Below are 461,373 nucleotides of genomic sequence, written 5' to 3' on the forward strand. Positions count from 1 at the left end.
AGCATGTTGGCCACCAGGTTGGCATGGGTGAGCATCGCGCCCTTGGCCAGGCCGGTGGTGCCGCCGGTGTATTGCAGCACGGCGATATCGTCCAGGCTCAGCGGCACCGGCTTGTGGCTCAGCGAGCGGCCCTCGCGCAGCACCTGCTTGAATGACACCGCCTGGGGCAATTGATAGGCCGGCACCATCTTCTTCAGCTTGTCGACCACGGTGTTGATCAGCCAGCCCTTGGCGGCGGGCAGCAGGTCGCCCATCTTCGCCTCGATCAAATACTCGATACCGGTATCGGGTAGCACCTCCTGCACGCGCTTGCCGAACATGTTCAGGTAAACCAGCGCGCGGGCGCCGGAGTCCTTGAACTGGTGGCGCATTTCACGCTCGGTATAGAGCGGGTTGGTGTTGACCACGATCAGCCCGGCACGCAACGCGCCGAAGACCGCAATCGGGTACTGCAGGACGTTGGGCATCTGCACGGCGATGCGGTCGCCCGGTACCAGGTCGGTGTGTTGCTGCAGCCAGGCGGCAAAGGCTGCCGAATGGCGTTCCAGCTCGGCGTAGGTAAGGGTCACGCCCAGGTTGCTGAACGCCGGGCGGTCGGCGAAGCGCTTGCAAGAGCGCTCGAACACCTCGACGACGGAGGTGTAGGCATGGATGTCGATGGTGGAAGGCACGCCCACCGGGCGCTTGTCATTCCAGAAGTCGGCTTGCATTTATTATTGTTCCTCTGCCTGGACCTGCTGCGGGAGGTGTAGCGGGTCGTTTAGTCCTTTGACCTGATCGCCAATGGCAAACAGGCGTTTAACCGACGTTAGCAGGTAAGCCCAAGGCGGCATATACGCCAAGCTCCGCCATTAACATTGTGAATCTTATTTGTGCCCTTCCTGCAATCCAGCCGGTTGCGCATACACTGTGCTCGTACTCCCGCGCAAAGGACCGGCCATGCCCCACGACGCCTTCTGGCTGCCCGCCAGCGAGCATTGCAGCCTATACGTACACCAATGGCTGCCGGCCACGCCGGTCAAGGCCGTGGTGCTGCTGGCCCATGGCATGGCTGAGCACGCCGGGCGCTACCAGCGCCTGGGCCATGCGCTGAGCGAGGCCGGCTTCGCCCTGTTCGCCCCCGACCTGCGCGGCCACGGGCGCACCGCCGAGCTGGGCAGCCTCGGCCTGTTCGCCCGCCATCATGGCTGGAATGCCGTGGTAAATGACCTCGGCTTGCTCGCCCAGCACATCGGCCAGCAATACCCCTGCACGCCGCTGTTCCTGTTCGGCCACAGCATGGGCAGCTACATTGCCCAGGCGTACCTGCTGCACCACAGCGCCAGCCTGCACGGGGCGATCCTCAGCGGCTCGAACTTCCAGCCCGCGGCGCTGTACCGCGTGGCGCGGCTGATCGCCCGGGTCGAGGCCTGGCGCCAAGGGCCGCTGGGCAAGAGCGCGCTGATCGAGTGGCTGTCGTTCGGCTCGTTCAACAAAGCCTTCAAGCCCAACCGCACCGCCTTCGACTGGCTGAGCCGCGACCCTGGCGAAGTGGACCAGTACGTGAATGACCCCCTGTGTGGCTTTCGCTGCAGCAACCAGTTGTGGCTCGACCTGCTGCAAGGCTTGGCGCAGATCAGCCAGGCAAGTAACCTCGCGCAGATCGATCCGAACCTGCCCCTGCTGGTGATTGGCGGTGAATGTGATCCGGTCAGTACCGGCAAGCGTCTCACCCATCTGGCCGACGCGTTACGCGCGACCGGCAACCAGCATGTACAGCTGCGCATCTACCCAGAGGCACGGCACGAAGTGCTCAACGAAACCAACCGTGACGAGGTCACCGCCGATATTCTCGGCTGGCTCGAACAGGCGCTGGCCCTTGGCCGCCCTGCGCGCAGTGAATGATAGCCGCCCTCGCCCACCGCTTAAGGAAGCCCCGATGTCCCAGGTCACCAACACGCCTTACGAAGCCCTTGAAGTCGGCCAGACAGCCACCTATCAAAAGTCTGTGGAAGAACGTGACATCCAGCTGTTCGCCGCGATGTCCGGTGACCACAACCCGGTGCACCTGGATGCCGAGTTCGCGGCCAAGAGCATGTTCCGTGAGCGCATTGCCCATGGCATGTTCAGCGGCGCGCTGATCAGTGCGGCGGTGGCGTGCACGCTGCCTGGCCCTGGCACCATCTACTTGGGCCAGAAGATGAGCTTCCAGAAGCCGGTGAAGATTGGCGACACCCTGACCGTGCGCCTGGAAATCCTCGAGAAGCTGCCCAAGTTCAAGGTGCGGATCGCCACCAATGTGTACAACCAGAACGATGAGCTGGTGGTCGAGGGCGAGGCCGAGATCCTGGCGCCGCGCAAGCAGCAGACGGTCGAGCTGGTATCGCCACCGAATTTCGTGGCCAGCTGATTTCAGCGCGGGTTTCTTCGCAAGGGCCGCCCCCACAAGGGCAGTATTGCCCGCTCATTTCAGTGCCTGGAGCCGCCGCTCGATATGCCGCCGCTCCGGCGCCTGCCGGGTCAACGCCAACGCCTGCTGCCATGCCGCACGGGCCTCTTCGACATGGCCCAGTTGAGCATGCAACTCTGCCCTTGCCGCATGCGCCAGATGATAGTCGTGCAGCTCACCCGCCGCCAGGATCGCTTCAACCTCCGCTAGCCCCACCTGCGGCCCATCCCGTTTCGCCAGCGCCACTGCCCGGTTGAGCGCCACCACCGCCGACGGCCAGTGCCGTTGCAACACGTCATACAGACCGACGATCTCGTCCCAGTCCGTGTCATCCGCCGTGGCCGCCTCGGCATGCACCGCGGCTATGGCCGCCTGCACGGTATAGGCGCCATAGCTGCGGCTTCGCAGGGCATGGCGCACCAGCTCACAGCCTTCTTCGATGCGCTCACGGTCCCACACGCTGCGGTCCTGCTGTTCAAGCACCACCAGGTTGCCCTGCGCGTCGATGCGCGCACGCTGCCGCGATGCCTGCAACAGCATCAGCGCCAGCAAGCCGATCACCTCCGGGTCTGGCAACAATTGCCCCAGCAGGCGGCCGAGCCGGATCGCTTCGTCTGTCAGGTCCTGCTGCAGCAAGGCGTCGCCGGACGAGGCCGAATAGCCTTCGTTGAACACTAGGTAAATCACCCGCAACACGCTCTCGAGGCGCTCGGGCAACTCATCGAGCGCCGGCACCTGGTAGGGGATGCCCGCGTCGCGGATCTTGGCCTTGGCGCGCACGATGCGTTGGGCGATGGTTGCCGGGCTTTGCAAAAACGCCCGGGCAATCTGCTCGGTGGTCAGGTCGCAGACCTCGCGCAGGGTCAGCGGCACCTGCGCGTCGGCGGCCAAGGCCGGGTGGCAGCAGGTAAAAATCAGCCGCAGGCGATCATCGCTGAGCAACGCTTCTTCGCTGGGGTCTTGCACCTGGCCTTCCAGCAGCATGATCAGGTCCGCCTGAGAGCGGTCGAAGCGGGCACGTCGGCGCAACGCATCAATGGCCTTGAAGCGGCCGGTCGACACCAGCCATGCCCGAGGGTTAGCGGGGATACCATCGCGCTGCCAGCGCTCAACAGCGATGAAGAACGCATCGTGCATGGCCTCCTCGGCCAGGTCGAAGTCGCCCAACAAGCGGATCAAGGTCGCCAGGATGCGCCGCGAATCGCGACGGTACACCGCCTCGACTTCGGCGCGCACCTGCGCCAGCCCTGCCATCAGTCCGGCATCCGCTGGGTCACCACCTCCACCAGGCGGTCCAGGCTTTCTCCCCAGCCTTGGTGAAAGCCCATTTCCTCATGAGCTCGGCTGTCGGCGGCGCTCCAATGCCAGGCGCGGGCGGTGTAACGGGTCTTGCCGTGCTCCTCGTCGAAGGTCACCACAGCGGTCATGAACGCTTTGTCAGAAGGTACCCAGCCCGGCCCGAAGGCGTCGGTAAACACCAGGCGCCTCGGCGCGGCAATCTCCAGGAACACGCCCTGGGTCGGGTACTCGGTGCCATCCGGGGCCCGCATCAGGGTGCGGAACAGGCCACCGACCCACAGTTGCATTTCGCATTCCGGGGTGGTCATGCCGTGCGGCCCCCACCATTGAGTCAGCCACTGGGGCTCGGTCCAGGCGCGGAACACCTTGGCCGGGGGCGCGTCGATCAATCGGCTGATGGACAACTCGTGCTGCGCTTGCGCAGGGTGTGCAAGGCTCATGCTGGTGGTTCTCCGTGAGTGTCAGGGTTGCAGTTCGCGCACAGGTCGCACTTCAACGCTGCCGACCCTTGCGGCAGGGATGCCTTTGGCGATGTTCAGCGCCTCGTTCAGGTCTCGGGCATCCACCAGATAAAAGCCGGCCAGTTGCTCCTTGGTTTCGGCGAACGGGCCATCGGTGAGACTCATGTGCCCACTGCGCACACGCACCGTGGTGGCGGTTTGCACCGGCTTGAGCGCCTCGGCCGCGAGCATGCGCCCAGCGCCCTGCAACGCTTCGGCATAGGCCATGCATTCGGCGTCTTCCGGGCTGTCGGGCAGGCTGTGCAGCAGCCCTTCGTCACAATAGACCAGGCACAGGTATTTCATGGTCGCCTCCAGGGCATTGGCAAAGTGCGTTTGGCGATATCAGATCAGGGCTTCAGATCGAACAGGGCTTTCTGCGTTTCCATGTCGAACGGTGCCGACCAGTGTTCATGGATGACTTGCCATTGCCCGCCCTGGCGACGATAGCCGACTGTGGCGCGCATGAAGCCGCATTGGCTCTCGTCGTCCGACGGGCCGCAGCGGTTCAACCAGTGCGCCAGACCCAAGTCGCCGTCGGCGTATACGGTGAGCTCGGCCAGCTCGAAGATCATCGGGCCGGTGCACAGGCCCATGCACATTTCCCAGTGGGCCTGGTAAACAGCCTTGCCTTTGAATTGCAGGGTTTTGATGGCATCGAAGGCGACGATGTCGTCGGCATAGGGCGCAGTGATGCCGGGGATGTCACGGTCGCGCACGGCCTGCATCCAGCGGTCGATCAATTGGCGGAGTTCGTTTTCGGCTGCGGTGCTCATCGGGGGGGCCTCCGATCGTTTGTCAGGTTTGGGCACAGGTGGGGCCTGTGCCTTCAACTGTTAGTCGAACGGTAGCGGGGGAAATCGACAGGCCGGTGAAAATAAATGAACTTGAGATTAGGTGAGGGCTACCAGGTGCTTGCCTCGAGTTATTTAGCGCCTGGGAGATCGAGCGCCGCCCGCGCGGCGCTTCGCAGCACAAGGCTGCTCCTACATCTGTTTCCGGCCAGTAAAGCCTGTGAGAGAGGCGCGCGACCGCCTTATTTGTTCGACTCGATATCGTGTCAGGCGCCTAGGGACCGCGCGCTAATGCCTCAGGAATAATTGGCCCGAAACAGATGTGGGAGCAGCCTTGTGCTGCGAAGCGCCGCGCGGGCGGCGCTCGATCTCCCAAGCGCTGAAAGACCCTAGGCATGCACCCTGCCTTACACCCCAGGGCTGGCGAGAATGAACTCGCGATACCCCGAAACAATCACGTAAACCGCGAAATAGCAGAAAATCGCCGCCGACAGCAGGTACGACCAGGTCAGCAATCGATCCCCCAGCAATCGCCCTCCGTGGCTGGCAATGCCGCACAGGCTCAGGCACCAGACCAACCCCGCCGCAAAAAAACCGCTGAGGAACAACCCGGCCTCCAGCAAGCTGCCACCACCGGATCGGGAAATCAGCACCCCACCGACCGCCGCGAACCACAAAATCGCGGTCGGTGAGGACATGGCCAAAAAGATCCCACGCAAGAACTCGCGCCAGCCCGACTCCACCACCACGTCTGCCCGCGTGTCCATGTGCCCACCGCGCCACGCCGCCAGCAGCATCTTCACTGCGAACCACACCAGCAGCGCCGAACCGCCCAGCCACAAGGCCCAGCGCACGCTTTCAAACTGCAGCAGCACGGTCATCCCGGCCAGTGCGGCAACGGCATAGATCAAGTCCCCCACACAGGTCCCCAGCCCCAGCCAGAAACCTTTGAGAAAACCACGCTGCATGGCCAAGGTGATCATGGCGATGTTGGCGATGCCGATGTCCAGACACAGGGACAGGCTGAGGAGAAAACCATTGGAGAAAGGCATTGAGCACTCGATGACCGGCCAATTAAGCGCCGTAGAGCCTGCCACGAGTGATCAGGGGATGGGAAGAAGAAGTGTTCGATCAGGCAAAGGCCGCCTGCTCGAATACCTCATCCGCCCATTGGTTCAGGCTCTTGCCGGCGGCCCGGGCGGCAATGCTGGCAGCCGCGTGGACTTCTGGCCGGATACGCAGCATGACCTTGCCTGATGCCGGCTTTTCAGGGGTGATGCCCTGTTCTGCACAATCAGCGAGATAGTCCTCGAGCGCTTCACGGAAGGCTTCATGCAACTCAGGAACGGAGCTTGCGTGAAAGCTGATGATGTCGCGCATGCCAAGCACGCGACCCACGAAAATGTCGTCACGCTCATCGTATTCGATTCGGGCGGCATAGCCCTTGTAGCGCATGCAACTCATAGGCTGACTCCTGCCCGCAGCAAGAATTCGCGGGCTTCTTCAATCTGATACCGCCTGGCTTCCTTGCCTGGGTGGGGGCGATGGCATCTCCAGTACTGGCCGCCAAGCACCAACTTTACCCTAGAGCCTTGTCGCTCCAGCACCTGCCCTCCCAGATGAAGCACCAGCGCCTCGATCTCGGAAAAGGCCAATGACGACGTGGTTGGCGTCCTGGAGATAGCGTCGAGAATTTTTCGGTATCGAGTGTTCATCGAAAAATGCTATCAGATTAAGATAGCACTTATTCCTCGATATTCATTCAGGATTTTTCATCACCCGCCAGCACGCGCGCATAACGCGCGCGATCCACGTTCGCCCCGCTCAGCACCACGGCCACCCGCCGGCCCACTTGCCGCTCGCGCTCCTGCATCAACGCCGCCAGCGCCGCAGCGCCCGCACCTTCGGCGGTGTTATGCGTGGCCTCGTGGTACACGCGCATGGCTTCGGCGACTTCACTGTCACTCACCCGCACAATGCGCGCGGCATGCTCGCACACCAAGGCGAACGCCTCCGGGTGCGGTACCCGGCAGGCCATGCCATCGGCGAAGGTGTCGGCAGTGGCAGTGGTGACGATGCGCCCGCGCTCGAAGCTTTGCGCATAGGCATCGGCCGCGCTAGACACCACCCCCACGATCTCGGTCTTCAACCCCAGCAGGTTGCGTGCCTGGATCAGCCCGCAGATGCCCGACCCCATGCCGATAGGCACGTATACACAGTCCAGCTCAGACACGGCCTCGAACAGTTCCAAGGCATAGGTGGCTACCCCGCGCACCAGCTCCGGGTGAAACGATGGCACCATCATGTAGCCCAATTCGTCAGCCAGCCGGGCCGCCTCTTCACGGGCCACATCAAAATCGACACCGTGCTCTACCAGCTCGGCACCCAGGGCGCGCATGGCGGCGTTCTTCTCGGTGGAGTTGCCTTCGGGCACGACGATCACCAAGGGTATGCCCGCCTGGCGTGCGGCCAGTGCCATGCTCTGGCCATGGTTGCCGCGCGTGGCGGTGACCAGGCCACGGGGCGGCGCGCCATCCGCCAGCAGCGAACGCACGTAGACCAACCCGCCGCGCACTTTGAACGCCCCGGTGGGCGCGTGGTTTTCATGTTTCACCCACACTTGGCAGCCCAGCCGCTCGGCCAGCAAAGGCCAGGCGTGCTGGGGCGTTGCGGGCACATGCTGGTGAACGAAATCGGCGGCTTCGCGCAGGGCTTTCAAGTCGAACATGGCGATCATCCCTCATCGGTAGGTGGTTGATCCGATCCTAAGCGCCGGGCATTGTATGGGTACAACCTTATATTGCATGGGTAGCAATTTCGTGTGGATCCCAACGCTTGTGGATGATGACCAACCCCGCTACCTGGCCTTGGTCGATGCCATTGCCGACGCCATAGCGCGTGGCGAACTCAAGGTCGGCGACCGCCTGCCACCCCAGCGGCGCCTGGCCTGGAAGCTCGACCTCAACCCCAGCACCACCCAGCAGGCCTACCGTGAAGCTGCCGCGCGCCACCTCGTGGCAGGTGAAGTCGGCCGCGGCACCTACGTGCTGGCCGGCAGCAAGGAAGCGACGCTGTTTCGGCTCAAGCATCACGATGGGCAACAGCCGTTGATTGACCTGTCGACCAACGTCCCGGTGGCCGACCCGCACAATCAGGACCTGCAAAGCAGCCTGCGTAAGCTGCTGGAACGGCACGAGAGTGGCCTGCTGGATCATTACCTGGGGCCCGAGCAGTTACTGCTGGGCCGCATTCATGGCGCGCAATGGCTGGCCAATCGCGGCTTGGCCCTGCCCCCGGATGCACTGCTGCTCAGTAGCGGTGCGCAACAGGCACTGACCCTGGTGCTGCAGTCGTTCTGCCAGGCCGGTGAGCCGGTCATGCTCGAAGCCTTGACCGCACCCGGCATCAAGGCGGCCTGCCGGCAGTTGCGCTTGCCCGTGCATGGTGTGGCGTTGGACAGCCAAGGCCTGCGCCCCGACGACCTTGACCGGGTCGCCCGCGCCAGCGGTGCCCGTGTGCTGGTGACCACACCCACCCTGCACAACCCTACCGGCACCTGCATGGATGACGCTCGCCGCGAAGCGCTCGCTGCGGTCGTCAAACGCCTGGGGCTGCTGGTGATCGAGGACGATGTCTATGGCGCACTCAGCGACAGGCCGCCGCTCTACCCCCTGTTGGGCGAGCAAGGGATTTTCATCAGTAGCTTGTCCAAGACCGTGGCTGCCGGGTTGCGCCTGGGGTGGATCGTGGCCAGCCCTCAGTTGCTGGCACAGGTCGACCCGCATGCCCAGGCCAGCCACTGGCCTGTATCGCCGTTGAACCTGCACATCGCCTGCCAGTGGATCGAAGACGGTACGGCTGCGCGGCGGCTGGCCTGGCAGCGGGCGGAAATTACCGAGCGTTGGCGCCTTGCGCGAAGGCTGCTGGGCGATGGCCTGCACAACACAGCGCAGCCTTCACCTCACGCATGGTTGGCCACACCGCAGGGTGCGGAGGGGGTGGTAAGACGGTGTCGCGAGCAGGGCGTGGAAATCGTCCCAGCCAGTGTCTTCGCCATGGGTGCGACCGAGGTGCAGGCGGTGCGTATCAGCCTGTCGGCGGCGGCTAGCCGGGCCGAGCTGAAACGCGGGCTGGAGGTGGTGCGCCAGGTAATGTCCAGCCCATGACACCGAGACCAGCCTGGCCGCCTCTTCGCGACGGCTCGGCGCGAAGAGGCGGTTGGCGTTGCAGTATCAACCCTGCTGGCAACCCTCGCCCATGGCGCGGTACTGAATGGTGTGCACCTGGCCTTGGTGGTCTTCGTAGGTCATGGTCGCAGGCACTACTTCGCAGACATTGGGGATGGTCGACAGGTTGATGACCCGCTTGATATCCAGGTTCATGGAGTAGTCGTATTGCTGGGCCACGGGCTCGTTGGAGACAGGTTTGACCTCATCGGCGAGGGCGAACGAGGACATACCGACCAATGCAAGAATCAGTAATGGTTTCATGTGAGTTTGCCTATAACACAATCAAGCTGATCGATTGACTTCTAATGCCGTCACTGGCGCGGAGAAGTTGTCATCGACTGCAAAGATGACACGAAGTACCGATCCCGCTTCGTCGTACTGCTGGTGGGATGAGTAAAAGTCTACTCCCGGTTTGCAATAGTTGAACCCCGAAGTCGGATATTCACCCTTGCCGGTTTTGCAACAATCTGCGACATAATGGGTTAGGAACAGTGGGATAGAGCCTCTGGCATCTACCTGCCCATCTTGGCCGTTTAAACAAGGGATACACGCCATTTCTGATTATCTGCATTGCTCCGAGCTGCCAGACACGGAACGTCGCCTGCTCGATCACTTCTACCGCCAGCACGGCTCGCCAATGCGCGCAGCAAGTGATGCTGCGCTGTGGGTGGCGCGGGCCAGCGGCATCATTGCAGGCCTGAGCCTGACCGCTGTCGGCGATGGCTTCTGGCTGACCGGGCTGTTCGTCGCCCCGTCACAGCGTGGCCAGGGTATCGCTGGGCGGCTGATCGACAGTGCGTTGGCGCAAGCGGCTGGGCCGACCTGGCTGTTTTGCCACCCCGACCTTGTGCCCTTCTACCAGCGCCTGGGCTTCGATGATGCGCAAACGCTACCCGAGCCCCTGGTCGCGCGCCTGCAGCGCTACCAACGCAGCAAGCGCCTGGTGGCCCTGGTGCGCGGTCAATCGTCGCTGGCGTCCAGCCCGGGGAACAGCACCTCGGTGTAACCGAATTTGGCGAAATCCTGGATGCGCGAGGGGTACAGCCGGCCGATCAGGTGGTCGCATTCGTGCTGCACCACACGTGCATGGAAGCCATCGGCAAAGCGGTTGATCGGGTTGCCCTGAGGGTCGAGGCCTTCGTAGCGAATGTGCTGGTAACGCGGTACCACGCCGCGCAGGCCGGGCACCGACAGGCAGCCCTCCCAACCGTCTTCGACCTCGCTCGACATCGGCGTGATCAGCGGGTTGAGCAGAATGGTCTGCGGCACCGGTTCGGCATCCGGGTAACGCTCGCTGCGTTCGAAGCCGAAGATGACCAGTTGTAGGTCGATGCCGATCTGCGGCGCAGCCAAACCCACACCCCCGACATGGCGCATGGTTTCGAACATGTCGTCGATCAGTTGCTGCAATTCGGCGCTGCCGATCATCTGCGGGGGCACCGGCGGGGCGATGCGCAGCAAGCGTTCGTCGCCCATCTTGAGAATGTCACGGATCATCGGGGATTCGGCTCGGTGGTTTGCGGCTCGACGGGGTGTTCATGGCCGAGCACAGTGATGGTTTCCTTGGGCTTATCGCCGTCGAAATCCTTTTCGCCAGGGTTCTTGCCCTCGGCCGACATGTGTTCGATCACGGCGTTCATTTCCGCGCCAAGCAACAGCACGGCAGCAGAAATGTAGAAATACAGCAACAGGACGATGATTGCACCGATGCTGCCATACATGGCGTTGTAATCGGCAAAGGTTTTCACGTAGTAGGCAAAGCCCAGGGAGGCGACGATCCACACCACCACGGCCAGCACCGAGCCTGGGGTGATGAAGCGAAACTTCTGCTTAACATCGGGCATCACGTAATAGATCAGCGCCACCGCCACCATCATCAGGATGATGATTGCCGGCCAGCGCAGGATGGTCCACACCGTGACGATGACTTCCTGCATGCCAACCTGGGCGGCAATCCACTCCATCACCTGCGGCCCCAGCACCATCAACGCGGCGGCGGCCAGCAGCATGACGGCGATGCCCACGGTGTAGAAGATGGACAGCGGAATGCGCTTCCATACTGGGCGGCCTTCGGGTACGTCGTAGGCGGCGTTCATGGCGCTCATCATCAGCCGCACACCTGCCGAGGCTGTCCACAGGGCAATCACGATACCCACCGACAACAGCCCACCCTTGGACTGTTGCAACTGGTCGATCACTGGGTTCACCTGTTCCAGAGCCTGGGGCGGCAGCACCAATTCTGATTGCAGGCGCAACCAGGAGAAGAAATCTGGCAAATGCAGGAAGCCGATCAGGGCAATCAGAAACAACAGGAAGGGGAACAGCGAAAACAGCATCTGGTAGGCCAGCGCGGACGCATAGGTGGACATCTCGTCGTCAAGAAACTCTTTGACGGTGCGCACCAGCACGCGGTGCAAGGGCAAACCTTGCAGGGCGGAAAAAATCATAGCGTCTCCTTTCGCCGCTCGATCGATACAACAGACAAGTCTAATAGACCACGCCGTTGCTGTGCTGCTCCCGAGGGTTTAAAAGAAAATGCCTACGTTAAACACAATCCTTGTAGGAGCAGCCTTGCGCTGCGAAGAGGCCGGTAGCAACTTACATAATATTCATTGCTATCACTGGCCTCTTCGCAGCACAAGGCTGCTCCTACAGGGCGACGCCAATACCCTGGCGAACAGGGCAGGATGCATCAAGGCTTTTTCACAGCGTCCTTCACATTGCCTTTGATCTGCTGGGCTTCACCCTTCAGTTCCTGCGCCTTGCCTTCGGCCTTGAGCTTTTCATTGTCGGTCACTTTGCCGACGCCTTGTTTCACGTTACCGATTGCTTCGTTGGCCAAGCCTTTCGCTTTGTCTTTAGTACCGCTCATGGCAAAACTCCTGCAAATGGAGACACGTGAACCGTGTCGACAGTCTGTGGACCTGAGGCCCTTCGCAAGAGTTTCAACCAATTTGCCACGATCAAGCCGAGCGGCAAATCTGCGGGCGAATACCGCACCAATTCCCGCCAACCACCTGCGCAGGGCCGACTGCCTGCCCTAGAATCCCCGCATACGACCGCCTGCAATAAAAACAACGACTTATCGGAAAACCCGCCCCATGCGTTTGATGCCTGTGCTCGTGGCCATGCTGCCACTGCTCCCCCTGCCTGCCCTCGCCGCCTCGCCGGCCGACACCGAAGCCCTGCGCGTCGAGCGCTATGCCGATGACGGCCAACCCGGCAGCTTGCGCTGGGCGATCGAGACCAGCAACCAGAACCCCGGCCACTACCGCGTCGAGATTGCCGCGGTGGGCCAGGCGCCCTATGTGATTAAACCCACGCGCGCGCTGCCTGAAATCAAAGGCCCGGTGAGCATTACCGGCCTGGCTTGGGCCCGCGACGGCCAGTACATCGCCATCGACGGCTCGGGCTATATCAAAGACCAGGGCGTGCACACCTGCCCCGGCGCCCTGCCCGGCCAGTTCGGCACCAACGTACGCACCACAACCCACCCGGGCCTGGTGCTGCGCGACACCCAAGGCGTGCACCTGAGCGGCCTGGAAGTGCGCAACTTCTGCATCGGCATTCTGGTCAACCGCGCCAGCGGCAACGTCATCGAAGACAACCGCGTCATCGCCAATAAAGGCGGCGCCGGCATCATGCTCACCGGTGACGACGGCGCCGGTAACCCCACCGCCACCAGCACGGTCAACAACAAGGTGCTGCGCAACCAGCTGATCGACAACGGCGACGGCCTGGAGCTGACGCGTGGTGCGGCCTTCAACCTGGTGGCGGACAACCTGTTCCGCTCCACACCGGCCAACCCCGAGCCGTCCCAGGGCATCGAGATTCTGCTGGGCAATGACAACACGGTGGTGCGCAACCGTTTCGAGAACTACTCGGACGGCCTGCAGATCAACTGGGGCAACCGCAACTACCTGGGCGCCAACACCTTCACCGGTAACTCGATCGGCGTCAGCGTCACCGGCGAGGGCAACATCCTCGATGGCAACCTGATCCACGGCAACCGCATCGGCGTGGCCTTGCGCCCAGAGCCGAGCGTCACCGCCACACGCCTGAGCGCCAACCGCATCTGGAATAACAGCCAGGACATCCGCCGCTGCGAGGCCGGTGGCTCCTGCGTGCCAAACCAGCGCACCGGCGCCATCGTCTTCGGCGTGCCGGCGCAGGCGCATGCGTTGTATGTAGGGTCGCGCGGGGTGGGTGCGGAGCTGGCGAAGAAGGACCAAGCGATCATCTGCGATGCCAAGGGCGAACCCCAGCCTTGCCAACCGTTGCCTAACCACAACCAGCAGCCACCTCGGCTGATTGCGCTTGAGGGAAATGTGATTCGCGGCGAGGTGCAGGGGCCGGCGTCGAGCCTGTTGCGCGTCGAGTTGTTCGGCAATGCGCAGGCTGCGGGCAGCGAAGCGGAGCAGTATCTTGGGGAAGTGCTGGTGAACAGCGATGCCCAGGGGCAGGCGCGGTTTGCACATCCGCTGGAGAATATCGGCGGGTTGCGCAGCTTTACCGCGACGGTGACCACTGCCGATGGGGCCACTTCCGAGTTGAGCCGGCCGGTGAGTCGCTGAAGCAAATGGCCTCTTCGCGGGGCAAGCCCGCTCCCACAGGTATACGATTACCACTGAGAACAGTGGTGTAACCTGTGGGAGCGGGCTTGCCCCGCGAAGAGGCCGGCCCAGTCAAAGCAACTGGCAAACCTTGCTCAGCTAACCGCCACCCCTCACAATGCAGGCCTTATTACGCGTCAACCCGCAGGAACCTGCATGAAACTCGACAAACCCGCCGCCATCGCCCGGCGCAATGAAGCACTGGCCCGGCCCGTGCTGACCAGCAGCAACACCCTGTTCGCCATCCTCGACCCCAAACGCAACCTATGGTGGTTCGAAGTGCCAGTAGCGCTGTTGGGCAAAGGCCAGCCCGATTGGGTCAACCTGCTGCTGCACACCCCGGACAGCGATGAGCTGCAGCACCTGAAAGTACCGACCAACTTCCTCAAGGCTCACCTGGAGCAGATGGAAGTGCGCAAGCCAGGCAAACGCCGTTCGACCATCAGCCTGGCCCTGAGCGCTGACCGCGACTCGCTGCTGCGCGACACCCGCCCGGGTGGCGAGCAGCTGGACTTCCGCACGTTCGTGCAGGCCTGATCAGACCCGCTCGATGCGATCGTCATGGATGACGATGCGGCCTTGCTTGAACAACGCGCCAATGGCCTTCTTGAAGTTGCCCTTGCTGACGTTGAACAGCTTGGTGATCACTGCCGGGTCGCTCTTGTCGCACACCGGCAGCACACCGCCTTCGGCGTCCAGGCGCGCCATGATCTGCTCCTGCAGGCTGTCAGCCAGGGCAGCGCCCACCGGTTGCAGGCTCAGGGCGATCTTGCCGTCGTGGCGGATTTCCTTGATGAAGCCCTTCTCGTGCATCCCCGAACGCAGGAACTTGAACACCTCGTTCTTGTGGATCAGGCCCCAGTGGCGGTTGTTGATGATCGCCTTGAAGCCCATCGGCGTCTCGCCGGCCACCAGCAGCTCGACCGGCTGGCCGACCTGGTAATCGGCCGGGGTACGGTCCAGGTAGCGGTCCAGGCGCGCGGTCGCGGTGATGCGGCGGGTACGCTTGTCGAGGTACGCGTGCACCACGCAGTAGTCGCCGATCTTCAGTGGCCGCAACTCTTCCGAGTAAGGCATCAGCAGGTCCTTGGACAGGCCCCAGTCGAGGAAGATACCGGCACCATTGATGTCCTTGACCTTGAGGCTGGCGAACTCACCGACCTGCACTTTGGGCTTCTCGGTGGTAGCAATCAGCTGGTCTTCGCTGTCCAGGTAGATGAACACGTTCAACCAATCGTCTACCTCGGTCTCGGCGTTCTTCGGGATGTAACGCCCCGGCAGCAGGATCTCGCCATCGGCGCCGCCGTCCAGGTAGAGGCCGAATTCCACGTGTTTAACGATTTGCAAACTGTTGTAACGCCCAAGCAGAGCCATTTCCGATGTTCCTCAAGACAAGACGGCTATTCTACACCTGAAGCCACCGTACTGCCCGACCGCTGATTCGGTGGAACCGTCATCTTCCCCCTTGCGTCTACCGACTGGCCAGCCACTGCAAGGATCAGCACATGCCTCGACGCCTGCTCAAGCCCCTGCTCATCACCGTCGCGTTCGCCCTGGCCCTGGTCGCGTGCAGCCGCATCGACCTGGCTTACCGCAACCTGGACCGCCTGGTGCCGTGGTCGCTCGGTGACTACCTGGACATGAACCGCGACCAAAAGGTGCTGCTCGACGAGCGGCTCAGGCAGCACCTGGCCTGGCATTGCAAAACCCAACTGCCCAGTTACCTCGACTGGCTGGACCGGGTGCGGGCCATGGTCGCCGAAGACCAGGTGACCGACCAGGCATTGCAACAGCGCACCCGCGAGGCGCGCGAGGCGATTGGCCGGGTTGCCGAAGAAATCACCCCCTCCGCCACTGAACTGCTGCGTGGCATGAGCGACGCGCAGGTGGCGGAAATGCGCGAGGCGTTCCGCGACGACATCAGCGAACGGCAAAAGCAGTATGTCGATACGCCTTTGCCCAAGCAGATTGCCCGCCGCGCCGAGCGCATGGAAAAACGCCTGACGCCGTGGCTGGGTGAACTCAATGCAGCGCAACGGCTACGCGTGCTGAGCTGGTCACAGGCGCTGGGCGATCAGAACCGCCAGTGGATCGCCAACCGTGCCCACTGGCAGCAACAGCTGGTGCTGGCGATGGACAAACGCAGCGATGCCAGCTTCGAACCGCGCCTGGCGCAATTGCTGCAGCGCAAAGAGAGCCTGTGGACCCCGGAATACCGCATCGCCTACCAGAACACCGAGCTGCAAGCACGCAGGTTGCTGGTCGACCTGATGCACTTGAGCACCCCGGAGCAGCGTCAGCAACTGCAGGCGCGATTGACCAAGGTGCGCACCGATTTCAGCGAGCTGAAATGCCTGAAGGGCTAAAACCCCAGACGTGCGTGGCGCTGATAGTTTGCGGCCGCAGCGCAGCCCCAGGGGTTACCGCACCTTGCGCCGATACGGGAACACATCGATCACCTTCCCGTCGCGAATCGTTGCCTGCAAACCCTTCCAGTAATCCGCGTCATACAACTCACCATGCAAGCGGCTGAACAAACGCCGCTGGCCCATATCGGCAAACAGAAACGGCGGGAACTCTTCGGGGAACACGTCATGCGGCCCGATCGAGTACCACGGCTCGCCTGACATCTCGTCTTCCGGGTAGCGCGCTGGCGGTATATGGCGGAAGTTCACCTCGGTCAGAAAACAGATTTCGTCATAGTCGTAAAACACCACCCGGCCATGGCGGGTGACGCCGAAGTTTTTCAGCAACATGTCGCCGGGGAAGATGTTCGCCGCTGCCAGTTGCTTGATGGCCAAGCCGTAATCCTCCAGCGCTTCGAGCACCTGGCCTTCGCTGGCGTGCTCCAAGTAAAGGTTGAGGGGCGTCATGCGCCGCTCGGTCCAGCAGTGGCGGATCAGCACCGTGTCGCCTTCCAGGGCAACCGTGGACGGCGCCACTTCCAGCAGCTCGGCCAGGCATTCTGGTTCGAACTTGCTGCGCGGAAAGCGAAAATCGGCGAACTCCTGGGTATCGGCCATGCGCCCTACCCGATCGACGCTTTTCACCAGGCGGTATTTGTCGATCACCGTGGCGCGGTCAACGGTCTTCGACGGTGAGAAACGGTCCTTGATGATCTTGAACACGGTGTTGAAGCCCGGCAGCGTGAACACGCTCATGACCATCCCCCGCACCCCAGGCGCCATGATGAAGCGGTCGTCACTGCTGGCCAGGTGGTTGATCAGCGCCCGGTAAAACTCCGACTTGCCATGCTTGTAGAAACCGATCGAGGTGTACAACTCGGCAATGTGCTTGCCGGGCAGGATGCGCTTGAGGAAGTTGACGAATTCCGCCGGCACCGGCACATCGACCATGAAGTAAGAGCGGGTGAAGGAGAAGATGATCGACACCTCCGCCTCGTCGGTGATCAGCGCATCGGCCTCGATGCCATGGCCTTCGCGGTGCAACAAAGGGATAACCAGCGGCCACTGCTCGTCGCGGGTGTACAGGCGGCCGACCAGGTAAGCGCCCTTGTTGCGGTACAACACTGGCGAAAACAGCTCGACCGCCAGGGCCGGGTCCTTGCACACCCAGTCCGGCAGGCATTCGCGCAGTTGTTCTTCCAGCCGCGTCAGGTCGCCCTCAAGGTCACCATAGGGCACATCGAACGGGTAATCGGCGAAGATCGCCCGCAGCAGGCCCTTGAGCCCGTCCTCAAGCTGATAGGTGCGGGTTTGCGCCGCGCGCTCGTGGCTGCGCATGGAAGGCCGGGTGGTGTGGATGAACATGCAGCCGTCGCTGATCTGGTCATGGCTGAACAGGCTGCAGAACAGCGAGTTGTACCAGGTCTCGGACAACTCGTCGTCGAGCCGTGGGTCAATCAGGTGGATGTAGGCGCTCTTGACCAGCGGCCACTGCTCCACATCCAGCAGCACCTCATCGGCAACGCTCTGCCGTAGCCGGCCGTTGGCCTCGGCCACCTTTTCTTCATAGAGGTTGATACGCGCCGCCGCTGCGCGCTGGATCTCTTGCCAGCGCGCCTGCTCGAAGCGCTCACGGGCGCCGAGGGTGATGCGCCGAAAGTGTTCGCGGTAGTCATCGAAGCCATCGAGGATCATCCGGGCGATTTCGCTGGCAGGCCAGTGCTGGGTCATGCAGGGCATCTCGGTGCAGGGTGAGAGATACAGCTTAGCCGGTCCACAGCCCGCCTAGATTCACAGCGCAAGAAAGCACAAGAATCCCACTCCCCCCTGGCGTAAACTCGCGCCCTGCCCAAAACCCGGAGACCGTTGTGACCCCCATTGCCCTAGCCCGCCTGCTGACCCTTGCCGCTGTCTGGGGGGCGAGTTTTTTGTTCATGCGCATCATCGCCCCCGAACTCGGCACCGTGCCGACCGCGTTCTTCCGCGTGTCGATCGCCTGCCTGGGCCTGTTCGCCATCGTCGCCGCCGCGCGGGTACGCTGGGACTTCCAAGGCAAGCTCGGCGCCTGCCTGGTGCTGGGCATGATCAACTCGGGCATCCCGGCGACGTTCTACTCCGTGGCCGCGCAGGTACTGCCAGCCGGCTACTCGGCGATTTTCAACGCCACCACACCGCTGATGGGCGTACTGATCGGCGTGCTGTTCTTCCGTGAACCGATGACCCTGCCCAAGCTCTGCGGCATCTTCCTGGGCCTGTTCGGCGTCGGCGTCCTCAGCGGCGCTGGCCCCGTCGCGCTGGACCTGGCCTTGCTGCAAGGCGCCCTCGCCTGCCTGGCGGCCACCACCTGTTATGGCTTCGCCGGCTTTCTCGCCCGCCGCTGGGTCAGCGGCCTGGACAGCCGCCTCTCGGCCCTGGGCAGCATGCTCGGCGCCACGCTGCTGCTGAGCCCGCTGTTCGCCTGGAGCGCCTTGGCTCAGCCCCCCGCCAGCTGGGGCGGCTGGCAGGTGTGGCTGTCGCTACTCGGGTTGGGCCTGCTGTGTACCGCATTTGCCTATATCCTGTACTTCCGCCTGCTTGAAGAAATCGGCCCGGTCAAGGCCAGCACCGTGACCTTCCTGATCCCGGTATTCGGTGTATTGTGGGGGGCATGGTTGCTGGATGAACCGCTGTCGATGGCACACCTGTACGGCGGTGTGCTGATTGGCGCGGCCTTGTGGCTGGTGCTGCGGCCGACGCGCCATTGAAGCGGGGCACACGATGAACAGTGCATACAAGAAGGTGTTGTTCCGCCTGGTGCAGGACGCAGACGGTTACCCGCCGGCCTCGGTCGAGGGCCTGTGGGCCAAGGCAGTCGACGGCGGCTACCAAGTCGATGGCATCCCGTTCTATGTCTACGGCATTGCGCCGGGCGACATCATCGACACGCGGGAGGACGGCGGTGAAACCTGGTTCGACAGCTTGCGCATCAGCAGCGGCCGCTCGGTGTTCCGGGTGATCGTCAAGCCACCAGAAACCCTCGACCAGGTGCGCGCAGCCCTGCAAGACTTCGGCTGCAATTGCGAAGCAGAACAGGCGGTGAGGATGCTTGCCGTCGAAGTCCCCTCGCAGCGCGCGCTCGACACCTTGCTCTACTACCTGCTGACCCAGCGCGAAGCCGACCTGCTGGACTTCGAGGAAGGCGTGCTGCGGCACACCATCCCCGAAGAGTTTCGCTAGAGCGCTACGCTTACGCCTCCGCCAACCGCGCAGCCGGCTTGCGGAACACGAACAGCAAGCCCACCACGATCAGCCCCATCCCCAGCAGGCTCAGCGCTGCCAAACGGTTGCCGAAGATCAGGAAGTCCATCACCGCAGTCACCGCAGGCACCAGGTAGAACAGGCTGGTGACATTGACCAGATTGCCCTTGGCGATCAGGCGATACAGCAGCAGGGTGGCCAGCAACGACACCACCAGCCCCATCCACAGCAGTGCACCGACGAAGCCGCCGGTCCACTGCACGTGCAACGGCTGCAAGGGGGCGAACAGCGCGCACAGGGCAAACCCTGCCAGGTACTGCAACGGCAAGGTGCCCATGGGGTTGTCGGTGATGCGTTTCTGCAGGATCGAACCCAAGGTCATGCTGCCCAGCGCCAGCAGCGCGAACAGCATGCCGGCCAGGGACACCCCACCCAGGTTGATGCTTTGATAGACCACCATCACCAGGCCAGCAAGGCCCAGCCCCAGGCCGAACAGCCGGCTCCAGGAACGACGACGCTCCATCAGTACTACGGTGAGGATCGGTTGCACCCCCATCACCGTGGCCATCACGCCAGGGGTGACATGGGTATTGAGCGCCAGCAGATAGAAGATCTGGTAGGCCCCCAACAACACGCAGCCGGTGCCCAGGGCGCGCAGCACCGCCCCACGACTGCGCGGCCAACGCAGGCCCAACAACGGGCCGATCATCAACAGGCCCGCGAGGGCCAGCGCCGAGCGCAATAACAGGAAAGCGAACGGGCTGGCGTGCGCCAGGCCCAGCTTGGAGACGATGGCCCCGCTGCTCCACAGCAGGACGAACAGGCTGGTGGTGGCCGCCGAGGCCACGGATGCTTTGGAAATGACAGACATGTATTGCCACCTTTCGGGCGAATGAGCCGAACGGAGGGCGTACGCTTCAGCGAGGGAAGTAGCCGACCGTGTTCAGTAGGTTGCGAGTGCGGTGGGATGCGGCCAGAAGCCGATCAGCCCAGCACGACCACGCAAAGAGGCGGAGCTACGCCGCCTACAACGCCACTGACAGGTGGTGGGTAGTGACTGATCATGGCCGGCTGCTGGCTACCACGCACGACCTCGCCCGCGACTGGCGCGATGGCAAAGCATGAGGTGGAAGGGATGGCTGGCATGAACAGGTCTTCAGGATGAGATCAATGGCCTGGACTATAGCCCGGCGTTTTCTGGCTGGCAACTGGCTAAACCGACCTTTGTAGGCGCGGCCGTTGGTTAATTTTTCACCGCCTTGGCTCGTCTGAATGCGAAACGCCGCACGCATTCACCCGCTCCGAGGACCACTCATGAACGCAAAAGCCTGGCTCTACCGGCCAGCCCAGATCACCTGCCTGCTGCTGGTCAGCGCCTACGCCCACGCGGCCAAGCCAGGTGATGTATTCCAGGACTGCAAAGACTGCCCAGAGATGGTGATACTGCCCGCCGGCAGCTACGTGATGGGCGCACCCGATGACGAAGCCGGCCGCCAGCCCGACGAAGGCCCGCTGCACACCGTGACCTTCGCCAAGCCTTTCGCGATGAGCCGCTATCAAGTCACCGCCGGCGAGCTGGACGCCTACATCAAGGCCACCGGCACCGTCATCAAGAGCGGCGACGACCGCCCCGGGCGCTGGTGCGAAGCCAGCAAGCCCACCTACAAACAAACGGCCCGCCAACCTGCGGTGTGCGTCGACTACGACGAAGTCCAGGCCTACACCGTGTGGCTGGCAAAAAAAACCGGCAAGCCCTACCGCATGGTCAGCGAGGCTGAACGTGAATACGCCGCCCGCGGCGGTTCTACCGGCCCGTTCCCCTTCCCGTTCGACGCGCCGGGCAAGTACGAGATCAGCAAGCACGCCAACACCTACGGCCCCCGTGACGGCTACACCTTCACCGCCCCCGTGGGCAGCTACCCGGCCAATGCCTTCGGCATGTACGACATGCACGGCAACGTCTACGAGTGGGTCGCCGACTGCTACCACGAAAGCTACGAAGGCGCCCCTAGCGACGGCAGCGCCTGGATCCAGGACCCCAAGTGCATCCGCGCGCACATGCGCGGCAACGACTGGGGCGAGCCACCGATCTTCTCGCGCTCGGCCAACCGCAACGACCGCCTCAAGACCACCCGTGGCGACTTCCTCGGCTTTCGCGTAGCCCGCGAACTCTGAACGTTGTGACGCGGTTAACAGCACCTGCGGAAAAACAGTCAATAAGAATCGTTCCGGTTTTTCACAGGTGCTGCGTCACATACAGCACATAGAAAAAACCCCTCTGCCAACGAGAACGCAACAGATGTCCATGCCATTGCCCAGTGCGCTCAACCCGCTTGCCAAAGCCTTATTGATTCGTCATTCCCTTCGCCCCCAGCGTGCGCTGTCACGCATTGGCCTGGGCCTGGCGCTGTCCTCTGCGCTGGTTGCACAGGTGCAGGCACAGGAATGGACCCTGGATATTCCCGCGCAGTCGATGAACTCGGCGCTGCAGGCGCTGGCCAAGCAGACGGATACTCAACTGCTGTACAGCCCACAAGATATCAGCGGGCTGCGTTCTTCGGCACTGAAGGGGCGCCATGACCTGGCGTCATCGCTGCGCATCCTGTTGCAAGGGACGGGGTTGAGGTACCAGATCGATGGCAACTCGGCGACGGTGACCGCGAGTTCGGCCGCAAAGGAAGGCCAGGTCGAGCTTTCGGCGACCAACGTCAATAGCGTGGGCCTCGGCGCTACTACCGAAGGCACCGGTTCGTACACCACAGGTATCACCAGTACAGCCACGAAGATGAATCTGTCGCTTCGTGAAACGCCTCAATCGGTCACCGTGATGACGCGTCAACGCATGGATGATCAACACCTCAGCGCCATCACCGATGTGCTCAAAGAGACCCCAGGGATCACCATGTCCCAGGATGGCGGGGAGCGCTTCAACATCTACGCCCGCGGGAGTGCCATCGATACCTACCAGTTCGACGGCGTCAATACCAGCCAGGAAAACCAGACGCGCAACATGCCCAGTACGCTACTGGACATGGCCCTGTATGACCGGGTCGAGATCGTCCGTGGCGCCACGGGCCTGATGACCGGTGCCGGCGAGCCTGGCGGCGTGATCAACCTGATCCGCAAGAAGCCGACCCGCGAGTTCAAATCCTATGTCAAGGGCAGCGTTGGATCCTGGGATAACTACCGCAGTGAAGTCGATGTCTCCGGCCCACTGACAGAAACAGGTAACGTCCGAGGGCGCATGGTTGCGGCCAAGCAAGACAACCACACGTTCATGGACTGGTATGACCAGAAGCGGGAAATCCTCTACGGCGTCGTTGAAGCCGACCTGACCGAGACGACCCTCGTGCGTTTTGGTGTCGACTACCAGAAGTACAAATCGACGGGCGCGCCGGGTGTCCCGCTGCTGTTCACCAATGGCAAGCAAACCGATTTCTCGCGATCCACCAGCTCCGGCGCTCGGTGGATGTACGATGATTTCGAGACCATGAACTACACGGCGACCTTGGAGCAGCAGTTGGTCAACGACTGGAAGCTCAGGGTGGTGGCCAATTACATGGACGTCGATCGCGATGCTGACCTGGGCTGGTACCGCAGCACGTCCGGGGTCACGTACTTGAACGAGGAAACCGGCGCTGCAAGCGCCGAACGGGCAAAGATTTCCGCCGATCAAACCCAGAAGGGCTTGGACGTCAACCTCGCCGGCACTTACGAGCTGTTCGGCCGTTCCCACGACTTGGTCGTGGGGTACAACTATTCCGAATATGAAAACGACCACCACTCGCAGACCGGTGGTATCGCCACGTTCAATTTCTACACCTGGGATAACTACCTGGCCCGCGACGCCTACCGGCCCTCTCTGATTTTCAACATCAAGACACGACAAAGCGGTTACTTCGTGGCCAACCGTTTCAACATTACCGATGACCTGCACCTGCTGCTGGGTGCACGGGTTTCGCAATACACTTACGACTCCGACCTGACCTCGCTGATTGCCAACACCAACACGGTCAGCAAGATGCGTGAAACCGGCCAGGTTACCCCCTATGCCGGTCTGGTCTACGACCTGACCCCTGAACAGTCTGTCTATGTCAGCTATACCGACATCTTCAAGCCGCAGACGTCGATGGACAAAGACGGCAAGGTACTCGAGCCTGTGGTCGGCAAGAACTACGAATTGGGGTGGAAAGGCGAGTTCTTCGATGGCCGCCTGAATACCAGCGCCGCCGTGTTCATGGTAGAGCGGGACAACTTCGCTGAAATTGATCCGGGCCAACTCACACCAACCAATGGCCAGGCGTACCGTGCCGTAGACGGCGCGAAAACCAAGGGCTTTGAGTTTGAAATCGCGGGTGAGATCGCGCCTGGCTGGAATGTACAAACCGGCTACAGCCATGCCCGTACCGAGAACGCCGACGGCGACCGTCTGACGACCCAATTGCCCATGGACACGTTCCGCCTGTGGAGCACTTATCGCTTCCAGGGCAACTGGGACAAGCTGACCGTAGGCGGTGGCGTCAACTGGGATTCCAGCAAAGCGTTGACGTTCACCAACTTCAACAATGCCAAGGTCAAGGATGACGACTATGCCGTGGCCAGCCTGATGGCGCGTTACCAGGTCACCGACCACTTGGCGGCAACGCTGAATGTGAACAACCTGTTCGACGAAAAGTACTACTCCGGCATGGCCGGCAGTTATGGCCACTATGGTGCTCCGCGTAATGCCACGCTCGACCTGCGCTACGACTTCTGATGGCGTTCATCTAGCCAGGCGGGTCTAGCCGGCCACGGTCCACACGACAGGCCTGTTGAAAACGGCGCTTCCCTAACCGGAGCGCCGTTTTTTCATGCCCAGCTTTTGCAAAGGCGAGCGCCATTTACGCCTACATACAAAAAGGGGCTATCCCGTACGGATAGCCCCTCTTGGTACTTCTACAAGGCCGTTGCTACACGACCGTATCCACCTCCCTCAACTTCGCCACCAGGCTCTCGATCACCTCTGCATGCTTGAGGATGTCATAGTGGCCAGCTAAGACAGCGTTGCTTTCAGCATAGGCATGGGTCCAGGCAGGGCTCACGCTGCCGCCTGCCCACCAGCACGATGCCAATGCCTGGGTGGCCGGAAGCGGCTCGCCCCCTTGCGACAACACCTTCAGCCGCATGGCAACGATGAATGTATGAGCCAATTCAGCGCTGCCGACTTCGGCAAACGCTGACTGCCCACCCTGCATCGCGCAGACCTCGTCGATCACCTGCTCCAGCATTGCAGTTGCAGTACCGGCTGGCACTGAGCCAATAGCCAGTTGTTCCTTGGGTACGCCCAACACGACACCCAGGAAGCCGCGTAGGTCATCGCTCCAGTCACCTTGCACGTCATTTGGCTCGGTCCCCGGAATGAAGCTGTCGACCAGCCCGAGCAACGATACCTGCTGGCCCTGGCTTTCCAGTTCCTGGGCCACCAGCACGGCCAGCGTCCCCCCCAACGACCAACCCAGCAGGCGGTAAGGCCCTTCGGGCTGCTTCTGGCGGATGTACTGGGCGTAATCGATGGCCATCGACTGAAGCGAATCGTCCACCCAGTCACGGTCGAGCAGCATTCGGCATTGCACACCGTATACGCTGCAGCGCCCCTCCAGGCGTCGGGCCAGTGGTTCATAATCGAACACCGTACCAAAGCCCGCGTGCAGGCAGAACAGGGGGGCCACATCGGGCACCCGGCTGTTGAGCAGCAACAAAGGATCGAGGCTTTCATCAGCGGCGGCATAGCCACTGAGTTCACCGATGGTCGGTTTAGCCATGACGTCCCGCAGTTTCAGCTCTATCGGAATATCATCGCTGGCGCGGACCTTCGACAACATCTTGAGCACCCGCAGCGAGTCACCGCCAAGCTCGAAGAAGTTGTCGTCCACACCCACACTTTGCACGCCCAGCACCTCTTGCCAGATGTTCACCAAGGCCTGCTCCACGGCATTGCGCGGTGCAATCCGCTGCCGCTGTGCTGCAAACTCAGGGGCAGGCAATGCATTGCGATCGATTTTGCCATTAGGTGTGAGCGGCAGCGTCGGCAACAGCACCAACTGCGCAGGCACCATGTAGTCAGGCAGCTCGGCACGAAGCGCCTCACGCAGCTGCGTCGCATCGGTTGCGGCCGTACCGGTGACCACATACCCGACCAGCTGTTTGCCGGCAGCGCCCTCACGCGCCACGACTACGGCATCCCTGACATCGGCCAGGTTACGCAAGCGCGCTTCGATCTCGCCCGGTTCGATACGGAAGCCGCGCACCTTCAACTGGCTGTCCAGTCGCCCAATGAAATCGATCACCCCGTCAGCACGGCGGCGCACGCGGTCCCCCGTCCGATACAGGCGCGAACCTTCGGCGAAGGGGTCGGCAACGAAACGCTCGGCCGTCAGGGCACTGCGCTGGTGGTAACCCCGCGCCACACCCTCGCTCCCGATGTACAGCTCACCCGCGACACCCTCGGGCAGCGGGTTGAGGTCATCATCGAGTACATGCAACGTGCGCTGGCCGACCCGATCACCGATCGGCGCATACACCGCCTCGCAACGCTGCTGTGCCGATACCTTCCACAGCATCGGCGTCACTACCGTTTCTGTAGGCCCATAACCATTGGTCAAGTACTGCGGTTGCAAGGTGCGCTTGACCAATTCGAACAAGGCATCGGGTACCGCATCCCCGCCGAAGCAATAGATGCGTACCGCAGGTGGCGCCTCTGGCTGACTCTCGGCGAACTCGGCCAACTGCTGCAGGTAGGCTGGCGGGAAGCACGCAATATCGATGCTTTGTGCCTGCAGCACCTGCCAGGTTTCTTCCGCGGTCCACAAGCGGTTCTCGCGAACCACCAGGCAACCACCGGAGGACAGGGTGGAAAGCCACCGCTCCTGGGCTCCGTCGAAGGCAAACGACATGAACAGCAACTCGCGCGTGGCCTCGTCCATCTCATACAACTGGGCGATGGCATGGCAGTGCATGCGGATTTGCCCATGGCTTACCGCCACACCTTTCGGCTTGCCGGTAGAGCCAGAGGTGTAGATCAGGTAAGCGAGGTTGTCTTCCTGTACCTGAAGCTGAGGTGCAGTCGACGGCAGCTGCGACAGCGACAACTGGTCCAGAGCCACCACGTGTTGTACGTCGCCCAAACGCTCACGCAGGCTGCTGCTGGTCAGCAGCAGGTGCATGTGCGAATCCTCCACGATCCACTGCAGACGTTCCTGCGGGTAGTCAATGTCCAGTGGCACATAGGCCGCGCCGGTTTTCATCACTGCCAGGAAGGCCACGATCGTCTCGACCGAACGCTCCAGCGCAACCCCCACGGTCGCTTCTGGCTGCGCGCCCAGGCCGATCAAATGGTGCGCAAGGCGGTTGGCGCGTTCGTCCAGTTGCGCATACGTCAGTTGCTGCCCAGCACAGATGACAGCCACGGCTTGCGGCCTGGCTACCGCGTGTTGGGCAATGCACTCAGCCAGCAACGGCAGGCCCTGTTGCTTAGGTTGCAGTTGGTTGCGCTCGCGTGCCTTGAGCGACTGCATCGGCGTGAGCATGTCCAGGCTGCCTATCGCTGCGTTCGGGTTATCCAGTATGCCGGTGAGCAAGCGCTCAAAGCTGCCGCGGATCATGTCCGTTGCCGCATGAGTCAAGCGGTTTCGCAGGTACAGGAACTCGACGGACAAGGTCTCGCCCAGGTGTACGGCGAGGTCCATGGCATAGTTGGTCACGTCACGGCTACTGACTTCACCGAACCGCAGCGTGCCAGCCCCTTCCTCGCGCAGACGCTCATCGACTGGATAGTTCTCGAAGACCACGATGCTGTCGAACAGCGGTTGCCCCGCGCGCCCTGCCCAACGCTGGACGTCAGACAAGGCAGCATGTTCATGGTCTCGCAGTTCCAGGTTGTAGGCCTGAAGCTGACGTACCCACTCAGCGACAACGTGATGAGGTTGTGCTGACTGCACCACTGGCAAGGTATTGATGAACAGCCCGAGCATCTCATCGGCGCCGGCCAAACCTGCTGGCCGCCCCGCTACCGTGGCCCCGAAGCACACCGTAGATTGCCCGGTATAGCGCTGCAAGAGCAACAGCCAAGTGGCCTGAATCAAGGTGTTCGGGGTGACGCGCAGACGCTGTGCCTGTTCGCGTAAACGCGAAGTCTGCTGGCGGTCCCATTTCAGATACAGGGCATCATGGCCAACCTGCTTGGCATCAGGCTGTGGCGCTATGCTGCCCGCCAGCAGCGTCGGGCTTTCCAACCCTTGCAACTTACTGCTCCAGAACGTCTCGAGCGCACTTTGCGGCTGCTCGCCCAGCCAACGGATGTAGTCAGCGAAGCGGCCGAGCGGCGCCTTGGCAGCATGACCGTGGTAATGCTGCAGCACCTCGCCCAGCAGGCGTGAGTTGCTCCAGCCATCCATCAGGATGTGATGGCGTGTCCAGATCAGGTGCAAGCGTGCGTCTTCGAGCTTGACCAATGTCAACCTCATCAGCGGTGCAGCCATCAGGTCAAAGCCTTCTGCCGCCTCCCTTGCAGCCAAGTCTTGCAATGCCTGAGCGGTATCATCACGGCCGCGCCAGTCAAGCACTTGCACAGGCAGGGTGGCGTGGCGATGGACCACTTGCAGCGGCTGGTCTGCTTTGGCAGACAACCAGAAGCCGGTACGCAGGATGTCATGGCGCGCAATCACATGGTTCCATGCCGCGATGAAACGCTCGACTTCAAGGCCTTCGACTTCTACTGCGGTCTGGTTGATGTAGAGCGCGGCTTCCGAGCCCTGCAGCGTGTGGAAGAGCATGCCCTGCTGCATCGGGGATAGCGGGTAGAGATCGGCAATGTCCGCAGCTGCAACCGGCAAGCTGTCCAGCTGAGCCTGGGTAAGGCCCGCCAATGGGAAGTCCGAGGGTGTGACACCTCGATGGGACGGTTCGCAGCAGTGGGCCACCAACGCTCTCAACTCATCGGCATACGCGTCCGCCAGCTGCTTGAGTGTCGCCTCGTCGAACCGCTCGCGGCTGAAACTCCAGCTCACCTTTAATTCGCCGCCATACACCTGGCTGTTCACTGTCAGCAAGCTGGGCAATGGCGCGTCTGCGTCCTGGTTAGCACCCGCGTACTCCTTGGCAGGCACGAACAGGCCCGACTCGCCGTCAAAGCTACCGTCGAACTGCCCCAGGTAGTTGAACACGATTTCCCCCTGGGGCAGCGCCGCGAGCACATCACGCGCGTTGTCCCCGCCCAGGTATCGCAGCAGACCATACCCGACCCCTTTATTGGGTACTGCGCGCAATTGCTCCTTGATGGCCTTGATCGAGTCGGCCAGGCCAGCGTGAGGGCGCAAGGTGATCGGATACATGCTGGTAAACCAGCCTACCGTGCGGCTCAGGTCGATGCCATCGAACAGGTCTTCCCGACCATGGCCTTCCAGGCGCACCAACACGTCCGGGCGCCCCGTCCAACGGCCCACTACCCTGGCCAGCGCAGTCAGCAGCAAGTCGTTGATCTGTGTGCGATAGGCCACCGGGGCTTGCTGAAGCAGTTGCCGCGTGGTCTCGCGGTCCAATTTGGTGCTGACCGACGCCGCATGTTTGAGCAGGTTTTCGCCTTGCGGGTGGTCACACGGCAGCGCGTCATTGGCGCCCTGCAGTTGTGTTTGCCAGAAGCCCAGCTCGGCCTGCAACTCAGGGCTGGTGGCATGACGCTGTACATGCTCCGCCCAGACTTTGAACGCGCAGGTCTTGGCCGGCAAGCGCAGCGCATTACCGGCCCGCAGTGCTTGGTATGCCTGTTGCAAATCCTCCAAAAGCACCCGCCACGACACACCATCCACAACCAGGTGGTGGATCACCAGCAGCACGCGTTGGCTGCCATCGGCGAGGTTAGCCAGCACCGCCCGCACCAGCGGGCCCTGCTCCAGGCTCAAGCTGCGCTGGGCTTCTTCGACAAGAGGCTGAAGGTCGTCTGCATTGACCGCTGAGCGCGTCCACAGTTGATGGGGTAGCGCTTCGCGGAACTCGGCTTGCCAGGCGCCCCCCTTCGACTCGAAGCGCAAGCGCAGTACATCATGGTGCTCGACCAGTGCGAGCAAAGCCGCGTCCAGCGTATCCGAGTCCAGTCGTTCACTCGGTGTCAGCAGTACCGACTGGTTCCAGTGGTGTCGCTGAGGAATATCCGCCTCGAAGAACCAGTGCTGAATCGGTATCAGCGGCGTGACGCCGGTTACCGGCCCTTGATCGATGACAGCACTCGCCGCGCGGCGGGCCACGGCTGCCAGGCCTTGAACTGTTTGAGCCTGGAACAATTCCTTGGGCGTGAACTGGATGTTTTGCAGGCGTGCGCGACTGACCACCTGCAGCGACACGATAGAGTCGCCCCCCAACTCGAAGAAGTTGTCACTCAAGCCGACGCGTTCCAACCTGAGTACATCTGCCCAGATCGCCGCGATCTGCTGCTCCATTTCGGTCTGGGGTTCGATGTATTCGCCTTGCAGCAAACTGGCATCCGGTTGCGGCAGGGCCTTGCGGTCCAGCTTGCCGTTCGGTGTTACCGGCAGCGTGCTCAGCAACAGCAGGTGCGTAGGCACCATGTAATCCGGCAGGCCGGCCTTGAGGGCTTCACGCAGGCTGTCGCGCAACGCGCCCTCGTTTTGCGTGCTGTCGGCGGGTACTACATAGCCCACCAACTGTTTACCGCTCGGCCCGTCCTGGGCCAGCACCACCGCTTCCTGCACCGCTGGCAATTCCAGCAGGCGCGCTTCGATTTCACCCAGCTCAATCCGCAACCCGCGGATCTTCACCTGGTGGTCGAGACGCCCGGCGTAGTCGATCACGCCATCGGTGTTGTAACGCGCCAGGTCACCGGTGCGGTACAGGCGCCCGCCGTTGTCGCTGAACGGGTCAGGCACGAAGCGCTCGGCCGTCAGCGCCGGGCGCTGGTGATAACCACGGGCCAGGCCTACGCCGCCCAGGTACAGCTCGCCGGCACTGCCGCGTACCGCCGGTTGCAGGCTGCCTTCGAGGATGTGGGTCTTGAGGTTGTCGATCGGCTGGCCGATCGGCACGCTGATGCGTTCGTCCGGGCGGCAGGTCCAGTGGGTGACGTCGATGGCCGCTTCGGTCGGGCCGTACAGGTTGTACAGGCCCGCCCCTGGCAGGCGCTGCAGGGTCTGGCGCGCCAGCTCGGCCGGCAATGCCTCGCCACTGCACACCACACGCTTGAGGCTGCGGCAGCTTTCCACCGCTTCGTGGGTCATGAACGCCTGCAGCATCGACGGCACGAAGTGCAGCGTGCTGATGGCGTACTGGTTGATGGTGTCGACCAGCAGCTGCGGGTCGCGGTGGGCACCCGGCTGGGCCATGACCAGGCGCGCACCGGTCATCAGCGGCCAGAAGAACTCCCACACCGACACGTCGAAGCTGAACGGGGTTTTCTGCAGCACGCTGTCACTGGCGTCCAGGCCATAGGCTTTCTGCATCCACCACAGGCGGTTGACCAGTGCCTGGTGGCTGTTGCCGGCGCCTTTCGGGCGGCCGGTGGAGCCGGAGGTGTAGATCACGTAGGCGAGGTTCAGCGGGGCTACGTCGATGCCTGGGTTGGCATCGCTGTAGCCATCGAGGTTTTCGCTGTCCAGATCCAGGCTGCGCAGGCCAGCCGGGATCGGCAAGGCATCACGCAGGTGCGACTGGGTCAGCAGCAAGGCAATGCCGCTGTCCTCGAACATGTAGCTCAGGCGGTCCTGCGGGTACTCCGGGTCCAGCGGCACATAGGCGCCACCGGCTTTGACGATACCCAGCAGGCCGATGACCATCTCCAGGCTGCGCTCCATGGCGATGCCCACCAGCACGTCCGGGCCCACGCCCAGTTCACGCAGCTTGTGCGCCAGCTGGTTGGCTTTGCCGTTGAGTTCGGCGTAGCTCAGGGTCTGCTCACCAAACACCAACGCCGGGGCGTCCCGGGTGGCGAACACCTGGGCTTCGATCAGTGAGTGAATGCTGCGCTCATTCGGGTACGCCGCGACGGTGTCGTTCCAGCCTTCGACCATCAACTGCCGTTCTTGCAGGTCCAGCATCGGCAGCTCGCCAACTGCTGCATCCGCATCCGCGACCAGTGCCTGCAGCAAATCCGCAAAGTTGGCGGCCAGGCGGCCAATGGTCTGGTCGCTCCACTGCGTACGGTCGTGGTTGTAGTGCATCGCCAGGCTGCTACCCAGCTCAACCACCAGGGTCAGTGGGTAGTTGGTTTGCTCCTGTACGGCCACGTTGCCAAAGCGCAAGCGCCCGGGCGCGCCTTGTTGCAGCGCCTCGGACACCGGGTAGTTTTCGAACACCAGAATGCTGTCGAACAGCGCGTCACCGCCCTGCCCGGCCCAGCGCTGCACGTCGTACAGCGGGGTGTGCTCGAACTCGCGCAACGCCAGGTTGCAGCCTTGAACCTGGGCGATCCACTCGCCGACACGCTGCTCGGCACGGGGTGCACCAATCACCGGCAGGGTGTTGATGAACAGGCCGATCTGCTCCTCAACGCCTAGCAAATCTGCCGGGCGGCCGGCCACGGTGGCGCCGAAGCAGACACTGGCTTGGCCGGTATAGCGCTGCAACAGCAGGAGCCAGGCCGATTGCACCAAGGTGTTGACGGTGACGCGGTTAGCCCGGGCGAAGGCTTCGATGCGTGCGGTCTGCTCGGCATCGAGGGCCAGGCGATGATCACCGTAGCCGCTGCCGGCATCGCCTGCGCAACCGGCAATGGCCTGGGCCAGGCGCGTCGGCTCGTCGAGCGCGGCCAGCTGGGCCTGCCAGAAGGCTTGGGCAACTGCCGTATCCTGACGTTGCAGCCAGGCGATGTAATCCCGATAGTGCGTGGCCTGGAACCCGGTCGTCGGGCCAGCATAACGCTGCAGGACTTCGCCCAGCAGGCGCGAGGTGCTCCAGCCATCCATCAAAATATGGTGGTTGGTATAGATCAGGTGGTAACGGTCATCGTCGATACGGACCAGCACCAGGCGCAGTAGCGCCGGCTCATCAAGCGCAAAACCACGCTGTCGCTCGTCTTCGGCCAATGCTTGCAGCGCCGCTTCGAGCGCTGGTGCTCCACGCCAGTCGTGCTCGCTGAACGGCAGCGTCACCTGCTTTCGGACCACCTGCATCGGCTGGTCCAGGTCCCCTTCCCAGACAAACCCGGTGCGCAGAATGTCGTGCGCATCCAACGCCGCCTGCCAGGCCTGCTTGAAGCGCAGTACATCCAGCCCCTCGACATCGACGCGCAACTGGTTGATGTAGTTGCCGGCCTGTTGGTCGTAGAGCGTGTGGAACAGCATGCCCTGCTGCATCGGCGACAATGGATAGACATCGGCGATCGAAGCCGCCGCCACGGGCAGGTGGTCCAGTTGTACCTGGCTCAAACGTGCCAGCGGGAAGTCCGACGGGGTGAACCCGCGATGCCCGGGTACGCAGCAATGGGCAATCAACGCCTTGAGCTCTTCAGCGTACTCGTCGGCCAGGCGTTGCACCGTCGACGCATCGAACAACGCACTGCTGAAGGTCCAGCCAAGTTTGAGCTCACCGGCATACACCTGACCGTTGATTGCCAGCAGATTGCTCAGTGGCGCGGCTTGGTCATGGGTATCACCGCTGTACTCTTTAGCGGGAACGAACAGGCCTGCCTCATCGCCGAAGCTGCCGTCGAACTGGCCCAAGTAGTTGAAGACAATCTCACCCTGTGGCAACTGCGCCAGTGCCTGACGCTGTTCGTCACTCCCCAGGAAGCGCAGCACACCATAACCCATGCCTTTTTCAGGCACCGCGCGCAGTTGCTCTTTGATCGCTTTGACCGAATCAGCCATGCCAGCGCTCGGGGTCAATTTCACCGGATAAACACTGGTGAACCATCCAACGGTGCGGGTCAGATCGAGGTCATCGAACACATCCTCCCGTCCATGCCCTTCCAAACGAACCACCACGTCCGGCTGCCCTATCCAGCGGCTAAGCACCCGCGCCAGCGCGGTCAGCAACAAGTCGTTGATCTGCGTGCGATAGGCCGCTGGCGCATCCTGCAAGAGCTGACGGGTGCAGGTTTTATCCAAGCGGGTCGTCACCGAGGCGGCATGCCTGACCAGGTTTTCGCCACCCGGATGGTCCACAGGCAACGACGCGCCTCGTGCCGTTTGCAGGCTACCTTGCCAATAGCTGACCTCATGCGCCAGCTCGACGCTGCTGGCATAGGCCTGCAAGCGTTGGGCCCAGGCCTGGAACGAACTGGTCTTGGCCGGCAAGCTCGGCGCTTGGCCGGAGCCCAACGAGGCATAGGCCTGTTGCAAGTCTTCCAGCAATACCCGCCATGAAACACCGTCCACGACCAGGTGGTGGATCACCAGCAGCAACCGCTGGCTACCATCAGGCAGCAACGCGAGCACCGCACGCATTAACGGCCCTTGTTCCAGGTCGAGGCTGCGTTGCGCCTCGTCGACAAGCCCGCGCAGCGCTTCGTCGTCGCGCAGCGTACGGGTCCACAACAACGTTGACGGCGCTGCTGTGCCGAAGCTGGCCGACCAATTGCCACCTGACGGTGCGAACTGCAAACGCAGCGCATCGTGATGCGCAAGCAACGCGTGCAACGCCGCATTCAGTCGATCCGCTTCCAGTGCGGTATTCGGCGTGAGCAGCAACGACTGGTTCCAGTGATGGCGCTCGGGGATATCCGCATCGAAGAAGCGACGCTGGATCGGGGTCAGCTGCATGTCGCCCACGACCAGGCCTTGGTCGATGCTCAAGCCTGCCGACAACCGGGCAACCGATGCCAGCCCCTGTACCGTCTGGTGCTCGAACAACTCCTTGGGCGTGAATTGAATGCCGGCCTGACGTGCCCGGCTGACCACTTGCAAGGAAATGATCGAGTCGCCGCCCAACTCGAAGAAGTTGTCGGCCAGCCCCACCTTGTCCAGTTTCAATACGTCCGCCCAGATCACTGCAATCGTACGCTGCAGGTCCGTTTGCGGTTCGAGGTAGGCCTGCTGTAACAGGCTGGCATCCGCGTGTGGCAGGGCTTTGCGGTCCAGCTTGCCATTCGGCGACAGCGGCAGCTGATCCAGGAACAGCAAGTGTGCAGGCACCATGTATTCAGGCAGTGCGGCCTTGAGTTCGACCCGCAGGGCATCACGCAGCGTCGACTGAGTATCAGAGCCGCCTTGCATCACCGATGGCTCGGTCGGCACCACATAACCCACCAACTGGTGTCCCTGCGGCCCTGGCTGAGCCAATACCACGGCTTGACGCACCCCTGGTAACGCCTGCAGGCGCGCTTCGATTTCACCGAGTTCGATACGGAAACCGCGAATTTTCACCTGATGGTCAATACGCCCGACGTACTCGACGACCCCATCGATGCGGTAGCGCGCCAGGTCACCGGTGCGGTACAGGCGCTCACCCTCCGGGGCTCCAAACGGATCGGGGATGAACCGTTCTGCCGAGAGCTGGGCCTTGCGGTGATAACCGCGTGCCAGGGCTTTACCACCGATGTACAGCTCTCCACAGACGCCAACCGGCACCGGATTGAGGCCCGAGTCGAGGATATGGATCCGCGTATCAGGCAGCGCCTTGCCGATCTCGACGTCGCCCTGCCGAACGCTCAAACGCTCACTGTGAGTCGCATTGATCGTCGCCTCGACCGGGCCGTAACGGTTGTAGATTGCCACGTGCGGCAAGCACTCCAGGGCCCTGTTGAGCAGGTCATGGGTGATGGCCTCGCCACCAGAGAACAAACGCTTCAGGCTATGGCAGTGGGCAACGTGCTCCGCGTCGAGGAAACTTTTGAGCATGGACGGAATGAAGTGCAGCGTCGTGACGCCGTGGGCACGAATCAGGTCGATCAGAAGCGCCGGGTCACGCTGATCACCCTGCCGTGCCAGCAGCACCTTGGCACCACAGGTCAATGGCCAGAGCAGCTCCCACACGGACACGTCAAAGCTGAACGATGTTTTTTGCAGGACCACATCGTGCTCGTTGAGGCCATAGGCGTTCTGCATCCAGAGCAGGCGACCACAGAGTGCTTGCTGATCAACGCCTGCACCTTTCGGTTTGCCGGTCGAGCCAGAGGTGTAAATGACGTAGGCCAGGTTTTGCGCGACGCTGGTTTGCGTCAGGTTCTCGCCTGGGTAACCTGCAAATTCATCGTGTCGGTCGACGACAACGCAGTGCATCCGCGCTGGCACCGGTACGTGCGCAACCGATGATGCCTGCGTCAGCACCAGCTGAACATCACTGTCCTCGAGCATGTAGGCCAAGCGGTCCTGGGGGTAGTCCGGGTCCAGCGGCACATAGGCGCCGCCCGCCTTGAGCACAGCCAGCAACCCCACCACCATCTCCAGGCTGCGCGCCATGGCGATACCGACCAGCACATCAGGGCCTACACCCAGCTCACGCAACCGGCCTGCCAGTTGGTTAGCCCTGAGGTTCAGCTCGGCATAGCTCAACGACTGCCCCTCGAAAAGCACTGCCACGGCATCAGGCGTCTGTGCTACCTGCGCTTCGATCAACTGGCTGACACTCCGCTCATCGGTGCTGACGGCGGCTTGGCAGTTCCAGTCCGAGACCATCAGGCGAGCTGCTTGCGGATCCAGCAGAGGCAGGTCGCCCAGTGCCGTGGTGGCATTGTCGACGAGCGCCTCGAGCAGATTGGCGAAGTGGCTGGCGACCCCTTGGATCGCTTGCGTACTCCACAGCGTTCGATCATGGGTGTAGCGGACGGACAGCACATTGCCGAGCCCGATTGCCACGCTGAGGGGGTAGTTGGTCTGCTCCCGGTTTGCCACCTCCCCAAACTGCAAGCCGGCCGGCGCGCCTTGCTGGAGGGCTTCGGATACCGGATAGCTCTCGAACACCAAGAGGTTGTCGAACAGTGCCTCACCGCCCAGGCCAGCCCAGCGCTGCACCTCGTACAACGGCGTGTGCTCGAACTCACGCAGGGCAAGGTTGCTCGCTTGCACCTGGTTGATCCACTCAGCCACCGTCAGCTCCACGCGAGGGGAACCGATCACAGGCAAGGTGTTGATGAACAAGCCGATCTGTTCCTCCACACCGGGCAGGTCAGCCGGTCGCCCTGCTACCGTAGCGCCGAAGCACACGGTCGATTGCCCCGTATAGCGGTGCAGAAGCAGCATCCACGCAGATTGCATCAGCGTATTGACCGTGACGCGGTTAGCTCGGGCGAACGCTTCGACACGTGCGGTCTGCTCGCGGTCGAAAACCTGGTGGAAGGCTGCGTGACCCGAAGCCTGCTCACCCGGCGCCATGCGTATGGCATGCACCAGACGCGTCGGTTGTTCCAGCGCCGTCAATTGCTCCTTCCAGAAGGTTTCAGCGGCAACCGCATCCTGGCGCTGCAACCACGCGATGTATTCGCGGTAATGCGCGCTCTGGGTCGGCAGTGCCTGACCGGCATAGCGCTGCAGCACTTCCCCCAACAGACGCGACGTACTCCAGCCATCCATCAGGATGTGATGATGCGTGCAGATCAGATGATGACGTTGCTCACCGGTACGCACCAACACCAGACGCAACAAGGGGGCTGCATCCAGCACGAAGCCGCGTTGTCGCTCACGCTCGGCCAACGCGTCCAACGCTTGATCTGCCGTTGGCTGATTGCGCCAATCCTGTTCAGTGAACGGCAGCTCGACGTGCTTGCGTACGATCTGCACCGCGTGGTCCAGGTCTCCCTGCCAGACGAAACCGGTTCGCAAAATATCGTACGCCCCCAGCGCGCCCTGCCAGGCATGCTTGAAGCGCTCCACGTCCAACCCGTCCACGTCTACACGGAGCTGGTTGATGTAGTTGCCGGCCGACTGCTCGTACAGCGTATGGAACAACATGCCCTGCTGCATGGGTGCCAGCGGGTAGATATCGGCGATCTCGGCGGCGGGTACCGGCAGGCTGTCCAGTTCGGCCTGGCTCAAGCGGGCCAGCGGGAAATCCGAAGGCGTGACCCCGCGATTGGCCGCCTGGCAGCAATGGGTGATCAGCGCCTTGAGTTCCTGGGCATACTCATCAGCCAAGCGCTGAATGGTCGACGCGTCGAACAGTTCCCGGCTGAAGGTCCACCCCATTTTCAGCTCGCCCGCATAAACCTGCCCGTTCAGTGCCAACAGGCTGCCCAAGGGTGCCTCTTCGCTTTGATTGGCCCCGCCATCCTCCTTGGCTGGCGTGAAGACGCTGTCTTGCTCCTGAAAACTGCCGTCGAATTGCCCCAAGTAGTTGAAGACAATTTCACCCTGCGGCAGGCTCTCCAGCACCTGCCGGCTGTCATCGCTGCCAAGATAGCGCAGCAGCCCGTATCCAATCCCCTTGTTGGGGACTGCCCGCAGTTGCTCCTTGATGACCTTGATCGAGCTGTCGAGTTGCGCCTGAGCGGTCAAGGTCACCGGATAGATGCTGGTGAACCAACCCACGGTGCGCGTCAGGTCCAGGTCGTCGAACACGTCCTCACGGCCATGCCCTTCCAGGCGCACCAGTACGTTAGTCCGCCCGGTCCAACGGGCCACCACACGCGCCAGCGCTGCGAGCAGCAGGTCATTGATCTGGGTGCGGTAGGCCATGGGCGCTTCATGCAAAAGCTTGCGCGTCCACTGTGCATCCAGATGGGTGCTTGCGTAGGCGGCGTGCCTGACCTGGTTACCGCCTTGCAGATGATCACGGGGCAAATCGTCGTCAGCATGCTGCAACTGTGCGTGCCAGTAGCTCAGCTCCTGAGCCAGATCGGCGCTTTTGCCGTACGCCTGCAGCCGTTCGGCCCAAGCCTTGTAGGCGCTGGTCTTGGCAGGCAATTCGACAGGCTGGCCGGCCGAGACTGACAGATAGGCCTGCTGCAGATCCTCAAGCAGTACACGCCATGACACACCGTCAACGACCAGGTGATGGACCACCAACAGCAGCCGTTGGTCACCATCAGGCAACGTGCCCAGCAATACCCGCATCAAGGGGCCACCGAGCGTGAAACTGCGCTGCGCATCACTGGCCGCGCGCAGAAGCGCGTCCATGTCGCTGAACGAGCGATGCCACAGCACGTCCTGGGTATCGACATCGTTGAACGTGCCTTGCCAACGTCCGCCTGCCTGATCAAAACCCAGGCGCAGCGCGTCGTGGTGCTGCAGCACGTGTTGCAGTGCGGCACCCAGATGCTGCGGGTCGATGCATACGCTGGGTGCCAGCAGTACCGACTGGTTCCAGTGCTCAGGCTGGGGCATCGCCTGATCGAAGAACCAGTGCTGAACAGGTGTCAGCGGCGAGGTGCCGGTGACTGCGCCTTGGTCGATGACAACGTTATCGGCACACCGCGCAACCGATGCCAAGCCTTGTACGGTCTGGAATTGGAACAATTGCTTGGGCGTGAACTGGATGCCTGCCTGGCGCGCACGGCTGACCACCTGCAAGGAAATGATCGAGTCGCCACCCAGCTCGAAGAAGTTATCGGTCAGCCCGACCTTTTCCAGTTTCAACACACCCGCCCAGACCGCAGCAATACTGCGTTCCAGTTCGGTACGAGGCTCAAGGTACTGGGCTTGGAACACGCTGATATCAGGCTGTGGAAGCGCCTTGCGGTCCAGCTTGCCATTGGGCGTCAGCGGCAACGCGTTGAGGAACACAAGCTGCGCCGGGACCATGTACTCCGGCAGGCTTTGCTTGAGCTGGCCACGCAACGCATCACGCAGCGCTGACTGCTGCTCGAGTGTGTGCATCACGGCATCATCGGCCGGTACCACATAGGCCACCAATTGCTTGCCACTTGGGCCATCCTGAGCCAACAGGACCGCTTCGCGGACGGCCTCCTGGGCCTGCAGCCGCGCCTCGATCTCACCCAGTTCGATACGGAAGCCACGAATCTTCACCTGGTGATCGATGCGACCGGCATACTCGATCAGCCCGTCTTCCTGGTAGCGGGCGAGGTCGCCGGTACGGTACATCCTGCCGCCGCCCTGCTCATCGAACGGGTCGGGAATGAAGCGTTCGGCTGTCATGCCTGGGCGGCCGAGATAACCCCGTGCCAACCCCGCACCGGCCATGTACAGCTCGCCGTTTACACCTACCGGTACCGGCATTACCGCTTCACTCAGCAGATAAACCGCACTGTTGGCGATCGGCCGGCCAATGTTGGCTTTGCCATTGGCGCAACGCAGGGTAAAGGTGGAGTAGGTCGTGTCCTCGGAAGGGCCGTACAGGTCATAAACCTGTTGCACATGCCCGGTCGCGTACAAATCGTCGACCAGCGACTGCTTCAGCGCTTCCCCGGCAAGGTTGATGGTGCGAACGGTTGCCGGCAGGGCATCGTTCTCAAGCAGCATCTTGATTGCCGAAGGTACGGTGTTGACGAGGCGTACGCGGTCTTTGGCCGCCAGGTGTGGCAGCTCCAGCGCGTTGGCAGCAAGCACCGCGTAGCCTCCGGCCGACAGCGTGACGAACAGCTCCCACACCGACAGGTCGAAACAGATCGAGGTCGAGGCCAGCACACCGCACAGGTCCTCTTGGCTGTAAACCGTCAGTGCCCAACCAATCAGCGCCGTTACGTTGCGGTGCTCGATCAGAACACCCTTGGGTTTGCCTGTGGACCCAGAGGTATAGATGCTGTAGGCCAAATTGCCCGGTTCGGTCAGGCAGACCGGATCGGTTACCGGGTATGCCTGCAGCGACAACTGATCCAGCAACAAGGTCCTGGCATGGAACTCCTCAGGCATGCGCGCAAGCAGGTGCGACTGGGACAACAGCAAGACCGACTGGCTGTCCTCAAGCATGTACTCGATACGGTCCTGCGGGTATTCAGGATCGAGCGGCACATAGGCGCCACCCGCCTTGAGTATCGCCAGTAGGCCAACCACCATTTCAGGGCTGCGCTCCATAGCGATGCCCACCAGTACATCCGGGCCTACCCCCTGCTCACGAAGCCTGTGCGCCAACTGGTTGGCCCGTTCGTTCAGCGTTGCATAACTCAACACCTGTTCGCCAAACAACAAGGCCGGGGCGTCGGGTGACACACGCACCTGAGCTTCGAACAATTGGTGCATAGCTTTATCGGCAGGGTAATCCGCTTGCGTGCTGTTCCAGTCGCTGATGACGCGTTGTTGCTCTTGCGGGCTCAGCATCGACAAGCCCGCAACAGGCTGGTGCGGCTGCCCTGCGATGCTGACGAGCAAGTTGAGCCAATGCCCCGCCATGCGCTCAATGGTGGCCGCGTCGAACAGATCGGTCGCATACGTCAACGCCGCGCTGATACCCGCTTCGTGCTCGAACGTGTCCAGTGCGAGGTCGAACTTGGCCACATGGCTTTGCGCCGCCAACTCCTCCATCAGCAGGCCTGGCAGGTTGCGCCCTTCGCTTTTTTTGGTCTCGGTCTGGTGGTTGTACATCACCTGGAACAACGGGCTGTGGCTGAGGCTGCGCTCCGGCTGCAACGCTTCGACCAGTTGTTCGAAAGGCAAATCCTGATGCGCCTGCGCGCCCAAAGCACGTTGCCTGACTTGCTCCAGCAGCTCGGTAAAGGTGATGCCCAGGTCGAACTCGGCACGCAGCACCTGGGTATTGACGAAGAAGCCCGCCAGGCGCTCCGTCTCGGCACGGTTGCGGTTGGCGATCGGAACGCCCACGCGGATATCCGCCTGCCCTGAGTAGCGGTGCAGCAGCGTTTGAAAGCTGGCGAGCAACAGCATGAACGGTGTCACGCCCTGCTGCTGCGCCAATTGCTTGAGCGAACCGACCAGTTCCCCGTCCAAAGGGATTTCCAACCGTGCGCCCTGTTGGCTGTGGACCGCCGGGCGAGGACGATCGGTCGGCAGCTCCAGCACCGGTTGCTCATCCCCCAACTGTGCTTTCCAGTAAGCCAGTTGGCGTTCCTGTTCACCCGCCTGCATCCAGGCCCGCTGCCAAATGGCGTAGTCGGCGTACTGGATCGGCAACGCCGGCAACTGCACGTCGCGGCCTTGGCTGAACCCTTCATAAAGCTTGACCAGGTCTTGCACCATCACCGGCAAGGACCACCCGTCAGCCACGATGTGGTGCAACGTCAGTGTGAGCACGTGCTCTTGCGCCCCCAACTGCAACAGCCTGGCCCGCATCAGTGGCCCATGTTCCAGGTCGAAGGGCAGCTGGGCCTCAGCTTCAAGGCAGGCACGAACAGAAGGCGCGATGGCCTCCACCGGCTCCACGACCAGCGCGAACGGCATGTGCGGATGAACGACCTGTACGGCCTGTTCATCCTCCAGCCGGAAGGTAGTACGCAGCGTTTCGTGGCGGGCGATCAACGACTCGAAGCTGCGCTGCAAAGCGCTGATGTCCAGTGTACCGGTGAACTTCAAGGCAGCAGGAATGTTATAGGCAGAACTTTGCGGCTCCAGCTGCCAAAGGAACCATTGCCTTTGCTGAGCAAAGGAAAGCGGTATCGGGTCGACATCGCCACGGCTCTGCGGGATCGGTAACTGCGCAAGGCTCATGCCCTTCGATGCGAGCTTTTCAAGAAAGAGCTTGCGCTGCGGCAGGGGCAGGCCAATGAAGCGTTTTACCAGTTCCAAATTTCTGTTATCCGTTTGCATCTCAAACTGCCTCAAGCTCGCTCATGAAGTCCTGGAGGTCGTCCAGGTCTGCATCGGTATTGGAATTCAAGCCACTGATCATGGCTGCGTATGCCTGCAGGTTTTGGGCCTGGAACAGCAAGGCGAGCGGCAAGTTGATGCCCAGCTCAACCTGCAGGCGAGCCATCACCTGGGTCGCCAGCAAGGAGTGGCCACCCAGTTCAAAGAAGTTGTCGTAAAGGCCCACCTTGTCCAGCTTCAGCACATCGGCCCAGACCGCTGCGATCCGTTGCTCCAATGCACTTTGTGGCGCCGTGAACTGACCCTGCAGCAGGCTGGCGTCCGGTTGCGGCAGCGCCTTGCGGTCCAGCTTGCCGTTGCCGGTCAGCGGCAAGCTGGCGAGGAACAGCACCTGAGTCGGCACCATGTATTCCGGCAGGCTTGCCTTGAGCGCTTCGCGCAGGGAAGCCCGCAGCACAACCTGGCCTTCGAGGCTGTCCAGGACCGCGCTGTCGACAGGTACCACATACCCCACCAACTGTTTGCCATGCGGGCCATCCTGGGCAACCACTACCCCCTGGCGCACTGCGCCCTGCTCCTGAAGGCGTGCTTCGATCTCACCCAACTCGATACGGAAACCACGAATCTTCACCTGGTGATCGATGCGCCCCAGGTACTCGATCACGCCATCACCGCCATAGCGGGCCAAGTCTCCCGAGCGGTACAGGCGGCCACCGTGGCTATCGAATGGGTTCGGTACGAAACGCTCTGCTGTCAACGCCGGGCGACCGTGATAGCCACGTGCCAGGCCCTCCTGGCCAATCATCAGCTCACCCTGGCTACCGGGCACGATCGTGTTCAAGGCGCCGTCCAGCAGGTACCAGCTCAGGTCAGGAATCACCTCGCCAATCGGGCTGCTGCCAACCTGTTTGAGGTCATCCCGGCGGATTGGCCGATAGGTCACATGCACCGTGGTCTCGGTGATGCCATACATGTTGATCAGGCGCGGCTGGTGGTCACCGAAAACGTCGAACCAGGGCTTGAGGCTGCTCACATCCAACGCCTCACCGCCAAACACCACATGCCGCAGTGCCAGCAGGTTGCCAGCCTGCGCTGCGTTGCAGGCCAGCGGGATCAGTTGCTGAAACGCCGAGGGCGTCTGGTTCAGGACTGTGACCTGCTCGCTGACCAACAACGCATGGAAATCCTGCGGTGAACGCGCCACATCCCTCGGCACAATGACCGCCTTGCCGCCATACAGCAGCGCGCCGTACAGCTCCCACACGGAAAAGTCGAACGCGTAGGAGTGGAACACCGTCCATACGTCGCTGGCATCGAACCGGAACCAGTCCTGGGTCGCCGCGAACAAGCGCACCACGTTTTGGTGCGCCAGCAGCGCACCCTTGGGTTTGCCCGTGGAACCCGAGGTGTAGATCACATACGCCAGGTTCTGCGGTGATACCACGTGATCAAGGTTTGCCTCGCTGTAGTCGGCCAGCGCCCTATCGTCCAGGTTCACGGTCTGCATGCCTGGCGTAATCGGCAAGGCATCGCGCACGTGGCTTTGGGTCACCAACAAGCCGATGCCACTGTCCTCGAACAGGTAGGCAAGGCGATCCTGGGGGTATTCCGGGTCCAGCGGCACATAAGCGCCGCCCGCCTTGAGGATGCCGAGCAGGCCGACGACCATGTCCAGGCTGCGCTCCACGGCAAGCCCCACCAGTACGTCGGGCCCGACTCCCAGTTCACGCAGTTTGTGCGCCAAGCGGTTGGCGCGGCGGTTCAATTCGCCGTAGCTCAGTGTCTGGCCGGCAAAACTCAAGGCGGGTGAATCCGGCGACAACGCGACCTGGGCTTCGATCAACTGATGAAGCGTGTGCTCGCTGGGGAATTTCGCCGGGTTGCGGTTCCAGTCCTGAATGATTCGGGCCTGCTCTTGTTCTGCCAGCAGAGGCAGATCGACAACGCGCTGCTGTGGTTCGTGAACAATCCCCTGCAGCAGGTTCAGCCAGTGCCGGGCCATGTGTTCGATAGTCTTAGCCTCGAACAGGTCAGTGGCATAGGTCAGCGCAGCACTGATGCCTTGCTCATGCTCGAAGGTGTCCAGGGTCAGGTCGAACTTGGCCGTGTGGCTGTCCCAGGCCAATTCTTCCATCTCCAGCCCCTGCAGACGGCGGCGCTCGCCTTTGGCCTGGGTCTGGTGGTTGTACATCACCTGGAACAGAGGGCTGTGACTGAGGTTGCGCTCGGTCTGCAGGGCCTCTACCAGTTGCTCGAACGGCAGGTCCTGGTGCGCCTGAGCACCCAGCACACGTTGCTTGACCTGTTGCAGCAGCGCAGTGAAGGTCATCTGCAGGTCGAATTCTGCGCGCAGCACTTGAGTGTTGACGAAGAAGCCGATCAGCCGCTCGGTCTCGACCCGATTACGGTTGGCGACGGGCACACCGACACGGATATCGCACTGCCCGCTGTAGCGGTGCAGTAATGCCTGGAAGCTGGCCAACAACACCATGAAGGGCGTGGCGCCCTGTTGCTGGGCCAACTGCTTCAGCGCGCCAGCCAGCGTGTTGTCGATCGCCACGGTAACGCGGGCGCCGTGGTAGCTGCTGGTCGTGGGCCGCGGCCGGTCGGTGGGCAGCGCCAGCACGGGCTGTTCGTCACCCAGTTGTTCGGTCCAGTAGGCGAGCTGTCGCGCCTGCTCGCCGGCCTCCATCCAGTTTCGCTGCCAGATGGCGTAGTCGGCGTACTGCACCGGCAGCACAGGCAGGTCCACCGCCTGCCCTTGGCTGTAGCCTTGGTAGAGCTGCACCAGTTCATTGATCATCAGCGGCATCGACCAGCCGTCAGATACGATGTGGTGCAGGGTCAGCACCAGTACCTGCTCGCCCGGCATCAGCCCCAGTAACTTCACCCGCAACAGCGGGCCCGTTTGCAGGTCGAAGGGCAGATGGGCTTCGCGCTCGACGTGACGACGCACGCTGGCGTCATCGGCCTGCTCCAGCTGTTCGAACATCAATTCGAAGGGGGTGTGCGCATGGACCACTTGTATGGCCTGCTCGCCTTCCAGGCGGAAGGTGGTGCGCAATGTCTCGTGACGGGCGATCAACGCCTCGAAGCTGCGCTGCAGGGCAGCAGTGTCCAACTGCCCTTTGAAGCGCAAGACGGACGAGAGGTTGTACGCGGTACTCACCTCCCCCAGTTGTGACAGTATCCACAGCCGCTGCTGGGCATAGGACAGCAGTACCGGCTCTTCTGGATCCCTCGGGAAGATCGGCGTGACCCCATACAGGTTGACGCCTTGTTTCTTGAGCAAGGCTGCCAACGCCTTACGTTTTTGGGTGGACAACGATACGACCGTATCGAGCAGCTCTTGCACAGGGAATCTCCTAAGAAATCAGCTCTTCAATTTCCTCCGTAGGTAGACGATTGAGCACTGGCAAGGATTTAGATGGAAATTCGCGCCGCTTACCGTGTGGGCGCCGGTTGGCCGGCTCCCACACGGTCCCTGCTAAGTCAAAAAGCTAGGAAACCAGCTCATCGAGCTCTTCCGTGCTCAAGCTGTCGAGCAACGCCAGGGACTTGGTCAACTGGTCCTGGGTAGCGTCGATGACGGGCGCCTTGGCTTCAAGCTGGCGGCTGAAGTCAGCCAGGACAGGGAACTCGAAGAGCTCTTTCAGCTCGGCAGAAACACCGGCTTGCTCCTGAATGCGCACGATCACCGAAGTCGCCAACAGGGAATGGCCACCCAGCGCGAAGAAGTTGTCAGTGAGGCCGACCTTCTCCAGCTTCAGTACATCGGCCCAGATAGCCGCGACCTGCTGCTCCATTTCGGTCTGGGGTTCGATGTATTCACCCTGCAGCTGGCTGGCATCCGGTTGCGGCAGGGCCTTGCGGTCCAGCTTGCCGTTCGGTGTTACCGGCAGCGTGCTCAGCAACAGCAGGTGCGTAGGCACCATGTAATCCGGCAGCCCGGCCTTGAGGGCTTCACGCAGGCTGTCGCGCAACGCGCCCTCGTTTTGCGTGCTGTCGGCGGGTACCACATAGCCCACCAACTGTTTACCGCTCGGCCCGTCCTGGGCCAGCACCACCGCTTCCTGCACCGCTGGCAATTCCAGCAGGCGCGCTTCGATTTCACCCAGCTCAATCCGCAACCCGCGGATCTTCACCTGGTGGTCGAGACGCCCGGCGTAGTCGATCACGCCATCGGCGTTGTAACGCGCCAGGTCACCGGTGCGGTACAGGCGCCCGCCGTTGTCGCTGAACGGGTCCGGCACGAAGCGCTCGGCCGTCAGCGCCGGGCGCTGGTGATAACCGCGGGCCAGGCCTACGCCGCCCAGGTACAGCTCGCCGGCACTGCCGCGTACCGCCGGTTGCAGGCTGCCTTCGAGGATGTGGGTCTTGAGGTTGTCGATCGGCTGGCCGATCGGCACGCTGATGCTCTCGTCTGGGCGGCAGGTCCAGTGGGTGACGTCGATGGCCGCTTCGGTCGGGCCGTACAGGTTGTACAGGCCCGCCCCTGGCAGGCGCTGCAGGGTCTGGCGCGCCAGCTCGGCCGGCAATGCCTCGCCACTGCACACCACACGCTTGAGGCTGCGGCAGCTTTCCACCGCTTCGTGGGTCATGAACGCCTGCAGCATCGACGGCACGAAGTGCAGCGTGCTGATGGCGTACTGGTTGATGGTGTCGACCAGCAGCTGCGGGTCGCGGTGGGCACCCGGCTGGGCCATGACCAGGCGCGCACCGGTCATCAGCGGCCAGAAGAACTCCCACACCGACACGTCGAAGCTGAACGGGGTTTTCTGCAGCACGCTGTCACTGGCGTCCAGGCCATAGGCTTTCTGCATCCACCACAGGCGGTTGACCAGTGCCTGGTGGCTGTTGCCGGCGCCTTTCGGGCGGCCGGTGGAGCCGGAGGTGTAGATCACGTAGGCAAGGTTCAGCGGGGCTACGTCGATACCTGGGTTGGCATCGCTGTAGCCATCGAGGTTTTCGCTGTCCAGATCCAGGCTGCGCAGCCCGGCGGGGATCGGCAGGGCATCACGCAGGTGCGACTGGGTCAGCAGCAAGGCGATGCCGCTGTCCTCGAACATGTAGCTCAGGCGGTCCTGCGGGTATTCCGGGTCCAGCGGCACATAGGCGCCACCGGCTTTGACGATACCCAGCAAGCCGATGACCATCTCCAGGCTGCGCTCCATGGCGATGCCCACCAGCACGTCCGGGCCCACGCCCAGTTCCCGCAGCTTGTGCGCCAGCTGGTTGGCTTTGCCGTTGAGTTCGGCGTAGCTCAGGGTCTGCTCACCAAACATCAACGCCGGGGCGTCCGGGGCGGCGAACACCTGGGCTTCGATCAGTGAGTGGATGCTGCGCTCATTCGGGTACGTCGCGGCGGTGTCGTTCCAACCCTCGACCATCATCTGCTGCTCTTGCAGGCTCAGCATCGGCAGCTCGCCGACTACTGCATCCGCATCGGCGACCAATGCCTGCAGTAGGCGAGTGAAATAACCCGCCAACCGGCCAATGCTCTCGTCGCTCCACAGGGCACGGTCATGGCTGTATTGCATCGACAGGGTCGCGCCCAGTTCTACTACCAGCGTCAGCGGGTAGTTGGTCTGCTCTTGCACAGCCACGTCGCCAAAGCGCAACCCGCCCGGCGCGCCTTGTTGCAGCGCCTCGGACACCGGGTAGTTTTCGAACACCAGAATGCTGTCGAACAGCGCGTCACCGCCCTGCCCGGCCCAGCGCTGCACGTCGTACAGCGGGGTGTGCTCGAACTCGCGCACGGCCAGGTTGCAAGCCTGCACCTGGCTGATCCACTCGGCTACAGTCTGCTCGGCACGGGGCGCGCCAATCACCGGCAGGGTGTTGATGAACAGGCCGATCTGCTCCTCAACGCCTAGCAAATCTGCCGGGCGGCCGGCCACGGTGGCGCCGAAGCAGACACTGGCCTGGCCGGTATAGCGCTGTAACAGCAGCAGCCAGGCCGATTGCACCAGGGTGTTGACGGTGACGCGGTTAGCCCGAGCGAAGGCTTCGATGCGGGCGGTCTGCTCGGCATCGAGGGCCAGGCGATGATCACCGTAGCCGCTGCCGGCATCGCCTGCGCAACCGGCAATGGCCTGGGCCAGGCGCGTCGGCTCGTCGAGCGCGGCCAGTTGGGCCTGCCAGAAGGCTTCGGCGACCGCCGCGTCCTGGCCTTGCAGCCAGGCGATATAGTCGCGGTAGTGCGTGGCCTGGGCCTTTGGCGCCATGCCTGCGTAACGTTGCAGCACTTCACCCAGGAGGCGTGAGGTGCTCCAGCCATCCATCAAGATGTGGTGGTTGGTGTAGATCAAGTGGTAACGGTCATCGTCGATACGGACCAGCACCAGGCGCAGCAGCGGCGCTTCGGTCAGCTCGAACCCTTGTTGGCGCTCCCCTTCGGCCAGCGCCTGCAGGGCCTGCTCAAGCGCCGGCTGGCCACGCCAGTCATGCTCGCTGCACGGCAACGCCACCGATTTGCGCACCACCTGCACGGCCTGCTCCAGCTCGCCCTGCAGCACAAAACCGCTGCGCAGGATGTCATGGGCATCGAGCACAGCCTGCCAGGCCTGCTTGAAGCGCTGTACATCCAGCCCCTCGACATCGACGCGCAACTGGTTGATGTAGTTGCCGGCCTGATGGTCGTAGAGCGTGTGGAACAGCATGCCCTGCTGCATCGGCGACAGCGGATACACATCGGCGATCTGCGCTGCAGGTACAGGCAAGCTGTCCAACTGGCCTTGGGTGAGCGCGGCCAAGGGGAAGTCCGAAGGCGTCACGCCGTGGTGCTGCGCCTGGCAGCAATGCTCGACCAATTCGGCCAGTGCCTGCTCGTAGGCCTGGGCCAGCTGCTGGATGGTTTCCGCGCGGTAGACGTCGTCGCTGTAGGTCCACTCCATGAACAGCTCGCCGCCATACACCTGGCCGGTGATGCTCAGCCAGTTGCCCAGTTGCGCACCGGCGCATTGGGTACGCCCGGCGCTTTCGCCGCTCGGGCTGAACACGGCGGTATCGTCGGTCGTGAAACTGCTGTCGAACTGGCCCAGGTAGTTGAAGGTGACGCGTGGCTGCGCAGTGCCGCTGAGCCGCTCACGGACCGGGGTATCGCCCAGGTAACGCAGCAGGCCGTAACCGATGCCCTTGTCCGGCACCGCGCGCAATTGCTCTTTGATTGCCTTGATCGACGGGCCCAGCGCCTGGCCAGGGGCAAGGCGTACCGGGAACACGCTGGTGAACCAACCCACCGTGCGGCTGAGGTCAAGGTCGTCGAACAGGTCTTCGCGGCCATGGCCTTCCAGTTGCACCAGCACCTCGTCCTGCGCGCTCCACTGGCACAGGGTACGCGCCAGCGCGGTCAGCAGCAGGTCGTTGACCTGGGTGCGGTAGGCGGCGGGTGCCTGCTTCAGCAACTGGGCGGTACGCGCGGCATCCAGGCGCGATGCAGCGGTGCGGGCATGCTGGTTGCCCAGGCTGCCCTGCGGGTTGTCACGCGGCAGTTCTGCCGGGCTGCCTTGCAGCACCTGCTGCCAGTAGTCAGCCTGGGCGTGCAGCGCTGGGCTGCTGGCGTGAGCGGCCAGGCGCTCTGCCCAGGTTTCCACGCCGCAGGTTTTGGCCGGCAGGCTAACGACCTGCCCGTTCAGGCGTTGCTGATAGGCCTCTTGCAGGTCCTCCAGCAGTACCCGCCATGACACGCCGTCTACCACCAAGTGGTGGATGACCAACAACAAACGCTGCTGGCCATCGGCGACGTCGAACAGCTCGGCACGCAGCAGCGGCCCGTGCTCCAGGTCGAGGCTGGCTTGCACCTCGGTGCCCGCAGCGTCCAGTTCGCTCAGCGCCGCGAGGCTGCGCTGGCGCAGCACCGGCGAAGCGTCCAGGGCCTGGAAGCGGGCCTGCCACTGGCCGCTCTGGCGGCTAAAGCGCAGGCGCAAGGCATCGTGCTGTTCCAGCACCGCACGCAGGGCCGACTCCAGGTGCTCCACTTGCACACGCTGGGCCGGCTTCAGCAGCACCGACTGGTTCCAGTGCGCAGGCTGGGCGATGTCCATCTCGAAGAAACGCACCTGGGCCGGCAGCAGCGCCACCTCACCGCGGGTCGCGGTATCCACGGGGGCTGCAAGCGGTTGCTTGGCTTCGATGCGCTTGGCGACCTGGGCCAGTTGGCCAACGGTCTGCTGTTCGAACAGTTGCTTGGGGGTGATCTTGATGCCTTGGCGCTTGGCCCGAGCAATGATTTGCAGGCTGAGGATGGAGTCGCCACCCAACTCGAAGAAGTTGTCGCTGCTGCCCACGCGTTCCAGCTTGAGCACATCGGCCCACACGGCGGCGAGCTTCTCTTCGACCTCGCCTTCTGGGGCCACATAGCCGCGGCTTACCGCGCCCGGTGTGGGCAAGGCACGCTTGTCGAGCTTGCCGTTGGCAGTCAGTGGCAGGCGCTCGAGCAACAGGATATGTGCGGGCACCATGTAGTCAGGCAGGCGCGTCTGCAGGTGCGTCTGCAGGTGCGCCTGCAACTGCTGCGTGCTCATGCCCCCTTCAGCCACCACGTAGGCCACCAACTGCAGGCGCTCGGCATCGCCTTCCAGCGGCACGGCCAGGACCACGGCGTCGCTGACACCGGGCAGCCCAGCGATGACTCGGCCGATTTCACCCGGCTCGACGCGATAGCCACGGATTTTCACTTGGTCATCGGCACGCCCGATGAATTCGATCAGGCCTTCAGCACTCATTCGCGCTCGGTCGCCCGTGCGGTACAGGCGGGCGCCACCCGGGGCCGGTACAAAGCGTTCGGCCGTCAGCCCCGGCTGGCCCAGGTAGCCCTGAGCAACGCCCTGCCCACCCAGGTACAGCTCGCCGGCCACGTGCGGCGCCAGCGGGTTAAGGTAACCATCGAGCACCTGGGCGCAGGCATTGCCCAGCGGGCGACCGACCGGCACCGTGCGGCAGCCTTGCAAACGCTGGCTTGGCTCGAAGGTCAGCACGCCGACCGTGGTCTCGGTCGGGCCGTAGTGGTTGATCACCCGGCACCCCGGGCGCAACTCACGGACTTTTTCCAGCAGGCTCCAAGGGCACGCTTCGCCGCCCAGAATCAACGCCTCGGCGGGCAGCACCTCGGCGGCGCGGGACGCTTGCAGCAGGCCTTGCAGGTGGCTTGGCACCAGCTTCACTACGCCCACCTGGTGCTGCGCCATGTAGCTGGCGAAACCGTCGGGGTCGAAGGCCAGTTCCTGCGGCAACAAATGCAGCAGGCGGCCCGAGGCCAGGGCACCGAACAGCACGGTGTGGCCCAGGTCGGCGGCGGTGGTGGACACCATGGCCATGCTCGCGCCGGCGGGCAGTTGCAGGCGCTCCAGCACGGCTTGGATGTAGCTGGCCAGCGACCCGTGGCTGACCACCACGCCTTTCGGCTGGCCGGTCGAGCCCGAGGTGTAGATGAGGTAGGCCGGCTGTTCAGGGCAGACTGCAACCGCTACTCGGCTGTCGCTGCAGCCTGCCCAGGTGGCGGGCTCACAGGCAACCGCCTGCACCCCGTCGAGGCCCGCGAAGCGTGTATCGCCCGGCTCATGCAGCAGCACGGCAGCGCCACTGTCGACGATCAACTGCTGCAAGCGCTCCTGCGGCTGCTGGGTGTCCAGCGGCAGGTAGGCGGCCCCGGTCTTGAGGACTGCCAGCAAGGCTGTGACCCACTCGATGGAGCGCGGCAGGCACAGGGCAACGATGCTGCCAGCACCGACGCCGCGCTGGCGCAGGTAGTCGGCCACGCGGTTGGACGCAGCGTCCAGCCCGGCCTGGGTCATGAAGCGGTCACCTGCGCGCACGCCACCTTGGGCCTGCCCTTGGGCCATCGCCTGGTGCCACAGGGCGAGGAAGTCGCGGTGCGGGTAAGCTGCTGGCGCGGCCTGCTGCTGCGCCGCCACTTCAAGGTGTTCGACGATCGGCGTGTGCGGGGCGTGGCTGAGCACGTCCAGCACGCGCCGCAGCGAATCCGCCAGGCGCTGAAGGGTGGCCTGCTCGAACAGGTCGGTGGCGTAGGTGAAATACCCCTCGATGCCATCGGGTTTATCCGAGAAGTCGAAGGCCAGGTCAAAGCGCGCATCGCCTCCTTCGCGAGCAAAGCCTTCCACTTCCAGCTCACCCAGGCGCTTGCGCGAGGGGTCGCCGGCCGCCACGTGCTGGTTGATCTTGAACTGGAACAGCGGGTTGTGGGCCAGGTTGCGTTCTGGCAGCAAGGCATCCACCAGGTGCTCGAACGGCAGGTCCTGATGCGACTGGGCGCCGCCAATCACCTCCTTGACCTGCTCCAGCAGCGCAGCGAAGGTCGCGCGCTCGTCCACTTGCACACGCAGCACTTGGGTATTGATGAAGAAGCCGATCAGGCCTTCCAGCTCTTTGCGGTTACGCCCGGCATTCGGCGCGCCAATGCGGATGTCCGACTGCCCGCTGTAGCGCGACAGCACCACCGCCATGGCCGCCAGCATCAGCACGAATACGGTGTGGCCGCCCTTGCGTGCCTGGGCGCGCAAAGCCTCGGCCTGCTCGGCGCCGATGTTCAGCTTGAGCACCGCGCCGCGATAGCTCGGCGTGGCCGGCCGCTCGAAGTCCAGCGGCAGGCTCAGCAACGGCTGCTCGTCACCCAGTTGCGCCTGCCAGTACGCCAGCTGGCGCTGGGCCTCACCGGCCTCCAGCCAGGCACGCTGCCAGATCGCATAATCGGCGTACTGGATCGGCAGGGCCGGCAATACGGCCTGGCGGCCTTCAGCCAACGCGGTGTACAGCTGGATGAATTCCTGCACCAGCAGGTCGCTCGACCAACCGTCGGAGATGATGTGGTGCATGCTCAGGGCCAGCACATGGTGCTCAGCGTCCACGCGCAGCAGCGTAACCCGCATCAACGGCCCGGCCAGCAGGTCGAACGGCTGCTTCAGCGCGGCATCGACAGCCACGCTCAAGGCGGCTTCATCGTCCTGGCACTCGACCACGTCCAGCAGCAGCGGGCAGGCGTCGAGAATGTCCTGATGGAACTCGCCCTCGTCCGAGACGAAGCGGGTACGCAGCGACTCGTGACGGCTGACCAGCGCATCCAGCGCCTGCTGCAATACCGCCAGGTCGAGTGCGCCCTTGAGGCGCACGGCCATCGGCACGTTATAGGCCGGGCTATCGGGCTCCAACTGCCACAGGAACAGCAAGCGCTGCTGGGCAAACGACAACGGAATGCGCGCCAGGCCCTGGCGTGCGGGCACGATGGGCAACAGGCGGAAGCTTTGCCCAGTGGCCTGCATTTTCTCCAGGATCTGCTGACGCTGCTCCACAGGGAGGCCGACGAAGCGTTGGGCAATGCGTTGTGCTGCAGTGAGTTCCATGTCAGGCCTCTGTGAATTCATTCATCATTTTTTCGATATCGCTCAGGCCGTCGTCGCTCAGCGACAGGCCCTGCTCGTCCAGTGCCTGGGCGAACGCACGCAGCTCGGGGTGGGCGAAAATCAGCCGCAGGGGCAGGTCCAGGCCCAGCTCCACGTTGATGCGCGAAACCGCCTGTGCGGCCAGCAGGGAGTGGCCGCCGAGCTCGAAGAAGTTGTCGTTCAGGCCAACCTGGCCGAGGTTCAGCAACTGCGCCCAAATCTGCGCCAGTTGCTGTTGCAGTTCGGTCTGCGGCGCTTCGTAGTCGTGCTGCGGCTGGCTGGGGTCGGGCAGCGGCAGCGCCTTGCGGTCGAGCTTGCCGCTGGGGGTCAGCGGCATGTTCGGCAGGGTCACCAGGTAGGACGGGATCATGTAGTCCGGCAGGCTGGCTTTGAGGTACTGCTTGAGCGCCTGGCGCAGGTCGCCAGTGCTGCCTTCGACAGGCACGGCATAGGCGCACAGCTGCTTGCCGCTGGGCAGGTCGATGGCCAGTACCGTTGCCTCACGCACATCCGGGTGCGCGCGCAGGTACTGCTCGATCTCGCCCAGTTCAATGCGGAAGCCGCGCACTTTCACCTGGTGGTCAGCTCGCCCGCGATAGGCGAGTTGCCCCTGCTCGTCGTAATAGCCGAGGTCGCCGGTGCGGTACAACCGGCCTCCACCCACGGGGTCGAACGGGTCGGGAATGAAGCGTTCGGCTGTCAGCGATGGGCGTTGGTGGTAACCCCGCGCCAGGCACCCTGCCCCGCCAATGAACAGTTCGCCCGACACGCCGACCGGGGTCGGCGCCAGGCCGTCGTCCAGGGCGTGCAAGGTCCGGCCTGGCAACGCGCGGCCAATCGGCACGCCGCCTGCGCTGATCTGCTCGGGCGTCATTGGCGAGCAATCGAATGTGGTGGCGACCACGGTCGCCTCGGTCGGGCCGTAGGTGTTGAGCAAGCGCACCGCCGGCGGCCCGTCGGCCAGCCAGGCGCGCAGGGCATCTTCCGGCACCGCTTCACCGCCCACGTGGATCTGCTTGAGCCGGCCATAGGCCTCGGGTGCGCGACGCTCCAGGGCCAGTAGCCGCCAGTAGGCCGCCGGCAGGTCGGCCACGGTAACCCCGTGGCGGTTGATCTCGTCCACCAGGGTGTTGGTGTCCCACAGCCGCAGGTCGCGCAGCACCACGCAAGCGCCTTGCGCCAGCGGCGGGAAAAACTGCTCGATGAAGCCGTCGAAGCTGAAGGTAGCGAACTGCAGCACACGGTCTTCCGGACTCAGGCGCGAGTAGTCGCCAGCCACCTGGCAGAACACCGATAAGGCATGGTGATCGATGGCCACACCCTTGGGCATGCCGGTGGAACCGGAGGTGTAGATGACATAGGCGAGGTTGTGCGGCGCGGCCAAGTTCGGCAGCGGCTCGGCTGGCCAGGCGTGCAGCCACTGGGTGCCGGGTTCGAGCACCACGCAAGGCAGCTGCTTATCCAACTGCAAGCGCGCCAGCGACGGCGCATCGGCCAGCAGCAGGCCGATGCCGCTGTCCTCGACCATGTACGCCAGGCGCTCTTGCGGGTAGTCCGGGTCCAGCGGCACATAGGCACCGCCAGCCTTGTGAATGGCGATCAGCGCCAGCGCCATGCCCAGGCCCCGCTCGACGGCTACACCTACCAGGCGGTCTGGGCCTACGCCCAGGGCACGCAGGCGGTGGGCCAACTGGTTACTGCAGCGGTCCAGCTCGGCGTAGCTCAGTTGCTGGTCGTCGAAAATAAGCGCCACGGCGTCCGGCCGCGCACTTGCCTGGCGTTCCAGCAACTGGTGCGCACACAGGCCGCTGCTGGCCTGCGGTGCCGGGTTCCAGCCTTGAGTCAGTTGACGGCGCTCAGCGTCGGCCAAGAAGTCCAGCTCGGCGATGCAGCGCTGCGGCTCGGCACAGATGGCTTCGAGCAGCGCTTGCCAGTGCCCGGCCATGCGCTCGATACGCGGCGCATCGAACAAGTCGGTGGAGTAGTTGAACGAGGCCGTTACACCGTCGGAACGTTCCAGGGTGTTGAGCGAGATGTCGTATTGCGCGCCCGGCTCCAGCAGGTCCACTTCCCGGACCTTGAGGCCGTGCAGGGCATCGCTGGACACCTGCTCGCCCAAGTCGCGCAAATGGTTGTACAGCACCTGGAAGAACGGGTTCACGCCCTGGTCGCGCTCGGGGTACAGGGCTTCGGCCACCTCAAGGAACGGCACGTCCTTGTTGGCCTGGGCCTGCAACGTGGTCTCCTTGATCGCGGCCAGCAGCTGCGGGAACGGCAGGCTGCCATCGACGCCCACCCGCGCCACCACCACGTTGATGAAGAAGCCGATCAGCCCTTCGAGCTCCAGGCGGTTGCGGTTGGTGACGGGCACGCCGATGTTGATCGTGTCCTTGCGGCTGTAGCGCGACAGCACGATGGCATAGGCCGCCAAAAAGACATGGAACAGCGTGGCATTGGACGACACCGCCAATGCCCGCAGGCGCTCGGTCAGGGCCAGCGGCAGGCGCACATCGAAGCGGCTGCCCTGGTAGCTTTTGACCTGCGGGCGAATACGGTCGGCGGGCAGTTCGAGGACTTCGAAGTCGTCTTCAAGGCGCGCTTTCCAATAGTCGATCTGTGCCTGCATCTGCCCCTCGTCCAGCCATTTGCGCTGCCAGGCGGCGAAGTCGGCGTACTGCACCGGCAGCGGTTCGATGGCCCGCACCTGGCCGCTGGCCGCCGCGTTGTAGGCCGCAGCAAACTCGCGTACCAGCAGGCTCATCGACCAACCGTCGGAGACGATGTGGTGCAGGGTCAGCGACAGCAGGTGCTCTTGCGCATGCACCATGAACAGGCGGGCACGCAGCAATGGGCCGTGCTCCAGGTCGAACGGGGCGAAGGCTTCGGCCTCCAGCTTGCGCATCTGCGCGGCTTCGTCCTGGCCACTGAGGTCTTCGAAACCGATCGGCACCGAGGCGGCGGGCAGGATGCGTTGCCACGGCAAACCGTTGGCTTCGACGAACACCGTGCGCAGTGACTCGTGGCGCGCCACCAGCGCATCCAGCGCGGCCTGCACCGCAGCACGGTCGAGGGTGCCTTGCATGCGCACGGCCATTGGCGTGTTGTAGGCCAGGCTTTCGGGGTTGAGCTTCCAGAACAGCCACTGACGGTTTTGCGAGCGGGACACCGGCAGTGGCTGCTCGCGGTCGAGGATCTCGATCTCAAGCCCAGCGCCCTGCTCGCCCTCAGCCACTGCCTGGGCGAAGGCCTGCAGGTCGACCGTGTCGAACAAGGTACGCAGCGGGATGTCCAGGCCCAGGTGCTTGCGCACCCGCGATACGGCCTGGGTGGCCAGCAGCGAATGCCCGCCCAAGGCAAAGAAGTTGTCGCTCAGGCCCACCTGCGGCACCTGCAGCACTTCAGCCCAGATCTGCGCCAGTTGCACCTGCAGCGGGGTCACCGGTGCCTGGTAAACCGCCTGGGTGGCCACCGGCTCGGGCAGCGCCTTGACGTCGACCTTGCCGTTGACCGTGACCGGCAGTTGCGCCAGCACCATCAGGTGGGTCGGCACAATGTGCTCGGGCAGCAGGCCTTTGAGCGTGGCGCGAATCGTGTCCTGCCAAGCTTGGCTGTCTGCCGGCATTTGGCTGGGCACCAGCCAGGCCGCCAGCACCGCTTCCGGTGCCTGGCCCTTGACCCGGACCACGGCGTTGGCGACGCCCTCCAGGCTAAGCAACTGCTGCTCGATCTCGGCCAGTTCCACGCGGTAACCGCGGATTTTCACCTGGCCGTCCATGCGCCCGGCAAACTGCAGCTCGCCAGCGGCGTTGTGCCGTACCCAGTCGCCACTGCGGTACAGGCGTTCGCCGTGGGCACCACTTGGGTCGGGCACGAAGCGCTCGGCGGTGAGCGCCGGGCGGCCGAGGTAGCCACGGGCAAGGCCGGCACCGCCGATGTACAGCTCGCCCTTGGCCTTGGCCGGCAGTGGCTGCAGGCAGCTGTCGAGCACGCTGACGGTTGCGTTGGCCAGCGGTTGGCCGAGCGACGCCTGATCGTCCAGTTCAGCCACCAGCACGCCGACCGTGGTCTCGGTCGGGCCGTAGTGGTTGAACACCTTGAGTGCCGGCGCCAGGGCGCGGATTTTGCCGAGCAGGCCCGGGCTGATGGCTTCGCCGCCCAGCACCAGGCACTGGCCAGGCAGTGCCGCGCGACCGGCGACCAACATGGCCTCCAGGTGCGAGGGCACAATCTTAACGGCGTCCACCTGGTGCTGTGCCAGGTAGGCCGCAAAGCCCTCGGCATCCAACACTTGCTCGCGCAGCATCAGGTGCAAGGTCTGGCCGCCGCACAGGGCGCCGAACAGCATGGTGTGGCCGAGGTCCGCAGCCGGGGTCGAGACTTGCGCCATGCTGTGGATCTGCCCCACCGGCAGGCGTGCGGCGATACCCTCAACGTAGTTGCCCAAGGCGCCATGGCTGATCGCGACGCCCTTGGGCTGGCCGGTGGTGCCGGAGGTGTAGATCACGTAGGCGAGGTTGGCTGCGGCAGCACTAGGGCGTGGCGTGTTTTGGCTTAGGGCTTGGGTGTGTTCCCACGCCAGTCGAGAGACGCCTTCAGGCAGCTCCGCCTGCCAGCTGCCAGGGGCCAGCACCCGCTGGGTGCCGCTGTCGATGAGCAAGTAGGCTAGGCGTTCGGCCGGTTGTTCAGGCTCCAGGGGCAGGTACGCGCCGCCCGCCTTGAGCACGCCGAGGATGCTGGCGAGCATGCCGACACTGCGGTCAGCCAGCACGCCGACGAGGGTGTCTGGCTGCACGCCGGCTTCGACCAGCCTGTCGGCGATGACCTCGGCGCGGGCATCGAGCTCGCCGTAGCTGGCTGCCTTGCCGGCGGCAATCACTGCGGTGCGTGTGGGGTGGCGGCGGGCGGCGTCGGCAAAGCGCTGGTGAACCAGCAGTGGTTCGACCAAATGACCTGGCACACCCCGAGTGGCTGCCAGGCCCGGCAACGGCAACTCGCCCACCGCGCCAGCAGTGTCATCGGCCAGCGCCTGCACCAAGGCCAGCCATTGCTCGCCCAGGGCCTCGACAGTGGCCGCATCGAACACGTCCAGGGCATAGGTGAAGGCCGCATGCAGCTGCCCGGCACGCTCGTGGGTATCCAGCGCCAGGTCGAAACGGGCGCTGTGCTTTTCCAGCGTGATCGGCGCCAGGCTCAGCCCGGAGCGGGTCTTGATGGCTTCGACATCCGCCACCTGGGCCTGGTGGTTGAACAGCACGCGGAACAGCGGGCTGTCGGTGCTGCGGGGCAGGTCCAAGGCTTCGACCAGTTGCTCGAACGGCAGGTCCTGGTGGCTCTGCGCGCCCACGGCGGTTTCGCGCACACGCTGCAACAGGCCGGTGATGTCCAGCAACGGGTCGAGCTCGGTGTGCAGCACTTGGGTATTGATGAAGCAGCCGATCAAACCCTGGCTTTCGGCGCGGTTGCGGTTGGCGATGGGCACGCCGACGCGGATTGCGCCCTGCCCGCTGTAGCGCTGCAGCAGCAGCTTGAAGGCCGCCAGCAAAACCATGAACAAGGTGACGTTGTGCCGACGCGCCAGGCCGCGCAGGCGCTCGGCGACATCGGCAGCAATCGGGAATGCGTGGCGGGCGCCGCGGTAGCTTGGCCGGCCGTTGCGGGTGCGGTCCAGCGGCAGCTCCAGCGGGGCGTGATCATCGCCCAGGCGCGCCTGCCAGTACGCCAGCTGGCGGTCCTGCTCACCGGCCTCGAGCCAACTGCGCTGCCACAGGGCGTAGTCACGGTACTGGATCGGTAGGGGCTCGAGTGTGGCCTGGGTGCCGGCCACGGCGGCGTCGTACAGGTGCAGGAATTCGTCGATCAGCACGTTCATCGACCAGCCATCGGCGACGATGTGGTGCAGGGTCAGCAGCAGGACATGTTCCTGCGCTGCCAGTTGCAGCAGGCGCACGCGCATCAGCGGGCCGGTGGCCAGGTCGAAAGGCGCCAGGGCCTCTGCTTCGGCAATCGATTCGAGGGCGTGTTGGCGGGCCGCTTCGGCCAGCTCGCTCAGGCAGTCCTGGCGCAATTGCAGCGGGGCCGCGACGGCATCCACGTGCTGACGCACGTCATCGCCGTCGGCGACAAAGCGGGTGCGCAGGGTTTCGTGGCGGGCGACCAGGGCGTCGAATGCGTGTTGCAGGGCGCTCAGGACCAATGGGCCATTAAGGCGCACGGCCATCGGCAGGTTGTAGGCTGCGCCTTGGGGGTCGAGTTGCCAGAGGAACCACATGCGCCGCTGGGCGTAGGACAACCGGTCACGCTCGTCGACCTCGACACCCGGCGCAATCGGCAGCACGGAGAAGTCCATGCCCTCGCCCTGCAACGCCTTGAGGAACAGGCGGCGCTTGTCGGGGCTGAGTTCGATGAAGCGGCGGGCGAGTTTGAGCGTCTGTTCAGCATTCATGTCGAGCGGTGTCCTGGCAGTCGAGCGGTAACTGTCAGACGAAGGCATGGGGGGCTGATTTAGGGGTTGGGGCTGATAGGTGCATGCCTTGGGTTTTGCAGCGCCGGTGAGATCGAGCGCCGCCCGCGCGGCGCATCGCGAGCAACGCTCGCTTGTATGGTAGGACTTGAAGGGAGGAGGAGGGACACCGCTCGCTTCTGTACGCCACCAGACGCTGGTCGCGGGCGACCACGACGGCTTCTTTCACGCCTTCGATGGCCGTCAGGCCAGCCTGGATTTCACCCAGCTCGATGCGTAGGCCGCGCAGCTTCACCTGGTCATCGTTGCGGCCCAGGTATTCGATGTTGCCATCGGCCAGGTGCCGCGCCAGGTCGCCGGTGCGGTACAGGCGTGCACCAGGGCGGGTGCTGAACGGATCGTCGAGGAAGCGTTCGGCGGTCAGTTCGGTGCGGTTCAGGTAGCCTCGGGCGACTTGCACGCCGCCGATGAACAGCTCGCCAGCCACGCCTTGCGGTACGGGTTGCCCCAGCGTATCGAGTACTCCTCGCCCCGTTAATTTTTGCATCCATCCTGCGGGTCGCCCCATAAACACCTCGATCAAGGTGTTGCGACGACCAGTTGAATCCGCCCAATACTGCTCAGCGCTGTACCAGTCCCTTCATCAGCGGTACGGAGTTCAATGCTCGATGACTGATGGATATGACTGTTACCAGAACGCGCTAGCTGAGCGAATCAACGGAATTCTTAAGATGGAGCTACTGTTGAGCAGCCCTGAAGACCTGGAACAAGCGAGGCAGATGGTTGACGAGGCAGTGCAAATCTACAATACGGAGCGGCCACATATGGCCCTGAAAAACAAAACGCCCGATGCGGTGCATCGGGCGCTCTGAGGCCTAACGGCCTCACCTGAAAAGGTGTAAACCTATTTCAGGACTAGACACCATCTTGCTCGATCCGATGCGGCGTCGCGGGAGCAATTGTCTTGCCTAAATTTTGAAAGTTTGCGCGATTACTGTGGGAGCGGGCTTGCCCCGCGAACACCGGCAAAGCCGGTGCCATTCACCGCGCCGCCCCATTCGCGGGGCAAGCCCGCTCCCACAGAGGCCGAAGCCTGCCTGAACTTCAGTTTTTTTCAGCCCGCTCACGCAACCCTTTCAGGGTATTGAACGGCGCATCGACCACGAACTTGTTAGCCACCATCGCCGGTACACTGCCGCCCGGCTCGGTGTGCACCTGGTAGGTCACTTCTGTCGTGTCACCCTTGGGCACCAACTTCCAGAAGCCCTCGACTTTCGCCACCCGCACGAACCCCTTCTCCTCCGGGAGATAGGTCGGCTCTTCCTTCAGGTTACGCGTCAGGCTACCGTCCGCCTCCTTGACCGTGGTGATGCGCAGCACCGAGTCCCGCGGGGTGACCGGCCATGGCGTATTGAACTGGGTGTAGGTCCAACTCTGATCACCTTCATGCTTGAGCAGCTTCTGCGACTTGCACTCATGAATCCAGGCACACGCCCCGGCTACGTCCTCTTGCAGCGCCTCGACCTTGGCCAGCGGCGCCTTGATCACGGTAACGCCGCGGTAGGCCTTGTACTTGGAGCCCGCCACTTCACTGAGGGAAACCTTGATCCCCTCCTCGTCCTTGGCCACCTGCCAGTTCTCGGCCCAGGCAGCGGGCGCCAACAACACACCCATGCCACACAGCAGTGCAATACGCTTGAACGATCTCATCATCTTTATCCTTATTGTCGAAGATCCAGCCTGTCACGCCGCCGTCATCTGCTCCCACCAACCGAGAATCCTGATTGCCTCATCGCGATCACTGCCGCACACCTCGATGTCTGCCTTGAACCCACCGCACACCGCCGGCCGCTCGGGCTTGCCGAACAGGTCGCAGAGGTTGTCGACGGTCAGGTGCAGGCAGCGCTCGCCGGCCGGCTTGCCTTGGGGCATGCGCGGCATTGCAGAGCTGATGGACGGGGCGATGCAGCAAGCACCGCAACCCTCACGGCAATTCATGGCTATTCACCAAAATCAGGTCTCCCTGGAGCAAAACGGGACGAACATCCCCGGATAGTAACCGCTCAAACATGCGTTTGAAATTGCTGGCCCGATGAAATATGCCGTGACCCAGCAGTCAGTTGCCTGGCTATTGGCGGTACTCGAACTCGATTGCCGCTCCTTCCACATCGCGGCGGCTTTCATTGCGTAATTGCAGTTGCATTTCGTTGCTGATCAAGCGGCCGTTGAGCTGGAACGGGCTTTCATCGCTCTGTGGCTTTTCAGTGAACATGGCCGGCAGCAAAGGTTTGCGTCGCGTGGGCGAACTGCCCACATTCGGTTCAAGGTCGTTGACCATGTCGACAGGCAAACTCAGATCCAGCGCGGGCTTGGGCAACGGTGTAGCCACCGCCTTGCTGACCGGCTTGTGCGCCGTACGCTTTTTGGCAGGCTTGGCAGCTTTGCCAGCCGCCTGTTTCGACACAGGCTTGGCCACCGGCTTTTTCACGGGTTTGGTTTGGGAAGCCTGCGCCTGGCCGGCAGGCTGCGCAGCCTGGGCGACGCCGCTGAAACAGCAGATCGGCACCAGGCAAAAACTCAGAGCGATACAGCGCAACAGTTTCATGGACATCGGCAGTCAGGCTGGAAAATGCATATGCTCCCTGTTCCGCCTGCGCCTGACAAGCCTACAAAAGTGAACCTGTAGTCTCTCTGCACAATTGCTGGGCCAAAAGCCCCAGGGTAATCACCGCCCGCTCGGCCTCTTTGTTCCACGGGATGCCGCAGTTAAGCCGGATGCAGTGGTTGAATTGCTCGGTGTTACTGAAGATCAACCCCGGCGCGATACTGATGCCCTGCTCCAGCGCCCGCACATGCAGGTCCTGGGTATTGACCCGCCCCGGCAGGCTCACCCAGAGAATGAACCCGCCGGTAGGCCGGGTCATCTGCGTGCCTTCTGGGAAGTGCTGCTGCACCGCCAACTGGTAAGCACTGAGGTTCTTGCGGTACTCCTGGCGGATGTAGCGCAGGTGCCGGTCATAGCCGCCGTTCTCCAGGTAAGCGGCCACCCCCATCTGCGTCACGCTGCAGGCCGAATGAGTGGTGAAGGTCTGCAGGCGCTGGATTTCGTCCTGGTACCGCCCCGCCACCATCCAGCCGACCCGCACCCCCGGCGACAGGGTCTTGGAAAAGCTCGAGCAATAGATCACCCGGTCCAGCCGGTCGAACGCCTTCAGCGCCTTGGTCTTGCCTTGTTCGAACATCAATTCGCCATAGATGTCGTCTTCGACGATCTGGATATCGAAGTCCGAAGCCAGGCGCAGCAACTGTTTTTGCCGCTCCTCAGGGATGGTGCCGCCCAGCGGGTTGCTCAGGCGCGACGTCAGCACCAACGCCTTGATCGACCACTGGTTGGCGGCCAACTGCAAGGCTTCCAGGCTGATCCCGGTGGACGGGTCGCTTGGAATTTCGATCACTTTCAGGCCCAGCAGGTCAGCCAACTGCAGCAAACCGTAGTAAGTCGGCGACTCGGCGGCGATCAAGTCCCCCGGGCGGGTCAGCACGCGCAGCGACATCTGCAAGGCATCGACGCAGCCATGGGTCACGATGATTTCACGCGGGTCGACCAGCACACCGGCATCGCGCATGCGGATGGCGATCTGTCGGCGCAGCGGCTCGAAGCCTGGGCTGAACATGTAACTGAACGCACGTGGGCTATGGAAGCGGGTCACTTTGGCAATCTGCTGGTGCAGGGCGCGCACCGGCAGGTAATCCACATGAGGCACCGCAGCACCGAACGGAAACACGCCGTCGCGGCGCGCTTCGGTCAACACCTGCTGAATGATGCTGGCCCGGGTCACCAGGCCAGGGCGCTCTACCCGGGCGATATCCGGTGTTTGCGCGGTCAGGGCGGGGGTCTGGTGAACGTAGTAGCCCGACTGCGGGCGCGCGCGGATCAGCCCCTGGTCTTCAAGATTGGCATAGGCCTGCAGCACCGTGGCGTGGCTGACATTGAGCTGGGCGCTCATCTTGCGCACGGAGGGCACGCGCTCACCCGGCTGGTAGACACCGCGGCGGATGTCCTCAGCCAGTTGCTGGGCGATACGCTGGTAAAGCAGCAGGTTGGTCATGGCGATATCTCGACGCGCGGACGGGCTCGTTATTGTTGTGCGACTCACTGACGGCAGAGAATACCGTAACAGTTGCGAAGTGTACTGGGACAGATTGCAGAATAGCCAACATTACAATGCCAGGACAGCATCCAGACAAGCGAGCCGGCCCGCTCACCGATAATTGGCATATGACCAAGGGGCTGGTGAGCGGGTTAACCTGTGGGAGCGGGCTCGCCCCGCGAACACCGGCGAAGCCGGTGCCATGCATCGCATCGCCCCCTTCGCGGGGCAAGCCCGCTCCCACAATGACCAGGTTCAATCACCTACAAGCAGGACCCATCCGCCAGCGAGATCAACGCGCGGGGGCGAGCTTGCCCTTGTCGTCAGAAAAGACGATTTCCACCCGGCGATTCTGCGCCCTGCCCCGCTCCGAGGCATTGGCTTCGATCGGGTACTGGTCACCATAGCCTTCAACCTGCAGACGCTTTTCGTCGATGCCCAGGTCCACCAGCATGTCAGCCACCGCCTGCGCGCGATCACGCGAGAGCTTCAGGTTGTCTTCCGGGGCGCCGGTGCTGTCGGTGTAACCCTCGATGCGCACCACACGGCGCGGGTTGAGCTGGAGGAACTGCACCAGTTTGAGCACCGTACGGCTGGCCGAATTCTTAAGGTCGGCACGCCCGGTATCGAACAGCACATCGCCCAAGGTCATCACCAGGCCACGGTCCGTCTGCTCCGAAGCCAATGCGGCAATCTGCGACTCGACCCACTTGCCTTGCTGCTGCACGCTGGCGAGCTTCGCTTCACGCAGCGCCAATTGCAGGCGTTGGCGCTCCAGGTCGAGCTTGGCCAGGCGCTCCTGGTTCAGCGCAAGCTTGGCATGTTCGCTGGCAATTTCGCTGTAGCGCTGGCTCAGGTAGGCGTAGTGGCGCACATCGGTACCGGTGCCGATATAACTGGACAAGCGCTCGGCCCGCGCCAGCGATTCACCGGCACGAATCACATCGCGCGGCGCACTGCGCAGCACGTCGGAGTCGTCTTTTACCTTCTGGAAGGTGGCACTGGCTTCATCCAGCGCCGCCTCGCTGCGATGGCTGGCGCACCCGTGCAAGCCTGCCGTCAACGCCAGCAACACCAGCGCCGTCATGGGTGTATGGCGCATCATGGCTGCACCTCCAGCTGTTTGCGCAGGCGCGTAACCCGCGATTGCAGCACTTGCAGCTGCTCTTCACTCTTCTGGTTCAGCACCTGTGCCTCGGCCAGGCGTGCATCCAGCTCGGCCTGCTCGGCACGCATGCGCGCATCGCGAAAATCTTCGGTAAGCATGTTGGTCTTGGCCCGGGCAAGCTTGTCTTCGGCCAGTTTGAGCGCCTCGACCTGCTCGGTGGCGCCAACGGCCTTGGCCTGTTCCAGCGCCTGCTCGGAAATGCGCAGCTGCTCGTTCGGCGCCGGGTCGTTGGCGCAACCCGCCAGGCCGAGCATGGCCAGAGCAAGGAATAGTGGTTGGATTCTCACGCAATCTTCCTAATGTTTGGGGGCGTCCAGCGGCACCTGCATCTGCGCCTTCCAGCGCTCGACATTTCGTTGCAGCACAGCCTCGGACGCACCGGAGATCGGCAATTCTGTCAGTTTTTTCGCCAGTTGCCCACGCAACCAGCTGTCATTGCACGCCGAGTTGTGCGACACGGCCAGGTACAGCCCTGGGCGATCGACTGGCAGGCCGCGGGCAATCAGGTCGTTGCTCATGCCCAGGCTCTGGGTCATGGCCATGCCGGAGTAGCGCCCGGCGAGCACATAGTCCACCTGCCCCAGCACCAGTTTCTGGAATGCCTGGGTCAGGTTTTGCGCAGGCTGCAACTTCAGATGGGCTTTGGCGAACGCTTCAAAGGCCGGCGTGAGACGCGCGCGCTCAGACAAACTGCCCTGGTACTTGGCCAGGTCTGCCGGGCCCTCGAAGGCCAGCTCGGCGTCATGCCGCGTCCAGACCAGGTATTCGTTCAACTGCAACGGCGGGTGGATGTAGTCCAGTGCGGTCAGCTGGCCGACCTGCAGGGGCGTATCGAGCAGCAGGTCCATTCGCCCACTGCGCACTTCTTCCAGCGCCTGATCGCGTCGCCCTGCACTCAGCACGTCCACCTTCACACCCAGCTCACTGGCCACCTGCTGCAACAGGTCGACATTGGCGCCGATCAGGTGCTTGGGGTCTTTCGGGTCCTGCCAGGAATACGGGGGCGCATCGGGGCTGCCGGTCGCGACCAAACGTTCGCACTTGCCTGCCGCCATCGCGACGGGCGCCAGCATCGCCGCCATGCATGCCAGTACACCGCCTGCTTTACGCAGCACCATTGCTCACTCCTTGTATTGCTTGGCCCGGCCCATCAGGTACACGCCGCACCTGTAGGAGCAGCCTTGTGCGGCGAAAGGGCCGGCATGACCAACCAATTTTTGTGGCTGTGACTGCCTCTTCGCAGCACAAGGCTGCTCCTACAGGAACCGCGACAAGCACTGCATCGGAAAAGGCCATAAAAAAACCCGGCCCTCAGTACGAGGGCCGGGCTTCTTTATAAGTGAAGCAGGCGGATCAGACCAGCTTTTCCAGCTCCGGAACCGCTTCGAACAGGTCAGCGACCAGGCCGTAGTCGGCCACCTGGAAGATCGGCGCTTCTTCGTCCTTGTTGATCGCAACGATCACTTTGGAGTCTTTCATGCCGGCCAGGTGTTGAATCGCGCCGGAGATACCGACGGCGATGTACAGCTGCGGTGCGACGATTTTGCCGGTCTGGCCGACCTGCATGTCGTTTGGCACAAAGCCTGCGTCGACCGCGGCGCGCGAGGCACCGACGGCGGCGCCGAGCTTGTCAGCCAGGCTGTACAGGTGCTTGAAGTTGTCACCGTTGCCCATGCCACGGCCGCCGGAAACGACGATCTTGGCAGCGGTCAGCTCTGGGCGATCAGACTTGGCCAGCTCTTCGCCGACGAAGGTGGAGATACCGGCGTTGTGCGCAGCGCCAACAGTTTCGACAGCAGCGGAACCGCCTTCGGCAGCAACGGCGTCGAAACCAGTGGTACGCACGGTGATGACCTTGACCGCAGCGCTCGATTGCACGGTGGCAATGGCGTTGCCGGCATAGATCGGGCGCTTGAAGGTGTCGGCCGATTCAACCGAGATGATCTCGGAGATCTGGTCGACGTCCAGCAGTGCGGCGACGCGCGGCAAGATGTTCTTGCCGTTGGTGGTGGCCGGGGCCAGCACGTGGCTGTAACCCTTTGCCAGCTCGACGATCAGCGGCGCGACGTTTTCTGGCAGGACGTGGGCGTAGGCTGCGTTGTCAGCAACCAGTACCTTGGCAACACCCGCGATCTTGGCAGCAGATTCGGCAACGCCGCCGACGTTCTGGCCAGCGACCAGCACGTGCACATCACCACCGATCTTGGCGGCTGCGGCGACAGTGTTCAGGGTGGACGGGGCTACAGCACCGTTCTCGTATTCAGCGACAACCAGGATAGTCATTTAGATTACCTTCGCTTCGTTCTTCAGCTTCTCGACCAGTTCGGCCACCGACTTGACCTTGATACCTGCGCTGCGTGCAGCCGGCGCTTCGACTTTCAGGGTCTTGTTGGTGGAAGCGAGCGATACGCCCAGCGCGTCTGGCGTAACGGTCTCCAGCGGCTTCTTCTTGGCCTTCATGATGTTCGGCAGCGACGCGTAGCGCGGCTCGTTCAGGCGCAGGTCGGTGGTGACGATCGCTGGCAGGCTCAGCGATACGGTCTGCAAGCCGCCATCGATTTCACGGGTGACGTTCAGCTTGTCGCCAGCGACTTCAACCTTGGAGGCGAAGGTGCCTTGGGCGTAGCCGGTCAGCGCAGCCAGCATCTGGCCGGTCTGGTTGTTGTCGCTGTCGATGGCCTGCTTGCCGAGAATGACCAGCTGTGGCTGCTCTTTGTCGACAACGGCTTTCAGCGCCTTGGCCACGGCCAGCGAATTCAGCTCATCAGCGGCTTCGACCAGAATGGCACGATCGGCACCCAGTGCCAGCGCAGTACGCAGCTGCTCCTGGGCAGTGGTCGGGCCGACGGAAACGACGACGATCTCGGTCGCAACGCCCTTCTCTTTCAGGCGTACGGCTTCCTCAACGGCGATTTCGCAGAAGGGGTTCATGGACATCTTGACGTTTGCAAGGTCGACGCCGGAGTTGTCCGCTTTGACGCGAACCTTGACGTTGTAGTCGACCACTCGTTTGACAGCTACAAGAACCTTCATGGATTCCTCGTTACTCTCCGGTGAATAGAAAGTCGCCTGGGGACATGCCCGGCGATGCGCGTGGGTACAAGGGCACCTCTAAAAACGTACCGGGAGAAGCAAACTTCAAGGTGACCGAGCAGTCTTGTCGCGACGCTTGCGGCAAATACCCGCGGGTCATTTTCTGTGGTGGCGTGTAAACTCCACTACATACCGTGAATTGGCCCGAAAGCCTTACTCCACACCTGGTCTTTAGAGGTGTACCTGCGCCCGGCGGTAAGCCTACGGCGAACGTAAAACCGCTCGTATCTTGACCGCAACACCCAATCCGGTCAATACGGCAAATCGGTCACCCTCCAGCCGTACGCCTGTGATTTTACTGGCCTGCGGCAAATTCAAACAAACGTTTGTATTGGACCCGCCAAGTGGTGTAGATATAATGCGCGGCCAAGACAAAACGGTGTAGTCCATCCTCTGCGCTGCTACAGCTCCGCTCCCGTGAAGCGCGGTGCGCATGATCACCCCACACCCATAAGACAAAGCAACAGCACGAGCCTTGATGAGTAGGAGAGAACCAGTGGAACGCGAATACATGGAATTCGACGTGGTCATCGTCGGCGCCGGCCCGGCGGGGCTGTCCGCCGCCTGCCGCCTGAAGCAGAAGGCCGCCGAAGCCGGTAGCGAGATCAGCGTCTGCGTGGTCGAAAAAGGCTCCGAAGTCGGTGCGCACATCCTCTCCGGCGCGGTGTTCGAGCCGCGCGCACTGAACGAACTGTTCCCTGACTGGAAGGCACTCGGCGCGCCGCTGAACACCGAGGTCAAGCGTGACGATATCTATGTGCTGAAGGACGCTGGCAGCTCGACCAAGGTCCCCGACCTGTTCGTGCCCAAGACCATGCACAACCACGGCAACTACATCATCTCCCTGGGCAACCTGTGCCGCTGGCTGGCCCAGCAGGCCGAAAACCTGGGCGTTGAAATCTACCCAGGCTTCGCTGCCCAGGAAGCGCTGTTCGATGAAAACGGCGTGGTACGCGGCATCGTCACCGGCGACCTGGGTGTCGACCGCGAAGGCAACCCGAAAGACGGCCTGTACACCCCTGGCATGGAACTGCGCGCCAAGTACACGCTGTTCGCCGAAGGTTGCCGCGGCCATATCGGCAAGCAGCTGATCAAGCGCTTCAACCTCGACAGCGAGTCCGACGTCCAGCACTACGGCATCGGTCTCAAAGAAATCTGGGAAATCGACCCAAGCAAGCACGAGCAGGGCCTGGTGGTGCACACCGCAGGCTGGCCGCTGGACGTGATGAGCGCCGAAAACACCGGTGGTTCGTTCCTGTATCACCTGGAAAACAACCAGGTGGTGGTAGGCCTGATTGTCGACCTGTCCTACAGCAATGCCTACCTGTCGCCGTTCGATGAGTTCCAGCGTCTCAAGCACCACCCGGTGATGAAGCAGTACCTCGAAGGCGGCAAGCGCATCAGCTACGGCGCCCGCGCCATCTGCAAAGGCGGCCTCAACTCGTTGCCGAAGATGGTATTCAACGGCGGCGCATTGATCGGCTGCGACCTGGGCACCCTGAACTTCGCCAAGATCAAGGGCAGCCACACCGCAATGAAATCCGGCATGCTCGCCGCAGAAGCGGTCGCCGATGCGTTGATCGCAGGCAGCGAGGGCGGCGACGCACTCACTACCTATGTCGACGCTTTCAAGGCCAGCTGGCTGCACGAAGAGCTGTTCGCCAGCCGAAACTTCGGCCCGGCGCTGCACAAGTTCGGGCCGATCCTGGGTGGTGCGTTCAATTACATCGACCAGAACTGGTTCGCCGGCAAGCTGCCCTTCACGCTGCACGACACCAAGCCCGATTACGCCTGCCTCAAGCTCGCGGCCGACTCGAAAAAGATCGACTACCCGAAACCGGACGGCAAGCTCAGCTTCGACAAGCTCAGCTCGGTATTCCTCTCCAGCACCAACCATGAAGAGGAACAACCCTGCCACCTGAAGCTGACCGACCCGAACATTCCGATCGCCAGCAACCTGCCGCTGTACGACGAGCCGGCCCAGCGTTACTGCCCTGCCGGCGTGTACGAAGTGGTCATCCAAGATGACGGCAGCAAGCGCTTCCAGATCAACGCGCAAAACTGCGTGCACTGCAAGACCTGCGACATCAAGGACCCCGCCCAGAACATCACCTGGGTAACCCCTGAAGGCGCCGGCGGGCCGAACTACCCGAACATGTAAGGCCCGTGCCCTTGCGGCATTAAAAAGCCCCCGCCTCGTCAGAGCCGGGGGCTTTTTGCTGCCTACTCGCATCAGGCAGTGCGTACTTCTTCGAACAGTTCCGGGTGGCGATCCAGCAGTTTGAACAGCTTGACCAACGCCACGGGTGGCCTGGTTTTACCGTTTTCGTAACGGGAGAACGCATTCACGCCACCCCCGAAGATCTCCCCTGCTTCACGCTGGTCGAGATCGAATTTCTTGCGCACTGAGACGATGAAGCCCGGGTCGACCGCCGCAGCGTTGACCTGGCGATTGAACGCCGACATCAGGTCACTGATGCGCAAAGCTTCATCATGGCTCAGCACTGCCTCACCACAGGCAGCACAGTAGTCGCCACTGACATTCGGAATAAGGGTCGCTTCACCCTTGTATCGATAGGGCATGTCCTGAGTGTCGGGCGCAAGCTCCGCACCGCCGCAGATTGGACATCTCATGGTTACATCTCCTTGAAAGACACGATGAGAACGTCGTCCACCACAGACAGTTTGAGGTACACGTACGCCTTGACCGTAAGCGGACGATAAACATCCTGCCAAACGCGATGATCAACGTAGCTGGTCATGCTTTTGTAAAAGTCTCTGCGCTCCAAGCCATTGATGACATCGAGCATATCCGGGTATTCCATCCCCAGTGCCTGGGCGTCTCGCAACGAGGCGGTAGTCGGGCTGATACGTCCAGCACTGACCAATGCCCTTATCCGCTGCAGCGGACAGTGAGGCGTTCTCTTTTCCATGAGAAATTAACCTTCCAGGTTAAATTTGGCTAATAGGTTATTCCAATAGCCCCCACCCGGAAGTCTGCCTCACCACCTGCCAGCCGCTACTGGCTCATTTGTCACCGCACATGATTGGCATGGGCTCCGCCGCAAACGCCAAGGGCTCGCGACGCCCGAAGTACAGGGCAGTAAGCAGCCCCACCATGCCCATGATCAGACAAAACCCGACACACACCCATGGGCTCCAAGGCATCAAGGCGATCAGCGCCAGCGGCGTGGTGCTGGCCCACAGGGCATAGGCGACGTTATAGGTGAAGGAAATGCCCGACACCCGGATCTGCGCAGGGAACAGCCCGACCATCACCGACGGCACCACGCCCACCACGCCACAGCACAGCCCTGCCACGGCATAAGCCAGCCAGGTTGCGCCCCACTGGCCCACCAGGCTTGCATACAACACACCGATGCCCAGCGGCAGCAGCAGGCTGTAGATCATCAGGGCACGCCAGGCGCCCAGGCGATCGACCAGCAGGCCGGCCAGTACACAACCGATATTAAGGAAGACAATACCCGCACTGCTGAGGGCAAAGGTGTGCCCGGCAGTCATGCCAAAACGCTGTTGCATCACCGTCGGCGTGATCACCACCAGCACCACCACCGCCGACGTCAGCACACAGGTCAGCAGCGCCGCTGGGATCAGCGCCCGGCGATGCTCGCCCAACACGCGCCGCAGCGGAAACGCCACCGGCTGCTCCTGGCGCTCGCGCAAGGCCAGGAACACGGGCGTTTCGCTGAGCCACCGCCGCAGCCACACGCCTATCACGCCAAACACCCCACCCAGCAGGAAGGGGTAGCGCCAGGCATGGTCGAGAATTTCTTCGGGGGTGAACACCTGCGCCAGCAGCGTGGCCGTCAGTGCGCCCAGCAAGTAACCGAAGGTAAGCCCAGCCTGCAAGAAGCCCAGGGCATAGCCCCGTCGCCCAGGTGGCGCATGCTCGGCAACGAACGTCCAGGCACTGGGCACCTCGCCGCCGACCGCCGCCCCCTGCAGAATGCGCAGCGCCAGCAGAATCAACGGCGCGGCGTATCCGATGTCGGCGTACGTCGGCATCACACCGATCAGCAGGCACGGCAGGGCCATCATCAGGATGCTCAGGCTGAACACCCGCTTGCGCCCCAGATGATCGGCGAAATGCGCCATCAGGATGCCGCCCAGTGGCCGCGCCAGGTAACCGGTGACGAAGATCCCGAAGCTTTGCAGCAGGCGCAGCCATTCCGGCATTTCTGGCGGGAAAAATAGCTTGCTGAGGGTCAGGGCGAAGAACACGAAGATGATGAAATCGTAGATTTCCAGCGCGCCACCCAGTGCCGCCAGGCCCAAGGTCCGGTGGTCGCCACGGCTGAACCGTGGCGGGCGAGCGGTATCGATGGCAGTCATGGCAGAGTCCGCAGATCGGCAAAGGGCAAGAGGATAGCAAATAGCTGCCCCCTTGCCCCGCCCGCATCGGCGCTAGCGGCTGAAGACCGTGTGCGCGAAGTTCGCCCGCGGGCGTGGGCGCAGCGCGCTGGCGGGCACGGCAGCTGGCAGGGGCAGCTTGCCGACCAAAAGCGGCGCGTCAATGATCGCCATGAACGATTCCAGTGCCTCGTTATCGGGCGCTTGCGGCAGGCTCACGCTCACGGATTGGCGCTCGGTTTGCGGCACCGAAGGCACTTGCAACTGCTGGGAGTGGTAAAGCAGGGCGTGCTGGATTTGCGTGCTCACCCGGCAGAAACGCGCCAGGTCGACGCCGACGTGGCTGGCCAGTTCGATGTTGCCAAGCAACAGATGAAAAGGCTGCAAGGCAGATTGCACCAGGCGTTGCAGCTCCTCGAAGCTGTCCACGGGCGCAATCCGGTAATAGCCCAGGCCATTGAGCAACTTTTCCAGCTGCAAGCGCTGGCTGGGGTGCTCGTCGGCGATGAGGATGCGCAGGGTCTTGTTTGCCATTTTCGGACCTGGGCAGTTAGGTAATAAGGGACACTCCCTGACCATACTGCGCCAGTAACGGCAATCGCCAAAGCTTTGCCTGGCTGGGGTCTACCTAGATAGTTGTCGGGAAACCCGCAGAAATCAAGTCGATGCTTGACGGAATTTTCATTCGTCTTTCACCAGACTTTCAGGATTCCCACTCGCGCATGCGCACCCGGCAGTGCTTCATGGCATTGACGATGTGCTTTTCCACCACGCTGCGAGACACCCCCAGGTGCTCGGCAATCTGCTGATGTGACAGGCCATCGAGCTTGCGCAACAGGAAGCAGTCGCGGCAGACCTTGCCCAGTTCATCCAGGGCGCGCTGCATCAGCGCCAGGCGCTGATCGAGCTGCATGTCATGGGTGGGTGCCGGGCTGTGCCAGCGCTCGTCGCTGTCGAGCACCTCCAGTGGCTCGGCCTGGCGAACCTGATGCCGCCGGTGGCGGTCGACCACCAGGTTGAGCGCGGTACGGTACAGAAAGGCACGCGGGTGCTCGATCCGTTCCGCATCGGTGCGCTCCAGCACCCGCAGATAAGCATCGTGCGCAACATCTTCGGCCGCCTGACGACTGCCCAGGCGCGCGGAAAGGAAGCCCACCAGTTCGCGATAGTAATGTTCCACGACGTTACCTGAGAGGGCCCTGCTGCTTTTTCTGAAAGCCATTTCACAAAGCTGTGCAGGACCGAAGTGATGTCAACGTGCGATCTTACAAATTATAATTATTCTCAGCAACACGACTTCCTCCTGCCCTGTACGCTAAATCCCGCCCGCTAGCCTTCGTCTATCTGGGACCTCAGTGCGCGCCGCTTCTTGCGCTGCGCGTAGCCTTCACTCCTGGCTGGAAGTCTGCATGCGACGTTTACCCCACACCCGCCGTCGGCTACTGCTCAGTGGCTTGGCCCTGCTGAGCCTGGGCAGTTTGCTGGCCTGGAAGACCCTGCCCTTCGGCGCGCAGCCGATCAGCACAGTCGCCGTCACCCGTGCCGATATCGAAAGCAGCGTGACTGCCCTGGGCACCCTGCAGCCGCGGCGCTACGTCGACGTGGGCGCCCAGGCTTCCGGGCAGATCCACACGCTGCACGTTGAAGCCGGTGACCAGGTACGCAAAGGCCAACTGCTGGTAGAGATCGACCCGTCCACCCAGCAAGCCAGGCTCGATGCCGGGCGTTATTCGATCGACAACCTCAAGGCACAACTGGCCGAGCAACGTGCACAGTTTCAACTGGCCCAGCAGCAGCTCAAGCGCCAGCGTGACCTGGCGGCCGCCGGTGCGACCCGTGACGAAGACGTGCAGACGGCCGCTGCCCAGCTCAAGGTGACTCAGGCCCGCATCGACATGTTCCAGGCGCAGATTCGTCAGGCCCAGGCCAACCTGCGCAGCGACGAGGCGGAACTGGGCTACACGCGCATTTATGCACCCATGGACGGCACCGTGGTAGCGGTCGATGCCCGAGAAGGCCAGACCCTCAATGCCCAACAGCAGACCCCTCTGATCCTGCGCATCGCCAGGCTTTCGCCAATGACCGTCTGGGCCCAGGTGTCGGAAGCCGACATCGGCAAGGTCAAGCCCGGCATGACCGCTTACTTCACCACCTTGGCCGGCGGCAAGCGCCGCTGGACCAGCACGGTCCGGCAGATTCTACCGATCCCGCCCAAACCGCTGGACCAGAGCAGCCAGGGCGGCGGCAGCCCGACCAGCGCCACCAATGGCACCACCGGCAGCCAGGTGGTGCAGTACACCGTGCTGCTGGATGTCGACAACCCGGATGGCGCCCTGATGGCCGAGATGACCACGCAGGTGTTCTTTGTCGCCGGCCAGGCCAGCCAAGTGCTGACCGTGCCGCTTGCCGCACTGGACGACAACAATGGCTTGCGCCTCGCCCGGGTACTCAACAGCAAAGGCGAAGTGGAACAGCGCCAGGTCCAGACCGGCCTGAGCGACCGGCTGCGGGTGCAGGTACTTGACGGCCTCAGCGAAGGCGAGCGCCTGGTGATCGGCGCCCCCAGCGTCAGCGGAGGTTGAATGACTACGCCCCTGATCGAACTGATCGACATCCGTAAATCCTACGGCGGCGTCGATACCCCCAAGGTCGACATCCTCCAAGGCATCAGCCTGAGCATCCACCCCGGCGAGTTCGTCGCCATTGTCGGCGCCTCCGGCTCCGGCAAATCGACGCTGATGAACATCCTCGGCTGCCTCGACCGGCCAACCGCTGGCAGCTACCACTTTGCGGGCAAGGACGTGGCCGAGCTGGACAGCGACGAACTGGCCTGGTTACGCCGTGAAGCCTTTGGCTTCGTCTTCCAGGGCTACCACCTGATCCCCTCGGGTTCGGCCCAGGAGAACGTCGAGATGCCGGCCATCTATGCCGGTATCGCCGCCAGCGAGCGGCACGCGCGCGCCACCGCCCTGCTCACCCGCCTGGGCCTGGCCAGCCGCACGGGCAACCGTCCGCACCAGTTGTCCGGCGGCCAGCAACAACGCGTATCGATTGCCCGGGCACTGATGAACGGTGGCCACATCATCCTCGCCGACGAACCCACCGGCGCGCTCGACAGCCACAGCGGCACCGAAGTCATGGCGCTGCTCGACGAACTGGCCAGCCAGGGCCATGTGATCATCCTGATTACCCACGACCGCGACGTGGCGGCGCGGGCGCAGCGGGTCATTGAAATCCGCGATGGCCTGATCATCAGCGATTCGGCCGCCGAGCAGCCACCGCCCCCCACACGCCAAGGGCTGCAGGCCGACGACCTGCGCCAGCGCCTGGGCCGCGGCGCCACCCTGCGCGGGGCCTGGAAAGGTGAGCTGGTCGAAGCCTTGCAGGCCGCTTGGCGAGTGATGTGGGTCAACCGTTTTCGCACCGCCCTGACCTTGCTCGGCATCGTCATCGGGGTAGCCTCAGTGGTGGTCATGCTGGCCGTCGGCGAAGGCAGCAAGCGCCAGGTCATGGCGCAAATGGCGGCGTTTGGCTCGAACGTGCTCTACCTCAATGGCAAGCCGGCAACGCTGGGTGAACAGGCCGGCACCATCACCCTCGACGACGTCGCGGCCATCGGCGAGCTGCCCCAGGTCAAGCACGTCATGCCGGTGATCGGCGACAAACTGATGGTGCGCCACGGCAACAACAGCCAGCAGTTTTATGTCGGCGGCAACAACATCTGGTTCCCGGAGATCTTCAACTGGCCGGCGGTCGAGGGCACCTTTTACACCGAGGCCGACGAAGCCAGTGCCGCGCCTGTGGCGGTGATCGGCCAGAAGGTGCGGGAAAAGATGCTCGACCCTGGGCGCGACCCGCTGGGGCAATACATCCTGATCGGCAATGTGCCTTTCCAGGTCGTCGGCATTCTCGCCGGTAAAGGCGCCAGTTCCGGCGACCAGGACAGCGACGGGCGCATCGCGGTGCCCTATTCCGCCGCGGCTATCCGCCTGTTCGGCCAGCGCGACCCAGACTACATCGCCGTCGCCGCGCACGACTCCACCCGGGTCAACGAAGCCGAAGTGGCCATCGATCACTTGCTGCGCCAGCGTCACCAGGGCCGTCAGGATTTCGAGCTGACCAACGACGCAGCACTGATCCAGGCCGAGGCACGCACGCAGAACAGCCTGTCGCTGATGCTGGGCGCAATCGCGGCAATTTCGTTGTTGGTGGGTGGCATCGGGGTGATGAACATCATGCTCATGACCGTGCGCGAGCGTACGCGTGAGATTGGCATCCGCATGGCCACCGGCGCGCGCCAGCGCGACATCCTGCGGCAGTTTCTCAGCGAGGCCGTGATGCTGTCGATGGTCGGCGGCGTGGCCGGCATCGTCCTGGCCCTGGCCATCGGCGGCGGCCTGATGCTGGCCGAGGTTGCCGTAGCCTTCGCCCTGCCTGCCATATTCGGCGCGTTCGCCTGCGCTGTCGTCACCGGCATCGTGTTCGGCTTCATGCCGGCCCGCAAAGCCGCCCGACTCGACCCGGTCAAAGCCCTTACCAGCGAATAATCCATGACCTTGCCAAGCCGTATCAGCCTATTGACCTTGTGCCTGAGCCTTGCCGCCTGCAGCACGCCGCCCACGCCTGACAGCGGGATTGCCGCGCCGCACGCCTGGCAAGGCGAGGCCGCGCCGTCATCCACCGAGCTGCCATCAGCACAGTGGTGGCACGCGTTTGCCAGCAGCGAGCTGGACCGCCTGGTCGAGCGCGCCCGGCTCAACGCTTATGACCTCGCGGCCGCCACGGCGCGTGTGCGCCAGGCCCAGGCCCAAGCCGTCATCGCTGGCGCGCCATTGCTACCCGAACTGAACCTGGGCCTGGATGGCAGCCGCCAGCGGCTGTTGAAGGGTGAAGGCAACGACCAACTGGACGTCAGCAGCAGCGAACGCACCAGCACCGCGTTCGACCTCAAACTCAGCGCCAGCTACGAGATCGACTTCTGGGGTGGCCTGCGCGCAGCACGGGCCAGCGCCTTGCGCAGCCTCGATGCCAGCCGCTTCGACCGGCAGACGGTCGAGCTGACCTTGGTCAGCGCCGTGGCCGACAGCTACCTGCAAGGCCTGGCCCTGGAAGCGCAACTGAACATCGCCCGGCTCAACCTGCGCAATGCACGTGACGTGCTGGGCCTGGTCGAAGCCCGCCTGCGCACCGGCTCGGCCACACGCCTGGAACTGGCCCAACAGCGCAGCCTGGTGGCTGCCCAGGAGCGGCAAGTACCGTTGCTCGAACAGCAGTGGCAAGACAGCCGGGTCACCTTGGCGACGCTGCTCGGCGACCCGGTGCAGGCCCTGCCGCCCAGCCGTGAAGCGTTCGATGCGCTGCAGTGGCCGTCCATTGGCAGCGGCGTCCCCAGCGAACTGCTGGCCCGTCGCCCCGACATTGCCGCCGCCGAAGCGCGGCTGGCAGCGGCCAGCGCCAACGTACAGGTGGCCAGGGCGGCGATGCTGCCCAAGCTGACCCTAGGGGCCAACCTGGGCAGTGGCGCCAATACCTTTGCTCATGTGCTCGACAGCTCTTTTTATACCCTCAGCGCCGGGCTGGTCGCGCCGATCTTCAACAACGGCCGGCTGCGCGCTTCTCGCGACCTGGCCGAGGCCGAGCAAGCTGAGTTGCTGGAGACTTACCGGGGCAGCATTCTGGCCGGTTTCGCCGATGTCGAGAAAGCGCTCAATGCGATTCAAGGCGTGGACCGCCAACGCCGGTGGCAGGACGAGGAAGTGCAGGAGGCGCGCCTGGCTTTCGAGCTGGCCCAGCAGCGCTATGGCGCGGGCGCCGAGACCCTGCTCAGCGTGCTTGAAACCCAGCGCACCCTGTACCTGGCCCAGGATCAGCAGGCGCAGCTGCGCTTGGCACGGCTGCAAGGGAGTGTGGCGCTGTACAAGGCGTTGGGGGGTGGGTGGAAGGTTGAGCGGTAGTGTAGGGCGATGGATTTGCTGCGGGTTCGAGATCGAGCGCCGCCCGCGCGGCGCATCGCGAGCAACGCTCGCTCCTACGTTTGTTTCGGGCCAGTTATTCCTGGGACAAATGCGCGCGGCCGCCTTGGCGCATGGCGCGATATCGCGTCGAACAAACAAGGCGTTCGCGCGCGCCTGTCACAGGCGTTATTGGCCGAGAACAAACGTAGGAGCGAGCGTTGCTCGCGATGCGCCGCGCGGGCGGCGCTCGATCTAAAACCCGCCGACAATCCCTCGCCCTACACCCCGATCCCATCCCCACCCCCTCAAAGCGACCGCTGCGCCACCTTGAGATTGCGCGCATACCAAGGCCGCTGGGGCACCTTCGGTCGCAACTTGTCGAACAGGTCTTCATCGCTGTAGATGATGCGCAAAGCCAGCTTCATCGTCTCCGGGTCCATCTCGACGCTGCGCCCCGGCCGCAAGCCCGGCACCGTCGAGCAACCATGGGTGTCAGGCCCTAGCCAAGGGTCTGCCACTTCGACCCAGCGCCCTGGCGCAAACCAAGGCACGCCATTGATTTCCAGGCGCCGCACCTCGCCGGGGTGAACCCGCTCATGGGCGCGGAACCAGTCCTCGATGCGGTCATCGATCCAGCCATGAAAGTGCCAGAACACGGGGTTTACATGGGATGAAAACGGGTCACCCAGAAAGTCGTTTTCGGCCGCGAACCAACGCGCTGCAAAGTCGTCAGGCGTGCGCGCCGTCGGCACCGGCATGCCGTTGGCCGGGTCACGCGGCACCGAGGCCCAGCGCATGTGCAGCCAGTCATGCAGGCCCAGTTCCACCTCTGAACCGAACTGGCCCAGGGTCAGTGTGCTCAGGTAGTCCGGGTCGCTGTAACGCGATTCCCAGACCTGGAAGTTGCCATGGTAGGTATCCGGGTGCTTGATGTCGCGCACCCACTGGGTGTATTCCGCATCACCACTCGCCAACCAGGTGGGCGGCAAGGCGTTGCCGTCATGGTTGTCCCAATAGCGAGCGAACCCGGCACGGTCGCGCTCAAGCTCCGGCTGTGGCTGCGGAAACCGCGTCCATGAAGGCAGGTCCTGCAAGGCGCGGGCACTGCCAAGCATGTGCCGGTGCATGAAAAAGAAATCCTCACCCGAGCCGTTGCGGTCCTTGTGCCGGCCGCGCGCGTCACGCTCCCGATCACGCGGCCCCGGCTGCCAGCCCAAGCCGCGTAGGGCCGCTTGTTTGTCTTTGTCCAGCTTGTGCCATTTGTCACGCGAGGAATGCCACAACTGGTGGAACAATCGGTGCTCCGGGGTGATCAGCCAGGCCAGCAGTTGCGGGCTTAACGGCGTGCGCTCGCGCGCCTCGGGGAAGGTGTGTTTCAGCGCCAGAAAGTGGTTGTCTTGCACCGGCAACGACAACGCTCGGTCCAGTGGCGCAATGCGCCCGTTGAGGGTCGCGGGCCCGGCATTGCCGAAGCGGCCCCAAACCTCGTCGATGACGATATGGCATTCGTAGCGGGCCTGTACCTCACCTGGCCGGTTCGAGAACAAGCGCCAGCGTAAAGTGCCCGGTTTGTCTGCCAGCAGGTCACCCACCACACGGTAGCGCGGTTGTTCATCGCTGCGTAGGCGCTCGGGGGTATCCAAGTAGCCGCGCAACGCCCGCCCACTGGGCGCAACATCCAGGAACAGCTCCAGCTCGCCTTCAGGCAACCCTTGCAGGCCCGCGTCCTTGCCTTGCAAGGTCCAGCGCCAGATCCCGCGCAAGGTGTCACCCAACTGCTGAAGGTGCGTATCAGCCCGTTCGACGACCGCCTCGCCGGGGGTTTCCGGAAACGCCTCGGCGGCCTGCTGGCGCTGTACATACAACGCGCCGGGCACCACCACGCCCGTCAATGCCACTCCGGCGATGAACCCGCGTCGAGAAATCGTCATTGCAACTACCTGTGCATTTATTGCGGCCGTGGAGCACAGCCCGTCCAAGGCTAGAACGTTGTCCACACCGCGAAATTTACCGATGCCGCCGCAGGGGTGCCGCCACGGCTGGGTAAATTTCCACAGGGTGGGCTCGTTCACTCCAGGTAGCGGCGGCCTCTGTGCCCATCCCTCGACGGTGAACCTACTGAGACCAAGATGACGACTCCACGCTGGAAAAAAACCCTGTTTATCAGCCTGGCCGCGGCCGTGACCGCAGGTGCCGGATTTGCCGCCTGGCACTACTTCACCACGCCGGCCGGCTACTCCAGAGAGGTGGTGCGCCAGGCCAACGACCTGCAGGAACGCATCATCTCGTTCGACAGCCATGTCACCCTGCCGCTGACGTTCGGCACTGAGGGCAGCGAGGCCGACAAGGATGGCAATGGCCGCTTCGACCTGGCCAAGGCCGCCCGCGGGCGGCTGTCTGGCGCCGCGCTGACGATCTTCGCCTGGCCCGAATCGTGGACCGGCGACGATGGCCCGCACCGGCCGACCGCAGGCTTCGTCGAAGCCGCACGCCACACTCAGGAGGTGCGCTACAACGCTATCGACGCCATGGTCCGCGACTTCCCCGAACAGGTCGGTATCGCCTACACCCCGCAAGACATGCGACGCCTGCACGGCGAAGGCAAGTTCGCGGTGTTCCTCAGCATGCTCAATGCCTATGCCCTGGGCGACGATATCGACCAGCTCGACCGCTGGGCCGCCCGCGGCGTGCGCATGTTCGGCTTCAGCTACGTGGGCAACAACAGCTGGGCCGACTCTTCGCGCCCGTTGCCGTTCTTCAATGACACCGCCGATGCTTTGGACGGCCTTTCGCCGGTCGGCAAACGCGCCGTACAGCGGCTTAACGACCTGGGTGTGATCATCGATGTGTCGCAGATGTCGAGCAAGGCACTGGCCCAGGCGGTCAGCCTCAGCCGCGCGCCGGTGGTGGCGTCGCACTCTGCGCCACGCGCCATGGTCGACATTGCCCGCAACCTGTCCGACAAGGAAATGCAACTGATCAAGGACAGCGGCGGCGTGATTCAACTGGTGGCCTTCTCCACCTACCTAAAGCCACTGAGCGTGAAAACCCAGGACAAACTCAACGCCCTGCGCGCCCGCTACGACTTGCCGCCGCTGGCCAACCTCAACTACGCGCTGATGCCGGGTGACCCGGTCATCGCCGGCTGGCCGGAGCAGAAGGTGGGCCAGTACGCCAACGCGTTGTACGGCATCCTCGACGAAGAGCCACCGGCCACGCTCAAGGACTTCGGCGACGCCATCGACTACACGGTGCGCAAGGTCGGCATCGACCATGTGGGGCTGAGCTCGGACTTCAATGAAGGCGGCGGCATCGACGGTTGGCACGACGCAAGCGAAGCGCGCAACGTCACCGCCGAACTGATCACCCGGGGCTATTCCGAGGCCGATATCGCCAAGCTCTGGGGCGGCAACTTCCTGCGGGTATGGGAGCAGGTGCAGCACGCCGCGCAACCCGCCACCACTTCGTCCCGATAACCCTGCGAGCGCCTTCATGAACGACCGCCGTACCTTCCTCAAGCAGGCAGGCCTGCTGGCCGCTGCCCTGCCCCTGGCCAGCCAGTTGTTGCCGGGCGCTCAGGCCGCGCCATTGCCACCCGCTGGCAGCGACGCCTGGGCCGCTTTTCGCGGCCTGTTCGACCTGGACCCCGCCTACGCGCACTTCGCCAACTTCCTGATCACGTCACACCCAAAGCCGGTGCGCGAGGCCATCGAGGCCCTGCGTGCGAGCTTCGACCGCCACCCCGCGCGCAGGGTTGACTGGGACAGCCAGGCGGAGTGGAAGCACGAGGCCGCAGTGCGTGAATGGGCCGGTCGCTACCTTGAGGTAAACCCCCGACAGATCGCCCTGACCGGCAGCACCACGGAAGGCCTGGGCCTGATCTATGGCGGCCTGAAGCTTGCACCTGGGCAGGAAATTCTCACCACCGTGCACGAGCATTCGGCGGCGCGCCAGACGATGAGTTTCCGCACGGCACGCGATGGCACGCCGGTGCGCCGCTTGCGCCTGTTCGAGAACCCGTCACAGGTGAGCACCGACCAGGTACTCGGCACCCTGGCTGCGGCCATCAGCGCCAAGACGCGGGTACTGGGCATGACCTGGGTCCATTCCGGCAGCGGTGTGAAGCTGCCGGTGGGCGAGATTGGCGCGCTGGTGCGCGAGGTCAATCGCCAGCGCGACGAGAAGGACCACATTATTTACGTGATCGACGGGGTACATGGCTTTGGCGTCGAGGACATACACTTTGCCGACCTGAACTGCGACTACTTCATCGCCGGCACCCATAAGTGGATGTTCGGGCCACGTGGCACCGGGATCATCTGCGCGGCCTCCACCGAGCTCAAGCAGCTGAACCCGACCATTGCCACGTTTTCCGAGAATGAAGACTTCGCCACCATCATGACCCCAGGCGGCTACCATGCCTTTGAGCACCGCTGGGCGCTGGGCAAGGCCTTCGAGCTGCACCTGCAGCACGGCAAGGCGAACATCCAGGCGCGTATTCATGGGCTCAATGACTACCTTAAGCAGCGTCTTGAGGCGGTTGAAGCGGTCGAACTGGTGACGCCGCGCAGTGCCCAGTACTCGGCTGGGTTTACCTTTTTCAGGGTCAAGGGCCAGGATGCGGATGACGTGGCCGGGTATCTCAACAGCCAGCGCATTGTCGTCGATGCCGTGTCACGTGATGCTGGGCCGGTGGTGCGTACCGCGCCTGGGCTGCTGAACACCGAGGCCGAGATCGACCGCTTGGTCGATGTGCTGGGGCGGCGGGTGCGTAGTTCGTGACGAATGCTGGGGGCGCTTTGCGCCCCTTTCGCGACGCAAGGCCGCTCCTACAGGCTGAGGATAGCGCTGGACGTGTAGGAGCGGCCTTGCGTCGCGAAAGGGCCGCAAAGCGGCCCCAGTGCCCCCAAACTAACCCCCAACCTTCTGCAGCCAGCCCCCCACATCCTGATAAATCTCCCCCACCTGCCCCACGATCCCGGACATGCGCAAGAAGTCATGGGTCAGCCCCTCGACCCGGGCAAACGTCACCTCGGTACCCCCCGCCACCAGCCAGTCACGGTAGGCAAGCCCTTCGTCATGCAACGGATCGTACTCGGCCACGAACAGGTACGCCGGCGCCAATGGCTCACGCACCGTCGACAGCAAGGGCGACACACGCCAGTCCAGACGCTGCTCCGGCTGCGGCGCATAGTGCTGGTAGAACCACTCCAGGGTAGGCGTTTCCAGCAGGTACCCCTCGGCATGCTCGCGGTGAGAGTTGCGCTGGCAGGAAATGTCTGTCACCGGGTAGAACAGCAACTGCGCCAGCGGCTTGAACGCCAGCGCTTCGGGCTGCTCGACGGCCGTGATGGCCAGCACGGCGGCCAGGCTGGCACCAACGCTGTCCCCGGCCACCACCACCCGACGGTTGTCCAAGCCCAACGCCCCAGCCTGCTCGGCCAGCCAGTTGGCGGCATCCAGCACATCGTGCAGCGCTACCGGAAACTGCTGCTCCGGCGCCAATCGGTAGTCCGGCGCCAGCACCGCGAACTCACCCATGGCTGCCAGGCGGCGGCACACCGAGTCATGCGAGTCGAGGCTGCCTACCACATAGCCACCACCGTGCAGGTAGAAGATCACTGGCTGCAAGGCATCGCCTGCGTCACCCGTGCGGTACAGCCGCGCTGGCAGGCTGGCGCCATCGCGCGCCGGGACCTGCAGCTCGCTCACCGCCACGCTGCCGGGCGGGCTTGGGTCGAGCACTTGCGAACTGCCCTCGAACTCGGCCCGGGCCTGGGCCACGTCCATCGCGTGCATGGGCAGGCTTCTGCCCGTCAACCGGCCAAATTCGACCAGCTCCAGAAATCCCGCCAAATCAGGGTGCAATGCCATGTCGGATCCTTGCTTGAACAATATGACTGCTGTCCCTACGGGACGTAGAAGGCGCACCGAAAATTAGCTGTACGCGCCGCTAAATCGATGGCGGACACACTCGTTATCCCTGCACAACGAAATCCCATCAGAGGCTAACCGTGGACCTTCAGAGCATCCTCAGCAAACTGTTCGCCAACGCCCATGCCGTCGGCATCGAAGGCGTGTTCCAGTTCGTCTTCGGCCCGGACCGTGCCTTCTGGTCGGAAGTGCGCGACACCAGCCGCACCGGCGCAGGCCGGCACAGCACCCCGGATGTCACCATCGAGGTGGCCGAGCGCGACTTCCTCGGCATCATGGGCGGCACGGCCAACGTCGAGGAGCTGTTCGCCAGCGCACGCCTGAAGATCACCGGCAACATGGGCCTGGCCACCTTGCTGCCGCAAATCATCAACAACGCCCGCAAAGGCGCCGCAGCAACCAAGGTGGCGATGAACCAGCGCTACCCAACGCCGCCACGCCTCAGCGAGCGGGTCTCGGCCGCGCTGCCGGTGCAGCGCGAGGTGCAGCGCATTGCCCGGGCAGACATGCCCCTGCAACGGTTTCAAAGCGACTACCTGGCGCACGGCATACCCGTGGTGCTCAGCTATGCCCTGCAGGACTGGCCACTGTTCACCATGGGCCGCGAAGCGTCACTTGAGCATTTCGCCGAACTGCAAGGCATTACCCGGCACGGTGACTACGTCAAGAAAACCTTCTCTACCGACCGCGACTTCCGCTCAACCTCCATGGCCGATTTCATCGCCTCGCTGGACACCCCGGCCAAGCCTGGCGAAACGCCGGCCTACATGGGCAACAACATCGTCCCGGAAAAACTCCTGACCCTGATCCGCTTTCCGGACTACTTCGAGCGCCAGCGCTTCATCTCGCCACGCATCTGGATCGGCCCAAAGGGCACCCTGACGCCCCTGCACCGCGACGACACCGACAACCTGTTCGCGCAGGTGTGGGGGCAGAAGTCGTTCATCCTGGCTGCGCCCCACCACCGTGCGGCGCTGGGCACCTGGTCGACCAGCCCCAAGGGCGGCCTGGACGGCTGCGATTTCAACCCCGACGCACCGGACTACCAGCGCTTCCCGGCAGCGCGTGACGTGCCGTTCCTGCGCGTGGTGCTGCAGGCCGGTGACCTATTGTTCCTGCCTGAAGGCTGGTTCCACCAGGTGCAGTCGGTGTCCACGTCGTTGTCGGTGAACTTCTGGGTGAATTCCGGGCGCGGCTGGTAGCCGCACCTGCGGGGTTAATTTGCAGTGGCGTCGGCTCGTTCCTTGAGAAACCGCTTGCAAGAGGACTCCCGCATGCCCCCCTCAAAAGGTCTGAGCCTGCGCAGTTACCTGTGGGAGCTGGCTTGCCGGCGATTGGGCCGCAGAGCGGCCCCGGAAATGATCAGACAGCAGCCCTGAGGGCTTCGGCAAACCGCTGCGCCACGTCGTCGATCTGCTCGCCACTGATGATCAACGGCGGCAGGAAGCGCACCACCGCGCCATGGCGCCCACCCAGCTCCAGGATCAGGCCACGCTTGAGGCACTCACGCTGCACCTTCGGCGCAAGCTCACGGTTGGCCACAGGGTGACCTAGGGCATCGCGCTGACCTTGCGGGTCGACCAGCTCCACCCCAAGCATCAGCCCACGCCCACGGATATCACCCAGTTGCGGGTAATCCCGCTGCAGGTGAAGCAAATGCTGGCGCAGGCGCTGGCCCATGGCCTCGGCATGCTCGGCCAGGCGATGTTCGACCAGGTAATTAATCACTGCGGAACCTGCGGCCATGGCCATCTGGTTACCACGGAAGGTGCCGGCATGGGCGCCCGGCTTCCAGGTGTCCAGCCAGTCGCGGTACACCACCACTGCCAGCGGCAGGCTGCCGCCAATTGCCTTGGACAAGGTCACCACGTCCGGCACGATACCGGCATGCTCGAAGGCGAACATCCGCCCGGTGCGGGCGAAGCCGCTCTGGATCTCGTCGACGATCAGCGCCACCCCCGCTTGCTCGGTGATCCGCCGCACGCCCTTGAGCCACTCGATATCGGCCGGGATCACCCCGCCTTCGCCCTGCACCACCTCTAGAATCACTGCAGCCGGCAGCGGCACACCGCTTTCAGGGTCGAGCAGCAGGTTTTCCAGGTAATGCAGGTTAGCCTTCACCCCCGCTTCGCCACCCAGGCCGAACGGGCAACGGTAGTCGTACGGGTACGGCATGAACTGCACACCGTTGCCCAATAAGGCACCCAACGGCTGCTTGGGCCCGTGGCTGCCCATCAGGCTCAGCGCACCTTGGCTCATGCCATGGTAGGCACCTTGGAAGGCCAGCACCGTGCTGCGCCCCGTGGCGCCGCGCACCAGTTTCAGCGCCGCCTCAACGGCATCGGTCCCGGTCGGGCCGCAGAACTGCACCTTGGCTTCCCGGCGCAGCGCCTCGGGCAGCACGCCGAACAGGTCCTGAACAAAGCGGTCCTTGACCGGCGTGGTCAGGTCGAGGGTGTGCAGCGGCAGTTCGTCGGCCAGTACACGCTGGATCGCCTCGATCACCACCGGGTGGTTATGGCCCAGGGCCAAGGTGCCGGCACCGGCGAGGCAGTCGATGAACTGACGGCCTTCGACATCTTCGACATGGATGCCACGGGCGCGCTTGAGCGCCAACGGGATGCGCCGCGGGTAGCTGCGGGCGTTGGATTCCTGTTGCTGCTGGCGTTGCAGCAAGGGCGAATCGGTGAACGCGTACAGGGGTTGCGGCGCACTGGCCGGCAAGACCTGGGCAAAGCTGGAAGCGGTCGACATGGGTAGATCCTCGCAAGCAAGCGAAAGTGCCCCGCCACGCCCCTGTAAGCAGATGTGTGCGGGTAGTTGTCGCTTGGAGAACGCTTCAGCGCAAGGAGGATTTAGCGGTTGTTGTGGGATTTTTACAGCCTGGGCCGGCCAATAGGCCGGCCCAGGCCAGCAGATCAACGCTCCGAACGCGCCGGTACCTGCAACAGCACCCGCAAGCCATCGCTACGGCTGTCGAAACGCAGGCTGCCGGCACAGCGCTGGACGATTGCCTGGACGATCGCCAAGCCCAAGCCACACCCGCCACTCTGGCCGTTGCGCCAGAAACGCTCGGTCAGGTGCTGCAGGTCCGCTTCGGCAATGCCGGGCCCGTGGTCGCGCACCATGAACCCCACCTGGCCGTCAGTCATCTGCACCTCCAGCTCCACCGCGCTTTCGCCACCATGGCGCAGGGCGTTGTCCAGCAGGTTGCGCAAGGCCGCAACTGCCAGCGGCGCGGGCATGCCTAGGTAGATTTGCGTGGCCTCCTCGGGCAGGCGCAATACGATGCGACGGTTATCGCCACCGCCGGCATCCTGCACCGCCTGGCGGGCGACCTGCTCGGCGCTGCACTGCACGCCATCCTCGAACGACAGACTGCCTTCCACACGCGCCAGCATCAGCAGTTGCTCAAGCGTGCGGTGCATGCGGTCGGTACCTTGCTCGGCATGCTCCAATGCCTGTTCACGCACCGCGCCGTCGGTCATCCGCGCTACCTGCAGGTGAGTCTTGATCGCCGTCAGCGGGCTGCGCAGCTCGTGGGCGGCGTCATCGGTCAGGCGCCGTTCGCGCTCGATGGTCTGGGCGATCCGCAGGAACAACTGGTTCTGCGTGTCCAACAGCGGCTGCAGCTCGCTGGGCAGGCCCGACACCTGCAGGGGCTCGACGCTGTCGGCGCGCCTTCGACGCAAGGCGTCGCGCATCCGGTTGAGCGGCTCCAGGCCCTTGCCCAAGCCGATCCACAACAGGCCGAGGCTGCCGAGCAATGCCATCAGCACCGGCGCCGAGGCGGCCAGCAGGATCGACTGGTTGAGGGCCTCGCGCTCCATGTGGCGGTCGGCGGTGGTGATGCGCACATCGCCGTGGTTATAGGTGAACGTACGCCACAACGCCCCGTCGATGGTCTGGTCCCGGAAGCCGCTGCGCTGGTCATCCATGGCGCCATCATGCTTGTGGTTGCTGGCCAGGATCTCGCCGCGCAGCGAGCTTACCTGGCACGCCATGCCATCCGGCACGCTGAACTGGTCGGCGGAAAAATGCGCGTCCTCGCCCTTGGCCGCCAGCGGCTGCGGCAACTGGTCGATCAACCCGGCCACCATGCGTGCCGAAGCCACGAGGCGCTGGTCGAGGGAGAACATCATCTGCTGGCGCAAGTCGCGCAGCATCCACGCGGCAGCCAGTACCCAGATAATCACGAAGGCGCTGCCCAGGATCAGGCTCAGGCGTACCCGCAGGCTCATGAAGCAGCCTCTTCCGGTGCTTGCGCCGGGCCAAGTCGGTAGCCCAGGCCGCGCACGGTCTCGACGATACCATTGCCAAGCTTGCGGCGCAGGTGGTGGATATGCACGTTGAGGGCGTTGCTTTCGACCTCGTCGCTGAAGCCGTACACGCAGTCCTTCAACTGCTCGCTGGACAGCACCCGCCCAGGGTTCTGCAGCAATGCCTGGAGCAGCGCCTGCTCACGACGGGACAGATCGACCGGCTGCCCGGCCAGGAAGGCTTCGCAGCTGCTAGGGTCGTAACGCAGCGGCCCATGCTCGATGACATTCACCGCGCGCCCGGCCACCCGGCGCAGCAGGGTGTGCAGGCGCGCTGCCAGCTCGCGCAGGTCGAACGGCTTGAGCAGGTAGTCGTCGGCACCGGCTTGCAAGCCATCGACCCGGTCGGTGACCGCATCGCGGGCGGTGAGCACCAGCACAGGCAGGGTCTCGCCCTGCTGACGCAAGCGCCGCAACAGCTTCAGGCCATCCTCGTCGGGCAGGCCGAGGTCGAGGATCATCACATCGAACTGCGCGGCCTGGAGCATCGCCCGCGCACCTGCGGCATTGGCTACCCGGTCCACGGTCAGGCCCTGGGCGGTGAGGCCGGCGCAGATGCCGCTGGCGATCAGATCATCGTCCTCGCAGAGCAGAACGTGCATGGTGGGGGCTCCGGGGTAAGTGAGGCAGATACTGCACCACGGGTGGATTAAGTGGGGATTATGGACCTTGAGCGTGCGTTTAGGGGGGATGTAGGACCGGGTTAACCTTGGGTTAATCGACCCAGGCCAGCATGGCCCACTTCATCGTATAGCCAAGGCGAAGACATGCGCGCCCTCTTTCTGTTCCTGGCCCTCCTGCTGGCCGGCCCCCTGCAAGCCAACCCGTTCGAGGTCAAATCCGACTTCCTGCCGGTCGACCAGGCCTTTGTCCTGAGCCACGACCGCCAACCCGACGGCCAGATGCGCCTGTTCTTCCAGATCAAGCAAGGCTACTACCTGTACCAGAAGCGCCTGAAGTTCGACGGCCTGAGCCCCGAGCAGCAGCCACAGCTGCCCCCCGCGCTCAACCACCATGACGAATTTTTCGGCGACAGCGCGGTGTACCGCGACCAGCTCGAACTGCTGATCCCGGCCAGTGCGCAAGGCCAGCTACGCCTGGGCTGGCAAGGCTGTGCCGACGCCGGCCTGTGCTACCCGCCGCAGACCACCGCCATCGACCTGGGCGGCAGCGTGGCCCCCGCCGCCGATCAGGCCAGCGACCAGGCCCTGGCCAGCAACCTGCAACAGGGCAACCTGGCCTGGGGCCTGCTGGCCTTCTTTGGCCTCGGCTTGCTGCTGGCCTTTACCCCCTGCTCGCTGCCGATGCTGCCGATCCTTGCCGGGCTGGTGCTGGGCAATGGCGCCAGCGCCCGGCGCGGCTGGCTGCTGGCCGGGGTCTACGTGCTGAGCATGGCCTTGGTGTACGCAGCCCTGGGGGTGGTGGCCGCGCTGCTCGGCGCCAGCCTGCAGGCCTGGTTGCAGCAACCCTGGCTGCTGGGCAGCCTGGCGGTACTGTTCGTGTTGCTGGCGCTGCCGATGTTCGGCGCTTTCGAGCTGCAGTTGCCCGCTGCCTTGCGCGATCGCCTCGACCGTGCCGGCCAAGGCACCCGTGGCGGCAACCTGTACGGCGCGGCGTTGCTCGGGGCGCTTTCCGGCTTGCTGCTCGGCCCGTGCATGACCGCACCGCTGGCTGGCGCGCTGCTGTATATCGCCCAGAGCGGTGACGTGCTGCAGGGTGCGCTGGTGCTGTTCAGCCTGGGCCTGGGCATGGGCGTGCCGCTGCTGTTGCTGGTGACCCTGGGCAATCGCTACCTGCCACGCCCCGGCGCGTGGATGAATCGGATCAAGGGCGTGTTCGGCTTCGTGTTCCTGGCCATGGCCCTGTATACCGTGCGCAGCCTGCTGCCAGACAGCCTGCTGCTGGCCCTGAGCGGCGCCTGGCTGATCGCCCTCGCCTGGGCCGCGTGGCCGGCCCTGCAGCGGTTGCCGGCACTGCGCGCGGTGCCGTTGCTGGGCGCGCTCTGGGGTGCCCTGTTGCTGGTCGGCGCGGCCGCCGGGGGGGATGACCTCTGGCAACCCCTGCGACCGTTCGCGGGGGGTGCCGCGCCTGCGGCCGGGCAGCACGCCGAGGATGCCTTCGTCACCGTCAACCGCCCCGAGGACCTGCAACGCGAGCTTGCGGCTGCCAAAGCCCGTGGCCAGTGGGTGATGGTCGACTACTATGCCGACTGGTGCGTGTCGTGCAAGGTCATGGAAAAAAACGTCTTCACCCGCGCCGACGTGCAAGCCAGCCTGGCCGGCGTGCACCTGCTGCGCCTCGACGTGACCGCCGATACCCCGGCGAGCAAGGCATTGTTGCAACGCTACCAGGTCCCCGGCCCGCCCAGCATCATCTGGGTCGGCCCGGAAGGCGACGAACGCCGCGCGCGGCGCATCACCGGTGAAGTGGATGCCGCCGCGTTCCTGCAACACTGGACCCAGACCAGGAGTCAAGGCTGATGCTGACCGTAACCCTCGGGCCACTGACCATGGCCCTCAACCACCTGCTGATGCTCACCGCCCTGGTGATCGCCAGCGTGGTCGGCTGGTGGGTCGCCCGACGCGGTGGCGAAAGCCCGGAGTCGGCCCTGTTCAACCTGTTTCTGATCGGGGTGCTGTGCGCGCGGCTGGGCTTCGTCGTGGCTTACTGGCCGATGTACCAGGATGACCTGGTGCAAGTCATCGACATCCGCGACGGCGGCTTCCTGTTCTGGTCTGGCCTTGCCGGCATCGTGCTGGCCGCGCTATGGCAAGGCTGGCGTCAACCAGGCCTGCGCCGCCCGCTGGGCTGGGCATTGTTCAGCGGCGCGCTGTTCTGGGGCCTGAGCAGCCTGGGCAGCCACCTGTACAGCAAAGGCACCGAGCTGCCTGAGTTGAGCCTGCGCAACGCTGGCGGGCAGCCCGTGGCGTTGCACAGCTACCGCGGCAAGCCACTGGTCATCAACATCTGGGCCACCTGGTGCCCGCCGTGCCGGCGTGAAATGCCGGTGCTGCAACAGGCCCAGGGCGACTATCCCCACGTGACTTTCTTGTTCGTCAACCAAGGTGAAACACCCGAGAACGTCAGCACCTTCCTCGCCACCACTGGCTTGAGCCTGACCCACGTGCTGTTCGACGGCGCCGGGCAACTGGCCCAGCGCGTCGGCTCGATGGCCCTGCCCACCACGCTGTTCTACGACAGTGATGGGCGGCTGATCGGCAGCCACCTTGGCGAGCTGTCCCGGGCCAGCCTGCGCCATGCCTTGGAACCTTTCGACCGGGCGACCGCGCCCACCCCTGCCGTACAAGGAAACTGACATGCGATTGACTGCACTACTGCCCCTGTCCCTGGCCCTGCTGGCCGCCACGCCCTTGCACGCCGATGACGCGCTGCCCAAGGCGATCCAGCAACTGCAAGCCAAGGGCGCCGTGATAAAGGGCAGCTTCGACGCCCCCGACGGCCTGCGCGGCTATGCCGCCGAATACCAGAACAACGGCATCGCCCTGTACCTGACGCCTGATGGCAAGCATGTGCTGGTCGGCAGCCTGTTCGACGAACAAGGCCAAGACCTCAGCGCCGCACCGCTGGACAAGCTGGTGTATGGGCCGATGAGCAAGGAAATCTGGGCGAAGATGGAGAAAACCGCCTGGATCGCCGACGGCAAGGCCGACGCGCCGCGCAAGGTGTACCTGTTCAGCGACCCCAACTGCCCGTACTGCAACATGTTCTGGGAACAGGCGCGGCCGTGGGTCGAGTCGGGCAAGGTGCAGCTGCGCCACATCATGGTTGGCATCATTCGCGAAGACAGCCCCGCCAAGTCGGCGGCATTGCTGGCGGCAAAAGACCCGGCCAAGGCTTTGGCAGAGCACGAGAAGGCCGGCAAGGCCAGTACGCTCAAGCCGCTGGAGAAGGTGCCAGAGGCCGTGCAGCAGAAGCTGGCGGCGAACATGGCGTTGATGGAAGAAATGGGGCTGCAGGCGACCCCGGCGATTTTCTATCAGGATGAGCAGGGTAACTTGCAGAGCCAACAAGGGGCGCCGCGGCCGGAGCTGCTTGGGAAGATTTTGGGTAAGCGCTAGTTCACCCCGCAGGTTCTAGGTTGGGGCGTAGATCGAGCGCCGCCCGCGCAGCGCATCGCGAGCAACGCTCGCTCCTACGTTTGTTTCGGGCCAGTTATTCCTGGGGGAAACGTGAGCGGCCCCTTTAGTGCCCGCCTCAATATAGAGTCGAATCAACAAGGCGGTCGCGCGCGCATGTCACAGGCGTGACTGGCCCGAGACAAACGTAGGAGCGAGCGTTGCTCGCGATGCGCCGCGCGGGCGGCGCTCGATGTCCGCCGCCCCGCAAAACTCTCGGCTTACCCTAAAGCCCCGAGAAGCCCCTTCGCCCTACAGCCCCTCAAGCTACGCCATCAGGTCACTCAGCCGGTCAACCTTGTCGTCATCCAGCACACGCCTCTGCAACCCCTCCACATACACCGCCAGTTCCGGCGCCGTGCCCGCCATGATCGAAGAGCATTACCCATACCTACTTCATGCACATAAGCCCTTTCGATTTAAGTACTACTTCTCTTTCGTGCGTCAGCTTGCATAGTTGAAAACAGCTAATGAACCACATGGAAATACAATGAAACACTACAACTTACTCATTCGCAACTGAACACAGAGCTAGCAACACCAGTGCCAAAATATAAAAATCAAACCAATCTAGGAAACATCCTTAATTGCGATCAGAACCATCAGACACAGGAATCAGAAAATTCCGACTATGATTCGAGAAACGAAAACCAAATAACTGCAACGCTAACCCTTTGCAGGAATATCCTTAAAGAACACTCTTACACAAAGCTATTCTGGCAAACAAAGCAGGCAACAGCGCCTGCGACCCTAAAACCCACAAACCATTGACATTATGCAAATCCAAATCTAATCCTCTACGTGCCCTGGCAATCGGGGCGACAACAAAAACAATCGAGGATATATCAATGGAAATTCAATACGGCATCAACCTGTTGGAACTAGCTCCTGATGCAAACTGCGAAATGGAAGCGACATTTTTCGGTGGTTCAGGGGGTGCCGGCGGGTGTGGCGGTAGTGGCGGTTGTGGAGGTGGCGGTGGATGTAGTGGTGGCAGCGGTGGTTCAGGAGGTAGCGGCGGCAACGCGGCAGACAATAGCGAGAACGCTAGCCACTAACTAAAAGGCGGCACTCTTGATGATTTATCGAGAGCGCCCGCCCCTGCCCAGGCGACAACTATGAATACGCTGAGAATTTACAACTACGAAATCCTCAACTTTGACACTGAGCCTATGGTCTTCTCTGCCACGGGCTTTACGAAAATCACTGAACCTAACATTACAAATGCGCTGAAACGTATCGAAAAAATTCGATCAAAATACATTCACTACGACGCATTACAACAACTACTTCGCGATGAAAACCTTCATCCCGACACCGCCATTCAATTCCTGAAATCGCTACTAATTATTAGCGAAAAAGCAGAAACACCCCCACATTAAAAACACAATAATATATCACGACCTAAACATATCAGATAACCTGAGGCTCCACCTGGAGAAAACAAACGAAAGAAATATACAACTTAAAGATCTCCCAACCAACGACCTACCTCATTCGGACTCACCCACCTTATACGTGCTCGCCTGCTTAAAACTTTGCCCTCAATCGCTTAGAAACACCTATACCGAACTACTAAAACAGAATCCAGAATGCGCAATTAGCGTTGGCTTTGTCAGTGGAAATCATTTCCACTTGACCGAGCCTCACATACCAACGATTGGGAATCCTTGCGCCTACTGTACGCTCGATCGTATCGCTCATTACGAGTCAAAAAGGACCAGCCAGCACTACTGGAGCAAAATTTTGACGTTCTGTTGCGCTAACAATCTTGACCTTCCCAGAACAGAGACTGACGAGTTTCAAAACACCTTAATTCTCGGAGCCATCATTTCCTTCGCAAACAAACTGACGCAGGCCCCTAAATCCAAGATCACGCAAGATCAAACATTACTCTCAAGAACCCTTAACTTGGACAACGGCACATACACTGAGGACTGCAGCATTCACTGGCCACTCTGCCAATGCCTAGGAGACAAACCATGAGTATTACCCACGACCACTACCTGAAATACACCTCCCCCAGCGTACTGGATGAAACCTTAGCATTCCACGCCAAAGGCAATTACGTAATCCACAAGACCACCCACCACTTGAGCACCCTCCATCAACTACCACCCAGCGCGCTAGAAAAACTGACCGGCAATGAACTTCAGCTCAATATCCTCGCCTGCGAAAACGGACAAGGAAATATCGAACTTACAGGACTCCCCTCGTCCCATCCTCTGAAGAGAAACAGCTCCTGCGAACGATTTAATGAACGCCCATTCCACTTTGATACTGTCCGAACACTCCTCGCGCCCTTACTTGAAAAGGACAGTACCACGGGCAAGCGAGGCTACCCAAGTGGCGGAGCACTTTACCCTATTGAGGTTTTTTGCATCAATTTAAATAACACCATTCAACAATGGCCATCCGAGCAGAGCGCACTGCACTTACTTCCCTCATCAAGATCCTTTGAAGTGCATACACCCGACCTCAATTCAAAGCCACTCGCGCGTGCAATTCTACCGATGACTGCCGACATGGGCTCGCCCTCGCTGGCGCTGATTTACTTCATTTACTTACCCAAGGCGCTGTTCAAGTATCGCTACAGAGGGTATCGCTTAGCGCTCATGGAGGTGGGTTCAATGTACATGCTCACAGATCTGCGTTGTAAGGAGCTAAAGCTTGGCAGTAGGCCTTGGTCAGGCTTCACCGACCATCAAGTATCAAAGTACTTAAACTTAAATCCCACCCTCTTTTTACCTGCATGCATCCAACTAATTGGTTGACCCATGAATACGTATAACGAGATCCACAACCCTACCTTTGCTGATTTTAAATTACTCCGACCCAGCGCGACCCTCCACTTCCCGCACAGCATCGAATGCGGTAGCCGCTGGCAAACATTCGGCTCCAGCAGCGGCTGGACCACTGACATAGCATCAAGCGCCTTAGGTGAGCATTTCGAACGCAAGCATTTCTATTTGGACGTACCGGTGCACGACACTGGTACGCTCGATGACGGATTGACATCTCAAGAATACGACGATTTTATCAAAGCATTCTCCCAGACAAAAAACCACCGAACGAGGGCAGACTTGGCTTCACATGTCTTTGATCGTACAAATGTTTATAGGATCGTTGACTTTACACGCTGCAAAGTACCGACCGCATGCATCTCAATATCAGCGTGCCTAAATCCCATCGACAATCACTTTTACCCCATGAGGGACACCTGCGGCTGCAGCGCACATATTAGTGTAGAGCGCGCACTTCTTGGCGCTCTTAAAGAGGCTATGGAACGCCAGTTTCTGCTCCGATTCTGGTTAACCAACACCTGCACTGAGAAAATCGGACATGACGAATCCTGCGCCATGCTTCTTGGGCGCTCTTGTTTGTCGCTTTTTAAGGAGCTGTGTAAAACGGGGGAAATCTGCGTACTCGATCTAACTGATAAGCGCTTCCCCGGTAGCTGCATTTTTCTGTCTTACGGAAATCAAAATGACAACGCTAAAGTCAAATATTGCGCTGGCATGGCGTATGCGGAATCGCTAGACAAAGCACTCGAAAAGTCGATTGTTGAATTATGGCAGACCTTTCGCTTCATGCTGTCATTCGACCAGGCAAACATCGGCAAGACTGAAACCTTAGACCCTTACATCAAGCACTTTCTAGAGTGCAATCGATATGAGACATTTGGCAAGACCTCTTCCCCCACCAAACTGGCAGCTCTCCAACATCACAAAATACAACCCGACACCCTGAGCCTTAGCAGCTTGCTCCCTGCTGTACGCCGCCTCGAAATCAATGGCTATTTTTATTTAGCCTCACTACCAACAAAAGGGCCGACCCTCTACTTTTGCAAGTACCTTTCACCCAAACTATTCCTCCACATGAACAATGCCAGCAACTTCAATCTTGAGAACACCTACTCCGCCCCCTTCCTTGATCAAATTATTAAAAATCGTCTAATAGAAATGGTACCCTTCCCATGACCCACTCAGCCCAGCACATTACTTCCACTGCGGCAAGTATATTTAAGCTTACAAAAACCCTCACCCTCGAAAACCTGAGAGAACCCACTGCACTTCTATGGACAGCTATTGCACCATCGGTGATGTTCATTTTCGCAACTCAAAACAACCGAGCACTCCCCGCTTTAGAAGAAAACTTTCTAGCCTCAGCCGCGTGGTTTTACTCATATATTTCTGCAAGCGTCGCCTTTTTTGGATTCAGTTTTTACTTAATAGGAAGAAGGGAAAGCGGGTTTCTCCGATCCTTTATTTATCAACGGAACGCAATCAGGCTCTTCCTCGCCTCACACACCCTAAGCTATTCATTACTCAGCTTCGTCTACTCCTCGCTTTTCTACATCGTCGCCAAACCCTTGTACGGTCCTTATTCGGCCAACGAGTTCTTTTACCTTACAGCATGTTTCTATACCAGCTATCTTATGTTTACCTGCATTGGCCTGGTGATCATTGCACTGCCGATTAAATTCAGCACTGCCAGCACCCTATTCTCGCTCATGTCATTTCTCATGCTGCTTTCCGGCTATTTAGGTGCAGCTCAACACAGCACTCCTCACGCAGTGACACTGCTCAGCCCATTGTATTTAAGCACCCAAATCTTCCTGGGCGACGTCTCACTGCCTATCAGTTTTCTCTCAGCGTTTAGCGCCTCAACGCTTGGCATCTACCTCACGGGAAGATTCTTCAGAACCCAGCCTGTCTGGAGCAGATATTAAATGAACCTATTATCTATCGATAACTTAAAATACCAACACAACCGCAAGACACTCATGGAGAACTTATCACTCACGGTAAAAAAAGGCGAACTCGTTGGCGTCCTCGGCATTAATGGTGCCGGAAAAACAACACTATTTGATCTGATCTGTAAAATGAGAAAACCCAGCCTCGGGACGATTATCAACCGCGCCGAGCGCCAAGTTTACTTGACGCAGATCCTGACACCACCTCCTTTACTTCGTATGCGTGAGATTTTCAGCATCATCAGTTGCCTAAATTCAAACCATGCGCTCAGCCAGCGCGAAGTTTTTTCCCGCCTAGCCCACTGGTCACCCTCATTGTCCAAACGCTATGCGGATATATCGGAAAAGAAAGCCGCCACGTGCAGCTATGGTGAGATTCGCAGTTTTTTCACGCTGACGCTTCTGCTGATGGGCAGTGACTTGATCATCCTCGACGAGCCCACTGCAGGGGTGGACCCTGAGTTCCGACATTATATTTGGCTCGGCATCAAGCACGCCTGCGAGGAAGGCGCAAGTGTGCTGGTTTCCTCACACTACACTCAAGAAATCTCAGAAAACTGCCACCGTTTTTACATGCTTGCCCATCACCGGCTCGAAGCCTTCGACAATGGCGATCAATTTTTGAATCGCCACAACGCTGCCACGCTCGATGAGGCGTTTATCAATGCCGCGATGTAGTAGCTGAGGTTGCTGGGTGGGGAGACTTGGCATGCCCGCGAAGGGGCGCAAAGCGCCCCTCAACTTTTTACAGCCCCTCAAGCTCCGCCATCAGGTCACTCAGCCGGTCAACCTTGTCGTCATCCAGCACACGCCCCTGCAACCCCTCCACATACACCGCCAGTTCCTCCACCGTGCTGCACTCGAACATCGCCCGCAGCGGCACATCCAACTGCAACTGCTTCTGCACCCGCGAAGCGATCTGCGTGGCCAGCAGCGAATGCCCGCCCAACGCGAAGAAGTTGTCGTGTACCCCCACCCGTTCGGCCTTGAGCACATCGGCCCAGATACCGGCCAACACCGTTTCCAGCTCGTTGCGCGGCGCCAGGTAGGCCTGGCTGTGCTGGCTGCCGATGTCGATGGCCGGCAGTGCCTTGCGGTCGAGCTTGCCGTTGGCGTTGTGCGGCAGGCTGTCGAACCAACCCCAATGCAGCGGCACCATGTACTCCGGCAATGCCGCGCGCAGGCGCTGCTTGATCTGTTCGAGCAACGCCGCATCAGGGGTTACGCCCTGATGGGCCACCAGGTAGCCGACCAGGTGCTTGCCGTTGGCGCCTTCCTGCACGCCCACCGCGGCATCACGGATTTCGGCCTGTTCATGCAGGCGCGCTTCAATCTCACCCAGTTCGATGCGGTACCCGCGAATCTTCACCTGGTGATCGATGCGGCCCACATACTCCAGCACCCCGTCCAGGCGCTGGCGCGCCAGGTCGCCGGTACGGTACAGGCGTTCACCCGGCGCGCCATGGGGGTGAGGGATGAAGGCCAGGGCGGTACGCACGGGGTCGCCGACATAGCCACGGCCGACGCCGGTACCAGCAACACACAGCTCGCCAACCGCGCCCAACGGCACCAGGGCCTGGTCCTCGCCGAACAGGTACAGGCGGTTGTTGTCGGTCGGGGTGCCAATCGGCAGGTAACTGCCGCGGGTGGACTCGACATCGACACGGAAGAACGCCACGTCGTCCGAGCACTCCGCCGGGCCGTAGGCATTGACCAGGCCAATACCTGGGTAACGCTGCAGCCATTGCGCGGCCAGCTCTGGCGGCATCGCCTCGCCGGTCGGCAGCATCCAGCGCAGGCCGTTGAGGGCCTGGTGATCGTTGGCCAGCATGCCCTGGATCAGCGACGGCACGCTTTCCAGCACGGTGATGCCGGTAGCCTGCACATGCGCCAGCAGGCCTTGCGGATCATGGGCGATGGCATTGGGCACGATCTCCAGCCTGGCGCCGAACAACGGTGCGGCCAGGAACTGCCAGACCGAGATATCGAAGCTCTGCGAAGCGGTCTGGGCAATTACGTCCTGCTCGCTCAGGGCCAGGTAAGGCACCTTGCTGAGCTGGTTGTTGAGCATGCCGCGCTGCTCGACCATCACCCCTTTGGGCAAACCGGTGGAGCCCGAGGTGTAGATGACATACGCGAGGTTGTCGGGCCCGCTATGAATACCCGGGTTGTGGCTGGCGATGTTGCTGGCCTGGATGTCTTCCCACACCAACAATTGCGGCCGCGCCACACCCTCCAGTGCGTTCAGCAACTGCCGCCCCTGCTCGGCACAGGCCGCGCTGCATACCAGCACCGGTGTGCGGCTGAGCGCGACGATGCGCTGCAGGCGCGCGGCGGGCAGGCCGGGGTCCAGCGGCAGGTAGCCGGCACCGGCCTTGAAGCTGCCGACAATCATCCCCAGCAATGGCAAACCGCGCTCGGCCAACAGCGCAACCGGCTGATCGACGGTTACGCCTGCGCCGATCAGGGCATGGCCCAGGCGGTTGGCCGCAAGGTTCAGGCCCGCGTAGTCAAAGGACGCGTCCAGGCAACGCGCCACCGTGCGCTCTGGGTGCGCGGCGACCTGCGCCTCGAACTGCTCGACATAGCTCTGTTGCAGCGCGTAGGCGTGCTCGGTGCGGTTGCAGTCTTCGATCAGGAAGCGTTGCTCTTCGGCACCCAGCAGCGGCAAATCGCTTACCTCGCCCTCGAAGCCCTGCACCAGCGCCAACAGCAGGCGCTTGAACTCGGCCAGCAGGCGTTCGACGGTCGAAGTGTCGAAGTAACGTTGGTCGAACGACAGGTGCAGGCCCAGGTCATCCCCCGGGTAGCACACCGCCGTCAACGGGAAGTTGGTGTGGGTGCGGCCCGAGTCGGAGCTGGCGTTGAGGTGCTGGGCGTGGTCCAGCACTGCGGTTTCCACCGGCGCGTTCTCGAACACGAACAGGCTGTTGAACAGCGGCTGGCCCTTGGGCAGTTCGCTGCACTCCTGGATCGCCACCAACGGCAGGTACTCGTACTCGCGCACTTCCATATTGTGCTCAAGCACGCCTTGCAGCCACTGGCGCACGCTGCAGCGCTCGCCGGCAGCGGGCAGTTGCACGCGCAAGGCGATGCTGTTGATGAACAGGCCAACGGTGCGCTGCATCTGCGGCATGCTCACCGGGCGTCCGGCCACGGTGACGCCAAAGGCCACGTCGCGCTCGCCGCTGTAGCGCGCCAGCACCAGGGCCCACGCTGCCTGGGCAAAGGTGTTGATGGTCAGCTGATGGGCCTGGGCCAGTTCGCGCAAGCGAACACCGTCAGTGACGTCCAGGCGGGTGTAGCAGTCGCCGACGATCATGCCGTCACCGGCGTGGTCGTGGCGCAACGGGCGGTCGCTGGGGATCGCCGTGGCCCGTTCGAACCCGGCCAGGTTGGCTTGCCACCACTGGCGCGCTTCGTTCAGGTCCTGGCGTTGCAGCCAGCCGATGTAGTCACGGTAGCGTGGCGGCACCGGCAACTGGGCCGGGCGGCCTTCGCCAAGGGCCTGGTAGACCTCGAAGAAGTCGTTCATCAGCAACGAGCGGCACCAGGCATCGATCAGGATGTGGTGGTTGCTCATCATGAACCAGTAGCGTTCATCGGCGACGCGCACCAGGCGCAGGTGGAACGGCGCTTCACGCAGCAGGTCGAAACCGGCCTCGCGCTCCTGTTTGTGCAGGGCTTGCAGGCGGGCTTCCTGGGCACCGTCGTCGAGGCCGCGCCAGTCTTGATAATCCACTGCCGTCTTGCCGGGCTTGTGGATGATCTGCAGCATCGCCTCGCCGGCGTTCCAACTGAACGACGCCCGCAGGGCCTCATGGCGCGCCACCACCGCCTGCCAAGCTTGGGCGAAGCGTTCGGCGTCGAGCGCGCTGTTGATGCGGTAGCGGTCCTGCATGTAGTAAATGCCGGTGCCTGGCTCCAGCAGGGTGTGCAGCAGCATGCCTTCCTGCATCGGCGTCAGCGGGTAGACATCGTCGATCTCGGCGGCAGCGACCGGCAAGTTGTCGATCTGCTCCTGGGTCAGGTGCGCCAAGGGGAAGTCGGACGGCGTGAAGCTGCCGTTGCCGTCGGCCAGGCAGTGGCCGACCAGTGCCAGCAACTCTTGGCGGTAGCCTTCGGCCAGGGTGGCGATGGTCTGCTCGTCGTAACGCTCGGTGCTGTAGGTCCAGCGCAATTGCAGGGCACCGGCATAGACTTGGCCGTCGACACTCAGCCAATTGGGCAGCGGGGCCTCCAGGTCATGGGCCATGCCCGCGGGTGCATCCAGCGGCTGGAACAGCGCATCAGTGTCAAACTGCTGGTCGAACTGCCCCAGGTAGTTGAAGGTGATGCGGGCCTGCGGCAGTGCGGCCATGCGCTCGCGCCCGGCCGCGTCGGCCAGGTAGCGCAGCACACCATAGCCCTGCCCTTTGTGCGGCACCTGACGCAGTTGCTCCTTGACCCGTTTGATCGAAGTGGCGCGGGCGGCATCGTCATCACCCAGCACCGGGCAAAGGCTCAGCGGGTAGGCGTTGGTGAACCAGCCGACGCTGCGGGTCAGGTCCATGTCTTCAAACAACCCGTCGCGGCCGTGGCCTTCGAGCTGTACCAGCACTTGGCTGTCACCGCTCCACCGGCACAAGGCGCGGGCCAGGGCTGTCAGCAGCAGGTCGTTGACCTGGGTGTGGTAGGCCGCGGGGGCCTGTTGCAGCAACTGGCGGGTCTGCTCGGCATCGAGGCCGATGGCCAAGGTGCGGGCGTGGCGGTGCAGGTTGCCACCCTGCGGGTGATCACACGGCAGTTCGTGGCGCACAGTGCCGAGCTGGGCGTGCCACCAGTCCAGCTCGTCGCGCAGCGAGTCGCTGCCGGCGTAGCTGGCCAGGCGTGCGGCCCAGTCGCCCAGGGTGTGGGTCTTGGCCGCCAGCGGCTGACCACGGTACAGCGCCTGCAAGTCTTCGAGCAGCACGCGCCAGGACACGCCATCGACCACCAGGTGGTGAATCGCCAGCAGCAGGCGTTGGCTGCCCTGCCCGTCTGTTACCAGCAAGGCGCGCAGCAGCGGGCCTTGCTCCAAGTCGAGGCTGCGCTGCAGGTCGGTGTACAGCGCCTGGCACTCATCGAAGTCGGCAACCGTGGCCGCCCACAGCAGTTGCTGAGGCGCAGGCTGGGCATACTCGGCCTGCCAGCGGCCATTGGCCTGGCAGAAACGCAGGCGCAGGCTGTCGTGGTGCTGCACCAGTGCAGCCAGGGCCTGCTCCAGTGCCGCGCTGTCCAGAGGCTGGCGCGCTGCCAACAGTACGGCCTGGTTCCAGTGCTGTGGCTGGGCCACTTCGCTGTCGAAGAACCAGTGCTGGATTGGCGTCAGCCCGGTTTGCCCCTCGCGCAGGCCCTGCTCGATACCGCTTGGCGCGGCGCTCAGGCTGACCACCGTGGCCAGGGTCTGGATAGTCTGGTGCTGGAACAGGTCACGCGGGGTGAACTGCAGGCCCAACTGACGGGCCCGGCTGACCACCTGAATCGAGAGGATCGAGTCACCACCGAGTTCGAAGAAGTTGTCCTGCACGCCAACGCGGGCAACGTTGAGCACGTCGCGCCAGATCTGCGCCAGCTGCGCTTCCACTTCGTTGCCTGGGGCCTGGTAATGCTGGTGCGCCTGCTCCAGGTCCGGCAGCGGCAGCGCCTTGCGGTGGAGCTTGCCGTTGCCCATCAGCGGCAGGCTGTCGAGCAGCACCAGGTGCGCGGGCACCATGTAGTCTGGCAGTTGCTGGCGGGCATCGGCCTTGACCGCCTCGCGTAGCGCGGCCTGGGCCTCGCTGTTGGCACCGGCCTGCTTGCACACCAGGTAACCCACCAGTTGTTTGCCGCCCGGCAGGTCGAGGGCCAGGACCACCGCCTCGTCGATATCGGCATGCGCCTGCAGGCGGCTTTCGATTTCGCCCAATTCGATACGGAAGCCGCGAATTTTCACCTGCTGGTCAGCACGGCCAACGTACTCGACCAAACCATCGGCGCCCAGGCGCACCAGGTCGCCGGTGCGGTACAGGCGCCCGCCCTGTGTGCTGAAGGGGTCGGCAACGAAGCGCTCGGCACTCAGCCCCGGGCGGTCGTGATACCCCTGGGCCAGGCCGGCACCGCCGATGTACAGCTCGCCGATGCCGCCTTGTGGCAGCAAGGCCAGGTCCTCATCGAGGATGTACGCATTGCGGGCGCCAATCACGCGGCCGATCGGCACGCTGCCCAGGTCGGCCGGCAGCGTGGGTGGCGCCAGGCAGGCCAGCGGCATGACCACGGTTTCGGTCGGGCCGTAGGCGTTGAAGAACTGTTGCGGCGTGAACGCCTGGCGAATGCGCTGCAGGTGCTCGCCGGTCAGCGCCTCGCCGCCGGTGATCACCAGGCGCACCGGCAACTGCTCGCCCTGCCCGGCCAGGTACTGGGCCAACTGGCTGCCATAGCTTGGGGTGAAGCCAAGAATGCTCACCTGTTGCTCGCGCACCAGTTGGCAGATCTCTTCAGCGCCCCACTGGCCTTGAGCACGGATCACCACGCGGGCACCACACAGCAGCGGGGTCAGCAGGCGTTCGCTGGCCGCATCGAAGTTGATCGAGTAGAAGTGCAGTTCGCAGTCGTCGCTGCGCATGCCGAAGGCCTCGATCACGGCCTGGCAATGCATGGCGATTTCACCATGGCTGACCACCACGCCCTTGGGCTTGCCGGTGGAGCCGGAGGTGTAGATCAGGTAAGCCTGGTGCTGCGGCAGGTTGAGGTTATCCAGCGGGGCATCGCTGAAGGCGGACAAACCTGCAGTATCGTCTTCCAGGCTCCAGCGGGCCACGCCGTCTGGCAGTTCGCCAAGGGTTTCCAGCAGCGCGCGCTGGCTGAGCAGCAGGCCGATGCGGCTGTCTTCGATCATGTAGCGCAAGCGGTCGAGGGGGTACTCGGGGTCGAGCGGCACATAGGCACCGCCCGCCTTGAGGATGGCCAGCAGGCCGACGACCATTTCCAGCGAACGCTCCAGGGCCAGGCCGACGCGTACCTGCGGGCCGACACCGCGCTCGCGCAGGGCGCGGGCCAGGCGGTTGGCCTGCTGGTCCAGTTCGGCGTAGCTCAGGTGCTGGCCCGCGAAGGTCAGCGCAGGGGCCTGTGGTGTGCGCGAAGCTTGGGCGGCAAACAGGCCGTGCAAGGTTTGGTCGAGGGCAAAATCCTGCTCGCCTTGTAATTGCCCAACCAGCACTTGCTGCTCGCCCGGGCTCAACATCGGCAGCTCGCACAGGCGCTGTTGTGGGTCGTCCAGCAGGCCGATCAGCAACTGCTGCCAATGTTCGGCCATGCGCGCAATGCGCGGCGCGTCGAACAGGTCGCGGCTGTAGGTCAGGCAGCAGCCCAGGCGGCCATCGAGGTCAGTGACTTCGAGGTACAGGTCGAACTTGGTGGCGCTGGCGTCGTTGACCAGGTAGTCGACCTGCATGCCCACCAGCTCACGGCTTTGCTGGAACGCCCAGCGCTGGACGTTGCACATCACTTGGAACAGCGGGTTATAGGCGCTGCTGCGCGGTGGCTGCAGGGCTTCGACCAGCTGGTCGAATGGCAGGTCCTGGTGCGACTGGCCTTCGATGGCGGCCTGGCGCATCTGCTCCAGCAGCTCGGCGGCGGTCATCTGGCCGTCCAGTTCGCAGCGCAGTACCTGGGTGTTGAGGAAGGCGCCAATCAGCCCCTCGCTTTCCGGGCGGATGCGGTTGGCCACCGGTGCGCCGATGCGCAGGTCACGCTGGCCGCTGTAGCGGTGCAGCAAGGCCGCCAGGGTTGCCGTCATGGTCATGAACAGGGTCAGCCCGCGCTGGCTGTTGAACGCATGCACGCGCGCCACCAACGCCGGGTCGAGCTCGAACCGGTGCAACTCGCCACGGTGGCTCTGCACCGCTGGGCGCGGGCGATCGGACGGCAATGCCAAGACCGGGTGCTCATCGCCCAGGCGGGCTTTCCAGTAGGCCAGCTGCCGCGCGCCTTCGCCGCTTTCCAGCCAGTGCCGCTGCCACACGCTGTAGTCCAGGTATTGCACCGGCAGCGGCGTCAGTGGCGACTCGCGATCATCGACAAAGGCTTCGTACAGCTCGCCCAACTCGCGGGCGAAGATGTCCATGGCCCAGCCTTCGGTGACGATGTGGTGCAAGGTCAGGACGAAGTAATGCTCACGTTCCTCGGCCTTGACCAGGCAGGCGCGCAGCAGCGGGCCACGCTCGAGGTCGAACGGCTGGTGCGCCTGGTCGTCGGCGAGCTGTTGCAGGCGTTGCTGGCGGGCCTCGGCGGGCAAGGTGCTGAAGTCTTGCCAGTCGAGGTGCACGCCGCTGTCTTCGGCCACGCACTGGTACGCCACGCCGTCGATGCTGGGGAACGTGGTGCGCAGGGTTTCGTGACGCACGATCAGCGCCTGCAGCGCCCGCTCGAATGCGTCCACGTGCAGCGTGCCACGCAAGCGGGCCATGCCGCCGACGTTGTAGGCGGGGCTGTCGGGCTCCATCTGCCAGAGGAACCACATGCGCTGTTGCGAGTACGACAACGGCACCGCTTGGCGGCGGTCGACACGGGCGATTTCGCCTTGCAGGTTATGCGCGCCGGCCTCCCGCAGGCGCGTGATCTCGGCGCAGAACGCGCCCAGCTCGCTGGCGTCGAACAGCACTTTCAGCGGCAGCTCGACATCGCACGCCTGACGGGTCCGCGAGACGATCTGGGTGGCAAGCAGCGAGTGGCCACCCAGGGCAAAGAAGTCGTCCTGCAGGCCGACACGCGGCAGGTTGAGCACTTCACGCCAGATCGCCGCGACCTGCTGCTGCACGGCACTTTGCGGCTCAACATGCTCACGCTGTTGCCACACCGGGGCGGGCAACGCCTTGCGATCGACTTTGCCGCTTGGGCCCAATGGCAAGTGTGCCAGCGGGATCAACTGCGCCGGCACCATGTACGCCGGCAGTTGCTCGGCCAAGGCGGCCAGCAGTGCAGCCGGCTCGGCCGCGCCGCTGTAGTAACCGACCAGCTGGGCGCCCACAGCGTCCTTGTGGATTAGCACCAGTGCCTGCTCGACACCTGCTTGCGCCAACAGGCAGGCCTGGACTTCTTCGGGTTCGACCCGGAAGCCGCGCACCTTCACCTGCTGGTCGAGGCGCCCCAGGTATTCAAGTGCCTCCAACTGGACTTGCCAGCGGGCACGGTCGCCACTGCGGTACAGGCGCTGGCCGTCGCCGTCGGCCTGGGGCACGAAACGCTCGGCCGTCAGGCCCGGACGGCCCAGGTAACCTCGGGCAAGCCCCGCGCCGCCCAGGTACAGCTCACCCGGCACACCGGGCGCGGTCAGTTCCAGTTCATCGTCGAGCACGCGGCACAGCACGTTGCCCAACGGGCGGCCGATCGGCGAGCGCTCGCCGTCTTCGGCCTGGCAGTGCCAGTGGGTGACGTTGATCGCGGTTTCGGTCGGGCCATAACGGTTGTGCAGTTGCACCTGGGGCAGCAGTTGCAGCACGCGGTCACGCAGGTTGGCCGACAACGCTTCGCCGCCGGAAAACAACCGGCGCAGGCTGGTGCAGGCGGCGGCCTGCGGCTCTTGCACGAACACCTGCAACAGCGGCGGCACGAAGTGCAGCGTGGTCACGCCATGCGCTTGCACCAGCGCAGCGATGCGCTGCGGGTCACGATGCTCGCCAGGGCCTGCCAGTACCAACTTGCAGCCGGTAACCAGCGGCCAGAAGCACTCCCACACCGAGACGTCGAAACTGATGGGCGCTTTTTGCATCAGCACGTCGCTGTCGTTCAGCGCATAGGTGGCCTGCATCCACTGCAGGCGCTCGGCCAGGGCCGCATGGGTGTTGCCCACGCCCTTGGGCTGGCCAGTGGAGCCCGAGGTGTAGATCACATAGGCCAGGTTGTCGCCGTGCAGGTGCAGGCCGGGGGCATGGCTAGGCCAGCTGTCCAGGTGCAACTGGTCGAGGGCGATGGCGCTGACGCCCTCGACCTGCGGCAGCTTGCCCAGCAGGCCGCTGTGGCTCAGCAGCAGGCTGGCATTGCAGTCGCCGAGCATGTAGGCCAGGCGCTCGGCCGGGTAGTCCACGTCCAGCGGCACGTAGGCGCCTCCGGCCTTGAGGATGGCCAGCAGGCCAACCAGCAGCTGCGGGGAACGCTCGACGGCGATGGCCACGCAGGTATCGGGGCCAACGCCTTTGTCACGCAGGTAATGGGCCAGGCGGTTGGCCTGCTGGTGCAACTCGGCATAGTCCAGGCTGCCGCCCTGCCAGGCCAGCGCGGTTCGCTGCGGGGTCAGCCGGGCCTGCTCGTTGAGCTGGTCGACCAGCAGGCGCTGGGGCGCCGCCGCCGGTGCCTGGCCCCAGCCGAGCAGCTGTGCGCGGTGCTGTTCATCGAGCAACTGCACCTCGCCCAGCGCCAGCTGCGGCCGGGCGCAAACCTGCTCCAGCAACGCCAACAGGTGGGCGGCCAGGCGTTTTACCGTGCTGGCCTCGAACAGTTCGGCGGCATAGTCGAAGGCCAAGGTCAGGCGGCCTTGATGGTCCTCTTCACTGTGCAGCTGCAGGTCGAACTTGGCTTCGCGGCTGTGCCACGGCAACTCTTCGGCAAGCAAACCTGGCAAGCGGCGCAGCGCCGAAAGGTCACGCTGCTGGTGGTTGAACATGACCTGGTACAGGCCCTGCTCCCGCGCCTGGGGCAGGGCTTCGAGCAGCTGTTCGAACGGCAGGTCCTGGTGGGCCTGGGCCTCAAGGGTGGCCTGGCGGGCCTGGGCCAACAGGTGCTCGAAGGGCAAGCGGCCATGCAGTTGCGCACGCAGCACCTGGCTGTTGATGAAGAAGCCGACCAGACCCTGGGTTTCCAGGCGCGGGCGGTTGGCATTGGGCACGCCGATGCGCAGGTCTGCCTGGCCGCTGTAGCGGTGCAGCAGCGCTTGCCAGCCGGCCAGCAGCACCATGAACAGGCTCGCCTGCTGCTCGCGGGCCAGGGCGTTGAGCGCTTCGGTCAGCTTGACCGGCACCTTCAGGGTGTAGCGCGCCGCGCGTTTGTCACGCTGGCTGGCGCGCGGCTGGTCGGTGCACAGGTCGAGCACCGGCAGTTCATCACCCAGCTTGGCTTTCCAGTACTGCAACTGGCGTTCGGCCTCGCCGTCGGCCAGCCATTGCCGTTGCCAGGTGCCGTAGTCGGCGTAACCCAGGGGCAGCGGCGCCAGCGTGGCCGTTTGGCCCTGGCAGTGCGCGGCGTACAGTTTGGCGAACTCGTCGAGCAAAATGTTCAGCGACCAGCCATCGGCGACGATGTGGTGCAGCGTCACCCACAGCTGGTGGTCTTCATCGTCCAGGCGCGCCAGGGTCACGCGCAGCAGTGGGCCTTGGCACAAATCGAACGGCTGCTGGGCCTCTTCCTCGCGGCGCGCGGCAACTTGCTCCGGGGCCTGGCCTTCGAGGTCCAGACGACGCAGGCCGAACGGCTGCTGAGCCTGAATTCGCTGCAGGGCTTGGCCATCCACTTCGCTGAACACCGTGCGCAGCGATTCATGGCGCGCCACCAGGGCCTGGAACGCAGCCTCCAGTGCGGCGACGTCCAGCTCACCGCGCAGGCGCAGGCCGGCCGGAATGTTGTAGGCCGCCGATTGTGGCTCCAGTTGCCACAGCAGCCACAGGCGGTTCTGTGCCAGCGATTGCGGCAGCGACTGGTCGCGCGCCAGGGTGGTGATGGCCTGGGCTTGGGCGCCACCTTCAGCGAGGATCGCGGCCACCGCAGCGCTGTACTCGCCCAACAGCGGGGCTTCGAACAGGGTGCGCAGGCTCAGGTTGATGCCCAGCTCATCCGCCAGGCGCGCGGTGGCCTGGGTGGCTGCAATGGAGTTGCCGCCCAGCAGCAGGAAGTGGTCGTCCGCCGCCACGGCTTCGACCTTGAGCACATCGCGCCACACGGCGGCGATTCGGGCCTGCAGATCATCTGCCACCGCGCCGCTTGCGGGTTGCTCACTGGCCTGCGGGAAGCGCGCGTAACAGTCGAGGCTGCCATCGTCCATGCGCTGGCGGCAGGCCGAGCGTTGCAGCTTGCCGCTGGAGGTCTTGGGCAGCGCGCCCGGGTTGAGCAACAAGACCACGGCCGGCGCCTGGCGGCAGGCGTCGGCGATGACCTGGCGTAGGGTCTTGATCAGTGCCTGGGGCTCGAGGGCTTTTTGCACGTTGCGGCTGATCTCCACCGCCACGCCGATGCCCTCCTCGCCCTGGTGGTCCACGGCAAATACCGCCACGCGGCCTTTGCGCAGCACGTCGACTTCGCGCTCCAGGGTTTTTTCCAGGTCTTGCGGGTAAAGGTTTTGGCCGCGGACGATGAGCATGTCTTTCAAGCGCCCGGTGACAAAGACTTCACCCTCGCGCATAAAGCCCAAGTCGCCGGTGCGCAGCCAGGTCTGGCCATCGCGCTCGACGAACGTGCGCGCGCTGGCCTCGGGGTTGCGCCAGTAGCCCAGGGCGATGCTCGGGCCACCGGCCCAGATTTCACCTACCTGGTTGTCGCCCAGCGCTTCGAGGCGCTGCGGCTCGACGATGCGCACCGCGTGCCCGGGCTGCGGGTAGCCACAGCTCATCAGCACGCTGCCGCTGCCGTTTTCGGCGCGGTTGGCGGCAAAGGCTTCGGCGTCCAGCGCCAGGGCACCGATGCCCTGGCCACGGCGGCTGCCGCTGACGAACAGGGTCGCTTCGGCCAGGCCATAGCTGGCAAAGAAGCTCTGCGGGTCGAAGCCACAGGCCTGGAACTTGTCGGCGAAGGTTGCCAGGCTGTCCTGGCGAATCGGTTCGGAGCCGGAATAGGCCACGCGCCAACGGCTCAGGTCGAGCCCGGCCAAGGACGCCTCGCTGACCCGTTCGCTGCACAAACGGTAGGCGAAGTCGGGGCCACCGCTGATGGTGCCGCCGTATTCGCTGATCGCCTGCAACCAGCGCAGCGGCCGGGCGAGGAAGTAGCCCGGCGACATCAGCACGCACGGCACGCCGCTGAAGATCGGCTGCAGCAAGCCGCCGATCAGCCCCATGTCGTGGTACAGCGGCAACCAGCTGACGATGACATCGTCGGGGTTCACATCGATGCCGAAACCGTGACGGATCAACTGCTCGTTGGCCACCAGGTTGCCGTGGCTGACCTGCACGCCCTTGGGCAGCGCGGTGGAGCCCGAGGTGTACTGCAGGAAGGCAATGTCATCGCTGGCCAGGGTTGGTGCCTGCCAGGCATCGGCCAGGGCCGGGTCTAGGCCATCCACGGCCAGCAGTTCAGGGGCGTTGTCCGCCGCCAGCGCGTCCAGGCCCTGCAAGCTGTCGTGCAGGGCCGCGACGGTCAGCAGCAGGCGCGGTTCGGCGTCGTCGATGATCGACAGCAGACGCTCCTGGTGATGGTGACGGGTGGATTCCGGTGGATACGCTGGCACGGCGATGACGCCGGCGTAGAGGCAACCAAAGAACGCCGCGACATAGTCCGGGCCACTGGGGAACAGCAGCACCGCACGGTCACCGAACCCGGCCCGGGCCTGCAGGGCGGCGGCGATGGTGCGCGCGCGGCGGTCCAGGTCCCGGTAGCTGAGCACGGCCTGCTCGCCAGGAGCGTCGGCGAGAAAGCGCAGGGCTATCTTGTCCGGGGTCTGCGCGGCGCGTTGCGCAAGGGCCTGGACCAGCGAGAGCGGGAGTTCGAAGGCGTCCGTCATGGGGTGTTCCTGCCAGTGTCTGGTGAAGTCGGGCCGGCTGCGCCGCGCACGTAGGCGGGCAGCACTCGGCGGCCGGATGTACACAGGGGAACGGATGGGCGGGGGAAGAAATTAGCGGGGTTTGCTTGAGAGGTGTGGCGCGTGGGAGACCCGCAATGTGCCACACGTCTCAATCCTTGCTTAGAACCGAAACGTACAGATACTAATTACGTTTCGTATTTGACAATCATTATCATTCTGAATAGCTTGTCGCACGTCTCGGGAAGCTTCCCAACTTTGGGTGCCTCCTCTCCCCTCTGTGACAAGGTGATTTCCATGGCGGAACAACTATCCACAAGTAAGTGCGATTCACCATTACTCCAGGCCTTCGTCGACAATCGCAGCATTCTGGTCAAGATCGCTGCGCGCATCACCGGCTGCCGCTCACGCGCGGAAGACGTGGTGCAAGATGCATTCTTCCGGCTCAGCGCCGCCCCGCAGATCACCTCGTCCTTCAAGGCGCAGCTCAGCTACCTGTTCCAGATCGTGCGCAACCTGGCCATCGATCACTACCGCAAGCAGGCGATGGAGTTGAAGTACTCCGGCAGCGAAGAGGAAGGCCTGAACGTGGTCATCCAGAACGCTTCGCCCGAAGCCACGCACATCAACCTCGCCGCCCTCGATGACATCGCCGAGGCATTGAGCGAGTTGCCACAGCGCACCCGTTATGCGTTCGAGATGTACCGTTTGCACGGCGTGCCGCAAAAGGACATCGCCAAGGAACTGGGCGTGTCGCCGACCTTGGTCAACTTCATGATTCGCGATGCCTTGGTGCATTGCCGCAAGACGGCCAACCGTCAGGTTTGAATAGCTGAAACAGCTGGGGGCGCTTCGCACCCCCAGCAATCTCAGACCAGCGTGCAGCGATCGAAAAACCGCTCCCGCCCCAGAATCATCAGCGCCGCGCGCTTGTGCGGGAAGTCGAATTCTTTGTCGCAATGGAAACACTGATCGTGCATGTAGCCGATCATCTTGCCGTTGTCCGCCCGCGGCTCTGCCACCACCCGTTGGGTGCGCGGGTCATCGAGGAACAGGTAGTGCACCAGCGCCGATAACCAGCTGGCCACCTTGTGCGGCCCACGGTGCGCCTCCTCCCCTACCAACATATGAATGCCGCGGTCGTAATCATCAGCCGAGTAGAACGGCGCAATCCGGTCTTCCTTTGCCCAATACGCCTCGAAGTAGGCGAACGGCTCATCGTCGAAGCAGCCGATGAGCGTGAGGGTATGCGGGTCGGCTTCCAGCTTTGCCAGGTATTCACGGTGCTGCTGTAAAGAGCCGCTTTCCTGCCAGAACGCGTCGACCCGAGGGTTGTTCTGCCAGCGGCTGAAGCGCTCGAGGTCCTGATCGATTTCCAGTGCGCGCAGCGACACCCAACTGCCCAGGCGCGCATCGAAGCGCCGGTACACTTCGCCGCGGGGCTTGGGCGCCCGGCGCGGATGGCGCTTGCCGTTGCTGATCTGCATCTGCTGCGGGTAAACACTCGCAGCCGTGTCGCCGAGCCAAGGCTGGGGCAACTGCCAGAACAGCGCACGCTCGCACAAGTACACACCCGGCTGCTCGCCGGGCAGCAACAGGCCGCTGGCAAGCGCCTGTGGCACGCCCTCGGGCAGGTGCCAGGCCAGGCGCTGGCAGGCGACATCACGCGATAGCAGCCAATAGCAGGCGGCCCACAGGGCCTGGTAAGGGCGCTCTGGGCAAAGGCTTTGCAGGTGCACTTCCAGGCACGCACCCGGCACCAGCCGCAACTGGATCAGCGGGCGCCCCTCAAGGGTCAGGCTCAGCCAGCTATCGCCCTCATCGGCGCTGAGGGTGCGCCAGCGTGGCGGTGACAGTGGCTGCGAAGCGGCATCGAACGGCATGGTCTTGGCTCACGAAGATGAAAAAAGGCTCACCGTGGAAAACGTTACCGCTGCAGCGGAATTTAGTCGCGCGGCGCCTGAACCGTGATCCGGTAGGGCTGGAAGATTCGCGTCAGTTCCCCGTTGTCGCGCAGGGCACGCATCAGGGCCGCGAACGACTGCTCGCCGATGGGCGCGCCCGGGCGTAGCAAGGCGTAGTGGTGATAGACCTGGTCGATACGCTGCGATGCCACCAGTTGCGCCTGGCTGTTTGGGTTACGCTGCAGGAAGTCGCTTAGGTACGAACGCGTGACCAGGGCAATGTCGGCACGGCCAGCCTGCACCATCAGCAGGTTGCTGTCGTGGGAATAGGTCAGGGTCGCGTTGAAGGCTTTACGCAAGTAGTCAGGGTCGGCATTGAAGCGGGCGAAGGCGTAGTGATAGCCGTTGAACAGCGCCAGGCGCTTGCCACGCAGCTCATCGAAGTACCGAGGGTCACGGCCATTGGCCTGGCTGGCGACGAACACCTCGGCATCCTCCAGGCCCATGTCCACGGCCTGGTGAGCAATGCCCTGCCAGCCCCACTGCGGGTTCTCGAAGATCGCCATGTCGGTGCGGCCCTGCTGCAAATCGCCAAAGCGCCGCTGGATGGAGGTGGGCACCAGCACAAAATGGTAGCCCTGTTGCGCACGGTTCAAGGCTGCAACCAACTGCGGCAACAGACCGGTGTCGGCCCCCTGCTCGGGGCGCACGGTGTAGGGCGGGAAGTGCGCGGCGCCGATCTTCACTTCGATCGCGTCGGCAGCCCAGCCCGGTATCGCCAGCCAGAGCGCGGCCAGCATCAGCAGAATGGGCAAGGCCTTTAAGCCGGGCGCTGGGGTCAAGACGCACACTCATCACGGTTCGTACCTGGTTGCGCCTAAGCTAGGCGTTTTCCGGGCAGGGCACAACTGCTGGTCGCCGGCCTTAGTGCCAAAGCAGGCGGCAAATTGCCAGGGGGTGCCGTAAGGCCAGACATTGGCTACGCTCTAGCAGGATCTGCAAGGGAGCCTGGTATGGGCCATTGGTTGGTGATCGACCTGGAAGCCACCACCGACGATGGTGGGTGGCCGGTCACAGAGATGGAAATCATTGAAATCGGTGCAAGCCTGGTAACCCGCGAAGGCCGCGAAGTCGACCACTTCCAGCGTTTCGTACGGCCCCGGCGGCGGCCACAGCTGACGCCGTTTTGCCGCGAGCTCACGCACATCAGCCAGGCCAGCGTCGACAGCGCCGCGCCCTTCCCTGAGGTGTGGGCGCGCTTCGAACGCTGGCTGGGTCACCACCGCGGGCAGTTGCAGGCCTGGGTCAGCTGGGGCGACTACGATCGTCAGCAGTTGCTGCAGGAATGGCAACAGCATGGGCTCGACAGCCTGCTGCGCAACGTGCCGCACATCAACCTCAAGCAGCGCTTCGCCAAAGCCCGTCACCTGCAGCGGCCGACCGGCCTCAATGGCGCCTTGCAACTGGCCGGCATGCACTTTTGCGGGCAGCAGCACCGGGCCCTGGAAGATGCGCGCAATACCGCGCGGCTACTGCCCTTGAGCCTGCCGGCCAATGGCACCTGAAAGCAGATGACGACGGGGAAGGCCTTGGGCATACTGGCCAGCCCTTTTTCATCCCCCTGTTCAGGAGTCGCCCATGTTCCAGGTCAACGAGTACTTCAACGGCACCGTCAAGTCGATCGCATTCTCAGGCGAAGAAGGTCCGGCCACCGTGGGTGTGATGGCACCGGGCGAATACGAGTTCGGCACAGCCAAGCGCGAAATCATGCATGTGATTTCCGGTGCTTTGACCGTCAAGCTGCCGGGTAGCGACAACTGGGAAACCTTCAAGGCTGGCGACAAGTTCAATGTGGCCGCGGACAGCAAGTTCCAGCTGCAGGTGAAAGTGGATACCGCCTACCTGTGCGAGTACCGCGACTAAGCGCTGGCCTGCACCGGCCTCTTCGCGGGCAAGCCCGCTCCCACAGGGACATCACAATGCTTGAGTCCTGTGCCACACCTGTGGGAGCGGGCTTGCCCGCGAAGAATCCATCACTATTTCGACAAAAAGCCCGCCACCTTCTCAGCCGCCGCCTGCAAATGCTGCGCATGGCTGAACCCCGAAGCCTTCAACGGCTTCAGGTCATGATCGCCCGCCACCAGCCAGCTCACCTCGATCGCCGGTGACAGTGCATACCCCGCCACAGCCTCACGGTTACCCAGCGCATCCCGTTCGCCCTGCACGATCAACGTCGGTGTCTTGAGCCCCGCCAGGTGCTCGACCCTGGGCTTCTCCGGCTTGCCCACCGCATAGAACGGATACCCCAGGCACACCAGTGCATCCGCTTCGAGCTCGTCAGCCAACAAGCTGGCCATACGCCCGCCCATGGACTTGCCACCGATGGCCAGCTTACCTGTGACCAAAGGTCGCACCTGCCGGTACACCTCGCGCCAGCATTCCAGCAGCACCTTCTGCGGATTGGGCGGCCGCTTGCCGCCGTTCACCCTGCGCTCGGCCATGTACGGGAACTCGAAGCGAACCACCCCGACCCCAAGCGCCGCGAGCCTTTGCGCCATCTCGTCCATGAACCCGCTGTCCATCGGCGCACCGGCACCATGGGCCAGGATCAGACAGCCTTTGTAGCCGTCATCCCCTTGAATTTGCGGAAGATCGCAGCGCAAGCCTGGGACATTTCCGACCTTCGCCCATTGATCCCCGTCAATACCGGCACTTTGCCCATTAATCATGCTTGCCTCGCTCTATAGCCTGCCAATAACCGTGGATGGGAACCCATACATGAACACAACCAGCAGTACCGCCTACAACTACAAGGTGGTCCGCCAATTCGCCATCATGACGGTGGTGTGGGGAATCGTCGGGATGGGGCTCGGCGTCTTCATCGCCGCCCAGCTCGCCTGGCCGTCCCTCAACTTCGACCTCCCCTGGACCAGCTTCGGCCGCCTGCGCCCCCTGCATACCAATGCGGTGATCTTCGCCTTCGGCGGCTGTGCACTGTTCGCCACCTCGTATTATTCGGTGCAACGTACCTGCCAGACCACCCTGTTTTCACCCAAACTGGCCGCGTTCACCTTCTGGGGCTGGCAACTGGTGATCCTGCTCGCGGCCATCAGCCTGCCGCTGGGCTACACCAGTTCCAAGGAATACGCCGAGCTGGAATGGCCGATCGACATCCTGATCACCATTGTCTGGGTCTGCTACGCCATCGTGTTCTTCGGCACGCTGATGAAGCGCAACATCAAGCATATCTACGTGGGTAACTGGTTCTTCGGGGCCTTCATCCTGACCGTGGCGATGCTGCACATCATCAACAACCTGGAGCTGCCGGTCAGCCTGACCAAGTCGTACTCGGTCTACGCGGGCGCCACCGACGCCATGGTCCAGTGGTGGTACGGCCACAACGCGGTGGGCTTCTTCCTCACCGCTGGCTTCCTGGGGATGATGTACTACTACGTGCCCAAGCAGGCCGAGCGGCCGGTGTATTCCTATCGCCTGTCGATCGTGCACTTCTGGGCGCTGATCACCCTGTACATTTGGGCCGGCCCGCACCACCTGCACTACACCGCGCTGCCCGACTGGGCGCAGTCGCTGGGCATGGTGATGTCGCTGATCCTCCTGGCACCGAGCTGGGGCGGCATGATCAACGGCATGATGACCCTCTCTGGCGCCTGGCATAAGTTGCGCAGCGACCCGATCCTGCGCTTCCTCGTGGTATCGCTGGCGTTCTACGGCATGTCCACGTTCGAAGGCCCGATGATGGCCATCAAGACGGTCAACGCCCTGTCGCACTACACCGACTGGACCATCGGCCACGTCCACGCCGGCGCCCTTGGTTGGGTGGCGATGATCTCGATCGGCGCGCTGTACCACACCATCCCCAAAGTGTTCGGCAAAGAGCAGATGCACAGCATCGGCTTGATCAACGCGCACTTCTGGCTGGCGACCATCGGCACCGTGCTGTACATCGCCTCGATGTGGGTCAACGGTATCGCCCAGGGCCTGATGTGGCGCGCGGTCAACAGCGACGGCACGCTCACCTACTCGTTCGTTGAAACCCTGGTGGCCAGCCACCCTGGCTTCATCGTGCGCTTCGTCGGCGGTGCGATCTTCCTCAGTGGCATGTTCCTGATGGCCTGGAACACCTGGCGCACGGTGCGTGCGCCCGCCACTGACGCCGCCCCTGCGAACGCCCAGCTGGCCTGAGGAGACACGCCTGATGAAACATGAAGTCATCGAGAAAAACATCGGCCTGATGGCGCTGCTGATGGTGTTTGCCGTCAGCATCGGCGGCCTGACCCAGATCGTCCCGCTGTTCTTCCAGGACGTCACCAACAAGCCGGTCGAAGGCATGAAGCCCTACACCGCGCTGCAACTGGAAGGCCGCGACATCTACATCCGCGAAGGCTGCGTCGGCTGCCACTCGCAGATGATTCGTCCATTCCGCGCCGAGACCGAGCGCTACGGCCATTACTCGGTCGCCGGCGAGAGCGTATGGGACCACCCGTTCCTGTGGGGCTCCAAGCGTACCGGCCCGGACTTGGCCCGCGTGGGCGGCCGCTACTCGGACGACTGGCACCGCGCGCACCTGTACAACCCGCGCAACGTGGTGCCCGAGTCGAAGATGCCGTCCTACCCGTGGCTGGTCGCCGAGCAGGTCGACAACAGCCACACCGAAACCAAGATGCGCACCCTGCGAACCCTCGGTGTGCCGTACACCGACGCGGACATCGCCGGTGCCCGCGACGCGGTCAAGGGCAAGACCGAGATGGACGCGCTGGTCGCTTACCTGCAGGTGCTCGGCACCGCGATCAAGAACAAGAGGTGAGTGCGATGGAAATAGACATCGGCATGATCCGCGGGCTGGGCACCCTGGTGGTGATGATCGCCTTCATCGGCCTCTCGCTCTGGGTATTCAACCGCCGCCGCGACCGTGATTTCGCCGAAGCGCGCCTGCTGCCCTTCGTCGACGACCGCCTGCCCCCTGCCGGGCAGGAACCTGCTGCCAAGAGGAGTTCCGGGCAATGACCACCTTCTGGAGTACGTACATCAGCGTACTGACCATCGGCAGTTTGATCGGCCTTACCTGGCTGCTGCTGTCGACCCGCAAGGGCCAGAGTACCGACACCACCGACCAGACCATGGGCCACAGCTTCGATGGCATCGAGGAATACGACAACCCGCTGCCCAAGTGGTGGTTCTGGTTGTTCGTGGGCACCCTGGTGTTCTCGGTCGGCTACTTGATCCTCTATCCAGGCCTGGGTAACTGGAAAGGCATCCTGCCGGGCTACGACAACGGCTGGACCGGGGTCAACGAATGGCAGAAGGAAATGGACAAGGCCGATGCCAAGTTTGGGCCGATCTTCGCCAAGTACGCGGCCATGCCGGTCGAGGAAGTGGCCAAGGACCCGCAAGCCCTGAAGATGGGCAGCCGCCTGTTCGCCTCCAACTGCTCGGTGTGCCACGGCTCGGACGCCAAAGGCGCCTATGGCTTCCCCAACCTGACCGACAAGGACTGGCGCTGGGGCGGCGAGCCGGAGACCATCAAGGCCTCGATCATGAACGGTCGCCACGGCGTGATGCCAGCTTGGGCCGAGGTCATTGGCGAGCAGGGCGTAGCCGATGTGGCCGCATTCGTGCTGACCAACCTGGATGGCCGCAGCTTGCCGGAAGGGGTCAAGGCCGACCCGGCCAAGGGCAAGGAAATCTTCGCCGGCAACTGCGTGGCCTGCCACGGGCCTGAAGCCAAAGGCACCCCAGCCATGGGCGCGCCTGACCTGACTCACCCGCAGGCGTTCATCTACGGTTCGAGCTTCGCCCAGTTGCAACAGACCATTCGTTATGGTCGCCAGGGGCAGATGCCGGCACAGGCCGAGATCCAGGGCAATGACAAGGTGCACTTGCTGGCGGCTTATGTGTATAGCCTGTCGCACGGTGACGCGCCTGAAGCAGTGACTGTTAAGTAATACCAGGGGGCCGCTTTGCGGCCCATTCGCAGCGCAAGGCTGCTCCTACAGGCGATCGCATGCTTCTTGTAGGCGCAGCCTTGCGCTGCGAATGGGCTGCAAAGCAGCCCCCGCGCCCTTCCCCGCCATACCCCTCCCCTTGCACCCCCCCCTAACCGAACTAAGCTTGTTGCCTCAGTGGGCTTCGCTGCCAATCCAGCGAAGCAGACGCGGTGCATAGCCTGGCGCCGTCCGACAAAAAAGCCTGACCGATCGATCAGAAAAAGATGAAAAACGGTACACATTACAAATATTTATTTGTGTACAATCGTTCGAACCCAACACCGCTGGACACAGGTGGACGGGCTTGGACACGGGTCGGCGTACCAAAGTTGCGTTGCGGTAACCCGAGGGGTTATCGATACTGGCGCCGATTTTTCGACCAACAAGAACATCAAAACCGTGGAACCTTAGAATGAGCACAGCAATCAGTCCGACTGCTTATAACTATAAGGTCGTCCGCCAGTTCGCCATCATGACGGTGGTCTGGGGGATCCTTGGCATGGGCCTCGGCGTTTTCATCGCCTCGCAACTGGTATGGCCGCAACTGAACCTGGACCTGCCCTGGACCAGCTTCGGCCGCCTGCGCCCGTTGCACACCAACCTGGTGATCTTCGCCTTCGGCGGCTGTGCGTTGTTCGGCACCAGCTACTACGTGGTACAGCGCACCTGCCAGACCCGGCTGATCTCCGACAGCATGGCGGCCTTCACCTTCTGGGGTTGGCAAGCGGTGATCGTCGGCGCACTGATCACCCTGCCGATGGGCTACACCACCACCAAGGAATACGCCGAGCTGGAATGGCCGCTGGCGATCCTGCTGGCCATTGTCTGGGTGACCTACGGGCTGGTGTTCTTCGGCACCATCGTCAAGCGCAAGACCAAGCACATCTACGTCGGCAACTGGTTCTACGGTGCGTTCATCGTGGTCACCGCGATGCTGCACATCGTCAACCACATCTCGCTGCCGGTCAGCCTGTTCAAGTCGTACTCGGCCTACTCCGGCGCCACTGACGCCATGATCCAGTGGTGGTACGGCCACAACGCCGTGGGCTTCTTCCTCACCACCGGCTTCCTGGGGATGATGTACTACTTCGTGCCCAAGCAGGCCGAGCGGCCGATCTACTCGTATCGCCTGTCGATCGTGCACTTCTGGGCGCTGATCACCCTGTACATCTGGGCCGGCCCGCACCACCTGCACTACACCGCCCTGCCCGACTGGGCACAGTCGCTGGGCATGGTGATGTCGATCATCCTGCTGGCGCCAAGCTGGGGGGGCATGATCAACGGCATGATGACCTTGTCCGGTGCCTGGCATAAATTGCGCACCGACCCGATCCTGCGCTTCCTCGTGGTATCGCTGGCGTTCTACGGCATGTCCACCTTCGAAGGCCCGATGATGGCCATCAAGACCGTGAACTCGCTGTCGCACTACACCGACTGGACCATCGGCCACGTCCACGCCGGCGCCCTTGGTTGGGTAGCGATGATCTCGATCGGCGCGGTGTACCACATGATTCCCAAGCTGTATGGCCGGGCGCAGATGCACAGCGTCGGCTTGATCAACGCGCACTTCTGGCTGGCGACCATCGGCACCGTGCTGTACATCGCCTCGATGTGGGTCAACGGCATCACCCAGGGCCTGATGTGGCGCGCCATCAACGATGACGGCACGCTCACCTACTCCTTCGTCGAAGCCTTGCAGGCCAGCCACCCGGGCTACATCGTCCGCGCGCTGGGCGGTGCATTCTTCGCCTCGGGCATGTTGCTGATGGCCTACAACGTGTTCCGCACCGTACGCGCGGCCAACCCGGTTGAAGCAGATGAAGCCGCCAAGATCGTCGTCGTGGGAGCGCACTGATGAAGCATGAAGCCGTCGAGAAGAACATAGGCCTGCTGGCCTTCTTCATGGTCATCGCCGTCAGCGTCGGTGGCCTGACCCAGATCGTCCCGCTGTTTTTCCAGGACGTCACCAACAAACCCGTTGAAGGCATGAAGCCGCGCACCGCGCTGGAGCTTGAAGGCCGCGACATCTACATCCGCGAAGGCTGCGTGGGCTGCCACTCGCAGATGATCCGCCCGTTCCGCGCCGAGACCGAGCGCTACGGCCACTACTCGGTGGCCGGTGAAAGCGTGTGGGACCACCCGTTCCTGTGGGGCTCCAAACGCACCGGCCCGGACCTGGCCCGCGTGGGCGGCCGCTACTCCGATGACTGGCACCGTGCGCACCTGTACAACCCGCGCAACGTGGTGCCCGAATCGAAGATGCCGTCCTACCCGTGGCTGGTCGAGAACAAACTCGACGGCAAGGACACCGCGAAGAAGATGGAAGTCCTGCGGACCCTCGGCACGCCGTACACCGACGCCGACATCGCCGGCGCGCGGGACGCGGTCAAGGGCAAGACCGAGATGGACGCCATCGTCGCGTACCTGCAGGGTCTTGGCACCATCATCAAAAGCAAACGGTGACGCTGATGGATATCGGGATGATTCGCGGCCTGGGCACCGTCGTGGTGATGGTGGCCTTCGTAGGCCTGGCGCTGTGGGTGTTCAACCCACGGCGCAAGCAGGAGTTCGACGAGGCGACCCGGTTGCCCTTCGCGGATGACCCCGAAGCCACCCGGCACGTCGAGCAAGCGCAAGCAAAAGCTTCTGGGAGCAAAAAACAATGACAACCTTCTGGAGTCTGTACGTCACCGTCCTGACCCTGGGCACCATCTTCTCACTGACCTGGCTGCTGCTGTCCACCCGCAAGGGCCAGCGCGAAGAGGTCACCGACGAGACCGTCGGGCATGCCTTCGATGGCATCGAGGAATATGACAACCCGCTGCCCAAATGGTGGTTCTGGCTGTTCGTCGGCACCATCATCTTCGCCCTCGGCTACCTGGTGCTGTACCCAGGCCTGGGTAACTGGAAAGGTATGCTGCCGGGCTATTCGTACCTGGACACCGACAAGCAGACCGAGTTCGCCAACGGCCAGCCGGGCTGGACCGGCGTGCACGAGTGGGAAAAGGAAATGGCCAAGGCCGATGCCCGCTTCGGGCCGATCTTCGCCAAGTTCGCGGCGATGCCCATCGAGGAAGTCGCCAAAGACCCGCAGGCCCTGAAAATGGGCGCACGGCTGTTCGCTTCCAACTGCTCGGTGTGCCACGGCTCCGACGCCAAGGGCGCCTACGGCTTCCCTAACCTGACCGACAACGACTGGCGTTGGGGCGGTGAGCCGGAAACCATCAAGACCACCATCATGGGCGGTCGCCACGGCGTGATGCCGGCCTGGTCCGAGGTGATCGGCGAGCAAGGCGTTGCCGATGTGGCAGCCTTTGTGGTCAGCAAGCTCGATGGCCGCACCCTGCCGGAAGGCGCCAAGGCCGATGCCGAAAACGGGCAGAAGATCTTCGCCGCCAACTGCGTGGCCTGCCACGGGCCAGAGGGCAAGGGTACACCGGCCATGGGTGCACCAAACCTGACCCATCCACAGGCGTTCATCTACGGCTCGAGCTTTGCCCAACTTCAGCAGACCATTCGCTACGGTCGCCAGGGGCAGATGCCGGCGCAGGAGCAGCTGCAGGGCAATGACAAGGTGCACCTGCTGGCAGCTTATGTGTACAGCCTGTCGCATCAGGAGCAGGAGCCTCAAAAGGCTGAGTAAGCAGGTCCGGCCTCTTCGCGGGTAAACCCGCTCCCACAGGTATCTCGCCGAGCCTGAGGGCAGCGGGGTCCCTGTGGGAGCGGGTTTACCCGCGAAGAATCCAGCACAAGCTGACCTGGATCAATTGACACCCGCCATATCACGATTCATACCACGAACCCAACGCGACTAAAGGTCGCAGTGCAACCCCTGGGTGCCATCACAGGCGTATCATGGGTCGCAGAGCGCTAGCAGATTGCGCGAGACTGCGGCCGGCATGCACTGGCCGCGGCATTTCTCCACTGCCGTGGGACTTGATGATGAGCAAGCAAATTCCGGTACATGACGTCACCCCGCCTGCCAACAAAGGGAAGGATTCCGTCGACCTCTACGCCTCCCGCGAGAAAATCTACACCCGCGCCTTCACAGGCGTCTTCCGCCGCCTGCGCATGGTCGGCGGTGCAGTACTGTTCCTGCTCTACTTCGGCACCGTGTGGCTGAACTGGGGCGGTCACCAGGCCGTCTGGTGGAACCTGCCCGAGCGCAAGTTCTACATCTTCGGCGCCACCATCTGGCCCCAGGACTTCATCCTCCTGTCAGGCATCCTCATCGTCGCCGCGTTCGGCCTGTTCTTCGTCACCGTGTATGCCGGCCGGGTGTGGTGCGGCTATACCTGCCCGCAAAGCGTGTGGACGTGGATTTTCATGTGGTGCGAAAAAGTCACCGAGGGTGACCGCAACCAGCGCATGAAGCTCGACCGCGCCCCCATGAGCGGCAACAAGCTCCTGCGCAAATTCGCCAAGCACAGCCTGTGGCTGCTGATCGGTTTCGTCACCGGCATGACCTTTGTCGGTTACTTCTCGCCGATCCGTGAGCTGGCCATCGAATTCTTCACCGGCCAAGCCGATGGCTGGGCCTACTTCTGGGTCGGTTTCTTCACCCTCGCCACCTATGGCAACGCCGGTTGGCTGCGCGAGCAGGTGTGCGTGTACATGTGCCCCTATGCGCGCTTCCAGAGCGTGATGTTCGACAAGGACACGCTGATCGTGTCCTACGACCCGCGCCGTGGCGAAACCCGTGGCCCGCGTAAAAAAGACATCGACTACAAGGCCCAAGGCCTGGGCGACTGCATCGACTGCACCATGTGCGTGCAGGTCTGCCCCACCGGCATCGACATCCGCGACGGCCTGCAGATCGAGTGTATCGGCTGCGCCGCGTGCATCGACGCCTGCGACACCATCATGGACAAGATGAACTACCCCAAAGGGCTGATCAGCTACACCACCGAGCACAACCTGTCGGGGCAGAAAACCCACATGCTGCGCCCTCGGCTGATCGGCTATGCGCTGGTGCTGCTGGTCATGATCGGCGCCCTGGCCACCGCCTTCGCCACCCGCTCGCTGGTCGGCTTCGACGTCAGCAAGGACCGCGTGCTGTACCGCGAAAACGCCCAGGGCCGGATCGAGAACGTCTACAGCCTCAAGGTCATGAACAAAGACCAACGCGACCACGTCTACGTGCTCGATGCCGCCGGCCTGCCAGACCTCAAGCTCGAAGGCCAGCGCGAGATCCGCGTGGCGGCCGGTGACATCGTCAGCCTGCCCGTGCAGCTGTCGATAGCGCCCGAGAAACTGCCATCGACCACCAACGAAATCACCTTCATCCTCAAGAGCGCCGATGACAGCGACGCCCAGGTTGAAGCCAAGAGCCGCTTCATCGGCCCACAGATCCGCTGAGAGAGATTATCGACAATGCCTGCCGCCACCGCCGCCAGCCCTTGGTACAAGCACCTCTGGCCCTGGATCATCATCGGCATCCTCACCACCTCGGTGTGCCTGAGCCTGACCATGGTCAGCATTGCCGTGCGCAACCCGGACAACCTGGTCAACGACAACTACTACGAGGCTGGCAAAGGCATCAACCGCTCGCTGGACCGTGAGCTGCTGGCCCAGACCTTGAACCTCAAGGCCAGCGTGCATTTGGATGAGCTGACCGGCGAAGTCGACCTGCGCCTGACGGGCGACAGCGACCCGCAAACGCTGGAACTGAACCTGATCTCGCCCACCCAGCCGGACAAGGACCGCAAGGTGGCGCTAACCCGTGCCGAGGCTGGGCGCTATGTCGGGCAACTGGACGACAAGGTCGAAGGGCGGCGCTTCGTCGAGTTGCTGGGCAGCCAGCAAGGGCAGGTGTGGCGGTTGTTCGAGGAAGAAAAGGTGGAGCATGGTGTGACTCTGCAGCTGGGCGATGAAGCGTTGCTAGGCGCAGAACACAAATAATCGCGACACTTTCTCTACCTGTGGGAGCGGGCTTGCCCCGCGAAAGGGCCAAGCCTGCTTATGATGTCGCCCATGCCGGCCCATTCGCGGGGCAAGCCCGCTCCCACAGGCCCCGTCCCTGACAGTCAATGCGTGCTCGCCTTATGACCCAACCCACCCCCTGCTACCACTGCACCCTGCCCGTCCCCGCCGGCAACCGCTTCACCGCCGTGGTCCTCGGCGAGCCACGGCAGTTCTGCTGCCCAGGCTGCCAGGCAGTGGCCGAGTCCATCGTCGCCGGGGGCCTGGAGCACTATTACCAACACCGCAGTGACACCAGCGCCAACCCCGAAGCCTTGCCCAGGCAACTGCAGGATGAACTGGCGCTCTACGACCGCAGCGACGTGCAACAAACCTTCGTCCGCCACGCCGGCGAACTGGCCGAAGCCACCTTGCTGGTCGAGGGCATCAGTTGCGCGGCCTGCGGCTGGCTGATCGAAAAGCACCTGCGCAACCTGCCCGGGGTCACCGAAGCACGCCTGAACCTGTCCAATCACCGCCTGCTGCTGGCCTGGGACGACCACCAGCTGCCCCTCTCGCGCCTGCTCGCCGAGCTGCGCCAGATCGGCTACGCCGCCCACCCCTACCAACCCGACCAGGCCGCCGAACAGCTGGCCCGGGAGAACCGCAGCGCCTTACGGCGCCTGGGTGTCGCCGGGCTGCTGTGGTTCCAGGCGATGATGGCAACCATGGCCACCTGGCCCGAATTCAACATCGACCTGTCGCCCGAGCTGCACACCATCCTGCGCTGGGTCGCGCTGTTTCTGACCATCCCGATCGTGTTCTACAGCTGCGCGCCATTCTTCAAAGGCGCAGCGCGCGACCTGCGCACCCGTCACATGACCATGGACGTCTCGGTATCGCTGGCCATCGCCCTGGCGTTCGGCGCCGGGATCTGGACCGCGATCAGCGGCAGCGGCGAGCTGTATTTCGATACCGTCGGCATGTTTGCCCTGTTCCTGCTGACCGGTCGCTACCTTGAGCGACGTGCCCGCGAGCGCACCGCGGCGGCCACCGCGCAACTGGTCAACCTGCTGCCCGCCTCGTGCCTGCGCCTGGACGTTATCGGCCGTGCCGAGCGCATCCTGCTCAGCGAACTGCAGCGCGGCGACACGGTGCAAGTCCTGCCCGGCGCGGTAATCCCCGCCGATGGGCGCATCGTCGAAGGCCGCTCCAGCGTCGACGAGTCACTGCTGACCGGCGAATACCTGCCGCAGCCGCGTCGCGTCGGCGATCGGGTCACCGGTGGCACCCTGAACGTCGAGAGCACCCTGAACGTGGAAGTCGAAGCCCTCGGCCACGACTCGCGGCTGTCGGCCATCGTCCGCCTGCTGGAACGCGCGCAGACCGAAAAACCGCGCCTGGCCGAGATCGCCGACCGCGCTTCGCAGTGGTTCTTGCTGTTTACCTTGATAGCCGCCGTGGCCATCGGCCTGTGGTGGTGGCACCTGGCCCCGGACCGCGCCTTCTGGATCGTGCTGGCCATGCTGGTGGCGACCTGCCCTTGCGCCTTGTCCTTGGCCACGCCCACGGCCCTTACCGCCGCCACCGGCACCCTGCACAAACTCGGCCTGCTGGTGACCCGCGGCCACGTGCTCGAAGGCCTTAACCAGATCGACACGGTCATCTTCGACAAGACCGGCACGCTCACCGAAGGCCGCCTGACCCTGCGCAGCATTCGCCCGCTGGCCGACCTGGCCGCCGACCGTTGCCTGGCCCTGGCCGCCGCCCTGGAAAACCGCTCTGAACACCCCATCGCACGCGCTTTCGGCCGCACCGCCGCGCCCGCGGACGACGTGCAGACCGTGCCAGGCCTGGGCCTGGAGGGGCTGGTTGACGGCCAGCGCCTGCGTATCGGCCAGGCCACGTTCGTGTGCGCCCTGAGTGGCGCAGAAATCCCCGGCGTGCCCGAGCCGCGCGGCCAATGGCTGCTGCTGGGTGATCGCCAAGGGCCGCTGGCCTGGTTCGGCCTCGATGACCGCCTGCGCGATGATGCCCCGGCCTTGCTCGCTGCCTGCAAGGCGCGGGGCTGGCGGACGCTGCTGCTGTCGGGTGACAGCTCGCCGATGGTCGCCGAAGTGGCGGCGCAACTGGGCATCGACCAGGCCATCGGCGGCCTGCGCCCGGACGACAAGCTGGACCGGCTCAAGGCGCTGCAAGCCGCGGGCCGCAAGGTGCTGATGCTGGGTGATGGGGTCAACGACGTGCCGGTGCTGGCTGCCGCCGACATCAGCATCGCCATGGGCAGCGCCACTGACCTGGCCAAGACCAGCGCCGATGCGGTGCTGCTGTCCAACCGCCTGCAGGCGCTGGTACAGGCCTTCGACCTGGCCCGCCGCACGCGCCGCAACATCCTCGAGAACCTGCTGTGGGCGACCCTGTATAATGGCCTCATGTTGCCGTTTGCCGCGCTCGGCTGGATCACCCCCGTGTGGGCGGCCATCGGCATGTCGGTGAGCTCGCTGATCGTGGTCCTCAACGCCCTGCGCCTGACCCGGCTGCCAGGCGTGGCGGCCTCCAGCAGCCACCCGCAACCCGCCACCGCCTGATCAGGAGCCGCCCATGCCAGCCCTCTATGTCATGATCCCGGCCGCCCTGCTGCTTGTCGGCGTCGCCGTGTACATCTTCTTCTGGGCAGTGGACAGCGGCCAGTACGACGACCTCGAAGGCCCTGCCCACAGCATCCTGTTCGACGACCAGGACCCGCGCCACCAGGCTGCGGTCAAGCCGGACGACAGCTTGGCCGAAGACGACAAGGAACCCCCACCTCGTGCCTGACCTGCTGCCCCTGCTCGGCTCGGCGCTGATCCTTGGCCTGCTCGGTGGCGGCCACTGCCTGGGCATGTGCGGCGGCCTGATGGGCGCGCTGACCCTGGCCATCCCGCCCGAGCAGCGCGGTCGACGCTTGCAGCTGCTGTTGGCGTACAACATCGGGCGCATTCTCAGCTATGCCTGCGCCGGCCTGCTGGTGGGCCTGGCTGGCTGGGCCGTGGCCAGCAGCCCGGCCGCCCTGGCGCTGCGGGTGGTAGCCGCGTTGCTGTTAATTGCCATGGGGCTATACCTGGCCGGCTGGTGGAGCGGGTTGACCCGTATCGAGGCCCTGGGCCGAGGGCTGTGGCGGCATATCCAGCCAATCGCCTCGCGCCTGCTGCCGGTGTCGAGCCTGCCGCGGGCCTTGTTGCTGGGGGCCTTGTGGGGCTGGTTGCCGTGCGGGCTGGTGTACAGCACGTTGCTGTGGGCTGCGAGCCAGGGGAATGCGGGGTACAGCGCCGCGTTGATGCTAGCCTTCGGGCTGGGCACCTGGCCGGTATTGCTCGCCACGGGCTTGGCGGCGGAGCGGGTCAGCAGCCTGTTGCGACGGCGCAGCGTGCGCATGGCGGGTGGCTTGCTGGTCATCCTGTTTGGCCTGTGGACGCTGCCTGGGCCACACCAGCATTGGTTGATGGGGCACTGAAGCGGGCTGCTGTGCAGCCCATCGCCGGCAAGCCAGCTCCCACTGCTACAGCACAAGCCTTGAGGCAGTGAGGCACCTGTGGGAGCTGGCTTGCCGGCGATGGGCCGCTCAGCGGCCCTAAAGGCTCTTGATACAAATCAACACAGATTCCTACAGACGGCCATAGACTCCGGACACTGCTCGCTCTATCCGGGGACCGCCCACATGCTCGACGACCTACGTTGGGACACCGACCTGATCCGCCGCTACGACCTGGCCGGACCACGCTACACCTCCTACCCGACCGCCGTGCAACTGCACAGCGAAGTGGGCTCGTTCGACCTGCTCCACGCCCTGCGCGAGAGCCGCCGGGCGGTGCGCCCCTTGTCGCTGTACGTGCACGTGCCGTTCTGCGCCAACATCTGCTACTACTGCGCCTGCAACAAAGTCATCACCAAGGACCGTGGCCGCGCTGCGCCCTACCTGCAACGCCTGGAGCAGGAAATCCAGCTGATCGCCTGCCACCTGGACCCCAAGCAACGGGTCGAGCAACTGCACTTCGGCGGCGGCACGCCCACCTTCCTCAGCCCCGTGGAATTGCGCCAGCTGATGGCCACCCTGCGTCAGCACTTCAACCTGCTGGACGATGATTCCGGCGACTACGGCATCGAAATCGACCCACGCGAAGCCGACTGGTCGACCATGGGCCTGCTCCGCGAGCTGGGCTTCAACCGTGTCAGCCTGGGCGTGCAGGACCTGGACCCGGCCGTGCAGCGGGCGGTCAACCGCCTGCAGAGCCTGGAGCAGACCCGCACCCTGATCGAGGCAGCGCGTACCCTGCAATTCCGCTCAATCAACCTGGACTTGATCTACGGCCTGCCCAAGCAGACCCCGGAAGGCTTTGCCCGCACGGTCGAAGAGGTGATCCGCCTGCAACCCGACCGCCTGTCGGTGTTCAACTACGCCCACCTGCCCGAGCGTTTCATGCCTCAGCGACGCATCGACAACAATGACCTGCCGAGCCCGTCAGCCAAGCTCGAGATGCTGCATGCCACTATCGACCAGCTGACCGCTGCCGGTTACCGTTACATCGGCATGGACCACTTCGCCCTGCCCGACGATGAGCTGGCCATGGCCCAGGAAGAAGGCACCCTGCAACGCAACTTCCAGGGCTACACCACCCATGGCCATTGCGACCTGATCGGCCTGGGGGTGTCTGCCATCAGCCAGATCGGCGACCTCTATTGCCAGAACAGCAGCGACCTCAACACCTACCAGGACAGCCTCTCCAACGCCCAACTGGCCACCCAGCGCGGCCTGCTGTGCAACCACGACGATCGCCTGCGCCGGGCAGTGATCCAGCAGTTGATCTGCCATTTCGAACTGGACTACGAGCCGATCGAACAGGCCTTCACCATCGATTTTCGCGGTTACTTCAATGACCTTTGGCCAGAACTGCTGACCTTGCAGCGTGATGGCCTGATCAGCCTGGACGACAAGGGCATCCGCATCCTGCCCGCCGGCCGCCTGTTGGCGCGCTCGGTGTGCATGGTGTTCGACGCCTACCTGGCGATGCAAAACCGCCAGCGCTTCTCACGGGTCATCTGAAAAGCGAGTCGTTCGACCGCATGGACAAGTGGGCTTGTGCGGCACACTATGGGTACACGAAAGGCCTCGGCGCGCACCCGCCGCGGCTTCGCCAGCACGCTCCACAATAGCGCACGCTGGCCTACAACCTACGCCGTGAGTTACCCTTACGTCTTATGTGTGCTTTCCCACAAGGATCGATTGAAAATGTCCGAGCCAGTTAAACTGCGCCCACATACCCAGGCCCATTGCAAGGATTGCAGCCTGGCCCCCCTGTGCCTGCCTCTTTCGCTGAACCTGGAAGACATGGAAGCACTGGATGAAATCGTCAAACGTGGACGGCCGCTGAAGAAAGGCGAGTTCCTGTTCCGCCAGGGTGACAATTTCGGCTCGGTCTACGCAGTACGTTCCGGCGCCCTCAAAACCTTCAGCCTCAGCGACAGCGGCGAAGAGCAGATCACCGGTTTCCACCTGCCCAGCGAACTGGTCGGCCTGTCCGGCATGGACACCGAAGCCTACCCGGTGTCGGCCCAGGCCCAAGAGACTACGTCGGTGTGCGAAATCCCCTTCGAACGCCTCGACGAACTCTCGGTGCAATTGCCGCAGTTGCGTCGTCAGCTGATGCGTGTGATGAGCCGCGAGATCCGCGACGACCAGCAAATGATGCTGCTGCTGTCGAAGAAAACCGCCGACGAACGCATTGCCACCTTCCTGGTCAACCTGTCCGCACGCTTCCGCGCACGTGGCTACTCGGCCAACCAGTTCCGCCTGAGCATGTCGCGCAACGAAATCGGCAATTACCTGGGCCTGGCGGTGGAAACCGTGTCGCGGGTCTTCACCCGCTTCCAGCAAAACGGCCTGATTCGCGCCGAAGGCAAGGAAGTGCATATCCTCGACCCGATTCAGTTGTGCGCGCTGGCCGGCGGTGCAATGGAGGCCTGAGCCTTTGTTAACGGGTATACTGGCGCCATCGTTTTTCCAGGATACCCGCAACAATGCATAGCGAAGCCTTCGACCTCAAAGCCCTGATCCGCCCGGTAGTGGACTTCCCCAAACCGGGTGTGATCTTTCGCGACATCACCCCGCTGTTCCAATCCCCACGCGGGCTGCGCTATGTCGCCGACCAGTTCATCGAGCGTTATGTCGAGGCTGAGTTCAGCCACATCGGCGCCATGGACGCGCGCGGCTTCCTGATCGGCTCAATCATCGCCCACCAGCTGAACAAGCCGCTGATCCTGTTCCGCAAACAGGGCAAGCTGCCGGCTGACGTGCTGAGCGAGGGTTATCAGACCGAGTACGGCGAGGCCTTCCTCGAAGTGCATGCCGACAGCCTGTGCGAAGGCGACTCGGTGTTGATTTTCGATGACCTGATTGCCACTGGCGGCACCCTGCTGGCGGCAGCCAACCTGGTGCGCCGTACCGGGGCTCAGGTATTTGAAGCGGCAGCGATCATTGACCTGCCGGAGCTGGAGGGTTCGCGCCGGCTGCAGGCTGCGGGTGTGCCGACCTTCTGCCTGACCGAGTTTTCGCTGAACGAATACTGAGTCGTATTCAGGGGCGGCGTTGCCACCCATTCGCGGGACAAGCCCGCTCCCACAGGTCTTGTGAAGGCCTTTGAGGTACCGCAGTACCTGTGGGAGCGGGCTTGTCCCGCGAATGGGCCGCACAGCGGCCCCACTATTTCGAATCACAGCGAAATCGGCCGGCGCCCCGCAAAGGCATGCGCCAATGTCCCGCCATCCACCAGCTCCAGCTCGCCACCCAGCGGCACACCATGGGCAATGCGCGACGCCACCAGGCCTTTCTCGTTCAGCAACTGCGCGATGTAATGCGCCGTCGCCTCCCCTTCCACCGTCGGGTTGGTCGCCAGGATCACCTCGGTAAAGGTGCCCTGCTCCTCGATTCGCGCCATCAGCTGCGGCACGCCGATCGCCTCAGGCCCCAGGCCATCGAGCGGCGACAGATGCCCCTTGAGCACGAAATAGCGGCCGCGGTAACCAGTCTGCTCCACCGCATACACATCCACCGGCCCTTCGACCACACACAACTGCGTGTCGTCACGGCGCGGGTCGGCGCACTGCGGGCAGAGTTCCTGCTCGGTCAGGGTGCGGCACTGACGGCAATGGCCAACCCCTTCCATGGCCTGGGTCAACGCCTGAGCCAAACGCAGGCCGCCGCTGCGGTCACGCTCAAGCAGCTGCAGGGCCATGCGCTGGGCGGTTTTCTGGCCGACACCCGGCAGGGTGCGCAAGGCATCGATCAGTTGGCGGATCAGTGGGCTGAAGCTCATGTAGGCAGGCCTGCAAGTCGGGGGAACAGAATGAACAAGGGAGCAACGGCCCCAAGGCCGTTGCTCCCCATTTGACGCAAAAGGTGTATCAGAACGGCATTTTGAAGCCTGGCGGCAACTGCATGCCAGCGGTCATGCCGCCCATTTTTTCCTGGCTGCTCTGCTCGACCTTACGGACCGCATCGTTCAGTGCAGCAGCGATCAGGTCTTCAAGCACTTCCTTGTCGTCTTCATCGGTCGACATCAGGCTTTGGTCGATGCTGACGCGCTTAACGTCGTGACGACCAGTCATCACCACGCTCACCAGGCCGCCACCGGATTGGCCGGTCACTTCGGCGTTGGCCAGTTCTTCTTGCATCTTGGCCATTTTTTCCTGCATCTGCTGGGCCTGCTTCATCAGGCCGGCCATGCCACCTTTCATCATGGGGGTATACCTCGATTGGGTCATGTGATGCGGCCCGGCACCGGGCCAGCCGCATGGTTATCCGTTACTGGCCCTGATTGGCCAGGGCCTCTACAGGCTCAATAGTATCCTGTCGCACCTTGGCACCGAACTGCTTGATCATCTGCTGGATCAACGGGTCCTGCTCGATCGACACCACGGCGTCCTGCTGGCGCTCGGCACGCTTGCGCGAGGCGGCCTGGGCCGGCGTTTCCTGCTCAGGGCGTATCAGCTCGATACGCAGGTTCAGAGTGCGCCCCAAGTGCTGATTGAGCGCGTCGTTCAAGCGCCGCTGCTGGGTGGCGTTGAACAGTGCGCCCTGGCCTGGGTCCAGGTGCAGCAGCCAGTCGTCGCCGTCGGCGGCAATCAGCGTACAGTTTGCGGCGATGTTGCCTGTCATACCGGAGACAGGCAACTGTGGGAATAATTCCAGCCATTGCAGGGCCAGGCCCGTAGCCGGCTGGGCGGCCGGCAGCGGTTCGGCAGCAGGTTTGGGCTGCTCTTCCTGGACGTGCTCGGCCAGTTCATCAAGGTAACTGAACCCGACGGGGTCGCTGTCACCTACGTAGTAATCTTCGTCCGCTGGCGGTTCGTCGTCGCGGTCCATGCCCGCTGCAGCATAGGCCGACGGGTCGAACGGCGGCTCGTCGTAGGCCGGCTGTTCGCGTTGCGGCTCGGCCATGGCTGGCTGGGGCGCAGGTGTTGGCGCAGGCTCAGCCACAGGCACCGGCGAGGCGGCAACCGGCACGGGGGGCGCTACAGGCTCTTCCCAGGGCAGGTCGATGACGTCCTCGACAGGTGCGGGTGCCGGCGCAGCAGGTTCAACTGGCGCTGGCTGGGTAACGGCAGGCGTCGGCTCTACAGCGAGTGCTACAGGGGTCGGCACCTCCACCGCTTGCGCGACAACCGGCGCCACGGGCGCTGCGGCTGGCTGATGGGCCACTCCCGCAGTTGCCACCGGTGTTGCAGGATCAGCTGTGGCTTGGCTGATCCCCACCGGCTTTAGCACCGGTTTCGGCGCGTCATCGGTGTCGGCCGGGCGGAACGCCAGCATGCGCAACAGAACCATCTCGAAGCCACCCCGCGGGTCTGGCGCCAAGGGCAGGTCGCGGCGGCCAATCAGGCCCATCTGGTAATAGAACTGCACGTCCTCGGCCGGCAATGCCGAGGCCAGCGCCAACACGCGATCGCGGTCGCCCTGGCCGTTGTCCACCGCCTCCGGCAGAGCCTGGGCAATGGCGACACGGTGCAGCACGTTGAGCATTTCGGCCAGCACGCCGCTCCAGTCCGGCCCTTGCTCGGCAAGGTTGCGCACCGCCTCCAGCAGCGCGCGGGCATCGCCTTCGAGCAGCGCCTGCAGCACGCCATAGACCTGGCCATGGTCGAGGCTACCGAGCATGGCCCGCACATCGGCCGCCAGCACCTTGCCTTCACCAAACGCGATGGCCTGGTCAGTCAAGCTCATGGCATCGCGCATCGAACCGTCGGCGGCGCGCCCCAGCAGCCATAGGGCATCTGGCTCGAACGGCACGTTTTCGGCGGTCAGCACATGGCTGAGGTGCTCGACTACCCGCTCCGGGCTCATGTTCTTCAGCGAGAACTGCAGGCAGCGCGACAGGATGGTCGCTGGCAGCTTCTGCGGGTCGGTGGTGGCGAGGATGAACTTGACGTAGGGCGGCGGCTCTTCCAGCGTCTTGAGCAAGGCGTTGAACGAGTGGGTCGAGAGCATGTGCACTTCGTCGATCAGGTAGACCTTGAAGCGCCCACGGCTCGGGGCATATTGCACGTTATCCAGCAGCTCGCGGGTATCTTCGACCTTGGTGCGGCTGGCGGCGTCGATCTCGATCAGGTCGACGAAGCGGCCCTCGTCGATTTCCCGGCACACTGAACAGGTGCCGCAGGGCGTCGAGGTGATGCCGGTTTCGCAGTTCAGGCATTTGGCGATAATGCGGGCGATGGTAGTCTTGCCCACACCGCGGGTGCCGGTAAACAGGTAGGCATGGTGCAGGCGCTGGTTGTCCAAGGCATTGATCAAGGCCTTGAGCACATGGGCCTGGCCGACCATTTCGCGGAACGAGCGCGGACGCCATTTTCGTGCAAGAACCTGATAACTCATCGAAAAACCATCGTAGCCTGATCGAGCGGAAGATCGCTAATGCTAGCGGAGCGGGGCCGAAATTGCACCCTGCGCGACTGGTCTAAGCTATGAAACTGGCGCGCTATCCAGGGAGGATGTGCCTTGCGAAGACTGTTGCCCCTGCTATTGCTGTGGACCACCCACAGCCTGGCCGACCCACCCGTGCTGCGTTTTTCCGTCGCCGAGAGCTGGAGCATGCCGCTGATGCGTGTCGAAGGCGACCAGCCGGTGGAAGGTTTGCTGTTCGACCTGATGCAGGCCATTGCCCGGGAAGTGGGTGTACGCCCGGAGTATCACGTACTGGCACGCCTGCGCCTGCAGGAGGCCATGGAAAGCGGCGATATCGACGTGCGCTGCTATGTCAGCACCCAATGGTTTCAGGATCGGCCGGGCAATTTTGTCTGGAGCATCCCCGTGATCCACCAGCGCGACGTATTGGTTGGCGGCGCTGATGCAAGCAACCCTACCCGCCCAGAGCAACTGGCGCCGCAAGCCATCGGCACTGTGCTGGGTTATGCCTACGGCACCCTGCAACCCTTGTTCGAGCAGGGCCGATTGCACCGCGAAGACAGCCGCAGCCAGCTGCTGGCCCTGCAGAAGCTGCACGCGGGGCGGTATCTGCATGCGGTGAGCAACGAATTGTCGTTGCAGTGGTTCAACCAAGGCTTGCCGGCGGGGCAACAGCTGCAAACGCTGGCAGTGCTGGAAGAGCAGGACTTGGGATGCATGGTGCGCACTGACCCTGGGGTACCGACGCAAGGGGTGCTCAGGGCACTGGTGCGCATGAAGCAGTCCGGGGAGATTGAGCGGATCAGCCAGCGGTATGGGGGTGCGGGGTATGCTGGGAATGCCGCAGCGCGGACGCCTTGAATAGCGCACACGTGTGGGAGCAGGCTTGTGCTGGGAAGAGGGTGTAGCTTCTGCGCAACCTATTCGCAGCACAAGGCCAGATAAAGCGAACTATCAGTTTTACAACTCACTCATTTTGCAAGCTGTCGCGGCTGCGATCCGTAATACACAAAATTGTCAAAGTCTGCATGGCGGTAGGTATCGTGCCGTTCATAATAGTTGTAAACCACCGAAAGTTTTTGCTCACTCACAGTCGGCTCACAATCATGTAACACTTTCCGCCCTTGCATGAGTAGCAATGCCCCTTTGCGCGCATGGATTCTGCCATGCTCTAGCCAAGGCTCCTTTTTACTAGGATGAGAACGCTCGACGCTGAAACGCAATGGCGCCTCCTGATTCGTTGTCAAAAATAACAGGCACGTTATGCCATTGGTGTCGTAATGAAGCCCTAATGTGCCACCACCCGGAGGGTACGCTTTAATATTTACATCTGACGCGGGGTAAGGCGACACCACGGTGTCGGTGTGGGTGATGATGCTGATCAGCGGCACCAACGCATGGTATACAGCATTAAGCTCTGGCAGATGGCATCTGACATCAGCCCCCTTGAATATGTGATGCTTATATTGCCCACCAAGGTCCGAAACTGCGTCGGTGCCCAACCCTGAGTGCTGAACCAAGTCCACACCACCCTCATCAATGACATGCTGTACCCGACTAGCCAAGCTGTCACACAACGCCTCCGGCAGAACACCTTCGATTACTGTCAGTAATTCATAGAAGTACTCTCGCCGGTGTTTATTAACATCGAACATTTCATCATCCTCTGACAAAGTGCATCCGTGCGTTGAACGTCCAGTTAGGTTAATGCGCTATTCCGTCAAGCCTCTGCCCCTCATGATCCGCTGCAGGTTGTGGGCGTTGACGAAGATCAAGATGCCCAGCAAGACGAAGCCAATCGCTATCGCTTTGGCAATGCTCATCTGCTCGCCAAAAAACAGGTAGGAAGCAACCAGCCCCGATACAGGCACGAGCAGCGAGAGCGGTGCGACCTGGGCAGCCGGGTATTTCTTCATCAGGTTGTTCCATACCAGGTAGCCCAGGATGGTTGTGATGTAGCTCTGGAACAGCACAGAGAACAAGGCTTCCCACGCTACACCACCGGCAAGCACTGCGAATGAGGCCCAGCCATTGGCTGCGACTGTCAAAACGAATATCGCCGGGACCGAAAAAAGGCTCGACCAGATAATGAACGCGACCATGTCGGCCGGGCGTTTGAGCTTGACCACCAGGTTGCACAGCGACCAGGCCAGGGCAGCGATAAGTACGAGTAGAACACCGGTAACCGTCGACGACTCACCGCCTAATGCCAAGATCATTATCAGACCGCAGGCGGCTGAGGCCATGCCGCACAGATGGACTCCACTGACTCGCTCGCCTAGAAGGAGACTGCTGAGGAGGATAGTGAAAAAGGCACTGAACTGCAGAAACACCGATGACATGCCGGGGGACAAGCCTTGGTACATTGCGAAATTGACAACCCACCACAAGCCGGCGCCGAACATCACACCGTATAGGGCCAGCACCCCATATGAAATGCCTGCCGGGCGCTTGACGAAGAACACCAGAGGCATAGCGCAGAACACGAAACGCAACAGCGTCAGAAGGTAAGGATCCAGGCTTCTCAAGCCTAGTTCGATGACAGAGAAGTTACAGCCCCATAGGACTGTCACCAGAACACCGGCGACCAAATCCCGCTTGCTCATTTTCATGCCTGCTCTCCCTTGTTGCGGCATGCATTACTGTAATGACATTGATTGCGCCTGGATGCAGGAGGCGTCCTACCGACACGTGGGGCTGCTCTGAGAAATTTCGCCTGCATTAAACATCGCTGTTTAAAGCAGCCCGCTGACTGTGGGCAGACCCCGCTACTTCTGGCGTTCGACAGCCAATGTCACGGCATCAGCCTGGCCCCAGGCGATTTGTATGGCGCGCAGGCCATGCTCCAGTAGCTGTCGCGTTTCTTCGTCTTGGATGCGCTCAAGTGCTCGGCGGCTGTCGCTGTAGGCGAACATCAGGTAGTGGGAGACATTCATCAGCGCGAACTTTATTGGCACGACGCCTTCGCTGATGGCGCGGGAAAGGGATTTACCGGGGGGAAGGTCGAAGGTATGGGGTGGGTCGGGGACGATTTTTTTCATGCAAGCTCCATGTGAACTGAGCTGCACCCTTTTGCTTCCACGCATTAGGGTGACAACTGTACGCGGGGTGGAAGACCAGGCACATGGAAAACCCGGCAGGTACGAGTACCTCCCGCGCACAGCTGCCATAACAGACAACTGCTCCAAGTCGTTCCCGGGCTTCCACACCCGATCGCTGAACCGACAGCGACCGCAAAAGCCTATTGGGTGGGGTTTCCAAGGACAATCAGACGGGAGTCGACGGGATGCGTAGGATATTTCTGCAAGCCTTACAAATGCAGCAGGAAACCGCCTATACGAGAGTAGGATCCTTCCTTGTTGGCAATTGGACTACGAAATCTGGTGTATAGAGCGATTCCGACCTCTCGCCTGATGGCGCATAATTTTCACCACCCCCCAAAAAGACACCTCCCGATGCTCCAAGATGATCGAGACAATCTCGAACTCGACAGACTACAGATCGAGAATCGCAAGCTAGCTGCAGAAGCACTCAAATTCATGGCTGAAGAGCGCAAGCTTAGACAAGAGGCGTTCTGGCACCCCTTCGCAACCGGCTCGGTCATACTGACTGCCATTGCGGGTATCATGGCCCTGCTGGTTAAACTCTAAGCACGCTCGTTTATGGCAAGAGGAAAGATCATGCCCCGTTCCACTCAAGATAGGGTTGAACAATCCCATCGCGAAGTTGAGGCCCTGGCCGAAGAAATGCGCAAGGCAAGAGCCTTTTCTCCTTGGTCAGCGCTTTTGCCGTTCAGCCTAGGTGCGGGCTTTGCTTTGGCGTTACTTCTCGCCGGTCTCTTGATCTTGAGACTGCTGTAATCCCGAGCGCTGTCTTCAACCTGACGCAATCAAACCGGCACTCAAGAACATCCCAACCCCAAACACCGTATGGGTCACCAGACTCTTCAGGCAGTTACGCCCAGGTGTCGGCGTCCGCGAGGCAAAGAACCCCGCCCCCATCACCGGCTGCATGAAGCACAGCGGCGCCGCAACCGTCGCCACGCCCCAAACCAGCGCAGGCCACAGCGTTGGGGCACTCAGCCAGCCCTCCCCGACCATCCCCACCAGCATCACGGCAAACAACACACCGATCACGTAGTGGATAACCCACCCCAAGGCCAGTTCGTTCGCAACCGGTTCGGCCTTGGCGATAGCGTCGTGGCGCACTCGCCCCTTCATCACATGGCCCGCCCAGCGCCCTACCATGGCGAAATTCAAGGTAGGGATACCCAGGCGCCGCAGCAACCCCCCCCACAGGTCCATGATCACGGTGGCCCCAACCCCGATCAGCAAAGCGGCTTTTAGCATGGCAAGCGTCATCGATTCAGCCCTCTAAGATTGACGTTCAGCAACATGCCGCGCAGCATAGAAGTTGAAGTCAACTTCAAGTCAAGGCCTAGAATGGACATTGCCGATGTCGCCAAGCGCACAGGCGTACCCGCATCAACGCTGCGCTATTACGAAAAGAAAGGCTTGCTCAAGTCCCTCGCCGGCCGCGGCCAGCGGCGGCAGTTTGCTGCCGACGTGGCGGACCGGCTGGCACTGATTGCTCTAGGGCAGGCCGCAGGCTTTTCCCTGGATGAAGTGGGCGCGATGCTGGTGGACCTGCAGGTCGATCGGCAAATGCTGATAGCCAAAGCGGACGAAATCGATGCACGGGTCAAGCGCTTGCAAGCAATGAGCAAGGGGCTGCGGCATGCAGCGCAGTGCCCAGAGGACGATCACCTGGCCTGCCCGAAATTTCAGCGTTTGATGAAGCTTTCAGCCGCCGGGGTGTTGGAGGAAAAGCACCTACACCAGGGCGGGCCTGGAAAACCGCGAAGCCAGCCACCTCGCCGTACTTAGCCCTACAACCAAAAGCGCAACGCCCTCAATGCTCAACATCATCGCGCTGATGCCTAGCTGCGTGATCAATTGACTGGCTACGAAGGGGAACCCGAACACACCGATGAAATACGACAGGCTGAACAGCAGCAGTGCTTGCGCGGTGAGGCCCGCTGGCGCTTCATTGGCAGCCAGCCCGTTGATTACCGAGTAGTTCAAGCCATAACCCACGCCCAACAGCATGGCCATCGCCAGATAGCGTTCGGCGCTGTGCACCCATTGATCAAAGCCCACTACAACAGTGGCCATGATCAAGGTTAAAACCCACGAAGTCGCCAGCGGCGGTTGCTTCACAACCCAGCCGGCCAGCAAGAGCCTGCAGGCGATCGCAGCGCCCATGAAGCCAATGAAGAAGATCGAGTAATCAAGCCCGAGGCGGTCGGCATAGCTGGTCTGGAAACTGCCCATCGTGCCGAAAATCGCCCCACCCAGCCCTACCATCAAAATCGACAAGCCCGAACGTGAACGCATCACGTTGAGCGCGGACACCAAACCGATCTGTACCTTCTCAGCCGGTCGTTGCCCCAGCGAAGTCGAACCAAGCCAAGTAAAGTACAACCCCGCCAAACCTGCAGCACACGCCGCCACCCAAAAAGCGAGCTGGGTAGGCAGCGCCACGAAGGCCGCGAACTTACCCAGTAATGGCCCGGCACCTATGCCAGTCAACATGCTGCCGGAGAGCAATGCAAAACAGTGCGTGCGGCGTGATGGCTCGACCATTTGAGCAACCATGATCGGCCCTACCGTGTAGAAGAGCCCCCAACCAACCCCAAGCATCAAGCCACACGCCAACAACGCGCCGCCCAGGCCGGGCACCACGGCAAAACCCACTGACGCCACGACCAGGCAGAACGCCCCGACAGCGATAGCGCGAGCAGCACCAACGCGCTGCAACAGATGCCCCGAGCCCACCACAGACAGCAGCGTACTGAGCATCGCGACTGCAAATACCCGCCCTGCATCGCTCGCAGTGCCGCCCAACGCCTGCACCAGCATAGAGAGCAGAAACGTCGTGCCATAGCTGATGGACAGTAGGAAACAGGCGATGCAGAACACAGTAAAGTGCTGAAACCGTGGCAGGGGTACAGACGACTTCATGTAAGCAGTCCTTGCTGAAAGGTACTGCTTTCTATCACGGCACAGCACTGGCAAAGGCATGCATTTGCTGACGTTGAGATCGTCACTTCAGTACCTAAACGACCGCCACCCTTTGACGCCACTGATCGCGGCTCAACTCCCAGATCTCTTTGAGCACGGCACCACAGACGAAATGCCCCGGCTCAGTCCCGACCAGGCGCATGCCTTCGTGCAGGGAAACACTGCGCGACCTGTCATTGCTCGCCGCCTTGGGCACCTGCATGACGCAACGCCCAAGCGTCTCGAACCAGTAGTCGTTGATGACCACACAGGCTTCGCGGATGTAGCCGTTTTTTTGCCATGCAGGGGCGAGCCAGAAGCCACGGTTGTTACCCGGCTGGTCATAGAGGCTGATGCTGCCGATGACCTGCGTTGGCGCGGTTTTCAGGCGGATCATCCAGTGCCATTCGCAGCCAGCGTTCATGGCAGGCAATGCGATGTCTCGGACGTAGACGAGTGCGCCGTCTTCGGGATAGGGCCATGGCACGCGGCTGTCCAGGTAGCGGACAATGTCCCAGTGCGGGAACAGCTGCTGAATAGCGGGTGCGTCGCCAAGCTGCAGCGGCGTGAGTATCAGGCGCGAAGTTTCGAGGGTAGGAAGGCTGTCCATGGCGCAGCGTCCGTTCTGGAGGCGGTATGGCCTTCTGGCATTCTCACAGAGCAGAGGTAGAAACGTCGAGAAGTCATGCGCTTTCGCACATTGACTAAGAGGTAGTTTTGAACGAGAGATCCTTGAGAGCTCAAGGATTTAAAGAATGGAGGCAGCCCCACCAGCCACACCCCGGCACTCGATGTTCCCGCTATGGCTGCTCCCTTCCGGGCCTGACCAGGTACGCATGCAAGCATGCTCGGGAATCAATGCAGGCCTTATGGGGCAAGGGTTTCAGGCTGATGGGGTAGCAGACGTTCTACCCGTGCAGACACTCAGCACGGTCGCTTAAAACTTGGGGTGTAGCCAGCACTGTCACACTTTGCTGTCACACTTTGGTGTCACACCCATGGCCTATCTGATCCGACGCAAAGCCGTCTACTACCTGAATCTCAAGCTGCCCAAGCACCTCTTCCCGAAGTGTCACACTTTGCGTTTGAGCCTGAACATCAGGCACCGGCAAAGCGCATTGTTTCTCGCCGCATCCATCGTCCAACGGCTACATGGCCACCTCAGCGAACACCCGCTAACAGACCTTCAGACGCTTCGTGCTTTATGTTCACAGTGGCGGGACTCATCCCCCACACCGGCCACTCCCAGAGCACCACGTGCGACCTCGACTGCCCCAGCGAATGTCGGGAGCGACAGCCCAAGCCTCGCCGCCCTATCGAAGCTCTATATAGAAGAAGGAAAACGCGGCGGCACATGGCGGCAGGTCAGTGCGGATGAAGTCGAGCGTGCTTTATCTGACCTGTTCGAGCTGATAGGTGACATGCCTGCTCTGGCCTTCGATGCCCAGCAAGCACGCCTGCTGAAAGAACGACTCAGCCGCTGCCCCCAGTACTTCGGCCTACGCCCCGAGTTCAAGGGCAAGACGTTGAAGCAGGTGGTTGAATCGGGCAGCACCTACAAGACCATCACCGCCGTCACGGTGAACAATCGACTACGCAAGCTCACGGCCTTCATGAACTGGTGCAAGGTGAACAGGTACGTCACCGAGAATCACTTGGCGGGCATCAAGGTCATGACGGGATCGGCCAAAGAAGCTCGCCTGTCATTTGACCGCAGCGATCTGGCAGCATTGCTCGATCATGAGACGCTGCGAAAGGAAGCCCGCAAGCACCCATGGCGATATTGGCTACCGCTGCTTGGGCGAGCTACCGGGGCACGACTGGAAGAGCTGTGCCAGTTGCGGGTGGATGACTTCACAGAACAGCAGGGTCTTCACTGCATCCGAATTGATGACAGCCGTGAAGGACAGAACCTGAAGAACGCCAGCAGCCGTCGCATACTCCCTCTGCACCCTGCCCTGCTGGACCTGGGCTTGCTTCAGCATGTTGAATCCGTCAGAGCCAGTGGAGCTGATCGGGTGTTCTCGGAGCTGGATGCAGTGCGAGGGAAGCTGGGCCATGCACCGTCGAAGTGGTTCGGTCGCTACAAGACGAAGCTAGGTATCACCGATGCTAGGAAGACATTCCACAGTTTCCGCCATACGCTCATCGACGAATTGCGGGATGCTGGGGTGCAGGACTCGCTGATCAAGCGTATAGCCGGCCACGAAGACGCGGCGGTGACCTTCAGCATTTACGGCAGCCGAAGCCCCATACGGGCCATGGCAGACGCTTTGAAGCACATCGAAATCCGCATCGAAAACAGGCTTTCATGCACCTAACCGACAGGACGCCAGTTGCTGCTCACCGGACATATAGACAGTGCACTGCAACTTCTAGGACACATATAAGTAAACATTATCAGGCCAATTAGGATATGCCTTCGACCCAAAATATGGCAAATTCAAAAAAGTTAAATTTATTTCTCTCTGGGCAACCCAGCAAATACAGGGGTTGCCCGGAAAACCTGCAAAATGTCAACTTATTTAGGTATTGCTTTCGAAAATGATCTCGCTAATATGGCGCCACACAGAGCGACGATGGCCAACATAAAGAAGACTATGCCCGCCCTGCTAGATCAGGCATAACAAGCAACCACCATTATTATGCCGACATCGAAAGCCCACATGCTTTCAACACACATCAGACACAAGAGGACAGATGATGACATAAGAACAAAACAGCCAACACTAACTCTTCACACCTAACTACAAAGAGAAAAGCACGATGAACTAGCAAACCGTACTAGCACCACCCCCAGAAACAACACCAACTACATCCCCTTTTATATGCTCACATCCAGAGCACGGGGGAGCTTTACCCAAAATAAGTTCACATTATGAATCAGAAATATAGCGTGCACCAAAACACCCACTTCACCACTCGCCACCATCGTCGGGTCAAACCACAGCGCCAGAGCGATAGCACATATGTGCCACCGGTGACCGTGAGCAGTGAGTTCAACCAATTGATTACAACGACCGTATACAGCACGGAAGTAGCACTTTTTACTGGAAAAACGCACCATCAGATCATGTCGGAAATTTACGCATCACTTAAAAGCCTTAATCTCTGCCCAAGTAAATTTCTTACTGAATCTACCGACAGCACGGGTAAGGTAGTACCTTGCTTTAAGCTGCGTCGCTGCGACCCGAACATCATCATCTCAGGGTCAAATATGGTGCAGTCCATCTTGGAGCAGTTTGTGTACGACCACCAAGAGCAGATGCAAGAACTTCAAGAGAAGCTCAGTGTTAATGCTGAGAAGATTGAGTTCTACGACAGCATGAAGGACACAAAGGATGTATTCAATTTGGGTGTTGCCGCAAAGACCTTGGACACAGGAAAAGTCCGGCTTGTTCGCTACCTTCGCGACCAGGGAATTCTTACAGCAGGCGGCTACAAGAAGAACCTTCCATATCAGCAACACCTGGACTGTGGACGCTTTAAAGTAGAGTGGGGCTTTTATAAGGATTCCGAAGGAAATCGCCATCTCAAACCGATCACACTTGTAACAGGAAAAGGGTTGATCTGGCTCAAACAGTTTATCGATAAGCATGGTCGCACCGGACTGTAAATGAAAAAGTACTGACCAGCCACAGACGTCTATTGCTGCATAGATAGCTTGGGAACAATTGAGCGCTAGAATAACAGGATGATTCCGTCTGTACGACATCATGATTCGACCCGGACCACATACAGCTCAGGGTTTATACGCACCTGAACGAACCACCCTCTAGCGCCTAAATTCGTGCACTGTATAGCAGTTCCTTACCTAACAAATGATGCTTAGCAACCACACAGCATCACTGCAGCAATCACGCCGGACTTACAATTAACAAGTGCAATACCAATCAAGCTCATTAATCTTTAAATCGAGCCACGGCCACACATCATCTTAAGAAACCAAAAATGAAAATTGAAAACATGAATACCACCCAACCGCATAACCTTGTAACCATTCAGCCATCGATGAACATTCTCACAAAGCAACTGACGTACACTCAATACGTTGCCCCAATGACCGGACCAATTGGAGAGATCGACGGATACGGCGAGCTGACCCAAATTTTCGCTAACGCAACAGCTGTAGATGAGGTCCACATTCAACTGTCGTCACCTGGTGGTAGTCTTGAGACCTGTGATTATCTCTGTCGCCGCATAGATGAATGTACTGCAAACATCGTTGTAGAAATTGGCCTGACCTGTGCCAGTGCCGCTTCGGCTATTGCACTGCACGCTGATGAGTGGGTGATTCACGACAGCAGCACCATGATGGTTCACGCCTGCTCTTACTCACCGGGTTATGGCAAAGAATCTGATGTACGGCTGAACGTTGCTTACACGGAACGTGTCAACCGTGAATGGGTACAACGAACTTATGCAGGGTTCCTGACGGACGAAGAGTTTGTAGACATCCTGGACAACGGTAAGGATTTGTATTTCTTCGCTGATGATCTGCGTAAGCGCCTGCCGAAGTACGCTGAGTACCGGGCCAAGCGGTAAGCTGAATACATGGTAGAGATGAAGCAGTACCTGAGCGAGCAGCAACACCTTAGCAACCTGAACGAAACAGCTCCCACTCCCAAGCACTAAACTGTAAAACACCTCAAGGATTGCATTATGAAATAACTACAAAGCGACTGAAATGAATCATGACAACTAGCGTGACGCCCACAGCAATCGACACTACCACCGCAGAGCAGACCGCCATCCAACTTCGCAAGGCGGGTGCAACCTACGCTCAGATCAAAGAGGCCACCGGCCTCTCTGATAGAAAAGTTAAGGAAACAGTAAAAGACGTACCAAAACCAAAAAAACCAAGAAGCCCCAGCACCAGAGCTGAATCACCATTTAGCAAGTCCACCGAGCGAGCACTTCCACTAGCGATTCGCACTCAAGGCATTCGAGATTATGAGCTTCGAGACATACTACATGAAGAGTATGGTAGCACATGGAACACTTCGACCGGTCTATATGAAAGCAAGTACACCTCTGACCACCTTAGACGCGTAAAATCGAAAGTCCGTGAGCAGGCACTTGAGCTGCGCTGCAACGCACTATTTATCCCGGACTGGATTGACAAATGTAACCCAAAGGCAAGTAGCATTTTTTTGATAAACGCCGCCACCGACTTGATGAGCAGGGTGGAAGAGCATGTAAATGAATACATGGTATTACACGGAACATCACAGAATGCTGACTGTGAACAAGGCATGCTTGCTCGAAGGAAACAACTCTATGCAGTGAAACAACATCTGCTAAAACTTGCGATCCAGGGTTACGGTCAAGAACCCGTTCAAAGGCTATTGGATAGAACAACAATTCTCGTTGGTGAGCTGGAAGGGACCCCCGACATCCCAGTCACTGATGGATGCCATCAGGCGGGGGCACGAGCATCGAAGGAGCCAACGAAGTTTTACCCAGAGCCTACTCGACAGGACGCATTCCTTGATTTTGTAGAGGCGCAGGGATGGATTAAAGCTTGAGCTGCTCACAGTCGAAAGTCACTCTTACTTGTCCTGAAATTGACATTCACGCCCACCATACTAAGGGCATGTCAAAATCTGGACACACAACCGGACAGCGTTAGAGTCATAGTGTCGGCATTGACGCCGGACATATAAAACTGACCCCTTGGGCAAGGATGATATCTTTACTGACCCAGGAAGAAGCTGCAGCGGACATCCCTTCCGGATTTTATTATTGATTTTATCCACGCCATACAAGACACCGTACGCACTTTTACTTGTGGCGTCTACGCCATCTCGGGATCACTTGTGCCTGAAGCACGGAAAACATTTTATTAAGCAGGGGAAGAAAGGGGTGCCACCCCTTCCCCGCTCTTAATCTTACTTCTAACTCTATAGGCATCATGTGCAACATAACCCGGTAACGGTACGTTACAGCCAAACCATATTAAACTTTAGCGGATCGGGGGCTTCCGCCTCTGCCCCCGCTTCTATAGCTACCATGCCGCTAGGCATTCTTAGAAACACTAACCATGAAGGGCGGTGTGGTGGAGTACCACCCACCCCTACCTGACTGGCAATAGAAGGAGTATCACTTCGTGACGAGGCGTTACCACATTACTTGGACAACCAAGGATTATAGTGAGGTAGCTACGCCCCGCTTGAGCCAGTGACAAGCACAGCAGGATGCCGGTCTTTGCACTGAAAGCAGGTGTGGTATACACCTGAACGCTGTCGAGAAGGCTCTCTAGGACCATCTCAACCAGCCACAATCAAGCACGTTATCCGGGATTGATAACCTGAAGAACGCCAGAATTAATGACGCATACAAGTGGACCGCCCGGTTCGATGCTCACGTCTACCAACTCTATCCAGCCGCCATCGACAAGGTAGGTGAGCTCTTTGGACAGCCTGCGTAGGGTGACGTCGCACTCATGTGCGATGGCTGCCTGCGTAACTCGTACTATTCCGCCTTCGCCCACGTTCGACCAAAGGGAAAGCATGATTGCGCCAGCAGAGCGATCTGAGAGCACCAACCTGAGCACGTGCGTCATGGCTTCAGGCTTGAAGTACACCGCGCCTTGGGACGCAGAGGAGTTTGAGGCTAGCTCGGTCATCGATGGGATCCTTTGGACATCTTGGGAAGGTAATTCCTTTGACGGATGTCACGATTAGTGTGTGTCCGATTAGATCACATCCCCGGACCATTGGGGAATGCCCGCACCACCAGCTTCCCCTGTGCTTCAACATCAGTTCGGCACCCGAGTCAGGGAGCTGCGTATGGGTATGGGCATGAGCCAAGAAGCCTTTGCTGATCGCTGTGGCTTTGCCAGGACCTACATGTCTCGCATTGAGACCGGTGGCGCTAACCCCTCAATCAACGCCATCAAGGTGCTAGCCGACGCCTTAGGTGTCAGCATTTCTGTCCTTTTTGAAGGCATGTGAGCTAGTCCTAAGCGACTGCACACCGGCGATTTAACTAATCGGTTTCTAATCGCCAACTAGCCCTACATGACCCATCCTGCTGGCTAACCTTCCCTGTAAACCGCAAGAATGCTGGGATTGATATGCACGGAGCTAAGCCGATACCGCCTCTTAGCCATTAACCTTACGAAATGGAAGATTTAGGTGCATCGGTGCTTCCACCTGCTTGATGAAGGGACACTAGTTGGGCATTGGCTAAGCAGCGAGCATGCGACCTGAACTGCTGCAATGAACGTCAGCAGGGAGGCTTTATCATGTCGGAACAAGAGACCTGTATCACCACAGTGGTAACGCGCCTCTGGGGTAATCAAATGGCCACGTGCGAGGCGCTTCATGTCCTGGCATTACTGCTTACCGAGACCGGGCACCCTGAGCGGGCTGAACGCGTGATGCAAGTATCAAAGAGGCTTTTGGATTCGAGCTTCGTGATCGAACCGGCAATATCGGCTCTCGTGGAGATTTCCCGCAAGAGATTTCAACCAGCTAATGATGACGATGGAGCAAACCCGCCATAAACGGTATAGGCCTGGGCGGCTAACCATCAAGCTCACTCATATCACCAGTGATCGAATTGGGCGCGGCTTGCACGAGGGCCTTATGCTGACTTTCTGCTCACTGGCTGGTGGGGCAAGCCAACGACAGCAACCCATACATCAGCCATCTCGCAGCAGCATCCAAACCGTCTGACAAAATCGCTAAACACGACACATAACACTTCGTAGACGGTCATCAGCAATATGTTAGGATTAGCACACACCGGATGATGAGTAGAGGAAGCGATGCAGGTAGTGGCCTATGCAAGGATGAGTACAGACGACCAGTGCTTGTCGGTCGGTGGCCAGTTCGCCGCCATCAAGATCGCAGCAGAAACTCACGGATGGGAGATTGTCGCCCAGTTCACCGACGAAGGTGTATCAGGTGCCGTTGATCCCCAGGAGCGACCACAATGCCGGCTGGCTCTCGCTATGGCGCAAGGGCTGGACTGCCCAATTGTCGTGCATCGAATAGACCGTCTCACTCGTGATCACGCTCATTTTGTGACCTTGCAGAAGAGATACACCTTCATCGAAGCAGAGGACGTCCATAGCAGCGGCCTGCTGAGGAACATAAAATCGTTACTGGCCGAGGAAGAACTGCTGAAGATCCGTGCCCGCACGAAGGCCGGATTAGCCGAACTGAAGACGCTCGCCTCCAATGGTGATGTTGAAGCCCAAGAAAAGATAGCCCGTCGTGATGCTGGCCGTGCGAGAGCTTGGGCAGTAGGCAATGGAGCCGCAGTGAGGGCTAAGAAGGCGAATGCAGACAATCGAGCTGATGCTGTCGCTCACCACATCAAAGCGTGCCTGTATGATGGTTGCACTTCGTTTGCAGCCATCGCTCAATGCCTCAACTCAAAGGGCGTGACAACGGCTCGGGGTAGAGCATTTCAACCTATGACTGTTTCCCGCCTTATGGCCCGCCTTAAGCTGTCATTCGCCGCCAGCACCTGATTGATGCAAGGGGCGATTGTGGCGACGCATCAAGACAGCCCGTGTGGACCCACGATATTTTGAATATCCTGCCGTCCGGCTCGCTACGGTGCGACCAGAAGCACCAAATGCCGAACCATAACGAGATGGTAAGTTCTAACTACTCCGTGCCACATCATCTGCATAGGAAAACCTATGGAATTGATGAGTAAGCCACTGCATCCACTGATGCCTTGGAGCTACTGCTTGAAGGCCGCACTCAACGAACTTAACACACCAATTAAACACACATAAAACACAGGCAAAGCACGACGGGATTCTACTGATTAGTTTCAAAAGAAATTAAGCCTTCAAACCGATCACACAGCCTGTTAACAAGCGAACTACTCAACCTAATTTAAGGCGACGAGCCAAATCGGCTTGGCTCGTCGCCCTAATAGCTTCAACGCTTAAGGGGATATTTCACTTTTAATCGACTTTTTACGTTTGCGAACACCTGCGGCATCCTTATCCTTCAATTCTACGAGCGTTGCTTTACCATATTCCCCAAGCTGACTGAGCATTAGGTCCATTCCGTCTCGATGATCAATATTGCTACCGCGAACACGCGCAATAAAGTCAACAAGCGCCGTATCATCTATAATTTTTTGCGAGTGAAAGCAAATTACCGCCAAGGCAACTTTATCACGCTTCAAATATTCTTCGACGGCTTCATCTTCGATCTCACCCCGAAGCCTAAGAACAACGTCCGGCGCCAAGGCAGGCTTCCAATATGAGCGTTCGAGTCCCGCAATGGTGGAAATAGAAAAAGCAACCAAACCTGCCATATTTGGTAGTGCCGTCAGGTACCTATGTAGATATATGTCGAGCGTCTCCACGCTAGGTTTAGCTTTACCACCCCGCTTGCCTGAAATATTGAGGTATATTAGTGACCAACACCAAGTAGCGGCATACGCTACAGCAAGCGATGAGTGATGAATTAATTTCTCCGCCGCATCCAAGATCTCTTCGGGGGTTTCCTTATTAATACGCATGCTGCCATGCCAAAGGGAACCTAAATAAGTCATCAAAGCGCAGCAAATTACTCGAGGTTCACTCGCTGAAAGCCCCTCAATTGTATCCTGCTTAAACTCACTACTATTTAGATAGTCTCCAGATTTCATGCTAGAAACGAAATTGGCAAAACTATTTTTGATCCAAATTTCATCATCCCAATCCATAGGCTCATAGAGCTTCCAGATTTCATCTAAAAAATCAATCGCGTAAGGCCCACGGGCAAGCGCTTTCCAATCATAATCAGCACTGCAACCTTTGGAAAAATAAGCAACCAAAGGCATCGCTTCACTTAGCTCCCGAGGCTCGATTTGAGCTTCCTCAACAAAAATCTGAAGCAAGCGCGCTATTGGTGCAGGAAGTGTCCAGGGATAGCTCTTCCATTCTTCCGAGCCTGGAAACTTCTTATTTTCCAACGCCTTTTTATGTAGTTGCTTGGCCTTCGTTATTAATGCAGCGGCAATCGGGCTAGCTCTCTTACCAGCAAGGACCGCCACCATAGGAATAACTTCTTTCCACTCATCACTGACCAATTTTTTTGCAATAGGCTTAATTACAGAATTGCGCGGACTGTAACCTTCATAATGCCCCTCAGCCAACGCCACGGAGGCGAGATACTCTTGGAAGGTTAAGTGTCTAAATTGATAGAATGGAACAGTTATGCCATTTTCCACCTGATGCCCAGCCTCGAGGAGCAGACTTGATCTCAGCTCGACTCGTTTTAGGAATTCATAAGGAGTATCTTTTGCGTATCTCGAAATTAGAGGAACAGTAGCACGGGCTCGCTCTAATATTGCCAACAGCTCTTTTTCAGTGGCCGTTTGAGCCCCGCCTTGCATGAGTTCCAAAGCTATAAATGCAAGTTGCGGCACTGCCTCCCAAATATTTAAGGGCTCATGCCCTTTGATGTTCCATGTATCCAGCAAAACATCCACTGCCCGACCATATAAACTCACCCTATTAGGTGGAAGTCGACCAGCGCCATGCTTAACAACTAAGAGCATAGTTAGCAATAATGGATTCTCTGCTAACCGACGGAGTGAAATGCTTTGGTAGAGGTGATTAGCTAAAGCCACCCCCTCTTCTTCCGCCTCTTTTGAGCCAGGAGCCATTAGCTGGTGCCAATGCAATGAAAGCGTTTTCATAGCCTCAAGATTTAACGGTGCAACTCTCCACCGCTCACAGAAGCCTGCAATTTTTGCGGCCACCAAATTAAATCCGGCTTCCCTGCTAGTTATCACTACTCGAATCTTAGGATACTCACTCAAAAATCGCTGCAGGTTATCCACGAAAATTTCACGATCTGAGTTAACATGAATTTCATCCAACCCATCTATCAACAAGAGCACATTACCGCTCTTCAGACGCGGAATAATGGCGCTTGAAAACTTAGTCAGGCCGGGCTGCCCTGTGATGTCACTAAACTTCTTAAACAAAGTTAGAATTGGCAACTGTATATAATCTCGCCATTCCCGACACCTAATCAAGACAGGAACTGTATCAATATCTGGCAAGTCATCTGCGCTATTAGCCCTTCGAGACGGACTTGCATAGGCAACAGCTAAACGCTTCAATAGAAGAGTCTTTCCCCCACCAGGAAGAGCCAGCAGTGCAAGACCTCTTTTTTTCTCAAAAATCTGACCGAATGCGAGAGGCTTTTTATTTTCATCTACCCAAGCCTTGAGCTTCTCATCCCTCTCAGGATCGCTTGCAGGAATATCCGGGGGGCATGCTTCCAATTGCAGCGGCACAAAAAGCTTTTCCAGATCAAATCGGCGCTGGGCTGTATCCATATCTGCCCTAACACCTTCAATGGTCATCTGCCCGCAATCTCTAATCAAAAACTGCTTATAATCCTCAATTACAGCTTCATGCGTCGAAGTCGAAGCACGACTTGATGCAGGCGATGAAACCAAACCAGGAAAATTAAATAGTTTGGTTATGAACCCGGGAAGATCCGTATGCTTTGTACCGTAACTCAAAGGTTCGACAAAACCGTGCCAGCTTTCATCCGCGTGCCTTAACGGATACTGGTCATCCGTCACTAAAGCATAGTGCTGAGGAGCAGACGACTGCATGTTAAATTTCAGCCATGCTATTAAAGCTGAAAAATTCGGATCACTGAACGTATCACCGCAACCGATAAACAGCAGCCGCTTAAATGTGCTGAGATTTTTCTGAATGAGACCTCGCGGCTGATCAGCAACTGCATCTGCGTAATCACGAATACCTAGCACACATGACGCCGGATTTCTCCATTGACCATGCAAATGAAATATCCCAGGCGTCTCTCTTCTTACCCACTCACTAGCTTTACGAAGATCAGTTAAATCAATTGGCGGAAGCCCAGTAACCTTCTCTAACAAGCCATCATAATTCAATGTACAAATTGGAACACCGCACAATTTAATCTGACGCAAGGCCTCTTCGAGATCGGGGTTGTCAGTTTTATCATCACTAAATACCGACTCGAGCCACCTGAAATACAAGTCGCCATCCGGTGCACTGAGCTTTCTGCCCACAAACTCAGCAGCACCGAGCATGTCATCCATGTCTTCTGAGTGCAACAACTCATTCCAACTTTCGCTTTGGGAAGGCCTTATCTTACCTTTTTGACTAGCATACTCTAACCCATCAGCAATAAGCCCCTGCCAAGAGAGCGATGGGCGTTTATTATTAGTAAGCCCAATACTTACACCCGTTCCAATAATAACTACTAAATCACCAGAAGCTACACTTTCTTGTAGTTTTTTAATGACAACAGCGGCATCGACACTCATTCTTATTCCTTGTGCTGATTCAACGCATTGCTTACTATTGATGTGTATTCACCGCACGTTGGCAGATGGCGTAGGAGGAACGCTATGACTGATTGTACATGCGACTTAAATTACTATGATGCCCTTAGTGGCCCCTTGATATCAAGCATTCGATAACGGTGGATGATGATGAATCGCCTCCCCTAGATAGCCCAACAGATGCCAAGCCGTTTGCACACGGTCACCCCAATCGTGGTAGCCAAGTTGGACAGGCTGAGCCGTGACATAGCACACTGAGCGGGCTTGATGAAGCGTCACGAGTTCCGTGTAGCAATTATGCCCACCGCCGATGTATTCCAGTTTCATATCTACGTCGTACTTGCCGAACAGGAATGCCGCTTCATCAACGAACGCACCAAGGCGCCTCTAAGGTCTCTGGAGGCTGGGGCTGCTGCTGGTGACACTGAAGCAGTGCAGAGGATCGAAAACTGCACACAGGCGCTGGCCAAGGACCGTAAACAGCTGAACCGAGTGAAAGGGCACGCGACCCAACGCCAGCAGGCAGACGATCGTGCAGCATTGGTCAAGGACTCCATAGAGCTGTGTGTACTCAAGGGGGCCAGCAGCCTACAGGCCGTGGCTGACTGCCTGATCGCACGGAACATCCCCACTGCTCGTGGTGGGCAATGGTCACCCACTGCTGTGATGCGCGTGATGCAGCGTCTGAGCTTAGAGCTGGTCAAGTGAGCGATACTGGAACAATGCGCTGCAAGACCCTACGCTGCGGTATCTGCCATATAACGAGAACTCCACATGGATGATAAAGCCGCTGCAACCGCTGACGCCCTGGAGCTGCTGCACATGAACCAGACTGCATTGAGGGCAGCGGTCGAAGAGCTAAGCACTTGGATCAGGCAGCGAGGGTCTGTAAATGTCCACGAAAACACCATGACCTGCCTACAGGCACTTGATGCCAACGCCGATGCCATCACTTCAGCGATAGAACGCCTTCGCACGTAGCCGCCTTCGGGCGGGTTTTGGTGCCTTGGATATTCTGAAATTTGCCGGTATAGGTAGTACGCAGATCGGCGTGGGGGTTAGGCACCGATGCAGCCGGTGCTCAAAATTCTGCCACGGATTACAGACGATATTCCCGCTCCGGCTCATAGCGGATATTCGGCTGCGGGCGATGGCCTGGTTATACAATTTGGGCTATCTGCTATAGGCAGGGAATAGAAGTACCAATCGACAAGCACCCTGCTTCAAATCCAGCTGCTCAGCCAGAGATAAAGAATCTATAGTCGACTGAAAGGAATGGTCAGAAAATCACTGCTCAGCGTAGAGGAAGTGTTGCGCTTTTAAGGCATACTGAACGAAAATGCCGCATCATCGCTTGAAAGGGACCATTTATGCAACGAGTCAATGCGCATGTCCGATCATTTGCTCCAGAGCATTGGGGAGAGGTGGAATTTTTCAAGATTTTTTATGGCGGGTCGCATAAATTGAAGCCGGATAATGTGAAAGCACTAGGAGGTATTTCCGGGCATTTTCACAAGGCTCTTATCTTACGTGAACTGGCAGTGGATTTGCTGCCTGCGTTGGAAATTGACGAGCAAGAGCTTTATGCAAACGGACATACGGCAGCTAGGCATGGGTCGAAGTTTGCTGCTGTCGTAGAGGGTATTTTTACTGAGCTCTATTCAGCCATAGAGTGTGCTCGGAAAATCATCAGCGATATTTACGTGAAAGCACAAGGCTTACCAAGCGACTCGACTAGGAAATTCTTTAGAAAAATTCAAAGCGGTGAAGTTGGATCAGGCTTTCCTGATAAGCTAAAAGAAATTGTTCGTTCGTGTGATTGGTACGAGGAATTGCGTGTAATCAGGGATGAACTCACGCATGCTGACGTGGGGCATTGCAGTTTAGAGCGGAACACAGGTCATGTCCAGTATAGCCATTTCGGAGCAAGGATGAATGGACAGTGCTACGTGATTCCTGATGTGATGGGCCGAATTGAAAAGTTCTTTGAACAAGTAAATCAATTTTTAGGTACAACTTTTAATTTCCTCAACAGCCAGCTTCAACCCACGGAGGTAAATCAGCTCTGTGGCTTTTTCTTCGGTAGGGGATATCTAAGAAAACTACCATTGGAGCGACCAATAAACTTTCACACTGGGACATGTGTGTCACTTGAGTGGTTTGAAAAAGAAGAGGGTTTTCGCTGTCCATTCGCAGATGACTGCGGTGCGTATCACAAGGCGAAGACAATCAATGCTTTACATGAGTGATCATTTGAACGAAACCATATCCACCCTTTGTTCCTGCTCTTCGCTACCATTGGCAGTAAAGCCCGACCTTTGAGCCGTAGGCTTATTCATTTCTGCTCACCGCAACGGGAGGAATCGAAATACCAAACAAGCCGGACAAGGACGGCGGTGCTGGCCTAGTGGATCGCACATCAGCCACATCTTTACGCTGCTGGGTTTTCTGTGATGATCGCCTCATTACAAGTGCATACAACTGCCACCCGATTACTGTATGGAGGCGCGCTCTGCGGCCTTGTCTCTCGCCTTGGTGCCCCTGCTTGAAAGATGAGGCTATCTGGGAAATCGCTTCAAAGGGATTGGGCAGACAACTGATGGGAGATAGAATGCCCAGCACAGTGCACCACCTAGGTGTACCTAAACGCTGTCACACTTCGAGATTTTGAGCGAGAAAAGTCCTTTAAAATCACGGACTTAAAGAATGGAGGCAGCCCCACCAGCCACACCCCGGCACTCGATGTTCCCGCTATGGCTGCTCCCTTCCGGGCCTGACCAGGTTAACGGGTAATCAATGCGGGGGGACCGATGGGGCCACCACTGACGCAACTCGCTAAGCAGCGAGCCGCGCCATTGTACCGGTCTGAGGCGAAGTTACAACCTCTGCGGGGAGAAAAAGTCATCATTTCTCAATGACTTGTTTAAAGGTGGGTCAGATTGCGATGCCCTGCTCCGCCAAGAAGGCGATGAACGCGTCTTCGTCCAGCACCTTCACACCCAGCTCACTGGCCTTGGCCAGCTTGGAGCCCGCGCCAGGGCCGGCGACCACGCAGTGGGTCTTGCCGGAAACGGAACCTGCCACCTTGGCGCCTAGGCTTTCCAGTTTGTCTTTGGCAATGTCGCGGCTCATGCGCTCCAAGGTGCCAGTCAACACCCAGGTCTGCCCGGCCAGAGGCAGGCCTTCGGCGACTTTCTTCTCGCTGTTCCAGTGCATGCCGAACGCCAGCAACTGGGCTTCGATGTCCCGCGCCAGCGTCTGGTTCGCTTCGTCCTTGAAGAACTCGCGCACGGCCTCGGCCTGCTTGGCGGCCAGGGCCTGGCGCAGGTCGATACCGTCGGCGGCGATGATCTTGTCCAGGCTGTCGAGCTTGGCCACCAGCTTCTCAGCGCCGGTCGGGCCGACCGAGGCGATGTCGAGCTTGGCAATCATCCCGGCCAGGGTGGTGCTGGCGGCGAACTCGGCGGCCAAGTCGCCTTCGTCCTGCAACTGCATGCCGCAGGCGAGCAGTTGCTCGATGACTTTGCGGTTGTGCTCGTCTTCGAAGAAGTTGTGGATTTCGTATGCCACTTCAAGCCCGATGTCTGGCAGGTAGGTCAGCACCTGTGGCAGCGCCTGCTGCACCCGCGCCAAGCTGCCCAGCGAGCGAGCCAGGACCTTGGCGGTTTCCTCACCCACATCCGGAATGCCCAGGGCGTAGATGAAGCGCGCCAGGCTCGGGCGCTTGCTGGCTTCGATGGCATCCAGCAGCTTCTTGCTGGAAACTTCGGCAAACCCTTCCAACCCGACGACCTGGTCGAACTGAAGCTTGTACAAGTCTGCTGGCGAGCCAATCAGCCCTTCATCCACCAACTGCTCGACGCTCTTTTCGCCCAGGCCGTCGATATCCATCGCGCGGCGCGAAACGTAATGGATGATCGCCTGTTTGAGTTGGGCGCCACAGGCCAGGCGACCGACGCACCGGTACACCGCGCCTTCACTGGTGGTTTCCTTGCCTTTGCTGCGTTTGACCAGCTGCGTGCGCTCGACTTGCGAGCCACACACCGGGCATGCGCTCGGCACTTCAACCGGGCGGGCATCTTCGGGGCGGCGCTCGAGCACTACTTGCATGACTTGCGGGATCACGTCGCCGGCACGGCGGATGATCACCGTGTCGCCAATGCGCAGGCCCAGGCGGGCGATTTCGTCCATGTTGTGCAGGGTGGCGTTGGACACGGTCACGCCGGCCACTTTGACCGGCTTCAGGCGTGCCACAGGCGTCACCGCCCCGGTACGCCCTACCTGAAATTCCACATCCAACACCTCGGTCAGCTCTTCCATGGCCGGGAACTTGTGGGCAATCGCCCAACGCGGCTCGCGGGCGCGGAAGCCCAGTTCACGCTGAGACGCCAGGCTGTTGACCTTGAACACCACGCCGTCGATCTCATACGGCAGGCTGTTACGGCGCTCGCCGATGTCGCGGTAATACGCCAGGCACTCTTCGATGCCGGCGGCATGCCGTAGCTCACGGCTGATCGGCAGGCCCCAGGCCTTGAGCTGCTCAAGGATGCCAATGTGGCTGTCGCCGATGCTTGCGGACACCTGGCCTACGCCATAGCAGCAGAACTCCAGCGGGCGGCTGGCGGTGATTTTCGAATCCAATTGGCGCAGGCTGCCGGCGGCGGCGTTGCGCGGGTTGGCGAAGGTTTTGCCACCCGCTTCTGCCTGGGCGGCATTGAGCCGATCGAAACCGGCCTTGCTCATGTACACCTCGCCACGCACCTCCAGCACCGCGGGCCAACCTTCGCCCTGCAGCTTGAGCGGGATGTTGCGCACGGTGCGCACGTTGGCACTGATGTCTTCGCCGGTGGTGCCATCGCCACGGGTGGCGCCTTGCACCAATTGGCCGTCGCGGTACAACAGGCTTACCGCCAGGCCATCGAGTTTGGGTTCGCAGCTGTAGTCGACCGCACCCGGCTGATCGAGGCCATCTACCACACGGCGGCCGAATTCACGCAGGTCAGCTTCTTCGAAGGCGTTACCCAGGCTGAGCATGGGCACTTCGTGGCGCACCTGGCTGAATGCAGCCAGGGCCTGGCCGCCGACGCGCTGGGTTGGCGAGTCAGGCGTTACCAAGTGCGGGTGTTCGGCTTCCAGCGCCTTGAGCTCGTTGAACAGGCGGTCGTATTCAGCATCGGGCACGCTGGGCTCATCGAGCACGTAGTAGCGGTAGTTATGCTGGTCGAGCTCGGCGCGCAGGGCGTGGATTCGGGATTCTGCGGTCATTCGTTTGTCTTCTCTTGCAAAGCAAAAGAGCAGCCTGGGGGACGTTGCCTGGGGCTCTGGATCCTTTATCCCTGGTCTGGCCCCTTCGCGGGTAAACCCGCTCCCACAGGTACCCCACTGTGTTCAAAAACAGTGGGGTACCTGTGGGAGCGGGTTTACCCGCGAAGGGGCCAGATCAGACAACCTAGGAGCCCGAACCGGCCAGCACGCCCCGCAGGCTGCTCTTTCATCTGGATCTATCAGCGCTTCTGGGTCAGCGCGCGGCGCTCGAACTCGACGATGCGCTGGCGGTAGTGCTCGATGGTCTGGGCGGTCAGCACGCTGCGCTGGTCGTCCTTGAGTTCGCCATTGAGCTCATGGGCCAATTTGCGCGCCGCCGCGACCATCACGTCGAAGGCCTGCTTAGGGTGACGCGGGCCTGGCAGCCCCAGGAAGAAGCTCACCGCACGGGTGCTGAAGTGGTCGATGTCGTCCAGGTCGAAAATACCGGGCTTCACGGCGTTGGCCATGGAGAACAGCACTTCGCCGTGGCCGGCCATGCTCTCGTGGCGGTGGAAGATGTCCATCTCGCCAAAACGCAGGCCGCTCTCGAGAATGTTCTGCAGCAGTGCCGGGCCCTTGAAACCACCCTCGTCGCGGGAGATGACGCTGATCACCAGCACCTCTTCAGCGGGAGGCAGTTCCTTGACCGTGTTGTTGCTGGACGACACACCGCTGTTGCGGTTGTTGTCGGCCGCAAAATCATCATCGGCATCGGCGAACAGATCAGGCTCGCGCGCCTCTGCGACCAGGTTCAGGTCACCTTGCGGCACTTCTGCGGCGCGCTTGCCACGCTTGCTGGCCTTGACCGGCTTGGGCTCGCGTTCGCGATCGCGCGACGACGCACTGAGCGAGGGCAGGTCGCTCTCGTCCAGTTCTGGCTCCTTGTGGTTATCCAATACCCGCGATGGGCCGAGCACTTCGGCGCCGCCCTCTTCGTCGGGGACATTGGAATAACTGCGGTCCAGACGGAATTTCAACTTGCCTTTCCCGCCGCGCATGCGGCGCCAGCCGTCGAAAAGAATACCGGCAATGACAATGATGCCGATGAGGATCAGCCACTCGCGCAGACCGATTTCCATGTAATCCCGTGCCTCTATAAAAATATGCTTGAAAACAAAGGGTTCAAAGCCCTTTAACACGTGGCGCCAACTCTATGTTCTGACAGGCGTTTTACCCACGCAAAAAACGAGTGACATTAAGCTAGCACGACCAAAGACAACTTTACACCGTCTGTCGCACATGGCGGGGCCATTTCGCTACAGAATGTGCCCTATCTTCGCGCATCAGGCGTCGACCATGGCCATCGCCTCCTCCACGTCCACTGCAACGAGGCGTGAGCAGCCCGGCTCATGCATCGTCACCCCCATCAATTGATCCGCCATCTCCATGGCAATCTTGTTATGGGTGATGTAGATGAACTGCACGCTTTCACTCATTTCCTTCACCAGCCGGGCGTAACGCCCGACGTTGGCATCGTCCAGCGGCGCATCGACTTCGTCGAGCATGCAGAACGGTGCGGGGTTCAACTTGAAAATGGCGAACACCAGCGCCAGGGCGGTCAGTGCCTTCTCGCCACCGGACAGCAGATGGATGGTGCTGTTCTTCTTGCCCGGGGGTCGCGCCATGATCGTTACCCCTGTATCGAGTAGATCTTCGCCCGTCAGTTCCAGATAAGCGCTGCCACCACCGAAAACTTTTGGAAAAAGTGCCTGTAATCCGGCATTTATCTGATCAAAGGTATCTTTGAAGCGGTTGCGCGTTTCCTTGTCGATCTTGCGGATGACGTTTTCCAGCGTCTCCAAGGCCTCGACCAGGTCGGCGTTCTGGGCGTCCAGGTAGCGCTTGCGTTCGGACTGCTGCTCGTACTCTTCGATAGCCGCCAGGTTGATCGCGCCCAGGCGCTGGATACGCGCCTCGGTCTGCTCCAGCGCCTGTTCGGTGCTCTGTTCGGTGGCGTCCGCTTCAAGGGTGGCAAGCACGCCTTGCAGGTCGTAGCCGTCGGCCAACAGTTGTTCCTGCAGGGTCTTGCGCCGCACATCCAGGCCCTGGCACTCCAGGCGTAGCTGCTCCAACTGGCCACGCAGCAGTTGGGCTTGCTGCTCGGCTTGGGTGCGGCGTTTTTCCGCGTCGCGCAGGGCGCGGTCGGCTTCGTCCATGTGCAGGCGCGCCTGGCGCATTTCTTCGTCGACGCTCATGCGCCGCTCCAGCAGCTCTTCGAGCTTGAGGCGCAGCTCTTCGAGGGGCGCTGCGCCCTCCTCCAGGTTCAGGCTCAGTTGCTCCTGGCGCTCGGTCAGGCGTGCTGCCTGCTGTTCCAGGCGCTCCAGGGCCTGATGGGTGGAGTCGTGCTGGGCACGCAGCGAGCCTAGGCGCACGGCCAACTGGTGGGCGTGGTCCTTGTGCTGGCGGGCCTCCTGACGGATGCGGTCAAGGCCTTCGCGCAGGGTATCGCGGCGAGCCATCAACTGTTCGCGCTGCTCGGTGTCCTGGGCCATCAGGTCCAGGGCTTCTTGCAGCACCAGCCGCGCCTCGCCCAGTTGCTCGTGCTCCAGGGCGCGCTGTTCTTGCAGCTCGGTCAGCTCTTCGTGCAGGCGACGGCGACGCAATTCGACTTGCTCGGCACGGGCCCGGCTGGCTGACAGGCTGGCCTTGAGCTCGCCGTGCTGGCGGCTTTCTTCCTGGGTGCGGCGGCGCAGTTGCTCGCGCTGTTCTTCCAGGCCCAATTGCTGCTCGCGCAAATCCTGCAGCTGTTGCTCAAGGTGCTCCAGGGCGGCTTCCTGCTCCAGCTGTTGCTGGCTCAGGCGCTCGATCTCCTGGCCACGGGCCAACACCCCGCCTTCGGCCTCGCCGCCTCGGCTGACCCGCAAAAAATGCCGGCCAACCCAATAACCATCGCGGCTAACCAGGCTTTGCCCTTCAGCCAGGGTCGCACGCAGTGCCAGCGCCTGGGCCAGGTCATCGACCGGCTTGACCTGCCCCAGCCAGGGGGTCAGGTCGGTACGCCCTTCGACTTTATCCAGCAGGCTGCCCGCCAGCCGCGCACCCTCGCCACTTGCCAGCAGCAAGCGCAACTCGCCTTGCTCCAGGTCGGCAAAAGCGAGGTTGTTGAAATCATCAACCAGCACGGCCTGCAGATCGGCGCCAAGCACCGTCTCCACGGCCAGCTCCCAGCCCGGCTCGACCCGCAGCCCTTCGGCCAGGCGCGGGCGCTGTGCCAGGCCCTGCTCGCGCAACCAGTCTGAGGCACCCACGCCCGGCTCCAGCGCGGCCTGCTGCAAGGCCTCCAGCGATGCCAACCGCCCGCCCAGGCGCTGCAGGTCACCCTGCGCCTGTTGTTGCGCCTGGGTGGCCTGCTGCAATTGCTCGCGCGTGCCTTCGAGTTGCTCGACCACTTGCTCTTCGGACAGTTGCAACGTTTCGAGCAGCATCTCGCTGCTGGCCAACTGCTCGGACAACTCGACCAGGGCCGCGTCCTGCGGCTCGGCACCTAACAGGTCGCGTTCTTCACCCAGCTTGCGCTGGCGCTCCGACAAGCGCTCCAGGCTGGCTTCAAGCTGCTGCAGGCGGGACTGTTGCACCTCTGCCTGACGGCGGGGCTCGGCGGACCGGGTGTTGAAGGTGTCCCATTGTTCTTGCCAGCCGTGCATGCCCAGCTCGGCTTCTTCGAGGGTGGCGGCGGCTTCTTCGGCGGCCGCCAGGGTCATTTCCTGTTCCGGCTCGAGCATGGCCAGTTCTTCGCCGAGGGTGGCCAACAAAGTGCGGTCATGGCCCAGGTGGGACTCGGTCTCCAAGCGCGTGCGCTCAGCTTCCTTGAAGTCGTCCTGCAACTGGCGAAGGCGCTGCTGGCCGTGCTGGATGCTTTGCTCGACCCGGGCAATATCGCCCGCTACTGAATAGAAGCGGCCCTGCACCTGGTTGAAGCGCTCGGACAATTCGTGGTGGCCATCGCGCAGGCGCTCGATACTCGCGTCGGCGTTGCGCTGCTCGGCCACCAAGGCCTCGTGGGACACGTCCTGATCACCGATCACCGCCTCGCGCTGGCGTACGCGTTCGTCCAGGTCGCGCCAGCGCAGGGCCGACAAGCGGGCTTTCAGCTGGCGTTCCTGGGCCTTGTACTCACGGTACTTTTCGGCTGCCTGGGCCTGACGGTGCAAGCGTTCGAGCTGGCGTTCGAGCTCGTCACGCAAGTCGGTCAGGCGCGCCAGGTTTTCCTGGGTGCGGCGGATGCGGTTCTCGGTCTCGCGGCGGCGTTCCTTGTACTTGGAGATGCCCGCCGCTTCTTCGATGAAGTTGCGCAGCTCTTCGGGCTTGGCTTCGATCAGTTTGGAGATCATGCCCTGCTCGATGATCGAGTAGCTGCGCGGCCCAAGGCCGGTGCCAAGGAAAATATCGGTGATGTCCCGGCGACGGCATTTTGCGCCGTTGAGGTAATAGCTGTTCTGCGCGTCGCAGGTCACCTTGCGGCGGATGGAAATTTCAGCGTAAGCCGCGTACTCCCCGACCAAGGTGTTGTCGCTGTTGTCGAATACCAGCTCGATACTGGCCTGGCTGACCGGTTTGCGGCTGGTGGAGCCGTTGAAGATGACGTCGGTCATCGACTCGCCACGCAGGTTCTTCGCAGAACTCTCGCCCATCACCCAGCGCACCGCGTCGATGATGTTGGATTTGCCGCAACCGTTGGGGCCTACCACGGCCGCCATGTTGCTGGGGAAGTTGACCGTGGTGGGGTCGACGAACGACTTGAACCCGGCCAGGCGAATGCACTTGAGGCGCATCGTCAGGCCCGGGCCAACGCCGCCAGCACCAGCTCACAGCTGCGCTGGCAATAGGCGGTGAGCACCTCGCGAATGCGCGGCAGGTCGCGGGCGACCACCGCCTCGAGCAGGCGCGCGAACAGCTCCAGGTAGTCGTCCGTGCTGGCCTGGCGTTGGTCCAGGGCCAGGTAGTAGGCGCGGCTCATGGCCGGCTGCAGGTTTTCGACGGTTTCCTGCAGGTACGGGTTGTCGGCGAACGGGTAGGCAGCCCGCATGACGGCGAAGCTTTCGGCGACGAAGGCCTTGATGTCTTGCTGGTCGCGGGCATGCTGCAAGCGCTGCTGGATCTCCAGAAACGGGCGCAAGTCGGCCTCCAGGCGCCATTTTTGTGCAACGGCGTTGCCCAGCAGGATGTAGAACTCACCCATCAAGTTGCACAGGCTGCGCACACTGCGCTCGTCCAGCTTGGTCACATGCGCACCGCGACGCGGCAAGATCGCTACCAAATGCCGACGCTCGAGGATCAACAGCGCTTCACGCACCGAGCCGCGGCTGACATTCAGCGCCTGGGTAACCTTCTGCTCCTGAATGCGCTCGCCCGGCGCCAGCTCGCCGCGAATAATGCGTTCGGCCAGGTAATCGGCAATCTGCTCGGAGAGGCTGTCCGGGGCCTTGAACGTCATGGTTTTCCTTCAAAATCATTGAACTGGGCACAAGGGGCGGATTGTAGCGTACTTGACCCGCACTCGCGCAGAGGGGCCTTGCGCTTTATTTGGCCTGCCAGGCAGCTGCCTGCACGGCGCGATCTATGCTTGTGATATGGGCAATGTGTTCGGCCGGGTGTAGACATACGCATTTTCCTGACCTTTGAGTCAGAAAAATATTGACCAGCTCGTCAGGTCTGCTTATTGTCCGCCCAACAACAATAAAACCATTGCGAGGCCATCCCCGTGATCCAGTTTCTCGTCAACCAGGAGCTGCGTAATGAGCACGCCCTGGACCCGAACATGACGGTGCTGCAATACCTGCGCGAGCACCTGGGCAAACCCGGCACCAAGGAAGGCTGCGCCAGCGGTGACTGCGGTGCGTGTACCGTGGTGGTGGGTGAATTGACCCAGGACGACCAAGGCCAGGATACCCTGCGCTACCGTAGCCTCAACTCGTGCCTGACGTTCGTTTCGTCACTGCACGGCAAGCAGTTGATCAGCGTCGAAGGCCTCAAGCACCAGGGTGAACTGCACAGCGTACAAAAAGCCATGGCCGACTGCCATGGCTCGCAATGCGGCTTCTGCACCCCAGGCTTTGTCATGTCGCTGTTCGCCCTGCAGAAAAACAGCCAAGGCGCCGACGTGCATCACGCCCAGGAAGCCTTGGCCGGCAACCTGTGCCGCTGCACCGGCTACCGGCCGATCCTCGATGCCGCCGAGCAAAGCTGCCGCCAGCCTTGCCGCGATCAGTTCGACGCCCAGCAAGCCCAAACCATCAGCCGCCTCAAGGCCATTGCGCCAACCCAGACCGGCGAGCTCAACAGCGGCGACAAACGCTGCCTGGTGCCGCTGACCGTGGCCGACCTGGCCGACCTGTACAGCTCGCACCCCGAAGCACGTCTGCTGGCCGGTGGTACCGACCTGGCGCTGGAAGTGACCCAGTTCCACAAGACCCTGCCGGTGATGATCTATGTCGGCCATGTGGCCGAGCTCAAGCGCATCGACAAAACCGCCAGCCACCTGGAAATCGGCGCGGCTACCCCGCTCACTGACTGCTACGAGGCGCTCAACGCCGAGTACCCTGATTTCGGCGACCTGCTGCACCGCTTCGCCTCGCTGCAGATTCGCAACCAGGGCACCTTGGGCGGCAATATCGGCAACGCGTCGCCGATTGGAGACTCGCCGCCCCTGCTGATCGCCCTGGATGCGCAGGTGGTGCTGCGCCAAGGCGAACGTCAGCGCACCCTGGCGCTGGAGGATTACTTCATCGACTACCGCATCACCGCGCGCCAGGACAGCGAGTTCATCGAGAAGATCATCGTGCCGCGCGCCAGTGAGGATTGGGCCTTCCGCGCCTATAAAGTGTCCAAGCGCCTGGATGACGACATCTCTGCCGTGTGCGCAGCATTCAACCTGAGCATCGAGAACGGCGTGGTCAGCGGTGTGCGTATCGCCTTCGGTGGCATGGCCGCGATACCCAAACGCGCCCGCGCCTGCGAAGCAGCCCTGCGCGGCAAGCCATGGAACCAGGCCAGCATCGAGCGCGCCTGCCAGGCCCTGGCCGAAGACTTCACCCCGCTCAGCGACTTCCGCGCCAGCAAGGAATACCGCCTGCTGACAGCACAGAACCTGCTGCGCAAGTACTTCATCGAACAGCAAACGCCGCACATCGAAACCCGGGTGACCGCTTATGTCTAACCATCACGTAGCCAAGAGCCAGGCCGAGATGGCCGAACTGTTCAGCCAGGACCTGACCACCGGGGTCGGCCGCAGCGTCAAGCACGACAGCGCCGACAAGCACGTGGCCGGCGAAGCGGTGTACATCGATGACCGCCTCGAATTTCCCAACCAGTTGCACGTCTATGCGCGCACCGCCGACCGTGCCCATGCGCGCATCCTGCGCATCGACACCATGCCGTGCTATGCCTTCGAAGGTGTGCGCATCGCCATCACCCACGAAGACATCCCGGGCCTCAAGGACATCGGCCCAGTGGTGGCCGGTGACCCGCTGCTGGCCATCGACAAGGTCGAGTTCTTTGGTCAACCGGTGCTCGCCGTGGCCGCCCGTGACCTGGAAACCGCCCGCCGCGCCGCCATGGCGGCCATCGTCGAGTACGAAGACCTGGAGCCGGTACTGGATGTGGTCGAAGCGTTGCGCAAGAAGCACTTCGTGCTCGACAGCCACACCCACCAACGCGGCGACTCGGCCGCGGCCTTGGCCAGTGCTCCGCATCGCCTGCAAGGTACCTTGCACATTGGCGGCCAGGAGCACTTCTACCTGGAGACGCAGATTTCTTCGGTGATGCCCACCGAGGACGGCGGCATGATCGTCTACTGCTCCACGCAAAACCCCACCGAGGTGCAGAAGCTGGTGGCCGAAGTGCTGGACGTGCCGATGAACAAGGTCGTCCTCGACATGCGCCGCATGGGTGGTGGTTTCGGCGGCAAGGAAACCCAGGCCGCCAGCCCGGCCTGCCTGTGCGCGGTCATTGCGCGCCTGACCGGCCTGCCGACCAAGATGCGCCTGCCGCGCGTTGAAGACATGACCATGACCGGCAAGCGTCACCCGTTTTATGTCGAGTACGACGTCGGCTTCGATGACAACGGCCGCCTGCACGGCATCAACTTCGACCTGGCCGGCAACTGCGGCTACTCGCCCGACCTGTCCGGCTCGATCGTCGACCGCGCCATGTTCCACTCCGACAACGCCTATTACCTGGGCGATGCCACCGTGCATGGCCACCGCTGCAAGACCAACACCGCCTCCAACACCGCCTACCGCGGCTTCGGCGGCCCACAAGGCATGGTTGCCATCGAACAGGTGATGGACCACATCGCCCGCCACCTGGGCCGTGACCCGCTGGCCGTGCGCAAAGCCAACTATTACGGCAAGACCGAGCGCAACGTCACCCACTACTACCAGACCGTCGAGCACAACATGCTCGACGAGATGACCGCCGACCTGGAAGCCAGCAGCGATTACGCCGAACGCCGTGAGTCGATCCGCCGGTTCAATGCCAACAGCCCGATCCTCAAGAAGGGCCTGGCGCTGACTCCGGTCAAATTCGGCATCTCGTTCACCGCCACCTTCCTCAACCAGGCGGGGGCGCTGATCCACATTTACACCGACGGCAGCATCCACCTGAACCACGGCGGCACCGAGATGGGCCAGGGCCTGAATACCAAAGTCGCCCAGGTGGTGGCGCAGATCTTCCAGGTCGATTTCGACCGTATCCAGATCACCGCCACCAACACCGACAAGGTGCCCAACACTTCGCCAACCGCGGCCTCCAGCGGCGCCGACCTGAACGGCAAGGCAGCGCAAAACGCCGCCGAGATCCTCAAGAAGCGCCTGACCGAATTCGCCGCGCGGCACTATCAGGTGACCGAGGAGGACGTCGAGTTCCGCAATGGCCATGTGCGCGTGCGCGACCAGATCGTCAGCTTCGAGCAACTGGTGCAGCAGGCGTACTTCGCCCAGGTGTCGCTGTCGAGCACCGGCTTCTACCGCACGCCGAAAATCTTCTACGACCGCAGCCAGGCCCGCGGCCGTCCCTTCTACTACTTCGCCTTTGGCGCGGCCTGCGTGGAAGTGATCGTCGACACCCTGACCGGCGAATACAAGATGCTGCGCGCCGACATCCTGCATGACGTGGGTGACTCGCTGAACCCGGCCATCGACATCGGCCAGGTCGAAGGCGGCTTCATCCAGGGCATGGGGTGGCTGACCACCGAGGAACTGGTGTGGAATGCCAAGGGCAAACTGATGACCAACGGCCCGGCCAGCTACAAGATCCCGGCAGTAGCCGACATGCCGCTGGACATGCGCGTGAAGCTGGTGGAAAACCGCAAGAACCCGGAGGACACGGTGTTCCATTCCAAGGCCGTGGGCGAGCCGCCGTTCATGCTCGGCATCGCCGCCTGGTGTGCGATCAAGGACGCCGTGGCGAGCCTGGCCGACTACCGCGTGCAGCCGAACATCGACGCACCGGCGACCCCGGAGCGCGTGTTGTGGGGCTGTGAGCAGATGCGCAAGGAAGTGGCTCAGCAACAATCTGCCGAACAAGAACTGGAAACCGTGACTCACTGACATCGCGTAACCCTGTGGGAGCGGGCTTGCCCCGCGAATACGAGGGTGTGGCCACTGCCGCATTCGCGGGGCAAGCCCGCTCCCACAAGGACAATGTCAGCCTTCAAGAGAGGTTGAATCATGCACCAATGGATCAACGCCCTCGCCGACCACCAGTCCCGTGGCGAACCCTGCGTACTGGTCACCATCATCGAGGAACGCGGCTCTACCCCGCGCAACGCCGGCTCGAAAATGGTCGTCAGTGCCACCGCGCTGTTCGACACCATCGGCGGCGGCCACCTGGAATACAAGGCCCTGCACATCGCCCGGCAGATGCTCGAAGCACAACGCACCACCCCGCACCTGGAGCGCTTCAGCCTCGGTGCCAGCCTCGGCCAGTGCTGCGGCGGCGTCACCGTGCTGCTGTTCGAACCGATGGCCGCAGTGCAGGCGCAGATCGCGGTGTTCGGTGCGGGCCATGTCGGCCGCGCTCTGGTACCCTTGCTCGCCGCGCTGCCCTGCCGGGTGCGCTGGATCGATTCGCGCGATCAGGAATTCCCCGAGCTCATCCCCCCTGGGGTGACCAAGGTGGTCAACGAGGAGCCGGTCGATGAAGTGGCCGAGCTGCCAACCGGTTGCTATTGCATCGTCATGACCCATAACCACCAGCTCGACCTGGAACTGACCGCCGCCATTCTCAAGCGCAACGATTTCACCTGGTTCGGCCTGATCGGCTCGAAGACCAAACGGGCCAAGTTCGAGCACCGCCTGCGCGAGCGCGGCTACGACGCTGCCGTCATGGCCCGCATGCGCTGCCCGATGGGCATTGCCGAGGTCAAGGGCAAGCTGCCGATCGAGATCGCCGTGTCCATCGCCGCGGAAATCATTGCCACCTACAACGCCTGCTTCGGCCAGCATGACGCTGCCGCCAACGCCGGCCCCATTGCCCAGTTGCTGCCGCCCTCCCGGCGCAGCCAAGCCATTTGACGAGCGCTTTATGACCGCAACCCGCAAAGCCTACCGTGCCGCCATCCTGCACAGCATCGCCGACCCGGCCGAGGTCGGCCTGGAGGCCTCCCATGAATACTACGAAGACGGCCTGCTGGTGGTCGACGATGGCCGCATCAGCGCCATCGGCCACGCCAGCGAGCTGCTGCCGACCCTGGATGCCGGTATCGACGTGGTGCATTACCAGGATGCCCTGATCACCCCGGGCTTCATCGATACCCATATTCACTTCCCACAGACCGGCATGATCGGCTCCTACGGCGAACAGCTGCTGGACTGGCTCAACACCTACACCTTCCCGTGCGAAAAACAGTTCGCCGACAAGGGCCACGCCGACCAGGTCGCGAAAATCTTCCTCAAGGAACTGCTGCGCAACGGCACCACCACGGCCCTGGTGTTCGGCAGCGTGCACCCGGAGTCGGTCAACGCCTTGTTCGAAGAAGCCGAACGGCTCGACCTGCGGATGATCGCCGGCAAGGTGATGATGGACCGCAATGCCCCTGATTACCTGACCGACACGGCCGAGTCTGGTTACACCGAAAGCAAGGCACTGATCGAGCGCTGGCACGGCAAGGGCCGCCTGCACTATGCGGTCACCCCGCGTTTCGCACCGACCAGCACCCCAGCGCAACTGACCCTGGCCGGCCAATTGCTCAAGGAGCACCCGGGCGTGTACCTGCACACGCACCTGTCGGAGAACCTCAAGGAGATCGACTGGGTCAAGTCGCTGTTCCCCGAGCAGAAAGGCTACCTGGACGTCTATGACCACTTCGAGCTGCTGGGTGAGCGCTCGGTGTTCGCCCACGGCGTGCACCTGTGCGACGACGAGTGCCAGCGCCTGGCCGAAACCGGCTCGGCCGTGGCCTTCTGCCCGACCTCCAACCTGTTCCTGGGCAGCGGTTTGTTCAACCTGCCGCAGGCCGAGCGCTTCAAGGTCAACGTTGGTCTGGGCACCGACGTGGGCGCCGGCACCAGCTTCTCGCTGCTCAACACGCTGAACGAGGCGTACAAGGTCATGCAACTGCAGGGCGCACGCCTGCACCCGTATAAGTCGCTGTACCTGGCCACCCTCGGCGGCGCCCGTGCACTGCGCCTGGACGACCGCATTGGCAGCCTGCGCGCCGGCAACGATGCCGACTTCGTGGTGCTCGACTACAAGGCCACGCCGCTGTTGGACTACCGTATTCAGCAGTCCAACAGCATCGAAGAGACCTTGTTCGTGCTCACCACCCTGGGCGATGACCGCACTGTGCGCGAAACCTACGCCGCTGGGCGTTGCGTGCACCAGCGCTAAGGCTCTTTCGCCAGGCCCCGGTACAACGCGCCGCCGATCGCTGCCCCGATCAGCGGCGCCAGCCAGAACAGCCACAGCTGCTGCAGGGCCCAACCACCGACGAACAGTGCCGGCCCCGTGCTACGCGCGGGGTTGACCGAGGTATTGGTCACCGGGATCGAGATCAGGTGGATCAGGGTCAGGGCCAGGCCGATGGCAATCGGCGCAAAGCCTGCCGGGGCGCGGGCATCGGTGGCCCCCATGATCACCACCAGGAACATCGCCGTCATCACCACCTCACTGACAAACCCCGCCCCCAGTGAATAGCCGCCGGGCGAATGATCGGCGTAGCCGTTCGACGCCAACCCCGACGACAGCTCGAAACCGGCCTTGCCGCTGGCGATGAAATAGATCACCGCTGCCGCAAGGATGGCGCCAATCACCTGGGCGATGACGTAGGGCAGCAGTTCTTTGGCGGGGAAGCGCCCGCCCACCACCAGCCCGAACGACACGGCGGGGTTGAGATGACAGCCAGAGATGTGACCGATGGCGAACGCCATGGTCAGGACAGTGAGGCCGAACGCGAAGGCGACACCGAGAACGCCGATGCCGAGCGGAGAACTGGCTGCGATTACCGCACTGCCACAGCCACCGAGGACCAGCCAGAAGGTGCCGATCAGTTCGGCCCCCATGCGTGTACCGAGGGACATGCTCATGAACCCTTTCCTCAAGAAGTTGAACGCAACGAATGCGCAAGCCCAACTGCTTGATGAAGGTTTGCTCACAAGAATTTAGCAGACGTTTGGTTTATGGCCAGTAACGACCAGGGGCCGCGTTGCGCCCCATTCGCAGCACAAGGCTGCTCCTACAAAGGATTGCGTAACCCCTGTAGGAGCAGCCTTGTGCTGCGAATGGGCCGCAACGCGGCCCCCTAGTTCATACAAGCAAACGATCAACCCTTGGCAGCAACCTTGGGCTTTTTCAACAGATGCGAAAACACCGCATGCAGATCGTCCGAGGCACTTTCTTCGTCCAGGTTCAGCTTGCTGTCGATGTGGTCCATGTGATGCATCATCAGGCTCACCGCCTGCTCGGCGTCACGCGCTTCGATGGCATCGATCAGCTGCATGTGCTCGTCGTACGAGCAATGCGAGCGGTTGCCGCTTTCGTACTGGGCAATGATCAGCGAGGTCTGCGACACCAGGCTGCGCTGGAAACTGACCAACGGCGCATTACCCGCCGCCTCGGCCAGCTTCAGGTGGAATTCGCCAGACAGGCGGATGCCCGCGCCGCGGTCACCACGGGAGAAGCTGTCACGCTCCTCACGCACCATCTGACGCAGCTCGTTGAGCTGTTCGAGGGTAGCGTGCTGCACGGCCAGTTCGGTGATGGCGCGTTCGACCATGCGCCGCGAGAAGAACACTTGGCGTGCCTCTTCCACCGTCGGGCTGGCCACCACCGCACCGCGGTTGGGCCGCAGCAGCACCACGCTTTCGTGGGCCAGGCGCGACAGGGCGCGACGGATGATGGTGCGGCTGACGCCAAAGATCTCGCCCAGCGCTTCCTCGCTCAACTTGGTGCCCGGCGCCAGACGCTGTTCGAGGATCGCCTCGAAAATATGCGCGTAGACGATGTCGTCCTGGGTACCGCTGCGCCCGGCCTTGCCAGCGCGCACAGGTTTTTTCAGAGGTTGCAGCTGTTCGTTCATGGGCTCTCGAGGCACGAAGGAAAGTATGGCGCCATTGTACACAGGCTGAGCCGTTTCTGCAGGTGGCCTTTTACCTATATAGCCGTTGTACTGCGCATTGCGCACACAAAAGATAAAACATTATTTGCTTTATTTGTACACAAAAGCATAATCCACCGTGCAACTTCCTGACCCATAAGTCAACAAAACGGTCAGGCGTCTGCCTTCCCTCGCGGAGCCGCCAAGTGCAAGCGCAGGACAATGGCTCCAAAACAACAAGAAAGACTTGAGGAGTACCCGCTGTGGAAAGCCGCAAATCCGAAGCCCCTACGCTGGATCTCGCCCCACCGCTCGAAACGAGCTGGCTGGAGCGGATTTTCAAACTCAAGCAACATGGCAGCACTGTCAAAACCGAAATGATCGCCGGGGTGACCACCTTTATCACCATGGCGTACATCATCTTCGTCAACCCCAACATCATGGCTGACGCCGGCATCGACCACGGCGCGGCATTCGTCGCCACCTGCATCGCCGCCGCGCTGGGCTGCCTGCTGATGGGCCTGTACGCCAACTGGCCGGTGGGCCTGGCGCCCGGCATGGGCCTGAATGCGTTCTTCACCTACACCGTGGTCGGCACCATGGGCTACAACTGGGAAACGGCACTGGGCGCGGTGTTCGTCTCGGGTGTGCTGTTCATGTTCCTGACCCTGTCAAAAGTGCGCGAATGGCTGCTCAACAGCATCCCGGTGAGCCTGCGCCATGCAATGGGGGCCGGTGTCGGATTGTTTCTCGGACTGATCGGCCTCAAGACTGCAGGCATCATCGTCGACAGCCCGGCCACGCTGATCAAGCTCGGTTCGCTGCATGAACCCGGCCCACTGCTGGCGGCGCTGTGCTTCCTGTCGATTGCCATCCTCAGCTACAAGCGGGTGTTCGGCGCGATCCTGATCAGCATCATCGGCGTCACCCTGGCCGGCTGGGGCCTGGGCCTGGTGAAATTTGGCGGGGTGATGTCGATGCCGCCAAGCCTGGCGCCCACCTGGATGGCCATGGATGTGGCCGGCGTGTTCAACGTCAGCATGATCAGCGTGGTGCTGGCGTTCCTGTTCGTGCACATGTTCGACACCGCCGGCACCCTGATGGGCGTGGCGCAACGTGCCAACCTGGTGGCGCCGGACGGGCGTATCGAAGGCCTGTCACGCGCATTGAAGGCAGACAGTGCCTCCAGCGTGTTCGGTGCCGTGGTCGGCGTGCCGCCCGTTACCAGCTATGTAGAAAGCGCGGCGGGGGTGGCCGCCGGTGGGCGTACCGGTCTCACGGCAGTGGTGGTTGGCCTGCTGTTCGTCGCGGCGATGTTCTTCGCCCCGCTGGCCGGGATGATTCCCGCCTACGCCACCGCCGGTGCGTTGATTTACGTAGCCATGCTGATGATGGGCAGCATGGCGCACATCCACTGGGATGAAGCCACCGACAGCATTCCGGCGATCGTCACCGTGATCATGATGCCGCTGACCTTCTCGGTCGCGGACGGTATTGCCCTGGGGTTCATTACCTATGTGGCGCTGAAGGCGGGGACTGGCAAGTACAAGGAAATCTCGGCCAGCCTGTGGGTGCTGTGTGCGATTTTCATTGCCAAGTTTGTGTTCCTCTAATAGCCACTCGCATCAACAAAGGGCGCCTCGGCGCCCATTCTATCTAGGCGCCGGGTGCTGGTTTTTTCTTAAAGGCATAGGGCGCTGCACGCAGCTCCACTACCTTCGCACCTAGCGGAGGTAAGTCCCGCATCTGGATATAAGGGAATACTGGTGGCTTGAGCACGATCCGGCCTGCCTTGTCCTTTCCATAGCCAATAGTTGGAACCAAGCTGACACCTTCTTGCAAAAATGCCCCCAGAACCTCACCTGGGCCGTCGGCCGCTTTAGCGTATGCCTCGGCTTGGTACATATCATCCGTTATATAAAAACCTTCTCCTTGAAGTCGCCTATCAGGCAGTGAATGCCCACGCGCCAAACCACGTTTCAACGAGGGTCCATTTGAAGCCTTCGTACCATGAAAGCCAATTAACTGAGTAAATTTCTTTGGGGTGTTATCTGCAGCCCCAGCCAGCGCTGCCTGACCGCTCGCAGGTACTCTATTGACCATTTCCACCAGTGCTTTCACTAGCCAGTGACCGGTTGGATCACGGTGATTCACTGGATCACCCTGGCAGTAGCTGTATGCGTTCAAACCACCTTGGGCGAACGGGCTCAAGCTATCCGGGCCATTGAAACGCATCAAAACGGGGTTGTACGCTCTATATCCATTACCCAGATGATAATGGCCAGTAACCCAATCCGATCGTTCACCGTTGAAGCCAAGAGCAGCCTGATGAAGCAGTGCGTGGCCAAAAGGGGAATACACATGAATTGTATTCATCAGGTGAGATCCTCAAAGGTTACTTAAAACCTGATTTTCTCAAACGCACCCCAAAGAGCCCACTGGTAAAAATGTCAGTCGCGCAGTGCAACTCACCTGTAGATACAAAAACACCAGACGAAAAAAAGCCCGCCAGTGTGAGAGCGGGCCAAAGGACCTACGAAGATTCTTCTAGCGACCAACTAGCTTCCGCGATAGGTCGAATAGCTGTACGGCGAGATCAGCAGCGGCACGTGGTAATGCTCCTGTTTCTCGTCGATGCCAAAGCGCAGCACGACAACATCCAAAAACGCCTGGGCCGGCAGTTGCACACCGCGAGCGCGGTAGTAATCGCCAGCGCTGAACTGCAACTGGTAAACGCCCGTGCGGTAATCGTCACCCTGCAACAGCGGCGCATCGACGCGGCCATCGCTGTTGGTCAGGGCGGTGTTCACCAGCTCCAGCTGTTGGCCTTCGACACGGTACAACTCGACCTTGATCGAGCTGCCCGGGCAGCCATGCGCGGCATCCAGTACGTGTGTGGTCAAACGTCCCATTGCTTGTCGCCTCTTGTTCAATCTGTGGGCAAAAAATACACGGCCATCATCACGCCAACCGGCCTGCGATGTGCGGGAATGACGTTATTAAGACATTCCATCGACAAATTGTACACAATTTTTTGAACCCGTCTGTCGCGGCCCAGGCAAACCCGCCAACAGTCGCAAATACAGGCACCGTGCCGAGGGCAACGTCATTAGCTGACCAATCAGGCAGGTTTATTGCAAGGGATTCTCAGGCGACAAAAGGGAAGAAATGCGGAAAAACAGGCTTACAAAAGATTTCAGAAGTTGTATACAATCAGCCCATCCGGTGGTGCGACATACCGACGCGGCCCGCCCACCCCGCACTAACACACAAGAAGGAAGACTGCAGTGAGCGCTGACTATCCTCGCGACCTGATCGGTTACGGCAACAACCCACCTCACCCGCAATGGCCGGGCAACGCCCGCATTGCCCTGTCTTTCGTCCTCAATTACGAAGAAGGTGGCGAGCGCAACATCCTGCACGGTGACAAAGAGTCCGAAGCCTTCCTGTCCGAGATGGTCGCCGCCCAGCCGTTGCAGGGCCAACGCAACATGAGCATGGAGTCGCTGTACGAGTATGGCAGCCGTGCTGGCGTGTGGCGCCTGCTCAAGCTGTTCAAGGACAGCGGCGTACCGCTGACCGTGTTCGCCGTGGCCATGGCCGCTCAGCGCCACCCGGATGTGATCCGCGCCATGGTCGAAGCCGGCCACGAGATCTGCAGCCACGGCTACCGCTGGATCGACTACCAGAACATGGACGAGGCCCAAGAGCGCGAGCACATGCTCGAAGCCATCCGCGTCCTCACCGAACTGACCGGCGAGCGCCCTGTGGGCTGGTACACCGGCCGCACCGGCCCGAATACCCGCCGCCTGGTGATGGAGGAAGGTGGTTTCCTCTATGACAGCGACACCTACGACGACGACCTGCCCTACTGGGAGCCGAACAACCCCACCGGCAAGCCGCACCTGGTGATCCCCTACACCCTGGACACCAACGACATGCGCTTCACCCAGGTACAAGGCTTCAACTGCGGCGAGCAGTTCTTCCAGTACCTCAAGGACGCCTTCGATGTGCTGTACGCCGAAGGCGCCGAAGCGCCGAAGATGCTCTCCATCGGCCTGCACTGCCGGCTGGTCGGCCGCCCGGCGCGCCTGGCCGCGCTCAAGCGCTTCGTCGACTACGCCAAGAGCCATGACCAGGTCTGGTTCGCCCGTCGCGCGGACATCGCCCGCCACTGGCACACCACCCACCCGTACAAGAAAGAGAACGCCTGATGACCGCTTTCAAGACCCTCACGCCATCGACCCTGGGCCGCGACGCCTTCGTCGCCGCCTTCGCTGACATCTACGAGCACTCGCCGTGGGTCGCTGAAAAAGCCTATGGCCTGGGCAACCTGAGCGAGCTGGACGAGATCGAAGTGCTGCACCAGCGCATGAGCGACATCCTGCTCAGCGCCAACCACGCCGACCAGCTGGCGCTGATCAACGCTCACCCGGACCTGGCCGGCAAAGCCGCCATCCAGGGCGAGTTGACCGAATCGAGCACCAACGAGCAGGCCGGCGCCGGTATCCACCAGTGCACCGCCGAAGAGTTCGCCCGTTTCACCGAACTCAACGACGCCTACAAGGCCAAGTTCCAGTTCCCCTTCATCATGGCCGTGAAGGGCAGCAACCGGCACCAGATCCTCGCCGCTTTCGAGAAACGCATCCACAACGACGCGGATGCCGAATTCAAGGAAGCCCTGGCGCAGATCAACCTGATCGCCCTGTTCCGTCTGCTGCAGCTGTAAGCAACAGCCGAACCTCATTCAGAAAACGAACAATAGAAGAGATAACCGCATGCGCACCCTGATGATCGAGCCCCTGACCAAAGAAGCCTTCGCCCCCTTCGGTGACGTGATCGAAACCGATGGCAGCGACCACTTCATGATCAACAACGGCTCGACCATGCGCTTTCACAAGCTCGCCACGGTCGAAACCGCCGAGCCTGAAGACAAAGCGATCATCAGCATCTTCCGCGCCGACGCGCTGGACATGCCGCTGACCGTACGCATGCTGGAACGCCATCCGCTGGGCAGCCAGGCTTTCATCCCGCTGCTCGGCAACCCCTTTCTGATCGTGGTCGCGCCCGTTGGCGATGCACCTGTATCAGGCTTGGTCCGCGCCTTCCGCAGTAACGGCAGGCAGGGCATCAATTACCATCGCGGCGTTTGGCACCACCCGGTGCTTACGATCGAAAAGCGGGATGATTTCCTGGTGGTTGATCGCAGTGGTTCTGGCAACAACTGCGATGAGCATTACTTCACCGAGGAACAGATGCTGATCCTCAATCCCCACCAATAAGAAAAGGTCGATCATCGTAAGGTGATCGGCAGAGGTACATACTGTGGAAGCACACCTTCACGAATGGCTGAACCTGAGCATTCGCTGGGTTCACATGATCACCGGTGTCGCCTGGATCGGTGCATCGTTCTACTTCGTCTGGCTGGAAAACAACCTGAACCGGAGCAATCCGCGTGACGGGCTGTCGGGTGACCTTTGGGCCATCCACGGCGGTGGTATCTACCACCTTGAAAAGTACAAGCTGGCACCCCCGAAAATGCCCGAGAACCTGCACTGGTTCAAATGGGAAGCCTACTTCACCTGGATGTCCGGTATCGCCTTGCTGTGCGTGGTGTTCTACTGGAACCCGACCCTGTACCTGCTGGCCCCTGGCAGCACCCTGAGCGGTGCCGAGGGCGTGGCCATTGGTATCGGTTCGCTGGTGGCCGGTTGGTTCATCTACGACCTGCTCTGCGACTCGCCGCTGGGCAAGCGCCCGGCACTGCTGGGTGGCGTGCTGTTCGTGCTGATCATCGCTGCGTGCTGGGGCTTCAGCCTGGTATTCAGCGGCCGTGGCGCATACCTGCACACCGGCGCGATCATCGGCACCATCATGGTCGGCAACGTGTTCCGCATCATCATGCCGGCCCAGCGCCAGCTGGTGGCAGCGATCGAGAACAACACCACGCCTGACCCACGCCTGCCGGCCAAAGGCCTGCTGCGTTCGCGTCACAACAACTACTTCACCCTGCCGGTGCTGTTCATCATGATCAGCAACCACTTCCCGAGCACCTACGGCAGCCAGTACAACTGGCTGATCCTGGCCGGCATTGCAGTGGCGGCGGTATTGATCCGTCACTACTTCAACACCCGCCATGACAGCAGCAAGTACGCCTGGACCCTGCCCGTCGGCGCCCTGGCGATGATCTGCCTGGCCTACGTTACCGGCCCCAAGCCGATGGCCGTCAGCCCAGAGCAAGCAGCCGCGAAGATCGAGTACCAGCCGCTGCCCGCCACCGCCGTCGGCGGCAAGACGGCTGCCGAGCTGCGCGCCGAGGAGGCCAGCAAGCCCGCCGAAGCCCCTGCGGCACCGGCGCCAGCCACTGCCCAGGCAAGCGGCGACAGCTTCGACAAGATCCACAATGTCATCCAGGAACGCTGCACCGTGTGCCACTCGTCCAAGCCGACCAGCCCACTGTTCAGCGCCGCCCCTGCCGGCGTGATGTTCGACACCCCGCAGCAGATCCAGGCCCAAGCCGCGCGCATCCAGGCGCAAGCGGTCGCCAGCCAGATCATGCCGCTGGGCAACATCACCCAGATGACCACCGAAGAGCGCAAGCTCGTCGGTGACTGGATCGCCAAAGGCGCCCCGGTCAACTGACCCATCGGGCACACACCGCTCCCGGTGGGAGCGGGTTTACCCGCGAAGAGGCCGGCCTGTCCGGCCTCTGTTTCAAGGCAATACGCAACTAGCAAGCATCGAGCGCCCAGGCCTGCAGCCTGGCGCTTGGATCCGAGAATAAAAACAAAACTCGAGGTGCTGCATGTCCGAGTCACGCAAGGCGTACATTCCCGTTGCGCCGCCGCGTCAGCCTCTGCCCATGTTCCAACTGATCCTGGTAGGCCTGCAACATGTACTGTTGATGTACGGAGGCGCGATTGCCGTGCCTTTGATCATTGGCCAAGCCGCCGGATTGTCCCGTGAAGAAGTCGCCTTCCTGATCAACGCCGACCTGCTGGTCGCAGGCGTCGCTACAATCATCCAGTCGTTCGGTATCGGCCCGGTGGGCATCCGCATGCCCGTGATGATGGGCGCCAGCTTCGCTGCCGTCGGCAGCATGGTGGCCATGGCCGGCATGCCCGGCGTCGGCCTGCAGGGGATCTTCGGCGCGACCATCGCCGCCGGGTTCTTCGGCATGCTGATCGCGCCGTTCATGTCCAAGGTCGTACGCTTCTTCCCGCCCCTGGTTACCGGTACCGTCATCACCTCGATCGGCCTGTCGCTGTTCCCGGTCGCGGTCAACTGGGCCGGTGGCGGCCATGAGGCAGAAGCCTTCGGCTCGCCCATCTACCTGATGGTCGCAGGCCTGGTACTGGCCGTGATCCTGCTCATCAACCGCTTCATGCGTGGCTTTTGGGTCAACGTTTCGGTGTTGGTCGGCATGGGCCTGGGTTACATCCTGGCCGGCTCCATCGGCATGGTCGACCTGACCGGCCTGAAAGACGCACCGTGGCTGCAAGTGGTCACCCCACTGCACTTCGGCATGCCGACCTTCAGCCTGGCACCGATCCTGTCGATGTGCCTGGTGGTGGTGATCATCTTCGTCGAGTCCACGGGCATGTTCCTCGCCCTGGGCAAGGTGACCGATCGTGAAGTCACGCCTGGCATGCTGCGTCGCGGCCTGCTGTGCGATGCCGGCGCGTCGTTTGTCGCGGGCTTCTTCAACACCTTCACCCACTCCTCGTTCGCCCAGAACATCGGCCTGGTGCAGATGACCGGGGTACGCTGCCGCTACGTCACCGTGGTGGCCGGCGCGCTGTTGATCCTGCTCAGCCTGCTGCCCAAAGCGGCCTTCCTGATTGCTTCGATCCCGCCTGCGGTACTGGGCGGCGCGTCCATCGCCATGTTCGGCATGGTCACCGCCACCGGGATCAAGATCCTTCAAGAAGCAGACATCGGCGACCGTCGCAACCAGCTGCTGGTTGCGGTGAGTGTCGGTTTCGGGCTGATCCCCGTGGTACGCCCGGAGTTCTTCGCACAGATGCCGCAGTGGATGGAACCGATCACCCACAGTGGCATCGCCATGGCCACGGTCAGCGCCCTGGTGTTGAACGTGCTGTTCAACATCCTCGGGGGTGCCGACCGCGCGGCGCATAACGACGCCTGTCACCAGCACTGAGCCAGAGGGGGCGGCGCAATGGCCGCCCCTGACTCACACCCGCAGTAACCGCTACACCGTCGGCCCGCCGGAATGGGCCGCTCGGGGCGCCCCTGCGCGCTAAAAAAACCGCCAACAAAAACAATAAGTCCGGGAATCACGACATGAAGCGCATCACCACGTCCCTGTTATTGGGCAGCAGCCTGCTGGCCACCCTCCCCTCGCATGCAGGCGAATGGCTGCAATGGCACGGCGAAAGCCTGAGCTACCTGTACGGCAAGGACTTCAAGGTCAACCCTGATATTCAGCAGACCATCACGTTCGAGCACGCCAACAAATGGAAGTACGGCGACACCTTCATGTTCGTCGACAAGATTTTCTACAACGGCAAGGCCGACCGCAGCAAAGGCGTGACCACCTACTACGGTGAGTTCAGCCCACGCCTGTCGCTTGGCAAGATGACCGGCCATAAATTCGAATTCGGCCCGATCAAAGACGTGCTCATCGCCATGACCTACGAGCGTGGCGAAGGCGACAACGAGGCTTACCTGATCGGCCCCGGCTTCGACCTGGCCGTCCCCGGCTTCAACTACTTCACCTTGAACTTCTACGTGCGCAACACCGAGGGCAGCCGCCCCGGCGACAACGTCTGGCAGATCACCCCGGCCTGGTCGTACACCATTCCCGTGGGCAGGTCCGACATCCTCATCGACGGCTACATGGACTGGGTCGTGGACAACGACCAGACCCGCCGTGGCACCTACCACGCCAACCTGCAGTTCAACCCGCAGGTCAAATACGACCTGGGCAAGGCCCTGAACCTGGGTGCCAAGCAGTTGTACGTGGGCTTTGAATACAGCTACTGGAAGGACAAATACGGCATCGACAGCCGTGGCAATGTGGACAGCAACCAGAGCGTTGCAAGCGCCCTGATCAAAGTCCATTTCTAATAACCTGACCAAACGCACAAGTTTGATTCACACCGCTCCAGGACGGAGCACTTGAGGACCGGCGCGCAAGCCAGTAATCTGCGCGCCCCCTCGATCAGGGCAGAACGGATTCTGCCTGCGTTTACTGACCGCTCAGTCAATGAATACGGGCGGTTGGCCAACGTGTTGCCAGCCTGAAAGACCCTTTTCATCCGTTCAGAACGAAGTCGAGCAGGAAGGTTGTGCCAGCCCGGAAAAGTTGGCTCAGCTCTTGCCAAACAGCTGTGGCCTATCGAAAAAAGCTGACTCAAAAGACAAAAACAGCGCCAACACCGAGCGCTGACAACAGATCAATCAAGGGAGCGACACTCGCAATGCGTACCATCAACAGCCTGATCCTCGCCGGCGGCCTGCTGGCCTGCGGCACCACCTTCGGCGGCGACCTGCTGCAGTGGCAGAACAACAGCCTCACCTACCTGTGGGGCAAGAACTTCAAGGTCAACCCCGAGATCCAGCAAACCGTGACCTTCGAGCACGCCGATGGCTGGAAGTACGGCGACAACTTCATTTTCGTCGACAAGATCTTCTACCAAGGCAAGAAAGACGCGGGTAACGGCCCCAACACCTACTACGGTGAAATCAGCCCACGCCTGTCGTTTGGCAAGATCTTCGACCAGAAGCTGGCGTTCGGCCCGGTCAAGGACGTGCTGCTGGCGATGACCTACGAGTTCGGCGAGGGTGATACCGAGTCCTACCTGATCGGCCCGGGCTTCGACCTGGACATCCCAGGCTTCGACTACTTCCAGCTGAACTTCTACCAGCGCACCACCGACGGCAGCCGCGCGGGCGACAACGTCTGGCAGATTACCCCGGTCTGGTCCTACACCATTCCAGTCGGCTCGTCCGACATCCTTATCGACGGCTTCATGGATTGGGTCGTGGACAACGACGAGAACCGTCGCGGCACCTACCAAGCCAACCTGCACTTCAACCCACAGGTCAAATATGACCTGGGCAAAGCATTGCACCTGGGTGAGAAGCAACTGTATGTCGGTTTTGAATACGACTACTGGAAGAACAAGTACGGCATCAAGGATTCCGATGCCTTTACCACTGACCAAAATACGGCGAGCTTCTTGGTAAAAGTACACTTCTAAGCCGCTGAAACGTGACAGCGTTGCTAACCGGTGACGCTGTCACGCACTAAGTTGTAAGAAACTTCTTACAAGCTTTTAGGAGAAAACCTACCTAACAAATAACTTGCCTTGTAGGTCAGAATAACCCCAGCCGGCAGAACAATACCCACTATCACCAATGCCATCTCCACCTGATGGTGCTCAAGCATCTGCAGGATATCCACCACCAGCATCACCACACTGATGGTCAGCGCCACGCCGAACATCGCGCAGCCCTTGTAGAGCGCCTGCATGTCTATCCCGCGCAGCAGGAAGCCAAAGCCCAAGCTTACCCAGGCAATCGCCGTGATCAGATACAACGCCAAGTGATAGGCGTCGTAGGTCAATACATTGCCGAACATGTGCACACCTCCCCATCAAGTCTGTAAGCGACAGTGCCTAACTATAATTCTGACTTTCTCTATGCGCACCGCAAAATTTTGACATTTTTTTTGCAAACGCTCATCTAACCTGCCGCCCTCTGCACAACTAAAAAAGACAACAGGGCTATTTGATGCGCACTACCCTCGCCGCCCCTTGGCGCTACTTGGTACTACTTTGCTCACTCTGGTTCGGCATTTTCCTACTGACGCGGTTGGTATTGCTGGTAACCCACCTGGATGAAGTCAGCGGTAATTACTTCTCATTGTTTTTTGACGGGGCAATCTACGACCTGAGTTTTCTTGTCTATGCTGCCCTGCCGATCGGCGTATGCCTGGCGCTTTGCCCGACCTCGCTGTGGCGTACGCGCGCCCATCGTGGGCTGCTGACCGGGCTGCTGGTGGTCAGCCTGTTCGTGATGCTGTTCGTCGCAGTGTCGGAATGGCTGTTCTGGGACGAATTCGGTGTGCGCTTCAACTTCATCGCCGTCGACTACCTGGTCTACTCCAAGGAAGTACTGGACAACATCCGCGAATCCTACCCATTGCCCACGCTGCTCAGCGCCATCGCGTTGGTCGCAGTGGTGCTGGCAGTGCTGCTGCGCAAACCACTGGCCCAGGCCCTGGCCGCCCCCGCCGCGAGCATGCGTCAACGCGTGCTGGGCATTGCCCTGCTGGCCGCGCTGGCTGGCCTGAATGGCGTGGTAATCGATCAGCAGTTTCCGCGCGGCGAAGGCGGCAACGCCTACCAGCGCGAGCTGGCCAGCAACGGCCCGTATCAGTTCTTCGCCGCCTTCCGTAACAATGAACTGGACTACACGCAGTTCTATGCCAGCCTCGACGCAGCTGACGTCGGCGTGCACATGCATCAGGAACTGGCCGAACCCGACGTCCGCTTCCAGGGCCAGGAGCCACAGGACATTCGCCGCCACATCAGCGCCCATGGCCCACAGCGCACCCCGAACATCATCCTGGTGACCCTCGAAAGCTTCAGCGCCAAATACATGGGCAGCAACGGCGACGCGCGCAACCTCACGCCCAACCTCGACGCCTTGCGCAGCGAAAGCCTGTACTTCAACAATTTCTACGCCACCGGCACCCGCACCGACCGCGGCCTGGAAGCCATCACCCTGTCGATTCCGCCAACCCCGGGGCGCTCGATCGTCAAGCGCATCGGTCGCGAAAGCGGCTATGCCAGCCTCGGCCAGCAGTTGACGGCCAGGGGCTACGATGCCGTGTTCGTCTACGGTGGGCGCGGCTACTTCGACAACATGAACGCGTTCTTCAGTGGCAATGGCTATCGCATCGTCGACCAGAGCAGCATCGATGAAAGCGAAATCAGCTTCAAGAACGCCTGGGGCATGGCCGATGAAGACCTGTATCGGCAAACCCTGAAGCTGGCCGACGCTGACCATGCCAAGCAGCAGCCGTTCTTCCTGCAACTGATGACCACGTCCAACCATCGCCCCTACACCTACCCGGAAGGCCGCATCGACATTCCATCCGGTGATGGCCGTGAAGGTGCGGTGAAGTACACCGACCATGCCATCGCGCAGTTCCTGCAGGCAGCCAAGCACAAGCCGTGGTTCGACAACACGCTGTTCATCTTCGTCGCCGACCACACCGCTGGCAGCGCTGGCGTGGAAGACCTGCCGGTGAGCAATTACCAGATCCCGTTATGGATCTATGCACCCAAGCTCATCGCGCCCCGAGAGGATGCCAAGCTGGCCAGCCAGATCGACCTGGCGCCGACCGTGCTCGGCCTGCTCAACCTTGACTACACCTCGACCTTTTTCGGCCGCGACCTGCTCAAGGAAGATGCACTGCCACCTCGCGTACTGATCGGCAACTACCAGCACCTAGGCCTGTTCGACGGCAAAAACCTGGCCATCCTCAGCCCACGCGGTGGCATGCGCGTGCATGAAGACGCCTTGGGCAACAGCCATGAAACCACCGTGGGCAACGACAACCCGCTGGTACGCCGGGCCATTGCCTACTACCAGAGCGCCGCCTACGGCTTCAGCAAGGGCCTGCTGGCCTGGAAGCCGGAGGAAAACGGCGTGGTCGTCAGCCCCTGACGGCGCGCCACACCTTCGTTACGCCGCTGACCACCGCCAGCACCACGGCCCCGGCCACGACACCGGCCACGCCGTTGAGCAAGGCCACGGTCAGCCCACCACCGCGCCCCACGCTGAAGGCCTCGATGGCATGATGCAGGGGCGCGATGCCATGCACCAAAATCCCGCCGCCGACCAAAAACATTGCCGCCGTCCCGATCACCGACAGGCTCTTCATCATGTAGGGCGCGGCGCGCAGGATGCCGTTACCGACCGCCTGGGATAATTTGGATGCTTTCTGGGTCATCCACAGGCCCAGGTCATCGAGCTTGACGATGCCGCCCACCAGCCCGTAAACGCCAACCGTCATGACGACGGCGATGCCCGACAGCACGATGATCTGCTGGGGCAGCGGCGAATCCGCCACGATCCCCAAGGTGATGGCAATGATCTCGGCCGACAGGATGAAGTCGGTGCGCACCGCACCCTTGATCTTGGCCTTCTCGTAGGCGACCAGGTCGACACTGGCGTCGGCCACGGCCTCCTTGCGGGCCTCATGCTGCGCGCTGTCCTCTTCCTTGCTGTGCAAGAACTTGTGCGCCAGCTTCTCGAACCCCTCGTAGCACAGGTACGCGCCACCGACCATCAGCAACGGCGTCACCGCCCAGGGGATGAAGGCGCTGATCAGCAACGCCGCCGGCACCAGGATCGCCTTGTTGACGAACGAGCCTTTGGCCACCGCCCAGACCACCGGGATTTCGCGTTCGGCGCGCACGCCGGTCACCTGCTGGGCATTGAGCGCCAAATCGTCCCCCAGCACGCCGGCCGTCTTTTTCGCCGCGACCTTGGTCATCAACGACACGTCGTCGAGTACCGTGGCGATGTCGTCGATCAGTACCAGTAGACTGCTTCCTGCCATGTGCCTGTTTCCCGTGAAATGAATGTGCCGGAGTCTAGCCGAAAGTCGCTGCCTTGAGCGCCCTTCAACCGCGGTGCTAACATGCCCGATCCCTCTTAGAGGTGGCCAGACACGAGGAAGATCCCTGACAATGAGCACCATTCGCGAGCGCAACAAGGAATTGATCCTGCGCGCGGCCAGCGAGGAATTCGCCGACAAGGGCTTCGCCGCCACCAAGACCAGCGATATCGCGGCCAAGGCCGGCCTGCCCAAGCCGAACGTGTATTACTACTTCAAGTCCAAGGACAACCTCTACCGCGAGGTCCTGGAGAGCATCATCGCGCCGATCATGCAGGCCTCGACGCCGTTCAATGCTGACGGTGACCCTAAAGAAGTGCTGAGTGCCTACATTCGCTCGAAAATCCGCATTTCCCGCGATTTGCCGCATGCCTCCAAGGTGTTTGCCAGTGAGATCATGCACGGTGCGCCGCATTTGTCGCCCAACCAGGTCGAGCAGCTCAACGAGCAGGCACGGCACAATATCGAGTGCATCCAGGGCTGGATCGAGCGCGGGCAGATCGCCAATGTGGATGCGCATCACCTGATGTTCAGCATCTGGGCGGCGACCCAGACCTATGCCGATTTCGATTGGCAGATTTCGGCGGTGACGGGCAAGGCCAAGCTGGCCGAGAGTGATTATGACGCGGCGGCCGAGACCATCATTCGGCTGGTGCTCAAGGGCTGTGAGCCTGAGGCGGCCTGACAGGGCCAGTGGGGCTGCCTTGCAGCCCATCGCGACACAAGGCCGCTCCTACAGGGGTTACGCGGTCCCTTGTAGGAGCGGCCTTGCGTCGCGATTGGGCCGCAAAGCGGCCCCAGCAATCTAAAGCCTTACGCAGCCACCCCCGCATCCGCCTTCAACCCAACTTCCTCGATCGCACTGATTGCGCATTGCTCGTCGATATCCGACGTATCCCCGCTGATCCCCACCGCACCCAGCACCTTGCCGTCCTGATCACGAATCAGCACACCCCCCGGTGCCGGCACCACCGGCCGCTCCCCCAGCCCATTCAACGCGGCAAAAAACGCCGGCCGTTGCTGCGCATCCAGCGCCAACAAGCGTGAGCCCTTGCCCAGGGCAATTGCCCCCCAGGCCTTACCGGTGGCCACTTCCGGCCGAATCAGGCTAGCGCCATCCTCGCGCTGCAGCGCCAGCAAGTGCCCGCCCGCATCGAGCACCGCCACAGTCAACGGCGCAGCGTTGATCTGGCGGCCTGCCGCCAGCGCAGCATTGACCAGGCTTACCGCGACTTTCAGGTTCAGAACGTTCATGAAAAGGTCCTCTTCTTGTTGTGAGAAGCCCTAAGGGCAGTTGAAAACCAATAGCGCAAATAGAACACAACAGAAGATATTTTTGTATACAATATTTTAAAACGATCGTACTCGATCCGACAGAACGCCGTTTTCACGGGCGCTCCGACGAAAGCCATTCTCCCCGATGAAAATCCATTGACCTAAGCGCACAGGCGTGAATACACTCTGTCGCACAGCAAGTTGTATACAATTACAAAATCGATGAGGCACAACCCATGAGCAAAATGAGAGCAATCGATGCAGCCGTTCTGGTCATGCGCCGTGAAGGTGTAGATACCGCGTTCGGCATCCCAGGGGCTGCCATCAACCCGCTGTACTCGGCCCTGAAAAAAGTCGGTGGCATCGATCACGTCCTCGCTCGCCACGTTGAAGGTGCCTCGCACATGGCCGAGGGCTACACCCGTGCCAACCCAGGCAACATCGGCGTGTGCATCGGCACTTCCGGCCCTGCCGGCACCGACATGGTCACCGGCCTGTACAGTGCGTCGGCCGACTCCATCCCAATTCTCTGCATCACTGGCCAGGCCCCGCGTGCACGCCTGCACAAAGAAGACTTCCAGGCCGTCGACATCACCAGCATCGTCAAGCCGGTGACCAAGTGGGCGACCACCGTGCTGGAGCCAGGCCAAGTGCCTTACGCGTTCCAGAAGGCCTTCTATGAAATGCGCACCGGCCGCCCAGGCCCTGTGCTGATCGACCTGCCGTTCGACGTGCAGATGGCTGAAATCGAATTCGACATCGACGCCTACGAGCCGCTGGCCGTCAACAAGCCATCCGCCACCCGTGTACAGGCCGAAAAAGCCCTGGCAATGCTCAATGACGCCGAGCGCCCACTGCTGGTTGCAGGCGGCGGCATCATCAACGCCGACGCCAGCGACAAGCTGGTCGAGTTCGCTGAACTGACCGGTGTACCGGTCATCCCGACCCTGATGGGCTGGGGCACCATCCCGGACGACCACGCCCTGATGGTCGGCATGGTCGGCCTGCAGACCTCGCACCGCTACGGCAACGCCACCCTGCTCAAATCCGACCTGGTGTTCGGCATCGGTAACCGTTGGGCCAACCGCCACACCGGCTCCGTCGACGTCTACACCGAAGGCCGCAAGTTCGTGCACGTGGACATCGAACCGACCCAGATCGGCCGCGTATTCACCCCAGACCTGGGTATCGTGTCGGACGCTGGTAAAGCACTGGACGTGTTCCTCGAAGTAGCCCGCGAATGGAAAGCCGCTGGCAAGCTCAAGTGCCGCAAGGCCTGGCTGGAAGACTGCCAAGAACGCAAAGCCACCCTGCAGCGCAAGACCCACTTCGACAACGTGCCGGTCAAGCCGCAGCGCGTGTACGAAGAGATGAACCAGGTGTTCGGCAAGGACACCACCTACGTCAGCACCATCGGCCTGTCGCAGATCGCCGGCGCGCAGTTCCTGCACGTGTACAAGCCACGTCACTGGATCAACTGCGGCCAGGCTGGCCCGCTGGGCTGGACCATCCCTGCCGCACTGGGTGTGGTCAAGGCCGACCCATCGCGCAAAGTGGTCGCCCTGTCGGGTGACTATGACTTCCAGTTCATGATCGAAGAGCTGGCAGTCGGCGCGCAGTTCAACCTGCCATACGTCCACGTGCTGGTGAACAACGCCTACCTCGGCCTGATCCGCCAGGCGCAGCGTGGCTTCGACATGGATTACTGTGTACAACTGGCGTTTGAGAACATCAACTCCAGCGACGCCGCCAGCTACGGTGTCGATCACGTCGCCGTGGTCGAAGGCCTGGGCTGCAAGGCCATCCGCGTATTCGAGCCAGGCGAAATCGCCCCTGCCCTGCTCAAGGCGCAGAAGATGGCCGAAGAGTTCCGCGTGCCGGTGGTGGTTGAAGTGATTCTCGAGCGTGTGACCAATATTTCCATGGGCACCGAGATCAACGCGGTCAACGAGTTCGAAGACCTGGCTCTGGTCGGTAACGACGCGCCAACCGCCATCTCGATGCTGGACTGATCGCCTGACGCCCCCAGGCATGCCCTGGGGGCCTTCATCGCAAGGAGACAACTCATGCCTCGCTTCGCTGCCAACCTGTCCATGCTGTTCACCGAACAGGACTTCCTGGCCCGCTTCAAGGCCGCCGCCGATGCTGGTTTCAGCGGCGTCGAATACCTCTTCCCGTACGATTTCAGCGCGGCCGAAATCAAACAGCAGCTCGATGCGCACGGCCTGACCCAGGTGCTGTTCAACCTGCCGGCCGGCGACTGGGCCAAAGGCGAGCGTGGCATCACCTGCCACCCCGACCGCGTTGAAGAGTTCCGCGCCGGTGTCGACAAGGCCATCGAATACGCCAAGGTCCTGGGCAACACCCAGGTCAACGCCCTGGCCGGCATCCGCCCGCAAGGCCTGCAATGCGCCGACGTGCGCAAGACCTTCGTCGACAACCTGAAGTTTGCCGCCGAAAAACTGAAAGCCGCCGGCATCCGCCTGGTCATGGAAATGATCAACACCCGCGACATCCCAGGCTTCTACCTGAATACCACGAAGCAAGCCTTGGAAATCCAGGCCGAAGTCGGCAGCGACAACCTGTTCCTGCAGTACGACATCTACCACATGCAGATCATGGAAGGTGACCTGGCTCGCACGATGGAAGCCAACCTGAAACTGATCAACCACATCCAGCTAGCCGACAACCCAGGCCGCAACGAGCCAGGCACCGGCGAGATCAACTACCGCTTCCTGTTCGAGCACCTGGACCGCATCGGCTACCAGGGTTGGGTGGGCGCAGAGTACAAGCCGCTGACCACCACTGAAGCGGGCCTGGGCTGGCTGAAGACCCATGTGGGAGCGGGCTTGTCCCGCGAAAGCGCCCGCAAAGACACTTCCATTGCCTGACCGACCGCATTCGCGGGGCAAGCCCGCTCCCACAGGGTTTTGTGGCAGCCCCGCGATTAGGTATCAACAACTATAAAGAGGCACATTTATCATGGCTAAAATCGGCTTTATCGGCACCGGCATCATGGGCAAGCCCATGGCTCAGAACCTGCAAAAAGCAGGTCACAGCCTGTTCGTTTCCACCCACCACGACGCCGCCCCGGCCGACCTGATCGCCGCTGGCGCGGTGGCCCTGGCCAACCCGAAAGAAGTGGCCCAGGAAGCTGAATTCATCATCGTCATGGTCCCCGACACCCCGCAGGTGGAAGCCGTCCTGTTCGGTGAGAACGGCGTGGCCGAAGGTGTCGGCCCGAACAAGGTCGTGATCGACATGAGCTCGATCTCGCCGACCGCTACCAAAGCCTTCGCCGAGAAGATCAAAGCCACCGGCGCCGCCTACCTGGACGCCCCGGTGTCCGGCGGTGAAGTCGGCGCCAAGGCCGCGACCCTGAGCATCATGGTCGGTGGCTGCCCGAAGGCCTTCGAGCGCGCCCTGCCGCTGTTCGAAGCCATGGGCAAGAACATCACCCGCGTGGGTGGCAACGGCGACGGCCAGACCGCCAAGGTGGCCAACCAGATCATCGTTGCGCTGAACATCCAGGCGGTTGCCGAAGCCCTGCTGTTCGCCGCCAAGAACGGCGCCGACCCAGCCAAGGTGCGTGAAGCACTGATGGGCGGCTTCGCTTCGTCGAAAATCCTCGAAGTGCACGCCGAGCGCATGATCAAAGGCACCTTCGACCCAGGCTTCCGCATCAACCTGCACCAGAAGGACCTTAACCTGGCCCTGCAAGGCGCCAAGGAACTGGGCATCAACCTGCCCAACACCTCCAACGCCCAGCAAGTGTTCAACACCTGCCAGGCCCTGGGTGGCGGCAACTGGGACCACTCGGCGCTGATCAAAGGCCTGGAGCACATGGCCAACTTCTCGATCCGCGACGACAAGTAAGCTGAATTTGGGGCTGCTTTGCAGCCCTTTCGCGACGCAAGGCCGCTCTTACAGGGATCGCGGTCTCAGGTAGGAGCGGCCTTGTGTCGCGAAAGGGGCGCAAAGCGCCCCCAGGGTCTCTGACCCAACACCGAGCAACACCCGCCCCTGGTTCGGCCTGCACGGAGGCAGTTCCAGGGGCGTTTTCGATTCTGCAGAACAACAATAATTTGGGAGCCTGCCATGTCGGTCGATCCGCAAAAAATTCTTCGCGAGCTGTTCGACACAGCCATCGCCGCCGCCCACCCGCGCCAAGTCCTCGAACCCTACCTGCCCGCCGACCGTAGCGGCCGGGTCATCGTCATCGGCGCCGGCAAGGCCGCAGCCGCCATGGCCGAAGTGGTCGAGAAAAGCTGGCAGGGCGAAGTGTCCGGCCTCGTCGTCACCCGTTACGGCCACGGCGCCAACTGCCAGAAAATCGAGGTGGTCGAAGCCGCTCACCCGGTCCCTGATGCTGCCGGCTTGGCCGTGGCCAAGCGCGTGCTGGAGCTGGTCAGCAACCTGAACGAAGACGACCGTGTCATCTTCCTGCTCTCTGGCGGTGGTTCGGCACTGCTGGCACTGCCCGCCGAGGGCCTGACCCTGGCCGACAAGCAACACATCAACAAGGCGCTGCTCAAGTCCGGCGCCACCATCGGCGAGATGAACTGCGTGCGCAAGCACCTCTCGGCGATCAAGGGTGGCCGCCTGGCCAAGGCCTGCTGGCCAGCCACGGTCTACACCTATGCCATTTCCGATGTACCGGGCGACCTGGCCACGGTCATCGCCTCCGGCCCCACCGTCGCCGACCCAAGCACCAGCGCCGACGCCTTGGCCATCCTCAAGCGGTACAACATCGAAGCGCCCAAGGCCGTCATCGACTGGCTCAACAACCCAGCCTCGGAAACCGTCAAGGCCGATGACCCGGCTCTGGCCCGCAGCCATTTCCAACTGATCGCCAAGCCCCAGCAGTCGCTGGAAGCCGCCGCCGTCAAAGCGCGCCAGGCTGGCTTCAGCCCGCTGATTCTGGGCGACCTGGAAGGCGAGTCGCGTGAAGTGGCGAAGGTCCATGCTGGCATTGCCCGGCAGATCGTTCTGCACGGCCAGCCGCTCAAGGCACCTTGCGTGATCCTGTCGGGTGGCGAAACCACCGTCACCGTACGCGGCAACGGCCGCGGCGGGCGCAATGCCGAGTTCCTGCTCAGCCTCACCGAAAACCTCAAGGGCCTGCCGGGCGTGTACGCGCTGGCCGGCGACACCGACGGCATCGATGGCTCCGAAGAAAACGCTGGCGCCTTCATGACCCCTTGCAGTTATGCCCGCGCCGAAGCCTTGGGCCTGTCGGCCAGTGACGAGCTGGACAACAACAACGGCTACGGCTACTTCGCCGCGCTCGATGCGTTGATCGTCACCGAGCCGACACGCACCAACGTCAACGACTTCCGCGCCATTCTGATCCTCGAGACTCCGCAATCATGACGCCTGATAAAAAAGTCAAAATCCTCGCCACCCTCGGCCCTGCGATCAACGGCATCGACGACATCCGCCAACTGGTCGAAGCCGGGGTGAACATCTTCCGCCTCAACTTCAGCCACGGCGAGCACGCCGACCATGCCCTGCGCTACCAGTGGATCCGCGAAGTCGAGCAGCAATTGAACTACCCGCTGGGCATCCTCATGGACCTGCAAGGGCCAAAGCTGCGTGTGGGCCGTTTTGCTGAAGGCAAGGTGCAACTGCAACGTGGCCAGGCACTGCGCCTGGACTTGGACAAGGCACCGGGCGATAGCCGCCGGGTCAACCTGCCGCACCCAGAGATCATCGCTGCGCTGGAACCCGGCATGGACCTGCTGCTCGATGACGGCAAGTTGCGCCTGCGCGTGACCGCCAAGCACGACGACGCCATCGACACGACCGTGCTGAACGGCGGTGAGTTGTCCGACCGCAAGGGCGTCAACGTGCCGCAAGCGGTGCTCGACCTCTCCCCGCTCACCGAGAAGGACCGCCGCGACCTGGCCTTCGGCCTGGAGCTGGGCGTGGACTGGGTGGCCCTGTCGTTCGTGCAGCGCCCTGAAGACATCGTCGAGGCGCGCCAGCTGATTGGCGACCGTGCTTACCTGATGGCCAAGATCGAGAAGCCCTCGGCGGTCGAACAGCTGCAGGCAATCGCCGAACTGGCAGACGCGATCATGGTGGCCCGCGGTGACCTGGGCGTGGAAGTACCCGCCGAAAGCGTGCCGCAGATCCAGAAGCGCATCATCGGCACCTGCCGCCAGCTGGGTAAACCGGTGGTGGTGGCCACGCAGATGCTCGAATCCATGCGCTTCTCGCCAGCGCCCACCCGCGCCGAAGTCACCGACGTGGCCAACGCTGTGGCCGAGGGTGCTGATGCGGTGATGCTGTCGGCCGAGACTGCGTCGGGTGACTACCCGTTGGAAGCCGTGCAGATGATGAGCAAGATCATCCGCCAAGTGGAAAACGGCCCCGACTACCAGGCCCAGCTCGACGTTGGCCGGCCCAAAGCCGAAGCCACCGTATCGGACGCCATCAGCTGCGCGATCCGCCGTATCAGCGGCATTCTGCCGGTGGCGGTGCTGGTCAACTACAGCGAGTCGGGCGCCTCGACGCTGCGTGCCGCCCGCGAGCGACCACGGGCGCCGATCCTCAACCTGACGCCGAACCTGAACACAGCGCGCCGCCTGAGCGTGGCCTGGGGTGTGCATTCGGTGGTCAACGACCGCCTGCGTCAGGTTGACGAAATCTGCTCGACCGCCCTGGAAATTGCCCAGGCGCAAGGCATGGCCAGCCGCGGGGATACGCTGTTGATCACCGCCGGTGTGCCTTTCGGCAAGCCGGGTTCGACTAATACGCTGCGGATCGAGACCTTGGTCTGAAACCGCTGGGGGCGCTTTGCGCCCCTTTCGCCGGCAAGCCGGCTCCCACAGGCCGTACGCGGTCCCTGTAGGAGCTGGCTTGCCTGCGATGGAGGGCAAAGCCCTCCCCTTGCTCAGCGTCATAAACCCTGCGGAAAACCGAGGCCCAAAGAGGCCCACCGCTTTTCAATCAACCTCACTGACTGCCCATGTACACCAAAAATTTCGTCAACCCGTGCCCCGACTGGGCCACGGCGCTGCTCAACGGCTTCAGCCAGGTGCTGCTGCTGCGCAACCCCTTGTGCGGCCTGTGCTGCCTGCTGGCCATCCTGCTGACCGCCCCCAACCTGGTCGGCGGCGCCCTGCTCGGCGCCCTTGCAGGCCTGCTCACCGCCCAGCGCCGCGGCTACGACCGCGCCGACCGCCAGGCCGGGTTGTACTGTTACAACGGCGTACTGATCGGCATCCTGATCAGTGCGGTACTGCCGTGGTCAGCGATCATGCCGCCGCTGATCCTCGCAGCCGGTGGGCTGTCGAGCATCATCACCCACCAATGGCGCAAGCGCGGTGGCAAGTTGCTGATCGCCTATACGGCACCGTTTGTGTTGCTGGGCTGGGGCACCCTGATGCTGGCCGCCCCCTCTACCGTACCCTATGTCGAAGCCGACCCGCTTTATGCGCTGCTGCGTGGTGTGGGCCAGGTGTTCTTGCTCGACAAGCCAATGGCTGGCCTACTGATCGTAATCGGGATGTACCTTGCCAACCCCTACGCAGCAACCTGGGCAGTGATTGGCTCTGCCATCGGCGCAGGCGTGGCTCTTCTGGCCGATCAAACGCAGGCTGCATGGATGGGCCTGTACGGTTTCAACGCTGCATTGGCGGCCCTGGCGTTCAGCAGGCAGCGGGAGCGTCCCTGGGTGACGCTGCTGGCAATTGCGCTAGCCCTGCTGCTGCAAACCCTGTTCAATTTGCTGCCAGTTGCCGGGCTCACTGCCCCCTTTGTCACTGCCTGCTGGCTGATGCATCTGGGCAATTACCTGGCTCAACTCAACCAACGGCGCAACGCAACTCGCTTGCACGGCTGAAATGCAGCCCCTAGGCTCACCCCATCGCACTCTCTATCGCCTTGTGGAACGAGCCAATGAACAACCCTGCGAGCCTGCGTGAGCGGCTCTACGTCATCGTCTTCCAGACCGACACCGTGGCTGGAAGACGCTTCGACAAGACCCTGTTACTGATCATCCTCGCCAGCCTGGTCACGGTGATCCTCGACAGCATCGACGAAATACACCAAGGCTACGCCGGCCTGCTCGCTGCCATCGAATGGGGCTTCACCGCGATCTTCCTGGCCGAATACCTCACGCGCCTGTACTGCTCGCCCAAGCCCCTGCGCTACGCCTTCAGCTTCTACGGCCTGGTCGACCTGCTGGCGATCGTCCCCGGGGTCATCGCCCTCTATTACAGCGACGCGCAATACCTGCTGATCATCCGGGTCATCCGCATGCTACGGATCTTCCGCGTGCTCAAGCTTGGCCAGTACCTCAAGCAGGCCAACTACCTGATGGCCGCGCTGCGGGGCAGCAAGCAGAAGATCATCGTGTTCCTGGTCACTGTCTCGACCCTGGTGACCGTGTTCGGCACCTTGATGTACGTGATCGAAGGGCCGGAGCACGGCTTTACCAGCATTCCCAAAGGCATCTATTGGGCCATTGTCACCCTGACCACGGTGGGCTTTGGCGATATCGTGCCGAAGACGCCGCTGGGGCAGGTGCTGTCGTCACTGGTGATGATCACCGGTTATTCGATCATTGCGGTGCCGACCGGGATCTTCACGGCAGAGTTGGCCAATGCGATGCGGGGGGAACAGCTGCAGCATGATTGCCCGACATGCAGTAAGAGATCCCACGAACACAGCGCCGCCTTCTGTTCGCGGTGTGGCAATGCGTTGTTTCCAAAGCAATGAGCTCTAGGTGACGAAGGGCGGCAAGTCACTTCGCTCAAGCGGCCATGACCATTGAGTTCACTTTTTTCGCCGTAATTTGTCTCGGAGGCGCACTAGAAAACTCATCTGCGGCTCACGCGACGAGCCAGAGGCGGGTACCTGCGGATGAATCGGCGCTTGCGACGAGCCAGAGGCGGGTAGCTGCGGATGAATCGGCGCTTGCGACGTTTCAACAGCTCCTCGTTCACTCAAGTAAATGTCGTGGGGTTGCACCACAAGACCATGTTCAGTCATAACTGCTTTGCGAGGATTGACCGTCTTGAGCTCAAAACCTTTCTCTAACATATCCCGTTGGTGAGTTTTCACGAGGGGCATCAGGTCGATATCGGAGGAGCCTTGATAACTGAAACGCTCATCAATGAATACTGTCCTATCCGCACTGACATACATTGTTCGATCGCTATAGTCGAAGTCAGTCAAGCGGATTTGCGCCTCACCATTAACCATCTTGACGCGAAAATCTGTCAGTTTTTTTGTGTCCGGGTTGAAGAGTGCGCCCGTGACTCGTCGATTTGGATCCCCCGTCAAGAACTCGGAAATACCTGGAAAGTTTTTCAGTATTACGCCGTAGTGACCGGAGGGATCGTGCTTATTGACAGGATCCCCCCCACAATAGCTGTATCCATTCAACCCACCAGCATGAAACGGGCTCAGCACATCCGATGACAGAAAGCGCATCAAGGCTGGGCTAAAAAATCGCCTCCCGCGCCCCAGTGGGTAACAGCCAGTCATTGGATCCAGGTACTCACCATTGAGTCCTGGAAGCGCTCCCTGCCCGAACGGTGCTCTGAAACCGTAAGAGGTATAAGAAAGATGTTTGTCGCCCTCCCTACCCTGTGTTCCCGTCACAGTCCCAGCGTGATTCGTGCGCAACAACATCGGGGGGGAGCACGTTACCAGCCGAGCGATGAGCAGTGCATTCCCACTCATCAATCGATGATGGTCACCGTCGATCAACACACTGCAAAGTCGATCTCCCTGACCAAAGAAACGTGATCGGTTACGCTCTTTCAACGGCTTCTGACTGGAGGACATAGCGACATGCTCATCTTGTAGTTTCACGCAGTTAAACTTACTTCGTGGAGGCCTTGCCACTGTCACATTTGACAGTTGACTCATGTCCTTGGCCCGTCATAAACGAAAACCTATTGAGCATTGGTCAGCTGCCCTAACTTCACAGCATAAACAAAGCGTTTTTTGTTCTTTATCCGTCTGTCAGTCACCCGCTATAGTCGACGGCTAATCGCCAACCTTTGAGTCAGAACAAGGAACGCTCCCAGTGAAAAAACTCTTCACCGCCTCGCTGCTCGCCGCAGGCCTGGCCCTCGGCAACCTCGCCCAAGCCGCCCCGACCCTGCTCAACGTCTCCTACGACGTGATGCGCGACTTCTACAAGGACTACAACCCGGCCTTCCAGAAACACTGGGAAGCCGAGCACAACGAGAAGGTCAATGTGCAGATGTCCTTCGGCGGCTCGAGCAAGCAAGCGCGCGCGGTGATCGACGGCCTGCCGGCCGATGTCATCACCATGAACATGGCCACCGACATCAACGCCCTGGTCGACAACGGCAAGCTGGTGCCAGACAACTGGGTCACCCGCCTGCCGAACAACAGCGCGCCGTTCACCTCGGCCACCGTGTTCATCGTGCGCAAAGGCAACCCCAAGGCACTGAAAGACTGGCCCGACCTGCTCAAGGATGGCGTGCAAGTGATCGTGCCCAACCCGAAAACCTCGGGTAACGGCCGTTACACCTACCTCTCGGCGTGGGGCTATGTGCTCAAGCAAGGCGGTGACGAGACCAAGGCCCGCGACTTCGTCGGCAAGCTGTTCAAACAGGCGCCCGTGCTGGATACCGGTGGCCGCGCCGCGACCACCACCTTCATGACCAACCAGATCGGCGACGTGCTGGTGACCTTCGAAAACGAAGCCGAAATGATCGCCCGCGAATTCGGCCGCGACCAGTTCGAAGTGGTCTACCCAAGTGTGTCCGCCGAAGCTGAGCCACCGGTAAGCGTGGTCGACAAGGTGGTGGCGAAAAAAGGTACCCAGGCCGTGGCCGAGGAATACCTGAAGTACCTGTGGTCGCCAGCGGCACAGGAAATCGCCGCCAACAACTACCTGCGCCCACGTGATCCGGCGGTGTTGGCCAAGTACACCGACCGTTTCCCGAAAGTCGACTTCCTGTCGGTGGAAAAAACCTTTGGTGACTGGCGTACCGTGCAAAAGACCCACTTCAACGACGGTGGTGTGTTCGACCAGATCTACAGCGGGCAGTAACTTACAAACACAGTCCTCGCCGTACGGCTACTGATAGTTCTAGCAGTAGCCGTACTTCAGAAACTTGGCAGCATGGGCCTCATGACTCAATGAGGCACTCACCATGCGTAAATTCCTTTTAATCTCCGCCCTCACCCTTGCAGGCCTCAGCACGGCCAATTCTGCAAACTCCCAAAGCCTTTCGCCGACTGTCGGTCTGCCACTGAACCACCCTGGCATCCTGGTTGACACCGCACTTTTGAATCTCGTCAAAGCCCGATTAGACACGCAGCCTTGGAAGGATGCCTTTGCGCAAGCCAAGGACAGTAAATGGGCCGCTGAGGACTACAAGGCCATCCCCTTCACCACGGTTGAATGCGGCTCGGGCTCCACTAATCCGCGCGTTGGCTGCTTTGAAGAAATGGATGACGCAGCGGCGACGTACACACAGGCGTTGCTGTGGTCGTATACCGGTAATCCTCAATATGCCGCGAACGTCAGAAGCATTCTGCTGGCGTGGGCAACGACGCTGACGGGCGGACATCAGGCAAGTAATGGTCCATTGCAAGCTGCCTGGACCGCCGCGCTCTTTACCCGAGGCCTTGAAATCGTCGATGAAGGCTACACCGGTTGGTTGCCGGATGAACGGGCGAAGGTTAAGAAAATGCTCACAGAGCAGCACCTCCCCAGTATCAAGCAGATGTTCATCTCTGGCTCGCTGTGCCATAACAAGAACTGGCATGCCACCGCGATTGAGGCAATGACCAATATCGGTATCGTCACGGATGACCGCGCATTATTCGACGAAGCCATCGGGCGTTGGCATCAACTCGTACCTGCTTATATTTATGACGAGCAAGACGATAACAGGCCGCCCAATGCGCCGTGGTGCAAACTCGATGACGATCGGATCGAGGCGCACTGGCACTTTCCCACTCACTACGTGAAGGGCCTTAGCCAAGAAACCTGCCGTGACCTCGCCCACACTTCGATGGGCTTGGCAGCCATCATCAACGTCGCAGAAACCGCCAGGCTGCAGGGCGTCGATTTGTATAGCGAAGAGCAGCAACGCATCGTCGCAGCGCTGGAACTGCATAGCGCGCAGATGAATGGCAACATCCCGCAGCCGCTCTGCAAGGCGCCTATCCGCGACAACATCAGCGGCACCTTCGAAATTGCCTACAACCATTACGCACTGCGCAAAGGGGTCAACCTGCCCGAGACGCAAACATTTCTGGCAAAAAAACGCCCCCAAGTGGGCGCGTTTCACCTGCGCTGGGAAACGCTCACCCATGGGCTGACGGGCTCGCTGCAAGGCAATCGCTGACCCCAGCACACGCACATCGAACTTTCGCACCGCTGAACGGCTCAGTTTCTGGAGTAACCCTGCCCCGCTCATCCCGGCCCAAGGAGTACTCCAGTGCTGCGCTACCTCACCACCCTGCTGCTCGGCTGCCTGCTGAGCACCCACCTACTGGCGGCCGACCCCGCCCCCACCGACGCACAACCTGCCGAACCGGAGCCGGTACTTCAGGGCGGCCTGCTCGGTGCCTTGGCCGACGGCCTGGACAGTGCCGCCCAGGAGCTTGACCTGGATGCCCACCTGGTTGACGCCTGGCGCCTGCGCACCGACCGTGCGGCACAGGAAATGGGACGCCTGGTCGATCGCCATTCGGCCAGTGACTCGCTCACCTTGGCAGGTAACTTCATCCTGCTGACATTCACTTGGGCCGCGGCCTTCGCAGTGCTCACCACCCTTGGCCGCTGGGGCGCCACGCGCAGCGCCCGCACGGCATGGCTGCGCGACCGCCCGCGCGCCAGCAGCCTGCTCGGCTACCTGCTGCCCTATACGCTTCCCGCCCTGGCCAGCTTGCCGCTGACCTTGTATGTCAGCCGCTTCCTTGACCCATCGATCGCCCGCGCCCTGGGCCTGAGCCTGGCGTACGCCACCAGCAGCGGCCTGTTCTCTACCTCGATCATCCTGTGCCTGGTCACCTTGTTCGATGCAGGCCACAAACGCTCGGCCGTGGCAGTGATCAAACGCCTGGCACCGCGTCCGCTGTTCCTGATCGGCTTCCTGGCCGCCTGGAGCGATGCGCTGACCAGCCCGCAGATCGCCCGCCAGTTAGGCGGCAACATCACCGCCAGCATCGCGGTACTCACCGGCCTCACCGCCACGGTCATCTTTGCCAGCCTGGTGATTCGCCTGCGCCGCCCGGTTGCCCACCTGATCCGCAACCGCGCCTTCAAGGACCGCCTGCAACACCGGGCGGTGCAGGAAACCCTGCGCATCTTCTCGGTGGTGTGGTATTTGCCGATCCTGCTGATGATCCTGGTCTCGGCCATTCACCTGATCGGCGCTGGAGAGGAAAGCCAGAAGGCGCTGCAAAAAGCCTTGCTGACCACGGTGCTGCTGGTGTCCACGGTGTTTCTCAGTACTTTGCTGCAACACCTGTTGGCGCCCCGCGAAGCCGATGCTGGGCAACGGGTACGGCCTTACAAGGAACTGCTGCGCAGCCTGGCCCACGCGCTGCTGCGCATTGCCATGGCGGTGGCCTTCATCGAACTGCTCGGGCGTATCTGGGGCGTCTCGGTCATCGGCTTCGCCCTGAGCAACCGCCTGGGCCAGGCCATCAGCAATTCGCTGTCGAGCATCGGCCTGATCCTGCTGGTCACCTGGCTGCTCTGGGTGGTGCTCGACACCGCCATCCAGGAAGCACTCAAACCAGCGCCCGGGCGCCGTACCGCGCGCCAGCCGAGCACGCGGGTGCGGACCATCCTGCCCATGCTGCGCAATGCCATCAAAGTGGTGCTGATCGTCATCTGCACCATCACCACCATGGCCAACCTGGGCATCAACGTCGCGCCGCTGCTGGCCGGTGCCGGGGTGATCGGCCTGGCCATCGGCTTTGGCTCGCAGCAACTGGTGCAGGACGTGATCACCGGGCTGTTCATCCTGATCGAAGACACTATCTCGATCGGCGACTGGGTGGTGCTCGACTCCGGCCATGCCGGCACTGTCGAAAGCCTGACCATCCGTACCCTGCGCCTGCGCGACGGCAAGGGGTTTGTGCACTCGGTGCCGTTTGGCCAGATCAAGGCGGTCACCAACCAGTCGCGGCAGTTCGCCTATGCATTTTTCTCGGTGCAATTCACCTACGACAGCGATGTGGACCAGTCGCTGGCGCTGATCCATGAGGTGGGGCAGTCGATCAGCGACGACCCGCTGCTGCGCATCAACCTGCAGGGGCCGTTGCAGGTATTCGGGGTCGACCGCATGGACTTGAACGGGTTTGTGCTGACGGCGCAGTTCCGCACCATTTCCGGTGGGCAGTATGCGGTGAGCCGCGCGTTCAACGAGCGGCTGAAGAAGCGGGTGGACCAGACGGAGCAGGTGAGCTTTGCCCAGGTGTATCCGCTGCCTATGCGTGGAGTTTCAGCGTGATGCAAGCCTCAAACCTGCCGGAATACCAAGGCTTTAAGGCCCCCAGCCGGATCCGCATCAGGAAACTCCGGCGGGTTCTCCAGCCGCTCGACAAAAGCCAACGCCGGCGCCTGCTCGGCCATGCCTTCGATCAAAAACTCTGGCCCGATCCCCGGGTCGTTCACACAGGCCAGCACGGTCCCGCCCTCATTCAGCAGCTCCGGCAACCGCCGCAGAATCTTCGCGTAATCCTGGGTCAGCACAAAGCTGCCCTTCTGGAAGGTGGGCGGGTCGATGATGATCAAGTCATAGGGCCCGTACTTGCGCACCTTGCCCCAGGACTTGAACAGCTCATGCCCCAAGTACGCCACCCGTGACGCATCGTGGCCATTGAGCCGGTGGTTGTCTCGCCCACGGGACAACGCCGACTTGGCCATGTCCAGGTTCACTACCTGCTCCGCCCCACCCGCAATAGCCGCTACCGAGAAACCGCAGGTATAGGCAAACAGGTTGAGCACCCGCTTGCCTGCTGCCTGTTCGCGTACCCAGCGTCGGCCATAGCGCATGTCCAGGAACAGGCCATTGTTCTGCCGTACGCCCAGGTCCAGCAGGTAAGTCAGGCCGTCCTCGACGACCTCCCGCTGCTGGCACGGCTCGCCCCACAGCCATTGGCCGGGGCTGTCCGGCAGGTAGCGATGCTGGATGAGGATGGCCTGGCCATGCCATTGCGGGCGCTGGGCGAGGTTACGCAGCATGGCCTCCAACTCTTCCAATTGGCCTTCAGGCGGCTCACGGAACAGCGCCACCGACAGCACGCCTTGCAGCCAGTCCACCGTCACCTGCTCAAGGCCCGGCCAGCAGCGGCCACGGCCGTGGAACAGGCGACGGGTTTCCTGTGGGGCGGGGTCGAGGGCGGCGAGCAGGTGTTGCTCAAGGGTCTGGATCGGCGAGGTCATGGCGGGTCGCAAGCTGGAAAAAGCGGCATTCTACCCTTGCGGGCCTCTTCGCGGGTAAACCCGCTCCCACCCGTACTGCACCGCTTCGAAGGACAGCACGATACCTGTGGGAGCGGGTTACCCGCGAAGAGGCCCGCAAGGTCACCTCAATGTTTGGCTGCAACCCGCGCAGAACTAAACCACCATCCCTGCTGCATCCCCGCCGCTGCCAGCAGAATCAGTGCCACGCCCAGCCATTGCAACGGTGCCAGCCGGTGCCCAAAGGCCACCCAGTCGACAAGAATTGCCGCAATCGGGTAAACGAACGACAGCGCGCCAGTCAGTGCGGTAGGCAAGCGCTGAATAGCGCTGTACAGCAACACATACATCACCCCGGTATGAACGATGCCGAGGGTCACCAGGCTGGCCAGCGCCGAAGTCTCACCCGGCAACCCACCCAGCTTGACCCACGGCGCCAGCAGCAGCACGCCGGTGGCAACCTGGATCAATGCAATCAGGTGCGGTGGCGTACCTTTAAGGCGCTTGATGATCAACGCAGCGATTGCATACAAAAACGCCGCGCCCAGCGCCAGGCCAATACCCAGCAGGTAATCCTCGCCACTGCCCTGCCCCGCACCGTGGGCGCTGACGATAGCCAGCATGCCCAGGAAGGCAACGCTCAACCAGGTGACCTTGGGCAAGGTGATCTTTTCGCCCAGAAACACAGCCGCCAGGCCCACCAGCATGAACGGTTGGACGTTGTAAACGGCGGTGCCGATGGCGATCGAAGCGCGTGAATAAGAGGCGAACAGCAACACCCAGTTGCCGACGATGGCCACACCGCTAGCAATCGCCAGCAGAAACGCCGTGCGGCCGATCACACCCGGTTTGAGAAAGCCCAAGGCCGCGCAGATCACCAGCAACGTGCCCGTACCGAACACGCACCGCCAGAACACCACGTCGAGTACTGGCTGGCCCGACACCAGCACGAACCAGCCGATAGTCCCGGAAATCAGCATGGCAGCGACCATTTCCAGCGAGCCACGGCGCAATGAACTGTCCATCTCACACCTCCGTTGATAATGACAACAGTATGCAAAGGGTGACGGGGGACCTTCCAGCGGATATCAAAGGCGCATCCGCCAGCTTGCCTTTACTATCAAGGCAAATCACCCGAATAGCCTGATGAGGTTACGCATGACCGATGCTATCGACCAACTGCTGATCAACGCGTTGATGGAAGACTCGCGGCGCTCACTCAAGGCCCTGGCGCAGATCAGTGGCTTGTCTGCCCCCAGCGTCAGCGAGCGCTTGCGCCGCCTGGAAGAACGCGGCGTCTTGCGCGGTTACACCGTGGATGTCGACCCACGCAGTTTTGGTTACCAGTTGCAGGCGATCGTGCGTATCCGCCCGCTGCCGGGGCAGTTGCAGGAAGTGGAGCGGCAGATCATTGCGATCCCTGAGTTCACCGAATGCGACAAGGTGACCGGCGAGGACTGCTTCATTGCGCGTTTGCATGTGCGCTCGATGGAACAGCTCGACACCCTGCTCGACCGGATCAACGTGCTGGCCGAAACCAACACCGCGATCATCAAGAAGAGCCCGGTGAAGCGACGCCTGCCGCCGATGGGCTGAACCTGCCTCGAAGTGGTCGGCACAGGCAAAAGCTGACTATTTTTTGTACACATAAATGTCACTATAGGTGCCATTTTTGTGTGCACTTTTCTCAACCGTGCCCCAATACGTTACACCCTCCGCGCTACTTATTTTGACCAATTGATCAACTAATATAACGATCAAAAAATAAAAGCTGTTTAATTGGTCAAATTTTATTTCCTTAATTTCATTTAGTTAGCGTTAAACAAGACGATTTCAAAACAATGGCAACTTGAACGTCGCTTTTCGGCTGGCATGGAACTCGCTTTTGTGTGTTCGTGTTTTGTATACAAGTTAGGCAAAACATAAATACACAAGAACCCGCGACGCCGCCCTACCCGTCGGCCGCCGCGCCCAGAACCCAGTGATGCCGACGCTGCACCGACGAGATGGCGAGCCCGTGCGCATTGCCCGCTCATCGCAGTCCACGTGCATCAGGAGCCTGCCGGAATGCGTACAAGCCTCGACCTTGCCCCTGAACTTTCCGTCGCCAGCAGCAACCCCATCTCCACACTTGCCGGCCCTGCGCCAGCACTTGAACTGAGCCCACGCCTGCACAATCGCGACCTCGCCCCAACACGCGCCGAAGGTCGGCGCTGGGGCGGTTACAGCATCTTTGCGTTATGGACCAACGATGTGCACAACATCGCCAACTACTCGTTCGCCATGGGGCTGTTCGCCCTCGGGCTGGGCGGCTGGCAGATACTGGTGTCGCTGGCCATTGGTGCGGCGCTGGTGTACTTCTTCATGAACCTGTCCGGTTACATGGGGCAAAAGACCGGCGTACCGTTTCCGGTCATCAGCCGCATTGCCTTCGGTATCCATGGCGCGCAAATACCGGCGTTGATCCGCGCGGTCATTGCCATTGCCTGGTTCGGCATCCAAACCTACCTGGCCTCGGTCGTGCTGCGCGTGCTGCTGACCGCCGTATGGCCGCAACTGGCCGTCCACGACCAGGACAGCATCCTTGGCCTGTCGAGCCTGGGCTGGGTCTGCTTCGTGGCGATCTGGCTGGTGCAGTTGGTGATCCTCGCCTACGGCATGGAGATGGTACGCCGCTACGAGGCCTTCGCCGGCCCGGTGATCCTGCTCACCGTCGCCAGCCTGGCGGTGTTCATGTACTTCAAGGCCGACGCGCGTATCGCCTGGTCGGTGGCGGCGCCGCTGACCGGTTACGAGATGTGGCGCAACATCTTCGCGGGCGGTGCCCTGTGGTTGGCGATCTACGGCACCCTGGTGCTCAACTTCTGCGACTTCGCCCGCTCTTCGCCCTGCCGCAAGACCATCCGCGTCGGTAACTTCTGGGGCTTGCCGGTGAATATCCTGGTGTTCGCGATGATCACCGTGGTGCTGTGCGGCGCGCAGTTCCAGATCAACGGCCAGATCATCGACAGCCCGACGCAGATCGTCGCCAGCATCCCCAACACCCCCTTCCTGGTCCTGGGTTGCCTGGCCTTCCTGATCGTCACGGTGGCCGTGAATATCATGGCCAACTTCGTCGCCCCGGCTTTCGTGCTCAGCAACCTGGCGCCACGCCACCTGAACTTCCGTCGCGCGGGGCTGATCAGCGCCACCCTCGCCGTGCTGATCCTGCCCTGGAACCTGTACAACAGCCCGCTGGTGATCGTGTACTTCCTGTCGGGCCTGGGCGCCCTGCTCGGCCCGCTGTACGGGGTGATCATGGCCGACTACTGGTTGCTGCGCAAAGGCTGCATCAACGTGCCGCAGCTGTACAGCGAAGACCCGGCCGGCGCCTATCACTACACCAAGGGCATCAACCTGCGCGCCGTGGCCGCCTTTGTGCCGGCCGCACTGCTGGCCATCGTGCTCGCCCTGGTACCCAACTTCCATAGCGTGGCGCCGTTCTCCTGGCTGATCGGTGCCGGCATCGCCGCGGCCCTTTACCTGCTGATCGCCCCACGCAACCGCCACTACCTGGATGTCAGCGGTGAGTGCATCGCCGTTGACCACAGCAGCCACTGATCAGGGAGAACTGTCCATGCGTATTCTGATTGCCAACGTCAACACCACCGAAGCCATCACCGAGGCCATCGCCGAGCAGGCGCGCGCCGTTGCCGCGCCAGGTACCGAAATCATCGGCCTGACCCCGTGGTTTGGCGCCGAGTCGGTGGAAGGCAACTTTGAAAGCTACCTGGCGGCCATCGCGGTGATGGACCGGGTGCTGGCCTACGATGGGCCCTACGATGCAGTGATTCAGGCCGGCTACGGTGAGCACGGCCGCGAAGGCCTGCAAGAGCTGCTGAACGTCCCAGTGGTGGACATCACCGATGCCGCCGCCAGCACGGCCATGTACCTGGGCCACGCCTACTCGGTGGTGACCACCCTGGACCGCACCGTGCCCTTGATCGAAGACCGCTTGCGGCTTTCCGGCCTGTACGACCGCTGCGCGTCGGTGCGCGCCAGTGGCCTGGCCGTGCTCGAACTGGAGGCCGACCCGCAGCGTGCCGTGGAAGCCATCGTCGAGCAGGCCGAGCGCGCTGTGCGCGACGACAAGGCCGAGGTGATCTGCCTGGGTTGCGGAGGCATGGCGGGGCTGGATGAGCAGATCCGTCAACGCACCGGCGTGCCGGTGGTGGACGGTGTAAGTGCGGCGGTGACCATTGCCGAGTCGCTGGTGCGGATGGGGTTGAGTACGTCGAAGGTGCGGACCTACGCCACACCGAGGGTGAAGAAAGTGGTGGGCTGGCCGATGCGCTTCGGTCGGTAAGATTCAGGTGCTTTAAGTGGCCCTAACGCCGGCAAGCCGACTCCCACAGGATGACCACAGGCCGGAAGGTTCTGAGACACCTGTGGGAGCAACTGTCTTGTGGTGCTTGTTCCGGCCTCATCGCTGGCAAGCCAGCTCCCACAGGTGCGGCGCTAGACTTGAAGGCTACATAGTTCGGGTGGGAGCTGGCTTGCCAGCGATAGGGCCGGTCCAGTCAGCGCAACATTCTGGCCAACCGCTCCCCACTGCCACAGGCCAACGTAAAACCCAGTGCCCCATGCCCCAGGTTCAGCCACAGGTTCCGATACGCCGTCGCCCCAATGATCGGCACCCCGGTAGGCGTCGCTGGCCGCATCCCCGCCCATTCCACCGCCTGCCCGTAGTCGGCGGCGTTGGGCAGCGTATCCAGCGCCAGCCGGCGCATGCTGTCGAGTCGGCGCGCATCCACCGATTCATCGTAACCGACGATATCCACCATCGCCGCAACCCGCAGCTGGCGGTCCAGGCGCGCATAGACGATCTTGCGCTCGTAGTCGGTAACACTGACCTCCGGCGCCCGATGCTCAGGGGCAATCGGCGCAGTCAGGCTGTAGCCCTTCAGCGGATAGACCGGCAACGTCAAACCCGGTAGCGCCAACCCCGCACTGCGATGACCCGCACACAGCACCAGGCGCTGCACATCCACCTGCTCGCTGCCCAATTGCAACGCAACCACCCGATCGTGATGTGCGACCAGCTGAGTCACTGGCTTACCGAGCAAAAACTGGCACTGCCCGGATGCGCGCAAACGCTCGGCCAGGCGTACACAGAAGCGGTGACAGTCGGCGACTTCCTCATCAGGTGTGAGCACGCCCCCCACGAACGACGCCCCGGCCAAGGCCGGCTCCAGGGCTTTGAGCTCGGCGGCATCGAGCACGCGTTGGTTGATTGGATCGAGCAGGCGCCTGCGCCCTTGGTTGAACGCCCGCTCACTGCGAAAGGCGACCAGCTTGCCGTTACGCCGCCAGGCAAAATCCGTCAGCCCATCCTCCTCGCGCCAGCGCGCCAGGGCGGCTTGGCTTTCCAGCGCCAACGCCAGCAGTTGTGCGCCATTGCGAGCATTGACACGGCTGCGACAGGCCATCATGAACGCCAGTAACCAACGCCACTGCGCCGGGTCGAATCGCAACCGCAAACGCAGCGGCGAATCCCCCTGCAGCATCCAGCCCAGTGCCTGCCACGGCACACCAGCATCGGCCAATGGCGCCACATAGCGGTACGACAACTGCCCGCCATTGGCGAAACTGGTGGCAGACGCCAGGCTGTCACGCGCCTCGATCAGCGCTACCGACAGCCCTTCGCGCACCAGCGCATAGGCCGTCGCCAGGCCAATGACACCCCCTCCAATGACCGTCACCTCGTGCTTCATGCATGGCCCCTGTTTCGGCTTCCTTGCCCACACAGTAGCAGCGCATCAGCTCGGACAGCTATGGGCACCGTCATTGAGGCCCTGCCGCACATTGCGGCTGAGCAGGCTGGCCTTGCCGTCGTGCCAGGTCAGCGTGAGCACATACAGGGTGTCAAAATCGTCACCGTTCCAGTCCTCGGTGATCACCCGCTCCTCACCCAGCGCCTTGCCGGCCACGGTATTGATGAGTTCTGGCAGGTAGCCGTGGGACCAAGCGGTGTAGACCGTCGCGTTGCGGTATTTGTCGCTTAGCAACTCCTCGGCCAGCGCGTCGGTGTCGTTGGCACCGTAATCGATGTTCACCGGCAGCCCCTGGCGGATGGCGCTGGGGGTGATGGTCATCAATGGGCGGATATAGCTGTAGCTCTGGTCCTTGCTGCCTTCCTCGACATGCCGCGATGGGTTGGCAGCGAACACGTAGTCGGCATTGCCAAAACGTTCTGGCAGCAACGTGGCCAGGTCCAATGCCCGGTTGAGGCCTTGGCAGTTCAGTTGCCCGAGCCCCTCGCCCGGTTTCTCGGCGTGGCGCAGGAAGACCAGGGTCTGGGTGCCATCGACCGGCTGCGCACGGCTTTCGACAGCATCCAACGCCAGCGGTATGGCCACGGCCGTGAGCGCGAGGCTCAACAGCAAGTGGCGACGACGGCGGAGAAAGGTTGGCAACTTCATCAAGGCAGGCTCTTGTGGCAGAGAAAATCGGGTTGACCCGCCACGTTGCCCTGCGCCGCAGCCGCAGGGCGTCCTTGTAGTGAGTGCCATCCCTGGCAACGAGTGAGGGTCAGAGTGCCGTCAACCCGTTTGGTTCCTCCCTGAGCGTGATTACCGTTCCCTAGGCAAGGCCAACGTTAGAGGATGTGTGTTGCTGAATTATGTATACCCTGTATGTATGGCGTGAATGATCTGGCGCCTACGAGACCGAGCGCCGCGCGGGCGGCGCTCGATCTCGTAGGCACTAAACCTCAAGGCATACACCCGCAAAAACTCATCAATATCTCAATCATCCCGCGTCAGCACTTCCAGCAGCTCGATCTCAAACGTCAAATCCGAATTTGGCGGTATCGCCCCCACACTGCGCTCGCCATACCCCAGGTGCGCCGGCACCTGCAGTTTGCGTTTGCCGCCGACGCGCATGCCCATCAAGCCTTGGTCCCACCCTTTAATCACGCGCCCCGTGCCGATCACGCACTGGAAGGGCTTGCCGCGCGTCCAGGACGAATCGAACGTGCTGCCGTCGGCCAGCCAACCGGTGTACTGGGTGGTGATCAGGGCGCCTTTGACGGCGGCTTTACCGTCGCCTTCGACGAGGTCGATGATCTGCAGTTCGCTGCTCATGGGCATGCTCCAACGCTGAAAAAATCAAAGCCGCCCTTTTCTCAGGTAAGCACCGGTTTGGCAAGTTCTCGCGGCGTTCCGTGCTGGCGCATGGACCACAGCACGCCGCCAATCACCAGTATGATCGCTGCCACCTCTAGTACGCTCGGCCCGGTCTGCCGCCAAAGGAAAGCGTAAAGCAGGGCGAACAAGGTTTCGAAGACGATCAGCTGGCCGCTCAGGGTGAGTGGCAGGCGCTTGGAGGCGGCGTTCCACAGTGCCATGGCCAACCACGAACCCAGCACCGCGCAGCCCAGGCTGGCCGCCCAGAACAACCACCAGCGCGCCATCGGTGCGTCCACCTGCAACTGTTGCGGCTGCCACAGGGCCAGGGCTGCGACCATCACCAGGCTGGCCAGCCCGGTCATCACCCCACACAGCACCGACCACTGATGGCTGTCGAAATGCCCGCATTGTTTGAGGTAACGGCTGTTCTGTACCGCGTACCAAGTCCAGCAGGCCAGGGCGGCCAATGCGTAGAACAGGCCCAGGAGCTTGTCGCCGATGTCGCCGGGGGCGAAGGCGAACGTCTGCAGGTTGATGCACAGCATGCCCGCCAGGATCAGCGCCAATGGGCCGATCAGCCGCGCCAGCGGTACCGCGCCACTGTCGTTGCGACCGTACAGGGTGATGGTCAGCGGCAGTACGCCGACAATCAGTGAAGCCGGCGCCACGCCCAGACGCTGGATGGCGGCCACCAGGAAAACGAAATAGACCAGGTTGCCGATGACGGCCAGGCGTAGCAGCATCCACGCGTCGTGCAGGGTCAGCTGACGCAGCTGCCGGGCCATGGGCAGTGCCAGCAGCAGCGAGATGACCCCGACCATGGCATAGCGCACGCTGCTCAGCAGCATCGGGTTGAACTCAGGCAGCAGCTCAGGGACCATCAACACCATGCCCCACAACGCACCGGCCATGCCGGCGTACATCACACCGCGTCTCACGTCTGCGATCCTCGTTTGAATTGGGCGCAGGCTACTGGTTGTGCGGGGGGGAGGCAATGATTTGGGGGATGGGGGTGGGGTTGCGGGGGCATGTCTTGGGGTTTGCAGCGCCTAGGAGATCGAGCGCCGCCCGCGCGGCGCTTCGCAGCACAAGGCTGCTCCTACATTTGTTTCGGGCCAATTAGTCCTGGGGCATTGGCGCGCGGCCCCTTGGCGCACACCATGATATCGCGTCGGACCAACAAGGCGGTCGCGCGCCGCCCCCACAGGCGTGACTGGCCCGAAACAGATGTGGGAGCAGCCTTGTGCTGCGAAGCGCCGCGCGGGCGGCGCTCGATCTCACAGGCGCTGCAAACCCCAAGGCATGCACCTCAGCCACCAAAAACATCCCTCAGATAAACACCTGCCCCCGCAGATACAACGCCGCCCGCCCGCTGATAATCACCCGCCCATTGCCCAGCACCTCGCACAGCAGCTGCCCCTTGCGCACCCCACCCTGCTCGCAGCTCAGCACATTCTTGCCCAACCGTTCGGCCCACAACGGCGCCAGCGAAGTGTGCGCCGAGCCCGTTACCGGGTCCTCGTTCACGCCCACCCGCGGGCCGAACCACCGTGTGACAAAATCAAACCCGCGCCCCGCCGCAGTCACGGCGACCCCGCGCACTTCAAAGGCCGACAGGGCCACAAAATCGGGTTTCAACGGGTCCAGCAACGACGCGTCATCGATCAACACCACCAAGTCATCGCTGCGGTACACCGCTCGCGCACTGCTCAGGCCCAGCGCCTCCAACAGGCCCGCTGGGGCCTCCACCGCTTCCGGCTGCTTGGCCGGGAAATCCATCGCCAGCAGCCCGTCGGCGCCACGGCTGACGCGTAACTCGCCGCTGCGGGTATTGAACCGCAACACGGGCGCCTGCTCGCCCAACTGCTCGAACAACACATAGGCCGAGGCCAAGGTGGCATGGCCGCACAGGTCGACCTCGACCGTCGGGGTGAACCAACGCAGGTCGTATGCCTCACCGTTACGCACGAAATAGGCGGTTTCGGACAAGTTATTCTCTTCGGCGATGCGTTGCAGCACATCGTCCGGCAGCCAGCTGTCCAGCGGGATGACTGCTGCCGGGTTGCCACCGAATGGCTCAGCGGAAAACGCATCGACCTGGAAGATCTCGAGTTGCATGCACACACTCCTTGTTGGCCGGGACGCTGCCGGGCTCATGGGTGAAAAGAGTCAGTTTCGTACCGGGGTCAGCACCGGCTCACCGGCAAAGAACGCCTGCAGATTGCGCACTACCAACGTCACTGTTTCGCGCGCGGCCTCCGGCGACTGGCCCGCCACATGGGGCGTCAGCACCGTGTTGCCGAGCGCCTTGAGGGCATCGGGCACTGCCGGCTCGTCGTCGAACACGTCCAGGGCGGCACCGGCAAGCTGGCCGCCCGCCAGCGCCACCACCATGGCCTGGGTGTCCACCACGCTGGCACGGGCGATGTTGACCAAGTAGCCCTCGGCGCCGAGGGCTTTGAGCACCGGTGCATCGACCAAGTGACGGGTAGCGGCGCCGCCTGGCGTGGCCACGACCAGAATGTCGACGGCATCGGCCAGGTGCAGCGGGCTGTCGTACCAGGTGTACGGCACATCCGGGCGCGGCGTGCGGCTGTGGTAGCTGATGCTCATGTCGAAGCCGAGGCTGGCGCGCTTGGCGATCGCCAGCCCCACCGCGCCCAGGCCGAGAATGCCCAAGCGCTTGCCGCTCACCGACGGGCTGATCACACGGTTCCACTCGCCACGGCGGGTACTGGCATCGGCACGGGGAATGTCACGCAGCAGCGCGAGCACCATTGCCAGGGTATGGTCGGCGACCGCGGCGGCATTGGCCCCGGCACCGTTGGTCACCGTGATACCGCGCGCGGCGGCGGCGGCCAGGTCGACCTGCTCGTAGCCGGCACCGATCACGCAGATGATCTGCAAGTGGGGCAGCGCCTCGATTTCTGCGGCAGTCAGGCCCAATGGGCCCCGGGTGAGCACGGCATCGATTTCGCGGGCGTGGCGCTGGATGGCTTCGGTACGCAGTTGCGGCGACGGTGCGCGGATCAGCCGATAACCCGCCTGCTCCAGCAGGGGCAGGTAATCGTCGACGGTTTCCACCAACACCAGGACTGTCTTGCTCATGCCACCTCCGCGTCTGATCGAAGGGGCATTATGCGTATTCAGCGGGCGGTACAGTCAATCGATAAATCAGCAGAAAACTGTACTGTACCGGGCAATTTACTGGGCGAACGCCCGCCCAAGCCCACCGGGTACACCGCTGCTGTCGGTGTCCTGCCATGGGCCGTCGGGGCTCAGTGACCAGCTCCAGCCCCCGTCGTAGCGGTAGTAGGTGCGCTGGCGGTAGAAGGTGTTGGGTTTTTTCTCCAGCACGTACACGCCCAGCTTAGGGTCCCAATGGCTGGAACCACCCGGTGGCGGTGCAAAGCTGGCAGACGTGCGGGGCATCGGCTTGGGTGTCGCTGCGGGTTTGCTCGGTTGGGTCGAAGGCTGCCCGCCCGGCAACGGCTTGACCACCGGCCCCTGATGCGGTGGTAGCCGCTCGATCGGTGGCGCGGGCTGCTCGTAAGGTTCATGCACCGTACACGCGGACAAACCCAGGGCCAGGGTGATCAGGGTCAGGCGGACGGTGCTGTGCATAGCAATGCTCTCTTACGGGTCTGGGCTGTCGATGGTCAGGTGTTGCGTGGCCTGAGTGGCAGTGGCCAGTGGCGAACCCTGGCCGATCCACTCGCCATGAGTGGGCTGGCCGGCACGCGACACACGGGCAACGAGTTGGACTTCAGTAAAGTCCGACAGTTTCATCTGCGGCATCATCGCGTCGGCATCAGACAACTCCACCTCGATCGGCAACTGCGCCACGGTCACCCGCTTCGCTGCCAGCGGCATGGGCGGGCCATTACTGGCACGGGCGAAAATGAACACCGTGTCGTCGGGCTTGACCTTGTCTTTGAGCGCCGCTGCCAGCTCCACACGCACCTTCAGCCGGGCAGCCACGGGTGTGACGGTTTGGCCAGGCTCACCGCCCAGGCGCTCGGCAGCCCGGTCGATACCGCCTTGCAAGGCGGCGCGCGAAGCATCGCCTTCAGGCAGTTGCGCCAGCAGGCGTTTCCAGTAGTCGATGGCTTCCTGGTAACGCTCACCCTCGAATGCAGCAATGCCGCGCAGGCCCAGGCTGGTCACTTCGTTCGGGTCAGCCTTGAGGGCTTCATCGGTCAACGCCTGCAGTTGCGGGTTCCACTGTTTGTCAGCGGCAAAGTACTGCGCTTGGGCCCATTGCCCCAGCAACTCGGGCTGACGGCCCGCCAGGGCCACGGCACGTTCGAAGGTACGCGCCGCATCGCCCGGACGCTGTTCGGCCATGTAGGCACGCCCAAGGAAATACAGGGCTTCGGCGGAATCCGGCTGGGCCTTCACGACACGCTCAAGGCGCGTGGTCATCTCGTCCATGGTCTTGGGCGCCTGGGCAAATTCCTGGGTCAGCTCGACTTTGTCCGCCGCGCCAAAGTGCAGGTACAGCCCCAACGCCATCAGCGGCACCAACACCGCCGCCAACAGCGGCAGCGCTTTGCCCAGATGGCCTTGGCGCGCGGCCTCGCCACCTTCGGTGTCAGCCAGCAGTTCACGGGCTGCTTCGTCACGGCCTTTGGCCAATTGCACGTCATCGAGCACGCCAGCGGCTTGCTGCGCAGCCAGTTCGGCCACGCGCTCCTGGTACAGGGCGACGTTCAGGGCGGTGCGGTCTTCCTCTTGCTGACGGCGACGGCCACGCAGGATCGGGATCAGCAGAAAGCTGAGGGCAGCGAGCAGCAGCAGGCCCGCGCTAAGCCAGAATTCAATCATGGGTCTGTTCTTTTTCCAGCAGTTTGGCGAGACGCTCGCGTTCGTCGACGGATAGCTCATGTTCACCTTGGGCCGCTGCACCGCGGCGGCGGCGAACGATCACCAGCAGCACCACGAAGCCACCGGCCAGCAGGATCCCCGGGCCGAACCACAGCAGCCAGGTGCGCCCGCTGAGCGCGGGCTTGTAGCGCACGAAGTCGCCATAGCGGTCGACCATGAAGTCGACGATCTGCTCGTTGTTCTTGCCTTCGCCCAGCATGCGGAAGATTTCGCGGCGCAGGTCGGCGGCAATCGGTGCGTTGGAGTCGGCGATGTCCTGGTTCTGGCACTTCGGGCAGCGCAGCTCCTTGGTCAGTTGCTGATACCGCTCACGCTCGGCGTCATCGCGGAACTGGTAGGTATCGATGGCCGCCCTGGCCACGCCCGCCACGCCCAGGCCCAGGGCCAAACCCAGTACGGCTGCTGCCAGCCCGCGCTTCATGGCTTGGCCTCATCGACCAGGCCCTGGTACAGCGGCGCCAGCTGTTCGCGCCAGACGCTGGCATCGACAATGCCCACGTGCTTGTAGCGGATGATGCCCTTGGCGTCGATCAGGAAGGTTTCCGGCGCGCCATACACGCCCAGGTCCAGGCCCAGGGTGCCCTGCTCGTCGCGGATATCCAGCTGGTAGGGGTTGTGGAACTCGGCCAGCCACTTCAGCGCCGCGCCATTGTCATCCTTGTAGTTGACACCGTGGATCACCACGCCCTGCTCGGCCAGCTGGTTCAGGTACGGGTGCTCGACCTTGCACGAAGGGCACCAGGTCCCCCACACGTTGACCAACGCCGGGCGGCCCAACAGGTCGGCCTGGGTCAGGTTGCGATCACCTTGCACCGAGGCCAGGGAAAATGCCGGGAAGGGCTTGCCGATCATCGCCGAAGGCAGTTCGTCGGGTTTGAGGAACAAGCCTTTGTAGAGGAAAACCGCCACCAGCAGAAACACCGCCAGTGGCACCACCATGATCCAACGCTTCATGCAGCTGCTCCAGACACGCCCAGGACATCACGCACCCGGGTCTTGACCTTGACGCGGTAACGCCGGTCCAGGGCCGCCAGCAAACCGCCCAGGCCGGTCAGCAGACCGCCCAGCCAGATCCAGCGGACATAAGGCTTGATATGCACACGCACCGCCCAAGCGCCGTTTTCCAACGGCTCGCCCAGGGCCACGTACAGGTCGCGGGTGAAGCCGGCGTCGATGCCGGCTTCGGTCATCATCGACTGCTGCACGGTGTACAGCCGCTTCTCAGGGTGCAGCGTGGTCACTTCGCGACCGTCGCGAGACACCACCACGGTACCCTTGTCGGAAATGAAGTTCGGCCCCTCGAAGTGCTTGGCACCCTGGAACAGGAAGTGATAACCGCCAAGCTCCACGCTTTCGCCCGGCGCCATGCGCAGGTCGCGTTCGGCACTGTTGTTGCTGGACAACACCACGCCCAGTGCGCACACCGCCAGGCCCAGATGCGCCAGCTGCATGCCCCAGTAGCTGCGGGTAAGGCCACCCATGCCTTTGGCCAGGCCCTTGTGGCGGGTCTTGTCGAGCACATCACGCAACCCGCTGAGTACGACCCAGGCCGCCAGGGCAAAGGCCGTCAGCGTTGGCCAGTCGAAGTCGTCGACGATGAAGCCCGCGACCGGGGCGAGCACTGCGCTGCCGATCAGAACCGGGGTCATCATGCTTGCCAGCCATTTGCCGGGCGTGTCCTTCCAGCGCACCACCACGCCCACCCCAAGCACCACCATCAGCAGTGCCATCAGCGGCAGGAACAACGCATCGAAGTAAGGCGGGCCGACCGACAGCTTGGCCCCGGTCAGGGCATCAAGTACCAGGGGGTACAGCGTGCCCAGCAGGATCATCGAGGCCGCCACCACCAGCACCAGGTTATTGGCCAACAGCAGCGTTTCGCGCGACCACAGGGCAAAGCCGACCTGGCTTTTTACCACCGGCGCACGCAGGGCGAACAGGGTGAGCGAGCCACCCACCACGAACAGCAGGAAGATCAGGATGAACACGCCGCGTGACGGGTCAGCGGCAAAGGCATGCACCGAGGTCAGCACCCCGGAACGGACCAGGAAGGTGCCCAACAGGCTCAACGAGAAGGCAGCAATGGCCAGCAGCACGGTCCAGCTCTTGAACACGCCACGCTTCTCGGTCACCGCCAGCGAGTGGATCAATGCCGTGCCCACCAGCCAAGGCATGAACGAGGCGTTTTCCACCGGGTCCCAGAACCACCAGCCGCCCCAACCCAGCTCGTAGTAAGCCCACCACGAGCCCAGGGTGATGCCCACGCCAAGGAAGGCCCAGGCGACGATGGTCCACGGCCGCGACCAGCGTGCCCAGGCGGCATCAAGGCGCCCGCCAAGCAAGGCGGCGATGGCGAAGGCAAAGGCCACCGAGAAGCCCACGTAGCCCATGTACAGCATCGGCGGGTGGACGATCAGGCCGATGTCCTGCAGCAACGGGTTGAGGTCACGGCCATCGGTCGGCACTTGCGGCAGCAGGCGCTGGAATGGGTTGGAGGTGATGATCAAAAAGCTCAGGAAGCCCACGCTGATCATGCCCATCACCGCCAGCACACGGGCCAGCATCACTTGCGGCAGCTGGCGCGAGAACACCGACACGGCGAAGGTCCAGCCGCCCAGGATCAACGCCCAGAGCAGCAACGAACCCTCGTGCGCGCCCCACACGGCACTGAATTTGAAGTACCAGGGCAAGGCGCTGTTGGAGTTGCTGGCGACGTAGGCGACCGAGAAGTTGTCGGTCATGAAGGCATGGGTAAGGCAGGCAAATGCAAAGGTCAGGAAGGCGAATTGCCCCCAGGCCGCCGGGCGTGCCAGGCTCATCCACAGGCTGTCGCCGCGCCAGGCGCCGAGCAGCGGCACACTGGCCTGCACGGCGGCGAAGCAGATGGCCAGGATCATCGCCAACTGGCCGAGTTCGGGTATCACCAGTGCCGCGTTCATGGTTTGGCCCCCGCGCCGGCGGCGGCTTGGCCGCTTTCTTTCAGGGCCTTGGTGACCTCGGGCGGCATGTATTTTTCGTCGTGCTTGGCCAGCACTTCATCGGCCACCACCACGCCCTCGGCATTGAGCTTGCCCAGGGCAACGATGCCCTGCCCTTCGCGGAACAGGTCGGGGAGGATGCCGCGGTAGGTGATCGGCACCGACTTGTTGAAGTCGGTGACCACGAAGCGCACGTCGAGCGAGTCGGCCGAACGCTCCACCGAGCCTTTTTCGACCATGCCACCGGCACGGATACGGGTATCCTGAGGCGCCTCGCCGTTGGCGATCTGGGTCGGCGTGTAGAACAGGTTGATGTTCTGCTGCAAGGCGCTCAGGGCAAAGCCGACGGCAATCCCGACACCGACCAACAGGCCGACGATGAGCAACAGGCGTTTCTTGCGCTGCGGATTCACTGGTTGTTCTCCCGGCGCAAACGGCGCGCCTCTTCTTGCAGGTAGCGACGGCGGGCCAGCAGCGGCGCGGCGACATTCAGCGCCAGCACCGCCAGGCAGATGCCATAGGCCGTCCACACGTACAGGCCATGGTGGCCCATGGCGAGAAAATCACCGAACGAGGCAAAACTCATCGTGCGGCCCTCCGCCCCAGGCTGTTCAATACTTCCTCCTTGACCCAACTGGCGCGTGCCTCACGCTTGAGCACTTCAAGGCGCATGCGCATCAACAGCACCACGCCGAAGAAGCAGTAGAAACCCAGCGCCGTGCACAGCAGCGGCAACCACATTTCGGCAGGCATCGCGGGTTTTTCGGTCAGGGTGAACGTGGCGCCCTGGTGCAGGGTGTTCCACCACTCCACTGAGTACTTGATGATCGGGATGTTGATCACACCGACAATCGCCAGCACCGCACAGGCCTTGGCCGCGCTGTCACGATTACTGATTGCCTGGCCCAGTGCAATGATGCCGAAGTACAGGAACAGCAGAATCAACATCGACGTAAGGCGGGCATCCCACACCCACCAGCTGCCCCAGGTCGGCTTGCCCCAGATGGCACCGGTGACCAGCGCTACGGCGGTCATCCAGGCGCCGATCGGCGCTGCGCACTGCAGGGCGACGTCGGCCAGTTTCATCTTCCACACCAGCCCCACCACCCCAGCCACCGCCAGCAGCACGTAGCAGGACTGCGCCAGCATCGCCGCCGGCACATGGATGTAGATGATGCGGAAACTGTTGCCCTGCTGGTAGTCCTGGGGCGCGAATGCCAGGCCCCAGGTGATGCCCACCAGCAACAGCGCGAGGGAGGCAATGGCCAGCCACGGCAACATACGGCCGCTGATGGCATAGAACCATTTGGGGGAACCGAGCTTGTGGAACCACGTCCAACTCATTTTCATCAGGGTACATCCAGGGTATTAGCCAGGCTTGAGAGCCCAGGACTCGTTATTCGCCGACGCTGATCTTCAGGCCGGCCGCTATCGCAAAGGGTGCCAGTGTCACCGCCAGGGCCGTGAGGCTGGCAAGCCAGAGCAGATGGCCGGTGGCTGGCATATTCTGCAACGCCGCCTGCAACGCACCACTGCCCAGGATCAATACAGGGATATACAACGGCAGAATCAGCAATGCCAGCAGCAGACCACCGCGTTTAAGACCGACCGTCAGCGCCGCCCCCACCGCGCCCAACAGGCTCAGCACGGGCGTACCCAGCAGCAACGAGGCGAGCAGCACAGGCAGGCAATGGCTCGGCAGCCCCAGCATCAGTGCCAACAGTGGCGCCAACAATACCAGCGCCAGGCCGGAAAAGATCCAGTGCGCCAGCACCTTGGCCAATACCAGGAGCGCCAGCGGATGCGGCGACAGCACCCATTGCTCCAAAGAGCCATCCTCGAAATCGCTGCGGAATAGGCCGTCCAGCGACAGCAGCACGGCCAGCAAGGCCGCCACCCACACCAGGCCCGGCGACAAGGTTTGCAACAATTGGCTCTCAGGGCCGACCGCCAGCGGGAACAGGGCCACGACGATGGCGAAGAACACCAGCGGGTTGGCCAGCTCGGCTGGGCGACGGAACAACAGGCGCGCTTCGCGGCGCAACAACAGGATGAATACGCTCATGCCGCCCATTGCCCCAGGTTCAGTTCACGGTAGCCCGACGGTTTGCGTTCGAGGCTGTGGTGGGTGGTCAGCACCACGGTGCCGCCCTGCTCGCAATGCGCCGCCAGGTGCGCTTCGAGCTGCGCCACGCCTTGTTTGTCGAGGGCGGTGAACGGCTCGTCGAGAATCCACAAGGGGGGGCCTTCGAGGTACAAGCGGGCCAGGGCCACACGGCGCTGCTGGCCGGCGGACAAGGTATGGCAAGGCACGTCTTCGAAACCGCGCAGGCCGACCGCCGCCAACGCCGCCCAGATTGCCTCGGCGTTGGCCGGTTGGTGCAAAGCACAGAGCCAGGTGAGGTTCTCCTCGGCGGTGAGCAGGTCCTTGATCCCCGCAGCATGGCCAATCCACAGCAGGATGCTGGCCAGGGCATGGCGCTGTTCGGCCAACGGCTGGCCGCCGAGCAGAATCTGCCCGGCAGTCGGCTGCATCAACCCGGCCAGCAGGCGCAACAAGCTCGTCTTGCCGCTGCCGTTGGGGCCACTGATCTGCAGCATGTCGCCGGGCCGCAGCTCGAAATCCAGGTGCTCGAACAGCAGGCGCCAGTCGCGCTCGCAGGCCAGGCCCGCGGCTTGGAGGTGAAGGGTCACGGTTTCGCCTTATCTGTGTAGGGTTCAAGACCAGTCGCCGATCTTGAACCCAGTGCCTCAAGTCGCCCCCCTCCCTGCCGTTACAGTGGCAGTGGCGGACGGGCGGCATTATTACATGCACGGCCTCGCTGCCAAGAGGGCGGGTTCGACAGGTTGTATACAATCATGACTGAAATCAATAGTCTCGGCGCACAAACCGCGATCAGCGCCCAGACCATCAAGGCGGGCATGACCGGCGAACTGCTGCGCCTCACGCAAGCACAACCCGGCTTGCTGGCCCCGGGCGAAACGGCGCAGGCCGAGGTGTTGTCGATGCGCCAGCTGGGCCGGGAATTCCAGCTTGTGCTGCGGCTGATGCAGGCCAACGGCGCCCAGACCCAACTGCACGCCAGTGCCAGCCAGCCCTTGCCCCCGGGCAGCCAGGTCACGGTCAGTCAAACCGAAGGCAATCGCCTGGCCATCCTGTTGCAACAGGCCAGCACCAGCAACATCGCTGCCCTCACCCGCCTGGACACCGCCAAGGTACCGGTCGGCACCTTGCTGCAAGGCAAGGTCCTGACCAACCAGCCCATCCTTCAAGCGCAGGGCCAGGCCGCCGGTTACCGTTCGCTGGTCAGCCTGCTCAACAGTGCCCAGGCCGGCGCCACCCTGACCATCGACAGCCCACGCCCGCTGCCGGTGGGCAGCCTGCTCAGCGCGCGGGTGCAAGGCGACCAGTCGCTGCAATTCGTGCCACTCAGTGGCCGGCAAGACCAGCTGAGCATTGCCCAGCAACTGCTCACCCAGCAAAACCGTCAGGCCTCGTTACCTGGCCTGCTCAGCGCATTGCAGCAGCTCGCCCGCGACCCCGGCGCCAACGGCGAATTGCGCGCGACCGCCGACCGTGTGCTCGCCGGCCTGCCCGACGCGCGCCAGCTCGGCGATGCCAAGGCCGTCGCCCAGGCCCTGAACAACAGCGGCGTCTTCCTCGAGGCAAAGCTGCTGGGCGGCCTGCCAGCAAGCGTCGCCACCGACCTCAAGGCGCACCTGCTCAGGTTGGTGACACAGGCCTCGGTCACCTCACCCGGCGCACCCGCCCTAGCGCCCAGCACCTTGGCCCTGACAATGCCGGCCTTGGCGCGCGGGGCGCTGGGCATGCTCGACCGAGTCAGCCCGAAACCCCAGCCGGGGGCGTTTCCGCTGCCATCACGGCTGCTCAAGGCCATGGAAGACGAAGGTGACCTGCAACAACTGCTGCGCCTGGCCGCGGCGGCTGTCTCGCGCCTGCAAAGCCACGCCATGAGCAGCCTGCAGCAAACTGGCACCCTTGAAAACGGCAACCTGCAAACCACCTGGCAGACCGAAGTCCCCATTCGCCATGGCCAGGAGTTCATCCCGCTGCAGGTCAAGCTGCAACGCGAGGAAACGCCGCAGCAGCAGGCCGACCGCCAGCAGGCATCGCAAGACCCGCTGCAGGCCCTGTGGCGCATCGAACTGGCCTTTGACCTCGCGCCGCTTGGCCCGCTGCAAGTCCAGGCCCAGTTGAGCCAGGGCCGCTTGAATGGCCAGCTGTGGGCAGAACGTGAACCCACCGCACGGCTGATCGACAGCCAGCTCGGCACATTGCGCGAGCGCCTGCTGGCCCGCGGCCTGGACGTCGGCGACCTGGAATGCCACCCCGGCATCCCCCCTCAAGGCCCCCGCACGCGGGTAGAACAACGCTGGGTGGACGAAAACGCATGACCCTCAAAACACCCCGCCAGGCCATTGCCCTGAGCTACGACGGCCAACAGGCACCCACCCTCAGCGCCAAGGGCGACGATGCCTTGGCCGAAGCCATCCTCGCCCTGGCCCGCCAACACGAGGTGCCGATCTACGAGAACGCCGAGCTGGTGCGCCTGCTGGCCCGGCTGGAGCTAGGCGATCAGATACCCGAGGCGCTGTACCTGACCATCGCCGAGATCATTGCCTTTGCCTGGCAACTGCGCGGCAAGGTGCCGCCAGGCTTTGACGATTCCACAAAACCCGAGCGTGACGTCACCGAGTTGTTGCCGCGCCTGCCCGGCCAAGCGGGCTGAACCGTCCGCAAGCATTATCTACCGTCGCCCCCTTGCCCTGTCGGTCGATCCTGTGGTTTTTCCCGAGCCACGGAGACCGACATGCCGACCACCCACATTAACGCGGCTGGCGTGCAGTACGTACGCAACCACCTAGCCACCCTGCCCCGACCCGACCGCGACGCCAAGCAGTCCATCCAGGACTGGCTGGCGACACAAGGCGTGCACCTGGACCCCGACCAGGTCGAGGTGGTGACGCTGCACATACACCCGGCCGGAGCCACCCAGTACCAGGCACAGGTAGTGCAGCGTGTGAGCCTGACGCAAGCCGTACTGATGAACTGGCAAGGGGAATCCAACAACGACTTTTTCGGCGGCCTGTTCAAAGCCCCCTGGGCCGGCAGGCTGCCCGAAGACGGCCCAATCACCTGTGTCGAGCAACTCCCGGCACAACCACACGTCGACAACGGGGCCTGGTATGAGGTGTTCAACGGCTTGTTCAAGCGGACCGAACCTGCCCGCTACGACCACTCGACGCTGCTGAACGTGCGCGCCGAAGCCCTGCAGCGTCACATCGAGGCTCTGGACTTCCACACGCGCTACAAGGCGTCGCTCGACGCCTACTGGCACGACCAACTGCCCAGCTACCGCCTGTGCTGCAAACTCAACTTCCTTGCTGCCTGCAACAAGCAGATCGGCGACGGCAGCCTCAGCGACGCCGCGCGCCAACTGGCCTGGCGCGCGGCCGATGTCATCCCACGCGGCAAGGGTCTGCGCCTGAGCACCCTGAGCATTTACGGCTACGCATCCACGGACCTGCTGTACATCAACGACAGCCACAGCGACCTGACGTTGCTCTATGTACCCGGCAACAGCTCGCCCCTGCTGGAATTCGCCAGCGAAGCCCTGTTGAAAGATTGGGTCGGCCAACACTGCAAGGACGCCACCCGGCGCCAGGCGCTCAAGCAACACTTTCGCTTGGCCGATGGCCCCCAGGGTATCGACTTCAGCGGCCTGGACACCGCCCTTGAAGGCTTGGGCGAATATCCACGCAGCCATCGCCTGCCACCGGAACATGGCTTTTTCAACGACGACGGCACCTGGCCCCCGCGCACCTATGTCAACTACCGCCCCGGCAAGTACAACCCGCGGATCACCGGCGACCTGTTCCAGGCCATGGCCCTGCGTCAGCGGCAGCGCTGCTACGACGATGCCGACTTCATCATCACCAGCAACAGCGAGATCAGCAAACGCCAATGGCGCAGTTACCTCAACAGCACGCTCAACCTGCTGGCGCCGCTGACCTTCGTGGTGCCCGGCCTGGCGCCCTTGCTGGCGCTGGGCGGTATCGTGCAACTGGGTCTGGGCCTTGACCAAGCCATCAATGGCAAGACCCTGCACGACAAGCTCGACGGCATCGGCAACATCACCTACGGCCTGCTCAATGCAACGCCGCTGGCACTGGAAGCGGTGGCCAAAGGCAAGGGCCTGCTGCGTTTCGAGCAGGACGGCTTCGTCGCCCCGCGCCGGGTGAACGAGCAGTGGGGTTACCCGCTGAGCCCTTCCGACCCACCACATTTACCCCCGGTGGATGTCGCGCCTTACTTCCACCGCCCTGCCCCCATCGCGCCATTGCCGGACGGCGATGCCGCAGTGGCCAACTCTATACGGCGCTACCCGCGGTACAACGGCGACACCGATCGTATGATCAGCTATTACGAGGAGACGCCGGATTACCCGGAAGAGCTTGAATTGGTTTATGACATGCAGGCCGACCTGTTCATCACCGAGGAAGGCACCAATGAGGTAGACCCGACCTACTTCGAAGCCGAACCGCTCACCGGCAACATGCGCCTAGCCAACCCCGAAGGCCGGGCCGTCACCGACCCGATGCGCATGGCATCACTGCGTGGCCTGGGTATCGACCTGCAACTGCCTGTGCAGCTACCCAGCCCATTTCCCGCCGGCGCTCGCCCCATCCCGCAACGGATTACATCGCTGTGGGTAGGCGACAAGACACTTGGCCCCGAGCTGCTTGAGACGTTGGCTGGCAATGCCCGGCGCCTGGAGGAAGGCCCGTACCAGTACCGGCTGTACCTCTCCAAGGCAAACCCGCAGGCCTATGCGCACAACGTCGATGAACTGGCCAGGAACGTGCCGGGGCTGCAAGTACTGCCATTGGAGGACCAGGCGTTTTTCAAAGCCTTCGAGCAGAGTCAGTATTTCAGCCATTACCAGGCAGCGATCGAGGGCAATAATGGCGTGGCCACCAACTTCTCTTCCGCGTCAGACGTGTTGCGCTACCCGATGCTGCACGCCGAAGGTGGGCTGTACATGGACGTCGATGACGAACTATTGGGCCAAAGCGCACAGGCGGCGATCAATGATGTGGAGCTCGCGACCACCGATGACGGGTTGCTCCTGCATCCGCCCATGTCCAACCAGAAACTGGGCATGAACACCCTGTATAACACCAGCATGATCGGCAGCCATGCCGGCAACCCGACGTTGCTGGCGATATCGGAAGAGATGCAGGCGCGTTTTCTCGCCGACCCGGACTTCTACCGGGCGCGGCCGACCCTGGCCAGCGACCCGCGAGGGTTCTATGCGTACGCCAAACGCCTCAGCCATATCACCGGCCCGGCGATGCTCAACGCCGTGACCGACCGCTTGCTGCCCGACCTGTACCTGATTCGTCAGTTGTACAACCTGTACGCGATGCCGCGCATCAACAGCTTTCTGTATGTCGACATGGAGGCCTTGCGCCTGGTCTGGCATGACCGCTTGCCGCTCAATCGCCTGGCCAAGGTAGGTGGGATGCATTCCTGGGCTACCACCTGACCTGTGAGCAATTGGGGCTGCTGCGCAGCCCTTCGCAGCACAAGGCTGCTCCTACAAAATGGCGCTGTACCTGTAGGAGCAGCCTTGCGCTGCGAAGGGCCGCACAGCGGCTCCAGGGGTTCAGCTCACTCGGTGCGGTGCAACTTGCTCATCAACTCCGCCTCGGCCTGGGTCAGGCCGCAGGTCTCGGTCAGCTCGGACACGCTCGCGCCCATGCCGACCAGCTTGGCCGCCTGGCTGAAGGTGACGCTGCTGGGGTCACGCTGCTCCAGCCGCTCCAGCCGATCCGGCAAGGTGGCCAACGTCTCGCGCAGGTCATGGATGGCCTCACCCATGCGCACGGTACCGTTCTGGTAGTCGTCCAGGCGCTTGGCCAGGTCCTTGATACGCTGATCACGCAGCGCATCGCCCGCAGCCTGTTGCGCCGCCAGCTCGCGCTGACGCTTGGTGTGGTTGAGGAACATCCACACGCCCAGCGCCCAAAGCAGCGCCAGGAAGATGACAGCAACCTCGAGGATCAACTCAGATGTTCTCAAGCTCGGACCACTCTTCCTCGGTCATCATCTTGTCCAGTTCCACCAGGATCAGCAGTTCGCCGTTCTTGTTGCACACACCCTGGATGAACTTGGCCGATTCTTCGTTACCCACATTTGGCGCCGTCTCGATCTCGGACTGACGCAGGTAGACCACCTCGGCAACGCTGTCGACCAGGATGCCGACCACTTGCTTGTCCGCCTCGATGATGACGATACGGGTGTTGTCGGTCACCTCGGTCGGCATCAGGCCAAAACGCTGGCGAGTGTCGATCACCGTCACCACGTTGCCACGCAGGTTGATGATGCCCAGCACGTAGCTCGGCGCGCCCGGTACCGGGGCGATCTCGGTGTAGCGCAGCACTTCCTGCACCTGCATGACATTGATCCCGTAGGACTCGTTGTCCAGACGGAAGGTTACCCATTGCAGGATCGGATCTTCGGAACCTTGTGCGGACGACTTTTTCATTCCCCTACCCTCAAAATCCGCGCTAGGCGGTGTGTTCGGTGTCATTTGTGTTTGGCGTGCATCTGCTTGACTGCGCCGCTGGCGATCAGCTCGGCCAGTTCGGCGACGTCAAGCAAGGCACACATGTGTTCGATCACCGTGCCGGCCAACCAGGGGCGCTGGCCCCGCTGGCTGCGCCACTTGATCTCGGACGGGTCCAGGCGCAGGGAACGGCTGACCTGGTGCACGGCCAGCCCCCATTCATAGCCCTGGACCGAAATCACATACTGCAGGCCCTGGCGAAAATCGTCGCGGTAGCGGTCGGGCATTACCCAACGCGCGGTGTCGAGGACCTTCAGGTTGCCGGCCTGGCAGGTCAGGATGCCAAGAAACCAGTCCGGTTGGCCGAACAGCGGCGTCAGCTCCTGGCCGGCCAGGTTGTAGATCGAGCCCAGGCACACCAAGGGCACCGCCAGGGTCAGCCCGGCGACGTCGAACAGCAGGCACTCGAACGGCTCCGCTGCCCAGGCCGGGCGGCCATCGATGCTTACCGGCGGCACCGGCAGGTTCGGCGCAGGCAGGTGCACATCCACCACCGGCACCGCCGGTTCTACCGCGGGCGCTTCGATCAGTACCGGGATGCTGGCCTCGGCCACAACTTGCTGCTCGACCACCGCCACCACCGGTTCTTCCACCGGCAGCACGCTGGGCAGCACCTGTAACCGAGGTTCGGCAAAGGGCCGGGGCGCCGCGAGGGTGGCCTGGGCAGGCTGGCGTGCATCACGCGCCTGCTCCTCGCGCACCGCGTCGGCGAAGTCCTCCGGTGCTGTCGGCAGTTCGATCAGGTCGTCGGCCTCGGTGGCCTCTTGCAACAAGCCATCGAGGTAGGATTGCAGGGCCATCTGCGGCCGTGTGCTGGTTTGCCGTGTCTGCGTCATCAGGCCACCTGCACTGCGGTTTTGTAGGTCAGTAAATGCTTGAGCAGCGCCCGGTAGGCAATCAGCCCACGGCTCTTGCCATCGAACTGCGAAGGCGTGACGCCCTTGCGGCTGGCATCGCGCAAGCGCGTGTCGACCGGGATGTAACCCTGCCAGACATGCTGCCCATAGGTGTCGCGCAGCAGTTTGAGCGTGCCCAGGGAGGCCTGGGTACGGCGGTCGAACAGGGTCGGCACGATCTGGTAAGGCAGGGCCTGTTTACGCGAACGGTTGACCATGGCCAGGGTGCCGACCATGCGTTCCAGGCCCTTGACCGCGAGGAATTCGGTCTGCACCGGGATCACCAGTTGTTGGCTCGCGGCCAGGGCGTTGACCATCAGCACGCCGAGCAAAGGCGGGCTGTCGATCAAGGCAAAGTCGAAGTCTTGCCACAGCTGCGCCAGACTCTTGGCGATCACCAGCCCCAGGCCGTTCTTGCCCGGCGACTGGCGCTCGAGCACCGCCAGCGCAGTGCTCGATGGCAACAGCGAGATACGCTCGTCGCTCGTCGGCAGCAGCAATTGCCCCGGCAAGCCCTCGGGCACGCTGCCCTGGTGCAGGAACAGGTCATAGCAGCTGTGTTCCAGCGCATCGGGGTTGTGCCCGAAATAACTGGTCATCGACCCATGCGGGTCGAGGTCGACGACGACCACGCGCTTGCCCGCCTCAGCCAGCAGGCCAGCCAGGGCGATGGTCGTGGTGGTCTTGCCGACGCCACCTTTTTGATTGGCTACTGCCCAGACTCTCATAGGACAACTCTTGACTCATAAATTTAGCGCCCACCCTTGTGGGAGCGGGCTTGTCCCGCGAACACGGGCGTAGCCCGTGCCATCCACCACGTCGCCTGCTTCGCGGGGCAAGCCCGCTCCCACAGGTACCGCGCTCAGCAAGCAAGACAATACGCAGTGACGGAGAATTGACGAGTTAGTGACTCGCTGTTGCCGGTGCACTTTGTGTGCCAGCACGGCGCAACGCCGCATCCGGCGTGGCATTGGCGCTACCTGTACCGGTCAGGCTGCGGCGCACTTCGAGGTTGCGCGAAATCACCAATACCACGCGGCGGTTGCGCGCACGGCCTTCGGCACTGTCGTTGCTGGCGACCGGCTGATACTCGCCATAGCCGACCGAGGCCATGCGCGCCGGGTTGACCCCTTCCATGGCCAGCAGGCGGACGATGCTGGCCGCCCGCGCCGACGACAGTTCCCAGTTGGTCGGGTACTGCGCGGTGCGAATCGGCAGGTTGTCGGTAAAGCCTTCGACATGCACCGGGTTGGCGAACGGTTTGAGGATGTTCGCCACCTTTTCGATGATGTCGAAGGCCTTGTCGCTGGGCATGGCATCACCGCTGCCGAACAACAGCGAGGAACTGAGCTCGATTTCAATCCACAGCTCATTGCCGCGCACGGTCATCTGGTCGGTCTTGATCAGGTCGCCAAAGGCGTCGCGCACGTCGTCGCTGATGGTCTTCAGCGGGTCGACGTTGGTCTGCGCCAGGCCCGCTTCGGTCTGCTCGCTGTCCCTGACCAAAGGCTCGGCCGGGCGCACGCTCAGCGGCTGCTCATCACCGATAGGAATCGGTTTCATGCTCCGCTCGGGGTCGTTGAACACCCCGAGCAAGGCCTGCGAGATGACCTTGTACTTGCCCTCGTTGATCGAGGAAATCGAGTACATGACCACGAAAAACGCGAACAGCAAGGTGATGAAGTCGGCGTACGACACCAGCCAGCGCTCGTGATTCTCGTGTTCCTCGGTATGACGACGGCGGCGCATGGTTACTCCATGAAGCCTTGCAGCTTCAGCTCAATCGAGCGTGGGTTTTCACCCTCGGCAATCGACAGCAGGCCCTCAAGCAGCATCTCGCGGTAGCGCGACTGGCGCATGACGATAGCCTTGAGCTTGTTAGCGATCGGCAACAGGATCAGGTTGGCGCTGGCCACGCCGTAGATGGTGGCGACGAACGCCACGGCGATGCCGTTACCCAGCTGCGACGGGTCGGCCAGGTTGCCCATCACATGGATCAGGCCCATGACCGCGCCGATGATGCCGATGGTCGGGGCGTAGCCGCCCATGCTCTCGAACACCTTGGCGGCCTGGATGTCACGGCCCTCCTGGGTCAGAAAGTCGACTTCGAGAATGCTGCGGATGGCTTCAGGTTCAGCACCGTCAACCAGCAACTGCAGGCCCTTGCGCGCATAAGGGTCGGGCTCGGCATCGGCCACCCCTTCCAGGCCCAGCAGGCCCTCTTTGCGCGCCGTCAGGCTCCAGTTGACCACCCGGTCGATACCGCCTGCCAGGTCGACCCGGGGCGGGAACAGGATCCAGCGCAAAATCTGCAAGGCACGCTTGAAGGCCGACAGCGGCGACTGCAACAGCGCCGCCGCCAAGGTGCCGCCCAGCACGATCAAGCCCGCCGGGCCATTGATCAGCGCACCGACATGCCCGCCCTCGAGGAAGTTGCCGCCGACAATCGCGACAAACGCCAGGATCAGGCCGATCAGGCTTAGCACGTCCATCAGACGCAGGCCTCGACCAGGTGCTTGCCGATCTCGTCCAGGCTGTACACCGCGTCGGCCAGGTTGGCCTTGACGATGGCCATGGGCATGCCATAGATCACGCAGCTGGCTTCATCCTGGGCCCACACGGTACTGCCGCCCTGCTTGAGCAGGCGCGCGCCTTCACGGCCGTCGGCGCCCATGCCGGTGAGCACCACCGACAGCACCTTGTCGCCGTACGACTTGGCCGCCGAGCCGAAGGTGATGTCCACGCACGGCTTGTAGTTCAGGCGCTCGTCACCCGGCAGGATCTTCACCGTGCCACGGCCGTCGATCATCATCTGCTTACCACCCGGGGCCAGCAGCGCCAAGCCTGGGCGCAACAGGTCACCGTCCTCGGCTTCCTTCACGCTGATCTTGCACAGCTTGTCCAGGCGTTCGGCAAACGCCTTGGTGAAAGCCGCTGGCATGTGCTGGATCAGCACGATCGGCGCCGGGAAGTTGGCGGGCAGTTGCGTCAGCACCCGCTGCAGCGCCACCGGGCCGCCCGTGGACGTACCGATGGCCACCAGCTTGTAAGGTTTGCGCTTGGGTGCCGGGGCATGTGCCGCGGGCGCCGCGGCCGGGGTGCGTACCGGCGGCGCCGTGCGTGCCGGTGCCGAGGCTGGGCTTGCGAAGCTGCTGGTCGGCGCATGGCTGCTGCTGGTAGTGACCGGCGCAGCAGCAGGTGCTGGGTTGTAACTGCCGAAACGACGGTTGCTGCGCGACAGGGTATGCACCTTCTCGCACAGCATCTGCTTGACCTTCTCGGGGTTGCGCGAGATGTCTTCGAAGTTTTTCGGCAGGTAATCCACTGCACCGGCATCCAGCGCGTCGAGGGTCACCCGGGCGCCTTCATGGGTCAGCGAAGAGAACATCAACACCGGCGTCGGGCAGCGCTGCATGATGTGCCGCACTGCGGTGATGCCGTCCATCATGGGCATTTCGTAGTCCATGGTGATGACATCGGGCTTGAGCGCCAGCGCCTGGTCGATTGCTTCCTTGCCATTGGTCGCGGTACCCACTACCTGGATCGTCGGGTCCGCCGAGAGGATTTCCGAGACACGGCGGCGGAAGAAACCGGAATCATCCACCACCAGGACCTTGACTGCCATAAACACTCCATTAGGCGGCGCAACCCGCCAGGGCGCGCCACCGAAATCAAATACGCCGCGCGGCGTAACGCTTGAGCATGCTCGGAACGTCGAGGATCAACGCGATACGACCGTCGCCGGTGATCGTGGCCCCGGACATGCCCGGCGTGCCCTGCAGCATCTTGCCCAGCGGCTTGATTACCACTTCTTCCTGGCCCACCAGTTGATCGACGACAAAGCCGATGCGTTGGGTGCCGACCGACAGGATCACCACATGGCCCTCGTGCTGCTCTTCGTGCACCTGGCCCTGGACCAGCCAGCGCTTGAGGTAGAACAGCGGCAGTGCCTTGTCGCGCACGATCACCACTTCCTGGCCATCGACCACATTGGTACGCGAGAGGTCGAGGTGGAAGATCTCGTTGACGTTGACCAGCGGGAAGGCGAAGGCCTGGTTGCCCAGCATCACCATCAGGGTCGGCATGATCGCCAGGGTCAGCGGCACCTTGATGACGATCTTCGAACCCTGGCCCTTGGCCGAGTAGATGTTGATCGAGCCATTGAGCTGGGAAATCTTGGTCTTCACCACGTCCATGCCGACACCACGGCCAGACACGTCAGAGATCTCGGTCTTGGTCGAGAAGCCCGGGGCGAAGATCAGGTTGTAGCAGTCCGACTCGCTCAGACGCTCGGCGGCGTCCTTGTCCATCAGGCCCTTTTCCACAGCCTTGGCGCGCAGGATGTTGGGGTCCATGCCCTTGCCGTCATCAGAGATCGACAACAGGATATGGTCGCCTTCCTGTTCAGCCGACAACACCACCCGCCCCGTACGCGCCTTGCCGGTGGCTTCACGCTCGTCGGGCATCTCGACGCCATGGTCGACGGCGTTGCGCACCAAGTGCACCAACGGGTCGGCCAGGGCCTCGACCAAGTTCTTGTCGAGGTCGGTTTCTTCACCGACCAGCTCCAGGTTGATCTCTTTCTTGAGCTGGCGGGCCAGGTCGCGAACCAGGCGCGGGAAGCGGCCGAAGACTTTCTTGATCGGCTGCATGCGGGTCTTCATGACCGCGGTCTGCAGGTCGGCGGTGACCACGTCGAGGTTCGACACGGCCTTGGACATGGCCTCGTCACCGCTGTTCAAGCCCAAGCGCACCAGGCGGTTACGCACCAGCACCAGTTCGCCGACCATGTTCATGATCTCGTCCAGGCGCGCAGTGTCGACGCGCACGGTGGTTTCCGCCTCGCTGACCGCATGTTTTTCTGCCGCTGGGGCCGGCGCGCGAGGCGCAGGTGCGGGCTTGCTGGCAGCTGCTGGGGCGGCGGCTGGAGCAGGTGCCGGTTTGGCCACCGGCTTGCTCTCGACCTTGGCGGCGACAGGCGCTTCGACCGCGACCGCGTCACCCGAGAACTTGCCCTTGCCGTGCAACTCATCGAGCAAGGCTTCGAACTCGTGCTCGCTGATCTCGTCACTCGTTGGGCTGGCCGCGGCAACGCTTTGCGGCGCTGCCGCTGCTGGCGCATTGGCGGCCGGCAAGGCATCGGCCTGGAAGGTGCCCTTGCCGTGCAACTGGTCGAGCAGCGACTCGAACTCTTCATCGGTGATTTCATCGCTGACCGGGGCCGCAGCGCTGGCCACAGGCTCAGCGGCGACTTCAGCGCTGAACTGGCCTTTGCCATGCAACTGGTCGAGCAACGATTCGAATTCGGCGTCGGTGATTTCGTCACCGGCGCTGCTGACGGTTTCGCCTTGCATCTGCTCATCGGCAGCGGCCTGGGCCTTGACCGCGTCGAGCGAGTCGAGCAGCTGCTCGAATTCGCTGTCGGTGATGTCTGGCTCTTCGGCAGGCGCCGCAGCGACCGGCTCGGCTGCAGCCACAGGCGCTGCGACCGCGTCGGCAGCAGCAGGCTCGGCCAGGCGCGACAACGCCGCCAGCAGTTCTGGGGTAGCGGGGATGACCTCGCTGCGCTCGCGGACCTGGCCAAACATGCTGTTGACCGTGTCCAGCGCCTCCAGCACCACGTCCATCAATTCGGCGTCGACCCGGCGCTCACCTTTGCGCAGGATGTCGAACACGTTCTCGGCGATATGGCAGCACTCCACCAGCTCGTTGAGCTGGAGGAAGCCGGCGCCCCCTTTTACAGTGTGGAAACCGCGAAAAATGGCATTGAGCAGGTCGGCATCATCCGGTCGGCTTTCCAGCTCGACCAGTTGCTCGGACAGTTGCTCAAGAATTTCGCCGGCTTCTACCAGGAAATCCTGAAGGATTTCTTCATCGGCGCCGAAGCTCATTAAACGTGCTCCTTAAAAACCCAGACTGGACAGCAGATCATCGACATCGTCCTGACCGGACACGACGTCTTCACGCTTATCGGCATGAATCTGCGGACCTTCACCCCGAGTCGGATGTTTTTCTTGATCTTTTTCAGCACGCAGCTGCTGGTGGTCATGTTCGATACCGGCAAAACGGTCGACTTGACTGGCCATCAGCACGAGCTTGAGCAGGTTGCTTTCCACCTCGGTGACCAGCGCGGTGACCCGCTTGATCACCTGCCCGGTCAGGTCTTGATAGTCCTGAGCCAGCAGAATGTCGTTGAGGTGGCCTGAGACCTTGCGGTTACCTTCAGCGCTGTGCGTCAGGAAACTGTCGACGCGTTTGACCAGGTCACGGAATTCCGGCGCGGCCACTTCGCGGCGCATGAAGCGCTGCCAGTCCACGCTCAGGGCCTTGGCCTCACCCGCCAGGTCGTTGAGCACCGGCGTGCTTTCCTCGACCAGGTCCATGGTGCGGTTAGCGGCACCCTCGGTCAGCTTGACCACATAGGACAGGCGCTCGGTGGCGTCGGTGATCTGCGAGACCTCCTCGGCCTGCGGCATGTGCGGGTCGATCTGGAAACTGACGATCGCACTGTGCAGCTCACGGGTCAGCTTGCCGACTTCCTGATACAGGCCGCGGTCGCGGGTCTGGTTCAGCTGATGAATCAGCTGCACCGCCTCGCCGAAGCGCCCGCGCTCCAGGCTCTCGACCAGCTCCTGGGCATGCTTCTTCAGGGTCGATTCGAACTCCCCCAAAGACGTTTGTGATGAATCCATGGCGCGCCCCCTGACGTGACTCAGCCGTTGACGCGTTCGAAGATCTTCTCGATCTTTTCTTTGAGCACCTGAGCGGTGAACGGCTTGACCACGTAACCATTGACGCCGGCCTGGGCCGCTTCGATGATCTGGTCGCGCTTGGCTTCGGCCGTCACCATCAGTACCGGCATGGTTTTAAGCTTTTCGCTGGCGCGGACTTTGCGCAGCAGGTCGATACCGGACATGCCCGGCATGTTCCAGTCGGTCACCAGGAAGTCGTAGTGGCCGTTTTCCAGCATCGGCAACGCAGTGGTGCCGTCGTCAGCTTCGTCGGTGTTGGTGAAGCCCAGATCACGCAGCAGGTTCTTGATGATCCGCCGCATCGTCGAAAAGTCGTCAACGATGAGGATTTTCATGTTCTTGTCCAATTAGACCTCCAAGCAGTCTCAAACGCGCTCGGCCCCCGAGCACGCATTCATTCAATTCGGCACAACGTGAAACGGCTGCAGCGTCTTCAGTGCAACGGCTGGCGCTCAGCGCGCCCGCCACTCACCCAGACGGCTGCGCAAACGTGCGGCGCACTGGCTGTGCAACTGGCTTACCCGCGACTCGCTGACGCCCAGCACCTCACCGATTTCCTTGAGGTTCAGCTCTTCGTCGTAGTACAGCGCCAGCACCAGCCGCTCGCGCTCTGGCAGGTTGGCGATCGCATCGGTCAGGGCAGCCTGGAAGCGCTCGTCTTCAAGGCCCCGCGCCGGTTCCACCTGGCCACTGGCGCCGTCTTCGTGCAGGCCTTCGTGCTCGCCATCCTGCAACAGGTCGTCGAAGCTGAACAGCCGGCTGCCCAGGGTATCGTTCAAAATCCCGTAGTAATCATCGAGACTCAATTGGAGTTCGGCAGCAACCTCGTGATCTTTAGCGTCGCGACCGGTTCTTGCTTCAACCGCGCGCATTGCATCACTGAGCATACGGGTATTGCGGTGCACCGACCGCGGTGCCCAATCACCCTTGCGCACCTCGTCGAGCATGGCGCCGCGGATGCGGATGCCGGCGTAGGTCTCGAAGCTGGCGCCTTTGCTGGCGTCATACTTGTTGGCCACTTCCAGCAGGCCGATCATGCCGGCCTGGATCAGGTCTTCGACCTGGACGTTGGCGGGCAGCCGCGCCAACAGGTGATAGGCGATGCGCTTGACCAGCGGGGCGTAGCGTTCGATCAGCTCATACTGGGCGTCTTTCGACGCCCTGCTGTACATCTTGAAGCCGCTCGCATTCATAGTACCGGTCCTGCGCTGGTGGGCTGCACCAGACGCTCGACGAAGAATTCCAGATGCCCGCGCGGGTTAGCCGGCAACGGCCAGCTGTCGACCTTCTGCGCAATGGCCTTGAAGGCCAACGCACACTTGGAACGCGGGAACGCCTCGTACACCGCGCGCTGCTTCTGCACCGCCTTGCGCACGCACTCGTCGTACGGCACGGCGCCCACGTACTGCAGGGCAACGTCAAGGAAGCGATCGGTGACCTTGGTCAACTTGGCGAACAGGTTGCGCCCTTCTTGCGGGCTCTGCGCCATGTTGGCCAGCACCCGGAAGCGGTTCATGCCGTAGTCACGGTTGAGCAGTTTGATCAGTGCGTAGGCGTCGGTGATCGAGGTGGGTTCGTCGCACACCACCAGCAGCACTTCCTGGGCCGCGCGAACGAAGCTGACCACCGAGTCACCGATACCCGCAGCGGTGTCGATCACCAGCACGTCGAGGTTGTCGCCGACGTCGCTGAACGCCTGGATCAGGCCAGCGTGCTGGGCCGGCGCCAGGTGCACCATGCTCTGGGTGCCGGAGGCCGCCGGTACGATGCGCACACCGCCGGGGCCTTGCAGCATCACATCGCGCAGCTCACAGCGCCCTTCAATAACGTCGGCCAGGGTGCGTTTGGGGGTCAGGCCAAGCAATACGTCGACATTGGCCAGGCCCAGGTCGGCGTCCAGCAACATGACCCTGCGGCCAAGCTCGGCCAGCGCCAGAGACAGGTTCACTGAAACGTTAGTCTTGCCGACGCCACCTTTGCCACCGGTCACGGCGATCACCTGTACGGGATGCATGCTACCCATGTCTGTTTTTTACCTTGTCTCGCTGGGACTCAGGCCACACGTGAGGCAATTCTGCGTGCCCCTTGGCATAGCTACGTTGCACACACTTCATCATCAACCCGCTCGCCGTGGGTTGTGATAGAGATCAGCGAACATATCGGCCATGGCCTCTTCGCTGGGCTCGTCCTGCTGCTGCACATTGACCGCACGGGTGACCAGCTGGTGCGCCCGGGGCAAGTGCAAATCGTCGGGAATGCGCGGCCCATCGGTCAGGTAGGCCACCGGCAATTCATGACTGATGGCAAGGCTCAGCACGTCGCCGAGGCTTGCCGTTTCGTCGAGTTTGGTCAGGATGCAGCCGGCCAGGCCACAGCGCTTGTAGCTGTGGTAGGCGGCGGTCAGCACCTGCTTCTGGCTGGTGGTTGCCAGCACCAGGTAATTCTTCGCGGCGATGCCACGGCTGGCCAGGGTTTCCAGCTGCATGCGCAGGGCCGGGTCGCTGGCCTGCAGGCCAGCGGTATCGATCAGCACCACGCGCTTACGCAGCAGCGGTTCCAGCGCCTGGGCCAGGGACTGGCCCGGGTCGACGTAGGTCACCGGCACATTGAGGATGCGCCCCAGGGTCTTGAGCTGCTCCTGGGCACCGATGCGGAAGCTGTCCATGCTCACCAGCGCCAACTGCGGGGCGCCGTACTTGAGCACGTAGCGCGCAGCCAGCTTGGCCAGGGTGGTGGTCTTGCCCATGCCGGCCGGGCCGACCATGGCGATCACACCGCCCTCTTCAATCGGCTCCACCTCGGGGATTTCGATCATCCGCGCCAGGTGCGCCAGCAGCATGCGCCAGGCCTGGCGTGGCTCTTCGATCTCAGTCGTGAGGTCGAGCAGTTCACGGGCAATCGGGCCGGACAGGCCGATGCGCTGCAGGCGGCGCCAGAGGTTGGCCTGCTGCGGCTTGCTGCCTTGCAGCTGGCTCCAGGCCAGCGAGCCGAGCTGCACTTCCAGCAGCTCGCGCAGGCCCGACAGCTCCGAGCGCATGGCATCGAACAGGCGCGGGTCGACTGGCGCCGGGGCTGGCGCAGCGGCAGGTGCCGGGGCGTCCACGTGCGGCTCGACCAGCGGCTCGGAGGCCGTCAGCGACTGCCCGGCGAACAATTGGCGGTTGTTGTCGCTGGTGTCGCTGCGCTGGTCCAGTTCGGCCTGGGCCGTGGCAATGCGCGTGTGGGTCTTGCGCAGCTCTTCTTCAAGCTCGGCGTTGGGTACGCGCGGGGCCAGGGCGGACAATTTGTAGTCCAGCGCGGCCGTCAATTCGACACCACCGGCGATGCGGCGGTTACCGATGATGGCGGCATCGGAGCCAAGCTCATCCCGGACCAGCTTCATGGCCTGACGCATATCGGCGGCGAAAAATCGCTTAACTTGCATTATCCACTACCTCAGCCGTTAGGGCCCACGGTGGCAACGATGGTGACTTGCTTGTTGTCAGGTATTTCCTGATACGCCAGAACATGCAAATTCGGTACAGCCAGGCGACCGAAGCGCGACAGCATGGCGCGGATCGGGCCGGCGACCAGGAGAATGGCCGGCTGGCCTTGCATCTCTTGGCGCTGGGCCGCGTCAATCAGCGAACGCTGCAGCTTTTCGGCCATGCTCGGTTCCAGAAGAACACCGTCTTCCTGACCCTGCCCGGCCCTTTGCAGACTATTGAGCAAAATCTGTTCCAACCTCGGTTCAAGGGTGATCACCGGCAGCTCAGACTCAACGCCGACAATGCTTTGCACGATGGCGCGACACAATCCGACGCGCACCACAGCCACCAGCGCGGCGGTATCTTGACTCTTGCCCGCGTTGTTGGCGATGGCCTCGGCGATGCTGCGGATATCGCGCACCGGCACTTGCTCGGACAGCAATGCCTGCAGGACCTTGAGCAGCCCCGACAAGGAAATGACACCCGGCACCAATTCTTCTGCCAGTTTAGGCGAAGCCTTGGACAACACTTGCAGCAATTGCTGCACTTCCTCATGGCCGATCAGCTCGTGACAGTGCTTTTGCAGGATCTGGTTGAGGTGCGTGGCCACCACCGTACTGGCATCGACCACGGTATAGCCCAGCGACTGCGCCTGGGAGCGCTGGCCGACGTCGATCCACACCGCCTCCAGGCCAAAGGCCGGGTCGCGTGCGGCAATGCCGTTGAGGGTGCCAAATACCTGGCCCGGGTTGATCGCCAGTTCGCGATCCGGGTAAATCTCCGCTTCAGCCAGGATCACCCCCATCAACGTGAGGCGGTAGGCGCTGGGCTGCAGGTCGAGGTTGTCGCGAATGTGCACAGTGGGCATGAGGAAACCCAGGTCTTGGGACAGCTTCTTGCGCACGCCCTTGATCCGCGCCAGCAACTGGCCGCCCTGGTTGCGGTCGACCAGCGGGATCAAGCGGTAACCGACCTCAAGGCCGATCATGTCGATCGGGGTAACGTCGTCCCAGCCCAGCTCCTTGGTTTCCAGCGCACGCTGTGGCGAGGGCAGCAGGTCCTGCTGGCGCTGCGCCTCTTCCTGGGCCTTGACCTTCACCTGCTGCTGTTTCTTCCACACCAGGTAGGCACCGCCGCCGGCCATCAGGCCAAGGCTGAGGAAGGCCACATGCGGCATGCCCGGCACCAGGCCCATGATGATCATCAGCGCACCGGAGACCGCCAGGGCCTTGGGTGAGTCGAACATCTGCCGGTTGATCAACTTGCCCATGTCTTCCGAGCCCGAAGCCCGGGTGACCATGATGGCCGCAGCGGTGGACAGCAGCAGTGATGGCAATTGCGCCACCAAACCGTCACCGATGGTCAACAAGGCGTACACCTTGCCGGCTTCGCTGAACGGCATGCCGTGCTGGAGCATGCCGATGAGCATGCCGCCGATGAGGTTGATGAACAGGATCAGCAGGCCGGCGATGGCGTCGCCGCGCACGAACTTGCTGGCACCGTCCATCGAGCCATAGAACTCGGCCTCCTGCGCGACCTCGGAGCGGCGGGCCTTGGCCTGGGCTTGGTCGATCAAGCCGGCGTTGAGGTCGGCGTCGATGGCCATCTGTTTGCCGGGCATGGCATCGAGGGTGAAGCGCGCGCTTACCTCGGAAATACGCCCAGCACCCTTGGTCACCACGACGAAGTTGATGATCATGAGGATGGCGAACACCACCGCACCGACCACGTAGTTGCCGCCGATGACCACTTCACCGAAGGCCTGGATCACCTTGCCCGCAGCGCCATGGCCCTCCTGGCCGTGGAGCATGACCACACGGGTGGAGGCGACGTTCAGGGCCAGGCGCAGCAGCGTCGCCACCAGCAGGATGGTGGGGAATGCGGCGAAGTCGAGTGGGCGCAGGGCGTAGACGCAGACCAGCAGCACCACGATCGACAGGGCGATGTTGAAGGTGAAGAACACGTCGAGCAGGAACGGCGGTATCGGCAACATCATCATTGCCAACATCACCAGCAGCAACAGCGGCACACCCAGGTTGCCCCGGCCGAGACCGGCCAGGTTGTGGCGTGCGTTGTTGATTAACTGAGTGCGATCCACCGCGAGTCCTCTTGATGCAAAACTTTGACGCCCAGGGGGCGCCTGGGCGTGGCTCTGCAAGAAGCCTTCCAACTTTGCTGTTTGGGTGTTCGCCTTGGGGTTTTTGGTGGGTTTGAGATCGAGCGCCGCCCGCGCGGCGCATCGCGAGCAACGCTCGCTCCTACGTTTGTTTTTGGCCAGTAACGCCTATGACAGGCGCGCGCGACCGCCTTGGCGCATGGCGCGTTATCGCGTCGAACATACAAGGCGGTCGCGCGCGAATGCCCCAGGAATAATTGGCCCGAAACAAACGTAGGAGCGAGCGTTGCTCGCGATGCGCCGCGCGGGCGGCGCTCGATCTCACAGGCGCTGAACGACCATCGCCATGCACCTATCAGCTATCGCGCCGCAAATCCGGCGGAATCGGCAAATCATCCTTCAACGGCTCCGGCCGCTTGCCCTTGCCCGACCGGTACTGACGAATCTGGAACACATACGCCAACACCTGCGCCACCGCCAGGTACAACCCCGCCGGGATCTCGTGTTCAAGCTCGGTGGAGTAATAGATCGCCCGCGCCAGGGCCGGCGATTCAAGGATCTGGATTTTGTGCTCGACACCAATCTCGCGAATCTTCAACGCCATGAAATCAGTACCCTTGGCCAGCAGCAAGGGCGCTGCCCCGCCCTTCTCCGGGTCGTACTGCAGAGCAACGGCATAGTGCGTGGGGTTGGTGATGATCACGTCCGCCTGCGGCACCGCCGCCATCATGCGCCGCTGCGACACCTCGCGCTGCAACTGGCGAATACGCTGCTTGACCTCAGGCTTGCCCTCCGAGTCCTTGTACTCGTCACGCACTTCCTGCTTGGTCATTTTCATTTTCTTGTGCGTCTGCCACAGCTGGAACGGCACGTCCGCCGCCGCGATCAGCAGCAGCCCCGCCGACATCCACAGCGCACTCCACCCCACCACCTGAACACTGTGAATGATCGCCTGTTCCAGCGGCTCATTGGCAATCGACAGCAACGCCTGGCGGTCGCTGACCAGCACCACCACCGCCACGATCAGGATCGCGAAAAACTTGGCCAACGCCTTCAGCAGCTCAGTCAAGGCATGCATCGAGAACATGCGCTTGATCCCCGACAGCGGGTTCATGCGGCTGAATTTGGGCTGCAGCAGGCTGCCGGAAAACAGGAAACCGCCCAACGCGATCGGAGCAACGAACGAGATCACGAACAGCAGAATCAGTACGGGCTGCACCGCCCAGATCGCCATCTTGCCCGAGGCCAGCAAAAACGCGCCCATGGCGCGCTCGTCGACGATCATGTCGCGGGTCAGACTGAAGTTCATGCGCATCACGCTCAGCAGCGTCTCGGCCAAGTGGCCGCCGAACATCAGCAGGCCGCCGGCGCCTGCCAGGGTCACCGCCACCGTGTTCAGCTCCTTGGAGCGGGCGATCTCACCTTTTTCGCGCGAATCGCGCTTGCGCTTGTCAGTGGGGTCTTCTGTCTTGTCCTGACCACTCTCGCTTTCAGCCATGCTCAGCGCGCCCTTGCCAGATCACGCAGCCATTGCAGCGCGTCGCTGGCCAATGCCTGGTAGTGGGAAAGCATATCGGCCAGGCCGATCCAGAAAATCCCCATGCCCATGACCAGTGTCAGCGGGAAGCCAATGGAGAAGATGTTCAGCTGTGGCGCCGCCCGCGTCATCACGCCAAAGGCGATGTTCACCACCAGCAGCGCGGCAATAACCGGCAAGATCAGCAACAACCCGGCACCGAACACCCAACCCAGGCGCCCGGCCATTTCCCAGAACTGGTTGACCATCAGCGCATTGCCCACCGGCAAGGTGGTGAAGCTTTCGGTCAGCACCTCGAAAACCACCAAGTGCCCGTTCATCAACAGGAACAGCACACTGACCAACATGGTCATGAACTGGCTGATCACCGTGACGTTGACGCCGTTGGCCGGGTCGACCATCGAGGCGAAGGCCATGCCCATCTGCACCGCGACGATCTGGCCAGCGATGACGAAGGCCTGGAACAGCAGCTGCAACGAGAACCCAAACAACGCCCCGACGATGATCTGCTCGCCACACAGCAGCAGGCCCTGCAGGCTCAACGGCTCGAACTCGGGCAACGGCGGCAGCGCCGGGACGATCACCACGGTGATGGCCACCGCCACGTACAGGCGCACCCGCGCCGGCAGCATGCGCGTGCCGAAGATCGGCATGGTCATCAGCACTGCCGTCACCCGGAACAACGGCAGGATGAAGGTGGCGACCCAGGTGCCGATCTGTGCGTTGGTCAGCTCCAGCATGGCCGTGTCAACCGATCAGCTGCGGGATGCTGGTGTAGAGCGTGGTGATGTATTCCATGAACTTCTGCACCAGCCAAGGCCCCGCGACGATCAGCGTGACCAGCATTACCAGCAGACGCGGCAGGAAGCTCAGGGTCTGTTCGTTGATCTGCGTGGCGGCCTGGAACATCGCCACCATCAGGCCCACCAGCAGGCTCGGCACCACCAGGATGGCGACCATCAGCGTGGTCAGCCACAGTGCATCGCGGAACAGGTCGACAGCAACTTCAGGGGTCATGCGTGGCTCTCCTTGACGGCGTCAGACGCCGCCGAAACTACTGGCCAGTGTGCCCATGATCAGCGCCCAGCCATCGACCAGGACGAACAGCATGATCTTGAACGGCAGCGAAATGATCAGCGGCGACAGCATCATCATACCCATGGCCATCAGCACGCTGGCGACCACCATGTCGATGATCAGGAACGGGATGAAGATCATGAAGCCGATCTGGAACGCGGTCTTCAGCTCGGACGTGACGAAGGCCGGCACCAGGATGGTCAGTGGCACCTGGTCAGGGCCTTCGATGTCGGTGCGCTTGGACAGGCGCATGAACAAGTCCAGGTCGCTCTGCCGGGTCTGCGCCAGCATAAAGTCCTTCAGAGGCCCCTGGGCCTTGTCGATGGCCTGTTGGGCAGTCATCTGCTCTTTCAGGTAGGGCTGCAGCGCATCCTGGTTCACCCGGTCGAACACCGGCGCCATGATGAACATGGTCAAAAACAGCGCCATGCCGGTCAGAATCTGGTTCGAAGGCGTCTGCTGCAAGCCCAGGGCCTGACGCAAAATCGAGAAGACAATGATGATGCGGGTGAAGCTGGTCATCAGGATGACGAACGCCGGGATGAAGCTCAGCGCCGTCATGATCAGCAGGATCTGCAGGCTGACCGAATACTCCTGCTGCCCGTCTGCCCCATTGGACAGGGTGATGGCCGGGATCGACAGCGGGTCGGCAGCCAGGGCCAATGGCGCGGCCAGCAGCAGCGCCAGGGTCAACATCATGCGCAGCACGCCGGTCATCACTTCTTGTCCTTCTGGTCCTTGCCCATCAGCTCCATCAGCCGCTGGGCAAACTCCGGCGCTGCCTGACGGGCAGTTGCGGGCACTTCGACGGGTTCGGCCAGCACATGCAGGGCCTCGATACTGCCTGGGGTGTGGCCGATCAGGATCTGCTCCTTGCCGACCTGCACCAGCAACAGGCGGTCACGCGGGCCAATGGCCCGGCTGCCGACGATCTCGATCACCTGGCCACCTTTGACCGCCGCGCCTTGCATGCGGCGCAACATCCAGGCCAGGAAGAAGATCAGGCCCACCACCAACAGCAGGCCAAAGACCATCTGCGCCAGTTGCCCACCCAGGCTGCCAGGCGCGGCAGCGGTGGTTGCCGCAGGGTTGGCCGCCGCGCAGGCCCACTGGCTGGCGAGCAGCCCGGCAAAAGCAGCGCCGGCGCGCATCGTGCCCTTCACTCAGCGCAGCTTCTTGATACGTTCGCTGGGGCTGATCACGTCGGTCAGGCGGATGCCGAACTTCTCGTTGACCACCACCACTTCGCCATGGGCGATCAGCGTGCCATTGACCAGCACGTCGAGCGGCTCGCCGGCCAGGCGGTCGAGTTCGATCACCGACCCCTGGTTGAGCTGCAGCAGGTTGCGGATGTTGATCTCGGTGCTGCCCACTTCCATGGAAATGTTCACCGGAATGTCCAGGATCACGTCCAGGTTAGGGCCTTCGAGGCTGACATTCTCGTTCGGCCGCGGCGAGCTGGCGAACTCTTCCATCGGCAGGCGGCCAGCGCCGCTGTTACCGGTGTCGCCGCCCAGCAGCGCGTCGATATCGGCCTGGCCGGCATCACCGGTTTCCTCCAGCGCCGCCGCCCATTCGTCGGCCAGGGCCTGGTCTTCCGCGGACGTGATCTCGTTTTCGTTAGCCATGATTTCCTCGACAGGCATTCAATTCGTAGTGAGCGACCGGCACGCCGTCAGCGGCGTTCGATCGGGTCGATGATCTGCAGGGCCAGGTTGCCCTTGTGCGAACCCAGCCGCGCCTTGAACGAGGGCACGCCGTTGGCGCGCAGCACCAAGTGCTCGGGCAGCTCCACCGGGATCACATCGCCAGGCTGCATGTGCAGGATGTCGCGCAGCTTCAGCTGGCGGCGGGCAACCGTGGCGGTCAGTGGCACGGCCACGTCGAGCACGTCTTCGCGCAGGGCCTTGACCCAGCGCTCGTCCTGGTCGTCCAGGTCGGACTGGAAGCCCGCATCGAGCATCTCGCGCACCGGCTCGATCATCGAGTACGGCATGGTCACGTGCAGGTCGCCGCCACCGCCGTCCAGCTCGATGTGGAAGGTCGACACCACCACCGCCTCGCTGGGGCCGACGATGTTGGCCATGGCCGGGTTGACCTCGGAGTTCATGTACTCGAAGTTGACCGGCATGATGGCTTGCCAGGCTTCCTTGAGGTCGACGAAGCATTGGTCGAGGACCATGCGCACCACGCGCAACTCGGTCGGGGTGAACTCGCGGCCTTCGATCTTGGCGTGACGGCCGTCACCGCCAAAGAAGTTGTCCACCAGCTTGAACACCAGCTTGGCGTCGAGGATGAACAGCGAGGTGCCGCGCAGTGGCTTGATCTTGACCAGGTTGAGGCTGGTCGGCACATACAGCGAATGCACGTACTCGCCGAACTTCATCACCTGCACGCCACCCACCGCCACGTCCGCCGAGCGGCGCAGCAGGTTGAACATGCTGATGCGGGTGTAGCGGGCAAAGCGCTCGTTGATCATTTCCAGGGTCGGCATACGACCGCGGACGATACGATCCTGGCTGGTCAGGTCGTAGCTTTTGATACTGCCTGGCTCGGAAGCGCTCTCGGTCTGCACCAGACCATCGTCGACACCGTGCAACAGCGCATCGATTTCATCCTGGGACAGCAGGTCCTGTACGGCCATTGCGGACTCCTACTGCAATACGAAATTGGTGAACAGCAACTGGTCGATGACCGGCTTGCCGACTTCCTTCTGGGCGACTTCCTGCACCACGGCGGTGGCTTTCTGGCGCAGCATCTCTTGCCCTACCGGGCTGCCGGCCAGGGTGTCGAAGCCCTGCCCGGAGAACATCATCACCAGGTTGTTGCGAATCACCGGCATGTGCACCTTGAGGGCATCCAGGTCAGCCTGGTTGCGCGCTTGCAGGGTGATGCTCAGTTGCATGTAGCGCTGGCGGCCGTTCTGGTTGAAGTTGACCACGAAGGCCGGGGTGAGCGCTTCGTAGATGGCCACAGGCTTGACGTTGGCGGCGGCCGGGTCGGTGGCCGGCGCGGAGTCGCTCTTGTGCATGATGAACCAGGTAGCGCCCACCGAAAGGCCGATCGCCAGCACCAGGCCCAGCACCAACAGCAGGATCAGCTTGAGTTTGCCTTTTGTGGCGGGGTCTTTTACTGCTTCGGTTTTCGCCATGCCAATAATCCGTCGTCCATCGGGGGTTCAAAGGAGGATGACGTGGCTTGAGCAAGTGTTATGCCAGGTTTTGGGTGGGGGATGGAATGAGGTTTGGGTGGGTTTGGCGTTAGGGGGGCAGCGCCTGGGAGATCGAGCGCCGCCCGCGCGGCGCATCGCGAGCAACGCTCGCTCCTACGTTTGTTTCGGGCCAATTATTCCTGGGGCATACGCGCGCGACCGCCTCTGACGCATGGCGCGATATCGCGTCGAACAAACAAGGCAGTCGCGCGCACCTGTCACAGGCGTTATTGGCCGAAAACAAACGTAGGAGCGAGCGTTGCTCGCGATGCGCCGCGCGGGCGGCGCTCGATCTCAACGGCACCAACAACCTAAAGACAGGCACCCCGCCCTCACGCGTAATAATCAACCGCACTGTCGCCAATCACCACCTGCTGCTCAACCGGCCTGCTGCTATCGACCTGCTCGGAGCCGCCCTGCCCGGCCTGTTGCCGCGCCGCGACGCCCGACAGATTGCTGCCCTGCTCCTGCGCCTGCTGATGCTGTTGCCCGCGTGACTGGTCAGCAACATTGACGTCTGGCTGCGCCAGGCCCTGCTGGGTAAACAGCTCGCGCAAGCGGTGCACCTGGCTGTCGAGGGCATCACGCACACCAGCGTGGCCACTGATGAAGGTCACCTGGGTCGACTGATCCGCCGCTACATTGACGCGAATGTCCAGCCGCCCCAACTCGGCGGGCTCCAGCTGGATGTCTGCCGACTTGAGGTTCTGGCTGGACAGGTACATGACCCGATTCACCAGGCCTTCGGTCCAGGCGTTCTGGTTCATCGGCAAGGGTTGGTGCAAAGGGCTGGCATTCGCCGGCACGGCATTGGCGGTTTTCGCCGTGGCCGCCTGGGTCAGGCTGGCCAGGCGATCGGCGAAATCGTCGACGCGCGTGTCGCTGCTGGCGCTCTTGGTGTCCTTCAGGCCCTCTTCAAGCAGTGCACCGAAGGCCTTGTCGCCTGGCTCGCCCGCCTCACCCTCAGCGGTATCGACCAGATTCGCCAAGGTATTGACGGCTCCTCGGCCTTCATCCCCCTGAGCCTGCGAGGGGTCCACGGCGTGTGCCGAGGTGGTGCCTTTGGCCTGGGCGCTCTGTTCCAGTGCCAGGCGCAAGGTTGGCAGGTTGGCCAAGGGGTCGGCGTCGGGGTCGAACGCCTCTTCGGCGGCAGGCTCCTCCGTCAGCGCTGCGCTGGCTTGCGACTGTGCAGTGGCAGCCTGAAGCACGGGCGCCACGGCCTCAGCCTGGGCTTGAATCAGTTGCGCACCGGGCTGCGCATCGGTGACCTGGCCGGCCACCAGGCTGGCGTCGCGCAACCCTGTGTCGGCGGGGTCTGAGGCCTGATCGTCGGCTGGCAATTTGTTGCCGTCATCGGCAACCGATGGCTTGTCGGCAGCCTCTTTCTTGCCGCCGTGTGCCACTTCTGGCTTGTCCTTGGGTTTGGCTTGGGCGACCTTGTCGTCCTGCCCAAACGCTTTCTGCTTGGCCATGACCTGGTCGAAGCCACCGCCCGCGTCACCCAGCGCCTGCGAGGGCTTGTCCACCATCGAGCTGGTCGCTCGCGACGACTTGCCAACAGCGTTTGCTTGCAACAAAGGATTGGGTGCGACAGGCATTGAGCGGTCTCCGCGCCAGAAACTGAAAAGTCATCCGGGCAAAGAAAAGCAAGACTCGCGCCAAGTCGCGCATCAGCCCGCCGAGATACGGTGCTCCTCACCGCGGTAGAAGCGCCGAACCTCTACATATTCCAGGTCGATACGGTTGATCAGGTCCTCGATGCCATATAGCGGTGGCTGGCGCACGCGGTCTTCCAGTTGCTGGCACAGGCCAGCCAGCGCGACAGCCCCCATGTTGCTGCTGCTGCCCTTGAAGCTATGCGCCGCCGAGCCCAGCTCATCGGCGTTTTTGGCAGCGTGCAACTCGCTCAAGCGCCGCTCGGAGTCATCCAGGAATGTCTGCACCAGATGCAGGTAGCCATCCTCCATGACCTCACGCAGGTCGTTGAGCACCTTGTGGTCGATATGAATCTCAGTCACTTGCTCACTCCTTGATCAAGCCAGATTATGCCCGAGCCAGCCCCAGGGTCACAGGCGGGCTCACCATACAAACTCTACCCGGGCGCAGCGGCCGCCTTCGCACCATTGCGCGTTACTGCCCAGCCGCGTTACCAGCTGCAGGCCACGGCCACTCAACCCCTGCTCCGAGGGCGGCTGCGACAGCACCCGCTGCACATCGAACCCTGCGCCGCTGTCACGCACCTCGATCATCAGACGCCCGCCATCGGCGAGGGGTTCAACCTTCAAGTCGATGCGCACAAAACCGTCAGCCAATGCCGCCAAGCGCCGGGCACGCTCCCGGTAGTAATCGGCAAAGCCCTGCACATCGCGCTTGAGCCGCGAATCCAGGCCCAACACCCCATGCTCCAAGGCATTGGAGAACAGCTCGCTGAGCACACTGTGCAGGTTGCCAGTGCGCGCGCGCAGCGGGTGGATTTCCTGCAACAGCTGCACCAGGTACGGCACTGGGTTGGACTGCTTCAGGCTTTCGCCGCGCAGTTCGAACCCAAGCGACCAATCCAGCGGGCTGGGGCGACCGCGTTCAGCGTAGATCATCGGCGCCGGCACCCGCTCATCGGCCGCGAACATGCGGATATCGCACAGGCTGATGTCGTCCCGAGGCTGCCCGCCGAAATGTTCCAAGGCCTGCATCACCTCATCAAACAAGTGGGCCGGGTCTCGGTTGCCAGCCAGCACCCCTTGCAGGCGCTCGACGCCAAACAAGCGTTCCTGGTCATCGGCCGTGTCCAGCACGCCGTCTGACAACAGCAACAAGCGCTCACCCGACGCCAACGGCAGCACTTGCGTGCTGTCGTCGAAGCGCTCAGGGGCAAGAATACCCAGCGGCAAATGCCGCGAAGCCAGCGCCGACAGCACTTCGCCGCCTGCAGATAAGCGATAGCCGTCCGGCATGCCACCATTCCAAACCTCCACCGAACCACGCTGCACGCTCAGGTTGAGCATCACTGCACAGCAAAACATGTCCACCGGCAGGATGCGTTTGAGCTTGGCGTTCATTTCGCGCAGGGTCTGCGCCAGGCCATACCCCTTGGCTGTCATGCCGTAGAACACTTCTGCCAGGGGCATGGCGCCAACGGCGGCGGGCAGGCCGTGGCCGGTGAAATCCCCCAGCAGCACCTGCATGTCCCCCGAGGGCGTGAACGCGGCCAGCAGCAGGTCACCGTTGAACAGCGCGTAGGGCGATTGCAGGTAGCGAATATTGGGCGCAGCCAGGCAGCCCGCATGGGCCACCTTGTCGAATACCGCCTTGGCCACCCGCTGCTCGTTGAGCAGGTGGTGATGGTGGCGGGTGATTTCGTCGCGCTGGGCGAGCACGGTGGCCTGCAGCCTGCGCAGGCGGCCCATGGCGCGTATCTTGGCGGCGAGAATCACCGGGCTATAGGGCTTGGCCATGAAGTCATCGCCGCCGGCCTCCAGGCAGCGCACCAAGGCATCCTCCTCGTTCAACGAGGTGAGGAATATGATCGGCACCAACGCTTCTCCGGCCAGGGCCTTGATCTGCCGGGCCGCTTCGAAACCGTCCATCACCGGCATCAGCGCATCAAGCAGCACCAGGTGCGGGCGCCGTTCGACAAACAGCGCCACCGCCTGCTCGCCGTTTTCTGCGGTGAACACCTGATGCCCCTGGCGCCGGACGATTTGCGCCAGCAACAAGCGGTCGGCGGCCCCGTCTTCGGCGACCAGCACGGTCAACGCCTGTTCGGCAGCCATCACGCGGCTCAACTGATATCGAACAGTTTTTCGAAATTGGAGATGGCGAGAATCTTGCGCACATCGGAGCTGGCATGCACCACACGCACGTCCGAATCGTCGCCGCCCGCGTGATCGCGCAGCAGCAACAACATGCCGAGCGCCGAGCTATCGAGGTAGGTGGTGTCTTTCAGGTCCACGACCACCGAGTCCGGCCGACCCGGCTGGCGCTCGTAGGCTTCGCGAAACTCCTGGTGCTTGCCGAAATCGAAACGACCCTTGACCGTGATCGTCAGCTTTTTCCCGTCCTGCGAAAAATCAGTCTCGACTGCCATGCTAGCGATTCCTTCGATGATGGCGGATGCAACCTTTTAAGGTTTAGCAGCCTGGGGTGGGAGTGCAAGCGAGACGGCCAACAGATCCCCCTCAGCGACGCGCCCCCCTGTAGGAGCAGCCTTGTGCTGCGAAGGGGCCGTGAGGGCAAGCTGGGGCTACTGGCCTCTTCGCAGCGCAAGGCTGCTCCTACAAGGAATTGTGCGTCGACGATTAGAAACAAGGAATTGCGCGCCGGCGATAAGAAATCAGGGGTGATTCTGCCTGGGCAAGCGCTGCGACAGCTCATCCAGCAAGCGCTGCTCGCGCTTGTCTTCGGCGCGCCGCGCTTCATCCAGGTAACGCTGTACCAACTTGCGCAACCCCTCGACTCGGGCATAGGCCTGCTGCCAAGTGCCGCGGGCGTTGTTCAGGTTGTTCTGGTGCCAGGTCAGGCTCTGGCGCTGCTGGGTCATGGCTGTTTCCAGCTGCCCGAGAAAGCGCTGGTAATTGACCAGCCAGCTGCCATTGACGCCCTGGCCGCCGCGGTTGATCCACTGCAGCTGGTAGTCCTCGCGAAAACGCTCCAGCTCAGCCAACTTGACCTGCGCCTGGGTCACCAGTTGCTGAAAATGCCCAAGGCGCTGGGCGGCCTTGCGCTCGGCCTCTTCGGCCATGTCCACCACCGGCGCCAGGCGCGCGGCACGTCCGGGCAGTGCCATGGCCTATCAACCGCCCGCCGGAGGCGTGAATATCGCCCCCAGCTGATCGCGGCTCTGCGCCATGCCGACGTTTTCGTCCAGCGCTTGACGTAGAAAGTCCACCAAGCGGGACTGCAAGGCGATCGCCAGGTCGGTCTCCGGGTCGCCACCGGCCACATAGGCACCGACGCTGATCAGGTCGCGGCTCTGCGACAGGCGCGACCACAACTGCTTGAATTTTTGCGCCTGGCGCAGATGATCAGCATCGACCACCTGGGGCATTACCCGGCTGATCGACGCTTCGATGTCGATCGCGGGGTAGTGGCCTTCTTCGGCCAAGCGCCGGGACAACACGAAGTGGCCGTCGAGCACCCCCCGCGCCGAGTCGGCGATCGGGTCCTGCTGGTCGTCGCCCTCCGACAATACCGTGTAGAACGCAGTGATCGAGCCGCCACCCGGCTCGCCATTGCCCGCCCGCTCCACCAGCTTCGGCAGCTTGGCGAACACCGACGGCGGGTAACCGCGGGTGGCCGGCGGCTCACCGATCGCCAAGGCGATCTCACGCTGAGCCTGGGCAAAACGGGTCAGCGAATCCATCAGCAACAGGACATTCTTGCCCTTGTCGCGGAAGTATTCGGCAATGCGCGTGCAATACATGGCCGCGCGCAGGCGCATCAACGGCGCGTCATCCGCGGGCGAGGCGACCACTACCGAGCGCTTGAGGCCCTCTTCACCGAGGATGTGCTCGATGAACTCCTTCACCTCGCGGCCCCGCTCGCCGATCAGCCCAACGACGATGATCTCGGCTTCGGTGAAGCGCGTCATCATGCCCAGCAACACCGACTTACCCACACCGGTACCGGCGAACAGGCCCAGGCGCTGGCCACGGCCGACGGTGAGCAGGCCGTTGATGCTGCGGATGCCCACGTCCAGCGGCACGCTGATGGGGTCGCGGTTGAGCGGGTTGATCACCGGGCCATCCATCGGCACCCAGTCTTCGGCCTTCATGCCGCCTTTGCCATCGAGGGCGCGCCCGGCGCCATCCAGCACCCGCCCGAGCATGCTCATGCCCATGGGCAGGCGGCCGCCGTCGTCCAGCGGTACCACCCGCGCACCAGGGGCGATGCCGACGATGCTGCCAACCGGCATGAGGAATACCTTGGACCCGGCAAAGCCCATGACTTCGGCCTCGACCTGCACCGGGTGGTAGCTGTCGTCGTTGATCACCAGGCAGCGGCTACCCACTGCGGCACGCAGGCCTTCGGCTTCGAGGGTGAGGCCAACCATGCGCAGCAGGCGGCCTTCAACGATCGGCTGCACCGGCAGCTCGATCGCCTCGGCGTAACTGCCCAGGCGTTTGCCGAAACTGGTGCGGTCAAGGCGCATCGGGGCGGTCCAGGTCGATCGACACATCGGCCGGTGCGGGGTGCAGGGAATGGTCGTGAAGCTGGTCGAACAGCTGCGCCACCGCCTTCTCGATGCGTGTTTCCATGCTGGCGTCGATACGGCTGTGGGCGGTCTCGATGCGGCAGCCACCCGGCAGCAAGGCTTCGTCTTCGAGCAGCCGCCAATTTTCTTCGTGGCGCTCGCGCAGGGCTTTGGCCAGTTCGAAGTCCTGGGGGTTGAGGTGAATGCGGATGTTGTCCGCGCCCATTGGCAGCAGCTTGAGGGCTTCGCGCAGCACGTGGGTAATCTGGCTGGAATCGCTGCGCAGCTCGCGGCCGATCACCTGGCGGGTCATGTGCGCGACCAGGTGCACCAGGGTTTTCTCGATCTGCGTGTCTTGCTCGGCGATGGGCGCCATCAGGTTGACCATCAGCCGCTCGAGGCTGCCGACCTTGGCCGCCAGGGCCTGCTCAGCCTCTTGGCGCACCTTCAGCTGGGTGCTGTGAAAGCCCTCGCGCTCGCCGGTGGCAAAGCCTTCGTTGTAAGCGTCCTGGCGAATGGCTTCGAGTTCTTCGAGGGTCAGCGGCTGGACTTCTTCCAGCGGCACTTCCTCGACTTCTTCCTCGATGACTTCGGGTTCCGGTTCAGGCTCGGGTTGCGGCTCGGGTTCCGGGTCGAAGCTGGGCAGCGCCCAGACATCGACGCCCTCGAGGTCGCGGGCGCGGATCAGGTCGCTGGGGTGATGTTCTTTGCTGGACATGCTGTGATGTTCTCAAACCACGTTCAGCCAACGCGATCCCTGTGGGAGCGGGCTTGCCCGCGAATGCGTCGGCAGGGACAACCTCATCACCCGATCTGGCGCCTTCGCGGGCAAGCCCGCTCCCACAGTGGGCTGCGCCAGTCGGCAGAATCCGGCAACGTTAGATCATTTCCTCGGCACCCTTGCCGCCGAGCACGATCTCGCCGGCCTCGGCCATGCGTCGGGCGATGGTGAGGATTTCTTTCTGTGCCGTTTCCACGTCGCTGACCCGTACCGGCCCTTTGGCCTCCAGGTCGTCGCGCAGCAGTTCCGACGCACGTTTGGACATGTTCTTGAAGATCTTGTCCTTGACCCGCTCGTCGGCGCCTTTGAGCGACACCACCAGCACGTCCGAAGACACCTCGCGCAGCAGCGCCTGGATGCCACGGTCGTCGACGTCGGCCAGGTTATTGAAGACGAACATGAGGTCTTCGATCTGCTCCGAGAGGTCGTTGTCGACTTCGCGGATCGAGTCCATCAGCGCACCTTCCACCGAACTGTCGAGGAAGTTCATGATGTCAGCCGCACGCTTGATACCGCCCAAGGTGGTCCGCGCAGCATTGGAGTTGCCCGAGAACTGCTTCTCGAGGATCTGGTTCAGCTCCTTCAGCGCCGCCGGTTGCACGGTGTTCAGCGACGACACGCGCAGGATGATGTCCAGGCGCACCTTGTGGTCAAAGTTGCTCAGCACTTCACCGGCCTGGTCAGGGTCCAGGTAGGCGACCACGATGGCCTGGATCTGCGGGTGCTCATAGCGGATCACATCGGCCACGGCACGCGGCTCCATCCACTTGAGGCTGTCCAGGCCGCTGGTGTTGCCCCCCAGCAGGATGCGGTCGATCAGGCCGTTGGCCTTGTCCTCGCCCAAGGCCTGGTTGAGCATCTTGCGGATGTAACCGTCAGAGCCCACGCCCAGGCTGGTCTGGTCGCCGACGATGTCGACGAACTCGCTCATCACCTGCTCGACCTGGTCGCGGTGCACGTTGCCCATCTGCGCCATGGCCACGCCCACACGTTGCACTTCCTTGGGGCCCATGTGCCGCAGTACCTGGGCCGCATCGGTTTCACCCAGCGAGAGCAGGAGGATCGCCGCTTTGTCGACGCGGCTCAGCTTGGCGGTAACGGCTCGGTTATCACTCATCGGCGTTGATCCAGTCTTTCACGACCTGGGCCACGCGGCCCGGGTCTTCGGCCACCAGGCCTTTGATTGCGTTGAGCTGTGCCTCGTAGCCCTCGCTCGGGCTTGGCAACAGAATGCTTGTCGGGCCACCCAGACTGACGCGGTCGTTGGCCAGTTCGCCATCCAGACCGATCATGCCGCCCAGCTCCATGTCGCTGTCTGAGGCAGCCTGCTTGCCGCCCCCTGTGATGTTGTTGAGCACCGGGCGCAGCACGCCGAACACCAGCACCAGGATGAACACCACGCCCAGCACTTGCTTGACGATGTCCCAGAACCACGGCTGCTGATAGAAGGCGATGTCGGCGATTTCTTCGCCACGGTCGGCGGCAAACGGCACGTTGATCACCGTCACGCTGTCGCCACGGCTGGCATCGAAGCCGACTGCGTCCTGCACCAGGCGGGTAAAGCGCGCCAGGTCCTCGGTACCCCAAGGGGCACGCGTGGTCTCGCCACTGGTGGGGTCGATCTTGAGCTGGTCGTCGACCACCACCGCCACCGACAGGCGGGTCATGCGGCCCTGCTGCTGACGGGTGTGGCTGATGGAGCGGTCCAGCTCGAAGTTCTTGGTGCTTTGCTGGCGTTTGTCTGCCGGGTAAGGCGCAAGCATCGGCTGGCCGGTGGCCGGGTCCATGATCTGCTGGCCGTTGGCATCCACCAGCGGCTGGCCGGGCTGGATGGCAGCGGCCGGGGTAGCGGCAGCGCCCGTGGTTTGCGGCGCAGACGCCGCACCCGGTGGCTGGTTGCTCAGCGCGCCGGGCACGCCTTGCGGGCCCTGGCTGCTGGCGCGCTGTTCGTCGACCGACTGTTCGCTGCGCAGCGCCGGCTGGTCGGGGTTGAACTGCTCGGAGGTCGATTCGACCGCACTGAAATCCAGGTCGGCGGAGACTTCGGCCTTGTAGCGATCGTTACCCAACACCGGCTGCAAGATATTGTGCACACGCTGGGTGAGCATGCTTTCCATGCGGCGGCTGTAGTCGAACTGCTTGCCCGCCATGGTCAGGGCGGTGTCCTGCAGCTGTTCGGAGAGCAGGTTGCCCTTCTGGTCGACGACAGTGACTTGCGACTTGTCCAGCTCTGGCACGCTGGTGGCGACCAGGTTGACAATCGCCATCACTTGCCCGGCTTCCAACCCACGGCCTGGGTACAGCTCGACCAGTACCGAGGCGCTGGGCTTGCGTTCGTCACGCACGAACACCGAACTTTTCGGGATGGCCAGGTGCACGCGTGCAGCCTTGACGTTGTTCAGGCTGGAAACGGTACGGGCCAGTTCGCCTTCCAGGCTGCGGCGATAACGGGTGGCCTCCATGAACTGGCTGGTGCCCAGGCCCTGCTCCTTGTCGAGCAGCTCGAAACCGACGTTGCCATCGCTCGGCGCCACGCCTGCGGCCGCCAGTTTCAGGCGCGCACGGGAGAGGTCGTCGGCCTTGACCAACAACGCGCCGGAATTGGGCTCGACGTTGTAGGGAATGTCTGCGGCGGCCAGGGTTTCCATGACCTGCTTGGTGTCCATGCCCGACAGGCTGCCATACAGCGGCCGATAGTCCGGCTGTTGCGACCACAGCACCACGGCGAAGCCGATCGCCACGCTCGCCGCCAACCCGACCATGAGGCCGACTTGACGCAGCATGGGCATCTGCGAAATGTTTTCCAGAAACGCCATGCCGAACAGCGGCGGTTTGGCCGCTGGCTGGCCGCTCTTGGCGGGGGCGTTATCGACGACTGCTTCAGCCATGGGTTACGTCCGTCCTCAAACCGGCATCTGCATGATGTCTTGATACGCCTGGACCAGCTTGTTGCGTACCTGGGTGAGTGCCTGCATGGAGACGCTGGCCTTTTGCGAGGCGACCATGACATCGGTCAGGTCGACGCCGGTCTTGCCAATTTCGAAGGCGTTGGCCAGCTGGGTGGAAGCCTGCTGCGTCTCATGCACCTTGCCGATGGCCTGGCCGAGCATGTCGGCAAAGCTGCTCTGGCCCGGGGCCAGTTCGGGGGCAGCGGACACCTTGGGCAGCGACATGGCATCAGCCTGCATCGCGCGCATGTCCAGCATCAGACGATTGAATTCAACACCTTGGCTCATGACCTTCTCTCTCCGGCGGCCGCATTTTTTTGACACTCATGCGGCGGATAGCTCGTGTAAAGCAACAAAGGTGCCAGCCTTGCCACCCCTTCTGATTTGACGCGCCGTTGTAGGAGCGGCCTTGTGTCGCGAAAGGGCCGCAACGCGGCCCCAGGTTTTCAGCTTCGCATCAAAGATCGCCGGGGCCGCGTTGCGGCCCTTTCGCGACACAAGGCCGCTCCTACAAGGGCCGCACCCGATATAACCCGCACCAGTGGCTTATCAGCCGAAGAGGCTGGCCTCGACGTCGAACCCGGCATCGCGCATCTGCGCCAGCTTGTAACGCAGGGTGCGCGGGCTGATGCCCAGGCGCTCGGCGGCTTCCTTGCGGCGGCCGCGTTCGGCGCGCAAGGTGTCGATGATGGTCTGGTACTCATGGCGGCGCAGGTCATCGCCCAGGCCACTGGCTTCGGCAACCACGGCTGCCACTGACGGCGCCGCGCCGGCCGACAATGGAATGGCGCCCGCCAGACAGAAATCCGCCGCTTCGATCACCCCGCCCTGCTGCAGGATCAAGGCGCGCTGCAAGGCGTTGTCCAGTTCGCGCACGTTGCCGGGCCAGGCATGCGCCTGCAGGCAGGCCCGCGCATCGGCAGACAGGCGCACGGGTGCGTGCTTCATCTTGCTGACATGGCGTGCCAGCAAACGCTCGGCCAGCGGCAGGATATCGCCCTTGCGCTCGCGCAGCGCGCACCAGGCCAGGGGGAACACCGACAGCCGGTAATACAGGTCTTCACGGAAGCGGCCAGCCGCCACTTCGCCTGCCAGGTCGCGGTTGGTGGTGGCCAGCACGCGGATATCCAGACTGATCGGCTTACGCCCACCTACCCGCTCCACCTCGCGCTCCTGCAGCACCCGCAACAGCTTGGCCTGCAAGGCCAGCGGCATCTCGGAAATCTCGTCGAGCAGCAAGGTGCCGCCCTCCGCCTGCTCGAACTTGCCGGCCTGGGCCGCGATGGCGCCGGTGAAGGCGCCTTTCTCGTGGCCGAACAGCGTGGCTTCGAGCATGTTGTCGGGGATGGCCGCGCAGTTGATCGCCACAAAAGGCTCGCCCGCCCGCGGGGACTGCTGGTGAATGTAGCGCGCCAGCACTTCCTTGCCGGTACCCGACTCGCCAGAGATCAACACGGTCGAGTCACTGCGCGCTACCCGCGCAGCCAGTTCGAGCAACTGCCGGCTGGCAGGCTCGCAGGCCACCGGCCCTTCTTCTTCCGCTGCACTGACACGGCCTGCGGCGTGGCGCTCCACCAGGCTCAACAGCGCCTTGGGCTCGAAGGGCTTAACCAGGTAATCGGCAGCGCCTTGGCGCATCGCCTCCACGGCACGCTCGACTGCGGCATGCGCCGTCATCAGCAGCACCGGCAGTTGCGGCTGCTGGCGACGCAATTGCGCCAGCAGCTGATGCCCATCCATGCCGGGCATGTTCACGTCACTGACCACCAGGCTGAACGCCTCGGCCAGCACCGCTTCCAGCGCCTCTTCGGCACTGCCCACGGCCCGGTAGTCGAAGCCGCCGATTTCCAGGGTGTCGCCAAGCGCCTGGCGCAAAACGCGGTCATCCTCGACCAGCAGCACCTTGATCGCCATCAGCCCGCCTCCGCCAGTTGCCCATCGATCAGCGGCAGTTCGACCCGCACGCAGGTGCCGCGCCCAACCTTCGAACGCAGGCTGAGGGTGCCCTGGTGCGCCCGCACCACAGCCTTGACCACGGCCAGGCCCAGCCCGGTGCCGGTGGCCTTGGTGGTCAAGAACGGCTCACCCAGGCGGCCCAGCAAATCGGCGTCGATACCGCTGCCGGCATCACTCACGCACAGGTGCAACACCTGCTCACGACGGAACACGTGCACCTTGAGCCGGGCCGGCTCTTCGCTGGCTTGCAGGGCATTCTCGATCAGGTTGAGCAAGGCGCCAACCAGGGTGTCACGGTTGCACAGCAGCTCGCCCAGGTGGCTGTCGCACTGCCAGCGCACGGCATGCCCTTGCACGTGCGACTGCGCCGCCTGCTGCAGGGCCTGGAACAATGCTTTCGGGGTCACACGATCACCCAGCGGCAGCTCGCCACGGGCGAACACCAGCATGTCGCGGACCTGGTGCTCCAACTCGTGCAGGCGTTCCTTCAAGGTACCGGCGAAGCGCTGGCGGGTTTCGGCGCTCAGGTCTTGCTCGCTGTCGGCCAGGTGGCTGGCGTAGAGCATGGCTGCAGACAGTGGCGTGCGAATCTGATGGGCCAACGAAGCGACCATGCGCCCCAGCGACGACAAGCGCTCATGGCGCGCCAGCTGGTCTTGCAGGCGACGGGTTTCAGTCAGGTCGTTGAGCAGCACCAGTTGGCCGGGTTCGGCATCCAGCGAACGGGTGGCGATAGACAAGCGGCGGCCGTCGCGCAGCGACACTTCATGGCCGTCATCCTTGCGCGGGGCGAAGCTGCGGGCAATGACCTGGCGCCACAGCTCACCGATCAGCGGCTCGCCGAGCAGTTCGCAGGCGGCGGGGTTGGCTTCGCGCACCCTGCCCTGGCCGTCGATCACGATCACCCCGCCCGGCAACAAGTCCAGTAGGTTCTGCAGGCGATTGGCCAGGCGTTCCTTTTCATTCAGTTCGTCCATGCGCTGGGCACTGACCACGGCCAGTTCGCCCTTGAGCTCACTGACGCGGGCTTCGAGCAGGCTGTAGGATTGGCTGAGCTGGCTGGAGACCTGATTGAACAAGGCGAAAGCCTGCTCGACACCCTGTCGGCTTTCCTGCTCGACCGGGGTATGCCCCTGCAGATCGGGGGCTCGGGAAACGTGGGCGGCCTGGGGCATCGTGCTCTCTCGCGTGGCTGACCGTCATAAAAACGGTGTGGTGCCAGCGGTGTAGCAATAGCCGTGCCGAAGATGGGGTTTTACCAAACTGCGATGCGTATTGTGCAACCTGTGTAGGAGCAGCCTTGTGCTGCGAAGAGGCCGGCGCATGCACAGAACCTTTCTGTGCTGCCACCGGCCTCTTCGCAGCACAAGGCTGCTCCTACAAGGGTTTACCGACTGCCTGAAACAGGCGCAAAGGGGGTCAATCCTCCGCCTGTTCCTCGCCACCCTGACGGCTCATACCGTACTTGCGCATCTTCTCGACCAGCGTGGTACGGCGGATACGCAAACGTTCAGCCGCGCGCGCAACGATACCGTTGGCATCGTCCAGTGCCTGCTGGATCAGGCCCTGCTCCAGGCTGCCCAGGTAGTCCTTGAGGTCAAGGCCTTCGGGCGGCAGCATCGCGGGGTTGGCGAAGTTGGGTGCATGGCCGTTGATGGCCACGCGCTCTTCGAGATCACTGCGCAGGTGGTCGACCATCTGCTCGTCTTCATCATCGACGTAGCGGAATTTTTTCGGCAGTTCGGACACGCCGATCACCCCGTACGGGTGCATGATCGCCATGCGCTCGACCAGGTTGGCCAGCTCGCGCACGTTGCCCGGCCAGCCATGCCGGCACAGCGACATGATCGAGGCAGAGTTGAACCGGATCGAGCCGCGCTTCTCGTGCTCCATACGCGAGATCAGCTCGTTCATCAGCAGCGGGATGTCTTCCACCCGCTCACGCAGGGGCGCCATCTCGATGGGGAAGACGTTCAGGCGGTAGTACAGGTCTTCGCGGAAGGTCCCATCCTCGATCATGCTTTCGAGGTTTTTGTGGGTCGCGGCGATGATGCGCACGTCGATGCTCTGGGTCTTGTTGCTGCCCACGCGCTCAAAGGTGCGCTCCTGCAACACGCGCAGCAGCTTGACCTGCATCGGCAGCGGCATGTCGCCGATCTCGTCGAGGAACAGGGTGCCGCCGTTGGCCAGCTCGAAACGCCCGGCACGGCTGGTGATGGCACCGGTAAAGGCGCCCTTCTCGTGGCCGAACAGTTCGCTTTCCAGCAGCTCGGCCGGGATCGCGCCGCAGTTGACCGGCACGAACGGCGCATCGCGGCGCTTGGAGTGGTAGTGCAGGTTGCGCGCCACCACCTCTTTGCCGGTACCCGACTCGCCGAGGATCAACACGCTGGCATCGGTGTCCGCCACTTGCTGCATCATCTGCCGCACATGCTGGATGGCGCGGCTGGTGCCGACCAAGCTGCGGAACAGGTTCGGCTCGCGCTGGCGCCCGCGCTCGCGTGCTTGGTCGTACATCTCGCGATAGACCTGGGCACGGTGCAGCGAATCGAGCAACTGGCTGTAGCTCGGCGGCATTTCGAGGTTGGAGAGGACCCGACGGCGAAGCTCTTCCGGCAACTCTGCAGAAGAAATTTCACCTAAAAGCAGCACCGGAAGGAACTCATCCCACCCGGCCACTGTCTTAAGGAGCCCAAGGAGATTGCCCGGAGCATTCACGGCACCGACAAGTACGCACAGCACTTCCCGGCTCGAAGACAACGATTCCACCGCCTGCTGCCAGTCCTGGCTCGAGCACGCGAGGTTTTCTTCGCCTAGAAAATTCAGGACCACCGCCAGATCGCGGCGGCGGGCGCTGTCGTCATCGATCAGAAGAATCTTGGTTTCACGCCACATGCAATAGCAACTTCCCTAGTCATATCGGCGCCCTGCGGGGCGTGCTCGACATCATTCCGACTGAATGGTCAGTGTTCGGACGTCTGAAATTCGAAAACAGCCACTAGTAAAGTCAAAAACTTAGAAGCAGTCAAATTTATGGCGCCGAGCTTTGCGTTCTGCTCAGCGTCAGCTGAACAGATGGTATACCTTTGTGGCCTGTTTCGCTTGATTGATATTGGACATTTGCTGGACTAAAGATTGACGTTCGTCACTTGCAACGTCGATTAGTTGGCGATAAACGTCCATCAGCGCTTCGAGGTTCACCCGAACCGCCGCCTCATCCTCCACCGCCCCTTGCAGCAATTCGTCCATCTGCGCCCTGCAGGCCAGGTCTAGCTCGCCAATGGCGGCCCAGTCGCGCGCTTGCAGTGCCTCGTTCAGGGCCTGACGGGTGTCTTCGATTCGCTGCAACGCGTTCATGTGGCCTCCTGGCGTGTCACTGCTCGGCTGTGGCGATGGCATCCCAACCGCTTTTGACGGTGATCATCAGCTGGGCGACTTCGTCGATGATGGCGGGGTCGCTGTCCAGGTTGGCCTGAATCAGACGGGTGGCCATGTAGGCATACAGGCTGTCGAGACGGTCCAGCTCGTCTGGGTTGTCGGTCTTTTCCTTGTCCAGCCCTTCACGCAGGCCACCGATGATGTCGATCGCCTTGCCCAGCATCACACCCTTCTGCGCCACGTCGCCGCGGCTGATCGCGCCCTTGGCCTGGGCCATACGGTCCAGCGAACCTTCCATCAGCATCTGCACCAGGCGGTGCGGGGTCGCTTCGGAGATCTGGGCGTGGGAATTGACCTTCTGGTACTGGCGAAGGGCTCTCATCGGGTGCATGGGGGATCCTCAGTGAACGGGGCAGAACAGTGGCCGTATACCTAGGTAATCGGCCCTGAGCTGGATTTCTTTAGGCGATCAATCGTCGCTGTTGGACTTGTTGAGAGCGTTTAGCGTGGTCATCACGCTGTCGCTGGTCGCCTTGAGCTTGGCCACCAGGGTGTCCATGGCGTTGTACTTCTTGGTCAGGGTGTCGGTCAGCGACTCAATACGGCGATCAAGCGCGGTCTGCGACTCTTCCAACTGCTTGAGCTGGGTGGTCAGGCTCGCCTGGCGCGACGCGAGGATACCCCCTGTCTTGGCGTACTCTTCAGTGGCCGCGGTCATGCGGCTGAGCAGGCCTTCCTTACCGACGAACAGGCCACTGATGTCAGCGCCCATCGTTTTGACTGCGGCATCCCACTTGTCGTTGTTGAGCTCAAGCAACCCCGTCTTCTGCACGGTATTGATGCCTAGCTGCGACAGCGTACGCAGGCCACCGGTACCCACACTGCGGGTGAGCTCGCTACGGATTGAGCTGACCAGAGAACGCATGGTCGCATCCCCTGTCAGCGATGCACCCGAGGCGCTGCTGTCGTCGGCGCCCGTGGTGACCTTGGTCTGCGCATTGATGGTCGTCATCAAGGCGTTATAAGCGGTCACGAAGGACTGCACCGAGGTTTTCAGGGTGTCGTTGTTGCTCGCCACCACAAGGCTCGACTTGCCTTCTTTGACCAGGGTGATGTCCACGCCACTGACCGCACCGGTTACGGTGTTGGAAGCCGATTCCAGCTCGAGGCCGTCGAGCTTGTACTTGGCATTCTGCGGCTCTGCAATGGTCGTCACACCGGTGGCCATGTCGGCGGTGCCACCCAAGGTCAGCTCGGTGCCATCACCCATTTTGGTCGACGAGAAGATCAGCCGCGAACCACTGGCGTCAGTGACGATGTTGGCCGTGATGCCCTTGGATTGCAGCTGATCGTTGATCGAGTCGCGCGCCTGCTGCAGCGTTGCACCCGCAGCGATGGACACGTTGTGCGTGGCATTGCCCTGGCTAATGGTCAGGGTTTGCGACTCGCCCGAATCGTTGACGATGGTCGAGGTGTTCTTGTAAACCTGAGTCGAAATCTTGGATGCCGTTGCCAGCTGCGTCACTTCAAGCGAGTACGTGCCCGACGACGCGCCATCACCCAATTTGATCTTGGCGATAGCTTCGTCAGACGACGACCCAGACAAACCATTGAAGCTCGCTGCGGTATTAAGCTTGGTCAGCGCCGCGCGGTACGTTTCCAGCGCACTTTTGATCGTACCGATGGCCGACAAGGTGGTGGTGGCGGTGGCGGTCTGATTATTGATCTGGGTTTGCTTGGGTGCTTTCTCTGCACCCGCCAACGCCGCAACAAGCTCGTCGATCTTTAGACCCGAACCCAGTCCGGTAATAGTAGAACTCGCCATCTTCACACTCCTTATCGGTGACCGTCGAAAATCCGACGAAAACGCGTCCGTGCGGCTTTACAACAAAAGCCGTGCCAACTCAGGCCTGGGTATCGAACAACAGGCTGTTGGCATCCTTCAGGTTTTCCGCCAGCTTCAGTGCCACTTCGGAGGGCAGTTGACGGATGACTTCGCCGCTCTGGCGGGCGATGACCTTGACAACCACCTGGCCGGTGGAGTCATCGATCGAAAAATCGAGTTGTCGCTCTGAAGCCTTGACGAAGTCCTGGATGGCATTGACTGCGGTTTCCAGGGTTTCTCGGGCTACAGGCTGGGATTCTGGCTTGGCAGGCTCGTTGGCCGCCAGCTCGTTCTCTTGCCGCTTGCTCGCTGTTGCTTCGGGAGCAGCGGAGGCGGGATAGGACAGGCCCAGTTTCACGCTCATATCCATTTCTGGCACCTCTTGTTCTCGGAAAGACGAAAGGGTACGTCACCGTACCCTTCGTCAAACTACTTAGCGATCAGGATCAGCCCAGCAGTTTCAGTACCGACGACGGCAGCTGGTTAGCCTGGGACAGGATCGCAGTGGAAGCCTGTTGCAGGGTTTGCTGCTTGGTCAGCTCGGCGGTTTCCGAAGCGAAGTCGGCGTCCTGCACACGGCTGCGGGCAGCGGTGGAGTTTTCCGAGATGCTGTTCAGGTTGGCAACGGTGCTGTCGAAGCGGTTTTGCACAGCACCCAGCTGAGCGCGCTGGCTGTCGATCTGAGCGATAGCGGCATCCAGAGCCTGGATGGCTTTCTGCGAATCGGCAGCAGTGGTGATGCTCAGGTTGGAAACGGTGGTTTCCTGGGTGATGGCTACGGTGCTGTTGGTGGTAGCCAGGCCCAGAGCGGCCAGACCGGTACCTTGGCTGCCGTCGGCAACGGTGATGTTCTCTTTCGAGAACAGCTTCAGGGTGTTGTCGGCGTTCTTGCTGGCGGTGACGCCGGTGCTCGCGGTGTTGATCGCCGAGATGATGCCGTCCAGGGTATCGCCCTTGGTGAACTTGACTTCAGTGCCGTTCAGGGAGATGGAGGTATCAGCGACCAGCTTGGCTTCGGTAGTACCGGCAGCCAGACCAACCTTGGCCAGCGCGCCTTGGCCAGCGGCACCGGTGCCGTTGGTCAGGTTGATGGCTTTGCCATCGGCGGAGCTCAGTTGCAGACGGCCTTCGGAGCTCAGGGTTGCCGCGACGCCGGTTGTAGCAGTTTCAGCGTTGATGGCAGCGAGCACATCAGTCATATCCTGGCCAGCAGTTGCGCCGATTGCGGTGCCATTGATATTGAAGGAAATGTCGCTGTCGAAGCCCGCTGCAACGGTCGCAGTGGCGGCGAAGCCAGCAGTACCGCCACCGGTGGTGGCTGCAGTTGCAGTGAAGGTTGCCGACGAGCTCATGACGATATCGCCGTTGCCATCGATGGCCGCGGTTACGCCAGTGTTGGAGGCGGTGTTGGCAGCGTTGATCTTGCCGACAGTGGTAGCTGCAGTGTCGGTGTCATCGAGCGCAACAGCAGTGCCGTTCAGGGTCAGCGTAACAGTTTCACCAGCAGCAACGGGTGCGAAGGTTACAGGGTCAGCGCGGAAGGTAGAGGCGCTGGTAGCGACTGCACCAGTAACAACTGCGGACAGGTCAGTAGCAACACCATCAGTCTTAGCTTCGCTGAACGAACCTTTCAGGCCAGTCGAGCTGATGTCGGTCATGCCGAACGAGATGGTTTCGTTAGCGCTGGAACCGATCTGGAAGCTGACGTTCTGGAACGAACCGTCGAGGACTTTACGGCCACCGAAGGTGGTGGTGTTAGCGATACGGGTCAGTTCGCCCGACAGCGCGGTGAATTCTTGTTGCAGGGAAGTACGGTCGTCATCGCTGTTCGAGCCGTTGGCGGACTGCAGGGACAGTTCGCGCATACGCTGCAGGATGCTGGTCGATTCTTGCATCGCGCCTTCAGCGGTCTGGGCGATGGAGATGCCGTCGTTGGCGTTTTTCACGGCAACGCTCAGGCCTTTGATTTGGCTGGTCAGACGGTTGCCGATCTGCAGGCCGGCGGCGTCGTCTTTGGCGCTGTTGATTTTCAGGCCGGAAGACAGGCGGGACATCGAAGTACCCAGCGCGTCGGAAGCACGGTTCAGGTTCTTCTGAACGCCCAAGGAGGTGATGTTAGTGTTAACGGTCAAAGCCATGACGAATTCCTCGTTGAATGGATACAGCGGCTTCCGGCCCTGGCAACCGCCGGGTGTGGCCTAGAGAACCTTCGTAATGGTTATCGTCGGGTGCGCGGGTTGCTTGAGGGGTTTTTCAAAAAAAAAATGGTGGCACGCTGCCAGCCCAGTGAAATCAGGGGGTTAAGGGCGAATTTTTGACGTCAAAATCTGTGCAGAAAAAACCTTATGGCACAGCCAACCTGTGGGAGCGGGCTTGCCCCGCGAAACAGGCGACACGGTGGATGGCACCGGCTTTGCCGGTGTTCGCGGGGCAAGCCCGCTCCCACAAAGAAGGCACAGGCTTCAAAAATTGGTTCCTACAGCTGGATCTACAAAGATTTTGAATCATCCATAGACCCACACCCGGCAGGCACAAAAAAAGCGCCGGGCGGTGGCCGCCGGGCGCTTTTTTCGAGACTGCTGAGGGTCAGTCGCGATAGAGAATCGCCGAGCCCCACGACAGGCCCACACCGAACCCGCTGATCGCCACACGCTTCCAGTTACCGTCGAGCATGTGCTTTTGCAGCAGCAGCGGCACACTGGACGACACGGTATTGCCGGTCTCGAGCATGTCCTTGACGAACTTCTCCGGGTTTTCTTCCTCGAAGCGGCGCGCCACGGCATCGACAATCGCCGCGCTGCCCTGGTGAATGCAGAAGGCGTCGATATCCTTCGAGGTCAGCCCGCTGGCGTCGAGCAGCTCATGCAGGTGCGCCGGCACTTTGATCAGGGCAAAGTTGAACACCTGGCGGCCGTTCATGAAGAACTTGCCGTCGTTGACCTTCAGGTGCTCCGCGCCAGAACCGTCGGTGCCAAAACGCGCCTGGCCTAGGTTCCACACTGCATTTTCGCCCATCCAGGTGGCCGTGGCGGCATCACCGAACAACATGGTGGTGTTGCGGTCTTCCGGGTCGACGATTTTCGAGTACGGGTCGGCGGTGATCAGCAGGCCATTCTTCAGCCCTGCCGCTTCCATGAAGCCCTTGATCGCATACAGGCCATACACGTAACCCGAGCAACCCAGCGACACGTCGAACGCCGCCACGCGGGTCGACAGGCCAAGCTTGCTCTGGACAATGGCGGCGGTGTGCGGCAGGCCTTCTTCGTCACCGTTCTGGGTGACCACGATCAACGCATCGATCGATTGCGGATCAAGGTCAGGGTTGGCGGCGAACAGGGCCTGGGCCGCTTCGACGCACAGGTCCGAGGTTTCTTGGTCTTCGGCCTTGCGCGGCAGGAAGGACGCGCCGATCTTGCCGAACATGAACTCTTCGTCCTTGCCGAACTTCGCACCCTGAACGTAGTTGTCCAGGCCAGCGGTGGGCACGTAACTCGCGATGCTTTTGATGCCAATCATTCTGGCTTCCCAATGAAAACAGCCAAAGACCACCACTCGATGAATTGAGGGCGCCAAATACCGGAGCGTCACCCCACAGGGGGCGAGCAAGGCCTGGCAGCCTCGCTCGAATGCAAACCGGTAACAAAATGCTGCAACAGCTGCTGCATAGAATACAGGGAAGATGACCGTTTTGACTCATTGGTCACATTGAAATGCTACGAAAGCCTGGCGGGGGGTGTGGAGACTGGAGGGTTTTGCGGGGGGATTGAGGGAATTGGGGGTGCTTTGCGCCCCTTTTCGCGACGCAAGGCCGCTCCTACAAAGAGATCGCGTCATGCGCAAATGAACGCCCCCCTTTGTAGGAGCGGACTTGCGTCGCGAAAGGGGCGCAAAGCGCCCCCAAAATCTCACAGCAAGATCAAAGCTTGTTGAACAGGCTCAACTGCGAAATCCGCGCAAACGCCAGCTGCGAGGCTTCGAGCATCGCCTGTTGCAGGGTCAGCTGGATGGTCGCCGACGCCATGTCGGTGTCGCCAATGGCGCTCTGGGTGGTCTTGTTGGCCAGGCCCAGGCTGATGTTCTCCTGCTCCTGGATCTCCAGCGAGTTACCGCGCGCACCAATAGAACCGCGAGTAATGTCGATACGCTCACGGGCACTGGCCAGGTTGGAGATCGCCGAGTCGGTCGCCGTCTTGAGCGCTGCCTGCGCCTCTGGGCTGTCGACTGGCTTGCCCAGCGCCGTGCGCAATTGGCCGAGGCTGTCGAGCACGTTCTGCGTGCGGTGCGTGTTGGCCGTCACCGAGAACTGGTCGCCCTCGCCGGGCGCACTGTCGAGCTGGAAGGTCACGCCCGCCACCGTAACCGCATTACCCGCCCCGACCGTACCCGAGGCCACTGGCTTGCTGTCGGCACTGTACGGCTGCGCATACAGCGAATACTCGGTCGCACTGGTGAACTTGATCACCGCACCATTGCTGGGGAAGGTGCTGCGATAGGCATCGGCATCGGTGATGCTGCTGCCGGTAACCTGCGCGGTCGATGGGTTACCCGCACTGCGCGTAGCATTCAGGGTGTCGGGCTTGGCTTCGAGGGTGAACACATGGCCCGCCACCGCCGCGTCGGCATCGTCACCTTCCTGCAGGTTCAGGTTGATCTCGAAATCGACACCGCGCAGCGAAATCATCTTGCCGCCTTCGGTGTTGACGTCGAACTTGCCGTTGCTCGCGGTTTCGCTGGTGATGTCCTTGCCGGTGGCATCCTTGACGCTGTACTCGGTGGCACTGGTGAAGGTGATGGTGTACGGCTGACCGCCGGCGAACTGGTTGTTGTAGGTGTTCGCCGAGGTCATCAGGCCACCGGACAACAGCACCTTGCCGTCATCCGGGGTCGGCGCCTGCAGGCTCGACTGCGTACGGCTGTTGTTGGTCGCCTGGTCGAAGATGCTGAAACCGCTGTCATTGGTCGCCAGGCTCAAGGTATCGGAAACCTGCAGGCTGAGCTGGGTCTGGTCACCCTGGTAGCTGTAGGTACCGTCGCTATTGCGCACGTAGGGCGGCGTTGACGACTTGGAGCCACCAAACATGTAGTCGCCATTGGCGTCGCGGGAATTGAGCAGGCCGAAGACGTTCGCCTCGATCTCTTTGATCTCGCTGGCGATCGATGCGCGGTCGGCATCGCTCTTGCCACCGTTACCCGCCTCCAGCGCCAGCTCGCTGGCACGCTGCAGGGCATCGTTGATGGTCGAGAGCACGCTCTCTTCCTGCAGCAGGGCATTCTTGACCGTGGTCATGTTGCCGTTGTACTGGTCCAGCAGCGCGCTCTGCTGCTGCAGCAACAGCAGGCGCGCGGCACCGACCGGGTCATCGCCCGCCGTCTGGATACGCGACTTGGACGTGATCTGCTCGGTGGTCTTGGCCGTGTCCGAGAAGTTCTTCGAGTAGGTGTTGGCGCTGGTCTCATAAAACTGAGCAGTAGAAATACGCACGGCCAGCTACTCCTTAAAGGGCGTTGATCAAGGTCGAAAAGGTTTCTTGCGCCGCCTTGATGATCTGCGACGACGCGGTGTAGTAATGCTGGAACTTCACCAGGCTGGCCGCCTCGTCATCGAGGTTGACCCCCGACACCGCACTGCGGCTTTCGGCGGCGGACTTGAACACGGCCTGGGTCGCGGTGGTGTCGATGGCGGCCTGGCTGGCCTTGGCCCCCACGCGCTCGACCAGCGAGGCATAGGCCGAGGTGAAGCTGGTGCCACCGCCAGAGCCGGTGGCCACGGTCGATTTGGTCTGCAGCTCCAGCAGCGAGGTAGCGTTGCGGTTGTCGGCCTTGCCGTCTGCATTGAACGACAGGGTGAAGCTGTCGTTGGCAGACGGGCTGCCGCCGATGGTGGTCTCGACATTGAAACTGCGCGGCTTGCCGTCGCCATCAAGGATCGGCTGGCCAGCGGCATCGAGCATTGGCACGGCGATGGACAATTTGTTGTCCTGGCCAGGCACCACACTGCCGGTGCCGATCTGCGTGCCCTTGGCATCGAACAGCTTGTAGCCCTGGGAACCGCCGTTGGCGGCATCGAACACCACACGCACCGGCATCGAGTCGCGAATCGCCTGCTGCATCAACGCTGTATCGGCACCGCCGTAGATATCCAGCGAGTCGCCCAGCACCGGCTGGGTGATGGTGCCCGTGCCCCCGTTGCCGCTGCCCGCCGTGGCGCTGATCGGCCCGGCAAAGGCTAGCTTGTTGGCATCGGTCATGATGGTCGAGATATTGCCCGCCGCGGAACGGGTCGGGATGACCTTGAAGCTGTCCCCCGCTGCCAGGCCACCGCCCTTGAGCGCCAGGCTGAAGCCGTCGATCACCGGGGCCGGGTCGGCGCTCAGGTCGAAGCTGCCCATGTCGGTGCCATCGGAGCGGCGCACGCTGTACTGGTTGGCGCTGGTGAACTTCACTTCGTAGTCGTAGGTGGTCAGCGCGCCGCTGTCGGCAATGGTCACATCGAGGTTGCCGGACCCAGCACTGTTGCTCGACGAAGCCAGGCTGCGCTGGGCCAATGCACTGGCGCTGTTGATGCTGGAGAACAGCGCGCTGCCGAATTGGGCGTTGGCATCCAGGCCTTGGCCCAGCTGGCTGTTGATGCTGTCAGCAACCACCAGGGCCACGCGGCCGAGCTCGTTCATCGACGGCATCAGCACGTCCTGGCGGTAGCGCAGCAGGCCGCCGATCGTGCCACCGGTCACCACCGAGGTCACGTCGGAGCTGAACGACTCGTAGTTGATGCGCAGGCTGGCTTGGCTTTTGTCAGCCACACCCGGCTGCACCGACAAGGTGTTGGCCTTGACCCCGGTGACCAGTGACTGGCCACTGCCCAAGTAGACGTCGTAGTTGCCGTCGCGCTCCTGCACAGTGACCCCGACCAGCTCGTTGAGCTGGCGCACGGCTTCGCTGCGCGCATCCAGCAGGCTGTTAGGGGTATTGCCGGTGGCGGTGGCCGCGACGATCTGCTTGTTGTACTCGGCGATGTTGCTGGTGAGCTTGTTGACCTGGCCTGCGAGCGTGCCGAGCTGAGAGTTGATCGTTTCGTTCTGCTGGGTCAGCTGCGTGCCCACCGCATTGAAGCGGTTGCTCAGGGTTTGCGCCTGGGTCAGCAGCAACTGCCGCGAGGCGACATCACCCGGCGTGGCCGAAGCGGTCTGCAACGCCGAGAAGAACGCGGTCAGCACCGAGCTGATGCCGGTATCACGGTCGGCCAGCAATTTGTCGACGCTGGTGATCTGGTCCTGGAACGCCAGCGAGTCAGCCTGCAACGAGGTCGCGGTCTGCAACTGATTGTCCAGGTAGGCGCTGTAGATCCGGCGCACATCCGACAGCGTGGTGCCCGTACCCAAAAAGCCCGCGCCCATGTTGTGCGAAGGGCCCGCAACCTGAACCGCTTGCTGGCGCGAATAGCCACTGGTGGCGGCGTTGGCAATGTTGTTACTGGTTACCGACAGTGCCGCCTGGCTGGCACCAAGGCCACTCAGACCGATCGAAATCAGACTCGACATGTTTTAGTCCTTATAGATTCGTAGTTCTGCCAGCCATGGCGTATTGCGGGGTTGCTTGCATTTGCTGGGCGATGCTGATGATCTTCTTCGCATAGCCCGGGTCGGTCGCATAACCTGCTTTTTGCAGCTCTCTTGCAAACTGCTCAGGGTTATCGGCCGCGTCCAGCGCACCTTGATAGCGGGAATTGCCCTGTAACAGGTTCACCAGGTCATGGAAGCTGTCCTGGTAGGAATCGTACGAGCGGAACGCTGCGGTTTCCTTGACGAACTGGCCATCGCGGAACTCGCTGGTGATCGCCCTCGCCTGCTCGCCCTGCCAGTTGCCACTGGCCTTGATGCCGAACAAGTTGTGGCTGCTGCTGCCATCGGTGTTGCGCATGACCGACTTGCCCCAGCCCGTTTCCAGGGCCGCCTGGGCGACCAGGTAACGCGGGTCGATACCGATGCGCTTGGCGGCCTGCTCGGCCATCGGCAGCATGGTGGCGACAAAGGCGTCGCTGTCGGCGAAAGCCTTGTTCGGCGCCAGCGGCGGCTGGGCCACGGCACGCCCGACAATGCGCAGGCCGTTTTCTGGCACGGCGAAGGCCTTGGCCACTTGCTGGCCGTCACGGGCCGGCACACTGGCGGTGTTGGTGGTCGCAGCCGACGGCACGATGCCTGCCAGCAGGCGGTCGGTGAGCTTGCTTGGCAAGGCCAGGCGCCGCGCATTGAGGGCCGCGACGTCATTGCGCGTTGCACTGGCCTGGGCGGCATGCGCGGGTTCGGCCACCTTGTTGCCCCACAGCGCCGGGCCACTGCCCTCGCTGCGCGGAAACGGGCTGGTGGCACCAGCCGTGCTCTTGCTCTTGGTCAACTGGCGCACCAGTACGTCCTGCAGGCCGATACCGCCCCCCTCGCGGGACATGCTCACGGCCAACTGCTGGTCATACATGTCGCGGTATTGCTTGACCGTCTCGGTGTTCATCGGGTTGTCGTCGGCCAGCACATCGCTGGCCTTGCGCGAGGCCTTGAGCATTTCGCTGATGAACAGCGACTCGAATTCCTGGGCCACCTTGCGCACGTTGGCTTCGCTGTCGCGGTCGCCGTGCTTGAGCGAACTCAGGCGGTTGAGGTCGGTGTAGGCGCCGCTGTCGGCACTGCCAGACACCAAGCTTTTGCTGTTCATGCGCGGCGTCCTCAGATCACGATCAGGTCGGCCTGCAAGGCGCCGGCCTGTTTCAGGGCTTCAAGGATCGCCATCAGGTCGCCGGGTGCCGCGCCGACCTGGTTCACCGCGCGGACGATTTCATCCAGCGTGGTACCCGGGCCGAACTTGAACATCGGCTTGGCTTCCTGCTCGGCGTTGACCCGCGAACGCGGCACCACGGCGGTCTGGCCGTTGGAGAACGCGCCCGGCTGGCTGACGATCGGGTCTTCGGTGATGGTCACGGTCAGGCTGCCGTGGGTGACCGCCGCCGGCGACACCTTGACGTTCTGGCCGATGACGATGGTGCCGGTACGCGAGTTGATGATGACTTTCGCCACGGCCTGGCCCGGGTCGATTTCGAGGTTTTCCAGAATCGACAGGTAGTCCACGCGCTGGCTCGGGTCCATCGGCGCACTGACGCGTACCGACCCGCCATCCACGGCCTGAGCAACACCTGGGCCGAGCAGTTCATTGACCTTGTCGACGATACGCTTGGCCGTGGTGAAGTCCGGGCGGTTGAGGTTCAGGGTCAGGCTGTTGCCCTGGTTGAACCCGCTCGGCACCGCCCGCTCGACGCTGGCACCACCGGGAATGCGACCGGCCGACGGAACGTTGACGGTGATCTTCGAACCGTCACGGCCTTCTGCATCGAAGCCGCCCACCACCAGGTTGCCCTGGGCGATGGCGTACACGTTGCCGTCGATACCCTTGAGCGGGGTCAGCAGCAGGCTGCCGCCGCGCAGGCTCTTGGAGTTACCGATCGACGAGACGGTGATGTCTACCACCTGGCCCGGCTTGGCGAACGCCGGCAGTTCGGCATGCACCGACACCGCCGCAACGTTCTTCAACTGCACGTTGCCGGAACCGGCCGGCACCTTGATGCCGAACTGCGACAGCATGTTGTTGAAGGTCTGCAGGGTAAACGGCGTCTGGGTGGTCTGGTCACCCGTGCCGTTGAGCCCCACCACCAGGCCATAGCCGATCAGCTGGTTGGAACGCACGCCAGAGATGCTGGCAATGTCCTTCAAGCGCTCGGCCTGAGCCGCGAAGGCGCAGGACAGTAGCAGGGTTGCGGCAATCAGCTGCCTCACGTTGAACATGGTCATCCGTACTCAGAAAGGCCAAAGCGGGCTGATGAAGAAGCGGTCCAGCCAACCGGGCTGGCTAGCATCGGCAAACGAGCCGGTACCCGAATAGGTGATGCGCGCATCGGCCACGCGGGTGGACGGCACGGTGTTGTCGGTGGCGATGTCATCGGCGCGGATCATGCCGGCAATGCGCACCAGCTCTTCACCGGTGTTCAGGGTCAGCCACTTCTCGCCGCGCACGGCGATGATGCCGTTGGGCAGCACTTCGGCCACGGTCACGGTGATCGAGCCGGTCAGGGTGTTGCCCTGGGTGGCCTTGCTGTCGCCCTTGGTGGCGCGCTCGCCGTTGTAACCGGCCTCCAGCGACAGGTCACCGCCGCCGAACGGGTTGTTGGTGTTGGGCGTGCTGCCGAACAGCGAGGTCAAGCCGATGTCGGCCTTGCTGTTCTTCTGGATCTGCGAACCGGCGTTCTTGCTGGCCGAGGTCTTCTCGTTAAGGGTGATGGTGATGATGTCACCGACCCGGAAGGCCTTGCGGTCGCTGTACAGGTTCTGTTCGAAACCGGCCTGGTAGATCGAACCGTTGTTGGCCGCCGCCGGCAACGGGGTGCGCGGCAACACCGGCGCATAGTACGGGTCGTTGGGCTTGGGCGTCGGCCCGACGCAACCTGCCAACAACACCGCTCCCCCCAGGGCGAAGACGGACAACAGACGATTCATGACGCTTACCTCACGGTGTCTCTGGGCTACAGGGCCGGGATCAGGGGCTTACAGCTGCTGGGTGACGAACGACAGCATCTGGTCGGCGGTAGAGATGACTTTCGAGTTCATCTCGTAGGCACGCTGGGTGGTGATCATGTTCACCAGCTCTTCCACGGTGCTGACGTTGGAGTTCTCCAAGGTCTGCTGCAGGGTGGTGCCGAAGCCGTTCAGGCCTGGAGTGCCGACTTGCGGCGCGCCGCTGGCAGCGGTCTCCAGGAAGAGGTTGTTGCCCATTGCCTGAAGACCCGCAGGGTTGATGAAGTCGGCAGTCTGGAGGTTACCAATGACCTGAGCGGCCGGGTTACCGGCAGTGGTGATCGACACGGTACCGTCCTGGCCAACGGTGAACGTCTGTGCATCATTCGGCACGACGATCGCAGGCTCCAGCGCCAAGCCATCGGCATTGACGATCTGGCCATCGGAGTTCAGGTGGAAGGTGCCGTCACGGGTATAGGAAACAGTGCCATCCGGCTGCAGAATCTGGAAGAAGCCACGCCCATTGACCGCCATATCCAATGGGTTTTCGGTGGTCTGCAAGCTGCCGGCGGTGAAGTTCTTCTGGGTGCCGACAATGCGCACACCGGTACCCACTTGCAGGCCCGAGGGCAGCTCGCTGTCTTGGGTCGACTGGGCGCCGGGTTGACGCTTGATCTGGTAGAGCAGGTCCTGGAATTCGGCGCGATCACGTTTGAAGCCGGTGGTCGAGACGTTGGCCAGGTTGTTGGAAATGACCGTCAGGTTGGTGTCCTGGGCGGACAGGCCGGTTTTAGCGACCCAAAGAGCCGGAAGCATGCTGTTCTCCTCGTGCGCCTGTTTTACGGCACCCGTTCAAATGTGATTAGCCGATTTGCAAAACCCGAGCCATGGCTTCGTCGCCTTCCTTGGCCGTGTTCATCATCTTGACGTGCAGTTCGAACTGACGGGACAACGCCAGCACCGAGGTCATTTCCTCCACGGCGTTGACGTTGCTGCCTTCCAGGAAGCCCGACACCACGCGCACGTTGACGTCGGCATCTGCCGGTTGGCCATTGGTGGTGTGGATCATGCCGTCCAGGCCCTTGGTCAGGCTTTTAATGTCGGGGTTGACCAGCTTGATGCGGTCGACTTCGGCCATCATGCGCGGGTCTTCGCCCATGGCGCGGATGCTGATGGTGCCGTCTTCACCCACTTCCACTTTTTGCTCTGGCGGAATGGCAATCGGGCCGCCGTTGCCGATCACCGGCATGCCATTGCCAGCACGCAGCACGCCCAGGGCGTCGATGTTCAGGCTGCCCGTGCGCACGTAAGCTTCGCTGCCATCCGGTGCCTGCACAGCGATGAAACCCTTGCCGGTCACAGTCACGTCCAGCTCGCGGCCGGTCTCGACCATCGGGCCTTCGCTGAAGTCGGTGGCCGGGCGCTCGGTCATGGCAAACGCGCGCGCCGGAAAGCTGTCGCCAAACACCGGCATCGAGCGCGCCTGCTCCAGGTCGCGCTGGAAGCCGTTGGTGGAAATGTTCGCCAGGTTGTTGGCATGGGCCTTCTGCGCCAGCGCGTTCTGGCTGGCGCCGGTCATGGCCACGTAAAGCATCTTGTCCACAGCATCTCCTATGCGCGTACCTGCCGCGCTGTCACTGAGCAGGGATAAGCAATAATCGAACCAGGTCCGCAAACCAATGAATTCAGGGGTTGCAGCGCGCCGAGAGGCAAAAACCGTCAGTTTGTCGGCGGATGTTTGCCGCGAGCGGCAAGGCAGTGTTCAGTACGTCCGGCAACCGGCGTTGTTGTAGGGGCCGGAAAAGCGCACCCAGCCTTCGCCTGGGTTGGTGGCCGAGCACATGAAACGGCCGGTGGTCAGGCTTTGCCATTGGTAGAAGGGGGCGGGGGCGGCGGCGAGCAAGGGGGCCATGGCGAGGACGGGGAGAATCGCTAGTAGCAGCAGCCTTTTCATGGGGTAAACCTTTGGGATTTTGGGGCCGCTTTGCGGCCCTTTCGCGACGCAAGGCCGCTCCTACAGGGATCGCGTCGACCTGTAGGAGCGGCCTTGCGTCGCGAAAGGGGCGCGAAGCGCCCCCTATTGCAGACAACACTCCACCAAACCAACCACCATCAGCTCATCTGGATGATGGTCTGCATGATGGTGCTTTGAGTGGAAATGGTCTTGGCGTTTGCCTGGTAGTTGCTCTGCGCCTTGATCAGGTTGACCAGCTCGCCGGTCAGGTCGACGTTCGAGTCTTCCAGCGCGCCGCCGGTGATCTGCCCCAGCGTCCCGGTATCCGGCTGGCCGACAACAGGCACGCCCGATGTGTAGGACTCTTTCCAGGCAGTGCCGCCCACCGGCGTCAGGCCTTGGAGGTTGGCGAAGTTGACCAGCGCGACCTGGCCGATCACCTTGTTCTCACCGTTGGTGAAGTTCGCGAACATGTTGCCGCTGGCATCGATGCTCAGGCCAGACAACTCACCCGTCGCAAAGCCATCCCCGCTCTTGGCGGTAGTCGCGGAGGCGGCGTTGTATTGCGTGGTGGCGATCATGTCCAGCTTGACCCCGGAGGCATGCGCGTTGGCGCCGTTGGCCGCCCACACACCTGCAACTGTCTTCTGCGCCGGCACCCAGCCGTCCAAGTTGAAGGTCTTGTCGGCGTTGATGCTGAGCCCACCTGCCACTGCACCCTCGTTCATGAGCGCCGTGTCCAAGGTGCCGTCACTCTTGAATGGCAGCGTGTTTGCCAGCGGGGTGGTCGACGTCGGGTCGGCTGGGTTGCGGCCGTCGATGGTGGTGTACATGGTCCAGGAGTTAGTACCCTCATCCTTCATGAAGTACTGGTTCATCTGGTGCAGGTTGCCCTGGCTGTCATACACATCGGTGTTGAAGGTGTAGTTGTAGGTCTTGACGTTACCCGGGTCGAACGGCGACTCGGCCGGGGCGGTATCGCTGGACTTGAGGTTGAGCGTCTCCGTGATGCGCCCGGTAGGGTTGGGCGTCAGGTTGGACGTGTCGATCTTCAGGTCAGTCAGCGCGCCTGGGACGACATTGCCATTGCCATCTACACCATACCCTTGCAGCTTGGCGCCCGACGAGCTGATGACATTGCCTTCCTTGTCGCTGTAGAACATGCCGGCACGGGTGTAGATCTTCGAGCCATTGTCATTCAGGGCGAAGAAGCCGTTGCCGTCGATCGCCATGTCCAGGGCTTGGCCGGTGCCGTTGATATTGCCCGGCGTGAACATCTGCGACACCGATGCGGTTCTCACACCAGTGCCGACGACCGTCTTGCCGCCACTGGTGCCGCGAATGGAGTTGGAGTACTGATCCGCGAACTCGGCGCGCGAAGCTTTGAAGCCGGTAGTGGCGACGTTGGCAATGTTGTTGCCAGTGACGTTCAGGGCCTTGTTTGCTGCATTGAGGCCGCTAAGGCCGGTATTGAAAGACATGTGCTACTCCTGTCGTTAGCTTAGGCCCTAGATGCCAATGGTTTGAACTTTGGACAGCGCAACGCTGCCCAGCCCGGCGAGGTTGAGCGTCATTTCTGCGCCGTTGGTACCCATGGTCACACTGGTGACCGTGGCCGGCAGGTTGGTGGTCATGGCCGTGGACGTGCCATCGATACTGGCGGTCGCCTTGAAGGTGTAGGTACCCGCCTCCAACGGCTCGCCGTCGTCGTCCAGGCCATCCCAGGTGAAGTCGGCCTTGCCAGCAGCCTTGGAGCCCAGGTCCAGGGTGCGCACCAGCTTGTCGTCTTTGTCATAAATGCCGACAGACGTGGCGGTACTCGACGAGGTCAGGTTGACCGACCCTTTCATCTCTTTGCTGGTGTCGACCAAGGCCTTGTCGGTTTGGACGATCACATTGCGCCCAACCAGCGACGAGGCCTGCAGCGCCTGCGAAGACTGGAACGAACCGGCGATGTAGTTCACCGTGTCGTTCAGCGTCTGCATGCTTTCAAGGCTGCTGAACTGCGCCAGCTGCGCAACGAACTCGCCGTTTTCCTGCGGGTCGAGCGGGTTCTGGTTTTTCATCTGCGTTACCAGCAACTGCAGGAACGCATCCTTGCCCAGTGCACTGCCGGCAGCGCCGGTGCTGCTGTCGGTTTTGCTGGTCTGCTTTTGCAGCGAGGTCAGGTACGCGCTGCCGACGTCACTGGTGGAATTGGTCGTGGTCATGTCGGCTTCCTATCACTGACCCAAGGTCAAGACTTTCTGCATCATGCTTTTAGCGGTGTTCATCAGTTCGGCGTTGGTCTGGAACGCACGGCTGGCAGAGATCATGTCAGCCATCTCTTCAACCACGTTGACGTTCGGGTAGTAGACGTAGCCGTCCTTGTTCGCCGCGGGGTGGTTAGGCTCGTAGCGCGCCTCCAGATTGCTCTGGTCTTCGACGATGCCTTTGACCTGCACGCCCTGCCCCGCTTCTCCCTGGTCCTCGAACAGCGACTGGCTGGCGCCGCCCTGTGCGTTCTGGAAGGTGGTGGCGAACACCGGGTGGCGGGCGCGGTAGGTCTGGTCAATGCTCGACGACACGGTCTCGGCGTTGGCGATGTTCGAGGCCACGGTGTTGAGGCGGGTGTTCTGCGCGCTCATGCCGCTGCCGGCAATGTTGAAAACACTGGAAAGGGACATGGTTACTCTCCGCGCAGGGCCGAAACCAGCCCTTTGAATTTACTGTTGAGCAAGGTGAAGCTGGCCTGGAAACCGATGGCGTTTTCCGCGTAGTTCGATTGCTCGATCTGGGCATCCACGGTGTTCTGGTCGATCGACGGCTGCAACGGCGTGCGGTATTTGAGCGCCTCGTCGCTGAGGGCCAGGCCGTCGGCCTCGATGTGCCGGCTGTTGGTGCGGTCCAGGGCGAAGCGGCCGCTTTGCTGCTTTTCACTCTCGGCGGCGAGCACCGAAGAGAAGTCCATGTCACGCGCCTTGTAGTTGGGCGTGTCGGCGTTGGCGATGTTGTTGGCCAGCACTTCAGCGCGCTGGGCGCGGAAGCCCAGGGCCTTTTCGTGAATGCCAAGCGCCTTGTCGAAACTGATGCTCATGTCGGGGAAACCTTCGGAGGTTGACCGGAGTGTCGTTGGTCAAGGTATAGCAAGGGCTGTGCCAACCGGCTTAAAGGCCGGAAACACGGGGTTGCAAGGGGGATGCTGGCAGATGGGATGCCAGAAAAGCGGCAAAGTGCTTCCGCTTGGGGAAAGAAAAGCGGCAATCGCCGGGCGGCAAAAGCGGCAAAACAAAATATTGACGTCAGACCATCGCGATCGAAAACACGCCCGTGTAGGAGCAGCCTTGTGCTGCGAAAAGGCCGGTGAAGCCACAGTAGATTTACTGCACTTGCACCGGCCTCTTCGCAGCGCAAGGCTGCTCCTACAGGAATCGCGCTTGGCTTTACTTGGCCTGGTAGATGATCCCTGGGCTGCACTGCACCATCTGGTAATGGTCCGGCAACCCGTTCAGCGCCTCAGAGGCGCCGAGGAAAAGGTACCCGCCAGGCTTGAGCGTGCTGTGGATGCGCAACAGGATGTCCTTCTTCACCTGGGCCGAAAAATAGATCAGCACGTTGCGGCAGAACACGATGTCGAACTTGCCCAGGCTCGCGTAGCTGTCGAGCAGGTTGAAAGAGCGGAACTCGACGCGGCTGCGAATGGCCGGCTTGACCGCCCAACGCCCCGGCCCTTTGGGGTCGAAGTAGCGCTGCAGGCGCTCTTGCGACAGGCCGCGGGCGATGGCCAGGCTGTCGTACTCACCGGTTTTGCAGTTGTTCAGCATGGTCCCGGACAGGTCGGTGGCAACGATCTGCGCGCCCATCTTCAACTGGCCCAGGTTGCTGCGCTCGAACTCGTCGATGACCATCGAGATCGAGTAAGGCTCCTGCCCCGACGAGCACGCCGCCGACCACATGCGCAGGCGCTGGCCTGGGTTGTTCTTGATGAACTCGGGGATAACCTTGTTCTTCAACACCTCGAAGGGGTAGCTATCGCGGAACCACAGGGTTTCGTTGGTCGTCATCGCATCGACCACCTGTTCGCGCAAACCGCTGCGCGGCTGGGCCTGGATGCGCTGCACCAGCTCGCCCAGGCTCTTGATGCCCTGTTGCTCCATCAGCTTGTTGAGACGGCTGGAGACCAGGTACTGCTTATTCTCGCCCAGCAGGATGCCACAGGCTTTCTCCAGGAAGACCCGGAACTGTTCGAAATCCAAATTACCCGTAGACACTCTTGCCGCCTCTTTTCAATCGCTGGTGCCGGGAGCGGGCTCCCGGCTGCTTCAATGCGTTGCCTTGATCCGGTCGACCACGCGCTGGGCCAGGTCGTCCGGCTTGAACTTGGCCAGGAAATCATCGGCGCCGACTTTCTTGACCATCGCCTGGTTGAATACCCCGGAGAGCGAAGTATGCAGGACGATGTGCAATTTTTGCATGCGCGGATCGCTGCGGATCTCTGCGGTGAGCGTATAGCCGTCCATTTCTGGCATTTCAATGTCCGAGATCATCATCAGGAACTCTTCTTCCGGCCGCTTGCCCTCCTCCACCAACTGGCGCAGGTAATTGAGCGCCTGGCGGCCGTCGTTGAGCGCCACCACCTCGACACCGACGGTTTGCAGGCAGCGGCTGACCTGCTTGCGCGCCACCGACGAATCGTCGACGGTCAGCACCCGCAGCAGCACAGCCTTGTCCTGCACCTCGGCATCGACCACCCCGGCAGACACCTGCTCGGACGACGGCGCCACTTCGGCCAACACCTTCTCCACGTCGATGATCTCGACCATGCGGTTGTCCACACGGGTGACGGCGGTCAGGTAATGGTCGCGGCCGGTGCCCTTGGGTGGCGGGTGGATTTCTTCCCAGTTCATGTTGACGATGCGCTCGACCGAGTGCACCAGGAAGCCCTGGGTCTTGGTGTTGTATTCGGTGATGATCACAAAACTGTTGCGCGTGTCTTCCTGCAGCGGCGCCAACCCGGTGGCCATCGACAGGTCGAGGATCGGGATGGTCGCCCCGCGAATGTTGGCCACGCCGCGCACCACCGGGTGTGACTTGGGCAGCAAGGTCAGCACCGGGCACTGCAGCACCTCTCTGACCTTGAACACGTTGATGCCATAGAGCTGACCGCCATTGAGGCGAAACAGCAACAATTCCAGGCGATTCTGCCCCACCAGCTGAGTGCGCTGGTTGACCGAATCCATAACACCCGCCATGCCAGACTCCTTAACGTTTCAGCCTTTCGTTGCAACTCAGGTACCGAGTCGGCACGGGCTTTGCTTTTTTGAGCGCCATGTACACGAAAACGACATTTTTCCGACGATTGACGCACCTGCTGACTGGCTCGCTGGCCACGCTGTGCCTGCTGGCGCCCAGCGTTCGCACGCTGGCGGACGCTTTTACCTTGCCTGAACAGCTTATCGGTGTCACCCAAGGGTTTCTTGAATTCACCGTAGAAGATTATCTGGCCAGCACCCAAACCGCCGGCCGTTACGAAATCCAGGTCAGCACCCTCGACCCGCGCTTGCGCATGCCGCTATGCAGCCAGCCGCTGGACGCGTCGCTGGAAAGCCCCGCGCAGCCGCTGGGTCGGGTCACGGTGCGGGTCCGCTGCGACAGTGCCGCGCCGTGGACCGTGTTCGTGCCGGCAACGGTGCGGCTGTTCCGCGACGTGGTGGTGGTCACCCGCCCGCTCAAGCGTGACAACGTGGTAGGCGAAGGCGACGTGGCACTGCGCGAGCGCGATGTCGGCACCCTCGGCCAAGGTTTTCTCAGCGAACTGGACCAGGCGGTGGGCATGAAGATGCTGCGCCCCACAGTCATCGACCAGGTCCTTACCCCGCAGCACCTTGAGCAAGCCGAAGTGGTGCGCAAGGGCGACCAGGTGGTGATCATCGCCCGCAGCGGCAGCTTGAGCGTGCGCATGCCCGGCGAAGCGTTGAGCAAGGGCGGCCTGAGCGAACAGATCCGGGTGCGCAACCTGAATTCCAAACGGGTGATCAAGGCCAGGGTGACCGGCCCCGGCCAGGTCGAGGTGACAATGTAGCGGCATTGTGCTGGCGGTGTGGAACCGCTTTTCCTAAACTGTGTCAGAAAACGGGTTCGCGAGCTTGCTGACAGGCGGCTACGCAATTGGGCCTAAAGTTTCTTTCGGGTTGGCCGAAAACAAGGCAAGCGTCCAAATACCCAGGGGTTTCTGATCATGGTCATCGACTTCAGTCGTTTGAATAACTCTCCGTCCGTTACGGGCGGCGTTCGCGGCAATGCTGCGGCCGGTACCGCCGAAAAGGCCGCTGCCAGCCCGGAAGCGCCAAAAGGCACCACCGCCAGCGGAGAGGCAGTACACCTCAGCCAAGAGGCACAGCAGTTGCAGAAGGTCAGCGATACGCTGCGCGACCAGCCCGTCGTCAACAGCGCCCGCGTGGCCCAGTTGAAACAGGCCATCGCCGATGGCAGCTACCAGGTCGATGCCGGCCGGGTTGCCAGCAAACTGCTCGATTTCGAAGCCCAGCGCTGACCGTTCGGCGCGCTGACTTCACGGACGCTTACTAAAGCCAAGAGTTAGCCATGCACGACACCACCTTGCTGCAACTGATCGAAGATGACATCGCCCCGATGCAGGAACTGCTCGAGCTTCTTCAAAAAGAAGCGATTGCCCTGCATGGCCGCGACATGACGCTGCTGGAACAGATCCTGGCCCGCAAGCAGTCATTGATCATCTTGCTCGAGCAGCATGGGCAGCGGCGCAGCCACTTGCTCACCAGCCTCGGCCTCAGCGCCGACCGCGCCGGTGTGCAGGCAGTGGCCGCGCAGTCACAGCATGGCGACGCGATGCTGCAACGGCTGGACATGCTCTCGCAACTGATGGACACCTGCCAGCAGGTCAACGAGACCAACGGCCGGATCATCCAGGTGCAGCAACACATCACCAACAATCAGGTCAGAATCCTCATGGGTGGCGATTCTCCGTCGCTCTACGACAGCCGCGGCAGCACCTCGCTGCTGGCCAAGCCGCGCGCCCTCAGCCAAGTGTGATACTTCTATCAAGCCACGTCACATACTGGCAAAATGCCGTTACTTGCGTGTGTCGTTTTTGCCTGGAGAGTGATTAGCCGTGTTCAATGAAGCCGATGCCCCGCAGCCGCCAAAGGTGCTCAGTACGCCTTTGGAGATCGCGGCCAACCTGCGACAGCTGCAAGAAAGCCATGACCCCCTGATCATCACCTTCCCTGATCGCAGCCAGCGCTTCCAGAGCTACGTGGTGCATGTCGACCGCGACAGCAATACCCTGGCACTGGACGAGATGATCCCCCGCGACGGCGAAAAATTCATCGAGAACGGCGAACCCTTCCGCGTCGAGGGCTTCCACGATGGCGTGCGCATCGCCTGGGAATGCAATGCCCCACTGACCATCAGTGAAGTCGACGGCCATCGCTGCTACCGCGGCGCGATGCCTGAAGAAATGACCTACCATCAGCGCCGCAACGCCTTCCGTGCTGCGCTGAAGCTGTCGCAGCTGGTCGACATCATCCTCGACGGCACCCACCTCAAAGGCAATGGCGCCCTGCGCGGCAAACTGCTGGACATCTCCGCTACCGGCTGCAAATTGCGTTTCGACGGCAACGTCGAGGATCGCCTGCAACTGGGCCAGGTGTACGAGCGTTTCAAGGCTGGCAACCCGCTGGGCCTGGTCGACACCATGGTCGAACTGCGCCACCTGCACTTCGAGGAGCGTATCAACACCACCTTCGCGGGCGTGCGCTTCCATAACCTCAGCGGCCAGGCGCAGCGCAAGATCGAGAGTTTCGTCTACCAGCTGCAGCGCGAAGCGCGACGGTTCGATAAAGACGATTATTGATTTCGCCGTCCACTAGAAAAACGCCACCCTGCGGGTGGCGTTTTCATGTGTGCTAAGCCTGTGCATTCGAGTTACAGAGACAGGCCGCCGGCCCAGGACTGTTTCCCCATTATCAGCGAACCGCCGACTGCTTAACGTGTCTTGTGCCTGACATTAGGCACGACCAAGAGCGAGACACTGATGATTCACTCAAACTTTACTGCCGAACTGCATTGCCAACATGGCCGAGTGGGGGTTGCGGCAACAGGGTATTATGACAGTCCATTCTCACCGTTGTCGCAAGGGTGGCTGTGCCCAGATGAAAAGCAAGCCGACATCGCTTACCTGACCCCCGTCGTCTTCGACTTCACATTCATCGAGCAAAGAGGCGACCGCATTCATTACCACATCAACTGCTCAGACACCTTTGACTATGCCGGTGCACGACTGGCACAGGATAACAGCGGTTGGTTGTGCTTATACGGCATGAGTGTCGCAGGCAGAATCTGGAATGCATTGAACCCCGCCAACTTGTTCCCTCAGTCACAGCCAGAGTGGAAGTTCGAGCTCCTGCAGCCTTGGGACGGAGATATCGAAAGCGTCGAAGAGGTCGAATTTTATCTGCGAAACCGGCATGGTTACAGAATCGCACTGGTAGATAGCCACCATGTAGATACGAGCGCACCACGCTGGGCATTGGAAAAGCAGCCAAGAACGTACGAACACTGGTACCTACACGCTGGCACCAAGGACGGCGAAATCTTGAGATTCTGCCTTCGTAACGTCAAACCTGCCTGACGCCCCGGTGGCCTGCCCCTCGCTGCGTAAAGCATCCGTACGCGTTCAGTGAGGGCCAAAGGGGCTGCCCTACAGCCCCATCGTACTAACCAGAAGGGATTCCCAGTTACCGTTGTTTGAGCAACTGCATAGTGTGGCTTACGCCGCGCCGACTTCAGGCGCTTTCAGGAGCCGGGACACTATGATTCGTTCTACATTCACCGCCGCGCTGCATTGTCAATATGGCCAGGTCGGGGTGGTCGATACGCCTTTATGGGCCCACCCGTTTTTTTCCGCTGACCAAGACGGCTGGCTGTGCACCGATTACAAGCGAAGCGACTCCGTCAGCTTCAGGCCGATCGAATTCACCTTTACCTTCATCGAGGCAGCGAATAACCGTCTTCATTACAAGATCAACTGCACGACTGGCGTGAAGTTTCTCAGCGGGCGGCTTGAGCAGAACTCAAATGGCTGGCTGGGCTTGTATGGGTATGCGTGGGGGGATGATCTTGCCAACTGTATTTTCCCACCCAGCCTGCTGGCCCGGCTGCCTACCCTGCAGGACACGTGGAAAATGGAATTGCTCGGCGAATGGGATGGCGACCTGGAGAGCGCGGAGAATGTCGAGTTCTACCTGCGCGACGAAAAGGGCCACAGAGTCGCGCAAGTTGAATCCAGGTATTCGAGAAATAGGCCACCCCTACGTCACTGGTTCCTGCACGCGGGCAACAAAGCGGGCGACATACTGAGATTCCACCTGCACGACATCAAGGTTGAATGACTGCCGCGTGGCCCACCGATGAAGCGAGCAGCGCCCCCTTCATCGGTGCCCACACCGCATCACACCGACCTGTCGACCTCGACCTCAGGCTTGACCCCACGCTCACTCGCCGCCTGCTCTTCTTCGGTATCCTCGGCCGCCACCGGCGTCTGCATCACATCCTGCACGGTCTGCTCATCGACCCGCGGGTCGAGCGCCGCCGACAACGGCGAGCCGGCCGCCGGCATCGCCACGTGACCCAACGGAGCGTCCTGCACCTGGTGCAGCCCGGTGACCGCTTTCGGCCGAATGCGCCACACCAGCACCAGCGCGAAGAACACAAAGAAGGCATAGAGCATCTGCGCGCCCAGCACCTTCATCAAGACCCCCGCTGCCAGCGGCCCGATACAGGCACCCACACCATAGGTGACCAGCAGCATGGCCGTCAGCGAGACGCGGCGCTCGCTCTCCACATGGTCATTGGAAAACGCCACAGCCAACGGATACAGGCAAAACTGCAGCAACGAGATGACAAAGCCGATGCCGAACAGAAGCTCCAGCGGCACGCTGGGCAAGATTGCCAACGGCGCAGAGGCCAGCGCCAGCCCCACCGCAGCACTGCGGATCAGTACCGCGCGGTCGTAGCGATCGGACAACCAGCCCAATGGCCACTGCACCACCAGCCCGGCAAAGATGCAGCTACCCATGAACAGACCGATCTGCTCGGTGCTCAACCCCTGGCTGGAGGCGTACAGCGGCGCCAGGCCGTAGAACGAACCGACGATCAAGCCCGAGCCCAGTACCGTACTGAGTGACTGCGGCACGCGCTTGATGAAAAACTTCGGCTCCATCGGCGCCGGCCGCAAAGGCGCCGGGTGGATGCGCCGGGTCATTGCCACCGGCACCAGGCACAGGGCAAAGCACATGGCGACCAGCATCAGCAACTCAGGGCCGAGTTCAGGGTGCACCACCAGGATCAGCTGGCCGAGTACCAACCCGAGGTAGGAGGCGATCATGTAGCCACTGAACACCGCACCCCGGTGCTTGGCGTCGGCTTGTTCGTTGAGCCAGCTCTCGATGACCATGTACTGGCACATCATCCCCAAGCCGACCACCATCCGCAGCCCGACCCAGGCCGGTAGCCAGTTGGTCATGCCATGGCCAAGCACCGCGGCACAGACGATGCCGGCGCAGGTCGCATAGGCGCGGATGTGCCCTACCCGGCCGATCAGCCGGTGGCCCACCTTGCCGCCCACGGCCAGGCCAAAGTAGTTGGCGGCCATCAACGCACCGACCCACAAGCTGTCGACATGATCGGCTGCCAGGCGCAGCGCCAGGTAGGTACTGAGCAGGCCCGAGCCGATAAGCATCATCAAGGCAGCGAAATACAGCGACTGAAACGGCTTCCAGATGTTTCGCATACGTCCCGTCGGGCTCCCTGGTCAGGTGGCGTTGGCTTGCTGGCTAGCATAAAAGCAATTTTGCCGCGGCGCAGTCCCCTGCCGGCGAAATAGCCAACAGGGGACGCGTCCAGTAGTGGTTGTGTCGCGATCAGGCCTGTGCCGCCAGCACACGCCGCTCCCAGGGTGTGATCTCGTCGTAGAAATCGCTCAGCTCCAGGGTCTTGGTGGCGACGTAGCCTTCGATGAACTCAGCCCCGAACAGTTCCCGCGCCAGTGCACTGCGCTTGAGCCGCTCCAGTGCAGCGTGCAGTGTGCATGGCAGGCTCAGGTGCTCTGGCACAGCGAACTCACCCTGAATCGCCGGGGCCGGCTGCAGGCGTTGCTCGATGCCATGCAGCCCGGCAGCCAGGCTGGCGGCGATGGCCAGGTAAGGGTTGGCGTCGGCGCCCGGCAGGCGGTTCTCGACACGCCGGGCCACCGGCGCACTGGCCGGGATGCGCAGCCCTGCGGCGCGGTTGTCCTCGGACCAACAGGCATTGTTGGGCGAGGCGTAGGGGTGACAAAGCCGCTGATATGAATTGACGTTGGGCGCGAACAGCGCGGTGAAGTCGGCCATGCACGCCTGCTGGCCGCCGATGAAGTGGTAGAAGGTCTCGGTCGGCTGCCCCTGGTCATCGCTGAACACATTTCGGCCGCTGTCGATGTCCACCAGGCTCTGGTGGATGTACATGGAACTGCCCGGCGTATGCGCCAAGGGCTTGGCCATGCACACCACGGTCAGCCCATGCTTGAGTGCCACTTCCTTGAGCAGGTGTTTGAACAGGAACGTCTGGTCGGCTAGCAGCAGTGGGTCACCGTGCAAGAGGTTGATCTCGAACTGGCTGATGCCCATCTCGTGCATGAAGGTGTCACGCGGCAGACCAAGCGCCGCCATGCAGCGGTAGACCTCATTGAAGAACGGCCGCAGGCCATTGTTGGAGCTGACACTGAACGCCGAATGGCCCAGCTCCCGGCGGCCATCCTTGCCCAGTGGCGGCAAGAACGGCTGCTGAGGGTCGGTGTTAGGCGCGAAAACAAAGAACTCGAGCTCTGTCGCCACCACCGGCGCCAGGCCCAACGCCGCATAGCGAGCGATGACCGCCTTGAGCTGACCACGGGTGGACAACGCTGAAGACGTGCCATCCAGTTCGTTGGCATCGCAGATTGCCAAGGCCCGGCCGTCTTCGCTCCAGGGCAGGCGGTGAATGTGAGCGGGCTCGGCCACCAGCGCCAGGTCGCCATCATCACTGCCGTAGAACTTAGCCGGCGGGTAGCCACCCATGATGCATTGCAGCAGTACACCGCGGGCCATCTGCAGGCGCCGGCCTTCAAGGAAGCCCTCGGCGGTCATCACCTTGCCGCGCGGTACACCATTGAGGTCGGGGGTGACGCATTCGATTTCATCGATGCCCTGGAGGTGCTCGGCGAGGGTGCTCGGGCCTGGGGTGGTCATGACGCTTGTCCTTGTTGTTATAGGCTGGCAACAACATAGGCTGGGGGTGTTTAAAATATCAAGCACCTGATTCTGGACGGCCCACATTCTGTTGGAGCAGCGCAAGGCTGCTCCTTGTATCTACAGCACGCCTCAGTACAGGTTAGGCTCCATCTCCAGCTCAACCCCGAATCGTTCGTGGATATCTGCCTGAATCCGCCGCGCCAGGTCATGTAGCTGCGCACCGCTCGCCTGGCCATAATTGACCAGCACCAACGACTGCAACCGATGCACGCCGGCATCGCCATCGCGATAGCCCTTCCAACCCGCCTGCTCGATCAACCACCCTGCCGCCAGCTTCATCTGGCCATCGGCCTGAAGATAAGCCACGACACCCGGGAACTGCCCCCGTATACGCTCGACAAGCGCGGCAGACACCACTGGGTTCTTGAAAAAGCTCCCGGCATTGCCCAACTCGGCTGGGTCCGGCAACTTCTCGCGGCGAATGCTGCAGATGGCATCACTGATCGCCTGCGCACTCGGCTGCACTACGCCCCGCTCCACCAAGCGCTGACGCACGGGGCCATAGTCCAGGTGGGCTTGCAGTGTATGGGTCAGCATGAAGCGCACGCGCAAGATCAGCCAGCGCCCAGGGTTACGCTTGAACAGGCTGTCGCGGTAGCCAAAGGCGCATTCTTCCAGCCCAAAGTCACGCAGCTCGCCGGTCTGGCGGTCCAGCGCGGTCAAGCCGGCGAACACATTCTTGATCTCGACGCCATAGGCGCCCACGTTCTGCATGGGCGCAGCGCCCACCGTGCCCGGGATCAGGCTGAGGTTCTCCAGCCCGCAAAAACCGTGTGCCAGCGTCCACTGCACGAACGGGTGCCAGGGCTCGCCCGCCTCGGCTTCGACCACAACGTGCTCACCGTCATCGCTGAGCACGCGGCGGCCACGGCTGGCCATGTGCAGCACCAACGCGTTGACATCACCGGTCAACAGCAGATTGCTGCCACCGCCAAGGACCAGCACCGGCACGCCACGACGGTGCGCCTCGGCCAGCGCCTCACGCACCTCGTCATCGTCATGCACCTGGCTGAAATGCCGGGCCCTGACGTCAATGCCAAAGGTGTTGTAAGGCTTGAGCGAAACGTGCTCCTGCCACAGCGCTGTCATAACCGCCCCTTGATTTCCACGACCAACGCTTCACACGCTTCCTCGATCAGGTCCAGGACTTGCTCGAAACCTTCCGCGCCGCCGTAGTACGGGTCTGGCACTTCATCCAGCTTCGCGCCATAGCGGCGCAGGAACAGGTCGAGCTCGCCGGGCGCAGATTGCGGGCGCAGGGCACGCAAATGGCTCAAGTTGCTCTCGTCCATGGCCAGGATCAGGTCGTACTCGGCAAAGTGGGCCACATTGACCTGCTGGGCGCGCTGCTGCGAAAGGTCGTAGCCCCGCGCCAGGGCGGCCTTGCAGGTGCGGCTGTCGGGCGCCTTGCCGACATGCCAGTCACCGGTACCGGCGGACGCCACGTGCACCTGCTCGGCAAGCCCCGCGGCCTGCAACTGATGGCGCAGCACGCCTTCGGCGGTAGGCGAGCGACAGATGTTGCCCAGGCAAACGAACAGGACGCGCATCAAGCCTCCAGCAAGCGCCGTACGCGCTCCAGGTCTTCAGGGGTATCGACACCCACCGCGGGTGCCTCGAGGGCGTCTTCGACATGAATGCGCACGCCATGCCACAAGGCACGCAATTGCTCCAAGGCTTCGGTTTGCTCGAGCCAGCACGGCCCCCAACCGACGAAGTCCTGAAGGAAGCCCACGCGGTAGGCATACATGCCGATGTGGCGACGATAAGGCACGCCTTCCGGCAGTTGCTCGCGGTTGGCGGAGAAGGCATCACGCGCCCAGGGCAGCGGCGCACGGCTGAAGCTCAGGGCCAGGCCGTTCTTGTCGCAGACCACCTTGACCGCATTAGGGTTGAACACCACCTGTGGCTCGTGGATCGGCTCGGCCAAGGTGGCGATACCGGCTTCCGGGTGGGCCGCCAGGTTGGCCGCCACCTGGTCGATGATGACCGGCGGAATCAGCGGCTCGTCGCCCTGCACGTTGACCACGATGGCGTCGGCGGGCAGCCCGAGGTGCGCCGCCACTTCGGCCAGGCGGTCGGTACCGGATTCATGGTCGGCGCGAGTCAGCAGCACTTCGGCGCCAAATGCCTGGCAGGCCTCGACGATGCTGGCGTCATCCGTGGCGATGACCACACGGCTGGCCGCGCTCTTGCGCGCCTGTTCCCACACATGCTGGACCATCGGCTTACCGGCGATCAGCGCCAGCGGCTTGCCCGGCAGGCGCGAAGAGCGCAGGCGGGCGGGGATCACTACCGTGTAGTCCAGGCTCATTTGTCCAGGCGCTCATCGTCGGTCAAGGTACGCGCTTCGCTTTCCAGCATCACCGGGATGCCGTCGCGAATCGGGTAAGCCAGGCCCGCGCCCTTGCTGATCAGCTCGGTCTTGTCGGCGCTGAGCTTGAGCGGGCCCTTGGTGATCGGGCAGGCCAGGATATCGAGCAGTTTGGTGTCCATGGAAGCTTCCTTGAGGCCAGGTGGCCGGAAATTGAAAAGGGGCTCAGGGCGTTGGGTGCCCAGGCAGCAGGCGCTGTAACTGGCTGTCGAACCAGGCGCTGAAGGCAGGCGACGGCTGCGCCTCGACGGCCAGGTACCACCAGTCGTCAGCGGCGAAGGCACGGCATTTGACCGCATCTTTCTCGGTCATCACCAACGGCAACGGCGGCGTGAACGACAGGCGCTCGGCGCTGAACTGCGCGTGGTCGGCGAACGGGTGCGGCACCGGCTGCCAGTTTAGCCCTTGCAGGGTATTGAAGAAACGTTGCGGGTTACCGATGCCCGCCACCGCATGCAGGCGCTGGCCAGGCGGGAACAGATCGAGGCCACGTCGCTCACCGCTGCGCACGTTGACCAGTGCCGAGGGCTGCAAGCTGAAGGCAAAGCCCGCGGGTGAGTCGGCGCTGGCACCGTTGAACAGCACCGCGTCGGCTTCTTGCAGGCGCTCGGCCGGCTCGCGCAGCGGCCCCGCGGGCAGGCAGCGGCCATTGCCCAGGCCACGGGCGGCGTCGATCAGCACCAGCTCCAAGTCTCGCGCCAGGCGGTAGTGCTGCATGCCGTCATCGCACAAAACCAGGTCAAGCGGCTCACTGGCCAGCAGCGCCTGCACCGCACGCGAGCGGTCGGGGTCGATCATCAACGGTACGCCCGTGCGCTGGACGATCAACAGCGGCTCGTCACCAGCCTGGTCGGCACGCTGGTCGGCCTCAACGCGCCAAGGCAGATGAGCTGGCTTGGCGCCATAACCGCGGCTGACCACACCGACCTTGAGCCCCTGCCGGCGGCAATGCTCGATCAGCCAGAGGATCATCGGCGTCTTGCCAGTGCCACCCACGGTAATGTTGCCCACCACGATCACCGGCACCGTCGCGCGGTAGCTGGCACTTTCGCCGCTGAGAAACCGCACACGCTTGCGCGTCACCACGCGTCGGTACAGGGCTTCAAGCGGGCGCAGCAGCGCCAGGGCCGGGTGCCCGGCGTACCAGGCGGCGAGCAAACGGTCGGCGAAGGCCATCAAGGCGTCCCCTGGGCCGCCTCGACGGTGGTCATGCGCAACTGGCTGAAACCGAGCTTGCCGGCCGCATCCATCGCGGTCACCACGGCCTGGTGCGGTGTCTTGCCGTCAGCGCTGATCGCCAGCGGTAACGTGTGATCACCGCCCGACTCACGCTCGATGGCCTCGCTCAAGGTGGCCAGGTCGCTTTTGGGCAGCAGGTTGTTGTTGACCGAATACACGCCCTCGGCGCTGATGGTGACTTCCACCAGTTTGCGCTCATCGGCAGGCGGCTGCTCGGCGCTGGCGGCCTCGGGCAGTTCGACGCGCAGTTGCGTCTCGCGGGTGAAGGTGGTGGTGACCACGAAGAACAGCAACAGGACGAACACCACGTCGATCAGCGACGCCAGGTTGATGTCGACGTTTTCCCGCTGGCGGTTGCGCCGAAACTTCACGCCTTGCCTCCGGCCACTTCGACTTCACGGTCGCCCTGGATCACTTCCACCAGCTTGATCGCCTCTTGTTCCATGCCAACCACCAGCTCATCGATGCGACGCAGCAGGAAACGGTGGAAGAACACCGCCGGGATACCGACCATCAAGCCCGCTGCGGTGGTGACCAGGGCCTTGGAAATACCCCCGGCCAATACGGCAGCGTTGGCAGTCATCTGCGACCCCATGAAGGCGCTGAAAATGTCGATCATGCCCAGCACGGTGCCCAGCAGGCCCAGCAACGGGGCCATCGCGGCAATGGTGCCAAGAGTGCTGATATAGCGCTCCAGCTCGTGGATGACGCGCGATGCGGCCTCCTCGATGCACTCTTTCATGATTTCGCGGCCATGGCGCGAGTTGGCGAGGCCTGCGGCAAGGATTTCGCCCAGCGGCGAATCGGCGCGCAGGGCCTTGAGCTTGTCACTGGTGAGTTGCTTGTCCTTGATCCACATCCAGACCTGGCCCAGCAGGTGTGGCGGGGTCACGCGACTGGCGCGCAGGGTCCACAGGCGCTCGACGACGATAGCCATGGCAACGATGGAACTCAGAATGATCGGCAGCATCATCCAACCACCGGACTTGACCAATTCCCACACAGTAAACGCCCCTTCGGAAAAAGGCCGCCACTCTACCATAGGACCGCCGGGGGCTCATCTGCCGAAGGTCAGGGAATTGGCCGGACCCAGTTGCCACCTTGGGGGCAGTCCAGATACAGCACCAAACCTGAAAGGAGTGCTGCACCTGTGGGAGCGGGCTTGCCCGCGAAAGGGCCCGATCAGCCACTGCCGGCTTCACGCCAGAAGCGCCGCTGCCCCCGCACACCCTCAACGTCACCCTGCCCCCCCAGCACCAAGCGCAACGCGCCCTCCACCGCTGTATCATGAATCGCCAGCCCATGCCGCCGATAGCGCTCGAGCACCTGGGCATGCGGATGCCCAAAACCATTGTTGCGCCCCCGCGAAATCAGCACCCCACGTGGCGCCGTGGCGCGGATGAATGCCTCGGTGGACGAGCTGCGACTGCCATGGTGCGGGGACTGCAGCCAATCGATGCGGGGTGTTTCAGTGGATGCCAGCCAGGCCCGTTCGGCAGCGGCTTCCAAATCGCCAGCCAACAGCAAGCGCTCCCCTTGCGCCTCGACCAGCAGCACGCATGAGCGGTCGTTGCTGCTCTGCCCTTCAGCCCAATGCCACAGGGAAAAACGCACGCCATCCCACTCCCATTGCTCACCCGTGACACACGGCTGCAGCCCAAGGCCCTCCAGCCCCTCGCCACCGAGCACCCGCTTGACCGGGATGCCCTGCGCAATGGCCAGCGCGCCCCCGGCATGGTCGGCATGGGCGTGGCTGATCAGCATCGCATCCAAGTGGCTTACGCCCAGCTTGCGCAGGGTCGGCAGCACCACCCGCTCCCCCGCGTCGTACTCCCCTTTTGCTGGCCCCGCATCGTAGAGCAAGCTGTGATGGCGGGTACGCAGCAGCACCGCGAGCCCCTGGCCGACGTCCAACTGCCAGACTTCTACCTGCCCCAAGGGCACCGACTCGCGGGGCACCCATAACGCCAGCAGCATGAGGCCGCCCACCCCCCGCAAGGGCACGCCACGGGGTAGCAGCACCAGCAACGCACCCAGGCACACCACTAACCAAGCCCACAGCGGCAAGGCTGGCGGCACCCACGCCGGGCGCCAGCTCGCGGCCAGGGCCAAGACCCTGAACAGCACCTCCAGCAAGCCCCCAGCCAGCCACAGCAACGCTTCGCCGGCGCCCGCCACAGGCAACAGCAGCGTGCCCAGCAAAGCCAACGGCAACACAGCAAGGCTGACCCACGGCACCGCCAGCAAGTTGGCCAGGGGCGCACTCAGGCTCACTGGCAAGCCAGTGGCCAGCAGCACCGGCAGCAAGCCGATGGCGATCACCCACTGCGCACGCGTCCAGGCCTGCCAGGGCCGCCAGCCGCCCAAGCGGGCACTGAAGCAGTAGATCAAGGTCGCCACAGCGGCAAACGACAGCCAGAACCCCGGCAACAGCGCCGCCAAGGGTTCGAACAACAGCACCGCGACCAGCGCCAGCAGCAATGGCAGCATTGCGCCAAGGTGACGAAAGCGCAGACGCCAAAGCAACACTACCGCCAGCATCAGGCAGGCCCGCTGCACCGGCACACCGCCACCGGCAAGCCAGCCGTAGGCCAGCGCAGCGGCCATCGCCAGGCCGCAGGCCGAGGGCAGCCAGGGCAGCCGCGCGGGCCACAGGCCCCAGCGTGCCAACCCGGCAACCAGGCCATAGAGCAAACCCGCCACCAGGCCGATGTGCTGCCCGGAAATCACCAGCAGGTGCACCGTGCCTGTGGCCTGCAGCGTCTGCCAGTCCTCGCGGGCCAGGCCCGCACCGTCGCCCAGCACCAAGGCCACCAACGCCGCTTGCCGCCCATTGGCCTCGACCGCCAACAACCGTTGCCGCAGTTGGTCTCGCCAGCTGCCCGCGACAGCGCTCAATACCTGCCCAGCCTTGACCGTGCCGGTAGCCCCGACCCGCCGAGCCAGCAACTGCGCCTCTCGATCAGGCCCATGGGGGTTGAGCAGCCCGGCAGGCCGCTGCAGGGTCACTGCCAACCGCCACTGTTCGCCCGCACGCACAGCCGGCCCGTTGAACCAGCTCAGTTGCAAGCGCCGCGGCAGTTCGCCACGCCGTGAGTGGGGCTGCTCCAGTTCGAAGCGCACGCCATGCGCGGTAAGGCTCGGCAGCCCGACAACCTTGCCCTCCAGCCACAACGTGCGGCCATCCAGTTCAGGCGCGAGTCGATCATCCAGCGCTCGCTGGGCCGACCCGCACGCCCAGCACAAGCCCAACAGAAAACAGCCCACTGGCCAAAACCGCGTGAACAGGCTGGCAACACCACCGACAAACAGCAGAAGTAGCCATCCGACCGATGGCAATATGGGGAGAAAGCCCAGGCAGAGCAGCCCGAGCGCGAGCGCAAACATCCCTGTGCGCATGAGGTAGAGCTCCGCTGCGAAATGACCTTCTCAGGCATAGCGCAAATGCCGGCAAAGCTTGCTCAACAATTGTCACAAACTCTAAACGAGGCCGTTAAGGAATCAAGGCATACTGCCCCGATCAACGCCCCGGGAGCCTACATGCCGCGCCGACTTTTCAAACGCTACATGCCGGATCCGACCAGCATTCGGGAACACAAGTCCTTACGCTTTTTCGGCACGTTGCTGCACGACCCGAACCTCTGGCACCTGAACCGGCACTCGGTGGCCCGGGCCATGGGCGTGGGCCTGTTTGCGGCGCTGATCCCCATCCCCATGCAGATGCTGCTGGCCGCTGCGCTGGCGATCCCGGTGCGCGGCAACCTGCCGATCGCGGTCAGCCTGGTGTGGCTGACCAACCCGCTGACCATGCCACCGGTGTTCTTCGTCACCTACATGACCGGCGCCTGGCTGCTGCAGATACCGCCGCGCACCCTGCCCGACGACCTGACCTTCGAATGGATCACCGACCAGCTGTCGACCCTGTGGCAACCCTTCCTGCTCGGCTCGGTGGTGTGTGGCGTGGTGCTGGGCATCCTCGCCTACTTCACCACCTTGCTGTACTGGCGTTGGTGGGTGGGCCGGCAGTGGCGCCGGCGCAAACTCAAAGGCTCAGGCGCGCATGCCGCGGCCGCTGACCAGCAGGCGGATGCACAGGGTGTACAGCACTGCGGTAGCCACCAACATAAAGGTGATCGCCGTCCCGATACTGATATCCGACACCCCTAGGATGCCGTAGCGGAACGAGTTGACCATGTGCAGCACCGGGTTGGCCAGTGACACGGTCTGCCAGAACGGCGGCAGCAGGTTGATCGAGTAGAACACCCCGCCCAGGTAGGTCAGCGGCGTCAGCACGAAGGTAGGGATGATCGAGATATCGTCGAAGTTGCGCGCGAACACCGCGTTGACGAAGCCCAGTAACGAGAAAATGGTGGCCGTCAGCAGTACCACGACCACGGTCACACCCAGGTGATGCACCTGCAGGTCGGTGAAGAACATCGACAGGATGGTGACGATCACCCCGACCGCCAAACCCCGCAGCACGCCACCCAACACATACCCCACGAGAATGGTGTGTGGCGACACCGGGGACACCATCAGCTCCTCGATGGAGCGCTGGAACTTGCTGCCGAAGAAGCTCGACACCACGTTACCGTAGGAGTTGGTGATCACCGACATCATGATCAGCCCCGGCATGATGTACTGCATGTAGGTGAAGCCGCCCATGTCGCCGATCTGCCGGCCGATCAGGTTACCGAAGATGACAAAGTACAAAACCATGGTGATCGCTGGCGGCAGCAGGGTCTGCGGCCAGATACGCAGGAAGCGCCGCACTTCGCGGTAGACGATGGTGTTCAGGGCGACCCAGTTGGTGCGCAGTTCCACACTCATACGGCCACCTTCGACAGGTTTTTTTCCACCAGGGACACGAACAGCTCCTCAAGTCGATTGGTCTTGTTGCGCAGGCTTTGCACCTCGATGTTCTGCAGCGCCAGCTGGCCGAACAGCGCGGTGATGCCGATGTCTTTGTCCACCTGCACTTCCAGGGTATGCGGGGTGATCAGGCGGCACGGGTAACCCTGCAACGCAGGGGCTGACGGCAGGTCCTGCTTGAGGTCGAGGACAAAAGTCTCGACATGCAGCTTGCCCAGCAGCTGGCGCATGCTGGTGTTCTCGACGATGGTGCCGTGGTCGATGATGCCGATGTTACGGCACAGCTGCTCGGCCTCTTCCAGGTAGTGGGTGGTGAGGATGATGGTGATGCCCTTCTGGTTGAGCTCGGTGAGGAAGCTCCACATCGAGCGACGCAGCTCGATGTCCACGCCGGCAGTCGGCTCGTCGAGGATCAACAGGCGCGGCTCGTGGATCAGTGCCCGGGCGATCATCAGGCGGCGCTTCATGCCGCCGGACAGCGAGCGCGACTGCACATCACGCTTGTCCCACAGGCCCAGCTGGGTCAGGTACTGCTCGGCGCGCTCCTTGGCGAGCTTTGGCGGGATGCCGTAGTAGCCTGCCTGGGTGACGACGATGTCGAAGACCTTCTCGAACTGGTTGAAGTTGAACTCTTGCGGCACCACGCCCAGGCAGCGCTTGAGCGCCGAAGGCTCGCGGTCCAGGTCGTGGCCGAATACGTTCACCGTGCCGCTGGTCTTGTTGACCAGGGTCGAAAGAATACCGATGGTGGTGGATTTGCCGGCGCCGTTGGGGCCGAGCAAGGCGAAGAAGTCGCCTTCGGCAACGTCCAGGTCGATGCCCTTGAGGGCCTGGAAGCCATTACCGTAGGTCTTGGTCAGCTGTCGAATGGACAGGGCGGAACTCATAGCGGGCCATTTACCGAGAAAAAAGGTTCTGGACACGCCAGGCAAAGTCACTGGCGCAGTGAGTGCGGCCATGGTGCAAGGCCCGGCCACACAAGTACAGTCACATGTATTGATAATGACTATCGAAGCAGGTTCAGGTCAGCGCGGTCATCACCGCCGCTTGGTAGGCCGGGCGCTGCTTCAGGCGCGCGTACCAGGCCTCCAGGTGATACATGGCCGGGCGTTCGATGGGCATTTCGAACCAGGCGTAGATGAAGCTACCCAGTGGGATGTCGCCCATGCCGATCTGGTCACCGGACAGGTAAGGCTGCTGGGCCAGGGTTTCGTCGGCGATGGCCAGCAATTGCGCGCACTGTTTGTGCGCGGCGTTGATCGCGACCCAGTCGCGTTGGTCTTCCGGCGTGCGCAGCAGGCCCCAGAACAGCGGGCGGAAGGGGGTGGCGAAGGACGAGGTGGTCCAGTCCATCCACTTGTCGGCCAAGGCGCGCTGGCGCGGGTCTTCCAGGTACCAGCCCTGCTCGGCGCCGTACTCGGCGCACAGGTAGCGGACGATGGTGTTGGACTCCCACAGCGTCAGGTCGCCGTCTTCGAGCATCGGCACCAGGCCGTTGGGGTTGCGGGCGCGGTAATGCGGCTCGTTGACCACGCCGAAGGCGCCGCCGGCGTCGATAGATTCGAAATCAAGGCCCAGCTCGTGGGCGACCCACAGCGCCTTGCGCACATTGCTCGAATTCTTGCGGCCCCAGATCTTCAGCATGGCAACGTCCTTATGAATGCGGAGGTGGTCCAGTCTACTCCAGAGTCTTATTGCCTGTACTGGCCTCTTCGCGGGCAAGCCCGCTTTCACAGGAAGCACCCCAACCTTCAAGCCACGGGTAACCCTGTGGAAGCGGGCTTGCCCGCGAAAGGGCCGGCACAGGCGAACAATGATCTGAAACTCCCACCGCCACACCCTGTCACTGTTCTGAACAGGCCGTTCACAGCGTTGCGTCTAAGCTGTCTGGGACGGCTCAAGCCCTTGGTTCCAAGGAGGACCGATTATGTTGCTGTTGTGGTTGGTGGTACTGGTGATCGGCGCGGCATACCTCACGCACCGGCGCCTGGCGCCCTTGCAGATACTGGGCATCATGGCGGCCTACGTGCTGCTGATGGGTATTTTCAGCAGCGCACCCGGCTGGCTGCTGGCCCTGCTGTGGGTCGTGCTGGCCGTGAAAATCGCCTTTGTGGCCCTGCCGCAATGGCGGCGCAAGGTGTTCACCGGCCCGGTGTTCAAGTGGTTCCAGCGTACCCTGCCGCCCATGTCGCAGACCGAGCGCGAAGCCATCGACGCCGGCACCGTCTGGTGGGACGGCGAACTGTTCAGCGGCCGCCCCGACTGGCGCACCTTGCTGGCCTACCCGGCACCGAAACTGACTGAAGAAGAACAGGCCTTCATAGATGGCCCCACTGAAGAACTGTGCGCCATGGTCAGCGACTGGCAGATCGGCCAGGACATGGACCTACCCCCTGAGGCCTGGGCGCACATCAAAGCGCAGGGCTTCTTCGCCCTGATCATCCCCAAGGAATACGGCGGCATGGGCTTCTCGGCCTACGCCCACTCGCAGGTTGCAATGAAGCTGGCCACCCGCAGCGGCGACCTGGCCTCGACGGTGATGGTGCCCAACTCGCTCGGCCCGGCCGAACTGCTGCTGCACTACGGCACCGATGAACAACGCAGCCACTACCTGCCGCGCCTGGCACGCGGCGACGAGATCCCCTGCTTCGCCCTGACCGGCCCACTGGCGGGCTCGGATGCCGGCGCCATGCCGGATACCGGCATTATCTGCAAAGGCCAATGGCAAGGCGAAGAAGTCATCGGGCTGCGCCTGAACTGGGAAAAACGCTACATCACCCTCGGCCCGGTCGCCACCCTGCTCGGCCTGGCGTTCAAGGCCTACGACCCGGAGCACTTGCTGGGCGACGATGAGGACTTGGGTATCAGCCTGGCGTTGATTCCCACCGACACCCCGGGCGTGGAGATCGGCAAGCGCCACCTGCCGCTCGGCGCCGCCTTCATGAACGGCCCCAACAGTGGCAAGGACGTGTTCGTCCCGCTGGACATGCTGATCGGCGGCCAGGCCATGCTCGGCAAGGGCTGGATGATGCTGATGAACTGCCTGTCGGTGGGCCGCTCCATCTCGCTGCCAGCAGTGGGCACCGGTGCCGCCAAGTACACCAGCCTGGTGACGGGCCAGTACGCCAATATCCGCGAGCAATTCAACGTACCGCTGGCAGCCTTCGAAGGCATCCAGGAGTCCTTGGCGCGCATTGGCGGCAATGCCTGGCTGATGGACAGCGCCCGATTGCTGACCGCCAAAGCGGTGGATCTGGGTGAAAAGCCTTCGGTGCTGTCGGCGATCCTCAAATATCACCTGACCGAGCGCGGCCGCGAATGCATCCAACACGCCATGGACGTGCACGGCGGCAAGGGCATCATCATGGGCCCGAACAACTACCTGGGGCGTAATTGGCAGGGCGCGCCGATCTTCATCACCGTCGAGGGGGCCAACATCCTCTCGCGCAACCTGATGATCTTTGGTCAGGGCGCGATCCGCTGCCACCCGTTCGTGCTCAAGGAAATGGCACTGGCCGCCCGCGAAGACCGTGAGCAGGCGCTGGTCGAGTTCGATGAGTTGCTAATGAAGCACATCATGTTCGCTGCCGGTAACGCGGCCAGTACCCTGGTCTACGGCCTCGGGCTGGGTCGCCTGGAACACGTGCCAGGGGATGCTTTGAGCCAGGGCTACTTCCGCGCCCTCAATCGCCAGGCGGCGGCGTTCGCGATGATGGCCGACCTGTCGATGCTGTTGCTGGGCGGGGCGCTCAAGCGCCGCGAACGCCTCAGTGCCCGCCTCGGTGATGTGTTGAGCTACCTGTACCTCGCCAGCGCCGCGCTCAAGCGTTATCACGATCAAGGCTCGCCCGAGCACCTGCAGCCCTTGTTGCGCTGGGCCATGGAAGAAAGCCTGGGCCAAGCGGAGCGCGCACTGGACCGCCTGCTCGACAACTTTCCCAACCGCTTCGTCGGCTGTGCGCTGCGCGTGCTGGTGTTCCCCTTCGGCCGTCGTCATACCGGCCCCAGTGATGAACTGGACGCCGAAGTGGCGGAACTGATTGGCCGGCGCAGGGGTGACCCGGCACTGGAAGAACTGCTGGCCGGCTGCTACCGCCCGCAGGCAGAAGACGACCCGGTCGCAGCGCTGCAGCGTGCGAGCGACTTGCTGGATGACGCCGCACCTTTGCACAAGGCACTGCATCAGGCCCTGAAGGAAGGCAAGGTAAAACCTGCCGCAGGGCAATCGGCTATCGATGCTGCTGTCGAGGCTGGCGCACTGCAGCCTGCTGAGGCACAGCGCCTTCATGCCGCCGAACAGGCTCGCCGCGCAGTGATCGATGTCGATGCTTTCGATAAGGAGCAGCTGGGGCCTACACCCGGCAAGGTACGTTGAGCGGCCACGCAAAAGGGACCGCACAGCGGTCCCTGCCAGCGTATACTCCGGCCCCGTTTTTCAGACACACCGAGGACCCCTTCATGGCCAACCCGCACCTGGAGTATCACCTGCAACTGCTGCAACACCTGCGCACCATCCTGGCTGCCCTCGGTGAAGCCGAGCAGGTGCCGGAAGAAAGCCACGCCCTATTTCTCGAGCGTTTCGACGAACTGCTCACCCTGCTGCCCCAGAACCCGCTGGAAAGCCAGTACCTCGGCCAGGACCTGCTCTGCCAAGTGATCCAGCGTTATCCGCAAATTGCTCACCTCGTGCCGCGCGATTTGTTGTGGTTCTTTGGTGGTGATTGCCTGCACTTCATGCCCGATGAAGAACTCGACCTCTATCAGCAACTGGAAGAGCGCCGCCATGAAGCTGAGCAAGAGGGTGAGCCATTCGACTGGCACTTGGAAAAGCAACTACTGAGTCAAACTGACAAAGGCAGTACGCACTAAGCTGAAACTCCCTCTCCAGCGCCTTGCTTTGCATCAAGGCGCTCCGTTAAAAATCCCACAATCAATTAGCTTATTCCTACATCCTGCAAAACTCATGGCCGTTAGTATTTGCATCGAGGCGTTACAGGCAGCCGTCGTGCAACTTCCTCACCTTCACTAACCCCTTCAACCATGAGCCACAGTATGAAACGCAAACTAATCGCACTCCCCCTAGGCCTCTTTGCCAGCTTGATGGGCAGCTCCGCCTTCGCCAGTTCCGTTTTCTTCGAAGGCAGCATCACTTCTGAAACATGCCCGATCGAAATTGTTAACCCAGGCGATGGTAGCGTGGACAATCGGGTTGCAATGGGTGACGTCCCGATGGGCAGCTTCGGTGGCGTCGCCGGTACCGAAGTACGTGGTGCCACTTTTGCCGTCCGCGTACCGGATAAAGGTAGCTGCGGCGTTACCCAAACCAATGCGAATGTCACCTTCAACGGTGACGCGGACGGCAGCGGAAACTACTTCAAGGTCAACCCTGTGAGCGGCGCCGCCACGGGTGTCTCGATCGTGATCCGCGACAGCAGCAATGCATCGATCGCGCCTGGCGGAACGTCGGTTGACTATGCACTCAACCCAACTGGGCCCACCGACCTGAGGTTTAATGCCTACTACCGCTCCACCGCCGCTACGGTAACCGCAGGCCTAGCATCGGCTCACGTCCGCTATTCGGTTGCTTATAAGTAAGCAACGCGTGTCACCCGGTGCCTTGCGCACCTTGCTAAACCATCCAGGCGTTGATGATACGCCTGGGTGCAATGGGTAACCGTTATGATCAATCCACTCAGATTCACGGCTGGCTTACGTTTTGCCGCTTGTATTTCCCTGGCCATAAGCATGCTCGCCGCCCCTGCCATCAGCCAGGCCGCTTTGACATTGAATAATACCCGCATTGTTTTCAATGGCGAAAAGCGTAGCACATCCGTCATCGTTAAAAACCCGTCCAAGAGTACGTACGCGGTACAAACCTGGATCAATACCGTCGCGGATGACACCACCACGGCTGTTCCATTCGCCATCTCTCCCATCTTATTCAAACTCAACGCGGCCAACGAACAACTTATTCAAATAAGTGGTTTACCCCACACATTACCGAATGACCGCGAGTCACTGTTCTTTTTCAATATGCAAGAAATCCCCCAAGCCAGCACCGAGCCTGGCAACCAACTCAATATCGCCCTGCGCACGCGAATCAAACTGTTCTATCGGCCGCCAGCGCTGAAGGGCACGCCCACGGGCCAGTTGAAGTCTCTGGTGTTCTCGCTGAGCGAGAAAAATGGCACCCCCTCGTTGCTGGTTCGCAATCCATCGCCGTTTCACATCACCTTCGTTCGACTCGAGGTCAGCGGCCAGGGGCAGCAGCACACCTTGAACAACACCGACATGCTGGAACCTTTCGCCGAGCATGCCTACCCGCTTACGGGAATCAAGCCAGCTCCAGACTTGCAGGCACAGTTTTCCGTCATCAATGACTATGGCGGTTACACCGAGCCTCTGACGTTGCCGATCCACCTGCCTAACTAGAGCCACCACGCAAGTCGCAAGGAATCGTCATGATGTTCCTCCCCTTATCACGCTGGCGTGCGTCACGCCATCAGCGCGGCGTATTGCTGTGCCTGCTAGGTAGCTCGGCATTGATACTGGTGCCCACTGTTAAAGCGGAGACCGGCTTCCAGAGCGGCTTTCTCCGCCAGGTGCCGGGCCAGTCCGAAGACGTAGGCGCCTGGTCGTTGGGCATGTTGACCAGCGACCAGGACCTTGCACCAGGCCTCTACCGGGTGAGCGTGCACGTCAACCTTGAACCACAGGGCGAGCACGAACTGGATTTCCAGCCTACCGCCGAGGGTGAGCTGCAACCTTGCCTGCCCGCCAAGTTGCTGGGTGAATGGGGTTTGCGACTTGATGCACTGGCCAACATCGAGGATCAGCATCGCGCCTGCCTCAATCTGAAGGCTGTTGTCCCCGGCGCGCATATCGACTTCAGGGCCAGCGAATTACGGGTGGCCATTTCGATTCCGCAAATCGCCATGCGCCGAGACGCCAGCGGCCAGGTCGACCCTGCGCACTGGGACAGCGGTATCAACGCTGCCTTCGTCAGCTATCAAGCCTCCACCCTGCAAGGCCGCAGCCGTTATACGGGCAATTACAGCAGTGACGACCTTCACTTGAACAGCGGCGTCAACCTTGGCGAATGGCGCTTGCGCAGCACTCAGTCCTGGCGTCAGGACCAACGGGGTAACCGTGAATGGACCAGGGCCCAGACTTACGCGCAACGAGATATCCCCGGGACCCGCGCCAACCTAACAGTCGGGGAAACATTCACCGACAGCGATATATTCCGTGGCATTCCCATCTCGGGCATACGCGTGGCATCGGACATGAGCATGCTCGGCGACAATCAACGGGGCTATGCCCCTGTCATCCGTGGTGTCGCGCAGAGCCGAGCGAAGCTTGAGGTCTGGCAGAACGGCTATTCAATTTACTCCACGTATGTCAGCGCTGGTCCTTACGCCATTGACGACCTCAGTACTTCGGGCAGCGGCGAACTGGAAATTGTTCTGACCGAGTCAGACGGCCAGGTCCGGCGCTTCATTCAGCCCTTTTCGACCATCAGCAACCTGCTGAGGCCGGGTGTTTGGCGTTACAGTGCGACGGTTGGGCGCTATAACCCTTCCAGTGATGTAGACACCCCCTTGCTCTGGCAAGGCACCATGGCCATGGGCAGCCACTGGAACACGACGCTCTACGGCGGGTTGATGGCCAGCGACTACTACCGGGCGGGCAGCCTGGGCATCAGTAAGGACCTGGGTAGCCTGGGTGCCTTGGCTTTCGATTTGACGCAGTCGTTCAGCGACGTAGACACCCTACATGAGCGTGACGTACAGGGTACGAGTTATGCCCTGAAATACGGTAAAGCCTTCACCAGCCAGACCAATCTGCGATTTGCCGGCTACCGTTATTCGACTGAGGGTTACCGCGACTTCGATGAAGCCGTGCGCCAGCGCAGCCAGGCATCAGGGTATACCGGCAGTAGCCGCAGCCGCCTGGAGGCATCGGTCCACCAGAGCATGGGCAAGAACAGCTCGCTCACCCTTACCCTGTCTCAGCAGGATTACTGGCAGCGCAGCGATACCCAGCGCCAATACCAGTTCAACTTCAGCACGCATCACCGCGGCGTAAACTACAACCTGTTTGCCTCTCAGTCGTTGACCGACCGATATGGCAGCGATCGTCAATTCGGCTTGAGCATATCGTTGCCGTTGCAGTTCGGTCACCGCGCCAATGCCACCTTCGATATGCAACACAATGCCCGGGGCCTTAGCCAACGCGCCTCCCTCGGTGGCGGCATCGCCGAGCGAGCGCTGAGCTACAGCGCCAGCCTGAGCGAGGACGAAAGCAATCGCCGGACTGCGGCACTGTCGCTTGGCTATCAGGCCCCCTATGCAACGTTGGCGGGTGGTTTTACCGAAGCTGAGGACTATCGCAATCTGTCGTTGAATGCCAGTGGGGCCGTGCTGCTGCACGCCGACGGCGTTGAGTTCGGCCCTTACCTGGGAGATACCGCGGCCCTGATCGAAGTGCCGGGTGTGGCCGATGTGGGCCTGCACAACGTACCCGGCACGCGCACCAACGCGCGTGGGTATGCGCTGCTGCCTTACCTGCAACCCTACAGGACCAACGCGGTTGTACTGGATATCGACCGGCTGGGGCCTGACGTGGAGATCGAAAACGGCGCAGCACAGGTGGTCCCCCGCCGAGGCGCGATCGTGAAAAGCCGCTTCGAAGCACGCCATCTCTCGCGGATGGTCCTGACCCTGCACGACGCCAGTGGCCAGCCACTGCCTTTCGGGGCCCAGGTAAAAGACCAGCAAGGCGAACTGCTCGGCATGGTAGGCCAAGCCGGCCAAGTAATGCTCACGCATCAGGCCTCCGATCGCCCGTTGCAGGTGAGCTGGGGTGACCGGCCGGACAACAGCTGCCAGCTGGCCATCGACTCAGACGCCACGCCGCCCGTTGACGGCTATCGCCTGCAAACCCTGCCCTGTATTTAGCGACCAAGCTCGCAGTGCGGCCCTCGCATTCTGCCGCGCTGGGAGCTCCAGGACATCTATGAAAAACATCAAAACAACCTTGCGCCTGGCATTGCTGGCCGCAATGACATGGCCGGCGGCCGAGGCCATGGCCAGCGCGGACACCCGCTGCGAATTCGGGCCGCTCAAGAGCAACTTGCTCAAGGTATTCGTCCGCGACATGGGTACGTTGTACGTGCCACGGGACGCGCGGGTCGGCACGCTAATCGGCCCCGCTAACTCCTACGAGCAAACAGTCGACCAGAATAATTGGAGCTTGAGGTGTTTCAGCTACGGTGTGCGAATGAACTTCGACATGAAAGCAGCCCGCGGCGTCCACCCTCCAATGGCTCCCATTGATGGCCAAAATATGGACGGTCACGTTCTCAGGACCAACATTCCTGGTTTAGGTGCAATCGTAAAGGTACGGCGCCCCTTTAATGGAGGCACCGATCAGTGGATCCCGATTGGCAGCAACCCACCGCTGGTCCCTTTCGCGGCCTATTACGACACTACGCTGCTAGGTGGCGCTGCGCTGCTCAGATTTGCTCATGAGGTGACCTTGGTGAAGACCGGCGACTTGGCCCCTGGCGTCCACCAGCTGGATGGCCAACTGATTACCGGCCACCTCGACTTCCAAGGTATGGGCCAGGTAATGGAGTACACCCTCAGGGCAACGATCATTCAGAGCCAGTGCGAGGTCCTCAGCGACGCGGTCAGCGCCAACCCGGTGAAGCTCGGTGAATGGAGCACCAGCGACTTCACCGGCCCCGGTTTCACCACCACCGCTACGCCGTTCCAGATCCGCCTGAGCAGTTGCCAGGTCGACCCCGACCCGGACAACGAAACGCTTGCGACCATCGAACTTGAGGGGCGAGATGGCTCACAACCCATTGGGCCTGTGGGTGAGCATGTGTTCAGCCTGACCAGCGATTCCGATGCGCGAGGCATGGGAATCCAAATGTTGCACAACGGCCAGCCAATGCCATTGAATACCGAAATTGGGCTGAGGTCGGTGCAAGATGGCACCGTACCCTTGAACTTCGAGGCGCGCTTCTACCAAACAGAACCAAACAGCAACCTGCGCGCTGGCTTGGCCAAGGGTGCATTGAACTTCACCATCCGCTACCGCTAGCGAGCCAAAAAAGGCCGGCCCGTTGGCCGGCCTGGTTCCACTTGGCTACCCGGCTAAGCCTGTGTGGTACCCGACAGGATGTTTTCGGGGTCGTAGTGGTAACGACAGACCTCCCCTTCCTGGGTTTCGACGCTGATCAAGCGGTTGAGCTCGTCGTACACCAGCATGCGTGCCTGCTCATCGCTGATCAGGTTGCCATTGGCGTCGTAGTGTAAGTCGACAGCGGGTTGCGGGGCCGGCGGAACGATCTTGCTCAATTGCGCCGGGTCGACATTCTTGAACTCGTACAGTGTCCGCTGCGGTGTTCCCCCTGGGCTCTTGGTAATGACCGAGGTGATGTTGTCCAAGCCATCGAAACCGAACGTCTGCCATTCGATGATATTGCCGGAAGGATCGACCGGCGCCTCAGGCCCGGTGCAGTCATAACGCTGCAGCCGACCGCGCCGGTCGTACGCATATTTTTCATGGCGCAATAGCTTGGCATCCTCTTCGTCTGCATCCTTGGGGCGCTCTTTGAGTATCCGGTGCGTCAGGCAATCGAACTCGTCATACCCCTGCTCCAGCGTTTGCAAAATGTCGCCAAAGTCGAAGGTGCGCAGCGTTTCCCGGTCGAACTCGTCGTATTCAAGCCGTGTGGTCAATTGCTGACCGGTAGTGACATCCTGAGTGGTGGTACTTGCCATACGCCCAAGATCGTCATACGTGAACGATGCCGACAAGAGTATCTGATCAGCCAGCGGCTTGCGGCGCACTCGGTAACGGGAAGGGGTGGGCACAGGTTTACTCAGCGTGGTTCTTTCCAGGCGCCCAAAATCGTCGTATTCATAGACCTGGTTTTGACCCTGCACGTCCAGATAAGCGCGCATCCGCCGACGGTAGCTGTAGTCATAGGTCATCCTGAAGGTTCCACCCTCCAGAATACGCGTTTCGGTCTTGACCTCGCCGTTACTGAGGAAATAGGTGCGGTCCATGCTATGCCCGGGGTTTCTGGCGTCCCCTGGTTCTTCACAATGGGTCAGCTTGGCATTCTTGGGATCGTGTACGTAAGAAGCGGACTTTCCGCTAAGCACACGCGTTGTGGGCTCCTCGCCCAGCACGGGTACGTAGGTGTATTCGATCTTCCTGCCATCTGGGACCGTCACCCAGCGCGGCTGCCGCTCACCCGGGTCGTACTCGAAGGTTTGCAGGCGCCCACCGGTCGTGGCGCTGATACGCCGCTCCAGGCCATCGAACGCCTGCTCGCCCAATAACTTGGCGTTCGCTTCGGTAGTACCCACCTTGATGCTGACTGGCAGGTCGTTGCGGCTGTGCTTGGCATACGTGCGATAAACCCGATTATTACGGTCAGCCAATGTGTGGACGATCAAACGGTCGAAGGCGTCATATACATACTCGTCGATACGTTGGCCGGTGCCGCTGCCCTTGGCCTCCTTGCTAAGCCGTCCAAGCCCGTCGTAGCTATTGACCTGCAGACTGATGTTTGTCGTTCCATCTAGGGCAAAGCGCTCGATTTTCGCTGGCTGTTCGAACAGGTTGTGCCACGTCTGCGTGATACCGCTGAGCCTTATTCCATCACGTTCACGCCAGTTGTGCTGAACCGGACCATCAGGGCTCTGCACCTGGCTGACTTCCTCGACCTCCGTCACCCCATAGGGGTCAGTGACAGACCGCTGCTGGCCCCAGTCGTCGTAGGCGTACGTGCTGGTCAACTCCAGCAGTTGATCACCCATCCAGTCGATTTCGGTTTCCTCGCTCAACTGGCCTAGTTGATCGTGTTTCGCACGGTAGATCGGTCTCGAGCCCCCCGCGAACCTCTTGCTGTCATGGTCTTCACGTGTTTCGAATATTGCCCGGCTGAGCCCGTCGAAGTACGTGCTGGTCTCGACCCCCTTGACGTCGTACGCCCATTGCTGGGCCTGTTCATTGTCATAAGCGCACAGGTGGTATTTGTACCGCCGGTACGCCTCGAAGGTCGTGCCCGGTGCAACGGTCTCACGCGTTACTCTACGCAGCGCGTCAAATTCGTAACGAATCTCGACGTTGTTGTCGTCACGGTTGAGCACCGTCTCACCGGTCTGGAGGTCGTGCTCCAGTGTGATGACCTTGAGTTGCCCATCGAAACCCTTGAGCGTCTCGATGGTCTGCAGTACTACCCTCTCTTCGGGTTTGCTGTAGGCATAATGGGTGATCGAATCGTAAGCCTCGGAACCGTGGTAACTCACGGTTCTGGTACTGACTCGCCCGTACTGGTAGGTGGGTGCGGTTAACGCGTCATAGTATTCGTAACTGATTTTTTCGAAGAAATCTTCAGGCTTGCCGCCCGCCTCGAAAATGCTCTCACTTTCCACCAGCCACCAGGGTTTCGTCAGATAGCTGCCCTGCGGCGCCAGCGGCTTGTATGCATAGAGCTGGGTCAGGGTGGGCGCGGCCCCTTGCCCATTGGGGGCGGGCCGTACGGTTCGGGATTTCAAATGGCGCACGAAACCGTGTGGCTCGCCTTCCTCCTCGGCGCTGTACCAGACATTGGTTTCAAGCACCTGGTTGGGTTCCAGGCGGGTCAGCACATTTCCCTGATTATCGTAGCTGGTGACCTGCTTTTCTAACCGCTGTCTTACCACTGGAGGCTTGCCGGGCTCTTGGAAGGGGCCGGTCCAACGGCGGGTTACCTCAACCGGAAGCTGGAAGGCAGGCGGTTGCTGGTCGAAAGAGCCGTCAATTTCACCGTAGGTAGTGGTGACATCCAGCTTATTCTCACCTTGAGAGGTCTGTTGGGCCACCAGCAAGTGAAAACGATTGAACGTGCGCGTGATCGTTCGATCGTTATTCGACCCTTGTATCTCGCGCGTCTGGTAGGAATACCCTTTCGCCACCTTGTAGAGATTATCCAGCCCTTCGTCATCCCAGGGAATCGTACTGCCGCCTCCGACGAAATTGTTCACGCCAGGGTATTCATACTTCACCACCATCGTTGGCTGATTGAAACGCGGCGAGGTTTCATGGCGGGTTACCCGGGGCAGATTGGCACGCCCGGCGCTGGGCGGAAAAGCATGCCCCAAGTCGTCGTAAAAAATGCTCTCCTGCCCCCCGTACGGGGTCGTAACCTGGTTCAGGCACAAGAAACCGCGCACGTCACGATAGGTAAAACGCCAACGAGCCTGGTTGGGGGTGGGCAGGATGATCTCGCTGACTCGGTTATCGCTTTGGCTCAGGGTCATCACGTAACGAGCAAGCGGGCCACCATCTTCGCCACCATAGGGGTAACAGAGAATATCGACTCGGCTGTTGCCTTGCCGCTCGAGGCTGAGGATTTCCTCAGTGCCGTCGGTAACAGTGAGCAAGCGCATATGGTTAGTCAGTGCTGGCTCGTATTCCAGGTAGAGCACAGGCCCAAGGGGCGAATGCAACTCGATGGGCAAAGAGACCTGTGCCTGCTGAGGGCCCATGGTCTCCAGCACTTCGACCAGGCCGGAGCGGTGTTCAACGCGGTAACGCGTGGCACCATTCTGGCCTGGCGGTTCAGGGTATAAGTCGAACGGCCTGAGTTTCTGCTCACTCATTTCCAGACGGCCGGTGACAGTAGACTCACCGGTAATCTTGTACGTTTCGCCGCTGCGCGACGTCACTATATTGTTGCGCACTTGAGTGAGTTGCAGGTTCCAGCCCTTGCCAAAGCCCGAGTCTTCAACATTCAAGGGGCTGTAGAACAAAACCAGATTGAAGTCCGGACCCTGCAGGTCGTTACCTTTCAACTCAGGCAGCTTGATGGACACCGTGTACTGGCCTGTGCGCGAGTCGACACCCGATTCGATGTAAGAGGAAAAATTAAAAGCATTGGAATGAACGGAAGTGGATGCACTCATTTAAGTAGCCCCAAGCATAATCAAATTTTGTCACTCACTTTGAAGGAGACCTAATAACCGCACAGGACAACTTTCCTTCAATATGATCGTGATCTTTACCCCCCAGCCTCATGAGACCCGGCGCCACAACCGTATTGAGACGACCTTTGAGTTCACGAATATCAAACCAAAGCGAAGAGGTGGGATGCTTGATAGCGCGAACATCGAACCACCAATCCCCGCTGTAAGCACACGACCTCTCAGAGATCAGTGTCACAACGGTACTGGAGGGGACGTTTTCGAATTTAAAGTATGTCGCCACGTCGTTGCCACAGCCGTCCATCTTGAACTGCTTGGCATTCGCCCCTGCATCCGGCACTACTGTAGAACATACCCTGCCGATCGGCTCCTGGTTTACAACATCTTGCGCGAAAAGTATGACTCCTGGGGGCTGCGTTCCACTTGCCTGCACCGTTTGCCCAGCACAGCCGCCAATAAGAAGGCCCGCAAACAGCATGTTCAACACTTGATTATTAGTTTTCATCACAACCCCCTGCACTTTGGTCAGTCAAGCGAATCGTCGTACTGTTTTCTGCAAATGGACGCGAAGGGACACTGTGTACCAGCACATTCCGGTCACCGATGATGTCGGCTGGCAGATAATCAATTTGAATCAGTTGCAAATTACCCCGTGCGTCACGTAACTGCACACGCAACGGTTTGGACATCTTGGCAAATGCTTCAAGATCACGTGCATCTTTCAATGAGCGATTCCAATTGCGGAAGTTTGCAATCACCAGCAAGCCGGCCTCATATTGCGTCGCCACCGGCCGCTCGAAGTCCATTCGCCCCAACACCTCTGCCATGCCACCGTCGAAATACACTTTATCCGGTTCCGCCGTCCCCAGATCCTGGAACAAATACCCTGTGTAACTGTGGAACACTTCATTACCCGCGCTGCTTTCCCATCGAACCATTGAAGTATTGACGTCGCGCTCACTGTCACTTTGCCGAGCCTTTACAAACTCGGCGGTATAGAACGTTCCCGCATTGTAAGCCAGCATCCAGTAATCGTCGGTGACCGGCTGCAGATCGAAGTCTGCATGTTCCGGGTCCGCTCCACCCAATTCCCCGCCCCCGCCCGCCACGCGTTTGCGAATGAAAGTGTAATCACTGGATTTGTAAGGCTCCGGTGTGCGGACCTGAACTTCAATGGTGGCATTGGTGTGTGAAGCGTCATTGGAGTAGAACCACTCGCCACTCGCGGCCTGAAAGCCCGCGTAAAACACCTGCGAACTGGATGTTCCACGCCGCTGCAGGTAGAAGATCTGCCTGATGGTGCGGTCTTCCGACCCCCGTTCGGTAACAGGCTGCGCTGCTGCCTCGACAGCCACGGGGCTGGTTTCGTTTCCCAGCATAAACATGTTTCTTTTCAAGCTGGTGCGCCAGACATTTCCGTAAACAGAACCAATGCCTTCCTCGTTGTCACACAGGCCGGGGATTTTCTGTCCCGCCCGATCGAACAGAGTCATTGACGCGATTTCAGCCGGGCTGAGTTTGTAATCCTTGCCATCCACCTGGTTAGTTTCCACGGTAACTTCCACCTCCAACTGCTGATAGCCGTTGGAGTCAATCATCCCGCGTACACCCTGGCTGCTCTTGCCGACGGTGATGGTGAACCGTAGCAGCGACTTCCAACTGGCCTGCGCCTGCAGTGCGGACGCTTTCAGTACGCTATAGCCTGTGGCGAATACCACACCGTTGCGCACCACTTCACAGGCCACCACATTGCTTTGCGGTGTGTGCTGCGCCGATGCGGTGAACTGACCCGATGGCGTCACGCTGCCAGCGCCGCCCAACACCCGCCAACGTCTGGGTTCATTAGGCATGATGCGTTGAACGTCGTTCAGCTGGATACTGCCACCATAAGCGAGCTTCGGCACGAAAGGGGGAGCGAGCGTCAACAGTGGCTGGCTATTCACCATGATCAGCGCAGCATTCCTCTGCTCACTCGCCGCGGCCTGTACCTGCTGCACGCTCAGGATCCGTCTCAATGCTCTGCGATGAGGGGAGAACCGCGCATGCCTCTCGCCAAGAGTCGCCAACTCACCCATAGGTGGCTCAAGCAGTTCCCAGCCGACGGGCTCTTCACCCGCATTCCATACGTCTACTCCCGCTGCATGACGCGCTGGGCGGAAAGCAGCGGCACCGGGCGTTACCAACAAGCCCTCGAATGTAACCAAGAGACGGGCTGCAGCGCTGTAAGTGTTGTCGCCCTCGTCGTACTCGGCGGTCACGATGATGCTCTGGATCTCGTGCCCCATGTCTTCCTGGGAAGGGGCGGTGTACAGGCCATTGTTATCGATTTTGCCGTGACCTTCCGGGGTATGGCTTTGTGGGCTAACTGCGCTCCAACGCGAAGCGCTGAGCGGCTTGCCCTCGCCGTCGTGCAGCACGAACTGCTGCTGTTTGCCTGCAGCTATCACTGCTCGCTGCGCCGGTTCAACCGTCAAGCTCGTGCGCAGCGGATCGATGTTGCCAAACACGGCCCGGTCCAGCGGTGTATGGTCTTCTTTTTTTACAAACGCATTGAGCTCGGGGAACAAAAGGCTGGCGAGCAACTCCAGGCCCTCGTCCGAGGCGTGGTCGAGCATGTCTTTGCTCAGTACAAGCGTCGCCGAGTAGTCGCCATCGGGCAGCAGGTACGGAAAACTGTCATCAGGCAACTGCCCGTCAACTGTATTGTCACGCAGACGAATGAACACCAGTACCGCCCCATCCCCTTGATTGCTCGCACCACGCACGCGTGCACCTGGGGCGGCCTGGGTACGCAGAATGAAACGCTTGGGTGTCAGCGGTTCGTACCCTTTGAAGTCCACCGTCCCAAGGTCGAACATTGCGCAACGGGCAGGCATTTCTTGCATCCAGCTTTCCAGTGCCTTGTTAAGCTGCTGGTTAAAGTTTTCATCCTCCTCCAGCAGGTTGGTCTTGAAAGACGCACCTTTGGCCAGATTCAACGTAACTCGGCCATAGGGATCGACCTCACCGAGCACCGTTTCGAGGTCTACCTCCATTTCCAGCCAATACCCCACTGCCTCAGTAATCTCGATATTGCTGATCAAAGCCCCAGTAGTAATGACCGTACCTTTGATAATGTTCATGGCCACCGTGGCTTTGGAGTCGCTCATCGATGCGCTGTCGAAAGACAGCAACGGCGAACCAAACTGCAGACCTTGTAATTTCAGAGCGTCGCCCACGCTCTGCCCTGTCAGCGAGTCGCTAAAGGGCGGCAGGTACGTGTTTTCCTTAAGTCGCGTCAGGTATTGCCGCTCCAGCAAATGGTTCAGCCGCTGGCGACTGTAGGCGGCAACGGCCCCCCAACCCAGCGTCACCGACCCCATACGCATGTGTGCAAGCAACTGCCCCAATGAATTAGACATGGCATTACCCTCCGAAAGCGTGTTGTGAGCGCACGCGCAGGCCTGCCGGAATGGCAGCGCGGCGCGTGGCATCGAAATACAGCGACACAGGCAGCGTCAGGATCAGGTGGCCTTCAAACACGAAGTCGAACCCTGGTATCACCCACTTGGCCAGGATCAGCGTGAAAGGCGCACCGGTGTTAGGATCAGGGGACGTGAAGACGCCGATGGCATCGATCTCGCCTGTGCCATTAATCGGCAGGGTCCATTCCACGCTTTGCATGACTTGGCCGTTGACCCGCCCCTGCAACTGCAAGGCGCCATTGGGCAACTGACGCTCAATTTCAATAATGAGCTCCGGCCTGCGCTGGCGCACCAGCACATGGACTGAGCGCGACTCTCCCGTCTGCGTGTCCTCAACTCTGATTTTGTCAAGCACATAGGTCTGGTTGGCAGATACCAGGCCACCTGCGGAGTAACTGCACCGCTTGCCATCTTCGCTGGGCTGGACCGAACCCCGCCCCTCTGCCTCGGGGTCGAGCACCGACCACTTCAAATCCCCCCCCAGCGTGCCAGCCGTGAGGGTCAACTGATCGTCGATGTAACACACGTGAATCAAGGGGTTGACGGTCAACGCAGCGAGCAGCACGGTAACCCTGCTCATGCTGCGCTGGCCGGTGAATGGGTCTGTGGCGATGACCCGCGCACGTACCTGCTGCCCACCCATTGCATGCGCTGGCGGCGCGCGGTATTCACCCTGAGCATCAATCCGCCCAATATCGCCCTGAGCACCGGGCAACGCCTCAAGGCTCCAGACCAACCCCTCACGCGCGGGTTCCACGGTAAAGGTATGGCGCTTGCCGGGTGCAAGCACCACGGGTGGGTCAACAACACGGAAGAATGCAGCGCTGTTCTGGTTAGCGAACAACGCCATACCAGCGGGAAACTCAAAGTGGAAAGGGACGAACCGATGATCAGGGGCCAACGTCACGCCGTTGCTCACCTGCTCCGGTACCATCGCCGTCAGTTTTTTGGCCAACCCTTCCAGCACTGCTTGCTTGATGGCGAAGGCGACGAACGCATTGATCTCTAGTTTCGTCTGCGCTGACAGGCCACTTGGTAGGCCACTGACCGGTGTTACCTCGGCTGCCTGCTCCCAAGGCCACAACACATGGCCCAGCAGCATGCACCCAGCGTCTTCCTCTGGCGTTGCAGGTTTGTCCAGGTGGAACAACGTGCGCAGATCGAACTTGAAGGTCGCTGTATGGGTTTGCCACACGTTGTCGCGTTTTCTCCTATAACGCAGTGTCAAGGTACAGAACGACTGCCAATGCTGGCGGATCTCATCATGGTCGAATTCAATGCTAAGCGGCGACTGGAAAGCGCCTTGGGGCGCCTGTCCCCGGGTGCTCTCTGTGGCGGGAGTACAGCGACAGCAGCAGCATGCCTGCCCATGCTGGCTGAGGGAACGGTTGCCTCCTGCGACGTCTGAAGGCGCAGCCCCCCCCACCGGAATAACGAACTCATCGCACTCAAAATCGTAATCGTCGCTCTCATATGTGCTGGGGTGAACACGCAACTGGCCAGCCTTGGCGTCCATACGCGCTAGCGTTTTATCCGCGTCCAGGTGCGACTCGAACTCCCCGCCTTCAAGCATCTCTTCAAGCCCTGTTGCGTAAGCAGCCCTGTGCAACAAGCGCGAAGACAGCAGCAGGGTGGAGGTGACCGGTTGCGACAGATCATCCGGCAGCAGGAAAGGGTAATTGTTCTGCTCGGTAGGGAAGTTGCCCAACGGGCCATTTTCCAGGCCTGCGAACACCACCATCGCAGCTTTGCCGTCAACTTTGCTGACATGCGTACGTACCGCACTGCCACGCACCTGCAGGTACGGATTGCCCGCCAGCGCCTGGAAGTCCACCAACGGATAGACTCGACGGGCGATATCCAGCCCACTGACGAAGTCCTTGAAAAAGCGCCCGGCGGCCAGCCGCTGGGGCAGTCCGCCGCCCAGGTCAAGCTCAGTCTCCACAGCCTCTTTCAAGTCGGCCCGCACACCTTGCGAGTTGGCTGTCAATGCCAGCTCTTGCTTGACCTGCAGCGGATCCAGCAGGTCGTGCATCGCCACGCCGAGAAGGCCGTCGGCCTTGTCCATGATAAAGTGCACACCGCCTTCCAGTGCGATGGTTTGCCGCACGTTGGGCGATGAATACGCCGCCTCGATATCCCTTAACAGTGGCGGCCCTATGCGGTAGCCAGTCAGTACGTGGGTGACACTGCTACCCGGCACAGCGATCTCGCCTTCGAGATCGCCCAGCGCGCTGCTCTCGCGACTGTAGTGCGCCAGTTCCACAAAGTCGTTGGCCTGCTCGGGACGCATGGCGAACGTGAGGTCCCAATTCATATGACTGGGGTGCTGCTTCATCCATGCCAGGATGACTGACAGATAGTTACTAGACATGATATGGCCCTGTTCAACTGATGTGTTGTCGGCATTCGTGTGTTTGAACGCTGCTCAGTTACCTGCGTGTGGCACGCTCTGCGGCCTGTTCAAGTGTCTGGTAGGCAGCGATGTGTTCGCCCAAAGGCAGCGGCAATACGATGAAACCGTCGAAGGTGAACGGGAAACCGGGCATCGGCTCCCAGTAGGCACGCACCACACAGAACGGAGCAGTGCTGGACCCGACTGACTGGTAATAGGGTTTACCTTCGCCGTCTATTCCGACCGTGCCAGGGCCATGGAGCACGGTCAGCTCGCTCACCCCAACGTTGCCACCTGCACTGATGGACAGCCAAACCCTGCCCAGGCTCGCATCGCGCTTGTCCACAAGCACGTCAGAGGGGCGCGTTTGGGTCATCTGGGTAATGATGCACAGGCTGCGACGCTCACCGGAGACGCTGTTGCTGACCTCTACCTCCTCAACCACAAATGACTTGCCCTGCAGGTTTGGGCCAGGCATGTAGGTGTTGGTGGCACCGGATGCATGAGCGAGGGAGCCATGAGGTTGCGCGCCCAGAATTCTCCAGTTCAATTCGCCCTCGGACACATGACCGGCCTTGAGGGTCACCCCTTCATCCCCAACCTGGCAAAGCTCCACCAGTGGGCTCACACTGAGCGCGTTTTTCACCACAGTGACCAATGCGGAACTGGAGAAACCTGTGGCTGGCGCGGTGGCGGTGATGCGCACTCGGGTAAAGTCACCTCGGATACCACTGGCACCGGGAGCCAGGTAAAGCCCATTAGTAACGCGGTCGAAATTGCCCGCATCGTCAGCAGAGCCTTCCACTGACTCGACGGACCACTCGATCTTCTGTTGCGCAGGCACGACCGAGAGCTGTAGCTTGTCCCCCTGGACCATGACTTTTTCGAGTGGCGAGACGGTAAACGTAGTCAATTTCGGGTTGACGCTACCGAAGCTCACCACGTCGCGAGGCAAGTAAAGATCGCGCCCCGCGATGGCACCGCCGAAGTTAAGCTGGATCGTTTTCTCTACCACCTCATTCATATACAAATCGGTGGCAAGGTCTTTTGCGAGTGCGGCCCGCAACTGAGGTATAGACGTGCCACGTGCAACATTTATCACGGCGTCGTATACACACCCTCTCATCCAAATGCCATGTTGCACACTGGTAGGAAATTGATTACCTTCCGCCGGAGGCACTGGCCCCTTCCTCTTCAGATTAATCAGATCCCAGTTATTCGGAAAATCAATGTCTATACCTGACAATTGCAACCTACCGCCTTGCTGATCATCAATCTTCCAAGTAATTTTGAAAATTAATCGAGACTCCGCCGACCATCCCCCCAGCATAAAACTCGGGTGCGTTCCTGGGTTCCAAGGGTCAGCATACCCCCAAGAATCCCAATAACGGGTTACCTCAACATCCCGCCAGGCCGTGTTATCAAACTCCAAGACAACCTGACCTTTAGCAATATGAATTTTCAGATTTCCCGCCAACGGCATCGTCCCCGCTGGCACCCGCATATTCATCTCACTGAAAAACCACCCATAACCGACATCGGCGTAGCCACCTTCAAGAAATGCGCTATCGGCCCCACCTGAAAACTTAAGTTGCCCACCCGTGGCCGTTGCGGTTACCCCTCCATCATTCGCGTACACAACGTTGAATTCTGCCGCCTCGAAAAGGGTCCGTGGAATATTCCGAAGAATAGTTGCGAGCGCAACCCTATTTTTCCCGAACATCACCGCCGCGGAATATTCACTGCTGTCGCCAGGTATCAAATAACGATAGTCTTTCCCAGGTGTAGAATCTTGTTCGCTACGGCCACCGACCATGCGAATCGTCCCCAGCAACGCCCCGTCCGTATCAGCATCCCCCTCGATATCCATCGGCGAACTCGTTACCGAAGGATTGCGCTGGGTATACAATTGAAACGACTCCGGCCGCAGCAAGTCATCATCACCGTGCTCGATATGCCCCAGTGACCAGACGCGTTTTTCATCCGGCAACGCTCTGAACAACGCTTTAAAAAAGTCGCCACCCAACTCTCGAATACGCCTGGAATCGGAAAACATCATGACAAAATCGTCACTATTGCGCAGGTCCAAGGTCAACGCGCCGCCGTCATCGACATGCCCCGGCACCTCACTCAACTGCAGATTCAAACGCAACTCTGGGCCCACCAAAGGTTCGATCCGATCAATACGCTGGGGGTACCAGTTGGCGCCAGCCTGCTTCAACCCTACCTGATTGCCGCCCACGATCTTCATGCGCAGGCTGGCGCGGGAGCTGGTAATATCGGTGTTATCGAAAGACAGCCGAGGGTGATCCAGAATAAAATTCTGCATGAACACCTTATAACCATTGTCTGCCTGGGTCTCACCATTCACCGGCGGCAGGTACGAATTGGTCTTGAAGCGCCTTATATACTCTTGAGTCAGCAGCCTGTCAGCTTTGGCTTTATCAATTGCAAAAACAGAGTCATTGCCCAGCAGCCGATCACCCGTCTCCAACCACTTCAGCAAGCTCGCCTTGGAATTAGTCGACATGATTCACCTCACGCAAGAGTTGGATTTCAAGCAATCAATTCGATATCGACGGAACGAAAGTTCCGCCAGGTTTCGCCATCATCAAAACTGGCAGCCACCGTCAACCTGAACTTTCTGTTCAGTTGCAATCCTTCAAGGAATGCTTTGGGCAAATGCGCCTCGACAAGGCCATCGTAATACTCGTCTTCACTCACCTCGGTTGAGCGCGGGCGCAGGGTATGCTTGGCACTTTTACGGCTTCTCGGCTCACCTTCAGCTTCGATCCCTAGCAGCTGCCCTTCTGCCATGAATGGCCATGAACCCAAAGAGCACAGCGCGCCGCCAGACGGCACTATCCCCAACGACAGTTGCTCGTTCTCAACCCCCGCCACCTGTATGAGCGGGTAGCTCTGCTGGCCGTAATCGGCCACCTTCAGGTCGAATTTCTGTGAGGTGCGGGGCGATTCGCCAGTTCGGGTAACGGTGTAATAGACCTCAAGGCGCCTGCCCATGTTGGCGGCGATGGCCGTTCGCGGCACTCTGAACAGGCGCCGGTCACCAGAGACGGGCTGTGGCACGATGACCGAGCCCGTGCTGCCATGCCCCTCCCAGTGCAAGCTGACCTGCGGCGCCGGCACCTCCCCCTCGCCCAACTCCGCATCCGCCGGAATACGCACTTGGGCGCCGCCATCGAGGTTACGCGGGTGGACAGTGCCCTGATGCGGCTCATCGTCCCATTCCGGCACGGCATCATTGATGACGGGCAGTGGCAGGTTCAAAGGGCGCTGCAAGGCCACGGTCATCCCCTCCGAGCGCTTTTGCGCCCCAGGGCGTCCGTACTCATAGCTGAAGGTAATTTGCTTGCCACGGTTGACCTCGCTCTGCAGCCACGCACGGTCCAGATGAAACGCCAGGTTTTGGCTGTCGAGCGAACTTACATCCGCTCGCACGCTGCGCAGGCTCGCCTCCGGGCCTTCTACATAGAGCATCAGGGAATCGCCCAGGCGTAGGTCTGGGTAAGGCTCGGCCAGCAGCCAGATACCGTCCTTATACGCATCGCCATCGGGGTCGAGCGTGTCTCCTACATGCCCCGGAATACTGGGCGCCGCCAGCAGAGGCGTGGCAGGAGGGTCACTTGGATCGGGCCAGGAAATGTCGAAAACTTGCTCAGGCGAACGGCTTACCGAGCCATCGGCATACTCGATGCGGTAGCGCAGAATCCCGAAACCGTAGATGTAGTTTTCGACATCGCCCCGTTCCAGGTGCCAAAGCAACGGCCGGCCGAGGTCAGCGTTGCTGACTTCATGCAGCAATTCAATCGGTTCGCCAGGCGCGAACTCGTCGTAATAAGGCTCCCATACCAGGAATACCTTGTCCCCTTCAGCCATGGAAACATACGGCGGAGTCGCCAGTTGCAGGCCCTCATCTTTGAGTTGAGTCACATCAATGATCAAGTCATGGGCACCCTGCAGGTGCGCGACCGGCAAGGTCCACAGGCCGTCGGCCATTCGGTTAATGTAAAAGTGCCTGCGCTTCGACTCCTCCAAATAACCGCCGCTGCCATCCGGAGGTCGGAACGAATAGAACACCGTACCGCCTCGCAACTTTGAAACACGATAGAACTCGACCCCGAACCGCCAGCGCTGTTGAGCGTCAAGTACATCCACCTCAACGTCACCGAAAATATCATCAACGGAGCCATCTTCCTTCAGGCCACGCCAGTTGATATCCACGTAATCTCCCACTTTGATACCGCTGTAGGTTATCCAAGTATCCAGTGGGCCTGATGCCAGCGCATCCAGATCAACCGAATTTGTCCTCACGTCGAGATGCGCAACCTCCGGCATATCTGGCGTATTCATGAAAGTGTCCTCTGTGGCCAATAACCAATCATGGGAATTGGCGACAGGTATACCACCCCACTCAAGCCCCCACACCTGGCAGAAATGCTAGGTGCCAGCAGGGCATACTTCGACTAGTGTCTGCTCATATTGCCCGGACGCAGCCGCCGTGCGCCCAACTCCTTTCACGACGTGTAAAGCGAGCACTTCCACCATGAGCACGGAATCTTCATTACACTCCAACGCCCTGAACTTTATGAGTTTTATGGAAAGTGGGGTAGACACCCGCACCGGGCAATACACCTTGTCCATCGCGCTGCCGGAACTTGGCGCCAACTACTTCCAAGGCCCGGATGTACCCCTCACGTTAACCTTCAACCCGCTTAACATAATCGACTCGGGGTGGGGCAAAGGTTGGAACCTGTTACTGACGCAGTTCACTGAACACAACCAGGTCATCACCACCCATACCGGTGAAACATTCAAAGTTACGGGTGCTTCGGGCGATCGCCTGTACATGCCCGAACAAAAACTGCCTCACTTCCATTTCTATCGCGAGCCCGCAGGGCCTGGCGGCAACGCACGTTATCGCGTTGTCCACCGCTCGGGCATGGTGGAAATCCTCGAAGTGATGGGCAGCCTGCTCGGGCGCATCGCCCTGCCCGTCGAGGTGTATTCCCCTACCGGGCACAGGCTCAACTTGGCATACAAACCGTTCAACGCTGCCTACATGATGCTCAGCATGATCACCGACGGGCGTGGGCAGATCTTGTTGGAGGTTGAACGTGCCAATGGCCGCATCGAACTTCGCGAGCGGCCGTATGAGGGCGGTGATGGCCAGCCCGTTGCCCGTTATGTGATGAACCTGGTCAACGGCGACTGGGTGAAGTCTATTGTGCTGCCAACCCCGGAACAGGCCAGCTGGCGCCTGGAATACCGGGAAGTATTGGGCCATCTGTGCCTTGAGAAAATAGAGACGCCGACCGGTGCGCGCGAATACTTGCAGTACCGCGACGGCGGCCACCTGTTCCCTGAAGGCAGCCGTCGCGCCCCCTTGCCCCGTGTCACCCGTCACATCGTCGAACCCGGCCTCGGGCAACCCTCGTTTCTGAGTGATTACACCTACCCCAACTCAGCCAACTTCCTGGGCCACGGCATTCAGATACCCTGGGCCGACGATGGCAGAGATAACCTCTACAAGCACACGGGTGACTACGAATATGAGTCCGTGGAGACGCTGTGTGACGCCGATGCCAAGCCCCTGCGCAGCATCACCCGCACCTTCAACCGTTTTCACCTGTTGACCTTGACCAGGACCGTCCAGAACGAGAGCGTTCACGAGACCAGCACCACCTACAACCTCCGGGATGTGCCGTTCGACCAGCAACCGACCACCCTGCAACTGCCCATCAAAGAGCAGACACGCTGGTCGAAGACCAATGACGTGACACGCAGCCGCCTGGAAACCGTCGAGACAACCTACGACACCCACGGCAACGTGACCCTGCGCAAGCTCGCCAACGGCGTGACCGAAACCAGTACCTGGTATAGCACCGAGAAGCAGGATGGCTACCCAGGCGACGCCAATGGTTTTGTTCGTCACCTCAAAAGTAAAACGATCACCCCTGCCAGCACTGGCAAGGTGGCGGCTCCTACCCTCACTCACCACTACCGATACAGGGCTCTGCCACCACTGGCAGGTAATGCCACAAAGCTCAATCCCATGGTGGTCGAGCATAGCGAAACGCTGGTGCAACAGGGTCACGAAGCGCAACCGCTGGAGCACACCACGTACAGTTACATAGACGCACCCAACGCCAGCTTGCTGCATGGTCGGCGCTATCAGCAGGTCGTCAAGCGCAACAAGCTCGAGACCACAACCCAGTATCAGTTCACAGCGATGGTCGACCCGCTCAGCCTGCACCCGACCCTGCAAACCATCGAAACCCTGATCGGTTATGACGGCACAACGCAATCAACCCTACAGCGACGCTCGTTACTGCTTGGCGAAACACTCTTCGAGCGTGATCAAAGCGGCGTTGAAACCCAGCGTGATTTCGATGTTCTGCGCCGTACCACCCGTGAAAAGGTATCGCCCGGAACACGCTACGAAGCCAGCAGGCATTACGTTTACTCCCTCTGCGCGGCCAGCGGCGACATTGCCAGCCAGCAGGTGAAAAACGCGCGTGGGGTCAGCACGCTGACCGAACTGGACGGCCTGGGCAGACCTGTTACCGAGAAACGGGACAATGTACTTGAGGCACGCCCAGGTATGTTCTTCGAAATATCAGCCTTCAAGCATGACGCCTTCGGCAACAGAGTTGAAACAACCAGCACAGATTGGCTGCAAGGCAGCAAGTCGCTGACCCTGACGACCCGCTTCCAATACGATGACTGGGGCGAGCAGAGCTGCACCATAGGCCCGGATGGTGTTGAAGAGCACAACGTACTTTGCCCCATCGGCACGCCCACCCACAAAGGCCCCATCCGTCGCACCTGGCGCGAAGGTGGCGAGCTGAAAATACGTACTCTAGTGGTTTCACGGCACGGCAAAAAAGCCAAGTTCACCCAAAAAGCGCGCGCGGTCAGCGCCCGGACCGAAACCTGGCTGAACCTGTTCAACAAGCCGGTGCTGCACAAGCGCCTGAACGCGCTGGGCGAGCTGCTCGCCGAGCGCAGTTACCGCTACGACGGCCTGGGGCGAACGCTCGAAGAAAAGGACGAGCGCGGCCATTCAACCACGTTCAGTTACGACGCCTGGGACCGTATGCTCAGCACTCACTTGCCCGACAACACCCAGCTCACACGCACCTATGCCGAACATGCTTCCGACGACCTACCGGCTAGCCTTGTGGTGAAACCGGCCAACGTCCTGCAGCCCGCTCGGCAAATTGGCGCGCAATACCATGACGGGCTCAACCGGCTGATCGGTGCCACCACCGGTAACCGTACCGAGTATTTCCTGTTCCGTGATGGCGAACCGATGCCCCGTCAGCGCATCAGCCCTGCCGGTGAAACCCTCGAACTGGACTACAACTTGCAACTGACCAACGAACCCATCAGCAGTGATGCGCCGGACGATCGCGCCAGCTTCAACTATCACGACTCCAGCGCGCGGCTGCTCAGCTGCAACAACAGACAAGGCAAACGGCGCTTCGACTACAACATCGCCAACCAGTTGGTCGCAGAGCACTGGGATGACAACGGCAGCGGTAAGACCTGGAGCAGAACGCACCTCAGCACGCTTCACGACCGGCTCATGACAACCACTGAAGCCAATGGAGTGAAGACCGAGCACAGCTATGACGACGCCACTGGCCGCCTTGCGTCTACCCGCCAGGGGCTAATGCAGGCTAGCTTTACCTACAATGATCTGGGCCTTGTATCGCATATCAGCAGCCATGACCTGAGCACCGGTAACGTGGTGGAAACCGCAATCACGTACGACGATCAGGACCGCGAGGACAAGCGTACCTGGCGCCAGACCGGGCATGCCGAACGCACCCAGGAGCAGGTCTGGGGCGATGATGACCTGCTGCAGAGCCGGCATTTGAAAGCCGCCGCGGTGTCGTTGCTGCAAGAGGGCTTCGGGTACGACAAGCGCTTGCGCCTTGTCACCCACACCTGCACTGGCCTTGAGCTGCCCCAGGACCCGCAAGGCCGCAGCATCACCCGGCAGACTTTCACGTTCGATGCCTACGACAACATCAGCCAAACCACCACAATGTTCGCCGGGGGGCTGCGCCCTGAGCAAGCAAGGTTCATCCATGCCGAAAGCGACCCTTGCCAGCTGCAACGCATCGAGTACAACCCACCGCGCACGGTGCCCAACCCCCGCTTCACCTACGACAAGAATGGCAACCTGACCCGCGACGAGCGCGGCCGCCCGGCCCGCTACGACAGCCAGAACAGGCTGCTTGGCCTCAACCAGGCGGGTGACCCCGACAGCTACGGCTACGACGCCAATGGCCTGCTGATAACCGCGCTGCAAGCGGGCAAGCCGACCCTGCTGCTGCATGACGGCCTGCAGTTGCGCTTGGCCGTGCGTGATGGCGTGGAAACACTGTACCTGCACCAGGGCGAGCAACCGCTGGCCCAACAGCAAACTGGCGTTGGCGCGCAACCACCCTTGCTGCTGCATACCAGCGCCAGCCACAGCGTGGTCGCCGAAAGCCAGGCAGGCGGCCTGAATGCCAGCCGCTACACGGCGTATGGCGAGCGCCACACCGACGCCTCTGCTCGCAGCGCGCTGGGCTACAACGGCGAAGCATTCGACCCCGACAGTGGCTGGTACCTGCTGGGTAACGGCTACCGCGCCTACAACCCGGCGCTCATGCGCTTCAACAGCCCGGATGCGCTCAGCCCGTTTGGCGAGGGGGGGCTGAACTATTACGGGTACTGCCAGGGCAACCCCATCACCTTCCGCGACCCTACCGGGCACTACAGCATCGGTTACTCGGGGCAGAGTCAGTCGCTGGAAGAGCTGGCGAAAACTCGGGGCTCGTTGCGTAGAAACATTGGCGTACTGGAATGGATTGGCATCGGCGTGGGTATCACCTTTGCCGTAATCGCTTCGGCAGCTGCCATCTACTTAACAGCAGGTCTAGCAGCCCCGGCAGTAGCACCTGGCGTGCCAAGCATTGCCAGCGCTCTAATATCGGCGAGCTCGGTTTCGGTAGGTATAGGAGGGGGTCCGGCAGCGGGGGGTGCGGTAACGGCGGCGGCTGGAACGGCGGCGGTGGCGGCGGCGGCGGCGGCGGCGGCGGCGGCGGCGGCGGCGGCGGGGGGCATCAAAGCGGCAACGGCGATTGTCACAGCCGCTCTGTCAGTTGCCGGTACGACTGTAAGTACCGAAGGAATGCTTTCGGGGAGTGAAACGCGCAGCAATATAGGGGCGATCTTGAACTACTCAGCGGCAGCCGTGGGGCTTATCGGCGGGGGAGCTGGATTTCTTGCGGGGGCACTTAAAAATTCATCGAGACTTGGTGCGTACATGCTCAGAAGTGTCCCGAAAAAACCCCCTTCCGTCTCACCAACACCCCGCGCTGGTCACCTATTGGATCTCGATTTTAACCACTGGAAATACCTATCGCCTGCACGGTTGGGGAGACCAATAGCACGCCTGTAGCTTAGAAACTTATAACCGACAGCAGCCGTAGAGTACTAACCATAGCTATTTTCGGAGAATCCCATGCACAACTCAACATTCACCACTACCAAACTCACCCGCGCCATAAAAGCCCGGCGAAACTATCTAAAACTACAAAACGCATCATTAACGCCTGCGCTGGCTGAACTAACCAAGCCCAACGTCCTGGGCATCGTCGATCCCGCCGACGGCACACTGCACAAAGACGCCCTGAAGCAAAACCTGATCGTAGAAATTCCTCAGTGGCCTTTTTTACCACCCGGTGACGACCCTTCAGACTATGTAACATTGCAGTTGCAATTCACCTTGACCGGCGCCGAGCATACCTACGTTGCTATTGGCCCTGTAAGGAGTTTCGCGCCACCGATCGTACCTAGTGACTTCCCACTTACCCTCGAGTTCCCTCAGAACTCCATTCCTCGCCATGGCAAACTTTGGGTTCGCTACGAACTTAATGACCATATCGGTAGAACATACGTTTCGCTTCCTATCGAGTTGATCTGCGACAGCGTCGCCCCGTGGGGTGACGACCCCGCGCCCCCACTCCTGCCACCCAACGAAATCATCAACGAAAGTTATTTGATCAAATACCCGTTAGGCATCGAGTTGGACTTGCCTGACTACCCAGACCGCGCACCGGGTGACACGTATCAGGTCCACTACCTGAAAGATTGGCCCGAAGAAGATGCCGACTACGATAGCCCAGACGCTGCGGGTGCCGTTACCGACGACCTCAAGGTCATCGTACCGGCAGACTCAGTCCGCCTATTGGCCGATGGCCGGTTCTATATCGTGTACTACCTCTTCGACAAAGCACGCAACCGCAGTCGCATCCGTTTGCCAACCACGATCGACGTGGTACTCACGCCGGAGCCTGCCAACCTGCCACCACCTAAAGTGCCTTTGGCCACGCACGACAACGTGCTGAGCCTGGAGGATGCTCAGATAGGTGTGACCGTCGAAATAGAGCTGTACACCAACCGCAAAGACGAAGACAGAATCTTAGTGACTTGGGGCTCGACGGTACTTCCCCCAGAGCAGTTAGGCACACGTCCATTCCCGATCAAGATTTTCGTCCCAAACCAGGTATTGCGTGAGGAATACGGTAAAGCCACCGGGGTAGTTCCCACCAACGTCAGCTACAAAGTGCTGCGCGGTCATGCCCCTTATGGGCCGGCGGACGCGGACTTCAATGTCAACTTCTCCATCGCCGGCCCCGAACGCCCAGACCCAGACCCAACCTGGCCAGACCCAGTCAACCCCGACATGCTTGCCCCAACGATTACTAGCTCCACGGCACTGCAAAACGCGATTGCACCACCAGACCGTGGCCAAGATGCCACCCTGACATTCGACGTGTTCTCCAACGCTGCAAATGGCCAGATAGTGGAATTTTACTGGGATGGCACCCGGGTAACCGAAGCACAATGGACGGTGGATCAAGCCACTGGCACCGAGAAGAGCGTCACGATTCCCTGGCGCTATATCCATGAGGCAGGCAACAACCCGGCACTGCCCGTGCACTACACCGTACGTGCCAGCCTCACTGCAATCAATGAGCAGGAATCGTCCCCTCAGTACGTGAATGTAACGGCTATCGACATGACGCCGGACGATCTTGAGTTCCTTGGCCTCACCGACCGAGGCTGGCTGAGCTGCCAGTCGCTCTGGGACCCTGTCGCCCCCGCCGCAGGCCCGGCAATCAGGGTTCAGGTGCCGCCCAGCAGCCGCTTCGGCGTACAACCGAATACCACCATAACGCTGTCTTGGTCAGTGTACGACGCCACTGTGGGCGGTAGCCTGATCGCTGGGCTGGAGAAGCAGGAAACCCTGACATTGACCGCAGACCAGATCGCTAAAGGCTTCGTCTGGAGGGTCGAGCCCTACGACCAGCATATCCTGCCCATTTACGCGGCCACACAGACCGGTGGGCGCGCGCAGGTGAGTTACGTCATCAACACCAACAACCCCATTACATCCAACCCAAGCGAAAACAGGATCAGCATTTCCGATCAGAGCACCGGTGGTTCTTGCGACTTGAACAGGCCGTGATCCTGCACCAGCAACGGCCTGCATCCAGGGCCGTTGCCTGGTGACGAATTTTCCATCCATTGAGTAGGAGTTTTCCTACATTTTTCGCGACCAACCGTGACTAACCTCGCGGCTTAACAGATCCGTCCCTCACAAATAAGAGAAGGGTCTTACAGGAAAACACTCACTTTGATGGTGCCCTCATGCCAAGTCGCCCTCCCTTCCCTGCCCGCCGCCGTTCACCAGCGGCAGGGTTTATGCTGTTCGGCCCCCTGCTGTTCGCCACCTCTGCTTGGGGCGAAACCCTGATCAGCGACGATACCCAGCTTGGTGCAGGCAGCACGCTGGACAGCTACCGGGTGATCGGCCCAGCCACCCTTACCGCCGAGGGTGCGACGACCCTGCAGATCGCCGCCGAGGCAGGCTCCACCGTGAACCTGTCCGACAGCCAGGTCACCGCCGAAACCAACGCCAATGGCCTGTCGCTCAGAAGCGCCAGCGCCACCGTGCAACGTACCACCATCAGCAGCAACACTCGCGGCCTTGGCTTGAGCAACGGTTCGACCGCCGTGATCAGCGACAGCGTGGTCGAGGGCGGCGTCCAAGGCGCAACCATCAATGCCAGCAGCGCCGAACTGCAACGCAGCGCGCTGAGGGGTACCGACGATGCCAGCGAGGGGGTGCGCATGGTGGCGGGCACCCTGACTGCCAAAGAGGGCAGCACCCTCAGTGGTGGCAGCTATGGTGCGCGCATCCTTGAAGACAATGGCGGCGGCTCCACGCTGATCGTGGACAACAGCCTGGTCGAAGGGCGTAACGGCCCAGCGATCATGGTAGGCCGCGGTGCGGGCTTCGCAGCTTCCGCGCAGATCGACGTGCTCAACGGCGCTACTTTGAGCGGTGGCAATGGCGTATTGCTAGAGGTGGCGGACGACGCTTCGGCCAACTTGCGAGTCAATGACAGCCACTTGCACGGCGATATCGTCGCGGCCGCCGGCGGCACCGCGAACGTGTTGCTGGAGAACCGCGCCACCCTCACGGGCCGCTTGGATAACGTCGCCAGCCTGGGGATCAACAGCGGCGCCGAGTGGGTCCTGACCGAGAACAGCCACACCAGCGACCTCACCCTCAATGAAGGTGCAGTGCGCTTCGGCGGGCCTGGGGACTTCTTCACCCTGTCGGTGGACAAGCTGGCAGGCAACGGCACCTTTATCATGGAGGCAGACTTCAGCACCGCTCAGTCGGACTTCCTTGAGGTGACCGGCACCGCCAGCGGCACTCATCAGCTGCTGATCAGCCCCAGCGGCAATGACCCGCTTGCCGACAACAGCCTCCGTGTGGTGCACATCGCCGCGGGCGATGCGCAGTTCTCACTGGCGGGGGGCGCTGTGGACCTGGGTGCGTATTCCTACGACCTGGTGCAACGAGACAGCAACGATTGGTACCTGGACGTAACTACCCGCACGATCAGCCCAGGCACACAGTCGGTCATGGCACTGGCCAATGTGGCACCCACCATCTGGTATGGCGAGCTGGGCACCTTGCGCAGCCGCATGGGCGAGGTGCGCCGTGACCCGCGCAAGGCCGGTGGCTGGGTACGCACCTACGCTAACCAGTACAACGTTTCGGCCACCTCTGGCGCCGCTTACCAGCAACAGCAGCAAGGGCTGTCGATCGGTACCGACACACCCGTGGCAGCCGGCGACGGTAACTGGCTGGTCGGGGTCACGGCTGGCTACAGCAACTCTGACCTCAACCTCACCCGGGGCTCGTCGGCCAACGTCGACAGCTACCATGCCGGCGCTTACGCCACCTGGCTCGATCCCGACAGCGGCTACTACTTCGACGCCGTGGCTCGACTCAACCGTTTCAAGAACCAGGCTGACGTGCGCATGAGCGACGACAGCAAGGCCAAGGGCGATTATGCCGCCCTGGGCGCAGGCGTATCGCTGGAAGTGGGGCGCCAGCTGGCCCTGGCAGATGGCTGGTTCCTTGAACCCTTCGCACAATTGTCCGGGCTTGTGGTGCAAGGCAAGGACTACACCCTGGATAACGGCATGCGTGCCGAAAGCGAACGCACCCGTTCGGTGCTGGGCAAAGTGGGCAGCACAGTCGGGCGCACCTTCACCGCCGGCGAAGGGCGCAGCGTGCAACCTTACCTGCGGGTTGCCGCAGTTCACGAATTCGTCAATGACAACCAGGTGAAAGTGAACGACAACCGCTTCGGCACCGACCTGTCAGGCACGCGCGGCGAAGTGGGTGTCGGGATGGCAGTTGCCTGGGACGATAAATGGCAAGCACACGCCGACTTCGACTACAGCAACGGCAGCAAGATAGAACAGCCGTGGGGCGTCAATTTCGGCGTGCGTTACAACTGGTGACAACGAAGGGAAGGCCCAAGCGCCTTCCCTTTTTCATTTATGCATCAGAGGAAGGGAAGGTCGATGACACAGAAAAAAAGCTCCGTTGAAGCGAAAACGTCTACCAGGAAGACACCTGCAAAGAAAGCACCTACCAAGAAAGCGACCGCCAAAGACACAGCCCTCCTCGTACCTCCAAACGTGCCAGACCTGGTGCCCGATATAGAAGGAGGAATACCGAACACGGTGTCGTTCCGGGCAACCTATATGCCCTTGCGGGTAGAATTCCCCATGTGGGCTCACTCGAACCCCAGCGACACGGACGAAGAATATCTATGCCTGTACTGGAACGGCGTACTGGTTGAAAAGAAGACCTTCAACCAGGCCATCAAGCCTGAAGAACTCTTTATCCTTGTACCCGTCCGCAATATGGTCGAAGGCCCGCACCAATTGCACTACGAGGTCACCATCTTCAATGACACCCATGCGGCTTCGCGGCCGCTGGATATCTACATCGATAAGACCCCACCCTTGCTGAACCCGGATGACGACAGGCTTGAGTTTTCTGATTACGTCATCCGCCAGGGGGTCACTGAAGATTACCTCGCGGCCAATGGTGACAAGGTAGAAGCCACTGTCCCTCCCATCCTGGGTGCGGAGGTGGGCGACACCGTGAGGTGGTACTGGAGTGACGACCCGGTGGGCCAGCACATGGTCGGCATGATGACACTTGCCAGCGAGCACATTGAAACCCTGGGCGCGCAAAGTATCAGCAAACCGGTCACACTGAACTATCCCGGTGATTTTATTCGCCAGTCCAGGAACGGTACCCGCTTCGCCCGCTATGAAGTGCAGGACCGGGCCGGTACCGCGCCCCAGCGTGCGCTGGCACGCTCGCTCAGCTCAGACCCTTCCCCGCCGCCACGCGTGCTACCGCCACCACGCATCACAGAAGCCACAGGCAACGAGTACTTCAGCACGCTGGTCCCGAGACACGCAGTCAATGGCGTGACATTCGTCATCCCGGACGATGCGGACATCAGGCCGAATGAAACCGTCACCGCATTCTGGGGCGAACCAGGAACACTGGGGGGGACCTCCGCCAGCATGCCACCAGGCGTGCGTGAGGTCCGTATCCCACGTGTGCATATTCCGCCGCACATGAACAATCGGGCCGAGTTGCGTTACCAAATCAATAAACCCGATGTGCCGATCTCTCCCTCACATTATGTTACGGTACGGCCGATTGAAGGCCTGCCAATCGTGCAGTGCAGCAAAATCCAGAATGGCGCGATTAACCTGCGCTCAATGGGGGAAAGCGCTACGTTCACATTGGGAGACTGGCAACTCCGGCACACGTCGCAATTCGTCAACGCCTGGATAGAAGGGGTGGAGCGCGGCGACGTCTCCAAGGTCATCAGGCTTGCCATCGCCAATGAACTCCCGGTATCCACCGAGGCCGGCATCCTGACACTGGGCGCGGTGAGCAAGACCGACCTGATGAAACTGGCGCTGAACTATCAGTTCCACGTATCGGTAGAGGTCTCGTTCGACGATAAAGTGAGCTGGCTGAAATTCCCCTATGCGGCGGCTACGCTTGAGGACCGGCCGATTTTGTAGTAGACCTTTTTAAAAGGTAAAAAAAAACGCCACTCGAAAGAGTGGCGTTTTTCATGTTTGGAGCGGGAAACGAGACTCGAACTCGCGACCCCGACCTTGGCAAGGTCGTGCTCTACCAACTGAGCTATTCCCGCATTGTGAAGCTTTTACCGCTAATCGGCGTGAAGCGCCTTGACGACCTTCACCACCACTGCACCGCATAGACGCCACAGTATTTAAACTGGAGCGGGAAACGAGACTCGAACTCGCGACCCCGACCTTGGCAAGGTCGTGCTCTACCAACTGAGCTATTCCCGCAAATGGCGTCCCCTAGGGGACTCGAACCCCTGTTACCGCCGTGAAAGGGCGGTGTCCTAGGCCACTAGACGAAGGGGACACACAACACTTTTCAGTGCGCCAGATATTGAACCTCACGATTCAACCTGGGCTTTCTTTTCCTGCCCCGCCGTTAAGCGTTGCCGGAGAAACTGGAGCGGGAAACGAGACTCGAACTCGCGACCCCGACCTTGGCAAGGTCGTGCTCTACCAACTGAGCTATTCCCGCAATATGGCGTCCCCTAGGGGACTCGAACCCCTGTTACCGCCGTGAAAGGGCGGTGTCCTAGGCCACTAGACGAAGGGGACACGCTGCAAGCATTTACATGCTGCTTTCACTCCCTGCCGCGTTTCGCTGTGTGCTTTACGCTGCAAGTGGCGCGCATTCTATGGATGCTTCGAAGATGCGTCAACCCCTTTGTAGAAATTTATTTAAATCAATGACTTCCGGGTGTGCCGAGCGCTGTTTCAGGCCGCCCGCAGGGGTTTGGCGTTGATTTTCTGGCGTCAAGTCAGCATTAATGTGCCAGCATCCAGCCATGGCACAGTTTGCCGATAGAAAGAGAATGCCTGTCAGGGCCTCTCGCGAGCAAGCTCGCGCCTACACTCAATAATGCAAACCTATTCATGAGGCATTAACGGTGACACCACTTCTGATCACTCTGCTCATCGTGGCGGGTATCGCGTTGCTGATCGTGATCGGCTACCTCAACAATGTGGTCGAGAACAGCAAGCTGGAACGCGCACGGTTGAAGATCGAGCTGGCCGACCGCTTGCGCCGCTGCGGCGAAATCACCGAGACCTTCCCCGGCCAGTTCATGACACCGGCCCTCAAGCTGCTGCTGGCCCGCCTGGAGCTGAACCTCAACCAGCGCCAGCTGACGGTGGACAAGCACAATGCTGAACTCAAAGCGCGCATCGCCGAGCTGGAGGGCCTGATCGCCCTGGGCGAAAAGATCCCGGTGAACAACCCGCCCAACCCGATCCAGACCGAGGCCAAGGCCAAAGACGTACGTTTTCTGCTCGAAGCGCTGCACACGCAGGTGGCCCGCGCCGCACAGGAGGGCTTCCTGCCTGCCAACGAGGCCAAGCAGTGGGTCAAGGAGATCCGTCATATTCTGGTGCTGTTGCACATCGAGTTCTTCAACAACCTTGGCCAGCAGGCCTTGCAGAAAGCTCAGCCGGGCCAGGCACGCCTCGCCTTCGAGCGGGGTGTGCAGTATTTGCGCAAACAGCCAGAGCCGAAGGTGTATGAAGAGCAGCTGACCTACTTGGAGAAACTGCTGGCACGGGCCAACGCCCAAGTGATGGACCGCATGGCGCCGGCGGAGGACGAGCACAACGAATTGACCGACGGGCTCAAGACCGACGAAGAAGAGACCTGGAAGAAGAAGGCGATGTACGACTGATTGCTAAACCTGCACTGGCCTCTTCGCGGGCAAGCCCGCTCCCACAGGGACCGCGCCGCCCCCTGTGGGAGCGGGCTTGCCCGCGAAGAGGCCGGAACAGGCAACCCGATTATCAGCAGTCGGTCAATTCCAGAAAGATCGCCGCCAACCGCTCCAACCCCACCTGGTCCGCCTCACTGAAGCGCCCCACCTTCGGGCTGTCCAGGTCCAGCACCCCAATCAACCTGCCCGCCTTCACCAACGGAATCACCAGCTCGCTGTTGGATGCGCTGTCACAGGCGATATGCCCCGGGAACGCATGCACGTCTTCCACCCGCTGGGTTTGCCGCGTGGCCGCAGCCGCACCACACACACCCTTGCTGAACGGAATGCGCACACACGCCACCTGCCCCTGGAACGGCCCGAGCACCAGCTCTTCGTTGCGGTTCAGGTAAAACCCCGCCCAGTTCAGGTCGTCCACCTGGTTATAAAGAAACGCCGAAAACTGCGCGGCGTTGGCGATGAAGTCACGCTCGTCGGCAAACAGCGCCTGCACTTGCGCGGCCAGCAGGTTATAGCCATCGAGGCCAGCGCCACTGGCATTGAGGTCGATCATTTACTTTTGCTCCAGCAATTGCAGCCCGACCCAGTAGCGGGCGAACTGATAGGCACAACGGCCATTACGGTTGCCGCGGCCAGTGGCCCAGCGCACGGCGAGGATGTCCAGGGCTTCGTCACGCTGCCAGTTCAACCCGGCAGGGCGCGCCAACTGGCCGATCCAGTGTTCGACCACATTAAGGAAGTGGTCCTGGGTGAAGGGGTAGAACGACAGCCACAGGCCAAAGCGGTCAGACAGGGCAATCTTGTCTTCCACGGCTTCGCTGGGGTGCAGCTCGCCGTCGACGCGCTTCCAGTTCTCGTTGTCGCTCTCTTTCTCCGGCACCAGGTGGCGACGGTTGGAGGTGGCGTACAGCAAGACATTGTCGGGGGCTTGCTCCAGCGAGCCGTCGAGCACACTCTTGAGCACCCGGTAGTCGCCCTCCCCGGCTTCGAACGACAGGTCGTCGCAGAACAGGATGAAGCGCTGTGGCAGTTTTTGCAGTTGCTCGACCACCCGCGGCAGGTCGGCCAGGTGGTCGCGCTCGATTTCGATCAGGCGCAGGCCGGCACCTTCGTGCTCGGCCAGCAAGGCGCGCACCAGCGACGACTTGCCGGTGCCACGCGAGCCCCACAGCAAGGCATGGTTGGCGGGCAGGCCATTGATGAATTGGTGGGTATTGCGGCCCAGCTGGTCACGTTGCTGGTCGACCCCGATCAGGTCGCTCAGGCGGATGTCCAGGCTGACTTCAAGGGGCATCAGGTAACCGGTGCGGCCATCGCGCTGCCAGCGGGCGGCCAAGGTGGTGTGCCAGTCGATGTCCGGGCGTGGTGCGGGCAACAGCGGCTCAAGGCGCGCCAGTACCGATTCGGCGCGGTCCAGAAAAGCAATCAAGCGAGCGTCCATGACGACTCCTACAAATTTCAGTTTTTTGGGGCCGCTGTGCGTCCCTTCGCGGGGCAAGCCCGCTCCCACAGGGGCCGCGCAGAGCCAGGGGCTACGCTGTACCTGTAGGAGCGGGCTTGCCCCGCGAAGGGCTGCACAGCGGCCCCCGCTTGGCGATCAACTGAAATGAACAGACAGACCCGCCAGCAGCCGGGGCTATTCGGCTATGCTTGCGCAGCGCAAGGGACGTGAAACCGGCTCGGGACTCATGGATATCAAGTTCACCAATCGCCTGTCATACAAGCAAGCCCGGCTGACAGTCCTGGTCGGCTTCATCCTGGGAACATTGCTCAGTCTCATCCAGATCGGCATCGATTATGCCAGCGAAGACGCATCCATCAACCGTGAAGTGCGTGCACTGCTGCAAATCAGCCACAACCCGGCTTCGCGCATCGCCTACAACATCGATGCCGAACTGGCCCTGGAGCTGACCCGCGGCCTGCTGCAATCGCCAGCAGTGATCCGCGCCCGGCTGATCGACAACAACGACACCGTGCTGGCCGACGTCGAGCGCCCTCGCCTTGAAGACCGCTACCGCCCGCTCAGCGACTTCCTGTTCGGCGAGCAGCGCCAGCTTCAAGACCGCCTGTTTCTCGCCCATATGCCCAATGAATACCTGGGCACCCTGTATCTGGACGTCGACACCTTCGCCTTCGGCAGCCGCTTCCTCGACCGCGCCGGCATTACCTTGTTCAACGGCTTTGCCCGCAGCCTGGTGCTGACCGGGATCCTGCTGGCGCTGTTCTACATGATGCTGACCAAACCGCTGGTGACCGTGATTGGCGCGCTCAGCGGCAGCGACCCGCGCAAGCCGCGGCAAACCCGCCTGGAATGCCCCCACGGCCACGAACACGACGAGATCGGCGTGCTGGTCAAAGTCGCCAACCAGCAGTTCATCAGCATGGCCACCGAGATCGAGCAGCGGCGTAACGCCGAAAACCGCCTGACCCAGTACCTGAACGAGCTGGAAGACATCGTGTCGGCGCGCACCGACCAGCTCAAGGCCAGCAACAGCAGCTTGAGCCTGACCAACCAAGAGCTCGAAGAAGCCCGGCGCCGGGCCCTGGACATGGCCCAGGCGCGCGCGGCCTTCCTGGCCAACATGAGCCACGAGATCCGCACCCCGCTCAACGGCATGCTCGGCATGATCGCCCTGGCCCTGGACAGCCCGCTGCCCAGTGAACAGCGCCAGCAGATGACCATCGCCCACGACTCGGGCAAGGTGCTGGTGGAGCTGCTGAACGATATTCTCGACCTGTCCAAGTTCGATGCCGGCCAGCTGGAGCTGGAACGCATTGCCTTCGACATGGGCTCGATGGTCGAGGACACCGCCAACCTGCTGTCGCAGAACACCGCGCAAAGCGTCGAGCTGACCTGCCTGATCGCCCGCGACTTCCCCAGCAGCGTGCTCGGCGACCCGACACGGGTGCGCCAGATCGTCAGCAACCTCTTGTCCAACGCGCTCAAGTTCACCCGCTTCGGCCGCGTCGACATCCGCCTGGTGACGATTGTCGGCGGTGTGCGCCTGGAAGTGCGCGATACCGGCATCGGCATCCCCGAGGAGGCGCAGGCGCGAATTTTCCAACCCTTCACCCAGGCTGGCGCTGGCATCACCCGCCAGTACGGCGGCACCGGCCTGGGCCTGGCACTGACGCGCAACCTGTGCAAGGCGATGCAGGGGCACCTGCATATCCAGTCCGAACCAGGCTTTGGCAGCCGCTTCAGCGCAGAGCTGCCACTGGCCGTGCACACTGAAGCCATCCCGCCGGCGCCGCTGCAGGGCCGCGTGGTGGCCCTGAGCGATGCCAGCAGCGGGCTGCATGAGCTGCTGCAAGACCTGCTGCCCGCCTGGGGCCTGGCGTACCAACGGCACGACAGCAGCGCAGGCCTTCACACTGCAGCGTTCGACCTGCTGATCACCGACGACCTGGAGCACCTGCTGGCACTGCGCCCTGCACTGAAGACGCCCATCCTGCTGGTGACGGCCTACGGCAATTTCCTGCCCAATGAGCAATCCATCAACCTTGCACCGCTGCACCAACTGGCCCGGCCACTGGCGCGCAACGCGCTGTACAAGACGCTGCGGCGCATCCTGCAAGGCCACGAGCCCGAGCACCCGCTGGCCAACCCGCACACCTCCCCGGAAGAAGGCCGTGCACGGATTCTGCTGGTGGAGGACAACCCGGTGAACCAACTGGTGGCCAAGGGCATGCTGGCCAAGCTCGGCTGCCAGGTACAGCTGGCTACCCAGGGCGCCGAGGCCCTGGCGTGGCTAGAACAAGAGGATTTCGACCTGGTGCTGATGGACTGCAACATGCCGGTGATGGACGGCTACGAAGCCAGCCGACGCATCCGCCAGAGCGGCCGCTGGCCAGACTTGCCAATCGTCGCGCTCACCGCCAATGCCATGCCCGAAGAGCGCGAACGCTGCCGGGCGGCGGGCATGAACGACTACCTGGCCAAGCCGTTCCGCCGCGAAGAACTGCTGGCGCTGGTCGAGCACTGGGTGCCGATCAGCGGCTGAGCAGGCGCTCGATGTCTGCTTCCAGTGCCTGGGGCTTGGTGGTCGGCGCGTAGCGCGTGACCTGGCCGCTGGCCGGGTCGACCAGGAACTTGGTGAAGTTCCACTTGATCTTCTGGCTACCCAGCAAGCCGGGGGCGCGCTGCTTGAGCTCGACGAACAGCGGGTGAGCACCCGGCCCGTTGACCTCGACCTTGCGAAACAGCGGGAAGCTCACGCCAAAATTGCGCTCGCAAAACTGCGCGATGTCCCGCGCTTCGCCCGGCTCTTGCTTGCCAAACTGGTTGCAGGGGAAGCCCAGCACCACCAGGCCGCGCTCGCGGTAGGCCTGCCACAGCTGCTCCAGGCCTTTGTATTGCGGGGTAAAGCCGCACTGGCTGGCGGTATTGACCACCAACAGGACTTTGCCTGGGAAGTCACCGAGCTTCTTGTGCTCGCCGCTCAGGGTCACGCAAGGGATGTCCAGCATCGATCCAGCCATGTTCAGGCTCCGGTCAGTCACGTGGTCGAAGGTCGATGCACACCGAGTTGATGCAATAGCGCAGGCCGGTCGGGGGTGGCCCGTCGGGGAACACGTGGCCCAGGTGCGCATCGCAGCGGGCGCAGGTGACTTCGGTGCGGATCATGCCGTGGGTGGTGTCGCGAATCTCGATCATCGCGCTGTCTTCGATCGGCGCGTAGAAGCTCGGCCAGCCGCAGCCGGAATCGAACTTGGTTTGCGCATCGAACAGCGGCAGGCTGCAGCAGATGCAATGGTAGATACCATCACGGCGCTCGCTGTTGTACTTGCCGCTGAACGGCCGCTCGGTGCCTTTGAGGCGGCACACCTGGTACTGCTCGGGGTCGAGCATCGACCGCCATTGTTCAAGTGTCTTCTCGATCTTTTGCATGTAGGGACCTCGACAGGCTTAATTTCACCCCGCGCCGTCTTTTCCGTAACGCGGGTGGCACGTATATTAGTTGGCTTCGTGTGCCAGGCGTTCAGTCTGGCACCCGCTTCCTGCCCTTTCAAACCTTTCGAAAGGGCGCGGTGCGTATTCTCAACCGGGACCCCATCATGCAGTTCAGCAAATCGAACAAGCTCGCCAATGTCTGCTACGACATTCGCGGCCCAGTGCTCAAGCACGCCAAACGCCTGGAGGAGGAAGGCCACCGCATCCTCAAGCTGAACATCGGCAACCCGGCGCCGTTTGGCTTCGAGGCGCCGGACGAAATCCTCCAGGATGTGATCCGCAACCTGCCCACCGCGCAGGGCTACAGCGACTCCAAAGGGCTGTTCAGCGCGCGCAAGGCGGTGATGCAGTACTGCCAGCAGAAGGAAATCGAAGGCGTCACCATCGAGGACATCTACCTCGGTAACGGCGTGTCCGAGCTGATCGTCATGTCGATGCAGGCGCTGCTCAACAACGGCGACGAAGTGCTGATCCCGGCCCCCGACTACCCACTGTGGACCGCCGCAGTGAGCCTGGCTGGCGGCAAGCCGGTGCACTACCTGTGCGACGAACAGGCCGACTGGTTCCCTGACCTTGAAGACATCAAGGCCAAGATCACCCCGAACACCAAGGCCCTGGTGATCATCAACCCGAACAACCCGACCGGCGCGGTGTACTCCAAGGAGCTGCTGCTGGGCATGCTGGAGCTGGCGCGCCAGCACAACCTGGTGGTGTTCTCCGACGAGATCTACGACAAGATCCTCTACGACGAAGCCGTGCACATCAGCACCGCCTCGCTGGCCCCCGACCTGCTGTGCCTGACCTTCAACGGCCTGTCCAAGTCGTACCGGGTGGCGGGTTTCCGTTCCGGCTGGCTGATCATCTCGGGGCCCAAGCACCACGCCCAGAGCTACATCGAAGGCATCGACATGCTGGCCAACATGCGCCTGTGCGCCAACGTGCCGGCCCAGCATGCCATCCAGACCGCCCTGGGCGGCTACCAGAGCATCAACGACCTGGTGCTGCCACAAGGCCGCCTGCTGGAGCAGCGCAACCGCACCTACGAGCTGCTCAACGACATCCCGGGCGTGAGCTGCGTGAAGCCGATGGGCGCGCTGTATGCGTTCCCGCGGATCGACCCGAAGGTCTGCCCGATCCTCAATGACGAGAAGTTCGCACTAGACCTGCTGCTGTCGGAAAAACTGCTGATCGTGCAAGGTACAGCGTTCAACTGGCCATGGCCGGACCACTTCCGCGTGGTGACCTTGCCGCGGGTGGACGACCTGGAAGCGGCGATCGGGCGGATCGGGAATTTCCTGAAAGGGTATTCGCAGTAGGGTTCGACGGGGTTTTTGCGGTGGCGCGGAGATCGAGCGCCGCCCACGCGGCGCATCGCGAGCAACGCTCGCTCCTACGTTTGTTTCGGGCCAGTTATTTCTGGGGTAAATGCGCGCGACCGCCTTGGCGCATGGCGTAATATCGCGTCTAACAAACAAGGCGGTCGCGCGCGCCTGTCACAGGCGTTACTGGCCAGTAACAAACGTAGGAGCGAGCGTTGCTCGCGATGCGCCGCGCGGGCGGCGCTCGATCCTGAAAACGACACAACACTCAAGGCAAGCACCCCTGCAACAATCTTCTTACATCCTGCAACGCTCTACCTCACAGCCCCCACCGCATCCTCTGCCATACTCCGCCGTACACAGTTTGAAATAGTCGCCCGATTGAATCGGCACGGCTTGCACCTTATATACCCCGCAGTAAGCAACACACTCATCCGTCAGGAGAACGTAACAACCATGATGCGCATTCTGTTGTTTGTAGCCACCAACCTCGCGGTGGTGCTGGTTGCAAGCATTACCCTGAGCCTGTTCGGTTTCAACGGGTTCATGGCCGCCAACGGGGTCGACCTCAACCTCAGCAGCCTGCTGGTGTTCTGCGCCGTGTTCGGCTTTGCCGGCTCCCTTGTCTCGCTGTTCATCTCCAAGTGGATGGCGAAGATGAGCACCGGCACCCAGATCATCTCCCAGCCGCGCACCCGCCACGAACAGTGGCTGTTGCAAACGGTCGAGGAGCTGTCGCGCGAGGCCGGCATCAAGATGCCCGAAGTGGGTATCTTCCCGGCCTACGAGGCCAACGCCTTCGCCACCGGCTGGAACCGCAACGATGCCCTGGTAGCGGTGTCCCAAGGGCTGCTGGAGCGTTTCTCGCCCGATGAAGTGCGTGCGGTGCTGGCCCACGAGATCGGCCACGTGGCCAACGGTGACATGGTCACCCTGGCGCTGGTGCAGGGCGTGGTGAACACCTTCGTGATGTTCTTTGCCCGCATCATCGGCAACTTCGTCGACAAGGTCATCTTCAAGAACGAAGAAGGCCAGGGTATTGCTTACTACGTCGCGACCATCGTTGCCGAGCTGATCCTGGGCATCCTGGCCAGCATGATCGTCATGTGGTTCTCGCGCCGCCGCGAGTACCGTGCCGACGAAGCCGGCGCACAACTGGCCGGCACGGCCGCGATGATCGGCGCCCTGCAGCGCCTGCGTGTGGAGCAAGGCCTGCCAGTCCATATGCCGGACACCATGAAGGCCTTCGGCATCAATGGCGGCCTCAAGCACGGCCTGGCCGGGCTGCTGATGAGCCACCCGCCGCTGGAAGACCGTATCGAGGCGCTGCGCCGTCGCGGTTGATTCACCCAGCAAAAACAAAAAAGGGCGACTTCGGTCGCCCTTTTTTGTGGGTGGTCCCCTTCAGAGGCCTATGCGATACACCCGCTCGAGCAGGCTGGTAGCACCGGCCTGGGCAAACTTCGGGCTCTGCTCAATGATTTCCAGCACCTCCAGCGGCTCCACCTGCCGACCGGCAAAGCCGTGCCGCACCTCATCATCGGCGACCGAAAACGGCGGGCCAGCCAACAGCGCCTGGTCATAATCCAGCGTCACCAACAGCCCTTGGCACCCCGCTGGCAGCACGTCAGCCAACAGCCGCATGTAGCGCAGGCGCATCTCGGGCGGTAAAGCAATCAACGCCGCACGGTCATAGAACCCCGCGCAATCGGCCACATCCTCGGCCCGCAAGGCAAAGAAGTCCCCGCACCACAGCTCCACCTCGGCGCTTCTCCAAACCTCGAACGCGCCCTTCTGCGAGACTTCAGCCTCAAGCCCGTGCTCTTGGAAAAAGCCCTCCACTGCCCGCCGCGACAGCTCCACCCCCAGCACCCGATGCCCCTGCCCTGCCAGCCAGGCCAGGTCCAGGCTCTTGCCACACAACGGCACCAGCACACGGCTGCCAGCCGGCAGCGCCAGCACTGGCCAGTGCGCTTGCAGGTAGGGGTTGACCTGCGCTTGATGGAAGCCGATCTGGTTGTCGGCCCATCGTTTGTGCCAGAACGCTGGCTCCATGGTTGCTCCTGTACTTATCAAGCGCTTCGATACATAGCGCAGAAAACTTGGTTTGGATTTCGATCGGTAACTGATCGAAGATGACTGCATCTTAACCCTCAGGACATCACCATGCTGCCCAGCCTGTTCATTTCCCATGGTTCCCCCATGCTTGCCCTGCAGCCGGGCGCCAGCGGGCCGGCCCTGGCCGGGTTGGCCAACGCCCTGCCGCAACCCAAGGCGATCGTAGTGGTGTCGGCGCACTGGGAAAGCCGTGAGCTGCTGGTGACCGGCAGCCAGCAGCCCGAGACCTGGCACGACTTCCACGGCTTCCCCCAGGCGCTGTATGCCGTGCAGTACCCGGCACCGGGTGCCCCTGCGCTGGCCGAGCAGGTGTGCGCATTGCTGGGCGCTGCCGGCTTGCCGGCGCGCACCGATGCGCACCGGCCGTTCGACCATGGCGCCTGGGTGCCGTTATCGCTGATGTACCCGGGCGCCAACATCCCGGTGCTCCAGGTGTCGCTACCCAGTCAGCTAGGGCCTGCCTTGCAGCTCAAGGTTGGCCAGGCACTGGCAGGGTTGCGCGCGCAGGGGGTACTGCTGGTGGGCTCGGGAAGCATTACCCATAACCTAGGCGAACTGGACTGGCACGCCGGGCCGGATGTGATAGAGCCTTGGGCGCTGGCGTTTCGGGATTGGGTGGTGGCGCGGCTGCAGGAGGATGACCGGGATGCGCTGGTGGGTTACCGGCAAGCGGCACCGTTTGCGGTGCGTAACCATCCCAGTGATGAGCATTTGCTACCGCTGTTTTTTGCCCTCGGGGCTGGGGGCACGTTCGGCATCGTCCACCAGGGGTTCACCTTGGGGGCACTGGGGATGGATATCTACAGGTTCGACTGAAACACCGACCCCCTGTAGGAGCAGCCTTGTGCTGCGAAGAGGCCGGTGCAAGCACAGTGAATGCTCGCTGCTTGCACTGGCCTCTTCGCAGCGCAAGGCTGCTCCTACAAGGGGCCTTGTGCGCTTCATGCAGGCAAAAAAAATCCCCGGCTCAGGCCGGGGATTTTTTTATTACGCCAGGATCAATCTTCGCGGTAGCGACGCAGCTTCAGCTGCTTGCCAGCCACGCGGGTGTCCTTGAGCTTGGACAGCAGACGCTCCAGGCCATCTTCCGGCAGCTCAACCAGGCTGAAGCTGTCGCGTACCTGGATACGGCCGATAGCGTCACGGGCCAGGCCGCCTTCGTTGAGGATCGCACCCAACAGGTTCTTGGCAGCGATGCCGTCACGGGCACCCAGGGCAGTACGGCAACGCACGCGGCCTTCAGCCAGCGGCATTGGCGCACGACGCTCACGGTCACCACGGTCACTGCGCTCGCCACGCTCGGCACGCTCACCGGTACGCTCACGCGGTGCACCAACGCCCGGTACCAGCGGCTGCTCGCGCTCTACGGCAGCCAGGTCCAGCGCCTGACCATTGGTGGCTTTGCGCAGCAAGGCCGAAGCCAGGGCACGCGGGCTGCAACCCAGGTCGGTGGTCAGACGGTCGAGCAGGTCGCCATGGCTGGCTTCCGATTCGGCCACCAGCGGCGCCAGGCTCGAGGTCAGTTTCTTGATGCGAGCATCCAGAACGGCCTGGGCATTGGGCAGGCGTGCTTCGGCAACTTTCTGCCCGGTAACACGCTCGATCACTTGCAGCATGCGGCGCTCACGCGGGGTGACCAGCAGCAGTGCACGGCCTTCGCGACCGGCACGGCCGGTACGGCCGATACGGTGAACGTAGGACTCTGGGTCGTACGGCATGTCGACGTTGAACACGTGCGTGATGCGCGGTACGTCCAGACCACGGGCAGCGACGTCGGTGGCGACGACGATGTCCAGGCGGCCATCCTTGAGCGAGTCGATGACGCGCTCACGCTGGTTCTGGGCGATGTCGCCGTTCAGCGCAGCAGCCTTGTAGCCCTTGGCTTCCAGCGCGGCGGCCAGGTCCAGGGTGGCTTGCTTGGTACGCACGAAGGCGATCAGCGCGTCGAACTCTTCAACTTCCAGCAGACGCAGAACAGCCGGGATCTTCTGGTCGGCATGGACCATCAGGTGAGCCTGGTCGATCGCGGTAACGGTCTGGGTCTTGCTCTGGATCTTGACGTGCTTGGGTTCACGCAGGTGACGTTCGGCGATCGAGCGGATCGACGACGGCAGGGTTGCGGAGAACAGGACGGTCTGACGGCTAGCTGGGATTGCGTCGAAGATCACTTCGAGGTCATCCATGAAGCCCAGCTTGAGCATCTCGTCGGCTTCGTCCAGTACCAGGTACTGTACGGTCGACAGGACTTTTTCGTCACGACGCAGGTGGTCGCACAGACGGCCTGGGGTAGCGACGACGATTTGCGCGCCGTTACGGATGGCACGCAGCTGTGGGCCCATCGGGGCACCACCGTAAACAGCGACCACGTTAACGCCCGGCATCTGCTTGGCGTAGGTTTCGAAAGCGGTAGCAACTTGCAGCGCCAACTCACGGGTTGGCGCCAGGATCAGGGCTTGCGGTTCGCGCTTGCTCACGTCGATCTTGTTGAGGATCGGCAGGGCGAAGGCAGCGGTCTTGCCGGTGCCAGTCTGCGCCTGGCCGATCATGTCGTGACCGGCGAGGATGATCGGGATCGACTGATGCTGAATGGCGGACGGCTCTTCATAGCCGGTAGCCAGTACAGCAGCAACAATATTCGGATTGAGATCGAGAGCGGCGAATCCGCCGGTTTCCTGGGTCATGGGTCTGCCTCTAGGTGCATCCGCAAAGACCCATGCTCCAAAGCTGCACATGCCTTGAAAGACCAGAAGGTCACCCAGGCAGCTTTGGCGGCGGGGATTTGCGAAAACGATTGAAAAAGAAAAACTTGGGAAGGTCCGCCTAGCGGACGTGCAGCCGAAGCTGGACTCGGAGGATTTGCACCACCTGATTTTGAGGTCCGCTAAAAGACCGGCGCGTACTATACCCGAATTAATGGGTTACGTGAGGAAAATTTTCAGTAGACCGGAGCCACCAGGTAGCCACTAGCGACCACGGGCTGAATCGTTAATTCACACCCCCTTGTAGGCGCAGCCTACAAGGGGATGTCAGCAGCTCAGGTAGCAGGCCGAATTTCTTTTATCAGCCCGTCAAGGCTATACCCCAACTGCGGCGCCAGCGCCTCGGCACGCGCCCGCAGCCCTTGCATGTCCAGCGTTTGCTCAAGGTCCGCCGGCACCAAGAGGATCACGTTACCCTCCTTCACCGGCAACTCCCAATAATGCCGGTGGTACAAGCCGCGCAGCAGCGCCGCGCCCAGCGGCCTGCCGTCATCGCTGGCCCACTGGTTGATCACCAGCCACCCCCCAGGGTTGAGCTGCTTCTGGCAGTTGTCCAGAAACCCCCACGCCAAATGCCCGACACCCGGGCCAAAGTCGGTGTACAGGTCGACGAAGACCAGGTCGGCCTTTTCTGCGCTGGGCAGCAGCTCGATGGCATCGCCCACCCGCACATACAGGCGCGGGTCATCGTCCAGGCCCAGGTATTCCATGGCCAGGCGCGGCACGTCGGGGCGCAGCTCGATGGCTTCGATATCGTCCAGCGGCAGAAATTTCATGCAGGCCTGGGTCAGCGTGCCGGCGCCCAGCCCCAGAAACAGCGCACTCTCGGGCTGCGCGTGGCACAAGGCGCCGACCAGCATGGCGCGGGTGTAGTCATATTCCAGCCAGCTGGGGTCGGCGGTGAACACGCAGCTCTGCTCGATCGCGTCGCCGAATTCGAGAAAACGGTAGTCGTCCACCTCGTACACGCTGATGACGCCAAAGGCATCTTCGACCCGTGCCAGTAGCCGCTCTTCCCGTTCCGCCGTCATGTCCGCCACTCGCCCGTGCAAAAACGCGCATTGTCCGCCAACACCCCCGATGCAACAAGCGCGGCGGCAACTGTTACCATGACCCAAAGCCTACAACCCACAAGATCGAGCCCGAAATGAACGCACCGTGGAGCCCTGACAGCTGGCGTGCCCTGCCTATCCAGCAGCAACCGACCTACCCCGACGCCGCGCACCTGCTCAAGGTCGAACAGACCTTGGCCAGCTACCCGCCGCTGGTGTTCGCGGGCGAGGCCCGCGAGCTGCGCCGGCAGTTCGCCGAGGTCACCGAAGGCCGCGCGTTCCTGTTGCAGGGCGGCGACTGCGCCGAGAGCTTTGCCGAGTTTTCCGCCGCGAAGATCCGCGACACGTTCAAGGTGCTGCTGCAGATGGCCATCGTCATGACCTTTGCTGCCGGCTGCCCGGTGGTCAAGGTCGGGCGCATGGCCGGGCAATTTGCCAAGCCGCGCTCCGCGGGCGACGAGACCATCGGCAACGTCACCCTGCCCGCCTACCGTGGCGATATCGTCAACGGCATCGGCTTTGATGAAAAAAGCCGTATCCCCGACCCGGACCGCCTGCTGCAGGCCTACCACCAGGCCACCGCCAGCCTCAACCTGTTGCGCGCCTTTGCCCAGGGTGGCTTTGCCGACCTGCACCAGGTGCACAAGTGGAACCTGGACTTCATCGCCAACTCGGCGTTGGCCGACAAGTACCATCAACTGGCCAACCGTATCGACGAGACCCTGGCCTTCATGCGCGCCTGCGGGCTGGACAGCGCGCCGCAACTGCGCGAGACCAGCTTCTTCACCGCCCACGAAGCGCTGCTGCTCAACTATGAAGAAGCTTTCGTGCGCCAGGACAGCCTGACCGGCGACTACTACGATTGCTCGGCGCACATGCTGTGGATCGGCGACCGCACGCGCCAGCTCGACGGCGCCCATGTCGAGTTCCTGCGCGGGGTGCACAACCCGATCGGGGTAAAGGTCGGCCCCAGCATGAATCCCGAAGAACTGATCCGCCTGATCGACACCCTCAACCCGAGCAACGACCCCGGCCGGCTCAACCTGATCGTGCGCATGGGCGCCAACAAGGTCGGCGACCACCTGCCAGGGTTGATCCGCACTGTCGAGCGCGAGGGGCGCAAGGTGCTGTGGAGCTCCGACCCCATGCACGGCAACACCATCAAGGCCAGCAGCGGCTACAAGACCCGTGACTTTGCGCAGATCCTCGATGAGGTGAAGCAGTTCTTCCAGGTGCACCAGGCCGAAGGCAGCCATGCGGGCGGGATTCACATCGAGATGACCGGGCAGAACGTCACCGAATGCATCGGCGGCGCCCGCCCGATCACCGAAGACGGCCTGTCGGACCGTTACCACACCCATTGCGACCCCCGCATGAATGCCGATCAGTCGCTTGAACTGGCGTTTCTGATTGCCGAAACCCTCAAGCAGGTGCGTCGCTAAACCGCCGCACCTACAAAAAACGGCCTATTTGCGCAGCGGATCATCCCAGAAGTGCCGCTCGGCCTCTTGCTGGATATCCGCCCGGCTCAAGCCCAGGTCGTGCAATGTCGCATCGCTGAGGCTGGCCAGCTCCTGGCGCTGACGGTACAGCTCCCACCAACGCGCCGGGCGCTGCAGGGCTGCGTGCCACAGGTGGTTCAGGGAAAAGGCAGGTTGCTGGATGCTGCTGACATGACCTTTCATCGTGAAGCCCTCCGTGTTGATGGCTCCAGTCTCGCGCCGGGCTTAAGATCAATCCAACGAATGTTTCTGATGCCATGCATCTCGGAGATTGATGCAATGTCCCAGTATCAAAGCCTTGATGCCGACGTGTTGCGCACCTTCGTCGCCATTGCCGAGCAAGGCGGTTTCACCCGCGCCGGCGAGGTGGTCAACCGCACCCAGTCGGCGGTCAGCATGCAAATGAAACGCCTGGAGGAAGACATCCTGCAGCGCCAGCTGTTCGAGCGCGAGGGCCGCCAGGTACGCCTCACCGCTGAAGGGCAGGTACTGCTTGGCTATGCCCGGCGCATCCTCAAGCTGCACGGCGAAGTGTTCAATACCTTGCGCATGCCGCACATGGTCGGGGTGGTACGCATCGGCACACCCGACGATTACGCCATGCGCTTTCTACCGACCATCCTGTCGAGTTTTGCCCAGGCTTACCCGCTGGTGCAGGTGGAGGTGCATTGCGATTCGTCAAAGCAATTGATGCTGCGTCAGGACCTGGACCTGACCATCGTCACCCGCGAACCGGGCAACGAAGTCGGCCAGCTGTTGCGCCAGGAACGGCTGGTGTGGGCAGCAGCCGAAGGGTTTTGCCCGCAGGAGCAACGGCCCATGCCGGTGGCGCTGTTCAACACCGACTGTTTTTGCCGCGCCTGGACCTGCAATGCGCTAGAAGCGCAAGGCATCGACTACCGCATTGCCTACACCAGCCCAAGCCTGGCGGCGATCTTTGCCATCGTCACTGCCGGGTTGGCGGTAACCGCGCAGTTACAGAGCCTGATCGGCGGCAACATACGGATTTTGGGGGAGAGCGACGGGCTGCCGCAGTTGCCGGTGGCCAATGTGATGCTGGTGCGCAGCACGCAGCACCCGTCCCCGATCACCGATTGCATGGCCGATTACATCGTCGAAGGGTTCAAATAGATCAGTGGCAGCCATAGCTTTGTGTAGGAGCAGCCTTGTGCTGCGAAGAGGCCGGTGATTTCAGCGACATTTTGCGCTGCTTGGACGGGCCTCTTCGCAGCGCAAGGCTGCTCCTACAGGGAGATGGCTGCAGCATGTACGCTCAAAGCTCAAACCCCAACATCACCGCACACACCACCAGAAACGCACAAAACATCGCCCGCAACACCTTCTCTGGCAGGGCATGCGCCAACCTCACCCCCCAGCTGATGCTGAGCAGCCCACCCACCGCCAAGGGGATCCCTACCCCCCAATCAACACTCTGGTGCACGCCATAGGTCAACAGGGTCACCGTCGTACTGGGCGCCGCCAACGCCAGCGACAACCCCTGCGCCACCACCTGCGTGGTCCCGAACACACTGGTCAGAATAGGCGTGGCGACTACCGCGCCCCCTACCCCGAACAACCCACCCATGGTCCCGGCAAAACTGCCCAGCACGCCCAGCCACGGCCAGGCGTAACGCAGTTCAGGGCTGGGCGGCGCGACCTTGAGGAACATCCGCGCCACGTTCCACACCGCCAGCGCCACCAGAAAGCCGACAAAGCCCAGCCGCATGGACTGGGCATCGATGCCCACCGCCCAAATCGACCCCAGCCAGGCGAACAGGAAACTGCACAGTGCCAACGGCAGCGCATGGCGCAGCTCGATGCGGTTGCGCTGGTGGTAGCGCCACAGCGCCAGCAACACATTCGGCACGACCATCACCAACGCAGTGCCCTGCGCCAGCTGTTGGTCCAAGCCGAACAACACCCCCAGCGCCGGGATTGCAATCAACCCCCCACCAATCCCGAACAAACCACCCATGGTGCCCAGGGCAGCGCCCAACGCGATATACAACAACCACTCGATCATCAGGGCCTCTGCGCCTCTCGCTTGCAATGGTGAGCATGCTACCGAGTCGGGGCTGGTGGGGAAACGCACAGCAGCGCACAATGGCTGTGCGTTTTATGCAAAGCCGAGCCACCATGAACCCCGATATCCTCACCGACCAACTCAGCCTGTTTCTCGACGTGCTGGAAACCGGCAGCTTCTCTGCCGCCGCGCGGCGCCACCCGTTGACACCCTCGGCCGTTGCCCGGCGCATCGACAACCTCGAAAGCGCCGTGGGCAGCCGGCTGTTCACCCGCAGCACCCACGCGGTGCGTGCCACCCCGGCCGGCAACGCTTTTGCCGAACGCGCACGACGCATCATCGAGGAGCTGCGCCTGGCCCGCGCCGAAGCTGTCTCGTTGAGCAGCGCCCCGGAAGGCCTCATCCGCATCGACGCCCCCGCCGCGTTTGGCCGTCGCCACCTCGCCCCGGCCATCGCCGACTTCCTCGTGGCCTACCCCGGACTGGACGTGCACCTACGCCTGATCGACAGCTTCGTCGACATGCAGGGCAGCCACCTTGGCGAAGTCGACCTGGTATTGCGTGCAGGCCCCCTGGCCGACACGCGCTTGGTCGCCACACCGCTGGCCTACATGGTGCGCATCGCCTGCGCCAGCCCGGCCTACCTGGCCAGCCGAGGCGTACCGGCGTGCCCCAGCGAGTTGCCTGCGCACGACGGCCTCGACTGGGACGGCCTGGCGCCACCGTTTGCCTGGCGCTTCAGCGTGGCCGGCCAGGCCCGCCTGTACCGGCCATCGCGCATGCGCATGGCCGCCAACAACGCCGAAACCCTGCTGTTCGGCGCCCTCGCGGGTTTGGGCATTGCCCATCTGCCCACCTGGCTGATCAGCGACTACCTGCTGCGCGGCGAACTGGTCCCGCTGTTTTGCGAAGGTGGCCTGCCAGCCGCCGAGTCCAGTGGCATTTATGCGTTACGCCTGGCACATGAAACGAACTCTCGCAGCCGTTTGCTGCTCGAATTTCTCAAGAGCCGTTTCAGCCCCATTCCACCCTGGGACCTGGCCCTGCGCAGTGAACTGCGCTGGCAATGAACGCACTAATGATCAGCGTGCTAGATTTCCCCATTGATTATTCCAAGGACCTGCATGAACGCCGACACCCAAGCCTCCTGTGACGAGCTGCTGCTGGACAACCAGGTCTGCTTCGCCCTGCATTCGACCTCGTTGCTGATGACCAAGGTCTACAAGCCGCTGCTGCAAGCGCTGGGCCTGACCTACCCGCAGTACCTGGCCATGCTGGTGCTGTGGGAGCGGGATGGCTTGACCGTGGGCGAGATCAGCCAACACCTGCTCACCGACCCTGGCTCGTTGACCCCGCTGCTCAAGCGCCTGGAAAGCGAAGGCCTGCTCAAGCGCACCCGCAGCCGGGAGGACGAACGGGTGGTACTGGTGCAGCTGACCGACAAGGGCCGTGATTTGCAACAACAGGCCAAACAGGTGCCCCCGTGCATCCTCAAGGCCAGCGGGCGCAGTCTGGAACGCCTGAAACAGCTGCAAGCCGACCTGCTCGAACTGCGCGACAACCTGCAGAAAAACCTCTGAGCGCTATGCTGTGTGATGGCCGTTCGGATGAACGGTGATGATTTATCTTGCGCGCAAACTAATTGCGCGCTAATTTAAATCCCACACCTACCCAGCGCCGCCGCCACCCGGTTGCGCACAGCACATTAGCGAGGCTCAACATGCAAAAGGTCACTCCGCTGTACATCGCAGAAGCCACCTCCACTGGCGGGCGCGACGGTAAATCCCGCTCCAGCGACGGCAAGCTGGAAGTCAAGCTGAGCACCCCCAAAGAACTGGGCGGCGCGGGCGGTGACGGCACCAACCCTGAACAGATGTTCGCGGCCGGCTACTCGGCCTGCTTCATCGGCGCACTGAAATTTGTCGCCGGGCAAGAGAAAAAAGCCCTGCCGGCCGATGCCTCGATCACTGCAAACGTGGGCATTGGCCAGATCCCGGGTGGTTTCGGCCTGGACATCGACCTGCACATCAACCTGCCGGGCCTGGCCCAGGCCGATGCCGAAGGTTTGGTGGAGAAGGCGCACAAGGTCTGCCCTTACTCCAACGCCACCCGCGGCAATGTGGATGTAAGGCTGCACGTGACGGTCTGAATGCAGGCATAAAAAAACCCGGCCGAGGCCGGGTTTTTTGTGCGCATCACAAGAAGAATTACTTCTTGGAACGGCCTTTGAAGCTGTTGTCGCGAGTGTCGATGTCGATCCACTCGTCGATCTGGATGAAGTCGGCAACCGAGATCTCGGTACCGTTTGCCAGCTTGGCAGGCTTCATCACTTTGCCGGAGGTGTCACCACGCGCAGCGTTCTCGGTGTAGACAACTTTACGGCTGATGGTGGTCGGCAGTTCAACCGATACCAGGCGGCCTTCGAAGAAGACGGCTTCGCAGATGTCTTCCATGCCTTCTTCGATGTACGGCAGAACGGCGTCGATGTCTTCGGCGTTCAGTTCGTACATGGTGTAGTCGGTGGTGTCCATGAAGGTGTACGAGTCACCGCTGATGAACGACAGGGTCGCTTCTTTGCGATCCAGGATCACGTCGTCCAGCTTGTCGTCCGCACCGTAGACGGTTTCGGTCTTGTAGCCGGTCAGCAGGTTCTTCAGCTTGGTTTTCATGATCGCGCTGTTACGGCCCGATTTGGTGAACTCAGCTTTTTGAACCAGCCACGGGTCGTTGTCGATCCGCAGTACGGTACCGGGTTTCAGTTCTTTACCAGTTTTCATTACGAAGTATCCGAATCTGGATGGATTTATAAAAATCGAGGCCGCATATCATAGCCAATTTCGGTAAAACTGTACCAGCGTCATGGCAAGGTCCGGCCGAGTGGCCTGCCGGGCCGCCCAATCTCGGGCATGCTGCTGCAGTTCTGGCCAGTGCCGCTGGGCCGCTTGCCACGCCTGGCCGACGTCGTGGTCCATGTTCCAGGCACGCCACAACGCAACCAGTGCGTCAGCGGCATCGTCTGACAGGCCTTGTCGATAATGCGCAAGGAACGCTTCGAGTTTTTCCCAGTGGGCGTTCTCGTCCTGCACGTAGATGTGCCACAGCATCGGCCGCCCGGCCCACTGCGCACGCACGAACGAGTCTTCGCCGCGCACGGCATTGAAGTCGCAGGCCCACAGCAGGCGATCATAATCGTCCTGGCTGACGAACGGCAAAATTTGCACCGTCAGCGACCCGCGTAGGCGCACATCGCCCACCGCCAGCCCCGGCTCGCCCAGCCAATGGGCGACGTCAGCCAGGATGCGCCCTTGCGGTACCAGCAGGTGGGTCGGCTGGGTATCTGCTGCCAACGCATCCAGCCAGTTGCCCAGCTGGGTGTTCTCATAGGCGAACAGCGAGATCAGCCGCGCTTGCGCCTCGGGGTGTACACCCAGGCGCTGCAAGAATGCCTGCCGGGCTTCGGCAGACTGCGCGAAGGCTTCGCGCCGCGCCAGTAAATCGCCCTCACGCAACAGGCCACCGGTTTTTTCGGTAAAGCCTGGGAAGAAGAATACTTTGCGCAAGCCGTTGGGCTGGGGCGACGGCAAACCGTGGCAGCCCTCAACCCAGTCCTCTGCACTGAGGTAGTCGAGGTTCAGCCACAGCGGCGGCTTGGGCCGCGCACGCATGGCCTCGACATAGTGCACCGGCAGCTGGCAGGCGAACGCGCCGATCACCACCTCGGCAGGCTCCACCGGCAGCCACTCGGCAGGCCACTGGCGCACATCGACACCGTGCTGCCATTGTTGCAGCGCCGCGGCATCAGCACCGGGGCACATCGGCACGAAGGCGTTCAGGTCGTCCACCCACAGGCGCACCGCCAGATCGTGCTCGTCCACCAGTTGCCGCGCCAGGCGCCAGGTGACGCCGATGTCGCCATAATTGTCGACGACGGTGCAAAAGATGTCCCAGGTGGCCTTCATGTGCCCTCCCCCTCATGGTGCCCAAAACCGCGAATTCTGCGGATTAATTGCCGTGGACAAAAGCACCCACGGGTAAAATTCGCCGACAGCGTGCGACAATGCACCTCGAACTGCCCTGCCAGGAGGCTGCCATGCCCCGCCACCGCGAACTGAAAATCACCCTCAAGCCGTTGCAACTGATCCTCTGCGTGGCCTTTGGCCTGTGGCTGGGCGCCGTGGCCATCGCCATGAGCCTGTGGTTGGCGTTGCAGCTGTGGCCAGAGCAGGTGCAGCCGGTCGCCCAGGCCATGGCCCCTGCCCGCAGCCAACCCGCCGCGCCGCCACCGGCAGATGCCCAGGGCGAGATGTTCGAGCGCTACAAGGACATCCTGCACCAGCAGCAACTGCAACAGGCCGCCGAGGCCGCCCAAGGCAACCCTCGCAACCTCAACAGCCCCAAGTGCCAGTTCTGGCTGCAACAGAACCGCACCGCGCCCACCGAAAAAAGCCAGGCCCATGTGCTGGAGTTCTGTTACTGAAGATGGACAAGCCCCTGCTACTCACGCGCATCGTCGCGACCCTCGAACATGACGTAGACGTGCTGAGCCGCGCCGCGCAGACCGCGTACGAAGCCGCCACCGCGGAAGAGAACATCGCCGAAAACAAGTATGACACCTTGGGCCTTGAAGCTTCGTACCTGGCCACCGGCCAGGCGCGGCGTACTGCCGAGATTCGCCAGGCGTTGCAGATTTACCAGCAACTGCTGTTGCGTGACTACGACCCTGCGCGTGGCGTGCAGGTGAGCAACCTGGTGACCCTTGAGGACGAGGATGGCCAGCAACGTAGGCTGTTCCTCGGGCCTGAGGCGGCCGGGTTGAAAGTGGGTGAAGGGGATGAACTGGTGACCGTGATCACACCGCGCTCGCCGCTGGGGCAGCAGCTGGTGGGCAAGCGGGTAGATGACGAGGTGAGCTTGGGGGCGCAGGTATTTTTCATTGTTGATGTTGCCTGACCCGGCCTCTTCGCGGGGCAAGCCCGCTCCCACAGGTATTGCGCCATCCCTGTGGGAGCGGGTTTACCCGCGAAGAGGCCGGATCAGGCAGCATCAATCTAAAGGCCCTGCAGCGCATCGAACTGCCCCGCCAACCCCTGCTGCGCGAACTGCTCCACGACAAAATCGATAAACGCCCGCGTCTTCCCGGGCAACAATTTGTGCTGGGCGTAATACACGCTGATATGACCATCGTCCACATACCAATCCGGCAACACCCGCCGCAGCCGCCCGGCCTGCAGGTAAGGCACGGCAAACGGCAGACTGACCAAGGCAACCCCCAACCCCTGCTGCGCCACCGCGCAGGCCGCATCCGAATCGCTCATGGTCATTGCTTGGCGCAGCACCAACGGCTGCTGCTCCTGCCAGCGACTGGTCAGCGGCCAGGAGCGCACCCGGCCGGTCTGCGGTGAGCGAATCAGAATGCCGGCGTGGCGCTGCAGCGCCTGCGGGCCCTCGATCGGCGCCTGTTGGTCCAGGTAGGCAGGCGCAGCCACCAGCACCCGGTGTGCCGGGGTCAGCTTGCGCGCCACCACCCCCGGCGGCAAATCAAAACCGCCACCGATGGCAGCATCGAAGCCTTGGCCGATCAGGTCGACCTGGCGATTGTCAAAATGCCAATCCGGGGTAATCGCCGGGTAAAGGCGCAAGAATTCTCCCAACAGGGGTAACACGTACAACCGCCCAAACACCGTGCCCATGCTGACCCGAAGCAACCCGGCTGGTTGGCCTTCGGCACTGGCCAGGTTAGCCACGGCGTACTGGATGGTACGAAAGCTGTCACTCACTTCACCCAGAAAACGCTGGCCTGCTTCGGTCAAGGTCAGCTTGCGGGTACTACGCTGGAACAGTCGCACGCCCAACCGGGCTTCCAGCTGAGCCACATGCTTGCCCACTGCGGCGGGGGTCAGGCTCAGGCGGCGAGCGGCCTCGGCGAAGCTGCCGACCTCGGCGCTGCGGATAAAGCATTCGAGGGCGTTGAACGACTCCACGGCCATGATTAACAACCAAGGGTTTACTCTGCTAATAGTGATTGCCATCTTATCAGCAGGTAATTAGCCACCGATACTGCGCCCATCCAAGGCATTCGGCCTTGCTTCCCAGCAGGAGATCAGCATGTCCAAACAACTTCCACTCGACGGTAAGGTAGCCCTGGTCCAGGGCGGCTCCCGCGGCATTGGTGCGGCCATCGTGCGCCGCCTGGCCCGCGACGGTGCTCGGGTTGCCTTCACCTACGTCAGCTCCGCCGGCCCGGCAGAACAGCTGGCCCAGGAAATCATCGGCAACGGCGGCCAAGCCCTCGCCCTGCGCGCCGACAGCGCCGACGCCGCAGCCGTGCAATTGGCGGTGGATGACACCGCGAAGGCCTTTGGTGGGCTGGACATTCTGGTGAACAACGCCGGTGTGCTGACGGTGGCGCCGATCGCCGAGTTCGACTTGGGTGACTTCGACCGCATGCTGGCGGTGAATGTGCGCAGCGTGTTCGTCGCCAGCCAAGCGGCCGTGCGCTACATGGGCCAGGGCGGGCGCATCATCAACATCGGCAGCACCAACGCCGAGCGCATGCCCTTTGCCGGTGGCGCCCCCTACGCCATGAGCAAATCGGCGCTGGTTGGCCTGACCCGCGGCATGGCACGCGACCTCGGCCCCCAGGGCATCACCGTCAACAACGTGCAGCCCGGCCCGGTAGACACCGACATGAACCCGGCCAGCGGTGAGTTTGCCGACAGCCTGATACCGCTGATGGCCATCGGGCGCTATGGGCAGGCGGATGAGATTGCCAGTTTCGTGGCCTACCTGGCGGGGCCGGAGGCGGGGTACATCACGGGGGCCAGTTTGACGGCGGATGGTGGGTTTGCGGCTTGAGGTGGGCGCAGTTCTAGGTGTCTGCCTTGGTTTTTTTTGCGCCTATGAGATCGAGCGCCGCCCGCGCGGCGCTCGATCTCCCAGGCGCTAAACATCCCCCGCCATACCCTCAACGCCCTAGAATACAGCCCCCTGCCAATGCCCCCCGAGATCCCCATGAACGCCCCGACCCTCAGTCGCGCCCTGATCCTGCTGATGGCCACCGCCACCGGCCTGGCCGTGGCCAGCAACTACTACGCGCAACCGTTGCTGCACAGCATCGCCCAGCAGTTCGGCCTGAGCACCGCCGGCGCCGGCAGCATCGTCATCGCCGCCCAGCTCAGCTATGGCGCTGGCCTGTTGCTGCTGGCGCCCCTGGGCGACCTATTCGAGCAACGCCGCCTGATCACGGTGATGACCGCCATTTCGACCCTCGGCCTGGTCATCAGCGCCTGCGCACCGAGCCTGCCGTGGTTGCTGCTCGGCACCGCGCTGACCGGCCTGTTCTCGGTGGTGGCGCAAATCCTGGTGCCGATGGCCGCGAGCCTGAGTGAGCCGCACCAGCGCGGGCGCGCAGTGGGCACACTGATGAGCGGCCTGTTGCTGGGCATTCTGCTGGCGCGTACGGCGGCCGGTTTCATGGCGGAGTTGGGTGGCTGGCGCAGCATCTATGTGCTGGCCGCGGTACTGATGGCCATCACCGCCCTGGCCCTGTATCGCAGCTTGCCGCAGCACCACAGCCATGCCGGTTTGAAGTACCCGGCCTTGATCGGCTCGGTGTTCCGCCTGTTCATCGAAGAGCCCGTGCTGCGCTTGCGCTCGCTGCTGGGCTTGCTGGCGTTCAGCCTGTTCGCGCTGTTCTGGACACCGCTGGCCTTCCTGCTGGCGCAAGCGCCCTACCACTACTCGGACGCGGTGATCGGCCTGTTCGGTTTGGCAGGCGCGGCGGGGGCGCTGTCGGCCAACTGGGCTGGGCGCCTGGCCGACCGCGGCAAAGGGGCGTTAGGCACCACGGTCGGGCTGATCGTACTGCTGCTGTCGTGGGTGCCGCTTGGCTTTGCCGAGTACTCGCTGCTGGCGTTGCTGCTGGGGGTATTGATGCTCGACCTGGCCGTACAGCTGGTACACGTGAGCAACCAAAACGCGGTGATCGCGCTGCGGCCAGAGGCGCGCACACGGCTGAATGCAGGCTATATCACTTGCTACTTCATCGGCGGTGCGCTGGGGTCGCTGCTGGGGACGCAGTTGTTCCAGCGTCAGGGCTGGATGGGCATTGTCGTGGCCGGCTTGGTGATCGGTACGCTGGCACTGTTGGCCTGGGCGCTGGCCGAGCGCAAGCGCATCAGCCGCGACATTGCAACGCACTACCCTCCGTCGCCTGAGCGTTGACTGCCTGCCTCGGGAGGGCTCAAGTAAGCGCTGGACAATGCCCCCTCCCTGAAGGACGACTTTATGACAAGACTCACGGTTCGATCCGGCGATTTCTTGCAAGGTGAAGGCGAGTATCGCAACGGATCGCTCACACTCAAGACCCCGCGCAGCCCCTCGCCTGGCGAGCGGATCTCACTCGCACGCATCAGTGACCTCAAGCTGTCCAGTTTGGAGTCCAGCCGCAGCCTGGGTACCGCCCTTGGCTGGGGTGTAGCTGGGGCCTTGGTGGCCGGGCCGGTGGGGCTGCTGGCCGGGCTCTGGCTCGGTGGCAAGGAAGAAGAAGCCACCTTCCTCGCCACCTTCAAGGACGGGCGCAAACTGCTGGCCGTCACCGATGGCAAGACCTGGTCGAAGATCGACGACAACTGGCGCCAGCACAAGCGCCCGGCCAGCAACGACTGAATATCGCGCGGGCGTGATCGTCCAATGTTGAAGGCGGCTGTTAAGATGCCGCCTTTTTCATGGCCTGTACCGGCCTCTTCGCGGGGCAAGCCCGCTCCCACAAGGGTTGCGCAAAGTCCTGTAGGAGCGGGCTTGCCCCGCGAAGAGGCCGGCACAGGTGTCGCGTATCCAGGAGCCTCCGCATGCCCCCGCTTCGCCCCCGCCTGCCCCTGAGCTTGCTCAGCCTGGGCCTGGCCCTGCATTGCCCTCATTTGCTAGCCGAAGACAGCATCGTGCTGGACCCGCTGCGGGTCTCCGACAGCTATGGCAACGACGGCTACCAGGTGCGCGAAGCCTCGGTGGGTGGTTTCCAGGCCGTGCCGCTGCTCGACACCCCGGCCTCGGTCAGCGTGTTCAGCCAGCAACTGCTGGAGGACCGCCAGGTGCGCAAGCTCAGCGAAGTGCTGCAAAGCGACGCCTCTGTGGGGGAAAGCTATGCGCCCATCGGCTATTACGAAAACTTCAACGTGCGCGGCTTCGAGCTGAATGCCGCCAGCAGCTACCGGATCAATGGCCAGACCATTGCCGGCGAGCAGAACGTGGCCCTGGAAAACAAACAGCAAGTGGAATTGCTCAAGGGCTTGTCGGGGCTGCAAAGCGGCGTTTCGGAACCGGGCGGCCTGATCAACTACGTGACCAAGCGCGCCGAAGACGTGCGCAGCGTGACGGTATCGACCAACGAACAAGGCGAACGTTACCTGGCCACCGACCTGGGCGGCTGGTTCGGCAGCGAGCGGCAGTTCGGCCTGCGCGCCAACCTGGCCCATGAAGACATCCGCAGCTATGTCGACCATGCCGACGGCAAGCGCGACTTCGCCTCGCTGGCCTTCGACTGGCAGATCAACCCGGATGCCACGCTGCAGCTGGACGCCGAGTACCAGCACCGCGAACAACGCTCGGTGCCCGGTTACCAGTTGCTCGGCGGCACCGAGGTGCCACACGGTATCGACCCGCATGATCGCCTGGCCTACCAGCAGTGGGCCAAGCCGGTGCAGAACGATTCGCTGAACCTGGGCGGGCGTTTCGAGTATCGCTTCAACGAGGCCTGGACCGGCACGTTGAGTGCGTCGCGCAGCAAGGTGGTGATCGACGATTACAGTGCGTTTGCCTGGGGCTCGAGCGAGGGGGCGTTTTTCGGCAGCAATGGCGACTACGACATCTATGACTACCGCAGCCCGGATGACACCCGCCGCACCGATGAAGCACAGGCCACGCTCAACGGCCGCTTCGATGCCTTGGGCGTAGGGCACGACCTGACAATCGGCAGCAGCGCGCAACGCCGCACGGTGGATCAACGCCCCTATTACAACGAGTGGCTGGGTACCGGCAGTATCTACACCGGTGCGCCAGCACTCGCCCCGTCTGACAAGCCGATCGGCGCCAGCGAGCGTCGCCTCGACAGCCGCCAGTACGGCCTGTTCGTGAGTGATCGCATCAGCTTCAACGAGCAGTGGCAAACCGTGATCGGCGCTCGCGAAGTGCGCCTGGACGAGCAGACCTGGGACGAGACCGGTGTTGCCGGGCGCCACACTCGCCAGTACCAGTTGCTACCCAATGCTGCGCTCATCTACAAGCCACGCCCAGACACCACGCTGTACGCCAGCTATGCCAAAGGCCTGTCGGCTGGCGGTACCGCACCGTGGTTTGCCAGCAACGCGGCTGAAATCCTCGCCCCCACCCTGTCACGCCAGCTGGAGTTGGGCATCAAGCGCGACTGGCAAGGCATCAGCTTCAGTGCCGCACTGTTCCAGATCCGCCAGGCGTATCAATACGCACGCCCCGATGGCCAAGGCACCTTCACCTATGTCCAGCAAGGCCAACAGAAAAACACCGGCCTAGAGCTGGGCACCAGTGGCTGGGTAACCTCGAACCTGCAAGTGCAGGCGAGTGCCGCAGCCATTCGCGCGCGGGTAAAAAACAGCGGGACCGAGGACTACGAAGGGCATCAGGCAATCAATGTGCCCAAACTGCGTGCGGCGTTGCAGGCCGAATACAGCCTGCCGGTACCAGGCCTGGCGCTGCTGGGCGGTGCGCGCTACAGCGCCAGCAAATATGCCAGCCAGGCGGGTAATGTCGAGGTGGGCGGTTATACCGTGTTCGACGTCGGCAGCCGCTACCGCACCCGCATTGGGGGGTATGACACGGTGCTGCGGTTGACCGTGGATAACGTGTTCGACAAGCGCTACTGGCGCGATGTGGGGGATTACCTGGGGGACAACTACCTGTTCCAGGGTGCGCCGCGTACGGCACGGTTGTCAGCGTCTGTGAGTTTCTGAAACCCTGCGCACTGCCTTTGTGTAGGCGCGGCCTTGCGTCGCGAAAGGGCTGCGAAGCAGCCCCAGCAATATGTGCGGCGACGCTGAAACTTGGGGCTGCTTTGCAGGCCGCTCCTACAGGGACCGCCATCACCTGACAGGTGAGCAGCCCAAAAACAAAAAGCCCCCGAGCTTTTCAGCGCGGGGGCTTTTTGTAGAATGTGGCGGTGAAGAAGGGATTCACCGCCATAAATGATACAAACCCTTCAAAACCGGCACCATTTGAGCAAAGCCTCATTTTGGGTAGAATCAGTGGATAGAAACCACCGAGCGCCACCCAACCATGGCAGATCATCTCATTCTGAAAGGCGGCACTTGGCACGTCCGCCTGGACATCCCTCTGGACGTACGAACACACCCCGACTTTTTCTTCAAAAAAGTTCTTACGAAAAGCTTGAGAACGGGGAACCGCAACGTCGCTAAAACCGCTAGTTTGTCCATCCTCGCAGACTGGAAACGAAAGATTCAAGCGGCCAGAGACGGTCAAGATTCCCCAATATGGAAGGTAGAGGCTGAAGAACTTCGTCAAAAGGTTTTTGCTGCAATTGCTAAAGCACCTTCCGACGACCTGAGTGAACCGCATGAAATTCGAGACGTCGGGATAATCCAGATTGCACTAAAACACGGACTTTCCGAGCCGCTTAGAAACCAATTAAAGGACATTGTAAAAGGTAACACAAACCATGTTACCGCAATAAACGAAAAGCTAATCACCGAATTCCAAAAGCATCAATCAGATTTCCACGTCATCGAGAAGACTGCTGCAACACAGGCATCCTTTGTGCGTCGCTACGCAAAGTTTATGGATGAAAACACACTACAGATCACCCATGAGTCCTTCGAAAGCTTTCTTCAAAGCCTAAAACTTTCTAAACAATCAAAACAAACAGCCATATTTGCATGTCGAGCATTTTGGAAATTTCTGACAATCAAAGATAGAAGACTAAAAGACAAGGATAACCCTTTCGCGGACCACAAAATCCCATCAATGCGAAAAGAGCAAACCAAGACATCATATACTGCATTCACAAAAGAAGAAGTCGAACAGATTTTTGCAGAATCCATGAAATCTGGCGATCAGATGCTTGCAAATACGATCATGATTGGAGCATACACCGGTTGCCGCATTGAAGAAATATGCCAGCTGCACAAATCCAGGGTCACAGAAACATCATTCACTGTCATTGATGCAAAAACAAGGGCAGGCAACAGAACAATTGCAATCCCATCAAAGCTCGAAAAACTGTTCTCAGAGCTTTGCAAAGCCACACCAGACGGCTTCCTAATAGCATCAAGCGGGAACAACAAGTACGGCAAACGATCAGACCCACTATCAAAAAGATTTGGGCGTCTGAAAAAGAAGATGGGGTTCGGGAATGAAAAGGTTTTCCACAGCATTCGAAAAACCACAGCAACTATGCTTGAACGCTCTGGAATCCCACCTCTGACCATCATGTCTATCCTTGGTCACGCTAGAGGAACCATCACATTCGATATATATGCCAAAGGACCAACGGTCGAGCAGATGAAGACGGCCTTGGACTGCATTGAATTCGACTTCAGTGAGTAGCTGAATGGGACCTGGTAGCCCTACACATCAAGGGCTGCCATATAGAAAAAGTCACCACCCACTTGCAACGACAGCTCACCCACACAAAATTTGTGTCGAATGTTTAGAAACGGCTGACTTCATGGTATGTTGACAACATCACGCCCCCACAACACCCCTGAATTTTATATAAATACCGCTCCTCGAACAACGCCACAATCTCCGCCCCTAACGATTGACTTGCAAACAACAGCACCCCATGTGAAAGCCAAGGAACATGCCCTTTAAGGCCTGATTTCAATGGGGGAACGTTATTTCTCTTGTAGTGAATCCACGGGAGAAGACTGCCAGCCAAGAACGACCAAAGAATCGAAAGACAGCAATATAATCCACCGGGAACAATTAACTTTAAGCTAAAGCAACACCACAGATCAATGAAGAACACATTCAACCAAGACCACTTTCTAAAAAAAGAAATAAAATGCAATAGCAAACTTACATGCAGAACCAACATACTGGAAAACCTGTATGTTATGATCTACCACTCGAGCCAAAATCTCAAAACACCATTAGGACTTCACATAAGAATAAGACTCACCAAAAAAATGACACTCCAATCATTTTCAGCAAGACTAACAACATTCTACAAAAGAAAATTCGGCTACATCCCGCTTCGAGTCTCAGTCAAAGAAGACGACCCCCGCGACGATGGAATTCATTACCATATATCTATAATAATTGACGGAAAGATCAACACAAAGAAAAGCATCCAACACTTTCTTGCAGAACTGAAATCAGCCGACTTTCTATCAGACTACAAAGTAATAACACCAAAGAACAATAACCACGGCCAACTTCTTGTATCGGAAAATGGCATGGACGAATACTTCAAATGGATGAGTTATCTTTCCAAAACAAGCACAAAGAATGAAGGACAACAATCGACCAGTTGCTGCAAAAAGGTTCAATCAGATGTCAGTACGTGGAAAAAAGGTGGAAAACGACCACTGACAATTCACGCCCAGCACCAAACCCCAGAAACGCCACCAGAAGCGATTTTAGAGCAATTCATAGCCACCCCTATACCCTGGCATGGGTCGCCACCCGCACTGCTCTCAAAATCCACCACAGGAGCTTACAGCGGCATAACATGGTAATACCACAGTCCACTTTGAAAACCAATACGTAACCACTTGTTTTAGTATGGTGACGTAATGGAGGCTAGCAGGGCGCGGCGGATCAAGGCTGGCCTGACCCAGGCAAAACGCTCGACCGCCCTTGGACGTCCCCAATCCTTCATGAGCGACATAGAACGAGGAATCCGCCGACTCGATATCGTACAGATGCTGGACCTGCGCGATGTGCTCGGCTGTGATTTCGTTGAACTGATGAAAGATTTCTATGCGAGCGTGAAATCAACCCATCCTGAAACACAGTCATAGTTTCTACGGGTGTTTCTGTACATATTCCTTGTATGACATAGTTTTTTCTTTGGGTGAAAATACCTGACTAGCATACAAGTACACGCAATAGTTCTCAGCCCGACTTTTTGAATCATCAATCGGCATAAAGTCTACGCATTCTTCGCGCATTATTTCAAAACAAGGGTCTTGGTACGGATTTGGAATATACCCTTTCAAGAATGCCTGATACAAAAACACCCACTGCTGGTCTTTATCATAATCTGACTTGGATGCTATGTCATTGGCCAGACTTTCAAGTTTTTCGTTCCAGCCTGTAATCGCCATCATCACACAAAGCGCTAAACAATCCCGAGAAGCCACAACTTCATTGAAGACATAATCATCCAACTTCATGTTGTATTTGTGCATAAAGTAAAGCGGCCAACACATGCCATCCGATCTTGAATTTCGGGCATTTTCAAAAACAATTAGATTAAATCTTTCTTCATACTCAGAATACTCGAACTCATGCAGCTCAAACAACAGACCAATAAATGGCAAAAGAAGCGGATAATGCCAACTCAAATTGACGAAATAATAAGCAATTATAGATGCCGATCCTTTTTCTATACGATATACAACCTGTCGAATCGCATATTTTAAAACACTTCCATCAGGTGCTTGCTCATTAAGAGAGATAGCATATTCAATGTATCTCATCACCACCTCGGATTGATACCTACCATCATCGTCAAATACCGGAAGCGCAGCATGCAACTTGGAAACCCAATCAGTCTGAATAGCCGAAGGCAAAGAATCAATTTTAGTCTTTCCAAGATTAAGACTAAGCTTGTACCTCTTCAATTCAGAGGCTAAAACTCGTAGAAACTTGTCAGCTTCAGCGGAGTCAGAGCAATAACACACATAATCATCTACATATCTGGAAAATTCAAAACCCTCAAGAGCATCATCAACCTTTGACAGAATCAACTCGACAATTACACTAGAGGTTGCAGGACCGATTGTGATTCCCTGAGTTTCACCTCTACGAGTTCTTGATTGGGCGCTATCCAATAATTTAGACCAATGCTTTGAGTTCGCCCCCGTCGCTAATCCCTCTTTTGATTCAGTAACGCCTACGCCCGCCCACTCTATCGCATGAGTGTAGATACTATTGAAGCAACCAGAAATATCCGTATCTACCAAGAATCGCTTTCCGAACGACTTCTTGCACTTATCAATTACTTTCTCCCGAAACCCTTCATAATTCATCACCATCAAACGATTGTCAGCATGAAAATACGGTTTTATTTTGCTACTTTCATTATCACAAACATGCCTGATGGACTCCCAATTATCAATGATTGTCCTCACCAAACGGCCATATGCCTTGGGATGGGGGATACCCAGAACACGAGGGACGTTATTGTATCTTGTGGCCGAATACTCAACGAGATCGAATCCAAACCTTCCCCGACCATCCGGACTACCAACATCAGCGATCAGATTTGCTATCTCCGGCGTAAATTTGCGCGTACTGAATATCGGCGGCAGCTCCCCTACACCTGATTTCTGATTGGGAAAGAAATTGTGCCGTGTCAGCGCTTCGAATACGAACCTTACCTCGTCCATGACGATCCCCTTCATGATCTCTTTGATTTAGGTGGTTAGTTGCATCATGCCACCCAGGCCGCATCGGTGATGCACATCAACTGATGGCGATTAGCTATAGCAAAAAACGTCCGATTTAGACACCTTGGAAAAGGTGCAACGTAGCTAGTTTCAAAATATAGCCATTGACATTTTGACACCAGGCACCATAATGAACCCACCATTTTGACACCACAGAAGCCGACTCAAATGTCCCGTACATTCCTGTATGCAAGAGTCAGTACCTCAGACCAGACTGCGGACAATCAGATTCAAGAGGTTAAAGCCCAAGGATTCGAAGTAGCGCCCTACCGAATTGTGACCGAAACGATTTCCGGTAGCATTCCGTCCGGCGAGCGTAAAGAATTCACGAGCCTGATGACCAAGATGGAACCTGGAGACGTACTTCTGGTGACGAAGCTGGACAGACTTGGCAGGAACGCAATGGACGTCCGAGCTACTGTGGAAAATCTCGCTGCCAAGGGTATCAAGGTTCACTGCCTTGCATTGGGCGGGGTCGACCTAACGAGCCCAGCAGGAAAAATGACAATGGGCGTAATCGCTGCGGTCGCGGAGTTTGAGCGTGATCTTTTGATTGAGAGAACCAATGCCGGTCTTTCACGAGCCAGACTAGAAGGTAAAAAACTCGGAAGACCAAATGCTGCGTCAGCAGCACGGGTTCAAGAGTGCAAAGCGGCTGGATCAAGTCAATCATCGACCGCCGGCCAACTTGGGATCAGCCTCAGTACTGTGAAACGACTTTGGAACAAGGCCGGGTAGGGTCCACTCCACTCGACCTTTTACCACCCTTTTTTCAGAGTAAAGGGGCAGCGGGCCCCATTAGGGGTTAGGCTAATAGCTCATTCAAGTATAGCCTGGCCTTATCTGACACTGGCCGCTTATGAGGCTTGTCCGGCTGAGTTGATCCAATTTTCACTCGCTTAGGAACTGTCGTCGTCTTGTTCAATAATGGCGCCTTCCCGCCACCATGTAATATCACGAATCTCTCTTCTGCCAGTATAAATTTGGTACTATACAAATCCTCTAACACACCGATAGCATACCGAACAAACTGCCGGGTGCTGCGAAACTGACTAGAGTAACCTTCAGGCTTAATACTTGACTTCAAGTCTATGTAAAGGACCCGAAGCCTACCACCTTGATTTATAATCGTGACATTATCACAGGCTCGATGATGATCATGACCATTACCAACAGCGAACAATGGAGACATCAATGAAGCTTTTCCTCGCCCCTTATCGGGACAAAAGCTAAACCAGTCCCCACCACCCGCTATCAAGGTGACCTTCCTCAACGTTGCTGACACATCATGCTCTTCTATCAACACGTGCGTATGCTGAGCACCGTTGTATGTACAGCATGAGAGCGTGTCTGAGAATTTCTGAAGCTCCGCCGTCAAAGCCATCAGAGATCCCCCCCATACAATATCTGGCCTTGAATATCGTTCATAACATCAATTGTGTCGTCGAAAGTTTCGACTTCGATACCATGCGCCGGGTCAATTTTTGCCGGGATTAGCGTCTTAACCTTTGGACGTCGACCACTTCCGCCACTGGATTTAAGCAAGCTACCGGTCATGTACAACTTTATACGATTCGGATCAAGCAACTCGCCATCGTCGTACTTGTATGCCTCCTGAACGGCACGTGTATGCCTAGTACGCTGGTGCAACATGATCAAGGTGTTCAATTCCTTAACCAGATAATCACTATGCGTGGTAATGAAGACCTTGAGCCCTGCATTCACCATTCGCCCAACCAGTCTCGCAAATGCGCGCTGCGCCTTAGGGTGCAAGTTTAATTCAGGCTCATCAATTATAAACAAATCGCCGGGATTAGCCTTACAACGCAGATAGAATCCGATATCCAACAGGGCGCGCACACAACTAGATGCCTCATTCATTGTAAACCGCTGCTTCCCTGCCCCCTTGGCTTGGAAAACCAACTGCTGCTTTACAACTTTATACGAGCCACCAATAATGGAGTCGAACGCATTTATAAGCTCTGGATGCTCAGAGGCCAATCCTCCCACACGCTTATCTATATCCTCCAAGTGTCGGACGAACTCGACGTTATCCTCGACAGGCCAAGCATAGTCGGCATCTATACTGCTGTGCAGAATTTGAAAAGGATTGCGCCTCAACTCCTTTGAATCAATCTCGTTGATAGCCTTGATCATACGAGTTCGAGCCATATCCAATTCTTTCCGGAATATCGCAGCCCCAGTACGCTCAGCACTTGAGATATGAACATTTGGCAGATGCGGTGAAAATACGATATCCGCGACGGCATCCGTAACGAAGTCAATCAACCCACCAAATGGCCGACTTGCCAGATCAATGTCAGCCACAAGGACTTCAAGAGTTACGCTCCCTGACTCTTTCGTAATTGTGGCGAGTACTTTCCCGCTTGGACCCGACTTCACCGAATGCTGATACCGGCCTTCAGCGAAGTCATGATTTACACAACTACGAGAAATACACACGACATCTTTGAAAACCTCGGGCTCTGTTGCAAAAACACGAGGCAACATATGGATATAGGCGCGACCCAGCTTGCCCAAATAGTGGTCAATTTTCCCACCAAACATGGCCTGCAGGTCTAACTGATACCTATCGGTGTCCTTCAGGACAGCCTCAATATCCCCCCCGATTACAGCACGCAGAAGACTTCGCCAACTACGCAAAAAACCATAAATGCCATAGGTAGCATAGGTCTTACCCGTGTTGTTTTCACCACAGATCAGGGTAAGGTCGGCTAGCTCAATGTCGGCCTCATCGAGTAGTCCAAGCCGTTCGAAATGAAAATGCATCAATGCAGCTCCGCTCCAATGTTGATCACACACGACTGACAGCAGCGTCGGGCATGGCATTTTGACCTGATGATCCGATGGAGACCACATATTCTTGGGAGGCAGCATCTCTGCTCAGGGCACTCAAGCTGGCGCCAGAACTGCTGGGTAGAAATACTGGATAGAAACCAGAAATGAAAAAGCCCCGCAAACCTTTGATTTGCGGGGCTTTTCAGAATGTGGCGGTGAAGAAGGGATTTGAACCCTTGATACGATTTCTCGTATACACACTTTCCAGGCGTGCTCCTTCGACCACTCGGACACTTCACCGTTTTCTCTTCAAGCCTTTCAGCCTGTCGAGGCGCGCTAATTTAGTGGAAGGCCTTTCCTTTGGCAAGCATTTTTTTCAAATTTTTCATGCATTTGCATTTGAGGCCCGGTAAACGCTGACCGGCCAGTCAGCCTTGCTGCTTTACCTGGCCCACGGCGCTGGGTAACGTCGTCGCCACGCCAACAAAAGGACTCTGCCATGAGCGAGCTGATTACCTACCACGCCGAAGACGGCATCGCCACCCTGACCCTGAACAACGGCAAGGTCAACGCCATATCGCCGGATGTCATCACTGCCTTCAACGCCGCCCTCGACCGCGCCGAACAGGAACGTGCCGTGGTGATCATCACCGGGCAGCCGGGCATTCTGTCTGGCGGCTACGACCTCAAGGTCATGACCAGTGGCCCCAAAGAGGCGATAGGCCTGGTTACCGCCGGCTCCACCCTCGCCCGCCGCCTGCTGTCGCACCCGTTCCCGGTGATCGTCGCCTGCCCCGGTAATGCCGTGGCCAAAGGGGCCTTCCTGCTGCTGTCGGCCGACTACCGCATTGGTGTCGACGGGCCCTACAAGGTCTGCCTGAACGAAGTGCAGATCGGCATGACCATGCACCATGCCGGCATCGAACTGGCACGCGACCGCCTGCGCCGCTCGGCCTTCCACCGCTCGGTGATCAACGCCGAGATCTTCGACCCGCAAGGCGCACTGGACGCCGGCTTCCTCGATAAGGTGGTGCCGGCCGAGCAACTGCACGAGGCGGCCCTGGCTGCGGCCCGTGAACTGAAGAAGCTGAACATGCTGGCGCACAAAAACACCAAGCTGAAGGTGCGCAAGGGCCTACTGGAGGCTCTGGACAAGGCTATTGAGCTGGATCAGAGCCACATGGGCTAACCCTGCCGATCGACAGACTCACCCCAGGTTTGCCTCTTTGAGTGCACAGTCGTACACTGGAATGCGACTATCTGGTGTGAGTCATCCCATGCTTTATTCGTTGCGCATGCTCCTGCTGGCCCTGCATTTTCTGTTGGTTGGCGCCGTCGGCCTGATTATCGGCCTGTGCCGCCCCTTCAACCCCGACAACAGCCGGGTATTTGCCCGGCTTTATAGCGTGCCGGCCGCTTGGCTGATGCGCGTCAAGGTCAAGGCCGAAGTCGGCCCATTGTTCGATCACCCGCCCGGTTGCGTCATCATCGCCAACCATCAGTCCAATTTCGACCTGTTCCTCATTGGCCAGGCCGTGCCGCGGCGCACCGTGGCTATTGGTAAAAAAAGCCTGGGCTGGATCCCGTTGTTCGGCCAGCTGTTCTGGCTGGGCGGCAACGTGCTGGTCGACCGCAAGAATGCCTACCAGGCGCGCAAGGCGCTGCAAAAGACCACGCGGGTGCTGCAGGACGATACATCGATCTGGATTTTCCCCGAGGGCACCCGCAACCCGGCAGAGCACCTGCTGGCGTTCAAGAAAGGCGCCTTTCACATGGCCATCGAAGCCGGTGTACCGATCGTGCCGGTGTGCGTCAGCCGCTATGCCCGGCGTTTGAACCTGAACAGCTGGCGGCAGCGGACGGTGATCGTACGCTCGCTGCCGCCGATTGCTACCGCGGGTTTGAGCCAGCGCGACATCCCCGCCCTGGTCGAACAGTGCCGCAGCCAGATGCAGCAGTGCATCGACCGCATGGAAGATGAACTCGCACGCCGCTAGGTTGCCCTCTGGGCCCTTACAGCCCAAGCTGTAAGAGTGTTCAATCGAATAAGTGGACAACCATGGGTCGAGTCGTGGCGTCGGCGGTGTACAGCGCCGGCAGAAAGGTCACTAACATCAGCATCGACGAAGGCAGCGAATGGGCGCGCAAGCCCGGCCACTTCGTCTGGATCGGCCTCGAAGAGCCCAACGCCGAGGAGCTGGCCAACCTGCAGCGGCAGTTCAACCTGCACGAGCTGGCCATTGAAGACGCGCTGGAAAAGCACAGCCGGCCCAAGCTTGAAACTTTCGGTGATGCGCTGTTCATCGTCACCTATTCGCCGGTACGTCATGAAGGCAAGCTGGAGTTCATCGAAACCCATATCTTTGCTGGCAATGGCTACATCATCACCTGCCGCAACGGCCACTCGAAATCCTACGCCCTGGTGCGCCAACGCTGCGAAGCACGGCCGCTGCTGCTGGAGCATGGCGAAGATTTCGTGCTGTATGCGCTGCTCGACTTCGTGACCGAGAACTACCAGCCGGTCAGCGAGGCGATCCATGGCGAAATTGAAGAACTGGAACAAAGCGTGCTGGGCGGTTCGCTGCAAGAGGATGACATCCGGCGGCTGCACAGCCTGCGGCGCGACATCTTGCGCCTGCGCCGGTACGTGGCGCCGATGCTGGAGGTGAGCGAAGAACTGCAGCGCCTGAGCTTTCCGTTCATCGACAAGAACATGCGACCGTATTTTCGCGATGTGCAGATTCATGTCACGCGGCAGATGGAAGACCTGGTCGGCATTCGCGATATCGCCAGCCAGACCATCGAGATCGGCATGTTGCTGGAGTCGTCGCGCCAAAGCATCGTGCAACGCAAGTTCGCGGCCTGGGCGGCGATTCTGGCCTTCCCTACGGCGATTGCCGGGATTTATGGGATGAACTTTCAGAACATGCCGGAGCTGGCGTGGCAGTACGGGTACTTTGGTGTGCTGGGGGTGATTGGGTTGGGGTGTGCGGGGTTGTATGCCAGCTTCAAGAAGTCGGGTTGGCTTTGAGATGTTGGGGCCGCTGTGCGGCCCATCGCAGGCAAGCCAGCTCCTACAGGTACAGCACTGATGTTGGGGCCGCTGTGCGGCCCCCCGCCATCACGCCACGCCGTCTTTACTCACCGACTGCCCAATGAACCGCAACATCCACTCGCCCACCAGGTCGCCCTGGTGCTCGGTGGCCAGGCTGGCAATGGCCTTGTGGTACACCTCATCCCCCAACGACGTCTGCCGCGCATCCAGCAACGCCCGGGAGTAGTCATGCACGAACTCCGGGTGCCCCTGGAAGCACAGCACCTGGTCACGAATGTGGTAGGCGGCGTTGGGGCAGAAGTCGCTGGAGGCAATTACGGTAGCGCCTTCCGGCAGCTCGGTGACCTGGTCCTGGTGGCTGATCAGCAAGGTCAGCTCGGAAACCTCCGGGTCCATCCAGGGCGCATGCGCCGCCAGTGAATAACGGTGGATGCCCACACCCCAGCCCTTCTCGGCGCGCTCGGCCTTGCCACCCAGGGTCAAAGCCAGCAGCTGATGGCCAAAACACACGCCCAGCAGCTTCTCGCCCCGTGCGTAGAGTTTTAACAAGTAAGCCTTGAGCGTCTGGATCCAAGGGTCGGAACCGAACGAATCGGCCTTGCTGCCCGTCACAAGGTAGGCATCGAACACTTCATCGTCGGCGGGATAGTCGCCGTTCATCACGTTGTACACGCGAAACTCGGCGGCGATCGGCTGACGCGAGAACAGCTGCTCGAACATCCTGCCATAGCCGTGGTACTGCGCCGTCAACTCCGGTCGCAGGACATCGGTTTCCAGGATGCAGATGCGTAACGACATAGAAATAGTCCTGAACGACATGGGTGGGAATCTGCTGTAGAGACTGCCGCGAAAGGCACGTACAAGCAAGTAGGCTGCACTGACGAACGGTCATATTTCGCCGGCGTGTCGTTTGCAGTAACGCCACTGTCTAGCGAGAGCATGCCAGCCAGCTGGCCATTGGCCTCATAACCCAATGAAATTAACCAGCCTTACAATTAGAACAAAGGGTTCTCAAACATGGATGACGCACACCCTACTGTTGGTTGTATATCGACTTTCAAGAGGCAAGCAGAACAGGCGTCAACTTACGCCACTGCGATCGACCCGAAACGCGACAGGGAAGCCAACGGGTATTCAGGAATAACAACAAGAAGGCGGTCCGCCATGTTCAGACAATCGAAAATACGCCAAGCAGGGCTCATTCTCTTCGCCACGACTCTACTGCTGATACTGCCGAACCTGACACGTTTGTTCGGCTGACGGTGGCTGTGGCGTCAACAGGCAGCGCGCATGTAACCTGCCGGCCTTGAAGGTCGGAGATTCCCCATGCGCCACTGCCTTGCCCTACTCGCCCTGCTTTTGAGCCTGCCACTGTCGGCGGCGCAGCTGCACCTTGAGCTGGGCGACACCTCGCGCCAGTGGAGCAGCGCCGAGCTGCTAGCCCACCCGCAGGCGCGCGACATCAGCATCAAGCAGGACGTTTCCTATAAGCGCCCCATGCAGTATCGCGCGGTCCCCTTGGCTGTGCTGCTGCAGGGTGTGGGTGTGAACGACCACTTGCAAGCCGTGGCGCTGGATGGTTTTGCTGCCGAAATGCCTGCCGCGCCGCTGCTGCAGCAAGGGCCGGCGCGTGCCTGGCTGGCCGTCGAAGACCCGGCCAAGCCGTGGCCCGCGTTGGGCAACGGCAAGCCGAGCGCCGGGCCGTTTTACCTGGTCTGGACAGCACCGCAGGCCAGCGGCATCCGCCCAGAGCAGTGGCCGTTCCAGATCGCCAGCATCCGCCGCCTGGCTTCGGTGGAGCAACGTTTCCCGGCACTGCTGCCAGACCCGAAGCTCCCGGCCGATAACCCGGTGCGCCAGGGGTTTGCGTTGTTCCAGCAGAACTGCCTGGCCTGCCACCGCCTCAATGGCGCGGGTGATGCCCAATTTGGGCCAGACTTGAACCTGCCGCACAACCCTACCGAGTACTTCCAGCCGGCATTTTTGCGCAAGCTGATACGTGACCCGCAAAGCCTTCGAACGTGGCCGCAGGCGAAGATGCCGGGGTTTACAGAGGCGGTGCTCAGCGAGCAGGAGCTGGATGCGCTACTGGCTTATCTGGGGCATATGGCGGGGCGTAAGCCCTGAGAGGTTGGGGCCGCTTGGCGGCCCTTCGCGGCACAAGGCCGCTCCTACAGGGAGGTGCATAAGCCTGTGGAGCGGCAGTGGGTGAGTCAGGGTCAGGCGCACAGTCGCTCTTGCTTGACGCCCCATCCTTCGACCTCGCCACCGTACGGTGAAACGAGTTGCTCGAACGTTTCTTCGAAGTCGCCAATCCCTCCATAAGTGGCATACATGACCTTGCTCAGTTCAAGGTGCCAGGCGCCATCTTTGCGTTCGCGTACCTGGGCGTTGAGGGACTCGCCACGAAATTGCCCGGCTGCCCGTCGCGCGCCGGCTTCATCAGGGAATACTGCGTAGAACTCGATAGGGTGGATGCGGGTGAAGTCAAAACCGCCAGCTTTCATCTGGCGCAGGACATTGCTGCTGATATCGTCGTTCTGGCTGCTCATGAATCGTCCTCCTGCAATGCAATGGATAGACTTTCCGGGCACTACGTACCTGCCGGCGGTGCCGGACAGATCGAGTTGTATAGAGCTGATGCAAGACGCGAATGTTATGGGTGCCGACCCGCAGAATAGGCCGGCACCTGGGTCCAGCGTAGTGCCTGCGTGGGCACCACGTCAACGCAAGCTTCAGGGCGCTTCCTGGATACGGGTGATGGTGACGCCATTTTGCTCTTTGAGCCAACGTGCCGTGGGGGATGGTGCACGGTCCTGGAAGTCGTTGAGGTCTAATTCATCCATGACCGGAAACAAGTGCGAGCGAATGGCACGGGCCGCGTCTTCTTCGCTGGGGCAATGTTCAGCCCGCAGCCGCAATGACGTAGGTTCGCCTTTCTGGTCGGCAAAGATGACTTCCCACTCTTTCATGGAACGAGCCCTCGATCTGAAGAACGCCGGGTGTGTGGCGCCTGTATAGCTTGACCTTGGGCGGGGGGATTTGTTCAGTTGGCAGGGCTTTGCGGTGGCGAAGGGGCCGCGAAGCGGCCCCTATTGCAGCGTTACTTCGGCGTGCCGTGCACAACGCCAGCGGTGTTGTCCAAGAGGCTCTTGGTCGCCGTCTGGATGTACGCTTCAAGCTTTTTCAGCATTTCCGGCTGGTCCGGGCTTTCGATCAGCTCGGCCTTGAACTCGCTGCCCAACTGGTAGCGGTACATGCGCGGGCTCATGTCCTTGGACTCGATGAGGATGCGGTCACCCTGCACCAAACCAACGATCTGTTCGCTGCCCGACGGCTTGATCATGCCCACGCCCTGGTCGCCCTCAGGCAGGTTGAGCAGGTCGCGGCCCCAGCACTGATGGCGGGTCTGGCCACCCAGGCGGCCCATGATGGTCGGCACGATGTCGACCTGGGTACCGACGGTGTGGTCGACCGCACCGAACTTCTCCTGGATGCCCGGGGCAATCAGCAGCAGCGGTACGTTGAAGCGGCCCAGGTCCAGCTCGGTGACCTGCTGGTGGTTGCCGAAGCCGTGGTCGCCGACGATGACGAACAGGGTCTCCTTGAAGTACGGCTCTTTGCGCGCCTTCTCGAAGAACTGGCCCAACGCCCAGTCGGAATAACGCATGGCCGTCAGGTGCTCGTCCAGGCGGCCCTGGCCGGTCACAGGCGCTACGGGCAGGTCCTTGGGCAACGCGTACGGCGTGTGGTTGGACAAGGTTTGCAGCAGCGCATAGATCGGCTTCTTGCCGTCGTGCTTGGCCAGCTCCTCAGCGCCACGGTCGAACATGTCCTGGTCGGACACACCCCAGGTCGGGTCGGAGAACACCGGGTTGACGAAGTCATTGCGGCCAATGAACGTGGTCATGCCTTGGTTGCCGAAGAAACCGGACTGGTTGTCCCAGGCGAAGTCACCGTTGTAGACGTACACGTCGTCGTAATCGCGGGCGCTGAGCAGTGCCGGCAGGCCCGACAGCTTGTGCCCGCCTTCCGGGGTCTGCATCAGGTATTCGAAGCCTGGCAGGTTAGGGAAGCAGGCCATGGTAGCGAACATGCCCTGGTGGGTATGGGTGCCGTTGGAGAAGAAGCGGTCGAACAGCAACCCTTCCTTGGCCAGTTTGTCGAAGTACGGGGTGATGTTGTTAGGGCTGCCCAGGGCGCCCACCGAGTGGCCGGCGAAGCTCTCCATGAGGATCACCACGACGTTCTTGATCGGCAGGGTACGGTCGGCCGGTGGCACGAAGTCACGGCGGATCGCCGCTTCGTCGGCGTCGACCAGGGTGTCGTGAGCGGTCAGCAGTTGCTCACGCACGGTCTGCGTGGCCAGCGGCTGGTCCAGCACCGGCTTCCAGATGTTGGCGCGGTCTTCGCCGAAGCGGCTCTTGGCAGCATCGATCAACGTCAGGGTGCCGTTCAGGCCCAGTTGGTTGACGAAGTTGGAGTCGGTGGTGAAGGCATCACCCCAACGCATCGGCGGGCCCTGGCGCAGGGTGCCACGGGCGGCGACCACGGCCACCAGCAGGATCACCATGAACACCGCCAGGCGGTTGTACCACGGCGCTACGCTGCGCTGCGGGGTGGCGCCGGTCGGCTGGCCGCCGCGCGTCATGCGGTCGATGCCCTTGAACAGCAGGCTCAGCAGCCAGGTGCCAATGACCCAGGCCAACAGGTAACGGACCACCGGGAAGCCGTACCAGAGCATGCTCATGACGGTCTTGGGGTCTTCCTTGATGTACTGGAACACCAGGCCGTTGAGGCGCTGGTGGAACTCGCGGTAGAAGTCCATCTCCATCAGGCCGAGGAACATCACCACGCTGGAGGCGAGGGTCAGCCACAGCCGGAACACGCCACGCCGGGCCATAGCCCAAGGGCTGAGAATGGCCAACAGCAGCGGAATGCTGATGTACACCACCACCCGCAGGTCGAAGCGCAACCCGTTGAGGAAGCCTTCAGCGACAGTCGCATAGGGGGTATCGCCGATCATGTCGCTGTTGTAGACCAACAGCGCCAGGCGCACGAGGCTGAGCATCAGCATGATGACCAGGCCGCTGAGCAGCGTGTAGGCCAGGTGGGATTTCAGGGTCGGCGCGAACGACGCTCGCGCGCCCTGTTTCAAGGCATCCGTGTTAGCCATGAATGGGAAAGTCCTAGGATTGCGGGTTTGCGGAGATGGCGAAGGTTAATACCAACGCAGCATTGTGCGGGTGCGGATTCTGTTTAAACCAATGTGAAAATTTTGTCACGGCCGCATTTCTGCTTATGTCCGCTATCAGATCCGCACATTGCCCCTGGGCCCGGCAATTGCCCAGATCACCAGCCCAATCACCGGCAGCAGCGCGATCAGCAGAATCCACAACACCTTGATGCCCACTTCGCTGCCACTTTTGATCACATTGAGGATCGCCCAGATATCCAGGGCCAGAATGATCAGGCCAACCAAGCTATTGAATGTAGACCCCATGCCGCTACTCCCTCGCAAAGACGTTGCAGCACAGCATAGCCAGCTATCACGTCGATAGAAGGGAATCCTTGGCCGATCGTGCAGGTCCTTGCTTAGACTGCCTGTATTCATTGATTCGAGGTTCGCATGCCCCCAGCCCATTCCGAAACCGCCACCCCACCCTCGCTGCTGAGCGCCTGGCGGCAACAGGTGCTGACGACCCCCTGGCTCAGCGCCGGCCTGGGGTTGAGCCTGCTGGCGGTGATCGTGCTATTGGCGGCAAGCCTGTGGAACGCGGTCAACGGCGACCATGCCGACAACCTGCACCTGGCGCTGCTGGGCGGTTTGTCCGGCTTTGGCGCCACGGCCCTGGGCGCGGTACTGGCGGTGGTGCTGCGTGATGTGAGTGCGCGCACCCAGGATGTGATGCTCGGCTTTGCCGCCGGCATGATGCTGGCCGCCAGTTCGTTTTCGTTGATTCTGCCGGGCCTGGATGCCGCCCGCGAGATCACCGGCAACGGCCCGGCGGCGGCGTTTACCGTGGTGCTGGGCATGGGCCTTGGGGTATTGCTGATGCTGGGCCTGGACCGCTTCACCCCACACGAGCACGAGAGCACTGGCCCTTGCGGCCCGGAGGCAGAGCGCATCAACCGGGTGTGGCTGTTCGTATTGGCGATTACCCTGCACAACCTGCCCGAAGGCATGGCGATTGGGGTGAGTTTCGCCAATGGCGACATGAACATCGGCCTGCCGCTGACCAGCGCGATCGCCATCCAGGACATCCCTGAAGGCCTGGCCGTGGCCTTGGCGTTGCGCGCCACGGGGCTGTCGAACATGAAGGCGGCGTTGGTGGCGGTGGGGTCAGGGCTGATGGAGCCACTGGGTGCGGTGATCGGCCTGGGGATTTCCACTGGTTTTGCCTTGGCCTACCCGATAAGCATGGGCCTGGCGGCGGGGGCGATGATTTTTGTGGTGTCCCACGAGGTGATTCCCGAGACCCATCGCAATGGCCACCAGACGGCGGCGACCCTGGGGTTGATGGGTGGGTTTGGGGTGATGATGTTTCTGGATACAGCGCTGGGCTGAAGACTTTGGTTGCCTGCACCGGCCTCTTCGCGGGCAAGCCCGCTCCCACAGGATCACCACAGCCCAGAGGCCACTGGTAATCCAGTGCCCATAGGATCACCACAGTTCAGAAGCCACTGGCATTCCTGTGGGAGCGGCGGTGCGGCGGTCCGACTTGCCCCGCGAAGAGGCCGGTACAGGCAGCCATCAAATCAGACGTGAACCGCGACCTTCAAAGCCTCCAAAGCCGGCTCGGTCTTGATCCCCACCTCAGCCCCCAACTCCAGCACCCGTGCCAGGTCATGCTGGCCGACCATCACCATCTGCAATTCATCATCCAGCAACTGGCTGAAGTTCAGCAGCACATACCCCCCCGCCTCCTTGTTCAACGCCCCCATCTGCACCTGGATGCGATTGAGCGCGGTCAGTGGCTCGGTGCGCGCCAGCTGCTTGGGCTTGAGGGTGAACGGCACGCTCTTGTCGAACGAGTCGGTGATGTTCTGGAACAGGTCCTGATAGCTGTCAGCCTGGAACAGCACGGTGTCCGGCAGGCTGCCCAGCACGATCCACTCCCCCAGCGGGATGGGGAAAGTGTCGTCGTAGTTGATGTCCGGGTTGGCCGCCAGGAAGGCGACGGGGTCGGCGTAGGCCTGGGCGGCCTCGTCGGCGATGCGCTCGATGTCTTCATCGCGCATGCAACCGGCGCCGATGAGGGTGATGAGTTCGAGCAATTGGTTTTTCATGAAGGGGGCCTGCGACCGGTGAAAAGTCGCCAAGGATAGCCGCAAACGCCCCCGGACAGTTAGCCGGCCAGCGCCTGCAGGCGCGCCACGGCGTCTGCCGCGCCCATGGTTTGCGCGGCCATCAGCGCGGTGGCGCCGCGGGCATCCTGGTGTGCCGGGTCGGCACCTTGGGCCAGCAGGTAGTCGAGGATCTCGCTGCGGTTGAACATCGCCGCCAACATCAGCGCGGTGCGCCCGTCCTGCGCGGCGGCATCGACCGGCACCCCATGCTCCAGCAACAAGCGGATCATGGCCAGGTCGCCTTTGAACGCGGCGCCAGCGATTGGCAGTTGGCCATTGTCATTGGCCATCAATGGGTCGGCGCCGTGCTCCAGCAGCACGCGCACCGCGTCATGGTGGCCGTGGTAGCAGGCCAGCATCAACAAGGTGTCGCCCTTGTGGTTGCGCAGGTTGGCAGGCAGGCCACTGGCAAGCAACCGCTCAAGCATCGGGGCGTCACCTTGGCGGGCGCGTTCGAACACCTGCTCGGCGAAGGCCGCAGTTTCGTCATCGGTCATGGCAGCAGGCGAGGGTTGGACGGTGGACATGTTGAACCTCCTGGCAAAAATGGTTGCCCAAGTCTTTGTCAGGCAAGGCCATGCGGTCAAAGGTTCAGATTCTATCGGGCCGATAGCTGGCCGGCAGGCCGTGCAAATTGCACTGTGCAAAATGCACGACCTTGCAGGTTGCACGAAGAGATCCTTTCGGCATCATCGTAAACCATTGAATTTAAAGGATTTTTAACTTAATCAGTTTCTGGCACGGTCACTGCAACCATCAACTCACGTCTGCCACACAACAGTCAGGAGTTGATATGGACCTCATCCAGGAAAAGTTCGTCTCGGTGTTTTCGGCCTACCAGGTCGCAACCCAGCCCCGCCCCGATGGTGGTGTCTTGCTCACCCTGCGCGCCGCTGATGGCAAGGTTACCCGCCGCGTGTTGACCTACGGCCAACTGCACAGCGCCGAGCAGCTGTCCTGGGCGATCAGCGCCATCCGCCGTGACCTGGCTGAACAGGCCAGCGAGCTGCCGGTGATTTCGATGCTGCAGAGCCAGCAGCGGTTTGCCTTGCCGACCTATCGTTGATTGCCAGCACCGGCCTTTTCGCGGGCAAGTCGGACCGCCGCACCGCCGCTCCCACAGGAATACCACTGACCTGTAGGAGCGGCGGTGCGGCGGTCCGACTTGCCCCGCGAAGAGACCCGCCCAAGCATTACAACTCGTCAATACCTAAAAACGCCCGGGCAGTCTCATCCCCGGTCAACCGCGCCTGCAGCCCCTGCTCACTGCCAAACAACCGCAGCGCCAGGCAGAACGGCGTCTCGCCCAGCTCAACCCAGCGCCGCGTGCCTGCCGGCACCACCAGCTGATCGCCCTTCTCGCACAGCACCGAATACACGAACTCGCCCAAGCGCAAACCCACTTGCGCCCGCCCGCTAACCACAGCGAACACCTCTTCGGCATCATGCACATGCTCGTCACGTACATCCGCCTGTGCCGGGTCCACCCCGTCACGGTTGAGCAGTGTGAAGGCCGCACTGCCGTGGCCGGTCATCAACTGGTCGAAGTGCTCCCTGCAAGCTGCCATCACCTCGTCCTCTGCACTGCCAGGGCGAACCCGCAGCGCAAGCGGGTGATGAACAAAACGCACGCCCTGCTCGGCCAGTGTCGCGGCAATGTCGTCGTGGTGGGTCAGCAGCTTGTTCGGCAGGCCTGGGCTGGACGGGTGGAAAACGCTGAGGGTACTCATCAGTGGCGGGTCCTGGTCGATTGCGAACAAAGGGCAATGATAACGGCTGCGGCCAAGGCTGCGGCGCTGGCCATACCAAAGGTGAAGGTCGGCCCCAGCAGTTTCCAGCTGTAGCCCGAGTACAAGGCGCCCAGCGCACCGCCGGTGCCAGACAACGCCGCGTACAACGCCTGGCCCTGGCCTTGCTGGCGAGCGCCGAAGCTGGCCTGGACGAACGCGATGCAGGCGGCATGGAAGCAGCCAAAGGTGGCCGCGTGCATCACCTGGGCCAGCACCAGCACCGCCGGGTCATCGGCCAGGTTGCCGAGCAGCAGCCAGCGCAAAGACGCCAGCAGGAAACTGGCCAACAACACCCGCTGCACGGAAAACCGCGCAAAAATGCGGCTCATGGCCATGAACACCAGCACCTCGGCCACCACCCCCAGCGCCCACAAAAGGCCGATGGCGCCGCGGCTGTAGCCCAGGTGTTCCAGGTGCAGGGTAAGGAAGGTGTAGTACGGCCCGTGGCTGAGCTGCATCAGCGCCACGCATGCATAAAACGCGATTACCCCAGGTGCCCGCAGTTGCTGTAAAAAGCCGCCCGCCCCGCTGCGCTCGCCCTGCTCCAGCGGCTGGGCATTGGGCACCCACAGGCTGGCGAGGACGATGCCCGCCATGATCGTCACCAGGGCGACCGGGTAGATGTCCAGGCTGAGCCACTCGAACAAGCGCCCCAAGCCCACCACCGTGAGGATGAAACCGATCGAACCCCACAGGCGTACCTGGCTGTAGCGGGCGGTTTGCCCGTGCAGGTGCGCCAGGGTGATGACTTCGAATTGCGGCAGCACCGCGTGCCAGAAGAACGCGTGCAGGGCCATGACCAGCGCCAGCCAGGCGTAGCTCTTGCCGAAGAAGATCAGGGCGAAGCTGGCCAGCGTGCACAAGGCGCCCAGGCGCACGATCAGCAGGCGCTGGCCGGTGCGGTCGCCCAACCAACCCCACAGGTTGGGGGCGACGCAGCGCATCAGCATGGGGATGGCCACCAGCTCGCCGATGCGCGCCGGGGAGAAACCCAAGTGGTCGAAGTACAGCGCCAGGAAAGGGGCTGTGGAGCCCAGCAGGGCGAAGTAGAAGAGGTAGAAGCTGGACAGGCGCCAGTAGGGGATTGGGGGCATGGAATGGGCCGATGGTGTGTTTAGCGTACCGGCTCGATCCCACTGTGTAGGAGCAGCCTTGTGCTGCGAAAGGGCCGGTGAAACCACTGCATGAATGTGCCAACTGCACCGGCCTCTTCGCAGCACAAGGCTGCTCCTACACAGAGGTGTGCCGGTGCATTCGGCACATCAATCACAAATGGATCAAAGCTGGCCCAGCACCGGCGTACTGACCTTCACGTCGGCATTCTGTGCACGGTGGCGCAGCAGGTGGTCCATCAGGGCGATAGCCATCATCGCTTCGGCGATCGGCGTGGCGCGGATGCCGACGCAGGGGTCATGACGGCCCTTGGTGATCACTTCGACCGGGTTGCCCTCCACATCGATGGAACGGCCCGGTGTGGTGATGCTGGAGGTCGGCTTCAGCGCCAGGTGCGCAACGATCGGCTGGCCCGAGGAAATCCCCCCCAGAATGCCGCCGGCGTTGTTGCTGAGGAACCCTTCCGGGGTCAGCTCGTCACGGTGCTCGGTACCGCGCTGGGCGACACTGGCAAAGCCGGCACCAATCTCGACGCCCTTGACCGCGTTGATGCTCATCAGCGCATGGGCCAGTTCCGCGTCGAGGCGGTCGAAGATCGGCTCGCCCAGGCCTGGCATCACGCCTTCGGCCACGACGGTGATCTTCGCCCCGACCGAATCCTGGTCGCGGCGCAGTTGGTCCATATAGGCCTCGAGTTCCGGCACTTTGTCCGGGTCGGGGCTGAAGAAGGCGTTGTGCTCGACCGACTCCCACGTCTTGAACGGAATGTCGATTGGGCCCAGCTGGCTCATGTAGCCACGCACGATGATGCCCTGGGTGGCCAGGTACTTCTTGGCGATGGCACCTGCCGCCACACGCATGGCCGTTTCGCGGGCCGAGCTGCGGCCGCCGCCGCGGTAGTCACGCTCACCGTACTTGTGGTGGTAGGTGTAGTCGGCGTGCGCCGGGCGGAACAGGTCCTTGATCGCCGAGTAGTCCTTGGACTTCTGGTCGGTGTTGCGGATCAGCAGGCCGATCGAGCAGCCGGTGGTGCGGCCTTCGAACACACCGGAGAGGATCTCGACCTCGTCCGGCTCCTGGCGCTGGGTGGTGTGCCGGCTGGTGCCAGGCTTGCGCCGGTCGAGGTCATGCTGCAGGTCGGCCAGGGAAATCTCCAGGCCCGGCGGGCATCCATCGACAATGGCGACCAACGCCGGGCCATGGCTTTCGCCTGCGGTGGTGACAGTGAACAGCTTGCCGTAGGTATTGCCGGACATGGACGCTCCGCGAGTCTGCCTGAGGTGAACGAAAGCGGCAGTATACGGAAAAATACCGAGGGATTGGTTGTCTGTGCGGGCCTCTTCGCGGGCAAGCCCGCTCCCACAGGAATATCACTGCTTTCAGGCTAGGGGTAATCCTGGACTGCCCCCAAGAGGTTGGACACCAATCCAACCCTTGGGGGATCTATGGGCAAGTACACCGAGCAGTTCAAGCTCAAGGCGATTGCAGCCTCTTGCGCCTTGATATTGAGGGGGACGGCGGAGGAAGCGCCTACTTGATGCTTCCCTCGCACCATAGAATCTCCTACGTTTGTTTCGGGCCAATTATTCCTGGGGCATTGGCGCGCGACCCCTTGGCGCATGGCTCGATATCGCGTCGAACAAACAAGGCGGTCGCGCGCGCCTGTCACAGGCGTTATTGGCCAAAAACAAACGTAGGAGCGAGCGTTGCTCGCGATGCGCCGCGCGGGCGGCGCTCGGTCTCACAGGCGACAGAACTCCCAAGGCATGCACCTCCTCACCGCCCCACCTGCGAATGCCCCTGCGCCATCGCCACCACCACCTTGCGCTTCCCCGTAAACGGCGAACGCGCATGCGCCGCGAGCATGTTGTCGAGCATCAGCACATCATTCTCCAGCCAAGGGAAACGGATGGCGCACTCATCCAACACCCCGCGTACCTCATCAAGCAACGCGTCCTCAATGGTCGAGCCATCGCCGTAATACACATTACGCGGCAGGTCCTCTTCCTCGACGATGTCCATCAACGACTCCCGCACCTCCGGCTGCAGGTTAGACACATGGAACAGGTGCGCCTGGTTGAACCAAACGTCCTCCCCCGTCACCGGATGACGCGCCACCACCTGGCAGCGTTGGCGTGTGCGCAACTCGCCATCTTCTTTCCAGATGCATTCAATGGCATGCGCACGGCAGTAGGCCTCTACCTGCCGCGGGTCTTCGGTGTTGAACACCTGCGACCATTCCACGTCCAGGCCGTTGCCGTAGTTGCGCACATACATCAGGCCCTTCTCGACCAAGCGCTCGCGAATACGCGATGGCATCCGCCGATACACCTCGCGGCTGTCGGCAATCGGCGTCTCGCCGCCGGTCTCGGCGGGGATCACGCTGTAGAACCAGATCTTCATCGGCCACTCGAGGGTGTAGGCCTGCTCGTTGTGCAGCGGGATGCTCTGGTGCGCCGGGTACTCGGTCGAGGTGTACACGCCTTGGGTCACGTTGCTGCGCGGCGTGGAGCCGAACTCGTAGTTGAGCAGCGGGTGGCCGAACGCGGCGGCGAACTGGCGAAAAGCCTCAGCCCCGCCTACCTGAAACCCCCTGAACAGGATGCCGCCAGCGTGCAGCAGGTGGCGGTCAACCAGCGGTTTCAGCTCGTCAAACGCGTCGAGCAACTCGATGCCGGGCTCCGGCGCGCGCACCAACAACGGCAGGTCGCCGCGGGCAGCGTCCAGGGGTTCGATCGCAAAGCTCAGCAATTCACTCATGTACCGTCACCTCAAGCCAGGGCCGCCGTGGCGGCGAAAGGGATGCTGCGCCATCAGGGCGCCTGACTAGATGAACGAGCATGCCCGGCAGAAATTCACCCGCGCGAACACACAGGTAAAGCGAACGCGCGCCGGTTCGTCTGAACGATGTGCACCCTTTTATCGTCCAGGAACCCTACATGACTCGCCAGCTTCTGCTCCTCGCCTTGCTTGCCGCGGCCCCTGCCGTCGCCTGGTCGGCCGAGCACTGCGCCGTGGACATCCACGGCACCGACCAGATGACCTTCGACAAGGCCGAAATCACCATCCCCAAGGCCTGCACGTCGTTCACCGTCACCCTCGCCCACCCTGGCGAAATGCCGAAGAACGTGATGGGCCATAACTGGGTCCTGAGCACCCAGGCAGACATGCAGGGCGTGCTGGACGACGGCCTGAAGGCAGGCGAGGCCCAGGACTACGTGAAGCCCGGCGATACCCGGGTCATCGCCCATACCCGCCTGATTGGCGGTGGCGAAAAAGACAGCGTCACCCTCGACACCCGGTCGTTGAAGGCCGGCACTGCCTACAGCTTCTACTGCTCGTTCCCGTTCCACAGCACCTTGATGAAGGGCACCCTGGCCCTCGGGAGCTGACCCCGCTGCGCCGCCCACCTCCACTCCCTCACCGAGATCGCGCTTCATGAAAACGTCTTCCCCCGGGGCCATCCGCGAATTGCTGAGCCTGCTAAAACCCTACCGCCCAGCGGTCATCGTCTCGGTGCTGCTGGGCATGGTCGGCGGCCTGGCCGTGACCGCGCTGCTGGCCACCGTCAACCAGGGCCTGCATGCCCCCGACGGCATGAGCCAGGGCGTGATCCTGGCCTTCGCCGGCCTGTGCGTGCTGGCGCTGGTGAGCAGCGTGGCCGCCGACAGTGGCACCAACTACGTTGGCCAGAAGGTCATCGCACGGCTGCGCAAAGACCTCGGCGCCAAGGTGCTGTCGGCGCCGATCGAGCAGATCGAGCGCTACCGCACCCACCGCCTGATCCCAGTGCTGACCCGCGACGTCGACACCATCAGCGACTTCGCCTTCGCCTTCGCCCCGCTGGCCATCTCGCTGACCACGGTGATCGGCTGCATGGCCTACCTGGCCTGGCTGTCGTGGCCGATCTTCCTGATCACCCTGGTAGCGATCGGCATCGGCAGCGCCGTGCAGTACGTGGCCCGGCAAAAAGGCGTGGCCGGTTTCAACGCCGCCCGCGATGCCGAGGACAACCTGCAAAAGCACTACTCGGCGATTGCCGAAGGCGCCAAGGAACTGCGCATCGACCGCCGCCGCCGCCATGCCATGCTGACCCGCAACATCCAGGGCACGGCCGACTTCATCGCCAACACCCACATCCGCGCCATCAACATCTTCGTGGCCGCCAAGAGCCTCGGCTCGATGCTGTTCTTCGTGGTCATCGGCCTGACCCTGGCCCTGCAGTCGCTGTGGCCGAGCAACGACCCGGCCGTAATGAGCGGGTTCGTGCTGGTGCTGCTGTACATGAAAGGCCCGCTGGAGACGCTGATCGGCAACCTGCCGATTCTCGGCCGCGCGCAAGTGGCGTTCCGCCGCATTGCCGACCTGTCCGAGCGTTTTTCCTCGCCCGAACCGCACCTGCTGCTGGACCAGCCGGTCAAGCACACCGCCCCCGGCAGCGCGCACCTGGAGCTGCACAATGTCGAATACGCCTACCCACCGGTGGACGGTAACGAACCCTTCCGCGTCGGGCCGGTGAACCTGAGCATCGCGCCGGGCGAGATCCTGTTCATCGTCGGCGAAAACGGCTGCGGCAAGACCTCGCTGATCAAGCTGCTGCTGGGCCTGTATACCCCGCAACGCGGCGAAGTGCGCCTGAACGGCAAGGCCGTTGACCCGCAGGGGCTGGACGACTATCGCCAGCTGTTCACCACCGTGTTCGCCGACTACTACCTGTTCGAAGACCTGCCCGAGCACGAGCACAGCCTGCCCAGCGATGCCACGCGCTACCTGGAGCGGCTGGAAATCGCCCATAAGGTGAGCGTGCGCGATGGTGCGTTTACCACCACCGACCTGTCCACCGGCCAACGCAAACGCCTGGCGCTGGTCAACGCCTGGCTGGATGGGCGGCCGGTATTGGTGTTCGACGAATGGGCGGCGGACCAGGACCCGACCTTCCGCCGGGTGTTCTACACCGAGCTGCTGCCGGACCTGAAGCGGCTGGGCAAGACCATCATCGTGATCTCGCATGATGACCGCTACTTCGATACGGCGGACAAGGTGGTGCACCTGAGCCGCGGGAAGGTGGTCGAGGCGTTGGAGCCGGCGTGAAGTAGCGTAGCGCGGGCTTGGCTAGGGGCGGTCACGACAATGGCCGCCCTTTTTTTGCGCTATCTATAATGGCTCTATAATCGATCTATAATTCACTATAAACCCCGAAATAGAGTCGTCTGCAAGCGCCAGGAACACCTGGCGCTGCGGGCAAATAGCAATCAGAACAACCAGCGGTACAACAGATACGCCACCACCACCGCCAACACCGGCCGCAAAATGCGGTAAGCCTTGGGGTTGGCGCGCTTGAACTGCTTCACGTGGCTGCTGATCTTGTTGCTGAAACGCTTGCTCCAGGCATACGCCTGGTTGATCCCGCCGACGCGCTCGTCGTCGGTGTTCTGCGGCGCGGTGGCGCGGCCGAGGAAGGCACTGACTTGGCGGTTGATGCGGGTCATCAGCGGGCTGCTCAGCGGGCGTTCGATGTCGCAGAACAAGATCACGCGGGTGACGTCGGTCTCGTTCTTGACCCAGTGCACGTAGGTTTCGTCGAACATCACGTCCTCGCCGTCACGCCAGGCATACACCTGGCCATCGACGTAGATGCGGCAGTCGTCGGAATTGGGCGTGGACAAGCCCAGGTGATAGCGCAACGAGCCGGCGAACGGGTCGCGGTGCGGGTTCAGGTGGCTGCCACCGGGCAGCAAGGCGAACATCGCGCCCTTGACGTTGGGGATGCTGCTGACCAGCTCGACGGTGCGCGGGCACAGGGCCTCGGCCGACGGCAGCGGTTTGTCGTACCACTTCAGGTAGAAGCGCTTCCAGCCCTTCTTGAAGAACGAACCGAAGCCGGCGTCGTTGTCTTTTTCAGCTGCGCGAATATAGCCCTCGTCGAACAGGCGCATGGCCTCTTCGCGGATTTCCTGCCAGTTGTCCTTCAGTACATCCAGCTCAGGGAAGCGCTGGCGGTCCAGGTACGGCTTGGACGGCACGCCAGAAAACAGGTACATCAAGGCGTTATAGGGGGCGAACAGCGCCGAATGGTTGACGAACTGGCGCAACACCGGCAGGCGCGCCTTGCCGCGCAGGTGCACGAACAGCACGCTGCCGAAAAACACCAGCAGGACACCCGCCTTGGCTGCAAAGGAAAAGGTCATGCAACACTCCTTGGAAAGGAAGCAGGCCTGCGCCGCCTGCTCCCGAAAAAATCATCCGGCCATCATAAACCCATCCCGCCCTGGTAAAAACAACCTGGGCGGGATCTCATTCATGAAGATTCTGCAATAAACCGGATTACCGAGTGTTGCGCCTGATCAGAGGACGAGGCGATTACTGCTGGTTTTCCTGCTCGCTGAACATATCGCTGAACAGCATGCTCGACAGGTAGCGCTCGCCAGAGTCGGGCAGGATTACGACGATGGTCTTACCCTGCATCTCTGGTTTTTCGGCCAGGCGCACTGCCGCCGCCATCGCTGCGCCACAGGAAATACCGCACAAAATGCCCTCTTCCTGCATCAGCCGAATGGCCATGGCTTTGGACTCTTCGTCGGTCACCGTCTCGACCTGGTCGACCATGGAAAGGTCGAGGTTCTTCGGCACGAAGCCCGCACCAATGCCCTGGATCTTGTGCGGGCTGGGCTTGAGTTCTTCACCGGCCAGGGTCTGGCTGATCAGCGGCGAGGCCACCGGCTCCACCGCCACCGAGAGGATCGACTTGCCCTGGGTCTGCTTGATGTAGCGCGAAACGCCGGTGATGGTACCGCCAGTGCCTACACCGGCCACCAGCACATCGACGGCGCCGTCGGTGTCGTTCCAGATCTCCGGGCCGGTGGTCTTTTCATGGATTGCCGGGTTGGCCGGGTTTTCGAACTGGCCTGGCTGGAAGTACTGGGCCGGGTCGGAGTTAACGATTTCGTTGGCCTTCTCGATGGCGCCCTTCATGCCCTTGGCCGGCTCGGTCAGCACCAATTCGGCACCCAAGGCCTTGAGCACTTTGCGCCGCTCCAAGCTCATCGAGGCCGGCATGGTCAGGATCAGCTTGTAGCCACGGGCGGCGGCAACGAACGCCAGGCCAATGCCGGTGTTGCCCGAGGTGGGCTCGACGATCGTCATGCCGGGCTTGAGCTTGCCGCTGCTTTCGGCGTCCCAGACCATGTTCGCGCCGATCCGGCATTTGACCGAGTAGCCCGGGTTGCGCCCTTCGATCTTGGCCAGGATGGTGACCCCACGCGGGGCGATGCGGTTGATCTGCACCAGCGGTGTGTTACCGATGGAATGGGCATTGTCTGCGTAGATACGGCTCATGGCAGGGGTCCTTGAACATGAAGATGCAGGGAAAGACTTCAAGGGTAAGCCTGCCCCGTTGGCCCGTAAAGCCTGTTCGAACTCCCAGGCGGCGGCTGCGGTCAACCGCACATCCAGCCTAGGAGAACCTTCGATGAAAGGTCGCTACCGCTGGCCGCTGGTCGGCCTGGCCAGCCTGGTCGTGCTGCTGGTGGCCCTGCACCTGGCCCTGCCCTACCTGGTGCGCGACTACCTCAACGACAAGCTGGCCGACATGGGTGACTACCGCGGCCAGGTCGTCGACGTCGACCTGGCCTGGTGGCGCGGCGCTTACCAGATCAACGGCCTGAAGATCGTCAAGACCAGCGGCAAGGTGCCGGTGCCGCTGCTCGATGCGCCCCTGATCGACCTGTCGGTGAGCTGGCACGCGTTGTGGTACGACCGCGCCGTAGTAGCCGAGGTGACCTTCGTGCGGCCAGCGCTGAACTTTGTCGATGGCGGCAGCAAGCAGGCGTCACAGACCGGCCGTGGCACCGATTGGCGCCAACAACTGGAAAAACTGCTGCCGATCACCCTCAACGAATTACGCATCGAAGACGGCGTGCTGACCTTTCGCAACTTCACCTCCAAGCCCCCCGTCAACCTCAAGGCCACCCAGCTCGACGCCAGCATTCGTAACCTGACCAACGTGCGCAACGAAAAAGGCCGGCGCGACGCCAGTTTCGACGCCCATGCCATGTTGTTCGGGGATGCCAAGGTGGAGAGCCGCGCCACCTTCGACCCGTTCAGCGACTTCGACGACTTCGAATTCCGCCTGCGCGCCACCGGCATTCAGTTGCGCAAGCTCAATGACTTTGCCAGCGCTTATGGCAAGTTCGACTTCAATGCCGGGCATGGCGACCTGGTGATCGAAGCCCAGGCTGAGAAGGGCCGGCTTACGGGCTATATCAAGCCGTTGCTGCGCGATGTCGATGTGTTCAACTGGCAGCAGGACGTGCAGAACAAGGACAAGGGCTTTTTCCGCTCGGTGTGGGAGGCGCTGGTGGGGGGCACCGAATCGGTGTTGAAAAACCAGCCGAAAAACCAGTTCGCCACCCGGGTGGAGCTTAGTGGCAGTGTGCACAAGCAGGATGTCAGTGCCTTCGAGGCGTTTTTGCAGATCCTGCGTAATGGCTTTGTCCAGGCGTTCAATGCCCGGTATGAGCAGCCTGCGCCAAAGTCCGACTGAAAGCGCGTGACGGGGCATTCAGGGACTGAATACCCGGTCTGCGTTTGCAGGCGTCCGGGGCCGGGGTATAGTCGCTGACAAACGATAAACATGTGTTGCCTGTGCCGGCCCTTTCGCGGGGCAAGCCCGCTCCCACAGAGACTGCATAACCCCAGTGGGAGCGGGCTTGCCCCGCGAAAGGGCCGGCACAGCCACCCGCAGAGGACACTCCCATGAAGTTCGAAGGCACCCGCGACTACGTCGCCACAGACGACCTGAAACTGGCGGTAAACGCGGCCATCACCCTCGAACGCCCGCTGCTGGTCAAAGGCGAACCGGGCACTGGCAAGACCATGCTCGCCGAACAGCTCGCCGCCTCATTCGGCGCCCGCCTGATCACCTGGCACATCAAGTCCACCACCAAGGCCCACCAGGGCCTCTACGAGTACGACGCGGTCAGCCGCCTGCGCGATTCGCAGCTGGGCACCGAAAAAGTCCACGATGTGCGCAACTACCTGAAAAAGGGCAAGCTCTGGGAAGCCTTCGAGGCTGAAGAGCGGGTCATCCTGCTGATCGACGAAATCGACAAGGCCGACATCGAGTTCCCCAACGACCTGCTGCAAGAACTCGACAAGATGGAGTTCTATGTCTACGAAACCGACGAGACCATCAAGGCCAAGCAGCGCCCGATCATCATCATTACCTCGAACAACGAAAAAGAACTGCCCGACGCCTTCCTGCGCCGCTGCTTCTTCCACTACATCGCCTTCCCCGACCGCGCCACGCTGCAACAGATCGTCGACGTGCACTACCCGAACATCAAGCAATCGCTGGTCAGCGAAGCGCTGGACGTGTTCTTCGACGTGCGCAAGGTGCCGGGCCTGAAGAAAAAGCCCTCCACCTCCGAGCTGGTCGACTGGCTCAAGCTGCTGATGGCCGACAACATCGGCGAAGCGGTGCTGCGCGAGCGTGACCCGACCAAGGCCATCCCACCCCTGGCGGGCGCCCTGGTGAAGAACGAGCAGGACGTTCAATTGCTCGAGCGCCTGGCGTTCATGAGCCGGCGCGGCAACCGCTGAGGGGCCGGCCATGCTGCTCAACCTGTTCAACGAAATGCGCGCGGCCAAAGTGCCGGTGTCGGTACGCGAACTGCTCGACCTGCTCAATGCCCTGCAAAAACGCGTGGTGTTCGCCGACATGGACGAGTTCTACTACCTCGCGCGGGCGATCCTGGTGAAGGACGAGCGGCATTTCGACAAATTCGACCGAGCATTCTCGGCCTACTTCAAGGGCCTGGAAAACCTCGATCGCCACCTTGAAGCGCTGATTCCCGAAGACTGGCTGCGCAAGGAGTTCGAGCGCTCGCTCACCGATGAAGAACGCGCGCAAATCCAGTCGCTGGGCGGCCTGGACAAGCTGATCGAGGAATTCAAGAAACGCCTCGAAGAGCAAAAGGAACGCCACGCCGGCGGCAACAAGTGGATCGGCACCGGCGGCACCAGCCCATTCGGTTCAGGCGGTTTCAACCCCGAAGGCATCCGCGTTGGCGAGGCTGGCAAACGCCAGGGCAAGGCGGTGAAGGTGTGGGACCAACGCGAGTACAAGAACCTCGACGACCAGGTCGAGCTGGGCACGCGCAACATCAAGCTGGCCTTGCGCCGGCTGCGCAAGTTCGCCCGTGAAGGCGCTGCCGAAGAGCTGGATATCGACGGCACCATCGACCACACCGCACGCGACGCCGGGTTGCTGAACATCCAGATGCGCCCGGAGCGGCGCAACACCGTGAAGCTGCTGTTGCTGTTCGACATCGGTGGCTCGATGGATGCTCACGTCAAAGTCTGCGAAGAGCTGTTCTCGGCCTGCAAGACCGAGTTCAAGCACTTGGAGTATTACTACTTCCACAACTGCGTGTATGAGTCGGTGTGGAAGAACAACCTGCGCCGCACTTCCGAGCGCTTCTCCACCTTCGACCTGTTGCACAAGTACGGCGATGATTACAAGGTGGTGTTCGTCGGTGACGCGGCCATGGCGCCTTACGAGATCACCCAGCCGGGTGGCAGCGTGGAACACTGGAACGAAGAGGCCGGGTATATTTGGATTCAGCGCTTCATGGAAAAATTCAAGAAAGTCATCTGGATCAACCCGTATCCAAAGCAGGCCTGGGACTACACGGCGTCTACGCACCTGGTGCGTGACCTGATCGAGGATAAGATGTATCCGCTGACCTTGCAGGGGTTGGAGGATGGGATGCGGTATCTGTCCAAGTAAATACGTAGCTTAGCTGCATCTCACCTGCATGCGCAGCTAAGGTGTGTCACGGTTATTCCAAAAGTTAGCGTACCAATCCTTTTCATCCAACGGCTTGCCATCCCTTATGTGTGCAAGCCGTTTCTCGAAAACGTCTATAACTTCCTTTTTGAGCTGGGCATCCCCGACATTTAAGGACTGACGTACGTCAGCAAACTGTTGGGAAGGAATACCGTTCTCTGTCAGATACATCACCATATCACCATCTAGTTTCGTCATTCCTTGACGAAAGCGTTTTTCGACAAATGCGCTTTGGCTGGTGACGCCCCTCGTTATTTGATTCAGCGCACGCTCCGTCAGATTGATCATGATGGCGTCTGCCTGATCAGGGTAACGCTTCATCAAAGGCTCGAAATTTCCAGGAAGCAGGCGCTCAACCACCGGCCCGACATCACCGATTTTGAAGCGACCTTCAACGGCGTAACCGTCGAAGCGGCTTTTGATACCCAAGTTCGAGAAAGGTGCTTTTGTCCCCGCAGGAAAAACATCTCGCTGGAGTTTTGAATTCGCCCGATGTGCCAATTCTACAAGCGTATATCCTCGCCCGTTGGGATCAACTCTGTTTACCGGGTCTCCGATACAGTAGGCATAGGCATTGATACCACCTTGGGCGAAGGGGCTTTCTGCATCTGCAGTGAAGAACCTCATCAACAGAGGGTCGTAGAACCGGTAACCGCGACCCAAGTGATAACCGCGCAGGTTTTCATCCAGATGTTCACCATTGAATGCCTGTGGATAGGCGGACTCGTGTCGGGAATGATCGCCATAAACCGAGTATGCTGCTTTCACGCCACCTGTTTGATACGCCCCCAGGACTGAGCGGGAACGGTCGACTGCGAGGCACAATATTTCAAGCTTGAAACTGGCAGAAGACCGGATAGCCAAAGGCACCGTATCGGTACCAAAGTATAAAATGCTCCCCGAGTCATGCAGCTCACAGTGTCGTCGTTTTCCCGCATAGAAAAATGTTTTCCTAATAATGAGCCACCTCCAGCAGTGGAGCATTGCCGAGCGTTGAAGTGCAACGTTCGCATCATCGCAACGCGCCTACAACTGGCAAAATTAACAGCTCCGCGGTGGTTGTTGCGACTGCACTGCGTTGATCTTTACCGGCTGCTCATCAGCACCAACGCTTCAGATAATCACGATGTACCTGCCACGCGGTATCCTGCACGACCGCTTGAAACTTGACGACCGCCCCCGGCATACATTGCGCCAATTGCGCCAGCGCCAACGGCGTCAACGCCCCCAGCCGCGGATACCCGCCAATGGTCTGCCGATCATTGAGCAGCACGATCGGCTGCCCATCTGGCGGCACCTGCACCGCGCCCAGCGGGATCCCTTCGGAGATCATCGGCGCGCCCTGGTAAACCAGCTGTGGCCCAAGCAATCGGATCCCCATGCGGTCTGCGCGGCTGTCCAACGTCCAGTCACTGTTGAACGCTTCAAACAGGCTCATGCCGCTGAAGTCACCGATCTGCGCGCCCATCACCAGGTCGAGCACAGGCTTCGCCGAATACACAGGCCGCAACGCCCCAGGCACTTCGCGCAAGGCCGGGGATAAACCGACAAACGTCAGCCCCTGACCTTTGCCAAGCGCTTCCCCTCGACCATCGATACCGCCTAATGCCTCACGTACAACGGTGGCGCAACTGCCTAGCACTGTCTCAGCCTGGAACCCGCCAGGCGCAGCAAGATAAGCGCGTACGCCCTGCTTGGGCTGCCTCAAAGTCAGCCGCTGGCCCTTGGCCAGAGCAAAACTGCGCCAAGGCGCCAGGGGCTGATCATCAACCCGCGCATCCAGATCGGCGCCCGCCAAGGCCAGGACGCAATCGTGCTCGGCGACCACGCTGAATCCGCCCAGCGCCACCTCGATCACTGGCGCCCCCAGCGGGTTACCCAGCAACCAGTTGGCCCAATTCATCGCCACCCAGTCCAGCGCCCCGCCCTGGGTCACGCCCAGGTGGCGCACGCCAAACCGCCCGGCATCCTGCAATTGGCACAGCGCGGTGCTGGCCTCGATCTTGAACTGCGTCATGCCTGCGCCTCCAGTGGGCTGTCATCCCCCCCCAACGCCCTGAACTCGGCGTGGGAAACCGCCACGAAACGCACCCGATCCCCCGGTTGCAACAAGCTGTAGCCTTCGCGTTCACGGTCGAACAGGCGCACCGGGGTACGCCCGATCAGGTTCCAGCCGCCTGGCGATACCGCCGGGTAAGCGGCGGTCTGGCGCTCGGCGATACCCACGCTGCCCGCCGCCACACGCTTACGCGGGGTGCTCAGGCGCGGCGATGCCAGGCGCTCGTCCACCAGCCCCATGAAGCCGAAACCCGGGGCGAAGCCGAGGGCGAATACGGGGTATTCGCGCTCGCTGTGCAGGCGGATCACCGCTTGCTCACTCAGGCCGGTGCGCGCCGCCAATACGGGCAATTCAGGGCCAACACTGGCGTCGTACCACACCGGAATCTCATGCCGACGGCCACCGCTGCCGGTGTCCGGCTGCAGCCCCTCCAGCGCTTGGGTGATCAGCGCCCTCGCCTGCCCAGGCGGCAGATCGAACTGCACCATCAGCGTGGTGTAGGAAGGCACCAAGTCCACCAGGTGCTTCCCGAACGCGGCGCTCAAGCGCTGGCTGGCCGCGAGCATCCACGGCATGTTGGCTTCATCGATGGTGTCGAACAGGCGCACCATCAGGCTATCGAAGGCGACCACTTCAATGCGCAATTTCATGCGTGCTCCAGCGCATCGAGGGCCTGGCGGATCTGCCGCACCGCTGCCACTGAACTGTCGTTGTCGCCGTGCACGCACAGGGTGCTGGCGCGCAGCCGCAGCGCGCTGCCATCGTCCGCAACAAGGGGTTCACCACGGCCCAGGCGCACGGCCTGTTCGACCACGAGGGCCGGGTCATGGTGCACGGCGCCGGGCAGGCGCCGCGAGACCAGGTGGCCACTGGCGGTGTAGGCGCGGTCGGCGAAGGCCTCGAACCACAGCGGCACGCCAATCTCCTCCCCCAGGGCCTGTGCCGCACTGTCGTCGGCAGTGGCCATGAGCATCAACGGCAAGCCGCTGTCATAGGCCGCCACGGCTTTGAGCACCGCGCGCAGCTTGAGCGGGTCGGCCATCATGTCGTTGTACAGCGCGCCATGGGGTTTGACATAGGCCACCCGGCTGCCAAGCACCTTGCAGATGCCGTCCAGCGCACCGATCTGGTAGTGCAGCAGGTCGCGGATTTCCTCAGGGCTGCAGGCCATGGAGCGGCGGCCGAAGCCGACCAGGTCTGGGTAGGCCGGGTGCGCGCCGATGGTCACGCCATGGGCCAGTGCCAACTCCACAGTACGGCGCATGATGCTGGGGTCGCCGGCGTGGTAGCCGCAGGCGATGTTGGCGCAATCGATAAACGGCATCACTTCGGCATCCAGGCCCATGCGCCAGCTGCCGAAACTCTCGCCCATGTCACAATTGAGAAGCAGGCGTTCCACCACACAGACTCCCTTGTCGCTGTTCATAGGCCTACCTTACCGCGCCTGAAGGTGTTTGCCGCGTGTTTCCGGCAGGCTGAGCGCTGCCAGGATTACCACGCCGTACGAGACGGCCGAGAAAACACCAATCCCTAACCCCAGGGGCACCTCTTGGCTGAGCACGCCGATCAGCAAGGGGAACAGTGCGGCGATAACCTTGCCGATGTTGTAGCAAAAGCCCTGCCCCGAGCCACGAATGCGGGTGGGGAACAGTTCGGTCAGGAACGCGCCCATGCCACTGAAGATGCCCGAGGCGAAGAACCCCAGCGGGAAGCCCAGCCACAGCATGACGCCATCGCTGACCGGCACCTGCGTGTACAGCAGCACGATGATGAACGAGCCCACGGCGAACAGGATGAAGTTCTTCTTGCGGCCCAACAGGTCGGACAGGTACGCGCTGACCACATAGCCGATGTAGGAACCGACGATCACCATCGCCAAATAGCCACCGGTACCCAGCACGCTGAGGCCGCGCTCGTTTTTGAGGAAGGTCGGCAACCACGAGGTGATCGCGTAGTAACCGCCCAGCGCTCCGGTGGTCAGCAAGGATGCACGCACGGTCGTCCAGAGCATGCCGGGGGCGAAGATTTCGTAGAAGTGCGACGGTGCTTCGACCGCCTCAGCCGCCTTGGCCTGGCGGTACACCTCCGGGTCCTTGACCAGGCGGCGCACGAAGATCACGAACACGGCCGGCACCAGCCCCAGCAAAAACAGCGCGCGCCAGGCCTGCTCGGCCGGCAGCCAGGAGAACAGCAGCGCGTACAGAATTGCGGTCAAGCCCCAGCCGATGGCCCAACCAGACTGCACCATGCCCACCGCCTTGCCACGGTCTTGGGCGCGAATCACTTCGCCGATCAGCACCGCGCCTGCAGTCCATTCGCCGCCAAAGCCAAAGCCCATCAAGGTACGGGCAATCAGTAGCTGCTCGTAGTTTTGCGCGAAGCCGCAGAGGAAGGTGAAGAAGGCGAACCACAGCACCGTGAGCTGCAAGGTGCGGACCCGGCCAATACGGTCGGACAGGATGCCGGCGACCCAGCCGCCGATGGCAGACGCGATCAACGTACTGGTGTGGATCAGCCCAGCCTCGGCGGTGCTGATGCCCCACAGCATGATCAGCGTGGGGATGACGAAGCTGAGCATCTGCGTGTCCATGCCGTCCAGGCCATAGCCGATCTTGCAGCTCCAGAAGGTGCGTCGTTGCTGCTTGTCGATGTCGCGGTACCAGGCGAAAGGCCCGGTCGAAGAAGGTGAAGCGACCTGCTGCTGCACGCCGGTGGGGTTCATGCTTGCCTCGGCTTGTTGGTATTGTTTTATGGGGCGACCTATTGCGTCGCGGCCTGGGCATCATTGTTCAGAGACCGCGCCGGGTGCGTCCAACGAGAAAAACCGCCGGTCTGGAACAAGAAAAACTGATCATGAACCTTCGTTTCCTCGAAACTTTCGTCTGGGTCGCCCGGCTCAAAAGCTTCCGCCTGACCGCAGAAAAGCTGTTCACCACCCAGGCCTCGGTCTCCAGCCGCATCGCCGCGCTGGAAGCCGACCTGGGCGTCAAACTGCTGCTGCGCGACTCGCGCGGCGTCAGCCTGACCCCGGAGGGCAGCAAGGTGCTGGAATACGCCGAGCGTATGCTCGACACCGCCAAGGCCATGAAGCAATCGCTGGACAGCGACCGGGCCAAGGTCGGACGCATTCGCATCGGGGTGATGGACACGGTGATCCATACCTGGATGAGCGCGTTGGTGGCGGCGTTGACCGAGCGCTACCCGCAGGTAGAGATCGAGCTGGTGGCTGATACCGCGTTGAACCTGCGCGAACAGCTGCAGAAGGGCTTTCTGGATGTGATCCTGCAGACCGACTTGCTGCGTGAACAGTCGATCCGCAGCCTGGACCTGGCGCGTTACCCGATGGGCTGGATCGTGGCCGCAGGCTCGCTCCAGCACCGTGATTACGCCTCGCTGGCGGAACTGGGCCGCGAGCGCATCGTGACCTTTTCGAAAAACTCGAGGCCGCACCAGGAGGTGCTCAGCCTGTTGCAAGGCGCCGGGGTGCAAACACCGCGCTTGAACTGTGTGAATTCAGTGGCAGCGATTACCCGGCTACTGCGCGACGGCTTTGCGGTGGGTGCGCTGCCACCGGCCTTGGTGGATGCGGAGCTAGGTTTGGGGGAATTGGTGCTGCTGGAAGGGCTGCAACCACCGCCCAGCCTGGAGCTGGTGGTGGCCTGGCAGACAGGGGTGGCATTGGTGGATGAGGTGGTCGAGGTGTGCCGGCAGGTGCTTGAGCGGTATGCGCAGGATGTGGGTGGGCAACGGATTGTGCTGGTCTAGGGATTATCGCTGCCTTTACCGGCCCTTTCGCGGGGCAAGCCCGCTACCACAGGCTGCCCACTGAGACTGGGAGCAGTGGGAGCAGTGGGAGCGGGCTTGCCCCGCGAAGAGGCCCGCACAGGCGCTACATGACTCAGCGCCAGCTTTCCTTCACCACCCGGCGCCGCCCGCCCATGATCACCCAGCCAAGCGCCAGCAACAGGCTCTCGACCAAAAAGGCCAGCACAAACCCGGCACCAATGCCCCAGCCAACCGCCTCTGGCACCAGCAGAATCTGGTAGCTGTAGCCCTTGAGCGTTTCTTCACGCATTTGCGGGTCCGGCTGTACCAATACATGCCAGGTACGGCTCACCCACGACCCTTGCAAAGCCTGCCATTCGTTTTCCAGCAGTTCGTTGCGGATCATCAGGCTTTCGATGCTGTTGGCATCACTGTTGAACACCGGGTCATCACTGCTGCGGTAATGCCGCAGCAGCGCCTGGAGGTCGCCATTGAAGAAGCGTTCGGCCGTCTGCTTGAAGCCATCCAGCGCCTGGCGTGATTCGAACAGGTGCGCCTCGACCCGCTGGGTGTAGTCATTGACCAGCCCCGGAACCTGGATACCGGCCAGTAGGCCGAAGGTGAACAGCAACAACCGCAGGTAACTTCTGAACATGCAGCGTCCTTAGCTCTGGCCTTGCGAAACGCACTCTCCGTGCCGCCACAGTGCCCACTCGCCCGGCGCGTAACGCGCCCAGGTCTCGTTCTCGGTCAGGGCCTCGGTGGCAATCACCGTGACCACGTCATTGGGGGTCGTTTCGGTGTGAAAATCGACGATCAGGTCGACATCCTTCAACCGTGCCGCACCAAAGGGTGCGCGCCGGGTAATGTGCACCAACTTCGTCGAGCAGAAGCAGAACAGCCAGTCGCCGTCACTGAGCATGCAGTTGAACACACCCTTGCCACGGTAACCGGCACAGGCTTCAACCAGCACCGGCAGCAGCTGTTCCACGGCTACCGGCTCTGGGAAGGCCGCGCGGATGCGGTTGAGCAAGTCGCAGAAGGCCGCTTCGCTGTCGGTATCGCCCACGGGCCGATAGAAGGTCGCTTCACCCTTGAAATCGCCCAACTGGCCGTTGTGCGCGAAGCACCAGTTGCGGCCCCACATTTCGCGGACGAACGGGTGGGTGTTGGACAGGCACACCTTGCCGACGTTGGCCTGGCGGATGTGGCCGATGACCACTTCGCTTTTGATCGGGTAACGCTGCACCAGGTTGGCGACTTCCGACTCGCTGCTCGCGGCGGGGTCCTGGAACAGGCGCAGGCCGCGCCCTTCGTAGAAGCCAATGCCCCAGCCATCACGGTGCGGGCCGGTGCGGCCGCCGCGCTGCATCAGGCCGGTGAAGCTGAAAACGATGTCGGTGGGGACGTTGGCACTCATGCCCAGCAGTTCGCACATGCGCGTGTCTCCGATTTACAGGCGAGGCTCGACCCGACCGCCGCCCGCAGGCGCGGCAGGGGGTGGATCGTTGCGGTAACGGTCGCGGCGCTCGGCCGCCAGCGGGGCATCGACCCGGACCTCGTCATCTTCGGCAGCCTGGCGCTTGGCCGCGGCTTCGGCTTGCTCACGGCGCTCACGGGCACGTTTTTCCAGCGGCCAGCGCACCAGCACGAAGAGCAAGTACAGGCCAAAGGCGATCATGCCGTACATGGCAAAATCGGACACCGCGCGCCAGGCGTTGTTGCCGACCTTGAAGGCCACGTCCAGGGCGGTAATGGCGATGGCCGGGGCAAAGCTGTCCTTGACCGGGTCGACGATGGTCGGGGTCAGCAGCAGTACCGCCAGGATCACCCGCAGCGGTTCGCGCAGCCAGCGCCACATCCAACCCGTGAGCTTGAAGCCCACCAACAGGCAGCCCAGGGCGGCAAGGGCGTACAGGCCCCAGGCGAGGGTATAGTCGTTCTCGGTCATGGTGTTCGTGCAAGCCAGGCAAAGAGTTGCCTATGATAAACACTTTTCAGGGCGCAGACAGCGCTTCCCTGTTCAGGCTTGCCCGCGAAGCAGCCTGAACAGGCACCGCAAGCCCTCAGCCAAGGACCCCCGATGCCCACCAAGCCCCAGCCCCCCATCGCCCGTGCAGACCAAGCCGCCGACCCGTACGCCTGGCTGCAACAGCGCGACGCGCCCGAGGTGCTCGAATACCTGCAGGCCGAGAACAGCTACCAGGAAGCCTGCCTGGCCGACCAGGCGCCCCTGCGCGAACAGCTGTTCGAGGAAATCAAAGGCCGCATCCAGGAAACCGACCTGTCGCTGCCCTCCCCTTGGGGCCCGTACCTGTACTACACCCGCACCACCGCCGGCGACGAATACCCGCGCCATTACCGCTGCCCGCGCCCGGCTGACGACTCCAATACTGTGGATGAAAGCCGCGAACAGCTGCTGCTCGACCCCAACGCACTGGCCAACGGCGGCTTCCTGTCACTGGGGGCGTTCAACGTCAGCCCCGACCACCGCCTGCTGGCCTACAGCCTCGATACCAGCGGCGACGAAATCTACACCCTGTACGTCAAGGACCTGGGCGACGGCAGCATCACCCCCCTGCCCTTCGAGGACTGCGACGGCAGCCTGACCTGGGCCAATGACAGCCAGACGCTGTTCTTCGCCGAACTGGATGACACCCATCGCCCTTGGCGCCTGCGTCGTCACACCCTGGGTAGCAGCGGCGCGGCTACCGTGTTCGAGGAGCCCGACGGCCGTTTCTTCCTGCATTGCTACCGCACCAGCTCCGAACGCCAGTTGGTGCTGCTGCTGAACAGCAAGACCACCAGCGAGGCCTGGGTACTCGATGCCGAAACGCCGCAGCTGCCGTTCACCTGCCTGGCGCCACGGGTTGAAGACCATGAGTACTTCCCGGACCACGGCCAGCTCGATGGCGAGTGGCGCTGGTTCATCCGCACCAACCAGGACGGCATCAACTTCGCCCTGTACCACGCCCCGGCCGATGACGTACCGACCCGTGATCGCTGGCAGTTGCTGGTAGCGCACAGCGACGAGGTGATGCTGGAAGGCCTGAGCCTCAACGCAGGGGCATTGACCCTGAGCCTGCGCGAAGGTGGCCTGCCGATCATCGAAGTACGCCCCCAGGGCCTGGCGGCTTACCGTGTCGAATTGCCGGATGCTGCCTACAGCCTTTACGTGCAGGACAGCCTTGAGTTCGTCAGCCCCCGCGTACGCCTGCGCTACGAAGCGCTCAACCGCCCGGCCCAGGTGCGGCAGCTGGAGCTGGCCACCGGTGCACAGGCGGTGCTCAAGCAAACCCCGGTGCTGGGTGCGTTCGATGCCGACGACTATGTCAGCCAGCGCCTGTGGGCCACCGCCCAGGACGGCACTCAGGTGCCGATCAGCCTGGTGCGCCGCCGCGAAGACCTGGGCAAGACCGTGCCGCTGTACCTGTATGGCTACGGCGCCTATGGCGAAAGCCTCGACCCGTGGTTCTCGCATGCCCGCCTGAGCCTGCTGCAGCGCGGCGTGGCCTTTGCCATTGCCCACGTGCGCGGTGGTGGCGAGTTGGGTGAATCCTGGTACCGGGCCGGCAAGCAGGCACACAAGCAGAACAGCTTCACCGACTTCATCGCCTGTGCCGAGCACCTGATCGCCGAAGGCGTGACCTCGCCCGAGCGCCTGGCCATCAGCGGCGGCAGCGCGGGTGGGTTGTTGATGGGCGCGGTGCTCAACCTGCGCCCCGAGTTGTTCCGCTGCGCGATTGCCGAAGTACCTTTCGTCGACGTGCTCAACACCATGCTCGACCCCGACCTGCCGCTGACCGTCACCGAGTACGACGAATGGGGCAACCCGCAAGAGCCCGAGGTGTATGAGCGCATCAAGGCCTATGCACCGTACGAGAACGTAACAGCCCAGGCCTACCCCGCCATGCTGGTGGTGGCCGGGTACAACGACAGCCGCGTGCAGTATTGGGAGGCTGCCAAGTGGGTCGCCCGCCTGCGCACGCTCAAGACCGATGACAACCTGCTGCTGCTCAAGACTGAAATGGGGGCTGGGCATGGCGGCATGAGTGGGCGGTACCAGGGGCTCAAGGATGTGGCGCTGGAGTATGCGTTCGTGTTTGGCGAGTTGGGGGTGGTGTAGCGCAAAGGTGAGACCGCACAGTGTTTTATAGGTGCATGCCGTTGGGGATGCAGCGGCTTTGAAACCGAGCGCCGCCCGCGCGGCGCATCGCGAGCAACGCTCGCTCCTACGTTTGTTTCTGGCCAATTATTCCTGAGGCATTGGCGCGCGGCCCCTTGGCGTCCAGCTCAATATCGGGACGTATAAACAAGGCGGTCGCGCGCGCTGGCACCGGCGTGACTGGCCCGAAACAAACGTAGGAGCGAGCGTTGCTCGCGATGCGCCGCGCGGGCGGCGCTCGATCTTCGCCACACTGCAAATGCCACGGCAAACCCTTCCCGCCCAAAACCGTCACTCTAATCCTCCTCCACCTGCACCTTCGGCGGCTCTGGCCGCAAGCCTGGCAATGGCTGGTCCTTCGGCGGCCCAGGCACCGGCATTGGCGGCAACAACGGTGCGCCAGGCTGGCTGTCATAAGCCTTCGGCGGCGTACTCGGGGTGATCTGCGGATAGGGCGTGGGCGTGGGCGTGCCGGGGGCGCCGGGCACGGGTGTATTGAGCCGGGGTGGCGCGCTGGCGGCTTCGGCCATGGGCAGGCCAGCCAGGAGCAACGCGGTGAGGATCGCATGCAACATCAGCAACCTCCTGTCGGGAACCGTCCTACAGGCTACGCCTAAATGGAAGCTTTCGCCTGTCCGCCTGGCCTGCAAGCGCGCTAGACTCAGTGGCATAACCGTCATTTGCCTGATCAGAACAAAGGAAACACCATGAGTTCGGCCTCTACCTCCGCCGCCACCGCACGCCTCGACCGCATCCTTGCCGACGCCAAGCGCGACAAAGAGATGGGCTACCGCGACAAGGCCCTGAAAATGTACCCGCACGTGTGTGGCCGCTGCGCCCGCGAGTTTGCCGGCAAGCGCCTGAGCGAGCTGACCGTGCACCACCGTGACCACAACCACGACAACAACCCGCAGGACGGTTCGAACTGGGAGTTGCTGTGCCTGTACTGCCACGACAACGAACACTCGCGCTACACCGACCAGCAGTATTTCAGCGAAGGCTCGACCAGCACCCCGAGCATCGCCAAGGCTACCCATAACCCGTTTGCCGGGCTGGCTGGCCTGCTGAAAAAAGACTGACCATCGACACAGCCCCCGCTGCGGCCGGCGAGCCCGTATAATCGCGCTTTTTTTGCGAAGGGCCCCGGCACGTGGCAAACAAACGATACAGCTGCATCGGCCTGTTCAACCCCAAGTCGGCGGAAAATGTCGGCTCGGTGATGCGCGCAGCGGGTTGCTACGGCGTCAACTCGGTGTTCTACACCGGCAAACGGTATGAGCGCGCCCGCGACTTCGTCACCGACACCAAACGTGTGCACTACGACATCCCGCTGATCGGCATCGACGACCTGCAACGCATCATTCCGCTGGGCTGCACGCCGGTGGCGGTAGAACTGGTCGACGGCGCACGGCCGCTGCCCGAGTACACCCACCCGGATCGCGCCATCTACATTTTCGGGCCAGAAGACGGCAGCCTCGATGCGGATGTGCGGGGGTGGTGTGAAGAGACCATCTACATCCCGACCCAGGGCTGCATGAACCTGGCGGCGACAGTGAACGTGGTGCTGTATGACCGGATGGCCAAAGGGCTGAATACCCGGTCGGGGCCCAAGTTCAAGTAAAAAAGCCGCCTCTGAGGGTGCCTGTACCGGCCTCTTCGCAGCACAAGGCTGCTCCTACAGGTCGGTAGAGGCATCACCAGAGGCGGCCAGGTGCTGAGCTCCGTCAGAACAGCACCGTCCTGCAGTCAGCTCACGAAGCGTTGATCCAGATGGTCTTCAACTCCGTGTACTGATCGTGCGCCCAGATGGACTTGTCGCGCCCACCAAAGCCGGACTCTTTGTAGCCACCGAACGGCGTCGAAGCATCGCCTTCGCCGAAGCAGTTGACCGTGACCACACCCGCGCGGATTTCCCGCGACAGGCGCAGGGCATTGCGCAGGCTGCCCGTGTAGGCCGAAGCCGCCAGGCCGTAGATGGTGTCGTTGGCCAGCTCGATCGCTTGGTCAATGGTTTCGAAGCTGGTCACGCTCAGCACCGGCCCGAAGATTTCCTCGACGAACAACCGATTGTCAGGCGTCACCCCGTCAACGATGGTCGGTTGCACGAACACGCCCTGCTCGGTCTCACCGCCCTGCACCACGTTGAGCTTCTGCTCGGCGGCATATTCCAGGTAAGACTTCACCTTCTCGAAGTGCGCTTTGCTGACCATCGCCCCCAAGCGGTTTTCCGGGTCCAGCGGGTCGCCCAGCTTCCAGTCCTTCAAGTGCTTGCCGATCAGCGTCAGCAGCTCGTCCTTGACGTCCTTGTGCACGATCAGGCGCGAGGACGCCGAGCAGTTTTCGCCCATGTTCCAGAACGCACCGGCGGTGACGAACTGGGCCACTTCGTCCAGGTCTTCGCAGTCATTCATGACCACGGCCGGGTTCTTGCCACCCAGCTCCAGCACGATGCGCTTGAGGTTCGACTCGGCGGCGTATTTCAGGAACAGGCGGCCGGTGTCGGTGGAGCCGGTGAAGCTGACCATCGGGATGTCCATGTGGCGGCCGATGGCCTCGCCCACTTCACGGCCACCGCCTGGCACGAGGTTGAACACACCCGCCGGTACGCCGGCCTGATGCGCCAGCTCGGCCACGCGCAGGGCGCTGAGGGTGGTTTCCTTGGCTGGCTTGACCACGATCGAGCAACCGGCCGCCAGCGACGGGGCAATCTTCCAGGCCAGCATCAGCAGCGGGAAGTTCCACGGCAGCACCAGGCCGACCACACCGATGGCTTCACGCACCACCATGGTCACGGCCGCATTGCCGGTGGGGGCGGTGTTGTCGTAGATCTTGTCGATCAGCTCGGCGTGCCAGCGAAGGGTGTGGATGGTTTCCGGTACGTCGACGTTCTGGCATTCGCTGACCGGCTTGCCGCTGTCCAGTGCCTCCAAAACCGCCAGTTCGTGGCTGTTGTCTTCCAGCAGCTGGGCGAACTTCAGCAGGATGTGCTTGCGCTCAGCGGGTTGCAATTTCGACCACGAGCCGTCTTCGAAGACACGCTTGGCCGCCGCCACGGCAACGTCGACATCCTGCACGTCGCAGGCGGCGACTTCGGCCAGCTGTTTGCCAGTGGCCGGGTTGGTGGTGACGAAGGTGCGGCCCGAGACGGCATCGCGGAACTCACCGTCGATGAACGCCTGGGTACGCAGCTGCAGGTCGGCGGCGATGGCCGCGTACTGTTCCTTGCTCAGCAATTCAGCCATGGTCAGGCACCTCCGGTGATCTGGGCGATGTTGCGCTTGAGTTCAGTGACCACGCGCTCGAGTGCCTGCTTCTCGGCGGCATCCAGGTCGTACAGCGGCTTGCGCACGCCACCGGTGCTCAGGCCGTTCAGCGCGCAGCCGTACTTGATCGACTGGACGAACTTGCCACCTTCGAGGAAGTCCATCAGCGGCATCATGGCGGCCATGATGCGGCGGCCTTTGGCGAAGTCCTTCTCGATCACGCAGGCCTCGAACAGGGCCACGTGCTCACGCGGGATGAAGTTGGAACCGGCGCAAACCCAGCTCTGCGCGCCCCAGGCGAAGAACTCCAGAGCCTGGTCGTCCCAGCCGCACGACAGCTGGATATTCGGGCGCTGGATGGCCAAGCGGTGCAACTGGGCCATGTCGCCCGAGCTCTCCTTGATGGCGACGATGTTTTTCACATCGGCGACCGCATCGAAGAATTCCTCGCCCATGCCCACGCTCATGCGGCCTGGGTAGTTGTAGAGCATGATCGGCAGGCCGGCAGCCGCGTCGGCCGCTTTGACGTGCAGGGCGATTTCCTGTTGGGTCGGCAGCGCGTACGGCGGCGTGCCCACCAACAGCGCGTCGGCCTTGATTTCCTTGGCGTGCTTGGCGAAGGCCACGGAGTCTTCGGTGCGGATCGCGCCGGTGCCGATGATCAGCGGCAGGCGGCCATTGAGCACGTCCTTGGCCTGGGCGGCCAGTTCGATGCGCTCTTGCGCGGTGTGGGCGTAGTACTCGCCGGTGGAGCCACCGATGATCACGCCGTGGATTTTCGATTCGACCAGGTAGTCGAGTACTTCGGCGAACGCCGCCTTGTCGATCGAGCCGTCCGCAGCCAGCGGAGTGATTGCCGGGGTGTAGATGCCTTCGAATTTCACGGTAGGTTCTCCAGTGCGTTGTTCAGGGGTGTAGAAGCCACAGCGGTCTACGCTGCGGCGGCTTTTCGAATAGCTCAGCTCAGCGATGCCGCTTGCTGCAGGTTCAATGAACGGGTTTCGGGGGCCAGGGCGACAGAGACGGCCAGGCCAACAAACGTGACGGCGGCGGCGGCATACATGGTTGCGCCGATGCCATAGTTGTCGAGGGCGATGGGTACCAGCCAGGTACCGACAGCAGCACCGACCCGCGACATGGAGGTGCCCACGCCCACGGCGCCGGCACGGATTTCGGTGGGGAACAGCTCGTTGGGGTAGACCAGTTGCAATACCTGGGCACCGCCGATGAACAGTGCATAAGCACCGAACAGCACCAGGATAAGCAGCTCGCTACCATGGCTGAACGCCGCCAGGCCCAGCAGCGCCAGCCCCGACCAGAAGAAGCTGTGCAGCAGCGTGGTGCGCCGACCGAGGGTGTTGAGCAGGCGGGTGCCGATGATGCAACCGACCACGAACAGGAAGGTGATGGCGACCGAACCGATCGATGCCCAGTCACCCTTGAGGTTGAGCGCGCCCAGCACTTTCGGGGCGAAGGCGTACACGGCGAACACCGGGATCACCGAACAGGTCCAGAACAGGGTGACGAACAGCATGCGCTTGCCATACCCGGCGTGCAGCAGGCTGAGAAACGACAGCTTGCGGGCCTTGGGCTCTTCCGGCAGGTTGCGCAGCGAGAAGCCATTGCCATAGACCCGCTTGATCACCTGTTCGGCCTCGGCCGAGCGGCCCTTGCTGATCAGCCAGCGTGGCGATTCCGGAGTGCCCAGGCGAATGGCGAACAGCAGCGCGCCAATGACCGCCGCACTGGCCAATACCAGGCGCCAGGCATCATCGCCACCGTGGCGCAGGATCGCCTCACCGACCATGTAGGCGGTCGCGGCGCCGGCGAACCAAAGCACCGTCAAGGTGGCCAGGCGCGGGCCGCGGTTCTTCTTGGGCAGGAACTCCACCAGCAGCGAGGTGGCCACCGGGTACTCGATGCCCACCGCGATGCCGATGGCAAAACGCAACAGGAACAAGGCCAGCGCCGACTCCACCCAGAACTGCGCAAGCGACGACAGAATGAACAGGGTCGGGCCGACGAAAAACACACGCTTGCGGCCAAAGCGGTCGGTCAGCCAACCGCCGAAAAAGCCGCCAAAGAAAATGCCGATGAGCGCCGAGGCGGCGATCATGCCCTGCCAGAAGCTGGTCAGGCTCAGGCCCGCGGACATTTGCACCATTGCCACGCCGATGATGCTCAACACATACCCATCGACGAAAGAGCCCCCGCCGGAGCGCAGGGTCAGAAACTGGTGAAAACGGTTGATCGGTACATCTTCAATCGAAATATTCGGACTTGTCATTGTTGTTCCTACCACTTCTTCTGCATGCACGTTTTCAAGGCGAGCGCGTCCGCGAAACTGAAAACAGCCTTCAGCCCCGGGTCATCGGACATGACATCTCGATCATCAATTTCGGGCAAAGCGCGCCCGTGCCGGGCAAATCCGCCCGACGTCAAATATTCAATGGCCTAACTTACAAAACGATCAGCTTTCTTTGCCCGCGCGCAGTTGCCCCCACATCAAGTTGGCGTTCAAGCCCAGGGATACCAAGGGCTGCGGTGGATTCGCGCAAGGCCCGGGGGCATTGAGCAAAAACTCGATAAGTTCGTGTTTGTCACCGGCCAGCCAGTCGGCCAGCAACTTCCCGGTGACCGTGCCGCGGGTAACTCCCAGGCCGTTACAACACAGCGCGCCGACCACATTGGGCGCCAACTGGCCAAAGAACCCCATGTGATTACGCGACAACGCCAGGGCGCCGCCCCAGGTGTATTCGAAGTTCACGTCGGGCAACATCGGGAAGCGCCGGGCAAAGGATTCGCGGTGGCGTTGAACGAAACGGTCCAGGTACTTGCGGTTGCTGCGCCCGTCTGGGTTGAAGCTGAAGCTGTTGCGCACCAGCAGGCGGTTGTCGACGGTGCGCCGCAGGGTGGTGCCGAATGGATCGGCGGGGATCACGCCCCAGTAGGGTTTGCCACCCAGGCGGGCTTGCTCGTCTTCGGTCAGCGGGCGGGTGATGCTGCCATAGGTGAACACGGGCAACATGCGGCCCTTGAGGAAGCCGAAGCTCATGCCAAAGGCATTGGTGGTGAGCACCAGCTTGTCAGCAGTGATCGAGCCCTTGGCGTGGCGCAGTACCACTTTGTCGCCGTACTCGACGTCAGTGATCGGCGTGTGCTCGTAAAGCGAAACATTGCTCGGCAAGCTGTCGGCCAAGCCTTTGACCAGCGCCGAAGGCTGCAGCAACGCGGTACCCGGCGTGAACAAACCCTTGCGGTAGAAGTGCGTGCCGATGTGTTCGGGCAGGTCGCGACCTTCGATCACTTCATAGGGCTGGCCGAGTTTGTCCAGGCCTCGACGGTAGGCATCGAGCACGGCAATGCCACGATCCTCGACAGCGGCCTGGTATTTGCCACAGTGCCGAAACTGGCATTCGATGCCATGGCGCTCGATCAGCTCCTTGAGGTACGACTGCCCACCCAGGTTGAGCTTGAGCACGGTCTTGGCAGTATCGATATCGCCGATGTAGTCCTCGGCGCCGATGTCATGGGGCAGGTCGATGGCAAAACCGGCGTTGCGCCCGGAGGTGCCAAAACCGACTTCCTGGGCCTCGACCAACACAACCTCGTCATGCGGAAAGTTCGTTGCCAGCTGGCGAGCAGCGGCCAGCCCGGTAAAGCCGGCACCGACCACCACCCAGCGCGCCTGGCTATGGCCACTGTGGGCCGGCCGTGGCGTGCGGGGTGTGCTCAGGTGATACCAACCACAGGTGGCATCATCGGCAGGTAACGAGCTTATTCTTGTCATGTCACTAACCTGGATCTTGTTGTTGACGAGCGATCAGCGCCAGTGGCGACGACCTGGAAACCTCATATCTGAATCGGTACATCCAGCCCTTGCGGTGCGGCGTATTCAGCCATGCGCCGGCGCGACAGCTCGAAGTGCTCACGCACCAGTTGCCCGGCGCGCGCGGGGTCGCGGCGTTCGATGGCATCGATCATCTGGTCATGCTGGTCGCAGGCGGTTTCAAGGTCCTGTTGCATGTCATCAGTGGTCGGGTGGCGATAAAAAATCTTGCCTAGACGGGCATGGTCGATAAGCAGGCGGCGCAGGCTCGGCATCAGGTAGTCGTTGTGCGCCATCCTGCCGATTTCCAGGTGGAAGGCGTCGTTGTAGACCACCCGGTTTTCCACATCACGCGCTTCGATGGCCTGGCGGAACTGCGCCTGGATAGCCTTGAGCGCCTCGATTTCCGCTTCGCTGGCGTAGGTAGCGGCCAACTGGGTGGTGGCGATATAGATGAGCGGCGCCGCGACGAAAAAGCTGTGCAGCGAATCGTGGTTCATCGCGGCAACCCGTGGCGCGCGGTTGGCCTCGAGCTCGATATAGCCTTCGGCGGCAATCTGGCGCAGCAGCTCACGCACCGGCGGGCGCGACAGGCCGAACTCGTCACACAGGGCCAACTCGTCCACCACAGCGCCGGGGGCCAGTTCCATGCTGAGGATCCGGCGGCGCAGCGCTTCGGCGAGGACGGCCTTGCGGTCCTGCGGCGCTTCTTCGCTGATGGCTTGAACGGTGGCTTTCATGGCGGCCTTCTTTGTTGTCATAGCGCTGTGTCTACTATTTGTATAACGACTATAGGGCACTGTTAGACAATGTGTCTACAGCATTTTAGATGAGCGGTTGAATCTCTGGATCGCCCGTATTTAAAGGGCTTCGCGGTTTTAAAGGGTGAGATTAAACACCTGGCGGGCTGCATTGCCAAACCGGACAAATAGCTGCCCAGACAAGACATTTTTCAGGTGCTGGCGCTGATTGGCAATGCGCAGGCCGTGCGCCTGGCAACCATTCGGCGCAGCGAATGAACGGCTGCGAGCCCCCTGCGGTCAGCTGCTTACACTTCATACGGAGGGCTTGCCATGCTCGATATCCATTCCGCTGCGGCGTCGCCGGAGCACAATGTTCAGGGCCTGGAAAGGGTCGGTTCGCTGGCCGGCGGGGCGCTGATGTTCAGCAAGGGGCTGCGCCATGGCGGCCTGGTTGGGCTGCTGCAGATGGTGGTGGGCGGTATGGCCGTGGCGCGCGGGGTCAGCGGGCATTGCTCGACCAAGGCCTGGTGGCAGCGGCATCGTCAGGAATACAACCGGTTGCGCGCGGACATCGAAGACAGTGCTGCGCAGTTGCAGGCGTTGAAGGCGAGTGCCAAAGCGGCTACACGCGGGGTGACGGTGACAGGGAAGGATCCGCTGACTGGCCTTTGATTTTGTTTTGCCTGTGCCGGCCTCTTCGCGGGGCAAGCCCGCTCCCACAATTACTTCACTAATCCTGAGAGCAGTGCAGTTGCTCCATGGGGGCCTCAGAGCAGTCCATTGCTCCATTGGTCCCCAGAGCAGTGTAGTTGCTCCATGGGGCCTCAGAGCAGCGCAATCCTGTGGGAGCGGGCTTGCCCCGCGAAGAGGCCGGCACAGGTAACACAGATCGCTAGCGCAACACCTTGCTCTGCAACACCTCGGACCGCCGCCCCAGCACACTCTCGCTGATCTGCACGAACTCTTCGGTGCTCACACTCCGTAATCGCATCAGCGCCCGCGCCACGTCATCCAACGAACGCTTGGCCTGGGTGTGGATGCGGATCTCCTTGTCCAGGGCCTGCAGCAACAGCACCCCACGGGCAACCTGCGCCGGGTTGGCCTGCTCGCCCTTGAGCTGGGTAACCTTGGCAGCCTGTTTGCTCAAACGCGCCTGCCAGGCCTCATAGCGGTCATCGCTGACCCCGCCTGCCCGACGCAACAACTCACTGGCGTAGTAGTCAGTTAGGCTCTCGATCAGCCAGTCACTGCCGTCACGGCCATGAATCTGCGCAAACAGTTGCACCAATTCACGCAACAACGGGCTGCTGCCATTTTCGCTGATCATCGGCCGGGCGCTGTGCATATACAGCGAGCCCTGCGCCGCCATCGCCCCGCGCCACATGCCGTCCCGGGCGCCGACCAACAGCAGTTTCGGTGGGTTACGCGGGAACACGGCCTGCAATTGCGGCCAGACGAACGTCAGCAGGGTCAGGCTGTCCATGCGCCGCATGCCCTGCCCGACTGGCGCGGCAACGGTGACTTCAGTCTCGCCCAGCCGCGCCCGGCGGCTGCCCAGGTCACCCGCCAGCATCCAGCCAGTGGGGCGGTCGAACAGGCGCGAGACGTTGTCGATGCGGAACTTGTCCTTGCCAATGCGCGGCCAGGAGGTTTCGATGCTTTTCCAGCCTTCTGGCAGGTCGAACCACAGGCGTGCCACCAATTCCGTACCGTCCTGCTGATCAAGGTGCGCGGGCGGGACCAGCTGGTCGCCGAGGAACAAGGCCCAATGGGGCGTGATACGCGACGAATAAGCGCCACTGCGCAGCTTCTGGTCCAGTTGCACGCGGTAGCTGAGGCTGGTCTTGCCGGGCGCCGGGTGCCACACACCGCGCTCGCCCTTGTCTGCGACTTGCCATTGGCCGTCAGCCTGGAAGCCACTGTAGGTGCCGGCCTTGCCCAGGTCGAAGTCGAGGCTGCGTACGCTGCTGCCTTCGGCCAGGGTCAGGCGCACTTCGGCCTGGCCATTGGCTGGCAACAGGCGCACGTGATAATCCAGGTCGACTCTCTTCGCCCAGGCCGGCGAACAGGCCATCAGGCTCAGCAGCAACAACAGCTGGCAACGCATACAGAAACTCCTTGTTTCCCAGAGGCGACGGGGTGCGCCGGTCAGCTGGCGCGAAAAATCAGGTGGTCTTCCCAGTCGTCTTCATCGACATCATGCTCACTGAGCATTCGCCCTGACTGGGAAATACGCTGTTCATGGACCTGCTGGCGATCGCCGCAGATCAAGTGATGCCAGTCAGGCAGGTCCTTGCCTTCGCTGACCAGGCGGTAACCGCAGGTGCTTGGCAGCCACTTGAACTGGTCAGCCTTGCCAGGGGTCAGCTGGATGCAGTCGGGCACGTGGGCGAAGCGGTTGGGGTAGTCGCTGCACTGGCAGGTGTCGAGATCCAGCAGTTTGCAGGCAATGCGCGTGTAATAGATGCTGTTGTCGTCCTCGTCCTCGAGCTTTTGCAGGCAGCACAAACCGCAGCCGTCACAGAGCGATTCCCACTCTTGCGGGCTGAGTTGTTCGAGGGTTTTGCGCCGCCAGAACGGCGCGCTGTCTGCGATCATCACACGGGTTTCCTGCATTCATCATCAGTGCGCGGCGCGCGGCGGCGCCAGTCTAGAGCCTGGCCTTCGGCAAAGCCAGACCGCTTGTCAGTCATGACGGGACGCAGTAGCGTGGAGTTTTCCCATCCGCTTGTAGGAAAAGCCATGAGCGCCACCCCCCGTATTGCCGATTACGCCATTAACGAGCAGTTCATCAACCGCTGGTCGCCACGCGCCTTCACCGCCGAGCCGATCAGTGAGGAGACCCTGCTGAGCTTCCTGGAAGCCGCGCGCTGGGCGCCGTCGGCGTACAACTCGCAGCCTTGGCGCTTCCTCTATGCCCGTCGCGATACCGCGAACTGGGAGCGCTACCTGAACCTGCTGGTGCCGTTCAACCGCAGCTGGGCGCAACAGGCGTCGGCGCTGGTGCTGATCATCTCTAAAACCACCTTCGCAGCGCCTGGCGCCGCTGAAGAAAGCCCTGCCCTGTGGCACACCTTCGACACTGGCTCCGCCTGGGGGCACTTGGCCCTGCAGGCCAGCATCAGCGGCTGGCACACCCACGGCATGGCCGGCTTCGACAAGGAGCTGGCGCGTAGCGAACTGAAGGTGCCTGAGGGTTACGAGCTGCATGCCATGGTGGCGATCGGTAAGCTGGGCGACAAGGCGACCTTGGCTGAGGCGCTGCAGGCGCGTGAAGTGCCGAGCTCGCGCCGGCCGCTGAGCGAGCTGGCGGCTGAGGGGGATTTTAGCCTGTAAGGCTTTTTGTTGGCTGTACCGGCCTCTTCGCGGGGCAAGCCCGCTCCCACAAGTACCCCGCAGGCCCAAGGTCGGCGCGGTACTTGTGGGAGCCTGTAAGCCTTTTTATGGGCTGTACTGGCCTCTTCGCGGGCAAGCCCACTCCCACAGGTACGCCGCAGGCCCAAGGTCGGCGCAGTACTTGTGGGAGCGGGCTTGCCCCGCGAAGAGGCCGGTACAGGCCACTAGCAATCAGTAACCCCGGGCGAAATCCACTTCCCCGCGCAGCCCCTGCCCTGCCTCATACGCCCGCACATTCTCGACAAACAGCCGCACCATCGCCGCCGGCGAGGTGGGCGCCGAGCTGTGCCCGGTCAGCAGCAACCCCCAGGCGGTCCAGAACGGGTGACGCTGGGGCAGTGGCTCCTGGCGGCACACATCGATCACCGCGCCCGCCAGATGCCCTTGCTTCAGTGCTTCCACCAGGTCGCCATCGACCACCGCCACTCCACGCCCGGCATTGATGAACAAGGCACTGGGCTTGAAGCGCTGGAACAGCGCCGCATCGTACAAATCGTGGGTGGCAGGCGTGTCCGGCAGCAGGTTGATCACGTAGTCGACCTGCTCGACCATGCGCGGCAGGTCCGCCAGGGCCGCCACTTCGACGAACGGCAGCTGCTCGCGGGCGCTGCTCGCGACCCCGTACAGGGTCACGCCGAACGGCAGCAGAAACTCCGCCACACGTTGGCCGATATCACCGGTGCCGACGATCAGCACCTTGCGCCCCTCAAGGGTGCGCCCGGGGCGGTCGTCCCAGCGCCGCTCGACCTGGCTCACCAGGCGCGACAGCACCTCGCGTTCATGGCCGAGCAGGTAGGTGAGCATGTACTCCGCCATGACCTGGCCAAAAATGCCAACTGCGCGCGTCAGGCGATAGTCCCGTGGCAAACCCTCGGCCAGCAACGGGGTGATGCCGGCCCAGGTCGACTGCATCCAGGCCGGCTTGTGGCCCTGGCGCAGCAGGCTCGCCAACAAGTCGGGCTGGCCCAGCCACACTGGGCACTGCGGTGCCTGCAGCGCCAGCTCGGCAGAGTCGCTGCTGGTCAGGATTTGCAGGTCAGGGGCCGCTTCGCCCAGCAGCTGGGTGTACTTGGCATGATCCTGTTCGGCGATCAGAACGCGCATCGTGAAAACAACCTTGGCAGACAACGAAAGCGGCCCGACAGGCGGGCCACTTGGCGAATGAGAGGAACCGGGCCTGGGTCAGACCGGGTCGTTACGGCGCAGCAGCTCTTCGGGCAGGTGCTCGATGTACTCATCCTCGGCCGGCGGCATCTGCAGGTGATAGCCCTGGTTGTCGAGGTTTTCCAGCACCTTGGTGATGTCCTCGCGCGCCAGCTTGCGCTCGGGGCTCAGCACCAGGTCGAACGCATGCACGGGGGTGCCGAAGAACGGCAGCAAGGCCTCGGGCACGCGCTCCAGGCCTTCGGCCTTGAGCACATACAGGTACATTTCGTTCTTGCGGGGGCTCTTGTAGATCGAGCAGATACGTTTCATCGGGTCTCTCCGGCGCCTGCCAGGTTGTCCAGCAGGGCCTGGCCCATGCGCTCGCGACGCCAGCCGCGCAGCGAATCGGGCAGTTGATAGGGGCCATTGGGGTAGCCGCTCTTGAGCAGCGCTTCCAGGGTTTTCTTGCGCAGCATCAGCTCGGGGGCAATGCCTAAGCGCTCGCCTTCGGCCTGGCCGATGGCGCGCAGTTGCTTGAGGATGCCGGCCGCTTCGATCGGCAATGGCTCAGGCAAAACCTGCGGCCACTGATCGGCGGGCAGGCTGGCAGCACGCTTGATCAGCTGGACGAGAAACTCCCCGTCCTGGCGGATGGTACGCGGGTGCATCTCGTCGATCTTGGCCAGGGCCGACAAGTTAGAGGGCTGGGACTTGGCCATCGGCCACAGCGAGTGCTCCTTGAGGATGCGGTTGCGCGGCACGTCGCGGTTGCGTGCTTCGCGCTCACGCCAGGCGCACAGCTCGCGCAACACAGCCAGCTGCTGGGGCGCCAGCTTCCAGGCCAGCTTGACGTCGCGGTACAGGCTCTCGGGCTCGACTTCCCGGCGCAGTTGGGCCACCAGCTCGGCGCCGTCTTCCAGCACCCAGGCGTACTTGTCATCGGACAGGCGCGGGCGCAGCGCGATGAACAGCTCGGCCAGGTGCACGGCATCTTCGGCGGCGTAGCTGACCTGGGTGTCGGACAGCGGGCGTTGCAGCCAGTCAGACCGGGTTTCGCCCTTGGGCAGCTCGAGCCCCAGCACGTCCTGGACCAGGCGCGAGTAACCCATGGAGAAACCCAGGTTCAGGTAACCGGCGGCCAACTGCGTGTCGAACAGTGGCTGTGGCAGCTTGCCGGTCAGGCGCAGCAACACTTCGAGGTCTTCGCTGCAGGCGTGCAGCACCTTGACCACGCCGCTGTCTTCAAGCAGCTCGGCCAGGGGTTGCCAGTCCTTGATCAGCAGTGGGTCGATCAGAAAGGCACGTTGACCGTCGCCAATCTGGATCAGCCCCGCCTTGGGGTAGAACGTGTCTACCCGCATGAATTCGGTGTCGAGCGCTACGAAGGGCAGTTGGCGCCACTTTCGGCAGAGGTCGGCCAGGGTCTGGTCGTCACGGATCCAGTGAATTTCGATGGCCACGAGGCTCTCCCACTAACATTGGCGCGCAGTATATACGGCGCGGGCACTGCGGGTGAAACCTGCGCCATCCCTGGAATAGATAAACGGTGGTGTAAAAGCCATGCGCGATCAGCGCTTGGCGGCCAGCCACGGCCGGCAGCTGGCGAACATGTCCAACGATTGCTGGTAGACCTCGGTGCGCACCTGCAACAGGCCGAGCATCGAGTGGAACAGGTTGTCCTGGGACAGCGGCGCATCGCTGAGCTTGGCCAGGCAGTCGGTGTCCAGGCCAAAGTCCTCTTTGTAGCTGTCGGAGAACCAGGTCAGCAGTGGCACGTGCTTCTGCTGCTCCGGGGCGATGGGGTAAGGGGTGCCGTGCAGGAACAGGTTGTACTCACCCAGCGATTCACCGTGGTCGGAGAGGTAGATCATCGCTGTGTCGACCTTGTCCTGTTTGCTGCGCAGCGTGTCGATCAGGGACGCCAGCACCTTGTCGGTGTAGGCTAAAGTGTTGTCGTAGCCGTTGATGATTTCCTGCTCGCTGCACTGGTTCAGCGCATTGCTCTGGCACACCGGGGTAAAGCGCTCGCTGGCGTTGGGGTAGCGCTTGAAGTACTCGGGGCCGTGGCTGCCCATCTGGTGCAGCACCAGCACGGTGTCCTTGTCGAGGTTGTCGATCAGCTCACCCAGGCCCTGCAACAGGATCTCGTCATGGCATTCGCCGTTGGCACACAGCGCCGGGTCGGTGAGGTTGCTGACATCGATGAACTGCACCCGATCACAGGTGCCCTTGCAGCCCGACTGGTTGTCGCGCCACTGCACGGCCAGGCCTGCCCGCTGCAGGATATCCAGCAGCCCTTCACGGTTTTTTGCCACGCGCGCGTCGTAGTCTTTGCGCGGCATGCCCGAGAACATGCAGGGCACCGACACGGCGGTTTCAGTCCCGCACGAATGCACATCGGAGAAGGCCAGCAGGCCCTGCTCCTTGGCCAGGCTGGGGGTGGTGTCGCGGTCATAACCGAGCACGCCGAAATGGTCGGCCCGCGCACTTTCGCCGACGACCAGCACCGTCAACGACTTGCGCTCATGCTTCTGCCAGGCGGCATCACGTTTCGCATCCGTGCCATAACTCTGGAAGGGCCTGGCCGCTGTACCAACGCGTTCGCTGACATAACCAATAGAGGCACCCACGATATTGCTCGGGGTGAGCATCAGGCGCAGTTCGTGGTGATTGCGAAACAGTGACGACAAGCCCTGATAGTTGACCAACGCCACCGACCCGAGGGCGACCACACAGGCGCCGCTGACCACCAGCTTGCCCAACAGCTCACGGGGCCAGGCGCGGTAGGCGATCGGTGTTTTCCACAGCAGGACCGAGGGCAATCCGCCCAGCAATAATATATAAGCGGCAAACTTGAACGACATCAGGTCGCGCACTTCCGCAACATTGGTCTCTGCCATGTTACGGAACATGCCGGCATCAATAAGCACCCCGTACTGATTCATGAAGTAAGCCACACCCGCGCCACTCATGAACAGCACAATAAGTACCGGTTTTAATACATACCGGAAGGCAAACAAGGTCAAAATCAGGTTGAATGCGAACAGCATCAGCACGGCAAACGCCAGGCTCAGCCAAAGCCCCGCCAACCCTGGCGGAACCACTTGCTCCAGGTGCTGCCAGAGAAAGAAATTGAAGCCGATCAGCAGGTACAGGCTGGCCAGCAGCGTGACCCATTCAGTCCGCAGGGATTTAAAGTTGAGCATCAGTGTTCGCAATCAAGAGTGATTATCAGCCCACGGGCCTGTGCGGCACCGCGAAAAGTTGGCTGAACTCTAGAAAGGCCACCATCAATTTTTCGTGAAAAAGACGCCAACAAAACCGTGAGATGGCGTTTTTCCAACATTAAATGAAGTTTATTCAGCCGCCATTCAGCCTGGCAGGCCAAGTGTGCTGCCCGGTTGCGAGAAGGCTGCGCCGGCCTCCCCAGCTCCCCACCTGCGCAAAGGCGACTATCCTCAAAGGTCAGGACCGTTCGCCAACCCCCACGAGAGGTGAAGAAATGCCCGTTCCGCATGATCTGCTCGCTGACCTGAACATCACTGCCGAGGATTTCCAGACGCGCATCGACAAAGACCATGACCTGCACAAACTGCACAAGGAGTACAACGCCAAAGACAAGGAAGTGCTGGCCGCTGAAGGCAACGCCAGCACCGATGACACCGTCACCCGACTGCGCAAGGAGCGGCTGCTGATCAAGGACAAGATCGAACGGATCATTCATCCGCCGAAATCTTGAGGGGTTTCTGCTGAATCAACCGGCCCTATCGCCAGCAAGCCGGCGATAGGGCCAGCCGCTTTTATACGCTAGCCGACGCCTTCAACGCCGTATCCAGATCTTCGATCAGGTCCCGATAGTCCTCGATCCCCACCGACAGCCGCAGCAAGTTCTCACTGATGCCCATCACGCCCTTCTGTTCCGGGCTCAGGGAGTTGTGCGACATGCTCCAGGAGTGGTTGATCATGCTCTCCACGCCGCCCAGCGAATCGGCAAGTACGAAGATCTGCAGCGCCTCGACCAGGCGATTGAGCGCCGCCCGGTCGCCACCCTTGACCTTCATGGCCACCACGGCCCCGCCCGCACGCATCTGGCGCTTGCACAGCGCATGCTGGGGGTGGCTTTCAAGCCCTGGATAAAACACCTGCTCGATCTGCGGATGGCTTTCGAGAAAACGCGCCACCTGCAGGGCATTGGCGCACTGGCGCTCCATGCGAACGTCCAAGGTTTTAAGGCCACGCAGGGCCAGGTAGCAGTCGAACGGCCCTTGGATCGCCCCGACCGCCATGCTGATCTTGCGCAACCGCGCCAGCAGCGCGTCGTTGGCGGCCACCACCACACCGCCGGTAAGGTCGGAATGGCCGCCGATGTACTTGCTTGCCGAGTGCATCACCAGGTCCACGCCCAGGGTGATCGGGCGCTGGTTCCAGGGCGAGCAGAAGGTGTTGTCGATGCAGGTGAGGATACCGCGCGAGCGCGCCAGGTCGCAGACCGCCTTGATGTCGACCAGGTGCAGCAAGGGGTTGGTCGGCGACTCGATCCATATCAGCTGGGTTTCTGGGCGAATCGCCGCGGCCACAGCCTGCACGTCGTTGAGGTCGACGTAAGTGGTGGTCAGCCCTGATGTGTGGCTGCGATAGTCCTCCAGAATACGGAAGGTGCCGCCGTATACGCCGTTCATCACCACCACGTGGGCATCTTTGGGCAACAACTCCAGCACCGTCGCCGTGGCGTTCACGCCGGAGGCGCAAGCCACCGCGCCGACACCTTCTTCCAGCGCCGCGACACAGCTCTCGTAAGCATGCCGGGTCGGGTTGCCGACGCGGCTGTAGGCATACTCGGGGTTGTCGTCCAGGCTGCGCTTGATGTACGAACTGGCGGTATAAATGGGCGGGAAGATCGCGTTGTCGGCAACGCTATGCTGCTCGCCGGCGTGGATGGTACGGGTGGCGAAATTACGCGGCTTGTCGGACATGATCCGGTCCATTGACTGAGGTAAGCCTGCAACTATCGCACAACCATTGCCGGCGGCAAGGACGCGCAACGGGGGTCACGCATTTTTCCGGTTTTGCAGTAATCTGGAGAAAATCATTCTCTGGCCAGCCTGTAATCGACATGGACAATTTCGACCAACACATCCTCACCTTGCTGCAGCGCGACGCGTCCATTTCCCTCAAAGACCTGGCCGAGGCGGTAAACCTGTCCACCACGCCCTGCTGGAAGCGGGTCAAACGCCTGGAAGAAGAGGGTTACATCCTTGGCCGCGTCGCCCTGCTCGACCCCACACGCCTGGGGCTGGGCCTGACCGTGTTCGTCCAGCTCAAGACCCAGCGCCACGACAGCGCCTGGCTGGAGCAGTTTGCCGCGACCGTGACCGGTTTCGAGGAGGTGATGGAGTTTTACCGCATGTCGGGGGATTGGGATTACATGCTGCGGGTGGTGGTGGGTGACATTGCCGCCTATGACCGGTTCTACAAAAAGCTGATCACCCGCACCGACGGGCTTTCCAACATTACGTCGAGTTTTGCCATGGAACAGATGAAGTACACCACCGCTTACCCGGTGCACCGGCCCTAGCGCGATCGTCTGTAGGAGCGGCCTTGCGTCGCGAAAGGGCCGCGAAGCGGCCCCAACAATTTATGCCGCGAAGCTGAAAACCTGGGGCCGCTGCGCGGCCCTTTCGCGACGCAAGGCCGCTCCTACAGAGACCGCGCCTCGATCCGGTTCCCCGCCTTGGCTTTCTCTACCCTGATCGCGATGAACTTCGAGGTCGGCGTATACGTCCCCTCGCCATAACTCTCCAGCGGCACCAGCGGGTTGGTCTCTGGGTAATACGCCGCGGCCTGCCCCTGCGGCACGTCATACGCCACCAGGCGGAACCCGGAGACCCGCCGCTCGCGCCCGTCCTCCCACAGCGACACTAAGTCCACGTGCTCGCCAGGCTCGAACCCCAGGCGACGGATGTCAGCCTCATTGACGAACACCACCTCACGCAGGCCAAACACCCCACGGTAGCGGTCATCCAGGCCATACAGGGTGGTGTTGTACTGGTCGTGCGAACGCAACGTCTGCAGAATCAGGTCCGGTTTGTCGCCACGGGCCAGCACCTGGGCATTGACCAGTTGCTCCGGCAACTGGCTGGCACTGAAACGCGCCTTGCCGGTGGCGGTACGCCACGTGCGATCCGCCGCGTTGTTGCCCAGGTGGAAGCCACCTGGGTGCTGCAAGCGCTCGTTGAAGTCGGTAAAGCCGGGGATCACATCGGCGATCATGCTGCGGATGCGGCTGTAGTCGGCAATGGCGTACTCCCAATCGATCGGCTGCTTGCCCAAGGTCGCCTGGGCCATGCCGGCCACGATGGCCGGCTCCGAACGCAAGTGTGGCGAGCGCGGGCGCAATTGGCCGTGGGAGATGTGCACCATGCTGAAGGTGTCCTCCACGGTCACGCCCTGCGGCCCGTCGGCCTGCAGGTCGATCTCGGTTCGCCCCAGGCACGGCAGGATGAGCGCATCACGGCCGGTGACCAAGTGCGAACGGTTGAGCTTGGTGGAAATCTGCACGGTCAATGCGCAGTTGCGCAGGGCCGCGTGGGTTCGAGGGGTGTCTGGGGTAGCCTGGGCGAAGTTACCGCCCAGGGCGATGAAGACCTTGGCCTGCCCTTCTTCCATGGCCTTGATCGCCAGCACCGCGTTATGCCCGTGGGCACGGGGCACACGGAACTGGAAGCGTTTTTCCAGGGCATCGAGCAGTCCGGCCTTGGGCTTCTCGTCGATGCCCATGGTGCGGTCGCCCTGCACATTGCTGTGGCCACGCACCGGCGACAGGCCAGCACCGGGTTTGCCAACGTTGCCCCGCAGCAGTTGCAAGTTGACGATTTCCTGCACGGTGGGCACCGAGTGGCGGTGCTGGGTGACGCCCATGGCCCAGCACATGATGACCCGCTCGGCCTTGCGGTACATGCGCGCTGCCAACTCGATCTCGGCCTGGGTCAGGCCCGACTGCTCGACGATATGCGCCCAGGAGGTGGCATCCACCGCCGCCAGGTAGGCGTCGACGCCGCTGGTGTGTTCGGCGATGAAGGCATGGTCGAACACCGCCGGTTCACCCTTGGCCTGGGCCTCGCGTTCCCATTGCAGCAAATACTTGGCGATGCCACGCATGGCCGCCATGTCGCCGCCCAGGGCCGGGCGAAAGTACGCGGTGTTGGTCGGTTCGGAGCCGTTGCTGAGCATTTCGAACGGGTGTTGCGGGTGCTGGAAGCGCTCCAGGCCACGCTCCTTCAGCGGGTTGAAGCACACCACCTGGGCCCCACGCTTGACCGCCTCGCGCAGCGGTTCGAGCATGCGCGGGTGGTTGGTGCCGGGGTTCTGGCCGATGACGAAGATGGCGTCGGCCAGTTCCAGGTCATGGAACACCACGGTGCCCTTGCCCACGCCAAGGGTTTCCGACATGCCCACACCGCTGGCCTCGTGGCACATGTTCGAGCAATCGGGGAAGTTGTTGGTGCCGTAGGCGCGGACGAACAGCTGGTACAAAAACGCCGCTTCGTTGCTGGCCCGCCCCGAGGTGTAGAACTCGGCCTGGTCGGGCGATTCGAGCGCCTGCAGGTGTTTGGCGACCAGGGCGAAGGCCTCTTCCCAGGAGGTTTCGACGTAGTGGTCGGTGGCCGCGTCGTAGCGCATCGGGTGGGTCAGCCGGCCTTGGAATTCGAGCCAGTAATCGGTCTGTTCGGCCAACGCACTGACGCTGTACTTGGCGAAGAATGCAGGGTCTACCGAGCGACCGGTGGCTTCCCAGTTGACCGCCTTGGCGCCGTTCTCGCAGAACTTGACCATGTCGTTTTCCGGCGATTCGCCCCAGGCGCAGCCGGGGCAGTCGAAGCCGCCGTTCTGGTTGGTCTTGAGCATGGCCCGCAGGTTCTTGAAGGCGTTTTCGCTGCTCAGCCAGCTTTTGGTCACGCTCTTGAGCGCCCCCCAGCCGGCGGCGGCGCCTTTGTAGTCCCTGATATGTTCGTCCTGGCTCATGCGGTGAATCCTCACGCTCGGTGTTTTTTCCAGACTATTGAGCGTGGGGCACAAGCGTCCAATCGAAAGATCTTACGGGCTGATAAGCCGTTTCGATCACGGGCCAGCACTGACAATCCAGATCGCGTCCTGTAGGAGCAGCCTTGTGCTGCGAAGAGGCCGGTTTGGCTAGCCGAGAAGCTGTGGCTGCAATGGCCTCTTCGCAGCACAAGGCTGCTCCTACAGGGGGAATCTCCCATACATGCCGGGGCCTGAAGCCGTGATAGAGCAGATTGATCAACCAGTCGGGGAAAGCAATTTGACGGGGGTGCGGCCAGGTTATAGCTTGGAGCTGAGTCCATCCCATTCGAGCGCAATCGTGGAACAGAACAGCCGGGCCCTGATCGACGGCTTCAACCGGAAAATCGACTACCTGCGGATGTCGGTCACCGACCGCTGCGACTTCCGGTGCGTGTACTGCATGGCTGAAGACATGCAGTTCCTGCCGCGCCAGCAGATCCTCAGCCTCGAAGAACTGTTCCAGGTGGCTGAGCGCTTCGTCGCATTGGGCACCCGCAAAATCCGCCTGACCGGTGGCGAGCCGCTGGTGCGCCAGGGCATCGTCGAGCTATGCGGGCGCATCGCCGCCCTGCCCGGCCTGCGCGAACTGTGCGTGACCAGCAACGGCTCGCAACTCGGGCGCCTGGCCCAGCCGCTGTTCGACGCCGGCGTCTCGCGCCTGAACATCAGCCTCGACAGCCTGGACCCCGGGCGCTTCAAGCAACTGACCCGCACCGGCGACCTCAACCAGGTGATCGCCGGCATCGACGCCTCGCGCCAGGCAGGCTTTCGCAAGACCAAGCTCAACTGCGTAGTGCTCAAGGGCCGCAACGATGACGAACTGGTCGACCTGGTGCGCTTTGCCATCGACCGCGAGCTGGACATCACCTTCATCGAAGAAATGCCCCTGGGTAACATCAGCGAACACCAGCGTGGTGAGTCGTTCTACTCCAGTGACGAGGTGCGCGACCGGCTGGCCGAGCAGTTCACCCTGATCGAGTCCACCGAATCGTCCCAAGGCCCGGCACGCTACTGGCGCCTGGCCGAAGCGGCGCACACCCGGGTCGGCTTCATCTCGCCGCACAGCCATAACTTCTGCGCCACCTGCAACCGCGTGCGCCTGACCGTCGAAGGCCGCCTGCTGCTGTGCCTGGGCAACGAGCATTCGGTCGACCTCAAGCAGGTCCTGCGTGCCCACCCGAGCAACGCCGAGCGCCTGGAAAACGCCATCCGCGACTCCTTGCACCTCAAGCCTTACCGCCATCATTTCGAGGTGGGGGGTGACGTGCAGATCCTGCGTTTCATGAACATGACCGGCGGCTGAACAGCCACCTCTGGATTTCCATGATCGTCCACCCCCGCCCCGATGTGCTGCGCGTGCTGTTCACCCTCAAGGGGTCGATCGTCAAACGCATCGCCCTGCGCTGCCTGATGGTCACCCTGCTGGCCGCACTGATCGTGCTGGTCGAGCGCCACTATCCGGCATTTTTCTACCCGGTCAGCGCCACACCGTTCACCTTGCTGGGCCTGTCGCTGTCGATCTTCATGAGCTTTCGCAACAACGCCTGCTACGACCGCTGGTGGGAAGGCCGCAAGGCCTGGGGCAAGCTGATCATCGAGACCCGCTCGTTCGTGCGCGAAAGCGTGGTGATCGCCGACCCGGCACTGCGTGCCGAACTGTTGCGCAGCCTGTGCGGCTTTGCCCATGCGCTCAACGCCCGGCTGCGCAACGAGGATGACCTGGCGGCCGCCCGGCCTTGGCTGGCCAACCCCAATGCGATCAGCGCGCACAATGTGTGCGACACGATCTTGCGCGAAGTCGGCGGGCACTGCTCACGGCTGGCGCAGCAGGGGCAGATCAGCGATTGGCGCTACAGCGTGCTGGAACAGCGGCTGGTGGGGCTGACCGAAGTGCAGGCCACCTGCGAGCGGATCAAAGGCACGCCGTTGCCGTTCCCCTATACCTTGTTGCTGCACCGCACCATCTACATCTTCTGCCTGCTGCTGCCGTTCGCCCTGGCTGAACCGCTGGGCTGGTTGGCGCCGCTGTTCACCACCATCGTCGGCTATACGTTTTTTGGGCTGGATGCGATTGGCAACGAACTGGAAGACCCGTTTGGGCGCGATGAGAACGACCTGCCTACCGATGCGCTGGTGCGCACCGTGGAGCGCGATGTGCTGGCGGGGTTGGGGGTTGAGCCGCTGCCACCGGCATTGGAGCCGGTGGGGTATGTGTTGAGCTGAGCTTTTACTGCTTGTGCTGGCCTCTTCGCGGGCAAGCCCGCGAAGAGGCCAGTGCAGCCAGGGCATTAACCGCGGCTTGCGCAAGCCTCGACAGGCTTCAGGTGCGGCACGAAGTTGCACGGCCGGTGGCGCGCATCCAGTTGCTCGGCCAGGATCCCTTCCCACGCCGTGCGGCAAGCCCCGGTCGAACCTGGCAGGCAGCACACCAAAGTACCGTTGGCCAGCCCGGCCAATGCCCGGCTCTGAATGGTCGATGTGCCGATATCGAGAATGGACAACGCCCGGAACAGCTCACCGAAGCCATCGATACGTTTGTCCAACAGGCATTCAACGGCTTCAGGCGTACTGTCACGCCCGGTGAAGCCGGTACCGCCGGTGATCAGCACCACTTGCACCTGCTCGTCGGCGATCCAGGTGGCGACCTGGGCGCGGATCTTGTACAGGTCGTCCTTGAGCAGCGCTCGCGCCACCAGGCGATGGCCGATTTCCACCGAGCGGCTGGCCAGCAGCTCACCGGAGGTGTCGGTGTCGTAGGTGCGGGTGTCACTGACGGTCAGTACGGCGATGTTGAGCGGTACGAAGACCGCATCGGGTTTGACGCTCACGGTGGGCTACTCCTGAAAGGGCATTGTCACCACGCTAGAGGCACGGCCGGGGGGCGTCCAATCGATATGGCGTACCGGGTGATCAATGACATCTATCGCTGACTTGGTTAAGGTCAGCATAACCAGACGCCAGGCACTCCCATGGACATCAAGCAACTCAAGTTCCTCATCGCGCTCGACCAGACCCGCCATTTTGGCCAGGCCGCAGCGCTGTGCCACATCACCCAGCCGACGCTGTCGATGCGCCTGCGCAACCTGGAAGACGAACTGGACCTGGTGCTGGTCAAACGCGGCCAGCGCTTCGAAGGGTTCACCGAAGCCGGCGAACGCATTCTGGCCTGGGCCCGCACGCTGCTGGCGGCCCACGACGGCCTGCAAGCCGAAGCCGCCAGTTGCCGCGGCCAGGTGGTCGGCAGCCTGCGCCTGGGCACCGTGCCGCTGGCCAGCTTCAACCCGATGCAATTGCTGTTGCCGCTGCGCGAAAAATACCCCGAGCTGCACTTCCAGATCAGCTCGCACAGCACCGAGCAGATCATGGATGGCCTGAGCCGCAACCAGCTCGACCTGGGCATCTGCTACCTGGACCAAGTCAATGCCAGCTTCTTCGAAGTGATCGAGCTGGGCACCACCACCATGGGCCTGCTGCACGATACCCGCCACTTCCAGTTCCAGGCCGACACCCTGCGTTGGGAAGACCTCGGCGAGATTCCACTGGGCTTGCTGAGCAAAGGCATGCACTACCGTCAATCGCTGGACCTGAGCTTCCGCAGCCGCAGCCTGGAACCCAACGCCGTGCTGGAAAGCGACTCGAGCTTCCAGTTGATCCAGGCCATCAGCACTGGCGTGTGCTGCGCGATCATGCCACTGGATTGCGGGCTGGAAGACTTGAGCCACCACATGCGCATCCTGCCTATCGTCGACGCCAGCATCCACAGCCCGGTGGGCCTGCTGCTGCGCCGCAGCGAGCCGCGTTCGGCGATTGCCGAGCAATGCTTTGACGAGGCGCGCGCGCTGTTTCAACCCTCCTGAGCGGCCGTCGCCTGGCGGTACTGGCGCGGGGTGAACCCGGTCAATTGCTTGAACTGGCGGCTGAAGGCGCTGTGGTCGGTGTAGCCGCACTGCATCGCCACCTCGGTGATTGGCAAGTCGCTGTGCAGCAAGCGATGGGCATGCTCCAGCCGCGCCTTGTGGATCATCTGCCGTGGCGTGAGGTGGAACACCCGCTTGCAATAGCGCTCCAGCTGCGCCACGGAAATACCCGCGATGCGGGTCAGTTCGCCCATGCTGATGGGGTGATGAAAATGCCGACGAATGTGCTCATCCACGGCTGCCAGGCGCTGGTACGCGGGGTGGGTGTCGGCGGCTGACTGCAGGTCGACCGAAATGCCCACCAGGCCGATGATTGCGCCGTCGGGGTTGAGTAAAGGCCGCTTGTGGGTCAGGCACCAACCCGGTTCGCGGCTGCCGTACAGGTGCAGTTCGAGCTGGTCTTGCAGCACCAGGCCATCCTTGAGTACGCGACGGTCCTGCTCGGTGTAACCGGGGCCCAGTTGTGCCGGAAAGACCTCGGCGCTGGTCTTGCCCAGCAAGGGTTGCAAACGCTTGAGGCCGCAGCGCTGGACCAGGGTGTTGTTGGCCAGCACGTAGCGGGCGTCGGCGTCCTTGATGAAGATCGCGGCGTTGGGGATCGCGTCGAGGATCGGCAGCAGCAGGGAGACCCCGGCGAGCAGGGCCTCCAGGGTGGCGGGGCGGTGCTGGTCCATTGACTGGTACAGGGTTGCCAGGGAAAGGGCGCTCATCGGGTTGATCTCTAATGGCTTTACTGGCCTCTTCGCAGCACAAGGCTGCTCCTACAGGGACCGCACTGCCTTGTAGGAGCAGCCTTGTGCTGCGAAGAGGCCGGCACTGGCACTGCATCTCCCAAGCCCTTATGCGGTATGGCTTTCAGCCTATCCACGAGCCCACCACCCCGCCACTACTTTTCTGCAACTGTGCCGATTTCGTCATCCACCCTGCAGAAAACCATCAAGAACCGATGCCCCGATCGGTCCACTCTATGCCCCACACAAGCCGCCCAATACCTACAAGAGCGCGGCCCAAAAAGCCGCACCTCGTGACATCAGACCTGCCTATCCAAAACCTACAAAAAGGCGCACCCATGTCAGGCAAATTCAAAAAACAGCTCTCATTGCTCGACCTCACCTTCATCGGCCTAGGCGCCATCTTCGGCTCTGGCTGGCTGTTCGCCGCCAGCCACGTCTCGGCCATCGCTGGCCCCGCCGGTATTTTGTCCTGGTTCCTCGGCGGTTTCGCCGTGCTGTTGCTGGGCATCGTCTACTGCGAGCTCGGCGCCGCCCTGCCCCGCGCCGGTGGCGTAGTGCGCTACCCGGTGTACTCCCACGGCCCGCTGCTTGGTTACCTGATGGGCTTCATCACGCTGATCGCGTTTTCCAGCCTGATCGCCATCGAAGTGGTCGCGTCACGGCAATACGCCGCGGCCTGGTTCCCCGAACTGACCAAGGCCGGCTCCAGTGACCCGAGCGTGCTCGGCTGGCTGGTGCAGTTCGCGCTGCTGGGGCTGTTCTTTCTGCTCAACTACCGCAGCGTCAAGACCTTCGCCAAAGCCAACAACCTGGTCAGCGTGTTCAAGTTCATCGTGCCGTTGCTGGTGATCGGCGTGCTGTTCACCTTCTTCAAACCGGCAAACTTCGAGGTCCAGGGCTTTGCGCCGTTCGGCCTGTCGGGTGTGGAAATGGCCGTCTCGGCGGGTGGCATCATCTTCGCTTACCTGGGGCTGACACCGATCATTTCGGTAGCCAGTGAAGTGAAGAACCCGCAGCGCACCATTCCCATCGCGCTGATCCTGTCGGTGCTGTTGTCCACCGCGATCTACGCCCTGCTGCAACTGGCCTTCCTCGGCAGCGTGCCAACCGAAATGCTGGCCAACGGCTGGGCCGGTGTGACCAAGGAACTCGCCCTGCCTTACCGCGACATCGCCCTGGCCTTGGGCGTGGGCTGGCTGGCATACCTGGTGGTGGCCGACGCGGTCATCTCGCCAAGCGGTTGCGGCAACATCTACATGAACGCCACCCCGCGGGTGATCTATGGCTGGGCGCAGACCGGGACCTTCTTCAAAGTCTTCACCCGCATCGACGAGCAGTCCGGCATCCCCCGCCCGGCGCTGTGGCTGACCTTCGCCCTGTCGGTGTTCTGGACCCTGCCGTTCCCGTCCTGGGAAGCGCTGATCAACGTGGTCTCGGCGGCACTGGTACTGAGCTATGCCGTGGCCCCGGTCACTGTCGCCGCGCTGCGCCGCAACGCACCCGACATGCCGCGCCCGTTCCGCGTCAAGGGCATGAGCGTGCTCGGCCCGCTGTCGTTCATCATCGCCGCGCTGATCGTCTACTGGTCTGGCTGGAACACCGTGTCGTGGCTGTTGGCCCTGCAAATCGTGATGTTCGTGCTTTACCTGCTGTGCGCCCGCTTCGTGCCAACCCAGCACCTGTCCATCGGCCAGCAAGTGCGTTCGTCGGCCTGGCTGATCGGTTTCTACGCCGTGACCATTCTGCTGTCCTGGCTGGGCAGCTTCGGCGGCCTGGGCGTGATCGGCCACCCATTCGACACCGTGGTCGTGGCCGCCTGTGCCCTGGGCATCTACTACTGGGGCGCCGCGACCGGCGTGCCGGCGCACCTGGTGCGCCTGGATGGCGAAGACGAGAGCGAAGCCACCGCCGACACACACCTGGGCCACCGCCCTGCCGCTGTCGCCTCCTGACCTCGGCCACCATACAAGGGACCTGCCCATGAAACACATTCACGTCATCGACTCGCATACCGGCGGCGAACCGACCCGCCTGGTGATGAAAGGCTTCCCACCGCTCAATGGCCGCACCATGGCCGAACAGCGCGACGAACTGCGCGAACTGCACGACCCATGGCGCCGCGCCTGCCTGCTGGAGCCTCGCGGCAACGATGTGCTGGTCGGTGCGCTGTATTGCCCACCGGTCTCGGAAGACGCTACGTGCGGGGTGATTTTCTTCAACAACGCCGGCTACCTGAACATGTGCGGCCACGGCACCATCGGCCTGATCGCCTCGCTGCAGCACCTGGGGCTGATCGCGCCAGGCGTGCACAAGGTCGACACGCCGGTCGGCCAGGTGAGCGCCACCTTGCATGAAGACGGCGCGGTCACCGTAGGCAACGTGCCTGCCTACCGCTATCGCCAACAGGTGCCGGTCGAGGTACCGGGCCATGGCGTGGTGCACGGCGATATCGCCTGGGGCGGCAACTGGTTCTTCCTAGTGTCCGAGCATGGCCAGCGCATCGAGCTGGACAACGTCGAAGCGCTCACCGACTACACCTGGGCGATGCTCAAGGCCCTGGAGGCCCAGGGCATCACCGGCGAAAACGGCGAGCCGATCGACCATGTCGAGCTGTTTGCCGACGACCCCGACGCCGACAGCCGCAACTTCGTCATGTGCCCCGGCAAGGCCTACGACCGTTCCCCTTGCGGCACGGGCACCAGCGCCAAGCTGGCCTGCCTGGCCGCCGACGGCAAGCTCGGCGAAGGCCAGACCTGGGTCCAGGCGAGCATCACCGGCAGCCAGTTCCAGGGCCGCTACCAGCGCGAGGGCGAGCGCATTCGCCCGTTCATCACCGGCCGCGCCTACATGACCGCCGACAGCACCCTGCTGATCGACGAACAGGATCCTTTCGCCTGGGGCATCTGACCTGCCCAGGCCTTTTTATTCGCAACCCAGACTGAATACTGCAAGGAGTGACACCCATGAGCGACAACATCTTCACCGGCTGCATGCCTGCCCTGATGACCCCCTGCACCGCCGCCCGCAAACCGGACTTCGATGCCCTGGTACGCAAAGGCCGCGAGCTGATCGAAGCCGGCATGAGCGCCGTGGTGTACTGCGGCTCGATGGGCGACTGGCCGCTGTTGACCGAGGCCGAGCGCCAGGAAGGCGTGGCGCGCCTGGTGGCTGCCGGCATCCCGACCATCGTCGGCACCGGCGCGGTGAATACCCGTGAAGCGGTTTCCCACGCGGCCCATGCCGCCGAAGTTGGTGCAGCCGGCCTGATGGTGATCCCGCGTGTACTGTCCCGCGGCGCTTCGTTGATCGCCCAGAAGCACCACTTCTCGGCCATCCTGGCCGCCGCGCCGAAACTGCCGGCAGTCATCTACAACAGCCCCTACTACGGCTTTGCCACCCGCGCCGACCTGTTTTTCGAACTGCGCCGCGAATACCCGAACCTGATCGGCTTCAAGGAATTTGGCGGTGGCGCCGACCTGCGCTACGCCGCCGAGCACATCACCTCCAAGGACGATGACGTGACCCTGATGGTCGGCGTCGACACCCAAGTGTTGCATGGCTTCGTCAACTGCAATGCCACCGGTGCCATCACCGGCATCGGCAACGCACTGCCCCGTGAAGTGCTGCAACTGGTGAGCCTGAGCAAGCAGGCTGCCAAAGGTGATGCCAAGGCCCGGCGCCTGGCCCGCGAACTGGAAGCGGCGCTGGCGGTGTTGTCGTCGTTCGATGAAGGCTGCGACCTGGTGCTGTATTACAAGCACCTGATGGTGCTCAACGGCGACCGCGAGTACAGCCTGCACTTCAACGAGACCGACGCCCTGACCGATGCCCAGCGCAACTACGCCGAACAGCAATACGCGCTGTTCCGCCAGTGGTACGCCAACTGGTCGGCCGAGCAAAACGTCGCCTGATCACTGTGGGCGTAACCGTGGGAGCGGGCTTGCCCCGCGAACACCGGCAAAGCTGGTGCCATGCACCGCGGCCCCTTCGCGGGACAAGCCCGCTCCCACAATGCCGCTGGGGGATCTCCCACAGGGTATGCGCTACACCCTTGCACCTGAATCCGACTCCAAAGGAGGCTCTATGCCCCTGACAGGCAACCTGCTGATTGGCCAAACGCCGGTAACCGGCAGCCGCGACGCCATCCGCGCCATCGACCCGGCCACCGGCCAAGCGCTCGAACCCGCCTACCTCGGCGGCACCGGCGAACACGTGGCCCAGGCCTGCGCACTGGCCTGGGCGGCGTTCGATGACTACCGCGAGACCTCGCTCGAACAACGGGCACACTTTCTTGAAACCATCGCCGAACAGATCGAGGCCCTGGGCGATGCACTGATCGACCGCGCCGTCGCCGAGACGGGCCTGCCCAAGGCACGCATCCAAGGCGAACGCGGCCGCACCTGCACGCAACTGCGCACGTTCGCCCGCGTGGTACGTGCCGGCGAATGGCTGGACGTGCGGGTCGACAATGCCCTGCCCGAGCGCCAGCCCCTGCCGCGCCCCGACCTGCGCCAGCGCCAGGTGGCCCTGGGGCCGGTAGCGGTGTTTGGCGCCAGCAACTTCCCCCTGGCCTTCTCGGTGGCCGGCGGCGACACGGCTTCGGCACTGGCCGCGGGTTGCCCGGTGGTGGTCAAGGCCCACGGCGCCCACCCTGGCACCAGCGAGCTGGTGGGCCAGGCAGTGGCGCACGCCGTGAAGCACTGTGGCCTGCCTGAAGGCGTGTTCTCGCTGTTGTACGGCGCGGGCCGTGAAGTGGGCATCGCCCTGGTCAGCGACCCGCGCATCAAGGCCGTCGGTTTTACCGGCTCGCGCAGCGGGGGCATCGCCCTGTGCCACGCCGCGCAGGCCCGCCCAGAGCCTATCCCGGTGTACGCCGAGATGAGTTCGATCAACCCGGTGTTCCTGTTTGACGCCGCCCTGCAGCGTCGCGGCGAAGCACTGGCGCAAGGGTTCGTCGCTTCGCTGACCCAAGGCGCCGGGCAGTTCTGCACCAAACCTGGCCTGGTGATCGCCCGCCAAGGGCCGGCGCTGCAACGCTTCGTCGACGCCGCCAGCGAGCAGGTGCAACGTGCAGCCGCACAAACCATGCTCACCCCCGGTATTTTCAGCGCTTATGAAACGGGCGTTGGCGCATTGGCCGAGAACAGCAACGCCCACGTGGCCGCCAGCGGTCAACCGGCGCTAGGCCCTAACCAGTGCCAAGCCCAGTTGTTCGTGACCCAGGCCAGCGCGTTTCTGACCGACCCGGCGCTGCAAGCCGAGGTCTTCGGCGCTGCCTCACTGGTGGTCGCGTGCGACAGCGACGCGCAGGTGCGCCAGGTGGCCGAGCACCTGGAAGGCCAACTGACCGCGACGCTACAACTGGACGAGGCCGACATCGACAGTGCCCGCGCGCTGTTGCCGACCTTGGAACGCAAGGCCGGGCGCATCCTGGTCAACGGGTGGCCGACCGGGGTCGAGGTGTGCGATGCGATGGTCCATGGCGGGCCATTCCCGGCTACCTCCGATGCCCGCACGACGTCGGTGGGCACGGCGGCGATCCTGCGCTTCCTGCGCCCGGTGTGCTACCAGGACTTCCCAGACGGGCTGCTGCCAGAGGCCTTGCGCCACGGCAACCCGCTGCAACTGCGCCGGTTGCTCGACGGCAAGCGGGAAGGCTGAACCATGGTCGAGCCGCTCAACGCTGCTGAAACTGATATCGCCGTGGTCGGCGCCGGCATCGTCGGCGTCGCCTGTGCCCTGCAACTGGCAAGGCAAGGCCGTCGGGTGCTGCTGATCGACCGCGAGCCACCTGGCCACGGCGCCTCGTTCGGCAACGCCGGGCACCTGGCCACCGAGCAGGTGTTCCCGATTGCCGACTTGTCGATTCTCAAGCGCCTGCCCAGCATGCTGATGGACCCGATGGGCCCGCTGCGCCTGGACTGGAAGTACCTGCCCAAGGCCATGCCCTGGTTCACCCGCTTGCTGCTCAACCTGCGGCCCGCGCCGTTTCAGCGCAGCGTGGCTGGCATCCGTGCGCTGAACGAAGGCAGCCTGGCGGCCTGGCAGCGGTTACTCGGCTCGATTGGGCGCAGCGACCTGTTCAAGGAAGCGGGGTCGTTGCTGGTGTTCGAACGCAACGAGTCGCGCCAGGCACTGGCGGCCTTGCAGGCGCGCATGCAGCAGCAGGCGGTGCCGGCAGAGTACTGGTCGGCCGACAGCGTGCGGGCAACGGCGCCTCAGCTGAGCCGCTCGATCCTGGGCGGGCTGTTTTTCCCCCGTACCGGGCATTTCATCGACCCATACCGCGTGGTCTGTGAGCTGTTCGAAGCGGCCAAGGCCAGTGGGGTTCGCTTCGTCCGGGCGCACGTCGACGGTGGGCACCTGCACGGCAGCGGCGTCAGCCTGGCCAGCGACCAAGGCACGTTCACTGCACGTCAGGTGCTGATCAGTTGCGGCGCGCAATCGGCCAAACTCACTGCGGCCCTTACCGGCAAGCGGGTGCCGCTGGACACCGAACGTGGCTACCACCTGATGTTGCCGGGTGAACATCAACGGCTGCCCTTTGCCGTCACCTCGCTGGAGCGCAAGTTCATCATGACGCCGATGGCCGACGGGTTGCGGCTGGCCGGCACGGTGGAATTCGCCGGGCTCGATGCGCCGCCTAGCATGCAACGGGCATGGCAGCTGCATCGGCTGAGCAAGGGCTTGTTCCAGCAAGATCTCGATGCCGAAGGGGCGACGCCGTGGATGGGCTTCAGGCCGTCGTTGCCGGATTCATTGCCGGTGATCGACCAAGTGTGCGAGGGACGGGTGATGCTTGCGTTCGGGCATCAGCACCTGGGGTTGACCCAGGCGGCGGTGACGGCCGAATGGGTGGGGCGGCTGGCCGACCAGGAAAGAGGGCTGCAGATGGAGGCCTATCGGTTGGATCGGTTTTGAAGCCTGGGGCCGCTTTGCGGCCCAATCGCCGGCAAGCCGGCTCCCACAGAGGCCGGCATGCGCACTACCTGTGGGAGCAACTGTCTTGTTCAAATTTCTGAGGGCATTCCATCCTCTGGGAAATCAGCCAGCCCTTTGGACCGCGTTGTCGAGCAGAGAATCGCGTAGCATTCGCCCTGATGAAAAATCAGGACGAATATGTCACCAAAGCGAGCAAACCGGCTTGCTGAAAACCATAGAATCTCCCACAGGTACCGCACAGATTTTGAGCGCTGTGCAGTACCTGTGGGAGCGGGCTTGCCCGCGAAGAGGCCACTACAGGCAACACAAACTTACCCGACTCAAGGCCATCTCCCATGCCCACCGTCCTGATCACCGGTTGTTCCAGCGGCATCGGCCGCGCCCTGGCCGACGCCTTCCGCGATGCCGGCCATGAAGTCTGGGCCACCGCCCGCAAACCTGAGGACGTCGCGCATTTAGCCGCCGCTGGTTTCACCGCCCGGCAACTGGACGTCAATGATGGCCAAGCCCTGACCCAACTGGCCGAGGAGCTGGAGGCAAGCCACGGGCGCCTCGACATGCTGATCAACAACGCCGGCTACGGTGCCATGGGCCCATTGCTCGACGGGGGTGTGGACGCCATGCGCCAGCAATTCGAAACCAACGTTTTCGCCGTGGTCGGCGTGACCCGCGCGTTGTTCCCGCTGCTGCGCCGCGCGCGTGGGCTGGTGGTGAATATCGGCAGCGTTTCTGGGGTGCTGGTCACGCCGTTCGCTGGGGCCTACTGCGCGTCGAAGGCTGCCGTCAACGCGCTGAGCGATGCACTACGCCTGGAGCTGGCGCCGTTTGGCATTCGGCTTATGGAAGTGCAGCCGGGGGCGATCGCTTCGCAGTTCGCCAGCAATGCCCAGCGCCAGGCCGATCAGGTGTTGGCTGTGGATTCGCCGTGGTGGCCACTGCGCGAATATGTCCAGGCACGGGCGCGGGCATCGCAGGACCGGCCGACGCCAGCAGCGGTGTTTGCCCAAGGGGTGTTGGCCGCTACGCGCAAAACGGCGGTGCCTGCGGTGGTCAGGCTGGGTAATGGCAGCACGGCGTTGCCGCTGATTGCCAGGCTGTTGCCGCGGCGCTTGCTGGACTGGGTGTTGCGCAAGCGGTTTGGGCTGCTGCGACCGCTTTGATTGATGCTTGGCTGTGCTGGCCTCTTCGCGGGTAAACCCGCTCCCACAATGCCCAAGTGTAGTGCGGTACGTGTGGGAGCGGGTTTACCCGCGAAGAGGCCGGTACAGCCACAACACCTATCAAACCTTGTTCGCAGGCTGTGTATCAAACGCCTGCCACCCCCCACCCAGCGCCTTGTACAGCCCCACCAACGCCTGGGAAACCGCCGCCGAGCTGTCGATCCACTGCTCTTCACTTGCCAGCAACGCACCTTGCACGGTCAGCACATTGAGAAAGTCCACCGCCCCTTCCACATACTGGCGCTGGGCAGTCTCCAAGGCGATACGGTTCTGCCGCACCGCCTCGGCCAAATGATCGCGACGCAATTGGCTGGCATTATAAAGGCGCAGCACATCGTCGATTTCATGCCAGGCACCGAGCACCACCTTGCGGTAGTTGAGCGCGGCTTCCTGCTGCTGCGCCTCACGCAGTTCCAGCGTGCCTTTGAGCCGCCCACCTTCGAAGATCGGCAGTGACAGTTGCGGGCCAAAAGCGAAGCGGCGCGAGTCCCAGCCGCCGAAGTCAGACAGCTGCATGGCCTGGAAACCCAGGCTGCCCGACAGCCGAATGCTCGGGTAGAAGTCGGCCTTGGCCACGCCGATACTGGCGGTGGCCGCATGCAGGCGCGCCTCGGCCTGGCGAATGTCCGGGCGGCGCTCGGCCAACTCCGACGGCAGGCCAATGGCGAACTGCTGCTGGGGCGCGGGCAGTTCCCCCCCTTCGAGCAACTGTGCCTGAAGGCTGCGAGGTGGCTCCGCCGCGAGCAGGCTGAGGGCATTGATCAGGTCGTCGCGCTTGGCCTCAAGGCTGGGCAGGCGGGCTTCGATGGAGGCGACCTGGGCACTGGCCTGGGCCACGTCGAGGCGGGTGGCGACCCCTTCGGCCTGGCGATTCTCGGACAACTTCAGGCTGTGCTGCGCCACCTTCAGGTTGTCACGGGTGACGTCCAAGGTGTGCTGCACCGCACGCAGCTGAATGTAGTTGCCGGCGGTTTCCGACAACAGCGCCAACAACACGCCACGGCGGTCGTTCTCGGCCACTTCCACCGTCGCATCGGCAGCCTCCACTTGCCGGCGTACTCGGCCCCAGAGGTCCAGCTCCCACCCCGCGACCAAGTCACCCTGCCACAGGTTGAATGCCGATTTGCCCGCGTGGCCCGAGGGGTCACTCAGCCCTTCGGCGCTGTTGCGAGCACGGCTGTAGCCTGCGTTCACATCGACCGAGGGCGCTTCATCCGCTGCTACCGTACTGCGCAAGGCACGGCTTTGCAGCAACCGCGCACTGGCCATCTGCAAGTCCAGGTTGCGTTCGGCGACCCGCTGGATCAACGCGCTGAGCCGGGCATCGTGGAAGCTTTCCCACCAGCGCAGTTCCAGGGGTTCGGCCTGCGGCTGACTGGCCGCAGCCTCGCCTTGCAACCCAGCCCACTGTTGCGGGGCCTGGCTGTCCGGGCGTTTGAAATCTGGCCCGAGGGTACAGCCGGCCATCAGCAACGCCAGCAACACCGGGCTCAAGCGAAAGGCCGGTTTCATCGCGCGCTCACCTCTTTGCCTTCGATTTTGTCGCCGCGGGTATCGATGGTGGCTTCCACCGACATGCCCACGCGCAGCCGTGCAAGCAGCGGCTGGCCGTCATCGAACACGATCTTTACGGGGATGCGCTGCACCACCTTGGTGAAGTTACCGGTGGCATTGTCCGGCTTGACCGCCGCGAAGGTCACACCGGTGGCCGGCGCGATGCTCTCGACATGGCCATGCAGTTGCTCGCCCGAGAAGGTATCGACACTGATGCTGACGGGTTGGCCGGGCTGCACATGGGTCAGCTGGGTTTCCTGGAAGTTGCCGACCACATAGGCCTGCTGCAACGGCACCACCGACAACAGCCGAGCCCCCGGATTGACATAGGCGCCGACACGCAAGGCGCGCTCGCCGACCATGCCGTCCACCGGTGCGATGATGCGCGTGTAGGACAGGTCGAGCTGGGCTTTCTCCAGCCCCGCTTCGGCCCGTTTGAGCTGGCCATCGGCGCTGGCCACCTGGGCGCTGAGGATGTCCACCTGCTTGCGTGCGGCCACCAACGCCGCCTGGGTATTGGCCAGGCGCGCACGGGCCTGGTCGACCCCGCTGCGCGCCTGCTGGGCGTTCTGCACAGTGCCGGCACCTTGCTCGGCCAGGCGGCTGTAGCGGTTGACTTCATGATCGGCAAACGCCGCTTCGGCCTGGGCGGCTTTCACGGCGGCTTCGGCCTGGGCGATCAAGGCGGCTTGGCGCTCCAGCGTGGCGCGGGCATCGGCACTCTGCGCCTTGGCCACCAGCAATTGCGCCTGGGCTGCGTCTAGCGCGGCTTGGTAGTCGCGGGCATCGAGGGTCGCGAGCAACTGGCCTGCCGTGACTTGCTGGTTGTCCTCGACCAGTACCTCTTTGATAAAGCCTGCGACTTTGGGCGCGACCACGGTGTAATCGGCGATCACATAGGCGTCGTTGGTGCGCTGGCGGTGATCGCTGCCCAGCATCCAAGCCCCGACGATACCGGCCAGCACGGCCACGGCGAGCACCGAGCCGATGAAAAGTGTCTTGCGGTTGTTGGTCATTTCTAAGTCTCGAATTCAGTCACGGGCTCAAGCCACCGCACGCGGCGGGAAGATCCGGGTAGGCACAAAGGGAATCAGGCAGATCAACGCGACGGCGATGCACGCCATCACCAGGTACTGGTCGGCCGAGGTCAGTACCTGGGCCTGTTCATGAATGCGCCGGGCAAGGCCGGCGACGCTGTCATCGATCAGCGGCGCATTGCCCAGGCTGTCGACCAGGTGGTTGGAATGAAAATGCCGGCGCACAGTGCCCAAGACATCCAGCAAGCCGCCGGCAATCACCGCCGACAGCCCCTTGACCGTGTTGAACCAGGCCGAGGCGAACGGGCCCTCCTGCGGGGTCATGCCGTTGGTGGAGAGCATCAGCAGCGGCAGCACGGCCATCGGCTGGCCGAACACCTGCAACAGGTAAAACGGGTAGAAGTCGCCGCGTATCCACTCGGAGGTCAGCAGGCTACTGCCCACGCACGACAGCGCCAGCATGCCGAGCCCCATCGCCAGTACCCAGCGGCAGTCCACCGCGCGGATGTTGCACAGCGCTGCGGTCAGCGGCAGGGCGATGAGTTGCGGCATGGCCACCAGCATCATCAACGGGCTGGTCTGCGCCGGCCGGTAGCCCTGGATCTGCGCCAGGTACGCCGACGGAATGCTGCTCACCCCGGAGAGCACGATCAGCACACCGGCCAGGGTCACCAGGGCGAAGCTCAGGTTGCGCCGCGAGAGCATGCGCAACTGGAAGAACGGCAGCGGTTCGGACCACTCGTTGTACAGGAACAGCACCAGCAACAGCAGGCCGCCGCCCAGCAACCAGCAGATCAGCGGCGAGTCGAACCAGCCCCAGCGGTCACCCAGCGACAGGCCGAGGACGATGCAACTGATGGCAGGCAGGCCCAGCAGCACGCCACGCCAGTCGAACTGTTTGAAGCGCTCCAGGCGCAACGGGTCCTGGGGCAGGCCCCAGCCGACACAGAACATCGCCAGCAGCGACGGCAGGATGATCTGCCAGAAAGCCCACTGCCAGCCGACGTACTCGGTCCACAGGCCCGCCAGCGGTGTGCCGAGGTTCGGCCCGAAAGTGGCGGTCAGGGCATAGCAGGCCAGGCCATACACTTTGATGCCCGGTGGCAGAAAACGCAGCGCTACGCTCATCAGCATCGGCGGCAAGGCGCCCGAGGCAAAGCCTTGCAGCACCCGCAGCAGCATCAGGCTGTGCAGGTTGGGGGCGAACGGTTGCAGCAGGCCCAGCACGGCGAACACGCCAATGGCAGACAAGGTGAAGCGGCGCAGGGAAAAGGTCGTGGCAAGCCAGGGTGCAAAGGCCATCGCCGACACCGAAGCCGCGCTGTATGCGGCCAGCAGCCAGGCGCCTTCGTCGGCCCCGATGCCCATGGCGCCGCGGATATCGGCCAGCGAAATCTTGGTCACCGCCTCGTTGAGGCCAGCGCAGAGTACTGCCAGCAACACCCCAAACAACCCCACCACCACCTGCAGGCCGAATGCCGTCTGCACGGGGGCGGCCGGCGCGGGGGCGGCAGCCAGCGCAGCAGAAGGCGCGGTCAGGGAACTCATGGGAATACATCTCCAGCAACAATTTCAGGGCTGGAGCAAGTCTAAGAAGGTCGAATGCTTACGAAAACTGACTTGTTGGCAGGTTTATATTGCGCCAGACGCAATCGGCCTCTGTTACGGGTCGATGCTGCCACACACCTTCAACGTTTGGCGCAGCCAGCGGTGGGCCGGGTCATTGTCGAACCGCGGGTGCCAGGCCTGCATCACGTTGACCTTCTCCAGTGGCACCGGGATCTCGAATGAGCGCAGGGGCAGTTTCAAGCGCTGCACACTGTTGAGGATGTTGGCCGGTATCGGCAGGATCAGGTCCGAATCCGGCAGCGAAAACATCGCCGAGTGGAAGCTCGTGGTGATCAGCGCCACCCGCCGTTCGACCTTGTGGTTGGCCAATGCCACATCGATCGGCCCGTTGGCTCTGCCCCGGCGCGACACGCTGATCTGCGGGTAGGCGGCGAACCGCTCAGGGGTAATCTCGGCATCGAAGATCGGGTGGCCCTCGCGCGCCAAGCCTACGAAGTAGGTGTTGAACAGGCTCTGCACCTTGATTTCCGGGCCCAGCTCGACGGCCGAGCTGATGATCAAGTCGATATGCCCGTTGCGCAGCACCGCATCATCGTCGCCACTGCCCTCGGGCACGAAACGCAGCACCGTACGCGGTGCCTGGGCCAGCATCATGCGCAACAGCTGGGCGCCGTACAGGGCGATGAACAGGTCGTTGGTGCGGATGTTGAAGGCCCGGTCCAGGTTGACCAGGTCGACATCGTCACGGCTGCGGAACACCTGCCCGGCCTGCTCCACCAGCCCATGCACCTGCTCGCGCAGCGCCAGCGCACGGGGTGTCGGCACCAAGCCACGGCCGGCGCGCACCAGGATCGGGTCGCCCAAGGCATCGCGAATGCGCCCCAGGGTCCGGCTCATGGCGGCCGGGCTCAGGTTCATGCGCTGCGCGGCGCCCACCACACTGCCTTCGTCAAGCAAGGCGTCGAGGGCGACGAGCAGGTTCATGTCCGGGAGTTGCATGGCCGTTTTCCGTGGCGATTGTGGGAACGGCGATGGTAGCAGGTTGGAGGATTGCGTCTGACGCAATAAGGTCGTGCGTGGTGGGGCATTTATTCAGCAGCCGGGTTCGGCCATAAATGAAGCATTGGCAGGTCCGGCCTCTTCGCGGGCAAGCCCGCTCCCACCGGAATGTCACATGCTCACAAGTTTGTGCATTACCTGTGGGAGCGGGCTTGCCCGCGAAGAGGCCCGGACAGGCAAAACCTTAGCCAGCCGCAACAAGGATCCCTATGCCCAGCTCCGTGCTCATCGCCATCGACGCCTCCCCCGCATCCGCTGCCCTGCTCACCCTCGCCCGCCGCTACTGCCGCCCCGCCGAACACGAGCTGCATGTGCTGCTGGCCATCGACAGCACTTTCGCCGTGCACGAGCAACCCGCGCCCTACACCGCCGAAGAACTGGAGGAATACCCCGCTGCCTGCGAGGAGCAGCAGCATGCCGACCACGCGGTAGCCAAGGCCGTGCGCGAGCTGCAGGACGCCGGCTTCACCAGCCAGGGCTGCATGGTGGCCGGGCAGCCGGTCGAGGCCATCGTCAGCAAGGCGCAAGATCTGCGTTGCGAACTGATCATCATGGGTCATCGCCACCTGTCACGATTGGGGCGATTGCTGGATCCTTCGATCAGCGCGAAGGTGATTGACCGGGTAGAAGTGCCGGTGTTGGTGGGCGCGGCCTGAACCATTCATCAGCTCCCCAATGCACTGCATTGACCACGTAATGCAATCGCATTACCTTGCATTCATTGTTGCAATGCAAAGGATATGGCCATGGCCGCCACCTTCGAAGTTGAATCCACCCTGACCGATCGTTACCAGACAACCGTACCCGAAACAGTGCGTCGCGCGCTGGGTTTGAAAAAGCGTGACAAGATCCATTACTCGATTCAACCCGACGGGGAGGTGATACTCACCCGCGCAGAGGCAACCGAAGACGACCCTGTGCTAGGCCAGTTCCTGAGTTTTCTGGCCCACGATATCGCCACCCATCCGCAACGTCTGCAAGTTGTCGATGCTGACCTCATCGCTCGCCTCGACAGCCTCGTGGGCGACGCCGAGATCGACCTGGATCAACCTCTATCGGCGGAAGATGAATGAGTGATGCGAGGAAGCCTTTAACTATTCATGGATGGACTGTATTTGCTCACCCGCTGTTCTTAGCCGAACTGGACGCGCTCAGTGAGCAAGTCGCGGCACAGTTGCAGAAAGACCCGATCGGCTACACGAAAAAGAACGCGTACAAGCGGCTGGCCGCGATCAAACGATTGGCGTTTGACGTCATCCCGCAAGACCCGACCAAGCCTGAGTACCGTCAAGGTTCAGCGCTAGGAGGCGACCACAAGCACTGGTTTCGAGCGAAGTTCTTTCAGCAATACCGGCTGTTCTTTCGCTACCACACCCCCAGCAGGATAATCGTGCTGGCATGGGTAAATGACGAGACGAGCAAGCGGGCCTACGAGCGCACTGACGATGCTTACAAAGTCTTCCAGAAGATGCTGCTCACCGGCCACCCTCCTGATGATTGGGACGCGTTACTGCGAGAGGCAGGCGCGACAACACACAGATTTAAATCTTCACTGAACACCTAGTGCGGCTCTCACTGGCGTGTGACTGAGCGCCGCTACCGGGATTCATTCCTCGCGAGGCTTCACCACCACCGTACACGTCGTCCCCGCCGCCAGCAAAAACCCTTCCGGCACTTCATCGATGTGGATCCGCACCGGCACACGCTGCGCCAACCGCACCCAGTTGAAGGTCGGGTTCACATCGGCGATCAGCTCGCGGCTCTGGGGGTTGTCGCGGTCATAAATACCGCGGGCAATGCTCTCTACGTGGCCTTTGATGCGCTCGCCGCTCATCATCTGCAGCTCGGCCTGGTCACCCACCTTCACGTGCGGCAGCTTGGTCTCTTCGAAGAAGCCATAAACCCAAAACGAGTTCTCGTCGACCACCGCCATCACCGGCTCACCGGTGCGCGCATAGTCGCCCTTGTGGATGTTCAGGTTGGTCACATAACCGTCTACCGTGGCCACGATGTGCGTGCGCTTGAGGTTCAGCTCTGCGGCCGCCAGTTCGGCCAGGGCCTGTTGATAATCCGCCTGGGCCGAGTTGGCGATGTTGCTGGCGTCGTCGCGGTTTTCTTTGGAGATCACCAGGTTGTCCATGTCGGCGCGGCGCTTGGCGTTGACCTTGCGCATTTCCCAGGTGGCCTTGCGCGAGGCAACCAGCGCCTTGGCCTGGTCGACGGCCATTTGGTAGTGCTCAGGGTCGATCTGGATCAACAGGTCGCCCTTCTTCACCCGCTGGTTGTCCTTGACCGGTACACCCACCACGTAGCCGGGCACGTCGGCAGCGACGTTGATGATGTCGGCACGCACACGCCCGTCGCGGGTCCAGGGCGTGGTCATGTAGTGCAGCCACAACTGGCGGCCGATCGCCACGGCGGCCACCAGCACCAGCAGGGTGGCGATCAGGCTGAAGAACTTTTTCATCGAAGGTTTCTCACCAGTAGACAGACAGCGCGAGGGCGCCGAAAAGGCAGACGAACAGGCTCAGGCGCAGCAGCGCCGGGTGCCAGAAAAAGCGGTAGCCGTCATGGCTGGCGATGAAGCGGTCCAGGCCCCAGGCCAGGCCCAGGGCGAACAGGAACATCAAGGTCATGGTGGGCATGTACACGCCATGGAAGGCGATTTCACGGGGCATGATTTCACGGGGCATGGTGCAGTCCTTTCGCCGGTGCCAGCGGCGACTGTGGGTCCAGCAGGGAAGAACGGATGAAGTGCAAGTAGCTTTGCGCGCGGCGCAGCACCGAGGTGTCGAAGTGCCGGGCGAAGGGTTCGTCGGTGGCCTGCACGCGGCTGATGGCATGGTCCACCGCCACCAGTGCGCGCTCGTGGTTGCTGGCGCTGGGCTGCAGGAACAAACGCGCCAGGGCGCGGCCCATGACGCGGATGGCCTGGCGCCATGGCTGCGACTCGGCGTAGGCCGGGTGGATCGGGGCGCGGGCCTGTTCCTTGCGCAGCTCGATGATGGCGTGGCCGATTTCCAGCACGGTGAACATCCAGCCCATCAGCTCGCTCTGCACCTTCGGCTTGCCGGCAGCCAGGCCATAGGCTTGGTGCAGCAGGTCACGGGTGCGGCTCTCGAAGGCCGAACCCAAGCCGCGCAAGCGGCCACTGATGGCGAACAGCACCTGTTCACGCAGTTCCTGCTCCAGCCGGCTCCACAGCCAGCGGCTGTTGGGCGGCAGGATGATTGCCCCGGCCGCGGCGCAGACGAACATGCCGATGACCATGCCGATGTAGTCGTTGATGAAGGTGTAAGGGTCGTAGACGGTAAGGTTGTTGGGCACCGAACCGATGGCGAAAAACACCAGCAAACCGATGCCGTAACCGGCGTACGCCGGCCGCGAAGACAGGAACGCCCCCAGCACGAAGACCGGTGCCAGGACCATGCACAGCAGCGGAAATCCGTCGATCCAGGGGAACACGAAGAAGGTTTCGAAGAACCCGACGAAGGCCCCGATCGCCGTACCACAGGCCATCTGGAATGACATGCGCTTAGGGTTGGGCGAGGCCGCCGACAGGCCCACGGTGACCGTGGCGATCAGCGTCATCATGGCGCCGCTGGGCCAGTCGCTGAGCAACCAGTAACTGCCCAGCAGCAACAGCACCGCCGAAGCGCGCACGCCAGCAGCCAACGACACCAGCCAGCTGGTCTGCGCCACATAGGGCTCGTCCCACTGCTCGCGCTCGTGCTTGTGCACGGCCAGCGAGGCATGGGTCTCGGCATAGCTGAACATCTCGTCGACAAAGCGGTACAGCAGCTCGAAGGCAGTGTGGAAGTCGAGCAGGTCGGACTCGCTGGGGTTGGTTTGCAGATACTCGGCGCGCAAGCCACGCACCTGGGCTTGCAGGCCCTCCTTGTAGGCGGCCAGCTCAAGCGTCAGGCGCAGCGCGTCCGAATCGGTCAAGGCGCGGCCCACGTAGGGCTGAAGCAGTTCGACCAAGGTGTCCAGGCCCGGCTCGATGGCGCTGACAATCTGCAGCGGGCCACGGGCGCGCAGGCGTTCGAGCAGCCGGTGAAGGGCATTGAAGCGCGTGGTGATGGCCATGAACTCGCTGTTCATGCGCACCAACCGGCCACTGCGCCTGCGCATGTGCGGGTCTTCGAAGGCGGTGACGTTACGCAGGCTTTCCAGGCCCACCGCCTCGGCGATGAAGCGCACGTTGCTGCTTTCAAAACGGTCGCGCTGGCTATCACCGCGCAGGGCTTCGACCACCACGCCGGCGAACACACCAAAACGCTGATAGAGGGCGTTACGCATGGCGGCGCTGGCCGACTGCGGCAGGATCGCGGCGCTGACGAACGTTGAAACGAGAATCCCCAGGGCAATTTCCAGCACCCGCCACACGGCCGCCATAAAGGCTTGGTCGGGGTGCTCCAGCACCGGCAGGCCGATCATCGCTGCGGTGTAGCCGGCCAGCACGAAGCCATAGGCACGGAAGGTGCGGTAGCGCATCGCGCCAGCCGAACACAGGCCGACCCACAGGGCCAGGCTGGGCAGGAACAGCTCGGTGTTCTGCGGGAAAATGGCGATCAGTGCGACCATCATCGCCGAGCCTGCCAGGGTGCCGAGCACCCGGTAGAAACTCTTGGCGAACACGTGGCCGCTTTGCGGCTGCATGACGATGAACACGGTGATCATTGCCGTGCGCGGCTGCGGCAGTTCCAGGCGCATGGCCAGCCACAGGGTGATGAAGGCGGCGGCCAGCACCTTGAAGATGTAGACCCAAGTCACGCCATCGGTGCGCGCCCAGGCAAAGAAGCCCCGGCGCCACTCCAGGCTCTGCAGCCAGCGCACGGGCAGGCTTGAGGTGCTCATTCGGCGTTATCCGGCTGCTTGTCGAAAATGGCCAGGGTGGCCGGGGTTTTCGGTGCGGCCTGGCGCTCTTGCTCCGGCACGTCCTTGCCCGCTTGCAGGCCACCCCCAAGGGCGGTCACCAGCTCGGCATGGGCGATCAGGCGGGCGGCCTGCACCTGCTGCTGTACCTGCTGCTGACGGAACAGCAAGGTCTGCGCGTTGAGCACGTTGAGGTAGTCGGTCAGGCCACGCTGGAAGGCGACCATGGCGATGTCGTAGGTCTTTTGCGCGGCGGCGACCGATTCGGCGGCAAAGTGCGATTGCTCTTTCATCGACTCGCGGCGGATCAACTGATCGGAGATGTTCTTCAATGCACCGACCACGGTCTGGTTGTAGCGCGCGACGGCCATGTCATAGCCCGCTGAAGCGACGCCCAGTTGCGAGCGCAGGCGGCCGCCGTCGAAGACCGGCAGGCTGATTGCCGGGCCGACGTTGTAGTTGAACTTGCGCCCGGTGAGAAACTCCAGCGGGCCGCCGCCGGTGGCCATGAAACCGAGGCTGCCGACCAGGTCGACATTGGGGAAGAAGCCGGCATGCGCGACGTCGATGCCACGGGCTTGCGCGGCCACCTGCCAACGGCTGGCGACCACGTCCGGGCGCTGGCCGACCAGCTCGGCGGGCAGCGCCGATGGCAGCATGAGCGGGGCGCCAAGGGTCAGGGTCGGGCGCTGGATCTGCGCACCCTCCCCTGGCCCCTTGCCGGCCAGCGCAGCAAGCTGGTTGCGGGTCAGGGCGATCTCTTCGTCAAGGCTGTCGAGCTGACGATGGGTTTCGGGCAGCGGCGCTTCGGCCTGGCTGACTTCGAAATGGGTGCCGATGCCTGCGTCCAGCCGACGCTTGGCCAGGGCTAGGATCTGCTCCTGCTGCTCCCGTTCAGCCTTGACGATATCGCGCTGGGCGAAGTGCAGGCTCAGCTGGATGTAAGCACGCACCACGTTGTTCTGCAGCTCGAGCTGCGCCTGGCGAGCCTCGGCCACACTCATGTGCGCCTGGTCCACAGCCTGCTCGCTGGCATTGCGCTCGCGGCCCCAGAGGTCGAGGGCATAGCTGAAGCCGATGGCGGCGTTGTTGTCCCAGGTATTGGCGCCCGACAGTGCGCCAGGGCCGTAGAACTGATCCTCGGGCCAGTTGTGGCGCTTGAGTGTGGCCTGGCCGTTGGCTTGCAGCTTTTCTGCCGACTCGACCACACCGGCCATGGCCTTGGCCTCGCGCACGCGCGCCAGGGCCATGGCCAGGTTCGGGCTGCCCTCGACGGCCAATGCGACCCAGCGGTTCAGCTGGGGGTCGCGATAGGCCTGCCACCACTGCTGGTCGGGCCAGTGCGCGTCGGTGGCCGCTTCGCGTATCGCCGCGTCGGTGGTCAGGGTATTGGCGTGTAATGTCTTGCTTTGCGGGGCAATGCCCCAGGTTCCGATACAGCCGCTCAAGGTGAGGGTAAGGGCACAGGCACTGAACACTTGAAGCGTTCTGATGATGCGACGCGGCACAGCTGCGATTTCCCGAGGAAGAGGTGGAGGGGCCGGGCAATTCTAGGGGGCGGCAGGACTGGCGATAAGCGCATATTCCTGCGAATCTTTGTTACCAAACGCGCGATAATCAGCCTTTGGTCGAAGGCATCTTTTAATAACTTCGTCGTTACTTCGTGACACAATTTTGTCCTCTACCTTGAGAGTGACCCATGGACACCCTGCAAAATATGCGTGCTTTCAGTTGCGTAGCCCAGCTTGGCAGCTTCACGGCTGCCGCGGCGCAACTGGATACGACCACCGCGAACGTGTCGCGGGCGGTCTCCAATCTGGAAGCCCATCTGCAAACTCGGCTGCTCAACCGTACTACCCGCCGCATCGCGCTGACCGAGGCCGGCAAGCGCTACCTGATGCGCTGCGAACAGATTCTTACCTACGTTGAAGAAGCCGAGGCCGAGGCCAGCGACGCCCATGCCCGCCCGGCTGGGCAATTGAAGGTTCACTCCATGACCGGGGTGGGCCAACACTTCGTGGTCGATGCCATTGCCCGCTACCGTGAATCGCACCCGGACGTGACCTTCGACCTGACCATGGCCAACCGCGTGCCGGACCTGCTCGACGAGGGCTACGACGTGTCCATCGTGCTGGCCACCGAGCTGCCGGACTCGGGCTTCGTGTCGCAGCGCTTGGGGATCACCTACAGCATCGTCTGCGCCTCGCCCGACTACATCGTGCGCAACGGCATCGCACACAAGCCTGCCGACCTGCTCAAGCACGCCTGCCTGCGCATGGTCAGCCCGGTGATCCCGCTGGAGAAGTGGCTGTTCGATGGCCCGGAAGGCCAGGAAATGGTCAACATCACCAGCTCGCCGTTCCAGGTGAACACCGCCGACGCCATGAAAACCGCGATTCGCAGTGGCATGGGCGTGGGCGTGCTGCCGATCTATTCGGCCATCGACGGGCTGCGTGACGGCAGCCTGGTGCGGGTGCTGCCCGAGTATCGGCTGCAAGAGCTGAACCTGTACGCCATCTATCCGTCGCGCCAGTACCTGGATGCCAAGATCAAGACCTGGGTCGAGTACCTGCGCAATTCGCTGCCGGAAATTCTCGCAGCGCATGAGGCAGACCTGAAAACCCATCAGGTGCAGATCGCCAACTGAGAAACATGCTGCATTCAGGGGAGGAGCAATGGTAGGTTGCTAACCATTGCTTCCAGCGCCAGGACCATGGGAGGGCGATGCCCTCCATTCGCAGCACAAGGCTGCTCCTACAGCGACCTTTGTAGGAGCAGCCTTGTGCTGCGAATGACCGCAACGCGGTCAACTGCCTGGCAGTCCACCCTAGCCTTGCAGAGAGTTGCCGATGAAAAAGACCGTCCTGGCCTTCAGCCGCATCACCCCGGCCATGGCCGAGCGCCTGCAACAAGACTTCAACGTGATCCTGCCGAACCCCAAGCTCGGCGACATCAACGCCCAGTTCAACGAAGCCCTGCCCGAGGCCCACGGCCTGATCGGCGTCGGCCGCAAGCTTGGCCGTGCGCAACTCGAAGGCGCGGCCAAGCTTGAAGTGGTCTCCAGCGTCTCGGTCGGCTACGACAACTATGACGTCGACTACTTCAATGAACGCGGCATCGCCCTGACCAACACCCCCGACGTACTCACCGAAAGCACCGCAGACCTGGGCTTCTCGCTGATCATGGGCTGCGCCCGGCGCACGGCCGAGCTGGATGCCTGGACCAAGGCCGGCCAGTGGCAAGCCACCGTGGGCCCGGCGCACTTCGGCAGCGATGTGCACGGCAAGACCTTGGGCATCGTCGGCATGGGCAACATCGGCGCCGCCGTTGCCCGCCGCGGCCGGTTCGGGTTCAACATGCCAGTCATCTATACCGGCAACAGCCGCAAGGCCGCACTGGAGCAAGAGCTGGGGGCGCAGTTCCGCAGCCTGGAGCAACTGCTGGCCGAAGCCGATTTCGTCTGCATCGTGGTGCCGTTGTCGGAGGCCACCCGCAAGCTGATCGGTGCACGGGAGCTGAAGCTGATGAAGCCAAGCGCCTTCCTCATCAACATCGCCCGCGGCCCGGTGGTCGATGAAGCAGCACTGATCGAAGCCCTGCAGAACGGCACCATTCGCGGTGCCGGCCTGGATGTGTACGAGAAGGAACCGCTGAGCGATTCGCCACTGTTCAAACTGCCCAACGCCCTGACCCTGCCGCACATCGGCTCGGCCACCGCAGAAACCCGCGAGGCCATGGCCAACCGGGCGATGGACAACCTGCGTGCGGCGCTGCTGGGTGAACGGCCGCGGGATCTGGTGAACCCGCAGGTGTGGAAGCACTAAGCGTTTTCAACTGTTTTTATCGCGCCATTCGCAAAGCTCCTGGCGAATGGCGCGCGCCCTCTGCCCACGCCCCTTGCGATAAGCGAGCAATCTGAAACAACTCGCTTATTGGCCCATTGCCAACGCTACGTACCTATCATTTTTGCTAGGTGACACCCGCGACACCTCAGATTAACAATGCAGAAGAACACCACCTTCATTGCTATTCTGAGGACTACCCACGTGAAAAATCTCAACCCTATTTTTCGAGACATTCAATTTGATGACGTTGTAGAGATTCCGGGGATTGAAGAGAATCTCATCACGTCCGCCAAGATGGCAGAGTATTTAAATATAACCATCCCCCAAACAGACGAATGGCCGGTACCCTCCTATTTTTACATTACTCACTCCAGTGAGAGCGGCCAGTCAATCCTTGATCGCCAGTACGACAAACCACTTCCAGAGTCGCTACACTTCCAGCTCCCTTCGGATCGATTCAAAAAAAGTCAGAAACAAACCCTGCAATATGTATTAAAAACAAAAGATGGTTCTGAAAGGACAGTCACAACCTCTTTCACCGTCGACTTAAAAAAACCCATCCAAGCGCCTCCATTGGCGATGGATACCACAGCATTCAACCTCGCCTACTTCGACAACCATGACAGCTTAGATTTTACAGCCCCACCTTTCACTTATAACAGAGTTGGAGACCACTGCATGGTTAACATAACCGGACCCGAGAATATTAGCGTGACATTGACGACACCGCCTCGCGCGAAAGAGGATCAGCCCATCACAGGTAAAATCCCTAAAGATACATTCTTCATGGATGGAAAAGCCATATACGGAGATTATACCCTTGTATATACCGCCCTCTCACGCGCCGGTAACGAATCTAAAGATACAGAGGCCGTCACGGTCACATTCAGCGCATCGTGAAATCCGTACCGGGTGATATTTCACCCAACGATACTGCAGCATCACGGCCTGAGTAAGGGGACTGTAGCAATGCGTGTGGCGTTGAGTTTGCGAAACACCAGTACATTCCCCCCCATCACCAACGTCATCCCCAACAGCGCCGGCGCCGTCCATTGATACCCTTCGACAAACGCCGACACGTTTAAGGCCACCAGCGGGAACAGCACCGTACAGTAGGCTGCCCGCTCGGGGCCCATGCGCCCGACCAGGGTCAGGTAGGCGGTGAAGCCAATCACCGAACCCGGGATCACCAGGTACATCAGCGAGCCGATGTAGCGGGTGTTCCATTCCATGGCGAAGGGAATGCCGTTGAACAGGCAATAAACCGTCAGCATCGCCGCGCCATAGACCATGCCCCAGGCATTGGTGGTCATGGGCTTGAGCCCTGCTTTCTGCTGCATGCTCGACAGCATGTTGCCGGCCGAGAAGCACAGCGTACCGAGCAAAGCCAGGCCTAGGCCGTACAGGGTTTCGCGGCTGGCGGCATGGTGGGACAGTTCGGGCCAGAACAGCAGGCCCAGGCCCAGCAGCCCCAGTGCACCGCCACCCAGCACGTTGGCAGCGATCTTCTGGCCAAAGAACACCCGGGCGTTGAGTGCGTTCCACAGGGTCGCGGTGGAGAACACCACGGCGATCAGGCCGCTGGCGATCCACTGGCTGGCGGTAAGGAAGCACATGAAGTTGACGCAGAACAGGCACAGGCCTTGGGCCAGGCAGATCAGGTGGCCGCGGCGGTTCATGGGTTGCAGGCGACGGGTGAGCAGCAGGATGGCGAACAGGATCAACCCGGCCAAAGCGAAGCGATAGACGATGGACACCGGGATGGCGACCACGCCCAGTTGCAGTTTCAGGGCAATCCAGGTGGTGCCCCAGATCAGGACGGTGAGCAGGTACAGGGACAGGTTCATGTGGGTGGTTCCTTGGGCCTTTCAGAATCGGTGCCCGACGCTTCGCGGGGCCAGCCCGCTCCCACAAGTACCGAGCAGTCTTCGATTTCTGTGGGAGCGGGCTTGCCCCGCGAATCGAGGGCGCAGCCCTCGCCGAGGCCCTCAGTGTTCGCCCTCCTGGCCCTCCCCGCTTGCACAAACTTGCGCTTTTCCAACCCAGGGAGCTGTCAGCGCAACGCAAGCGCAGTACGATGGCCCCAGAGGAATCGCCCATGACCCCACTCTCCCAGCTGCACGTCTTCAACGCCATGCACGCCTCGCCCCACGCCCGCTTGGAGCTGAGCGCGCACCTGGGTGACGGCTTGGCTGCGGCGCTGTGGCGCAACCGCGACGATGCCCGCGATTACCAGGCGCCCAGCCATCACACGCTGTCGTGCTACATCGCCGATGGCACCGGCACCTTCCGTCGCCAGCGCCCGGCCGACAAGGGCGCACCGAACAAGCTGTGCATCATGCCGGCTGGCCATGAGTCGAACTGGGTGGTCAACGGCGCGATCCGCCTGGCGCACCTGTACGTCAGCGAGGCGCAGTTCGCCCTGGGTTGCGTGCGCCTGCTGGACCGTGAGCCGCGGGAATTGCAGCTGCAGGAGGCGACGTTCCTCGATGACCCGCAACAGTCGGCGCGCTTTCGCCAGTTGATCAACCTGGCCTGGGACGAGCCCGGCGAGCGCCTGCTGGCCAGCAGCCTGGCGCATGAAATCGTCGACCACGCAGTGCTCAGCCAGGTTGGGTTACGTCAAGGGCTGCGCCTGAAAGGCGGCTTGGCGCCGAACCTGCGTCGGCAGTTGGTGGAATACATCGAGGCGCACCTGGACCAGCCCATCACCCTCGGTAAACTGGCCCTGCGCTGCAACCTTTCCGAGTACCACTTCGCGCGCATGTTCCGCACCAGTTTCGGCTTGCCGCCACACCAGTACCTGCTGGCACGACGGCTGCACCGTGCTTGCCAGTTGCTGCGCTTGGGTCACCTGCCGCTGGGAGAGGTGGCGTTGCTGTGCGGGTTTGCCAGTGCCAGCCATTTCAGCAACCGCTTCCGCCAGGCATTCGGAGCGACGCCTGGCGACTATCGCACAGCCTTCAGCCCTTAGAACTCGAAGGTGCTGGACAGGCTCACCTGCCGCGCATCGCCAACTGCGACAAAGTACTGGTTAACTGCCGAGCTGTAGTAAACCTTGTCGAACAGGTTCTTCACGTTCAACTGCAGGCGCACGTTGTGTTCGTCGAGCTGGGTCTCGTACGTGGCAAACGCATCGGCGACGGCATAGCTGGGCAAGTCGAAGGTGTTGGTCGAGTTGCCCGAACGCTCGCCCACATAACGGGCCCCAGCACCAAAGCGCAGCCGGTCGCCACCGAACACGCGGCCAAAGTCATACACTGCCGAGAGTGAGCCACTGTGCTTGGCCACGTTCTGCAGGCGGTTGCCTTCAAGGTCCGGGTCTTTGGTGACCTTGGCATCGGTAAAGGCATAACTGCCGATCAGGCTCCAGCGTTCGCTGAGCTGCCCGGTCAGGTCAAGCTCCACACCGCGTGAATTGACCTCGCCAGCATTGCTGTAGACCGTCTCGCCGGTACCCGTGTCGAAGTTGGCGACCAGCACATTACGCTTGGTGATGTCGAACAGCGCCAAGGTGCCGGTCAGGCTGCCTGGCATGTCGAGCTTGGCCCCCAGCTCCCACGACTTGCCCTCTTCGGGCGCTACCGACGCATCCAGCACCACCCCGCCGGTCAACGGCGCAATGCTGGAGTTGGGCTTGAACGACTCGCTGTAGCTGCCATAGAACGACAGCTGGTCATCGACCTTGTAGACGATGCCGGCATGCGGCACCCAGGCCTGGCCGCTAGTGTCGGTATTGGCTTTGAACGGGCGACCGCGGCCGGCGTATTGGTCGAACTGCTGGAAGCGCGCCCCGGCCACCAGTATCCAGTGCTCGTCCAGGTGCAAGGCGTCCTGCACGAACAGCGCGTCGGTGCGCAGTGTGTCGGTCTGGTCGCTGTCGCTGGCGCGCACGCTGCTGCCCTCCACTTCCTGGCCGTAGACCGGGTTTTCATAGCTGAAGGTAGACTGCGCCGTCTGGCGGATCAGGTCGCCACGAAACACCTTGCGGTCTTCGTGATCGAGGCCGAACAACAGGTCATGCTGCAGGCCGCCCAGCTCGACGTTGCCCGCAAGGCTCAGGGTGGCGAACTGGTCGCGGCTCATGGCGTTGTGCGTGCCGTCGATGCTGCGCGTCAGCGTGCCCGTGGCTTCGTTGACGCCCGTCACGCGGACCTGGCTGGCGTCGTAGGTCTCGCGGTTGAAGCTGTAGCCGAAGTGCAGCTTCCAATCGTCGGCCAATTGATGGTCGACCTCCAGGCGATACAGGTCAGAGCGCCCTTCCATGTCGTTGAACGGCTCATCCAGGCGACGCGTGGCCGGAATGTCCAAGGGGTGGCCGTTGCTGCCAAAGGCGGTGCCGCGGTCGAACGGGTAAAGAAACTCGCGGTGCTCGTACGCCACCACCACCTGGGTGTCCTCGCCCAGCCAGGCCAGCGACGGCGCCACCAGCGATTCGCGGTGCACACCGAAGTTACGCCAGTAGTCCTCATCTTCGTGGTCGACGATCAGGCGGTAGGCGAAGTTGCTGTCGCCGAGTGCGCCGGTGCTGTCGAAACCACCACCGCTGCCATTTTTGCCGCTGCCGTAGGTCGAGCCACGCACCGTCAGGGCGTTGTACTGCTGCAGTTGCGGGCGCTTGCTGACCACGTTGATGACCCCGCCTGGGTCCTGGATGCCATACAGCAGCGAGGCCGGGCCCTTGAGCACTTCGACCCGCTCGGTGCTGGCATTAAGGCTGCGGCCCTGCACGATGGGCATACCGTCACGCATGATCGAGCCGTCGCGGTTGTCGCCAAAGCCGCGCTTCATCACGGTGTCGGAGGTGCCGCCAAAGTTGTTGCCCTGGGTAATGCCGCTGACGTTGGTCAAGGCATCATCGAGGTTGCGCGGGGCCTGGTCGCGAATGACCTGGGCCGGGACCACGTTGATGGCCTGGGGGATGTCCTGGTTCGGGCCCTGGCCACGCATGATCGAGGCCGTGGCTGGGGGCTGATAGCTGTAGGCGTCCATCTGCGAGGTCACGGTGGTGGCCTGCAGGTTGAGTGCACCGTCGCTGCTCACGGCTTCGAGGGTGAAGGTGCGGGCATCGACGCGGCGCCAGGCCAGGCCGGAAGTGCCCAGCAATTGCTGCAGCGCCTGCTCTGCGCTGAAGGTGCCGTTGAGGGCAGGTGCCTGCTGGCCAGAAAGCTCGAGGGTGTACACCACGCTCTGGCCGGTGGCTCGGCTGAAGGCATTGAGCGCCTGGGCCAAAGGTTGGCTCGGCTGGGCAAACGTGTACGCCTGTACCTGCTCGGCCGCCCCGGCCAGCGGTGCGATGGCGATGACAGGGAACACCGAAAGGCCGAGCCAGAGGGGGACGCAACGCGGGGTGAACTTCATGGACGCTGACCTGTAAGTGGGTGTTGATTGCGAATGAATCGCACTTCCACTCATTACACGGATGCCACGGCCTGTTACCTCATCCGTTATTTGAATTTTTTCCTGGGCCGGCCTCTTCGCGGGCAAGCCCGCAGGTTCTGGTACAGGTGCCTAATGGATAATCGTCAAACGCCCCAAGACGGTCTGCCGGGAAAAGCCCATCACGTTGCCCAGTGAGTCGAGCGCTGCCAAAGGCGCTTGCACCGGGAAACTGCCACTGACCTTACGCTGCCCCAACTCACCCTCGAGCAGCAGGATGCGCCCCGGGTAGTACCGCCCGAGGTCTTCGACCACCTGCGCCAGCGGCACCTGGTAGTAATTCAGCCAGCCCTGGCGCCAAGCCAGGCGGCTCTCGCTGTCTACGCTCACGGTGCTGCCCGCATGGCCGTGCACGTAAGCCAGCTGCTGATTGGCCGTCAGTTCACGGGCGACCACGCCTCGCCCCGGCGTCACCGCGACCCGCCCACTGCGCACTGTCACCTGCGCGCCATCCCCCTGCTCACGCACCTCGAACTGGGTGCCCAGCACCCGCACCTCACCGCCTGCGGCAGCGACCAGAAACGGCTCGCCGGTGTGGGTGACCTGGAAGAACGCCGCCCCGCGCAGCAGCCGCACACGGCGCTCGCCCTGGGCGAAGTCGACCGTGATTGCGCTGCCTGCATCGAGTGTCACCTGCGATTGATCGGCCAGGGTCACCTGGCGGACGTTGCCGGCGCTGCTGTAGTCGGCCTGCAGGTCCTGCAGCCAGTAGCCAGGGTGCCACCCCCCCACGATGCCAACCGCCAGCACCAGGCAGGCTGCAACCGCCAAGGCAGCGACGCGTTGGCGCCAACGGCCTCGGGCAGGCGCCTTGGCCATGGCATCCAGGTACTTTTGCAGGCCCTCACGCTCTTCATCGGCCAGCCGCGCCGCTGGCGCCGCGCTCATCTGCCACAGCGCCTGAGCCTGTGCGTACGCCTCTCGATGCCCCGGGTCGGCCAGCAACCAACGCTTGAACGCCGCACCTTGGGCTTGCTCAGGCTGTTCGTTGATGCGGCTCAGCCACTGCAGCGCGGCCTGTGACTGCGCGGCAGTGATCGGATTCGGACGGCTCATCGACGGGCGCTCCCTGGCCTGCGTAGGGTGGAAACGGGCTCGGCGACACTCGCCTTGCACGCTTCGAGGGCGCGCATCATATGCTTTTCAACGGCGCTCTGGGACAGTTGCATGGCCGTGGCGATCTCGCTGTACGTGCAGCCGTGGATACGATTGAGCAGGAAGATCTGCCGCGTGCGATCGGGCAAGGCACGCAACGCAGCCTCGATGCGTTGCAGGTCGTGATCGACCTCCAGGGCTTGCTCAGGTTCTGCAGCGCTGGACTGCTCATCCACGGCTTGCGTGGCTTCAGCCACGCGCTCGCGGCTGCCTTCGCTACGCAGGTGGTCGATGGCAAGGTTGCCGGCGCAGCGCAAAAGGTAGGTGTCCAGTGCTTCCACCTTGACCTCGGGACGGCGCCAGAAGCGCAGGAACAACTCCTGGACCAGGTCCGATGCCGTGGCCCGGCAACCGACCCGGCGGCTGACCAATGCCTCCATGCGCGCACGCTGCGCCAGAAACACCTGCACGAAGCGCGCACGGCCGCCAGTGTGGTCAGCGTCTGGCTCGATCACGTCACCCGGCTCGCTCACGGCGTCACACAGCAAGCACGGCCAACAGCGGGCCGAGCACCACGCTGACGGCAGCCAGGCCCAGCAACAGGCGGGGCTGGTACGGCAGGGCGAACACCCACAGGGTCACCCCCGCCATCAACACCGCTATCCATTCCACCAGGCCATGCGCCCACCCCCGCATGTGCACGCTGAGTACCAGCGACAGCACCAGCAGCAGCCAGCCACCGACGCGCAGCACACGCAACTGTTGCGCCTGGGGTTTGCGCCCAAGCAGCTCCTTGAAGTGTTTTTCCATGGCCAGGCACAGGGCGACGAAGCCCGCGAAGCCGATCAGCGCACTACCTAGCATCCGCTCACCTCGCCGCCCTCGACCGTCGGTTTTTGGGCCGCGCGTGAGGCGCGCTTGGTAACCGGCTTTGCCGGGCGCAGCATTTTGCTGGCCGTCCACGCCAGGAACACGCCGGTGGCCAGCGCCGTGAGGTCGAACCCGGCCATGGCCCAGTCGCCAGACCGCAATGACTGATCGAGGCCCTGGCCTGTGGTCAGGCCATTGAGCAGCGGCAGCAAGGCGAAGGCCAGCGCGCCCAGCGCCAGTTGCTCGCCCCAGGCGCGGCGCCCGGATCGCAGCACGGCATGCACCAGCGACAATGCCCAGACCAGGAAGAACGTGTTGACCTCCCAATCGGCGCGGCCCTCGGCAGCCACAGGGATCAGCCGATTGGCCCAGAAGAACCCTGCCACCGCCAGCAGCAGGCCACTCATGCTGGCAATGTTGAGCACCTCGACCAAGCGCAATTCGCCGGGCATGTGCGCGCTCTTGGCATGCTTGAGCTGACGCTTGCCCAGCCACATCACCAACCCTGTGCCGATGACTGCTGTGCCGGCCACGCCGAAGACAAAGTACAACCAGCGCAGCCAGGGCCCGGCGAAATTGCCCATGTGCAGGCCGGCAAAACTGAAGGCCGTCATCATCGCCCCGCTCTCCGGTGCACCCTGGGCCAGCAGCGCGCCGCTGGCGCCGTCGAAGGTCCAGTGGGTGCTGCGTCGGTAGGCGACGTTGTCGGCCGAGGACTGGGTGAAGGTGACCCGGGCGTTGCGGTCACCGGGGTTTTGCAGCTGGATGAAACCGATGCGTGCACCCGGCGCCAGTGCCTCGACTTTGGTGTACAGCGTCGGCAACGGCACCAGGGGCGTCGCGACGTTGGCAGCCTTGGGCGCATCGTCGCGGCCGAACAGCTCGTTGAAGTACTCGCCGGTATTGCCGCCATAGCTGGCCAGAATGCCGGCAGGCATCACCATGTACATGAACAGCACCAGGCTGCTGTAGCTGATCATCAGGTGGAACGGCAGCACCAGCACGCCGATTGCGTTGTGCCCGTCCAGCCACGAGCGCTGGCCTTTGCCAGGGCGGAAGGTGAAGAACTCTTTGAAGAGCTTCTTGTGGGTGATGATCCCGGTGACCAGGCCCAGCAGCATGATGAAGGCACAGAACGTCGACAGCCAACGGCCGAACGGGTACGGCATCTCCAGCTGGAAGTGGAAGCGGTAGAAGAATTCGCCGCCACGGCTGTCGCGCGCCTCGACTGGCTGGCCAGTCTGCGCATCGAGGCTTTTGCTGACAAAGCCGCGGCGCCCTGCCTCGGGGTCGCGCCAGCCCACGTTCAGCGCCGCCTCGCGCGCGTTGGGCAAGCGGATCATCCAGTTGCTGGCGTGCGCGGCATTGGCCTCCAGGTAGCGCTGGGCCAAACCCAGGCTGTTTACCGGGTCGAGCGCATGGCTGCGCACCTCGGGCTGGGTCCAGTGGTTGATCTCGTCCTTGAAGTACGAAAGCGTGCCGGTGAGGAAGATGGCGAACAGCAACCAGCCGAAGATCAGGCCGGTCCAGGTGTGCAACCAGGCCATGGCCTGGCGAAAGCCTTCTTTCATGGGTTTTTCATCCAGTAGGCAAAACCGCTGACCGCGCCCAGCACCACGCTTGGCAACAGCACGCCCCACCAGGCACGCCAGGCGCTACGGCAAGCGAAGCACCAGATGAACGCCAGCACGTAGAAGACGAACGACAACAGCAAGCCCGTGAGGGTCGCGTCGACCCGTGGCAAGGGCGCCAGCAGGGCGATGCTGACACTGGCCATGGATGCCAGCAGATAACCACCCAGCGTTGCAGCCAGGCAGCGTGAGGCCACGGCCAGGCGGTAATTGAGTGGAAGACCGGCGGCGTTGCGCTTCATGGCAGAGGTCCGGGCATTTTCGGGGCTGCAATAATAATGATTTCAATTCGCATAAGCAAAATATTGCCGTGGCTTCGCCGCCCATCGCTGACGAGGCGGCGATGCGGCCCTGGAGGATTGCCGAGCGCCGGGCCGACCACTACAATGCGAACAATTCTTACTTCCAATCGCGCATTCAGGCGCCGGAGTATCCACGGTGTCCAGCGCCCTTTCCTCCGCGGTCGAAGGCCTCTATCACGCCCATCACAACTGGCTGACCGGCTGGTTGCGCCGCCGCCTTGGCTGCCCACAGAGTGCCGCCGACTTGGCGCAGGACACCTACGTACGCCTGCTTCAGGCACGCGAAACACCGCAACTGATCGAACCCCGGGCGTTCCTGGCCACGGTCGCCAAGCGGGTGCTGTGCAATCACTTCCGGCGCCAGGAACTGGAGCGCGCCTACCTCCAGGCCTTGGCCCAAGTGCCGGAAGACGTGGCACCGAGCGAAGAACAGAAAGCGATCATCTTCGAGACGCTGCTGGAGCTCGACCGCCTGCTGGATGGCCTGCCAGCGCTGGTCAAGCGTGCCTTCCTGCTGGCGCAAGTCGACGGCCTGGGCCAGGGCGAGATCGCGCGTGAGCTGAACGTGTCACTGGCCACGGTCAAACGCTACCTGAACAAGGCAGCCATGCGCTGTTATTTCGCCCTGTGAATGCGCAGTTTTCCCCGCAGGTAGCCGAGCAAGCCGTGCACTGGCTGATCGAGTCTCAGGGCGATGAGTTTGACCGGGCCCAGCAGTTGGCGCTGGAACACTGGTTACAAGCCGACCACGAGCACCAGCGCGCCTGGGCGCATATTCAGCAGGTCAATCAGCGGCTACACGGGGTGGCTTCGCCCGTGGTGCATGCGACGCTGCAAGCGCCGCCATCGGCCGCTCGACGGCGTGCGCTCAAGGCCCTGTTGTTGCTCGGTGTGGCCAGTGCCACAGGGTTGGGGCTGCAGCAGCACAACCCGTTGCCAGGGCTAATGGCCGACTACCGCAGCCCGGTCGGCCAGCGTCGGCGGCTGAACCTGGAAGACGGCAGCCTGCTGCAACTCAATACCCGTAGCGCCGCCGATGTGCGCTTTGATGGGCACCAGCGGGGGGTGCGCCTGCTCGAAGGCGAACTGGCGCTGGAGGTGGCCAAGGATGCCCGGCCCTTGCTGCTGAGCACCGGCGAAGCTGCGCTGCAGTTGGACAGCGGCCGTTTCAACGTGCGCCAGTACGACGGGTTCAGCCTGGTGTCGGTGTTCAGTGGCGTCGCCACTGTGTCGGGTGAGGCCTTGCTGGCAGGGCAACAGGCCCGATTGGGGGGCAACGGCTGGCGGGCGGTCACAGCGCTGGACCGCAATGCCGGGGCCTGGGTCGACGGCATGCTGGTAGCGTCGCAGATGCGCCTGGGGGATTTCCTGGCCGAGCTCGGCCGCTACCGGCAGGGGCAACTGGGGTGCAGCGAGCGGGTCGCCGACTTGCGGATTTCCGGGTCTTACCCGCTGGATGACAGTGAGCGAATTCTGCAGATGCTGGAGGTGGCATTGCCGGTGCGGGTGCGACGGTTTACCCGGTACTGGGTGACGGTCGATAGCCTGACGTGAGGTTGCCGGGCCTACACGTAAAGCGCCACCCTCGCAATCACTACAGCCGTGGGAGCGGGCTTGCCCCGCGAACACCGGCGAAGCCGGTGCCATGCACCGCGTAGCCCCATTCGCGGGAAAAGCCCGCTCCCACAGGGTCCTCACAAGGTCTGAGCCTGCGCAGTTACCTGTGGGCGCTGGCTTGCCGGCCATAGGCTGCACAGCAGCCGCAGATTTTTTGCATTCACCTGAGCCATTTCCCAACGTTCGCGTGACAGACAAGGCAAACCCTTTCTCTCAGGACCTCACCCATGCCGTTGCGCCCCAGCCCCCTCGTCCACGCCCTGCTGCTCGCCACCACCCTCGGCCTCGCCAGCCCCGCGGCCCACGCCGAAGCGCGCACTTACCACATCGCCGCCGGCTCCCTTGAAGACGCCCTCAACCAGTTCGGTCGCGAGAGCGGCGCATTGATTTCGTTCGGCTCGCAACTGACCCAAGGCATGAACACCCCAGGCCTGGACGGCCAGTACGACGTGCGCCAGGGCCTCGACGCGCTGCTGCGCGGCAGTGGCCTGCAAGCCCGGCAAGAAACCGACAACGCCTTCAGCCTGCAGCCGCTGAGTGCCGCCAGCACCAGCGCCGCCGTCGAGCTGGGGGCCTCAACGGTGGTCGGCGACTGGTTGGCCGAAGCCCAGCAAGACAACGTCTTCGAACACCCCGGCGCCCGCGACGTCGTGCGCCGTGAAGCCTTCGAGCGCAGCGGCGCCACCACCGCGCGCGAAGTGCTCAACCGCATCCCGGGGGTGAATGCGCCAGACAACAACGGCACCGGCAGCCATGACCTGGCGCTGAACTTTGGTATCCGTGGCCTCAACCCACGCCTGGCGTCGCGCTCCACCGTGCTGATGGACGGCATCCCAGTGCCGTTCGCGCCGTACGGCCAGCCTCAGTTGTCACTGGCGCCGATCAGCATGGGCAACATGGATGCCGTGGACGTGGTGCGCGGCGGCGGCGCGGTGCGCTATGGCCCGCAGAACGTCGGCGGCATCGTCAACTTCGTGACCCGTGCAATCCCCGAGGAGGCCACCTTCAAGGCCGCCATGCAAAACCAGATCAGCCCGTCCTCGAGCCACGACGGTTTCAAGAACAGCGCCAACCTGCTGGTCGGCGGCACCAATGCCAACGGCCTGGGCGGCGCCCTGCTCTACTCTGGCACCCGTGGCGGCGACTGGCGCGAGCACAGCGACACGCAGATTGATGACCTGATCCTCAAGGGCAAACTGCAACTGGATGAGGCCAATAGCCTGCACGCCATGGCCCAATACTACGAAGGCGAAGCCGACATGCCCGGCGGCCTGAGCACTGCCGATTTCGATGCCGACCCGTACCAATCGACGCGCCTGAAGGACAAGTTCTGGGGCCGTCGCACGCTGGTCAACGTCGGCTACGACTACAAGCAGGACGACCGCCAGTTCAGCGTCAACAGCTTCTTCACCAAAACCCTGCGCAGTGGCTACCTCGACCAGGGCAGCTTCGTTTCGCTGTCGCCGCGCGAATACTGGGTGCGCGGTATCGAAACCCGGTTCTCCCAAGGCGTTGCGCTGGGTGAAAGCTGGCACGAACTGGGCATCGGCTACCGCTATGTCAACGAAGCCGGCCACGAATTGCGCTTCCGCGAACCGGTCAACGGCGACCTGCCGACCACTGCCAGCCGCAACGACCGCGATACCCGCGGCAGCACCGAAGCCCACGCCAT

Annotated in this window: 385 protein-coding genes, 6 tRNA genes, 2 other RNA genes and 4 pseudogenes (2 of these 397 cut by a window edge); 165 read left to right on the forward strand and 232 right to left on the reverse strand. The window is 61.9% G+C overall.

All coding sequences use genetic code 11. The features are described 5' to 3' along the window. Positions 1 to 710 carry the 5' end (the start) of a long-chain-fatty-acid--CoA ligase FadD2 gene (fadD2, locus tag ACMCNM_RS21670; RefSeq protein WP_186681942.1) on the reverse strand. The gene continues 979 nt to the left of window position 1, outside the view, so only the first 710 of its 1,689 coding nucleotides appear in the window; the start codon lies at positions 708 to 710; the stop codon falls past the left edge of the window. Positions 711 to 939: 229 nt separating this feature from the next. Between fadD2 and ACMCNM_RS21675 the strand changes: the two genes are divergently transcribed. Together ACMCNM_RS21675 and ACMCNM_RS21680 are read left to right on the forward strand one after the other, a co-directional pair. Continuing rightward, positions 940 to 1,884, forward strand: coding sequence for an alpha/beta hydrolase (locus ACMCNM_RS21675; protein ID WP_186681944.1), 945 nt, complete (start codon positions 940 to 942; stop codon positions 1,882 to 1,884). 34 nt (positions 1,885 to 1,918) lie between these two features. Continuing rightward, entirely contained in the window at positions 1,919 to 2,389 is a 471-nt protein-coding gene (locus ACMCNM_RS21680; RefSeq protein WP_412765380.1) for a MaoC family dehydratase, read from the forward strand. 54 nt (positions 2,390 to 2,443) lie between these two features. Here the strand turns inward: ACMCNM_RS21680 and ACMCNM_RS21685 are convergent, their stop codons facing one another. From ACMCNM_RS21685 to ACMCNM_RS21715, 7 genes are all read right to left on the reverse strand, one after another. Next, on the reverse strand, positions 2,444 to 3,682 hold the full coding sequence (locus ACMCNM_RS21685; protein WP_412765381.1) for an RNA polymerase sigma factor: 1,239 nt from the start codon (positions 3,680 to 3,682) through the stop codon (positions 2,444 to 2,446). Next, entirely contained in the window at positions 3,682 to 4,167 is a 486-nt protein-coding gene (locus tag ACMCNM_RS21690; RefSeq protein WP_412765382.1) for an SRPBCC family protein, read from the reverse strand. Before ACMCNM_RS21690 ends, ACMCNM_RS21685 begins: the two co-directional genes overlap by 1 nt. 21 nt (positions 4,168 to 4,188) lie before the next feature. Continuing rightward, entirely contained in the window at positions 4,189 to 4,533 is a 345-nt protein-coding gene (locus ACMCNM_RS21695) for a YciI family protein (protein WP_027593157.1), read from the reverse strand. Positions 4,534 to 4,577: 44 nt separating this feature from the next. Further along, entirely contained in the window at positions 4,578 to 5,003 is a 426-nt protein-coding gene (locus ACMCNM_RS21700; protein WP_027593158.1) for a YybH family protein, read from the reverse strand. Positions 5,004 to 5,428: 425 nt separating this feature from the next. Continuing rightward, entirely contained in the window at positions 5,429 to 6,073 is a 645-nt protein-coding gene (locus ACMCNM_RS21705) for a LysE family translocator (protein WP_412765383.1), read from the reverse strand. 79 nt (positions 6,074 to 6,152) lie between these two features. Beyond that, on the reverse strand, positions 6,153 to 6,485 hold the full coding sequence (locus tag ACMCNM_RS21710) for a type II toxin-antitoxin system HicB family antitoxin (RefSeq protein ID WP_008098794.1): 333 nt from the start codon (positions 6,483 to 6,485) through the stop codon (positions 6,153 to 6,155). A gap of 298 nt (positions 6,486 to 6,783) precedes the next feature. Then, entirely contained in the window at positions 6,784 to 7,749 is a 966-nt protein-coding gene (locus tag ACMCNM_RS21715; protein WP_027593160.1) for a threonine dehydratase, read from the reverse strand. A gap of 76 nt (positions 7,750 to 7,825) precedes the next feature. Between ACMCNM_RS21715 and ACMCNM_RS21720 the strand changes: the two genes are divergently transcribed. After that, positions 7,826 to 9,187: a PLP-dependent aminotransferase family protein gene (locus ACMCNM_RS21720; RefSeq protein WP_412765384.1), complete on the forward strand. Its 1,362-nt coding sequence runs from the start codon at positions 7,826 to 7,828 to the stop codon at positions 9,185 to 9,187. A gap of 66 nt (positions 9,188 to 9,253) precedes the next feature. Here the strand turns inward: ACMCNM_RS21720 and ACMCNM_RS21725 are convergent, their stop codons facing one another. Beyond that, complete coding sequence (locus ACMCNM_RS21725; RefSeq protein ID WP_027593162.1) at positions 9,254 to 9,511, reverse strand: DUF2790 domain-containing protein; 258 nt, start codon at positions 9,509 to 9,511, stop codon at positions 9,254 to 9,256. Positions 9,512 to 9,851: 340 nt separating this feature from the next. On the opposite strand from ACMCNM_RS21725, the gene ACMCNM_RS21730 reads away from it, so the two are divergent. After that, positions 9,852 to 10,256 carry a GNAT family N-acetyltransferase gene (locus tag ACMCNM_RS21730; RefSeq protein WP_338109087.1) on the forward strand — a complete coding sequence of 135 codons (405 nt, stop codon included), beginning with the start codon at positions 9,852 to 9,854 and terminating at the stop codon, positions 10,254 to 10,256. Here ACMCNM_RS21730 and def read toward each other — a convergent pair. The 3 genes from def to ACMCNM_RS21745 form a co-directional block, all read right to left on the reverse strand. Beyond that, on the reverse strand, positions 10,211 to 10,747 hold the full coding sequence (gene def / locus ACMCNM_RS21735) for a peptide deformylase (RefSeq protein WP_027593164.1): 537 nt from the start codon (positions 10,745 to 10,747) through the stop codon (positions 10,211 to 10,213). The genes ACMCNM_RS21730 and def overlap by 46 nt on opposite strands. Next, on the reverse strand, positions 10,744 to 11,697 hold the full coding sequence (locus ACMCNM_RS21740; protein WP_027593165.1) for a YihY/virulence factor BrkB family protein: 954 nt from the start codon (positions 11,695 to 11,697) through the stop codon (positions 10,744 to 10,746). Before ACMCNM_RS21740 ends, def begins: the two co-directional genes overlap by 4 nt. A 245-nt stretch (positions 11,698 to 11,942) precedes the next feature. Continuing rightward, positions 11,943 to 12,122: a CsbD family protein gene (locus ACMCNM_RS21745; RefSeq protein ID WP_027593166.1), complete on the reverse strand. Its 180-nt coding sequence runs from the start codon at positions 12,120 to 12,122 to the stop codon at positions 11,943 to 11,945. Between the two features lie 229 nt (positions 12,123 to 12,351). Here ACMCNM_RS21745 and ACMCNM_RS21750 point away from each other — a divergent pair, with 229 nt between their 5' ends. Further along, positions 12,352 to 13,824, forward strand: coding sequence for a nitrous oxide reductase family maturation protein NosD (locus ACMCNM_RS21750; protein ID WP_412765385.1), 1,473 nt, complete (start codon positions 12,352 to 12,354; stop codon positions 13,822 to 13,824). A gap of 195 nt (positions 13,825 to 14,019) precedes the next feature. Further along, positions 14,020 to 14,400, forward strand: coding sequence for a hypothetical protein (locus ACMCNM_RS21755; protein WP_027593168.1), 381 nt, complete (start codon positions 14,020 to 14,022; stop codon positions 14,398 to 14,400). Here the strand turns inward: ACMCNM_RS21755 and ACMCNM_RS21760 are convergent, their stop codons facing one another. Further along, positions 14,401 to 15,237, reverse strand: a complete 837-nt coding sequence (locus tag ACMCNM_RS21760) for a S1 RNA-binding domain-containing protein (protein WP_027593169.1) — start codon at positions 15,235 to 15,237, stop codon at positions 14,401 to 14,403. A 131-nt stretch (positions 15,238 to 15,368) separates the two neighbouring features. Between ACMCNM_RS21760 and ACMCNM_RS21765 the strand changes: the two genes are divergently transcribed. Then, on the forward strand, positions 15,369 to 16,229 hold the full coding sequence (locus ACMCNM_RS21765; RefSeq protein ID WP_412765386.1) for a DUF6279 family lipoprotein: 861 nt from the start codon (positions 15,369 to 15,371) through the stop codon (positions 16,227 to 16,229). Positions 16,230 to 16,283: 54 nt separating this feature from the next. On the opposite strand, the gene aceK is transcribed toward ACMCNM_RS21765, so the two are convergent. After that, positions 16,284 to 17,999, reverse strand: coding sequence for a bifunctional isocitrate dehydrogenase kinase/phosphatase (gene aceK / locus ACMCNM_RS21770; protein ID WP_412765387.1), 1,716 nt, complete (start codon positions 17,997 to 17,999; stop codon positions 16,284 to 16,286). A 137-nt stretch (positions 18,000 to 18,136) separates the two neighbouring features. Here aceK and ACMCNM_RS21775 point away from each other — a divergent pair, with 137 nt between their 5' ends. Next, on the forward strand, positions 18,137 to 19,012 hold the full coding sequence (locus ACMCNM_RS21775) for a DMT family transporter (protein WP_412765388.1): 876 nt from the start codon (positions 18,137 to 18,139) through the stop codon (positions 19,010 to 19,012). Between the two features lie 13 nt (positions 19,013 to 19,025). Further along, positions 19,026 to 19,484, forward strand: a complete 459-nt coding sequence (locus ACMCNM_RS21780) for a DUF4265 domain-containing protein (protein WP_412765389.1) — start codon at positions 19,026 to 19,028, stop codon at positions 19,482 to 19,484. Positions 19,485 to 19,494: 10 nt separating this feature from the next. On the opposite strand, the gene ACMCNM_RS21785 is transcribed toward ACMCNM_RS21780, so the two are convergent. Then, positions 19,495 to 20,376, reverse strand: coding sequence for a DMT family transporter (locus tag ACMCNM_RS21785; protein WP_027593174.1), 882 nt, complete (start codon positions 20,374 to 20,376; stop codon positions 19,495 to 19,497). A 443-nt stretch (positions 20,377 to 20,819) separates the two neighbouring features. Here ACMCNM_RS21785 and ACMCNM_RS21790 point away from each other — a divergent pair, with 443 nt between their 5' ends. Continuing rightward, the gene (locus tag ACMCNM_RS21790; protein WP_186681967.1) at positions 20,820 to 21,680 is read left to right on the forward strand and encodes a formylglycine-generating enzyme family protein; all 861 of its coding nucleotides are present in this window, start codon (positions 20,820 to 20,822) and stop codon (positions 21,678 to 21,680) included. 124 nt (positions 21,681 to 21,804) lie between these two features. After that, positions 21,805 to 24,261, forward strand: a complete 2,457-nt coding sequence (locus ACMCNM_RS21795) for a TonB-dependent siderophore receptor (RefSeq protein ID WP_412765390.1) — start codon at positions 21,805 to 21,807, stop codon at positions 24,259 to 24,261. A 193-nt stretch (positions 24,262 to 24,454) separates the two neighbouring features. Here ACMCNM_RS21795 and ACMCNM_RS21800 read toward each other — a convergent pair whose 3' ends face one another. The 5 genes and pseudogenes from ACMCNM_RS21800 to ACMCNM_RS21820 form a co-directional block, all read right to left on the reverse strand. After that, positions 24,455 to 42,058: a non-ribosomal peptide synthase/polyketide synthase gene (locus tag ACMCNM_RS21800; RefSeq protein WP_412765391.1), complete on the reverse strand. Its 17,604-nt coding sequence runs from the start codon at positions 42,056 to 42,058 to the stop codon at positions 24,455 to 24,457. An 82-nt stretch (positions 42,059 to 42,140) separates the two neighbouring features. Further along, positions 42,141 to 45,434 (reverse strand): annotated as a pseudogene (locus ACMCNM_RS21805) (amino acid adenylation domain-containing protein); the annotation flags it as partial. Between the two features lie 145 nt (positions 45,435 to 45,579). Continuing rightward, positions 45,580 to 53,436, reverse strand: a complete 7,857-nt coding sequence (locus ACMCNM_RS21810) for an amino acid adenylation domain-containing protein (RefSeq protein WP_412765392.1) — start codon at positions 53,434 to 53,436, stop codon at positions 45,580 to 45,582. A 1-nt stretch (position 53,437) separates the two neighbouring features. Next, positions 53,438 to 59,917: an amino acid adenylation domain-containing protein gene (locus ACMCNM_RS21815; protein WP_412765393.1), complete on the reverse strand. Its 6,480-nt coding sequence runs from the start codon at positions 59,915 to 59,917 to the stop codon at positions 53,438 to 53,440. Between the two features lie 199 nt (positions 59,918 to 60,116). Then, a pseudogene (locus ACMCNM_RS21820) lies at positions 60,117 to 60,458 on the reverse strand (hypothetical protein); the annotation flags it as partial. Between the two features lie 88 nt (positions 60,459 to 60,546). On the opposite strand from ACMCNM_RS21820, the pseudogene ACMCNM_RS21825 reads away from it, so the two are divergent. Then, a pseudogene (locus ACMCNM_RS21825) lies at positions 60,547 to 60,807 on the forward strand (transposase); the annotation flags it as partial. 232 nt (positions 60,808 to 61,039) lie between these two features. On the opposite strand, the gene ACMCNM_RS21830 reads toward ACMCNM_RS21825, so the two are convergent. From ACMCNM_RS21830 to ACMCNM_RS21870, 9 genes are all read right to left on the reverse strand, one after another. After that, positions 61,040 to 61,645: an START domain-containing protein gene (locus ACMCNM_RS21830; protein WP_412765394.1), complete on the reverse strand. Its 606-nt coding sequence runs from the start codon at positions 61,643 to 61,645 to the stop codon at positions 61,040 to 61,042. Between the two features lie 33 nt (positions 61,646 to 61,678). Then, positions 61,679 to 61,933: a YkgJ family cysteine cluster protein gene (locus ACMCNM_RS21835; RefSeq protein WP_027592880.1), complete on the reverse strand. Its 255-nt coding sequence runs from the start codon at positions 61,931 to 61,933 to the stop codon at positions 61,679 to 61,681. Positions 61,934 to 62,063: 130 nt separating this feature from the next. Then, the gene (locus ACMCNM_RS21840) at positions 62,064 to 62,540 is read right to left on the reverse strand and encodes a hypothetical protein (RefSeq protein WP_186682539.1); all 477 of its coding nucleotides are present in this window, start codon (positions 62,538 to 62,540) and stop codon (positions 62,064 to 62,066) included. A gap of 61 nt (positions 62,541 to 62,601) precedes the next feature. Then, entirely contained in the window at positions 62,602 to 64,044 is a 1,443-nt protein-coding gene (locus tag ACMCNM_RS21845) for a PLP-dependent aminotransferase family protein (RefSeq protein ID WP_027592882.1), read from the reverse strand. Positions 64,045 to 64,378: 334 nt separating this feature from the next. Then, a complete protein-coding gene (locus ACMCNM_RS21850; protein ID WP_027592883.1) occupies positions 64,379 to 65,191 on the reverse strand; it encodes an OmpA family protein in 813 nt (270 codons plus the stop codon). Then, a complete protein-coding gene (locus ACMCNM_RS21855) occupies positions 65,188 to 65,541 on the reverse strand; it encodes a DUF4398 domain-containing protein (protein WP_027592884.1) in 354 nt (117 codons plus the stop codon). Before ACMCNM_RS21855 ends, ACMCNM_RS21850 begins: the two co-directional genes overlap by 4 nt. A 9-nt stretch (positions 65,542 to 65,550) precedes the next feature. After that, positions 65,551 to 66,372: a substrate-binding periplasmic protein gene (locus ACMCNM_RS21860; RefSeq protein ID WP_186682524.1), complete on the reverse strand. Its 822-nt coding sequence runs from the start codon at positions 66,370 to 66,372 to the stop codon at positions 65,551 to 65,553. A gap of 235 nt (positions 66,373 to 66,607) precedes the next feature. Then, on the reverse strand, positions 66,608 to 67,537 hold the full coding sequence (locus tag ACMCNM_RS21865) for an electron transfer flavoprotein subunit alpha/FixB family protein (RefSeq protein ID WP_027592886.1): 930 nt from the start codon (positions 67,535 to 67,537) through the stop codon (positions 66,608 to 66,610). After that, on the reverse strand, positions 67,538 to 68,287 hold the full coding sequence (locus ACMCNM_RS21870; RefSeq protein WP_027592887.1) for an electron transfer flavoprotein subunit beta/FixA family protein: 750 nt from the start codon (positions 68,285 to 68,287) through the stop codon (positions 67,538 to 67,540). It lies immediately after the preceding gene. 538 nt (positions 68,288 to 68,825) lie between these two features. Between ACMCNM_RS21870 and ACMCNM_RS21875 the strand changes: the two genes are divergently transcribed. Further along, positions 68,826 to 70,508: an electron transfer flavoprotein-ubiquinone oxidoreductase gene (locus tag ACMCNM_RS21875; protein WP_412765395.1), complete on the forward strand. Its 1,683-nt coding sequence runs from the start codon at positions 68,826 to 68,828 to the stop codon at positions 70,506 to 70,508. A gap of 71 nt (positions 70,509 to 70,579) precedes the next feature. On the opposite strand, the gene ACMCNM_RS21880 is transcribed toward ACMCNM_RS21875, so the two are convergent. From ACMCNM_RS21880 to ACMCNM_RS21900, 5 genes are all read right to left on the reverse strand, one after another. Then, positions 70,580 to 70,981, reverse strand: coding sequence for a type II toxin-antitoxin system MqsA family antitoxin (locus ACMCNM_RS21880; RefSeq protein WP_027592889.1), 402 nt, complete (start codon positions 70,979 to 70,981; stop codon positions 70,580 to 70,582). A 2-nt stretch (positions 70,982 to 70,983) separates the two neighbouring features. Then, complete coding sequence (locus ACMCNM_RS21885; RefSeq protein WP_412765396.1) at positions 70,984 to 71,280, reverse strand: type II toxin-antitoxin system MqsR family toxin; 297 nt, start codon at positions 71,278 to 71,280, stop codon at positions 70,984 to 70,986. Positions 71,281 to 71,374: 94 nt separating this feature from the next. Continuing rightward, complete coding sequence (locus ACMCNM_RS21890) at positions 71,375 to 72,700, reverse strand: MFS transporter (RefSeq protein WP_099454840.1); 1,326 nt, start codon at positions 72,698 to 72,700, stop codon at positions 71,375 to 71,377. Between the two features lie 72 nt (positions 72,701 to 72,772). Next, positions 72,773 to 73,252 (reverse strand): histidine kinase, encoded by a 480-nt coding sequence (locus ACMCNM_RS21895; RefSeq protein ID WP_265967937.1) that lies wholly within the window; start codon positions 73,250 to 73,252, stop codon positions 72,773 to 72,775. Positions 73,253 to 73,421: 169 nt separating this feature from the next. Beyond that, a complete protein-coding gene (locus ACMCNM_RS21900; RefSeq protein WP_027592893.1) occupies positions 73,422 to 73,898 on the reverse strand; it encodes a sigma-70 family RNA polymerase sigma factor in 477 nt (158 codons plus the stop codon). A gap of 229 nt (positions 73,899 to 74,127) precedes the next feature. Between ACMCNM_RS21900 and ACMCNM_RS21905 the strand changes: the two genes are divergently transcribed. From ACMCNM_RS21905 to ACMCNM_RS21915, 3 genes are read left to right on the forward strand one after another with little or no spacing between them, the layout of a single operon-like run. Beyond that, positions 74,128 to 75,300 carry an efflux RND transporter periplasmic adaptor subunit gene (locus tag ACMCNM_RS21905; RefSeq protein ID WP_085272560.1) on the forward strand — a complete coding sequence of 391 codons (1,173 nt, stop codon included), beginning with the start codon at positions 74,128 to 74,130 and terminating at the stop codon, positions 75,298 to 75,300. After that, positions 75,301 to 77,265, forward strand: a complete 1,965-nt coding sequence (locus ACMCNM_RS21910; protein WP_027592895.1) for a MacB family efflux pump subunit — start codon at positions 75,301 to 75,303, stop codon at positions 77,263 to 77,265. It abuts the gene before it with no gap. Between the two features lie 3 nt (positions 77,266 to 77,268). Then, entirely contained in the window at positions 77,269 to 78,672 is a 1,404-nt protein-coding gene (locus ACMCNM_RS21915; protein WP_412765397.1) for an efflux transporter outer membrane subunit, read from the forward strand. 305 nt (positions 78,673 to 78,977) lie between these two features. Here the strand turns inward: ACMCNM_RS21915 and ACMCNM_RS21920 are convergent, their stop codons facing one another. After that, positions 78,978 to 80,603 carry a twin-arginine translocation signal domain-containing protein gene (locus ACMCNM_RS21920; RefSeq protein ID WP_186682520.1) on the reverse strand — a complete coding sequence of 542 codons (1,626 nt, stop codon included), beginning with the start codon at positions 80,601 to 80,603 and terminating at the stop codon, positions 78,978 to 78,980. A gap of 198 nt (positions 80,604 to 80,801) precedes the next feature. On the opposite strand from ACMCNM_RS21920, the gene pvdM reads away from it, so the two are divergent. Next, a complete protein-coding gene (pvdM, locus tag ACMCNM_RS21925) occupies positions 80,802 to 82,148 on the forward strand; it encodes a pyoverdine-tailoring dipeptidase-like protein PvdM (protein WP_412765398.1) in 1,347 nt (448 codons plus the stop codon). A gap of 16 nt (positions 82,149 to 82,164) precedes the next feature. After that, positions 82,165 to 83,454 carry an aminotransferase class V-fold PLP-dependent enzyme gene (locus tag ACMCNM_RS21930; RefSeq protein ID WP_412765399.1) on the forward strand — a complete coding sequence of 430 codons (1,290 nt, stop codon included), beginning with the start codon at positions 82,165 to 82,167 and terminating at the stop codon, positions 83,452 to 83,454. 129 nt (positions 83,455 to 83,583) lie between these two features. Here ACMCNM_RS21930 and ACMCNM_RS21935 read toward each other — a convergent pair whose 3' ends face one another. Beyond that, positions 83,584 to 84,546, reverse strand: coding sequence for an alpha/beta hydrolase (locus tag ACMCNM_RS21935; RefSeq protein ID WP_412765400.1), 963 nt, complete (start codon positions 84,544 to 84,546; stop codon positions 83,584 to 83,586). A gap of 140 nt (positions 84,547 to 84,686) precedes the next feature. On the opposite strand from ACMCNM_RS21935, the gene ACMCNM_RS21940 reads away from it, so the two are divergent. Continuing rightward, positions 84,687 to 85,808 carry a cupin-like domain-containing protein gene (locus ACMCNM_RS21940; protein WP_412765401.1) on the forward strand — a complete coding sequence of 374 codons (1,122 nt, stop codon included), beginning with the start codon at positions 84,687 to 84,689 and terminating at the stop codon, positions 85,806 to 85,808. A 160-nt stretch (positions 85,809 to 85,968) separates the two neighbouring features. Here ACMCNM_RS21940 and ACMCNM_RS21945 read toward each other — a convergent pair whose 3' ends face one another. The 3 genes from ACMCNM_RS21945 to ACMCNM_RS21955 form a co-directional block, all read right to left on the reverse strand. After that, positions 85,969 to 87,360, reverse strand: a complete 1,392-nt coding sequence (locus ACMCNM_RS21945) for an aspartate aminotransferase family protein (protein ID WP_027592902.1) — start codon at positions 87,358 to 87,360, stop codon at positions 85,969 to 85,971. Positions 87,361 to 87,524: 164 nt separating this feature from the next. Further along, positions 87,525 to 88,847: an ATP-binding protein gene (locus ACMCNM_RS21950; protein ID WP_186703934.1), complete on the reverse strand. Its 1,323-nt coding sequence runs from the start codon at positions 88,845 to 88,847 to the stop codon at positions 87,525 to 87,527. Continuing rightward, positions 88,844 to 89,527, reverse strand: coding sequence for a response regulator transcription factor (locus tag ACMCNM_RS21955; protein WP_027592904.1), 684 nt, complete (start codon positions 89,525 to 89,527; stop codon positions 88,844 to 88,846). The genes ACMCNM_RS21950 and ACMCNM_RS21955 overlap by 4 nt, the downstream gene beginning before the upstream one ends. A gap of 165 nt (positions 89,528 to 89,692) precedes the next feature. On the opposite strand from ACMCNM_RS21955, the gene dsbD reads away from it, so the two are divergent. From dsbD to ACMCNM_RS22000, 9 genes are all read left to right on the forward strand, one after another. Next, a complete protein-coding gene (gene dsbD / locus ACMCNM_RS21960) occupies positions 89,693 to 91,405 on the forward strand; it encodes a protein-disulfide reductase DsbD (protein WP_027592905.1) in 1,713 nt (570 codons plus the stop codon). Further along, on the forward strand, positions 91,405 to 92,241 hold the full coding sequence (locus ACMCNM_RS21965; RefSeq protein WP_412765402.1) for a prolipoprotein diacylglyceryl transferase family protein: 837 nt from the start codon (positions 91,405 to 91,407) through the stop codon (positions 92,239 to 92,241). The genes dsbD and ACMCNM_RS21965 overlap by 1 nt, the downstream gene beginning before the upstream one ends. 1 nt (position 92,242) lies before the next feature. Then, positions 92,243 to 93,004 carry a thiol:disulfide interchange protein DsbG gene (gene dsbG, locus ACMCNM_RS21970; protein ID WP_412765403.1) on the forward strand — a complete coding sequence of 254 codons (762 nt, stop codon included), beginning with the start codon at positions 92,243 to 92,245 and terminating at the stop codon, positions 93,002 to 93,004. Positions 93,005 to 94,179: 1,175 nt separating this feature from the next. Next, a complete protein-coding gene (locus ACMCNM_RS21975) occupies positions 94,180 to 94,443 on the forward strand; it encodes a hypothetical protein (RefSeq protein ID WP_412765404.1) in 264 nt (87 codons plus the stop codon). A gap of 28 nt (positions 94,444 to 94,471) precedes the next feature. Continuing rightward, positions 94,472 to 95,047, forward strand: coding sequence for an McbB family protein (locus ACMCNM_RS21980; RefSeq protein WP_412765953.1), 576 nt, complete (start codon positions 94,472 to 94,474; stop codon positions 95,045 to 95,047). Next, positions 95,044 to 95,835, forward strand: coding sequence for a SagB/ThcOx family dehydrogenase (locus ACMCNM_RS21985; RefSeq protein WP_412765405.1), 792 nt, complete (start codon positions 95,044 to 95,046; stop codon positions 95,833 to 95,835). The genes ACMCNM_RS21980 and ACMCNM_RS21985 overlap by 4 nt, the downstream gene beginning before the upstream one ends. A 3-nt stretch (positions 95,836 to 95,838) precedes the next feature. Continuing rightward, positions 95,839 to 97,041: a YcaO-like family protein gene (locus tag ACMCNM_RS21990; RefSeq protein ID WP_412765406.1), complete on the forward strand. Its 1,203-nt coding sequence runs from the start codon at positions 95,839 to 95,841 to the stop codon at positions 97,039 to 97,041. After that, complete coding sequence (locus ACMCNM_RS21995; protein WP_412765407.1) at positions 97,038 to 97,793, forward strand: hypothetical protein; 756 nt, start codon at positions 97,038 to 97,040, stop codon at positions 97,791 to 97,793. Before ACMCNM_RS21990 ends, ACMCNM_RS21995 begins: the two co-directional genes overlap by 4 nt. Beyond that, positions 97,794 to 98,495: an ATP-binding cassette domain-containing protein gene (locus tag ACMCNM_RS22000; protein WP_412765408.1), complete on the forward strand. Its 702-nt coding sequence runs from the start codon at positions 97,794 to 97,796 to the stop codon at positions 98,493 to 98,495. Between the two features lie 67 nt (positions 98,496 to 98,562). Here ACMCNM_RS22000 and ACMCNM_RS22005 read toward each other — a convergent pair whose 3' ends face one another. Beyond that, complete coding sequence (locus ACMCNM_RS22005) at positions 98,563 to 111,516, reverse strand: non-ribosomal peptide synthetase (protein WP_412765409.1); 12,954 nt, start codon at positions 111,514 to 111,516, stop codon at positions 98,563 to 98,565. A gap of 315 nt (positions 111,517 to 111,831) precedes the next feature. On the opposite strand from ACMCNM_RS22005, the gene ACMCNM_RS22010 reads away from it, so the two are divergent. Continuing rightward, the gene (locus ACMCNM_RS22010) at positions 111,832 to 112,362 is read left to right on the forward strand and encodes an RNA polymerase factor sigma-70 (RefSeq protein WP_027592914.1); all 531 of its coding nucleotides are present in this window, start codon (positions 111,832 to 111,834) and stop codon (positions 112,360 to 112,362) included. 41 nt (positions 112,363 to 112,403) lie between these two features. On the opposite strand, the gene ACMCNM_RS22015 is transcribed toward ACMCNM_RS22010, so the two are convergent. Then, the gene (locus tag ACMCNM_RS22015; RefSeq protein WP_412765410.1) at positions 112,404 to 113,417 is read right to left on the reverse strand and encodes a GNAT family N-acetyltransferase; all 1,014 of its coding nucleotides are present in this window, start codon (positions 113,415 to 113,417) and stop codon (positions 112,404 to 112,406) included. Positions 113,418 to 113,479: 62 nt separating this feature from the next. Beyond that, positions 113,480 to 114,280, reverse strand: coding sequence for a substrate-binding periplasmic protein (locus ACMCNM_RS22020; RefSeq protein ID WP_412765411.1), 801 nt, complete (start codon positions 114,278 to 114,280; stop codon positions 113,480 to 113,482). Positions 114,281 to 114,451: 171 nt separating this feature from the next. Here ACMCNM_RS22020 and ACMCNM_RS22025 point away from each other — a divergent pair, with 171 nt between their 5' ends. After that, complete coding sequence (locus ACMCNM_RS22025) at positions 114,452 to 115,003, forward strand: exonuclease domain-containing protein (RefSeq protein ID WP_027592917.1); 552 nt, start codon at positions 114,452 to 114,454, stop codon at positions 115,001 to 115,003. 73 nt (positions 115,004 to 115,076) lie between these two features. Beyond that, entirely contained in the window at positions 115,077 to 115,361 is a 285-nt protein-coding gene (locus tag ACMCNM_RS22030; protein ID WP_412765412.1) for a pyrimidine/purine nucleoside phosphorylase, read from the forward strand. Between the two features lie 113 nt (positions 115,362 to 115,474). Here the strand turns inward: ACMCNM_RS22030 and ACMCNM_RS22035 are convergent, their stop codons facing one another. Beyond that, positions 115,475 to 116,167 (reverse strand): alpha/beta family hydrolase, encoded by a 693-nt coding sequence (locus ACMCNM_RS22035; RefSeq protein WP_412765413.1) that lies wholly within the window; start codon positions 116,165 to 116,167, stop codon positions 115,475 to 115,477. A gap of 49 nt (positions 116,168 to 116,216) precedes the next feature. On the opposite strand from ACMCNM_RS22035, the gene ccoN (ACMCNM_RS22040) reads away from it, so the two are divergent. The 16 genes from ccoN (ACMCNM_RS22040) to ACMCNM_RS22115 all read left to right on the forward strand — a co-directional run bounded on the left by ccoN (ACMCNM_RS22040) (position 116,217) and on the right by ACMCNM_RS22115 (position 131,947). Then, entirely contained in the window at positions 116,217 to 117,641 is a 1,425-nt protein-coding gene (gene ccoN, locus ACMCNM_RS22040) for a cytochrome-c oxidase, cbb3-type subunit I (RefSeq protein WP_412765414.1), read from the forward strand. Between the two features lie 13 nt (positions 117,642 to 117,654). Then, positions 117,655 to 118,263 (forward strand): cytochrome-c oxidase, cbb3-type subunit II, encoded by a 609-nt coding sequence (ccoO, locus tag ACMCNM_RS22045; RefSeq protein WP_027592921.1) that lies wholly within the window; start codon positions 117,655 to 117,657, stop codon positions 118,261 to 118,263. A gap of 5 nt (positions 118,264 to 118,268) precedes the next feature. Beyond that, positions 118,269 to 118,463 (forward strand): cbb3-type cytochrome oxidase subunit 3, encoded by a 195-nt coding sequence (locus tag ACMCNM_RS22050; RefSeq protein ID WP_027592922.1) that lies wholly within the window; start codon positions 118,269 to 118,271, stop codon positions 118,461 to 118,463. Then, a complete protein-coding gene (ccoP, locus tag ACMCNM_RS22055) occupies positions 118,460 to 119,401 on the forward strand; it encodes a cytochrome-c oxidase, cbb3-type subunit III (RefSeq protein ID WP_027592923.1) in 942 nt (313 codons plus the stop codon). Before ACMCNM_RS22050 ends, ccoP (ACMCNM_RS22055) begins: the two co-directional genes overlap by 4 nt. A gap of 454 nt (positions 119,402 to 119,855) precedes the next feature. Then, positions 119,856 to 121,298 (forward strand): cytochrome-c oxidase, cbb3-type subunit I, encoded by a 1,443-nt coding sequence (gene ccoN / locus ACMCNM_RS22060; protein ID WP_027592924.1) that lies wholly within the window; start codon positions 119,856 to 119,858, stop codon positions 121,296 to 121,298. Beyond that, the gene (gene ccoO, locus ACMCNM_RS22065; protein WP_003254286.1) at positions 121,298 to 121,906 is read left to right on the forward strand and encodes a cytochrome-c oxidase, cbb3-type subunit II; all 609 of its coding nucleotides are present in this window, start codon (positions 121,298 to 121,300) and stop codon (positions 121,904 to 121,906) included. Before ccoN (ACMCNM_RS22060) ends, ccoO (ACMCNM_RS22065) begins: the two co-directional genes overlap by 1 nt. Positions 121,907 to 121,911: 5 nt before the next feature. Next, positions 121,912 to 122,109, forward strand: coding sequence for a CcoQ/FixQ family Cbb3-type cytochrome c oxidase assembly chaperone (locus ACMCNM_RS22070; protein WP_033699345.1), 198 nt, complete (start codon positions 121,912 to 121,914; stop codon positions 122,107 to 122,109). Further along, positions 122,106 to 123,086 carry a cytochrome-c oxidase, cbb3-type subunit III gene (ccoP, locus tag ACMCNM_RS22075; RefSeq protein WP_027592926.1) on the forward strand — a complete coding sequence of 327 codons (981 nt, stop codon included), beginning with the start codon at positions 122,106 to 122,108 and terminating at the stop codon, positions 123,084 to 123,086. Before ACMCNM_RS22070 ends, ccoP (ACMCNM_RS22075) begins: the two co-directional genes overlap by 4 nt. Positions 123,087 to 123,385: 299 nt before the next feature. Continuing rightward, positions 123,386 to 124,801, forward strand: coding sequence for a cytochrome c oxidase accessory protein CcoG (gene ccoG / locus ACMCNM_RS22080; protein WP_412765415.1), 1,416 nt, complete (start codon positions 123,386 to 123,388; stop codon positions 124,799 to 124,801). Positions 124,802 to 124,816: 15 nt separating this feature from the next. After that, entirely contained in the window at positions 124,817 to 125,344 is a 528-nt protein-coding gene (locus tag ACMCNM_RS22085; protein ID WP_085272544.1) for a FixH family protein, read from the forward strand. 143 nt (positions 125,345 to 125,487) lie between these two features. Beyond that, positions 125,488 to 127,932: a heavy metal translocating P-type ATPase gene (locus tag ACMCNM_RS22090; RefSeq protein WP_412765416.1), complete on the forward strand. Its 2,445-nt coding sequence runs from the start codon at positions 125,488 to 125,490 to the stop codon at positions 127,930 to 127,932. A 13-nt stretch (positions 127,933 to 127,945) separates the two neighbouring features. Next, complete coding sequence (ccoS, locus tag ACMCNM_RS22095) at positions 127,946 to 128,161, forward strand: cbb3-type cytochrome oxidase assembly protein CcoS (protein WP_027592930.1); 216 nt, start codon at positions 127,946 to 127,948, stop codon at positions 128,159 to 128,161. Beyond that, positions 128,154 to 128,837 carry a sulfite exporter TauE/SafE family protein gene (locus tag ACMCNM_RS22100; protein WP_412765417.1) on the forward strand — a complete coding sequence of 228 codons (684 nt, stop codon included), beginning with the start codon at positions 128,154 to 128,156 and terminating at the stop codon, positions 128,835 to 128,837. The genes ccoS and ACMCNM_RS22100 overlap by 8 nt, the downstream gene beginning before the upstream one ends. A gap of 204 nt (positions 128,838 to 129,041) precedes the next feature. Then, a complete protein-coding gene (hemN, locus tag ACMCNM_RS22105; protein WP_186682711.1) occupies positions 129,042 to 130,424 on the forward strand; it encodes an oxygen-independent coproporphyrinogen III oxidase in 1,383 nt (460 codons plus the stop codon). A 186-nt stretch (positions 130,425 to 130,610) separates the two neighbouring features. After that, positions 130,611 to 131,345, forward strand: coding sequence for a Crp/Fnr family transcriptional regulator FnrA (fnrA, locus tag ACMCNM_RS22110; protein WP_099454870.1), 735 nt, complete (start codon positions 130,611 to 130,613; stop codon positions 131,343 to 131,345). Between the two features lie 53 nt (positions 131,346 to 131,398). Continuing rightward, positions 131,399 to 131,947: an adenine phosphoribosyltransferase gene (locus ACMCNM_RS22115; RefSeq protein WP_099454871.1), complete on the forward strand. Its 549-nt coding sequence runs from the start codon at positions 131,399 to 131,401 to the stop codon at positions 131,945 to 131,947. A 143-nt stretch (positions 131,948 to 132,090) separates the two neighbouring features. On the opposite strand, the gene recR is transcribed toward ACMCNM_RS22115, so the two are convergent. The 3 genes from recR to dnaX all read right to left on the reverse strand — a co-directional run bounded on the left by recR (position 132,091) and on the right by dnaX (position 135,251). Beyond that, positions 132,091 to 132,693, reverse strand: a complete 603-nt coding sequence (recR, locus tag ACMCNM_RS22120) for a recombination mediator RecR (protein WP_027592934.1) — start codon at positions 132,691 to 132,693, stop codon at positions 132,091 to 132,093. An 88-nt stretch (positions 132,694 to 132,781) separates the two neighbouring features. After that, positions 132,782 to 133,117 carry a YbaB/EbfC family nucleoid-associated protein gene (locus ACMCNM_RS22125; protein ID WP_008093501.1) on the reverse strand — a complete coding sequence of 112 codons (336 nt, stop codon included), beginning with the start codon at positions 133,115 to 133,117 and terminating at the stop codon, positions 132,782 to 132,784. Between the two features lie 64 nt (positions 133,118 to 133,181). Then, positions 133,182 to 135,251: a DNA polymerase III subunit gamma/tau gene (gene dnaX / locus ACMCNM_RS22130; protein ID WP_412765418.1), complete on the reverse strand. Its 2,070-nt coding sequence runs from the start codon at positions 135,249 to 135,251 to the stop codon at positions 133,182 to 133,184. Between the two features lie 123 nt (positions 135,252 to 135,374). Between dnaX and ACMCNM_RS22135 the strand changes: the two genes are divergently transcribed. Then, on the forward strand, positions 135,375 to 136,142 hold the full coding sequence (locus ACMCNM_RS22135; RefSeq protein WP_085272540.1) for a substrate-binding periplasmic protein: 768 nt from the start codon (positions 135,375 to 135,377) through the stop codon (positions 136,140 to 136,142). Between the two features lie 110 nt (positions 136,143 to 136,252). Here ACMCNM_RS22135 and ACMCNM_RS22140 read toward each other — a convergent pair whose 3' ends face one another. The 3 genes from ACMCNM_RS22140 to ACMCNM_RS22150 all read right to left on the reverse strand — a co-directional run bounded on the left by ACMCNM_RS22140 (position 136,253) and on the right by ACMCNM_RS22150 (position 138,322). After that, entirely contained in the window at positions 136,253 to 136,936 is a 684-nt protein-coding gene (locus ACMCNM_RS22140) for a hypothetical protein (protein WP_412765419.1), read from the reverse strand. Positions 136,937 to 136,993: 57 nt separating this feature from the next. Beyond that, positions 136,994 to 137,893 (reverse strand): EamA family transporter, encoded by a 900-nt coding sequence (locus ACMCNM_RS22145; RefSeq protein WP_412765420.1) that lies wholly within the window; start codon positions 137,891 to 137,893, stop codon positions 136,994 to 136,996. Positions 137,894 to 138,049: 156 nt separating this feature from the next. Next, a complete protein-coding gene (locus ACMCNM_RS22150) occupies positions 138,050 to 138,322 on the reverse strand; it encodes a hypothetical protein (RefSeq protein WP_412765421.1) in 273 nt (90 codons plus the stop codon). A 414-nt stretch (positions 138,323 to 138,736) separates the two neighbouring features. Here ACMCNM_RS22150 and ACMCNM_RS22155 point away from each other — a divergent pair, with 414 nt between their 5' ends. Together ACMCNM_RS22155 and ACMCNM_RS22160 are read left to right on the forward strand one after the other, a co-directional pair. Continuing rightward, positions 138,737 to 138,931, forward strand: a complete 195-nt coding sequence (locus ACMCNM_RS22155; RefSeq protein ID WP_085272539.1) for a hypothetical protein — start codon at positions 138,737 to 138,739, stop codon at positions 138,929 to 138,931. Between the two features lie 30 nt (positions 138,932 to 138,961). Next, positions 138,962 to 139,141 (forward strand): hypothetical protein, encoded by a 180-nt coding sequence (locus ACMCNM_RS22160; protein WP_085272538.1) that lies wholly within the window; start codon positions 138,962 to 138,964, stop codon positions 139,139 to 139,141. A 15-nt stretch (positions 139,142 to 139,156) separates the two neighbouring features. Here the strand turns inward: ACMCNM_RS22160 and ACMCNM_RS22165 are convergent, their stop codons facing one another. Next, complete coding sequence (locus ACMCNM_RS22165; RefSeq protein ID WP_412765422.1) at positions 139,157 to 139,630, reverse strand: DUF2938 domain-containing protein; 474 nt, start codon at positions 139,628 to 139,630, stop codon at positions 139,157 to 139,159. 93 nt (positions 139,631 to 139,723) lie between these two features. Between ACMCNM_RS22165 and ACMCNM_RS22170 the strand changes: the two genes are divergently transcribed. Beyond that, on the forward strand, positions 139,724 to 140,167 hold the full coding sequence (locus tag ACMCNM_RS22170; RefSeq protein ID WP_412765423.1) for a helix-turn-helix domain-containing protein: 444 nt from the start codon (positions 139,724 to 139,726) through the stop codon (positions 140,165 to 140,167). Here the strand turns inward: ACMCNM_RS22170 and ACMCNM_RS22175 are convergent. The 3 genes from ACMCNM_RS22175 to ffs (ACMCNM_RS22185) form a co-directional block, all read right to left on the reverse strand. After that, positions 140,114 to 141,304, reverse strand: coding sequence for an MFS transporter (locus ACMCNM_RS22175; protein ID WP_412765424.1), 1,191 nt, complete (start codon positions 141,302 to 141,304; stop codon positions 140,114 to 140,116). The two genes, ACMCNM_RS22170 and ACMCNM_RS22175, sit on opposite strands and share 54 nt — an antisense overlap. A 94-nt stretch (positions 141,305 to 141,398) precedes the next feature. Then, positions 141,399 to 141,953 carry a GNAT family N-acetyltransferase gene (locus ACMCNM_RS22180; RefSeq protein ID WP_274887815.1) on the reverse strand — a complete coding sequence of 185 codons (555 nt, stop codon included), beginning with the start codon at positions 141,951 to 141,953 and terminating at the stop codon, positions 141,399 to 141,401. A gap of 162 nt (positions 141,954 to 142,115) precedes the next feature. Next, positions 142,116 to 142,201, reverse strand: an RNA gene (gene ffs / locus ACMCNM_RS22185) — signal recognition particle sRNA small type. A gap of 140 nt (positions 142,202 to 142,341) precedes the next feature. Here ffs (ACMCNM_RS22185) and ACMCNM_RS22190 point away from each other — a divergent pair. From ACMCNM_RS22190 to ACMCNM_RS22205, 4 genes are all read left to right on the forward strand, one after another. After that, positions 142,342 to 143,664 (forward strand): site-specific integrase, encoded by a 1,323-nt coding sequence (locus ACMCNM_RS22190; protein ID WP_412765425.1) that lies wholly within the window; start codon positions 142,342 to 142,344, stop codon positions 143,662 to 143,664. Between the two features lie 557 nt (positions 143,665 to 144,221). Beyond that, positions 144,222 to 144,959 carry a phage antirepressor KilAC domain-containing protein gene (locus ACMCNM_RS22195; RefSeq protein WP_412765426.1) on the forward strand — a complete coding sequence of 246 codons (738 nt, stop codon included), beginning with the start codon at positions 144,222 to 144,224 and terminating at the stop codon, positions 144,957 to 144,959. A gap of 335 nt (positions 144,960 to 145,294) precedes the next feature. Next, positions 145,295 to 145,888, forward strand: a complete 594-nt coding sequence (locus tag ACMCNM_RS22200; protein ID WP_412765427.1) for a Clp protease ClpP — start codon at positions 145,295 to 145,297, stop codon at positions 145,886 to 145,888. 149 nt (positions 145,889 to 146,037) lie between these two features. Continuing rightward, on the forward strand, positions 146,038 to 146,871 hold the full coding sequence (locus ACMCNM_RS22205) for a hypothetical protein (RefSeq protein ID WP_412765428.1): 834 nt from the start codon (positions 146,038 to 146,040) through the stop codon (positions 146,869 to 146,871). Positions 146,872 to 147,635: 764 nt separating this feature from the next. Here the strand turns inward: ACMCNM_RS22205 and ACMCNM_RS22210 are convergent. Further along, a complete protein-coding gene (locus ACMCNM_RS22210; protein ID WP_412765429.1) occupies positions 147,636 to 147,971 on the reverse strand; it encodes a hypothetical protein in 336 nt (111 codons plus the stop codon). A gap of 97 nt (positions 147,972 to 148,068) precedes the next feature. Between ACMCNM_RS22210 and ACMCNM_RS22215 the strand changes: the two genes are divergently transcribed. Both ACMCNM_RS22215 and ACMCNM_RS22220 read left to right on the forward strand, forming a co-directional pair. Then, positions 148,069 to 148,299 (forward strand): helix-turn-helix domain-containing protein, encoded by a 231-nt coding sequence (locus tag ACMCNM_RS22215; protein WP_412765430.1) that lies wholly within the window; start codon positions 148,069 to 148,071, stop codon positions 148,297 to 148,299. An 818-nt stretch (positions 148,300 to 149,117) separates the two neighbouring features. Continuing rightward, positions 149,118 to 149,828 carry a recombinase family protein gene (locus ACMCNM_RS22220; RefSeq protein WP_412765431.1) on the forward strand — a complete coding sequence of 237 codons (711 nt, stop codon included), beginning with the start codon at positions 149,118 to 149,120 and terminating at the stop codon, positions 149,826 to 149,828. Positions 149,829 to 150,256: 428 nt separating this feature from the next. Here the strand turns inward: ACMCNM_RS22220 and ACMCNM_RS22225 are convergent, their stop codons facing one another. Then, a complete protein-coding gene (locus ACMCNM_RS22225; RefSeq protein ID WP_412765432.1) occupies positions 150,257 to 153,640 on the reverse strand; it encodes an SIR2 family protein in 3,384 nt (1,127 codons plus the stop codon). A 285-nt stretch (positions 153,641 to 153,925) separates the two neighbouring features. Between ACMCNM_RS22225 and ACMCNM_RS22230 the strand changes: the two genes are divergently transcribed. The 3 genes from ACMCNM_RS22230 (at position 153,926) to ACMCNM_RS22240 (ending at position 155,907) form a co-directional block, all read left to right on the forward strand. Then, positions 153,926 to 154,366 carry a hypothetical protein gene (locus tag ACMCNM_RS22230; protein ID WP_412765433.1) on the forward strand — a complete coding sequence of 147 codons (441 nt, stop codon included), beginning with the start codon at positions 153,926 to 153,928 and terminating at the stop codon, positions 154,364 to 154,366. 66 nt (positions 154,367 to 154,432) lie between these two features. Next, positions 154,433 to 154,639: a hypothetical protein gene (locus ACMCNM_RS22235; protein ID WP_412765434.1), complete on the forward strand. Its 207-nt coding sequence runs from the start codon at positions 154,433 to 154,435 to the stop codon at positions 154,637 to 154,639. Between the two features lie 389 nt (positions 154,640 to 155,028). Beyond that, positions 155,029 to 155,907, forward strand: coding sequence for a hypothetical protein (locus ACMCNM_RS22240; RefSeq protein ID WP_412765435.1), 879 nt, complete (start codon positions 155,029 to 155,031; stop codon positions 155,905 to 155,907). Positions 155,908 to 156,374: 467 nt separating this feature from the next. Here the strand turns inward: ACMCNM_RS22240 and ffs (ACMCNM_RS22245) are convergent. From ffs (ACMCNM_RS22245) to ACMCNM_RS22265, 5 genes are all read right to left on the reverse strand, one after another. After that, positions 156,375 to 156,471, reverse strand: an RNA gene (gene ffs, locus ACMCNM_RS22245) — signal recognition particle sRNA small type. A 121-nt stretch (positions 156,472 to 156,592) separates the two neighbouring features. After that, on the reverse strand, positions 156,593 to 158,923 hold the full coding sequence (gene ligA / locus ACMCNM_RS22250) for an NAD-dependent DNA ligase LigA (RefSeq protein ID WP_186704052.1): 2,331 nt from the start codon (positions 158,921 to 158,923) through the stop codon (positions 156,593 to 156,595). Between the two features lie 239 nt (positions 158,924 to 159,162). Next, positions 159,163 to 160,044, reverse strand: a complete 882-nt coding sequence (zipA, locus tag ACMCNM_RS22255; RefSeq protein WP_186682701.1) for a cell division protein ZipA — start codon at positions 160,042 to 160,044, stop codon at positions 159,163 to 159,165. Positions 160,045 to 160,248: 204 nt separating this feature from the next. Further along, positions 160,249 to 163,737 (reverse strand): chromosome segregation protein SMC, encoded by a 3,489-nt coding sequence (smc, locus tag ACMCNM_RS22260; protein ID WP_412765436.1) that lies wholly within the window; start codon positions 163,735 to 163,737, stop codon positions 160,249 to 160,251. A 2-nt stretch (positions 163,738 to 163,739) separates the two neighbouring features. Continuing rightward, complete coding sequence (locus tag ACMCNM_RS22265; RefSeq protein WP_027592947.1) at positions 163,740 to 164,399, reverse strand: GntR family transcriptional regulator; 660 nt, start codon at positions 164,397 to 164,399, stop codon at positions 163,740 to 163,742. Between the two features lie 267 nt (positions 164,400 to 164,666). Here ACMCNM_RS22265 and xdhA point away from each other — a divergent pair, with 267 nt between their 5' ends. The 4 genes from xdhA (at position 164,667) to guaD (ending at position 170,794) form a co-directional block, all read left to right on the forward strand. After that, on the forward strand, positions 164,667 to 166,121 hold the full coding sequence (gene xdhA / locus ACMCNM_RS22270; RefSeq protein WP_412765437.1) for a xanthine dehydrogenase small subunit: 1,455 nt from the start codon (positions 164,667 to 164,669) through the stop codon (positions 166,119 to 166,121). Then, on the forward strand, positions 166,114 to 168,513 hold the full coding sequence (gene xdhB / locus ACMCNM_RS22275) for a xanthine dehydrogenase molybdopterin binding subunit (protein ID WP_412765438.1): 2,400 nt from the start codon (positions 166,114 to 166,116) through the stop codon (positions 168,511 to 168,513). Before xdhA ends, xdhB begins: the two co-directional genes overlap by 8 nt. Before the next feature lie 120 nt (positions 168,514 to 168,633). Next, positions 168,634 to 169,479, forward strand: coding sequence for a xanthine dehydrogenase accessory protein XdhC (gene xdhC, locus ACMCNM_RS22280; protein ID WP_412765439.1), 846 nt, complete (start codon positions 168,634 to 168,636; stop codon positions 169,477 to 169,479). Positions 169,480 to 169,489: 10 nt separating this feature from the next. Further along, entirely contained in the window at positions 169,490 to 170,794 is a 1,305-nt protein-coding gene (gene guaD / locus ACMCNM_RS22285) for a guanine deaminase (protein WP_027592951.1), read from the forward strand. Here the strand turns inward: guaD and aqpZ are convergent. Next, positions 170,791 to 171,489 carry an aquaporin Z gene (aqpZ, locus tag ACMCNM_RS22290; RefSeq protein WP_027592952.1) on the reverse strand — a complete coding sequence of 233 codons (699 nt, stop codon included), beginning with the start codon at positions 171,487 to 171,489 and terminating at the stop codon, positions 170,791 to 170,793. The genes guaD and aqpZ overlap by 4 nt on opposite strands. A gap of 236 nt (positions 171,490 to 171,725) precedes the next feature. Next, positions 171,726 to 172,481 (reverse strand): GntR family transcriptional regulator, encoded by a 756-nt coding sequence (locus tag ACMCNM_RS22295; protein ID WP_027592953.1) that lies wholly within the window; start codon positions 172,479 to 172,481, stop codon positions 171,726 to 171,728. 281 nt (positions 172,482 to 172,762) lie between these two features. Between ACMCNM_RS22295 and ACMCNM_RS22300 the strand changes: the two genes are divergently transcribed. Further along, positions 172,763 to 174,112 (forward strand): NCS2 family permease, encoded by a 1,350-nt coding sequence (locus ACMCNM_RS22300; RefSeq protein ID WP_099454895.1) that lies wholly within the window; start codon positions 172,763 to 172,765, stop codon positions 174,110 to 174,112. 514 nt (positions 174,113 to 174,626) lie between these two features. On the opposite strand, the pseudogene ACMCNM_RS22305 reads toward ACMCNM_RS22300, so the two are convergent. Both ACMCNM_RS22305 and uraH read right to left on the reverse strand, forming a co-directional pair. Then, positions 174,627 to 174,857 (reverse strand): annotated as a pseudogene (locus tag ACMCNM_RS22305) (RHS repeat-associated core domain-containing protein); the annotation flags it as partial. A 200-nt stretch (positions 174,858 to 175,057) separates the two neighbouring features. Then, complete coding sequence (gene uraH / locus ACMCNM_RS22310) at positions 175,058 to 175,411, reverse strand: hydroxyisourate hydrolase (protein ID WP_027592955.1); 354 nt, start codon at positions 175,409 to 175,411, stop codon at positions 175,058 to 175,060. A 375-nt stretch (positions 175,412 to 175,786) separates the two neighbouring features. Between uraH and puuE the strand changes: the two genes are divergently transcribed. The 7 genes from puuE to ACMCNM_RS22345 all read left to right on the forward strand — a co-directional run bounded on the left by puuE (position 175,787) and on the right by ACMCNM_RS22345 (position 182,725). Continuing rightward, positions 175,787 to 176,713, forward strand: coding sequence for an allantoinase PuuE (gene puuE, locus ACMCNM_RS22315; protein WP_412765440.1), 927 nt, complete (start codon positions 175,787 to 175,789; stop codon positions 176,711 to 176,713). Continuing rightward, the gene (gene uraD / locus ACMCNM_RS22320) at positions 176,713 to 177,228 is read left to right on the forward strand and encodes a 2-oxo-4-hydroxy-4-carboxy-5-ureidoimidazoline decarboxylase (RefSeq protein WP_027592957.1); all 516 of its coding nucleotides are present in this window, start codon (positions 176,713 to 176,715) and stop codon (positions 177,226 to 177,228) included. The genes puuE and uraD overlap by 1 nt, the downstream gene beginning before the upstream one ends. A gap of 49 nt (positions 177,229 to 177,277) precedes the next feature. Next, the gene (locus tag ACMCNM_RS22325; RefSeq protein ID WP_027592958.1) at positions 177,278 to 177,781 is read left to right on the forward strand and encodes an ureidoglycolate lyase; all 504 of its coding nucleotides are present in this window, start codon (positions 177,278 to 177,280) and stop codon (positions 177,779 to 177,781) included. A 43-nt stretch (positions 177,782 to 177,824) separates the two neighbouring features. After that, positions 177,825 to 179,141, forward strand: coding sequence for a urate hydroxylase PuuD (locus ACMCNM_RS22330; protein ID WP_027592959.1), 1,317 nt, complete (start codon positions 177,825 to 177,827; stop codon positions 179,139 to 179,141). Positions 179,142 to 179,304: 163 nt separating this feature from the next. After that, positions 179,305 to 180,660 (forward strand): nucleobase:cation symporter-2 family protein, encoded by a 1,356-nt coding sequence (locus ACMCNM_RS22335; RefSeq protein ID WP_412765441.1) that lies wholly within the window; start codon positions 179,305 to 179,307, stop codon positions 180,658 to 180,660. Positions 180,661 to 180,803: 143 nt separating this feature from the next. Next, the gene (locus ACMCNM_RS22340) at positions 180,804 to 181,589 is read left to right on the forward strand and encodes an outer membrane protein OmpK (protein WP_085272528.1); all 786 of its coding nucleotides are present in this window, start codon (positions 180,804 to 180,806) and stop codon (positions 181,587 to 181,589) included. Positions 181,590 to 181,942: 353 nt separating this feature from the next. Then, positions 181,943 to 182,725: an outer membrane protein OmpK gene (locus ACMCNM_RS22345; RefSeq protein WP_027592962.1), complete on the forward strand. Its 783-nt coding sequence runs from the start codon at positions 181,943 to 181,945 to the stop codon at positions 182,723 to 182,725. 65 nt (positions 182,726 to 182,790) lie between these two features. On the opposite strand, the gene ACMCNM_RS22350 is transcribed toward ACMCNM_RS22345, so the two are convergent. After that, positions 182,791 to 183,105 carry a hypothetical protein gene (locus ACMCNM_RS22350; protein ID WP_412765442.1) on the reverse strand — a complete coding sequence of 105 codons (315 nt, stop codon included), beginning with the start codon at positions 183,103 to 183,105 and terminating at the stop codon, positions 182,791 to 182,793. A gap of 152 nt (positions 183,106 to 183,257) precedes the next feature. On the opposite strand from ACMCNM_RS22350, the gene ACMCNM_RS22355 reads away from it, so the two are divergent. Further along, positions 183,258 to 185,201: an LTA synthase family protein gene (locus tag ACMCNM_RS22355; protein WP_412765443.1), complete on the forward strand. Its 1,944-nt coding sequence runs from the start codon at positions 183,258 to 183,260 to the stop codon at positions 185,199 to 185,201. Here ACMCNM_RS22355 and ACMCNM_RS22360 read toward each other — a convergent pair. Then, complete coding sequence (locus ACMCNM_RS22360) at positions 185,191 to 186,099, reverse strand: DUF808 domain-containing protein (protein WP_274887807.1); 909 nt, start codon at positions 186,097 to 186,099, stop codon at positions 185,191 to 185,193. The two genes, ACMCNM_RS22355 and ACMCNM_RS22360, sit on opposite strands and share 11 nt — an antisense overlap. 130 nt (positions 186,100 to 186,229) lie before the next feature. On the opposite strand from ACMCNM_RS22360, the gene ACMCNM_RS22365 reads away from it, so the two are divergent. Beyond that, positions 186,230 to 186,841, forward strand: coding sequence for a TetR/AcrR family transcriptional regulator (locus tag ACMCNM_RS22365; protein ID WP_099428678.1), 612 nt, complete (start codon positions 186,230 to 186,232; stop codon positions 186,839 to 186,841). Positions 186,842 to 186,969: 128 nt separating this feature from the next. Here ACMCNM_RS22365 and ACMCNM_RS22370 read toward each other — a convergent pair whose 3' ends face one another. Further along, positions 186,970 to 187,410: a GlcG/HbpS family heme-binding protein gene (locus ACMCNM_RS22370; RefSeq protein ID WP_099428677.1), complete on the reverse strand. Its 441-nt coding sequence runs from the start codon at positions 187,408 to 187,410 to the stop codon at positions 186,970 to 186,972. 257 nt (positions 187,411 to 187,667) lie between these two features. On the opposite strand from ACMCNM_RS22370, the gene gcl reads away from it, so the two are divergent. From gcl to ACMCNM_RS22405, 7 genes are all read left to right on the forward strand, one after another. Further along, positions 187,668 to 189,443: a glyoxylate carboligase gene (gene gcl / locus ACMCNM_RS22375; protein WP_027592968.1), complete on the forward strand. Its 1,776-nt coding sequence runs from the start codon at positions 187,668 to 187,670 to the stop codon at positions 189,441 to 189,443. Between the two features lie 54 nt (positions 189,444 to 189,497). After that, positions 189,498 to 190,322, forward strand: coding sequence for a hydroxypyruvate isomerase (gene hyi / locus ACMCNM_RS22380; RefSeq protein WP_186704045.1), 825 nt, complete (start codon positions 189,498 to 189,500; stop codon positions 190,320 to 190,322). Positions 190,323 to 190,413: 91 nt separating this feature from the next. Further along, positions 190,414 to 191,307, forward strand: coding sequence for a 2-hydroxy-3-oxopropionate reductase (locus ACMCNM_RS22385; protein ID WP_099428674.1), 894 nt, complete (start codon positions 190,414 to 190,416; stop codon positions 191,305 to 191,307). Positions 191,308 to 191,529: 222 nt separating this feature from the next. After that, positions 191,530 to 192,804, forward strand: a complete 1,275-nt coding sequence (locus tag ACMCNM_RS22390) for a glycerate kinase (RefSeq protein ID WP_099428673.1) — start codon at positions 191,530 to 191,532, stop codon at positions 192,802 to 192,804. Beyond that, positions 192,801 to 194,216, forward strand: coding sequence for a pyruvate kinase (gene pyk, locus ACMCNM_RS22395; RefSeq protein WP_186704044.1), 1,416 nt, complete (start codon positions 192,801 to 192,803; stop codon positions 194,214 to 194,216). The genes ACMCNM_RS22390 and pyk overlap by 4 nt, the downstream gene beginning before the upstream one ends. A 188-nt stretch (positions 194,217 to 194,404) precedes the next feature. After that, positions 194,405 to 195,280 (forward strand): urea transporter, encoded by an 876-nt coding sequence (locus ACMCNM_RS22400; protein WP_412765444.1) that lies wholly within the window; start codon positions 194,405 to 194,407, stop codon positions 195,278 to 195,280. 56 nt (positions 195,281 to 195,336) lie between these two features. After that, positions 195,337 to 196,158 carry an ion transporter gene (locus tag ACMCNM_RS22405; protein WP_412765445.1) on the forward strand — a complete coding sequence of 274 codons (822 nt, stop codon included), beginning with the start codon at positions 195,337 to 195,339 and terminating at the stop codon, positions 196,156 to 196,158. 57 nt (positions 196,159 to 196,215) lie between these two features. On the opposite strand, the gene ACMCNM_RS22410 is transcribed toward ACMCNM_RS22405, so the two are convergent. After that, complete coding sequence (locus ACMCNM_RS22410) at positions 196,216 to 197,259, reverse strand: RHS repeat-associated core domain-containing protein (protein WP_412765446.1); 1,044 nt, start codon at positions 197,257 to 197,259, stop codon at positions 196,216 to 196,218. A gap of 217 nt (positions 197,260 to 197,476) precedes the next feature. Here ACMCNM_RS22410 and ACMCNM_RS22415 point away from each other — a divergent pair, with 217 nt between their 5' ends. From ACMCNM_RS22415 to ACMCNM_RS22425, 3 genes are all read left to right on the forward strand, one after another. Beyond that, entirely contained in the window at positions 197,477 to 198,475 is a 999-nt protein-coding gene (locus ACMCNM_RS22415; RefSeq protein WP_085272522.1) for a sulfate ABC transporter substrate-binding protein, read from the forward strand. Between the two features lie 103 nt (positions 198,476 to 198,578). Further along, positions 198,579 to 199,781: an alginate lyase family protein gene (locus tag ACMCNM_RS22420; RefSeq protein ID WP_412765447.1), complete on the forward strand. Its 1,203-nt coding sequence runs from the start codon at positions 198,579 to 198,581 to the stop codon at positions 199,779 to 199,781. 93 nt (positions 199,782 to 199,874) lie between these two features. After that, the gene (locus ACMCNM_RS22425) at positions 199,875 to 201,899 is read left to right on the forward strand and encodes a mechanosensitive ion channel family protein (RefSeq protein ID WP_412765448.1); all 2,025 of its coding nucleotides are present in this window, start codon (positions 199,875 to 199,877) and stop codon (positions 201,897 to 201,899) included. 8 nt (positions 201,900 to 201,907) lie between these two features. On the opposite strand, the gene ACMCNM_RS22430 is transcribed toward ACMCNM_RS22425, so the two are convergent. Beyond that, complete coding sequence (locus ACMCNM_RS22430) at positions 201,908 to 202,834, reverse strand: class I SAM-dependent methyltransferase (RefSeq protein WP_412765449.1); 927 nt, start codon at positions 202,832 to 202,834, stop codon at positions 201,908 to 201,910. Positions 202,835 to 202,980: 146 nt separating this feature from the next. Continuing rightward, positions 202,981 to 203,877 (reverse strand): DMT family transporter, encoded by an 897-nt coding sequence (locus ACMCNM_RS22435; RefSeq protein WP_186704037.1) that lies wholly within the window; start codon positions 203,875 to 203,877, stop codon positions 202,981 to 202,983. Between the two features lie 133 nt (positions 203,878 to 204,010). On the opposite strand from ACMCNM_RS22435, the gene ACMCNM_RS22440 reads away from it, so the two are divergent. The 3 genes from ACMCNM_RS22440 to ACMCNM_RS22450 all read left to right on the forward strand — a co-directional run bounded on the left by ACMCNM_RS22440 (position 204,011) and on the right by ACMCNM_RS22450 (position 207,197). Further along, positions 204,011 to 204,448 carry an Lrp/AsnC family transcriptional regulator gene (locus ACMCNM_RS22440; protein ID WP_027592981.1) on the forward strand — a complete coding sequence of 146 codons (438 nt, stop codon included), beginning with the start codon at positions 204,011 to 204,013 and terminating at the stop codon, positions 204,446 to 204,448. A gap of 471 nt (positions 204,449 to 204,919) precedes the next feature. Beyond that, complete coding sequence (locus tag ACMCNM_RS22445) at positions 204,920 to 206,452, forward strand: NCS1 family nucleobase:cation symporter-1 (protein ID WP_085272517.1); 1,533 nt, start codon at positions 204,920 to 204,922, stop codon at positions 206,450 to 206,452. Positions 206,453 to 206,468: 16 nt separating this feature from the next. Further along, positions 206,469 to 207,197, forward strand: coding sequence for an aspartate/glutamate racemase family protein (locus tag ACMCNM_RS22450; RefSeq protein ID WP_027592983.1), 729 nt, complete (start codon positions 206,469 to 206,471; stop codon positions 207,195 to 207,197). Between the two features lie 214 nt (positions 207,198 to 207,411). On the opposite strand, the gene ACMCNM_RS22455 is transcribed toward ACMCNM_RS22450, so the two are convergent. The 16 genes from ACMCNM_RS22455 to ccmA form a co-directional block, all read right to left on the reverse strand. Continuing rightward, entirely contained in the window at positions 207,412 to 208,605 is a 1,194-nt protein-coding gene (locus ACMCNM_RS22455; protein WP_412765450.1) for a D-amino acid dehydrogenase, read from the reverse strand. A 45-nt stretch (positions 208,606 to 208,650) separates the two neighbouring features. Continuing rightward, on the reverse strand, positions 208,651 to 209,313 hold the full coding sequence (locus ACMCNM_RS22460; RefSeq protein WP_186682630.1) for a histidine phosphatase family protein: 663 nt from the start codon (positions 209,311 to 209,313) through the stop codon (positions 208,651 to 208,653). A 324-nt stretch (positions 209,314 to 209,637) separates the two neighbouring features. Continuing rightward, positions 209,638 to 209,976 carry an FKBP-type peptidyl-prolyl cis-trans isomerase gene (locus ACMCNM_RS22465; RefSeq protein ID WP_412765451.1) on the reverse strand — a complete coding sequence of 113 codons (339 nt, stop codon included), beginning with the start codon at positions 209,974 to 209,976 and terminating at the stop codon, positions 209,638 to 209,640. A gap of 41 nt (positions 209,977 to 210,017) precedes the next feature. Next, positions 210,018 to 210,959 carry a DMT family transporter gene (locus tag ACMCNM_RS22470; RefSeq protein ID WP_412765452.1) on the reverse strand — a complete coding sequence of 314 codons (942 nt, stop codon included), beginning with the start codon at positions 210,957 to 210,959 and terminating at the stop codon, positions 210,018 to 210,020. A 391-nt stretch (positions 210,960 to 211,350) separates the two neighbouring features. Continuing rightward, positions 211,351 to 212,139: a PhzF family phenazine biosynthesis protein gene (locus tag ACMCNM_RS22475; RefSeq protein WP_412765453.1), complete on the reverse strand. Its 789-nt coding sequence runs from the start codon at positions 212,137 to 212,139 to the stop codon at positions 211,351 to 211,353. A 51-nt stretch (positions 212,140 to 212,190) separates the two neighbouring features. Further along, positions 212,191 to 213,129 carry a 2-hydroxyacid dehydrogenase gene (locus tag ACMCNM_RS22480; protein ID WP_412765454.1) on the reverse strand — a complete coding sequence of 313 codons (939 nt, stop codon included), beginning with the start codon at positions 213,127 to 213,129 and terminating at the stop codon, positions 212,191 to 212,193. 96 nt (positions 213,130 to 213,225) lie between these two features. Continuing rightward, positions 213,226 to 213,645 carry a hypothetical protein gene (locus ACMCNM_RS22485; RefSeq protein ID WP_027592990.1) on the reverse strand — a complete coding sequence of 140 codons (420 nt, stop codon included), beginning with the start codon at positions 213,643 to 213,645 and terminating at the stop codon, positions 213,226 to 213,228. A gap of 12 nt (positions 213,646 to 213,657) precedes the next feature. Then, positions 213,658 to 214,848, reverse strand: a complete 1,191-nt coding sequence (ccmI, locus tag ACMCNM_RS22490) for a c-type cytochrome biogenesis protein CcmI (RefSeq protein ID WP_412765455.1) — start codon at positions 214,846 to 214,848, stop codon at positions 213,658 to 213,660. Beyond that, positions 214,841 to 215,329: a cytochrome c-type biogenesis protein gene (locus ACMCNM_RS22495; RefSeq protein WP_412765456.1), complete on the reverse strand. Its 489-nt coding sequence runs from the start codon at positions 215,327 to 215,329 to the stop codon at positions 214,841 to 214,843. The genes ccmI and ACMCNM_RS22495 overlap by 8 nt, the downstream gene beginning before the upstream one ends. Next, positions 215,326 to 215,862 (reverse strand): DsbE family thiol:disulfide interchange protein, encoded by a 537-nt coding sequence (locus ACMCNM_RS22500; protein ID WP_027592993.1) that lies wholly within the window; start codon positions 215,860 to 215,862, stop codon positions 215,326 to 215,328. Before ACMCNM_RS22500 ends, ACMCNM_RS22495 begins: the two co-directional genes overlap by 4 nt. Continuing rightward, positions 215,859 to 217,832, reverse strand: coding sequence for a heme lyase CcmF/NrfE family subunit (locus tag ACMCNM_RS22505; RefSeq protein WP_177323878.1), 1,974 nt, complete (start codon positions 217,830 to 217,832; stop codon positions 215,859 to 215,861). The genes ACMCNM_RS22500 and ACMCNM_RS22505 overlap by 4 nt, the downstream gene beginning before the upstream one ends. 11 nt (positions 217,833 to 217,843) lie before the next feature. Beyond that, positions 217,844 to 218,299 (reverse strand): cytochrome c maturation protein CcmE, encoded by a 456-nt coding sequence (gene ccmE, locus ACMCNM_RS22510; RefSeq protein WP_412765457.1) that lies wholly within the window; start codon positions 218,297 to 218,299, stop codon positions 217,844 to 217,846. After that, complete coding sequence (ccmD, locus tag ACMCNM_RS22515) at positions 218,296 to 218,472, reverse strand: heme exporter protein CcmD (protein WP_099428656.1); 177 nt, start codon at positions 218,470 to 218,472, stop codon at positions 218,296 to 218,298. Before ccmD ends, ccmE begins: the two co-directional genes overlap by 4 nt. Beyond that, a complete protein-coding gene (locus tag ACMCNM_RS22520; protein WP_027592997.1) occupies positions 218,469 to 219,236 on the reverse strand; it encodes a heme ABC transporter permease in 768 nt (255 codons plus the stop codon). The genes ccmD and ACMCNM_RS22520 overlap by 4 nt, the downstream gene beginning before the upstream one ends. 46 nt (positions 219,237 to 219,282) lie before the next feature. Next, entirely contained in the window at positions 219,283 to 219,960 is a 678-nt protein-coding gene (gene ccmB, locus ACMCNM_RS22525) for a heme exporter protein CcmB (protein ID WP_371097214.1), read from the reverse strand. After that, positions 219,948 to 220,580, reverse strand: coding sequence for a cytochrome c biogenesis heme-transporting ATPase CcmA (gene ccmA, locus ACMCNM_RS22530; protein WP_412765458.1), 633 nt, complete (start codon positions 220,578 to 220,580; stop codon positions 219,948 to 219,950). Before ccmA ends, ccmB begins: the two co-directional genes overlap by 13 nt. 165 nt (positions 220,581 to 220,745) lie before the next feature. Between ccmA and ACMCNM_RS22535 the strand changes: the two genes are divergently transcribed. From ACMCNM_RS22535 to ACMCNM_RS22545, 3 genes are all read left to right on the forward strand, one after another. Beyond that, positions 220,746 to 222,302: a flagellar hook-length control protein FliK gene (locus ACMCNM_RS22535; RefSeq protein WP_412765459.1), complete on the forward strand. Its 1,557-nt coding sequence runs from the start codon at positions 220,746 to 220,748 to the stop codon at positions 222,300 to 222,302. Then, complete coding sequence (locus ACMCNM_RS22540) at positions 222,299 to 222,637, forward strand: EscU/YscU/HrcU family type III secretion system export apparatus switch protein (RefSeq protein ID WP_412765460.1); 339 nt, start codon at positions 222,299 to 222,301, stop codon at positions 222,635 to 222,637. Before ACMCNM_RS22535 ends, ACMCNM_RS22540 begins: the two co-directional genes overlap by 4 nt. An 81-nt stretch (positions 222,638 to 222,718) precedes the next feature. Then, the gene (locus ACMCNM_RS22545) at positions 222,719 to 225,457 is read left to right on the forward strand and encodes a dermonecrotic toxin domain-containing protein (protein WP_412765461.1); all 2,739 of its coding nucleotides are present in this window, start codon (positions 222,719 to 222,721) and stop codon (positions 225,455 to 225,457) included. Between the two features lie 125 nt (positions 225,458 to 225,582). Here ACMCNM_RS22545 and ACMCNM_RS22550 read toward each other — a convergent pair whose 3' ends face one another. The 55 genes from ACMCNM_RS22550 to ACMCNM_RS22820 all read right to left on the reverse strand — a co-directional run bounded on the left by ACMCNM_RS22550 (position 225,583) and on the right by ACMCNM_RS22820 (position 280,469). Beyond that, the gene (locus tag ACMCNM_RS22550; protein ID WP_186703707.1) at positions 225,583 to 225,978 is read right to left on the reverse strand and encodes a DUF2802 domain-containing protein; all 396 of its coding nucleotides are present in this window, start codon (positions 225,976 to 225,978) and stop codon (positions 225,583 to 225,585) included. A 1-nt stretch (position 225,979) separates the two neighbouring features. Then, positions 225,980 to 226,459, reverse strand: a complete 480-nt coding sequence (locus tag ACMCNM_RS22555; protein ID WP_003254393.1) for a chemotaxis protein CheW — start codon at positions 226,457 to 226,459, stop codon at positions 225,980 to 225,982. Between the two features lie 41 nt (positions 226,460 to 226,500). Further along, complete coding sequence (locus ACMCNM_RS22560) at positions 226,501 to 227,376, reverse strand: CheW domain-containing protein (protein ID WP_412765462.1); 876 nt, start codon at positions 227,374 to 227,376, stop codon at positions 226,501 to 226,503. After that, complete coding sequence (locus tag ACMCNM_RS22565; RefSeq protein WP_027593005.1) at positions 227,376 to 228,164, reverse strand: ParA family protein; 789 nt, start codon at positions 228,162 to 228,164, stop codon at positions 227,376 to 227,378. Before ACMCNM_RS22565 ends, ACMCNM_RS22560 begins: the two co-directional genes overlap by 1 nt. A gap of 175 nt (positions 228,165 to 228,339) precedes the next feature. Continuing rightward, entirely contained in the window at positions 228,340 to 229,185 is an 846-nt protein-coding gene (gene motD, locus ACMCNM_RS22570; RefSeq protein ID WP_099428649.1) for a flagellar motor protein MotD, read from the reverse strand. A gap of 2 nt (positions 229,186 to 229,187) precedes the next feature. Then, positions 229,188 to 229,928 carry a flagellar motor protein gene (locus ACMCNM_RS22575; protein ID WP_027593007.1) on the reverse strand — a complete coding sequence of 247 codons (741 nt, stop codon included), beginning with the start codon at positions 229,926 to 229,928 and terminating at the stop codon, positions 229,188 to 229,190. Beyond that, positions 229,928 to 231,061: a protein-glutamate methylesterase/protein-glutamine glutaminase gene (locus tag ACMCNM_RS22580; protein ID WP_186679667.1), complete on the reverse strand. Its 1,134-nt coding sequence runs from the start codon at positions 231,059 to 231,061 to the stop codon at positions 229,928 to 229,930. The genes ACMCNM_RS22575 and ACMCNM_RS22580 overlap by 1 nt, the downstream gene beginning before the upstream one ends. Positions 231,062 to 231,107: 46 nt before the next feature. Continuing rightward, a complete protein-coding gene (locus ACMCNM_RS22585) occupies positions 231,108 to 233,327 on the reverse strand; it encodes a chemotaxis protein CheA (protein WP_412765463.1) in 2,220 nt (739 codons plus the stop codon). 12 nt (positions 233,328 to 233,339) lie between these two features. Further along, positions 233,340 to 234,128 (reverse strand): protein phosphatase CheZ, encoded by a 789-nt coding sequence (locus ACMCNM_RS22590; RefSeq protein WP_027593010.1) that lies wholly within the window; start codon positions 234,126 to 234,128, stop codon positions 233,340 to 233,342. A gap of 20 nt (positions 234,129 to 234,148) precedes the next feature. After that, positions 234,149 to 234,523, reverse strand: coding sequence for a chemotaxis response regulator CheY (locus ACMCNM_RS22595; protein ID WP_077068541.1), 375 nt, complete (start codon positions 234,521 to 234,523; stop codon positions 234,149 to 234,151). A 117-nt stretch (positions 234,524 to 234,640) separates the two neighbouring features. Further along, a complete protein-coding gene (gene fliA, locus ACMCNM_RS22600) occupies positions 234,641 to 235,381 on the reverse strand; it encodes an RNA polymerase sigma factor FliA (protein ID WP_412765464.1) in 741 nt (246 codons plus the stop codon). Beyond that, positions 235,378 to 236,211: a flagellar synthesis regulator FleN gene (gene fleN, locus ACMCNM_RS22605; RefSeq protein WP_027593013.1), complete on the reverse strand. Its 834-nt coding sequence runs from the start codon at positions 236,209 to 236,211 to the stop codon at positions 235,378 to 235,380. The genes fliA and fleN overlap by 4 nt, the downstream gene beginning before the upstream one ends. Before the next feature lie 93 nt (positions 236,212 to 236,304). Beyond that, positions 236,305 to 237,612 (reverse strand): flagellar biosynthesis protein FlhF, encoded by a 1,308-nt coding sequence (gene flhF, locus ACMCNM_RS22610; RefSeq protein ID WP_027593014.1) that lies wholly within the window; start codon positions 237,610 to 237,612, stop codon positions 236,305 to 236,307. Positions 237,613 to 237,623: 11 nt separating this feature from the next. Then, entirely contained in the window at positions 237,624 to 239,753 is a 2,130-nt protein-coding gene (gene flhA, locus ACMCNM_RS22615) for a flagellar biosynthesis protein FlhA (RefSeq protein WP_027593015.1), read from the reverse strand. Positions 239,754 to 240,126: 373 nt separating this feature from the next. Continuing rightward, positions 240,127 to 241,269: a flagellar biosynthesis protein FlhB gene (gene flhB / locus ACMCNM_RS22620; RefSeq protein ID WP_027593016.1), complete on the reverse strand. Its 1,143-nt coding sequence runs from the start codon at positions 241,267 to 241,269 to the stop codon at positions 240,127 to 240,129. Between the two features lie 2 nt (positions 241,270 to 241,271). Next, on the reverse strand, positions 241,272 to 242,048 hold the full coding sequence (gene fliR / locus ACMCNM_RS22625; RefSeq protein WP_275746377.1) for a flagellar biosynthetic protein FliR: 777 nt from the start codon (positions 242,046 to 242,048) through the stop codon (positions 241,272 to 241,274). 7 nt (positions 242,049 to 242,055) lie between these two features. After that, positions 242,056 to 242,325 carry a flagellar biosynthesis protein FliQ gene (gene fliQ, locus ACMCNM_RS22630; RefSeq protein ID WP_186679660.1) on the reverse strand — a complete coding sequence of 90 codons (270 nt, stop codon included), beginning with the start codon at positions 242,323 to 242,325 and terminating at the stop codon, positions 242,056 to 242,058. A gap of 21 nt (positions 242,326 to 242,346) precedes the next feature. Next, positions 242,347 to 243,102, reverse strand: a complete 756-nt coding sequence (fliP, locus tag ACMCNM_RS22635; protein WP_027593019.1) for a flagellar type III secretion system pore protein FliP — start codon at positions 243,100 to 243,102, stop codon at positions 242,347 to 242,349. Continuing rightward, positions 243,102 to 243,536: a flagellar biosynthetic protein FliO gene (gene fliO / locus ACMCNM_RS22640; protein WP_412765954.1), complete on the reverse strand. Its 435-nt coding sequence runs from the start codon at positions 243,534 to 243,536 to the stop codon at positions 243,102 to 243,104. The genes fliP and fliO overlap by 1 nt, the downstream gene beginning before the upstream one ends. 12 nt (positions 243,537 to 243,548) lie before the next feature. After that, positions 243,549 to 244,013 carry a flagellar motor switch protein FliN gene (fliN, locus tag ACMCNM_RS22645; RefSeq protein ID WP_186679658.1) on the reverse strand — a complete coding sequence of 155 codons (465 nt, stop codon included), beginning with the start codon at positions 244,011 to 244,013 and terminating at the stop codon, positions 243,549 to 243,551. Between the two features lie 47 nt (positions 244,014 to 244,060). Continuing rightward, positions 244,061 to 245,029 (reverse strand): flagellar motor switch protein FliM, encoded by a 969-nt coding sequence (gene fliM / locus ACMCNM_RS22650; RefSeq protein ID WP_027593022.1) that lies wholly within the window; start codon positions 245,027 to 245,029, stop codon positions 244,061 to 244,063. Between the two features lie 9 nt (positions 245,030 to 245,038). Next, complete coding sequence (gene fliL / locus ACMCNM_RS22655; protein ID WP_099454932.1) at positions 245,039 to 245,536, reverse strand: flagellar basal body-associated protein FliL; 498 nt, start codon at positions 245,534 to 245,536, stop codon at positions 245,039 to 245,041. 392 nt (positions 245,537 to 245,928) lie between these two features. Further along, entirely contained in the window at positions 245,929 to 247,194 is a 1,266-nt protein-coding gene (locus ACMCNM_RS22660) for a flagellar hook-length control protein FliK (protein ID WP_412765465.1), read from the reverse strand. A 72-nt stretch (positions 247,195 to 247,266) separates the two neighbouring features. Beyond that, complete coding sequence (locus ACMCNM_RS22665) at positions 247,267 to 247,614, reverse strand: Hpt domain-containing protein (RefSeq protein ID WP_027593025.1); 348 nt, start codon at positions 247,612 to 247,614, stop codon at positions 247,267 to 247,269. 60 nt (positions 247,615 to 247,674) lie between these two features. Next, a complete protein-coding gene (locus tag ACMCNM_RS22670) occupies positions 247,675 to 249,366 on the reverse strand; it encodes a SpoIIE family protein phosphatase (RefSeq protein ID WP_412765466.1) in 1,692 nt (563 codons plus the stop codon). 8 nt (positions 249,367 to 249,374) lie between these two features. Next, the gene (locus tag ACMCNM_RS22675) at positions 249,375 to 249,680 is read right to left on the reverse strand and encodes an STAS domain-containing protein (protein ID WP_186679650.1); all 306 of its coding nucleotides are present in this window, start codon (positions 249,678 to 249,680) and stop codon (positions 249,375 to 249,377) included. Between the two features lie 246 nt (positions 249,681 to 249,926). Further along, a complete protein-coding gene (gene fliJ / locus ACMCNM_RS22680; protein WP_027593028.1) occupies positions 249,927 to 250,379 on the reverse strand; it encodes a flagellar export protein FliJ in 453 nt (150 codons plus the stop codon). A 6-nt stretch (positions 250,380 to 250,385) separates the two neighbouring features. Continuing rightward, positions 250,386 to 251,744 (reverse strand): flagellar protein export ATPase FliI, encoded by a 1,359-nt coding sequence (gene fliI, locus ACMCNM_RS22685; protein ID WP_186679643.1) that lies wholly within the window; start codon positions 251,742 to 251,744, stop codon positions 250,386 to 250,388. Further along, entirely contained in the window at positions 251,734 to 252,504 is a 771-nt protein-coding gene (gene fliH / locus ACMCNM_RS22690; RefSeq protein ID WP_085272502.1) for a flagellar assembly protein FliH, read from the reverse strand. Before fliH ends, fliI begins: the two co-directional genes overlap by 11 nt. A 160-nt stretch (positions 252,505 to 252,664) precedes the next feature. Then, a complete protein-coding gene (fliG, locus tag ACMCNM_RS22695) occupies positions 252,665 to 253,684 on the reverse strand; it encodes a flagellar motor switch protein FliG (RefSeq protein WP_027593031.1) in 1,020 nt (339 codons plus the stop codon). Further along, positions 253,677 to 255,455, reverse strand: a complete 1,779-nt coding sequence (gene fliF, locus ACMCNM_RS22700; RefSeq protein ID WP_027593032.1) for a flagellar basal-body MS-ring/collar protein FliF — start codon at positions 255,453 to 255,455, stop codon at positions 253,677 to 253,679. The genes fliG and fliF overlap by 8 nt, the downstream gene beginning before the upstream one ends. A 15-nt stretch (positions 255,456 to 255,470) precedes the next feature. Further along, a complete protein-coding gene (fliE, locus tag ACMCNM_RS22705) occupies positions 255,471 to 255,803 on the reverse strand; it encodes a flagellar hook-basal body complex protein FliE (RefSeq protein WP_027593033.1) in 333 nt (110 codons plus the stop codon). A 261-nt stretch (positions 255,804 to 256,064) separates the two neighbouring features. Then, a complete protein-coding gene (locus tag ACMCNM_RS22710; RefSeq protein ID WP_412765467.1) occupies positions 256,065 to 257,429 on the reverse strand; it encodes a sigma-54-dependent transcriptional regulator in 1,365 nt (454 codons plus the stop codon). Continuing rightward, positions 257,429 to 258,646 (reverse strand): sensor histidine kinase, encoded by a 1,218-nt coding sequence (locus tag ACMCNM_RS22715; protein WP_027593035.1) that lies wholly within the window; start codon positions 258,644 to 258,646, stop codon positions 257,429 to 257,431. The genes ACMCNM_RS22710 and ACMCNM_RS22715 overlap by 1 nt, the downstream gene beginning before the upstream one ends. 244 nt (positions 258,647 to 258,890) lie before the next feature. Further along, positions 258,891 to 260,366, reverse strand: a complete 1,476-nt coding sequence (fleQ, locus tag ACMCNM_RS22720; protein WP_099454940.1) for a transcriptional regulator FleQ — start codon at positions 260,364 to 260,366, stop codon at positions 258,891 to 258,893. A gap of 168 nt (positions 260,367 to 260,534) precedes the next feature. Then, on the reverse strand, positions 260,535 to 260,828 hold the full coding sequence (locus ACMCNM_RS22725) for a hypothetical protein (protein ID WP_027593037.1): 294 nt from the start codon (positions 260,826 to 260,828) through the stop codon (positions 260,535 to 260,537). A 16-nt stretch (positions 260,829 to 260,844) separates the two neighbouring features. Then, entirely contained in the window at positions 260,845 to 261,240 is a 396-nt protein-coding gene (gene fliS / locus ACMCNM_RS22730) for a flagellar export chaperone FliS (protein WP_027593038.1), read from the reverse strand. Between the two features lie 78 nt (positions 261,241 to 261,318). Further along, positions 261,319 to 262,674 carry a flagellar filament capping protein FliD gene (fliD, locus tag ACMCNM_RS22735; protein ID WP_027593039.1) on the reverse strand — a complete coding sequence of 452 codons (1,356 nt, stop codon included), beginning with the start codon at positions 262,672 to 262,674 and terminating at the stop codon, positions 261,319 to 261,321. Between the two features lie 79 nt (positions 262,675 to 262,753). After that, positions 262,754 to 263,104 carry a flagellar protein FlaG gene (locus ACMCNM_RS22740; protein ID WP_027593040.1) on the reverse strand — a complete coding sequence of 117 codons (351 nt, stop codon included), beginning with the start codon at positions 263,102 to 263,104 and terminating at the stop codon, positions 262,754 to 262,756. A 76-nt stretch (positions 263,105 to 263,180) separates the two neighbouring features. Beyond that, complete coding sequence (locus ACMCNM_RS22745; protein ID WP_339550014.1) at positions 263,181 to 264,872, reverse strand: flagellin; 1,692 nt, start codon at positions 264,870 to 264,872, stop codon at positions 263,181 to 263,183. A gap of 448 nt (positions 264,873 to 265,320) precedes the next feature. Further along, positions 265,321 to 266,250: a ketoacyl-ACP synthase III gene (locus ACMCNM_RS22750; RefSeq protein WP_085272500.1), complete on the reverse strand. Its 930-nt coding sequence runs from the start codon at positions 266,248 to 266,250 to the stop codon at positions 265,321 to 265,323. Between the two features lie 400 nt (positions 266,251 to 266,650). After that, positions 266,651 to 268,216 carry a flagellar hook-associated protein 3 gene (locus ACMCNM_RS22755; RefSeq protein WP_027593043.1) on the reverse strand — a complete coding sequence of 522 codons (1,566 nt, stop codon included), beginning with the start codon at positions 268,214 to 268,216 and terminating at the stop codon, positions 266,651 to 266,653. Between the two features lie 13 nt (positions 268,217 to 268,229). Next, the gene (gene flgK / locus ACMCNM_RS22760) at positions 268,230 to 270,272 is read right to left on the reverse strand and encodes a flagellar hook-associated protein FlgK (RefSeq protein ID WP_099428635.1); all 2,043 of its coding nucleotides are present in this window, start codon (positions 270,270 to 270,272) and stop codon (positions 268,230 to 268,232) included. Positions 270,273 to 270,282: 10 nt separating this feature from the next. Next, positions 270,283 to 271,437, reverse strand: a complete 1,155-nt coding sequence (gene flgJ, locus ACMCNM_RS22765) for a flagellar assembly peptidoglycan hydrolase FlgJ (RefSeq protein WP_085272499.1) — start codon at positions 271,435 to 271,437, stop codon at positions 270,283 to 270,285. Between the two features lie 11 nt (positions 271,438 to 271,448). After that, positions 271,449 to 272,558: a flagellar basal body P-ring protein FlgI gene (locus ACMCNM_RS22770; RefSeq protein WP_099455884.1), complete on the reverse strand. Its 1,110-nt coding sequence runs from the start codon at positions 272,556 to 272,558 to the stop codon at positions 271,449 to 271,451. A 12-nt stretch (positions 272,559 to 272,570) separates the two neighbouring features. Then, positions 272,571 to 273,266, reverse strand: a complete 696-nt coding sequence (flgH, locus tag ACMCNM_RS22775; protein ID WP_016488460.1) for a flagellar basal body L-ring protein FlgH — start codon at positions 273,264 to 273,266, stop codon at positions 272,571 to 272,573. A 48-nt stretch (positions 273,267 to 273,314) separates the two neighbouring features. Then, a complete protein-coding gene (gene flgG / locus ACMCNM_RS22780; RefSeq protein ID WP_099454947.1) occupies positions 273,315 to 274,100 on the reverse strand; it encodes a flagellar basal-body rod protein FlgG in 786 nt (261 codons plus the stop codon). Positions 274,101 to 274,146: 46 nt separating this feature from the next. After that, positions 274,147 to 274,887: a flagellar basal body rod protein FlgF gene (locus ACMCNM_RS22785; RefSeq protein WP_186679627.1), complete on the reverse strand. Its 741-nt coding sequence runs from the start codon at positions 274,885 to 274,887 to the stop codon at positions 274,147 to 274,149. A gap of 159 nt (positions 274,888 to 275,046) precedes the next feature. Beyond that, positions 275,047 to 275,238 (reverse strand): hypothetical protein, encoded by a 192-nt coding sequence (locus ACMCNM_RS22790; RefSeq protein WP_186679625.1) that lies wholly within the window; start codon positions 275,236 to 275,238, stop codon positions 275,047 to 275,049. 158 nt (positions 275,239 to 275,396) lie between these two features. Next, a complete protein-coding gene (flgE, locus tag ACMCNM_RS22795; protein WP_186679622.1) occupies positions 275,397 to 276,719 on the reverse strand; it encodes a flagellar hook protein FlgE in 1,323 nt (440 codons plus the stop codon). Between the two features lie 27 nt (positions 276,720 to 276,746). Beyond that, positions 276,747 to 277,448, reverse strand: coding sequence for a flagellar hook assembly protein FlgD (flgD, locus tag ACMCNM_RS22800; RefSeq protein WP_186679620.1), 702 nt, complete (start codon positions 277,446 to 277,448; stop codon positions 276,747 to 276,749). 12 nt (positions 277,449 to 277,460) lie between these two features. Continuing rightward, positions 277,461 to 277,904, reverse strand: coding sequence for a flagellar basal body rod protein FlgC (gene flgC / locus ACMCNM_RS22805; protein WP_027593052.1), 444 nt, complete (start codon positions 277,902 to 277,904; stop codon positions 277,461 to 277,463). A gap of 2 nt (positions 277,905 to 277,906) precedes the next feature. Further along, positions 277,907 to 278,314, reverse strand: a complete 408-nt coding sequence (gene flgB, locus ACMCNM_RS22810; RefSeq protein ID WP_027593053.1) for a flagellar basal body rod protein FlgB — start codon at positions 278,312 to 278,314, stop codon at positions 277,907 to 277,909. Between the two features lie 346 nt (positions 278,315 to 278,660). Further along, positions 278,661 to 279,488, reverse strand: a complete 828-nt coding sequence (gene cheR / locus ACMCNM_RS22815; RefSeq protein WP_412765468.1) for a protein-glutamate O-methyltransferase CheR — start codon at positions 279,486 to 279,488, stop codon at positions 278,661 to 278,663. 51 nt (positions 279,489 to 279,539) lie between these two features. After that, positions 279,540 to 280,469: a chemotaxis protein CheV gene (locus ACMCNM_RS22820; protein WP_412765469.1), complete on the reverse strand. Its 930-nt coding sequence runs from the start codon at positions 280,467 to 280,469 to the stop codon at positions 279,540 to 279,542. Between the two features lie 77 nt (positions 280,470 to 280,546). Between ACMCNM_RS22820 and flgA the strand changes: the two genes are divergently transcribed. The 6 genes from flgA to ACMCNM_RS22850 all read left to right on the forward strand — a co-directional run bounded on the left by flgA (position 280,547) and on the right by ACMCNM_RS22850 (position 284,648). Continuing rightward, on the forward strand, positions 280,547 to 281,299 hold the full coding sequence (gene flgA, locus ACMCNM_RS22825; RefSeq protein WP_027593056.1) for a flagellar basal body P-ring formation chaperone FlgA: 753 nt from the start codon (positions 280,547 to 280,549) through the stop codon (positions 281,297 to 281,299). A 156-nt stretch (positions 281,300 to 281,455) separates the two neighbouring features. Continuing rightward, positions 281,456 to 281,770: a flagellar biosynthesis anti-sigma factor FlgM gene (gene flgM / locus ACMCNM_RS22830; RefSeq protein ID WP_186703686.1), complete on the forward strand. Its 315-nt coding sequence runs from the start codon at positions 281,456 to 281,458 to the stop codon at positions 281,768 to 281,770. 50 nt (positions 281,771 to 281,820) lie between these two features. Further along, positions 281,821 to 282,288, forward strand: a complete 468-nt coding sequence (locus ACMCNM_RS22835; protein WP_027593058.1) for a flagella synthesis protein FlgN — start codon at positions 281,821 to 281,823, stop codon at positions 282,286 to 282,288. 79 nt (positions 282,289 to 282,367) lie between these two features. Further along, positions 282,368 to 283,111 carry a flagellar brake protein gene (locus ACMCNM_RS22840; protein WP_099454954.1) on the forward strand — a complete coding sequence of 248 codons (744 nt, stop codon included), beginning with the start codon at positions 282,368 to 282,370 and terminating at the stop codon, positions 283,109 to 283,111. A gap of 180 nt (positions 283,112 to 283,291) precedes the next feature. After that, complete coding sequence (locus ACMCNM_RS22845) at positions 283,292 to 283,888, forward strand: hypothetical protein (RefSeq protein ID WP_412765470.1); 597 nt, start codon at positions 283,292 to 283,294, stop codon at positions 283,886 to 283,888. 181 nt (positions 283,889 to 284,069) lie between these two features. Next, on the forward strand, positions 284,070 to 284,648 hold the full coding sequence (locus ACMCNM_RS22850; protein ID WP_412765471.1) for a hypothetical protein: 579 nt from the start codon (positions 284,070 to 284,072) through the stop codon (positions 284,646 to 284,648). A gap of 59 nt (positions 284,649 to 284,707) precedes the next feature. On the opposite strand, the gene ACMCNM_RS22855 is transcribed toward ACMCNM_RS22850, so the two are convergent. The 10 genes from ACMCNM_RS22855 to ACMCNM_RS22900 form a co-directional block, all read right to left on the reverse strand. Next, on the reverse strand, positions 284,708 to 286,048 hold the full coding sequence (locus ACMCNM_RS22855; protein ID WP_027593061.1) for an MFS transporter: 1,341 nt from the start codon (positions 286,046 to 286,048) through the stop codon (positions 284,708 to 284,710). A 130-nt stretch (positions 286,049 to 286,178) separates the two neighbouring features. Beyond that, a complete protein-coding gene (locus ACMCNM_RS22860; RefSeq protein ID WP_412765955.1) occupies positions 286,179 to 287,420 on the reverse strand; it encodes a glutamine synthetase family protein in 1,242 nt (413 codons plus the stop codon). A gap of 234 nt (positions 287,421 to 287,654) precedes the next feature. Continuing rightward, complete coding sequence (murB, locus tag ACMCNM_RS22865; RefSeq protein WP_186679605.1) at positions 287,655 to 288,674, reverse strand: UDP-N-acetylmuramate dehydrogenase; 1,020 nt, start codon at positions 288,672 to 288,674, stop codon at positions 287,655 to 287,657. Next, entirely contained in the window at positions 288,671 to 289,135 is a 465-nt protein-coding gene (locus tag ACMCNM_RS22870) for a low molecular weight protein-tyrosine-phosphatase (protein ID WP_099453300.1), read from the reverse strand. The genes murB and ACMCNM_RS22870 overlap by 4 nt, the downstream gene beginning before the upstream one ends. Next, complete coding sequence (gene kdsB, locus ACMCNM_RS22875; protein ID WP_412765472.1) at positions 289,135 to 289,899, reverse strand: 3-deoxy-manno-octulosonate cytidylyltransferase; 765 nt, start codon at positions 289,897 to 289,899, stop codon at positions 289,135 to 289,137. The genes ACMCNM_RS22870 and kdsB overlap by 1 nt, the downstream gene beginning before the upstream one ends. Continuing rightward, the gene (locus tag ACMCNM_RS22880; RefSeq protein ID WP_003247142.1) at positions 289,896 to 290,081 is read right to left on the reverse strand and encodes a Trm112 family protein; all 186 of its coding nucleotides are present in this window, start codon (positions 290,079 to 290,081) and stop codon (positions 289,896 to 289,898) included. Before ACMCNM_RS22880 ends, kdsB begins: the two co-directional genes overlap by 4 nt. Before the next feature lie 43 nt (positions 290,082 to 290,124). Continuing rightward, positions 290,125 to 291,135: a tetraacyldisaccharide 4'-kinase gene (gene lpxK / locus ACMCNM_RS22885; RefSeq protein ID WP_412765473.1), complete on the reverse strand. Its 1,011-nt coding sequence runs from the start codon at positions 291,133 to 291,135 to the stop codon at positions 290,125 to 290,127. Continuing rightward, positions 291,135 to 291,569, reverse strand: coding sequence for an ExbD/TolR family protein (locus ACMCNM_RS22890; protein ID WP_027596067.1), 435 nt, complete (start codon positions 291,567 to 291,569; stop codon positions 291,135 to 291,137). The genes lpxK and ACMCNM_RS22890 overlap by 1 nt, the downstream gene beginning before the upstream one ends. After that, a complete protein-coding gene (locus ACMCNM_RS22895) occupies positions 291,566 to 292,201 on the reverse strand; it encodes a MotA/TolQ/ExbB proton channel family protein (protein WP_003247132.1) in 636 nt (211 codons plus the stop codon). The genes ACMCNM_RS22890 and ACMCNM_RS22895 overlap by 4 nt, the downstream gene beginning before the upstream one ends. 179 nt (positions 292,202 to 292,380) lie before the next feature. Continuing rightward, positions 292,381 to 294,597 carry a DNA internalization-related competence protein ComEC/Rec2 gene (locus ACMCNM_RS22900; protein WP_412765474.1) on the reverse strand — a complete coding sequence of 739 codons (2,217 nt, stop codon included), beginning with the start codon at positions 294,595 to 294,597 and terminating at the stop codon, positions 292,381 to 292,383. A 141-nt stretch (positions 294,598 to 294,738) separates the two neighbouring features. Here ACMCNM_RS22900 and ACMCNM_RS22905 point away from each other — a divergent pair, with 141 nt between their 5' ends. Then, a complete protein-coding gene (locus ACMCNM_RS22905) occupies positions 294,739 to 295,365 on the forward strand; it encodes a DUF2062 domain-containing protein (protein WP_157767026.1) in 627 nt (208 codons plus the stop codon). On the opposite strand, the gene ACMCNM_RS22910 is transcribed toward ACMCNM_RS22905, so the two are convergent. From ACMCNM_RS22910 to ACMCNM_RS22920, 3 genes are all read right to left on the reverse strand, one after another. Further along, positions 295,249 to 296,028: an ABC transporter permease gene (locus ACMCNM_RS22910; protein ID WP_412765475.1), complete on the reverse strand. Its 780-nt coding sequence runs from the start codon at positions 296,026 to 296,028 to the stop codon at positions 295,249 to 295,251. The two genes, ACMCNM_RS22905 and ACMCNM_RS22910, sit on opposite strands and share 117 nt — an antisense overlap. Beyond that, the gene (locus ACMCNM_RS22915) at positions 296,025 to 296,957 is read right to left on the reverse strand and encodes an ABC transporter ATP-binding protein (RefSeq protein ID WP_186679589.1); all 933 of its coding nucleotides are present in this window, start codon (positions 296,955 to 296,957) and stop codon (positions 296,025 to 296,027) included. Before ACMCNM_RS22915 ends, ACMCNM_RS22910 begins: the two co-directional genes overlap by 4 nt. Positions 296,958 to 297,090: 133 nt before the next feature. Further along, positions 297,091 to 297,714 carry a glutathione S-transferase gene (locus tag ACMCNM_RS22920; protein WP_186679588.1) on the reverse strand — a complete coding sequence of 208 codons (624 nt, stop codon included), beginning with the start codon at positions 297,712 to 297,714 and terminating at the stop codon, positions 297,091 to 297,093. 283 nt (positions 297,715 to 297,997) lie between these two features. On the opposite strand from ACMCNM_RS22920, the gene ACMCNM_RS22925 reads away from it, so the two are divergent. The 6 genes from ACMCNM_RS22925 (at position 297,998) to ACMCNM_RS22950 (ending at position 306,183) form a co-directional block, all read left to right on the forward strand. Continuing rightward, a complete protein-coding gene (locus ACMCNM_RS22925; RefSeq protein WP_412765476.1) occupies positions 297,998 to 300,445 on the forward strand; it encodes an acyl-CoA dehydrogenase in 2,448 nt (815 codons plus the stop codon). Positions 300,446 to 300,528: 83 nt separating this feature from the next. After that, positions 300,529 to 300,939 carry a PA2817 family protein gene (locus ACMCNM_RS22930; protein ID WP_412765477.1) on the forward strand — a complete coding sequence of 137 codons (411 nt, stop codon included), beginning with the start codon at positions 300,529 to 300,531 and terminating at the stop codon, positions 300,937 to 300,939. A 183-nt stretch (positions 300,940 to 301,122) separates the two neighbouring features. After that, positions 301,123 to 301,665, forward strand: coding sequence for a fimbrial protein (locus ACMCNM_RS22935; protein ID WP_412765478.1), 543 nt, complete (start codon positions 301,123 to 301,125; stop codon positions 301,663 to 301,665). 84 nt (positions 301,666 to 301,749) lie between these two features. Continuing rightward, entirely contained in the window at positions 301,750 to 302,502 is a 753-nt protein-coding gene (locus ACMCNM_RS22940) for a molecular chaperone (protein WP_412765479.1), read from the forward strand. 32 nt (positions 302,503 to 302,534) lie between these two features. Then, a complete protein-coding gene (locus ACMCNM_RS22945) occupies positions 302,535 to 305,030 on the forward strand; it encodes a fimbria/pilus outer membrane usher protein (RefSeq protein WP_412765956.1) in 2,496 nt (831 codons plus the stop codon). Between the two features lie 58 nt (positions 305,031 to 305,088). Continuing rightward, positions 305,089 to 306,183 carry a fimbrial protein gene (locus ACMCNM_RS22950; RefSeq protein ID WP_412765480.1) on the forward strand — a complete coding sequence of 365 codons (1,095 nt, stop codon included), beginning with the start codon at positions 305,089 to 305,091 and terminating at the stop codon, positions 306,181 to 306,183. A gap of 53 nt (positions 306,184 to 306,236) precedes the next feature. Here ACMCNM_RS22950 and ACMCNM_RS22955 read toward each other — a convergent pair whose 3' ends face one another. The 6 genes from ACMCNM_RS22955 to ACMCNM_RS22980 are packed head-to-tail and all read right to left on the reverse strand — an operon-like array spanning position 306,237 to position 320,291. After that, positions 306,237 to 310,043, reverse strand: a complete 3,807-nt coding sequence (locus ACMCNM_RS22955; RefSeq protein WP_412765481.1) for an RHS repeat domain-containing protein — start codon at positions 310,041 to 310,043, stop codon at positions 306,237 to 306,239. 34 nt (positions 310,044 to 310,077) lie between these two features. Continuing rightward, positions 310,078 to 310,566, reverse strand: a complete 489-nt coding sequence (locus ACMCNM_RS22960; protein ID WP_412765482.1) for a hypothetical protein — start codon at positions 310,564 to 310,566, stop codon at positions 310,078 to 310,080. Continuing rightward, the gene (locus tag ACMCNM_RS22965) at positions 310,556 to 313,462 is read right to left on the reverse strand and encodes a hypothetical protein (protein WP_412765483.1); all 2,907 of its coding nucleotides are present in this window, start codon (positions 313,460 to 313,462) and stop codon (positions 310,556 to 310,558) included. The genes ACMCNM_RS22960 and ACMCNM_RS22965 overlap by 11 nt, the downstream gene beginning before the upstream one ends. Before the next feature lie 4 nt (positions 313,463 to 313,466). After that, on the reverse strand, positions 313,467 to 315,899 hold the full coding sequence (locus ACMCNM_RS22970; protein WP_412765484.1) for a hypothetical protein: 2,433 nt from the start codon (positions 315,897 to 315,899) through the stop codon (positions 313,467 to 313,469). Positions 315,900 to 315,957: 58 nt separating this feature from the next. Continuing rightward, positions 315,958 to 318,450, reverse strand: coding sequence for a hypothetical protein (locus ACMCNM_RS22975; RefSeq protein WP_412765485.1), 2,493 nt, complete (start codon positions 318,448 to 318,450; stop codon positions 315,958 to 315,960). Positions 318,451 to 318,476: 26 nt separating this feature from the next. Further along, positions 318,477 to 320,291, reverse strand: coding sequence for a hypothetical protein (locus ACMCNM_RS22980; protein ID WP_412765486.1), 1,815 nt, complete (start codon positions 320,289 to 320,291; stop codon positions 318,477 to 318,479). A 235-nt stretch (positions 320,292 to 320,526) separates the two neighbouring features. On the opposite strand from ACMCNM_RS22980, the gene ACMCNM_RS22985 reads away from it, so the two are divergent. The 4 genes from ACMCNM_RS22985 (at position 320,527) to ACMCNM_RS23000 (ending at position 331,430) form a co-directional block, all read left to right on the forward strand. Continuing rightward, positions 320,527 to 325,398 carry an RHS repeat-associated core domain-containing protein gene (locus tag ACMCNM_RS22985; protein WP_412765487.1) on the forward strand — a complete coding sequence of 1,624 codons (4,872 nt, stop codon included), beginning with the start codon at positions 320,527 to 320,529 and terminating at the stop codon, positions 325,396 to 325,398. A 63-nt stretch (positions 325,399 to 325,461) separates the two neighbouring features. Further along, entirely contained in the window at positions 325,462 to 327,471 is a 2,010-nt protein-coding gene (locus ACMCNM_RS22990) for a hypothetical protein (RefSeq protein ID WP_412765488.1), read from the forward strand. A gap of 182 nt (positions 327,472 to 327,653) precedes the next feature. Continuing rightward, positions 327,654 to 329,831 carry an autotransporter outer membrane beta-barrel domain-containing protein gene (locus ACMCNM_RS22995; protein ID WP_412765489.1) on the forward strand — a complete coding sequence of 726 codons (2,178 nt, stop codon included), beginning with the start codon at positions 327,654 to 327,656 and terminating at the stop codon, positions 329,829 to 329,831. 63 nt (positions 329,832 to 329,894) lie between these two features. Then, positions 329,895 to 331,430, forward strand: coding sequence for a hypothetical protein (locus ACMCNM_RS23000; protein ID WP_412765490.1), 1,536 nt, complete (start codon positions 329,895 to 329,897; stop codon positions 331,428 to 331,430). Positions 331,431 to 331,488: 58 nt separating this feature from the next. Here the strand turns inward: ACMCNM_RS23000 and ACMCNM_RS23005 are convergent. From ACMCNM_RS23005 to ACMCNM_RS23025, 5 genes are all read right to left on the reverse strand, one after another. Beyond that, a tRNA-Gly gene (locus tag ACMCNM_RS23005) sits at positions 331,489 to 331,564 on the reverse strand. A gap of 87 nt (positions 331,565 to 331,651) precedes the next feature. Next, positions 331,652 to 331,727 (reverse strand) — tRNA-Gly (locus tag ACMCNM_RS23010). 3 nt (positions 331,728 to 331,730) lie between these two features. Further along, positions 331,731 to 331,806 (reverse strand) — tRNA-Glu (locus ACMCNM_RS23015). Between the two features lie 92 nt (positions 331,807 to 331,898). After that, positions 331,899 to 331,974, reverse strand: a tRNA-Gly gene (locus ACMCNM_RS23020). Between the two features lie 4 nt (positions 331,975 to 331,978). Next, a tRNA-Glu gene (locus ACMCNM_RS23025) sits at positions 331,979 to 332,054 on the reverse strand. Between the two features lie 332 nt (positions 332,055 to 332,386). Between ACMCNM_RS23025 and ACMCNM_RS23030 the strand changes: the two genes are divergently transcribed. After that, the gene (locus tag ACMCNM_RS23030) at positions 332,387 to 333,154 is read left to right on the forward strand and encodes a hypothetical protein (RefSeq protein WP_186679551.1); all 768 of its coding nucleotides are present in this window, start codon (positions 332,387 to 332,389) and stop codon (positions 333,152 to 333,154) included. Positions 333,155 to 333,266: 112 nt separating this feature from the next. Here ACMCNM_RS23030 and ACMCNM_RS23035 read toward each other — a convergent pair whose 3' ends face one another. Further along, positions 333,267 to 333,749: a GAF domain-containing protein gene (locus tag ACMCNM_RS23035; protein WP_027596054.1), complete on the reverse strand. Its 483-nt coding sequence runs from the start codon at positions 333,747 to 333,749 to the stop codon at positions 333,267 to 333,269. Beyond that, entirely contained in the window at positions 333,750 to 334,637 is an 888-nt protein-coding gene (locus ACMCNM_RS23040) for an ATP-binding protein (RefSeq protein WP_027596053.1), read from the reverse strand. 205 nt (positions 334,638 to 334,842) lie between these two features. On the opposite strand from ACMCNM_RS23040, the gene ACMCNM_RS23045 reads away from it, so the two are divergent. Then, the gene (locus ACMCNM_RS23045) at positions 334,843 to 337,200 is read left to right on the forward strand and encodes a response regulator (RefSeq protein WP_412765491.1); all 2,358 of its coding nucleotides are present in this window, start codon (positions 334,843 to 334,845) and stop codon (positions 337,198 to 337,200) included. Here the strand turns inward: ACMCNM_RS23045 and ACMCNM_RS23050 are convergent. Further along, complete coding sequence (locus tag ACMCNM_RS23050) at positions 337,190 to 337,678, reverse strand: glutathione peroxidase (protein ID WP_412765492.1); 489 nt, start codon at positions 337,676 to 337,678, stop codon at positions 337,190 to 337,192. The two genes, ACMCNM_RS23045 and ACMCNM_RS23050, sit on opposite strands and share 11 nt — an antisense overlap. A 13-nt stretch (positions 337,679 to 337,691) precedes the next feature. Continuing rightward, positions 337,692 to 338,087 carry a peptide-methionine (R)-S-oxide reductase MsrB gene (gene msrB, locus ACMCNM_RS23055; RefSeq protein ID WP_027596050.1) on the reverse strand — a complete coding sequence of 132 codons (396 nt, stop codon included), beginning with the start codon at positions 338,085 to 338,087 and terminating at the stop codon, positions 337,692 to 337,694. A gap of 167 nt (positions 338,088 to 338,254) precedes the next feature. Here msrB and ACMCNM_RS23060 point away from each other — a divergent pair, with 167 nt between their 5' ends. After that, the gene (locus tag ACMCNM_RS23060) at positions 338,255 to 339,466 is read left to right on the forward strand and encodes a pyridoxal phosphate-dependent aminotransferase (RefSeq protein ID WP_412765493.1); all 1,212 of its coding nucleotides are present in this window, start codon (positions 338,255 to 338,257) and stop codon (positions 339,464 to 339,466) included. 459 nt (positions 339,467 to 339,925) lie between these two features. After that, entirely contained in the window at positions 339,926 to 340,813 is an 888-nt protein-coding gene (htpX, locus tag ACMCNM_RS23065; RefSeq protein WP_016715101.1) for a protease HtpX, read from the forward strand. 60 nt (positions 340,814 to 340,873) lie between these two features. Here htpX and ACMCNM_RS23070 read toward each other — a convergent pair whose 3' ends face one another. Next, positions 340,874 to 341,524, reverse strand: coding sequence for a thiopurine S-methyltransferase (locus ACMCNM_RS23070; RefSeq protein WP_412765494.1), 651 nt, complete (start codon positions 341,522 to 341,524; stop codon positions 340,874 to 340,876). Positions 341,525 to 341,635: 111 nt separating this feature from the next. On the opposite strand from ACMCNM_RS23070, the gene ACMCNM_RS23075 reads away from it, so the two are divergent. Next, a complete protein-coding gene (locus tag ACMCNM_RS23075; protein WP_186679542.1) occupies positions 341,636 to 342,403 on the forward strand; it encodes a DODA-type extradiol aromatic ring-opening family dioxygenase in 768 nt (255 codons plus the stop codon). A 182-nt stretch (positions 342,404 to 342,585) separates the two neighbouring features. On the opposite strand, the gene ACMCNM_RS23080 is transcribed toward ACMCNM_RS23075, so the two are convergent. Both ACMCNM_RS23080 and ACMCNM_RS23085 read right to left on the reverse strand, forming a co-directional pair. After that, positions 342,586 to 344,268 (reverse strand): DEAD/DEAH box helicase, encoded by a 1,683-nt coding sequence (locus ACMCNM_RS23080; RefSeq protein ID WP_027596046.1) that lies wholly within the window; start codon positions 344,266 to 344,268, stop codon positions 342,586 to 342,588. Positions 344,269 to 344,621: 353 nt separating this feature from the next. Continuing rightward, positions 344,622 to 345,377, reverse strand: a complete 756-nt coding sequence (locus ACMCNM_RS23085; RefSeq protein WP_099453281.1) for a spermidine synthase — start codon at positions 345,375 to 345,377, stop codon at positions 344,622 to 344,624. A gap of 116 nt (positions 345,378 to 345,493) precedes the next feature. Here ACMCNM_RS23085 and ACMCNM_RS23090 point away from each other — a divergent pair, with 116 nt between their 5' ends. Then, a complete protein-coding gene (locus ACMCNM_RS23090) occupies positions 345,494 to 346,840 on the forward strand; it encodes a class II 3-deoxy-7-phosphoheptulonate synthase (RefSeq protein ID WP_027596044.1) in 1,347 nt (448 codons plus the stop codon). Positions 346,841 to 346,864: 24 nt separating this feature from the next. Here the strand turns inward: ACMCNM_RS23090 and ACMCNM_RS23095 are convergent, their stop codons facing one another. Then, the gene (locus ACMCNM_RS23095) at positions 346,865 to 347,083 is read right to left on the reverse strand and encodes a DUF1127 domain-containing protein (protein WP_027596043.1); all 219 of its coding nucleotides are present in this window, start codon (positions 347,081 to 347,083) and stop codon (positions 346,865 to 346,867) included. 96 nt (positions 347,084 to 347,179) lie between these two features. Here ACMCNM_RS23095 and ACMCNM_RS23100 point away from each other — a divergent pair, with 96 nt between their 5' ends. Then, positions 347,180 to 348,031, forward strand: a complete 852-nt coding sequence (locus ACMCNM_RS23100; protein ID WP_027596042.1) for a LysR substrate-binding domain-containing protein — start codon at positions 347,180 to 347,182, stop codon at positions 348,029 to 348,031. Between the two features lie 142 nt (positions 348,032 to 348,173). Here ACMCNM_RS23100 and ACMCNM_RS23105 read toward each other — a convergent pair whose 3' ends face one another. Beyond that, a complete protein-coding gene (locus tag ACMCNM_RS23105) occupies positions 348,174 to 348,923 on the reverse strand; it encodes a sulfite exporter TauE/SafE family protein (protein ID WP_186679533.1) in 750 nt (249 codons plus the stop codon). A gap of 113 nt (positions 348,924 to 349,036) precedes the next feature. Here ACMCNM_RS23105 and ACMCNM_RS23110 point away from each other — a divergent pair, with 113 nt between their 5' ends. The 3 genes from ACMCNM_RS23110 (at position 349,037) to ACMCNM_RS23120 (ending at position 351,072) form a co-directional block, all read left to right on the forward strand. Then, positions 349,037 to 349,993, forward strand: coding sequence for a LysR family transcriptional regulator (locus ACMCNM_RS23110; RefSeq protein WP_186679531.1), 957 nt, complete (start codon positions 349,037 to 349,039; stop codon positions 349,991 to 349,993). Between the two features lie 54 nt (positions 349,994 to 350,047). Further along, positions 350,048 to 350,503 (forward strand): MarR family winged helix-turn-helix transcriptional regulator, encoded by a 456-nt coding sequence (locus ACMCNM_RS23115; RefSeq protein WP_027596039.1) that lies wholly within the window; start codon positions 350,048 to 350,050, stop codon positions 350,501 to 350,503. Positions 350,504 to 350,643: 140 nt separating this feature from the next. After that, positions 350,644 to 351,072, forward strand: coding sequence for an organic hydroperoxide resistance protein (locus tag ACMCNM_RS23120; protein ID WP_027596038.1), 429 nt, complete (start codon positions 350,644 to 350,646; stop codon positions 351,070 to 351,072). A 58-nt stretch (positions 351,073 to 351,130) separates the two neighbouring features. Here the strand turns inward: ACMCNM_RS23120 and efp are convergent, their stop codons facing one another. Together efp and earP are read right to left on the reverse strand one after the other, a co-directional pair. Then, positions 351,131 to 351,700, reverse strand: a complete 570-nt coding sequence (gene efp, locus ACMCNM_RS23125) for an elongation factor P (RefSeq protein WP_099428595.1) — start codon at positions 351,698 to 351,700, stop codon at positions 351,131 to 351,133. Between the two features lie 48 nt (positions 351,701 to 351,748). Continuing rightward, positions 351,749 to 352,882, reverse strand: a complete 1,134-nt coding sequence (gene earP / locus ACMCNM_RS23130) for an elongation factor P maturation arginine rhamnosyltransferase EarP (RefSeq protein WP_412765495.1) — start codon at positions 352,880 to 352,882, stop codon at positions 351,749 to 351,751. A gap of 131 nt (positions 352,883 to 353,013) precedes the next feature. Here earP and ACMCNM_RS23135 point away from each other — a divergent pair, with 131 nt between their 5' ends. Together ACMCNM_RS23135 and ACMCNM_RS23140 are read left to right on the forward strand one after the other, a co-directional pair. Beyond that, entirely contained in the window at positions 353,014 to 353,400 is a 387-nt protein-coding gene (locus ACMCNM_RS23135) for a hypothetical protein (RefSeq protein ID WP_186703671.1), read from the forward strand. Between the two features lie 2 nt (positions 353,401 to 353,402). Beyond that, entirely contained in the window at positions 353,403 to 353,873 is a 471-nt protein-coding gene (locus ACMCNM_RS23140; RefSeq protein WP_238216129.1) for a GreA/GreB family elongation factor, read from the forward strand. 98 nt (positions 353,874 to 353,971) lie between these two features. On the opposite strand, the gene ACMCNM_RS23145 is transcribed toward ACMCNM_RS23140, so the two are convergent. Next, positions 353,972 to 354,910, reverse strand: coding sequence for a LysR substrate-binding domain-containing protein (locus ACMCNM_RS23145; protein ID WP_412765496.1), 939 nt, complete (start codon positions 354,908 to 354,910; stop codon positions 353,972 to 353,974). Positions 354,911 to 355,028: 118 nt separating this feature from the next. On the opposite strand from ACMCNM_RS23145, the gene ACMCNM_RS23150 reads away from it, so the two are divergent. From ACMCNM_RS23150 to ACMCNM_RS23180, 7 genes are all read left to right on the forward strand, one after another. Further along, positions 355,029 to 355,778 (forward strand): 3-oxoacyl-ACP reductase family protein, encoded by a 750-nt coding sequence (locus tag ACMCNM_RS23150; protein WP_099453275.1) that lies wholly within the window; start codon positions 355,029 to 355,031, stop codon positions 355,776 to 355,778. 156 nt (positions 355,779 to 355,934) lie between these two features. Then, on the forward strand, positions 355,935 to 357,146 hold the full coding sequence (locus tag ACMCNM_RS23155; protein ID WP_412765497.1) for an MFS transporter: 1,212 nt from the start codon (positions 355,935 to 355,937) through the stop codon (positions 357,144 to 357,146). A gap of 63 nt (positions 357,147 to 357,209) precedes the next feature. Continuing rightward, a complete protein-coding gene (locus ACMCNM_RS23160; RefSeq protein WP_186679507.1) occupies positions 357,210 to 357,590 on the forward strand; it encodes a hypothetical protein in 381 nt (126 codons plus the stop codon). A gap of 182 nt (positions 357,591 to 357,772) precedes the next feature. Continuing rightward, positions 357,773 to 359,905, forward strand: coding sequence for a TonB-dependent siderophore receptor (locus ACMCNM_RS23165; protein WP_412765498.1), 2,133 nt, complete (start codon positions 357,773 to 357,775; stop codon positions 359,903 to 359,905). A 322-nt stretch (positions 359,906 to 360,227) separates the two neighbouring features. Further along, a complete protein-coding gene (locus tag ACMCNM_RS23170; RefSeq protein ID WP_412765499.1) occupies positions 360,228 to 361,514 on the forward strand; it encodes a tyrosine-type recombinase/integrase in 1,287 nt (428 codons plus the stop codon). Between the two features lie 512 nt (positions 361,515 to 362,026). Continuing rightward, on the forward strand, positions 362,027 to 362,650 hold the full coding sequence (locus tag ACMCNM_RS23175) for a hypothetical protein (protein WP_412765500.1): 624 nt from the start codon (positions 362,027 to 362,029) through the stop codon (positions 362,648 to 362,650). Positions 362,651 to 362,707: 57 nt separating this feature from the next. Next, entirely contained in the window at positions 362,708 to 362,935 is a 228-nt protein-coding gene (locus tag ACMCNM_RS23180; RefSeq protein ID WP_412765501.1) for a helix-turn-helix domain-containing protein, read from the forward strand. A 3-nt stretch (positions 362,936 to 362,938) separates the two neighbouring features. Here the strand turns inward: ACMCNM_RS23180 and drt4 are convergent, their stop codons facing one another. Further along, positions 362,939 to 364,528: an antiviral reverse transcriptase Drt4 gene (gene drt4, locus ACMCNM_RS23185; protein ID WP_412765502.1), complete on the reverse strand. Its 1,590-nt coding sequence runs from the start codon at positions 364,526 to 364,528 to the stop codon at positions 362,939 to 362,941. A gap of 228 nt (positions 364,529 to 364,756) precedes the next feature. On the opposite strand from drt4, the gene ACMCNM_RS23190 reads away from it, so the two are divergent. Continuing rightward, complete coding sequence (locus ACMCNM_RS23190) at positions 364,757 to 365,326, forward strand: recombinase family protein (protein WP_412765503.1); 570 nt, start codon at positions 364,757 to 364,759, stop codon at positions 365,324 to 365,326. Between the two features lie 645 nt (positions 365,327 to 365,971). Here the strand turns inward: ACMCNM_RS23190 and ACMCNM_RS23195 are convergent. Together ACMCNM_RS23195 and ACMCNM_RS23200 are read right to left on the reverse strand one after the other, a co-directional pair. Next, positions 365,972 to 367,378, reverse strand: coding sequence for an AAA family ATPase (locus ACMCNM_RS23195; RefSeq protein WP_412765504.1), 1,407 nt, complete (start codon positions 367,376 to 367,378; stop codon positions 365,972 to 365,974). A gap of 219 nt (positions 367,379 to 367,597) precedes the next feature. Further along, positions 367,598 to 367,687, reverse strand: a tRNA-Ser gene (locus ACMCNM_RS23200). A gap of 199 nt (positions 367,688 to 367,886) precedes the next feature. Between ACMCNM_RS23200 and ACMCNM_RS23205 the strand changes: the two genes are divergently transcribed. The 3 genes from ACMCNM_RS23205 (at position 367,887) to ACMCNM_RS23215 (ending at position 370,418) form a co-directional block, all read left to right on the forward strand. Further along, entirely contained in the window at positions 367,887 to 368,576 is a 690-nt protein-coding gene (locus ACMCNM_RS23205) for a crotonase/enoyl-CoA hydratase family protein (protein ID WP_027596028.1), read from the forward strand. Between the two features lie 88 nt (positions 368,577 to 368,664). Continuing rightward, positions 368,665 to 369,384 carry a lysophospholipid acyltransferase family protein gene (locus tag ACMCNM_RS23210; RefSeq protein WP_186679504.1) on the forward strand — a complete coding sequence of 240 codons (720 nt, stop codon included), beginning with the start codon at positions 368,665 to 368,667 and terminating at the stop codon, positions 369,382 to 369,384. A gap of 62 nt (positions 369,385 to 369,446) precedes the next feature. Continuing rightward, positions 369,447 to 370,418, forward strand: a complete 972-nt coding sequence (locus ACMCNM_RS23215) for a magnesium and cobalt transport protein CorA (RefSeq protein ID WP_027596026.1) — start codon at positions 369,447 to 369,449, stop codon at positions 370,416 to 370,418. 90 nt (positions 370,419 to 370,508) lie between these two features. Here the strand turns inward: ACMCNM_RS23215 and ACMCNM_RS23220 are convergent, their stop codons facing one another. Continuing rightward, positions 370,509 to 371,240 carry an amidotransferase gene (locus tag ACMCNM_RS23220; RefSeq protein WP_186679501.1) on the reverse strand — a complete coding sequence of 244 codons (732 nt, stop codon included), beginning with the start codon at positions 371,238 to 371,240 and terminating at the stop codon, positions 370,509 to 370,511. A gap of 528 nt (positions 371,241 to 371,768) precedes the next feature. On the opposite strand from ACMCNM_RS23220, the gene ACMCNM_RS23225 reads away from it, so the two are divergent. After that, positions 371,769 to 372,569 carry a c-type cytochrome gene (locus tag ACMCNM_RS23225; RefSeq protein WP_412765505.1) on the forward strand — a complete coding sequence of 267 codons (801 nt, stop codon included), beginning with the start codon at positions 371,769 to 371,771 and terminating at the stop codon, positions 372,567 to 372,569. A gap of 92 nt (positions 372,570 to 372,661) precedes the next feature. On the opposite strand, the gene ACMCNM_RS23230 is transcribed toward ACMCNM_RS23225, so the two are convergent. The 4 genes from ACMCNM_RS23230 to ACMCNM_RS23245 all read right to left on the reverse strand — a co-directional run bounded on the left by ACMCNM_RS23230 (position 372,662) and on the right by ACMCNM_RS23245 (position 375,945). Further along, positions 372,662 to 372,994: a ribonuclease E inhibitor RraB gene (locus ACMCNM_RS23230; RefSeq protein ID WP_027596023.1), complete on the reverse strand. Its 333-nt coding sequence runs from the start codon at positions 372,992 to 372,994 to the stop codon at positions 372,662 to 372,664. 183 nt (positions 372,995 to 373,177) lie between these two features. Then, positions 373,178 to 373,414: a hypothetical protein gene (locus ACMCNM_RS23235; protein WP_027596022.1), complete on the reverse strand. Its 237-nt coding sequence runs from the start codon at positions 373,412 to 373,414 to the stop codon at positions 373,178 to 373,180. Positions 373,415 to 373,545: 131 nt separating this feature from the next. After that, positions 373,546 to 375,618, reverse strand: coding sequence for an LTA synthase family protein (locus tag ACMCNM_RS23240; RefSeq protein ID WP_186679497.1), 2,073 nt, complete (start codon positions 375,616 to 375,618; stop codon positions 373,546 to 373,548). Between the two features lie 135 nt (positions 375,619 to 375,753). Further along, positions 375,754 to 375,945 (reverse strand): PLDc N-terminal domain-containing protein, encoded by a 192-nt coding sequence (locus tag ACMCNM_RS23245; protein WP_027596020.1) that lies wholly within the window; start codon positions 375,943 to 375,945, stop codon positions 375,754 to 375,756. 126 nt (positions 375,946 to 376,071) lie between these two features. Here ACMCNM_RS23245 and ACMCNM_RS23250 point away from each other — a divergent pair, with 126 nt between their 5' ends. Further along, a complete protein-coding gene (locus ACMCNM_RS23250; RefSeq protein ID WP_027596019.1) occupies positions 376,072 to 377,010 on the forward strand; it encodes a ZIP family metal transporter in 939 nt (312 codons plus the stop codon). Between the two features lie 191 nt (positions 377,011 to 377,201). Here ACMCNM_RS23250 and ACMCNM_RS23255 read toward each other — a convergent pair whose 3' ends face one another. Together ACMCNM_RS23255 and ACMCNM_RS23260 are read right to left on the reverse strand one after the other, a co-directional pair. Beyond that, positions 377,202 to 377,732, reverse strand: a complete 531-nt coding sequence (locus ACMCNM_RS23255) for a hypothetical protein (protein ID WP_186703666.1) — start codon at positions 377,730 to 377,732, stop codon at positions 377,202 to 377,204. Positions 377,733 to 377,791: 59 nt separating this feature from the next. Beyond that, on the reverse strand, positions 377,792 to 378,319 hold the full coding sequence (locus ACMCNM_RS23260; protein ID WP_027596017.1) for an ankyrin repeat domain-containing protein: 528 nt from the start codon (positions 378,317 to 378,319) through the stop codon (positions 377,792 to 377,794). Between the two features lie 266 nt (positions 378,320 to 378,585). Here ACMCNM_RS23260 and ACMCNM_RS23265 point away from each other — a divergent pair, with 266 nt between their 5' ends. Then, on the forward strand, positions 378,586 to 378,858 hold the full coding sequence (locus tag ACMCNM_RS23265) for a DUF3509 domain-containing protein (RefSeq protein WP_027596016.1): 273 nt from the start codon (positions 378,586 to 378,588) through the stop codon (positions 378,856 to 378,858). 127 nt (positions 378,859 to 378,985) lie between these two features. Here ACMCNM_RS23265 and ACMCNM_RS23270 read toward each other — a convergent pair whose 3' ends face one another. The 4 genes from ACMCNM_RS23270 to ACMCNM_RS23285 all read right to left on the reverse strand — a co-directional run bounded on the left by ACMCNM_RS23270 (position 378,986) and on the right by ACMCNM_RS23285 (position 383,455). After that, positions 378,986 to 379,522, reverse strand: a complete 537-nt coding sequence (locus tag ACMCNM_RS23270; protein WP_412765506.1) for an oxidase — start codon at positions 379,520 to 379,522, stop codon at positions 378,986 to 378,988. Then, positions 379,522 to 380,676, reverse strand: a complete 1,155-nt coding sequence (locus ACMCNM_RS23275) for an MFS transporter (RefSeq protein ID WP_085273719.1) — start codon at positions 380,674 to 380,676, stop codon at positions 379,522 to 379,524. The genes ACMCNM_RS23270 and ACMCNM_RS23275 overlap by 1 nt, the downstream gene beginning before the upstream one ends. A gap of 183 nt (positions 380,677 to 380,859) precedes the next feature. Beyond that, positions 380,860 to 381,951, reverse strand: coding sequence for a chorismate synthase (aroC, locus tag ACMCNM_RS23280; protein WP_412765507.1), 1,092 nt, complete (start codon positions 381,949 to 381,951; stop codon positions 380,860 to 380,862). A gap of 520 nt (positions 381,952 to 382,471) precedes the next feature. Further along, the gene (locus ACMCNM_RS23285; RefSeq protein ID WP_412765508.1) at positions 382,472 to 383,455 is read right to left on the reverse strand and encodes a TauD/TfdA family dioxygenase; all 984 of its coding nucleotides are present in this window, start codon (positions 383,453 to 383,455) and stop codon (positions 382,472 to 382,474) included. A 179-nt stretch (positions 383,456 to 383,634) separates the two neighbouring features. Here ACMCNM_RS23285 and azu point away from each other — a divergent pair, with 179 nt between their 5' ends. Both azu and ACMCNM_RS23295 read left to right on the forward strand, forming a co-directional pair. Next, a complete protein-coding gene (gene azu, locus ACMCNM_RS23290; RefSeq protein ID WP_186703828.1) occupies positions 383,635 to 384,087 on the forward strand; it encodes an azurin in 453 nt (150 codons plus the stop codon). Positions 384,088 to 384,133: 46 nt separating this feature from the next. After that, positions 384,134 to 385,786 (forward strand): cyclic peptide export ABC transporter, encoded by a 1,653-nt coding sequence (locus tag ACMCNM_RS23295; RefSeq protein WP_274885169.1) that lies wholly within the window; start codon positions 384,134 to 384,136, stop codon positions 385,784 to 385,786. 161 nt (positions 385,787 to 385,947) lie between these two features. Here ACMCNM_RS23295 and ACMCNM_RS23300 read toward each other — a convergent pair whose 3' ends face one another. Beyond that, positions 385,948 to 386,883, reverse strand: a complete 936-nt coding sequence (locus ACMCNM_RS23300; protein ID WP_027594588.1) for an aspartyl/asparaginyl beta-hydroxylase domain-containing protein — start codon at positions 386,881 to 386,883, stop codon at positions 385,948 to 385,950. A gap of 172 nt (positions 386,884 to 387,055) precedes the next feature. Continuing rightward, complete coding sequence (gene cysK, locus ACMCNM_RS23305) at positions 387,056 to 388,030, reverse strand: cysteine synthase A (RefSeq protein WP_027594589.1); 975 nt, start codon at positions 388,028 to 388,030, stop codon at positions 387,056 to 387,058. A gap of 133 nt (positions 388,031 to 388,163) precedes the next feature. Here cysK and ACMCNM_RS23310 point away from each other — a divergent pair, with 133 nt between their 5' ends. The 3 genes from ACMCNM_RS23310 (at position 388,164) to ACMCNM_RS23320 (ending at position 391,484) form a co-directional block, all read left to right on the forward strand. Next, on the forward strand, positions 388,164 to 389,237 hold the full coding sequence (locus ACMCNM_RS23310; RefSeq protein WP_412765509.1) for a DUF748 domain-containing protein: 1,074 nt from the start codon (positions 388,164 to 388,166) through the stop codon (positions 389,235 to 389,237). Between the two features lie 212 nt (positions 389,238 to 389,449). Beyond that, a complete protein-coding gene (locus ACMCNM_RS23315; RefSeq protein ID WP_027594591.1) occupies positions 389,450 to 390,295 on the forward strand; it encodes an AAA family ATPase in 846 nt (281 codons plus the stop codon). Positions 390,296 to 390,305: 10 nt separating this feature from the next. Then, positions 390,306 to 391,484, forward strand: coding sequence for a vWA domain-containing protein (locus ACMCNM_RS23320; protein ID WP_186703824.1), 1,179 nt, complete (start codon positions 390,306 to 390,308; stop codon positions 391,482 to 391,484). Positions 391,485 to 391,520: 36 nt separating this feature from the next. Here ACMCNM_RS23320 and ACMCNM_RS23325 read toward each other — a convergent pair whose 3' ends face one another. The 5 genes from ACMCNM_RS23325 to ACMCNM_RS23345 all read right to left on the reverse strand — a co-directional run bounded on the left by ACMCNM_RS23325 (position 391,521) and on the right by ACMCNM_RS23345 (position 396,325). Beyond that, a complete protein-coding gene (locus tag ACMCNM_RS23325) occupies positions 391,521 to 392,312 on the reverse strand; it encodes an RHS repeat-associated core domain-containing protein (RefSeq protein WP_412765510.1) in 792 nt (263 codons plus the stop codon). A gap of 331 nt (positions 392,313 to 392,643) precedes the next feature. Next, positions 392,644 to 393,561, reverse strand: a complete 918-nt coding sequence (locus tag ACMCNM_RS23330; RefSeq protein WP_412765511.1) for a biotin-dependent carboxyltransferase family protein — start codon at positions 393,559 to 393,561, stop codon at positions 392,644 to 392,646. Then, positions 393,558 to 394,253, reverse strand: a complete 696-nt coding sequence (pxpB, locus tag ACMCNM_RS23335; RefSeq protein WP_186680918.1) for a 5-oxoprolinase subunit PxpB — start codon at positions 394,251 to 394,253, stop codon at positions 393,558 to 393,560. Before pxpB ends, ACMCNM_RS23330 begins: the two co-directional genes overlap by 4 nt. Further along, positions 394,250 to 395,029 (reverse strand): 5-oxoprolinase subunit PxpA, encoded by a 780-nt coding sequence (locus ACMCNM_RS23340; RefSeq protein WP_412765512.1) that lies wholly within the window; start codon positions 395,027 to 395,029, stop codon positions 394,250 to 394,252. Before ACMCNM_RS23340 ends, pxpB begins: the two co-directional genes overlap by 4 nt. A 9-nt stretch (positions 395,030 to 395,038) precedes the next feature. Next, the gene (locus ACMCNM_RS23345) at positions 395,039 to 396,325 is read right to left on the reverse strand and encodes an MFS transporter (RefSeq protein WP_186680922.1); all 1,287 of its coding nucleotides are present in this window, start codon (positions 396,323 to 396,325) and stop codon (positions 395,039 to 395,041) included. Between the two features lie 131 nt (positions 396,326 to 396,456). Here ACMCNM_RS23345 and ACMCNM_RS23350 point away from each other — a divergent pair, with 131 nt between their 5' ends. Then, on the forward strand, positions 396,457 to 397,368 hold the full coding sequence (locus ACMCNM_RS23350) for a LysR family transcriptional regulator (RefSeq protein ID WP_027594599.1): 912 nt from the start codon (positions 396,457 to 396,459) through the stop codon (positions 397,366 to 397,368). Between the two features lie 133 nt (positions 397,369 to 397,501). On the opposite strand, the gene ACMCNM_RS23355 is transcribed toward ACMCNM_RS23350, so the two are convergent. From ACMCNM_RS23355 to ACMCNM_RS23365, 3 genes are read right to left on the reverse strand one after another with little or no spacing between them, the layout of a single operon-like run. Continuing rightward, complete coding sequence (locus tag ACMCNM_RS23355) at positions 397,502 to 398,023, reverse strand: DUF2937 family protein (RefSeq protein ID WP_186703820.1); 522 nt, start codon at positions 398,021 to 398,023, stop codon at positions 397,502 to 397,504. A 9-nt stretch (positions 398,024 to 398,032) separates the two neighbouring features. Further along, complete coding sequence (locus tag ACMCNM_RS23360) at positions 398,033 to 398,806, reverse strand: class II glutamine amidotransferase (protein WP_027594601.1); 774 nt, start codon at positions 398,804 to 398,806, stop codon at positions 398,033 to 398,035. A gap of 15 nt (positions 398,807 to 398,821) precedes the next feature. After that, a complete protein-coding gene (locus ACMCNM_RS23365; RefSeq protein WP_027594602.1) occupies positions 398,822 to 399,319 on the reverse strand; it encodes a hypothetical protein in 498 nt (165 codons plus the stop codon). Positions 399,320 to 399,451: 132 nt separating this feature from the next. On the opposite strand from ACMCNM_RS23365, the gene ACMCNM_RS23370 reads away from it, so the two are divergent. Continuing rightward, positions 399,452 to 401,494, forward strand: coding sequence for a S9 family peptidase (locus ACMCNM_RS23370; RefSeq protein WP_412765513.1), 2,043 nt, complete (start codon positions 399,452 to 399,454; stop codon positions 401,492 to 401,494). Between the two features lie 335 nt (positions 401,495 to 401,829). Here the strand turns inward: ACMCNM_RS23370 and ACMCNM_RS23375 are convergent, their stop codons facing one another. After that, on the reverse strand, positions 401,830 to 402,108 hold the full coding sequence (locus tag ACMCNM_RS23375; RefSeq protein ID WP_186680926.1) for a hypothetical protein: 279 nt from the start codon (positions 402,106 to 402,108) through the stop codon (positions 401,830 to 401,832). A gap of 132 nt (positions 402,109 to 402,240) precedes the next feature. Here ACMCNM_RS23375 and ACMCNM_RS23380 point away from each other — a divergent pair, with 132 nt between their 5' ends. Further along, entirely contained in the window at positions 402,241 to 402,612 is a 372-nt protein-coding gene (locus ACMCNM_RS23380) for a YajD family HNH nuclease (RefSeq protein ID WP_027594605.1), read from the forward strand. Between the two features lie 71 nt (positions 402,613 to 402,683). After that, positions 402,684 to 403,154 (forward strand): RNA methyltransferase, encoded by a 471-nt coding sequence (locus ACMCNM_RS23385; protein WP_027594606.1) that lies wholly within the window; start codon positions 402,684 to 402,686, stop codon positions 403,152 to 403,154. A 130-nt stretch (positions 403,155 to 403,284) separates the two neighbouring features. Here the strand turns inward: ACMCNM_RS23385 and ACMCNM_RS23390 are convergent, their stop codons facing one another. The 5 genes from ACMCNM_RS23390 to ACMCNM_RS23410 all read right to left on the reverse strand — a co-directional run bounded on the left by ACMCNM_RS23390 (position 403,285) and on the right by ACMCNM_RS23410 (position 409,365). Further along, positions 403,285 to 404,775, reverse strand: a complete 1,491-nt coding sequence (locus ACMCNM_RS23390) for an aldehyde dehydrogenase (RefSeq protein WP_099430179.1) — start codon at positions 404,773 to 404,775, stop codon at positions 403,285 to 403,287. 2 nt (positions 404,776 to 404,777) lie between these two features. After that, positions 404,778 to 405,680: a dihydrodipicolinate synthase family protein gene (locus ACMCNM_RS23395; RefSeq protein ID WP_412765514.1), complete on the reverse strand. Its 903-nt coding sequence runs from the start codon at positions 405,678 to 405,680 to the stop codon at positions 404,778 to 404,780. A gap of 74 nt (positions 405,681 to 405,754) precedes the next feature. Next, entirely contained in the window at positions 405,755 to 407,083 is a 1,329-nt protein-coding gene (locus tag ACMCNM_RS23400; RefSeq protein WP_027594609.1) for an MFS transporter, read from the reverse strand. A gap of 183 nt (positions 407,084 to 407,266) precedes the next feature. Further along, positions 407,267 to 408,586 (reverse strand): NAD(P)/FAD-dependent oxidoreductase, encoded by a 1,320-nt coding sequence (locus ACMCNM_RS23405; protein ID WP_099430181.1) that lies wholly within the window; start codon positions 408,584 to 408,586, stop codon positions 407,267 to 407,269. A 62-nt stretch (positions 408,587 to 408,648) separates the two neighbouring features. After that, positions 408,649 to 409,365: a GntR family transcriptional regulator gene (locus tag ACMCNM_RS23410; RefSeq protein WP_186680931.1), complete on the reverse strand. Its 717-nt coding sequence runs from the start codon at positions 409,363 to 409,365 to the stop codon at positions 408,649 to 408,651. Between the two features lie 333 nt (positions 409,366 to 409,698). Between ACMCNM_RS23410 and ACMCNM_RS23415 the strand changes: the two genes are divergently transcribed. Then, positions 409,699 to 410,040 (forward strand): YgaP-like transmembrane domain, encoded by a 342-nt coding sequence (locus ACMCNM_RS23415; RefSeq protein ID WP_027594612.1) that lies wholly within the window; start codon positions 409,699 to 409,701, stop codon positions 410,038 to 410,040. Positions 410,041 to 410,260: 220 nt separating this feature from the next. Here the strand turns inward: ACMCNM_RS23415 and ACMCNM_RS23420 are convergent, their stop codons facing one another. Both ACMCNM_RS23420 and ACMCNM_RS23425 read right to left on the reverse strand, forming a co-directional pair. Continuing rightward, positions 410,261 to 411,475: a hypothetical protein gene (locus ACMCNM_RS23420; protein ID WP_412765515.1), complete on the reverse strand. Its 1,215-nt coding sequence runs from the start codon at positions 411,473 to 411,475 to the stop codon at positions 410,261 to 410,263. 41 nt (positions 411,476 to 411,516) lie between these two features. After that, positions 411,517 to 411,966 (reverse strand): YcgN family cysteine cluster protein, encoded by a 450-nt coding sequence (locus ACMCNM_RS23425; RefSeq protein WP_027594614.1) that lies wholly within the window; start codon positions 411,964 to 411,966, stop codon positions 411,517 to 411,519. 144 nt (positions 411,967 to 412,110) lie between these two features. Here ACMCNM_RS23425 and ACMCNM_RS23430 point away from each other — a divergent pair, with 144 nt between their 5' ends. Further along, the gene (locus ACMCNM_RS23430) at positions 412,111 to 412,704 is read left to right on the forward strand and encodes a nitroreductase family protein (RefSeq protein WP_186680935.1); all 594 of its coding nucleotides are present in this window, start codon (positions 412,111 to 412,113) and stop codon (positions 412,702 to 412,704) included. Between the two features lie 231 nt (positions 412,705 to 412,935). On the opposite strand, the gene ACMCNM_RS23435 is transcribed toward ACMCNM_RS23430, so the two are convergent. The 4 genes from ACMCNM_RS23435 to ACMCNM_RS23450 form a co-directional block, all read right to left on the reverse strand. Continuing rightward, positions 412,936 to 413,868 carry a D-2-hydroxyacid dehydrogenase gene (locus tag ACMCNM_RS23435; RefSeq protein WP_027594616.1) on the reverse strand — a complete coding sequence of 311 codons (933 nt, stop codon included), beginning with the start codon at positions 413,866 to 413,868 and terminating at the stop codon, positions 412,936 to 412,938. Positions 413,869 to 413,946: 78 nt separating this feature from the next. Next, entirely contained in the window at positions 413,947 to 414,240 is a 294-nt protein-coding gene (locus ACMCNM_RS23440; protein ID WP_027594617.1) for a YcgL domain-containing protein, read from the reverse strand. Continuing rightward, positions 414,237 to 415,370: a ribonuclease D gene (gene rnd, locus ACMCNM_RS23445; protein ID WP_027594618.1), complete on the reverse strand. Its 1,134-nt coding sequence runs from the start codon at positions 415,368 to 415,370 to the stop codon at positions 414,237 to 414,239. The genes ACMCNM_RS23440 and rnd overlap by 4 nt, the downstream gene beginning before the upstream one ends. Before the next feature lie 108 nt (positions 415,371 to 415,478). After that, complete coding sequence (locus ACMCNM_RS23450) at positions 415,479 to 417,116, reverse strand: phosphoethanolamine transferase (protein ID WP_412765516.1); 1,638 nt, start codon at positions 417,114 to 417,116, stop codon at positions 415,479 to 415,481. A 296-nt stretch (positions 417,117 to 417,412) separates the two neighbouring features. Here ACMCNM_RS23450 and ACMCNM_RS23455 point away from each other — a divergent pair, with 296 nt between their 5' ends. Then, positions 417,413 to 417,649: a YdcH family protein gene (locus ACMCNM_RS23455; protein ID WP_027594620.1), complete on the forward strand. Its 237-nt coding sequence runs from the start codon at positions 417,413 to 417,415 to the stop codon at positions 417,647 to 417,649. A gap of 61 nt (positions 417,650 to 417,710) precedes the next feature. Here ACMCNM_RS23455 and ACMCNM_RS23460 read toward each other — a convergent pair whose 3' ends face one another. Next, positions 417,711 to 418,895, reverse strand: a complete 1,185-nt coding sequence (locus ACMCNM_RS23460; protein ID WP_186680944.1) for a trans-sulfuration enzyme family protein — start codon at positions 418,893 to 418,895, stop codon at positions 417,711 to 417,713. A 128-nt stretch (positions 418,896 to 419,023) separates the two neighbouring features. Between ACMCNM_RS23460 and ACMCNM_RS23465 the strand changes: the two genes are divergently transcribed. Next, entirely contained in the window at positions 419,024 to 419,485 is a 462-nt protein-coding gene (locus ACMCNM_RS23465; RefSeq protein WP_027594622.1) for an Lrp/AsnC family transcriptional regulator, read from the forward strand. 122 nt (positions 419,486 to 419,607) lie between these two features. Here ACMCNM_RS23465 and ACMCNM_RS23470 read toward each other — a convergent pair whose 3' ends face one another. Beyond that, complete coding sequence (locus ACMCNM_RS23470) at positions 419,608 to 421,932, reverse strand: FdhF/YdeP family oxidoreductase (RefSeq protein ID WP_412765517.1); 2,325 nt, start codon at positions 421,930 to 421,932, stop codon at positions 419,608 to 419,610. A 358-nt stretch (positions 421,933 to 422,290) separates the two neighbouring features. Between ACMCNM_RS23470 and moaA the strand changes: the two genes are divergently transcribed. After that, positions 422,291 to 423,295: a GTP 3',8-cyclase MoaA gene (gene moaA / locus ACMCNM_RS23475; protein WP_412765518.1), complete on the forward strand. Its 1,005-nt coding sequence runs from the start codon at positions 422,291 to 422,293 to the stop codon at positions 423,293 to 423,295. Positions 423,296 to 423,315: 20 nt separating this feature from the next. Then, positions 423,316 to 424,215: a bestrophin family protein gene (locus ACMCNM_RS23480; protein ID WP_412765519.1), complete on the forward strand. Its 900-nt coding sequence runs from the start codon at positions 423,316 to 423,318 to the stop codon at positions 424,213 to 424,215. Positions 424,216 to 424,280: 65 nt separating this feature from the next. Here ACMCNM_RS23480 and moaB read toward each other — a convergent pair whose 3' ends face one another. Continuing rightward, positions 424,281 to 424,820, reverse strand: a complete 540-nt coding sequence (moaB, locus tag ACMCNM_RS23485) for a molybdenum cofactor biosynthesis protein B (RefSeq protein WP_027594626.1) — start codon at positions 424,818 to 424,820, stop codon at positions 424,281 to 424,283. A 141-nt stretch (positions 424,821 to 424,961) separates the two neighbouring features. Between moaB and ACMCNM_RS23490 the strand changes: the two genes are divergently transcribed. Continuing rightward, on the forward strand, positions 424,962 to 425,849 hold the full coding sequence (locus ACMCNM_RS23490; protein ID WP_412765520.1) for a LysR family transcriptional regulator: 888 nt from the start codon (positions 424,962 to 424,964) through the stop codon (positions 425,847 to 425,849). On the opposite strand, the gene ACMCNM_RS23495 is transcribed toward ACMCNM_RS23490, so the two are convergent. Next, complete coding sequence (locus tag ACMCNM_RS23495) at positions 425,837 to 426,619, reverse strand: helix-turn-helix domain-containing protein (protein ID WP_412765521.1); 783 nt, start codon at positions 426,617 to 426,619, stop codon at positions 425,837 to 425,839. The two genes, ACMCNM_RS23490 and ACMCNM_RS23495, sit on opposite strands and share 13 nt — an antisense overlap. 359 nt (positions 426,620 to 426,978) lie before the next feature. On the opposite strand from ACMCNM_RS23495, the gene ACMCNM_RS23500 reads away from it, so the two are divergent. The 6 genes from ACMCNM_RS23500 (at position 426,979) to ACMCNM_RS23525 (ending at position 434,745) form a co-directional block, all read left to right on the forward strand. Then, entirely contained in the window at positions 426,979 to 428,595 is a 1,617-nt protein-coding gene (locus ACMCNM_RS23500) for an APC family permease (protein ID WP_027594629.1), read from the forward strand. A gap of 28 nt (positions 428,596 to 428,623) precedes the next feature. After that, positions 428,624 to 429,550, forward strand: a complete 927-nt coding sequence (locus ACMCNM_RS23505; protein WP_027594630.1) for a 4-hydroxyproline epimerase — start codon at positions 428,624 to 428,626, stop codon at positions 429,548 to 429,550. A 56-nt stretch (positions 429,551 to 429,606) separates the two neighbouring features. Then, complete coding sequence (locus ACMCNM_RS23510) at positions 429,607 to 430,554, forward strand: dihydrodipicolinate synthase family protein (protein ID WP_412765522.1); 948 nt, start codon at positions 429,607 to 429,609, stop codon at positions 430,552 to 430,554. Between the two features lie 172 nt (positions 430,555 to 430,726). Then, positions 430,727 to 432,304, forward strand: a complete 1,578-nt coding sequence (locus tag ACMCNM_RS23515; RefSeq protein WP_412765523.1) for an aldehyde dehydrogenase (NADP(+)) — start codon at positions 430,727 to 430,729, stop codon at positions 432,302 to 432,304. Between the two features lie 3 nt (positions 432,305 to 432,307). Next, complete coding sequence (locus ACMCNM_RS23520; protein ID WP_412765524.1) at positions 432,308 to 433,564, forward strand: NAD(P)/FAD-dependent oxidoreductase; 1,257 nt, start codon at positions 432,308 to 432,310, stop codon at positions 433,562 to 433,564. Between the two features lie 356 nt (positions 433,565 to 433,920). Then, the gene (locus ACMCNM_RS23525) at positions 433,921 to 434,745 is read left to right on the forward strand and encodes an SDR family oxidoreductase (protein ID WP_186702495.1); all 825 of its coding nucleotides are present in this window, start codon (positions 433,921 to 433,923) and stop codon (positions 434,743 to 434,745) included. Positions 434,746 to 434,865: 120 nt separating this feature from the next. Here ACMCNM_RS23525 and ACMCNM_RS23530 read toward each other — a convergent pair whose 3' ends face one another. The 4 genes from ACMCNM_RS23530 to ACMCNM_RS23545 all read right to left on the reverse strand — a co-directional run bounded on the left by ACMCNM_RS23530 (position 434,866) and on the right by ACMCNM_RS23545 (position 439,964). Beyond that, entirely contained in the window at positions 434,866 to 436,317 is a 1,452-nt protein-coding gene (locus ACMCNM_RS23530; RefSeq protein WP_099430395.1) for an efflux transporter outer membrane subunit, read from the reverse strand. After that, complete coding sequence (locus tag ACMCNM_RS23535) at positions 436,314 to 437,375, reverse strand: HlyD family secretion protein (RefSeq protein WP_412765525.1); 1,062 nt, start codon at positions 437,373 to 437,375, stop codon at positions 436,314 to 436,316. The genes ACMCNM_RS23530 and ACMCNM_RS23535 overlap by 4 nt, the downstream gene beginning before the upstream one ends. A 27-nt stretch (positions 437,376 to 437,402) precedes the next feature. Continuing rightward, positions 437,403 to 438,944 carry an MFS transporter gene (locus tag ACMCNM_RS23540; RefSeq protein ID WP_186702493.1) on the reverse strand — a complete coding sequence of 514 codons (1,542 nt, stop codon included), beginning with the start codon at positions 438,942 to 438,944 and terminating at the stop codon, positions 437,403 to 437,405. A gap of 114 nt (positions 438,945 to 439,058) precedes the next feature. Continuing rightward, positions 439,059 to 439,964, reverse strand: a complete 906-nt coding sequence (locus ACMCNM_RS23545; RefSeq protein ID WP_027595291.1) for a LysR family transcriptional regulator — start codon at positions 439,962 to 439,964, stop codon at positions 439,059 to 439,061. A 269-nt stretch (positions 439,965 to 440,233) separates the two neighbouring features. Here ACMCNM_RS23545 and ACMCNM_RS23550 point away from each other — a divergent pair, with 269 nt between their 5' ends. The 3 genes from ACMCNM_RS23550 (at position 440,234) to ACMCNM_RS23560 (ending at position 441,588) form a co-directional block, all read left to right on the forward strand. Next, entirely contained in the window at positions 440,234 to 440,680 is a 447-nt protein-coding gene (locus ACMCNM_RS23550) for a universal stress protein (RefSeq protein ID WP_027595290.1), read from the forward strand. A 90-nt stretch (positions 440,681 to 440,770) separates the two neighbouring features. Further along, positions 440,771 to 441,097: a type II toxin-antitoxin system PrlF family antitoxin gene (locus tag ACMCNM_RS23555; protein WP_412765526.1), complete on the forward strand. Its 327-nt coding sequence runs from the start codon at positions 440,771 to 440,773 to the stop codon at positions 441,095 to 441,097. Next, positions 441,094 to 441,588 (forward strand): type II toxin-antitoxin system YhaV family toxin, encoded by a 495-nt coding sequence (locus ACMCNM_RS23560; protein ID WP_412765527.1) that lies wholly within the window; start codon positions 441,094 to 441,096, stop codon positions 441,586 to 441,588. The genes ACMCNM_RS23555 and ACMCNM_RS23560 overlap by 4 nt, the downstream gene beginning before the upstream one ends. Positions 441,589 to 441,630: 42 nt before the next feature. Here ACMCNM_RS23560 and ACMCNM_RS23565 read toward each other — a convergent pair whose 3' ends face one another. The 4 genes from ACMCNM_RS23565 to ACMCNM_RS23580 are packed head-to-tail and all read right to left on the reverse strand — an operon-like array spanning position 441,631 to position 446,410. Next, positions 441,631 to 442,491, reverse strand: a complete 861-nt coding sequence (locus ACMCNM_RS23565) for an HlyD family secretion protein (protein ID WP_186677821.1) — start codon at positions 442,489 to 442,491, stop codon at positions 441,631 to 441,633. 10 nt (positions 442,492 to 442,501) lie between these two features. After that, the gene (locus ACMCNM_RS23570) at positions 442,502 to 442,702 is read right to left on the reverse strand and encodes a DUF1656 domain-containing protein (RefSeq protein ID WP_027595286.1); all 201 of its coding nucleotides are present in this window, start codon (positions 442,700 to 442,702) and stop codon (positions 442,502 to 442,504) included. A gap of 4 nt (positions 442,703 to 442,706) precedes the next feature. Further along, positions 442,707 to 444,884, reverse strand: a complete 2,178-nt coding sequence (locus ACMCNM_RS23575; RefSeq protein WP_412765528.1) for an FUSC family protein — start codon at positions 444,882 to 444,884, stop codon at positions 442,707 to 442,709. Next, the gene (locus ACMCNM_RS23580) at positions 444,881 to 446,410 is read right to left on the reverse strand and encodes an efflux transporter outer membrane subunit (protein WP_412765529.1); all 1,530 of its coding nucleotides are present in this window, start codon (positions 446,408 to 446,410) and stop codon (positions 444,881 to 444,883) included. The genes ACMCNM_RS23575 and ACMCNM_RS23580 overlap by 4 nt, the downstream gene beginning before the upstream one ends. Positions 446,411 to 446,601: 191 nt before the next feature. Here ACMCNM_RS23580 and ACMCNM_RS23585 point away from each other — a divergent pair, with 191 nt between their 5' ends. From ACMCNM_RS23585 to ACMCNM_RS23595, 3 genes are all read left to right on the forward strand, one after another. Beyond that, entirely contained in the window at positions 446,602 to 447,549 is a 948-nt protein-coding gene (locus tag ACMCNM_RS23585; RefSeq protein ID WP_027595283.1) for a LysR family transcriptional regulator, read from the forward strand. Between the two features lie 202 nt (positions 447,550 to 447,751). After that, positions 447,752 to 448,726, forward strand: a complete 975-nt coding sequence (locus ACMCNM_RS23590) for a 2-hydroxyacid dehydrogenase (protein ID WP_186677829.1) — start codon at positions 447,752 to 447,754, stop codon at positions 448,724 to 448,726. Between the two features lie 222 nt (positions 448,727 to 448,948). After that, entirely contained in the window at positions 448,949 to 449,647 is a 699-nt protein-coding gene (locus ACMCNM_RS23595) for a hypothetical protein (protein ID WP_186677832.1), read from the forward strand. A gap of 41 nt (positions 449,648 to 449,688) precedes the next feature. On the opposite strand, the gene ACMCNM_RS23600 is transcribed toward ACMCNM_RS23595, so the two are convergent. Continuing rightward, the gene (locus ACMCNM_RS23600) at positions 449,689 to 450,594 is read right to left on the reverse strand and encodes a DMT family transporter (protein WP_412765530.1); all 906 of its coding nucleotides are present in this window, start codon (positions 450,592 to 450,594) and stop codon (positions 449,689 to 449,691) included. 251 nt (positions 450,595 to 450,845) lie between these two features. Here ACMCNM_RS23600 and ACMCNM_RS23605 point away from each other — a divergent pair, with 251 nt between their 5' ends. After that, positions 450,846 to 451,721: a helix-turn-helix domain-containing protein gene (locus tag ACMCNM_RS23605; protein ID WP_412765531.1), complete on the forward strand. Its 876-nt coding sequence runs from the start codon at positions 450,846 to 450,848 to the stop codon at positions 451,719 to 451,721. Here ACMCNM_RS23605 and ACMCNM_RS23610 read toward each other — a convergent pair. The 6 genes from ACMCNM_RS23610 to ACMCNM_RS23635 form a co-directional block, all read right to left on the reverse strand. Continuing rightward, a complete protein-coding gene (locus ACMCNM_RS23610) occupies positions 451,718 to 454,108 on the reverse strand; it encodes a TonB-dependent siderophore receptor (protein ID WP_412765532.1) in 2,391 nt (796 codons plus the stop codon). The two genes, ACMCNM_RS23605 and ACMCNM_RS23610, sit on opposite strands and share 4 nt — an antisense overlap. 150 nt (positions 454,109 to 454,258) lie before the next feature. Beyond that, positions 454,259 to 455,242: a FecR family protein gene (locus tag ACMCNM_RS23615; protein WP_412765533.1), complete on the reverse strand. Its 984-nt coding sequence runs from the start codon at positions 455,240 to 455,242 to the stop codon at positions 454,259 to 454,261. After that, positions 455,239 to 455,814: an RNA polymerase sigma factor gene (locus tag ACMCNM_RS23620; protein ID WP_099430971.1), complete on the reverse strand. Its 576-nt coding sequence runs from the start codon at positions 455,812 to 455,814 to the stop codon at positions 455,239 to 455,241. The genes ACMCNM_RS23615 and ACMCNM_RS23620 overlap by 4 nt, the downstream gene beginning before the upstream one ends. A 4-nt stretch (positions 455,815 to 455,818) precedes the next feature. Beyond that, positions 455,819 to 456,145, reverse strand: coding sequence for a DUF3325 domain-containing protein (locus ACMCNM_RS23625; RefSeq protein WP_265968530.1), 327 nt, complete (start codon positions 456,143 to 456,145; stop codon positions 455,819 to 455,821). Next, complete coding sequence (locus ACMCNM_RS23630) at positions 456,139 to 457,722, reverse strand: PepSY-associated TM helix domain-containing protein (protein ID WP_412765534.1); 1,584 nt, start codon at positions 457,720 to 457,722, stop codon at positions 456,139 to 456,141. The genes ACMCNM_RS23625 and ACMCNM_RS23630 overlap by 7 nt, the downstream gene beginning before the upstream one ends. Continuing rightward, the gene (locus ACMCNM_RS23635; RefSeq protein ID WP_275747284.1) at positions 457,719 to 458,024 is read right to left on the reverse strand and encodes a DUF3649 domain-containing protein; all 306 of its coding nucleotides are present in this window, start codon (positions 458,022 to 458,024) and stop codon (positions 457,719 to 457,721) included. Before ACMCNM_RS23635 ends, ACMCNM_RS23630 begins: the two co-directional genes overlap by 4 nt. A 196-nt stretch (positions 458,025 to 458,220) precedes the next feature. Here ACMCNM_RS23635 and ACMCNM_RS23640 point away from each other — a divergent pair, with 196 nt between their 5' ends. From ACMCNM_RS23640 to fecA, 3 genes are all read left to right on the forward strand, one after another. Next, positions 458,221 to 458,715, forward strand: a complete 495-nt coding sequence (locus tag ACMCNM_RS23640) for a sigma-70 family RNA polymerase sigma factor (protein WP_412765535.1) — start codon at positions 458,221 to 458,223, stop codon at positions 458,713 to 458,715. After that, positions 458,712 to 459,638 (forward strand): FecR domain-containing protein, encoded by a 927-nt coding sequence (locus ACMCNM_RS23645; RefSeq protein ID WP_412765536.1) that lies wholly within the window; start codon positions 458,712 to 458,714, stop codon positions 459,636 to 459,638. The genes ACMCNM_RS23640 and ACMCNM_RS23645 overlap by 4 nt, the downstream gene beginning before the upstream one ends. A 290-nt stretch (positions 459,639 to 459,928) precedes the next feature. Then, a protein-coding gene (fecA, locus tag ACMCNM_RS23650) for a TonB-dependent Fe(3+) dicitrate receptor FecA (protein ID WP_412765537.1) crosses the window boundary here: on the forward strand, positions 459,929 to 461,373 show its 5' portion. The gene runs 880 nt beyond the window's last position; the window shows 1,445 of its 2,325 coding nt (coding positions 1-1,445); the start codon lies at positions 459,929 to 459,931; its stop codon lies beyond the right edge, outside the window.

The organism is Pseudomonas sp. NGC7 (genome assembly GCF_047159675.1).
GTDB lineage: Bacteria > Pseudomonadota > Gammaproteobacteria > Pseudomonadales > Pseudomonadaceae > Aquipseudomonas > Aquipseudomonas kermanshahensis.

Bases quoted from the DNA above. Each gene is read 5' to 3' on its own strand.
- ACMCNM_RS21675 (WP_186681944.1), top strand. From the start codon at position 940: ATGCCCCACGACGCCTTCTGGCTGCCCGCCAGCGAGCATTGCAGCCTA.
- ACMCNM_RS21680 (WP_412765380.1), top strand. From the start codon at position 1,919: ATGTCCCAGGTCACCAACACGCCTTACGAAGCCCTTGAAGTCGGCCAG.
- ACMCNM_RS21685 (WP_412765381.1), bottom strand. From the start codon at position 3,682: ATGGCAGGGCTGGCGCAGGTGCGCGCCGAAGTCGAGGCGGTGTACCGT.
- ACMCNM_RS21690 (WP_412765382.1), bottom strand. From the start codon at position 4,167: ATGAGCCTTGCACACCCTGCGCAAGCGCAGCACGAGTTGTCCATCAGC.
- ACMCNM_RS21695 (WP_027593157.1), bottom strand. From the start codon at position 4,533: ATGAAATACCTGTGCCTGGTCTATTGTGACGAAGGGCTGCTGCACAGC.
- ACMCNM_RS21700 (WP_027593158.1), bottom strand. From the start codon at position 5,003: ATGAGCACCGCAGCCGAAAACGAACTCCGCCAATTGATCGACCGCTGG.
- ACMCNM_RS21705 (WP_412765383.1), bottom strand. From the start codon at position 6,073: ATGCCTTTCTCCAATGGTTTTCTCCTCAGCCTGTCCCTGTGTCTGGAC.
- ACMCNM_RS21710 (WP_008098794.1), bottom strand. From the start codon at position 6,485: ATGAGTTGCATGCGCTACAAGGGCTATGCCGCCCGAATCGAATACGAT.
- ACMCNM_RS21715 (WP_027593160.1), bottom strand. From the start codon at position 7,749: ATGTTCGACTTGAAAGCCCTGCGCGAAGCCGCCGATTTCGTTCACCAG.
- ACMCNM_RS21720 (WP_412765384.1), top strand. From the start codon at position 7,826: ATGGGTAGCAATTTCGTGTGGATCCCAACGCTTGTGGATGATGACCAA.
- ACMCNM_RS21725 (WP_027593162.1), bottom strand. From the start codon at position 9,511: ATGAAACCATTACTGATTCTTGCATTGGTCGGTATGTCCTCGTTCGCC.
- def (WP_027593164.1), bottom strand. From the start codon at position 10,747: ATGATCCGTGACATTCTCAAGATGGGCGACGAACGCTTGCTGCGCATC.
- ACMCNM_RS21740 (WP_027593165.1), bottom strand. From the start codon at position 11,697: ATGATTTTTTCCGCCCTGCAAGGTTTGCCCTTGCACCGCGTGCTGGTG.
- ACMCNM_RS21745 (WP_027593166.1), bottom strand. From the start codon at position 12,122: ATGAGCGGTACTAAAGACAAAGCGAAAGGCTTGGCCAACGAAGCAATC.
- ACMCNM_RS21750 (WP_412765385.1), top strand. From the start codon at position 12,352: ATGCGTTTGATGCCTGTGCTCGTGGCCATGCTGCCACTGCTCCCCCTG.
- ACMCNM_RS21755 (WP_027593168.1), top strand. From the start codon at position 14,020: ATGAAACTCGACAAACCCGCCGCCATCGCCCGGCGCAATGAAGCACTG.
- ACMCNM_RS21760 (WP_027593169.1), bottom strand. From the start codon at position 15,237: ATGGCTCTGCTTGGGCGTTACAACAGTTTGCAAATCGTTAAACACGTG.
- ACMCNM_RS21765 (WP_412765386.1), top strand. From the start codon at position 15,369: ATGCCTCGACGCCTGCTCAAGCCCCTGCTCATCACCGTCGCGTTCGCC.
- aceK (WP_412765387.1), bottom strand. From the start codon at position 17,999: ATGACCCAGCACTGGCCTGCCAGCGAAATCGCCCGGATGATCCTCGAT.
- ACMCNM_RS21780 (WP_412765389.1), top strand. From the start codon at position 19,026: ATGAACAGTGCATACAAGAAGGTGTTGTTCCGCCTGGTGCAGGACGCA.
- ACMCNM_RS21785 (WP_027593174.1), bottom strand. From the start codon at position 20,376: ATGTCTGTCATTTCCAAAGCATCCGTGGCCTCGGCGGCCACCACCAGC.
- ACMCNM_RS21790 (WP_186681967.1), top strand. From the start codon at position 20,820: ATGAACGCAAAAGCCTGGCTCTACCGGCCAGCCCAGATCACCTGCCTG.
- ACMCNM_RS21795 (WP_412765390.1), top strand. From the start codon at position 21,805: ATGTCCATGCCATTGCCCAGTGCGCTCAACCCGCTTGCCAAAGCCTTA.
- ACMCNM_RS21810 (WP_412765392.1), bottom strand. From the start codon at position 53,436: ATGGAACTCACTGCAGCACAACGCATTGCCCAACGCTTCGTCGGCCTC.
- ACMCNM_RS21815 (WP_412765393.1), bottom strand. From the start codon at position 59,917: ATGAATGCTGAACAGACGCTCAAACTCGCCCGCCGCTTCATCGAACTC.
- ACMCNM_RS21830 (WP_412765394.1), bottom strand. From the start codon at position 61,645: ATGAGATCGTTCAAGCGTATTGCACTGCTGTGTGGCATGGGTGTGTTG.
- ACMCNM_RS21835 (WP_027592880.1), bottom strand. From the start codon at position 61,933: ATGAATTGCCGTGAGGGTTGCGGTGCTTGCTGCATCGCCCCGTCCATC.
- ACMCNM_RS21840 (WP_186682539.1), bottom strand. From the start codon at position 62,540: ATGAAACTGTTGCGCTGTATCGCTCTGAGTTTTTGCCTGGTGCCGATC.
- ACMCNM_RS21845 (WP_027592882.1), bottom strand. From the start codon at position 64,044: ATGACCAACCTGCTGCTTTACCAGCGTATCGCCCAGCAACTGGCTGAG.
- ACMCNM_RS21850 (WP_027592883.1), bottom strand. From the start codon at position 65,191: ATGATGCGCCATACACCCATGACGGCGCTGGTGTTGCTGGCGTTGACG.
- ACMCNM_RS21860 (WP_186682524.1), bottom strand. From the start codon at position 66,372: ATGGTGCTGCGTAAAGCAGGCGGTGTACTGGCATGCATGGCGGCGATG.
- ACMCNM_RS21865 (WP_027592886.1), bottom strand. From the start codon at position 67,537: ATGACTATCCTGGTTGTCGCTGAATACGAGAACGGTGCTGTAGCCCCG.
- ACMCNM_RS21870 (WP_027592887.1), bottom strand. From the start codon at position 68,287: ATGAAGGTTCTTGTAGCTGTCAAACGAGTGGTCGACTACAACGTCAAG.
- ACMCNM_RS21875 (WP_412765395.1), top strand. From the start codon at position 68,826: ATGAGTAGGAGAGAACCAGTGGAACGCGAATACATGGAATTCGACGTG.
- ACMCNM_RS21880 (WP_027592889.1), bottom strand. From the start codon at position 70,981: ATGAGATGTCCAATCTGCGGCGGTGCGGAGCTTGCGCCCGACACTCAG.
- ACMCNM_RS21885 (WP_412765396.1), bottom strand. From the start codon at position 71,280: ATGGAAAAGAGAACGCCTCACTGTCCGCTGCAGCGGATAAGGGCATTG.
- ACMCNM_RS21890 (WP_099454840.1), bottom strand. From the start codon at position 72,700: ATGACTGCCATCGATACCGCTCGCCCGCCACGGTTCAGCCGTGGCGAC.
- ACMCNM_RS21895 (WP_265967937.1), bottom strand. From the start codon at position 73,252: ATGGCAAACAAGACCCTGCGCATCCTCATCGCCGACGAGCACCCCAGC.
- ACMCNM_RS21905 (WP_085272560.1), top strand. From the start codon at position 74,128: ATGCGACGTTTACCCCACACCCGCCGTCGGCTACTGCTCAGTGGCTTG.
- ACMCNM_RS21910 (WP_027592895.1), top strand. From the start codon at position 75,301: ATGACTACGCCCCTGATCGAACTGATCGACATCCGTAAATCCTACGGC.
- ACMCNM_RS21915 (WP_412765397.1), top strand. From the start codon at position 77,269: ATGACCTTGCCAAGCCGTATCAGCCTATTGACCTTGTGCCTGAGCCTT.
- ACMCNM_RS21920 (WP_186682520.1), bottom strand. From the start codon at position 80,603: ATGACGATTTCTCGACGCGGGTTCATCGCCGGAGTGGCATTGACGGGC.
- pvdM (WP_412765398.1), top strand. From the start codon at position 80,802: ATGACGACTCCACGCTGGAAAAAAACCCTGTTTATCAGCCTGGCCGCG.
- ACMCNM_RS21930 (WP_412765399.1), top strand. From the start codon at position 82,165: ATGAACGACCGCCGTACCTTCCTCAAGCAGGCAGGCCTGCTGGCCGCT.
- ACMCNM_RS21935 (WP_412765400.1), bottom strand. From the start codon at position 84,546: ATGGCATTGCACCCTGATTTGGCGGGATTTCTGGAGCTGGTCGAATTT.
- ACMCNM_RS21945 (WP_027592902.1), bottom strand. From the start codon at position 87,360: ATGTCGACCGCTTCCAGCTTTGCCCAGGTCTTGCCGGCCAGTGCGCCG.
- ACMCNM_RS21950 (WP_186703934.1), bottom strand. From the start codon at position 88,847: ATGAGCCTGCGGGTACGCCTGAGCCTGATCCTGGGCAGCGCCTTCGTG.
- ACMCNM_RS21955 (WP_027592904.1), bottom strand. From the start codon at position 89,527: ATGCACGTTCTGCTCTGCGAGGACGATGATCTGATCGCCAGCGGCATC.
- dsbD (WP_027592905.1), top strand. From the start codon at position 89,693: ATGCGCGCCCTCTTTCTGTTCCTGGCCCTCCTGCTGGCCGGCCCCCTG.
- ACMCNM_RS21965 (WP_412765402.1), top strand. From the start codon at position 91,405: ATGCTGACCGTAACCCTCGGGCCACTGACCATGGCCCTCAACCACCTG.
- dsbG (WP_412765403.1), top strand. From the start codon at position 92,243: ATGCGATTGACTGCACTACTGCCCCTGTCCCTGGCCCTGCTGGCCGCC.
- ACMCNM_RS21975 (WP_412765404.1), top strand. From the start codon at position 94,180: ATGAATACGCTGAGAATTTACAACTACGAAATCCTCAACTTTGACACT.
- ACMCNM_RS21985 (WP_412765405.1), top strand. From the start codon at position 95,044: ATGAGTATTACCCACGACCACTACCTGAAATACACCTCCCCCAGCGTA.
- ACMCNM_RS21990 (WP_412765406.1), top strand. From the start codon at position 95,839: ATGAATACGTATAACGAGATCCACAACCCTACCTTTGCTGATTTTAAA.
- ACMCNM_RS21995 (WP_412765407.1), top strand. From the start codon at position 97,038: ATGACCCACTCAGCCCAGCACATTACTTCCACTGCGGCAAGTATATTT.
- ACMCNM_RS22000 (WP_412765408.1), top strand. From the start codon at position 97,794: ATGAACCTATTATCTATCGATAACTTAAAATACCAACACAACCGCAAG.
- ACMCNM_RS22005 (WP_412765409.1), bottom strand. From the start codon at position 111,516: ATGACGGACGCCTTCGAACTCCCGCTCTCGCTGGTCCAGGCCCTTGCG.
- ACMCNM_RS22010 (WP_027592914.1), top strand. From the start codon at position 111,832: ATGGCGGAACAACTATCCACAAGTAAGTGCGATTCACCATTACTCCAG.
- ACMCNM_RS22015 (WP_412765410.1), bottom strand. From the start codon at position 113,417: ATGCCGTTCGATGCCGCTTCGCAGCCACTGTCACCGCCACGCTGGCGC.
- ACMCNM_RS22025 (WP_027592917.1), top strand. From the start codon at position 114,452: ATGGGCCATTGGTTGGTGATCGACCTGGAAGCCACCACCGACGATGGT.
- ACMCNM_RS22030 (WP_412765412.1), top strand. From the start codon at position 115,077: ATGTTCCAGGTCAACGAGTACTTCAACGGCACCGTCAAGTCGATCGCA.
- ACMCNM_RS22035 (WP_412765413.1), bottom strand. From the start codon at position 116,167: ATGATTAATGGGCAAAGTGCCGGTATTGACGGGGATCAATGGGCGAAG.
- ccoN (WP_412765414.1), top strand. From the start codon at position 116,217: ATGAACACAACCAGCAGTACCGCCTACAACTACAAGGTGGTCCGCCAA.
- ccoO (WP_027592921.1), top strand. From the start codon at position 117,655: ATGAAACATGAAGTCATCGAGAAAAACATCGGCCTGATGGCGCTGCTG.
- ACMCNM_RS22050 (WP_027592922.1), top strand. From the start codon at position 118,269: ATGGAAATAGACATCGGCATGATCCGCGGGCTGGGCACCCTGGTGGTG.
- ccoP (WP_027592923.1), top strand. From the start codon at position 118,460: ATGACCACCTTCTGGAGTACGTACATCAGCGTACTGACCATCGGCAGT.
- ccoN (WP_027592924.1), top strand. From the start codon at position 119,856: ATGAGCACAGCAATCAGTCCGACTGCTTATAACTATAAGGTCGTCCGC.
- ccoO (WP_003254286.1), top strand. From the start codon at position 121,298: ATGAAGCATGAAGCCGTCGAGAAGAACATAGGCCTGCTGGCCTTCTTC.
- ACMCNM_RS22070 (WP_033699345.1), top strand. From the start codon at position 121,912: ATGGATATCGGGATGATTCGCGGCCTGGGCACCGTCGTGGTGATGGTG.
- ccoP (WP_027592926.1), top strand. From the start codon at position 122,106: ATGACAACCTTCTGGAGTCTGTACGTCACCGTCCTGACCCTGGGCACC.
- ccoG (WP_412765415.1), top strand. From the start codon at position 123,386: ATGAGCAAGCAAATTCCGGTACATGACGTCACCCCGCCTGCCAACAAA.
- ACMCNM_RS22085 (WP_085272544.1), top strand. From the start codon at position 124,817: ATGCCTGCCGCCACCGCCGCCAGCCCTTGGTACAAGCACCTCTGGCCC.
- ACMCNM_RS22090 (WP_412765416.1), top strand. From the start codon at position 125,488: ATGACCCAACCCACCCCCTGCTACCACTGCACCCTGCCCGTCCCCGCC.
- ccoS (WP_027592930.1), top strand. From the start codon at position 127,946: ATGCCAGCCCTCTATGTCATGATCCCGGCCGCCCTGCTGCTTGTCGGC.
- hemN (WP_186682711.1), top strand. From the start codon at position 129,042: ATGCTCGACGACCTACGTTGGGACACCGACCTGATCCGCCGCTACGAC.
- fnrA (WP_099454870.1), top strand. From the start codon at position 130,611: ATGTCCGAGCCAGTTAAACTGCGCCCACATACCCAGGCCCATTGCAAG.
- ACMCNM_RS22115 (WP_099454871.1), top strand. From the start codon at position 131,399: ATGCATAGCGAAGCCTTCGACCTCAAAGCCCTGATCCGCCCGGTAGTG.
- recR (WP_027592934.1), bottom strand. From the start codon at position 132,693: ATGAGCTTCAGCCCACTGATCCGCCAACTGATCGATGCCTTGCGCACC.
- ACMCNM_RS22125 (WP_008093501.1), bottom strand. From the start codon at position 133,117: ATGATGAAAGGTGGCATGGCCGGCCTGATGAAGCAGGCCCAGCAGATG.
- dnaX (WP_412765418.1), bottom strand. From the start codon at position 135,251: ATGAGTTATCAGGTTCTTGCACGAAAATGGCGTCCGCGCTCGTTCCGC.
- ACMCNM_RS22140 (WP_412765419.1), bottom strand. From the start codon at position 136,936: ATGTTCGATGTTAATAAACACCGGCGAGAGTACTTCTATGAATTACTG.
- ACMCNM_RS22145 (WP_412765420.1), bottom strand. From the start codon at position 137,893: ATGAAAATGAGCAAGCGGGATTTGGTCGCCGGTGTTCTGGTGACAGTC.
- ACMCNM_RS22150 (WP_412765421.1), bottom strand. From the start codon at position 138,322: ATGAAAAAAATCGTCCCCGACCCACCCCATACCTTCGACCTTCCCCCC.
- ACMCNM_RS22155 (WP_085272539.1), top strand. From the start codon at position 138,737: ATGCTCCAAGATGATCGAGACAATCTCGAACTCGACAGACTACAGATC.
- ACMCNM_RS22160 (WP_085272538.1), top strand. From the start codon at position 138,962: ATGCCCCGTTCCACTCAAGATAGGGTTGAACAATCCCATCGCGAAGTT.
- ACMCNM_RS22165 (WP_412765422.1), bottom strand. From the start codon at position 139,630: ATGCTAAAAGCCGCTTTGCTGATCGGGGTTGGGGCCACCGTGATCATG.
- ACMCNM_RS22170 (WP_412765423.1), top strand. From the start codon at position 139,724: ATGGACATTGCCGATGTCGCCAAGCGCACAGGCGTACCCGCATCAACG.
- ACMCNM_RS22175 (WP_412765424.1), bottom strand. From the start codon at position 141,304: ATGAAGTCGTCTGTACCCCTGCCACGGTTTCAGCACTTTACTGTGTTC.
- ACMCNM_RS22180 (WP_274887815.1), bottom strand. From the start codon at position 141,953: ATGGACAGCCTTCCTACCCTCGAAACTTCGCGCCTGATACTCACGCCG.
- ACMCNM_RS22190 (WP_412765425.1), top strand. From the start codon at position 142,342: ATGGCCTATCTGATCCGACGCAAAGCCGTCTACTACCTGAATCTCAAG.
- ACMCNM_RS22195 (WP_412765426.1), top strand. From the start codon at position 144,222: ATGAATCAGAAATATAGCGTGCACCAAAACACCCACTTCACCACTCGC.
- ACMCNM_RS22200 (WP_412765427.1), top strand. From the start codon at position 145,295: ATGAAAATTGAAAACATGAATACCACCCAACCGCATAACCTTGTAACC.
- ACMCNM_RS22205 (WP_412765428.1), top strand. From the start codon at position 146,038: ATGACAACTAGCGTGACGCCCACAGCAATCGACACTACCACCGCAGAG.
- ACMCNM_RS22210 (WP_412765429.1), bottom strand. From the start codon at position 147,971: ATGACCGAGCTAGCCTCAAACTCCTCTGCGTCCCAAGGCGCGGTGTAC.
- ACMCNM_RS22215 (WP_412765430.1), top strand. From the start codon at position 148,069: ATGCCCGCACCACCAGCTTCCCCTGTGCTTCAACATCAGTTCGGCACC.
- ACMCNM_RS22220 (WP_412765431.1), top strand. From the start codon at position 149,118: ATGCAGGTAGTGGCCTATGCAAGGATGAGTACAGACGACCAGTGCTTG.
- ACMCNM_RS22225 (WP_412765432.1), bottom strand. From the start codon at position 153,640: ATGAGTGTCGATGCCGCTGTTGTCATTAAAAAACTACAAGAAAGTGTA.
- ACMCNM_RS22230 (WP_412765433.1), top strand. From the start codon at position 153,926: ATGAAGCGTCACGAGTTCCGTGTAGCAATTATGCCCACCGCCGATGTA.
- ACMCNM_RS22235 (WP_412765434.1), top strand. From the start codon at position 154,433: ATGGATGATAAAGCCGCTGCAACCGCTGACGCCCTGGAGCTGCTGCAC.
- ACMCNM_RS22240 (WP_412765435.1), top strand. From the start codon at position 155,029: ATGCAACGAGTCAATGCGCATGTCCGATCATTTGCTCCAGAGCATTGG.
- ligA (WP_186704052.1), bottom strand. From the start codon at position 158,923: ATGACCGCAGAATCCCGAATCCACGCCCTGCGCGCCGAGCTCGACCAG.
- zipA (WP_186682701.1), bottom strand. From the start codon at position 160,044: ATGGAAATCGGTCTGCGCGAGTGGCTGATCCTCATCGGCATCATTGTC.
- smc (WP_412765436.1), bottom strand. From the start codon at position 163,737: ATGCGCCTCAAGTGCATTCGCCTGGCCGGGTTCAAGTCGTTCGTCGAC.
- ACMCNM_RS22265 (WP_027592947.1), bottom strand. From the start codon at position 164,399: ATGACGTTCAAGGCCCCGGACAGCCTCTCCGAGCAGATTGCCGATTAC.
- xdhB (WP_412765438.1), top strand. From the start codon at position 166,114: ATGTCTAACCATCACGTAGCCAAGAGCCAGGCCGAGATGGCCGAACTG.
- xdhC (WP_412765439.1), top strand. From the start codon at position 168,634: ATGCACCAATGGATCAACGCCCTCGCCGACCACCAGTCCCGTGGCGAA.
- guaD (WP_027592951.1), top strand. From the start codon at position 169,490: ATGACCGCAACCCGCAAAGCCTACCGTGCCGCCATCCTGCACAGCATC.
- aqpZ (WP_027592952.1), bottom strand. From the start codon at position 171,489: ATGAGCATGTCCCTCGGTACACGCATGGGGGCCGAACTGATCGGCACC.
- ACMCNM_RS22295 (WP_027592953.1), bottom strand. From the start codon at position 172,481: ATGAACGAACAGCTGCAACCTCTGAAAAAACCTGTGCGCGCTGGCAAG.
- uraH (WP_027592955.1), bottom strand. From the start codon at position 175,411: ATGGGACGTTTGACCACACACGTACTGGATGCCGCGCATGGCTGCCCG.
- uraD (WP_027592957.1), top strand. From the start codon at position 176,713: ATGACCGCTTTCAAGACCCTCACGCCATCGACCCTGGGCCGCGACGCC.
- ACMCNM_RS22325 (WP_027592958.1), top strand. From the start codon at position 177,278: ATGCGCACCCTGATGATCGAGCCCCTGACCAAAGAAGCCTTCGCCCCC.
- ACMCNM_RS22335 (WP_412765441.1), top strand. From the start codon at position 179,305: ATGTCCGAGTCACGCAAGGCGTACATTCCCGTTGCGCCGCCGCGTCAG.
- ACMCNM_RS22340 (WP_085272528.1), top strand. From the start codon at position 180,804: ATGAAGCGCATCACCACGTCCCTGTTATTGGGCAGCAGCCTGCTGGCC.
- ACMCNM_RS22345 (WP_027592962.1), top strand. From the start codon at position 181,943: ATGCGTACCATCAACAGCCTGATCCTCGCCGGCGGCCTGCTGGCCTGC.
- ACMCNM_RS22350 (WP_412765442.1), bottom strand. From the start codon at position 183,105: ATGTTCGGCAATGTATTGACCTACGACGCCTATCACTTGGCGTTGTAT.
- ACMCNM_RS22355 (WP_412765443.1), top strand. From the start codon at position 183,258: ATGCGCACTACCCTCGCCGCCCCTTGGCGCTACTTGGTACTACTTTGC.
- ACMCNM_RS22360 (WP_274887807.1), bottom strand. From the start codon at position 186,099: ATGGCAGGAAGCAGTCTACTGGTACTGATCGACGACATCGCCACGGTA.
- ACMCNM_RS22365 (WP_099428678.1), top strand. From the start codon at position 186,230: ATGAGCACCATTCGCGAGCGCAACAAGGAATTGATCCTGCGCGCGGCC.
- ACMCNM_RS22370 (WP_099428677.1), bottom strand. From the start codon at position 187,410: ATGAACGTTCTGAACCTGAAAGTCGCGGTAAGCCTGGTCAATGCTGCG.
- gcl (WP_027592968.1), top strand. From the start codon at position 187,668: ATGAGCAAAATGAGAGCAATCGATGCAGCCGTTCTGGTCATGCGCCGT.
- hyi (WP_186704045.1), top strand. From the start codon at position 189,498: ATGCCTCGCTTCGCTGCCAACCTGTCCATGCTGTTCACCGAACAGGAC.
- ACMCNM_RS22385 (WP_099428674.1), top strand. From the start codon at position 190,414: ATGGCTAAAATCGGCTTTATCGGCACCGGCATCATGGGCAAGCCCATG.
- ACMCNM_RS22390 (WP_099428673.1), top strand. From the start codon at position 191,530: ATGTCGGTCGATCCGCAAAAAATTCTTCGCGAGCTGTTCGACACAGCC.
- pyk (WP_186704044.1), top strand. From the start codon at position 192,801: ATGACGCCTGATAAAAAAGTCAAAATCCTCGCCACCCTCGGCCCTGCG.
- ACMCNM_RS22400 (WP_412765444.1), top strand. From the start codon at position 194,405: ATGTACACCAAAAATTTCGTCAACCCGTGCCCCGACTGGGCCACGGCG.
- ACMCNM_RS22405 (WP_412765445.1), top strand. From the start codon at position 195,337: ATGAACAACCCTGCGAGCCTGCGTGAGCGGCTCTACGTCATCGTCTTC.
- ACMCNM_RS22420 (WP_412765447.1), top strand. From the start codon at position 198,579: ATGCGTAAATTCCTTTTAATCTCCGCCCTCACCCTTGCAGGCCTCAGC.
- ACMCNM_RS22430 (WP_412765449.1), bottom strand. From the start codon at position 202,834: ATGACCTCGCCGATCCAGACCCTTGAGCAACACCTGCTCGCCGCCCTC.
- ACMCNM_RS22435 (WP_186704037.1), bottom strand. From the start codon at position 203,877: ATGGACAGTTCATTGCGCCGTGGCTCGCTGGAAATGGTCGCTGCCATG.
- ACMCNM_RS22440 (WP_027592981.1), top strand. From the start codon at position 204,011: ATGACCGATGCTATCGACCAACTGCTGATCAACGCGTTGATGGAAGAC.
- ACMCNM_RS22445 (WP_085272517.1), top strand. From the start codon at position 204,920: ATGCGTACAAGCCTCGACCTTGCCCCTGAACTTTCCGTCGCCAGCAGC.
- ACMCNM_RS22450 (WP_027592983.1), top strand. From the start codon at position 206,469: ATGCGTATTCTGATTGCCAACGTCAACACCACCGAAGCCATCACCGAG.
- ACMCNM_RS22455 (WP_412765450.1), bottom strand. From the start codon at position 208,605: ATGAAGCACGAGGTGACGGTCATTGGAGGGGGTGTCATTGGCCTGGCG.
- ACMCNM_RS22460 (WP_186682630.1), bottom strand. From the start codon at position 209,313: ATGAAGTTGCCAACCTTTCTCCGCCGTCGTCGCCACTTGCTGTTGAGC.
- ACMCNM_RS22465 (WP_412765451.1), bottom strand. From the start codon at position 209,976: ATGAGCAGCGAACTGCAGATCATCGACCTCGTCGAAGGCGACGGTAAA.
- ACMCNM_RS22475 (WP_412765453.1), bottom strand. From the start codon at position 212,139: ATGCAACTCGAGATCTTCCAGGTCGATGCGTTTTCCGCTGAGCCATTC.
- ACMCNM_RS22480 (WP_412765454.1), bottom strand. From the start codon at position 213,129: ATGAGCAAGACAGTCCTGGTGTTGGTGGAAACCGTCGACGATTACCTG.
- ACMCNM_RS22485 (WP_027592990.1), bottom strand. From the start codon at position 213,645: ATGCACAGCACCGTCCGCCTGACCCTGATCACCCTGGCCCTGGGTTTG.
- ccmI (WP_412765455.1), bottom strand. From the start codon at position 214,848: ATGATTGAATTCTGGCTTAGCGCGGGCCTGCTGCTGCTCGCTGCCCTC.
- ACMCNM_RS22495 (WP_412765456.1), bottom strand. From the start codon at position 215,329: ATGAAGCGCGGGCTGGCAGCAGCCGTACTGGGTTTGGCCCTGGGCCTG.
- ACMCNM_RS22500 (WP_027592993.1), bottom strand. From the start codon at position 215,862: ATGAAGCGTTGGATCATGGTGGTGCCACTGGCGGTGTTTCTGCTGGTG.
- ccmD (WP_099428656.1), bottom strand. From the start codon at position 218,472: ATGAGTTTTGCCTCGTTCGGTGATTTTCTCGCCATGGGCCACCATGGC.
- ACMCNM_RS22520 (WP_027592997.1), bottom strand. From the start codon at position 219,236: ATGAAAATGAGTTGGACGTGGTTCCACAAGCTCGGTTCCCCCAAATGG.
- ccmB (WP_371097214.1), bottom strand. From the start codon at position 219,960: ATGGGCGGCATGAGCGTATTCATCCTGTTGTTGCGCCGCGAAGCGCGC.
- ACMCNM_RS22535 (WP_412765459.1), top strand. From the start codon at position 220,746: ATGACTGAAATCAATAGTCTCGGCGCACAAACCGCGATCAGCGCCCAG.
- ACMCNM_RS22540 (WP_412765460.1), top strand. From the start codon at position 222,299: ATGACCCTCAAAACACCCCGCCAGGCCATTGCCCTGAGCTACGACGGC.
- ACMCNM_RS22545 (WP_412765461.1), top strand. From the start codon at position 222,719: ATGCCGACCACCCACATTAACGCGGCTGGCGTGCAGTACGTACGCAAC.
- ACMCNM_RS22555 (WP_003254393.1), bottom strand. From the start codon at position 226,459: ATGAAAAAGTCGTCCGCACAAGGTTCCGAAGATCCGATCCTGCAATGG.
- ACMCNM_RS22560 (WP_412765462.1), bottom strand. From the start codon at position 227,376: ATGACGCAGACACGGCAAACCAGCACACGGCCGCAGATGGCCCTGCAA.
- ACMCNM_RS22565 (WP_027593005.1), bottom strand. From the start codon at position 228,164: ATGAGAGTCTGGGCAGTAGCCAATCAAAAAGGTGGCGTCGGCAAGACC.
- motD (WP_099428649.1), bottom strand. From the start codon at position 229,185: ATGCGCCGCCGTCGTCATACCGAGGAACACGAGAATCACGAGCGCTGG.
- ACMCNM_RS22575 (WP_027593007.1), bottom strand. From the start codon at position 229,928: ATGGACGTGCTAAGCCTGATCGGCCTGATCCTGGCGTTTGTCGCGATT.
- ACMCNM_RS22580 (WP_186679667.1), bottom strand. From the start codon at position 231,061: ATGGCAGTCAAGGTCCTGGTGGTGGATGATTCCGGTTTCTTCCGCCGC.
- ACMCNM_RS22585 (WP_412765463.1), bottom strand. From the start codon at position 233,327: ATGAGCTTCGGCGCCGATGAAGAAATCCTTCAGGATTTCCTGGTAGAA.
- ACMCNM_RS22590 (WP_027593010.1), bottom strand. From the start codon at position 234,128: ATGGATTCATCACAAACGTCTTTGGGGGAGTTCGAATCGACCCTGAAG.
- ACMCNM_RS22595 (WP_077068541.1), bottom strand. From the start codon at position 234,523: ATGAAAATCCTCATCGTTGACGACTTTTCGACGATGCGGCGGATCATC.
- fliA (WP_412765464.1), bottom strand. From the start codon at position 235,381: ATGAATGCGAGCGGCTTCAAGATGTACAGCAGGGCGTCGAAAGACGCC.
- fleN (WP_027593013.1), bottom strand. From the start codon at position 236,211: ATGGGTAGCATGCATCCCGTACAGGTGATCGCCGTGACCGGTGGCAAA.
- flhF (WP_027593014.1), bottom strand. From the start codon at position 237,612: ATGCAAGTTAAGCGATTTTTCGCCGCCGATATGCGTCAGGCCATGAAG.
- flhB (WP_027593016.1), bottom strand. From the start codon at position 241,269: ATGGCTGAAAGCGAGAGTGGTCAGGACAAGACAGAAGACCCCACTGAC.
- fliR (WP_275746377.1), bottom strand. From the start codon at position 242,048: ATGCTGGAGCTGACCAACGCACAGATCGGCACCTGGGTCGCCACCTTC.
- fliQ (WP_186679660.1), bottom strand. From the start codon at position 242,325: ATGACCCCTGAAGTTGCTGTCGACCTGTTCCGCGATGCACTGTGGCTG.
- fliP (WP_027593019.1), bottom strand. From the start codon at position 243,102: ATGACCGGCGTGCTGCGCATGATGTTGACCCTGGCGCTGCTGCTGGCC.
- fliO (WP_412765954.1), bottom strand. From the start codon at position 243,536: ATGCGCGCCGGCGCTGCTTTTGCCGGGCTGCTCGCCAGCCAGTGGGCC.
- fliN (WP_186679658.1), bottom strand. From the start codon at position 244,013: ATGGCTAACGAAAACGAGATCACGTCCGCGGAAGACCAGGCCCTGGCC.
- fliM (WP_027593022.1), bottom strand. From the start codon at position 245,029: ATGGCCGTACAGGACCTGCTGTCCCAGGATGAAATCGATGCGCTGTTG.
- fliL (WP_099454932.1), bottom strand. From the start codon at position 245,536: ATGGCGAAAACCGAAGCAGTAAAAGACCCCGCCACAAAAGGCAAACTC.
- ACMCNM_RS22660 (WP_412765465.1), bottom strand. From the start codon at position 247,194: ATGCCTGTCGCACCCAATCCTTTGTTGCAAGCAAACGCTGTTGGCAAG.
- ACMCNM_RS22670 (WP_412765466.1), bottom strand. From the start codon at position 249,366: ATGGCTGCCGAACAGGCGTTGACCGTGCTGGTCGCCGAAGACGGGGCC.
- ACMCNM_RS22675 (WP_186679650.1), bottom strand. From the start codon at position 249,680: ATGGCAGTCGAGACTGATTTTTCGCAGGACGGGAAAAAGCTGACGATC.
- fliJ (WP_027593028.1), bottom strand. From the start codon at position 250,379: ATGGCACTGCCCGGACGTGCCGCGCGCCTGGCGCCGGTGGTGGACATG.
- fliI (WP_186679643.1), bottom strand. From the start codon at position 251,744: ATGCGCCTTGACCGCACCAGTTTCGGCAAACGCCTGGGCAGTTACGCC.
- fliH (WP_085272502.1), bottom strand. From the start codon at position 252,504: ATGTCCAGCAAAGAACATCACCCCAGCGACCTGATCCGCGCCCGCGAC.
- fliG (WP_027593031.1), bottom strand. From the start codon at position 253,684: ATGAGTGATAACCGAGCCGTTACCGCCAAGCTGAGCCGCGTCGACAAA.
- fliF (WP_027593032.1), bottom strand. From the start codon at position 255,455: ATGGCTGAAGCAGTCGTCGATAACGCCCCCGCCAAGAGCGGCCAGCCA.
- fliE (WP_027593033.1), bottom strand. From the start codon at position 255,803: ATGAGCCAAGGTGTTGAATTCAATCGTCTGATGCTGGACATGCGCGCG.
- ACMCNM_RS22710 (WP_412765467.1), bottom strand. From the start codon at position 257,429: ATGGCGATCAAGGTGCTGCTGGTCGAGGATGACCGCGTTTTGCGCCAG.
- ACMCNM_RS22715 (WP_027593035.1), bottom strand. From the start codon at position 258,646: ATGCCCCAGGCCGCCCACGTTTCCCGAGCCCCCGATCTGCAGGGGCAT.
- fleQ (WP_099454940.1), bottom strand. From the start codon at position 260,366: ATGTGGCGTGAAACCAAGATTCTTCTGATCGATGACGACAGCGCCCGC.
- ACMCNM_RS22725 (WP_027593037.1), bottom strand. From the start codon at position 260,828: ATGAACGCGTTGCAGCGAATCGAAGACACCCGTCAGGCCCTGAACGAG.
- fliS (WP_027593038.1), bottom strand. From the start codon at position 261,240: ATGCACCCGATGAGAGCCCTTCGCCAGTACCAGAAGGTCAATTCCCAC.
- fliD (WP_027593039.1), bottom strand. From the start codon at position 262,674: ATGGCGAGTTCTACTATTACCGGACTGGGTTCGGGTCTAAAGATCGAC.
- ACMCNM_RS22740 (WP_027593040.1), bottom strand. From the start codon at position 263,104: ATGGATATGAGCGTGAAACTGGGCCTGTCCTATCCCGCCTCCGCTGCT.
- ACMCNM_RS22745 (WP_339550014.1), bottom strand. From the start codon at position 264,872: ATGGCTTTGACCGTTAACACTAACATCACCTCCTTGGGCGTTCAGAAG.
- ACMCNM_RS22750 (WP_085272500.1), bottom strand. From the start codon at position 266,250: ATGATTGGCATCAAAAGCATCGCGAGTTACGTGCCCACCGCTGGCCTG.
- flgK (WP_099428635.1), bottom strand. From the start codon at position 270,272: ATGTCGAGTCTGATTTCGATCGGTCTGAGTGGCCTTGGTGCCAGCCAG.
- flgJ (WP_085272499.1), bottom strand. From the start codon at position 271,437: ATGAACAGCAAAAGCTTGGTGTCTGGCAGTGCCGACAGCGGCGCCTAC.
- ACMCNM_RS22770 (WP_099455884.1), bottom strand. From the start codon at position 272,558: ATGTTCAACGTGAGGCAGCTGATTGCCGCAACCCTGCTACTGTCCTGC.
- flgH (WP_016488460.1), bottom strand. From the start codon at position 273,266: ATGAATCGTCTGTTGTCCGTCTTCGCCCTGGGGGGAGCGGTGTTGTTG.
- flgG (WP_099454947.1), bottom strand. From the start codon at position 274,100: ATGCTTCCGGCTCTTTGGGTCGCTAAAACCGGCCTGTCCGCCCAGGAC.
- ACMCNM_RS22790 (WP_186679625.1), bottom strand. From the start codon at position 275,238: ATGAAAAGGCTGCTGCTACTAGCGATTCTCCCCGTCCTCGCCATGGCC.
- flgE (WP_186679622.1), bottom strand. From the start codon at position 276,719: ATGTCTTTCAATACCGGCCTTAGCGGCCTCAATGCAGCAAACAAGGCC.
- flgD (WP_186679620.1), bottom strand. From the start codon at position 277,448: ATGACCACGACCAATTCCACCAGTGACGTCGGCAGCGCGTACCTGACC.
- flgC (WP_027593052.1), bottom strand. From the start codon at position 277,904: ATGTCCCTTTCCAGTGTTTTCAACATTGCCGGCAGCGGCATGAGCGCG.
- flgB (WP_027593053.1), bottom strand. From the start codon at position 278,314: ATGAGCATCAGTTTCGACAAGGCGCTTGGCATTCACGAAAAGGCCCTG.
- ACMCNM_RS22820 (WP_412765469.1), bottom strand. From the start codon at position 280,469: ATGGCGGGTGTTATGGATTCGGTCAACCAGCGCACTCAGCTGGTGGGG.
- flgA (WP_027593056.1), top strand. From the start codon at position 280,547: ATGTACACGAAAACGACATTTTTCCGACGATTGACGCACCTGCTGACT.
- flgM (WP_186703686.1), top strand. From the start codon at position 281,456: ATGGTCATCGACTTCAGTCGTTTGAATAACTCTCCGTCCGTTACGGGC.
- ACMCNM_RS22835 (WP_027593058.1), top strand. From the start codon at position 281,821: ATGCACGACACCACCTTGCTGCAACTGATCGAAGATGACATCGCCCCG.
- ACMCNM_RS22845 (WP_412765470.1), top strand. From the start codon at position 283,292: ATGATTCACTCAAACTTTACTGCCGAACTGCATTGCCAACATGGCCGA.
- ACMCNM_RS22850 (WP_412765471.1), top strand. From the start codon at position 284,070: ATGATTCGTTCTACATTCACCGCCGCGCTGCATTGTCAATATGGCCAG.
- ACMCNM_RS22855 (WP_027593061.1), bottom strand. From the start codon at position 286,048: ATGCGAAACATCTGGAAGCCGTTTCAGTCGCTGTATTTCGCTGCCTTG.
- ACMCNM_RS22860 (WP_412765955.1), bottom strand. From the start codon at position 287,420: ATGACCGCCGAGGGCTTCCTTGAAGGCCGGCGCCTGCAGATGGCCCGC.
- murB (WP_186679605.1), bottom strand. From the start codon at position 288,674: ATGACAGCGCTGTGGCAGGAGCACGTTTCGCTCAAGCCTTACAACACC.
- ACMCNM_RS22870 (WP_099453300.1), bottom strand. From the start codon at position 289,135: ATGCGCGTCCTGTTCGTTTGCCTGGGCAACATCTGTCGCTCGCCTACC.
- kdsB (WP_412765472.1), bottom strand. From the start codon at position 289,899: ATGAGCCTGGACTACACGGTAGTGATCCCCGCCCGCCTGCGCTCTTCG.
- ACMCNM_RS22880 (WP_003247142.1), bottom strand. From the start codon at position 290,081: ATGGACACCAAACTGCTCGATATCCTGGCCTGCCCGATCACCAAGGGC.
- lpxK (WP_412765473.1), bottom strand. From the start codon at position 291,135: ATGGCCTTCGCCGACCGTTTGCTCGCCGCCTGGTACGCCGGGCACCCG.
- ACMCNM_RS22900 (WP_412765474.1), bottom strand. From the start codon at position 294,597: ATGCGCACAGGGATGTTTGCGCTCGCGCTCGGGCTGCTCTGCCTGGGC.
- ACMCNM_RS22905 (WP_157767026.1), top strand. From the start codon at position 294,739: ATGCCGCGCCGACTTTTCAAACGCTACATGCCGGATCCGACCAGCATT.
- ACMCNM_RS22910 (WP_412765475.1), bottom strand. From the start codon at position 296,028: ATGAGTGTGGAACTGCGCACCAACTGGGTCGCCCTGAACACCATCGTC.
- ACMCNM_RS22915 (WP_186679589.1), bottom strand. From the start codon at position 296,957: ATGAGTTCCGCCCTGTCCATTCGACAGCTGACCAAGACCTACGGTAAT.
- ACMCNM_RS22920 (WP_186679588.1), bottom strand. From the start codon at position 297,714: ATGCTGAAGATCTGGGGCCGCAAGAATTCGAGCAATGTGCGCAAGGCG.
- ACMCNM_RS22925 (WP_412765476.1), top strand. From the start codon at position 297,998: ATGTTGCTGTTGTGGTTGGTGGTACTGGTGATCGGCGCGGCATACCTC.
- ACMCNM_RS22930 (WP_412765477.1), top strand. From the start codon at position 300,529: ATGGCCAACCCGCACCTGGAGTATCACCTGCAACTGCTGCAACACCTG.
- ACMCNM_RS22935 (WP_412765478.1), top strand. From the start codon at position 301,123: ATGAAACGCAAACTAATCGCACTCCCCCTAGGCCTCTTTGCCAGCTTG.
- ACMCNM_RS22940 (WP_412765479.1), top strand. From the start codon at position 301,750: ATGATCAATCCACTCAGATTCACGGCTGGCTTACGTTTTGCCGCTTGT.
- ACMCNM_RS22945 (WP_412765956.1), top strand. From the start codon at position 302,535: ATGTTCCTCCCCTTATCACGCTGGCGTGCGTCACGCCATCAGCGCGGC.
- ACMCNM_RS22950 (WP_412765480.1), top strand. From the start codon at position 305,089: ATGAAAAACATCAAAACAACCTTGCGCCTGGCATTGCTGGCCGCAATG.
- ACMCNM_RS22955 (WP_412765481.1), bottom strand. From the start codon at position 310,043: ATGAGTGCATCCACTTCCGTTCATTCCAATGCTTTTAATTTTTCCTCT.
- ACMCNM_RS22960 (WP_412765482.1), bottom strand. From the start codon at position 310,566: ATGAAAACTAATAATCAAGTGTTGAACATGCTGTTTGCGGGCCTTCTT.
- ACMCNM_RS22965 (WP_412765483.1), bottom strand. From the start codon at position 313,462: ATGTCTAATTCATTGGGGCAGTTGCTTGCACACATGCGTATGGGGTCG.
- ACMCNM_RS22970 (WP_412765484.1), bottom strand. From the start codon at position 315,899: ATGTCTAGTAACTATCTGTCAGTCATCCTGGCATGGATGAAGCAGCAC.
- ACMCNM_RS22975 (WP_412765485.1), bottom strand. From the start codon at position 318,450: ATGTCGACTAATTCCAAGGCGAGCTTGCTGAAGTGGTTGGAGACGGGT.
- ACMCNM_RS22980 (WP_412765486.1), bottom strand. From the start codon at position 320,291: ATGAATACGCCAGATATGCCGGAGGTTGCGCATCTCGACGTGAGGACA.
- ACMCNM_RS22985 (WP_412765487.1), top strand. From the start codon at position 320,527: ATGAGTTTTATGGAAAGTGGGGTAGACACCCGCACCGGGCAATACACC.
- ACMCNM_RS22990 (WP_412765488.1), top strand. From the start codon at position 325,462: ATGCACAACTCAACATTCACCACTACCAAACTCACCCGCGCCATAAAA.
- ACMCNM_RS22995 (WP_412765489.1), top strand. From the start codon at position 327,654: ATGCCAAGTCGCCCTCCCTTCCCTGCCCGCCGCCGTTCACCAGCGGCA.
- ACMCNM_RS23000 (WP_412765490.1), top strand. From the start codon at position 329,895: ATGACACAGAAAAAAAGCTCCGTTGAAGCGAAAACGTCTACCAGGAAG.
- ACMCNM_RS23035 (WP_027596054.1), bottom strand. From the start codon at position 333,749: ATGATCGACCTCAATGCCAGTGGCGCTGGCCTCGATGGCTATAACCTG.
- ACMCNM_RS23040 (WP_027596053.1), bottom strand. From the start codon at position 334,637: ATGGACGCTCGCTTGATTGCTTTTCTGGACCGCGCCGAATCGGTACTG.
- ACMCNM_RS23045 (WP_412765491.1), top strand. From the start codon at position 334,843: ATGCTTGCGCAGCGCAAGGGACGTGAAACCGGCTCGGGACTCATGGAT.
- ACMCNM_RS23050 (WP_412765492.1), bottom strand. From the start codon at position 337,678: ATGGCTGGATCGATGCTGGACATCCCTTGCGTGACCCTGAGCGGCGAG.
- msrB (WP_027596050.1), bottom strand. From the start codon at position 338,087: ATGCAAAAGATCGAGAAGACACTTGAACAATGGCGGTCGATGCTCGAC.
- ACMCNM_RS23060 (WP_412765493.1), top strand. From the start codon at position 338,255: ATGCAGTTCAGCAAATCGAACAAGCTCGCCAATGTCTGCTACGACATT.
- htpX (WP_016715101.1), top strand. From the start codon at position 339,926: ATGATGCGCATTCTGTTGTTTGTAGCCACCAACCTCGCGGTGGTGCTG.
- ACMCNM_RS23070 (WP_412765494.1), bottom strand. From the start codon at position 341,524: ATGGAGCCAGCGTTCTGGCACAAACGATGGGCCGACAACCAGATCGGC.
- ACMCNM_RS23075 (WP_186679542.1), top strand. From the start codon at position 341,636: ATGCTGCCCAGCCTGTTCATTTCCCATGGTTCCCCCATGCTTGCCCTG.
- ACMCNM_RS23080 (WP_027596046.1), bottom strand. From the start codon at position 344,268: ATGACCCAGGAAACCGGCGGATTCGCCGCTCTCGATCTCAATCCGAAT.
- ACMCNM_RS23085 (WP_099453281.1), bottom strand. From the start codon at position 345,377: ATGACGGCGGAACGGGAAGAGCGGCTACTGGCACGGGTCGAAGATGCC.
- ACMCNM_RS23090 (WP_027596044.1), top strand. From the start codon at position 345,494: ATGAACGCACCGTGGAGCCCTGACAGCTGGCGTGCCCTGCCTATCCAG.
- ACMCNM_RS23095 (WP_027596043.1), bottom strand. From the start codon at position 347,083: ATGAAAGGTCATGTCAGCAGCATCCAGCAACCTGCCTTTTCCCTGAAC.
- ACMCNM_RS23100 (WP_027596042.1), top strand. From the start codon at position 347,180: ATGTCCCAGTATCAAAGCCTTGATGCCGACGTGTTGCGCACCTTCGTC.
- ACMCNM_RS23105 (WP_186679533.1), bottom strand. From the start codon at position 348,923: ATGATCGAGTGGTTGTTGTATATCGCGTTGGGCGCTGCCCTGGGCACC.
- ACMCNM_RS23110 (WP_186679531.1), top strand. From the start codon at position 349,037: ATGAACCCCGATATCCTCACCGACCAACTCAGCCTGTTTCTCGACGTG.
- ACMCNM_RS23115 (WP_027596039.1), top strand. From the start codon at position 350,048: ATGAACGCCGACACCCAAGCCTCCTGTGACGAGCTGCTGCTGGACAAC.
- ACMCNM_RS23120 (WP_027596038.1), top strand. From the start codon at position 350,644: ATGCAAAAGGTCACTCCGCTGTACATCGCAGAAGCCACCTCCACTGGC.
- efp (WP_099428595.1), bottom strand. From the start codon at position 351,700: ATGAAAACTGGTAAAGAACTGAAACCCGGTACCGTACTGCGGATCGAC.
- earP (WP_412765495.1), bottom strand. From the start codon at position 352,882: ATGAAGGCCACCTGGGACATCTTTTGCACCGTCGTCGACAATTATGGC.
- ACMCNM_RS23135 (WP_186703671.1), top strand. From the start codon at position 353,014: ATGCCCCGCCACCGCGAACTGAAAATCACCCTCAAGCCGTTGCAACTG.
- ACMCNM_RS23140 (WP_238216129.1), top strand. From the start codon at position 353,403: ATGGACAAGCCCCTGCTACTCACGCGCATCGTCGCGACCCTCGAACAT.
- ACMCNM_RS23145 (WP_412765496.1), bottom strand. From the start codon at position 354,910: ATGGCCGTGGAGTCGTTCAACGCCCTCGAATGCTTTATCCGCAGCGCC.
- ACMCNM_RS23150 (WP_099453275.1), top strand. From the start codon at position 355,029: ATGTCCAAACAACTTCCACTCGACGGTAAGGTAGCCCTGGTCCAGGGC.
- ACMCNM_RS23155 (WP_412765497.1), top strand. From the start codon at position 355,935: ATGAACGCCCCGACCCTCAGTCGCGCCCTGATCCTGCTGATGGCCACC.
- ACMCNM_RS23160 (WP_186679507.1), top strand. From the start codon at position 357,210: ATGACAAGACTCACGGTTCGATCCGGCGATTTCTTGCAAGGTGAAGGC.
- ACMCNM_RS23165 (WP_412765498.1), top strand. From the start codon at position 357,773: ATGCCCCCGCTTCGCCCCCGCCTGCCCCTGAGCTTGCTCAGCCTGGGC.
- ACMCNM_RS23170 (WP_412765499.1), top strand. From the start codon at position 360,228: ATGGCAGATCATCTCATTCTGAAAGGCGGCACTTGGCACGTCCGCCTG.
- ACMCNM_RS23175 (WP_412765500.1), top strand. From the start codon at position 362,027: ATGATCTACCACTCGAGCCAAAATCTCAAAACACCATTAGGACTTCAC.
- ACMCNM_RS23180 (WP_412765501.1), top strand. From the start codon at position 362,708: ATGGAGGCTAGCAGGGCGCGGCGGATCAAGGCTGGCCTGACCCAGGCA.
- drt4 (WP_412765502.1), bottom strand. From the start codon at position 364,528: ATGGACGAGGTAAGGTTCGTATTCGAAGCGCTGACACGGCACAATTTC.
- ACMCNM_RS23190 (WP_412765503.1), top strand. From the start codon at position 364,757: ATGTCCCGTACATTCCTGTATGCAAGAGTCAGTACCTCAGACCAGACT.
- ACMCNM_RS23195 (WP_412765504.1), bottom strand. From the start codon at position 367,378: ATGCATTTTCATTTCGAACGGCTTGGACTACTCGATGAGGCCGACATT.
- ACMCNM_RS23205 (WP_027596028.1), top strand. From the start codon at position 367,887: ATGAGCGAGCTGATTACCTACCACGCCGAAGACGGCATCGCCACCCTG.
- ACMCNM_RS23210 (WP_186679504.1), top strand. From the start codon at position 368,665: ATGCTTTATTCGTTGCGCATGCTCCTGCTGGCCCTGCATTTTCTGTTG.
- ACMCNM_RS23215 (WP_027596026.1), top strand. From the start codon at position 369,447: ATGGGTCGAGTCGTGGCGTCGGCGGTGTACAGCGCCGGCAGAAAGGTC.
- ACMCNM_RS23220 (WP_186679501.1), bottom strand. From the start codon at position 371,240: ATGTCGTTACGCATCTGCATCCTGGAAACCGATGTCCTGCGACCGGAG.
- ACMCNM_RS23225 (WP_412765505.1), top strand. From the start codon at position 371,769: ATGCGCCACTGCCTTGCCCTACTCGCCCTGCTTTTGAGCCTGCCACTG.
- ACMCNM_RS23230 (WP_027596023.1), bottom strand. From the start codon at position 372,994: ATGAGCAGCCAGAACGACGATATCAGCAGCAATGTCCTGCGCCAGATG.
- ACMCNM_RS23235 (WP_027596022.1), bottom strand. From the start codon at position 373,414: ATGAAAGAGTGGGAAGTCATCTTTGCCGACCAGAAAGGCGAACCTACG.
- ACMCNM_RS23240 (WP_186679497.1), bottom strand. From the start codon at position 375,618: ATGGCTAACACGGATGCCTTGAAACAGGGCGCGCGAGCGTCGTTCGCG.
- ACMCNM_RS23245 (WP_027596020.1), bottom strand. From the start codon at position 375,945: ATGGGGTCTACATTCAATAGCTTGGTTGGCCTGATCATTCTGGCCCTG.
- ACMCNM_RS23250 (WP_027596019.1), top strand. From the start codon at position 376,072: ATGCCCCCAGCCCATTCCGAAACCGCCACCCCACCCTCGCTGCTGAGC.
- ACMCNM_RS23255 (WP_186703666.1), bottom strand. From the start codon at position 377,732: ATGAAAAACCAATTGCTCGAACTCATCACCCTCATCGGCGCCGGTTGC.
- ACMCNM_RS23260 (WP_027596017.1), bottom strand. From the start codon at position 378,319: ATGTCCACCGTCCAACCCTCGCCTGCTGCCATGACCGATGACGAAACT.
- ACMCNM_RS23265 (WP_027596016.1), top strand. From the start codon at position 378,586: ATGGACCTCATCCAGGAAAAGTTCGTCTCGGTGTTTTCGGCCTACCAG.
- ACMCNM_RS23270 (WP_412765506.1), bottom strand. From the start codon at position 379,522: ATGAGTACCCTCAGCGTTTTCCACCCGTCCAGCCCAGGCCTGCCGAAC.
- ACMCNM_RS23275 (WP_085273719.1), bottom strand. From the start codon at position 380,676: ATGCCCCCAATCCCCTACTGGCGCCTGTCCAGCTTCTACCTCTTCTAC.
- aroC (WP_412765507.1), bottom strand. From the start codon at position 381,951: ATGTCCGGCAATACCTACGGCAAGCTGTTCACTGTCACCACCGCAGGC.
- ACMCNM_RS23285 (WP_412765508.1), bottom strand. From the start codon at position 383,455: ATGAGTGAATTGCTGAGCTTTGCGATCGAACCCCTGGACGCTGCCCGC.
- azu (WP_186703828.1), top strand. From the start codon at position 383,635: ATGACTCGCCAGCTTCTGCTCCTCGCCTTGCTTGCCGCGGCCCCTGCC.
- ACMCNM_RS23295 (WP_274885169.1), top strand. From the start codon at position 384,134: ATGAAAACGTCTTCCCCCGGGGCCATCCGCGAATTGCTGAGCCTGCTA.
- ACMCNM_RS23300 (WP_027594588.1), bottom strand. From the start codon at position 386,883: ATGACCTTTTCCTTTGCAGCCAAGGCGGGTGTCCTGCTGGTGTTTTTC.
- cysK (WP_027594589.1), bottom strand. From the start codon at position 388,030: ATGAGCCGTATCTACGCAGACAATGCCCATTCCATCGGTAACACACCG.
- ACMCNM_RS23310 (WP_412765509.1), top strand. From the start codon at position 388,164: ATGAAAGGTCGCTACCGCTGGCCGCTGGTCGGCCTGGCCAGCCTGGTC.
- ACMCNM_RS23315 (WP_027594591.1), top strand. From the start codon at position 389,450: ATGAAGTTCGAAGGCACCCGCGACTACGTCGCCACAGACGACCTGAAA.
- ACMCNM_RS23320 (WP_186703824.1), top strand. From the start codon at position 390,306: ATGCTGCTCAACCTGTTCAACGAAATGCGCGCGGCCAAAGTGCCGGTG.
- ACMCNM_RS23330 (WP_412765511.1), bottom strand. From the start codon at position 393,561: ATGACGCAGTTCAAGATCGAGGCCAGCACCGCGCTGTGCCAATTGCAG.
- pxpB (WP_186680918.1), bottom strand. From the start codon at position 394,253: ATGAAATTGCGCATTGAAGTGGTCGCCTTCGATAGCCTGATGGTGCGC.
- ACMCNM_RS23340 (WP_412765512.1), bottom strand. From the start codon at position 395,029: ATGAACAGCGACAAGGGAGTCTGTGTGGTGGAACGCCTGCTTCTCAAT.
- ACMCNM_RS23345 (WP_186680922.1), bottom strand. From the start codon at position 396,325: ATGAACCCCACCGGCGTGCAGCAGCAGGTCGCTTCACCTTCTTCGACC.
- ACMCNM_RS23350 (WP_027594599.1), top strand. From the start codon at position 396,457: ATGAACCTTCGTTTCCTCGAAACTTTCGTCTGGGTCGCCCGGCTCAAA.
- ACMCNM_RS23355 (WP_186703820.1), bottom strand. From the start codon at position 398,023: ATGTTCAGAAGTTACCTGCGGTTGTTGCTGTTCACCTTCGGCCTACTG.
- ACMCNM_RS23360 (WP_027594601.1), bottom strand. From the start codon at position 398,806: ATGTGCGAACTGCTGGGCATGAGTGCCAACGTCCCCACCGACATCGTT.
- ACMCNM_RS23365 (WP_027594602.1), bottom strand. From the start codon at position 399,319: ATGACCGAGAACGACTATACCCTCGCCTGGGGCCTGTACGCCCTTGCC.
- ACMCNM_RS23370 (WP_412765513.1), top strand. From the start codon at position 399,452: ATGCCCACCAAGCCCCAGCCCCCCATCGCCCGTGCAGACCAAGCCGCC.
- ACMCNM_RS23375 (WP_186680926.1), bottom strand. From the start codon at position 402,108: ATGTTGCATGCGATCCTCACCGCGTTGCTCCTGGCTGGCCTGCCCATG.
- ACMCNM_RS23380 (WP_027594605.1), top strand. From the start codon at position 402,241: ATGAGTTCGGCCTCTACCTCCGCCGCCACCGCACGCCTCGACCGCATC.
- ACMCNM_RS23390 (WP_099430179.1), bottom strand. From the start codon at position 404,775: ATGGCTGAATTGCTGAGCAAGGAACAGTACGCGGCCATCGCCGCCGAC.
- ACMCNM_RS23400 (WP_027594609.1), bottom strand. From the start codon at position 407,083: ATGACAAGTCCGAATATTTCGATTGAAGATGTACCGATCAACCGTTTT.
- ACMCNM_RS23405 (WP_099430181.1), bottom strand. From the start codon at position 408,586: ATGACAAGAATAAGCTCGTTACCTGCCGATGATGCCACCTGTGGTTGG.
- ACMCNM_RS23410 (WP_186680931.1), bottom strand. From the start codon at position 409,365: ATGAAAGCCACCGTTCAAGCCATCAGCGAAGAAGCGCCGCAGGACCGC.
- ACMCNM_RS23415 (WP_027594612.1), top strand. From the start codon at position 409,699: ATGCTCGATATCCATTCCGCTGCGGCGTCGCCGGAGCACAATGTTCAG.
- ACMCNM_RS23420 (WP_412765515.1), bottom strand. From the start codon at position 411,475: ATGCGTTGCCAGCTGTTGTTGCTGCTGAGCCTGATGGCCTGTTCGCCG.
- ACMCNM_RS23425 (WP_027594614.1), bottom strand. From the start codon at position 411,966: ATGATCGCAGACAGCGCGCCGTTCTGGCGGCGCAAAACCCTCGAACAA.
- ACMCNM_RS23430 (WP_186680935.1), top strand. From the start codon at position 412,111: ATGAGCGCCACCCCCCGTATTGCCGATTACGCCATTAACGAGCAGTTC.
- ACMCNM_RS23435 (WP_027594616.1), bottom strand. From the start codon at position 413,868: ATGCGCGTTCTGATCGCCGAACAGGATCATGCCAAGTACACCCAGCTG.
- ACMCNM_RS23440 (WP_027594617.1), bottom strand. From the start codon at position 414,240: ATGAAACGTATCTGCTCGATCTACAAGAGCCCCCGCAAGAACGAAATG.
- ACMCNM_RS23450 (WP_412765516.1), bottom strand. From the start codon at position 417,116: ATGCTCAACTTTAAATCCCTGCGGACTGAATGGGTCACGCTGCTGGCC.
- ACMCNM_RS23455 (WP_027594620.1), top strand. From the start codon at position 417,413: ATGCCCGTTCCGCATGATCTGCTCGCTGACCTGAACATCACTGCCGAG.
- ACMCNM_RS23460 (WP_186680944.1), bottom strand. From the start codon at position 418,895: ATGGACCGGATCATGTCCGACAAGCCGCGTAATTTCGCCACCCGTACC.
- ACMCNM_RS23465 (WP_027594622.1), top strand. From the start codon at position 419,024: ATGGACAATTTCGACCAACACATCCTCACCTTGCTGCAGCGCGACGCG.
- ACMCNM_RS23470 (WP_412765517.1), bottom strand. From the start codon at position 421,932: ATGAGCCAGGACGAACATATCAGGGACTACAAAGGCGCCGCCGCCGGC.
- ACMCNM_RS23480 (WP_412765519.1), top strand. From the start codon at position 423,316: ATGATCGTCCACCCCCGCCCCGATGTGCTGCGCGTGCTGTTCACCCTC.
- ACMCNM_RS23490 (WP_412765520.1), top strand. From the start codon at position 424,962: ATGGACATCAAGCAACTCAAGTTCCTCATCGCGCTCGACCAGACCCGC.
- ACMCNM_RS23495 (WP_412765521.1), bottom strand. From the start codon at position 426,619: ATGAGCGCCCTTTCCCTGGCAACCCTGTACCAGTCAATGGACCAGCAC.
- ACMCNM_RS23500 (WP_027594629.1), top strand. From the start codon at position 426,979: ATGTCAGGCAAATTCAAAAAACAGCTCTCATTGCTCGACCTCACCTTC.
- ACMCNM_RS23505 (WP_027594630.1), top strand. From the start codon at position 428,624: ATGAAACACATTCACGTCATCGACTCGCATACCGGCGGCGAACCGACC.
- ACMCNM_RS23510 (WP_412765522.1), top strand. From the start codon at position 429,607: ATGAGCGACAACATCTTCACCGGCTGCATGCCTGCCCTGATGACCCCC.
- ACMCNM_RS23515 (WP_412765523.1), top strand. From the start codon at position 430,727: ATGCCCCTGACAGGCAACCTGCTGATTGGCCAAACGCCGGTAACCGGC.
- ACMCNM_RS23520 (WP_412765524.1), top strand. From the start codon at position 432,308: ATGGTCGAGCCGCTCAACGCTGCTGAAACTGATATCGCCGTGGTCGGC.
- ACMCNM_RS23525 (WP_186702495.1), top strand. From the start codon at position 433,921: ATGCCCACCGTCCTGATCACCGGTTGTTCCAGCGGCATCGGCCGCGCC.
- ACMCNM_RS23530 (WP_099430395.1), bottom strand. From the start codon at position 436,317: ATGAAACCGGCCTTTCGCTTGAGCCCGGTGTTGCTGGCGTTGCTGATG.
- ACMCNM_RS23535 (WP_412765525.1), bottom strand. From the start codon at position 437,375: ATGACCAACAACCGCAAGACACTTTTCATCGGCTCGGTGCTCGCCGTG.
- ACMCNM_RS23540 (WP_186702493.1), bottom strand. From the start codon at position 438,944: ATGAGTTCCCTGACCGCGCCTTCTGCTGCGCTGGCTGCCGCCCCCGCG.
- ACMCNM_RS23545 (WP_027595291.1), bottom strand. From the start codon at position 439,964: ATGCAACTCCCGGACATGAACCTGCTCGTCGCCCTCGACGCCTTGCTT.
- ACMCNM_RS23550 (WP_027595290.1), top strand. From the start codon at position 440,234: ATGCCCAGCTCCGTGCTCATCGCCATCGACGCCTCCCCCGCATCCGCT.
- ACMCNM_RS23555 (WP_412765526.1), top strand. From the start codon at position 440,771: ATGGCCGCCACCTTCGAAGTTGAATCCACCCTGACCGATCGTTACCAG.
- ACMCNM_RS23560 (WP_412765527.1), top strand. From the start codon at position 441,094: ATGAGTGATGCGAGGAAGCCTTTAACTATTCATGGATGGACTGTATTT.
- ACMCNM_RS23565 (WP_186677821.1), bottom strand. From the start codon at position 442,491: ATGAAAAAGTTCTTCAGCCTGATCGCCACCCTGCTGGTGCTGGTGGCC.
- ACMCNM_RS23570 (WP_027595286.1), bottom strand. From the start codon at position 442,702: ATGCCCCGTGAAATCGCCTTCCATGGCGTGTACATGCCCACCATGACC.
- ACMCNM_RS23575 (WP_412765528.1), bottom strand. From the start codon at position 444,884: ATGAGCACCTCAAGCCTGCCCGTGCGCTGGCTGCAGAGCCTGGAGTGG.
- ACMCNM_RS23585 (WP_027595283.1), top strand. From the start codon at position 446,602: ATGGACACCCTGCAAAATATGCGTGCTTTCAGTTGCGTAGCCCAGCTT.
- ACMCNM_RS23590 (WP_186677829.1), top strand. From the start codon at position 447,752: ATGAAAAAGACCGTCCTGGCCTTCAGCCGCATCACCCCGGCCATGGCC.
- ACMCNM_RS23600 (WP_412765530.1), bottom strand. From the start codon at position 450,594: ATGAACCTGTCCCTGTACCTGCTCACCGTCCTGATCTGGGGCACCACC.
- ACMCNM_RS23605 (WP_412765531.1), top strand. From the start codon at position 450,846: ATGACCCCACTCTCCCAGCTGCACGTCTTCAACGCCATGCACGCCTCG.
- ACMCNM_RS23610 (WP_412765532.1), bottom strand. From the start codon at position 454,108: ATGAAGTTCACCCCGCGTTGCGTCCCCCTCTGGCTCGGCCTTTCGGTG.
- ACMCNM_RS23615 (WP_412765533.1), bottom strand. From the start codon at position 455,242: ATGAGCCGTCCGAATCCGATCACTGCCGCGCAGTCACAGGCCGCGCTG.
- ACMCNM_RS23625 (WP_265968530.1), bottom strand. From the start codon at position 456,145: ATGCTAGGTAGTGCGCTGATCGGCTTCGCGGGCTTCGTCGCCCTGTGC.
- ACMCNM_RS23630 (WP_412765534.1), bottom strand. From the start codon at position 457,722: ATGAAAGAAGGCTTTCGCCAGGCCATGGCCTGGTTGCACACCTGGACC.
- ACMCNM_RS23635 (WP_275747284.1), bottom strand. From the start codon at position 458,024: ATGAAGCGCAACGCCGCCGGTCTTCCACTCAATTACCGCCTGGCCGTG.